At 71.6% G+C, this 458193-nt stretch carries 417 protein-coding genes, 5 tRNA genes, 7 pseudogenes, 5 riboswitches and 1 other annotated feature (1 of these 435 cut by a window edge); of the genes and pseudogenes, 124 read left to right on the top strand and 305 right to left on the bottom strand.

Features of this window, described 5'->3' with window-relative positions; all coding sequences use genetic code 11:
• The 5 genes from H7A72_RS05770 to mraZ all read right to left on the bottom strand — a co-directional run.
• On the bottom strand, positions 1–110 hold the 5' end (the start) of the coding sequence (locus H7A72_RS05770; RefSeq protein ID WP_084450665.1) for a UDP-N-acetylmuramoyl-L-alanyl-D-glutamate--2,6-diaminopimelate ligase. Its footprint begins 1435 nt before the window's first position; 110 of the gene's 1545 nt are visible here — the first part of the coding sequence; the start codon lies at positions 108–110; its stop codon lies off the left edge, out of view.
• Positions 111–121: 11 nt separating this feature from the next.
• The gene (locus H7A72_RS05765) at positions 122–2155 is read right to left on the bottom strand and encodes a penicillin-binding protein 2 (RefSeq protein WP_223277795.1); all 2034 of its coding nucleotides are present in this window, start codon (positions 2153–2155) and stop codon (positions 122–124) included.
• Positions 2156–2171: 16 nt separating this feature from the next.
• Positions 2172–2705 (bottom strand): hypothetical protein, encoded by a 534-nt coding sequence (locus H7A72_RS05760; RefSeq protein WP_084450670.1) that lies wholly within the window; start codon positions 2703–2705, stop codon positions 2172–2174.
• Positions 2702–3721, bottom strand: a complete 1020-nt coding sequence (rsmH, locus tag H7A72_RS05755) for a 16S rRNA (cytosine(1402)-N(4))-methyltransferase RsmH (RefSeq protein ID WP_185221922.1) — start codon at positions 3719–3721, stop codon at positions 2702–2704. The genes H7A72_RS05760 and rsmH overlap by 4 nt, the downstream gene beginning before the upstream one ends.
• 148 nt (positions 3722–3869) lie before the next feature.
• Positions 3870–4301 (bottom strand): division/cell wall cluster transcriptional repressor MraZ, encoded by a 432-nt coding sequence (gene mraZ / locus H7A72_RS05750; protein ID WP_072626159.1) that lies wholly within the window; start codon positions 4299–4301, stop codon positions 3870–3872.
• Between the two features lie 328 nt (positions 4302–4629).
• Here mraZ and H7A72_RS05745 point away from each other — a divergent pair, with 328 nt between their 5' ends.
• The 3 genes from H7A72_RS05745 to H7A72_RS05735 are packed head-to-tail and all read left to right on the top strand — an operon-like array spanning position 4630 to position 9126.
• Positions 4630–5619 carry a MoxR family ATPase gene (locus H7A72_RS05745; protein WP_223277794.1) on the top strand — a complete coding sequence of 330 codons (990 nt, stop codon included), beginning with the start codon at positions 4630–4632 and terminating at the stop codon, positions 5617–5619.
• Positions 5620–5629: 10 nt separating this feature from the next.
• Complete coding sequence (locus H7A72_RS05740; protein WP_084450674.1) at positions 5630–6844, top strand: DUF58 domain-containing protein; 1215 nt, start codon at positions 5630–5632, stop codon at positions 6842–6844.
• A complete protein-coding gene (locus H7A72_RS05735) occupies positions 6841–9126 on the top strand; it encodes a DUF3488 and transglutaminase-like domain-containing protein (RefSeq protein WP_185221921.1) in 2286 nt (761 codons plus the stop codon). The genes H7A72_RS05740 and H7A72_RS05735 overlap by 4 nt, the downstream gene beginning before the upstream one ends.
• A gap of 31 nt (positions 9127–9157) precedes the next feature.
• Here the strand turns inward: H7A72_RS05735 and H7A72_RS05730 are convergent, their stop codons facing one another.
• From H7A72_RS05730 to H7A72_RS05700, 7 genes are all read right to left on the bottom strand, one after another.
• Complete coding sequence (locus H7A72_RS05730; RefSeq protein WP_072624268.1) at positions 9158–10696, bottom strand: RNA polymerase sigma factor; 1539 nt, start codon at positions 10694–10696, stop codon at positions 9158–9160.
• Positions 10697–10856: 160 nt separating this feature from the next.
• Positions 10857–11255, bottom strand: coding sequence for a universal stress protein (locus tag H7A72_RS05725; protein ID WP_072624267.1), 399 nt, complete (start codon positions 11253–11255; stop codon positions 10857–10859).
• 107 nt (positions 11256–11362) lie between these two features.
• Positions 11363–12493 carry a homoserine O-acetyltransferase gene (locus H7A72_RS05720; RefSeq protein WP_084450680.1) on the bottom strand — a complete coding sequence of 377 codons (1131 nt, stop codon included), beginning with the start codon at positions 12491–12493 and terminating at the stop codon, positions 11363–11365.
• Positions 12494–12509: 16 nt separating this feature from the next.
• Positions 12510–12619, bottom strand: a riboswitch (SAM riboswitch).
• A 17-nt stretch (positions 12620–12636) separates the two neighbouring features.
• Positions 12637–13752, bottom strand: a complete 1116-nt coding sequence (locus H7A72_RS05715) for a DUF4192 domain-containing protein (protein WP_185221920.1) — start codon at positions 13750–13752, stop codon at positions 12637–12639.
• An 86-nt stretch (positions 13753–13838) separates the two neighbouring features.
• Entirely contained in the window at positions 13839–14288 is a 450-nt protein-coding gene (locus H7A72_RS05710; protein ID WP_223277793.1) for a YkvA family protein, read from the bottom strand.
• Positions 14289–14313: 25 nt separating this feature from the next.
• A complete protein-coding gene (locus tag H7A72_RS05705) occupies positions 14314–15864 on the bottom strand; it encodes a sodium:alanine symporter family protein (protein WP_185221919.1) in 1551 nt (516 codons plus the stop codon).
• A gap of 44 nt (positions 15865–15908) precedes the next feature.
• Positions 15909–16643, bottom strand: coding sequence for a hypothetical protein (locus H7A72_RS05700; RefSeq protein WP_185221918.1), 735 nt, complete (start codon positions 16641–16643; stop codon positions 15909–15911).
• A gap of 59 nt (positions 16644–16702) precedes the next feature.
• Here H7A72_RS05700 and H7A72_RS05695 point away from each other — a divergent pair, with 59 nt between their 5' ends.
• Positions 16703–18376 (top strand): DNA polymerase, encoded by a 1674-nt coding sequence (locus tag H7A72_RS05695; protein WP_185221917.1) that lies wholly within the window; start codon positions 16703–16705, stop codon positions 18374–18376.
• 2 nt (positions 18377–18378) lie between these two features.
• On the opposite strand, the gene H7A72_RS05690 is transcribed toward H7A72_RS05695, so the two are convergent.
• From H7A72_RS05690 to H7A72_RS05655, 8 genes and pseudogenes are all read right to left on the bottom strand, one after another.
• Positions 18379–19287 carry a proteasome assembly chaperone family protein gene (locus H7A72_RS05690; RefSeq protein ID WP_185221916.1) on the bottom strand — a complete coding sequence of 303 codons (909 nt, stop codon included), beginning with the start codon at positions 19285–19287 and terminating at the stop codon, positions 18379–18381.
• A 72-nt stretch (positions 19288–19359) separates the two neighbouring features.
• On the bottom strand, positions 19360–23160 hold the full coding sequence (hrpA, locus tag H7A72_RS05685) for an ATP-dependent RNA helicase HrpA (RefSeq protein WP_185221915.1): 3801 nt from the start codon (positions 23158–23160) through the stop codon (positions 19360–19362).
• Between the two features lie 56 nt (positions 23161–23216).
• Positions 23217–24485 carry a GNAT family N-acetyltransferase gene (locus H7A72_RS05680; RefSeq protein ID WP_185221914.1) on the bottom strand — a complete coding sequence of 423 codons (1269 nt, stop codon included), beginning with the start codon at positions 24483–24485 and terminating at the stop codon, positions 23217–23219.
• A gap of 49 nt (positions 24486–24534) precedes the next feature.
• Positions 24535–25782 carry a hypothetical protein gene (locus H7A72_RS05675; RefSeq protein ID WP_185221913.1) on the bottom strand — a complete coding sequence of 416 codons (1248 nt, stop codon included), beginning with the start codon at positions 25780–25782 and terminating at the stop codon, positions 24535–24537.
• The gene (locus H7A72_RS05670) at positions 25782–26087 is read right to left on the bottom strand and encodes a hypothetical protein (protein WP_185221912.1); all 306 of its coding nucleotides are present in this window, start codon (positions 26085–26087) and stop codon (positions 25782–25784) included. Before H7A72_RS05670 ends, H7A72_RS05675 begins: the two co-directional genes overlap by 1 nt.
• Before the next feature lie 78 nt (positions 26088–26165).
• Positions 26166–27539, bottom strand: a pseudogene (locus tag H7A72_RS05665) (bifunctional o-acetylhomoserine/o-acetylserine sulfhydrylase); the annotation flags it as partial.
• Positions 27499–27611, bottom strand: a riboswitch (SAM riboswitch). (Overlaps the previous pseudogene by 41 nt.)
• Positions 27612–27644: 33 nt before the next feature.
• Positions 27645–28046 carry a hypothetical protein gene (locus tag H7A72_RS05660; protein ID WP_185221910.1) on the bottom strand — a complete coding sequence of 134 codons (402 nt, stop codon included), beginning with the start codon at positions 28044–28046 and terminating at the stop codon, positions 27645–27647.
• Positions 28033–28389: a hypothetical protein gene (locus tag H7A72_RS05655; protein ID WP_143445492.1), complete on the bottom strand. Its 357-nt coding sequence runs from the start codon at positions 28387–28389 to the stop codon at positions 28033–28035. The genes H7A72_RS05660 and H7A72_RS05655 overlap by 14 nt, the downstream gene beginning before the upstream one ends.
• A 54-nt stretch (positions 28390–28443) precedes the next feature.
• Between H7A72_RS05655 and H7A72_RS05650 the strand changes: the two genes are divergently transcribed.
• A complete protein-coding gene (locus H7A72_RS05650; protein WP_185221909.1) occupies positions 28444–29898 on the top strand; it encodes a carboxyl transferase domain-containing protein in 1455 nt (484 codons plus the stop codon).
• Here H7A72_RS05650 and H7A72_RS05645 read toward each other — a convergent pair.
• Positions 29895–30326, bottom strand: coding sequence for a hypothetical protein (locus H7A72_RS05645; RefSeq protein ID WP_143445493.1), 432 nt, complete (start codon positions 30324–30326; stop codon positions 29895–29897). The genes H7A72_RS05650 and H7A72_RS05645 overlap by 4 nt on opposite strands.
• Positions 30327–30469: 143 nt before the next feature.
• Between H7A72_RS05645 and H7A72_RS05640 the strand changes: the two genes are divergently transcribed.
• Positions 30470–31846 (top strand): L-serine ammonia-lyase, encoded by a 1377-nt coding sequence (locus H7A72_RS05640; protein WP_185221908.1) that lies wholly within the window; start codon positions 30470–30472, stop codon positions 31844–31846.
• Positions 31847–31920: 74 nt separating this feature from the next.
• On the opposite strand, the gene H7A72_RS05635 is transcribed toward H7A72_RS05640, so the two are convergent.
• From H7A72_RS05635 to H7A72_RS05595, 9 genes are all read right to left on the bottom strand, one after another.
• On the bottom strand, positions 31921–33270 hold the full coding sequence (locus tag H7A72_RS05635) for a DUF2510 domain-containing protein (protein ID WP_185221907.1): 1350 nt from the start codon (positions 33268–33270) through the stop codon (positions 31921–31923).
• Between the two features lie 103 nt (positions 33271–33373).
• Entirely contained in the window at positions 33374–33841 is a 468-nt protein-coding gene (locus tag H7A72_RS05630) for a hypothetical protein (RefSeq protein ID WP_185221906.1), read from the bottom strand.
• Between the two features lie 30 nt (positions 33842–33871).
• Entirely contained in the window at positions 33872–35536 is a 1665-nt protein-coding gene (locus H7A72_RS05625) for an NERD domain-containing protein (RefSeq protein ID WP_185221905.1), read from the bottom strand.
• Positions 35537–35571: 35 nt separating this feature from the next.
• Entirely contained in the window at positions 35572–37380 is a 1809-nt protein-coding gene (locus tag H7A72_RS05620; protein ID WP_185221904.1) for an HNH endonuclease signature motif containing protein, read from the bottom strand.
• A 90-nt stretch (positions 37381–37470) separates the two neighbouring features.
• Positions 37471–38331: a DUF3883 domain-containing protein gene (locus H7A72_RS05615; RefSeq protein WP_185221903.1), complete on the bottom strand. Its 861-nt coding sequence runs from the start codon at positions 38329–38331 to the stop codon at positions 37471–37473.
• A gap of 47 nt (positions 38332–38378) precedes the next feature.
• Positions 38379–39287, bottom strand: coding sequence for an HNH endonuclease (locus H7A72_RS05610; RefSeq protein ID WP_223277792.1), 909 nt, complete (start codon positions 39285–39287; stop codon positions 38379–38381).
• An 83-nt stretch (positions 39288–39370) separates the two neighbouring features.
• Positions 39371–42286, bottom strand: a complete 2916-nt coding sequence (locus H7A72_RS05605) for a vitamin B12-dependent ribonucleotide reductase (RefSeq protein WP_185221902.1) — start codon at positions 42284–42286, stop codon at positions 39371–39373.
• 64 nt (positions 42287–42350) lie between these two features.
• A complete protein-coding gene (gene nrdR / locus H7A72_RS05600) occupies positions 42351–42809 on the bottom strand; it encodes a transcriptional regulator NrdR (RefSeq protein WP_072624242.1) in 459 nt (152 codons plus the stop codon).
• Between the two features lie 285 nt (positions 42810–43094).
• The gene (locus H7A72_RS05595) at positions 43095–43481 is read right to left on the bottom strand and encodes a LysM peptidoglycan-binding domain-containing protein (protein WP_072624241.1); all 387 of its coding nucleotides are present in this window, start codon (positions 43479–43481) and stop codon (positions 43095–43097) included.
• A gap of 204 nt (positions 43482–43685) precedes the next feature.
• On the opposite strand from H7A72_RS05595, the pseudogene lexA reads away from it, so the two are divergent.
• Positions 43686–44434 (top strand): annotated as a pseudogene (lexA, locus tag H7A72_RS05590) (transcriptional repressor LexA).
• On the opposite strand, the gene H7A72_RS05585 reads toward lexA, so the two are convergent.
• A complete protein-coding gene (locus H7A72_RS05585) occupies positions 44409–45272 on the bottom strand; it encodes an NAD-dependent protein deacetylase (RefSeq protein WP_185221901.1) in 864 nt (287 codons plus the stop codon). The pseudogene lexA and the gene H7A72_RS05585 overlap by 26 nt on opposite strands.
• Before the next feature lie 127 nt (positions 45273–45399).
• Between H7A72_RS05585 and H7A72_RS05580 the strand changes: the two genes are divergently transcribed.
• A complete protein-coding gene (locus H7A72_RS05580) occupies positions 45400–46014 on the top strand; it encodes a hypothetical protein (RefSeq protein ID WP_185221900.1) in 615 nt (204 codons plus the stop codon).
• 24 nt (positions 46015–46038) lie between these two features.
• On the top strand, positions 46039–46953 hold the full coding sequence (locus H7A72_RS05575; RefSeq protein WP_084450732.1) for a LysR family transcriptional regulator: 915 nt from the start codon (positions 46039–46041) through the stop codon (positions 46951–46953).
• Positions 46954–46972: 19 nt separating this feature from the next.
• Here H7A72_RS05575 and H7A72_RS05570 read toward each other — a convergent pair whose 3' ends face one another.
• The 3 genes from H7A72_RS05570 to H7A72_RS05560 all read right to left on the bottom strand — a co-directional run bounded on the left by H7A72_RS05570 (position 46973) and on the right by H7A72_RS05560 (position 51129).
• Positions 46973–49363: a ComEC/Rec2 family competence protein gene (locus H7A72_RS05570; RefSeq protein WP_185221899.1), complete on the bottom strand. Its 2391-nt coding sequence runs from the start codon at positions 49361–49363 to the stop codon at positions 46973–46975.
• Positions 49360–50187: a ComEA family DNA-binding protein gene (locus tag H7A72_RS05565; protein WP_223277791.1), complete on the bottom strand. Its 828-nt coding sequence runs from the start codon at positions 50185–50187 to the stop codon at positions 49360–49362. Before H7A72_RS05565 ends, H7A72_RS05570 begins: the two co-directional genes overlap by 4 nt.
• An 87-nt stretch (positions 50188–50274) precedes the next feature.
• On the bottom strand, positions 50275–51129 hold the full coding sequence (locus H7A72_RS05560) for a DegV family protein (protein ID WP_185221898.1): 855 nt from the start codon (positions 51127–51129) through the stop codon (positions 50275–50277).
• Between the two features lie 34 nt (positions 51130–51163).
• Here H7A72_RS05560 and H7A72_RS05555 point away from each other — a divergent pair, with 34 nt between their 5' ends.
• Positions 51164–51628: a carboxymuconolactone decarboxylase family protein gene (locus H7A72_RS05555; protein ID WP_185221897.1), complete on the top strand. Its 465-nt coding sequence runs from the start codon at positions 51164–51166 to the stop codon at positions 51626–51628.
• 13 nt (positions 51629–51641) lie between these two features.
• Here H7A72_RS05555 and leuS read toward each other — a convergent pair whose 3' ends face one another.
• Together leuS and H7A72_RS05545 are read right to left on the bottom strand one after the other, a co-directional pair.
• Positions 51642–54542, bottom strand: a complete 2901-nt coding sequence (gene leuS, locus H7A72_RS05550) for a leucine--tRNA ligase (RefSeq protein ID WP_185221896.1) — start codon at positions 54540–54542, stop codon at positions 51642–51644.
• Positions 54543–54581: 39 nt separating this feature from the next.
• Positions 54582–55259: a vancomycin high temperature exclusion protein gene (locus tag H7A72_RS05545; RefSeq protein ID WP_084449571.1), complete on the bottom strand. Its 678-nt coding sequence runs from the start codon at positions 55257–55259 to the stop codon at positions 54582–54584.
• Between the two features lie 564 nt (positions 55260–55823).
• Between H7A72_RS05545 and H7A72_RS17085 the strand changes: the two genes are divergently transcribed.
• On the top strand, positions 55824–56135 hold the full coding sequence (locus H7A72_RS17085) for an amidohydrolase family protein (protein ID WP_223277790.1): 312 nt from the start codon (positions 55824–55826) through the stop codon (positions 56133–56135).
• An 18-nt stretch (positions 56136–56153) separates the two neighbouring features.
• Here H7A72_RS17085 and H7A72_RS05535 read toward each other — a convergent pair whose 3' ends face one another.
• Positions 56154–56585 carry a hypothetical protein gene (locus tag H7A72_RS05535; RefSeq protein ID WP_084449569.1) on the bottom strand — a complete coding sequence of 144 codons (432 nt, stop codon included), beginning with the start codon at positions 56583–56585 and terminating at the stop codon, positions 56154–56156.
• The gene (locus tag H7A72_RS05530; protein ID WP_084449568.1) at positions 56582–56914 is read right to left on the bottom strand and encodes a cupin domain-containing protein; all 333 of its coding nucleotides are present in this window, start codon (positions 56912–56914) and stop codon (positions 56582–56584) included. Before H7A72_RS05530 ends, H7A72_RS05535 begins: the two co-directional genes overlap by 4 nt.
• Positions 56915–56983: 69 nt before the next feature.
• Here H7A72_RS05530 and H7A72_RS05525 point away from each other — a divergent pair, with 69 nt between their 5' ends.
• Positions 56984–57559 (top strand): peroxidase-related enzyme, encoded by a 576-nt coding sequence (locus H7A72_RS05525; RefSeq protein ID WP_084449567.1) that lies wholly within the window; start codon positions 56984–56986, stop codon positions 57557–57559.
• A 3-nt stretch (positions 57560–57562) separates the two neighbouring features.
• Here H7A72_RS05525 and H7A72_RS05520 read toward each other — a convergent pair whose 3' ends face one another.
• The 8 genes from H7A72_RS05520 to H7A72_RS05485 all read right to left on the bottom strand — a co-directional run bounded on the left by H7A72_RS05520 (position 57563) and on the right by H7A72_RS05485 (position 63050).
• Complete coding sequence (locus tag H7A72_RS05520; protein WP_007925414.1) at positions 57563–58111, bottom strand: DUF488 family protein; 549 nt, start codon at positions 58109–58111, stop codon at positions 57563–57565.
• A 7-nt stretch (positions 58112–58118) separates the two neighbouring features.
• Entirely contained in the window at positions 58119–59291 is a 1173-nt protein-coding gene (locus H7A72_RS05515) for a benzoate/H(+) symporter BenE family transporter (RefSeq protein WP_185221895.1), read from the bottom strand.
• A 75-nt stretch (positions 59292–59366) separates the two neighbouring features.
• Positions 59367–59439, bottom strand: a tRNA-Ala gene (locus tag H7A72_RS05510).
• A gap of 79 nt (positions 59440–59518) precedes the next feature.
• Complete coding sequence (locus H7A72_RS05505; protein WP_185221894.1) at positions 59519–60157, bottom strand: histidine phosphatase family protein; 639 nt, start codon at positions 60155–60157, stop codon at positions 59519–59521.
• On the bottom strand, positions 60154–60540 hold the full coding sequence (rsfS, locus tag H7A72_RS05500) for a ribosome silencing factor (protein WP_072624230.1): 387 nt from the start codon (positions 60538–60540) through the stop codon (positions 60154–60156). Before rsfS ends, H7A72_RS05505 begins: the two co-directional genes overlap by 4 nt.
• 10 nt (positions 60541–60550) lie before the next feature.
• Positions 60551–61144, bottom strand: a complete 594-nt coding sequence (nadD, locus tag H7A72_RS05495) for a nicotinate-nucleotide adenylyltransferase (protein ID WP_084449563.1) — start codon at positions 61142–61144, stop codon at positions 60551–60553.
• On the bottom strand, positions 61141–61353 hold the full coding sequence (locus H7A72_RS05490) for a hypothetical protein (RefSeq protein ID WP_084449562.1): 213 nt from the start codon (positions 61351–61353) through the stop codon (positions 61141–61143). Before H7A72_RS05490 ends, nadD begins: the two co-directional genes overlap by 4 nt.
• A gap of 431 nt (positions 61354–61784) precedes the next feature.
• Positions 61785–63050, bottom strand: coding sequence for a glutamate-5-semialdehyde dehydrogenase (locus tag H7A72_RS05485; protein WP_185221892.1), 1266 nt, complete (start codon positions 63048–63050; stop codon positions 61785–61787).
• 38 nt (positions 63051–63088) lie between these two features.
• Here H7A72_RS05485 and pdxY point away from each other — a divergent pair, with 38 nt between their 5' ends.
• The gene (pdxY, locus tag H7A72_RS05480) at positions 63089–63943 is read left to right on the top strand and encodes a pyridoxal kinase PdxY (RefSeq protein ID WP_072624227.1); all 855 of its coding nucleotides are present in this window, start codon (positions 63089–63091) and stop codon (positions 63941–63943) included.
• Positions 63944–63946: 3 nt separating this feature from the next.
• On the opposite strand, the gene proB is transcribed toward pdxY, so the two are convergent.
• From proB to rimP, 21 genes and pseudogenes are all read right to left on the bottom strand, one after another.
• The gene (gene proB / locus H7A72_RS05475) at positions 63947–65068 is read right to left on the bottom strand and encodes a glutamate 5-kinase (protein WP_185221891.1); all 1122 of its coding nucleotides are present in this window, start codon (positions 65066–65068) and stop codon (positions 63947–63949) included.
• Positions 65068–66576, bottom strand: coding sequence for a GTPase ObgE (obgE, locus tag H7A72_RS05470; protein ID WP_185221890.1), 1509 nt, complete (start codon positions 66574–66576; stop codon positions 65068–65070). The genes proB and obgE overlap by 1 nt, the downstream gene beginning before the upstream one ends.
• Before the next feature lie 82 nt (positions 66577–66658).
• Positions 66659–66922, bottom strand: coding sequence for a 50S ribosomal protein L27 (gene rpmA, locus H7A72_RS05465; protein ID WP_072624224.1), 264 nt, complete (start codon positions 66920–66922; stop codon positions 66659–66661).
• 31 nt (positions 66923–66953) lie between these two features.
• Positions 66954–67262, bottom strand: coding sequence for a 50S ribosomal protein L21 (rplU, locus tag H7A72_RS05460; protein WP_072624223.1), 309 nt, complete (start codon positions 67260–67262; stop codon positions 66954–66956).
• A 166-nt stretch (positions 67263–67428) separates the two neighbouring features.
• Complete coding sequence (locus H7A72_RS05455; RefSeq protein WP_185221889.1) at positions 67429–70146, bottom strand: Rne/Rng family ribonuclease; 2718 nt, start codon at positions 70144–70146, stop codon at positions 67429–67431.
• Between the two features lie 158 nt (positions 70147–70304).
• Positions 70305–71036 (bottom strand): TIGR03936 family radical SAM-associated protein, encoded by a 732-nt coding sequence (locus tag H7A72_RS05450; RefSeq protein WP_185221888.1) that lies wholly within the window; start codon positions 71034–71036, stop codon positions 70305–70307.
• A gap of 37 nt (positions 71037–71073) precedes the next feature.
• Complete coding sequence (locus tag H7A72_RS05445; RefSeq protein WP_185221887.1) at positions 71074–73944, bottom strand: FAD-binding and (Fe-S)-binding domain-containing protein; 2871 nt, start codon at positions 73942–73944, stop codon at positions 71074–71076.
• A gap of 55 nt (positions 73945–73999) precedes the next feature.
• Positions 74000–74188: a hypothetical protein gene (locus H7A72_RS05440; RefSeq protein WP_125932790.1), complete on the bottom strand. Its 189-nt coding sequence runs from the start codon at positions 74186–74188 to the stop codon at positions 74000–74002.
• Positions 74189–74212: 24 nt separating this feature from the next.
• Positions 74213–76192, bottom strand: coding sequence for a TIGR03960 family B12-binding radical SAM protein (locus tag H7A72_RS05435; protein WP_185221886.1), 1980 nt, complete (start codon positions 76190–76192; stop codon positions 74213–74215).
• Positions 76193–76259: 67 nt separating this feature from the next.
• The gene (locus H7A72_RS05430; protein WP_072624218.1) at positions 76260–78116 is read right to left on the bottom strand and encodes a long-chain fatty acid--CoA ligase; all 1857 of its coding nucleotides are present in this window, start codon (positions 78114–78116) and stop codon (positions 76260–76262) included.
• Between the two features lie 135 nt (positions 78117–78251).
• Positions 78252–78734 carry a DUF4442 domain-containing protein gene (locus H7A72_RS05425; protein ID WP_200811105.1) on the bottom strand — a complete coding sequence of 161 codons (483 nt, stop codon included), beginning with the start codon at positions 78732–78734 and terminating at the stop codon, positions 78252–78254.
• Between the two features lie 10 nt (positions 78735–78744).
• Entirely contained in the window at positions 78745–79899 is a 1155-nt protein-coding gene (locus tag H7A72_RS05420) for an FtsW/RodA/SpoVE family cell cycle protein (RefSeq protein ID WP_084449550.1), read from the bottom strand.
• A gap of 8 nt (positions 79900–79907) precedes the next feature.
• The gene (locus tag H7A72_RS05415) at positions 79908–80858 is read right to left on the bottom strand and encodes a bifunctional riboflavin kinase/FAD synthetase (RefSeq protein ID WP_072624216.1); all 951 of its coding nucleotides are present in this window, start codon (positions 80856–80858) and stop codon (positions 79908–79910) included.
• An 11-nt stretch (positions 80859–80869) separates the two neighbouring features.
• Positions 80870–81790, bottom strand: a complete 921-nt coding sequence (gene truB / locus H7A72_RS05410) for a tRNA pseudouridine(55) synthase TruB (RefSeq protein WP_072624215.1) — start codon at positions 81788–81790, stop codon at positions 80870–80872.
• A complete protein-coding gene (gene rbfA, locus H7A72_RS05405) occupies positions 81787–82239 on the bottom strand; it encodes a 30S ribosome-binding factor RbfA (RefSeq protein ID WP_185221885.1) in 453 nt (150 codons plus the stop codon). Before rbfA ends, truB begins: the two co-directional genes overlap by 4 nt.
• A 67-nt stretch (positions 82240–82306) precedes the next feature.
• On the bottom strand, positions 82307–82729 hold the full coding sequence (locus H7A72_RS05400) for a DUF4190 domain-containing protein (protein WP_185221884.1): 423 nt from the start codon (positions 82727–82729) through the stop codon (positions 82307–82309).
• A 79-nt stretch (positions 82730–82808) separates the two neighbouring features.
• Complete coding sequence (locus H7A72_RS05395; RefSeq protein ID WP_072624212.1) at positions 82809–83237, bottom strand: DUF4190 domain-containing protein; 429 nt, start codon at positions 83235–83237, stop codon at positions 82809–82811.
• 149 nt (positions 83238–83386) lie between these two features.
• A pseudogene (gene infB, locus H7A72_RS05390) lies at positions 83387–86207 on the bottom strand (translation initiation factor IF-2).
• Between the two features lie 63 nt (positions 86208–86270).
• Positions 86271–86597 (bottom strand): YlxR family protein, encoded by a 327-nt coding sequence (locus H7A72_RS05385; RefSeq protein WP_223277891.1) that lies wholly within the window; start codon positions 86595–86597, stop codon positions 86271–86273.
• Positions 86598–86677: 80 nt separating this feature from the next.
• Positions 86678–87775: a transcription termination factor NusA gene (gene nusA, locus H7A72_RS05380; RefSeq protein ID WP_185221882.1), complete on the bottom strand. Its 1098-nt coding sequence runs from the start codon at positions 87773–87775 to the stop codon at positions 86678–86680.
• 1 nt (position 87776) lies between these two features.
• On the bottom strand, positions 87777–88349 hold the full coding sequence (gene rimP / locus H7A72_RS05375) for a ribosome maturation factor RimP (protein WP_185221881.1): 573 nt from the start codon (positions 88347–88349) through the stop codon (positions 87777–87779).
• An 85-nt stretch (positions 88350–88434) separates the two neighbouring features.
• Here rimP and H7A72_RS05370 point away from each other — a divergent pair, with 85 nt between their 5' ends.
• Entirely contained in the window at positions 88435–89286 is an 852-nt protein-coding gene (locus H7A72_RS05370; protein ID WP_185221880.1) for a hypothetical protein, read from the top strand.
• Positions 89283–90185 carry an aminoglycoside phosphotransferase family protein gene (locus tag H7A72_RS05365; protein WP_185221879.1) on the top strand — a complete coding sequence of 301 codons (903 nt, stop codon included), beginning with the start codon at positions 89283–89285 and terminating at the stop codon, positions 90183–90185. The genes H7A72_RS05370 and H7A72_RS05365 overlap by 4 nt, the downstream gene beginning before the upstream one ends.
• A 97-nt stretch (positions 90186–90282) precedes the next feature.
• On the opposite strand, the gene H7A72_RS05360 is transcribed toward H7A72_RS05365, so the two are convergent.
• Positions 90283–91203 (bottom strand): type IV toxin-antitoxin system AbiEi family antitoxin domain-containing protein, encoded by a 921-nt coding sequence (locus tag H7A72_RS05360; protein WP_185221878.1) that lies wholly within the window; start codon positions 91201–91203, stop codon positions 90283–90285.
• A 181-nt stretch (positions 91204–91384) separates the two neighbouring features.
• On the opposite strand from H7A72_RS05360, the gene H7A72_RS05355 reads away from it, so the two are divergent.
• The gene (locus H7A72_RS05355; RefSeq protein ID WP_185221877.1) at positions 91385–91783 is read left to right on the top strand and encodes a hypothetical protein; all 399 of its coding nucleotides are present in this window, start codon (positions 91385–91387) and stop codon (positions 91781–91783) included.
• On the opposite strand, the gene H7A72_RS05350 is transcribed toward H7A72_RS05355, so the two are convergent.
• A complete protein-coding gene (locus H7A72_RS05350) occupies positions 91780–92385 on the bottom strand; it encodes a histidine phosphatase family protein (protein WP_185221876.1) in 606 nt (201 codons plus the stop codon). The genes H7A72_RS05355 and H7A72_RS05350 overlap by 4 nt on opposite strands.
• A gap of 38 nt (positions 92386–92423) precedes the next feature.
• Between H7A72_RS05350 and H7A72_RS05345 the strand changes: the two genes are divergently transcribed.
• Both H7A72_RS05345 and cobF read left to right on the top strand, forming a co-directional pair.
• The gene (locus H7A72_RS05345) at positions 92424–93929 is read left to right on the top strand and encodes a cobyric acid synthase (protein WP_185221875.1); all 1506 of its coding nucleotides are present in this window, start codon (positions 92424–92426) and stop codon (positions 93927–93929) included.
• Positions 93926–94732, top strand: coding sequence for a precorrin-6A synthase (deacetylating) (cobF, locus tag H7A72_RS05340; protein ID WP_185221874.1), 807 nt, complete (start codon positions 93926–93928; stop codon positions 94730–94732). The genes H7A72_RS05345 and cobF overlap by 4 nt, the downstream gene beginning before the upstream one ends.
• Positions 94733–94744: 12 nt before the next feature.
• Here cobF and bluB read toward each other — a convergent pair whose 3' ends face one another.
• Positions 94745–96520: a 5,6-dimethylbenzimidazole synthase gene (gene bluB, locus H7A72_RS05335; protein WP_223277789.1), complete on the bottom strand. Its 1776-nt coding sequence runs from the start codon at positions 96518–96520 to the stop codon at positions 94745–94747.
• Entirely contained in the window at positions 96513–100211 is a 3699-nt protein-coding gene (cobN, locus tag H7A72_RS05330; protein ID WP_185221873.1) for a cobaltochelatase subunit CobN, read from the bottom strand. The genes bluB and cobN overlap by 8 nt, the downstream gene beginning before the upstream one ends.
• An 81-nt stretch (positions 100212–100292) precedes the next feature.
• A riboswitch (cobalamin riboswitch) is annotated at positions 100293–100358 on the bottom strand.
• Between the two features lie 85 nt (positions 100359–100443).
• Here cobN and H7A72_RS05325 point away from each other — a divergent pair.
• From H7A72_RS05325 to H7A72_RS05315, 3 genes are read left to right on the top strand one after another with little or no spacing between them, the layout of a single operon-like run.
• Positions 100444–101619, top strand: a complete 1176-nt coding sequence (locus H7A72_RS05325) for a cobalamin biosynthesis protein CobG (protein WP_185221872.1) — start codon at positions 100444–100446, stop codon at positions 101617–101619.
• Positions 101619–102287 (top strand): precorrin-8X methylmutase, encoded by a 669-nt coding sequence (locus H7A72_RS05320; protein WP_185221871.1) that lies wholly within the window; start codon positions 101619–101621, stop codon positions 102285–102287. The genes H7A72_RS05325 and H7A72_RS05320 overlap by 1 nt, the downstream gene beginning before the upstream one ends.
• A complete protein-coding gene (locus H7A72_RS05315) occupies positions 102284–103861 on the top strand; it encodes a precorrin-2 C(20)-methyltransferase (RefSeq protein WP_185221870.1) in 1578 nt (525 codons plus the stop codon). Before H7A72_RS05320 ends, H7A72_RS05315 begins: the two co-directional genes overlap by 4 nt.
• 79 nt (positions 103862–103940) lie before the next feature.
• Here the strand turns inward: H7A72_RS05315 and H7A72_RS05310 are convergent, their stop codons facing one another.
• Entirely contained in the window at positions 103941–104498 is a 558-nt protein-coding gene (locus tag H7A72_RS05310; protein WP_185221869.1) for an acyl-CoA thioesterase, read from the bottom strand.
• Positions 104499–104574: 76 nt separating this feature from the next.
• On the opposite strand from H7A72_RS05310, the gene H7A72_RS05305 reads away from it, so the two are divergent.
• The 3 genes from H7A72_RS05305 to H7A72_RS05295 all read left to right on the top strand — a co-directional run bounded on the left by H7A72_RS05305 (position 104575) and on the right by H7A72_RS05295 (position 107047).
• The gene (locus tag H7A72_RS05305) at positions 104575–105873 is read left to right on the top strand and encodes a class I SAM-dependent methyltransferase (RefSeq protein WP_185221868.1); all 1299 of its coding nucleotides are present in this window, start codon (positions 104575–104577) and stop codon (positions 105871–105873) included.
• A gap of 32 nt (positions 105874–105905) precedes the next feature.
• The gene (locus H7A72_RS05300) at positions 105906–106523 is read left to right on the top strand and encodes a dihydrofolate reductase family protein (protein WP_068325100.1); all 618 of its coding nucleotides are present in this window, start codon (positions 105906–105908) and stop codon (positions 106521–106523) included.
• Between the two features lie 77 nt (positions 106524–106600).
• The gene (locus H7A72_RS05295) at positions 106601–107047 is read left to right on the top strand and encodes a DinB family protein (protein WP_223277890.1); all 447 of its coding nucleotides are present in this window, start codon (positions 106601–106603) and stop codon (positions 107045–107047) included.
• Positions 107048–107110: 63 nt separating this feature from the next.
• Here H7A72_RS05295 and H7A72_RS05290 read toward each other — a convergent pair whose 3' ends face one another.
• The 6 genes from H7A72_RS05290 to cbiE form a co-directional block, all read right to left on the bottom strand.
• Positions 107111–108001: an energy-coupling factor ABC transporter ATP-binding protein gene (locus tag H7A72_RS05290; protein ID WP_185221866.1), complete on the bottom strand. Its 891-nt coding sequence runs from the start codon at positions 107999–108001 to the stop codon at positions 107111–107113.
• Entirely contained in the window at positions 107998–108750 is a 753-nt protein-coding gene (gene cbiQ / locus H7A72_RS05285) for a cobalt ECF transporter T component CbiQ (RefSeq protein ID WP_185221865.1), read from the bottom strand. Before cbiQ ends, H7A72_RS05290 begins: the two co-directional genes overlap by 4 nt.
• On the bottom strand, positions 108747–109079 hold the full coding sequence (locus tag H7A72_RS05280; protein ID WP_185221864.1) for an energy-coupling factor ABC transporter substrate-binding protein: 333 nt from the start codon (positions 109077–109079) through the stop codon (positions 108747–108749). The genes cbiQ and H7A72_RS05280 overlap by 4 nt, the downstream gene beginning before the upstream one ends.
• Entirely contained in the window at positions 109072–109755 is a 684-nt protein-coding gene (locus tag H7A72_RS05275; RefSeq protein WP_068325105.1) for an energy-coupling factor ABC transporter permease, read from the bottom strand. The genes H7A72_RS05280 and H7A72_RS05275 overlap by 8 nt, the downstream gene beginning before the upstream one ends.
• Before the next feature lie 56 nt (positions 109756–109811).
• A riboswitch (cobalamin riboswitch) is annotated at positions 109812–109878 on the bottom strand.
• 28 nt (positions 109879–109906) lie between these two features.
• Complete coding sequence (gene cobM / locus H7A72_RS05270) at positions 109907–110692, bottom strand: precorrin-4 C(11)-methyltransferase (protein ID WP_068325106.1); 786 nt, start codon at positions 110690–110692, stop codon at positions 109907–109909.
• A complete protein-coding gene (gene cbiE / locus H7A72_RS05265; protein ID WP_185221863.1) occupies positions 110689–111915 on the bottom strand; it encodes a precorrin-6y C5,15-methyltransferase (decarboxylating) subunit CbiE in 1227 nt (408 codons plus the stop codon). The genes cobM and cbiE overlap by 4 nt, the downstream gene beginning before the upstream one ends.
• A gap of 58 nt (positions 111916–111973) precedes the next feature.
• Positions 111974–112042: riboswitch (cobalamin riboswitch) on the top strand.
• Between the two features lie 77 nt (positions 112043–112119).
• On the opposite strand from cbiE, the gene H7A72_RS05260 reads away from it, so the two are divergent.
• The 7 genes from H7A72_RS05260 to H7A72_RS05230 are packed head-to-tail and all read left to right on the top strand — an operon-like array spanning position 112120 to position 120363.
• Entirely contained in the window at positions 112120–114210 is a 2091-nt protein-coding gene (locus H7A72_RS05260; RefSeq protein ID WP_185221862.1) for a VWA domain-containing protein, read from the top strand.
• On the top strand, positions 114210–114824 hold the full coding sequence (gene cobO, locus H7A72_RS05255; RefSeq protein WP_185221861.1) for a cob(I)yrinic acid a,c-diamide adenosyltransferase: 615 nt from the start codon (positions 114210–114212) through the stop codon (positions 114822–114824). Before H7A72_RS05260 ends, cobO begins: the two co-directional genes overlap by 1 nt.
• Entirely contained in the window at positions 114821–117319 is a 2499-nt protein-coding gene (locus H7A72_RS05250) for a cobyrinate a,c-diamide synthase (protein WP_185221860.1), read from the top strand. The genes cobO and H7A72_RS05250 overlap by 4 nt, the downstream gene beginning before the upstream one ends.
• Positions 117316–118080 carry a uroporphyrinogen-III C-methyltransferase gene (gene cobA, locus H7A72_RS05245; RefSeq protein ID WP_185221859.1) on the top strand — a complete coding sequence of 255 codons (765 nt, stop codon included), beginning with the start codon at positions 117316–117318 and terminating at the stop codon, positions 118078–118080. The genes H7A72_RS05250 and cobA overlap by 4 nt, the downstream gene beginning before the upstream one ends.
• Positions 118077–118901, top strand: a complete 825-nt coding sequence (locus H7A72_RS05240) for an adenosylcobinamide-GDP ribazoletransferase (protein ID WP_185221858.1) — start codon at positions 118077–118079, stop codon at positions 118899–118901. The genes cobA and H7A72_RS05240 overlap by 4 nt, the downstream gene beginning before the upstream one ends.
• Before the next feature lie 2 nt (positions 118902–118903).
• Entirely contained in the window at positions 118904–119449 is a 546-nt protein-coding gene (locus H7A72_RS05235) for a bifunctional adenosylcobinamide kinase/adenosylcobinamide-phosphate guanylyltransferase (protein WP_185222294.1), read from the top strand.
• Positions 119446–120363, top strand: a complete 918-nt coding sequence (locus H7A72_RS05230; RefSeq protein ID WP_223277788.1) for a CobD/CbiB family cobalamin biosynthesis protein — start codon at positions 119446–119448, stop codon at positions 120361–120363. The genes H7A72_RS05235 and H7A72_RS05230 overlap by 4 nt, the downstream gene beginning before the upstream one ends.
• A gap of 67 nt (positions 120364–120430) precedes the next feature.
• On the opposite strand, the gene H7A72_RS05225 is transcribed toward H7A72_RS05230, so the two are convergent.
• A complete protein-coding gene (locus H7A72_RS05225) occupies positions 120431–121180 on the bottom strand; it encodes a cobalt-precorrin-6A reductase (protein WP_185221857.1) in 750 nt (249 codons plus the stop codon).
• A 44-nt stretch (positions 121181–121224) separates the two neighbouring features.
• Here H7A72_RS05225 and H7A72_RS05220 point away from each other — a divergent pair, with 44 nt between their 5' ends.
• Positions 121225–121926 (top strand): M50 family metallopeptidase, encoded by a 702-nt coding sequence (locus H7A72_RS05220; RefSeq protein WP_185221856.1) that lies wholly within the window; start codon positions 121225–121227, stop codon positions 121924–121926.
• Between the two features lie 3 nt (positions 121927–121929).
• Positions 121930–122364 carry a hypothetical protein gene (locus H7A72_RS05215; RefSeq protein WP_185221855.1) on the top strand — a complete coding sequence of 145 codons (435 nt, stop codon included), beginning with the start codon at positions 121930–121932 and terminating at the stop codon, positions 122362–122364.
• Here the strand turns inward: H7A72_RS05215 and H7A72_RS05210 are convergent.
• From H7A72_RS05210 to H7A72_RS05200, 3 genes are read right to left on the bottom strand one after another with little or no spacing between them, the layout of a single operon-like run.
• Positions 122361–123164, bottom strand: a complete 804-nt coding sequence (locus tag H7A72_RS05210; RefSeq protein ID WP_083546034.1) for an HAD family hydrolase — start codon at positions 123162–123164, stop codon at positions 122361–122363. The two genes, H7A72_RS05215 and H7A72_RS05210, sit on opposite strands and share 4 nt — an antisense overlap.
• Positions 123161–124936: a proline--tRNA ligase gene (locus H7A72_RS05205; RefSeq protein WP_185221854.1), complete on the bottom strand. Its 1776-nt coding sequence runs from the start codon at positions 124934–124936 to the stop codon at positions 123161–123163. The genes H7A72_RS05210 and H7A72_RS05205 overlap by 4 nt, the downstream gene beginning before the upstream one ends.
• A 50-nt stretch (positions 124937–124986) precedes the next feature.
• Positions 124987–125895 (bottom strand): LysR family transcriptional regulator, encoded by a 909-nt coding sequence (locus H7A72_RS05200; RefSeq protein WP_084449514.1) that lies wholly within the window; start codon positions 125893–125895, stop codon positions 124987–124989.
• Between the two features lie 71 nt (positions 125896–125966).
• Between H7A72_RS05200 and H7A72_RS05195 the strand changes: the two genes are divergently transcribed.
• The gene (locus H7A72_RS05195; protein ID WP_084449598.1) at positions 125967–126887 is read left to right on the top strand and encodes an EamA family transporter; all 921 of its coding nucleotides are present in this window, start codon (positions 125967–125969) and stop codon (positions 126885–126887) included.
• A 4-nt stretch (positions 126888–126891) separates the two neighbouring features.
• On the top strand, positions 126892–127512 hold the full coding sequence (locus H7A72_RS05190; protein WP_072624174.1) for an MSMEG_1061 family FMN-dependent PPOX-type flavoprotein: 621 nt from the start codon (positions 126892–126894) through the stop codon (positions 127510–127512).
• Here H7A72_RS05190 and H7A72_RS16995 read toward each other — a convergent pair.
• The 5 genes from H7A72_RS16995 to poxB all read right to left on the bottom strand — a co-directional run bounded on the left by H7A72_RS16995 (position 127506) and on the right by poxB (position 131316).
• Positions 127506–127787 (bottom strand): Sir2 family NAD-dependent protein deacetylase, encoded by a 282-nt coding sequence (locus tag H7A72_RS16995; RefSeq protein WP_305066848.1) that lies wholly within the window; start codon positions 127785–127787, stop codon positions 127506–127508. The genes H7A72_RS05190 and H7A72_RS16995 overlap by 7 nt on opposite strands.
• 67 nt (positions 127788–127854) lie before the next feature.
• Positions 127855–128286, bottom strand: a complete 432-nt coding sequence (locus H7A72_RS16990) for a Sir2 family NAD-dependent protein deacetylase (protein ID WP_305066847.1) — start codon at positions 128284–128286, stop codon at positions 127855–127857.
• Entirely contained in the window at positions 128283–129158 is an 876-nt protein-coding gene (locus H7A72_RS05180; RefSeq protein ID WP_185221853.1) for an N-acetyltransferase, read from the bottom strand. Before H7A72_RS05180 ends, H7A72_RS16990 begins: the two co-directional genes overlap by 4 nt.
• A gap of 2 nt (positions 129159–129160) precedes the next feature.
• Positions 129161–129553 (bottom strand): DoxX family protein, encoded by a 393-nt coding sequence (locus H7A72_RS05175; RefSeq protein ID WP_084449512.1) that lies wholly within the window; start codon positions 129551–129553, stop codon positions 129161–129163.
• Positions 129554–129570: 17 nt separating this feature from the next.
• Positions 129571–131316, bottom strand: coding sequence for a ubiquinone-dependent pyruvate dehydrogenase (poxB, locus tag H7A72_RS05170; protein WP_084449511.1), 1746 nt, complete (start codon positions 131314–131316; stop codon positions 129571–129573).
• 94 nt (positions 131317–131410) lie between these two features.
• On the opposite strand from poxB, the gene H7A72_RS05165 reads away from it, so the two are divergent.
• Positions 131411–132382, top strand: a complete 972-nt coding sequence (locus H7A72_RS05165) for a zinc-binding dehydrogenase (RefSeq protein ID WP_084449510.1) — start codon at positions 131411–131413, stop codon at positions 132380–132382.
• A 4-nt stretch (positions 132383–132386) separates the two neighbouring features.
• On the opposite strand, the gene H7A72_RS05160 is transcribed toward H7A72_RS05165, so the two are convergent.
• The 12 genes and pseudogenes from H7A72_RS05160 to H7A72_RS05110 form a co-directional block, all read right to left on the bottom strand.
• The gene (locus H7A72_RS05160) at positions 132387–133232 is read right to left on the bottom strand and encodes a GNAT family N-acetyltransferase (protein WP_084449509.1); all 846 of its coding nucleotides are present in this window, start codon (positions 133230–133232) and stop codon (positions 132387–132389) included.
• A gap of 16 nt (positions 133233–133248) precedes the next feature.
• Positions 133249–134406 carry a flavodoxin-dependent (E)-4-hydroxy-3-methylbut-2-enyl-diphosphate synthase gene (gene ispG / locus H7A72_RS05155; protein ID WP_185221852.1) on the bottom strand — a complete coding sequence of 386 codons (1158 nt, stop codon included), beginning with the start codon at positions 134404–134406 and terminating at the stop codon, positions 133249–133251.
• 283 nt (positions 134407–134689) lie between these two features.
• Positions 134690–136015, bottom strand: a complete 1326-nt coding sequence (locus tag H7A72_RS05150) for an RIP metalloprotease (RefSeq protein WP_185221851.1) — start codon at positions 136013–136015, stop codon at positions 134690–134692.
• Between the two features lie 12 nt (positions 136016–136027).
• On the bottom strand, positions 136028–137206 hold the full coding sequence (gene dxr / locus H7A72_RS05145; RefSeq protein ID WP_185221850.1) for a 1-deoxy-D-xylulose-5-phosphate reductoisomerase: 1179 nt from the start codon (positions 137204–137206) through the stop codon (positions 136028–136030).
• Positions 137203–137697, bottom strand: a complete 495-nt coding sequence (locus H7A72_RS05140; RefSeq protein ID WP_223277786.1) for an acyl-CoA thioesterase — start codon at positions 137695–137697, stop codon at positions 137203–137205. Before H7A72_RS05140 ends, dxr begins: the two co-directional genes overlap by 4 nt.
• Positions 137698–137818: 121 nt before the next feature.
• Entirely contained in the window at positions 137819–138142 is a 324-nt protein-coding gene (locus H7A72_RS05135) for a barstar family protein (protein ID WP_185221849.1), read from the bottom strand.
• Complete coding sequence (locus H7A72_RS05130; protein ID WP_084449504.1) at positions 138139–138630, bottom strand: ribonuclease domain-containing protein; 492 nt, start codon at positions 138628–138630, stop codon at positions 138139–138141. The genes H7A72_RS05135 and H7A72_RS05130 overlap by 4 nt, the downstream gene beginning before the upstream one ends.
• 2 nt (positions 138631–138632) lie before the next feature.
• The gene (locus H7A72_RS05125) at positions 138633–140096 is read right to left on the bottom strand and encodes an NAD-dependent succinate-semialdehyde dehydrogenase (protein WP_084449503.1); all 1464 of its coding nucleotides are present in this window, start codon (positions 140094–140096) and stop codon (positions 138633–138635) included.
• 305 nt (positions 140097–140401) lie between these two features.
• Complete coding sequence (locus H7A72_RS05120) at positions 140402–140746, bottom strand: hypothetical protein (RefSeq protein WP_084449502.1); 345 nt, start codon at positions 140744–140746, stop codon at positions 140402–140404.
• Positions 140743–144564 (bottom strand): RHS repeat-associated core domain-containing protein, encoded by a 3822-nt coding sequence (locus H7A72_RS05115; protein ID WP_223277888.1) that lies wholly within the window; start codon positions 144562–144564, stop codon positions 140743–140745. Before H7A72_RS05115 ends, H7A72_RS05120 begins: the two co-directional genes overlap by 4 nt.
• A gap of 12 nt (positions 144565–144576) precedes the next feature.
• Positions 144577–145308: pseudogene (locus H7A72_RS17080) on the bottom strand (DUF6531 domain-containing protein); the annotation flags it as partial.
• 30 nt (positions 145309–145338) lie between these two features.
• Positions 145339–146606, bottom strand: a protein-coding gene (locus tag H7A72_RS05110) for an IS3-like element ISTesp1 family transposase (protein ID WP_143445633.1) whose coding sequence is annotated in 2 segments (ribosomal slippage) — positions 145339–146303 and positions 146303–146606 — 1269 coding nt in all. Because the reading frame shifts where the segments join, the coding sequence is not laid out codon by codon here.
• Positions 146173–146307: a sequence feature (AL1L pseudoknot), on the bottom strand. (Overlaps the previous gene by 135 nt.)
• A gap of 874 nt (positions 146607–147480) precedes the next feature.
• Here H7A72_RS05110 and H7A72_RS17075 point away from each other — a divergent pair.
• The 3 genes from H7A72_RS17075 to H7A72_RS05095 all read left to right on the top strand — a co-directional run bounded on the left by H7A72_RS17075 (position 147481) and on the right by H7A72_RS05095 (position 151779).
• Entirely contained in the window at positions 147481–149700 is a 2220-nt protein-coding gene (locus tag H7A72_RS17075; protein WP_185221847.1) for a DUF6421 family protein, read from the top strand.
• On the top strand, positions 149697–150773 hold the full coding sequence (locus H7A72_RS05100) for a low specificity L-threonine aldolase (RefSeq protein ID WP_185221846.1): 1077 nt from the start codon (positions 149697–149699) through the stop codon (positions 150771–150773). The genes H7A72_RS17075 and H7A72_RS05100 overlap by 4 nt, the downstream gene beginning before the upstream one ends.
• 103 nt (positions 150774–150876) lie before the next feature.
• Positions 150877–151779, top strand: a complete 903-nt coding sequence (locus H7A72_RS05095; RefSeq protein ID WP_084449498.1) for a phosphatase PAP2 family protein — start codon at positions 150877–150879, stop codon at positions 151777–151779.
• Positions 151780–151897: 118 nt separating this feature from the next.
• Here the strand turns inward: H7A72_RS05095 and H7A72_RS05090 are convergent, their stop codons facing one another.
• From H7A72_RS05090 to H7A72_RS05065, 6 genes are read right to left on the bottom strand one after another with little or no spacing between them, the layout of a single operon-like run.
• Entirely contained in the window at positions 151898–153193 is a 1296-nt protein-coding gene (locus tag H7A72_RS05090; RefSeq protein WP_185221845.1) for a saccharopine dehydrogenase family protein, read from the bottom strand.
• Positions 153194–153207: 14 nt separating this feature from the next.
• The gene (locus H7A72_RS05085; RefSeq protein WP_084449496.1) at positions 153208–154023 is read right to left on the bottom strand and encodes an ABC transporter permease; all 816 of its coding nucleotides are present in this window, start codon (positions 154021–154023) and stop codon (positions 153208–153210) included.
• Between the two features lies 1 nt (position 154024).
• Entirely contained in the window at positions 154025–154936 is a 912-nt protein-coding gene (locus H7A72_RS05080) for an ABC transporter permease (protein ID WP_084449495.1), read from the bottom strand.
• Complete coding sequence (locus tag H7A72_RS05075; protein WP_084449494.1) at positions 154933–156108, bottom strand: ABC transporter ATP-binding protein; 1176 nt, start codon at positions 156106–156108, stop codon at positions 154933–154935. Before H7A72_RS05075 ends, H7A72_RS05080 begins: the two co-directional genes overlap by 4 nt.
• Positions 156108–157364 carry a spermidine/putrescine ABC transporter substrate-binding protein gene (locus tag H7A72_RS05070; RefSeq protein WP_185221844.1) on the bottom strand — a complete coding sequence of 419 codons (1257 nt, stop codon included), beginning with the start codon at positions 157362–157364 and terminating at the stop codon, positions 156108–156110. Before H7A72_RS05070 ends, H7A72_RS05075 begins: the two co-directional genes overlap by 1 nt.
• Positions 157365–157422: 58 nt before the next feature.
• On the bottom strand, positions 157423–158868 hold the full coding sequence (locus H7A72_RS05065; RefSeq protein ID WP_185221843.1) for a gamma-aminobutyraldehyde dehydrogenase: 1446 nt from the start codon (positions 158866–158868) through the stop codon (positions 157423–157425).
• Between the two features lie 169 nt (positions 158869–159037).
• Here H7A72_RS05065 and H7A72_RS05060 point away from each other — a divergent pair, with 169 nt between their 5' ends.
• On the top strand, positions 159038–159496 hold the full coding sequence (locus tag H7A72_RS05060) for an Lrp/AsnC family transcriptional regulator (RefSeq protein WP_185221842.1): 459 nt from the start codon (positions 159038–159040) through the stop codon (positions 159494–159496).
• Positions 159493–160896 (top strand): aspartate aminotransferase family protein, encoded by a 1404-nt coding sequence (locus H7A72_RS05055; protein ID WP_185221841.1) that lies wholly within the window; start codon positions 159493–159495, stop codon positions 160894–160896. The genes H7A72_RS05060 and H7A72_RS05055 overlap by 4 nt, the downstream gene beginning before the upstream one ends.
• 145 nt (positions 160897–161041) lie before the next feature.
• On the opposite strand, the gene H7A72_RS05050 is transcribed toward H7A72_RS05055, so the two are convergent.
• Complete coding sequence (locus H7A72_RS05050) at positions 161042–162208, bottom strand: S8 family peptidase (RefSeq protein WP_223277785.1); 1167 nt, start codon at positions 162206–162208, stop codon at positions 161042–161044.
• Positions 162209–162499: 291 nt separating this feature from the next.
• Here H7A72_RS05050 and H7A72_RS05045 point away from each other — a divergent pair, with 291 nt between their 5' ends.
• The gene (locus H7A72_RS05045) at positions 162500–163651 is read left to right on the top strand and encodes an LOG family protein (protein WP_223277784.1); all 1152 of its coding nucleotides are present in this window, start codon (positions 162500–162502) and stop codon (positions 163649–163651) included.
• Between the two features lie 79 nt (positions 163652–163730).
• On the opposite strand, the gene purU is transcribed toward H7A72_RS05045, so the two are convergent.
• The 7 genes from purU to pyrH all read right to left on the bottom strand — a co-directional run bounded on the left by purU (position 163731) and on the right by pyrH (position 169146).
• Positions 163731–164606: a formyltetrahydrofolate deformylase gene (gene purU, locus H7A72_RS05040; protein WP_072624152.1), complete on the bottom strand. Its 876-nt coding sequence runs from the start codon at positions 164604–164606 to the stop codon at positions 163731–163733.
• Positions 164603–165814 (bottom strand): 23S rRNA (adenine(2503)-C(2))-methyltransferase RlmN, encoded by a 1212-nt coding sequence (gene rlmN, locus H7A72_RS05035; protein WP_084449595.1) that lies wholly within the window; start codon positions 165812–165814, stop codon positions 164603–164605. Before rlmN ends, purU begins: the two co-directional genes overlap by 4 nt.
• Before the next feature lie 18 nt (positions 165815–165832).
• Positions 165833–166156, bottom strand: a complete 324-nt coding sequence (locus tag H7A72_RS05030) for a hypothetical protein (RefSeq protein ID WP_143445379.1) — start codon at positions 166154–166156, stop codon at positions 165833–165835.
• A 5-nt stretch (positions 166157–166161) separates the two neighbouring features.
• Positions 166162–166791, bottom strand: coding sequence for an HNH endonuclease family protein (locus tag H7A72_RS05025; RefSeq protein ID WP_185221839.1), 630 nt, complete (start codon positions 166789–166791; stop codon positions 166162–166164).
• Positions 166792–166908: 117 nt separating this feature from the next.
• The gene (locus tag H7A72_RS05020) at positions 166909–167787 is read right to left on the bottom strand and encodes a phosphatidate cytidylyltransferase (RefSeq protein ID WP_072624148.1); all 879 of its coding nucleotides are present in this window, start codon (positions 167785–167787) and stop codon (positions 166909–166911) included.
• 1 nt (position 167788) lies between these two features.
• On the bottom strand, positions 167789–168346 hold the full coding sequence (frr, locus tag H7A72_RS05015; RefSeq protein ID WP_072624147.1) for a ribosome recycling factor: 558 nt from the start codon (positions 168344–168346) through the stop codon (positions 167789–167791).
• 74 nt (positions 168347–168420) lie between these two features.
• Complete coding sequence (gene pyrH / locus H7A72_RS05010; protein WP_185221838.1) at positions 168421–169146, bottom strand: UMP kinase; 726 nt, start codon at positions 169144–169146, stop codon at positions 168421–168423.
• Positions 169147–169242: 96 nt separating this feature from the next.
• Between pyrH and H7A72_RS05005 the strand changes: the two genes are divergently transcribed.
• On the top strand, positions 169243–169833 hold the full coding sequence (locus H7A72_RS05005; RefSeq protein WP_185221837.1) for an antibiotic biosynthesis monooxygenase: 591 nt from the start codon (positions 169243–169245) through the stop codon (positions 169831–169833).
• Between the two features lie 72 nt (positions 169834–169905).
• Here H7A72_RS05005 and tsf read toward each other — a convergent pair whose 3' ends face one another.
• Together tsf and rpsB are read right to left on the bottom strand one after the other, a co-directional pair.
• Positions 169906–170733 carry a translation elongation factor Ts gene (tsf, locus tag H7A72_RS05000; protein ID WP_185221836.1) on the bottom strand — a complete coding sequence of 276 codons (828 nt, stop codon included), beginning with the start codon at positions 170731–170733 and terminating at the stop codon, positions 169906–169908.
• Between the two features lie 52 nt (positions 170734–170785).
• On the bottom strand, positions 170786–171679 hold the full coding sequence (gene rpsB / locus H7A72_RS04995) for a 30S ribosomal protein S2 (RefSeq protein WP_185221835.1): 894 nt from the start codon (positions 171677–171679) through the stop codon (positions 170786–170788).
• A 216-nt stretch (positions 171680–171895) separates the two neighbouring features.
• On the opposite strand from rpsB, the gene H7A72_RS17070 reads away from it, so the two are divergent.
• Positions 171896–173686 (top strand): aminotransferase class I/II-fold pyridoxal phosphate-dependent enzyme, encoded by a 1791-nt coding sequence (locus H7A72_RS17070; protein ID WP_370543560.1) that lies wholly within the window; start codon positions 171896–171898, stop codon positions 173684–173686.
• A 12-nt stretch (positions 173687–173698) separates the two neighbouring features.
• Here H7A72_RS17070 and H7A72_RS04980 read toward each other — a convergent pair whose 3' ends face one another.
• The 9 genes from H7A72_RS04980 to rplS form a co-directional block, all read right to left on the bottom strand.
• Positions 173699–174643 carry a tyrosine recombinase XerC gene (locus tag H7A72_RS04980; protein WP_084449480.1) on the bottom strand — a complete coding sequence of 315 codons (945 nt, stop codon included), beginning with the start codon at positions 174641–174643 and terminating at the stop codon, positions 173699–173701.
• A 58-nt stretch (positions 174644–174701) separates the two neighbouring features.
• Positions 174702–175895 carry a DNA-processing protein DprA gene (gene dprA / locus H7A72_RS04975; RefSeq protein ID WP_083546031.1) on the bottom strand — a complete coding sequence of 398 codons (1194 nt, stop codon included), beginning with the start codon at positions 175893–175895 and terminating at the stop codon, positions 174702–174704.
• Entirely contained in the window at positions 175892–177433 is a 1542-nt protein-coding gene (locus tag H7A72_RS04970; RefSeq protein WP_185221833.1) for a YifB family Mg chelatase-like AAA ATPase, read from the bottom strand. The genes dprA and H7A72_RS04970 overlap by 4 nt, the downstream gene beginning before the upstream one ends.
• Positions 177430–177801 carry a YraN family protein gene (locus tag H7A72_RS04965; protein ID WP_072624138.1) on the bottom strand — a complete coding sequence of 124 codons (372 nt, stop codon included), beginning with the start codon at positions 177799–177801 and terminating at the stop codon, positions 177430–177432. The genes H7A72_RS04970 and H7A72_RS04965 overlap by 4 nt, the downstream gene beginning before the upstream one ends.
• Positions 177802–177918: 117 nt before the next feature.
• Positions 177919–178233, bottom strand: a complete 315-nt coding sequence (locus H7A72_RS04960) for a DUF2469 domain-containing protein (RefSeq protein WP_072624137.1) — start codon at positions 178231–178233, stop codon at positions 177919–177921.
• Positions 178230–179024, bottom strand: coding sequence for a ribonuclease HII (locus H7A72_RS04955; protein WP_223277783.1), 795 nt, complete (start codon positions 179022–179024; stop codon positions 178230–178232). Before H7A72_RS04955 ends, H7A72_RS04960 begins: the two co-directional genes overlap by 4 nt.
• Complete coding sequence (gene lepB / locus H7A72_RS04950) at positions 179021–179842, bottom strand: signal peptidase I (RefSeq protein WP_185221832.1); 822 nt, start codon at positions 179840–179842, stop codon at positions 179021–179023. The genes H7A72_RS04955 and lepB (H7A72_RS04950) overlap by 4 nt, the downstream gene beginning before the upstream one ends.
• A gap of 109 nt (positions 179843–179951) precedes the next feature.
• Complete coding sequence (gene lepB, locus H7A72_RS04945; protein ID WP_185221831.1) at positions 179952–180644, bottom strand: signal peptidase I; 693 nt, start codon at positions 180642–180644, stop codon at positions 179952–179954.
• 34 nt (positions 180645–180678) lie between these two features.
• Positions 180679–181035: a 50S ribosomal protein L19 gene (gene rplS / locus H7A72_RS04940; RefSeq protein ID WP_072624135.1), complete on the bottom strand. Its 357-nt coding sequence runs from the start codon at positions 181033–181035 to the stop codon at positions 180679–180681.
• A gap of 181 nt (positions 181036–181216) precedes the next feature.
• Between rplS and H7A72_RS04935 the strand changes: the two genes are divergently transcribed.
• A complete protein-coding gene (locus H7A72_RS04935; RefSeq protein WP_185221830.1) occupies positions 181217–181576 on the top strand; it encodes a hypothetical protein in 360 nt (119 codons plus the stop codon).
• A 28-nt stretch (positions 181577–181604) separates the two neighbouring features.
• Here H7A72_RS04935 and trmD read toward each other — a convergent pair whose 3' ends face one another.
• From trmD to H7A72_RS04910, 5 genes are all read right to left on the bottom strand, one after another.
• Complete coding sequence (gene trmD / locus H7A72_RS04930; RefSeq protein WP_185221829.1) at positions 181605–182804, bottom strand: tRNA (guanosine(37)-N1)-methyltransferase TrmD; 1200 nt, start codon at positions 182802–182804, stop codon at positions 181605–181607.
• Positions 182805–182807: 3 nt separating this feature from the next.
• Complete coding sequence (rimM, locus tag H7A72_RS04925) at positions 182808–183356, bottom strand: ribosome maturation factor RimM (protein WP_072624132.1); 549 nt, start codon at positions 183354–183356, stop codon at positions 182808–182810.
• A gap of 90 nt (positions 183357–183446) precedes the next feature.
• On the bottom strand, positions 183447–183689 hold the full coding sequence (locus tag H7A72_RS04920; RefSeq protein ID WP_072624131.1) for an RNA-binding protein: 243 nt from the start codon (positions 183687–183689) through the stop codon (positions 183447–183449).
• A gap of 1 nt (position 183690) precedes the next feature.
• On the bottom strand, positions 183691–184203 hold the full coding sequence (gene rpsP, locus H7A72_RS04915; RefSeq protein ID WP_072624130.1) for a 30S ribosomal protein S16: 513 nt from the start codon (positions 184201–184203) through the stop codon (positions 183691–183693).
• A 165-nt stretch (positions 184204–184368) separates the two neighbouring features.
• Positions 184369–184830, bottom strand: coding sequence for an Rrf2 family transcriptional regulator (locus tag H7A72_RS04910; RefSeq protein ID WP_185221828.1), 462 nt, complete (start codon positions 184828–184830; stop codon positions 184369–184371).
• Between the two features lie 166 nt (positions 184831–184996).
• Between H7A72_RS04910 and H7A72_RS04905 the strand changes: the two genes are divergently transcribed.
• The gene (locus H7A72_RS04905) at positions 184997–185917 is read left to right on the top strand and encodes a sulfite exporter TauE/SafE family protein (RefSeq protein WP_072624128.1); all 921 of its coding nucleotides are present in this window, start codon (positions 184997–184999) and stop codon (positions 185915–185917) included.
• A 33-nt stretch (positions 185918–185950) separates the two neighbouring features.
• On the opposite strand, the gene H7A72_RS04900 is transcribed toward H7A72_RS04905, so the two are convergent.
• From H7A72_RS04900 to H7A72_RS04870, 7 genes are all read right to left on the bottom strand, one after another.
• Positions 185951–187039, bottom strand: a complete 1089-nt coding sequence (locus H7A72_RS04900) for an amidohydrolase family protein (RefSeq protein ID WP_185221827.1) — start codon at positions 187037–187039, stop codon at positions 185951–185953.
• 9 nt (positions 187040–187048) lie between these two features.
• The gene (locus H7A72_RS04895) at positions 187049–187693 is read right to left on the bottom strand and encodes an SDR family oxidoreductase (RefSeq protein WP_185221826.1); all 645 of its coding nucleotides are present in this window, start codon (positions 187691–187693) and stop codon (positions 187049–187051) included.
• A 68-nt stretch (positions 187694–187761) separates the two neighbouring features.
• Positions 187762–188562: an alpha/beta fold hydrolase gene (locus H7A72_RS04890; protein ID WP_084449467.1), complete on the bottom strand. Its 801-nt coding sequence runs from the start codon at positions 188560–188562 to the stop codon at positions 187762–187764.
• A gap of 7 nt (positions 188563–188569) precedes the next feature.
• Positions 188570–190192, bottom strand: a complete 1623-nt coding sequence (gene ffh / locus H7A72_RS04885; RefSeq protein WP_185221825.1) for a signal recognition particle protein — start codon at positions 190190–190192, stop codon at positions 188570–188572.
• Positions 190193–190202: 10 nt separating this feature from the next.
• Entirely contained in the window at positions 190203–192575 is a 2373-nt protein-coding gene (locus H7A72_RS04880) for a [protein-PII] uridylyltransferase (protein ID WP_185221824.1), read from the bottom strand.
• A 12-nt stretch (positions 192576–192587) separates the two neighbouring features.
• Positions 192588–192926, bottom strand: coding sequence for a P-II family nitrogen regulator (locus H7A72_RS04875; protein ID WP_007927419.1), 339 nt, complete (start codon positions 192924–192926; stop codon positions 192588–192590).
• The gene (locus H7A72_RS04870; RefSeq protein ID WP_223277782.1) at positions 192923–194362 is read right to left on the bottom strand and encodes an ammonium transporter; all 1440 of its coding nucleotides are present in this window, start codon (positions 194360–194362) and stop codon (positions 192923–192925) included. Before H7A72_RS04870 ends, H7A72_RS04875 begins: the two co-directional genes overlap by 4 nt.
• Before the next feature lie 130 nt (positions 194363–194492).
• Between H7A72_RS04870 and H7A72_RS04865 the strand changes: the two genes are divergently transcribed.
• Positions 194493–194888 (top strand): thiol-disulfide oxidoreductase DCC family protein, encoded by a 396-nt coding sequence (locus H7A72_RS04865; protein ID WP_072624121.1) that lies wholly within the window; start codon positions 194493–194495, stop codon positions 194886–194888.
• Complete coding sequence (locus H7A72_RS04860; RefSeq protein WP_084449463.1) at positions 194885–195601, top strand: DUF4333 domain-containing protein; 717 nt, start codon at positions 194885–194887, stop codon at positions 195599–195601. Before H7A72_RS04865 ends, H7A72_RS04860 begins: the two co-directional genes overlap by 4 nt.
• Before the next feature lie 109 nt (positions 195602–195710).
• Here the strand turns inward: H7A72_RS04860 and ftsY are convergent, their stop codons facing one another.
• The 5 genes from ftsY to smc all read right to left on the bottom strand — a co-directional run bounded on the left by ftsY (position 195711) and on the right by smc (position 203576).
• Complete coding sequence (ftsY, locus tag H7A72_RS04855; RefSeq protein WP_185221823.1) at positions 195711–197150, bottom strand: signal recognition particle-docking protein FtsY; 1440 nt, start codon at positions 197148–197150, stop codon at positions 195711–195713.
• Positions 197151–197217: 67 nt separating this feature from the next.
• The gene (locus H7A72_RS04850) at positions 197218–197685 is read right to left on the bottom strand and encodes a DUF309 domain-containing protein (protein WP_084449461.1); all 468 of its coding nucleotides are present in this window, start codon (positions 197683–197685) and stop codon (positions 197218–197220) included.
• A 4-nt stretch (positions 197686–197689) separates the two neighbouring features.
• Positions 197690–199672, bottom strand: a complete 1983-nt coding sequence (locus H7A72_RS04845) for a M13 family metallopeptidase (protein WP_084449460.1) — start codon at positions 199670–199672, stop codon at positions 197690–197692.
• Positions 199669–199884 carry a hypothetical protein gene (locus H7A72_RS04840; RefSeq protein WP_072624116.1) on the bottom strand — a complete coding sequence of 72 codons (216 nt, stop codon included), beginning with the start codon at positions 199882–199884 and terminating at the stop codon, positions 199669–199671. The genes H7A72_RS04845 and H7A72_RS04840 overlap by 4 nt, the downstream gene beginning before the upstream one ends.
• Before the next feature lie 95 nt (positions 199885–199979).
• On the bottom strand, positions 199980–203576 hold the full coding sequence (gene smc, locus H7A72_RS04835; RefSeq protein ID WP_185221822.1) for a chromosome segregation protein SMC: 3597 nt from the start codon (positions 203574–203576) through the stop codon (positions 199980–199982).
• A gap of 126 nt (positions 203577–203702) precedes the next feature.
• On the opposite strand from smc, the gene H7A72_RS04830 reads away from it, so the two are divergent.
• Positions 203703–204176: a GNAT family N-acetyltransferase gene (locus tag H7A72_RS04830; protein WP_143445378.1), complete on the top strand. Its 474-nt coding sequence runs from the start codon at positions 203703–203705 to the stop codon at positions 204174–204176.
• Here H7A72_RS04830 and map read toward each other — a convergent pair.
• The 3 genes from map to H7A72_RS04815 are packed head-to-tail and all read right to left on the bottom strand — an operon-like array spanning position 204166 to position 205577.
• Positions 204166–204927, bottom strand: a complete 762-nt coding sequence (gene map / locus H7A72_RS04825; RefSeq protein ID WP_084449458.1) for a type I methionyl aminopeptidase — start codon at positions 204925–204927, stop codon at positions 204166–204168. The genes H7A72_RS04830 and map overlap by 11 nt on opposite strands.
• Positions 204924–205241: a chorismate mutase gene (locus H7A72_RS04820; protein WP_072624112.1), complete on the bottom strand. Its 318-nt coding sequence runs from the start codon at positions 205239–205241 to the stop codon at positions 204924–204926. Before H7A72_RS04820 ends, map begins: the two co-directional genes overlap by 4 nt.
• A gap of 45 nt (positions 205242–205286) precedes the next feature.
• Complete coding sequence (locus tag H7A72_RS04815; protein WP_072624111.1) at positions 205287–205577, bottom strand: acylphosphatase; 291 nt, start codon at positions 205575–205577, stop codon at positions 205287–205289.
• Between the two features lie 71 nt (positions 205578–205648).
• Here H7A72_RS04815 and H7A72_RS04810 point away from each other — a divergent pair, with 71 nt between their 5' ends.
• The gene (locus H7A72_RS04810) at positions 205649–207565 is read left to right on the top strand and encodes an acyltransferase family protein (RefSeq protein ID WP_185221821.1); all 1917 of its coding nucleotides are present in this window, start codon (positions 205649–205651) and stop codon (positions 207563–207565) included.
• Between the two features lie 33 nt (positions 207566–207598).
• Here H7A72_RS04810 and mutM read toward each other — a convergent pair whose 3' ends face one another.
• The 9 genes from mutM to H7A72_RS04765 all read right to left on the bottom strand — a co-directional run bounded on the left by mutM (position 207599) and on the right by H7A72_RS04765 (position 215723).
• Positions 207599–208471, bottom strand: a complete 873-nt coding sequence (mutM, locus tag H7A72_RS04805) for a bifunctional DNA-formamidopyrimidine glycosylase/DNA-(apurinic or apyrimidinic site) lyase (RefSeq protein ID WP_185221820.1) — start codon at positions 208469–208471, stop codon at positions 207599–207601.
• Between the two features lies 1 nt (position 208472).
• Positions 208473–209210 (bottom strand): ribonuclease III, encoded by a 738-nt coding sequence (gene rnc, locus H7A72_RS04800; RefSeq protein ID WP_084449455.1) that lies wholly within the window; start codon positions 209208–209210, stop codon positions 208473–208475.
• A gap of 13 nt (positions 209211–209223) precedes the next feature.
• Positions 209224–209418: a 50S ribosomal protein L32 gene (gene rpmF, locus H7A72_RS04795; RefSeq protein ID WP_007927847.1), complete on the bottom strand. Its 195-nt coding sequence runs from the start codon at positions 209416–209418 to the stop codon at positions 209224–209226.
• Between the two features lies 1 nt (position 209419).
• Positions 209420–210016: a DUF177 domain-containing protein gene (locus H7A72_RS04790; protein ID WP_185221819.1), complete on the bottom strand. Its 597-nt coding sequence runs from the start codon at positions 210014–210016 to the stop codon at positions 209420–209422.
• Between the two features lie 104 nt (positions 210017–210120).
• Complete coding sequence (coaD, locus tag H7A72_RS04785) at positions 210121–210603, bottom strand: pantetheine-phosphate adenylyltransferase (RefSeq protein ID WP_084449453.1); 483 nt, start codon at positions 210601–210603, stop codon at positions 210121–210123.
• Positions 210600–211154: a hemerythrin domain-containing protein gene (locus tag H7A72_RS04780; RefSeq protein ID WP_084449452.1), complete on the bottom strand. Its 555-nt coding sequence runs from the start codon at positions 211152–211154 to the stop codon at positions 210600–210602. Before H7A72_RS04780 ends, coaD begins: the two co-directional genes overlap by 4 nt.
• Before the next feature lie 48 nt (positions 211155–211202).
• Positions 211203–211778: a 16S rRNA (guanine(966)-N(2))-methyltransferase RsmD gene (gene rsmD, locus H7A72_RS04775; RefSeq protein ID WP_072624104.1), complete on the bottom strand. Its 576-nt coding sequence runs from the start codon at positions 211776–211778 to the stop codon at positions 211203–211205.
• Positions 211779–211842: 64 nt separating this feature from the next.
• Positions 211843–214059, bottom strand: a complete 2217-nt coding sequence (locus tag H7A72_RS04770; RefSeq protein WP_185221818.1) for an ATP-dependent DNA helicase RecG — start codon at positions 214057–214059, stop codon at positions 211843–211845.
• A complete protein-coding gene (locus H7A72_RS04765; RefSeq protein WP_223277781.1) occupies positions 214059–215723 on the bottom strand; it encodes a DAK2 domain-containing protein in 1665 nt (554 codons plus the stop codon). The genes H7A72_RS04770 and H7A72_RS04765 overlap by 1 nt, the downstream gene beginning before the upstream one ends.
• 191 nt (positions 215724–215914) lie before the next feature.
• Between H7A72_RS04765 and rpmB the strand changes: the two genes are divergently transcribed.
• On the top strand, positions 215915–216109 hold the full coding sequence (gene rpmB / locus H7A72_RS04760; RefSeq protein WP_007927862.1) for a 50S ribosomal protein L28: 195 nt from the start codon (positions 215915–215917) through the stop codon (positions 216107–216109).
• A gap of 88 nt (positions 216110–216197) precedes the next feature.
• Here the strand turns inward: rpmB and thiL are convergent, their stop codons facing one another.
• Positions 216198–217205: a thiamine-phosphate kinase gene (gene thiL, locus H7A72_RS04755; RefSeq protein ID WP_185221817.1), complete on the bottom strand. Its 1008-nt coding sequence runs from the start codon at positions 217203–217205 to the stop codon at positions 216198–216200.
• Between the two features lie 56 nt (positions 217206–217261).
• On the opposite strand from thiL, the gene H7A72_RS04750 reads away from it, so the two are divergent.
• Entirely contained in the window at positions 217262–217720 is a 459-nt protein-coding gene (locus H7A72_RS04750) for a DUF3515 family protein (protein ID WP_185221816.1), read from the top strand.
• Positions 217721–217832: 112 nt separating this feature from the next.
• Here H7A72_RS04750 and H7A72_RS04745 read toward each other — a convergent pair whose 3' ends face one another.
• Positions 217833–218960, bottom strand: coding sequence for a D-alanine--D-alanine ligase family protein (locus tag H7A72_RS04745; protein WP_185221815.1), 1128 nt, complete (start codon positions 218958–218960; stop codon positions 217833–217835).
• A 31-nt stretch (positions 218961–218991) separates the two neighbouring features.
• Between H7A72_RS04745 and H7A72_RS04740 the strand changes: the two genes are divergently transcribed.
• Positions 218992–220089, top strand: a complete 1098-nt coding sequence (locus H7A72_RS04740; protein ID WP_185221814.1) for a PLP-dependent aspartate aminotransferase family protein — start codon at positions 218992–218994, stop codon at positions 220087–220089.
• Positions 220090–220102: 13 nt separating this feature from the next.
• Here H7A72_RS04740 and H7A72_RS04735 read toward each other — a convergent pair whose 3' ends face one another.
• Both H7A72_RS04735 and H7A72_RS04730 read right to left on the bottom strand, forming a co-directional pair.
• Positions 220103–221098 carry an NAD(P)H-dependent glycerol-3-phosphate dehydrogenase gene (locus H7A72_RS04735; protein WP_084449445.1) on the bottom strand — a complete coding sequence of 332 codons (996 nt, stop codon included), beginning with the start codon at positions 221096–221098 and terminating at the stop codon, positions 220103–220105.
• Positions 221095–221850 (bottom strand): 1-acyl-sn-glycerol-3-phosphate acyltransferase, encoded by a 756-nt coding sequence (locus tag H7A72_RS04730; RefSeq protein ID WP_084449444.1) that lies wholly within the window; start codon positions 221848–221850, stop codon positions 221095–221097. The genes H7A72_RS04735 and H7A72_RS04730 overlap by 4 nt, the downstream gene beginning before the upstream one ends.
• Before the next feature lie 78 nt (positions 221851–221928).
• Here H7A72_RS04730 and H7A72_RS04725 point away from each other — a divergent pair, with 78 nt between their 5' ends.
• Positions 221929–222138: a hypothetical protein gene (locus H7A72_RS04725; protein WP_084449443.1), complete on the top strand. Its 210-nt coding sequence runs from the start codon at positions 221929–221931 to the stop codon at positions 222136–222138.
• Between the two features lie 79 nt (positions 222139–222217).
• Here the strand turns inward: H7A72_RS04725 and H7A72_RS04720 are convergent, their stop codons facing one another.
• The 3 genes from H7A72_RS04720 to leuC all read right to left on the bottom strand — a co-directional run bounded on the left by H7A72_RS04720 (position 222218) and on the right by leuC (position 225290).
• Positions 222218–222946: an HU family DNA-binding protein gene (locus H7A72_RS04720; RefSeq protein WP_185221813.1), complete on the bottom strand. Its 729-nt coding sequence runs from the start codon at positions 222944–222946 to the stop codon at positions 222218–222220.
• 316 nt (positions 222947–223262) lie between these two features.
• Positions 223263–223856 (bottom strand): 3-isopropylmalate dehydratase small subunit, encoded by a 594-nt coding sequence (gene leuD, locus H7A72_RS04715; protein WP_185221812.1) that lies wholly within the window; start codon positions 223854–223856, stop codon positions 223263–223265.
• Between the two features lie 3 nt (positions 223857–223859).
• Positions 223860–225290 carry a 3-isopropylmalate dehydratase large subunit gene (leuC, locus tag H7A72_RS04710; protein ID WP_185221811.1) on the bottom strand — a complete coding sequence of 477 codons (1431 nt, stop codon included), beginning with the start codon at positions 225288–225290 and terminating at the stop codon, positions 223860–223862.
• Between the two features lie 120 nt (positions 225291–225410).
• Here leuC and H7A72_RS04705 point away from each other — a divergent pair, with 120 nt between their 5' ends.
• Positions 225411–226160, top strand: a complete 750-nt coding sequence (locus tag H7A72_RS04705; RefSeq protein ID WP_084449440.1) for an IclR family transcriptional regulator — start codon at positions 225411–225413, stop codon at positions 226158–226160.
• Between the two features lie 228 nt (positions 226161–226388).
• Here the strand turns inward: H7A72_RS04705 and H7A72_RS04700 are convergent.
• The 6 genes from H7A72_RS04700 to H7A72_RS04675 all read right to left on the bottom strand — a co-directional run bounded on the left by H7A72_RS04700 (position 226389) and on the right by H7A72_RS04675 (position 230850).
• A tRNA-Glu gene (locus tag H7A72_RS04700) sits at positions 226389–226461 on the bottom strand.
• A gap of 99 nt (positions 226462–226560) precedes the next feature.
• Positions 226561–226632: transfer RNA gene (locus H7A72_RS04695), tRNA-Gln, on the bottom strand.
• A 94-nt stretch (positions 226633–226726) separates the two neighbouring features.
• Positions 226727–228271 (bottom strand): glutamate--tRNA ligase, encoded by a 1545-nt coding sequence (gene gltX / locus H7A72_RS04690; RefSeq protein ID WP_185221810.1) that lies wholly within the window; start codon positions 228269–228271, stop codon positions 226727–226729.
• Between the two features lie 43 nt (positions 228272–228314).
• Positions 228315–229631, bottom strand: coding sequence for a DUF2974 domain-containing protein (locus H7A72_RS04685; protein ID WP_185221809.1), 1317 nt, complete (start codon positions 229629–229631; stop codon positions 228315–228317).
• Between the two features lie 94 nt (positions 229632–229725).
• Positions 229726–230061, bottom strand: a complete 336-nt coding sequence (locus H7A72_RS04680; RefSeq protein WP_084449437.1) for a YnfA family protein — start codon at positions 230059–230061, stop codon at positions 229726–229728.
• Between the two features lie 12 nt (positions 230062–230073).
• A complete protein-coding gene (locus H7A72_RS04675) occupies positions 230074–230850 on the bottom strand; it encodes a fumarylacetoacetate hydrolase family protein (RefSeq protein WP_185221808.1) in 777 nt (258 codons plus the stop codon).
• 34 nt (positions 230851–230884) lie between these two features.
• Between H7A72_RS04675 and H7A72_RS04670 the strand changes: the two genes are divergently transcribed.
• Both H7A72_RS04670 and H7A72_RS04665 read left to right on the top strand, forming a co-directional pair.
• Positions 230885–231751, top strand: coding sequence for a 3-methyladenine DNA glycosylase (locus H7A72_RS04670; protein WP_185221807.1), 867 nt, complete (start codon positions 230885–230887; stop codon positions 231749–231751).
• Positions 231752–231776: 25 nt separating this feature from the next.
• A complete protein-coding gene (locus H7A72_RS04665) occupies positions 231777–232589 on the top strand; it encodes a DUF1353 domain-containing protein (protein WP_185221806.1) in 813 nt (270 codons plus the stop codon).
• Between the two features lie 60 nt (positions 232590–232649).
• Here H7A72_RS04665 and H7A72_RS04660 read toward each other — a convergent pair whose 3' ends face one another.
• Positions 232650–233798: a CdaR family transcriptional regulator gene (locus H7A72_RS04660; protein WP_143445377.1), complete on the bottom strand. Its 1149-nt coding sequence runs from the start codon at positions 233796–233798 to the stop codon at positions 232650–232652.
• Between the two features lie 125 nt (positions 233799–233923).
• Between H7A72_RS04660 and H7A72_RS04655 the strand changes: the two genes are divergently transcribed.
• Positions 233924–237343, top strand: coding sequence for a proline dehydrogenase family protein (locus tag H7A72_RS04655; RefSeq protein ID WP_185221805.1), 3420 nt, complete (start codon positions 233924–233926; stop codon positions 237341–237343).
• A gap of 108 nt (positions 237344–237451) precedes the next feature.
• On the opposite strand, the gene cimA is transcribed toward H7A72_RS04655, so the two are convergent.
• The 5 genes from cimA to ilvD form a co-directional block, all read right to left on the bottom strand.
• Complete coding sequence (gene cimA / locus H7A72_RS04650; RefSeq protein WP_185221804.1) at positions 237452–239032, bottom strand: citramalate synthase; 1581 nt, start codon at positions 239030–239032, stop codon at positions 237452–237454.
• Positions 239033–239362: 330 nt separating this feature from the next.
• On the bottom strand, positions 239363–240163 hold the full coding sequence (locus tag H7A72_RS04645; RefSeq protein ID WP_185221803.1) for an HAD family hydrolase: 801 nt from the start codon (positions 240161–240163) through the stop codon (positions 239363–239365).
• 17 nt (positions 240164–240180) lie between these two features.
• Positions 240181–241281: a branched-chain amino acid aminotransferase gene (locus H7A72_RS04640; protein WP_185221802.1), complete on the bottom strand. Its 1101-nt coding sequence runs from the start codon at positions 241279–241281 to the stop codon at positions 240181–240183.
• Between the two features lie 63 nt (positions 241282–241344).
• Positions 241345–242397: a 3-isopropylmalate dehydrogenase gene (locus H7A72_RS04635; RefSeq protein ID WP_185221801.1), complete on the bottom strand. Its 1053-nt coding sequence runs from the start codon at positions 242395–242397 to the stop codon at positions 241345–241347.
• Between the two features lie 111 nt (positions 242398–242508).
• Positions 242509–244353 carry a dihydroxy-acid dehydratase gene (ilvD, locus tag H7A72_RS04630; protein WP_084449427.1) on the bottom strand — a complete coding sequence of 615 codons (1845 nt, stop codon included), beginning with the start codon at positions 244351–244353 and terminating at the stop codon, positions 242509–242511.
• A 445-nt stretch (positions 244354–244798) separates the two neighbouring features.
• Between ilvD and H7A72_RS04625 the strand changes: the two genes are divergently transcribed.
• Positions 244799–248341, top strand: a complete 3543-nt coding sequence (locus tag H7A72_RS04625; protein WP_185221800.1) for an ABC transporter ATP-binding protein — start codon at positions 244799–244801, stop codon at positions 248339–248341.
• Between the two features lie 334 nt (positions 248342–248675).
• Here the strand turns inward: H7A72_RS04625 and ilvC are convergent, their stop codons facing one another.
• From ilvC to H7A72_RS04605, 4 genes are all read right to left on the bottom strand, one after another.
• Positions 248676–249704, bottom strand: a complete 1029-nt coding sequence (gene ilvC / locus H7A72_RS04620; RefSeq protein ID WP_185221799.1) for a ketol-acid reductoisomerase — start codon at positions 249702–249704, stop codon at positions 248676–248678.
• Positions 249705–249797: 93 nt separating this feature from the next.
• Complete coding sequence (ilvN, locus tag H7A72_RS04615; RefSeq protein WP_072624069.1) at positions 249798–250307, bottom strand: acetolactate synthase small subunit; 510 nt, start codon at positions 250305–250307, stop codon at positions 249798–249800.
• Positions 250308–250319: 12 nt separating this feature from the next.
• On the bottom strand, positions 250320–252218 hold the full coding sequence (locus H7A72_RS04610; protein WP_084449425.1) for an acetolactate synthase large subunit: 1899 nt from the start codon (positions 252216–252218) through the stop codon (positions 250320–250322).
• Between the two features lie 230 nt (positions 252219–252448).
• A complete protein-coding gene (locus H7A72_RS04605; protein WP_084449424.1) occupies positions 252449–252832 on the bottom strand; it encodes a hypothetical protein in 384 nt (127 codons plus the stop codon).
• A 311-nt stretch (positions 252833–253143) separates the two neighbouring features.
• Between H7A72_RS04605 and H7A72_RS04600 the strand changes: the two genes are divergently transcribed.
• Positions 253144–253728 (top strand): carboxymuconolactone decarboxylase family protein, encoded by a 585-nt coding sequence (locus H7A72_RS04600; RefSeq protein WP_072626135.1) that lies wholly within the window; start codon positions 253144–253146, stop codon positions 253726–253728.
• Positions 253729–253732: 4 nt separating this feature from the next.
• Positions 253733–254605: an RNA polymerase sigma-70 factor gene (locus tag H7A72_RS04595; protein WP_072624066.1), complete on the top strand. Its 873-nt coding sequence runs from the start codon at positions 253733–253735 to the stop codon at positions 254603–254605.
• Positions 254606–254669: 64 nt separating this feature from the next.
• Here the strand turns inward: H7A72_RS04595 and H7A72_RS04590 are convergent, their stop codons facing one another.
• Entirely contained in the window at positions 254670–255119 is a 450-nt protein-coding gene (locus H7A72_RS04590) for a DUF4189 domain-containing protein (protein WP_185221798.1), read from the bottom strand.
• 92 nt (positions 255120–255211) lie between these two features.
• Positions 255212–255733 carry a histidine phosphatase family protein gene (locus H7A72_RS04585; protein ID WP_084449423.1) on the bottom strand — a complete coding sequence of 174 codons (522 nt, stop codon included), beginning with the start codon at positions 255731–255733 and terminating at the stop codon, positions 255212–255214.
• Between the two features lie 172 nt (positions 255734–255905).
• Between H7A72_RS04585 and H7A72_RS04580 the strand changes: the two genes are divergently transcribed.
• Entirely contained in the window at positions 255906–256172 is a 267-nt protein-coding gene (locus H7A72_RS04580) for a hypothetical protein (protein ID WP_072624063.1), read from the top strand.
• 34 nt (positions 256173–256206) lie between these two features.
• Here H7A72_RS04580 and H7A72_RS04575 read toward each other — a convergent pair whose 3' ends face one another.
• On the bottom strand, positions 256207–257124 hold the full coding sequence (locus H7A72_RS04575) for a 2-hydroxyacid dehydrogenase (protein WP_370543559.1): 918 nt from the start codon (positions 257122–257124) through the stop codon (positions 256207–256209).
• Between the two features lie 126 nt (positions 257125–257250).
• Here H7A72_RS04575 and H7A72_RS04570 point away from each other — a divergent pair, with 126 nt between their 5' ends.
• Positions 257251–257838: a hypothetical protein gene (locus H7A72_RS04570; RefSeq protein ID WP_185221796.1), complete on the top strand. Its 588-nt coding sequence runs from the start codon at positions 257251–257253 to the stop codon at positions 257836–257838.
• Between the two features lie 65 nt (positions 257839–257903).
• Here H7A72_RS04570 and gatB read toward each other — a convergent pair whose 3' ends face one another.
• The 6 genes from gatB to H7A72_RS04540 form a co-directional block, all read right to left on the bottom strand.
• A complete protein-coding gene (gatB, locus tag H7A72_RS04565; RefSeq protein WP_185221795.1) occupies positions 257904–259472 on the bottom strand; it encodes an Asp-tRNA(Asn)/Glu-tRNA(Gln) amidotransferase subunit GatB in 1569 nt (522 codons plus the stop codon).
• Positions 259473–259475: 3 nt separating this feature from the next.
• Positions 259476–260990 (bottom strand): Asp-tRNA(Asn)/Glu-tRNA(Gln) amidotransferase subunit GatA, encoded by a 1515-nt coding sequence (gene gatA / locus H7A72_RS04560; protein ID WP_185221794.1) that lies wholly within the window; start codon positions 260988–260990, stop codon positions 259476–259478.
• A 16-nt stretch (positions 260991–261006) separates the two neighbouring features.
• Positions 261007–261303 carry an Asp-tRNA(Asn)/Glu-tRNA(Gln) amidotransferase subunit GatC gene (gene gatC, locus H7A72_RS04555; protein ID WP_072624058.1) on the bottom strand — a complete coding sequence of 99 codons (297 nt, stop codon included), beginning with the start codon at positions 261301–261303 and terminating at the stop codon, positions 261007–261009.
• A 117-nt stretch (positions 261304–261420) separates the two neighbouring features.
• On the bottom strand, positions 261421–262368 hold the full coding sequence (locus H7A72_RS04550) for a DUF559 domain-containing protein (protein ID WP_185221793.1): 948 nt from the start codon (positions 262366–262368) through the stop codon (positions 261421–261423).
• 231 nt (positions 262369–262599) lie between these two features.
• Complete coding sequence (locus H7A72_RS04545) at positions 262600–263439, bottom strand: carbon-nitrogen hydrolase family protein (RefSeq protein ID WP_185221792.1); 840 nt, start codon at positions 263437–263439, stop codon at positions 262600–262602.
• Complete coding sequence (locus H7A72_RS04540) at positions 263436–263969, bottom strand: type II toxin-antitoxin system RatA family toxin (protein ID WP_185221791.1); 534 nt, start codon at positions 263967–263969, stop codon at positions 263436–263438. The genes H7A72_RS04545 and H7A72_RS04540 overlap by 4 nt, the downstream gene beginning before the upstream one ends.
• An 84-nt stretch (positions 263970–264053) precedes the next feature.
• Between H7A72_RS04540 and H7A72_RS04535 the strand changes: the two genes are divergently transcribed.
• The 3 genes from H7A72_RS04535 to tpx are packed head-to-tail and all read left to right on the top strand — an operon-like array spanning position 264054 to position 265834.
• Positions 264054–264497, top strand: a complete 444-nt coding sequence (locus H7A72_RS04535; protein ID WP_185221790.1) for an HIT family protein — start codon at positions 264054–264056, stop codon at positions 264495–264497.
• Positions 264494–265285, top strand: a complete 792-nt coding sequence (locus H7A72_RS04530) for a hypothetical protein (RefSeq protein WP_185221789.1) — start codon at positions 264494–264496, stop codon at positions 265283–265285. Before H7A72_RS04535 ends, H7A72_RS04530 begins: the two co-directional genes overlap by 4 nt.
• A 54-nt stretch (positions 265286–265339) precedes the next feature.
• The gene (gene tpx / locus H7A72_RS04525; RefSeq protein ID WP_185221788.1) at positions 265340–265834 is read left to right on the top strand and encodes a thiol peroxidase; all 495 of its coding nucleotides are present in this window, start codon (positions 265340–265342) and stop codon (positions 265832–265834) included.
• Between the two features lie 65 nt (positions 265835–265899).
• Here tpx and H7A72_RS04520 read toward each other — a convergent pair whose 3' ends face one another.
• From H7A72_RS04520 to ligA, 3 genes are all read right to left on the bottom strand, one after another.
• Complete coding sequence (locus H7A72_RS04520; RefSeq protein WP_185221787.1) at positions 265900–266922, bottom strand: class I SAM-dependent methyltransferase; 1023 nt, start codon at positions 266920–266922, stop codon at positions 265900–265902.
• Entirely contained in the window at positions 266922–268733 is a 1812-nt protein-coding gene (locus H7A72_RS04515; protein ID WP_185221786.1) for a DEAD/DEAH box helicase, read from the bottom strand. The genes H7A72_RS04520 and H7A72_RS04515 overlap by 1 nt, the downstream gene beginning before the upstream one ends.
• Before the next feature lie 151 nt (positions 268734–268884).
• Positions 268885–271095 carry an NAD-dependent DNA ligase LigA gene (ligA, locus tag H7A72_RS04510; protein ID WP_185221785.1) on the bottom strand — a complete coding sequence of 737 codons (2211 nt, stop codon included), beginning with the start codon at positions 271093–271095 and terminating at the stop codon, positions 268885–268887.
• Between the two features lie 94 nt (positions 271096–271189).
• Between ligA and H7A72_RS04505 the strand changes: the two genes are divergently transcribed.
• A complete protein-coding gene (locus H7A72_RS04505; protein ID WP_185221784.1) occupies positions 271190–272689 on the top strand; it encodes a long-chain fatty acid--CoA ligase in 1500 nt (499 codons plus the stop codon).
• Positions 272690–272802: 113 nt separating this feature from the next.
• Here H7A72_RS04505 and H7A72_RS04500 read toward each other — a convergent pair whose 3' ends face one another.
• From H7A72_RS04500 to H7A72_RS04490, 3 genes are read right to left on the bottom strand one after another with little or no spacing between them, the layout of a single operon-like run.
• The gene (locus tag H7A72_RS04500; RefSeq protein WP_185221783.1) at positions 272803–273780 is read right to left on the bottom strand and encodes a methionine synthase; all 978 of its coding nucleotides are present in this window, start codon (positions 273778–273780) and stop codon (positions 272803–272805) included.
• Positions 273777–274892, bottom strand: a complete 1116-nt coding sequence (gene mnmA / locus H7A72_RS04495) for a tRNA 2-thiouridine(34) synthase MnmA (RefSeq protein WP_185221782.1) — start codon at positions 274890–274892, stop codon at positions 273777–273779. The genes H7A72_RS04500 and mnmA overlap by 4 nt, the downstream gene beginning before the upstream one ends.
• The gene (locus H7A72_RS04490; RefSeq protein ID WP_185221781.1) at positions 274892–276076 is read right to left on the bottom strand and encodes a cysteine desulfurase family protein; all 1185 of its coding nucleotides are present in this window, start codon (positions 276074–276076) and stop codon (positions 274892–274894) included. The genes mnmA and H7A72_RS04490 overlap by 1 nt, the downstream gene beginning before the upstream one ends.
• A 340-nt stretch (positions 276077–276416) precedes the next feature.
• Here H7A72_RS04490 and H7A72_RS16870 point away from each other — a divergent pair, with 340 nt between their 5' ends.
• Together H7A72_RS16870 and H7A72_RS04485 are read left to right on the top strand one after the other, a co-directional pair.
• Positions 276417–276539: a hypothetical protein gene (locus H7A72_RS16870; protein ID WP_255494285.1), complete on the top strand. Its 123-nt coding sequence runs from the start codon at positions 276417–276419 to the stop codon at positions 276537–276539.
• A gap of 38 nt (positions 276540–276577) precedes the next feature.
• Positions 276578–276775 (top strand): hypothetical protein, encoded by a 198-nt coding sequence (locus H7A72_RS04485; RefSeq protein ID WP_084449405.1) that lies wholly within the window; start codon positions 276578–276580, stop codon positions 276773–276775.
• Between the two features lie 93 nt (positions 276776–276868).
• Here H7A72_RS04485 and H7A72_RS04480 read toward each other — a convergent pair whose 3' ends face one another.
• The 9 genes from H7A72_RS04480 to H7A72_RS04440 form a co-directional block, all read right to left on the bottom strand.
• On the bottom strand, positions 276869–277825 hold the full coding sequence (locus H7A72_RS04480) for a cation diffusion facilitator family transporter (RefSeq protein WP_084449404.1): 957 nt from the start codon (positions 277823–277825) through the stop codon (positions 276869–276871).
• Entirely contained in the window at positions 277822–278103 is a 282-nt protein-coding gene (locus H7A72_RS04475) for a helix-turn-helix transcriptional regulator (RefSeq protein ID WP_185221780.1), read from the bottom strand. Before H7A72_RS04475 ends, H7A72_RS04480 begins: the two co-directional genes overlap by 4 nt.
• A gap of 525 nt (positions 278104–278628) precedes the next feature.
• Positions 278629–279231, bottom strand: a complete 603-nt coding sequence (locus tag H7A72_RS04470; protein WP_016997609.1) for a cadmium resistance transporter — start codon at positions 279229–279231, stop codon at positions 278629–278631.
• Positions 279228–279587: a helix-turn-helix transcriptional regulator gene (locus H7A72_RS04465; RefSeq protein ID WP_185221779.1), complete on the bottom strand. Its 360-nt coding sequence runs from the start codon at positions 279585–279587 to the stop codon at positions 279228–279230. Before H7A72_RS04465 ends, H7A72_RS04470 begins: the two co-directional genes overlap by 4 nt.
• A 232-nt stretch (positions 279588–279819) precedes the next feature.
• Positions 279820–280236, bottom strand: coding sequence for a low molecular weight phosphatase family protein (locus tag H7A72_RS04460; protein ID WP_143445375.1), 417 nt, complete (start codon positions 280234–280236; stop codon positions 279820–279822).
• Positions 280233–280655, bottom strand: a complete 423-nt coding sequence (locus H7A72_RS04455; RefSeq protein ID WP_185221778.1) for an arsenate reductase ArsC — start codon at positions 280653–280655, stop codon at positions 280233–280235. Before H7A72_RS04455 ends, H7A72_RS04460 begins: the two co-directional genes overlap by 4 nt.
• Before the next feature lie 24 nt (positions 280656–280679).
• The gene (locus H7A72_RS04450) at positions 280680–281303 is read right to left on the bottom strand and encodes an arsenate reductase ArsC (RefSeq protein WP_007928070.1); all 624 of its coding nucleotides are present in this window, start codon (positions 281301–281303) and stop codon (positions 280680–280682) included.
• Positions 281300–282403, bottom strand: coding sequence for an ACR3 family arsenite efflux transporter (gene arsB / locus H7A72_RS04445; RefSeq protein WP_185222289.1), 1104 nt, complete (start codon positions 282401–282403; stop codon positions 281300–281302). The genes H7A72_RS04450 and arsB overlap by 4 nt, the downstream gene beginning before the upstream one ends.
• Before the next feature lie 2 nt (positions 282404–282405).
• A complete protein-coding gene (locus H7A72_RS04440; RefSeq protein WP_185221777.1) occupies positions 282406–282873 on the bottom strand; it encodes an ArsI/CadI family heavy metal resistance metalloenzyme in 468 nt (155 codons plus the stop codon).
• Between the two features lie 84 nt (positions 282874–282957).
• Here H7A72_RS04440 and H7A72_RS04435 point away from each other — a divergent pair, with 84 nt between their 5' ends.
• The gene (locus H7A72_RS04435) at positions 282958–283320 is read left to right on the top strand and encodes a metalloregulator ArsR/SmtB family transcription factor (protein WP_084449588.1); all 363 of its coding nucleotides are present in this window, start codon (positions 282958–282960) and stop codon (positions 283318–283320) included.
• A 91-nt stretch (positions 283321–283411) separates the two neighbouring features.
• Here the strand turns inward: H7A72_RS04435 and H7A72_RS04430 are convergent, their stop codons facing one another.
• The 8 genes from H7A72_RS04430 to H7A72_RS04395 all read right to left on the bottom strand — a co-directional run bounded on the left by H7A72_RS04430 (position 283412) and on the right by H7A72_RS04395 (position 289713).
• Positions 283412–284326 carry a hypothetical protein gene (locus H7A72_RS04430; protein ID WP_185221776.1) on the bottom strand — a complete coding sequence of 305 codons (915 nt, stop codon included), beginning with the start codon at positions 284324–284326 and terminating at the stop codon, positions 283412–283414.
• Positions 284327–284552: 226 nt separating this feature from the next.
• Positions 284553–285494 (bottom strand): electron transfer flavoprotein subunit alpha/FixB family protein, encoded by a 942-nt coding sequence (locus H7A72_RS04425; RefSeq protein WP_185221775.1) that lies wholly within the window; start codon positions 285492–285494, stop codon positions 284553–284555.
• 31 nt (positions 285495–285525) lie between these two features.
• Entirely contained in the window at positions 285526–286305 is a 780-nt protein-coding gene (locus H7A72_RS04420; RefSeq protein ID WP_185221774.1) for an electron transfer flavoprotein subunit beta/FixA family protein, read from the bottom strand.
• 165 nt (positions 286306–286470) lie between these two features.
• Positions 286471–286809 (bottom strand): hypothetical protein, encoded by a 339-nt coding sequence (locus tag H7A72_RS04415; protein WP_185221773.1) that lies wholly within the window; start codon positions 286807–286809, stop codon positions 286471–286473.
• A gap of 1 nt (position 286810) precedes the next feature.
• The gene (locus tag H7A72_RS04410; RefSeq protein WP_223277779.1) at positions 286811–287452 is read right to left on the bottom strand and encodes an acyltransferase; all 642 of its coding nucleotides are present in this window, start codon (positions 287450–287452) and stop codon (positions 286811–286813) included.
• A gap of 13 nt (positions 287453–287465) precedes the next feature.
• A complete protein-coding gene (locus H7A72_RS04405) occupies positions 287466–288428 on the bottom strand; it encodes a class I SAM-dependent methyltransferase (protein WP_084449395.1) in 963 nt (320 codons plus the stop codon).
• Entirely contained in the window at positions 288428–289207 is a 780-nt protein-coding gene (locus H7A72_RS04400) for an enoyl-CoA hydratase/isomerase family protein (RefSeq protein WP_084449394.1), read from the bottom strand. The genes H7A72_RS04405 and H7A72_RS04400 overlap by 1 nt, the downstream gene beginning before the upstream one ends.
• Positions 289204–289713, bottom strand: a complete 510-nt coding sequence (locus H7A72_RS04395; protein ID WP_084449393.1) for a YbjN domain-containing protein — start codon at positions 289711–289713, stop codon at positions 289204–289206. Before H7A72_RS04395 ends, H7A72_RS04400 begins: the two co-directional genes overlap by 4 nt.
• Before the next feature lie 34 nt (positions 289714–289747).
• Here H7A72_RS04395 and glgX point away from each other — a divergent pair, with 34 nt between their 5' ends.
• Positions 289748–291811: a glycogen debranching protein GlgX gene (gene glgX / locus H7A72_RS04390; RefSeq protein WP_185221772.1), complete on the top strand. Its 2064-nt coding sequence runs from the start codon at positions 289748–289750 to the stop codon at positions 291809–291811.
• 282 nt (positions 291812–292093) lie between these two features.
• On the opposite strand, the gene glgP is transcribed toward glgX, so the two are convergent.
• On the bottom strand, positions 292094–294700 hold the full coding sequence (gene glgP, locus H7A72_RS04385) for an alpha-glucan family phosphorylase (RefSeq protein WP_185221771.1): 2607 nt from the start codon (positions 294698–294700) through the stop codon (positions 292094–292096).
• 72 nt (positions 294701–294772) lie between these two features.
• Here glgP and H7A72_RS04380 point away from each other — a divergent pair, with 72 nt between their 5' ends.
• The 3 genes from H7A72_RS04380 to glgB are packed head-to-tail and all read left to right on the top strand — an operon-like array spanning position 294773 to position 300419.
• Complete coding sequence (locus tag H7A72_RS04380; RefSeq protein ID WP_185221770.1) at positions 294773–296818, top strand: alpha-1,4-glucan--maltose-1-phosphate maltosyltransferase; 2046 nt, start codon at positions 294773–294775, stop codon at positions 296816–296818.
• The gene (locus H7A72_RS04375) at positions 296818–298230 is read left to right on the top strand and encodes a phosphotransferase (RefSeq protein ID WP_185221769.1); all 1413 of its coding nucleotides are present in this window, start codon (positions 296818–296820) and stop codon (positions 298228–298230) included. The genes H7A72_RS04380 and H7A72_RS04375 overlap by 1 nt, the downstream gene beginning before the upstream one ends.
• Entirely contained in the window at positions 298227–300419 is a 2193-nt protein-coding gene (glgB, locus tag H7A72_RS04370) for a 1,4-alpha-glucan branching protein GlgB (RefSeq protein WP_185221768.1), read from the top strand. Before H7A72_RS04375 ends, glgB begins: the two co-directional genes overlap by 4 nt.
• A 10-nt stretch (positions 300420–300429) precedes the next feature.
• Here glgB and H7A72_RS04365 read toward each other — a convergent pair whose 3' ends face one another.
• From H7A72_RS04365 to H7A72_RS04340, 6 genes are all read right to left on the bottom strand, one after another.
• Entirely contained in the window at positions 300430–300924 is a 495-nt protein-coding gene (locus H7A72_RS04365; protein WP_185221767.1) for a C40 family peptidase, read from the bottom strand.
• A 143-nt stretch (positions 300925–301067) separates the two neighbouring features.
• Complete coding sequence (locus H7A72_RS04360) at positions 301068–302075, bottom strand: co-chaperone YbbN (protein ID WP_185221766.1); 1008 nt, start codon at positions 302073–302075, stop codon at positions 301068–301070.
• 43 nt (positions 302076–302118) lie between these two features.
• A complete protein-coding gene (locus H7A72_RS04355; RefSeq protein WP_185221765.1) occupies positions 302119–303096 on the bottom strand; it encodes a hypothetical protein in 978 nt (325 codons plus the stop codon).
• Positions 303093–303734: a hypothetical protein gene (locus H7A72_RS04350; RefSeq protein ID WP_185221764.1), complete on the bottom strand. Its 642-nt coding sequence runs from the start codon at positions 303732–303734 to the stop codon at positions 303093–303095. The genes H7A72_RS04355 and H7A72_RS04350 overlap by 4 nt, the downstream gene beginning before the upstream one ends.
• Before the next feature lie 89 nt (positions 303735–303823).
• On the bottom strand, positions 303824–304135 hold the full coding sequence (locus tag H7A72_RS04345; protein ID WP_185221763.1) for a thiamine-binding protein: 312 nt from the start codon (positions 304133–304135) through the stop codon (positions 303824–303826).
• 12 nt (positions 304136–304147) lie between these two features.
• Complete coding sequence (locus tag H7A72_RS04340; protein WP_185221762.1) at positions 304148–305626, bottom strand: serine/threonine-protein kinase; 1479 nt, start codon at positions 305624–305626, stop codon at positions 304148–304150.
• A gap of 103 nt (positions 305627–305729) precedes the next feature.
• Between H7A72_RS04340 and H7A72_RS04335 the strand changes: the two genes are divergently transcribed.
• Positions 305730–306281: a hypothetical protein gene (locus H7A72_RS04335; RefSeq protein ID WP_185221761.1), complete on the top strand. Its 552-nt coding sequence runs from the start codon at positions 305730–305732 to the stop codon at positions 306279–306281.
• Between the two features lie 203 nt (positions 306282–306484).
• Here the strand turns inward: H7A72_RS04335 and meaB are convergent, their stop codons facing one another.
• From meaB to H7A72_RS04320, 3 genes are all read right to left on the bottom strand, one after another.
• The gene (gene meaB / locus H7A72_RS04330; protein ID WP_084449381.1) at positions 306485–307453 is read right to left on the bottom strand and encodes a methylmalonyl Co-A mutase-associated GTPase MeaB; all 969 of its coding nucleotides are present in this window, start codon (positions 307451–307453) and stop codon (positions 306485–306487) included.
• Positions 307454–307455: 2 nt separating this feature from the next.
• Entirely contained in the window at positions 307456–308655 is a 1200-nt protein-coding gene (locus tag H7A72_RS04325) for an acetyl-CoA C-acetyltransferase (protein WP_185221760.1), read from the bottom strand.
• Between the two features lie 126 nt (positions 308656–308781).
• A complete protein-coding gene (locus tag H7A72_RS04320; RefSeq protein ID WP_223277778.1) occupies positions 308782–309141 on the bottom strand; it encodes a response regulator transcription factor in 360 nt (119 codons plus the stop codon).
• Positions 309142–309347: 206 nt separating this feature from the next.
• Between H7A72_RS04320 and mce the strand changes: the two genes are divergently transcribed.
• On the top strand, positions 309348–309779 hold the full coding sequence (mce, locus tag H7A72_RS04315; RefSeq protein ID WP_185221758.1) for a methylmalonyl-CoA epimerase: 432 nt from the start codon (positions 309348–309350) through the stop codon (positions 309777–309779).
• A 177-nt stretch (positions 309780–309956) separates the two neighbouring features.
• Here the strand turns inward: mce and H7A72_RS17065 are convergent.
• Positions 309957–310277 (bottom strand): annotated as a pseudogene (locus H7A72_RS17065) (peptidase inhibitor family I36 protein); the annotation flags it as partial.
• Between the two features lie 228 nt (positions 310278–310505).
• Between H7A72_RS17065 and ccrA the strand changes: the two are divergent.
• The gene (ccrA, locus tag H7A72_RS04305; protein WP_223277884.1) at positions 310506–311846 is read left to right on the top strand and encodes a crotonyl-CoA carboxylase/reductase; all 1341 of its coding nucleotides are present in this window, start codon (positions 310506–310508) and stop codon (positions 311844–311846) included.
• A gap of 350 nt (positions 311847–312196) precedes the next feature.
• On the opposite strand, the gene H7A72_RS04300 is transcribed toward ccrA, so the two are convergent.
• The 4 genes from H7A72_RS04300 to H7A72_RS04285 form a co-directional block, all read right to left on the bottom strand.
• On the bottom strand, positions 312197–314203 hold the full coding sequence (locus tag H7A72_RS04300; RefSeq protein ID WP_370543558.1) for an ABC transporter ATP-binding protein: 2007 nt from the start codon (positions 314201–314203) through the stop codon (positions 312197–312199).
• Positions 314200–315933: an ABC transporter ATP-binding protein gene (locus H7A72_RS04295; RefSeq protein ID WP_185221756.1), complete on the bottom strand. Its 1734-nt coding sequence runs from the start codon at positions 315931–315933 to the stop codon at positions 314200–314202. The genes H7A72_RS04300 and H7A72_RS04295 overlap by 4 nt, the downstream gene beginning before the upstream one ends.
• A 253-nt stretch (positions 315934–316186) precedes the next feature.
• Complete coding sequence (locus tag H7A72_RS04290) at positions 316187–316471, bottom strand: hypothetical protein (RefSeq protein WP_072624015.1); 285 nt, start codon at positions 316469–316471, stop codon at positions 316187–316189.
• Positions 316472–316572: 101 nt separating this feature from the next.
• Entirely contained in the window at positions 316573–317781 is a 1209-nt protein-coding gene (locus H7A72_RS04285; RefSeq protein ID WP_185221755.1) for a 3-hydroxyacyl-CoA dehydrogenase NAD-binding domain-containing protein, read from the bottom strand.
• A gap of 108 nt (positions 317782–317889) precedes the next feature.
• Between H7A72_RS04285 and nucS the strand changes: the two genes are divergently transcribed.
• Positions 317890–318585, top strand: a complete 696-nt coding sequence (gene nucS, locus H7A72_RS04280) for an endonuclease NucS (protein WP_084449374.1) — start codon at positions 317890–317892, stop codon at positions 318583–318585.
• A 5-nt stretch (positions 318586–318590) separates the two neighbouring features.
• On the opposite strand, the gene H7A72_RS04275 is transcribed toward nucS, so the two are convergent.
• From H7A72_RS04275 to H7A72_RS04260, 4 genes are all read right to left on the bottom strand, one after another.
• Positions 318591–318908 (bottom strand): hypothetical protein, encoded by a 318-nt coding sequence (locus H7A72_RS04275; protein WP_185221754.1) that lies wholly within the window; start codon positions 318906–318908, stop codon positions 318591–318593.
• Between the two features lie 25 nt (positions 318909–318933).
• Positions 318934–319191: a hypothetical protein gene (locus H7A72_RS04270; protein WP_185221753.1), complete on the bottom strand. Its 258-nt coding sequence runs from the start codon at positions 319189–319191 to the stop codon at positions 318934–318936.
• A complete protein-coding gene (locus H7A72_RS04265) occupies positions 319188–321194 on the bottom strand; it encodes a protein meaA (RefSeq protein WP_255494297.1) in 2007 nt (668 codons plus the stop codon). Before H7A72_RS04265 ends, H7A72_RS04270 begins: the two co-directional genes overlap by 4 nt.
• Before the next feature lie 293 nt (positions 321195–321487).
• Entirely contained in the window at positions 321488–321844 is a 357-nt protein-coding gene (locus H7A72_RS04260) for an STAS domain-containing protein (protein WP_083546019.1), read from the bottom strand.
• A 187-nt stretch (positions 321845–322031) separates the two neighbouring features.
• Here H7A72_RS04260 and H7A72_RS04255 point away from each other — a divergent pair, with 187 nt between their 5' ends.
• Positions 322032–322664: a cob(I)yrinic acid a,c-diamide adenosyltransferase gene (locus tag H7A72_RS04255; protein ID WP_185221751.1), complete on the top strand. Its 633-nt coding sequence runs from the start codon at positions 322032–322034 to the stop codon at positions 322662–322664.
• 18 nt (positions 322665–322682) lie between these two features.
• Here the strand turns inward: H7A72_RS04255 and H7A72_RS04250 are convergent, their stop codons facing one another.
• The 19 genes from H7A72_RS04250 to rpmE all read right to left on the bottom strand — a co-directional run bounded on the left by H7A72_RS04250 (position 322683) and on the right by rpmE (position 338218).
• Positions 322683–323117 (bottom strand): DUF2550 family protein, encoded by a 435-nt coding sequence (locus H7A72_RS04250; RefSeq protein ID WP_185221750.1) that lies wholly within the window; start codon positions 323115–323117, stop codon positions 322683–322685.
• Positions 323118–323127: 10 nt separating this feature from the next.
• On the bottom strand, positions 323128–323397 hold the full coding sequence (locus tag H7A72_RS04245) for a F0F1 ATP synthase subunit epsilon (protein WP_084449582.1): 270 nt from the start codon (positions 323395–323397) through the stop codon (positions 323128–323130).
• A 73-nt stretch (positions 323398–323470) separates the two neighbouring features.
• Positions 323471–323938 (bottom strand): DUF2752 domain-containing protein, encoded by a 468-nt coding sequence (locus H7A72_RS04240; RefSeq protein ID WP_084449368.1) that lies wholly within the window; start codon positions 323936–323938, stop codon positions 323471–323473.
• On the bottom strand, positions 323935–324441 hold the full coding sequence (locus H7A72_RS04235; protein ID WP_223277777.1) for an NINE protein: 507 nt from the start codon (positions 324439–324441) through the stop codon (positions 323935–323937). Before H7A72_RS04235 ends, H7A72_RS04240 begins: the two co-directional genes overlap by 4 nt.
• 115 nt (positions 324442–324556) lie before the next feature.
• Positions 324557–326011 carry a F0F1 ATP synthase subunit beta gene (gene atpD / locus H7A72_RS04230; RefSeq protein ID WP_185221749.1) on the bottom strand — a complete coding sequence of 485 codons (1455 nt, stop codon included), beginning with the start codon at positions 326009–326011 and terminating at the stop codon, positions 324557–324559.
• 17 nt (positions 326012–326028) lie between these two features.
• Positions 326029–326928, bottom strand: coding sequence for a F0F1 ATP synthase subunit gamma (locus tag H7A72_RS04225; protein ID WP_185221748.1), 900 nt, complete (start codon positions 326926–326928; stop codon positions 326029–326031).
• 100 nt (positions 326929–327028) lie between these two features.
• A complete protein-coding gene (gene atpA, locus H7A72_RS04220) occupies positions 327029–328666 on the bottom strand; it encodes a F0F1 ATP synthase subunit alpha (RefSeq protein WP_072624002.1) in 1638 nt (545 codons plus the stop codon).
• A 71-nt stretch (positions 328667–328737) separates the two neighbouring features.
• A complete protein-coding gene (locus H7A72_RS04215) occupies positions 328738–329547 on the bottom strand; it encodes a F0F1 ATP synthase subunit delta (RefSeq protein ID WP_084449364.1) in 810 nt (269 codons plus the stop codon).
• Positions 329547–330194: a F0F1 ATP synthase subunit B gene (locus H7A72_RS04210; RefSeq protein WP_223277776.1), complete on the bottom strand. Its 648-nt coding sequence runs from the start codon at positions 330192–330194 to the stop codon at positions 329547–329549. The genes H7A72_RS04215 and H7A72_RS04210 overlap by 1 nt, the downstream gene beginning before the upstream one ends.
• Before the next feature lie 50 nt (positions 330195–330244).
• A complete protein-coding gene (locus H7A72_RS04205; RefSeq protein ID WP_185221747.1) occupies positions 330245–330454 on the bottom strand; it encodes an ATP synthase F0 subunit C in 210 nt (69 codons plus the stop codon).
• A gap of 100 nt (positions 330455–330554) precedes the next feature.
• Positions 330555–331352, bottom strand: coding sequence for a F0F1 ATP synthase subunit A (gene atpB / locus H7A72_RS04200; RefSeq protein WP_084449363.1), 798 nt, complete (start codon positions 331350–331352; stop codon positions 330555–330557).
• On the bottom strand, positions 331349–331687 hold the full coding sequence (locus tag H7A72_RS04195; protein WP_200811081.1) for an AtpZ/AtpI family protein: 339 nt from the start codon (positions 331685–331687) through the stop codon (positions 331349–331351). Before H7A72_RS04195 ends, atpB begins: the two co-directional genes overlap by 4 nt.
• 41 nt (positions 331688–331728) lie before the next feature.
• Positions 331729–332148: a hypothetical protein gene (locus H7A72_RS04190; protein WP_143445371.1), complete on the bottom strand. Its 420-nt coding sequence runs from the start codon at positions 332146–332148 to the stop codon at positions 331729–331731.
• A 102-nt stretch (positions 332149–332250) separates the two neighbouring features.
• A complete protein-coding gene (locus H7A72_RS04185) occupies positions 332251–333393 on the bottom strand; it encodes an MraY family glycosyltransferase (protein WP_185221746.1) in 1143 nt (380 codons plus the stop codon).
• Positions 333394–333473: 80 nt separating this feature from the next.
• Positions 333474–334751, bottom strand: a complete 1278-nt coding sequence (glyA, locus tag H7A72_RS04180) for a serine hydroxymethyltransferase (protein ID WP_185221745.1) — start codon at positions 334749–334751, stop codon at positions 333474–333476.
• Positions 334748–335668 (bottom strand): L-threonylcarbamoyladenylate synthase, encoded by a 921-nt coding sequence (locus H7A72_RS04175; RefSeq protein ID WP_185221744.1) that lies wholly within the window; start codon positions 335666–335668, stop codon positions 334748–334750. The genes glyA and H7A72_RS04175 overlap by 4 nt, the downstream gene beginning before the upstream one ends.
• A 286-nt stretch (positions 335669–335954) precedes the next feature.
• Positions 335955–336830, bottom strand: coding sequence for a peptide chain release factor N(5)-glutamine methyltransferase (gene prmC / locus H7A72_RS04170; protein ID WP_185221743.1), 876 nt, complete (start codon positions 336828–336830; stop codon positions 335955–335957).
• Positions 336827–337912, bottom strand: coding sequence for a peptide chain release factor 1 (prfA, locus tag H7A72_RS04165; protein ID WP_185221742.1), 1086 nt, complete (start codon positions 337910–337912; stop codon positions 336827–336829). The genes prmC and prfA overlap by 4 nt, the downstream gene beginning before the upstream one ends.
• Before the next feature lie 87 nt (positions 337913–337999).
• Complete coding sequence (gene rpmE, locus H7A72_RS04160) at positions 338000–338218, bottom strand: 50S ribosomal protein L31 (protein WP_185221741.1); 219 nt, start codon at positions 338216–338218, stop codon at positions 338000–338002.
• 192 nt (positions 338219–338410) lie between these two features.
• Here rpmE and H7A72_RS04155 point away from each other — a divergent pair, with 192 nt between their 5' ends.
• Positions 338411–339007 carry a GNAT family N-acetyltransferase gene (locus H7A72_RS04155; RefSeq protein ID WP_185221740.1) on the top strand — a complete coding sequence of 199 codons (597 nt, stop codon included), beginning with the start codon at positions 338411–338413 and terminating at the stop codon, positions 339005–339007.
• A 224-nt stretch (positions 339008–339231) separates the two neighbouring features.
• Here H7A72_RS04155 and rho read toward each other — a convergent pair.
• The 6 genes and pseudogenes from rho to argS form a co-directional block, all read right to left on the bottom strand.
• A pseudogene (gene rho / locus H7A72_RS04150) lies at positions 339232–341254 on the bottom strand (transcription termination factor Rho).
• Between the two features lie 225 nt (positions 341255–341479).
• The gene (gene thrB / locus H7A72_RS04145) at positions 341480–342421 is read right to left on the bottom strand and encodes a homoserine kinase (protein ID WP_185221739.1); all 942 of its coding nucleotides are present in this window, start codon (positions 342419–342421) and stop codon (positions 341480–341482) included.
• Positions 342422–342423: 2 nt separating this feature from the next.
• Entirely contained in the window at positions 342424–343527 is a 1104-nt protein-coding gene (thrC, locus tag H7A72_RS04140) for a threonine synthase (protein WP_084449352.1), read from the bottom strand.
• A 3-nt stretch (positions 343528–343530) separates the two neighbouring features.
• Positions 343531–344853, bottom strand: a complete 1323-nt coding sequence (locus H7A72_RS04135) for a homoserine dehydrogenase (RefSeq protein ID WP_185221738.1) — start codon at positions 344851–344853, stop codon at positions 343531–343533.
• Positions 344850–346313: a diaminopimelate decarboxylase gene (gene lysA, locus H7A72_RS04130; RefSeq protein ID WP_185221737.1), complete on the bottom strand. Its 1464-nt coding sequence runs from the start codon at positions 346311–346313 to the stop codon at positions 344850–344852. Before lysA ends, H7A72_RS04135 begins: the two co-directional genes overlap by 4 nt.
• Before the next feature lie 19 nt (positions 346314–346332).
• Positions 346333–347975 (bottom strand): annotated as a pseudogene (gene argS, locus H7A72_RS04125) (arginine--tRNA ligase).
• A 95-nt stretch (positions 347976–348070) separates the two neighbouring features.
• Between argS and H7A72_RS04120 the strand changes: the two are divergent.
• A tRNA-Arg gene (locus H7A72_RS04120) sits at positions 348071–348143 on the top strand.
• A 55-nt stretch (positions 348144–348198) separates the two neighbouring features.
• Here the strand turns inward: H7A72_RS04120 and H7A72_RS04115 are convergent.
• The 3 genes from H7A72_RS04115 to H7A72_RS04110 all read right to left on the bottom strand — a co-directional run bounded on the left by H7A72_RS04115 (position 348199) and on the right by H7A72_RS04110 (position 349857).
• Positions 348199–348498, bottom strand: coding sequence for a hypothetical protein (locus H7A72_RS04115; protein ID WP_185221736.1), 300 nt, complete (start codon positions 348496–348498; stop codon positions 348199–348201).
• Positions 348499–348559: 61 nt separating this feature from the next.
• Positions 348560–348820, bottom strand: a complete 261-nt coding sequence (locus H7A72_RS16865) for a benzoate/H(+) symporter BenE family transporter (RefSeq protein ID WP_255494284.1) — start codon at positions 348818–348820, stop codon at positions 348560–348562.
• Positions 348796–349857, bottom strand: a complete 1062-nt coding sequence (locus H7A72_RS04110; protein WP_255494283.1) for a benzoate/H(+) symporter BenE family transporter — start codon at positions 349855–349857, stop codon at positions 348796–348798. The genes H7A72_RS16865 and H7A72_RS04110 overlap by 25 nt, the downstream gene beginning before the upstream one ends.
• A 321-nt stretch (positions 349858–350178) precedes the next feature.
• Here H7A72_RS04110 and H7A72_RS04105 point away from each other — a divergent pair, with 321 nt between their 5' ends.
• Entirely contained in the window at positions 350179–350376 is a 198-nt protein-coding gene (locus H7A72_RS04105) for an enoyl-CoA hydratase-related protein (protein ID WP_255494282.1), read from the top strand.
• 6 nt (positions 350377–350382) lie between these two features.
• The gene (locus tag H7A72_RS04100) at positions 350383–350928 is read left to right on the top strand and encodes a xanthine dehydrogenase family protein subunit M (protein WP_185221735.1); all 546 of its coding nucleotides are present in this window, start codon (positions 350383–350385) and stop codon (positions 350926–350928) included.
• Between the two features lie 257 nt (positions 350929–351185).
• On the opposite strand, the gene H7A72_RS04095 is transcribed toward H7A72_RS04100, so the two are convergent.
• From H7A72_RS04095 to H7A72_RS04080, 4 genes are all read right to left on the bottom strand, one after another.
• On the bottom strand, positions 351186–352112 hold the full coding sequence (locus tag H7A72_RS04095; protein ID WP_185221734.1) for a hypothetical protein: 927 nt from the start codon (positions 352110–352112) through the stop codon (positions 351186–351188).
• Positions 352113–352240: 128 nt separating this feature from the next.
• The gene (locus H7A72_RS04090; protein WP_185221733.1) at positions 352241–352384 is read right to left on the bottom strand and encodes a methionine/alanine import family NSS transporter small subunit; all 144 of its coding nucleotides are present in this window, start codon (positions 352382–352384) and stop codon (positions 352241–352243) included.
• Entirely contained in the window at positions 352381–353931 is a 1551-nt protein-coding gene (locus H7A72_RS04085; protein WP_185221732.1) for a sodium-dependent transporter, read from the bottom strand. The genes H7A72_RS04090 and H7A72_RS04085 overlap by 4 nt, the downstream gene beginning before the upstream one ends.
• A gap of 88 nt (positions 353932–354019) precedes the next feature.
• On the bottom strand, positions 354020–355168 hold the full coding sequence (locus H7A72_RS04080; protein WP_185221731.1) for a helix-turn-helix domain-containing protein: 1149 nt from the start codon (positions 355166–355168) through the stop codon (positions 354020–354022).
• A gap of 234 nt (positions 355169–355402) precedes the next feature.
• Here H7A72_RS04080 and H7A72_RS04075 point away from each other — a divergent pair, with 234 nt between their 5' ends.
• The gene (locus H7A72_RS04075; protein WP_185221730.1) at positions 355403–355849 is read left to right on the top strand and encodes a hypothetical protein; all 447 of its coding nucleotides are present in this window, start codon (positions 355403–355405) and stop codon (positions 355847–355849) included.
• Positions 355850–355939: 90 nt separating this feature from the next.
• On the opposite strand, the gene H7A72_RS04070 is transcribed toward H7A72_RS04075, so the two are convergent.
• Positions 355940–356971, bottom strand: a complete 1032-nt coding sequence (locus H7A72_RS04070; RefSeq protein WP_185221729.1) for a hemolysin family protein — start codon at positions 356969–356971, stop codon at positions 355940–355942.
• The gene (locus H7A72_RS04065; protein ID WP_223277774.1) at positions 356968–358323 is read right to left on the bottom strand and encodes a hemolysin family protein; all 1356 of its coding nucleotides are present in this window, start codon (positions 358321–358323) and stop codon (positions 356968–356970) included. The genes H7A72_RS04070 and H7A72_RS04065 overlap by 4 nt, the downstream gene beginning before the upstream one ends.
• A gap of 149 nt (positions 358324–358472) precedes the next feature.
• Here H7A72_RS04065 and H7A72_RS04060 point away from each other — a divergent pair, with 149 nt between their 5' ends.
• The 5 genes from H7A72_RS04060 (at position 358473) to H7A72_RS04040 (ending at position 365163) form a co-directional block, all read left to right on the top strand.
• Positions 358473–359459, top strand: coding sequence for an ABC transporter ATP-binding protein (locus H7A72_RS04060; protein ID WP_084449579.1), 987 nt, complete (start codon positions 358473–358475; stop codon positions 359457–359459).
• Positions 359456–360286, top strand: coding sequence for an ABC transporter permease subunit (locus H7A72_RS04055; protein WP_084449340.1), 831 nt, complete (start codon positions 359456–359458; stop codon positions 360284–360286). The genes H7A72_RS04060 and H7A72_RS04055 overlap by 4 nt, the downstream gene beginning before the upstream one ends.
• 206 nt (positions 360287–360492) lie before the next feature.
• Positions 360493–364272: a multifunctional oxoglutarate decarboxylase/oxoglutarate dehydrogenase thiamine pyrophosphate-binding subunit/dihydrolipoyllysine-residue succinyltransferase subunit gene (locus H7A72_RS04050; RefSeq protein ID WP_223277773.1), complete on the top strand. Its 3780-nt coding sequence runs from the start codon at positions 360493–360495 to the stop codon at positions 364270–364272.
• Complete coding sequence (locus H7A72_RS04045; RefSeq protein ID WP_068316192.1) at positions 364272–364457, top strand: DUF6104 family protein; 186 nt, start codon at positions 364272–364274, stop codon at positions 364455–364457. Before H7A72_RS04050 ends, H7A72_RS04045 begins: the two co-directional genes overlap by 1 nt.
• A 61-nt stretch (positions 364458–364518) precedes the next feature.
• Positions 364519–365163: a GDSL-type esterase/lipase family protein gene (locus H7A72_RS04040; RefSeq protein ID WP_185221727.1), complete on the top strand. Its 645-nt coding sequence runs from the start codon at positions 364519–364521 to the stop codon at positions 365161–365163.
• 171 nt (positions 365164–365334) lie between these two features.
• On the opposite strand, the gene H7A72_RS04035 is transcribed toward H7A72_RS04040, so the two are convergent.
• The 4 genes from H7A72_RS04035 to H7A72_RS04020 form a co-directional block, all read right to left on the bottom strand.
• Positions 365335–365991: a hypothetical protein gene (locus H7A72_RS04035; RefSeq protein ID WP_185221726.1), complete on the bottom strand. Its 657-nt coding sequence runs from the start codon at positions 365989–365991 to the stop codon at positions 365335–365337.
• A 592-nt stretch (positions 365992–366583) separates the two neighbouring features.
• Positions 366584–367555, bottom strand: a complete 972-nt coding sequence (locus tag H7A72_RS04030) for an acyltransferase family protein (RefSeq protein WP_185221725.1) — start codon at positions 367553–367555, stop codon at positions 366584–366586.
• Between the two features lie 36 nt (positions 367556–367591).
• Positions 367592–368593, bottom strand: coding sequence for a dTDP-glucose 4,6-dehydratase (gene rfbB / locus H7A72_RS04025; RefSeq protein WP_185221724.1), 1002 nt, complete (start codon positions 368591–368593; stop codon positions 367592–367594).
• A gap of 1 nt (position 368594) precedes the next feature.
• Positions 368595–370157 (bottom strand): bifunctional dTDP-4-dehydrorhamnose 3,5-epimerase family protein/NAD(P)-dependent oxidoreductase, encoded by a 1563-nt coding sequence (locus H7A72_RS04020; RefSeq protein WP_185221723.1) that lies wholly within the window; start codon positions 370155–370157, stop codon positions 368595–368597.
• A 58-nt stretch (positions 370158–370215) separates the two neighbouring features.
• Here H7A72_RS04020 and H7A72_RS04015 point away from each other — a divergent pair, with 58 nt between their 5' ends.
• The 3 genes from H7A72_RS04015 to rfbA are packed head-to-tail and all read left to right on the top strand — an operon-like array spanning position 370216 to position 372771.
• On the top strand, positions 370216–371337 hold the full coding sequence (locus H7A72_RS04015) for a helix-turn-helix domain-containing protein (RefSeq protein WP_084449333.1): 1122 nt from the start codon (positions 370216–370218) through the stop codon (positions 371335–371337).
• Positions 371334–371882: a nucleotide-binding protein gene (locus H7A72_RS04010; protein WP_185221722.1), complete on the top strand. Its 549-nt coding sequence runs from the start codon at positions 371334–371336 to the stop codon at positions 371880–371882. Before H7A72_RS04015 ends, H7A72_RS04010 begins: the two co-directional genes overlap by 4 nt.
• A 28-nt stretch (positions 371883–371910) precedes the next feature.
• The gene (rfbA, locus tag H7A72_RS04005; RefSeq protein WP_185221721.1) at positions 371911–372771 is read left to right on the top strand and encodes a glucose-1-phosphate thymidylyltransferase RfbA; all 861 of its coding nucleotides are present in this window, start codon (positions 371911–371913) and stop codon (positions 372769–372771) included.
• 233 nt (positions 372772–373004) lie between these two features.
• On the opposite strand, the gene H7A72_RS04000 is transcribed toward rfbA, so the two are convergent.
• The 3 genes from H7A72_RS04000 to H7A72_RS03990 form a co-directional block, all read right to left on the bottom strand.
• Positions 373005–373778, bottom strand: a complete 774-nt coding sequence (locus H7A72_RS04000; RefSeq protein ID WP_185221720.1) for an SGNH/GDSL hydrolase family protein — start codon at positions 373776–373778, stop codon at positions 373005–373007.
• Between the two features lie 41 nt (positions 373779–373819).
• Positions 373820–374953 carry an O-antigen ligase family protein gene (locus H7A72_RS03995; RefSeq protein WP_185221719.1) on the bottom strand — a complete coding sequence of 378 codons (1134 nt, stop codon included), beginning with the start codon at positions 374951–374953 and terminating at the stop codon, positions 373820–373822.
• A 226-nt stretch (positions 374954–375179) separates the two neighbouring features.
• Positions 375180–375767: a low molecular weight phosphatase family protein gene (locus H7A72_RS03990; protein ID WP_185221718.1), complete on the bottom strand. Its 588-nt coding sequence runs from the start codon at positions 375765–375767 to the stop codon at positions 375180–375182.
• An 81-nt stretch (positions 375768–375848) separates the two neighbouring features.
• Here H7A72_RS03990 and H7A72_RS03985 point away from each other — a divergent pair, with 81 nt between their 5' ends.
• Positions 375849–377273 carry a polysaccharide biosynthesis tyrosine autokinase gene (locus H7A72_RS03985; RefSeq protein ID WP_185221717.1) on the top strand — a complete coding sequence of 475 codons (1425 nt, stop codon included), beginning with the start codon at positions 375849–375851 and terminating at the stop codon, positions 377271–377273.
• A gap of 18 nt (positions 377274–377291) precedes the next feature.
• On the opposite strand, the gene H7A72_RS03980 is transcribed toward H7A72_RS03985, so the two are convergent.
• Positions 377292–378770, bottom strand: a complete 1479-nt coding sequence (locus tag H7A72_RS03980) for a polysaccharide biosynthesis tyrosine autokinase (RefSeq protein ID WP_185221716.1) — start codon at positions 378768–378770, stop codon at positions 377292–377294.
• A 228-nt stretch (positions 378771–378998) separates the two neighbouring features.
• Here H7A72_RS03980 and H7A72_RS03975 point away from each other — a divergent pair, with 228 nt between their 5' ends.
• From H7A72_RS03975 to H7A72_RS03940, 8 genes are read left to right on the top strand one after another with little or no spacing between them, the layout of a single operon-like run.
• On the top strand, positions 378999–380777 hold the full coding sequence (locus H7A72_RS03975) for a nucleoside-diphosphate sugar epimerase/dehydratase (RefSeq protein WP_185221715.1): 1779 nt from the start codon (positions 378999–379001) through the stop codon (positions 380775–380777).
• Positions 380774–381985, top strand: coding sequence for a DegT/DnrJ/EryC1/StrS aminotransferase family protein (locus H7A72_RS03970; RefSeq protein ID WP_185221714.1), 1212 nt, complete (start codon positions 380774–380776; stop codon positions 381983–381985). The genes H7A72_RS03975 and H7A72_RS03970 overlap by 4 nt, the downstream gene beginning before the upstream one ends.
• Positions 381982–382587 carry a sugar transferase gene (locus H7A72_RS03965; protein WP_185221713.1) on the top strand — a complete coding sequence of 202 codons (606 nt, stop codon included), beginning with the start codon at positions 381982–381984 and terminating at the stop codon, positions 382585–382587. The genes H7A72_RS03970 and H7A72_RS03965 overlap by 4 nt, the downstream gene beginning before the upstream one ends.
• Positions 382587–383237 carry an acetyltransferase gene (locus tag H7A72_RS03960; RefSeq protein ID WP_185221712.1) on the top strand — a complete coding sequence of 217 codons (651 nt, stop codon included), beginning with the start codon at positions 382587–382589 and terminating at the stop codon, positions 383235–383237. Before H7A72_RS03965 ends, H7A72_RS03960 begins: the two co-directional genes overlap by 1 nt.
• Complete coding sequence (locus tag H7A72_RS03955; protein ID WP_185221711.1) at positions 383234–385372, top strand: bi-domain-containing oxidoreductase; 2139 nt, start codon at positions 383234–383236, stop codon at positions 385370–385372. Before H7A72_RS03960 ends, H7A72_RS03955 begins: the two co-directional genes overlap by 4 nt.
• 10 nt (positions 385373–385382) lie before the next feature.
• On the top strand, positions 385383–387314 hold the full coding sequence (locus tag H7A72_RS03950; RefSeq protein WP_185221710.1) for a heparinase II/III family protein: 1932 nt from the start codon (positions 385383–385385) through the stop codon (positions 387312–387314).
• A complete protein-coding gene (locus H7A72_RS03945) occupies positions 387304–388488 on the top strand; it encodes a glycosyltransferase family 4 protein (RefSeq protein WP_185221709.1) in 1185 nt (394 codons plus the stop codon). Before H7A72_RS03950 ends, H7A72_RS03945 begins: the two co-directional genes overlap by 11 nt.
• Before the next feature lie 2 nt (positions 388489–388490).
• On the top strand, positions 388491–389831 hold the full coding sequence (locus tag H7A72_RS03940) for an O-antigen ligase (protein ID WP_185221708.1): 1341 nt from the start codon (positions 388491–388493) through the stop codon (positions 389829–389831).
• Here H7A72_RS03940 and H7A72_RS03935 read toward each other — a convergent pair.
• Genes H7A72_RS03935 through H7A72_RS03925 form a run of 3 tightly spaced genes read right to left on the bottom strand, consistent with a single transcriptional unit; the run spans position 389811 to position 393668 of the window.
• Positions 389811–391289, bottom strand: coding sequence for a lipopolysaccharide biosynthesis protein (locus H7A72_RS03935; protein WP_185221707.1), 1479 nt, complete (start codon positions 391287–391289; stop codon positions 389811–389813). The two genes, H7A72_RS03940 and H7A72_RS03935, sit on opposite strands and share 21 nt — an antisense overlap.
• Positions 391289–392455 (bottom strand): glycosyltransferase, encoded by a 1167-nt coding sequence (locus H7A72_RS03930; protein ID WP_185221706.1) that lies wholly within the window; start codon positions 392453–392455, stop codon positions 391289–391291. The genes H7A72_RS03935 and H7A72_RS03930 overlap by 1 nt, the downstream gene beginning before the upstream one ends.
• The gene (locus H7A72_RS03925) at positions 392448–393668 is read right to left on the bottom strand and encodes a glycosyltransferase (RefSeq protein ID WP_185221705.1); all 1221 of its coding nucleotides are present in this window, start codon (positions 393666–393668) and stop codon (positions 392448–392450) included. The genes H7A72_RS03930 and H7A72_RS03925 overlap by 8 nt, the downstream gene beginning before the upstream one ends.
• 190 nt (positions 393669–393858) lie before the next feature.
• Here H7A72_RS03925 and H7A72_RS03920 point away from each other — a divergent pair, with 190 nt between their 5' ends.
• Positions 393859–395223: a hypothetical protein gene (locus tag H7A72_RS03920; RefSeq protein ID WP_185221704.1), complete on the top strand. Its 1365-nt coding sequence runs from the start codon at positions 393859–393861 to the stop codon at positions 395221–395223.
• A gap of 26 nt (positions 395224–395249) precedes the next feature.
• On the opposite strand, the gene H7A72_RS16860 is transcribed toward H7A72_RS03920, so the two are convergent.
• Both H7A72_RS16860 and H7A72_RS16855 read right to left on the bottom strand, forming a co-directional pair.
• On the bottom strand, positions 395250–396641 hold the full coding sequence (locus H7A72_RS16860) for an acyltransferase family protein (RefSeq protein WP_255494296.1): 1392 nt from the start codon (positions 396639–396641) through the stop codon (positions 395250–395252).
• Positions 396638–397234, bottom strand: coding sequence for an acyltransferase (locus H7A72_RS16855; RefSeq protein WP_185221702.1), 597 nt, complete (start codon positions 397232–397234; stop codon positions 396638–396640). Before H7A72_RS16855 ends, H7A72_RS16860 begins: the two co-directional genes overlap by 4 nt.
• A gap of 188 nt (positions 397235–397422) precedes the next feature.
• Here H7A72_RS16855 and cysD point away from each other — a divergent pair, with 188 nt between their 5' ends.
• Both cysD and H7A72_RS03900 read left to right on the top strand, forming a co-directional pair.
• The gene (gene cysD, locus H7A72_RS03905) at positions 397423–398337 is read left to right on the top strand and encodes a sulfate adenylyltransferase subunit CysD (RefSeq protein ID WP_185221701.1); all 915 of its coding nucleotides are present in this window, start codon (positions 397423–397425) and stop codon (positions 398335–398337) included.
• A 125-nt stretch (positions 398338–398462) separates the two neighbouring features.
• Positions 398463–399749 carry a sulfate adenylyltransferase subunit 1 gene (locus H7A72_RS03900; RefSeq protein WP_185221700.1) on the top strand — a complete coding sequence of 429 codons (1287 nt, stop codon included), beginning with the start codon at positions 398463–398465 and terminating at the stop codon, positions 399747–399749.
• 23 nt (positions 399750–399772) lie between these two features.
• On the opposite strand, the gene H7A72_RS03895 is transcribed toward H7A72_RS03900, so the two are convergent.
• The 3 genes from H7A72_RS03895 to H7A72_RS03885 form a co-directional block, all read right to left on the bottom strand.
• A complete protein-coding gene (locus tag H7A72_RS03895; protein WP_185221699.1) occupies positions 399773–401125 on the bottom strand; it encodes a hypothetical protein in 1353 nt (450 codons plus the stop codon).
• 217 nt (positions 401126–401342) lie between these two features.
• On the bottom strand, positions 401343–402188 hold the full coding sequence (locus H7A72_RS03890; protein ID WP_185221698.1) for a nucleotidyltransferase family protein: 846 nt from the start codon (positions 402186–402188) through the stop codon (positions 401343–401345).
• Positions 402185–402460 carry a hypothetical protein gene (locus tag H7A72_RS03885; protein ID WP_185221697.1) on the bottom strand — a complete coding sequence of 92 codons (276 nt, stop codon included), beginning with the start codon at positions 402458–402460 and terminating at the stop codon, positions 402185–402187. The genes H7A72_RS03890 and H7A72_RS03885 overlap by 4 nt, the downstream gene beginning before the upstream one ends.
• 380 nt (positions 402461–402840) lie before the next feature.
• Here H7A72_RS03885 and H7A72_RS03880 point away from each other — a divergent pair, with 380 nt between their 5' ends.
• Positions 402841–403674: a hypothetical protein gene (locus H7A72_RS03880; RefSeq protein ID WP_185221696.1), complete on the top strand. Its 834-nt coding sequence runs from the start codon at positions 402841–402843 to the stop codon at positions 403672–403674.
• Between the two features lie 128 nt (positions 403675–403802).
• Here the strand turns inward: H7A72_RS03880 and H7A72_RS03875 are convergent, their stop codons facing one another.
• Positions 403803–403991 (bottom strand): hypothetical protein, encoded by a 189-nt coding sequence (locus H7A72_RS03875; RefSeq protein ID WP_185221695.1) that lies wholly within the window; start codon positions 403989–403991, stop codon positions 403803–403805.
• 12 nt (positions 403992–404003) lie between these two features.
• Between H7A72_RS03875 and H7A72_RS03870 the strand changes: the two genes are divergently transcribed.
• Positions 404004–404246 (top strand): hypothetical protein, encoded by a 243-nt coding sequence (locus H7A72_RS03870; RefSeq protein ID WP_185221694.1) that lies wholly within the window; start codon positions 404004–404006, stop codon positions 404244–404246.
• A 124-nt stretch (positions 404247–404370) separates the two neighbouring features.
• Here H7A72_RS03870 and H7A72_RS03865 read toward each other — a convergent pair whose 3' ends face one another.
• Positions 404371–405531, bottom strand: coding sequence for an NADP-dependent malic enzyme (locus tag H7A72_RS03865; protein ID WP_185221693.1), 1161 nt, complete (start codon positions 405529–405531; stop codon positions 404371–404373).
• Positions 405532–405995: 464 nt separating this feature from the next.
• Here H7A72_RS03865 and H7A72_RS03860 point away from each other — a divergent pair, with 464 nt between their 5' ends.
• Positions 405996–406745 carry a helix-turn-helix domain-containing protein gene (locus H7A72_RS03860; RefSeq protein WP_185221692.1) on the top strand — a complete coding sequence of 250 codons (750 nt, stop codon included), beginning with the start codon at positions 405996–405998 and terminating at the stop codon, positions 406743–406745.
• Between the two features lie 68 nt (positions 406746–406813).
• Positions 406814–408814 (top strand): hypothetical protein, encoded by a 2001-nt coding sequence (locus tag H7A72_RS03855; protein ID WP_185221691.1) that lies wholly within the window; start codon positions 406814–406816, stop codon positions 408812–408814.
• A 19-nt stretch (positions 408815–408833) separates the two neighbouring features.
• Here H7A72_RS03855 and H7A72_RS03850 read toward each other — a convergent pair whose 3' ends face one another.
• From H7A72_RS03850 to H7A72_RS03840, 3 genes are all read right to left on the bottom strand, one after another.
• The gene (locus H7A72_RS03850; protein WP_185221690.1) at positions 408834–410093 is read right to left on the bottom strand and encodes an HD-GYP domain-containing protein; all 1260 of its coding nucleotides are present in this window, start codon (positions 410091–410093) and stop codon (positions 408834–408836) included.
• Positions 410093–411187: an HD-GYP domain-containing protein gene (locus H7A72_RS03845; RefSeq protein ID WP_185221689.1), complete on the bottom strand. Its 1095-nt coding sequence runs from the start codon at positions 411185–411187 to the stop codon at positions 410093–410095. The genes H7A72_RS03850 and H7A72_RS03845 overlap by 1 nt, the downstream gene beginning before the upstream one ends.
• Before the next feature lie 149 nt (positions 411188–411336).
• The gene (locus tag H7A72_RS03840; RefSeq protein WP_125932774.1) at positions 411337–411522 is read right to left on the bottom strand and encodes a hypothetical protein; all 186 of its coding nucleotides are present in this window, start codon (positions 411520–411522) and stop codon (positions 411337–411339) included.
• Between the two features lie 128 nt (positions 411523–411650).
• On the opposite strand from H7A72_RS03840, the gene H7A72_RS17060 reads away from it, so the two are divergent.
• Entirely contained in the window at positions 411651–411725 is a 75-nt protein-coding gene (locus tag H7A72_RS17060; RefSeq protein WP_370543570.1) for a 50S ribosomal protein bL37, read from the top strand.
• Positions 411726–412126: 401 nt separating this feature from the next.
• Here H7A72_RS17060 and H7A72_RS03835 read toward each other — a convergent pair whose 3' ends face one another.
• Positions 412127–412420 carry a GIY-YIG nuclease family protein gene (locus H7A72_RS03835; protein ID WP_185221688.1) on the bottom strand — a complete coding sequence of 98 codons (294 nt, stop codon included), beginning with the start codon at positions 412418–412420 and terminating at the stop codon, positions 412127–412129.
• Positions 412421–412713: 293 nt separating this feature from the next.
• On the opposite strand from H7A72_RS03835, the gene H7A72_RS03830 reads away from it, so the two are divergent.
• The 3 genes from H7A72_RS03830 (at position 412714) to galE (ending at position 414795) form a co-directional block, all read left to right on the top strand.
• Positions 412714–413364, top strand: coding sequence for a sigma-70 family RNA polymerase sigma factor (locus tag H7A72_RS03830; protein WP_305066844.1), 651 nt, complete (start codon positions 412714–412716; stop codon positions 413362–413364).
• Positions 413361–413663: a mycothiol system anti-sigma-R factor gene (gene rsrA / locus H7A72_RS03825; protein ID WP_084449311.1), complete on the top strand. Its 303-nt coding sequence runs from the start codon at positions 413361–413363 to the stop codon at positions 413661–413663. The genes H7A72_RS03830 and rsrA overlap by 4 nt, the downstream gene beginning before the upstream one ends.
• A gap of 115 nt (positions 413664–413778) precedes the next feature.
• On the top strand, positions 413779–414795 hold the full coding sequence (gene galE, locus H7A72_RS03820; protein WP_185221687.1) for a UDP-glucose 4-epimerase GalE: 1017 nt from the start codon (positions 413779–413781) through the stop codon (positions 414793–414795).
• A 413-nt stretch (positions 414796–415208) separates the two neighbouring features.
• On the opposite strand, the gene H7A72_RS03815 is transcribed toward galE, so the two are convergent.
• The 3 genes from H7A72_RS03815 to H7A72_RS03810 are packed head-to-tail and all read right to left on the bottom strand — an operon-like array spanning position 415209 to position 417563.
• The gene (locus H7A72_RS03815) at positions 415209–416117 is read right to left on the bottom strand and encodes a fatty acid desaturase (RefSeq protein WP_370543557.1); all 909 of its coding nucleotides are present in this window, start codon (positions 416115–416117) and stop codon (positions 415209–415211) included.
• 23 nt (positions 416118–416140) lie between these two features.
• Positions 416141–416449 (bottom strand): hypothetical protein, encoded by a 309-nt coding sequence (locus tag H7A72_RS17055; RefSeq protein WP_370543556.1) that lies wholly within the window; start codon positions 416447–416449, stop codon positions 416141–416143.
• A 1-nt stretch (position 416450) separates the two neighbouring features.
• Positions 416451–417563, bottom strand: a complete 1113-nt coding sequence (locus tag H7A72_RS03810; protein WP_185221686.1) for a ferredoxin reductase — start codon at positions 417561–417563, stop codon at positions 416451–416453.
• A gap of 186 nt (positions 417564–417749) precedes the next feature.
• Here H7A72_RS03810 and H7A72_RS03805 point away from each other — a divergent pair, with 186 nt between their 5' ends.
• Positions 417750–418931 carry a CdaR family transcriptional regulator gene (locus H7A72_RS03805; RefSeq protein WP_185221685.1) on the top strand — a complete coding sequence of 394 codons (1182 nt, stop codon included), beginning with the start codon at positions 417750–417752 and terminating at the stop codon, positions 418929–418931.
• 239 nt (positions 418932–419170) lie between these two features.
• Here the strand turns inward: H7A72_RS03805 and H7A72_RS03800 are convergent, their stop codons facing one another.
• Both H7A72_RS03800 and H7A72_RS03795 read right to left on the bottom strand, forming a co-directional pair.
• Positions 419171–419791 (bottom strand): alpha/beta family hydrolase, encoded by a 621-nt coding sequence (locus tag H7A72_RS03800; RefSeq protein WP_185221684.1) that lies wholly within the window; start codon positions 419789–419791, stop codon positions 419171–419173.
• A complete protein-coding gene (locus H7A72_RS03795) occupies positions 419784–420662 on the bottom strand; it encodes an SOS response-associated peptidase (protein ID WP_185221683.1) in 879 nt (292 codons plus the stop codon). The genes H7A72_RS03800 and H7A72_RS03795 overlap by 8 nt, the downstream gene beginning before the upstream one ends.
• Before the next feature lie 98 nt (positions 420663–420760).
• Here H7A72_RS03795 and H7A72_RS03790 point away from each other — a divergent pair, with 98 nt between their 5' ends.
• From H7A72_RS03790 to hisN, 4 genes are read left to right on the top strand one after another with little or no spacing between them, the layout of a single operon-like run.
• On the top strand, positions 420761–421276 hold the full coding sequence (locus H7A72_RS03790; protein ID WP_185221682.1) for a DoxX family protein: 516 nt from the start codon (positions 420761–420763) through the stop codon (positions 421274–421276).
• 6 nt (positions 421277–421282) lie between these two features.
• Positions 421283–422581: a 3-phosphoshikimate 1-carboxyvinyltransferase gene (gene aroA / locus H7A72_RS03785; protein ID WP_185221681.1), complete on the top strand. Its 1299-nt coding sequence runs from the start codon at positions 421283–421285 to the stop codon at positions 422579–422581.
• Positions 422581–423681 carry a ribosome small subunit-dependent GTPase A gene (gene rsgA, locus H7A72_RS03780; protein WP_185221680.1) on the top strand — a complete coding sequence of 367 codons (1101 nt, stop codon included), beginning with the start codon at positions 422581–422583 and terminating at the stop codon, positions 423679–423681. Before aroA ends, rsgA begins: the two co-directional genes overlap by 1 nt.
• A gap of 43 nt (positions 423682–423724) precedes the next feature.
• Entirely contained in the window at positions 423725–424522 is a 798-nt protein-coding gene (gene hisN, locus H7A72_RS03775; RefSeq protein WP_185221679.1) for a histidinol-phosphatase, read from the top strand.
• A gap of 125 nt (positions 424523–424647) precedes the next feature.
• Here the strand turns inward: hisN and H7A72_RS03770 are convergent, their stop codons facing one another.
• The 4 genes from H7A72_RS03770 to H7A72_RS03755 all read right to left on the bottom strand — a co-directional run bounded on the left by H7A72_RS03770 (position 424648) and on the right by H7A72_RS03755 (position 429763).
• Positions 424648–425451 carry a hypothetical protein gene (locus H7A72_RS03770; RefSeq protein ID WP_185221678.1) on the bottom strand — a complete coding sequence of 268 codons (804 nt, stop codon included), beginning with the start codon at positions 425449–425451 and terminating at the stop codon, positions 424648–424650.
• 177 nt (positions 425452–425628) lie between these two features.
• Entirely contained in the window at positions 425629–427044 is a 1416-nt protein-coding gene (locus H7A72_RS03765) for a pitrilysin family protein (RefSeq protein ID WP_185221677.1), read from the bottom strand.
• Positions 427041–428336 carry a pitrilysin family protein gene (locus H7A72_RS03760; protein WP_185221676.1) on the bottom strand — a complete coding sequence of 432 codons (1296 nt, stop codon included), beginning with the start codon at positions 428334–428336 and terminating at the stop codon, positions 427041–427043. The genes H7A72_RS03765 and H7A72_RS03760 overlap by 4 nt, the downstream gene beginning before the upstream one ends.
• A 44-nt stretch (positions 428337–428380) precedes the next feature.
• A complete protein-coding gene (locus H7A72_RS03755) occupies positions 428381–429763 on the bottom strand; it encodes an NAD(P)/FAD-dependent oxidoreductase (protein ID WP_223277772.1) in 1383 nt (460 codons plus the stop codon).
• Between the two features lie 187 nt (positions 429764–429950).
• Between H7A72_RS03755 and H7A72_RS03750 the strand changes: the two genes are divergently transcribed.
• Positions 429951–430496, top strand: a complete 546-nt coding sequence (locus H7A72_RS03750; RefSeq protein ID WP_185221674.1) for a 4'-phosphopantetheinyl transferase superfamily protein — start codon at positions 429951–429953, stop codon at positions 430494–430496.
• On the opposite strand, the gene H7A72_RS03745 is transcribed toward H7A72_RS03750, so the two are convergent.
• The 4 genes from H7A72_RS03745 to H7A72_RS03730 form a co-directional block, all read right to left on the bottom strand.
• Complete coding sequence (locus H7A72_RS03745) at positions 430463–431779, bottom strand: M1 family metallopeptidase (RefSeq protein ID WP_185221673.1); 1317 nt, start codon at positions 431777–431779, stop codon at positions 430463–430465. The two genes, H7A72_RS03750 and H7A72_RS03745, sit on opposite strands and share 34 nt — an antisense overlap.
• The gene (locus H7A72_RS03740; protein WP_185221672.1) at positions 431776–435648 is read right to left on the bottom strand and encodes a Pls/PosA family non-ribosomal peptide synthetase; all 3873 of its coding nucleotides are present in this window, start codon (positions 435646–435648) and stop codon (positions 431776–431778) included. The genes H7A72_RS03745 and H7A72_RS03740 overlap by 4 nt, the downstream gene beginning before the upstream one ends.
• A gap of 131 nt (positions 435649–435779) precedes the next feature.
• Positions 435780–435856, bottom strand: a tRNA-Met gene (locus H7A72_RS03735).
• A 50-nt stretch (positions 435857–435906) separates the two neighbouring features.
• The gene (locus H7A72_RS03730) at positions 435907–438867 is read right to left on the bottom strand and encodes a UPF0182 family protein (RefSeq protein ID WP_185221671.1); all 2961 of its coding nucleotides are present in this window, start codon (positions 438865–438867) and stop codon (positions 435907–435909) included.
• Positions 438868–438912: 45 nt separating this feature from the next.
• Between H7A72_RS03730 and H7A72_RS03725 the strand changes: the two genes are divergently transcribed.
• Positions 438913–439470, top strand: coding sequence for a PPA1309 family protein (locus H7A72_RS03725; RefSeq protein ID WP_084450128.1), 558 nt, complete (start codon positions 438913–438915; stop codon positions 439468–439470).
• A 49-nt stretch (positions 439471–439519) separates the two neighbouring features.
• Here H7A72_RS03725 and H7A72_RS03720 read toward each other — a convergent pair whose 3' ends face one another.
• On the bottom strand, positions 439520–440617 hold the full coding sequence (locus tag H7A72_RS03720) for a PDZ domain-containing protein (RefSeq protein WP_084450127.1): 1098 nt from the start codon (positions 440615–440617) through the stop codon (positions 439520–439522).
• Between the two features lie 92 nt (positions 440618–440709).
• Between H7A72_RS03720 and H7A72_RS03715 the strand changes: the two genes are divergently transcribed.
• The 4 genes from H7A72_RS03715 to H7A72_RS03700 all read left to right on the top strand — a co-directional run bounded on the left by H7A72_RS03715 (position 440710) and on the right by H7A72_RS03700 (position 445157).
• Positions 440710–442158, top strand: a complete 1449-nt coding sequence (locus tag H7A72_RS03715; RefSeq protein ID WP_185221670.1) for a zinc-dependent metalloprotease — start codon at positions 440710–440712, stop codon at positions 442156–442158.
• Positions 442155–442703, top strand: a complete 549-nt coding sequence (locus H7A72_RS03710; RefSeq protein ID WP_185221669.1) for an NUDIX domain-containing protein — start codon at positions 442155–442157, stop codon at positions 442701–442703. The genes H7A72_RS03715 and H7A72_RS03710 overlap by 4 nt, the downstream gene beginning before the upstream one ends.
• A gap of 188 nt (positions 442704–442891) precedes the next feature.
• The gene (locus H7A72_RS03705) at positions 442892–443848 is read left to right on the top strand and encodes a TOMM precursor leader peptide-binding protein (RefSeq protein ID WP_185221668.1); all 957 of its coding nucleotides are present in this window, start codon (positions 442892–442894) and stop codon (positions 443846–443848) included.
• A 298-nt stretch (positions 443849–444146) separates the two neighbouring features.
• Positions 444147–445157, top strand: coding sequence for an AarF/ABC1/UbiB kinase family protein (locus H7A72_RS03700; RefSeq protein ID WP_223277771.1), 1011 nt, complete (start codon positions 444147–444149; stop codon positions 445155–445157).
• Here H7A72_RS03700 and H7A72_RS03695 read toward each other — a convergent pair.
• From H7A72_RS03695 to nudC, 6 genes are all read right to left on the bottom strand, one after another.
• Entirely contained in the window at positions 445154–445732 is a 579-nt protein-coding gene (locus tag H7A72_RS03695; RefSeq protein WP_185221667.1) for an HhH-GPD-type base excision DNA repair protein, read from the bottom strand. The two genes, H7A72_RS03700 and H7A72_RS03695, sit on opposite strands and share 4 nt — an antisense overlap.
• A gap of 127 nt (positions 445733–445859) precedes the next feature.
• Positions 445860–445991, bottom strand: coding sequence for a hypothetical protein (locus H7A72_RS16850; RefSeq protein ID WP_255494281.1), 132 nt, complete (start codon positions 445989–445991; stop codon positions 445860–445862).
• 26 nt (positions 445992–446017) lie between these two features.
• Positions 446018–446284, bottom strand: coding sequence for a WhiB family transcriptional regulator (locus H7A72_RS03690; RefSeq protein ID WP_072623909.1), 267 nt, complete (start codon positions 446282–446284; stop codon positions 446018–446020).
• Between the two features lie 132 nt (positions 446285–446416).
• On the bottom strand, positions 446417–446590 hold the full coding sequence (locus tag H7A72_RS03685) for a hypothetical protein (RefSeq protein WP_185221666.1): 174 nt from the start codon (positions 446588–446590) through the stop codon (positions 446417–446419).
• 114 nt (positions 446591–446704) lie between these two features.
• Entirely contained in the window at positions 446705–448855 is a 2151-nt protein-coding gene (locus H7A72_RS03680; RefSeq protein ID WP_185221665.1) for an ATP-dependent DNA helicase UvrD2, read from the bottom strand.
• A gap of 56 nt (positions 448856–448911) precedes the next feature.
• Entirely contained in the window at positions 448912–449832 is a 921-nt protein-coding gene (nudC, locus tag H7A72_RS03675; protein WP_185221664.1) for an NAD(+) diphosphatase, read from the bottom strand.
• A gap of 86 nt (positions 449833–449918) precedes the next feature.
• Between nudC and H7A72_RS03670 the strand changes: the two genes are divergently transcribed.
• A complete protein-coding gene (locus H7A72_RS03670; protein ID WP_143445437.1) occupies positions 449919–451439 on the top strand; it encodes a phosphotransferase in 1521 nt (506 codons plus the stop codon).
• A gap of 249 nt (positions 451440–451688) precedes the next feature.
• Here H7A72_RS03670 and H7A72_RS03665 read toward each other — a convergent pair whose 3' ends face one another.
• Both H7A72_RS03665 and H7A72_RS03660 read right to left on the bottom strand, forming a co-directional pair.
• Positions 451689–454991 (bottom strand): ATP-dependent DNA helicase, encoded by a 3303-nt coding sequence (locus H7A72_RS03665; protein ID WP_185221663.1) that lies wholly within the window; start codon positions 454989–454991, stop codon positions 451689–451691.
• Positions 454988–458140 (bottom strand): ATP-dependent DNA helicase, encoded by a 3153-nt coding sequence (locus H7A72_RS03660; RefSeq protein ID WP_223277770.1) that lies wholly within the window; start codon positions 458138–458140, stop codon positions 454988–454990. The genes H7A72_RS03665 and H7A72_RS03660 overlap by 4 nt, the downstream gene beginning before the upstream one ends.
• Between the last annotated feature and the right edge of the window lie 53 nt (positions 458141–458193).

Genomic DNA, 458193 nt, shown 5'->3' with positions numbered 1-458193 from the left:
ACCGAGGTGGCCGGGTCACCGTGCACGGGCGTGGCCGCGGCGTCGCCGACGAGGTCGGCGACGTCCACGAGGGTCAGCGGGTGCACCCGCTCAGGACGAGGAAAAGACACGATCCGCGACCTTACCCGCCATCCGGGGCGCCCCGGTCACGCAGCAGACCCGGGGTGTCGGCCGCCGGCTTCTTGGACAGCTTGGTGCGCACCTTGGGCGCCTTCTCGTCCTGGGGCGTCGGCGGCACCTTCTCCTTCTGCAGGGCGTAGGTCATGACGTCCTTGAAGACCGGCGCGGCGACCGTGCCGCCGTAGTAGCCCTTGATCGGGCGCTGGAGGATCACCGAGACGACGAGCTTGGGGTCGTCGGCCGGGGCGAAGCCGATGAAGCTCGCGGTCTTGCCGCTGTAGCCACCGGACTCGGAGTCGTAGCGGTCGGCGGTGCCGGTCTTGCCGGCGACGCGATAGCCCTTGATCTTCGCCTCGGGGGCCGTGCCCTCGTCGCTCACGACGCCCTCGAGCATCCGGGAGACGTCGTTGGCGGTCTTCTTCGAGACGGCGCGGTTGCGCTTGCCCGTCGGGGCCGCCTCCCAGCCGCCCTCGCCGTCGCTGACCTCCTTGACGAAGGTCGGGCTGATCCGCACCCCGTCGTTGGCGATCGCCTGGAAGACGTTGGTCACCTGCACGGCGGTCGTCGAAACGCCCTGGCCGTAGGTGATCGTGTAGCGCTGCGAGCCGTTCCACGTCTCGGACTTCGGCAGCAGGCCGCCGGACTCACCGGGGAAGCCGGAGCCGCTCGTCGATCCCAGGCCGAAGCGCCGCAGGTACTCCTCGAGGGTCTTGGGCTTCATCGTCTCGCCGATGAGCATGGTGCCGGTGTTGCTCGACTCGGCGAGGGCACCGGCGACGGTGCGGTACTCGTCGGGGTGCGGGTGGCTGTCGCTCAGGGTCTGGTCACCGCGCTTCATGGAGTACGGCAGGATCATCGGCGTCTCGGGGGTGATCGTCCCCTCCTCGAGACCGGCCGCGACGGTCATGATCTTCGACGTCGACCCGGGCTCGAAGACGTCGCTGAAGGCGAGGTTGGAGAAGACGCCCTTGCCGTCGCCGATGTTGTTGGGGTCGAAGGTCGGGTAGGACGCCAGGGCGACGAGCTCGCCCGTGTCGACCCGCTGGACGACGACGGTGCCGGAGAGCGCCTTGGTCTCCTTGACCTTGTCGGCCAGGGCATTTTGCGCGTACCACTGCACGTCGTTGTCGATCGTCAGGCGCACGTCCTTGCCCGCGGTCGCCGAGCTGACGTCGTCGGAGGCATTGGGCAGGCGCGAGCCGTCCTGGGCGATCTCGTAGGTCGCCTGGCCGGGGGTGCCCTTGAGGACGTCGTCGAGCTGCAGCTCGAGGCCACCGCCGGCGGTCTGGTCCTGCGGCTGGACGAAGCCGACGAGAGAGGCGACCGTCGTCGACTGCGGGTAGGTGCGCTGGGTCGAGCGCTCGGAGTAGATGCCGGGGATGCCCAGGGCGTTGATCCGGCGCCAGGTGAGCGGCGAGATGTTCTTGGCGAGGACCCGGTAGCGCTGCGAGCCGGTGAGCTTGGGCTCGAGGTCCTCGGCGCTGGTGCCGAGCGGCTCGGCGAGGTCCTTGGCGGCGCCCGCCACCCCGACCTTGGTGGTCGTGCCGTCGACCTTCTTGTCGTACTCCGGCACGGCCGTCTGGTCGACGACGACGGTGCGCCGCTCCTGGCTCTGCGCCAGGACGGTGTCGTTGGCGTCGTAGATCGTGCCGCGGTGGGCGGGGATCGCCTCGGTCTGGGTGCGCTGGCGCAGTGCGTCGGCGGCGACGGCGTCGGAGTCGAAGCCCTGGATGCGCAGCAGCTGCGCGGCGAAGAGGCTGAGCACGATGAGCGAGACGACCATGAGCGCCCGCATGCGGGTGCGCGGGCTGGCCGAGACCGCGGCAGCCGCCGGTCGACGAGCGGGCGCCGCCTTCTTGGCTGGAGTCGCCTTGCGAGCAGGTGCCGCCTTCTTGGCAGGCGCGGCCTTCTTCGCCGGCGCGGTCTTGCGCGACGGAGCCGCCTTCTTGGCAGGCGCGGCCTTGCGGGCAGGCCGAGCCTGGCCGGAGGAGGGTCGACCGGTGCCCTGAGGGCGGTCAGGTCGGCGCTGGCTCACGGTGCGGCCTCTCCTGTCAGTTGCTCGGGCGGGCGGTGGGGGTCTTCTTCTTGGCGGCCTTCGAGGAGGGCTCCGACGTGGACTTCGAGGACGGTGAGGAGCTGGTCGAGGACTGGTCCGCCGTCGCCGTGGCGGCCGCTCCCACGGTAAATCCGTCGGGCTTCTTGGCGACCGACGCCACGCCGAGGATGCTGCCCTTGTCGACGTCGATGAAGGCGGCGCTGCCGGCCGGGACCATGCCGAGCGCGTCGGCCTCGGTCGCCAGGCGCTGCGGCGCGGCCCGGTCGTTGATCGTCTGGGACAGCGAGTCCTCCTTGTCGGCGAGCGACGCGGAGCGGGCCTCGAGGGCCGTCACCTCGAAGGAGTCCTGGGCCATCGAGGTGTTGAGCCCCAGGACGGCGCCGAGCCCGGCGACGAGCAGGGCGAAGCACAGTACCGGGAACCACGCGGACCCGGCCCGATCGGTGGGGGTGACGACCTCGAGCGAGGCCCGGGTGCCTCGGGCGGGGGCGCGACGGGCGACGGTCGTGGCGACGGACGACTGGCTCATCGGTGGGGGCCTTCCTGGTGACGGGGCGGTCGGATGCGCTCGGCGCCGCGCAGGCGCACCGAGGCGGATCGGGAGTTGGTCTCGAGCTCGCGGGCGCTCGGGGTGAGCGCCCCGCGGGTGAGCAGGCGCAGCTCGGGTGCGTGCTCCGGCAGCTCGACGGGCAGGTCGGGCGGGGTGGTCGAGGCGGCGCCGGCGGCCAGGGCCCGCTTGGTGATGCGGTCCTCGAGCGAATGGAAGGACAGCACCGCGATCCGGCCGCCCACCGACAGCCGGTCGAGGGCGACGGGCAGCGCGCGGGCCCAGCCGGCGAGCTCCTCGTTGACCTCGATCCGCAGCGCCTGGAAGGTGCGCTTGGCCGGGTGGCCACCGCCGCGCTGGGAGGCCATCGGGATCGTGGCGCGCAGCAGCTCGACGAGTCGGCCGGAGCGCTCGAAGGGGGTGACCTCTCGCTCGCGGACGATCGCGCCGGCGATCTTGCGGGCGAAGCGCTCCTCGCCGTACTCCGACAGCACCCGGGTCAGGTCGCGGGCGTCGTAGGTGTTGAGCACCTCGGCGGCGGTGACCCCGGTCGTGGGGTCCATCCGCATGTCGAGCGGCGCGTCGTGGGCGTAGGCGAAGCCGCGCTCGGTCTCGTCGAGCTGCAGCGACGAGACCCCGAGGTCGAAGAAGGCCGAGGTGACGCTCTCGAGGTCGAGGTCGTCGAGGACCTCGCCGATCTCGTCGTTGACGGCGTGCACGAGGGTGACGCGCTCGCCGAAGCGGGCCAGCCGCTCCCCCGCGAGGGCCAGCGCCTGCGGGTCGCGGTCGATGCCGACGAGGCGCACCTGCGGGTCCGCCTCGAGGACCGCCTCGGCGTGGCCGCCCATGCCGAGCGTGCCGTCCACGTGGACGGCGCCCTCCGTGGAGAGCGCCGGGGCGAGCAGGTCGAGGACCTCGTCGAGCATGACGGGCACGTGGCGGGAGGCCGCGTCGCGGCCGGTGTCGGTCGTGAGGTCACGGTCCTCGTCGTGCTCCACGGTGCTCCCTTCGTGCTCGTCGGTGGTGGGTGGTGGTGGTGATCTCCGGGTCCTGCTCGCTGCTGCCGCCTGGTCCCCATCCGGGACGTTCCGGCCCGGGGGAAGTCGGGTCGGGGCCGTCACGGCTGGAGGCCGGGCGGCAGCTGCATCACATGAGTCCGGGGATCACCTCCTCGGACTGGTCGGCGAAGGCCTGCTCGGTGCTGGCCAGGTACTCCTCCCACGCGGCGGTGTCCCAGACCTCGACCCGCGAGCCGGTGCCGATGACGGTGCACTCGCGGTCGAGGCCGGCGTACTGGCGCAGCGCCGCGGGCACGGTGACCCGGCCCTGCTTGTCGGGGATCTCGTCGCTCGCGCCGGAGAGGAAGACGCGCATGTAGTCGCGAGCGGCCTTGCTCGAGGTGGGGGCCTCCTGGAAGCGCTGGGTGATCTTGACGAACTCGTCCATGGGGAAGACGTAGAGGCAGCGCTCCTGACCACGGGTCATGACCAGGCCGCCGGCGAGCTTGTCGCGGAACTTCGCGGGGAGGAAGAGGCGGCCCTTGTCGTCGAGGCGTGGGGTGTGGGTACCGAGGAACACGGCGACCACCTCCCCTTCGTCTCGACCCGAGGGCTCCCTGCGCTTCCTTGATCCCCCACTTTACTCCACCTCTGCTCCAGATCACACCCCGTCTGGCACATTTCGGCGACTTCTTTGCTGACTTTTCCCTGATAAATCAAGGGTGGTGCAAAGTGGGGCGGATTCACCGCACCGACGGCACGAAGGGGGGTCCCCCAGGGCCAAGACCGACGGTGCCTGTGTCTCGTGGCCCCGATTCCTAGGGCCGGACGCCGCGCGCGACGTAGGGTCGGGAGCACATCGGAGCGAAGTGGGGACGCCACCGGCGCGGCCCCGGGACGGAGACGTGGTGACCCTCAGCAGGGAAGGCGCCCCCGAGGTGGCGGCACACGCGGACCTCGAGTACGTCGTGTCCGTCGGCCGGGCGCTCGCCGACACGATGAATGCCGTCATCGAGGGCAAGCCCGATGTCGTGCGCACCGCCATCACGGTCCTGCTCGCGGAGGGGCACATCCTCGTCGAGGACGTGCCCGGCGTCGGCAAGACGATGCTCGCCAAGGCGCTCGCCCGCAGCATCGACGCCTCGGTGCGTCGGGTGCAGTTCACCCCCGACCTGCTGCCGAGCGACATCACCGGTGTGAGCATCTACAACCAGGACCAGCACGAGTTCGAGTTCCGCCCCGGGGCCGTCTTCGCCAACGTCGTCATCGGTGACGAGATCAACCGCGCCTCGCCCAAGGCCCAGTCGGCCCTGCTGGAGTGCATGGAGGAGGCCCAGGTCACCGTCGACGGGCGGACCTACGAGCTGCCCCGGCCCTTCATCATCATGGCGACCCAGAACCCCGTGGAGATGGAGGGCACCTACCCCCTCCCCGAGGCCCAGCGCGACCGCTTCATGGCGCGGCTGTCCATGGGCTACCCGACCGCCGCCGCCGAGGTGGCCATGCTCGACCACCACGGCGCGAGCTCGCCGCTGGAGAGCCTGCGGCCGGTCGCCGACGCGGCAGGCATCGCCCGGCTCATCGCCGCGGTGCGCACGGTCCACGCCTCCACGGCGGTGCGCCAGTACGCCGTCGACATCGCCACCGCGACCCGCACGAGTTCGCTCGTGCGCCTGGGCGCCTCGCCCCGGGCGACGCTGCACCTGCTGCGCGCCGGCCGGGCGCACGCGGCGCTGCACGGACGCGACCACGTGCTCCCCGACGACATCCAGACCATCGCCCCGGTCGTCCTCGCCCACCGACTGCTGCTGAGCAGCGAGGCGCAGCTGGCCCGGCGCGACCCGGTCGACATCGTCAGCGAGATCGTGCGGCACACGCGCGTCCCCGCCGCCCGGTGAGTGCTCGACCATGACCGGTCGCGGGCGGCTCTTCGTCGCGGCCGGGGTGCTCGTGGCCCTCACCGGCCTGACCCTCGGCCTGCACGACCTGACCAAGGTCGGCGCGCTGCTCGTCGTGCTGCCGGCCCTGGCGCTGCTGCTCTCCCGCCGCGAGCTCGACCTCGCCGTCACCCGTGAGGTCGCCCCCTCCCGCGTGCCCACCGACGGCCACGCCGACGTCACCGTCCGGGTGCACAACTCCGGCCGGCTGCCCACCCCCCTCCTGCGGGGCGAGGAGGCGCTGGCCTATGCCCTCGGCGACCGACCACACCTGCTCGTGCCGCGCCTCGACGGCGGCGAGACCCGCCAGCTGACCTACCGGGTGCGCTCCCACGTGCGGGGCCACCACACGATCGGCCCGCTCTCGGTGCGGGTCACCGACCCCTTCGGCCTGGCGACCCGTGCGGTCCCGGTGCCCGGCGAGACCTCGCTCGTCGTCCTGCCGCGGGTGCTGCCACTCACCCCCGTGCGCGGCGTGCCGGCCGGCGGAGGCGGCGAGACCTCGGTCGCCTCGCGGGTCGCCCTGCAGGGTGAGGACGACGTCGGCGTGCGCGAGTACCGCATCGGCGACGACCTGCGCCGCATCCACTGGCGCTCGACGGCCCGCACCGGCGAGACGATGGTGCGGCAGGACGAGCAGCCTTCCCGACGGCGTGCCCTGGTCCTGCTCGACGACCGCGCCGGCGTCCACGCCGGCACCGGGGGCGGCGGGTCCTTCGAGTGGTCGGTGACGGCGGCGGCGTCGATCACCACGCTGCTCCTCGGCGAGCGCTTCGAGGTGCACCTGTGCCGGTCCGCCGACGAGGGCGGCGCGGTCGAGCCGCTCGTCGACGTCGACCACGCGCTCGACGAGCTCGCCGCGGTCCAGCCAGCCGAGACCACCTCGGCGCGCGGGCTCCTCGAGGCCCTCGACGACTTCATGCAGCACGGCGGGGGCCTCGTCGTCGGCGTCCTCGGCGAGCTCGACGACGACATCGTCGATCTCTGCGCCACACGCGCCCGCCACGGGCTGGGTCTGGTCGTCGACCGCGGCGGCTTCTCCTCCGGCACCCGGGGCACCGGGCCCGCCGACGAGACCGCCCACCGGCTGGCCCTCGGCGGCTGGCGCACCGAGGTCGTCCGCCCCGGCGCCCAGCTCCCCGAGCTGTGGGCCCGACTCACCGTGGGTCTGGGGGTGCGCGCATGATGCGACACGAGCCCCGGGTGATCGCCGGCCTCCTCGCCGGCCTGGCGACGATCGTCGTCGCCCTCCCCCTCGGCCGGCTCTTCGACGAGGCCCCCTGGGCCCTCCCTTCGGTCATCGGCGTCGCCGTCGTCGCCGGCACCGGCATGCTCCTGCGCTCGCTCACCACCCACGCAGGGTTGGTCGTCCTCGGGCAGGCCGCCGCGGCCGGCCTCTACCTGCTCGTCACCCAGCTCGGCGAGACGACGGTCTTCGGCGTCGTCCCCACACCCGAGACGCTCACCGCGCTGCTCGACCACTTCGAGCAGGCCCAGGACACGATCACCCGCTACGCGGCCCCCGCGCCGGCGACGCCCGGCATCACCGTCATGCTCGTCGCGATCATCGTCGTCGTCGCCCTGGCCGTCGACATGGCCAGCGCCACTGCAGCATCGCCGTCGGTCGCCGGCCTGCCGCTGCTCTCGCTCTTCCTCGTCTCGGCGGCCAACTCCGGTGGCTCGATGCACTGGGCGTGGTTCCTCGCCGGCGCCGGGCTGTGGCTCGCGATGGTCGTGCACCAGTCCGACGTCGACCTGCACGGCTGGGCCACCTCGGTCCCCCGCATGGGGCGCGGCGACGGCGAGGACAGCGCGGGGCGCTCGCACCGCTGGCAGGCCGCGCGACTCGGGGCCTTCGCCCTGGTCGCCGCCGTCGCCGCGGCCACCTTCGTCCCCCACCTGCCGACCCGCTACGTCCTCGACGGGCTGGGGCGCAGCCAGGGCGGAGCGACGACCGGGTCCGGCGTGCGCCTGGCCACGGCCCTCGACCTGCGCCGCAGCCTCGAGTCGCCCAGCGAGGCCCCGGTGCTCACCTACACGTCGAGCTCCCCCGCGCCGGGGCCCCTGAGGGTGGCGGTCGTCGAGGACTTCTCCGACGGCCTGGGCCGCATGCGCTCCGACGCCCCCGAGCCCGTCGAGGGCTTCTCCGCCCCGGACCCGACCCTGCGAATCCCCGGCAACGTCGTCGGTGAACGACGCACGATGGTCGTCGAGTCCAACGGCGTCGCAGCCCCGCAGCTGCCGCTCCCTTCGCTCGTCAGCTCGGTCGACACGGGCGGCATCGCCTGGGCCCTCGGCGACGACGGCACGGCCGCGGTCCAGCGCACTCCCGGGACCTACTCGGCGACCTACACCGAGCTCGCCCCCGAGGAAGAGGACTTCGACCAGCCGACCGGCGAACCCATCGACCCGCTCGCCCAGAGCGACTCCTACCTCACCCTCGACCCCGGGTCGGCGCAGGAGATCGGAGACCTCGTCGACGAGGTCGTCCCGCACGACGCCACTCCCCTGCGCAGCGCCCAGGCCATCCAGGAGTACCTGCGCGGCAGCGAGTTCACCTACAGCCTCGACCTGCCCTCGTCGCAGGGGCGCGACCCGATCGTCGCCTTCCTCGACCACAAGACCGGCTACTGCCAGCAGTTCGCCGTGACCATGACGCTCATGGCCCGGGCGCGCGGGATCCCCGCCCGCGTCGCCGTCGGCTTCCTCCCCGGCCGCCTGACCAGTGGCGACGAGCGCGTCGTGCGGGTCAGCGACGCCCACGCCTGGCCCGAGCTGTACTTCGAGGGGGTGGGCTGGACGCGCTTCGAGCCGACGCCCGGCTCACGTGCTGCGTCGACGCCCGGCTACACGATCGACACCTCCGACGCGAGCGCCGGCACCGACACCTCGACCTCGTCCGACGAGACGACGAGCTCCTCGACCCGCCCCGACGACCAGCAGGAGGACGTCGCGGTCCCAGAGGCCGCGACCGCGCCCGACGAGGGTCGCCCCGCCTGGGTCACCGCGCTGCTCTGGCTGCTCGGCATCGCCGCCGTGCTGGCGATCATGCCGCTGTCGGCGCTCGTGGCCCGTCGCCGCTCCCGCCGCTCGGCCGTCGACGACGCCGAGCGGGTCGAGCGCGAGTGGCACGAGCTGATCACCCAGCTCGACGACCTCGGGCTGCGCCCACCGGTCGGCGCGACCCCGCGGCAGACCGGCGCCTGGCTCAGCCGGCGCCTGCACCTCGAGGGCGAGCCGCAGGAGCAGCTCGACCACGTCGTCGCCACCCTCGAGCGCGCCCGCTACGCCCCGCCCGGAGCCGACCTGCCCGACATCTCCCACGAGGTCGGCGGGGTCGTCGACGAGGTCCGCTCCGGCCGGCAGCGCTCGCGACAGGTCCGCTCGGTGCTGTGGCCCCAGGACGGCGTCGACGCGTGGCGCGCGTTTGGCCGCTCGCTCCTGCGCCGCCTGCCCCGTCGCCGCTGACTCCCCTTCGCCCCGGAGGTCGCCGAGAGGATCAGTCGAGGTAGTCGCGCAGAACCTGCGAGCGGCTCGGGTGACGCAGCTTGCTCATCGTCTTGGACTCGATCTGACGGATGCGCTCACGCGTCACGCCGTAGACCTTGCCGATCTCGTCGAGCGTCTTGGGCTGACCGTCGGTCAGGCCGAAGCGCATCGAGACCACGCCGGCCTCGCGCTCGCTGAGCGTGTCGAGGACCGAGTGCAGCTGCTCCTGCAGGAGCGTGAAGCTCACCGCGTCGGCCGGCACGACCGCCTCGGAGTCCTCGATGAGGTCACCGAACTCGGAGTCGCCGTCCTCGCCGAGCGGGGTGTGCAGCGAGATCGGCTCGCGGCCGTACTTCTGGACCTCGACGACCTTTTCGGGGGTCATGTCGAGCTCCTTGGCCAGCTCCTCCGGGGTGGGCTCACGACCCAGGTCCTGGAGCATCTGACGCTGCACACGGGCGAGCTTGTTGATGACCTCGACCATGTGCACCGGGATGCGGATGGTGCGGGCCTGGTCGGCCATGGCGCGGGTGATGGCCTGACGGATCCACCACGTCGCGTAGGTCGAGAACTTGTAGCCCTTGGTGTAGTCGAACTTCTCGACCGCACGGATCAGACCGAGGTTGCCCTCCTGGATCAGGTCGAGGAAGAGCATGCCGCGGCCGGTGTAGCGCTTGGCGAGCGAGACGACGAGACGCAGGTTGGCCTCGAGCAGGTGGTTCTTGGCGTTCTTGCCGTCCTGGGCGATCCACCACAACTCGCGCTTGAACTTCATCTCGATCTTCTCGCCGGAGGCGAGCTTCTCCTCGGCGAAGAGGCCGGCCTCGATGCGCTTGGCCAGCTCGACCTCCTGCTCGGCGTTGAGGAGGGCGACCTTGCCGATCTGCTTGAGGTAGTCCTTGACCGGGTCGGCGGTGGCGCCGGCCGTCACGACCTGCTGCGCGGGAGCGTCGTCCTCGTCGTCGTTGCTGATCGTGAAGCCGGACTTCTCGTCCTGCTCCGTCTCGGGCTTGGCCTTGGCCTCCGGCTCCTCGCCGAGGACCTCGTCCTCACCGGGTGCCGGCTCCTCGGCCGTGGTGGTCGTCGGGTTGGCCGCGGCCTTCTTCGCGGCAGCCTTCTTCGCGGCGGCCTGCTTGGCGGGTGCGGCCTGCTTCACCGGGGCGGCGGCCGCGGCTGCCGTGGCGGTGGAGGCGGCCTTCTTCGCCGCGGTCTTCTTCGCCGGGGCAGCCTTCTTCGCGGGGGCGGCGGCCTTCTTCGTGGCCGTCTTCTTCGCCGCGGTCTTGCTCGCCGCCTTCTTGGCGGGGGTCTTCTTGGCCGTCTTCTTCGCCGGAGTGGACTCTGGCACCTGAACCTCGATTCCCTGTTCGCCCAGCGCGCGCAGGACGACCCGCCCCCGACTGGGGCTGATCTTGGCCTCGCCGAACGCGGCCTGTAGCTGATCGCTGGTGATGGATCCGGTCGTGCGGCCCTTCAGGACGAGCTCCTGCAGCGAGGGATGCGAGAACTCCTTGGGGAGGGAGCCCTGCGTCTCGACGGACCGTGGGGACACAGCAGTCACCAACAACCTTTCGTCACGGAGGATTCCGCCGGGACGAAGGGAGTGGCGTGACCCCGTCTGACCCGACTCGCCCGGTCGCTGTGCGCTGGGCTCGTGACCATTATAAAACGCGTGGCCGTCGGGTGCCGCCACCAGGGGCGGTCGGAGGGTCTCAGCGGGCCTTGACCGCCAGCACGTCGCAGGGCGCGTCGAGCAGCACACGCTGAGCATTGGACCCGAGGATCAGCTTGCCGACGGGGGTGCGACGACGCAGGCCGATGATGATCAGGCTGGCGTCGGTCTCCTCGGCGACGACGATGAGGTCCTCGGCCGGCTCCTTGCCTCGGACGAGGCCACGGACCTCGCCGTCGACACCCGCCTCCTCCATGCGGGAACGCACCTGCTTGAGATCGTCCTCGTTCTTGCGGGCGGTGTCACCGCTCAGGCCCACGCCACCACGGTCGGAGTGGATGACGACGAGCTTGTCGTTGCGCAGGCGGCACTCCTCGAAGGCGCGCTCGAGAGCGGCCTCGCCCTCCTTGGTCGACACGTACCCCACGACGATGGTCATCGCTCGCTCCTCGTCACAACTCGGCTGATGGACTACCTGGGCCAGACGCTACACCGCGGCCCCGTGACCTGTCTCACTCCGGCACCGGTGTCGTCGGCGTGTCCCGATCAGTCGCCGCGCAGCACGTCCCGGAGCAGCTCGGCCACCTGGTCGACCTCGGTGAGGAAACCGTCGTGACCGACCGCCGAGGAGATCGTGCGCAGCTGCGTCCCGGGACGTGCCGCGACGACCTCGTGCGACAGCCGCGGCGGGTAGAGCCGGTCGGAGTCGACCGGCGCGACGACGAGTCGACCGGTGAAGTCCTGCAGCGCCGCGGACATCCCCCCACGGTCCCGGCCGAGGTCGTGGGAGTTCATCGCCTCGGAGAGCACCGCGTAGGAGTTGGCGTCGAAGCGGCGCGCGAGCTTGCCGCCGTGGTGGTCGAGGTAGCTCTCGACCGTGTAGCGCGGGCGGCCCTCGGGCCCGGCGGGCTCGTCCTGGACCCGTCGGTCGAAGCGCTCGTGCAGCTCGAGCTCGCTGCGGTAGGTGATGTGGGCGATGCGGCGGGCGATGGCCAGCCCGGCCTCGGGGCCCTGCGGGTGGTCGTAGTAGTCACCCCCGGCGAACCACGGGTCGTTGCGGATCGCGAGGATCTGCGCCTGGCTCCACCCGATCTGCTCCGCGGTGGCGTAGCCGCCGGTCGCCAGGGCGATCGCCGTGCCGACGCGCTCGGGGTGGCTCGCGACCCACTCGAGCGTGCGCATGCCCCCCATCGACCCGCCGATGACGGTGTGCCAGCGCTCGATGCCCAGGACGTCGGCGAGCCGCGCCTCGGCCGCGACCTGGTCACGGATGGTGAGGCGCGGGAAGCGACTGCCCCACGGCCGGCCGTCGGGCGCGGCACTGCCCGGCCCGGTGCTGCCCTGGCAACCACCGAGGACGTTGATCGCGATGACGAAGTAGTCGTCGTCGAGCGGCGCGCCCTGCCCGATGAGACCCGGCCACCAGCCGGCCGTCGGGTGACCGGGACCGGCCTCGCCGACGACGTGGCTGTCACCGGTGAGCGCGTGCTCGACGAGCACGGCGTTGTCGCGCTCGGGACGCAGGCGCCCCCAGGTCTCGTAGGCCAGCACGACGTCGGGCAGGGACTCGCCCGACTCCAGCTCCAGCCGCCCGATCGAGACGAAGCGTCGCTCGCCCGGGTGGTCGCCGTCGCGCCACAGCGCGGTGCTCGCGGGGGGTGTGGTCGTCACGCTCACGGAGTGCTCCCGAAGTGTCTCGCCTTGCCACGTCGCCTCGACGCGGCCCGGTCATCACCCGGGGCACCCCGTCGCGAGGAGGGTTGCCGGCCAGCAAGCCGGGGCTTGACGCTGGCACTCATGACCTGCCGACAACTCTAACGTCACGAGGCGCGCCCGATCGAGTCGCGTCCGGGCTGCGGACCCTCGGCCGGGGGCAGGGCCCACGGACGCACCCCCGTGGCCAGCAGACGGAGCATGAGGTCGGCCAGCCGGTGCTCGGGGTCGATCTCGAGGGCCCGCTCGAGGCAGATGCCGGTGATCGTGCCGTCACCGGCCCACCAGGCGAGGTGCGCCACGGTGACGAGCACCGTGGGCGTGAGCGGCTGCGGCAGGAGCCGGGCGAGCTCGACGAGCCGACCACGGACGACGAGCAGCTCGTCCGACCAATCCCCTGCCTGCGGCAGCTCGTCGTCGCCCTCCCAGCAGTCGACCCAGGGGCACTCCGCCGCCGCGTCGAGGGCGAGCCAGCCGACCTCGAGCGGCACGTCGTCGAGCGAGAAGAACCCCGGCGCGAGCACGGCCATCAACGCGTCGCGCCACTGGACGTCGAGCAGCGAGCCGCCCAGCACGGCCAGCTCGGCATCGGGCAGGTCACCGACCGGTCGCGCGCTGCGCCGCGGGTCGAGCACGTGGGACCACAGCGCGGCGAGCTCGTCGTCGTCGACCGGCACGGGCTCGCCCGACACGATGACCTGCGCCACCCCCTCGGCGCGCGTCTCGTCCGTCGGCGGCACGACGGTGGCGACCAGCTCCTCACGACTGGCGAGCGGCCGCACCCCGGCCATGACGAAGGGGGCGACCGCCGGCACCTCCTCGGGCCGCGGGAGCGCGCGCACCTGCGGCGGGCAGCACCCGTCGTCGCACCCCGGGACCCAGCACCGGCCGTCGCGCACGACGACGTGGTCAGGGACGGCGAGACCGGCCGCCAGGGCCGCCGAGGTGACGGCCGCGCGGACGGGGCGGGAGCCCCCTTCGTCGTCCTCGAAGGCGAGCACCACGACCCCCTGCGCCCGCTCGCGGACCATGATCGCGATGCTGTGCTCGGCGAGGGCGGCGCAGGCCCGGGGGTCGTCGACGAGGTCGAGGCGCTGGACCATCCCGAGCCGCCGACCGTGCAAGGCGGCGAGGACGAGGGATGGACCCGGGTGGTAACCGAGCTGGTAGGGCACGAGGACGGCGAGCTCGGAGGCGTCGCGGGGGCTGGCGGTCGGTGTCATGCCCCGACCATGCCGAGCGGCCCGCCCCCTCGACAGAGGGGACGGGCCGGCTGTGGACGAGCGGGTGGGCGCCCGCAGGTCTGGGGTCAGTCGGGGACGACGTGCGAGCGCACCGTCGAGCTCCAGGCCTGCTGCTGGCTCCAGGCCTGTTGCTGGGCCCACTGCGCCTGGTGCGCGGCGACACCCTGCTCCCACGCGATGAACTCCTCGGTCTCCTTGACCAGGGTCGCCGCGACCCAGCCGATCACCATGACGTCGTCGAGCAGGCCGAAGGCGAGCAGCAGCCCCTCAGGGACGACGTCGACCGGCGAGACGATGTAGCCGACGCCCGCGAGCATCATCAGCAGCCGCGTCGAGGTCAAGCCGGTGTAGGTGCCGGCCCGCACCGCACGCACCATGCGCGGCACGGCACGCAGCCGCTGGAGCAGGCTCGGCCCACCGGGGCGCGAGGCGCTGCGGACGGCGGACGCGAGATGGACCGCGCTGCGGGCCCGTCGACTCATGACCATCGGGGTCTCCTGACGCTCGGACGCCATCGGATGAGGGCGCTCCCACCCGTCATCAACGACGCGGGTCCGCAGAGGATTCCGCAGGGTCGCCGGGTGCGCCCTGGGTCACCAGGCCATCGGCCCGCTGCTCCCAGAACTGTGCCCCCTCGATCCCGAGCTCACGCGGGTCGAACTGCGGGTCGATGCCCTGCTTCTTCTGGGCGTGGTAGTCCTTGAGCGCCTTGAGCGCCGGGACCTGCAGCAGCAGGATCCCGAGGATGTTCAGCCAAGCCATCGTGCCGACGCCGATGTCACCCAACCCCCACGCGGAGCCGGCGGTCGTCGTCGCGCCGTAGGCGACGGACACGAGGATCAGGGCCTGGAGCGCGCGGATCATGCCCCGACGCACGACGCCGTTGCGGATCTTGCGGGTCAGGTAGGCGAGGTTGACCTCCGCCATGTAGTAGTAGGCGACCATCGTCGTGAAGGCGAAGAAGACGAGCGCCAGCGCGACGAAGCTCGAGCCCCAGCCCGGAGCCAGCGTGTCGAAGCCCGCCTGGACGAAGCCCGGCCCCGGCTCGGTGTCGGTGCCGACCCCACCGACGTAGAGCGTCTCGTCGCCGAAGGTCTCGCCCTTGAAGACGGTGTACATGTCGGTCGAGATGATGATGAAGGCCGTGGCCGTGCACACGAAGAGCGTGTCGATGTAGACCGCGAAGGCCTGCACGAAGCCCTGCTTGGCCGGGTGCGAGACCTCGGCGGCCGCCGCGTGGTGCGGGCCCGTGCCCTGGCCGGCCTCGTTGGAGTAGATGCCGCGCTGGACGCCCCACTTGACCGCCTGGCCGATGATCGCGCCGTAGACGGCGTGTCCGCCGAAGGCTCCGGAGAAGATCTCGCCGAAGACGTGGCCGACCTGGTCGATGTTGACGAAGAAGACGACGAGCGCGAAGAGGATGTAGAGGATCGCCATCGGCGGCACGACGAACGCGGCGAAGGCAGCGATCCGCTTGACGCCACCGATGACGATGAAGGCCAGGGCGATGACCACGCCGATGGCCGTGGCCCACGTCGGCACGCCCCAGGCCGACTCGATGGCCGAGGACATGCCGTTGGCCTGGACTCCCGGCAGGAAGAAACTCATCGCGAAGACGGTGACGACGGCGAAGACGATCGCGTAGACGAGCGAGAGGGTCCTGGCCTTGTGGGCGTAGGCCTTCTCGAAGTAGTAGGCCGGGCCACCGCGGTACTCACCGGTGTCCGGGTCCTTCTCCTTGTAGATCTGGCCCAACGTGGACTCGATGAAGGAGGTCGCGGCCCCGAAGAAGGCCACGGCCCACATCCAGAAGACCGCACCCGGACCACCGAAGGCGATGGCGGTGGCGACGCCGCCGATGTTGCCCATGCCGACGCGGTTGGCCAGCGACATCATCAGCGACTGGAAGGAGGAGGTGCCGTCCTGCGACTTCTCGCCCTTGGTCAGCTGCCGGACCATGTCCGGGATGCCGAGGACCTGCACCAGGCCGGTGCGGACGGTGAAGTAGACACCTGCGACCAGGCACAGCCCGACCAGCGGTATCGACCAGATGAAACCGTTGGCGGAGTCGACGAGTTCGGCGAGTGACATGAGACGAGAGCTCCCTGTGGCGAGTGTCACGGACCCGCGGGAGGCTACCCGACGTCGACGCTCGCCGCCGGGAACTCGGTGCGCACGTGCGCGCCGATCTGCCGCATCAGCCACACGTCCATACCGGCGCCCACGGCACCGCCGACGACCGGCACGGCCTTGCCGAAGCGCGTGAAGACGCCCTTGCCGGCGGTCGAGAGGATGCGGAAGCCGACGGCCTTGTTGACCACCATCAGGGCCGGCCCGGGCAGTCGCTGGGCGGCCATGCCGGCGAGCCGGCCGGTGGGCGCGACGACCCCTGCCTTGGCGAGCAGGTCCTGGGCGTCGGCACCCACGAGGCTGAGCAGGACGGCGGAGCGGATCTCGGGCTGGGCGAGGTCATAGCCGCGCAGTCGGGCCACGGCCGCCGACATCCGGGTCGCCAGGACGTAGAAGCCCAGGACATTGGCCGGAAGGGCGACGACCATGGTCGCGAAGCCGCCGAGGTTGGTGAGGAAGCCGTTGGCACCGGCGAGCTTGAGCGTGTCGCCGACGACCTCGTCGACTGCCTTGTCGACGTCGCCGCCGTGCTTGGCCAGCGCCTTGTCGGCGACCTGCGCCGCGGAGTCGAAGGGGCCGCGACCGTCGATGCCGGTGTCGAGGAGGTTTTCGACGAGCTTGAGCGAGGAGCCGGACAGGCCTTGGCGGCTCTTGGGGTCACGCGCCTGCTCGAGGGCGGTCCGCGTGTCCTGCACCTGCTTCTTCTTGCCGAAGCCGAGTCGGTCGGAGATGAATCCCATGTCGGCATCCTGCCACGGCGAAGGGGGCCCGTCGGTGGACGCGGGTAGCCTCACGCACCGTGGGTGGACAGCAGCCGGGAGCCGTCGTCGTCGGGGTCGACGGTGTGGGTGCGGCGCTCCCCCCGCACGGCGATCCCGTGCTCGCGCGGGACCTCCCTTCGCTCGTCGCCGCCCTCTCCCCCGACGCCCGCTGGGTGACCTGGTCGGCCGCCGCGGTCGCCCCGCTCGTCACCGCCGGCGCCCGTCTGGACCGCACGTGGGACGTCGCCGAGGCGCACCGCCTCGCCCACGGCGGCTGGGCCGCGGGACCCGAGCTGGCGTGGGCCGCCGTCCGCGGCCTCGACCCTGCAACCGCGCCGGCCGCACCGACCGGCGACCTCTTCGACCTGCTCTCCGACGAGCTGCCGGCCGAGCAGCTCGTCCGCGACGACGGCCACCTGCGGGCCGATGCCGTGACCGGGGCGTGGCTGACGACGCCTGAGCGGTGCGCCGCCTTCGCCGACGCGGCCCGGCAGGTCGCCGCCCGTCAGCACGAAGGGATGACCGCTCGCGGTGGTCGTGCGCTCGCCACCGCGCACGCCGAGTCCGCCGCCGCCGTGCTCTGCGTCGAGCTCGAGCAGCACGGGCTGCCGATCGACCGGGCGACCGCCCGCCGTCTGGTGACCGAGGCCGCCGGCGACGAGCCGCACAGCCTCGACGAGGAGCTCGCGGCCCGCACGACCCGCGATGCGCCGGTGCTGGCGGCGCTGCCCGGCACCGGGCACGTCGACCTGCGCAACCCCGCCCAGGTCAAGGCGATGCTCGCCCGCGCCGGGGTCGACGTGCCGTCGACGCGCAAGTGGGTCCTCGAGGCGCACCGGGCCACCCACCCGGTCGTGCCGGCGCTGCTCGAGTGGCGCAAGCGCGAGCGGATCGCGACGACCTACGGCTGGCGGTGGCTGCGCGAGCACGTCGGCGCCGACGACCGGCTGCGTGGCGCGTGGGCGGCCTGCGACGGGGCGGCCGGCCGGATGACCGCCCAGGCGGGGCTTCACAACCTCCCGGCCGAGCTGCGGCCGGCGGTCGCCGCCGACGAGGGCTGGGTCTTCGTGCGGGCCGACCTCGGTCAGGTCGAGCCACGCGTGCTCGCAGCCGTCTCGCGCGACGAGGCCTTCGCGGCCGCCACCCGCGAGGACGACCTCTACGCCCCGGTGGCCCAGCGGCTCGGCGTGGAGCGCTCGGTGGCCAAGATCGCGGTGCTCGCCGCGATGTACGGCCAGCGATCGGGTCCGGCGGCCGAGGCGCTCGCGGGTCTCGAGCGCGAGTACCCCGTCGCGATGGCGCACCTGCAGCGCGCCCAGGACCGCGGGCGGCGCGGTGAGCCGGTGCGCACCTTCGGCGGGCGTCTGGTGCGCACGGACTTCTCGAGCGGCGCGCTCGACGCGGAGGCTCGCGACGGGCTCGCCGCAGCCAGAGGGCGATTCGCCCGCAATGCGGTCATCCAGGGCTCGGCCGCCGAGCTCTTCAAGGCGTGGGCGGCGACGGTGCGGGTCGCGGTGCGCCCGCTGCAGGGGCGGATCGTGCTGTGCCTGCACGACGAGCTGCTCGTCCACGTGCCGCGGGAGCACGCGGAGCAGGCCGCGGCCCTCGTCGACCGGGCCCTCACCGACGCCGCGCGCCGGTGGCTGGGCGGCGAGCAGGTGCGCTTCGTCGCCGACACCAGCATCGTGCGCCGGTGGTCGGAGGCCAAGTAGGCCTACTGCTCCGAGTCGTCGACCGTGCGCAGGAAGTCCTCGAACTCCGCGCCGAGCTCGTCCGCGGAGGGCAGGTCCTCCCCTTCGACGGCGAGCAGGCTAGGGCGCTCGAGACCACGCAGGTGCACGTCGTACTGACGCTCGAGGGCCTGGACGGCCTCGCGGACCTCGTCGTTGTCCTCGATCTCGCGCTCGATCTGCATCCGCCCCTCGCGCGCGGCCTCGGCGAGCGCGTCGTTGGGCAGGTTGAGGCCGGTGCAGTCGACGATGGCGTTGAGCGCGGTGAGCGCGCCGTCGTGGAAGGTCGACTGGGCCAGGTAGTGCGGCACGTGGATGCTGAAGCCGACGGCATCGCGCGAGCTCTCGCCGAGGCGCAGCTCGAGCAGGGCGGCGAGCGAGGCCGGGACCTGGACGGTGCCGAAGACCGGCTTGTGCTCGCCGATGAGGCACTCGTCGGAGCCGTGGACGGTCATGCCGACGGGCCGGCTGTGCGGGACGGCCATGGGGATGCCGTGGGCGTGCACCGCGAGGGTGATGCCCATGTCGTCCATGATCGTCGTCACCGCGTCGACGACGGCCTCCCACCGGTAGTCGGGCTCGGGCCCGGTGAGGATGTAGTAGGTCTGCCCGTCGCGGTCGAGCAGGTGGTAGAGCAGCAGCGACGGGTCGGAGTAGTCGGTGTAGCGGTTGGCGTCGAAGGTGATCACCGGACGCCGGCTGCGGTAGTCGACGAGCGAGTCGACGTCGAAGGACGCGACGACGGTCGGGTCGCCCGCCTCGAGGAGGTGGTCGACGAGCAGGCGCTGGGCCATGCCCGCGTCGAAGAAGCCGTCGAAGGCGACGATCATCGGCCCGGGCTGGAGCAGCGCGGGGTCGGTGTCGACCTCGTAGCGGTAGAGGCGCTCGGTCACGTCAGGTCCTCCTGGTCGGTGAAGCACTCATTGTCGCAACCCCGCTCGCCCCGCGGCCATTCCCCCCGCCGGTCAGGGTGTCGGGATCGCGGCGATCGCCGCGCGCACCCGCTTGGCGGAGACGGTCCGGGCGGTGCCGACGGACTGGGCGAAGAGCGAGATCCGCAGCTCCTCGATCATCCAGCCGATGTCGACGACGTCGGCCGAGCGGCGCCGCAGCGGGGGCAGCGCGTCGAGCAGGTCGGCGTAGGCGGCCTCCACCGCGTCGACCGCCTCCTGGTGGCCGGCGTCGCGCCGCGGGTTGTCCGCGGCGCGCTCCAGACGAAGGGAGATCCCGCGCAGGTAGCGCCGCAGGTCGGGCAGCCGTGACAGGCCGGTGTCGGCGATGAAGCCCGGCCGGACGAGCCCGTCGAGCTGGGCCCGTACGTCGGCGACCGTCGTCGCCAGCGCCGGGGCGGTCATGCGGTCGAGCAGCGCGAGGACCTCGGTGCGCTGGGCGAGCACCGGCTCGACCTCGGAGACGGCGGTGAGCACCCGCTGGGCGACGTGGGTGCGGGTGGCCGCGAGTGCCTCGTCGAAGGCCGCCCGCGAGCGCACCGGCCCGGTGACGTGCTGGGCGACGATGTCGTCGACGGCGGCGGCGAGCGCGTCGTCGAGGAGCTTGGGGACCGAGCCGTGGGGGTTGTCGGCGAGGGCGAGCTTCTGCGCATTGGTCAGCCGGGCGAGCACCCGCTTCCACGGTGGGGTCGTGCCGAGGAGGAGCAGGCGGCGTACGCCGGCGGTGTGGGCCGCGGCGGCCTGCTGCTCGTCGGGCAGCACGCGGATGGCGACGCTGCTCCCCTCGTCGACGAGGGCGGGGTGACCGACGACGGTGTGCTTGCCGGTCTTCGTCGAGAAGGTCTCGGGCAGGTCGTCGAGGTCCCACGTCGTCAGGCCGGTGCGCTCGATGGAGGCGCCGGCCCGCGACATGCCCTGCTGGACGTGGCCGGCGAGGCCCTCGCGCAGCTCCTCGAGATCCTTGCCTCGGCCCAGCCGCCGTCGACGGCCGTCCTCGACGGCGAAGGTGACTCGCAGGTGGTCGGGCACCTTGGACCAGTCCCACTCGCCCTCGTCGATGCGGATCCCCGCGCGGCGGCCGAGGACGCTCGACAGCTGGCTGGTGATCGACGTGCCGGCGGCGGGGTCGAGCTGGTTCAGCGCGGCACGGGCGTGGTCCGGCGCCGGCACCAGGTGGCGCCGGGTCGCCTTGGGCAGGGACTTGATGAGCGCGGTGACGAGGTCGGCGCGCAGCCCCGGGACCTGCCAGTCGAAGCCGTCGGCGCCCAGCTGGTTGAGCACGGCGACCGGCACGTGCACGGTGACCCCGTCGTCCTCGGTCCCCGGTTCGAACTGGTAGGTCACGGCGAGCTCGAGGCCGTCGCTGCGCCAACGCCGCGGGTAGTCGCGCCCGTCGACCTGCTTGGCGTCCTCGCGGGTGAGCAGCTCCTCGGTGAGGGTGAGCAGGTCGGGCTGGTCGTGGCGCGCCTTCTTCCACCAGCTGTCGAAGTGCGCCCCGGAGACGACGTGGTCGGGGATGCGCTCGTCGTAGAAGTCGACGACGTCCTGCTCGTCGACGAGCAGGTCACGCCGGCGGGCGCGCTCCTCGAGCCGCTCGAGCCGACGCACGAGCTTGCGGTTGGTCGTCAGGAAGTCGTGGTGGGCGTCCCACTCCCCCTCGCCGAGCGCGTGCCGGATGAAGAGCTCGCGGCTGGCGACCGGGTCGATCTTGCCGTAGCTGACCGCCCGGCCGACGACGAGCGGCACGCCGAAGAGGGTGACCCGCTCGGTCGCCATGACCGAGGCGGCCTTCTTGCTCCACCGCGGCTCGGAGTAGGTGCGCTTGACGAGGTGCGCGCCGGCGCGCTCGGCCCACACGGGGTCGATGCGGGCGGACGAGCGGGCCCACAGCCGGCTGGTCTCGACGAGCTCCCCCGCCATGACGAAGGGGGGTTGCCGCCGGAAGTTGGTCGTGCCGGGCTGGATGGAGAAGCGGGCACCCCGGGCGCCGAGGTAGTCGCGCTTGTCCTCGTCGCGCAGGCCGATGTGGCTGAGCAGCCCGGTGAGCAGGGCCTGGTGCACGCGGTCCCAGTCGGGTTCGGCATCGGGCGCCGAGGTGCGCTGGCGGGTGTCGATCTTGCACTGCTTGGCGGCGCGCACGAGCTGGCTGTGCAGGTCCTGCCACTCGCGGGTGCGCAGGAAGTGGATGTACTCCCGCTTGCACATGCGGCGGAAGGCGCTGCCGGACAAGGCCTTCTGCTGGTCCTTGAGGTAGACCCAGAGGTTCCACCAGCTCGCGAAGTCGGACCCCTCCTGACGGAAGCGAGCATGCTGCTGGTCGGCCTGGGCGCGCTGCTCGCTGGGCCGCTCGCGAGGGTCCTGGATCGACATCGCGGCGACGATGACGAGGACCTCGGTGGTGCAGCCGAGACGGTCGGCCTCGATGAGCATCCGGCCGAGCCTGGGGTCGACGGGCAGCCGGGCGAGGGTCCGGCCGGTCGGGGTGAGGCGACGCGCCCCCTTCGCCTGGTGCGTGGTGTCGAAGGCCTGCAGCTCCTGCAGCAGGCGGACACCGTCGGTGATCTGGCGGGAGTCCGGCGGCTCGACGAATGGGAAGCGGCTCACGTCGCCGAGGCCGAGGGAGGTCATCTGGAGGATGACGCTGGCGAGGTTGGTGCGCAGGATCTCGGGGTCGGTGAACTCCGGGCGGGCCTCGAAGTCCTCCTGCGAGTACAGCCGGATGCACACGCCCTCGGCGACGCGACCGCAGCGGCCGGCGCGCTGATTGGCCGAGGCCTGCGAGATGCGCTCAATCGGCAGGCGCTGGACCTTGGTCCGCTGGCTGTAGCGGGAGATGCGCGCGGTGCCGGTGTCGATGACGTAGCGGATGCCCGGGACGGTCAGCGAGGTCTCGGCGACGTTGGTGGACAGCACGATCCGTCGCCCGGAGTGCGGCGCGAAGACCCGGTGCTGCTCGGCGGCGGACAGGCGGGCGTAGAGCGGGATGATCTCGGTGTCGGGCAGGCGCATCCCCGTGAGGGCCTCCTGCGCGTCGCGGATCTCCCGCTCCCCCGACAGGAAGACGAGGGCGTCGCGGGGACCGCCGGACTCGGGCTCGGTCCACAGCTCCTCGACCGCCCGGCAGATGCCGGTCACCTGGTCGACGTCCCCATCCTGATCGTCGTCCTCACGATCGTCTCCAAGCGGGCGGTAGCGCACCTCGACCGGGTAGGTGCGACCGGAGACCTCGATGATCGGCGCGGGCTCGCCCTGCTCGTCGCTGAAGTGCGCGGCGAAGCGCTCCGGGTCGATCGTCGCCGAGGTGATGACGACCTTGAGGTCGGGGCGACGCGGCAGCAGCTGCTTGAGGTAGCCGAGGATGAAGTCGATGTTGAGCGAGCGCTCGTGGGCCTCGTCGATGATGATCGTGTCGTAGCGGCGCAGGTCGCGGTCGCGCTGCATCTCGTTGAGCAGGATGCCGTCGGTCATGACCTTGACCGCCGTGCTGTCGCTGCTGTGGTCGGCGAAGCGCACCTGGTAGCCGACGAGGCCGCCGAGGTCGACCCGCAGCTCCTCGGCGATGCGCTCGGCGACCGACCGGGCGGCGATCCGGCGGGGCTGGGTGTGACCGATCTGCCCCTCGCGACCGCGTCCGATCTCGAGCGCGATCTTGGGCAGCTGGGTCGTCTTGCCGGACCCGGTCTCCCCCGCGACGATGACGACCTGGTGCTCGCGCATCGCCGCGGCGATGTCGTCCTTGCGCGCGACGACCGGCAGGTCCTGCGGGTAGTGCAGGTCCTCCGCCGCGATGGGTTCGCGCAGGGAGGCTTCGGGCATGGGGGGCAGGATATCCACGATCCCTGAGGAGGTCGCGAAGCGACCGTCTCGAAGGGTCAGAAGTCGATCGTCGTCACCGGCCCGACCGGCGTGCGCAGCGCGGCGTCGAGCGCCGCCACCGCGGCCGGGTCGCCGGTGACGTAGCCGGCGGCCGCCCGGGCCACGATCGTCTGCCCGCCGAGCCACACCGCACCGAGGTCGGCGATGTCGAGCGTGACGTCGGCGGCGGCCTCCGTGCGCTCGAGGGCGCCGACACCGTCGCGGGTGGCGGTCCAACGCCAGCGGCCGACCTGCTCGGGCAGGATCGCGTCCCCGATCTCGACGACGACGTCGAGATCGGCGGCGTGGCCACGCTCGGTGACGGCGGTCGGCAGGTCGACGATGCGCAGCCAGAGGTTGTCCGTCGGACCGCCGCCGCCCAGGGCACGGGGCGAGGGCAGCCACTGCACGAGCGGGTCGTCGAGGGTGACCCAGTAGCCGGTGCTGCCCATGAGGTCGAGGTCGACGAGCCGCTCGGCGAGCGCGAGCCGGGCCCCGACGTCGGTGGAGACGAGGAAGAAGACCCCGACCTCGCCCTCGGGTCGCCCGTCGGACCAGCGCGGCGTCCGGTGGAAGTAGGCGGCGCCGACGTCCCGGCCCTCACGAGTGGCCCACAGCAGGCGGGCGGGCTCGCGGTCGCTGCGGCTCTCGGGGTTGTCGTGGAGCAGGCGAGCGCAGTCCTCGCGGCTGCGCACGACCTGCCCGGCGCCGGTGGCGGCGGCCGCTCGGGCGATGTCGTGCCACCGGTCGCCCTGATCGGGGCCGGCCGTCGTGGTCTGCAGGGTCGTCGCGTCGGCGAGCGCCCGCACCTGCGGCGGCGCGGCGAAGCTCGTGCCCCGCCCGAAGCTCGAGCGCAGCACCGTGCTCGCGACGCCGTAGCCGTAGCGTCCGTAGATCGTGTGCTCCGACGCCTTGAGCACGGACAGCGAGCGCCCCTGCTCGTCGCGGGTCCAGCGCAGGTGGTGGCCCATGACGGCGGTGAGCACGCCGCGACGCCGGTGGTCGGGGTGCACCCCGATCCAGGTCAGCCCCTCCGCAGGACGAAGGGAGGCGACCTCGCCTCCCGCAGCCGGCACGGAGACCTCGACGTCCCACGAGCCCGCGGTCGCGGCGGGCTCTCCCCCACGGGTGGCGATGAAACCCGCCCGCTGCGGGGTGTCGCGCAGCTGCGCCTCGCGCGGTCGGCGCCCGGCGTCCGCCCAGACGAGCTTGTCGAGCTCGAGCAGGGCCTCGACCTGGCTCTCGTCGCTCGGGTCGATCCGGGTGATCTCGATGTCGCTCGTCATGCCGCCACGCTCGCACCACCCCCGCTGCGCCGCAACGCCCTTTTGTGGTTCACCGGGTCAGCGGCACCGGCCCCTCGGTCAGCTGGTCGAGTCGCTCCTCGCGGTGGCGGGACTCCCGCGACTTGCGCGCGGCCTCGCGGCGAGCCTGTGCCTTGTCCTCCGGGTTGGCCCCGGTCGCCCGGTCGACGTGGCTGGCGACGGTCCGAGCCGAGTCGACGTGCTCCTTCGCCGTGGCGCCGCTCGCCACCGTGTAGGTGACGATGTGCTTGCCCTTGCGCACGTGGCCGGAGCCGGCGAGCGTGGCCCAGTCGGCGGCCATGTCGTCAATGAGGCGCACGCCGCTCTTGTCGGCCAGCTTGTCGACGGCGCGGTGCCTGGCCCGGACGGCTGTCGTGGCGGTCGTGCGTCGCACGGACGTCGTGGCCCGCTGGGTCCAGCGGGTCGTCGCGACCGACGTCGTCGAGGTGGTCGGGTAGCGCTTCTTGGCCGCGGCCACGTCGTCGGCCAGGCGTCGTGACCTCTTCGTGGCGTTGGCAGCCGCCCCTGCTCCACCTCGTCGACCGATGATGGCGCTGACCACCGTGCCCGCGGAGTTCTTGGCGACCCCCCGATAGCTGCCCTCGTCGTACATCGCCCTCCGCCCCAGCTGACCGATGGGGTCACCGACCGCCAGCGCGGACAGGACCTTCAGGCCCGGGCTGAAGGCGACGACCGGGTTGTTGACGAGGCTGCTCGTACCGACGTGGCTCGACATCTCGAAGGCGTTGTACCCATCGGGGTCGGCCAGGTCCGCGCCGACACTCGCGAGGCGGCGCCCCACGGTCATCTCGTCGTCCAAGGCATGGTCGTTGCGACGGATGTAGCGCTCCTTGGCCCACTGGCGCTCGTTGGCGGCGACGACGTACTGCCGGTCGTAAGTCATGTACTGCGGGTCCTCGGGCGGCGTGGAGTCCAGTCGCGCCTTGCGTCCGTCGGAGATCCTCACATAGCGCTCGTACCGCTCGCGTTGCTGTGTGAGGTACTTCTGGTCCTCCTCGAGACGGTCGGCGTACTGCCGGACGATGCGCTCGGCGTCCGCCAACCGATCAGCGATCTTGACGAGCATGTCCGGCGTCTTGTCGACCTCCCCGGCGAACGCCGTGCCCGAGCAGGAGTCCCAAACTCCCTTCGTCGAGATCGTGCGCAGCATCGAGGAGAGGCTGCGGATGTTGGCGACGACGGTCCGCAGCTCGCGCGCCTCCGCACGCAGGTACTCCGGGTCGCCCTCCTCGGCCGTGCGCGTGACACCGAGCGGCATCAGAGGACTCCCCGCTGGCGACGATCGATGAGCTGCTCGGTCTCGACGTAGACGCCCCCTGCCCCGCGCGCCAGGTCGCGCAGGTCACGCAGCTGTCGGCAGACCTTCTTGCGCTCGAGCTCGTAGTCGCCGACGGCTGCCTCGTACCCGTCGGTGCCCAGGGCGGTAGGGAAGCCGTAGGTCTCCACCCCCTCGGCATTGCTGACGCGGGCCTTTTCTTCCAGGTAGTTGGCGATGTCCCCCAGGCGCCGCCCGAGGGCCTCGATGCCCTGGCTGTCGATCGAGATGCGCTGCTCTCCGCTCATGCCCCCACGCTAGGAAAAAGCGCCGAGGGGCCCGTGGAATTATCCACAGGCCCCTCGGCGCTCGTCAGGCAGCGAAGGTCACTTCGCCGCGGCGAAGCCCTCCTCGAGGTCGGCGACGATGTCCTCGATGCTCTCGAGGCCGACCGCCAGACGGACGAGGCCGGGGGTCACACCTGCGGCGAGGCGGTCCTCGTCGGGCCCCTGGGAGTGGGTCGTCGACGCCGGGTGGATGACGAGCGAGCGCACGTCGCCGATGTTGGCCAAGTGGCTGTGCAGGGTGAGCCCCTCGACGAACTTCTTGCCCGCCTCGAGGCCGCCGGCGATCTCGAAGGAGATGACGGCACCGGCCCCCTTCGGCGTGTAGCGCTGCGCCTGCTCGAAGCTCGCGGAACCCTCGATGGACGCCCAGTTGACCGCCTCGACCTGCGGGTGCCCCGAGAGGAAGTCGACGACCTTGCGGGTGTTGTCGAGGTGGCGCTCGATGCGCAGGCTGAGCGTCTCGATACCCTGCCCGATGAGGAAGGCGTTGAAGGGCGAGATCGCCGGACCGATGTCCCGCAGCAGCTGCACGCGCGCCTTGAGGATGAAGGACAGGTTGGCCCCGAGGGCACCATTGACGCCGAGGTCGGGCCCGAAGCGCAGCCCGTGGTAGCTCGGGTCGGGCTGGTTGTAGTTGGGGAACTTGTCCGGGTCGGCCGCGTAGTCGAACTTCCCGGCGTCGACGATGACGCCGGCGATCGCGGTGCCGTGGCCACCGAGGTACTTCGTCGCCGAGTGGACGACGACGTCGGCGCCGTGCTCGATCGGGCGCAGCACGTAGGGCGTGGCGATCGTGTTGTCGACGACGAGCGGCACGCCGGCCTCGTGGGCGATCTCGGCGATGCCGGCGATGTCGAGGACGACCGGCTTGGGGTTGCCGATGGTCTCGCCGAAGAAGACCTTGGTGTTGGGCTTGACCGCCGCGCGCCACTGCTCGAGGTCGCTCGGGTCCTCGACGAGGGTCGTCTCGATGCCGAACTTCGCGAGGGTGAACTTCAGCAGGTTGACCGTGCCGCCGTAGAGCGCGGCGCTGGCGACGATGTGGTCACCGGCCTCGGCGATGTTGACCAGGGCCAGGTGCGTCGCGGACATCCCCGACGCGGTGAGCAGGGCCCCGACGCCGCCCTCGAGCGCAGCGATCTTCTGCTCCACCGCGTCCTGGGTGGGGTTCATGATCCGCGTGTAGATGTTGCCGAACTCCTTGAGCGCGAACAGGTTTGCCGCGTGCTCGGTGTCCTTGAAGGCGTAGGAGGTCGTCGCGTGGATCGGCAGCGCCCGCGAGCCCGTCGTGGGGTCGGGTGCCTGGCCGGCGTGGATCTGACGGGTGTCGAAGCTCCAGGTGGAGGGATCGGTCATGGTGGTGCTCCTGTGCTGTGCGCGCTTGACCGCGACGGTCGTCGCGGACCAGGTCGTCTCCCGGGGCACCCCACCGCGGAGGAGGGTTGCCGGCCAGCGAGCCGGGGCTTCGCGCTGGCGCTCAAGACCTGTCGCAAGACTAGGAGATGCTCGCGTCGCCGATCAGGCGCGTCTCACACGGTGGATCCACCACAGGCCGACGAAGGGGAGGACGAGCGGCAGGTAGCCGTAGCCGGACCCGAAGTGGGACCACACGGTCTTGTCCGGGAAGAGGTCCGGCCGCACGTAGGAGAGGGTGCCCACCGTGAGCACGCCGACGGCCTCGACCGTGATCGCCGCGGTCGCCAAGCGGGCGCCGGAGGCTCCCCCCTTCGCCAGGGCCACGGTCGCGACGACGTAGATGACGGCCGCGAGCGCCGAGAGCACGTAGGCCAGCGGCGCCCGGTCGAAGTACTGGGTGATCTGCAGGACCGAACGGCCCGTGGCCGCGAGCGCGAGGACGGCGTAGACGGCGACCACGACCCGGCCGGGCCCGGTACCCGTGCGCACCTCAGGCGGGGCCATGGGTCTGCCAGATCTGCAGGATGCGGTAGGCCATGACGCCGACGGTGAAGGCGCCGGCGAGGACGACGCCCATCGCCCAGCGGGTCTTCTCCTTCAGGGCGATGAAGACGACGATCGGCGGCAGGATCGGCAGGGTGAGCGCGTAGGCGAGCATCGTCGCGCCCTCGCCCTCCCCCGACACCTTGCCCATGGCGATCGCGCTGGCGACGACGAGGGCCACGAGGGCCAGCTCGAGGACCGCGGTCACGAGCAGCATGAGGTCGTCGACGAGCCGGTCGATGATCAGGTAGGCCAGGGCCAGGAGTCCGAGCACGCCGACCGCGACGATCACGACAGTGGTCAACGGCACAAGCACCGGGCAAGGGTACCCAGCGCCGCGGCTGGGACGATCACTGCCATGAGTGACCAGCGCCCGGGTGCCCATCAGCTCATCGCCTCCGTCGTCGACGAGGGCAGCTATGTCTCGTGGGACGAGCCCATCGACCTGACGGCCCTGTCCCCCGACTACCGCGCCGCCGTCGACGCGGCCGCCGAGCGGGCCGGCACCGACGAGTCCGTGCTCACCGGGCGGGCGAGCATCCACGGCCACGACGTCGCCCTCGTCGTCGGCGAGTTCCGCTTCCTCGGCGGGTCCATCGGCCGGGCCGCGGCGGCCCGGATCGTCGCGGCGATCCGCCGCGCGACGACCGAGCGGCTCCCCCTCGTGGCCGCCACCTCGAGCGGCGGCACCCGGATGCAGGAGGGCACGCCGGCCTTCGTGACGATGATCGACATCTCCGCGGCCGTCGTCGCGCACAAGGCCGCCGGCCTGCCCTACCTCGTCTACCTGCGTCACCCGACGACCGGCGGCGTCTTCGCCTCGTGGGGGTCTCTCGGCCACATGACGATCGCCGAGCCGGGTGCGCTCATCGGCTTCCTCGGCCCGGTCGTCTACGAGACGGTCAACGGCGTGCCCTTCCCCGAGGGCGTGCAGGTCGCCGAAAACCTCGTCGACAAGGGCATCGTCGACGCCGTCGTCCCCGTCGAGGGCCTCGCCGAGATCGCCGCGCGCGCCCTGACCCTGCTGTCGACGACCACCGAGCGCACCGCCGACCCCGCCGACCACCCCGCGTGGCCGATCACTCCCTTCGTCTCCCGTCCGGAGCCGGACGAAGGGGAGGTCGCCCGCCTCTGGGAGGCCATCGAGACCACGCGGCGGGAGGACCGCCCGGGGGTGCGTGAGCTGCTGCGCCACGCCGCCGACGACGTCATCCCGCTCAACGGCACCGGCTACGGGGAGTCGGACAAGGGCGTCATGCTCGCGCTGGCGTCCTTCGGTGGGCGCCCGTGCGTGCTCGTCGGCCAGGACCGGCGCTACCAGGTCGCGCAGTCGATGGGCCCGGCCGCACTGCGCGAGGCGCGGCGCGGCATGCGGATGGCAACCGAGCTCGGGCTGCCGCTCGTCACGGTCATCGACACCCCGGGTGCCGACCTGTCCCCCCATGCCGAGGAGGGCGCCCTCGCCGGCGAGATCGCCCGCTCGATCTCCGACATGACGGCCCTCACGGTGCCGAGCGTGTCGGTGCTGCTCGGTGAGGGCACCGGCGGCGGGGCTCTCGCGCTGCTGCCGGCCCGGCGGATCATCGCCGCCGGCAATGCCTGGCTCTCACCGCTGCCACCCGAGGGCGCGAGCGCGATCGTCTTCAAGGACACCGAGCACGCCGCGCTGCTCGCCGCGCGGCAGCGGGTCGGCGCCGCGCAGATGCGCGAGGACGGGACCGTCGATGTCATCGTGCCGGAGGAGCCGGCGGCCCACGAGGACCCGGAGGGCTTCACCGCGGCCATCGGCGCCGCGATCGCCGCAGAGCTCTAGCCCGCGGCCGCCAGCCCGGTCCACCGGGGCATCTCGATGACCGCGTGCACGGTCGCCAGGTAGGTGCCGAGCAGGGGCACGTCGTGCTCGCGGCTCGCGGCGATCGCCGCCTCGTGCCAGCCGCGGGCGACGTCGTCGGGGACATAGCCACGCGGCCGACCGACGGCGACGACGATGCCGCCGAGCCGGTCGCCGAAGCCGCTCATGAAGAGGTCGAAAGGGCGTCGCCTCTCGTGGGCCGGGACGTCGTCGATGTCGTTGATCGTCAGGGGCTGCACGAGGCGGTGCTCGTGGTTGCACAAGAGGATGCCGAGGCACCCCTCCGCGCGGTCGGTCTCCCGCACGACGAGGTCCACGACGTCGGCGGTGAGTGTGGGGTCGGTGAGTGGTCGCTGTGGCCAGTCGGCCGGCAGGTCGTCGTAGGTCATGCCCTTCATCATGGCCACGTGCGACCTCGCCCCCGCGAGCTTTTCCACAGCACCCGTCCGAGGACCGAGACGCGGGTAGTGTGACGGGCGGCACCGCGACCCACCCCGTCGCCGGCCCCACCACGAACCCCCGGGAGACCCCTGTGGCACTCAGTGTCTTCGACCTCTTCTCGATCGGCATCGGCCCCTCGAGCTCGCACACCGTCGGCCCGATGCGCGCGGCCGTGATGTTCGTCGAGGGGCTGCGTGACGAGGGGCTGCTGCCGCAGGTGCGGCGGGTGCGGGCCGAGCTCTTCGGCTCGCTCGGCGCGACCGGCCACGGCCACGGGTCGGCCACCGCGGTCCTGCTCGGCCTCGGCGGTGAGCGACCCGAGCTGTGCGACCCGCGCACCGTGACCGGCACCCTCGAGCAGATCCGCGCCGCCCGCCGGGTGAGTCTGCTCGGCGAGCACGAGATCGACTTCGTCGAGCACGACGACCTGATCCTCCACCGGCGCAAGTCGCTGCCCCTGCACCCCAACGGCATGACCTTCACCGCCTGGGGCGAGAGCGACGATGCCCCGGTCTCGACGCACACCTACTACTCGGTCGGCGGCGGCTTCGTCGTCGGCGAGGACGCGTCCGGCTCGACGCGGATCGTCGCCGACACCACCCCGGTCAAGCACCCCTTCACCACCGGCGACCAGCTGCTGGCGATCTGCGCGGAGACCGGGTTGTCGATCTCGCAGGTCATGCTCGACAACGAGCTGTCCTGGCGCACCGAGGCGGAGGTGCGCAGCGAGCTGCTGCACATCTGGTCGGTGATGCGCGAGTGCATCGACAACGGCATGCGCACCGAGGGGGTCCTGCCCGGTGGGCTCAAGGTCCGCCGTCGTGCACCCCAGCTGCACCAGCGGCTGCGCACCGAGGGCCGCAGCGACGACCCCCTTCGCGGCATGGACTGGCTGTGCCTCTACGCGCTGGCCGTCAACGAAGAAAATGCGGCGGGCGGCCGCGTCGTCACTGCCCCGACCAACGGCGCCGCGGGCATCATCCCGGCCGTGCTGCGCTACTACACCGACTTCGTGCCGGGCGCTGACGACGACGGCATCTGCCGCTTCCTGCTCACGGCCGCCGCGATCGGCGTGATCTACAAGGAAAATGCGTCGATCTCCGGCGCCGAGGTCGGCTGCCAGGGCGAGGTCGGGTCGGCGTGCTCGATGGCCGCCGGCGCGATGGCCGCGGTGCTCGGCGGCTCCCCCGCCCAAGTGGAGAATGCCGCCGAGATCGGCATGGAGCACAACCTCGGCCTGACCTGCGACCCCGTCGGTGGCCTCGTGCAGATCCCGTGCATCGAGCGCAATGCTGTCGCCTCCGTCAAGGCGATCACGGCCGCGCGCACGGCGCTGCGCGGCGACGGCTCGCACGTCGTCTCCCTCGACAAGGTCGTCAAGACGATGCGCGAGACCGGCCGCGACATGAAGGTCAAGTACAAGGAGACGGCGCGCGGCGGCCTGGCCGTCAACGTCATCGAGTGCTGACCGGCGCGCCCACGACATGACGAAGGGCGGTGCTCCCGTGAGGTGAGCACCGCCCTTCGGCGTGGTGACCGGGCCTACTTCTTGGTGAGGGTGTAGTCCCCGGCGGCCTCGACGATGAGGTACTTGGTCCCGTCCTGGACCGTCGTCGTGCCGTCGTAGTTGTCGTACTCGCTGATCAGGCGGTCCGGGTAGTCCTTGGCGCCGACGGCCTGGACACGGAAGCTGCCGATGAAGGAGTCGGCGGGCTGGGTGTACTTGGCCGACAGGTCGCTGCGCTTGCCGTCCCACTTGAAGACGTTGGGGCCGCTGCCCTTCTGCGTGGTACCGAAGTCGGGGGCCTGGCTGATCCGGATGAACTTGACCGACCAGTCACCCTCGGAGTCCATCTCGATGCGCGAAGTGGAGGCCGAGTAGTTGGTGAGGTTGTAGGCGACGGTGCCCTTGGTCGCGTTGGACGCGGTGAGGACGTACTCGGAGCTGCGGCCGTTGCCGTCGGTGCCCTTGATCGTCAGGCTCTCGTACTTGTCGCCCTTGTGGGTGAACTCGACGAGACCGGCACCGTCACCGGCGGGGACGCCGATGAAGGCCTTTCCGCTGCCGGTGTACTTCTTGTTCCACTCGGCCGCCTTGTTGCGGTTGTCGAGGATGCTCGTGCCCGGGTCGTCTGACGTCGAGGAGGAGCTCGACGAGCTCGGGTCGGTCGTCGTGGTGTCGGTGGTCGAGGAGTCCGTCGGCGTGTCGGTCGGCGAGTCCGTCTGCGAGGTGCTGCTCGGCGAGGCGGTGTCGTCGTCATCGCCGCCGCTCAGCAGCGAGAAGCCGACGAAGCCGAGGACGACGATCAGGACGAGACCGACGACGCCGGCGCCGATGATCCACGGGAGCTTGCTCTTGCCGCCGGGCTGGCCGCCCTGGCCGGCCGCCGCGTAAGAGGGCTGACCGTAGCCACCCTGCTGCTGGTCGTAACCACCCTGCTCGGCGTAGGGCGACTCCTGGCCGTAGGCGGACTGGTCCTGGCCGTAGCCGGACTGGCCGTAGGAGGAGGCACCGTAGCCCTGCTCCTGCTGACCGTAGGACGTCTGGCTGTAGCCCTGCTCCTGCTGACCGTAGGACGTCTGGCCGTAGCCCTGCTCCTGCTGACCGTAGGAGGAGGCGGCACCGTAGCCGGCAGCCTCATTGGTCGAGATGGCCTCGGTCTCGGGGGCGCGGTCGGCGCTGGGGCGCACGCGGGTGGCCTCGTCGACCTCGCTGGTGTCACCCAGGGTGTCCTGGCGCGTGCCCGTGCCCGACGCGTCGGGACCGGGCTGGCCGACCCCGAAGCCCTCGGGCGTCGCCTGACGGTGCTCGGTCCATCCATGACCGTCCCAATAGCGGATCTGACCCTGCTGCTCAGGATCCTGATACCAACCGGCAGCCCAGGAACTCATCGAGGCCCCTCCATATCTCTCGAATGCAGTGATTGCTGGGGCAAGCGTACCTGCGGTCCCGCAGGTCCAGCATGGGGAGAACTCCCCACGCCCGAAAGGTCGGTCAGTTGGCGTAGCCGTTGCGGCGGTTGAAGTCCACGGCGCCCTGGTAGGCGTGGTACATGCCCCAGCCCCAGGCGACGAGCATGAGCGGCAGACCGATGAAGCCGACGAGGATCCAGCCGAGGCAGATCACCAGCACGAGTCCGAAGAGCCAGAGCCCGAGGAACCCGACCCCGGGCCCCACGTCGCCGTTCATCATCGATCCCACACCGGGGATGAGGAAGGAGACGACGAGTGCGATGGCCGGCTCCTTGCGGGCGACGGGCACGGCGCCCGGGTGGGGAGCCCCGTAGGCGGGAGGCGGCGCGTAGGGCATGACCTGCCCGGTCGTCGGCGGCGGGGGTGCAGCAGCCGGGGACGGTGCGGGCGGGGCGGGTGCCGGCGCGGACGCGCTGTGGGTCCACTGGGTGCCGTCCCAGTAGCGCCGCTCTCCCTGGTGCTCGTACCAACCCGGCTTGTGCTCGGTCATCCTTGTCCCCCTTGGTGGTTCGCCGCGATGCTACCCGCTGCCCTCCAGCGCCCGCGCCACCTGCTCGCCGGCCCGGGCGATGACCTCGAGATCACCCACGACGACCAGTCGGTCGGTGGCCCTCGACAGCCCGACGTAGAGGCGCTCACGGAAGCGGTCGGTGTGACCGGACTCGTTGATGCAGAGCACGACGGCGCGACGTTCCATCCCCTTCGCCCCGAGGACGTGGCCGTAGAAGACGTCCTCGTGGTCCCAGAAGGTGTCCCAGTAGCCGCGCTGCCCGAGCTCGTCCTGGCGCTCGATCTGGACCGGGTGCCGCCGGCCCGTGGTGAGCAGGGCGACGTGGCCGGGGTCCCAGCCCTCGTCGAGCAGGACGTCGACCTGGTCGTCGGCCACGTCGAGGGCTGCGGTCGACGGGGACTGGACGAAGACGACGGCGGGACCGTCGCCCCCTTCGAGCCGCATCCGTAGCGGGGCCAGCGGACGGAAGACCTCGGCGATCTGCTTGGTGTTGCGCAGGTTGTGGTCCAGGACGAGGGGCACGAGCGGGACCGGGGGCCGGCCGAAGCGCTGGAAGATGCGCTGGTTCTCGTCGGAGTAGAGGAAGAGCCCGCCCTCCGTCTCGTCGGTGAGGGCGCCGACGAGCGGCTGCCACCACGACTCGGCGAAGTCCTGAGCCTCGTCGACGACGAAGGAGTCGAAGCGCTCCCCCGGCGGCAGCTCCGCGGCGCGCTCGGCCATGAGACGCGGCATGGTCTCCTCCCAGTAGGCGGGGTCCTCGCGGGAGCCCGAGGGCACGCCCCACCGGTTGCCGAGCTCCTCGAAGGTCCCGACGAAGGCCGGGCGCTGCCGGTGCGGCCAGCTCGCGACCTCGCGCTTGAACCAGGTCGCCAGACCGATGGAGTAGCACAGCAGAGCGACGCGCTCGGCCGTGCGACCACGATGGCCGGCGGTCAGCTGCTTGGCCTGCGTCAGCGCGAGGACGGTCTTGCCGCTGCCCGCTCCCCCACGGATCTCGACCCGGCGCAGCAGCCGGGTGACGTCGAGGACGAGCGACTGCTCCTGGGTGAGCCGGTCGGCCCTGGCCTCCCGCTCGTCGGCCTCGTCGGCGACGGTGGGCACGGCGGACGTGCCGCGGGCGGTGAGGATGTCGACGACGACCTCGCAGTCGTCCTCGGTCGGCACCCGGCAGTGGGTCTCGAAGCCGAGCGGGATGTCGGCCAGCCGCGCGGCCAGGTCGTCGAGGTCGCCGCGGTCGTGGATCATCCACCGCGGGCAGTCCGGCAGGTCGAAGTCCACCCCCAGACCGACGAAGGGGGTGACGACCGCGTGCGCGAAGCGCACCTTGCTGCGGGACGAGTCCGCCCACCGGCGGTCCGACTCGACGTACTGCCGGATCGCGTAGCGCGTGTCCCGGGCCTGCCCCACGGGGTCGATCGGCACCCGCTTGCCGTGGCGACGGATCGTCCACTGCCCGTCGTCGATCCGCACGCCCGTGCCCTTGACCTCGACGGCGACGACCCCGACGTCCGGCATGACGACGACGAGATCGGCCTCGTGGTCCTTGCGGGTGTCGGTCAGGCGCAGGTTGGCGATGAGCGCGTCCTGCGGGCGAAGGGAGTCGCGCAGCCGCTCCCACACCACCCGCTCCGACTCGGTCGTGAAGCGCGGGTCGTCAGGGATCAGACGTGGCATGTGGTCAAGGTAGCGACCTCGCCGGCCGCCGTGGCTCAGAAGGGGGCGGGTTGCGTGTAGTCGACCTCCGGCGCGCTCGGCCGCGCGAAGAGGTTGGCCAGCTCCTCGTCCTCGTCGAGGACGTAGGTCGGGCCGCTTGCCCCCTTTGGAGGGGGCGAAGGGGGCCGCTCCCCCTCGTCGAGGGAGTGCACCCAGTGCGCCGGATGGGCGCTCGCCGCGACCCCGGTCGGGCTGGTCCACTCGGTGCGGCCGTCCTCGTGGAGGGTGTGCGACCAGCGGGGCGAGTGCTTGAGCCGGTGGTGGTGGCGGCACAGACCTGACAGGTTGCTCGGGCACGAGGGCCCCTGCGGGTGGGGCACCGCGTGGTCCAGGTCGGCACCGAGACCGGCGCAACCGGCGAGAACCCGACGGTTGCAGCCCCACATCCGGCAGGTCTCGTCGCGAGCCGCGACGAACTCGCGCATCGAGTCGGTGACGACGTAGCGGGGGTTGGAGGTCTCGACGAGCACGCCGGTCCGGGCGTCGATGAGGGCTCGCGAGACCTTGGTCTCGAGGCGTGTCGTCAGGGCCGCGACGACGTCGGCCGGGATGAAGCCCACTCCGGGGACCTCGCAGCCACTGATCCACGAGGCCGGCCCGCCCGGGCCGAGCGTCGTCGGCACCTGCGAGGTGATCGCGTCGCCCGCCCACTCCTCGGGGAGCACGTCGACGGCGTCGGGCGCGTCGCCCGTGACGAACCGGCCGCTCACCGCCGTCGGCCCGTGCAGCGCCTCGGCGATCTCCTGCCGGTGGTCGAGGTGCGACTCCTCGCCACGCTGGTCGAGGTGCGACTCCTCGCCACGCTGGTCGAGGTGCGACTCCTCGCCACGCTGGTCGAGGTGCGACGCCTCGCCACGCTGGTCGAGGTGCGACTCCTCGCCACGCTGGTCGAGGTGCGACGAAGGAGCCTCGAGACCCCCTTCGCCCCCTGTGGAGGGGGCGAAGGACAACCGCGACGCCGCGGAGGTGATCACCGGGATGCCGAGCCGCACGCTGGCCTGCACCTCGACGCCTCGCAGGGTCAGGTCCGCCAGGGCGTTCGCCCGCGCGGCGCCGGCGGTCAGCTCGGGGTCCTCGGCCCGCGCCTCACGAGCGACCTCGTCGACCGCGGCCTGGATCGCGAGCGCCGCCTCGGTGGGCAGCGTCGCGTACATGTCGCTGCAGCCGACCGGCCCCTCGGCGAAGCCGACCTGCAGCAGGTCTCGCCGGTTGCGCTTGGCCTTGCGCTCCAAGACCTCGGGCTCGACCCGGGTGAGCATCCGCCGGATCGCTTTGCGCAGCTCACGGTCGTCGAGGTCACCGGCGCGCACCGTGTCGGGCCGCCCGCGAAGGGAGCCCAGCAGGTGGTCCACGACCTCCGCCACCGCCTCGGCGCTGGCACCGCGGGTCTCCTTGGCGACGATCTCGAGCGACCGCTCGCGCATCCGGCCGGCCGCCACCAGGTCGGCCAGGCAGCTCAGGTCGGTGACCGCTCGAGCCGCCAGGTCGCAGCGGCGCCCGGCTTCAGGAGGACCCGCGCCGACGGCCAGTGCGACGGCCTCGATCGCGAAGTCGGCGACCTCACCGGCGGGCAGGTGCACGGGTCGGTAGACGTGATCGTCACCGATCTCTTCGCCCCACCGCGCCGCGTGCCCGATCACGGTCAAGGCAAGCGCGTCGGCCGCACGTCTGAGGCGCTCGGCCGCCTGCAGCATCTCGCCCAGCGACGCCTCGTCAGCCCGCGTGGCCTGCTCCCCCACCCCCTCGCGGACCCGCCCCAGTCCTCTGAAGGACTCCTCCACCACGGCCAGCTCGTCTTCGAACATATGTCCATGGTGTCACCGAGCGCCGACAGCGCTCCTCGTCCAGGCCGGACAGCCGGTGAAGGAGGAGACGAGCACCACCGACTGCCCCGTCTAGAACCCACCCACCTCGGCGCGGGCGGACGGGAGCGCTTGGAAGGTCTCGGCTCGTAGGTCGCACACCTCTCGGAGATCTCCCCGCAGTGCGTAAAACTTCACCGACTCAGGGCGGAAGTCGTGGAGTCGGTACAGGTAGTACTTGTCCCCCTCGGCAGCACTGACGTCGACCTCGTTGCGGCTGAGGACCATGGGCCAGTGGGAGCCGAGTTTCGTGGTCTTAACCTCGATGAGCTTGTCCGACCCATCGAGCTCGAAGGATCGGATATCGAACCCGAGGCCATCCCCAACCGTCTGACTGACGTGCTCAACTCGATCAGCGAGGCGGTGCTCCCCTGCACCCACCAGCAGGGCTCGCTCGCGTGCAAGAACAGCACGTTCCCCGGCTGCGCCAAGCGCTCGATTGGTGGCCTCGAGCTCCACGAAATCCCACCTCCCCACCCGTTGGCCAGGGGCTGCGACGCGGTCGCTGAGGCCCACAACCGGGGGTAGCCCCTCGGCCCATGTCACTGACGGAACAACGTCCTCGATGGGGCTCGTCATGGCCTCGAAGGCCAGATCGGTCAGGTCATGACGCCGCAGGATCTCTGCACGCACCCGGTCACGGAGCGAAGCCTGGATGTTCGGGTACGGCTTGTATCCGTTGACGAAGGGAAAACTCATCTCGCGGAGCACGGCGCTGACGTTTGCCATCTTGAACTCAATCGAACCTCGGCCACGCCCCAGCACACCCTGGAGCATGCGATTGACGTCGGCCTTGACGTACGCCTCGTCCTGCAGCTCATGACGAAGCATGTCGAGGTAAGCGTTCACGAGGACGCTGTTCTCCTCGTCAGACCAGTTCTCATTGCGAGCCACGGACCCCTCCCCTCGATGCGCAACGTTAGAGAACCACACTGACGACGTCAGCTGGCAGCACGGAACTTCTCAAACGCCATCTCGAGAAGATCGGGCGAAGGATACTCACGACGCTGCGACGGCAGGACCATGAGTCGCTCGTCGTGGCGCTCCTTCAGCCCGTGCTGAAGCATCGGGCCATCGATCTCTTCGAGGAGGTCTCGTCGAATCTGGACGACATGGTCTGGACGGATACCCAAGATGCCGGCATCGAAGGCGGCATGGTGAATCTTGCACAGCGCGAGTCCATTGCGGACTGACGCAATCCCGAGATCGTGGCCGTCTTCGACAATGTGCGCAGCATCCAACAGGTCGCCATGACGAAGGGCACAGACGGCGCACCTTGTCTCGTAGGCCCGCATCACCGTCGACCTGAAGACTCTTTGGTGGACCCGCTGGTTGCGCTCGACCCGGATGTAGCGCCGAACGTGCTCGTCCACCTCAGACAGGGATTCCCGCTGGGTCTCATCAATCGCCACGACGAACTGATGTTGCGCTGGTTCCTCGGCCTCGATGTAGACGGGGTAGATCGGTTTGTAATCGCCCGGACCTACGCCGAAGAACCAGATCAGCGGAAGTTTCGCATTCATAGCCGCACGAAGCGCCCTGTTCTCTGGATGCAGCGCGTCCGTCCCACGCCACTTGTACCTGAGTCGCCCGTCCGCTCCAACGGCATCCTCATACGGTCGATCAGCCCCTTCGGATCGGTACACCGTGCGGATCGACAGGGCCGCCTGCGCAGATGCCGGCTTCCGGATCCCGCGCTGGGCATCCATCAGGGGAATCCGGACACCTTCGAATTGGAACTCGCGCAGCACTTCGGACCTGAGCCAGTCACGTTCTGCGGACGTCTCTCCATCAAGCCACCCCATCGCGGCCGACCGAAACTCGCGCTCGAAGTCCAGGTCCCACGCCATGGACCTGAGCTTGCCAGCTGAGCACGCCGAAGGGGGCCAACCGGACTAGCCGGTTAACCCCCTTCGTCAGCTACGGATGCGGATCAGCTGCAGCCGCTGGTGGAGCCGCAACCCTCGCAGACGTAGCAGGAGCCGGCGGGACGCATCTTGGTGCCGCAGGTCATGCACATCGGGGCGTCGGCGGTCTTGCCCTGGAACTTCTCGAGCAGCTCGGCCGAGGAGTGGACCGTGGCGTCGACCTCGCGGACGGAGGCGGCACCGGAACCGGTGTGGTCAGCGGACTCCTCCTCGGAGGTGGCGACGGCGGCCGCGGGCGACTCCTTGGCCTCCTTGACCTCCGAAGTGGCGGCCGACTGGCTGAAGGACTCGTCATAGTCGCTGTCGTCGTCGGACGACTCCGGGGCGTAGGAGCCCGTCTCGAGCTGGCGAGCACGCTCCTCGGCGGTGTGGATGCCCATGAAGGACCGGGTGTCGAAGTCCAGGTAGTCCAGCGCCAGGCGACGGAAGACGTAGTCCATGATCGACTGCGCCATCCGCACGTCCGGGTCGTCCGTCATGCCGGCCGGCTCGAAGCGCAGGTTGGTGAATTTCTCGACGTAGGTCTCCAGCGGCACACCGTGCTGCAGCGCGATCGAGATCGCGATGGAGAAGGCGTCCATCAGACCGGCCAGGGTCGAGCCCTGCTTGCCGAACTTCAGGAAGATCTCGCCGAGCTCGCCGTCGTCGTAGGTGCCCGCGGTGAGGTAACCCTCCGCGCCACCCACGGCGAAGCTCGTGGTCTGCGAGGTGCGGCGCTTGGGCAGGCGGCGACGCAGCGGGCGGTACTCGACGACCTTCTCGGTCTCGACCGCAGCGGCCTCGGCACCGGCCTTGGCGTCCTTGGCGGTGGACCCACCGTCGGACAGCGGCTGGCCGACCTTGCAGTTGTCGCGGTAGACGGCGAGCGCCTTGAGGCCGAGCTTCCAGCCCTGGACGTAGACGTCCTCGATCTCCTCGACCGTGGCCGACTCCGGCAGGTTGACCGTCTTGGAGATCGCGCCGGAGAGGAAGGGCTGCACCGCAGCCATCATCCGCACGTGCCCCATCGGGGCGATGGCGCGGGCGCCCATGGCGGTGTCGAAGACCTCGTAGTGCTCGGGCTTGAGGCCCGGGGCGTCGATGACGTGACCCTTGTCGGCGATGAACTCGACGATCGCCTCGATGGTCTCCTCGGCGTAGCCGAGCTTCTTCAGCGCGCGCGGGATCGTCAGGTTGACGATCTGCATCGAGCCGCCGCCGACGAGCTTCTTGAACTTCACCAGCGAGAAGTCGGGCTCGATGCCGGTGGTGTCGCAGTCCATCATGAAGCCGATGGTCCCGGTGGGGGCGAGCACCGACGCCTGCGCGTTGCGGTAGCCGTTCTTCTCACCCGTCTTGACGACCGCGTCCCAGGCCTTGGTGGCGAAGGCGTGGATGTCCTTGTCCATGGTGTGCATGGTGCGGATCTGGTCGTTGGCCGCCTGGTGCTTGCGCATGACGCGCTTGTGCGCGTCGGCGTTGCGGGCGTAGCCGTTGTACGGGCCGACGATGCCGGCCAGCTCCGCGGAGCGCTTGTAGGACGCACCGGTGAGCAGCGAGGTGATCGCCGCGGCCAGCGCACGGCCGCCGTCGGAGTCGTAGCCGTGACCGGTCGCCATGAGCAGGGCGCCGAGGTTGGCGTAGCCGATGCCCAGCTGGCGGTAGTCACGCGTGGTCTCGCCGATCGACTCGGTCGGGAAGTCCGCGAAGCAGATCGAGATGTCCATCGCGGTGATGACCAGCTCGGCGACGGCCTGGAATCGCTCGGCGTCGAAGGTGTCGTCGTCCTTGAGGAACTTCAGCAGGTTGAGCGAGGCCAGGTTGCACGAGGAGTTGTCGAGCGACATGTACTCGCTGCACGGGTTGGACGCGGTGATCCGACCGGTCTCGGGGTTGGTGTGCCAGTCGTTGATCGTGCCGTCGTACTGGATGCCCGGGTCGGCGCACTCCCACGCGGCGGTCGCGATCTTCTTCATCAGGCCGCGGGCGTCGACGGTCTCGATGACCGAGCCGTCCTTGCGCGAGGTCAGACCGAAGTCGGTGCCCTCCTCGACCGCACGCATGAACTCGTCGGTGACCCGGACGGAGTTGTTGGCGTTCTGGTACTGGACGGAGGTGATGTCGGCGCCACCGAGGTCCATGTCGAAGCCGGCGTCGCGCAGCGCGCGGATCTTGTCCTCCTCGCGCGCCTTGGTGTCGACGAACTCCTCGATGTCCGGGTGGTCGACGTCCAGGACGACCATCTTGGCCGCGCGGCGGGTGGCGCCACCGGACTTGATGGTGCCGGCGGAGGCGTCGGCACCGCGCATGAAGGAGACCGGGCCGGAGGCGGTGCCGCCGGAGGAGAGCAGCTCCTTGGAAGAGCGGATGCGGGAGAGGTTGAGGCCGGCGCCGGAGCCGCCCTTGAAGATGAAGCCCTCCTCCTTGTACCAGTTGAGGATCGAGTCCATCGAGTCGTCGACCGAGAGGATGAAGCAGGCGCTGACCTGCTGCGGGCTCGCGGTGCCGACGTTGAACCACACGGGCGAGTTGAAGCTGAAGATCTGGTGCAGCAGCGCGTAGGTCAGTTCGTGCTCGAAGATCTCCGCGTCGGCGGGCGTCGCGAAGTAGCCGTGCTCCTTGCCCGCCTTGACGTAGGTCAGGACGACGCGATCGATCAGCTGCTTGAGACCGGCCTCACGCTCCGGGGAGCCCACCGCGCCGCGGAAGTACTTCGTCGTGACGATCGTCGAGGCGTTGACCGACCAGAAGTCGGGGAACTCGACGCCGCGCTGCTCGAAGATCGTCGCACCCGTCTTCCAGTTCTGCTGGACGACGTCGCGCTTCTCCCAGGTCACCTCGTCGTAGGGGTGGACGCCCTCGGTGGTGTGGATGCGCTTGATCGTCAGGCCCTTGGTGCGGGACCCGCGACGGGCGCTCGGCTTGCCGGCGGTCTCGGTCATGCTGCTTCTCCTCGATCCGTGTGGTGACGGTCTGCTGCTGGTCGGTGTGGAGTGCTGGTCTGGTCTAGGGAGCGGGCGCGTGCTCGGCGCGCAGCCGCTCGATGGCGGTCTCGAAGTCCTCGAGCGAGTCGAAGGACTGGTAGACCGACGCGAAGCGCAGGTAGGCGACCTCGTCGAGCTCGCGCAGCGGCGGCAGGATCGCCATGCCCACCTCGTGGGCGTCGATCTCGGCGCTGCCCTGCGAGCGGATGCTCTCCTCCACGCGCTGGGCGAGGATGGCGAGCTGGTCCTCGGTGACCGGTCGGCCCTGGCAGGCCTTGCGGACACCGGCGAGCACCTTGGCCCGGCTGAAGGGCTCCGCCGCACCGGACCGCTTGGTCACGGTCAGGCTGGCGCTCTCCAGGGTGGTGAAGCGCCGGCTGCACTCGGGGCACTGACGGCGGCGCCGGATGGCGCTGCCGTCCTCGGTCGTGCGGCTGTCGATGACCCGGGAGTCGGTGTGACGGCAGAACGGGCAGTGCATGCCTACTCCCTTCGATCGACGCCGTCCTGTGGACGGTGCGGTGGACAGATCTGGGGACGAAACCCCATTTCCTGTGGAGAACCGGCCTCATCCTGTGCACTAGATGTGGACGAATGACAACGGTGTAACCACTAGATGTAGTGACCATTAGAAACCCTTGTGAGCCGCGACGCAAGTCCCCCGGCAGGTCGGTCGACGAACGGCACATCGGCCGCCTCCACGCGCTGTGGAGACGGCCGATGGCGGGCCCGGGCTGGGTCGAAGAGCCCGGGAGTCAGGGGCGCCTCAGGGCGCGGGGATGGTCAGCGTCTGACCGGCGTGCACGTGGCTCGAGGGCAGGTCGTTGGCCAGCTGGATGCGGGTGACGGCCTCACGGGTGGGCACGTCGGACAGCTCGGTGGCGGCGATCTGACCCAGGGTCTGCCCGGGCTCGACCGTCACGGTCTGCGGCGTGGCGGCCGGGCCGCCGAAGGCCATCGTCGCGCCGGCGATGCTCGCGACGAGCACGGTCGTGGTCGTGATGGCCAGGCGCCCACGACGGGTCAGGCGAAGGGAGGCCGGCGCACGGTCGGTGACCGCGTCACCCGTCGGCACGGAGACGAGGTGACGGGAGCGTGCCGGCCGGCCGGGGCGCACGTCGATGCGGACGGGGGCGGCGGTGAGAGCGGTCATGCGGTCCTCCTCGTGGCGGCTCTGTCGAACCGGTGTTCGATAGAACGTCTGTACGATGTCTAACACGGCTGTTCGAAAGAAATCAACAACACGCTCGAACATGTGTTTGAAATACGTGTTCGACCGGCCTACTGTCGGTCACACCGAGAAGTTGACCAGCGACCACCGACAACGGTGTCGCGGCAGACGGACGAAGGGGTCGAGATGGGCGACGAGGACAACATCCACCAGCTCCCGCAGCGGGACACCGGCGACGGGCTGACGGTGCGCCAGCGCAAAGTGCTCGAGGTGATCCGCAATGCCGTCGCCACCCGTGGTTACCCGCCGAGCCGCGCGAGATCGGTGAGCTCGTCGGGCTGACCTCCCCCAGCTCTGTCGCCCACCAGCTCTCCTCCCTCGAGCGCAAGGGCTACCTGCGGCGCGACCCCAACCGCCCCCGCGCCATCGAGGTCATCTCCCCCGACGGCGAGCCGACGCCGACCGAGCCCGCCGCGGTCGCCGACATGGCCGGCATGCGTGGTGGCGCGAGCGCCGACGACGAGGTCGTCGACCCGACCGGCTCCGGCGACGAGCACCCCGAGGCGAGCTATGTCCCCGTCCTGGGCCAGATCGCCGCCGGCGTCCCGATCACCGCCGAGGAGGTCGTCGACGACGTCTTCCCGCTGCCCAAGCAGATCGTCGGCGAGGGCTCGCTCTTCCTGCTCAAGGTCGTCGGCGACTCGATGATCGACGCGGCGATCTGCGACGGCGACTGGGTCGTGGTGCGGCAGCAGCCGAGCGCCGACAACGGCGACATCGTCGCCGCGATGCTCGACAACGAGGCCACGGTCAAGACCTTCAAGCGCAAGGACGGCCACGTGTGGCTGCTCCCCCACAACCCCGCCTTCGACCCCATCGACGGCGACCACGCGACGATCCTCGGCAAGGTCACCGCGGTGCTGCGGCGCCTCTGACCTCCACCTCCACGAGGTCGACGAGGGAGCGAAGGGAGTCCCCCAGCTCCCCGTCGACGCGGTGGTCGACGAGGTCGTCGCCCCGGGTCGGCCCCCGGGTGATGAGCGAGACCGGGATCCCGCGCCTGGCCGCGTGCCGGACGAAGCGCAGCCCCGACATCACCTGCAGCGAGCTGCCGAGGACGAGCAGGCTCGGCGCCGCGTCCACGAGGTCGAAGCAGTGCTGGACGAGCGGCTTGGCGACCGCCCCGCCGAAGAAGACGACGTCTGGCTTGAGTGTGTCCGCACCGCACTGATCGCACGCCGGCGCGACGAAGCGGTCGACGTCGACCGCGTCCAGGCGCACGTCGCCGTCGGGCCGGATCTCGTCGCTGTCGACGTCGAAGCCGGGGTTCTGCGCAGCCATCCGCGCGTCGAGCGTCGGCCGGTCGATGCGTGCGCCGCACGTCAGGCAGACGACCTCGACGAGGTTGCCGTGCAGCTCGACGACATCGCGCGTGCCGGCGGCCTGGTGCAGGCCGTCGACATTCTGCGTGATGAGCGGTCCGACCGCGCCGAGCTCCTGCAGTCGGGTCACGAGGTGGTGCGCTGCATTGGGCCGGGCCGCGTGGAAGCGTCTCCAGCCGACGAAGCTGCGTGCCCAGTAGCGCTGCCGCGCCTGGCTGCTCCCGACGAACTCGGACAGGTGCATCGGCGTCACCCGGCGGGTGCCGTCTGGCCCGCGGTAGTCGGGGATGCCGCTGTCGGTGGACATGCCCGCGCCGGTGAGCACGAGCGCCGGGCCAGCGCACAGCACGGCTGCAATCTGCTCCGTGACCGCCTCGGACGCATCTGCCATGGACCGATCGTAGGTCGGCGCGACAGACCGGTGGAACCAGCCGCCCCCGGCCGACGTCGCAGTCCACGAGGATGGTCACCACCACCCGCCGCCGGAAGGACCCGTCGTGCGACTCCCCCTTCGTGCCGTGTCACTCGTCGCCACCACCGGGCTGCTCGCCGCGTGCGCTCAGACCACGGCCGATCCGCGATCGACGTCCCCGAGCTCCTCCCTGTCGACGGCCATGCCGACGTCGGTACCGGCGGCGAAGGGAGAGGTCACGGCCCTGGCGATGGTCATCGAGAAGGACGACGGCCCGCAAGCCTGCCTCGGCGGCGTCCAGGAGTCGCTGCCACCGCAGTGCGACGGTCCGCGGCTCGAGGGGTTCCAGTGGTCGGACGTCACCTCGGACGAAGCGATCGGCGTGAAGTGGGCGCAGCCTGTGCGGGTGACGGGCACCTGGGACGGCACGACATTGACGCTCACGGAGCCGGCCGCTGACGAGGCGCGCCCCGACACCACCGCCGGTCCCGCCCCACGGACCACGTGCGACGACGCCGAGCGCATCCACGACGAGATCTGGCGGGACGAGGACTCCCTGCCGCCGGGTGCGCTGTCCGGCTACCCCGGCTCGGGCTGCGTCGAGCTCTTCGTCACCTACGACGACGGCTCGATCCAGCGCGCCCTGGACGCGAAGTACGGCGACGGCGTGGTCGTCCAGTCGGCGCTGCGGCCCGTCGGCTCGGGCTCGTCCACCGGCTGAGGCTCCACGACCTACCATGGGCGCATGATCGACGCCGCTGGGCTGCGCGTGATGCGGGCCATCGCCGAGGAGGGCAGCTTCACCGCCGCTGCCCTCGCGCTCGGTTACTCGCAGCCGGCGGTCTCGCAGATGGTCAAGCGCCTCGAGCAGCGCACCGGCACCGTCCTCGTCGAAAAGGTCGGTCGCTCCGTCCGGCTCACCGAGGCCGGGGCCGTCCTGGCCCGCCACGCCACCCCGGTCCTCGCCGCGCTCGACGCCGCCGAGGAGGAGGTCGCGGCCATCGCCGGGCTGCGGTCCGGGCGGGTGCGCCTCATGGCCTTCCCCTCGTCGTCGGTCACGCTCGTCCCCCGTGCGCTGGCCGCAGTGCGCGCCGAGCACCCGGACCTGTCCGTGCAGTTCACCGAGGCCGAGCCGCCGGAGTCGCTCGCGGCCCTGCGGGCCGGCGAGGTCGACCTCGCCGTCGCCTTCTCCTACGACGGCAGCGAGCTGGCCCGGGGCGAGGACCTCGAGGGCTTCGTCGTGCACCCGCTGCTCGACGAGGAGGTGCGTGTGGCCCTGCCGCGCCACCACCCGCTCGCCGGTCAGGAGGTCGTCTCGATGACCGACCTCACCGACGACGAGTGGATCGCCGGCTGCGCCCGCTGCCGTGGCCACCTGCTCAAGATCGCCCACGACGCGGGCTTCGCCCCCAAGGTCGCCTTCGAGACCGAGGACTACGTCGCGGTGCAGGGTTTCGTGGCTGCGGGCCTGGGCGTCGCGCTGATCCCCGACCTCATCCGGGCCGCGACCTCCAACGACGACGTCGTCATCCGACCTCTCGACCCCCAGACCCGGCGCCGGATCCATGTCGTGACGACCGACGACCTGCTCAAGGTGCCGGCGGTCGCGACGACGCTCGAAGCGCTCACCGCCTCGGCGCGCCTCTCCGGACCGGCCTAGACCACCGCGCCGCCACCGGCTAGCGCGCCGTCACCACCGTCGGCCCGTCGAGGACCGCGACGTCACCGTGGCGGTCGGTGCGCAGCACACGGGCCCCGTGCCGCCCCGCCCACGCCAGGGCGGTCGGCGTGGGGTGACCGTAGGTGTTGTCCGCCCCCACGCTGACGAGTGCGATCGGTGCGGCCACCGCGTCCATCAGCCCGAGGTCGAGGTTGCTCGACCCGTGGTGCGGCATCTTGACGACGTCGAGGTCGGCCGCCGCTGCCGTCATCGCGGGGTCGCGCCGCAGCGCGAGCCGGATCGCCCCGCCGGCCTCGCGCTCGATGTCGCCGAGGAGCAGGGCGCTCACCTCCCCCACCTCGACGTGCAGGACGATGCTGCCGTTGTTGGCCGCGGACCCGCCGGCCATCGTCCGCGACGGCCACCAGGTCGTCGCGGTGACCGCGCCGATCCGCCACCGCTCGCCGGCCCGCGCCGTGCGCACCGGGACACCCCGTTCCCCCGCGATCTCGTGGACCCGACGCACCGCCCACTGCGGGTCCTCCACCGGGGAGACGATGACCTGACCGACCGCCCGCCCGTCGATCGCGGCGGCCAGGTCGCCGATGTGGTCGTCGTGGAAGTGCGTCAGCACGACCGCGTCGAGCGTGCCCACGCCGAGTCGTCGCAGGCAGCCGTCGATGCCCCCGTCCTCCGGTCCGACGTCGACGAGTACCGCGCGCCCCGGTCCGGACGCGAGGACGAGCCCGTCGCCCTGCCCCACGTCGCAGGCGACGACCCGCCACCCGGACGGCGGCCACGCGAAGCTGCGCGTGGGCACCGCCCCCGCCACGACCACGACGACGAGGCCGAGGGCGATGAGCGGACTGGCCCGGGTCCGTCGGATCGCCCACGGCCCACCGAGGACGACGAGCGTCGTGACGACCGTCAGCAGGACCGCACCCGGTGGCCCGTCGGGCCAGGGCATCGCGCCGCCGGGGACGTCGGCGCTCACCCGGGCCGTCCACGCGATGGCGAGGGCGAAGGGGGCCCCGCACCAGGCGACGAGCCCGGCCAGGGTCGCGCTCACCACGGCGACGAGGGCGGCGCTCACCCCGAGGACCGTCGCCGGGGCGACGAAGGGGGCCGCCACGAGGTTGGCGGCGACGGCCACGATGCTCACGTCTCCCTGCAGCAGGACGACGACGGGACCGCACACGAGCTGCGCGGCGACTGGGATCGCGACCGCGGGACCGATGAGGTGCAGGCGCCGGGGCAGGTGCGCGTTGATCGCCGCCGACCACGGGCGCACGAGGAGCAGCAGCCCGAGCGTCGCGAGGGTTGACAGGACGAATCCGTAGGAGCGGGCCAGCCACGGGTCGAAGGCCAGCAGGGCGAGCACGGCCGCGCACAGCGCGGGGGTGCCCGCACCGCGCCGGTCGGTGCTCATGCCGAGCAGGCCGATCGCCCCCATGGTCGCCGCGCGGATGACGCTCGGCTCCGGGCGGGCGAGCACGACGAAGAAGGCCAGCCCGGCCCCGGCCACCCAAGGTCTCCAGCGCCGGGGCAGGCCGGCAGCCCGGCAGGCGCCGACGAGCGCCGCCAGGACGACCGCGACGTTGGACCCGCTGACCGCAGACAGGTGCGACATGCCGGTGACGAGCATGTCGTCGGTGAGGTCCTCGGGCGTCATCGAGGTGTCGCCGATGACGAGCGCCGGCAGCAGGCCCCGGGCATCCGCCGGCAGTGGCTCGACGGCCTGCCGCAGACCCGCCCGCAGGTGCTCTGCGGCCCGGCGCACGAGTGAGCGATCACCCACCGGAGCCGGCGGCCCGCGCGGGCTGAGCAGGGCGACCTCGGGGTCGGCGAGGTCGGCGGGAGCGAGCTTGCCGGACAGGGTGATCCGGTCGTGCCAGCCCACCTGCGACCACTCCGCCTGCGCACGGACGTAGACGGGCGCGTCCACCCGGGTCGTCACACCGCGGGCGGTCACCGACTCGAGCCGCAGCCGCAGCAGCACCTGCTGGGGTGCCTTGCCACCCTCGTCCCCCGAGCCGCGTCCCGCCCGCACGATGGGCTCGGTGAGCACGACGCCCTCGGCGCGGATCATTGCCCGCTCGTGCGCCAGCTCGTCGACCGGCCCGACCCGCCGGGTCGACTCGTGTGCCGCCGACGCCCCGAGCACGAGTGCCGCGGCCACCAGGCCGAGCGCGAGGACCGCGGGCCCGTCACGGCGCAGCGACGGGCGGGCGTGCCGACCTCGGTAGCGCACCCCGGCCCCGAGGAGGACGAGCACGCCGACGACCGAGGCGAGCGCCACGGACGCCCGCACGCCACCCGACCACGAGAGCGCCCAGGCCCCGATGCCCCACGCGCCGAGGCAGGGCAGCAGCAGCCGCAGGTCGAGGGCCGGCGGCTGGTCCCGCGTCACACGGTGACCTTGGGCGCGAGCTGGGCGTAGATCTTGTCACCGATGCCGCTCACCTCACCGAGCTCCTCCACCGCGGTGAAGCGACCGTGCTCGGTGCGCCAGTCGATGATCCGCTGGGCGAGGACCGGCCCCACCCCGGGCAGGGTCTCGAGGGTGGCCAGATCGGCGGTGTTGAGGTTGACCGTGTCGCCGGCGGCCGGCGCGGCGCCACCCGCTGGAGCGCCGCCTGCCGGTGCCCCAGCAGCCGGGGCGGCGGCACCGGGCGCGGGGGCCGCCGCGATGCTCTCGCCCGGCGTGGGCACGACGACCTGCTCACCGTCGACGAGCAGCCGCGCGAGGTTGACGCTGCCGAGGTCGGCTCGCCCCGTCGCGCCCCCGACCTCGTCGATGGCGTCGGCCACCCGCGCCCCGGCGTCGAGGGTGACAATGCCCGGTCGCCGCACCTGCCCGACGACGTGGACGGTCACCTTGCCGGTCGACGTGCCGGGGGCCGTGGACCCCGCCGGCGCGGCGCCGCTCGCGGCCGCCCCGGCTCCCCCCGGCTCCGCCCCGCCCGGGTCCGCTCCGCCCTCGCCCGGCTCCGACTGCCCCACCTGCTCGACCCCCACGGGCTCCGGTGCGGCCTCCTCGCGCGCGAGGACGAAACGCCCGGCGAGCATGGCCACGGCCAGCGCGACGACGAGGGCGACGCCGATCACCGCCTGTCGGCTCACGCCGTAGCGGCCACCCGCGAGCGTCGACGGCAGCTCGAGCGGGCGCGGGTCACGCGACTCGTCGAGGATCTCGGTGACCCGCTCGGACGGCTCCGTGGTGCGTCGGCTCATGACCTCGACGCTAGGCAGCCCGGCGCTGCGCGGACCCCGGGTGCGGCAGTCTGTGGACGAACCCCCTTCAGGCCGTCGGCCTGTGGATCAGCGCGGTCTCGGGCTGACGACGACCCCGATGGTGCCCAGCCCGACGTGCGCGCCGATGACGGCGCTCATCGGCGCCAGCTCGACGGGCCCCTCGATGCGCTCGGCCAGGGCGGCGGCGAGCGGCTCGGCCCGGGTGGCCGCGTCGAGGTGGTGCACCCCGACCTCGACGCCGTCGGCCCAGTCGGGCAGCGCCTCGCACTCGGCCACCGTCAGCTCCTGGAGCCGGGCGATGGCGCGGCCCGCCGTGCGCACCCGCTCGAGCGGCTCGACGTGCCCGTCGACCATGTGCAGCACCGGCTTGATCGCCAGGGCGGAGCCCAGGAGCGCCCTGGCCCCACCGATCCGGCCGCCCCGGTGCAGCCGGTCGAGCGAGTGCACGACCAGTCGCACGCTCGTGGCCCCGCACCGCAGCTCGGCGCGCTCGACGAGCTCCGGCAGCTCCCGCCCGGCCGCCGCATCCCGCGCGGCCCCGATGGCGGCGAAGCCCAGGCCCATGCCCACGGAGCGCGAGTCGACGACCCGCACCGGCACCGGTGCCTCGTCCGCCGCCGCCCGGGCCGCCTCGATCGTCCCCGACAGACCACCGCTCAGGTGGAGCGAGACGATGGCGTCGGCGCCCCCCTTCGCCGCCTGCTCGTAGGCCCGCAGGAAGGTCGCCGGTGACGGCCGGGAGGTGCTGATCTCCGCCTTGCGGTGCAGCGCGTCGACGACGACGGAGCCATCGGCGCCGTCGCCCTCGATCCGCTCGCCACCGTCGATGACCAGCTGCAGCGGGACGACCCGGATGCCGTGCTCGGCGACGATCGCCGCGGGCAGCGTGGCGGTCGAGTCGGTGATGACGGCGGTACTCACAGGCCGAGAATACTCAGAGCCCTAGCCTGTGGTCATGGCCGACACCGACCGACTGCCCTACCTCGACAGGTCCCTGCCCGAGGCGTGGAAGGCCCTCAACGCCCTCGCGCTCAAGGTCTCCGCCGCGGCCGAGGCCGCCGGCCTCGAGCGCGAGACCGTCGAGCTGATGAACGTGCGCATCTCGCAGCTCAACGGCTGCTCCTTCTGCCTCGACCTGCACACCCGGCAGGCGACCGAGGCCGGCGCCACGCTGCAGAAGCTCGCGCAGCTGCCCGCGTGGCGCGACTCGACGCTCTTCGACAGCGTCGAGTGCGCCGTCCTCGACGTCGCCGAGGCGACGACGACCCTGCCCGACCCGCACGTGCGCGGCGAGGCCCTCACCGCCGCCCGGTCGCTGCTGGGCGACGAGCCCTTCGCCGCGGTCGAGTGGGCCGCGGTGACGATGAACGCCTTCAACCGGGTGTCGATCCTCTCCGAGCACCCCGTGCGCATCAGGTAGAACGCGTCAGGAGCTAGACGGGCACGACGTTGACCAGCTTGGGCGCCCGCACGATGACCGTGCGGACGCCGCCCTCGGTCGCGGCCACGATCTTGTCGCGTGCCAGGGCGAGCTCGCGCAGGTCCTCCTCGCTGATGTCGGCGGGGACCTCGACGCGGTCGCGGACCTTGCCCTTGATCTGGATGACGCAGGTGACGCTCGCCTCGACCATCTTGCTCGGGTCGGCCACGGGGAAGTCCTCGTGCGCGAGCGAGTCCGGGTGGCCCAGGCGCGACCACAGCTCCTCGGCCAGGTGCGGGGCGACCGGTGCCACCATGAGCACGAGCGGCTCGATCGCCGCACGCGGCACCGCGTCGAGCTTGGTCAGCGCGTTGTTGAGTTCGATGAGCCGGGCGATGGCGGTGTTGAAGCCCAGCGAGCCGTAGTCCTGGCTCACCGCCGCGATCGTCTGGTGGAGAAGGCGCTCGGTGTCGGCGTCGAGCGCGTCGTCGGTGACCCGCACCTCGCCGCTCTCCTCGTCGACGACATTGCGCCACAGGCGCTGCAGGAAGCGCTGGCTGCCGACGACGGCACGCGTCTCCCACGGCTTGGACTGCTCGAGCGGGCCGAGCGACATCTCGTAGACGCGGAAGGTGTCGGCACCGAACATCTCGTACATCTCGTCCGGGCTGACGGCGTTCTTCAGCGACTTGCCGATCTTGCCGTACTCCTGGGTGACCGGCTGGCCCTGCCAGGTGAAGCTCGTCTCGCCGTCGTCGCCGACGTGCTCCTCGACCTCGCCGGCCGGCACCGGCTGGCCGCGGTGGTCGCGGTAGGCGTGCGCCTGGATGTAGCCCTGCGAGAAGTACTTGCGGAAGGGCTCCTCGCTGGTCACGTGGCCGAGGTCGAAGAGCACCTTCTGCCAGAAGCGGGCATAGAGCAGGTGCAGGACCGCGTGCTCGACGCCACCGATGTAGAGGTCGACGCCGCCCGGGTCACGGGTGCCGGCGGGGGCGCCGGGCACGGCCTCGTCGCGGGGGCCGACCCAGTAGGCCTCGTTGGTCGGGTCGACGAGCGCCTCGGAGTTGGCCGGGTCGAGGTAACGCAGGTGGTACCAGCACGAGCCGGCCCAGTTGGGCATCGTGTTGGTCTCGCGGCGGTAGATCTTCGGGCCGTCGCCGAGGTCGAGCTCGACCTCGACCCAGTCGGTGGCCCGCCCGAGCGGCGGCTCGGGCTCGCTGCTCGCGTCGTCGGGGTCGAAGGTGCGCGGGCTGTAGTCGTCGACCTCCGGCAGCTCGACGGGCAGCATCGAGTCGGGCACGGAGTGCGCCACGCCGTCCTCGTCGAAGACGATCGGGAAGGGCTCGCCCCAGTAGCGCTGTCGGGAGAAGAGCCAGTCGCGCAGCTTGTAGTTGACCGTGCCGCGGCCGACGCCCCGCTCCTCGAGCCAGGTGGTGATCGCGGCCTTGCCCTCGGTGACCGACATGCCGTCGAGGGAGATGGAGTCGTTGGTCGAGTTGATGATCGCCCCGTCGCCACCCCAGGCACCCTCGTGCCCCTCGGGTGCCTGCACGGTCGGCACGATGTCGAGGCCGAAGGCGGTCGCGTAGTCGAAGTCGCGCTGGTCGCCCGACGGCACGGCCATGATCGCGCCGGTGCCGTAGCCCATGAGGACGTAGTCGGCGATGAAGACCGGGATGCGTGCGCCGTTGACCGGGTTGGTCGCCCAGCCGCCGGTGAAGACACCGGTCTTGTCCTTGGTCTCGATCTGGCGCTCGACGTCGCTCTTGCGGCTGGCGGCGTCGCGATAGGCCGACACGGCGGCGAAGGGGGTGTCCGCGCCACCGGTCCACGCGTCGAGGGTGCCCTCGGGCCAACCGCCCTGCGGGACGAGGGAGTCCACGAGCGGGTGCTCCGGCGCCAGGACCATGAAGGTCGCGCCGAAGAGGGTGTCGGGGCGGGTCGTGAAGACCTCGATCGGGTGCTCGGTGCCGTCAGCACCCGTCGCGGTGAAGGCCACCTGCGCGCCCTCGCTGCGGCCGATCCAGTTGCGCTGCATCGCCTTGACCTTGTCCGGCCAGTCGACGCGGTCGAGGTCGTCGGCGAGGCGGTCAGCATAGGCGGTGATGCGCATCATCCACTGCCGCAGGTCGGCCTTGAAGACCGGGTAGTTGCCGCGCTCGGAGCGCCCGTCGGAGGTGACCTCCTCGTTGGCCAGGACGGTGCCCAGGCCCGGCGCCCAGTTGACCGGCGCGTGGCTGGTGTAGACGAGGCGGTACTCGTCGAGGACGTCGGAGCGCTCCTTGGCCGACAGCTGCGACCAGGTGCGGGTCTCCCCCTTCGGCAAGGGGCGCTCACCGGACTCGAAGGACGCGACGAGCTCCGCGATCGGCCGGGCCCGACCTAGGCCGCCGTCGGGCCGCACGGCCTCCTCGTCGTACCAGGCATTGAAGATCTGGCTGAAGATCCACTGCGTCCAGCGGTAGTAGTCGGGGTCGATCGTCGCGAAGGCGCGCCGGTCGTCGTGGCCGAGGCCGAGGCGGCGCAGCTGGCGCTTCATCGTCGCCATGTTGGCCTCGGTCGTCACCCGCGGGTGCTGACCGGTCTGCACGGCGAACTGCTCGGCGGGCAGGCCGAAGGCGTCGTAGCCCAGGCAGTGCAGCACGTTCTTGCCGAGCATCCGCTGGTAGCGGGCGTAGACGTCGGTCGCGATGTAGCCGAGCGGGTGCCCGACGTGCAGGCCGGCGCCCGAGGGGTAGGGGAACATGTCGAGGACGAGCATGTGGCCGTCGTGCTCGCGCACGCGCTCCGGCTCGGCCCACGGGCCGCCGGGGTTGGGCGCGCGGAAGGTCCCGAGCTCCTCCCACCGGTCCTGCCAGCCGGTCTCGATCCGACCGGCCATCTCCGCGGTGTAGCGGTAGGGCGTCTCGCTCATCTGTGGTGCTTCTCCCGGGGTTGACGATCGGGCTTCAGACTACTTGTCGTCCGTCCGGGCCTGCGCCAGCGCATCGGTGATGCCGGGCTCCACGTCCCCGAGGACGGGGTCGCGACGGCTGAGCACGTCGAGCGCCGCCTTGACGTTGGCGAGGTACTCGCGCTGCTCGCCCGCGCGGTAAGGGCCGGCGAAGCGGCGCGCGCTGTCGTCCCCCACCCCGACCGTGTCCAGGCCGATGGCGTTGCAGACCGCGACCGCGCGGGGCACGTGGTAGCTCTGCGAGACGATGATCGCGTCGGGGACCTCGAAGATCCGCTTGGCCCGCACGCAGGTGTCGTAGGTGTCGCGCCCGGCGAAGTCCATGACGACCCGGTCGGTCGGGACACCCGCCTCGACGAGGTGGTCGCGCATGGCGGTCGGCTCGTCGTAGGAGTGCGTCCGGTTGTCGCCGCTGACGAGGATCGCGTCGACGCTGCCCTGCTCGTACAACCGACGAGCGATGTCCAGCCGACCCTCGAGGAAGGGGGTGGGCCGGCCCTCCTCGGTCAGCCCGGCACCGAGGACTATCGCCACCGAGCGGTCGGGTGCGTCGGCGAGCCCGTGGACCTGCCCCGACGCGCTGCGCGCGACCCAGACGTTGGGTGCCCCGACCGCGATAACGGCGAGCGCCACGACGCCCCCCAGGGCCCACCACCCGCGTCGTCCCCTCAGCTCCATGCCCGCAACCTAGTGCCTAGGGTGTGGCCATGAGCGCGCCCGATCTCCCGGAGATCATTGACATCCACACCCACTTCATGCCCCAGCGGGTGCTGGACAAGGTGTGGGCCTACTTCGACTCGGCCGGGCCCCTCATCGGGCGGCCGTGGCCGATCACCTACCGCGAGGACGAAGGGGGCCGCCTGGCTGCCCTGCGGGCGCTGGGTGTGCGCGCCTTCACCTCGCTGAACTACGCCCACCGCCCCGCGATGGCGCAGTGGCTCAACGACTGGTCGAGCGAGTTCGCGGCCAAGCACGACGACGTCCTGCACTCCGCGACCTTCTACCCCGAGCCCGGTGCCGCGGACTACACGGCGGCCGCGATCGAGGCGGGTGCGCGGATCTTCAAGGCGCACGTGCAGGTCGGTGACTACTCGCTGGCCGACCCGCTCCTGGACGACGTGTGGCCGGTGCTGGAGCGCAGCCGCACCCCGATCGTCATGCACGCGGGCAACGGCCCGGCACCCGGCCGCTTCACGGGGGCCGGAGTCCGTCCGGGACCTGCTGCAGCGCCACCCGGGTCTCGTGCTCGTCATCGCCCACATGGGCATGCCCGACTACGGCGACTTCCTCGACATCTGCGCCGAGCACCCCGATGTGCACCTCGACACGACGATGGCCTTCACGGACTTCACCCAGGCCACGTCACCCTTCCCCCGCGAGCGCATGGACGACCTCGTCGCGCTCGGCGACCGGGTGCTCTTCGGCAGCGACTTCCCCAACATCCCCTACCCTTACGAGCACGCGGTGGACGCGGTCCGCCGGCTTGGCTTGGGCGAGGACTGGGAGCGCAAGGTGTTGCACGACAATGCTGCTCGGCTCTTCGGGATCCGCTGACGGTCTGCCGCGCGTCGCTCAGCCGCGCAGGTGGGACAGCACGATGCCGACGGGGATGCTCACAGCGAGCATCAGCAGCATCGCGCGGTAGGCCAGCGCGGCCGCTGCCGGCACTCGTGCGACTCGTGCTCGCAGTGCGAGGACCAGGGCGACGACGAGCAGCACCGACCCGAGGTCGACGAGCAGCGGAGTCGTGACGAGGGTGCCGCCGATGACCAGGAGGCTGCCGAGGTTCCACCCGGCCACCTGCACCCAACCGACCCGGTCACTCGTGGCGTCGACCGCTCGCAACCGACCCATGACGTACTGGGCCACACCGACGACGAGTACGAGATAGGCCGCAGCCCAGCTCCCCTTCGCCCAGTCCATCGGCCCGGTGACGGCCGCGACGAGTCCACCGAGGACGACACCCAGCGCGCCGAGGGCGACGAGCGTGCGAGCAGGAGTCACGCCCCGGTGCCGACGCTCAGCAGCACGACGGCGTCCTCCAGTGCCAGCAGGTCGTGACGGGCTGGCGGGAGGATGAGCAGCTCGCCCGCGCCGCCCTCCCAGGTCTCCTCCCCGGCGGTCAGCCGCACCCGACCCTGCAGGACCTGCAGCGTCGCCTCCCGCGGACTGTCGTGCTCGGCGAGGGCCTTGTCCTGCAGCAGGGCGATGAGCGTCTGGCGCAGGACGAAGTCATGGTGCCCGTGGACCGTCACGGCGCTGCGCCCCGCGGACCCCTCTCGCGCCTTGCCCAGGTGCTCCTGCGCCAGCTCGGTCAACGACAGCGATTCCATGACGACTCCTTCGACGGGGGGATGTGCCCCTCCCATCGTGCACCCTCACGGAGCCGGTACGTTGCCGTCATGGGTCAACAACAGCGTGCGACCTCCTTCCTCCGTGTCCCCGACGTCGACGACGTGCCCGAGGGCGTGCAGCGCCTGTGGACGAAGTCCAAGGAGGCCTTCGGCTTCATCCCCAATGTCTTTCGTGCACAGGCGCTCAACGGCGCCCAGTTCGAGGCGTGGTGGAAGTACTTCAACCTCCTGGTCAACAAGGAGGGCCACCTGAGCAATGCCGAGCGCGAGCTCATCGCGGTCGTCGTCAGCGGCATCAACCAGTGCACCTACTGCGCCGTCTCCCACGGAGCAGCCCTGCGCGAGTACTCGGGCGACCCGGTGATGGCCGACCTCGTCGCCGTCAACTGGCGCCAGGCCGAGCTGAGCGATCGTCAGCGGGCGATGGCGGAGTACGCCGAGCTGCTCACCACGGCCCCGGGGTCGGTGGAGGCCGCCGACCTGGAGCCGATGCGCGAGGCCGGTCTGGACGACCACGAGATCCTCGAGGCGGTCCAGGTGATCGGGATGTTCAACATGACCAACCGCGTCTCGAGCGCTCTGGGCATGGTCCCCAACCACGAGTACCACTCGCAGGCCCGCTGAGCCTCACTCCTCGTCGAGGCTCACTCCTTCGTCGGCGGTGCCCGGGTAGGTCAGACGGGTGCCGTCGACGACGGCGAAGGAGGTCAGCGTGTGCTCCTTGGGCGCGCCGTCCCCGATGATGTCCAGGACGGTGACGCCCCGCACGAGCAGCGCGTCACCGACGAGCGAGCGGTGGCAGCGCCACGGCACTGCCTCGGCACACATGATGACCGGCGACTCCTCCTCGGCGATCTCCAGCAGCCGGGTCAGACCCCGCTCGAACTCCTCGGTGCCCATGTGGTCGGCGTAGCCCTGGAAGGATGCGTTGCGCCACTGCGTGTTGACCGAGTCCGGTCGGCGCTTGCGCAGTCCGCCCAGCTCCTTGACGTACGTGTAGCCGAGACCCGCCTGCGCCAGGGACGCCTCGAGCGCGTCGTGCCAGTACTGCGGGTTGTGCCGCGACTTGGGCACGGTGCGGATGTCCACGACACGCGTGATGCCGAGCCCGCGCAGCCGCGCGATGAACTCGTCGATGGGGCGGGTCGAGTGACCGATCGTGTGGACGGTGCTCACCCCCTCATCATGCACGCGCGCGGTGCGAGCGCAAGACACCCCTGACGACCAGGCCCACGACGATGGCCCAGAAGGCGGCGTTGATGCCGGCGATGGCAATCCCCGAGGCGGCCATGACGAAGGTGGTGACAGCCGGGACGTGGTCCGCGGGCTCGGCGAGGGCTGCCCTGAGCGAGACCGCGAGCGTCCCCACGAGAGCCAGCCCGGCGACGGCCGGGACGACACCCTCGGGGGCCAGGGAGACAAGGGTGGCGAAGGCCGCGGAGGCGATGCCGATCGGGACGAGGAGCACGCCAGAGGTCACGCTGGCGATCCAGCGACGCGAGGTGTCCTCCCCGGCCTCCGGACCGGCCGCGAGAGCAGCACTGATCGCCGCGAGGTTGATGCCGTGACCGCCTGCCGGTGCGCCGACGATCGTGCCGACACCGGTGACGAGCATCGAGCGCTGCCACGGCACCTCGTAGCCGAAGCCGCGCATCACCGCCATGCCCGGGACATTCTGCGAGGCCATCGTCACGAGGTAAAGCGGGAGGGCGATGCCCACCAGTCCCCCGATGGTGAAGGCGGGCGCGGTCAGCTCCAGTCGCGGCACGAGGGCCGCGGCGTCCATGGGCGTTCCCACCGACGTGAGGTGGACGACGATGACGACGGCTGCAGCGACGAAGGCGAGGGGTGAGGCCCACCGGGGCAGGAAGCGCAGCGCGAGGAGCCACACGAGCACGAGGGGTCCCACGGCCCACGGGTTGGCGGCCATGCCCGTCACCGGCCCGAGGCACAGCTGCATGACGATGCCGGCGAGCATCGCCTGCGCCACCGAGGCGGGGATCCGGGTGATGAGCGATCCGAGGGCCGGCACGAGTCCCGTGGCGAGGACGAGGACGCCGGTGACGACGAAGGCCCCGACCGCCGCCGGCCAGCCCCCGTCGACCGCCCCGGTGGAGGCGAGCAGCGCGGCTCCGGGCGTGGACCACGCCACGGTGATCGGCAGTCGGGTCGTCAGGGAGAGGACGACCGAGCTCAGGCCCATGAGGATCGTCACGGCCAGCAGCCCGCTGGCGGCCTGCGCGTGGGTCGCCCCGACGGCGGTCAGGCCTTGCAGGACGACGACGAAGGCGCTCGTGAAGCCGACGAGCGCCGTGACGACACCGGCCGCGACCGGGCGGCTCGTCTCGATCGGCATGGGCACACGCTAGAGGGCGCCGTGACATGCAGAAGGCCCGGACCGCGATGCGATCCGGGCCTTCTGACTGCCGGGTGGAGCTGAGGGGATTCGAACCCCTGACCCCCTCCATGCCATGGAGGTGCGCTACCAACTGCGCTACAGCCCCGAGTGGGTTCCCCCGAAGGGGACTGCGAGAGTTTAACCCTACGCACCCCCGCTTTTCCAAATCGAGCCTCGCGCCTGACTCACAGGCCCTCGGCGGAGGCATTCCACTGGGTGATCCGCCAGCCGGAGCGCCCCTGCTCCACGACCGCCCAGTGGCAGTTGCCGAAGCCCCCGAGCACCCGCCAGGCGGTCTGCTGCTCGAGGCCGACGAGCTCGGCGACGACGGTACGACCGGTCACGCCGTGGGTCGCGACGACGACGGTCTCGCCCGGGCCCATGCCGTCGACGAGCTCGTCGATGGCCGGGCGCACCCGCTGGGCGAGCTCGGCGAGCGACTCGCCGTGGCCACCCCGCTTGAAGTCCTCGCCGCTCACGAGCCGCTCGGCGTCGAGCGGGTACTGCTCGCCGACCTCCGCGGCCGTCAGCCCCTGCCAGGCGCCGGCATGGATCTCGCGCCAGCGCTCGTCGACGGCCACGTCGATGTCACCGCTCGCGGCGGCGACGGCCAGCGCGGTGTCGTGGGCCCGGGAGAGGTCGGAGGTGACGATCCGCGTCGGGCGAAGGGAGGCGATGGCCCGGGCCGCAGCCGCGGCCTGCTCACGGCCGAGGTCGGTCAGCTCGTGGTCGAGGTGCCCCTGCCAGATGCCCTTGAGGTTGGAGACCGTCTGGCCGTGACGCAGCACGACGAGGCGACGGGGCTCCCCCTTCGCCTCGGTCACCGCTCGTCGGACTGCTGCGAGCCCACGACACCGAGGTCCAGGTGCGGGCAGTCGCGCCAGAGGCGCTCGAGGTCGTAGAAGTCCTTTTCGTCGTCGTGCTGGGCGTGCACGACCACGTCACCGAAGTCGATGAGGACCCACCGGCCGGGGCCGTTGCCCTCGCGCCGCAGGGGCTTGATCTGGGCCTGCTCGCGCATGGCCTCCTCGACGGCGTCGACGATCGCCTGGACCTGGCGCTCGTTGTCGGCCGAGACGATGAGGAAGATGTCGGTGAGGGGCATCTGCCCGGACACGTCGAGCCCGGTGATGGTGGTCGCGAGCTTGTCGGCCGCAGCGTGTGCGGCGATGGTCGCGAGGTCGATGGCCTGCTGGGTGGCTACCACGGTGTGTCGGTCACTCCCGGTCGTCGGTGTAGAGCTCGTACTTGTTGATGTACTGCACGACCCCGTCGGGCACGAGGTACCAGACCGGGTCGCCGTCGGCGACCCGCTGGCGGCAGTCGGTGGAGGAGATCGCCATGGCGGGCACCTCCTGGAGGGTCACCTTGTCGTCCGGCAGCCCGGTCTCGCTGAGGTGGTAGCCGGGGCGCGTGACCCCGATGAAGTGGGCGAGATCCCACAGCTCGCCGACGTCCTTCCACGACAGGATCTGCGCGAGCGCATCGGCGCCGGTGATGAAGAACAGCTCGTCGTCGGGCCGCTGCTCGCGCAGGTCGCGCAGGGTGTCGATCGTGTAGGTCGGGCCCTCCCGGTCGATGTCGACCCGGCTGACGGTGAAGCGGGGGTTGGACGCCGTCGCGACGACCGTCATCAGGTAGCGGTGCTCGGCGGGGCTGACCTGCTTGTCCGCCTTCTGCCAGGGCTCACCCGTAGGCACGAAGACGACCTCGTCGAGCCCGAAGCGCGAAGCCGCCTCGCTCGCTGCGACGAGGTGACCGTGGTGGATGGGGTCGAAGGTCCCACCCATCACGCCGAGCCGCTTGCTCAGTGGTGGTCCCCGGCCTCGGGCCCGTGGTCGTCGTGGGCGACGGTGTTGTCGGCGGTCGGGATCTTGGTCGCGGCCTGCCGGAAGGCGAAGAGGGCGGCCAGCATCATCGAGAAGATCAGCAGGGCGAAGAGGCCGTAGACCCAGGGCGCGACCGGCAGCTCGTTGTGGTGGCCGGTCTCTGCGGCGAGGGAGACGAAGGAACTCAGCATGGGTCCATGCTACCCGGCTGTTGTCCACCGACGTCATCCACAGGCCTGTGGGACAAGGCGTGGAGAGCGCCCTCTGCCTGTGGATGAGGCTGTGGGTGGCAGCCGCTCACCGATGCGTCACTCCTGACGTTGCCGAGGGCCACCGACCCCGCGTAGAACAGTCACCACACCGCGGCTGCTTCACGGCGGCCGGCAGGACCACAGGGATAACGACGTCCGCACGTCTGGCACGGGGGAGGCTCCGCGTCGGGCTCAGGCGACTCGAGCGGCGTCGGCGCCTCCTGGTCCACGTGTCACCGCGACGTCGCGGCCCCGCGCCCGGCGTCGTGCTGCAGTCGCCGCAGGACCCCACGGGGCGTGCCACGGACAACGGTCGAGGGCCCTTCCCCGCGTCGGGGGGAGGGCCCTCGGCACGTCCGGGCGAAGGGGGGTCAGCCCCGGATCTGCCCGTCGCCCTCGACGACCCACTTGGTTGTCGTCAGCTCCGGCAGCGCCATCGGGCCGCGTGCGTGCAGCTTCTGCGTCGAGATGCCGATCTCGGCACCGAAGCCGAACTCCCCACCGTCGGTGAAGCGGGTCGAGGCGTTGACGAGGACGGCCGCGGCGTCGACCTCGGCGGTCCACCGGCGGGCCGCGGCCCGGTCCTCGGTGACGATCGCCTCGGTGTGCCCGCTGCCGTGGCGTCGCACGTGCTCCAGTGCCGCGTCGAGGTCGTCGACGACCGCGACCGACATCTCGAGAGCAAGGTACTCGGTGTCGAAGTCCTCGTCGGTCGCCGGCTCGACGACCACCCCGTCAGGGGCGTGCTCGCGGGTGGCGTCGTCGCCGTGGAGGACGACGCCGGCGCCGGCGAGGTCGCGCAGCACGTCCGGGAGGACGTCGGCGGCGACGGAACGGTGGACGAGCAGCGACTCGGCGGCATTGCACACGCTCGGGCGGTGCGTCTTGGCGTTGAGCACGATCGCGAGCGCCTTGTCAGGGTCGGCGGCCGCGTCGACGTAGACGTGGCAGTTGCCCACACCGGTCTCGATGACGGGCACCGTCGACTCGGTGACGACGGCCTGGATCAGGCCCGCTCCCCCGCGCGGGATGAGCAGGTCGACCAGCCCGCGGGCGGTCATCAGCGCCTTGACCGCGTCGTGGTCGCCCTCGAGGAGCTGGACGGCGTCGGCCGGTAGCCCGTGCGCCGTCAGGGCCGAGCGAAGGGCGGCGACCAGGGCCCGGTTGGTGCTCGCCGCCGCGGAGCCGCCGCGCAGGATCATCGCGTTGCCGGACTTCAGGCCGAGGCCGGCGGCATCGACGGTGACATTGGGGCGGGCCTCGTAGATCATCCCGACGACGCCCATCGGCACCCGCACCTGGCGGATCTGCAGGCCGTTGGCCAGCGTCGAGCCACGCACCACCTCACCGACGGGGTCGGGCAGGCCCGCGAGGTCGCGCAGCGCGTCGGCGACGGCCGCGACGCGGTCGGCGTCGAGGGTCAGGCGGTCGAGGAGGCCGGTGGCCATCCCCCCTTCGCGCCCGCGCTGCAGGTCCTCGGCATTGGCCGCGACGACGTCGTCGGTGGCGGCATCGACCGCGTCCGCGAGCGCGAGCAGGGCGGCGTCCTTATCGGCGCGGGTGAGCAGGGCGAGGGTGCGGGAGGCGACGCGGGCCCGCTCGGCGAGGTCCGTGACCGTGGCGATGCTGTCCGTCATGTTCACAGGCTACGACCGGGCGATGCGATGATGCCGGGGTGACCACGATTCTGTCGATCCAGTCCCACGTCGCCTACGGCCACGTCGGCAACTCCGCTTCTGTCTTCCCCATGCAGCGCCTCGGTGTCGAGGTCTGGCCGGTGCACACCGTCAACTTCTCCAACCACACCGGCTACGGCGCGTGGCGGGGTCCGCTGATGGACCCGGCCGACGTCGCCGACGTCATCACCGGGATCGGCGAGCGTGAGGCCTTCGCCGAGGTCGACGCGGTCCTCTCCGGCTACCAGGGCGGCGAGGGCATCGGCGCGACGATCCTCGAGGCCGTCGCGGCGGTCAAGGCCGCCAACCCCGAGGCGATCTACGCCTGCGACCCGGTGATGGGCAATGCCAAGTCCGGTTGCTTCGTCCACGAGTCGATCCCCGTGCTGCTGCGCGAGCAGGTCGTCCCGCAGGCCGACCTCATCACGCCCAACCAGTTCGAGCTGGGCTTCCTCACCGGGACCGAGCCGGAGACGCTCGAGGAGACCCTCGCCTCCGTCGACGCCGCCCGCGCGATGGGGCCCAGCACCATCCTCGTCACCTCGGTGCTGCGCCCCGACCGGCCCGAGGGCACGATCGAGATGCTCGCCTGCCACGAGGACGAGGCGTGGATCGTGCGCACCCCCCACCTGCCGCTCAAGGCCAATGGCTCCGGCGACGTCACGGCCGCGCTCTTCACGAGCCACTGGCTGCGCAGCCGCGACCTGCAGCAGGCGCTCGGTGCCACGGTCTCCGCCGTCTTCGACCTGCTGCAGCTCACGCTCGACTCGGGTCGGCGCGAGCTGCAGCTGGTGCAGGCGCAGGAGGCCTACGCCCACCCGCGCATGCAGTTCGAGGTCACGCGGGTGCGCTGACGCTCACAGGAGCGCGAGGTGGTCGCGGTGGATGACCTCGCGCTCGTACTGCGGGCCGATCTCCTTGGCGAGGTCCTTGGTGCCGCGGCCCATGAGGTGCGGCAGCTCGCCCGAGGTGTAGTTGACGAGGCCGCGGGCGATGACGGCGCCGTCGGGACCGACGACGTCGACCGGGTCACCGTCGACGAAGGACCCCGTGACCCCGGTGATGCCGGCCGGCAGGAGCGAGCGGCCGCGCTCGCGCAGGGCGGTCACGGCCCCCTCGTCGATCTGGACCGAGCCCCGGGGCGTCGTGGCGTGCGCCAGCCACAGCGCGCGCGATCCACGGCTGCGCCGCTGCGGGCGGAAGGCGGTGCCGATGTCCTCGCCGGCGAGGGCCGCCGTGACGTTGTCGGCGGAGGTGAGCACCGTCGGGATGCCAGCCGCCCCGGCGATGGTCGCGGCCTCGACCTTGGTCGTCATGCCGCCGGACCCGACGGCCGACCCGGTGCCACCGATGGAGATCGACGCCAGCTCGGCGGGGTCGCCGACCTCCGCGACCCGCTCGGCGCCGGGGGTGCCGGGCTTGGCGGTGTAGAGCGCGTCGACGTCGGTGAGCAGGACGAGCCCGTCGGCGCCGACCAGCTGGGCGACGAGGGCGGCCAGGCGATCGTTGTCGCCGAAGCGCACCTCGTGGGTCGCGACCGTGTCGTTCTCGTTGACGATCGGCAGCACCCCGAGGTCGAGCAGGGAGTCGAAGGTGCGCTTGGCGTTGGTGTAGCTCGTGCGGCGGGTGATGTCGTCGACGGTGAGCAGGACGAGCCCGATGGTGTGCCCGTGCCGGCCGAAGGCCCTGTCGTAGGCCGAGAGCAGCACCCCCTGCCCGACGCTCGCCGCGGCCTGCTGACGGGCCAGGTCGTTCGGGCGGGTGTCCATGCCGAGCGGCCCGATGCCGGCGGCGATGGCGCCCGACGAGACGAGGACGACCTCGGTGCCCTCGCTGCGGCGCGCGGACAGGGCGTTGACCAGGGCGGCGAGCCGGGCGAGGTCGAGCTCTCCCCCGGCGGCGCTCGTCAGCGACGACGAGCCGACCTTGACGACGATGCGCCGGGCCCGGGCAATCGCCTGCCGGGCATCGCTGCCCATCAGTCCTCCTCGGTCCAGTGCCCGGCCTCGCGCTCGGTGCGCAGGTCCTCGCGCGCCGCGGTCTGGGCGTCCTTGCGCGCGTGGAACTGCTCGCGACGCTCCTGCGTCGTCCGGCGGGTGTTGTCCTCCAGACGCAGGTCGGTGCCGCGGCCACCGAGGAGCTCGGCGCCACCGACGAGGGTGGGCTCCCAGTCGAAGACGACCGCGTCGTCCTCGGGGCCGATGAGCACGGTGGAGCCGGCGACCGCACCGGCCTTGGTCAGCTCCTCCTCGACACCCGCACGGTTGAGGCGGTCGGCCAGGTAGCCGACGGCCTCGTCGTTGGCGAAGTCGGTCTGGTGCACCCAGCGGGTGACCTTGGCGCCGAGGACACGGAAGACCTCGCCGTCGGAGCCGCCCTCGCGGCGCACGACGAAGCCGGCGTCGTCGACGGCCTTGGGGCGCAGCACGACCCGCTGCGGTGCGACCTCGACGGCCGACTCCTCGCGGGCGGCCGTCACGTGGCGGGCCATCGCGAAGGTCAGCTCCTTCAGGCCGGTGTGGGCGACGGCGGAGACGATGAAGACCTCCAGGCCGCGCTCCTCGAGGTCGGCCTTGACCATGTCGGCCAGGTCGAGCGCGTCGGGCACGTCGGCCTTGTTGAGCACGACGATGCGGGTGCGCTCGGACAGCGGGCGCCCGCCCAGGGTCTCGTCGGCGACATAGGCCGACAGCTCGGCCTCGATGACGTCGAGGTCGCTCATCGGGTCACGGCCCGGCTCGAGCGTGGCGCAGTCGATGACGTGGACGAGCACCGAGCAGCGCTCCACGTGCCGCAGGAACTCCAGGCCCAGGCCACGCCCTTCGCTCGCGCCGGGGATCAGGCCCGGGACGTCGGCGACGGTGTAGCGCACGTCGCCGGCGGTGACGACGCCGAGGTTGGGCACGAGCGTGGTGAAGGGGTAGTCGGCGATCTTGGGGCGGGCCGCCGAGAGCACCGAGACGAGCGAGGACTTGCCGGCGCTCGGGAAGCCGATGAGCGCGACGTCGGCGAGCGACTTCAGCTCGAGGACGACGTCGCTGGACTCCCCCGGCTCACCGAGGAGGGCGAAGCCGGGCGCCTTGCGCCGCTGGCTCGACAGGGCCTTGTTGCCCAGCCCACCGCGACCGCCCTCGGCGGCGACGAAGCGGGTGCCGGGCGTGACGAGGTCGGCGAGGACATCACCGGCACGGTTGGTGACGACGGTGCCGGCCGGCACGGGCAGGACGAGGTCCTCACCGTTGGCGCCGTTGCGCTCGTCGCCGGCACCGGGCGCGCCGTTGGTCGCGCGTCGGTGCGGGCTGCGGTGGTAGTCCAGCAGGGTCGTGACCTGGGGGTCGACGACGAGGACGACGTCGCCGCCGTGCCCGCCGTTGCCTCCGTCCGGGCCACCGAGCGGCTTGAACTTCTCCCGGTGCACGGACGCGACGCCATGGCCACCCCGGCCCGCCTCGACGTGCAGGGTGACCCTGTCCACGAAGGTCGTCACGACCTCACCTTTCCTTCGATCTGGTACGGCGAAGGGGGCAGGTCACCTCGACCCGCCCCCTTCGCTCACGCTGTGGCTCGCGTCAGCCGGCGGCACCCGCCGGGAGGACGCTGACGACCTTGCGGCCGCGCTTGGCGCCGAACTGGACCTCGCCGTCCGCCAGGGCGAACAGCGTGTCGTCGCCACCGCGGCCGACGTTGTCGCCCGGGTGGAAGTGGGTCCCGCGCTGGCGCACGATGATCTCGCCGGTGCCGACGAGCTGGCCGCCGTAGCGCTTCACGCCGAGGCGCTGGGCGTTGGAGTCGCGGCCGTTCTTGGACGAGGAGACACCCTTCTTGGAGGACATGTCAGTGGGTTCCTAACTGTTGAAGGAAGGCTCAGGCCTTGATGTCGGTGATCTTCAGCTGGGTCAGCGGCTGACGGTGACCCTGACGCTTGCGGTAGCCCGTCTTGTTCTTGTACTTGACGATCGTGATCTTGGGGCCCTTGGCGGCACCCACGACCTCGGCCTTGACGCTGGCCTTGGCCAGCTTGTCGGCGTCGCTGGTCACGGACGAACCGTCGACGAGCAGGATCGGCTGCAGGTCGACGCTGTCGCCGGCCTCGCCCTTGATCGAGTTGATGAGGATGGTGTCGCCGACGGAAACCTTCTCCTGGCGGCCACCGGCGCGAACGATCGCGTACATCTGGGGGAACTCACTCTCTGTCTCTGGCGCACTCGCTCTGTCTGACCGGCCAACAGTCCGCATGCCGTCAGGCATGCAGCGTCCGCTCGGTGGGCGCACCAAGCGACAAGACTACCGGCGACCCCCTCCCCCGGACAAACCGGCGAAGGGGGTTGCGGTCGCGAGGTCAGGCCTTGGGCGGGCCGGCCTCGGAGGTCACGCGCTTGCGCTTGCGACGGGCCGGGGCGGACGGCTCGGGGTCGGCGACCGGCGTGGTCGCAGCCTCGCCGGACTCCCCCGCGACCTTGGTCAGCGGAGCGCCCGTGGGCTCGGCCGGGGCGGTGAGGTCGACGGCCTGCAGGGCCACCGGCGCACCGGCGCTCGAGGCTGCTCGGCGGCCGCCACGACGCCGCGTCGGAGCCGGCGTCTCCTCGGCCTGCTCCGGCGCGGGAGCCGTGACCGGCTGCGGCTCGGGCTCGGGCTCGGGGGCCGGGGTCTCGGAGAGGTCGACGGGCTCGAGGGCGACGGGGGCACCGGCGCTGGACGCGGCCCGGCGGCCACCGCGGCGTCGCTTGGGCGCCTCCTGCTGCGGCTCCGGCTCGCTCTGCTCGACCGGCTCGCTCTGCTCGACCACCGTCGTGGGCTCGAGCCGGGCGACGTCGTCCTCGCCGGCCTCGCCGGCGATGTTCTTGATCGCCGCCGCGTGGGCCGCCGCCGCGATCTGGGCCGCGGTGCGGCCGTTGGCGTCGGTCTGCTCCTCGACCGGCTCCCGGCGCTGCGAGGAGGTGTCCTTGTCCCCCTTCGACCGGCCACGACGCGACTTGCCGCCGCCACCGCCGCCGTTGCCGCCGTGGTTGCCGCCGGCGTGACCACCGGGATCGTGGGCGACGGGCTCGCTGTGGACGATGATCCCGCGGCCGTGGCAGTGCTCGCACTCCTGCGAGAAGACCTCGATCAGGCCCGCGCCGACCCGCTTGCGGGTCATCTGGACCAGGCCGAGCGAGGTGACCTCGGCGACCTGGTGCTTGGTGCGGTCACGGCCGAGGCACTCGAGGAGGCGCCGGACGACGAGGTCGCGGTTGGACTCGAGGACCATGTCGATGAAGTCGACGACGATGATGCCGCCGATGTCGCGCAGTCGCAGCTGCCGGACGATCTCCTCGGCGGCTTCGAGGTTGTTCTTGGTCACCGTCTCCTCGAGGTTGCCCCCGGACCCGGTGAACTTGCCGGTGTTGACGTCGACGACCGTCATCGCCTCGGTGCGGTCGATGACGAGCGAACCGCCGGAGGGCAGCCAGACCTTGCGGTCCATCGCCTTGGCGATCGCCTCGTCGATGCGGTGCGCCGCGAAGACGTCGCCCTCACCCGTGTAGCGCTCGAGACGGTCGGACAGGTCGGGCGCGACGTCGTCGACGTAGCCCTTGATCTCGCGCCAGGCGTCGTCGCCGGCCACGACCATCTTGGCGAAGTCCTCGTTGAAGATGTCGCGGATGACCCGGACGGTCATGTCCGGCTCGGCGTGCAGCAGGACGGGCGCGCCGCCGGCAGAGCCCTTCTTGCCCTTCTTCGACTCGGCCGTGGAGCTGATCTTGTCCCAGGCCTTGGTGAGCCGCTCGACGTCGGCGGTCAGCTCGGCCTCGGAGGCCCCCTCCGCGGCGGTGCGCACGATGACGCCCGCGCTGTCCGGGACGACCTGCTTGAGGATCCCCTTGAGGCGGGAGCGCTCGGTGTCGGGCAGCTTGCGCGAGATGCCCGTCATGCTGCCCTCGGGCACGTAGACGACGTAGCGGCCGGGCAGCGAGATCTGCGAGGTGAGGCGCGCACCCTTGTGGCCCACCGGGTCCTTGGTCACCTGGACGAGGACCGAGTCGCCGGAGGACAGCGCATTTTCGATCCGCCGGGCCTGGCCGTTGCCGACGCCCTGGGCCTCCCAGTTGACCTCACCGGCGTAGAGCACCGCATTGCGGCCCTTGCCGATGTCGATGAAGGCGGCCTCCATGCTGGGCAGCACATTTTGCACCCGGCCGAGGTAGACGTTGCCGACGAGGGTCGAGGTCGTCTCGCGGGAGACGTAGTGCTCGGCGAGCACGCCGTCCTCGAGGACACCGATCTGGGTGCGGTCACCGTGCTGGCGCACGACCATGACCCGCTCGACGCTCTCGCGACGGGCGAGGAACTCCGCCTCGGTGATGATCGTGCGGCGTCGACCGGCCTCGCGGCCCTCGCGGCGGCGCTGCTTCTTCGCCTCGAGGCGGGTGGAGCCCTTGATCGCCTGGGGCTCGTTGCGGCGCGACTCGCGCACCTTGGTCACGGTCCCGGGCGGGTCCTCCTGACCGCCGTTGCCCCCGCCGCCACCACGGCGACGGCGGCGACGCCGGCGGGCGCTGCCGCCGCCCTCGTCGTCGGAGTCACCGTCGTCGTCGGAGGAGTCGTCGCGCTCGGAGTCGGCGCCGTCGGAGGCCTGGGCGTCGTCGCCGGACTCGTCCGCATCGGCCGACTTCTTGGACTTGCCGCGGCCCTTGCCGCCCTTGCTCTTGGCGGAGCCCCGGGCCTCGTCGTCGGACTCGTCGGCGCCTCGCTCGTCACGGGAGTCACCCGAGTCGTCGGAGCCGTCCTGGTCGCCGTCGCCCTCGTCGCCGGTGCGGTTGTTGCGGCCGCGGCCACCACGGCGGCGGCGACGGCGACCCCCTTCGCCCTGGCCGGAGTCGGCGTCGTCGGAGGAGTCGGAGCCGGAGTCGTGGTCCTCGTCGGGCGACTCGTCGTCCTCGTCCGCCGGCTCGGGGGCCGGTCGGCGGGCCGGGGCCGGGGCCGGGGCGGGGGGCTGGAAGAGCAGTCCGAAGCTCGGGACTGCTGCGGGGGCTTCGGTCGTGCTCTCGTCGACCGGCTGGTCGTTGTCGGTGGCCATGTGGCACCTCCTGCACCGCGGCAGGACCCCGACACCGGCACCCCTGGGGGTGCAGTCCAGCCGCCGCGCGGCGTGGCGGGCGCTCGCCCGCGGAAAGGTCCGTGTTGCCTCGACGTGGCTCGCGCCCAGCGCGGCACCCCGTCAGGGCCGGCGACGACTCAGTCGGTGGCCAGAGGGTCGGCCACGCTCTCGGTCTCGCTGCTCCAGATCCCCTGCGCCAGGCGCGTCGCCTTGGGCGATCGCGTCGGCGCGAACGAGGTGGCAGCGGTGATCGCGCTGAGGACGTCGTCGGGGCGAACGGCAGGTGTGGTGTGCCGCACGACCATCGTCAGTATCGCACAGCCCTCGTCCGAGCGACCGGTCTCTGCCCGGATGACGGGCTCGCGCGCGTCGTAGGACTTCATCCCGCGCTTGAACATCCGGCTGACCTCGACCCGCTCCTGGGCGAGGAAGCCCTCGACCGCCCGCTCGAGATCGGCCAGCTCGACGCCCGGGAACTCCAGCAGCCACCGGCTGGCCTGCAGCCGATCGGCCAGCGCCCCCGGCTCGGCGTCGACGACCGCGACGATGTCGAGCCCGTCGGGCAGGGCGGCGTCGAGAGCCCGGCCGAGTGCGTCGGGGTCGACCCGCTCGGTCACCGAGATCTCGAAGTACTCCGCCTCGCTCGCGGCACCGGTGGCCGCGCCGTTGGCGTAGGAGATCTTGGGGTGCGGGTGGAAGCCCGCGGAGTAGGCCATGGGGACACCCGCACGACGCAGGGCCCGCTCGAGGGCGCGCCCGAAGTCACGGGTCGAGGAGTAGCGCAGCCGGCCGCGACGGGCGTACTGGATGCGCAGCTTCTGGACCGGCGGCGGGGGCGGGGGACCGTCGGGGGTGCGTTGCGGGGACATGGGGGTCAAGCCTAATGGCGACCCCGTCGTGGGCTGATCACCGACCGGCGAGCAACTCCACGAGGTGGACCCCGGTCCGCTCCGACAGGTCGGCGATCTGCGTCTGGCAGGAGAACCCGTCGGCGAGCACGACCGTCTCGCGGCCGGCCGCCTCGATCGCCGGCAGCAGCTGCTGCTCGGCGACCTTGACCGACACCTCGTAGTGGCCCAGCTCGACGCCGAAGTTGCCGGCGAGCCCGCAGCACCCGCCGAGCCGGGTCACCGTGGCACCGGTCCTGGCGAGCAGCGCCTCGTCGGCCGACCAGCTCATCACGGCGTGGTGGTGGCAGTGCGGCTGCGCGACGATCTCGGTGCCGGTGAGGTCGGGGGCGACCCAGCGCCCTTCGTCGATGGCGCTCGTCAGCACCTCGGCGACGGTCCGCACTCCCCCGGCCACCTGCCGGGCCGCGCCGGAGTCGACGAGGGCCGGCAGGTCGTGGCGCAGGGCAGCGGTGCAGCTCGGCTCCATGCCGACGACGGGGATGCCGGCGGCGACGACCGGGGCGAGGACGTGCGCGGCCTCGGTGAGGGTCTTCTTCGCCGCGTCGAGCTGCCCCGTGGAGATGAAGGTCAGGCCGCAGCACAGCGCCTCGGCGGGGACGAAGGGGGCACAGCCCGCCTCGCGCAGCACGGCCACGGTGGCCCGACCGACCTGCGGCGAGAAGTGGTCGGTGAAGGAGTCGACGAAGAGCGCCACGGGGTGGTCGGTGGCGGCGGCCTGGGCGGCCGAGGCGACGAGCCCCTCGTCGGCGGCCCAGGCGCGGAAGGTCTGCCGCGCGAAGGTCGGGATGCTGCGCCGCGGGTCGACGCCCGCCGCGGGCAGGGTCACCCGCTTGAGTCCGGGGAGGGAGGTGAGTGCGTTGGCGACCCGAGGGAGCTTCGAGGCGACGCGGGCCAGCTGCGGCAGCCGGCCGAGCGAGTAGTGGCTGCGCGGGCGGATACGGCCCCGGTAGGTCTGGTGCAGGGTCTCCGACTTGTAGGTCGCCATGTCGATGCCGGTCGGGCAGTCGCTGGCGCAGCCCTTGCACGACAGGCAGAGGTCGAGCGCGTCGTGGACCTCCGGCGAGCGCCAGCCGTCGGTGATCGTCGTGCCGTTGAGCATCTCCTGCAGGGCCCGGGCGCGGCCGCGGGTGGAGTCCTTCTCCTCCCCCGTCGCGAGGTAGCTCGGGCACATGACGGTGCTCGACGTGCCCACCGCACGACACTTGCCGACACCCGTGCAGCGGTGCACGGCCTGGCTGAAGTCGCCGTCGTCGCCTGCGTAGCCGAAGGCCAGCGGCACGGTGACCTTGTGCGCGGCGGGGATGCGGATGTCGGCCTCGACGGGTGCGGCGTCGACGAGGACGCCGGGGTTGAGCAGGTTGGTCGGGTCGAGGGCGTGCTTGACCGCCCCGAAGAGCGCCATCGTCTCGGCGTCGTACATGCGCGGCAGCAGTGCAGAGCGGGCCCGGCCGTCACCGTGCTCCCCGGAGAGCGACCCGCCGTAGGACGCCACGAGGTCGGCGGCCTCCTCGACGAGACGGCGGTAGCGGTCGGTGGCGTCGGGCGCGTCGAGGTCGACGTCGAGGCGGATGTGCAGGCAGCCGTCGCCGAAGTGCCCGTAGGGCAGGCCCTGCACGTCGTGCGCGTCGAGCAGAGCATCGAAGTCGCGCAGATAGTCGCCCAGCCGCTCCGGCGGCACGGCCGCGTCCTCCCACCCCGCGTGGGCGGGTCGGTCGCGGGGCGAGCGCGAGGACAGGCCGGCGCCGTCCTCGCGGATCTTCCACAGCGAGCGGGCGTGGCCGGGGTCGGTGACGACGAGCGAGTCGGTGTGCGGGATCTCGTGGCAGACCCGCTCGGCGGCGGCCTGCGCCGCGGCGGGGTCCTCCCCCGGCACCTCGACGAGCATCCACGCGGCGCCGCGCGGCAGGTCGGGGACCGCGTGCGGCCCGCGACGGCGGCGCACGATGTCGACGATGCGCGAGTCGATGCCTTCTGCCGCAACGGCGCCCAGCCCTCTCAGCTGGTGGGCGACGTCGCCGGCGGCATAGATGTCGGGGAAGCCGAGGACGGCCAGGCAGGTGGCGGCCGGGTCGGTGACCAGACGCACCCGGGCCTGCGTGACGACGGCGAGGGTGCCCTCGGAGCCGACGAGCATGCGGCCGATGTCGCGACCACGCTCGGGCGCGAGGTGCTCGAGGGCATAGCCGGAGACCTGTCGGCCGAAGCGGCCGAACTGGGTGCGGATCGTGCCGAGGTGGTCGTCGGCCAGCTGCGTCAGGCGGGCGACGAGGGCGTCGTCCCCGGTGAGCGAAGGGGGTCCGCCCGCCACTCCCGTCGTCGCGGACAGGGTCGCGCCGGCCGCGGTGAGCAGCTCCATGCCCACGATGTTGTCGCTCGTGCGCCCGTAGCCCAGGGCGCGGTTGCCGCACGCGTTGTTGCCGATCATCCCGCCGACGGTGCAGCGGCTGTGGCTGCTCGGGTCGGGACCGAAGCGCAGCCCGATCTCGCGGGCGCGGGCCTGCAGCGTCGCGTGCACCGTGCCGGCCTCGACGAGCGCGGTCGCGCTGTCACGGTCGACGTCGAGGACCCGCCCCAGGTGTCGGGCGGTGTCGATGACGATGCCCGGACCGACGGCATTGCCCGCGCACGAGGTGCCGGCGCCGCGGGTGGTCACCGGCACGCCGAGCTCGCGGGCGACCGAGAGGGTCGCGGCGATCTCGTCGGTGTGCCTCGGGAAGACGACCGCCCGCGGCGGGACCCGGTAGATCCCGGCGTCTGTGGCGTACATGCCGATCGTCAGGGCGTCGTTGCGGGCGTCGGTGACCCCCTCCCGGCGCAGTGCCTCGGTGAGCACGGTGGGCGTCGCGGTCGTCGGCGTCGCGGTCATGTGGCGCATTGTCCCCCTTCGTCCTCGTGACGTGCCGCAGGGGGCCGCAGGCTGGTCAGCTGCGCTGCACCCACCACGGGACGACGACGAGCGCGACGAAGACCAGTGCGACGAGAGCCGCACCGCCCATCGTGTAGCGGGTGCGCGAGGACTCGCTCCACCGGCGCATCGGCAGGACGGCGAAGCCGATCCCGTAGATCACGGCCACGGCCCCCACGACCATGGCGCCGGTCTGGACTGACATCTCCTGCTCCCCCTGCCGCGGACCTCAGGAGCTGATCATGTCCTGACGGCCGGAGCCGAGGACGGTGAGCGGCAGCAGCGTCTTGCCGGTGGGGCCGATCTCGATGTCGGTGCCCATCTGCGGGCACACGCCGCAGTCGAAGCACGGGGTCCAGCGGCAGTCCTCGACCTCGGTCTCGTCGACCGCGTCGAGCCAGTCCTGCCACAGCCACTCCTTGTCGAGGCCGGAGTCGATGTGGTCCCAGGGCAGGACCTCGGCCTCCTCCCGCTCGCGGGTGGTGTACCAGGCGACGTCGACGCCGGTGCCCGCCAGGGCGGTCTCGGCCGCGGCCATCCAGCGGTCGTAGGAGAAGTGCTCGCTCCACCCGTCGAAGCGGCCGCCGTCGCGCCAGACCTGCTCGATGACCCGGCCCACGCGGCGGTCACCGCGCGAGAGCAGACCCTCGACGATGCCCGGCTTGCCGTCGTGGTAGCGGAAGCCGATGGACCGGCCGTAGCGCTTGTCGGCGCGGATCGCGTCGCGCAGCTTGTGCAGCCGCTCGTCGGTCTCCTCGGCACCGAGCTGGGCCGCCCACTGGAAGGGGGTGTGCGGCTTGGGCACGAAGCCGCCGATGGAGACGGTGCAGCGGATGTCGTTGTGCCCGGCGACCTGACGGCCGGTCTCGATGACCCGCTTGGCGACCTCGGCGATCTGCAGGACGTCCTCGTCGGTCTCGGTCGGCAGCCCGCACATGAAGTAGAGCTTGACCTGGCGCCAGCCGGCGCCGTAGGCGGCCGAGACGGTCTTGATGAGGTCGTCCTCGGTGACCATCTTGTTGATCACCTTGCGGATGCGCTCGGAGCCGCCCTCGGGGGCGAAGGTCAGGCCGGAGCGGCGGCCGTTGCGGGTCAGCTCGTTGGCCAGGTCGATGTTGAAGGCGTCGACGCGGGTGCTCGGCAGGGACAGGCCGGTGTTGGTGCCCTCGTAGCGGTCGGCCAGGCCCTTGGCGATGTCGCCGATCTCGGTGTGGTCTGCGCTGGAGAGCGAGAGCAGCCCGACCTCCTCGAAGCCGGTCGCCTCCAGGCCCCGCTCGACCATCTCGCCGATGCCGGTGATCGAGCGCTCCCGGACCGGACGGGTGATCATGCCGGCCTGGCAGAAGCGGCAGCCGCGGGTACAGCCGCGGAAGATCTCGACGCTCATCCGCTCGTGGACCGACTCCGCGAGGGGGACGAGCGGCTTCTTGGGGTAGGGCCATGCGTCGAGGTCCATGACCGTGTGCTTGTCGACGCGCCACGGCACGCCGGTCTCCACCGGAGCGACGCGCTGGATCCGCCCGTCGAGCAGGTAGTCGACCTCGTAGAAGGCCGGGACGTAGACGCCGCCGGTCGCCGCGAGGCGACGCAGCACCTCGACACGTCCGCCGGGACGGCCCTGGGCCTTCCACTCGGCGATGATGTCGGTCGCCGCGAGCACGGCCTCCTCGCCGTCACCGACGATCGCCGCGTCGATGAAGTCGGCGACCGGCTCCGGGTTGAAGGAGGCGTGCCCGCCCATGACGACGATCGGGTGCTCGTCGCCGCGGTCGGCCGCGTGCAGCGGGATGCCGGCGAGGTCGAGCGCGGTGAGCATGTTGGTGTAGCCGAGCTCGGTCGAGAAGCTCAGGCCGAACACGTCGAAGTCACCGATCGGGCGGTGGCCGTCGACGGTGAACTGCGGCAGCCCGTGCTCGCGCAGCAGGGCCTCCATGTCGGGCCACACCGCGTAGCTGCGCTCCGCGAGGGCGTCGGGGCGCTCGTTGAGCACTTCGTAGAGGATCATCACGCCCTGGTTGGGCACGCCGACCTCGTAGGCGTCGGGGTACATCAGGGCCCAACGGACCGTGAGGTCCTGCCCGTCGGGGCCGTGGCCGCCGACGTGCCAGTCCTTGACCGTGGAGTTCAGCTCGCCCCCGACGTACTGGATGGGCTTGCTGACCCGCTCGAGCAGGGGCTCGAGGGCAGGGAAGATCGACTCACCGGACATGCCTACAAGGGTAGGTCCGGTGCGCGGCTGTCCCAAACGCCGCGGCACCGGACCTCCCTTCGGCCGGTCAGCTCGGGTACATCTCCTCGATGTCGCCCTTGAACTTGTCGGCGACGACCTTGCGCCGCAGCTTCAGGCTCGGTGTCAGCTCGCCGTCCTCGACCGTCAGGTCGCGACCGAGGATGTGGAAGCGCTTGATCTGCTCGTGGCGGTTGAGCCCGGCGTTGAGCTCGTCGACGTAGGACTGGACCATCTCACGGGCCTGCATCGACGAGACGATCTCGGTGTAGCTGGCATCGGCCAGGCCGTTGGCCTCGGCCCACGGCTTGATGGCCTCCTCGTCGAGGGTGATGAGCGCCGTGACGAACTGCCGATTTTCCCCATGGACGAGCAGCTGGCCGACGTAGGGGCACAGCCCCTTGAAGGTCGACTCGATCTGCGACGGCGCGACGTACTTGCCGTTGCTCGTCTTGAAGAGGTCCTTCTTGCGGTCGGTGATCTTGACGAAGCCGTCGCCGTCGATCTCCCCGATGTCACCGGTGTGGAACCACCCGTCCTCGGTGAGCACCTCGGCGGTCGCCTCGGGGTTGTTGTGGTAGCCCTCCATGACGTGCTCGCCGCGGACGAGGATCTCGCCGTCCTCGGCGACCTTGATCTCCGTCTGGACGTTGGGCCAGCCGACGGTGCCGACGCGGAGGGCGTAGGGCCGGTTGACCGTGGCCGCGGCGGAGGTCTCGGTGAGGCCGTAGCCCTCGAGGATCGGCAGGCCGGCACCGTTGAACCAGTGGGCGATGTCGGTGTTGAGCGCCGCGGATCCGGAGATGAAGAAGCGCACCCGGCCACCGAATCGGTCACGCACCTTGGCAAAGACGAGCTTGTCGGCGATCTTGTGGCGGACCCCGAGCAGGGCGCCGGGCTTGCGCCCGTCGGAGAGCGCCTGAGAGTACTGGCGGGCGGTCTCGGCGGCGAAGTCGAAGATCTTGGCCTTGGCGCCGCCCTCCTCCTGCATGCCGAGGCTCAGCTTGCCGTAGACCTTTTCGAAGATGCGGGGCGCCGCGGCCATGAAGGTCGGACGGACCTCGCCGAGGTTGTCCACGATCTTGTCGATGCGCCCGTCGACGGCGGTCTGCATGCCGACGTCGGTGCTGATGAGCAGCAGCACCTTGGCGAAGACGTGCGAGAGCGGCAGCCACAGGTAGTGCACGTCGTCCTCGGCGAGCATGCCCGTCGCCCGGATCGCCGCGCCCTGGTAGGTCCACGTCGCGTGCCGCAGCCGCACCCCCTTGGGGCGGCCGGTCGTGCCCGAGGTGTAGATGATCGTCGCGAGCGACGTGGGGCCGGTGCCGTCGATGCGGGTGTCGACGACCCCCGGCTCGGAGGCGAGCAGCGCGGCGCCGCGGGCCTCGAGGTCCTCGAAGGAGATGACCCAGTCGTCGAGGTCGACGCCCTCGGTGTCGACCACGACGACCGTGCTCACGCCGGGGATCGCGTCGCGCACCTCGCGCAGCTTGTCGACCTGCTCGGCGTCCTCGGCGATGATCACCGTGGACCCGGAGTTGTCGACGATGAAGGCGACGTCGTCGCTGATCGACGTCGGGTAGATCGTCGTGGTGGCCGCACCGGCCGCCATGATCGCGTAGTCGGCGAGGACCCACTCGATGCGGGTGCTCGACGCCAGGGAGACGCGGTCCTCCGGCTGGACCCCGAGGTCGACGAGGCCGGCGGCAAGCGCCCACACCCGCTCCCCGAGCTGGGCCCACGTCAGCTCGCCCCAGGCGATGCCCGAGGGGAACGAGTAGGCGATGTTGTCTGGGCTCTTGGCGATGCGGTCACGGAGCAGGTGACCGACCGAGGGAGCACGGTTGTCGAAGACGCTTGCGTCGAAGACCTCGTCGGACGCGCGCGAGGGGCTGGGGTCTGGCACGAGAAGTCCACTCCTTCGTGGGCTGCGGGTGGTGCGCGCATCGTCTCCCGAAAGCGCCCTCCCTGTCACCGGTCAGACCGCAGCGTGACCGTTTGGTGACCAAAGGCTGGCAGTCGGCCCCGCGGCGCCGCGGGCTCAGGCCCGCTTGCGCCGCACGTAGAGCTGCTTGCGGTAGCGCGCCACGAGGGTTCCATCGGCCGCGACGACGTCGTTGTCGCACCAGACCAGGTGCTTCGACCCGTCGGCCGTCGCGGCCCGGATCCCGTCGAGCAGCTCGTCGGTGATCCGGATGCTCGTGCGCACGTCGGTGCGCCCGGGGCTGACGAAGTCGATCTCGCCGGCCTTGTCCCAGACGATGTAGTCCTCGCCGAGGCAGCGCAGCGCCCCGAGCATCCACCACGGGTCGCACATCGCGAAGAGCGAGCCGCCGAACTGGGTCCCGACGTAGTTGCGGCTCCACGGACGCATCCGCAGCGAGACGTCGAACTCCCGGAAGTCGGGCGAGATGCGGTCGACGTGGACGCTCGCCGCGAGGAAGGGCGGCCACAGGTTGAGCCCACGGCGCAGGGCCGTGGCGCCGAGGTCCTTGGACAGGGTCTGGAAGGTCGGGATCTGCACGGCGCCATCGTCACCGACGCGGGCGCACCGGTCCACGACCTGTGGCGGACCTCTCCTCCCGGGTCACGGCGACGACCAGCCCCACCGCGGCCCAGCAGGCGAACATCGAGGACCCGCCGTAGGAGAGGAAGGGCAGCGGCAGGCCGGTCACCGGCAGCAGGCCGAGGTTCATCCCGAGGTTCTCGACGGACTGCACCGCGAACCAGCTCGCGACCGCCCAGCACACCAGTCGCACGAAGGGGTCGTCGCTCCGGGTCCCGGCCAGGGCGATGCGCGCCACGACGAGCCCGAGCAGGCACACCACAAAGGCCGCGCCGACGAAGCCGAGCTCCTCCCCCGCCACCGAGAAGACGAAGTCGGTCTCCTGGAAGGGGATCGCCCCCGAGCTGGTGAGGTCGCCCGCGTGCAGCCCCTGACCGCCCCAGCCACCGTCGGCGATCGCCCGGCGCACCTGCTGGGTCTGGTAGCCGATGCCCAGGGGGTCGGCGCTCGGGTCGAGGAAGGCCGTGAGCCGGTCGCGCTGGTAGGCGCTGAGCAGCGGCGTCGTGAAGGCCGCGACCACGGCGGCGACGCCGGCGAGCAGCACCCCGGCGAGCCATGGCCACGATGCCCCGGAGACGACAAGCACCCCGAGGGCGAGCGCGACGAGGACCAGGGCCGAGCCCAGGTCGGGCTGGGCCATGACGAGGAGCACGGGCACGGCGGTGACCAGCCCGGCGAGCAGGATCTCGCGGGGTCGCGGCCGGTCCCGACGCTCGGCGGCGGGGGCGAGCAGCATCGGCAGGGCGACGCACAGCCCCACCTTGGCCATCTCGCTGGGTTGGATCGAGAAGCCGCCCGGCACCTGGATCCACGACCGGGAGCCGTTGATCTCGGAGCCGAGCGGGGTGAGGACGAGGACCAGCCCGACGACCCCGGCGAGGTAGACGAAGGGGGCGAGTGCCCGCAGCGCTGCCCGGTCCAGCCGGACGACAGCCAGGGCGATGAGCAGGCCGATGACGAGGTTGAGCAGGTGCCGCACGAGATAGGCGGACCCGGCGTCGGCGCGGGTCGCCGAGTGGACGAGCACCGCCCCGAGGCCCGAGGCGATGAGCGCCGCCGCGAGCAGGACGAGGTCGGAGCGCAGCAGCTGCCGCGCGAAGCCCCGCCGACCGTGCCCCGGCACCGTGGGGGTCAGCGCTCGAGCAGGTCGCGGGTGCGCTCGACGTCGCGCGCCATGGCCACGAGCAGCTCGTCGATCGAGTCGAAGCGCAGCGTCGGGCGCACGTGCCCGACGAAGTCGACGGCCACCCGCTCGCCGTAGAGGTCGAGGTCGGTGCGGTCGAGGACGTAGGACTCGACGACGCGGACCTGCCCGTCGAAGGTCGGGTTGGTCCCGACCGAGATCGCGGCGGGCAGACGTCGCTCGGGGTCGCCCTCGGGCAGGTCGAGGCGCACCAGCCAGCCCGCATAGACGCCGTCGGCCGGGACGAGGCCGAGGCTGTCGGCGCCGAGGTTGGCCGTCGGGTAGCCGAGCTCGCGCCCCCGGTGGTGACCGTGGACGACGGTGCCGACGACGCGGTGCGGCCGCCCGAGGATCAAGGACGCTTCGGCGACCTCGCCGGCGGCGAGATGGGTGCGCACGGCCGAGGAGGACCAGCGCTCGGTCTCGCCCTGGTCCTCGATGACGACGACGTCGAAGCCGTGCTCCTCGCCGAGGCTGCGCAGCAGGTCGACGTCACCGGTGTAGCCCGCGCCGAAACCACGGGTGTCGGCCCCGACGACGAGGGCCTGGGCCTGCAGCCCGGTGACGAAGGTGTCGACGACGTAGTCGACGGCGCTCGTCTGCGCGAACTCGGTGGTGAAGGGCAGGGAGAGCAGACCCGCGATCCCGGCCTGCTCGAGCAGCTCGTCACGCAGCGGGCCGGGCGAGATGATCTCGGGCGCCCGCTCGGGGTGCATGACCTCGACCGGGTGCGGGTCGAAGGTCACCGCGACGGCCGGCAGGTCACGCTCGCGGCCCTGCCGGGTCAGCTCGTCGAGGATCGCGCGGTGGCCGCGGTGCACCCCGTCGAAGTTGCCGAAGGTCGCCACGCACGGCCGCAGCTGCGGCGGGGTGTCGCTCGGGGATGTCCAGTGCTGCACGAGAGGACACTCTACGAACTGGCGGGGGCGAAGACGACGTGGGCTCGGGCACGGGCCCGACTCTCGTCGAGCACCGCGACCAGCTCGCCGGTCGGCGACAGGGCCGCGACGGGCTCGACCCGGCCCGGCTCGGCGCTGGCGATGCGCTGCCCGTAGCCCAGGGCGCGGGCCTCGTCGTCGGTGAGCGCCCGAGTCGTCAGGGCCGCCGCGGCCGCCTTCTCGAGCGGCGTGATGGGCAGCACCGCGTCGTCGCCGCCGCTCTCGCGCAGGGCGGTGAGCTCGTCGAGGGTGTGGGCGTGCTCGAGCGTCAGGCCACCCACCCTTGTGCGGCGCAGCGCGGTGAGGTGACCCCGGCTGCCGAGGTCGGCGCCGAGGTCGCGGGCGAGGGCCCGCACGTAGGTGCCCGAGGAGACCTCGACGACCACGTCGACGTCGAGCACCGGGTGGCCGTCGGCCTCGGTCGGGCGCACGTCGAGCACGTCGAAGCGCGAGACGGTCACCGCACGTGCGGGCAGGTCGACCTCCTCCCCCGCGCGGACGCGGTGGTAGGAGCGCTGGCCCTTGATCTTGATCGCGCTCACCGCACTGGGCACCTGCTCGATGTCGCCGGTGAGCCGGGTGACGGCCGCGTCGATCGCAGCCCGGTCGATGCCGGCCACCTCGCCGAGGTCAGTGATCTCCCCTTCGGCGTCGTCGGTGATCGTCGCCTGCCCGAGCCGAATCGTCGCGGTGTAGGTCTTGTCCGCGCCGACGAGGAAGGTGAGCAGCTTGGTCCCCCGCCCGACGCCGAGGACGAGGACGCCCGTGGCCATCGGGTCGAGGGTGCCGGCGTGGCCGACCTTCTTGGTCCGGTAGAGCCGGCGGCCGCGGGCGACGACGTCGTGGCTGGTCCAGCCAGCCGGCTTGTCGACGACGACCAGGCCCTCGCTCACGCCTCGGTCGAAGGGGAGGTCCCCTCGCCCTCGTCGGTGGTCCGGTAGGGGTCGGCGTCGCCGGCGGGCTGGGCGCCGGTGCGGGAGCGGGCCAGGTCCTCGTCGCGCTCGCGCGCCGAGCGCAGCAGGTCGTCGATGTGCGATGCGCTCTCGGGCAGGGCGTCGGGGATCAGCTCGAGCGTCGGCGTGAGGCGGATGCCCAGCTGCTTGCCGACGAAGGAGCGCAGCTTGCCACGGTTGGCCTCGAGGACCTCGGCGCTGCGCTCGCGCTGCGCATCGTCGCCGAAGACGGTGTAGAAGACCGAGGCGTGCTGGAGGTCACCGGTCACCCGCACGTCGGTGATCGTCACGAACCCCAGGTCGGGGTCCTTGACGACCTGCTGCAGGTTGGCCGCGATGAGCTCCTGGATGCGGTCGGCGATCTTGCGGGCGCGGGCCGGGTCGGCCATGGCACACCTCCGTGAGGGGCTTGGGGTGGGGACACCCCTACGGTATGCGACCCGGCCCGCGGTCGGCTCAGTACTCGTTGTAGACGGCGTTGGCGAAGCCGAAGACGAGCGAGAGCACGGTGAGCAGCAGCCCGACGACACCCAGGACGATCCCGGCGATGAGGAAGGGCTTGGCGTCGCTGTCGGGCTCGCGCTTGAGCTGGCTCAGCCCGGCGATCCCCGTGCCGACGGCGGCCACGGCGGGGATCCAGCCGATGAACCAGCAGCAGCAGGCGAAGGGGACGCCGACGGCCCCGGCGATGACCGAGATGATGCCGAGCGTGCGGGCATTGCCGGTGCGCCCGGGCGGGCCGCCCTGCGGGTAGGGCATCGGCGGGGGCGGGCCGACCGGCGGCTGACCCGGGGGCTGGCCGCCCGCGGCACCGCGGTAGGGGTCGTTGGGGTCCGGCGGGAGGGTGCCGTAGCCGGGCGGAGGGGGAGGCATGCTCATGGTGAAGTCCTGTGTCGTGGCGTGAGACGAGAGCCCCCGGTGCGTCGGCACCGGGGGCCCTCACCTGTGAGATCGAGCCTCAGTTGGTGTAGACGTCGAGCGAGCCGGTGGCGATGAGCACCGGCCACATGATCACACCGAGCACGACACCGACGATGCCGAGGATGAGACCGATCTGCGCCTTCTTGTGGCTGTCGGCGCTACCCGGTGCCTTCTTGCCCAGGATGCCCAGGATGATCGCGGCGATCGAGAAGACGAACCAGGTGCAGCACAGCAGGCCGATGCCGCCGGTGACGAGGGAGATGATCGCCATCGTCTTGGCCTTGTCCTCACCGCCCTGGGGGAAGCCACCGGGAGCCGGCGGCGGAGCCTGGGGCGGCTGGCCGGGGGCCGAGCCGTAGTCGGGCGCCGAGCCCTGACCGGGCATGGAGCCCGCGCCGGTGTTGCTCGCGGACGGGTCGTAGGGCTGGTTGCCCCCGCCACCGGGCGGAGGAGGTGGCGTCGTCATGTCGCTCCCCTGAGTGTCGAGTACGTGGACGGGACCACCCTAGTCGGACGGCAACCCTGCGCAGCGCTTGCGACACGGGGAGAACTCCCCATCGGGACACGACGACGGCGCCGCCCCCAGAGGGGACGGCGCCGTCGGCACGGGAGCGCTCAGTCGCGCGGCTTCTCGCGCATCTCGTACGTGGTGATGAGGTCGCCCTCCTGCACGTCGTTGAAGCTGCCGAGGTTGATACCCGCACTCGAAGCCCTCACGGACCTCGGTGACGTCGTCCTTGAAACGACGCAGGCCGGTGAGCTCGAGGCCCTCGGTGAGCACCACGCCGTTGCGGGTGATGCGCGCCTTGGAACCGCGCTTGATCTCGCCGCTGCGCACGATCGAACCGGCGATGTTGCCGAACTTGCTCGAACGGAAGACCTCACGGATCTCCGCCGTGCCGAGCTCGACCTCCTCGTACTCCGGCTTGAGCATGCCCTTGAGCGCCTGCTCGATCTCCTCGATGGCCTGGTAGATCACGCCGTAGTAGCGGATCTCCACGCCCTCGCGCTCGGCGACCTCGGCGTTCTGGCCCTCGGCGCGGACGTTGAAGCCGATGATGATCGCGTCCGAGGCCATGGCGAGGTTGATGTTGTTGAGCGTGATCGCGCCGACGCCGCGGTCGATGATCCGCAGGTCGACGTCGTCGCCGACGTCGATCTGCAGCAGGGCGTCCTCCAGGGCCTCGACCGAACCCGACACGTCACCCTTGAGGATGAGGTTGAGGGTGTCGATCTTGCCCGCGGCGATGACCTGGTCGAGGTCCTCGAGGCTGATCCGCTTGCGCGCCTTGGCCAGGCTGGCCTGACGGTCGGCGGCCTCACGCTTCTCGGCGATCTGGCGCGCGGTCCGGTCGTCGGGGGCGACGACGAAGGTGTCGCCGGCCCGCGGGACCGAGGAGAGACCGAGCACCTGGACCGGACGGGACGGGCCCGCCTCGTCGACCTGGTTGCCGTGCTCGTCGAGCATGGCGCGCACACGACCGAAGGCCGAGCCGGTGACGATCGCGTCACCGACGTGCAGCGTGCCGGACTGGACGAGGACGGTCGCCGTGGCACCGCGACCCTTGTCGAGGTTGGCCTCGATCGCGACACCACGGGCGTCGCGATCGGGGTTGGCCCGCAGGTCGAGCGCCGCGTCGGCGGTGAGGAGCACCGCGTCGAGCAGGCTGTCGATGTTCTGACCCTGCTTGGCGGAGACGTCGACGAACATCGTGTCGCCGCCGTACTCCTCGGCCACGAGGTTGTACTCGGTGAGCTGGCCGCGGATCTTCGCCGGGTCGGCGCCCTCGACGTCGATCTTGTTGACCGCGACGACGATCGGGACGTCCGCCGCCTGGGCGTGGTTGAGCGCCTCGATCGTCTGCGGCATGACGCCGTCGTCGGCCGCGACCACGAGGATCGCGATGTCGGTGACCTTGGCACCACGGGCACGCATGGCCGTGAAGGCCTCGTGACCCGGGGTGTCGATGAAGGTCAGCGCGCGCTCGTTGCCGTCGTGCTCGGCGTGGATCTGGTAGGCACCGATGTGCTGGGTGATGCCACCGGTCTCGCCGGAGCCGACGTCGGCGTTGCGGATCGCGTCGAGCAGACGCGTCTTGCCGTGGTCGACGTGACCCATGACGGTGACGACCGGCGGGCGGGCCGCCAGGTCCTCCTCGTCCTCGGCGTCGACCCCGATCTCGAGGTTGATGTCGAAGGAGTCAAAGAGCTCGCGCTCCTCCTCCTCGGGCGAGACGATCTGGATGTCGTAGCCGAGCTCGGCGCCGAGGAGCTGGAAGGTCTCCTCGTCGAGCGACTGCGTGGCCGTGGCCATCTCACCGAGGTTGAACAGCACGGTGACCAGGGACGCGGGGTTGGCGTTGATCTTGTCCGCGAAGTCGGTCATCGAGGCGCCCTGACGCACGCGCACCACGGTCGAGCCGTCGCCACGGGGGACGATGACGCCGCCGATCGACGGCGCCTGCATCTGCTCGAACTCGGCCCGCTTGGCGCGCTTGCTCTTGCGCTGCTTGCGCTTGCCGCCACCGCGACCGAAGGCACCCTGGGTGCCGCCACGACCGCCGGGGCCACCGCGGTAGCCACCGCCACCGGGACCGCCACCGGGACGGGCACCGGGGCCGCCACCGGGACGACCACGACCGCCACCGGGGCCACCACGGCCACCGGGACGCTCACCCGGCCGCGGGACGGCCGAGCTCGACGGCATCATGCCGGGCGAGGGACGGGCGCCACCGGGACGGGGACCGGCCGGGCGCGGACCGCCCTGACCGCCGCCCGCGGCAGCCGGACGCTGACCGGCGCCACCGGGGCGCGGGCCACCGGGACGCTGGCCGGGGCGCGGCATGCCCTGACTGGACGCAAAGGGGTTGTTGCCGGGGCGGGCGCCGCCGGAGCCACCCCCTTCGCCACGACGGGTCCCCATGCCCTGGCTGGAGGCGAAGGGGTTGTTGCCCGGACGCGGGCCACCGCCGCGCGCGGCGGGCTTGGCCGGGGCCGGCTTGGGGCCGGGCGTCGGGGGCTTGGGGCCGGGCGTCGCGGACGCGGCCGGCGCTGCGGGTGCCTCAGGAGCCGCCGGGGCCTCAGCGGCCGCAGGGGCCTCGGGGGCAGGGGTCGGCTCGGGTGCTGCCGGCGCCTCGGGCGCGGCAGGGGTCGGCTTGGGGCCGGGCGTCGGCGCGGCCTTGGGGCCGGGCGTCGGCGCGGCGGGCTGCTCGGCTGCCGGCGGCTTGGGGCCGGGCTTGGCGGCCGGCTTGGCCGCCGCCTTCTTCGCCTTGGGGTCGGCGGCGGGCGGGTTGTCCTTGACCCGACGCACGACCGGCGCCTCGATCGTCGAGCTCGCCGACTTCACGAACTCCCCCATGTCGCCCAGGTGGGCGAGGAGGGCCTTGCTGGAAACCCCGAGCTCCTTGGCGAGCTCGTGGACACGGACCTTGGCCACGTTTCTCCTTCTCTGGTCCGTACCTGAGAGAAGGCGCGGACCGTCGTCAGTTGAGGTGAATGCTCATTGCTGAGTACTCATCGGGTGCTCATCAGCGTCAAACCCGCTCTCGGTTGCTGTACGTACGGATTGCGACTGCGCCATCTGCTCGATCCAGGCACGAAGGGCGTCGGTCGCCTCGACCGGGCGTCGGAACGCTCGAGAGAGGGCCCGCCGCCGGACGGCAAGGTCCAGACAGGCGATGTCGGCGTGGAGCCATGCCCCACGACCCGGCACACGCCGCCGAGGATCGGGGACGGCCGTGGCGATGCCTCGGTCGTCTGTCTCCACGACGATGCGCAGCAGAGTCGACCGGCTATCCCGTCCGCGACACCCGATGCAGGTCCTCATCGGACCCGAGACGGGTGGGTCGGACTGGAGTCCAGTCCGGTCGATCCCCATCAGTCTAGCCCCTGTGCCGTCTGACCTCGTCACCCCTCCGGCTGACCGGGGACGGCGACGCCCCCGCTGGAGTCCGGAGCGGTGTCGGGTCGGATGTCGATGCGCCAGCCGGTGAGCTTGGCCGCGAGACGGGCATTCTGCCCCTCCTTGCCGATGGCCAGGGACAGCTGGTAGTCGGGCACGACGACGCGGGCCGAGCGCAGCTTCGGGTCGACGACCGTCACCGACTCGACCTTGGCGGGCGAGAGCGCGGCGGCGATGAAGCGCTGCGGGTCGTCGGACCAGTCGACGATGTCGATCTTCTCGCCCTGCAGGTGGGTCATCACCGCCCGCACCCGGGCACCCATGGCCCCGATGCAGGCGCCCTTGGCGTTGAGGCCCGGCACCTTGGAGTGCACGGCGATCTTCGTGCGGTGACCGGCCTCGCGGGCGAGCGCCGAGATCTCGACCGAGCCGTCGGCGATCTCGGGGACCTCCATGGCGAAGATCTTGCGGACGAGGTTGGGGTGGGTGCGCGAGAGGGTGATCTCGGGACCGCGCAGGCCCCGCTTGACCGAGACGACGTAGACGCGGATCCGGTCGCCGTGGTTGTAGACCTCGCCGGGCACCTGCTCGGAGGAGGGCAGCACCCCCTCGACCGTGCCGAAGTCCACGAGGACGTTGCGGGGATTGGAGCTTTGCTGGATGACGCCGGCGACGATGTCGCCCTCGCGGCCGCGGAAGTCGCCGAGGATCGCCTCGTCCTCGAGGTCACGCATGCGCTGCGTGATGACCTGGCGCGCGGTCGCCGCGGCGACGCGGCCGAAGTTGTCGGGGGTGTCGTCGAACTCCGGACCCAGCTCGCGGCGCGTGCGGGTGCGCATGAGGGGGGCGCCCTCCTCGTCGACGGGAGGCTCCTCCCCTTCGCCCGCCTCGACCGGGACCTGCTCCTCGACGACGTGCTCCTCACGGGCCCACACGACGACGTGGCCGTCCTTGCGACCGAGCTCGGCCCGGGCGTTCTTGTAGGCCCCCTCGGTGCGGTGGTAGGCCCCGAGCAGCGCCGCCTCGATCGCGTCGACGAGCACGTCGAAGGGGATCTCGCGCTCGCGCTCGAGCGCCTTGAGGGCGTGGATGTCGATGTCCATGTCAGTCCTCCGTCTCGCCGGGGGCCGGCGTGGTGTCGGGTCGCGTGAACTCCACCTGGGCGACGCCCTTGGAGATCTCGGCGAAGGGGATGTGCTGGGTGTGCGGGGCGGACCGTTTGGTGCCCTTGACGTGCAGGTCGACCCCATCGGCGGTCGTCGCGAGGACCCGGCCGGTGACCTGGGTGCCGTCGCCCTTCGCTCCCTGAGGTGCGAGGCCGTCCGCGGCCGAGCCTCGAAGGGTCACCTCCACGAGGCGACCGACGGCGCGGCGGAAGTGGACGGGCTCGGTGAGCGGTCGGTCGGTGCCCGGGGTGCTCACCTCGAGGGTGTACGGCTGGCTGCCCATGACGTCGCTGGCGTCGAGCGCGTCGCTGACGAGCCGGGTCGCGTCGGCGATCTCGTCGAGCGTCAGCGGCTCGACGGGGGTGTCACCGACGGGGTCGGCGACCGGCCGCTCGACGGTGATCCGCGCGACGCGGCGCTTGCCGGCTGGCGTGACGGCCACTGCGGCCACGGTGAAGTCGTCACCCAACGCGTCGGACACCTGCTCGAGGATGTCCTGGTCCGAACCCATGGGAAGCCTTCCGTGTGGAGTTGCCGTGCTGGCGGCACACTCTAGTCATGATCGGCGCCGAGCGCGGCGTGCGAAGATCGACCACGTGCCCGAACGACCCAGCCGCCGACTCATGCTCACCGGCGCCCTCGCCGTCGCGACGACGGCGCTCACCGGGTGCGGGGTCCGGCTCGAGGACGACGCGCCGGACCTCCCCTTCGTCCCGCGGCGGGAGCCGATCCCCGCGGAGCAGGCGCTGCTCGCGGTCCTCGGGGCCCTCGAGGCCGGGGGCGAGGAGCACGCGACGCAGCGCGCCGACCTGCTGCGCGAGGCCCTCGTCGAGGCCCAGGTACCCGAGAGCGTCATCGCCGACGCGAGCGCGCCGGCGAGCGACGCGGAGACGGCGGCGGCCTTCGAGGCGGCGGTGCGGGAGTGCGGCGCCGGCATGCTCGGGCTCGTCGGCCGGCTCACCGCGACCCACCGCATCACCAGCCCGCTCGGCGACAAGCCACGGCTGTGGACCACTCCCCCGGCCGAGGCCTGGACCGCCGGCAAGATCGCCGCCGACGCCCTCGAGGCGACCCGGGCGACGATGTACGCCCTCGACCTCATCGCGGCCCGCTCCTCCACGACCGTGTCCAAGGCCGTGCGGGACACGGGCACGGAGCTCGAGGGGCTGGCCGTGCGCCAGACCACGGCCGCCGGCAAGCACGTCGGCAGCGCCACTCTCGGCTACGAGCGGCCCGACGACCTGCGCGGCAGCAAGGCGATGGAGTGGGGCACCGAGTCCTTCGGCAAGCTCCTGGTCGCCTACGGCGCCTGCTTCGACGGGCTCGCCGACGACCGCGACGCCGCCCTCGAGACGGTCACGTGGATGGTGACGGCCGAGCGCCTGTCCCGACCGCGCTTCGCCCAGCCGGTCCCCGTGCTCTACGGGGACACGACCGCGACCGGATGAGGGTCGAGGACGCCGCGGCCCTCGTGCCGGCGGACTTCGCGGCGCGCGTCGCGGGCTTCGCTGCCGAAGGGGGTCCCGCCGGCGGTGACTGGGTCGCCGCCCTCCCCCACCTCGTCGCCGAGGTCCTCGCCGAGTGGGAGCTGACGGTCGACGGCGACGCGATGACCGGCCACCGCTCGCTCGTGCTGCCCGTGCGCCGGCCCGACGGCCGGGCCGTGCTCAAGCTCGGCTGGCCGCACCGCGAGTCCGACGGGGAGCACCTGGCGCTGCGGGCGTGGGACGGACGTGGCGCCGCACGGCTGCTGCGGGCCGACCCGCGTCGGTCGGTGCTGCTGCTCGAGCGGCTGACGAGCGAGGACCTCACCGAGCAGTGGGACGAGGAGGCCGTCGCGGTCGTCGCCGGGCTGTACTCCGACCTGCACGTCGAGCCGCTGCCGCAGCTGCCGGCACTCGTGCCGTGGGTCGGGGAGATCCTCGACCGGCCGGCCGCCCGGCGGGTGCCGCGGCGATACGTCGAGCAGGCGCGGTCCTCCCTTCGCTCGCTCGGGACCGAGGAGTCTGCTGCGCGATTGCTTCATGGGGACCTGCACTACGGCAACGTCCTGTCCGACGGCACCGACTGGGTGGCGATCGACCCCAAGCCGCTCGTCGGCCACCCCGCGTGGGAGGTCGCTCCCCTGCTCACCAACCGGTGGGCGGAGATGGGCACCGGCCCGTCGCTGCGCTGGTCGGTGCGGCGCCGGGTCGAGGTCGTGTGCGATGTCACGGGGCTCGACGAGGACCTCGTGCGGGCGGTCAGTGCGCTGCGGGCCATGGTGGGTGCGATCTGGGGTGTCGAGGACGGTGACGCCGAGGCCGTCTCGCGAGCGGTGACGCTCGTCAAGGCGCTGGGCGACTGAGGGGTCCGGCGGGGTCACTCGACAGCGTTGGCGTCACCTGTCGGCGTCGACGCCACCTGGTTGCCCGGAGAAGGGGGACCACGTGGCACCAACGCCGTCAGGCTGCCCGGGCCAGCCCACGCTGGATCTTGGCGCGCACGACCGTGAGGTCGTCCAGATCTGCCCACGTCAGTCGGACGACGACATATCCCAGCGCCCGGAGACGGTCCTCCCTCATCTTCTCGTCCCACAGGTCCTGCGCCTTCTCGTACTTCTTGCGACCGTCGACCTCGATGACGAGCTTCATGTCCTCGTAGAGGAAGTCGACCCGCGCCACGAACTCACCGGCGTCGTCGAAGATCTCCACCTGGAGCGTCGGCATCCGCAAGCCCAGCGTCCGCAGTGCCCATCGCGTGCGGGACTCCGCACCTGACTCCGCGCGGCCGTCCACGAGGGCGAGCATCTTGGCGGGCTCACGCGACCACCGCCACGGTCGAAGGGCGACCATCGCCGCGTCGAGGTCGGCGCGGGTCATCACCTCTCGGTGCAGAGCGTGGTCGGCGCTCACGAGGCCAGCCTCCCCTCCGAAGTGGCTGGCGACCTGGACGCAGGCCACGGCCGGGGTGACGGTCAGCAGACCCCGATGGACCGATGTGAGGGACTCATCGAGAGGCCGGTGGCTCGCCAGACCCGTGTCCGTGCGCCCACGCCCCGACCCGATGCGGGCGACGTGCACGCGGTCGTCGACCCCGTGGACGTCGATACCGCGCACCGCCAAGGCGCTGTGGTGGGTGAGGGCCAGCGGCGGCTCGTCGCCGAGGGTGCGGACCACGGCTCGGGCGCGCAGGTCATGGCGATCCCACGGCTTGGTCTCCCGCCATCGCTCGCCCTCGACGAGCGCATTGCGGCGGACCCGCACCAGGTCGCCCGCACCGATGGCCCGCTCGACATCGCGACGACTCGCCCCGCGCCGGTGCAGATCGGCGCTGCTGGCGGTGCCACGACCCGCGTCGAGCGCGGCCCGGATGATCGGATGCATGCCCACATCGTGACCGGGATCGTGGTGGGGGCCGCGGAGTTCTCCACAGCCCGGCGGCCCCGACAGGCCCGGCCCGAGCCTGTCGGCGTTGGTGTCACCTGGTTGTCCCTCTCCGGGCAACCAGGTGACATCAACGCTGCCCGGTGACATCAACGCTGCCCGGTGACATCAACGCTGCCCGGTGACCGAGCGGGTCGACAACATGCTGGTGCACGAGCGGCCCGAGGTGCACGTCGTCGGCGAGAGCCTCGGGGCGACGGCGGGGCAGGCGGTCTCCAGCGGCTCGGGAGCCGAGCGCCCGCGATCGGTGTGCTCGGTGCTGTGGACGGGAACACCCGGCGGGCACCGCGTCGGGCTGCCGCACGAGGTCCCGGTCGCCAACCTCGACGACCCGGTCGTCCTCGCGTCGCTGCGCGACGTCGTCGTGCCGCCCGACGGGGACCGGCGATGGCTGCCCGTCGTGAGCGCCGTGCACAGCGCGGCCGACGTCGTCGGGTCGCTCGAGGTGCCCGACGGCAGCGGTCACCGCTACGGCCCGGAGCAGGCCGATCGGCTCGCGACGTACTCGTCGACGAGCTAGTCGACGACGTCGTGGGTCGTCACGGAGCCGGGGGTGATCGGCTCGTCCCAGTCGATGTCGCGGTGCGAGCGCGACCTCAGCCAGGCCAGTGCCGCGCGGATCGTGTGCTCGTGGCTCACGACGACGAGGTGGTCGGGCTGCTCGATGAGGGCCGGGGCGAACCAGTCGCCGACCCGATCGAAGACCTCCTGCATCGACTCGCCGCCCTCACCCCAGCGGACCTCGCTGATGTGCTGCCCCTCGGGCACGGGCACCGCGCTCAGCGCGTCGGTGCGCTCGCCCTCGAGGTGGCCGAGCGCCTGCTCGCGCAGGCCGGGCTCGTTGCGCACCGAGGCGCTCCAGCCCATGGGGCGCAAGGCGACCGAGATGATCTCTGCGGTCTGCAGCGCCCGCATGAGGTCGCTGCTCCACAGCGACAGGGAGTGCTCGCGGCGCGGCGGGCCGATCCGGGCCGCGAGGGCCATGCCGGCGCGCGCCGCGTCAGCCCGCCCGGTGTCGGTGAGCATGGCCTGGTTGGGCCCCCGATGGGCACCCTGGACCAGCCCGTCACGGTTCCACGTCGACTGCCCGTGACGGATGAGGTGCACGTGCGTCGGACTCACGGGCCTCACGCTAGTGGCCAACCGTAGAGTGTCGGTCCGTGAGCGGACTCCTGATCACCGGCACCTCGTCCGACGCGGGCAAGTCCCTCGTCGTGACCGGGCTGTGCCGGGCCCTCGCGCGACGGGGACTGTCGGTCGCGCCCTACAAGGCGCAGAACATGTCCAACCACTCGATGGTCTGCCACGACGGCTCCGAGATCGGTCGCGCGCAGTACCTCCAGGCGCAGGCCGCGGGCGTCGAGGCGACCTCGGCGATGAACCCCGTACTCCTCAAGCCCGGCAGCGACCGTCGCGCGCACGTCGTCGTGCGCGGACGGCCCGCCGGCGAGTTGATGGCCGGCGAGTACGCGACCGGTCGGGCGCACCTGTCCCAGGCGGCCTTCGCCGCCTACGAGGAGCTCGCGACCGAGCACGACCTCGTCGTGTGCGAGGGCGCCGGATCCCCCGCCGAGATCAACCTACGCGCCGGCGACTACGTCAACCTCGGTCTGGCGCAAAGGTTTTCGCTGCCGACCGTGCTCGTCGGCGACATCGACCGCGGCGGAGTGCTCGCCGCGCTCTACGGCACCTGGGCGCTCGTGTCCGACGAGGACCGACCGCTGCTCGCGGCCTATGTCATCAACAAGTTCCGCGGCGATGCGTCGGTCCTCGAGCCGGGGCTGGCCGAGATCACCCGCCGCACCGGCATGCCCTCGCTCGGGGTCCTGCCGTGGCTGCAGGAGGTGTGGCTCGACTCCGAGGACTCCCTGTCGATGGGTGCCTGGGGCGACGCCGAGGACGGCGTGCCCGCCGACCGCCGGCTGGCGGTCGCGGTGGTGCGCCTGCCCCGCACCTCCAACGGCACCGACGTCGACGCGTTGGCCGCCGAGCCGGGTGTCGACGTGCGGGTGACGGTCGATGCCGATGCGGTGCGCGAGGCCGACCTCGTCGTCCTGCCCGGATCCCGAGCGACGACCTCGGACCTCGCGTGGCTGCGGCGCACCGGCCTCGCCGACGTCGTCCTCGAGCGGGCCGCGCGCGGTGCGCCGGTGCTCGGCATCTGCGGCGGCTACCAGATGCTCCTCGACGAGATCGTCGACGACGGGGTCGAAGGCGGTGTCCTGAGGTGCGACGAAGGAGCCACGAAGGGGGGCGAGACCACCTCTGCCGCACGCGTCCCGGGCCTTGGCCTGCTGCCCGGTCGGGTCGTCTTCCACGAGGACAAGGTGCTCGCCCGCCCGAGCGGGAGCTGGCGCGGGCACGGCGTCGAGGGCTACGAGATCCACCACGGCGTCGTCGCGCCGAGCGGCGGCGAGGACTTCCCCGGCGGTCACGCGGTCGGAGCGGTCCGCGGGTCGATCTGGCACGGGACGCTGGAGTGCGACGCCTACCGTCGCGCCCTGCTCGACGACGTGGCCGCGACGACCGGGGCGCGGTGGTCCGCGGCCCCCGGGGCGACCCCCTTCGCCGCTCGTCGTGAAGGGATGATCGACATCCTCGCCGACGCCCTGGAGACGCACGTCGACGTCGACGCCGTCATCGCCATCGCAAAGGAAGGCCGTTGAGCACCAAGGCCCCTCGCCGCATCCACCTCATCGGCATCGGGGCCGGCTCACCCGAGCACGTGACCGCCGAGGCGGCCGCAGCGCTGGCCGAGGTCGACGTCTTCCTCGTCGCCGACAAGGGTGGGGTCAAGGACGAGCTCGTCGCCGTGCGCCGCGCGATCTGCGACCGGTTCATCCCCGCCGACCACGCCTACGAGTTCGTCACCGTGCCGGACCCGAAGCGCGGGCCCGACGCCGACCGCGACTCCGCGGAGTACGCGCAGGGGGTGCGTGACTGGCACGCCGCCCGCACCGACGCCTACGTGCGGATCATCGACGAGCTGCCCGCCGACGCGGTGGTGGGCTTCCTCGTGTGGGGTGATCCCGCCTTCTACGACAGCACGATCCGGGTCGTCGACGCGATCGGCGAGCGGATCCCGACGCGGGTGCGGGTCATCCCGGGCATCTCGGCCTTCCAGACCCTGGCGGCCGCGCACGGCGTCGTGCTGCACCGCGTCGGCGAACCGGTGCACATCACGACCGGTCGCCGGCTCGTCGAGGAGTGGCGCGCGGCGAAGGCCGCCGACCTGACGCTCGGGACGGTCGTCGTCATGCTCGACGGGCACCTGCACTGCCGCGAGCTCGCCGCGACCCACCCCGACACGGTGATCCACTGGGGCGCCTACGTCGGCATGCCGCAGCAGGAGCTGCGCGCCGGGCGCCTCGCCGACGTCATCGACGAGATCGTGCAGCTGCGCGCCGATCTGCGCGAGGAGCACGGCTGGGTCATGGACGTCTATGCACTCACCTCTGCATTGCCGTAGGGCAATGCAGGGTCAGCGGGTGCGGGCGGCGACGCGGCGCACGGCGAGGCCCTGCAGCACCATCGAGGCCGCGAGGCAGGCGCCGACGCCCTCGCCGGAGCGCAGCCGCAGGTCGAGCAGCGGCTCGAGGCCCAGCTCGCGCAGCACGAGCGCGTGGGCCCGCTCGCGGCTGACCTGCCCGGCGAGCAGGTAGGCCTGAGCGGCCGGCTCGAGGCGCGCGGCGATGACGCCGGGCAACGACGCGGCGAGACCGTCGAGCACGACGGGTGCACCCGCAGCCGCGGCCCCGAGCGTCACGCCGGTGAGCAGGGCGATCTCGGGTCCACCGACCATCGCGAGGAGGCGAAGGGGGTCCCGCTCACCCTGCGTACGCGCCACCGCAGCGGCCACGACCTCCCGCTTGCGGGCGACCATGTCGGCGTCGGAGCCGGAGCCCAGGCCGACGGCGTCCTGAGGCTCGAGGTCGAGGAGGGCACAGGCGAGGGCCGCGGCGACGGTCGTGTTGCCGACGCCGACCTCGCCCAGGCAGACCAGACCGGAGGCCGCGGCCTCGGTGCCGATCTCGCGCCCGGCGGCGACGAGGGCGGCGGCGTCGGCGAGCGTCATGGCATCCGTGGACGCGAGGTCGCCCCGCTCCCCCGCTGGTCGGACTCCGTGCGCACCCGGGACCGCCTGGGCCACACCGGCGTCCACCCCGACGACGGCCAGTCCGGCTCCCTTCGCCGTGGCGGCACCGAGCGAGGTGCCGGCGACGGTCGCGGCGAGCACGTCGTGGGTGGTCGCTGCGGGGAAGGCGCTGACGCCGAGGCCCGTGACCGGGTGGTCCGCGCCGGCGAGGACGAGGGTGCCGCCGGTGACGTCCTGGGCACCGACGGCGAGCACGCGGTTGAGTGCGCGGTCGAGGACGCCGAGCGACTCGGGGGGCGAGAGCAGCTCGTCGGCGGCGTCGGTCGCGCCGACGAGCCGGGCCGGCTCGGGCCCGCGCAGGTGCGAAACCGGCTGCTGGGGCGCGCCCTCGTCGGCCGGCCAGCGCTCCCGCAGGACGACCTGCTCGAGCGGGGTCTTCTTCGACCAGGCGGCGCGCTCCAGGCCCGGCGACGGCGGGCGCTCGTCGGGCCAGCCGAGACAGAGCCAGCCGAGCGTGACGACGCCCTCGGGCAGGCCGAGCAGGTCGGCGAGCTCGTCGGGGTCGAAGAGCGTCACCCACCCCATGCCCAGGCCGTGGGCGCGGGCGGTGAGCCACATGTTCTCGATCGCGGTCGCGCACGACCAGAGGTCGGCGTCGGGGAAGGTCGCCCGGCCGAGCACGCCCGTCGCCGGGGTGCGCCGGTCGCAGGCGACGACGACGCCGACGGGCGCCTCGCGCAGGCCCTCGAGCTTGAGGTCGAGCATGCGCGCCGCCCGCTCCGAGGCGAGGTGCGCGGCCTGGTCGACCCGCGCCCTGTCGGCCATCGCGGCGGCCCGGTCACGGGTCCGCGGGTCGGTGACGACGATGAAGCGCCAGGGCTGGGAGTGGCCGACGCTCGGCGCCCGGTGCCCCGCCTCGAGAACGGCCGTGATCAGATCCTCCGGCACGGCGTCCGGCCGGTAGCGCCGGATGTCACGACGCCCCGCGACGACCGCGGCGAGGGCCTCGGTGACCGCCGCGCCCATCGCCCACCCGGAGGGGTCCTCGCGGCGCTGCGCCGCGCTGCTCGTGTCACCGATCGTCGGGACCGGGCGGGCGTACCTGAGGCCTTCGAGGCGCCCACGCGGCGCGTGGGACCCACTACGTCGCTCCTCAGGCACCGGAGGCTCCGTCGTCCTCGAGGTCGCCCTCGATGTCGAGGTAGACCTGCTGCATCGCCCGGACGACCTCGGGGTCGGGCTCCTCCCACAGGCCGCGGTCGGCGGCCTCGGTGAGCTTCTCGACGATGCCGCGCAGCGCCCACGGGTTGGCCCGGCGCATGAACTCCTGGTTGGTCTCGTCGAGGACGTAGTCCTGCGCGATCCGGTCGTACATCCAGTCGTGCACGACGCCGGCCGTCGCATCGAAGCCGAAGAGGTAGTCGACGGTCGCCGCGAGCTCGAAGGCGCCCTTGTAGCCGTGGCGCTGCATCGCCGAGATCCAGCGCGGGTTGACCACGCGCGAGCGGAAGACGCGGTTGGTCTCCTCCTGCAGCGTGCGGGTGCGCACCGCGTCGGGCGAGGTCGAGTCGCCGACGTAGGCCTTGGGCTCGCTGCCGGTGAGCGCTCGGACGGTCGCGACCATGCCGCCGTGGTACTGGAAGTAGTCGTCGCTGTCGAGGATGTCGGACTCGCGGTTGTCGACATTCTTCGCCGCGACCTGGATGCGGCGGTAGGTGCGCTCCATGTCCTCGGCGGCGGGTGCGCCGTCGAGGTCGCGGCCGTAGGCGTAGCCACCCCACGCGGTGTAGACCTGCGCGAGGTCGTCGTCGCTGCGCCAGTTGCCGGACTCGACGACCTGGAGGATGCCCGCGCCGTAGGAGCCGGGCTTGGAGCCGAAGATCCTTGTGCGAGAGCGCCGCTCGTCACCGTGCTCGGCGAGGTCGGCGACCGTGTGGGCGCGCACGTGGTTGTCCTCGGGGGCCTCGTCGAGACCGGCGACGAGCGCGACGGCGTCGTCGATGAGGGCGATGACGTGCGGGAAGGCGTCGCGGAAGAAGCCCGAGATGCGCACGGTGACGTCGATGCGCGGGCGACCGAGCTCGGCGAGCGGGATCGGCTCGAGCCCGGTGACGCGGCGGGACTGCTCATCCCACACCGGGGTCACGCCGAGCAGCGCGAGCACCTCGCCGATGTCGTCGCCGGAGGTGCGCATCGCGCTCGTGCCCCACATCGACAGGCCCACCGAGGTCGGCAGCTCGCCGGTCTCCTCGCGGTAGCGCGCGAGCAGCGAGTCGGCCATCGCCGTGCCGGTCTGGTAGGCCAGCCGCGACGGGATCGCCTTGGGGTCGACGGAGTAGAAGTTGCGCCCCGTGGGCAGGACGTTGACGAGGCCGCGAAGGGGGGACCCGCTCGGCCCCGCGGGGACGTAGCCGCCGTCGAGGGCGTGCAGCACCATCGGCAGCTCGCGCTCGGTCGCGGCGAGCCGCGGCACGACCTGGGTCGCGGCGAACTCGAGCACCCGGGTGACCTCGGCGGCCGCCTCCGGCGCGAGATCGGGCTCGTGGTGCGCGACGAGATCGCCTGCGGCAGAAGCGGACCAGTCCGCGGCGGCGAGGGCCTCGACGAGGTGACGGGCCCTCCCTTCGACCGCATCGGTCTCGGTGGTCGAGGCGTCCTCGGCGAGGCCGAGCGCCGCCCGCAGGCCCGGGACGGACCCGACCTGGCCGGAGAAGACCTGCGCGGCACGCAGGACGGCGAGCACGAGGTTGACCAGCTCCTCGCCCTGCGGCGCCTGGCCGAGGACGTGGAGGCCGTCGCGGATCTGGACGTCCTTGATCTCGCAGAGCCAGCCGTCGACGTGCATGACGAGGTCGTCGAAGCCGTCGGCGTCGTCGAGGTCGACGTCGTCCCCCAGGCCGAGGTCGACGTGCATCTGCGCAGCGTGCAGCAGCTGCCAGATCTCGCCACGCAGGGCCGGCGCCTTGGCCGGGTCCATGACCGAGACGTTGCCGTACTCGTCGAGGAGCTGCTCGAGGCGGGAGATGTCGCCGTAGGACTCGGCGCGGGCCATCGGCGGGACGAGGTGGTCGACGATCGTCGCGTGCGCGCGGCGCTTGGCCTGGGTGCCCTCACCGGGGTCGTTGACGAGGAAGGGGTAGACGAGCGGCAGGTTGCCCAGGGCCGCGTCGGTGCCGCAGGAGGCGGACATCGCGAGGTTTTTGCCCGAGAGCCACTCGAGGTTGCCGTGCTTGCCGACGTGGACGACGGCGTGGGCGCCGAACTCCTCCTCGATCCAGCGATAGGTCGCGAGGTAGTGGTGCGTCGGCGGCAGGTCGGGGTCGTGGTAGATCGCGATCGGGTTTTCGCCGAAGCCACGGGGCGGTTGGACGAGCAGGGCGACATTGCCGCGGACGAGCGCCGCGGTGACGATCTCCTGGTCTCGAGGCTCCTCCGTCGCACCTCGACCCACGTCCCGGACGAAGACCTCGCCGGGCGCCTCGCCCCAGTGCTCGGTCATCGCCTCCCGCAGGTCGGCGGGGAAGGCGTCGAACCACTCCCGGTAGCGCGCGGCCGGGATGCGCACCTGCGCGCCCTCGACCTGCTCCTGGGTGAGCCACTCCTCGTCCTGCCCACCGGCGGCGATGAGCTCGTGGATGAGGGCATTGCCCGACGTCGTGTCGGCGGCCTCGCCCTCGACCGGAGGGAGGGGGTCCATCCCGACGAAGCCGTCGCCGAGGTCATAGCCTGCCTCGCGCATCGCGCGCAGCAGGCGGATCGTCGAGACCGGGGTGTCGAGGCCGACGGCATTGCCCAGGCGGGAGTGCTTCGTCGGGTAGGCCGAGAGGACGACGGCGATCTTGCGCTCGGCGACGGGCGTCGAGCGCAGGCGCGCGTGGTTGACCGCGATGCCGGCGACGCGGGCGGCGCGCTCGGGGTCGGCGACGTAGTGCGGCAGGCCCTCGTCGTCGAACTCCTTGAAGGAGAAGGCGACCGTGATGAGGCGGCCGTCGAACTCGGGGACGGCGACCTGGGTCGCGACGTCGAGCGGGCTCATGCCATCGTCGGACTCCTCCCAGTCGGCGCGGCCCCAGGTGAGGCACAGGCCCTGGAGGATCGGGATGTCGAGGGCGGCGAGCTTTTCCACGTCCCAGGCCTCGTCGTCCTCGCCGGCGCTGGCGGTGGCGGGCTTGGTGCCGCCGGCCGCGAGGACCGTCGTGACGAGCGCGTCGAGGGTGCCGAGGTGCTCGAGCAGACCGTCGGGGGCGTCGCGCAGCGAGGCGGAGTGGATGACGACGCCCTGGCCGCCGGCCGCGTCGATCGCGTCGGCGAGCGCGTGCGCGTAGTCGGTGTTGCCGGCGGCGTACTGGGCCCGGTAGATGAGGACGCCGACGCGGGGACGACGGGTGTCGCTGCCGGAGGTGTCGAGGGCGGCGGGCTCGTCGCGCTCGAGGACGCCCCACTGGGGCAGCGCCTGCGGCGCCTCGAAGCCCTCGCCGGTGAGCAGGAGGGTGTCGCCGAGGAAGGCGTGCAGTTGCGCGAGGTTGGCCGGTCCCCCTTCGGCCAGGTAGCGGTGGGCCTCCGCGGCGGTGCCGGGCGGGACCGTCGACAGCTCCATGAGCGCGGCGTCGGGCTCCTGGGTGCCGCCGAGGACGACGAGCGGGGCGCTGGCCGAGCGCAGGTCGGGGAAGCCCTCCCACAGCCCCTGCGGGGAGCCGAGGTAGCGCACGACGACGATATCGGCACCGGCGACGCGCTCGGCGATCTGCTCGTCGGTGAGGCGGGCCGGGTTGCCGACGACGTAGTCGACGCCAGCGCTGCGCGCGCTCAGCAGGTCGGTGTCGGAGGTGGACAGCAGGGCGACGGTGGTCACGTCTGACTCCTTGGCGGGGGTCCGCGCCCCGCGGTCGAAGGGAGGGACCCGCACGGTCTCGTGCGGGCCGGCCGACAGGGCGTGTCTGACTCGCGAAGGGGGTTTCGCTCACAGTGGCGGGACCGTCCCGGACTTGCACCGGGTTCCGCGCTGCTCGGTTGCGGGCAGCCTACCGGGGGCCCGGAGTCGCGCGGCAGCGCTGTGAGTACACCGCCGCGTAGGCTGCCCTGCCGTGAGCACACCGACGCCCTCCCGCAGCGGGGCCGACCGCTGCCCGGGGCTGCTCACCCCCTTCGTCTCGGCGGACGGGGCGATGGTGCGCCTGCGGGTGCCGGGAGGCCGGGTGGACGCCGCCACCCTGCTCGAGATCTCTTCTCTCGCAAGCCGGTTCGGCAACCCCGACATCACGCTCACCTCACGCGGGAGCCTGCAGCTGCGCGGCCTGCCCGACCCGCTCCCTCGCGCGCTCATCACGGCGATCGACGACCTCGGGCTCGTCCCCTCCGGGCCGCACGACAAGGCGCGCAACATCGTCGCCGATCCACATGCCGGACTCGACGACCTCGTGACCGCCCTCGACGAGGAGCTGCTCGCGGACCCCGGGCTGGCGGAGCTGCCGGGCCGCTTCCTGCTCGCCGTCGCCTCCCCCGGCGGGCCCGTGCTCGCCGAGCCGTGGGACGTCGCGGTCGTCGCCCCGCCCCTGCCTGAGCCCACGCTGCCTGAGGTGCGAGGAACGAGCCTCGAAGGCACCGCACAGGTCGTCGCCGACGGTCGCGCAGTCACCGTCCCGCGCGCCCGGGCCGCCGCGACGGCGCTCGACGTCGCCCGGCGCTTCCTCGCCGCCCGGACCGACACCCGCACGTGGAACCTGCGCGACCTGCCCGACGAGGACCGGGCCGACCTGCTGCCGGGGGGCTCCCCCTTCGACGTCGTGGCGGGCGACCCACCTGAGCCGGGGCCGGCGGGGGACGACCTCGTGGCGCTCGTGCCGCTGGGGCTGCTGACTCCGACGATGGTGGAGGGGCTTCGAGAGGTCGCCGGGTCTCGAGGCTCGTCGCAGGGCTCCTCCCACCTCGACCAGCGGATCGTCGTCACGCCCTGGCGCTCAATCGTCGTGCCGGGGGCCGCGGGGCGGTCCGAGGAGCTCGCGGCGGCCGGCTTCGCCACGGCCGCCGACTCCCCCTGGACCGTCCTCACCGCCTGCGCCGGAGCCCCCTCGTGCGGGCGGACGACGACCCGCACGCGCGACCTCGCCAGGGAGGCCGCCCCCTTCGTCGACGTCGCCGGACCGGCCGTGCACGTCATCGGCTGCGAGCGCTCGTGCGGCCACCCCGCCCGCGCCCACGCGACCGCCCTCAACCCCACCAACGCAGCGGATGTCGTTGCGGCACAACACGAGAAGGCTTGATGAACCCCCTTCGCCAACCGCCTCGCCGGTACGACTACGTCACCGACGGGCAGGAGATCTACCGCCGCTCCTTCGGGATGATCCGCGACGAGGCCGACCTCAGCGGTCTGCCCGCCGAGCTCCACGGTGCTGCCGTGCGGATCATCCACGCCGCTGGTGACGTCGGCATCACGAGCGAGATCGCCGGCCACCCCGAGGTCGCCGCTGCCGCCCACGCTGCGCTCGTCGCCGGGGCGCCGATCCTCACCGACAGCAACATGCTCGCGCAGGGCGTCACCCGCCGCCGCCTGCCCGCCGACAACGAGGTGGTCTGCACCCTGCGCGAGCCGCAGGTGCCCGACCTCGCCGCCCAGTGGGGCACGACCCGCGCGGCCGCCGCCGTCTCCCTCTGGGGCGAGCGGCTCGAGGGTGCCGTCGTCGCGATCGGCAATGCGCCGACCGCCCTCTTCCACCTGCTCGAGCTGCTCCACGACGGCGCCCCGCGTCCGGCCGCGATCATCGGGATGCCCGTCGGCTTCGTCGGGTCCGCGGAGTCCAAGGTCGCCCTCGCCGAGCACGACCTGCCCGGCGGCCCGGTCCCCTGGCTCGTCGTCCACGGCCGCCGCGGCGGGTCCGCGATGGCCGCTGCCGCGCTCAACGCCCTCGCCCACCGGGACGAGCTGGCATGAGCGGCGGCCGCTTCTACGGCGTCGGCATCGGCCCCGGCGACCCCGAGCTCATCACTCTCAAGGCCGCCCGGCTCATCCGTGACGCCGACGTCATCGCCTACCACGCGGGCACCGGCAAGCAGTCGCTCGCGCGCTCCATCGCCGCCGACCTCATCCCCGAGGGCGCCATCGAGGAAGAGCTGCGCTACCCGGTGACGACCGGCTTCACCGACCACCCTCGCGGCTACTACGGGGCCCTCGCCGACTTCTACGACGAGTGCTGCAACCGGCTCGAGACCCACCTTGCTGCCGGCCGCAGCGTCGTCGTCCTCGCCATCGGCGACCCGCTCTTCTTCGGCTCCTTCATGTACGTCCATGACCGGCTGAGTCCGCGCTACCCCACCGAGGTCGTCCCCGGGATCACCTCGCTGTCCGCCGCCACCGCCGCGGTCGCGACCGGCCTGTGCCGTCACGAGGACACCCTCACCGTCCTGCCCGGCACCTTGCCCGTGCCCGAGCTGGCTCGGCGTCTCGCCGACACCGATGCGGCGATCATCATGAAGCTCGGCCGCACCTTCGCCGGTGTCCGCGAGGCCCTGCGCCAGGCAGGGATGCTCGAGCGTGCCGTCTACGTCGAGCGCGCGTCCTACCCGGGCGAGCTCGTCATGCCGGCTGCCGAGGTCGACGAGGGCCGGGTGCCCTACATGTCGCTCGTCGTCGTCCCCGGTGAGGGGCTGCGTGACGATGCCGCCGGGCGGGCCGCGGACTTCGCGCGGCTGACGGGTGGTACGGAGTCCCCTGATCTCGAGGGTCGGCCGCGGGCGGCCTCCCACCTCGATCAGCGGGAGGTGGGCACGGTGCACGTCGTCGGGCTGGGGCCGGGGCCGGACCACTGGCTCACGCCGCAGGCGAGCGAGGTGCTCGCCCGGGTCGACCATGTGGTCGGCTACGCGCCCTACATCGCGCGGGTGCCGCAGCGCGAGGGCCTGACCCGCCATGCCTCCGGCAACTCGGTCGAGCTCGACCGCGGGCGCCTGGCGCTCGACCTGGCCCGCGAAGGGGCGGACGTCGCACTCGTCTCGGGCGGTGACGCTGGTGTCTTCGGCATGGCGACGGCGCTCTTCGAGTCGCGCGAGGCGGCCCTGCCCGACGACCCCGGCTACGCCGACGTGCCGGTCGAGGTCGTGCCGGGCGTCACCGCAGCGCACGCGGCGAGCGCCCTCGTCGGCGCCGTCCTCGGCGGCGACCATGCACTGGTCAACCTCAGCGACAACCTCAAGCCGTGGGAGGTCCTCGCGGCACGGCTGACCGCGCTGGCGACGACCGACATCTCGGTCGCCCTCTACAACCCGCGATCCCGCTCGCGGCCGGACACCCTCGGCGCGGCCCGCGACCTGCTCGTCGACGCCGTCGGCCCGGACCGGGTCGTCGTCGTGGCCCGTCACGTGGGCCGCGACGAGGAGTCGTCGTGGGTGACGACGCTCGGCGAGCTCGACGTCGAGGCCGTCGACATGGGCTGCCTCGTCGTCATCGGTGCCTCGAGCACCCGGGTCACCGACGACGGCCGGGTGTGGACGCCGCGGTCGGTGGGCTGACTCCCGTGCACAAGAGGTCCCGCTGAGGGCGATCTGGGGCGGTCAACGCCACGAGATGCACCAGGACGACCTCTTGTGCTCACCCCCAGAAGGGCGGCGGCCCTGCCGGTGCGTCCTCACGGGGCGACGGCAACCGGGTCCCGTCTCCCCACCCCTTCGCCCACTCCGGCACGTGGCTGGGCGGCGGCGTCATCCCGAGCATCGGCCACAGCCGGTCGGTGTCGACGCCCTTGCCGCGCTGGAGGAATCGCATGCGCACCAGGGCCTGCGCGCTCACCTGGCCGTCGACGACGAAGCGCTGCTCGAAGAAGACGCTGACGCGGTCCCAGCCGGCGATCACGGTGTGCAGCTCGTAGGCCTGCAACGGCTGCAGTGAGCTGCGGAAGGTCATCGTCTCCTGCATGACGACCGGTGCCAAGCGCCGGCGCACCTGCGCCAGGCCCCAGCCGGAGCGGATCGCCAGGTCGATGCGCCCGAGGTCGGCCATCGTGAAGTAGACGCCGTTGTTCATGTGCCACGCGAAGTCGATGTCGTTGGGCAGCACCCGCAGCGGCAGGACGGCGGCCTCACCGGGGGCGACGGGCCCGCGCCGCCTCGCGGTGGCGACGGTCCACAGGATGCGGGGGACGCGGTTCATCGGGGTCCTCGGTGGGTGTCAGGAGCAGGGCCGAGGCAGCCTAACCCGGGCGGGAACCGCTGCTAGCGTGCCAGCCGTGAGCGCCTCCACGATGCCCACCAGCCCTGACTGGGACCTCGTCCGCCGTGCCGAGGGCCCCCGCGCCCCGCTCGCCGACCGGGTCGCCAGCGAGCTCGAACGCGGCCGCCGCGACTACGCGCCGCCCGAGGTCGGCAGCGACGTCGTGAGCGACAAGGTGCGCCGCGTCCAGGAGGACGCCTACAACCGGGCCCGGCTCGAGCGGATCGCCGACGTCGTCCTGCCCGGCGAGGAGCTCGTCGAGGTGGGGTGCGGCGCCGGGTTCGTCGCCGCCCGCGCCCTGGCGGCCGGTGCCGCGTCGTACCGGGCCATGGACCTCGAGGCCAGCTGCGTGCGGCGCACCGGACGGCTGCTCGACGCGCTCGGCCACGAGGACCGGGTCCGCTCGATCGTCGAGAAGGACCTCTACACCCTCGAGCCCGGTGACCTCGACGACGCCTCGCTCGTCATCTGCTCCGAGGTGGTCGAGCACGTCCCCGACCCCGAGCTCGCTCTTGAGACCCTCGGCCGGGCGCTGCCCGAGGACGCCGACCTGCTCTTCACCGTGCCCCTGCTCGGCCGGCTCGAGCAGGTCTGGGGCCACCTGTCGATCTTCACCGCCGAGCGACTCCAGTCGATGCTCGAGCGGGCCGGGCTCGAGGCCCTGCTTGTCGAGCCGCTCGCCGACCGCTGGGTCCTCGTCGTCGCGGGCCACCCGGGCGGGTCGCAGCGGCGCACCGCCCGCGTCGATCAGCTCCTCGCCGCCGGCAGCCGGCACCCCGAGGTCACCCGCGACGAGGCGTCGCCGGCCACCCCGCCGCAGCCCACGCGGTTCGACAACGTGCCGCTGGGCTCGCTCGACGTCTCCGCCGTGAGCTCCTCGCGGGCCGCCGTCGAGGTCACCCCACCGACCCCTGACGAAGGGAGCGCCGCCGCCACCGTCACCGCGGCGGGCTCGCCGCTCCCGTGGCGCCGAGCCACCGGAGGGCTCGCCCTCTCCCTCGCCGACGTCGACCCGGTGCAGGGCGTGCGCCTCGAGCTCGAGGTCGACTCCCTCGCCGACGTCGCGGCGGTCACCGTCACCTTCCCCGGCGCCGCGTCGGGCCGCTCCGCCACGTGGACCTGGACGCCCTCGCGACGGGACGTGCAGAGCCACCGGCGGCGGACCTTCTCGCTGCGCCCGGGGCGGAGCATCACCCCCTTCGCCGCCCCGCGGAGCGCCGACCTCACCGGGGCGCGGCGCGTCGAGGTGACCCTCACCGTGCGCCCGGGGCGCACCGCCCACCTGGACCTCAGCCGCATCGCCTGGATCCGCTGACGGCTGTCGGTGGCACCTGCCACGCTGAGTTGATGGCGACGATCTACTGCACCGCGACGAGTCTGGACGGCTATATCGCCGACGACGAGGAGAGCCTGTCGTGGCTCTTCGCGACGCCGGCCCACGACAAGGACCCCGGCGGGAGGTACGGCGACGGCGACAGCCTCGACTTCGACCAGTTCCTCCCGACGGTCGGCGCGGTCGTGTGCGGTGCCAACACCTATGCGTGGGTCCACCGCGAGCTGACCCACGACGGGCAGGACTTCGCGTGGCCCTACGAGCAGCCGTCGTGGATCGTCACGCACCGCGACCTCGACCTGCCCGACGGCGTGCGGGCCCACGCGGGTGACGTGCGAGAGGTGCACGCGGCCGCGACGGAGGCGGCCGACGGCAAGGACGTGTGGATCGTCGGGGGCGGTGACCTCGCCGGGCAGTTCGCCGACGCGGGGCTGCTCGACAAGGTGTGGGTCCACCAGACGCCCGTCGTCCTGGGGGCGGGCGCTCCCCTGCTCCCCCGGCGGCTGCGGCTGCGGCGCGAGCGGGTCGAGCGCGACGGCCAGTTCACCGCGATGCTCTTCGAGGTCGTCGGCCCGGAGCCGCGGCGGGCGGGCGAGGTCGACGGTGCCGCCGAGGTCTACGCCGAGGGCTGAGCCGGGGCTACGGTCGAGGGGTGAACCCGCACCCCTTCGAGCACGAGGTCTCCTACGCCGCGCCTCCCCGCGAGCAGCTGCTCGAGTTCGTCGACGAGCACCGGGCGGCGCTCGGCCGGTGCCTCGACGACCTGACCGAGGACGAGGCGCGCCGCGGCCTCGTGCCCTCGCGCACGACCCTGCTCGGCCTGCTCAAGCACGTGACCTTCGTCGAGCGGGTGTGGTTCGACGAAGGGGTCCGCGGCCGCTCGCGCACCGAGATCGGGATCCCCGCGACCCCTGACGAGTCCTTCGAGCTGAGCCCGCACGACACCATCGCCTCGGTCCGGGCCGCGCACCGCCGAGCGTGCGAGGACAGCCGGGCGGCGATCGCCGGGCTCGACCTCGACGACGTGGTGACCGGCAACCGACGGGGGCCGCTCCCCCTTCGCTGGGTCCTGCTGCACGTGCTGCGCGAGCTCGCCCAGCACGCGGGCCACGCCGACATCCTGCGCGAGCAGGTCCTCGCCTCCCGCGAGGGCTGACCCACCACTCAGCAAGAGAAACTGCCGCTTCGCAAGAGTTCGTAACTCCTGCGAAGTGGCGGTTTATCGGGTGACCCGAGAATCTTGGGACACATGGGACGACGCGAGTGCCACCGCCACATCGGCGGGCGTGCGGGGCCAGCCGGCGGCGGAGGGGTCGATCCCCATCTCGCGCAGCAGCTGCACCGACCACGGCGGGCGCAGCCGGGCCGCCTCGACGAGCGCACCGTCGGTCAGAGCGTCGGTCACCTCGCCCTGGTGGACGACGTGGTCGACGACGAGCGCCACCTCGTCGGCCCAGCTCCACGCGAGGTCGACGTCGTGGGTCGACAGCACGACGGTCGTGCCGTGCGCCTCGAGCGCCGCGACAGCGGCGAGCATCTCCTCGACCCCGGCCGGGTCGAGCCCCGCCGTCGGCTCGTCGAGCAGCAGCACCCGGGGGTGCATCGCGAGCGCACCGGCCACCGCGACCCGCTTGCGCTGACCGAAGGAGAGCCGGTGCACCGGGCGCTCGGCGAGTGCCTCGAGCGAGAGCACTGCGAGCGCCTCGTCGACCCGGGCGGAGACCTCGTCCGCGGGCAGCCCCAGGTTGGTCGGCCCGTAGCCGATGTCGCTGCGCACGTCGGCGCTGAAGAGCTGGTCGTCCGGGTCCTGCATGACCAACTGCACCCGCTGCCGGTGAGCGGTGAGACCACGTCGGGTGTGCCGCAGCACCTCGCCGCCGGAGACGACGGCCCCCTCGGCCGGCTCGTGGGCACCGGACAGCACACGCAGCAGCGTCGTCTTGCCGGAGCCGTTGGCCCCGAGGATCGCGATGCGCCGGCCGGTGCCGATCGTCAGGCTGACGCAGTCGAGGACGCCCGGTGCGCCCGGGTAGCCCGCGTGCACCCCGCGCAGGGCGAGGACGGTGGCCGCGTCGTCGGGCGGGGTCCAGGAGCCGAGGCGGTGCGTCATGCCAGCCCCGCCCGCAGCGACAGCCCGGCGAGCCCGAGGACGAGGCCCCCGGCCGCCAGGACGAAGGGGGTCGACACGGACCGGGCAGGGACGAGCGGCACGGCGGCGACTCCCCCACGACCGGCCAGTCCGTCCTCGAGCCGGCGGGCCTTGTCCCACGCGGCGACGAGCACCGCGGCGCACAGCTGACCGACCGACCGTCGCGCGGCCCGACCGCTCGCGTAGCCCAACCGCCCGGCCTGCGCGGCACGGATCGCCGACGCGGCGTCGAGCAGGGCGAAGATCATCCGGTAGGTGACGGCGGCGATGTCGACCGCCACCTCCGGCACCCGCGCCCGGCGCAGCCCGGCGAGCAGGTCGACCATGGGGGTGGTCGCCGCCAGCAGGACCATCGCGCTCGTGGCCGCGAGCGCCCGGGCGGCGACGAGCACGGCCCGGGAGGCACTCCCTTCGTCCACGCCGATCGGACCGAGGGACCACAGGTCACCGGGACCGAGGGTCACCGCGATCGTCACCGCTCCGATGCCGACGAAGACCGCCGGCCCGAGCATCGCCCGCAGCCAGACGCCGGCCGGGACCCGGGCGAGGGCCGAGAGGCCGACGGCACACACCCCGACGAGGCCGGCGACGACCAGCGAGGTCGTCGTCGCGGCGACGAGAAGCAGGCCCAGACAGAGGAGGGACTTCTCCAGCGTCGAGCGGGTCCGCCACCGGGAGGACCACGCCGCGTCGTCGAGGGTGGGCCTCATGCGCGGGGGTCGACCGTCTCGGTCCGGGTGCGCCGTCCCTTGAGCCGACCGAAGACGTAGCCGAGCGCGAGACCGCCGAGGCCCGCCTGCAGGGCGAAGAGCCCGGACTCGATCTCGCCGCCGGCGGGGGGCATGAGCGGCTCGAACCACGGCTCGTGGCCGGCCTCCTCGAGCTGGGCGGTCGCGGCGGCGTCGGACCCGCCGAAGGCCTCCTCGTCACCCGCTGCGGCCCGGCCACCGAGGTAGAGCGCGAGGACGAGGACGAGGACGATGGCGGCGACGACGAGCGCGACGCCGCGCCGACCGAGGGTCTGGGTGGACTCACGCACGAGCGGCCTCCGTGGTCTCGACGGTGTCGGCGGGCACGACCTGGAGGTCCTCCAACTCGGGCCGCGCCCACGTGATGAGCGCGTTGAGGAGCAGCACGCCGACGAGCCCCTCGACGACGGCGAGCGGCACCTGGGTCACGGCGAAGATCCCGAGGAAGCGACCCCACGCCTCGACGAAACCGCCCTCGGGGTAGGCCAGGGCGAGCTGGGTGGCGGTCGTGACGTAGGTGGCGAGGTTGGCCATCGCGATGCCGACGAAGACCCGCACGACGAAGGGGGCCGCGGCCAGCAGCCGGAAGAGCCCGTAGCCGACCCAGGGCCCGACGACCGCCATGGAGACGACGTTGGCGCCGAGCGTCGTCAGCCCGCCATGGGCGAGCAGCAGCGCCTGGAAGAGCAGCACGATCGTGCCGAGCAGGGCCATGACCGGCGGACGGAAGATGATCGCGCCGACACCGGTGCCCGTCGGGTGCGAGCTCGAGCCGGTGACCGACGGCAGCTTGATCGCTGACATGACGAAGGTGAAGGCGCCGGCGGCGCCGAGCAGCAGGCGGGCACTCGGGTTGTCCCGCACGATGCGGGCGGCACTGCGGGTGCCGTGGATGACGAAGGGGGCGGCGACAGCAGTCCACGCGGCGGCGTGGACCGGTGGCAGGAAGCCCTCGGCGATGTGCATCAGCGCACTCTCTCTCTGGCCGGATGACGCGTCCGGCCGCTGCAGCCCTCGCCCCGGAGTTCCTGACTCGCGGAAGACCCGCTCACAGTGGCGCGACCGTCCCGGACTCTCACCGGGTTCCTCCAGGTGGAGGCGATGGCTGGGGCCGAGACTAGCGAAGCCCGCCCGGGATGTCTGCTGCCGTCCGCTCCTCGCGCTCGGCCGCGCGGCGGCAGGAGTAGAGGTGCGACTCGACGAAGCCCTCGGCCCGCAGGGCCCACCCGACGACGATGATCGCGGCCTGCCGCAGGTCGTGCGCCTCGACCTGGTCGGCGATGTCGGCGAGGGTGCCGCGCAGGACGATCTCCTCGGGCTGCTCGACCCGGTAGGCCACGGCGACGGGGCAGTCGGCGCCGTAGTGCTCGGCGAGCCGGTCGGCGAGCTCGCGGGCGCGCCGGATCGCCAGGTGCAGCACGAGGGTCGCACCGGTCGCGGCGAAGGCCTCGAGCGATTCCCCCGACGGCATGGCCGTCGAGTCCCGCTGGGCGCGGGTGAGCACGACCGACTGGGCGACCTCGGGCACGGTGAGCTCGCGGCCGAGCCGGGCGGCGGTCGCGGCGTAGGCAGCGATGCCGGGCGTGATGTCCCACGGCACGCCGGCGGCGTCGAGCCGGCGGGTCTGCTCGGCGATCGCGGAGTAGACGCTCGGGTCGCCGGAGCACAGCCGGGCGACGTCCTCGCCCCGCTCGTGCGCGGCGACGAGCTCGGCGGTGATCCCGTCGAGGTCGAGGTCCTGGGTGTCGACGAGCCGCGCGCCGTCGGGGCAGTGCTCGAGGACGGCGGCGTCGAGGTAGGTCCCGGCGTAGAGGCAGACCGGGCTCGCCGCGAGCAGGCGGGTCGCGCGGATCGTCAGCAGGTCGGCGGCACCGGGGCCGGCGCCGATGAAGTGAACGGTCATGTCGGGTCCTCGGAGTCGGTGCGGATCGCGGCGAGCTGGGTGACGGTGCGGGCGGGGGTCCACGACAGGAAGCGCCCGAGCGGGACGGCCCGCTCCACGGACAGGCGGGTGAGCTCGCCGCCGGTGCGGGCGTGCCGGCCGATGAGCGCGGCGTCCCCCTCGAGCGTCACGGCGTGCGCGACGAGGCGTCCGCCGGGGCGAAGGGAGGACCAGGCACGGTCGAGCAGGTCGGGGTCGAGCCCGCCGCCGACGAAGATCGCGTCGGGCGTCGGCAGCATCGCCAGGTCGGTGCTGCCGGTGTCGCCGACGACGACGTCGACCCGAGCAGCGAGGCCGAGGGCAGCCGCGTTGTCGCGGATGCGCTGGGCGCGGGTCGCGTCGCGCTCGACGCAGGTGACGGTCGCGCGGTCGGCGGCGAGGCACCACTCGAGGGCCACGGAGCCGTTGCCGGCGCCGAGGTCCCACAGGTGCGCGCCGGGTGTGGGCCGCAGTCGGGCCAGACCGCTCGCGCGCACATCGCGCTTGGTCAGCTGGCCGTCGTGGTCGATGAAGTCCTCGGGGCGCCCCGGGACCGGTCCGGCGGTCGCGGCAGTCGCCGCGGGGTCGTCGGCGCGCACGTCGAGGCAGGCGAGCACGAGGTCGGGGGTGGCCTCGGCGAAGCCGTCGGCGCGCTCGGAGCGAGCGCCCTCGTCGGGGCTGCCAAGGTGCCAGCGGGCGGTGAGCATGCTTGCGCCCCAACCGTGCTCGGTGAGCAGTGCGCCGAGCCGAGCCGGGTCGCCGCCCCCGGAGAGGAGGACGACGAGTCGCGCGCCGGGGGCCAGGTGGGGCAGGACCGCGCGCAGGTCGCGCCCGACGGTCGTGACGACGACGGTCTCCTCGGCGGGCCACCCCTGACGGGCCCGGGCGAGGGCATCGCTGCCGATGGCGGGGTGGACGCGCACGCGGTCGGCGCCGACGAGCTCGACGAGGGTCGTGGCGATGCCGGAGCGCAGGGGGTCACCGCTGGCGAGGACGACGGCGTCGGGGTGCGCCTCGACGAGGGCGGGCAACGCCGGGCGAAGGGGGCTGGGCCAGGGCACGAGCTGCGCCTCGGGGGCGTGGGGGGCGACGAGGTCGAGGTGACGGCTGCCCCCGACGAGGGTCGCGGCACCGCTGATGAGGGCGCGTCGGGCCCCGTCCAGACCGGACCACCCGTCGTCCCCGATACCCACGACCTCGATCACGGACGCCCACCCTAGGGCCTTGCCCTCCTGTGAGAGGATCGCGCCCAGGCACTCCCCCGAGGAATCCGGTGCAACTCCGGAGCGGTCCCGCCACTGTCACGGCCCACGCGGCCCGAGCCAGACACTCGGTCGGTGCCCGTCGTCGCGAACCCGCGTCGATGTCGTCGGACGGCGAGCGTGGACACTCGCCAGGAGGCCGCCACTGTGAGCCGCACCGGGTCCCGGACCCCCACCTTCCCCTTCACCGCGCTCGTCGGTGCCGACGAGTTGACGTCGGCGCTGCTGCTGAGCGCGATCTCGCCCGAGATCGGCGGCGTCCTCGTCCGGGGTGAGAAGGGCACCGCCAAGTCGACCGCCGTCCGCGCCCTCGCCTCGGTCCTGCCCGAGCAGAGGGTGGCGAGCGAGTGCCGCTTCGGCTGCGACCCCGACCGCGACGAGGACTGCCCCGACGGCCCCCACGAGGGCGCGGCCACGACCCGCCCGGCCCGCCTCGTCGAGCTGCCCGTCGGTGCGACCGAGGACCGCGTCGTCGGCTCCCTCGACCTGCGCCGAGCCCTGGGCGACGGCGAGGCCGCCTACCAGCCCGGTCTGCTCGCCGACGCGCACCGCGGCATCCTCTACGTCGACGAGGTCAACCTCCTGCACGACCACCTCGTCGACGTGCTGCTCGACGCTGCCGCGATGGGGCGCAACACCGTCGAGCGCGACGGTGTCTCGATCTCGCACCCGGCGCGGATCACCCTCGTCGGCACGATGAACCCCGAGGAGGGCGAGCTGCGCCCGCAGCTGCTCGACCGCTTCGGCCTGACCGTCCACGTCGCCGCGAGCCGCGACCCGCACGTGCGCGCCGAGGTCGTGCGTCGCCGGCTCGAGGCCGACCTCGACCCCGCCGGCTTCGCGGCCCGCTTCGCCGACGCCGAGGCCGAGCTCACCGCGCGCCTGGCCGCCGCCCGCGAGGCGGTGCGCCGGGTCGCGCTCGACGAGCGGACCCTGCGGACCATCGCGCGGGTGTGCGCCGGATTCGACGTCGACGGCATGCGCGCCGACATCGTCACCGCCCGCACCGCCGCGGCGCACGCCGCGTGGGAGGGGCGCGACCACGTGACCCGCGAGGACATCCGGGCCGCGGCGCTGCTCTCCCTGCCCCACCGCCGCCGTCGTGCTCCCTTCGACGCGCCGGGTCTCGACGAGGACCTGCTCGACCGGCTGCTCGACGAGGAGCCCGAGGACGACCCGCCGGGCGGCGGTGAGGAGGAGCCCGACGGCGGCGACCAGCCCGACGAGGGCCCGGGCGAGGCGACCGACGCCGACCCCTCGGGCCCGGCCCCGAGCTCGACGTCGTCCGACGACCAGCCCCCGACCGGGCCCCAGTCGTCCGCCGACCCGACCCCCGACTCCCCGGACGAGTCGGCGGAGGCCTCCGAGTCACCCCCTTCGCCCCCGGCCGGCACCCAGCCGACCCCCGCCGGCACCGCCGCGGCCACCGAGCCCTACCGGGCCCGCCGCCTCGAGCTCACCGGCGTCGGCGCCGGCCCGACCGGTCGCCGCTCCCCCGCGCTCACCCCCCGCGGGCGGGTCGTCGGCACCCACCCGGCCGGGCACGAGCCCGCCGGGTCGCCGGTGCACCTGACCGCCACCCTTCGTGCCTCCGCCGCCCGCCGCGCGGCCCGCACCGGGCCCGCCCGGGTGACCGGCGACGACCTGCGCCACGCCGTGACCCGCGGCCGCGAGGCCAACCTCGTCCTCCTCGCCGTCGACGCCTCCGGCTCCATGGCCGCGCGCAAGCGGATGGGCGAGGTCAAGACCGCCGTCCTCTCGCTCCTGCTCGACGCCTACCAGCGGCGCGACCGGGTGGGTCTGGTGACCTTCCGCGGGACCGGCGCGGAGCTGGCGCTGCCGCCCACCTCGTCCGTCGACGCCGCCGCCGCGCGCCTCGCCGAGATGCCGCACGGCGGACGGACCCCGCTCGCCGAGGGCCTGACCGAGATCGCCAGAGTCGTTGCGAGAGAGCGCATCCGCGACCGCGACCAGCGCGCCCTCGTCGTCCTCGTCACTGATGGCCGGGCCACCGCGGGCCCCGATGCCCTCGCCCGGGCCCAGGCCATCGCCGACGCCTGGGGGCACACGGCGGAGACCGTCGTCGTCGACTGCGAGTCGGGCCGCTTCCGCATGGGCCTGGCCGCCGACCTCGCCCACCGCATGGGCGCCGAGCACATCGCCCTCGAGCAGGTCGCCGCGAGCGGCCTCGTCGAGATCGTCACCGACCGCACCGCCTCCCGAAGGAGCGCCGCCTGATGGCCCAGGGACAGACCCCCGTCACCCCGAAGGACGGGCTGACCACGCGGCAGCGCCGCAACCGCTCGCTCGTCGTCGTCCACGGCGGCACCGGCAAGGGCAAGTCGACGGCGGCCTTCGGCCTCGGCCTGCGCGGGTGGAACCAGGGCTGGTCGATCGGCGTCTTCCAGTTCGTCAAGTCCGCGAAGTGGCGCGTCGGCGAGGAGGAGGTCTACACGACCCTCGGCCGGGTCCACGAGGAGACCGGCGAAGGGGGCCCCGTCGAGTGGCACAAGATGGGCTCCGGCTGGTCCTGGTCGCGCAAGGCGGGGACCGAGGAGGACCACGCGGCCGACGCCCGTGAGGGCTGGGCGGAGATCAAGCGGCGGCTCGCCGCCGAGACGCACACCGTCTACATCCTCGACGAGTTCACCTATGTCATGAAGTGGGGTTGGGTCGAGCTCGACGACGTCATCGACACGCTGACCACCCGGCCCGGCTACCAGCACGTGATCATCACCGGCCGCGACCCGCACCCGCGCCTGCTCGAGATCGCCGACGTCGCGACCGAGATGACCAAGGTCAAGCACCCCTTCGACCAGGGGCAGAAGGGCCAGAAGGGCATCGAGTGGTGACGGCCCTCCCCCGGGTGCTCGTCGCGGCGCCGGCGTCGGGCCACGGCAAGACGACGATCGCCGTGGGGATCATGGCCGCCCTCGCCCGCCGCGGTCTGACCGTCGCGCCGGCCAAGGTCGGCCCGGACTACATCGACCCCGGCTACCACGCCCTGGCGACCGGCCGCCCGAGCCGCACCCTCGACCCGTGGCTCGTGGGCGAAGGGAGGGTCGCTCCCCTCCTCGCCCGCGGCGCCACCCACCCGACCCTCGCGGACGTCGCGGTCCTCGAGGGCGTCATGGGCCTCATGGACGGACGGCTCGGGGGCGACGGCTTCGCCTCCAGCGCGCACGTCGCCACCCTGACCCGCACGCCCATCGTCCTCGTCGTCGACATCAGCTCGACCTCACGCACCGTCGCCGCCACCGTGCACGGCCTCGCGACGATCGACCCCGAGCTCGACGTCGTGGGTGTCGTGCTCAACAAGGCCGGCACCCCGCGCCACGGCGAGGAGGCCCGCCGGGCGGTCGAGGCCGTCGGCGTCCCCGTGTGGGGCGTGCTGCCCCGCGACGCCGCGATGCACGTGCCCTCGCGCCACCTCGGGCTCGTCCCCGCCGCCGAGCGCGGCGAGGCCGCAGCGACCCTCGACCACATCGCCGCCGTCGCCGAGGAGCACCTCGACCTCGACGCGCTGCTCGCGGCCTCCCGCACGGCCCCCGACCTCGATCTCGAGCCGTGGGCCCCTGCCGCCGCCCTCCCTTCGCTCCAGTCCCCGCTCCCCGAGGAGCGTGCTCTGCATTCGTCCCGACGGGAGGTCGTCGTGGCCGTCGCCGGGGGCCGCGCCTTCACCTTCCGCTACCCCGAGACGGTCGAGCTCCTCGAGGCCGCCGGCGCCCGGGTCGTCGAGCTCGACCCGGCCCGCGACGCCGCGCTGCCGGAGGGCACGAGCGGGCTCTACCTCGGCGGCGGCTTCCCCGAGGTGCACGCGCGCACCCTGGCGACCAACCGCCCTCTCGTGCACCAGATCCGCACCGCCATCGCGGCCGGCATGCCGACGATCGCCGAGTGCGCCGGCATGCTCTACCTCGCCGAGACCCTCGACGACCACCCGATGGTCGGCGCCCTGCCGGCCCGGGCCGCGATGGGCCGCCGCCTCACCCTCGGCTACCGCGAGGCGACCTCGCTCGTCGACTCCGTCCTCGGCCCGGCCGGGACCCGGGTCGCCGGCCACGAGTTCCACCGCACGGTGACCGATCCCCCCTTCGGCACGAGCGCGGCATGGGACCTCGGCGGCCGCACCGAGGGCTTCGCCCTCGACCCCGCCGGCACCGGTCGCGCGACCCTCGTCGCCTCCTACCTGCACACGCACTGGGCCGGCTCGCCCTCCGTGGCGGGGTCCTTCGTCGAGGCCGCTCGTGGCTGGGGCCACGACGCCCCGCGACCGGCTCAGCCCTTGAGTCGCGCCACCCCGGCCCGATCCACGTCCTTGGCAGACCCCCTTCGTCATCACGGGGACGCCGAGGTGTCGAGCGAGCTGGTGGACCTCGCCGTCAACGTGCGGCTCACCCAGCCGCCGGGGTGGCTCGCGGTGGCCCTCGCCGAGGAGCTGTCGACCGTCGCGGCCTACCCCGACCCGACCCGGGCACGGGATGCGATCGCCGCGCGGCACGGTGTGGCCCGCGACCAGGTGCTGCCGACGAGTGGTGGGGCCGAGGCCTTCACGCTGCTCGCGCGGGCGCTGACGCCGCGCGACGCGGTCGTCGTGCACCCGCAGTTCACCGAGCCCGAGGCCGCGCTGCGCGCCGCGGGGCACGAGGTGCGGCACGTCCTGCTGCGGCCGGAGGACGACTTCGCGCTCACGGCCGAGGCGCTCGGGCAGATCGGCGACGCCGACCTCGTCGCCGTCGGCAACCCGACCAACCCGACGGGCGTGCTCCACCCGGCAGCGACGCTGCGCTCGCTCGTGCGGCCCGGCCGGGTGGTCCTCGTCGACGAGGCCTTCATCGACTCCGTCCCCGGCGAGCGCGAGACGCTCCTGGCGGGCGACCTCACCGGCCTGCTCGTCGTGCGCTCGCTGACCAAGACCTGGGCCGTCGCCGGCATCCGCGCCGGCTACGTCGTCGGAGACGCCGAGCTCGTCGCGGCCCTGGCCGAGCACCAACCGCACTGGTCCGTGGGCTCCCTCGCGCTGCGCGTCATGATCGAGACCGCCACCCCAGCCGCACTCGTCGAGGCCGACCGGGCCGCCGAGGAGATCGCCGGGTGGCGGGCCCACCTCACGCGGGGGCTGCACACGCTGGGCATCCCGACCGCCGGCGGGGACGCCCCCTTCGTCCTGGCCCGGGTCGGCACGGGTGTCCGCGAGGCGCTGCGCGATGCCGGGTGGGCCGTGCGGCGAGGCGATACGTTCCCGGGGCTCGACACCGCATGGGTGCGGATCGCCGTCCGTGACCCCCACACCATCGACGGGTTGCTGAGAGAGCTGACCCACCTGCACCACCGGAGGACCGCATGACCGACGCCACCACCGCCACCGGGCGGGTCATCCTCGTCGGCGGAGGGCCGGGTGACCCCGGCCTGCTCACCGTCGCCGGACACGACGCGCTCGCGGCGGCCGACGTCGTCGTCACCGACCGCCTCGGTCCGGTCGCGGCGCTCGACGAGATCGCCCCGCAGGCCGAGATCGTCCACGTCGGCAAGATCCCCCGCGGCGAGTTCACCCCCCAGGAGCGGATCAACGAGCTGCTCGTCGAGCACGCCCGCGCCGGCCGGACCGTGGTGCGGCTCAAGGGCGGTGACGGTTACCTCTTCGGCCGCGGCGGCGAGGAGTGGAACCACTGCGTCGCCGCCGGCGTGCCCGTCGAGGCCGTGCCGGGCGTCTCCTCCGCCTTCTCCGTGCCGGCCCTCGCCGGCATCCCGGTGACCCACCGCGGCCTGTCCCAGGGCGTCGCGGTCGTCTCCGGGCACGTCGCCCCCGACGACCCGCGCAGCGAGGTCGACTGGGCGGCGCTGGCCACCTCGCGTCTGACGATCGTCATCCTCATGGGGGTCGCCACCCTCGGGGCGATCGCCGAGGCGCTCGTCGCGGCCGGCCTGTCCCCCGACACCCCCGCCGCGTGCATTGCCGACGGGGCCACCCCGCAGCAGCGCTCGGTGCGGGCGCCCCTGTCGCAGATCGCCTCCGCGGCCGACGAAGGGGGCTTCTCTCCCCCGGCCATCACGGTCGTCGGTGACGTCGTCGGCGCCCTTGACTCACCGGCCCCCACCTCGCCGTGAGCGCGTCCGAGGGGCTGCGCCTGGCCGTCGGGACCTTCACCCGGTCGCCGAGTGGCCGGGTGACGATCACGCCCGACACCGCGCGCACCGCGCTGCTCCTCGCGCCGCTCGCGGTCCTCCCCCTCGCGCTCCAGGTCGTCCTCGTCGGGCTCACCGTCGAGATCGGCGTGCCACCGCTCGTCGCCGCGGGCCTCGCCCTCGGCGTGCTCGCCCACGGCTCACGGGGCATGCACCTCGACGGCCTGGCCGACACGGTCGACGGCCTCGGTGCCGGCTGGGACCGCGAGCGAGCGCTCGAGATCATGCGGCGCGGCGACGTCGGCCCGATGGGGGCGGTCGCGCTCGTCGTCGTGCTGCTCGTGCAGGCCGGGGCGATCGCCGCTCTGCTCGGGTCCGGCTGGCGCGGGGCCCTCGTCGTCGGTGCAGCGGTCGTGGCGTCCCGGGCGGCTGCCGCCGCCGTCTGCGGTCGCGGGCAGCAGGCCGCGCCGGGCTCGAAGCTCGGGACGGCCTTCGTCGGGACCGTGCCCTTCGTCGGCGCCGCGCTCGTCGTGCTCGCCGTCGCTGCGCTCCTCGTGGCATCGGTGCTGCCGGTCGCCCTGCTGCTGGGGGGTCTGGGTGGCGGGAACTCCGCGTCCCCGTTCTGGATGGTCGCGCGGGCCGTGCTCGTGGCGGCAGTGGCCGCGCCCGTGGCCGTCTGGGCGGCGATCTCGCTCCGGGACACGGCTGTTCGCACCTTCGGCGGTGTGGGTGGCGACGTCATCGGGGCCGGTGTCGAGGTGGCTCTCACCGTGCTGCTCGTCCTGCTGACGGTGGCCTGGTGAGCATGCGCGTCCTCGTCACCGGCGGCGTCCGCTCGGGCAAATCACGGCACGCCGAGTCCCTCCTGCTGCCCCCGCACGTGCCCGAGGGCACGCCCGTCACCTATCTCGCGGCCGGCCCGCAGCGCGACGACGCCGACTGGGCGGATCGCGTGGCCGCGCACCGGCAGCGTCGACCGGCGACCTGGTCGACCGTCGAGAGCACGGACGCGGCGAGTGGCCTGTGGGAGGCCGAGGACCCGGTCCTGCTCGACTGCCTCGGCACCTGGCTGACCGCCCAGCTCGACGAGATCGGGGCCTGGGAGGCGCCCGAGCACCATTGGGTCCCGGCGCTCGAGCAGCGGGTCGACGATCTCGAGGCGGCCTGGCGAGCAGCCCCCCTCGTCGTGGCCGTGACCAACGAGGTCGGCTGGGGGCTGGTCTCGGAGCACCGCTCCGGACGGATCTTCGCCGACCGGCTCGGCTGGCTCAACCAGCGCATCGCCGCGTCCGCCGACCGGGTCGACCTCGTCGTCTCGGGGCAGGTGCTGACGATCAAGGGGGCCGGGTGAGCGACCCCGTTGCCATCGGCCTCTTCCTCGGGTGGGCGGCCGACCGGGCTCTCGGCGACCCACGACGAGGGCACCCCGTCGCGCTCTTCGGCACGTGGGCCGGCTGGGTCGAGACGCGCACCCATCGCGACTCCCGGGCCGCCGGTGTCCTCACCGAGGCGCTCGTGCTCGCGCCGCCGCTCGCCCTGGGGGTCGCCGCCACGCGCCTGCCCGGGCCGGCGCGTGCCCTTGCGACCGCGGCCCTGACCTGGGCGGCACTCGGTGGCACGAGCCTGGGTCGCGAAGGGCTGGCGGTGCACGACCTGCTCGCCTCCGACGACCTCCCCGGAGCGCGCACCCGGGTCCGCAACCTCGTCGGTCGGGTCACCGACGACCTCACCGCCGACGAGGTCGCCCGGGCCGCCGTCGAGTCCGTCGCGGAGAACACCTCCGACGCCGTCGTGGGCACGCTCGTCTGGGGTGCCGCGCTCGGCCCGCTCGGCGTCGTCCTCCACCGGACGGCCAACACCCTCGACGCGATGCACGGCCACCGCACGGCCCGCTATACCCGATTTGGTTGGGCCGCAGCCCGACTCGACGACCTGCTGGGCTGGGTCCCCGCCCGGGCCACCGTCCTCGCGACCGCTGCGGCCTCCCCCCTTCGTGCCGGTGAGGTGGTGCGCACGGCGTTGCGGGACGGGCGCGACCACCCCAGCCCCAATGCCGGTCCGGTCGAGGCCGGCTTCGCCGCGGCCCTGGGCCTGCGCCTCGGTGGGCGGACGGTCTACGCGAGCGGCGCCGAGGACCGGGTCGTCATGGGCTCCGGTCCTGCGCCCACCGTCGCGGACCTGCCGCGCGCCGTGCTCCTCGCCCGCCGGGTGGGTGTCGTCACGCTGGTCGCGGTCGTCGGGGCCCGCCTCGCGCTGAAGCGGTGAGGCCGGATCGGTCGCTACGGCCCTGACTCGTCCGGTGAATCACGCAATGTCTGATCCAGAGCACGAGTCAGGAGCGTAGGGACGCCAGGACCCACCTCGTGGCGGCGTCGGCATCGCTCGCCTCCGCGACGCCCGGCGCCCGCGCCGGGCGCGACACGACGACGACCGGCACCCCGAGGTGTCGGGACGCGTCGAGCTTGGCCTCGGTGTAGCGACCACCCGAGTCCTTGGTGAGCAGCACGGTGACGCCGTGCTCGCGCATGATCGCCTCCTCGTCGGCGACGGCGAAGGGCCCCCGCGAGCGCAGCACGGTCCAGGCCGCCGGCAGCGGCCGCTCCGCAGGCTCGACGAGCCGGACGAGCACCGGCCGGTCGGCCCAGGCGTCGATGTGGTGGTGCAGGGTCTGCCGCCCCGTCGTGACGAAGGGGGTGCCCCCCACCTCGTCCGCCGCCTCCCGGGCAGCCACGTGGTCGCCCACCCAGGTCCACGACGCGGCGTCCGGGTGCTGCGCCCAGCCGGGCCGGGCCAGCCGCAGCAGCGGCACCCCCAGTGACGAGCAGGCTTGTGCCGCATGGGCGCCCATCGTCGCGGCGAAGGGGTGGGTGGCGTCGACGACCGCGCTCACCTCGTGCCCTCGGAGCCAGTCGGTCAGGCCAGCGACCCCACCGAACCCGCCGATCCTCACCGGCCCGACCGGCAGCCGCGGCTGCGACACCCGGCCGGCGAGGGAGGAGGTGAGGGGCACCCCCTGCGCGTCCAGGCGGGCGGCGAGATCCCTCGCCTCGGCGGTCCCTCCGAGGATCAGCACGTGCGACATGGGCTCACCCTCCCACGCACAGGTTGCCCGCATACGGTCACCCCGTGCAGCACCTCCTCGACCGCCTCTCCCCCGCGAGCCCCGCACCCGAGCTCGCCGGGTGGACCCTCGTCGCCGTCCTCGCGCTCGGCTGCGTCGCGGCGACCTGGTGGCCGGCGTGGCGGGTGCTGCGGCTCGTCGTCACCCTCGTCCACGAACTCGGGCACGCCCTCGTCGGCGTGGCGTGCGGGCGACGCTTCACCGGCTTCGTCCTGCGCTCGGACATGTCCGGCCATGCCGTGACCGTGGGCCCCGCCAGCGGTGCGGGCGTGGTCGCGACGACCTGGGCCGGCTACCCGGCTCCGGGGATCGTCGGCACCCTGCTCGTGGGGCTCGCCACGGCCGGGTGGGCGGCCCCGACGCTCGCCCTCCTGCTCGTGGGGCTGCTCACCACCCTGACCCGGGTGCGCTCGGCGCTCACCGGACTCGTCGTCGTCGCAGTGCTCGCGGCGTGCGCCGCCCTGTGGTGGTGGCGCGACGATGCCCTGCAGCAGCAGGTCCTCGTCGGTGTGGGCCTGCTGCTCCTCGTGGGAGCCTGGCGCCACCTGGCGACGATGCTCGGCGGCATCGAGGCCCGCAGTGACCCGGGCTCGCTCGCCCGAACGACGGGCGTGCCTGCGGTGCTGTGGGTGGCGAGCTTCGCCCTGGTCCTCGCCGGCGCGACCTGGCTCGCCGCCAGCCGCCTCCTCGGTGCCGTGGGAGTCTGAGACATGTCCTCACCACTGCGTGCCGTCGGGCAGGCGCTGCTCGGTTCCTTCCTCGTCCTCGCGGGCGTGGCCCACCTGACCTTTGCCCGCACCGAGTTCCGGGCCCAGGTGCCGCCGTGGTTCCCCGCTGACGCCGACCTCGTCGTCCTCGTCTCGGGTGTCGTCGAGATCGCCGTCGGCGCGGCCCTGCTCCTTGTCTGGCGCCATCCCGCTCGCGCCGTGGTCGGCCTGGTGACAGCAGCGCTCTTCGTCGCGGTCTTCCCCGGCAACATCGCGCAGCTCACCGAGCACCGCGACGCCTTCGGGCTGACGAGCGACACCTCACGGGCGGTCCGGCTCCTCTTTCAGCCGGTGCTCGTCGTGTGGGCGGTGTGGAGCACCGGCGCCTGGCGCTGGTGGCGCCGGCGTCGGGTGCCCCCGCCCGAGCAGCACCCCTAGGCGGCGAGCCAGCCGTCGACGATCTCGAGGACGTCGATCAGCTCGTGCGCGACGCCATCGGGCTCGACGTCGACGGTCACCTGCTGGTCGGCCGGGATGTCGCTGTGCGGCACCCAGATCGCGCGCATCCCGACCTCCTGGGAGCCCAGCACGTCCTCGAAGAGCCGGTCGCCGACGTAGACGGCATTGGCCATCGGCACGCCGACGGCCGCGGCCGCGGCCTCGAAGGCTTCCCGGTGCGGCTTGACCACCTGGATCTCCGACGAGTAGACGTCGCCGTCGATGAGGTCGAGCACGCCGTCACGCTCGAAGATCTCGCGGTGGTAGTCCCCGCTCCAGATGGTGTTGGACAGCACCCCGACCTTGAGACCCCGAGCGCGCAGCCCCTCCCAGAGCGGCCGCACCTGCGGGTCGGTGTGGGTGTGCGGCTCCCAGAAGCGACGGTAGGCCGCGAGCGCGACGTGGTGCCGGTCGTGCTGTGGGTCGATGCCGGCCTTGCGCAGGATGTCGTCGAGGTGCGCGCCACGCTGCTCGTCGCGCACCTGCTGCCAGGCATCGGCCTCGACGGCGTGGATCCGCTCGGCGAGCTCGTGTGCGCGGTCGAGGTCCTCCTGCGGCACCTCGTCGGACTCGATCGGGATGCCGTGGACCTCCCGCGCGAAGACGCGCCACTGCTGGCCCAGGTCGATCGTGTGCCACGGGGTGAGCGTGCCGCCCCAGTCGAAGATCACCGCCTCGACGGGCCCGGCCTCGGGCCGCTCACGCACGGTGAGCGGGTGGCGCATCTCGTCGACGCTCACGCGCCGCCACGCACCTCGGCGAGCACGGCCTCGACGGCCTCCCCCACCGGCACCTCGCGGCGCTCACCGCTGCGGCGGTCCTTGACCTCGACGACCCCATCGGCCAGGCCCTTGCCGACGACGAGGATCGTCGGGACACCGATGAGCTCGGCGTCCTTGAACTTCACGCCCGGGCTCACCTTGCCGGCGCGGTCGTCGAAGAGGACGCGGACCCCCTTCGCCTCGAGCTGGGCCGACAGGTCACCGGCCGCGGTGAAGATCTCGTCGCTCTTGCCCGCGGCCACGACGTGCACGTCGAAGGGGGCGAGCTCGCGGGGCCACACCAGGCCCAGCTCGTCGTGGTTGTCCTCGGCGACGACACCCACCGCGCGGGTGACCCCGACGCCGTAGGAGCCCATCGTCACGGTGACGAGCTTGCCGTTCTCGTCGAGGACCTTCAGGCCCAGCGCCTCGGCGTACTTGGTGCCGAGCTGGAAGATGTGGCCCATCTCGACGCCGCGGGCGAGGGTCAGCGTGCCGGAGCCGGTCGGGCTCGGGTCGCCCTCGCGGATCTCGGCGGCCTGGATCGTGCCGTCGGCGGTGAAGTCACGGCCGTGCACGAGGTCGATGACGTGCTTGCCGTGCTCGTCGGCGCCGGTGACCCAGGCGCTGCCCTCGGCGATGCTCGGGTCGAGCAGGTAGCGAATGCCGGAGGACCGCTCGGACCCCAGGACGCCGGGGCCGATGTAACCCTTGGCCAGCTCGGGGTGGGCGGCGAAGTCGGCCTCGCCGAAGTCCTCGACCTCGGCCGGCGCCACCTGCGCCTCGAGGCGCTTGGCGTCGACCTCGCGGTCGCCGGGCACGCCGATGGCCAGCGGCTCGCGCCGCGGCTCGTCGTGCTCCTCGTCGGCGGGGTGGACGAGGGTCACGAGGACGTTCTTGAGGGTGTCGGCAGCCGTCCACTCGCGGCCGTCGGTGCGCGGATGCGCGGAGTTGAGAGCAGCGACGAGGGTCTCGATCGTCGGGGTGTCGGGGGTGTCCTCGACGTGCGCGGGACCGGCGGTCACCTCGACCGGCGGGGCCTGCGGCACGACGACGGCCTCGACATTGGCCGCGTAGCCGGAGGCGTCGCGCACGAAGGTGTCCTCACCATTGGGGCTGACCGCGAGGAACTCCTCGCTCGCGCTGCCACCCATGGCACCGGAGTCAGCGTGGACGATGACGTACTCGAACCCGAGCCGGTCGAAGATCTTGATGTAGGCGTCGCGGTGCGCGTCGTAGGCCTTCTGCAGGCCGGCGGCGTCGACGTCGAAGGAGTAGGAGTCCTTCATGATGAACTCGCGGCCGCGCAGCACGCCGGCGCGCGGGCGGGCCTCGTCGCGGTACTTCGTCTGGATCTGGAAGAGCGCGAGCGGCAGGTCCTTGTAGGAGGTGTACATGTCCTTGACCGCGAGGCAGAACATCTCCTCGTGGGTCGGTCCGAGGAGCATGTCGGCGTCCTTGCGGTCGACGAGCCGGAAGAGGTTGTCGCCGTACTCGGTCCACCGGTTGGTCGCCTCGTAGGGCTCCTTGGGCAGCAGCGCCGGGAAGGACAGCTCCTGGGATCCGATCGCCTCCATCTCCTCGCGCACGATCGCCTCGACCTTGCGCAGGACCTTCAGCCCCAGCGGCAGCCAGGTGTAGATGCCCGGCGCGGCGCGGCGGATGTAGCCGGCGCGCACGAGGAGCTTGTGGCCCGGCTGCTCCGCGTCAGCGGGGTCCTCCCGGAGGGTGCGGAGGAAGAGGGAGGACATGCGGGTGACCACGGACGGTGCTCCTGGCGGGTCGAAGGGGGTGTACCGCGTCAGGATATCCGCTCACCCATGAGCGCCGCCCCCGCAATACCGAGCTGTCGGGTCACGAGCCGCACCGCGGCCCGCTCGGCCCGGTCCGGCCGCGAGAGCGCGACGATCCACCGGGCGGAGGGCACGTCGACGAGCGGCACGAGGGCAAACTCGTCGGCCGAGCGGGTCGTGTAGCGCGGCAGCAGGGCCAGGCCCTCGCCGGCCGCCACGAGCGCGGCGACGAGGTGGTTGTCGCGGATGCGCAGCCGCCGGTGCAGCGGGCGGGCGCAGGTGGCCTCGATCCGCTGGAGGACGGTGTCGAAGGGGTAGTGCTCGGGCACGCAGATCCACGGCTCGTCGACGACGTCCTCGGGTCGCAGCGTGGCGCGAGCGGCGAGCGGGTGGTCCGGCGGCACGGCGACGTCGAGCGGCTCACGGGTGAGCACGGTGGCGACGAGTCCCTCGCTGCCGACCGGCACCTCGCTCGTCAGCGAGTGCGCGACGACGATGTCCGCGTCGGCCGCGGCCCGTGCGTAGTCGTGCTCGGCGAGGTCGAGGTCGTCGATGCTCAGCTCGACGTCGCTGTCGGAGAGCAGGACGAGCGCACCCGGCAGCAGGGCAGTCAGCCCGCTCGGGAGGCCGGCGACGCTCACCCGCCCGGTCGGCCGGCCACGGTGCTCGGACAGCCGTGAGTCCACGCGCGCGATCGCCGCGGCCACCTCGTCCGCGCCGTCGGCGAGCAGCTCGCCCGCCTCGGTGAGCCGCAGGCCCCGCCCGTGGGGTTCGACGAGCGGCGTGCCGGCGACCCGCTGGGCCGTGCGCAGCTGCTGCGACAACGCCGAGGGAGTCCGGTGCGTCGCCGCGGCGACGGCGGCAAGACTGCCTCGTTCGCGCAGGTCGCGCAGCAGCTCGAGGTGCCGGATGTCCATGCAGGCAGCCTAAAGGGAATCGTCATGATGATTCGCTTGTCCTGCATAGTCAGGTGACCGACGATCGTCGGGTGCCGATCCGCCACCGACTGCTCGCCGTCGTCGTCGCCGTCCTCTGGGGCGCCAACTTCATCGCCATCCACGCCTCGCTCGAGATCTTCCCGCCCTTCCTGTGCTCCGCGCTGCGCTTCACCCTCATGGCGATCCCGACGATCCTCTTCGTCCCCCGCCCCCAGGTGCCCACGCGCTGGCTCGTCGGCTACGGCATCGGCTTCGGCATCCTCCAGTTCGCCTTCCTCTACCTCGCGATGGACGCCGGCATGCCGACCGGTCTGGCCTCCCTCGTGCTGCAGAGCTCGGCGCCCTTCACCGTCGTCCTCGGTGCGGTCCTGCTCGGCGAGCGGCTGAGCGGCAGCGCCGCGAGCGGCGTGGCGGTCGCGGCCCTCGGTATGGCCGTCGTCGGCTCCCAGCGGCTCGACGCCGAGGCGGGACTTCTCCCCTTCGTCCTGACGCTCATGGCCGGCCTCGGCTGGGCCTTCGGCAACCTCGCCTCCCGCCTGGCCGCGGCACCGAAGCCGCTCCACCTGACGATGTGGATGACGGTGATCCCGCCGGTCCCGATGCTCGTCCTGTCGCTCCTCGTCGAGGGACCCGAGCGCATCGGCACCGCCCTAGCCGACTCCGTGACCGGCGCCGCGATCCCGGCCTGGCTCGGGCTCGCCTACACGACCCTCTTGGCCACCGTCGTCGGCTCGGGCATCTGGACCTGGCTCATGGCCCGGCACCCGTCGGGCACGGTCGCGCCCTTCTCCATGCTCGTGCCGGTGACCGGCCTGGCCCTCGCCTGGCTGCTCCTCGACGAGGTGCCCGCCCCGCTGGAGCTCGTCGGTGGCGCCCTCGTCGTGGGCGGCGTGCTGTGGGCCTCACGCCCCCGCCGGACCGAGGCGCTGCCGGAGCCCGTGCCGGAGCCGGCGGTCCCCGTGGGAAGGTGACGCCATGAGCGAGGACGTCATCCGCACCGTCGACGAGCTGCGTGACGTCGTCGGCCACCCGCTGCCCCGGACCCGCGACAAGGTCACCGACCGCCTCGACGAGGTCCACCGCCGGTGGCTGGAGCACACCCCCTTCGTCGTCCTGGCGACGGCCGGCAGCGAAGGTCGCACCGACGCCAGCCCCAAGGGAGACCCGCCCGGACAGCTCGTGCACGTCATCGACGAGCGCACCGTCGCCCTCGCCGAGCGCCCGGGCAACCGGCGCGTCGACGGCTACCTCAACGTGCTGGACAACCCGCACGCCGGGCTCGTGTGCATCATCCCGGGGCGCGGCGACACCCTGCGGATCAACGGCCGGGCCCGACTCGTGCGCGATGCCCCGTGGTTCGACGAGATGGTCGTCAAGGGGCACCGCCCGCTGCTCGCCCTCGTCATCGACGTCGAGGAGGTCTTCTTCCACTGCGCCAAGGCCTTCATGCGCAGTCGCATGTGGCACCCGGAGGACTGGGACCCGACGGCGGTCTCCTCCCGCGCCGAGATCGCCCAGCTGCTCGAGCGACCCGACGAGACGATCGAGGCCCTGGAGGAGTACTACGGCTCGCAGTACTCGACCGGCCTCTACTGAAGCGCGGCCACCAGCTCGGGCAGCACCTGCGCGGCGGTGCCGCGCACGACGTGGTGGCACATGTCGGAGATCTCGGTGTCGACGGGGTTGACCTCCACGACCGTCGCGCCCTCGGCCCGCGCCATCGCCGGGTAGCCCGCGGCCGGGTAGACGATGCCGGAGGTGCCGATGACGAGGACCACGTCGCCCGGCTCGAGGGCCTCGATGGCCGCCTCGGTCGCGGCGACGGCGTCGTCCGGCAGGACCTCACCGAACCACACGACACCGGGACGCACGTCCCCTTCGCACTGCGGGCAGGTCGGCGGGTCGATGCGCTCGGTCGGCTCCGCGGGCAGGTCGAGGTCACCGTCGTAGGGGGGTCTCGCAGTCGCTGCACCGCAGCGCGAAGATCGACCCGTGCAGGTGCGCGGCGACGGCCGAGCCGGCGCGCTCGTGGAGGTCATCGACGTTCTGCGTCGAGATCGTCACCTCACGCAGGCCGGCGAGCTCGGCGAGCGCCCGGTGACCGTCGTTGGGCTCGACGCCGCGGACCAGCTGCATCCGCCACGCGTACCAGGCCCAGACGAAGGGAGGATCCAACCGGAAGGCCTCGGCCGTCGCCAGCTGGCTCGGGTCGAACTCCTCCCACAGCCCGGTCTGGGCATCACGGAAGGTCGGCACGCCCGACTCGGCGCTCATCCCGGCCCCGGAGAGGACGAGGACGCGGCGGGCGCCGCGCACAGCGTCGACCACCTTGTCGGGAATCGTCATGGACTCGGTCTCGACGTCGGTCATGATCCCTCCGAGATGGTCGGCTGCTCGTACTGGGCACGGGTGCCGTGGCCCCGGAAGCCGAGTCGTTCGTAGAGCGAGCGGGCGGGGTTGTCGCAGCCGACGGCCAGCCAGACCTCGTCGGCACCGGCCCGCTGGAGGGCCGTGAGCGAGCGGGCGACGAGGTGGGCGCCGAGCCGGTGGCCGCGCCACTCGGGGACGACCCCGACCTCCTCGATCCACCCGTCGGAGAGGGTGACGAAGCCGGCGACGTGGCCGCTGCGGTCCATCGCGACCCGCGAGTCCTCCGGCTGGAAGCCGCGCTGCTCGCGCAGCCACCGACCCCAGGCACGGGAGCTGCCGGCGGTGTAGCCGGGCCGGTCACCGAAGGAGGCGGCGTAGGCGTGGCGGAAGGCCTCGGAGGTGTCGTCGGTGAAGGGTAGGGTCACGATGTCCTCGGGACGCCGGACGAAGGGGACCGAGCGCAGGCTGTGCCGCATGATCGACTCCGCGAAGCCGCGGTGCAGACCGAGCTCGGCGAAGAGGGTCTCCGCCTCGGGGCTCACCGAGTCCAGGACGAAGCGCACCGGGCCCACCGAGTGGCCGATGACCCAGTCGGCGATCTCCTGCCCGATCCCCTGCCCCATGGCGGCGGGGTCGATCAGGCCGGTCGCCGTCCGAGAGCCGTCGGCACTGATGCCGATGGCGGCCGCCGCGACGATGTCACCGAGCTCGTCCCGCCCGCAGATCGACAGGTCGGTGAGGTAGCCGTCGCGCAGGTGCTGCGGGTCGGCGAGGTCGGGCAGCCCGCCGTCGCGGTCGAGGCAGGCCTGCCCGAGGCGGACGAGCGAGGCGACGTCCTCCTCCGTCGTGGGCGACCACTCGAGCGTGCTCATCGTCAGCCGCCCCGGGCGGCGCGCAGCGCCGTGCGCACCAGGGGCCACTGGAGCGGCAGCCGGGCCAGCGTCCCGGCGAAGAAACCGACCGCCTGCGGCGTGCCCTTGCGCCGTGCCCGACGCCCGTGGTCGACGCTCATCTGGACATTGGCCGGCAGCACCCCGAGAAGGAGCGCCGCGCTGGCCCAGCCGGCGGCCGGGCGCGTCGCCGGCACGAGCAGCCCTGCACCGCAGGCGATCTCGGCGACCCCTGAGGCGAGGACGAGCTCTCTGGCCCGCCCGCGCAGGGGCGCGGGGATGATCGGCTCGTAGACCTCGGGGCGCACGAGGTGCAGCACCCCACCGCCCACGAGGAGGACAGCCAGGCCGGTCGTGGGCAGGTCGGTTCGGGTCATCAGGTCTCGTCTCCCTCTCAGAGGATCTGTCGCAGGTTGACCCGCGACAGGTCGAGCAGCTCGTCGCCGCGTCCGGACATCACGGTACGCAAGGCGTAGAGGGTGAAGCCCTTGACCTGCTCGGCGGAGATCGCCGGCGGGATCGTCAGCTCCTGGCGTTCGGTGACGACGTCGACGAGCGCCGGGCCGTCGTGGGCGAAGGCCTCGCGCAGGCTCGTCTCGAGATCGGCGGCCTCGGTGACCCGCCAGCCCGTGATGCCGCAGGCCTCGGCGACCTGCGAGAAGTCGGGATTGTGCAGGTCGGTGCCGAAGCCGGGCAGGCCGGCGGCCTTCATCTCGAGCTCGACGAAGTTGAGCGAGGAGTTGTTGAGCACGACGATCTTGATCGGCAGGTCGTGCTGGCGCACGGTGAGCAGCTCGCCCATGAGCATCGCCAGGCCACCGTCACCGCTCAGCGTGACGACCTGCCGCTCGGGCTGCGCGAGCTGCGCGCCGACGGCCTGCGGCACGGCATTGGCCATCGACCCGTGGATGAAGGAGCCGATGAGTCGCCGGTCACCGCGGCACTCGAGGTAGCGCGCGGCGTAGACGACGGGCGAGCCGACGTCGGGGATGAAGACGGCGTCGTCGGCGGCGATCTCATCGACGAGCCGAGCGAGGTACTGGGGGTGGATCGCCTCGTGCTTGCGGCCCCCGAGCAGTCCCTTCTTGGGCGGCTCGGCGAGCTCGTCGAGCTTGTCGCGCGTCTTGCGGTAGTGCTTGACCGAGTCCTCGAGGTGCTTGCGGTCGCGGGCCGACTGCAGCAGCGGCAGCAGGGCCCGGATCGTGTCGCCGACATCGCCGACGAGCCCGAGGTCGAGCGGCACCCGCCGCCCGAGGTGCTCGCCCCTGGTGTCCACCTGGATGAAGCGCGCGCCCTCCGGGTAGAACTGCCGGTAGGGGAAGTCGGTGCCGAGCATGAGCACGGTCTCGGCCTCCTCCATCGCCCGGTAGCCGGAGGCGAAACCGAGCAGGCCGGTCAGGCCGACGTCGAAGGGGTTGTCTCCCTCGATGTCCTGCTTGGAGCGAAGGGTGTGCACCACCGGTGCAGCGAGCAGGTCCGCGAGGGCGAGGACGTCGTCCTTCGCTCCTGCTGCCCCGGCCCCGACGAGCAGGGTGGTGCGCTTCGACGCGCCGAGCAGCTGCGCGGCCCGCTCGAGCTGGTCTGGGGCGGGGACGATCCGCGCGCGGGCCCGCTCGACGACGGTCACCCGCTCGTCGGCGGCCTCGGTCTGGGCGACGTCACCGGGGACGACGAGCACGGCGACCCCGCGCTCCTGGATCGCCGCGCGCATCGCGGTCTCGAGCATCCGTGGCATCTGCGAGGCGTCGGTGACCATCTCGGCCCAGACGCTGCACTCGCGGAAGAGCTCCTGCGGGTGGGTCTCCTGGAAGTAGCCGCTGCCGATCTCGGAGCTCGGGATCTGGGCCGCGATGGCGAGCACGGGCACCCGGCTGCGCTGTGCGTCGAAGAGACCGTTGATGAGGTGGAGGTTGCCCGGGCCACAGCTGCCGAGGACGACGGCCAGGTCGCCGGTGAGCTCGGCGTCGGCCGCGGCGGCGAAGGCCGCGGACTCCTCGTGGCGCACCAGTCGCCAGGCGATCGAGCCGTCACGACGCATGGCCTCGGTGAAGCCGTTGAGCGAGTCACCCGGCACGCCGTAGGCGCGGGTGACCCCGTTGGCCTTCAGGGTCGCGATGACGTTGTCGGCGATGGTGCTCATGCGCAGCTCCTTGTTCGGGAACAGTCGGTGATGCCCACGCTAGTGCCCGGTGGCAGAGTAGGGCGCATCGTCCCCGATCGAAGGGAGCGCACCGATGCGCGCCGTGTACGCCGAGAGCATCAACAGCAAGGACCCGCTGGCCGGGCTCGTCGTCGGGGAGCGCCCCGACCCACAGGCGCCGGAGGACTGGGCTCGAGTCACCGTCAAGGCCGCCGCGCTCAACCACCACGACGTGTGGTCGCTGCGGGGTCAGGGGCTCAAGGCCGACGCGCTGCCGATGATCCTCGGCTGCGATGCCGCGGGCCTTGACGAGGAGGGCAACGAGGTCGTCGTCCACGCCGTGATCAACGACCCCGGCTTCACCGGCGCCGACGAGACGACCGACCCGCGACGCTCGCTGCTCTCCGAGCGCTACCAGGGCACCTTCGCCGAGACCGTGGTCGTCCCCCGGCGCAACCTCGTGCCCAAGCCCGAGGGGTTGAGCATGGTCGAGGCGGCCTGCCTGCCGACCGCGTGGCTCACGGCCTACCGCATGCTCTTCGTCCGGGGTGGCCTGCGTCCCGGCGAGTCGGTACTCGTCCAGGGCGTCGGCGGCGGCGTCTCGACCGCGCTCATCACCCTGGCGCGGGCCGCCGGCCTGCGGGTCTACGCGACCTCGCGCAGCGAGGACAAGCGGGCGCGGGCCCTCGAGATCGGCGCGCACGAGGTCTTCGCGTCCGGCGAACGCCTGCCGGTCAAGGCCGACGCCGTCATGGAGACCGTCGGGCGCGCCACGTGGGAGCACTCGGTGCGCTCCCTTCGACCCGGCGGCCGGATCGTCATCTCGGGCACGACGAGCGGCCCGCAGGTCGACGACGCGATGCTCACCCACGTCTTCTTCCTCCAGCTGAGCGTCATCGGCTCGACGATGGGCACCCGCGACGAGCTCGACGCTCTCGTGCAGCTGCTGCACTCGACCGGCACGCGCCCGCTCGTCCACGCCGAGCTCCCGCTGGAGCGGGCGCGTGAGGGCTTCGAGCAGATGGTCGCGGGCGACCAGGTCGGCAAGATCGTCTTCACCCTCTGAGGCTCTAGAAGAGGATCGTCGAAAAGGTCCCGAGCCGCTCCATGCCGATGCGCCGGTAGGTCGCGAGCGCCGGCGCGTTGAAGTCGTTGACGTAGAGCGTGGCGAAGGGGGCGTGGTCGAGCATCGCCTGCTCGAGCGTCGACGCCATGAAGCCGGCGGCCAGGCCTTGCCCGCGCAGCTCGGGCGCGACCCAGACCCCCTGGATCTGCATCGCTCCGAGCCCGACTGAGCCGACGTCGGCCTTGAAGATCACCCGACCGCGCTCGATGACGACATAGGTGCGCCCGGCGCGGATGAGCCGCCAGATCGAGTCGCGGTAGAAGGAGGGGTTGCCGGTGTAGGGCCGGTAGCCGATCTCGGCGGTGAACATGTGTTCGGCGGCGGGCAGGACGAGGTCGACCTCGTCGACGGTCGCCGGGCGTACGCGGGGGTCGAGCGGCACCCCGAGCTGCGACGGCGGCGTGTGCGTGCCCATGAGCGGCTGCTCGGCCCGCACCGCCCGGGGCCTGGGGAAGTCGTGCTGGGTCGCCCCCCACAGGCCGGCGACCTCGGTGCGCGGCCCGAGGAAGGAGGCGCAGCGTCGGCGCACCTTGCGCACCTGCGCCGCCAGGTGGCTCCAGCTCGCGTCGGAGGTGCCGACGGGCACGACATTGGCGATGGTCCACACGAGCCCCTCGAGCCGGCCGTCCTCGAACCACCCGTAGGCGGCGGTCGACCCGGCGCCCAGCCCCCCGTCGAGGATCCGGCTCGCGACGAAGACATTGGCCGCGGGGTCGCGGGCGCACAGGTCGAGGGCGGCATCGACGTCGTCGACGCCGAGCAGCCGGGTGGGGTTGCGGGTCCGCAGCACCCCGCCAGCCTACGGCTCAGCCGACCGTGACGGTGGCCCCCGCGTCCTCGCCGTCGACGGGCTCGCCCATCTCCTCGGCGATGCGCATGGCCTCCTCGATGAGCGTCTCGACGATCTGGCTCTCGGGGACGGTCTTGATGACCTCGCCCTTAACGAAGATCTGGCCCTTGCCGTTGCCCGAGGCGACCCCGAGGTCGGCCTCGCGGGCCTCGCCGGGGCCGTTGACGACGCAGCCCATGACGGCGACGCGAAGGGGGACAGTCATCCCGTCGAGCCCGGCGGTGACCTCGTCGGCGAGCTTGTAGACGTCGACCTGGGCGCGGCCGCAGCTCGGGCAGGAGACGATCTCGAGCTTGCGCGGACGCAGGCCGAGCGACTGCAGGATCTGCTGGCCGACCTTGATCTCCTCGACCGGCGGGGCCGAGAGGGAGACGCGGATGGTGTCGCCGATCCCCTTCGACAGCAGGGCGCCGAAGGCCGTCGCCGACTTGATCGTGCCCTGGAAGGCGGGGCCGGCCTCGGTGACACCGAGGTGCAGCGGCCAGTCGCCGGCCTCGGCGAGCAGCTCGTAGGCCCGGACCATGGTCACGGGGTCGTTGTGCTTGACCGAGATCTTGAAGTCGTGGAAGTCGTGCTCCTCGAAGAGGCTGGCCTCCCAGACGGCCGACTCGACGAGCGCCTCGGGCGTGGCCTTGCCGTACTTCTCGAGCAGTCGCTTGTCGAGGCTGCCGGCATTGACGCCGATGCGGATCGAGGTGCCGTGGTCCTTGGCCGCCTTGGCGATCTCCTTGACCTGGTCGTCGAACTTGCGGATGTTGCCGGGGTTGACCCGGACCGCGGCGCAGCCGGCCTCGATCGCCTGGAAGACGTACTTGGGCTGGAAGTGGATGTCGGCGATGACCGGGATCTGGCTGTGCTGGGCGATCTCGGCGAGCGCGTCGGCGTCGTCCTGGCTCGGGCAGGCCACGCGCACGATGTCGCAGCCGGCGGCGGTGAGCTCGGCGATCTGCTGCAGCGTGGTGTTGACGTCGGAGGTGAGCGTCGTCGTCATCGACTGCACCGAGATCGGCGACTCACTACCGACGCCGACCGACCCCACCTTGATCTGCCGGGTCTGGCGACGGGGCGCGAGCACGGGGGCCGGGGCCTTGGGCATACCGAGGGAGACGCTCATGCACCCATTATGCGACCTCGAGGCTGGACATCCCCTGTGCCCCGCGCGTGAAGGTGCAAGGACGCCCAGACCACACCCGCCGGTGGAGGTACGCAGGCTGTCCACGACTGAAGCCTCGACACCGCGCACTGGGCCGGAGAACTCAAGCGATGCGCGCATCGCTCGGCAGCGTCGGGGTCACCTGGCGGCGTTGGCGCCACCCGGTTGCCCGGAGAAGGGGGACCGGATGACATCAACGCCGACAGGCTCACCGAGGACTCCTCCGGGTCCCGCCGCTGGCGCGTCAGGTCAGCTTCACCGGCTTGACGATGTCGGCGTAGACCAGCAGCAGGGTCATGCCGATGAAGGCCAGCGCGACGACATAGGCCAGTGGCAGCGCCTTGGCGACGTCGACCGGGCCGGGGTCGGGCAGACCCCGCAGCTTCGCCCACACCTTCTTGACCGCCTCCCACAGGGCGCCGGCCACGTGGCCGCCGTCGAGCGGGAGCAGGGGCACGGTGTTGAAGGCGAAGAGCACGAGGTTGAGCGAGCCGAGCAGGCTGAGCAGCAGGATCGCCTTGTCGCTCGTGTCGCCGAAGACGTCGGAGCTGGCCACCTCACCGGCGACCCGGCCCACGCCGACGACCGACATCGGCCCCTCGGGGTCGCGCTCACCGCTGCCGAAGGCCGCCTCCGCGACGCCGACGAGCTTTTGCGGGATGCGCACGAGCAGGCTGTAGGTCTGGCCGAGCTGCTCGGCGAAGAGCCCGGGCACGGCGGTGATCGGTTGCTGCTGCATCTCCTGGCTGCCGGTGGCGCCGAGGAAGCCGGCGCGCTCGGTGCGCACCTGCCCGGTCGCGTCGGTCTCGGCGCGGCCGTTGTCGTCGTAGACCGGCATGTCGAGCACGATCGGGTCGGCCTCGAGGGTGCGGGTCGAGCCGCCGCGGTCGACGGTCATCGTCAGGGGCTTGTCGAGGTTGGCGCGGATCGCGGTGCGCACGTCGGTCCACGTCGAGACCTGCGTGCCGTTGATCGAGGTGATCGTGTCGCCGGGCCTGAGCCCGGCCTCGTTGGCCGGGGCGACGGGCATGTCGTCGGTGCACTCGGTCGCCGCGGTCTGGCCCATCTCCTTGATGTCGACGCACTCGTTGACCGCCGAGACGGTCGTCGTCGTCACGGCCAGGCCGTTCACCGTCCAGATGCCGCCGAGGACGACGAGGGCGATGAGCAGGTTCATCACCGGGCCGCCCATCATGATGACGATCCGCTTCCAGATCGGCAGCTGGTAGAACATCCGGCCCTCGTCCTCGGGGCGAACCTCCTCGAAGCTCTGCTGCCGGGCCTCGTCGACGAGCTGGCTCATCCGCCCGGTGCTCGTGGTGCGCACCCGCCCGTCCTTGGCCGGCGGGAACATCCCGATCATCCGGATGTAGCCGCCCAGGGGGATCGCCTTGATGCCGTACTCGGTCTCACCGCGGCGGCGCGACCAGACCGTCGGGCCGAAGCCGACCATGTACTGCGGCACCCGCAGACCGAACTTCTTGGCCGGGACCAGGTGGCCGATCTCGTGCAACGCGATCGACAGCGCGATGCCGATGACGGCAAGCAGGACCCCCAGCAGATAGAGCATGCCCCGATCGTCTCACGCGGTCCTGAGCAGCCCGGCCGCCTCGTCGCGAGCCCAGGCGTCGGCCGCGAGCACGCCCTCGACCGTGTGCGCGTCGAAGCGCGCGTCGTCGTGCCGTTGCAGCACCTGCTCGATCGTGTCGACGATGTCGGTGAAGCGCGCCGCCCCGTCGTGGAAGGCGTCGACGCCGACCTCGTTGGCCGCGTTGTAGACGGCCGGGTGCGTCCCGCCGGCGGCGCCGACCTGCTGGGCGAGCCGCACCGCCGGGAAGGCCTCGTCGTCGAGCGGCTCGAAGCGCCAGTCCTGCGCCTGCGTCCAGTCGACGGGCGTCTCGACGTCGGTGAGCCGCTCCGGCCACGACAGCCCGAGCGCGATGGGCGCGAGCATCGTCGGCAGCCCGAGCTGGGCGATGACGGCCCCGTCGTGGAACTCCACCATCGAGTGGATGATCTGCTGCGGGTGGACGACGGCCTCGATCCGCTCCATCGGCACGTCGAAGAGCAGGTGCGCCTCGATGAGCTCGAGCCCCTTGTTGACGAGCGTGGCGCTGTTGGTCGTGATGACCCGTCCCATCGCGAAGTTGGGGTGCTTGAGCGCCTGCGCGGGCGTCACCTCGCGCAGCGCCGCGCGGTCCAGCCCGCGGAAGGGCCCACCGCTCGCGGTGACGACGAGCTTGCGCACCTCGTCGGCCCGGCCGGAGCGCAGCGCCTGGGCGATCGCGGAGTGCTCGGAGTCGACCGGCACGATCTGCTCGGGCGCGGCGACGTCCTTGACGATCGGGCCGCCGATGATCAGCGACTCCTTGTTGGCCAGCGCCAGGCGGGCCCCGGAGCGCAGCGCCGCCAGCGTCGGCCGCAGCCCGATCGCTCCGGTGATGCCGTTGAGCACGACGTCGGTCGGGGCACCGGCGGCGATCGTCGCGGCCTCCTCCCCCACGACGACCTCGGGGACATAGCCGGTGACCCCGGCGTCCTCCGCGGCCGCAGCGATCGCCGCGGCCAGCTTCTCGCGGGTGCCGCCGGCCGCCGCCACGAGCGAAGGGCGATGACGTGCCGCCTGCTCGGCGAGCAGCCGCGTGTTGGCACCACCGGCGAGCACCTCCACCTCGAAGCGCTCGGGGTGGGCAGCGATGACCTGCAGGCCCTGCGTGCCGATGGACCCGGTGGAGCCGAGCAGGGTGACGCGCGTGCTCACGCGCGCTCCTCCCGACGGCTGGACTCGATGGCCTCGCGTCGGGCGAGCCGGTGGGCCCGGCGGATCTCGGCCTCGCGGAAGCGCCGCTGCTCCTCGGGGGTCTTGATGTTCAGCTCGGGGACGTGACGGGTCCCCCCTTCGGCATCGACGGCGACGAAGACGAGGTAGGCGCTCGCGACGTGGACGCGGTCGGTGACAGCGTCCCAGCGGTCGACCTCGGCCCGCACGCCGACCTCCATCGAGGAAGTGCCGGCCCAGTTGACCTGCGCGCTCACGTGGAGCACGTCGCCCACGCGCACGGGGTTGAGGAAGGCCATCTCGTCCATCGCCGCCGTGACGGCCGGACCCTGCGCGAAGCGGTTGGCCGATACGCCGGCGGTGTCGTCGACCATCTTCATGATGTTGCCGCCGTGCACATTGCCCAGGAGGTTGGCCTCGGCCTGGGACATGACGCGGGAGAGGGTGATGCGGGTGTCGGTGGGTGTCGTCACCGCGCCATCATCCCCCACGTTGGTCGAGGTGCGAGGCCGCCCGCGGCCGAGCCTCGAGACCCGGCGAGCGGTCTCGAGGGCCTCGCTGGCGCTCGGCCACCTCGACCAGCGGAAGGACCCCTCAGCGATCGGCCACCACGATGCTCAGGTCCGGGTACTCGTCGTCGAGGTCGCCGAGCACGTCGAGCACGCCCGGGTCGGCGCCGCCGTGACCGGGGCGCCACACGAGCGTCCACGGCCCGTCGTGCCGGTCGGCGACGTCGCGCAGGCAGTCCATGAGGGCGTCGAGGTTGCGCCCGAAGTGCTCGGGCAGCACGAGCGCCTCGGCGAAGCGGTCGTAGGTCTCCTCCCGCCCGGACCCGCCGTCGACGAGGTGGACGTGGTCGGTGCCGGTGACCGCGCGGGCGAGCAGCCCGTCGACCCCCGCGGCCTCGATGTGGATCACTGCCCCTCCTCGATCTGGGCGAAGCTCGCGTAGTGGTCGTCCGTGTAGTAGCGGTCGCCGTCCTGCCCCCCGACGATCCGCCGCGCGCCGCGGTCGTCCTCGCCGGGCGTCGGCACCGTGTACTCGCGGTAGTAGCCCTGCGACTGGTCGGGCAGGATCCCCTCGCGGTTGCCGAAGGTGATGCCGTCGCGGTCGTAGGGGAAGGGGCCGTCGGAGCGGATCAGCTCGAGCGTCTCCCGGCCCTCCGGCGGCAGCTGCGACTCGGCGATCGTGTCCAGCCCGGATTCGGGCGTGGAGCCCGACTCCGTTGTGCCCGAAGGGGGTTCCCCCGCCTCGGTCTGCGAGGTCGCCGACGTCGCGGCGGAGGTGGTCGACCCGCCGGGCGAGGAGTCGCCCCCGGTGCCGCCGGTGATGACGATCCAGGCGGCGAGCAGGATCAGCAGGACTCCCCCGGCGAGCTGCAGCCGGGTGCGCCAGGTCTTCGACACGGTCAGAGCGCCAGGCCGACGTACTTGGTCTCGAGGTACTCCTCGATGCCCTCGAATCCCCCTTCGCGGCCGAAGCCGGAGTGCTTGACCCCGCCGAAGGGGGCCGAGGGGTTGGAGACGATGCCCTGGTTGATCCCGACCATGCCGAACTCGAGCGCCTCGGCGACCCGGATGGTGCGAGAGGTGTTCTCGGTGAAGACGTAGGCGACGAGGCCGTACTCGGTGGAGTTGGCCAGGCGCACGGCCTCCTCCTCGGTGCTGAAGGTCGTGATCGGGGCGACCGGGCCGAAGATCTCCTCGGTGAGCACGCGGGCGCTCGCCGGGACGTCGGTGAGGACGGTCGGTGGGTAGAACCAGCCCTTGCCCGAGGGCACCTCGCCGCCGACGAGGGCGCGGGCGCCCTGCGAGACCGCGTCGTCGACGAGCTCGGCGACGCCGGTGCGCGCCTTCTCGGTGATGAGCGGGCCGACGTCGACCCCCTTCGTCGTGCCCTTGCCCATGGTCAGGGCGCCCATGCGGTCGGCCAGGGCCGCGGCGAAGTCGGCGGCGACCGACTCGTGGACGATGAAGCGGTTGGCGGCGGTGCAGGCCTCGCCGATGTTGCGCATCTTGGCGAGCATCGCGCCCTCGACGGCGCGCTCGAGGTCGGCGTCCTCGAAGACGACGAAGGGGGCATTGCCCCCGAGCTCCATCGAGGTGCGCAGCAGCTGCTCGGAGGACTGCTCGACGAGCTTCTTGCCGACGGGGGTGGAGCCGGTGAAGGTCAGCTTGCGCAGGCGCGGGTCGCGGATGATCGGCTCGCTCACCTCGCCGGAGGAGGTCGTCGGCACGACGTTGAGCACGCCGGCGGGCAGGCCGACCTCCTCGAGGAGGCGGGCCAGGGCGAGCATCGTCAGCGGCGTCTCGTGGGCCGGCTTGACGACGGTGGTGCAGCCGGCGGCGATCGCGGGGCCGATCTTGCGGGTGCCCATGGCGAGCGGGAAGTTCCACGGCGTGATGGCGAAGACCGGCCCGACGGGCTGCTTCATCGTCATCAGGCGGGTGCCGCCGCTCGGGGCGACGGCGTAGCGGCCGTGGATGCGCACGGCCTCCTCGGCGAACCAGCGGAAGAACTCGCCGCCGTAGGTCACCTCGCCGCGAGCCTCGGCCAGGGGCTTGCCCATCTCGAGGGTCATGAGCATGGCGAAGGTGTCGGCCCGCTCGGTGATGAGCTCGAAGGCCGAGCGCAGGATCTCCGAGCGCACCCGCGGGTCGGTCGCGGCCCACTCGGCCTGCGCGGCGACGGCCGCGTCGAGTGCCGCCTTGCCGTCGGCGACGGTCGCGTCGGCGACCTCGACGAGCGTCTTGCCCGTCGCCGGGTCGCTCACGGCGAAGGTGGCGCCGTCACCGGCATCGCGCCACTGCCCCCCGATGTAGAGCTGGGTGGGGGCGTACTCGAGGGCTGACTTCTGCGTCACGGCTGCCATGGGGGCTACGGTACGGCGTGCTCTGAGCATGCAGTGCCCTTCGTGAAGCGAATCAGGACCCCGGCCAACCTTCGATGTGTGGGACCTCTTCCACGGGGGAGCGCGCAGTCCCGAAGATTGTCCCGGGGCACCGACTGCAGGCGCGGAGCCGACCTGGCTGCCTGGCTACCGACTGTCACCTATCCGTGCAGCAGTCCCCTAGACGACGGGAGCGGATGCGACCGGCGGCTCCCGTGCTGTGGCCGACGTTGCCGCCAAGAGCAGCGTTGCCATGGCAGTGACGAGTAGGAGCAGAAGGGCGAAGGTTAGCTATCGGCGGTTCCCGGATCAGTCAACATCTCGAGGATGCGCGCCGCCAAGGATCGACAGCGAACCAAGACCGGGTCGCGCAGGAACTCTTCCACACGGCCGTCAGCCCGTACGGAGCCGACGAGTGTGTCAAGTTCACGGAGAAGGCCGTCAGGCCCGTCGCCGTAGACGGGGCCTTTTGCCATTGCGATCGCCAATCCGCTGTCGTCGAAAAGCCTCTCCACACATTCGTCGAACGAGGACATCTCAGTCAGCGAGTGTCCCGCCCAGACCCGTTCTTGGTATTCGGCGTCCGCTAGCTCGCGGAGTGCGTCCACGATGACGTCGCCGTCGCCGTTCACGGTCCGAACACCTCAGGCACGAAGCGGAAGTTGCTGAGCGGAATATGGGCCTCGGGAACCTTCGCCGACGGAAGCTCATTCCCGTACTGATCAAGCGGCCGACCATTCCGCTGCCATCTGACGTAGGGCGCCTGTGAGTTGGGGAAAGGACTGTTCGGGTTGCCTTGCATCACCCGGACGGAGTTGCCCGCGTTGGTGGGATCTCTGTACAGCACGCCGCCCGAAGATTTGGTACCGGTGATGCGCCAGCCTTCCGGAATCCCTACCGGTTTGATTCGCGTGCCCGCTGCGGGCACCAGACCACGGCCTGACAAGCCGACATCGGCCTTTGCTGCACCGGACACACCTCGGCCAAGCTTGCTGCCCGGAACGAAACCGATGGCGATCTCGGCGCATTCTTCTTGGGTGAAGCCGTCCTGGCTCATGTCGGCGATGTCGATCGCCATCAGGAACTGCCCGTAGATCGGTGTCATGTAGGCGACACCCATGATGACTGCCATCGTCATCTGCTCGCCCCGAGTCCGGACCTCTGGGACGTAGGTCTCGGTGTAGTGGCGGCCGGCGCCGGTGTACTTGTCGCCGGAATAGGTGCTGCCCCACACCGAGGGCAGACCCGACCCTCCGCGGGTGTCGTACCGCACCGTCTTGTCATAGACGTCGCGCACGACGTTCTCGTTACCGAAGGACCACCCGTTGCTGGTCAGGCGACAGTTCATGCACGCCACGTCGTCAGTGCCCCCGATGGGCCGCAACCCCGAGGGGTCGGCGTCGGTCAAGGGCCTGCCGCCGACGTACTGGTAGGGGTTGACGCTCGGGGCGGGTGGGCCGAGGGTGATCGGGTCGGGAGCGTAGAACGCCCCGGTACCGAGGTAGTCGCGGGCGCGCAGGTGGACCGTGCCGGTGAAGGTGTCGGTGTACTCGCCGGTGTACCCCAGCTGCGTGGCAACTCGTGCGGTGGCCTTGCTCGGGGTCTCTTGCCGCCCGAAGCCTTGATAGTCGTGGCGGTAGGCGACGGCCCCGTCGGTCTTGAGGGCCTCGCGGACCGAGCCCTGCCGGTCGGTGACGAACCACGAACGCCCGTACGCCCCCGAGGGATGCGTCGAGGAGATCGGCGCACCCGTGGGGTCGTACCGGTAGGTGCGGGTCGGCTCACCACCCGAGGGACCCTGCTGCGCCAGCATCGGCAACGGGTTGTTGTTGTCCCACGCCAGCGTCGTGCTCGACCCACCGCGGGTGACCCCGACCCGGTTACCGAACGCGTTGTATTGGTAGCTGGCCTGCCACGGCTCGTTCTTGACCATCCGACCCAACGGGTCGAACTCGACGTCACCATCAGCGTTACCGATCGGGTACCCGTCCGCGTCGAACACCGCGGTCGGGGCAGCAGGCTCGCTCCCGGTGGCCGCGTCCCAGATCTTGACCGGCTGGTCCGCGTCGTCGTACGCCACCCGCGCGTCGACACCGTTGCCGTACTTGATCCGGGTGATCCCCGAGGTCGCGTTGTACGTGTACTCGTCGACATCCGTGGCCGAGGTGCAGCCACTGGCGTTGTGGCACTCCTTGATCAACCGGTCGTCCAGATCGTGGTTGTAGCTGGTCTGGGTGACCTTCGTGCCCCGCGAGATCGTCTCCCGGTAAGGGTTGCCCGTGGTGTCGTAGGTGTACTGGTACCGGCTGACCAGCGCCCCGGCCCTGGTGGTGTGCACGTCGGTGGTGGCCCCGACCTGGTTGTACGCGCGCGTCTGCGACAGGCCGCTGCCCGCGGGGTAGGTGATGCTCGTCAGGTGGTCATCGCGGTCGTACCCGAACGTGGTCGTCTCGGTGTTGCTCTTCGACGAGGTGACCCGCCCGTCGGTGTCGAACCCGAACTCGACGCTCCCGTGGTTGGGCAGGGTCCGCGAGGCCACCGCGCCCCACGGGCTGTAGGTGTACGCGAACGCGCCCATCGGGGAAGCCACCCCAGTCAGTTGGTGGCCCGCGTCATAGGTCATCGTCGTGGTGCCCGTGGCATCGACGACCTTGGTCAGATCTCCCCCGGGCGAGTACGACCAGGTCGAGGACGAGTCCGCGCTGCTGGTGGTCACCGACGTGCGCAGACCCCGCGGGTCGTAGCTCGCGCGGATGGTGTACTCGTCCATCCTCGCGCCGCCGTCGGCGTGCCCACGCGCCGTGACCGTCTTGACCAGCAGCCCTTCCTCGTCATACGTGAAGGTCTCCTTGCGGCCCAACGGGTCGGTGCTGGAGGTGACCTCCCCCCGCGGGGAATGGGTGTAGGTCGTGGACTTGCCCCGCCCATTGGTCAGCTTCGACACGTTGCCCACGTCGTCATACGTCCACGACGTCACCGCGCCCGACGGGGTCGTGACCGTCACCGCGCGACCCAGACCGTCATACGTCCACGACGTCTTCCCACCCCGCGCGCTGGTGCGCGTACGCACCCGGTTCTCACCGTCATAGCTGGCCCGGGTCGCCCGGCCCAACGCGTTCGTGCTGGTGATCACATTGCCCGCCGCGTCACGCTCGAACGAGGTCACGTAGTCATCGGCCGTCGCGGTCGCGGTCCCACGCGGCGACGTGACCGACTCCACCAGGCCGTTCGCGTCATACGCGTACGCCGTGACAGACGAACCCGACGGGGAAGCCGTCCTCGTCACATTGCCGTCCGCGTCATACGTCGACGTGCGCGCCCCCAGGCCGGGCTCCTTCACCCCGACCTGACGCCCGTTGACGTCATAGCTGTACTCGCTCACCCGCGACAACGCGTCCGTGACCTTCGTCAGCTGCCCATCCCCGTCATAGGCCATGGACGTCACGCGCCCGTCAGGGTCGGTCACCCTCGTCGCCCCGCCCCACCCGTCGCGCACATAGCTCGTGACCGCACCCGTGGGATCGGTCTGCTTGACCATCCGGCCCCGCGAGTCGTACAGGTACGTCCACCTGTAGTCGGCCGCGTTCGCGCCCGCCGCGTTGCCGCGGGCCGTGACCTTCGACGTCATCAGGTTCCGCGCGTCGTACCCATACGTCGTCTTTGCGCCCGCGGCATCGGTGACAGCCGTCAGGTTTCCCCGGGAGTCATACACAAAGGACTCGACATTGCCGCCCGCGTCCGTCGTCTTCGTCACCCGGTCCAAGCCATCGCGCTCCAACACATGGCTGGTCAGCACGGCCCCGGTCGCCGAGGCCGTCTGCGACGACGACACACGACCGTCCACGTCATACGTCAACGTGGTCTTCGCGCCATCGGTGGCCGTGACCGTGGCCAGATTCCCCGCCGCGTCATAGGTCAACCGCTTCGTGAAGTCATCCGGGTCAGCGGCACCCACCGATCGGGGGTCGGCCACACTCGCCACCCGCCCCGCCGCATCGTGGGTGTACGTGGTCACCTGACCGCCGGGCGCGGTCATCGTCACCACCTGCCCCACCGCGTCATACGTCAGGCGAGTCACCCCACCCCCAGCAGCAGTCACCGTGGCCGGCAACCCAAGTGCAGTCCACGAGTACTTCGTCACCTCCCCCTTCGGTGAGGTCACCGACGCCAACCGGTGACCCGAGTAGGACATCGTGGTCTTGTTCCCGCGATAGTCCGTACGCGAGGTGACCTGGTCCTTCGCGTTGTACGTCAACGTCTGCACCGCGCTCGAGTCGCCCGGGGCCGTACGCGTGAGCACATTGCCCCGCGCATCAAAGGTCTGCCGCACCTGCGTCGGCCCGCCGGCATCGATCACCGTGCGGTTGAGGTCCTGGTCGTACTGAAAGCTCTCGACATTGCCCGCCGGGTCCTTCCGGCTCATCAACACCCGACCGGAGTACGTGTCCACCCACCTCCCGCCCGCGGGATCCGTGACCGTCGCGACATCACCCGTGGCATCCCACGCCAACGTCCACGTCTTACCCGCACCATCAACCTGCCGCGTCACCCGCCCCGAACCGTCGTACGTGTTCTCCACCAACACCCGCCCACTGGGCGCAGTCACACGATCCAAACGACCAGACCCGTCATACCGATACGACGTCGTCTTGCCCCGCACATCCGTCACCGACGTCAACCGACCCGAGGTGTACCCGTACGAAACCTCACGCCCATCCCACGTACGCGCCCTGGTCACCACACCACCGGAGACAGTGAAGGTCACCGCACGACCCACAGCATCCGTCACCTTCGACACCACACCACCACTGGAGGTGACCGTGACACCCACCCCATCCGCGTCCGTGACCCTCTGCAGATCACCCGCCGACGAAAAGTGGTGCTCCACACCCCCCGGAAGACGCAACACAAACCCCGACGACGACTGCGACAACACCCCCGACGCACCCGGCGGCGTCACCCACGAAGCCCCATCCTTCACAAACCGCGTGACCGTGCCATCCGGAGCACGCCACACCACCTCCGACGCCGACACCACCAGAGCAGACCCATACAGCCACGACCAGCCCCTACCAAACCCCACATCCACGCTCGACGACGACGCATACGAACGCGCCACCCCACCCGCAACCCCCGCACCCACACCCGGCACATCAACAAAACTCTCGAAAAACGCCCCCGTAGCCGTATTCATGAACCGCACTGGGTCTGATGGAGGCTCGGGCTATTGGATTCCGACCAAGGGGTGGTCGGACCGTTGCGTAGCGTAGAACGCTTCCTCGAACTCTGCTGGCGGGACGTCGCCCAGGTAGCCGTGGAGGCGGTCGTGGTTGTGCCAGTGGACCCAGGACAGGGTGGCGAGCTCGACATCCTCGATACTCTTCCAGGGCCGTCCCTGGCGTGCGGGGCCGCGGATTAGCTCGGCCTTGTAGTAGCCGTTCACGGTCTCGGCAAGGGCGTTATCGTACGAATCCCCGACGGTGCCGATCGAGGGCACCGCACCGATCTCAGCCAGTCGTTCTCCGTAGCGAATCGACGTGAATTGGCTGCCCGCGTCGCTGTGACACCGCAGCCCGTCGAGCTGGGTGCCGCGTGACCACCTGGCCATCTCGATGGCGTCGAGGACCATCGTGGTCCTCATGTGCGAGGCGACTCGCCACCCGACGATCGTGCGGGAGTAGGCGTCGATGATGAAGCAGACGTAGGCGACGCCGGCCCAGGTCGGCACGAAGGTCAGATCTGTGACCCACAACTGGTTCGGCGCGGTGGCGGTGAAGTCGCGGCCCACCAGGTCCGGGTGCCGCGGCATGCCCGGGTCTGGCGTGGTGGTGCGCACCCGCTTGGTGCGCCGCACGCCCTCGATACCCTCGGCGCGCATCAGCCGGGCGACCTGGTCGCGGCCGATGTCGTGACCAGAGCGTCGCGCGGCCTTCCAGATCTTCCGTGCCCCGTAGACCCGGTAGTTGGCTTCCCACAGCTGCCGCACCACCGGGCCCATCACCGCGTCACGTCGGGCACGGGCCGATGGCTGCCGGCTCTTGACCTGGTAGTAGCTGCTGGGGGCCACCTGCAGCACGCTGCAGATGAGCTCGACCCCCAGCCGCCGACCCGCGACGACGTCGTCGCGGTTGGCGTCGATGAACGCGGCTACTTCTTGTGCTGGCGGTCGAGCTCCGCCCCGAAGAAACTGGCGGCCCTCTTCAAGATTTCGTTGGCGCGCTTGAGCTCACGGTTCTCCTGCTCCAGAGCCTTCATCTTCGCCGCGTCACTGGTACTGATGCCCGCGACGTGGCCCTCGTCGATATCAGCTTGACGGACCCAGGACCGCACCGACTCGGTGCCGTACCCCAACTGCTGGGCGACGCGCTGGACCGTGCCGTGCTCTGTGCCTAGCTCTGCGCGCAGAGTCCTGACCATCCGCACCGCAGCGGCCTTCTCGTCGGGGCTGTAGCGACGCGTGGTCGGCTTCCCCGGGGTGGTGTCCTTCGGCATGAGTACATCCTCGTTTCCAAACGATGGAGACTCCAACCAACCCAGTGCGGTTCATCACCGGATCCAACGCATAACCCTGCACATCCGGACACGAACACGGACCCGACTGCTCCACCGGCACCACCGGAAGCCGAGCATCCTGCGACGTCACCGCCCGATACCGCGGACTACGCCACGTCGTCACATCCCCATCCGGCATCGACCGCAACGACAACGAGACGTAGTACTCACGCCCCCGCACCGGACTCCACCCCGAGTTCGACGAATCCGAATCAAACACATGCCGCCACGTCGACGAAGACGTCGGCAACGGATCGAAAAACAGCTCCACCACATCATCAGGACGCGACACATCCACCGCATACCGCCTCCACCATCCACGGCAACCCACCCGGCGACGTCGACGACCCCAAATCCACCACCACCGACATATCACCCCAATACGCCGACGACCCCCCAGGAAACTTCTGGTCATACGACCACGACACCGACGGCGCATCCACACGCCCAACCACCCCAGGAACAACCCCCGAGGACACCCCCACACCCGAACCCGACGCCCCCGCCGGCACCACCACCCCCACCACAACAGCAACCACCACAACCACAGCCACCAACCAACGCCGCACCACCACACGCCTCCCCAGGCACACGCCGTCGAACCCCCAACAGGCCCACACACCGGCAACACCCGCAGTCTCACCCACCACACCCCCACCACCCACCGACCCGCCGACCCCAACATGAACAATCGGCATCACTCACCCGCCACCCGCATGCAGGTTCACCCCACCCTGCGTCGGACTGGCGTAAATCCTCCGGTTTTGTCACGCTAGGAGCGTTGAACTTCCAGATTTCGCCGCCGGAGGCCGCAATGACTGTCACGACCCCCTTCGCCCGGGTGCTCCTCGACCAGGCGCACAGCAGCGCGTGGTCCATCGACCCCGAGCTCGCCGAGCGGATGAACCCCGCCAACCCCGGCGACGCGAGCCTCGCCCGCGCCGCCGCGGTCCTGCGCGAGCGCGGCACCGAGGTCCTGGCCCACACCGACGGTGAGCTGACCCCGGCGGCGCTGGCCGGCGCCGACGTCCTCGTCATCGCCCACCCCGCGGCCGCCTCCAGCGAGCGCGTCGCCGGCGACCTGCCGCCGGTCCTGACCCCCGCCGAGATCACCGCCGTCACCGACCACGTGGCGAAGGGGGGCGGTCTCGTCGTCCTCGGCGAGTGCGACCACGACGCCCACGGCAACAACCTCAACGAGCTGCTGGCTCCCTTCGGCCTGAAGATCGTCTCCACCCTCGTCCACGAGCGCGCCGACGGCGGCCGCCGCCACCAGGGCAACGCGACCTGGGTCCTCGGCGAGACGAGCACCGGCCCCGGGCAGGGCGTCATGGCCGGCATCGACGAGCTGTGCTTCTACCGCGCCGGGACCATCGACGTCTCCGACGCCCCGGGTGCGCGCGTCCTCGCCCGCACCTCCGCCACCGCCCACCCCGCGGCCCAGCCGCTCGCCGTCACCGTGCAGCACGGCGCCGGCCGCGTCGTCGTGCTCGCCGACTCCGACCTCGTCGGGGACGACTCGATCGGTGAGCTCGACCACGAGGAGTTCTGGGTGAATCTCGTGACGTGGGCGGGGAACGGGAGTGGCTTCGAGGCTCCGGCCGCGGGCGGCCTCCGCACCTCAGCCAGCGGAGTGGCGGGTCTCGAGGGTTCGGCCGCGGGCGGCCTCACCGCCTCGACCAACGTGGAAGGGAGCCCCGCATGGGTCGCGCTGAAGGCCGCCGTGGAGGAGCTGCGGCTCATGCAGACCAAGGACGGCTCGCTCGCCGAGGACGCCGACCGCGAGCGGGCGAGCGCGCTCGTGGCCGTCATGGCCGAGCGGATCACCGAGCTCGCGCCGCGCTTCCCGCACGACGCCGACTACCTCGCCGCGCTGCCCGTCGACCTGCAGCGGTGGGTCGACGGCGGCTTCGGGGTGCCCGACTTCCTCGACTCGCTCATGGCCTTCCGCCCCGACCAGCACCGCGTCGACGGCACGCAGCACCTCGCCGTCTTCCCCATGTACACGCAAAACGGCAACCTCGACCGGGTCTTCGAGGCCGTGCTCTTCGACGTCATGTGGCCGCAGTGGCTCGCCGACGTCGAGGCCACCTACGACAACCCGATGTTCCTGCCGGTCCGCTTCATCGACTTCACCCCCGGCTACGACACCAACTCGGCCGTCCTCTTCCCCGAGACCGTCGCCGTGCGCGAGGTGCCGAAGTTCAGCTGGGGCGCGATCTTCTGCGACCGCGAGGCCGCCCGCTTCCGTCGCGTGACCTCCGCCTCCGCGCAGGTGCTCGGCCTCGACCTGCCGCCCGAGGGCGAGCGGCTCGTCGCCTCGCAGGAGGTCGCCCAGGCGACCTTCGCGATGTGGGACCTCATCCACGACCGCACGCACAGCCACGGGGACCTCCCCTTCGACCCCTTCATGATCAAGCAGCGCATGCCCTTTTGGATGTACGCCCTCGAGGAGCTGCGCTGCGACCTGGGCACCTTCCGGCAGAGCGTGACGCTCGCGGAGGCGGGGCACCCCTACGCCCGCGCCGTGCAGCTGGCGATCCTCTTCGACCGGCTCTTCCGCTTCCCCGTCACCGGCGACCGGGTGCGCAACTACGACGGCCTCGGCGGGCAGCTGCTCTTCGCGTGGCTGCACAAGCGCGGAGCGATGCGCTGGACCGACAACACGCTGACCTTCGACTGGGGTCAGGTCCCGGCCGCGGTCGTCGCCCTCTCCGACGAGGTCGAGACCCTCTACCGCGAGGGCATCGACCGCTCCCGGGTCGGGCACTGGATGGCCGCGCACCAGTTCATCGCCGGCTACGTCGCACCGCACCCGGCGTCGGCCTGGGCGAAGGGGGCGGAGCACCTCCCCCTCGACGGCCCACCCAAGGGTCTGACCGACCTCGTGCAGCCCGACGAGTTCCCGCTCAACGTCTTCTACGAGGCGTTGCGCAAGAAGCTCGCGCCGGTCATCGAGGCCACCCGCGGCATCACGGGCACCCTCGACCCCCGCGCGGCGGAGGCCGCCGCGGCTGAGAGGATCCCCGCGTGACCGACACGACCACCCAGGCCTCCCCCTTCGCCCCGATCCACGACCCGTCGAGCCGCGGGTTTGCCAGTGACAACTACGCCGGCGTGCACCCCGAGGTGCTCGCGGCGATCGTCGCGGCCAACGGCGGTCACCAGGTCGCCTACGGCGAGGACGTCTACACCGCGCGCCTGACCGAGGTGCTCTCCGAGGTCTTCGGCACGGCGGCGCAGGTCTACCCGGTCTTCAACGGCACCGGGGCCAACGTCCTTGCGCTGCAGGCGTGCACGCCCCGGTGGGGCTCGGTTCTCACGACGAGCAGCGCCCACATCCACGTCGACGAGGCCGCGGCGCCCGAGCGGGTCGGCGGGCTCAAGGTCAACGTCATCGACACCCCCGACGGCAAGCTGACGCCCGAGCTCATCCGCGCCTACCCCGCCCGGGTCGGCGACGAGCACTTCGCCCAGGTCGGCGTCGTCTCGATCACCAACTCCACCGAGGTCGGCACCGTCTACACGCCGGCCGAGATCCGCGCGATCGCCGACCTCGTCCACGAGATGGGGTGGGTGCTGCACCTCGACGGCTCGCGCCTGTCCAACGCCGCGGCGGCCCTGGGGGTCGAGCTGCGTGAGCTGACGACGGACGCCGGCGTCGACATCCTCTCGCTCGGCGGGACCAAGATCGGCGCGATGCTCGCCGAGGCGGTCGTCGTCCTCTCCCCCGACCGGGTGACCGGCGCGACCTTCCTGCGCAAGCAGTCGATGCAGCTGGCGAGCAAGATGCGCTTCGTCTCGGCGCAGCTGCTCGCGATCTTCGAGGGCGACCTGTGGCGGCGCAATGCCGAGCACGCCAACGCAATGGCCCGGCGCCTCGCCGACGGCGTCGCCGACATCGAGGGGATCACCCTGCCCACCGAGGTCGAGGCCAATGCCGTCTTCCCGATCCTCGCCCGGGAGTCGAGCGAGCGGCTCATGGAGTCCTTCCGCTTCTACTTCTGGGACGAGACGACCGGTCAGGTGCGCTGGATGTGCGCCTGGGACACGACCGAGAGCGACGTCGATACCTTCGTCGAAGCGGTGCGCGCCGAGCTGTCCTGAGGCGCATCCGACCCCGGACGCGGGTTCCGGGCGGACCTGTGCAATTGCTCACAGATGGCGTGTTCTTCAGGTTCCGTTCAGACTCGTCCACTATCCCTAGAGGGTGGCCCGACTCCCTCGACTGACCAGCGCACCGGTCCTCGCCGGTGCGCTCGTCGTGTTCACGCTGCTGGCAGCGGGCCCTCTCCAGCCCTATGACGAGCGCTTCCAGGGCTACTGGGCCAAGCGCTACACGCCCAACTGGTGGCAGTTCCTCGACTCGGTGCCCAATGCCGTCGCCGGCCAGGCGGTCTGCCTGCCGGTCCTGCTCGCCGTCGCCCTCGTGCTCGCCTGGCGCCACCGCACCTGGCACCCGCTGGCGATCGTCGCCGCGGCCGAGATCGGCTTCTACGTCGGCATCGGCGGGATGAAGGTCCTGCTCGGTCGCTCGGCACCCATCAACGGCACCGGCGGTGGCTTCTGGGACGGCGGTCCGATCGCCCACGGCTGGTACGGCATCGCCTACCCCTCCGGCCACGCCGCCGAGGCGGTCCTCATCTACGGCGCCGCGGCCTACCTGATCCTCACCTACGCCGGTCCCGACGCCCGCCTGCGCCGCCGCCTGACCTGGCTCGTCACGCTCATCGCGCTGCAGGCGATCGTGGTCGCCTTCTACCTCGGCTTCCACTGGCCCACCGACCTCATCGCCGGGCTGCTCGCCGGTGGGCTCGTGCTGCGCCTGATCGTCAACGGTGACCGTGCGCTCACCCGGCGGGGCCTCCCCTTCGGCTGGAGCTACGACCTGCCGGGCCGCCGTGGCCGCGACAGCGAGCCCGAGGTCGCGCCGGCGCCGACCCCGCGCCCCCAGCCGGTGCCCGTGCCCGCTGCGGTCTGGCTGCGCACCTCCCCCTTCGACCTGCCGCGGCCGTCGGTGCAGCACCTGCGCCCGCTCACCGCGCAGTGGTCGGTGCGCACTCCCGGCACGCCCACGCACCGGCGACCCGAGCGCGAGCTTCAGCTGCACTGATCCTGCGCCGCGACCCGCATGGTTGTGTGGTGAACCGGTAGGTCTGGAAGCCGGCAGGCGTTGGTGGGGGTTTGCCGGCTCCCCCGACTACCACTTCACGACACAACCATCGACGCGGTCACCCAGGGGACCGGTTGGGGGCGGCCGGGTCCCGCTCCTCGATCCCCCACGGCGAGCCGTAGCCCTGCGGGGCGGGAGCAGCGAGCAGCTCGAGGAAGGGCCTCGCATCGAAGGCCTCCGGCCCCTTTGCCCCCGCACCCGACCAGACGCCCGTCGCGAGCAGCTCGAGCGCGACGACGGGGTTGATCGCCGTCTGCCACACGACCGCCTGGGCGTCGTAGTCGCGCATCGAGACCTCGTTGTCGGCCACGTGGTAGAGGTAGACCGCCCGCGGCGCGCCGTCCTTGGTGCCCGTGACGAGCAGCCCGGCGCAGGTCTTGCCGGTCATCCGCGGGCCGATCGTCGCCGGGTCGGGCAGCACGGCCGCGACGACGTCGCGGGGGCTGACCTGCACCCCCTTGACGTCGACCGGGTCGGTCGAGTCGAGGCCGAGCTCGTGGAGCATCTTGAGCATGGAGATCATCTGCTCGCCCAGGCCGTACTTGAAGGTCACGCGCCCGGCGTCGACCCATCGCGGCATGAGCAGGACCTCCTCGTGCTCGACGTGGACGCACTCGACGGGCCCGATCCCCTCGGGGAAGTCGAAGACCTCCGGCTCGGCGAAGGGAGGCAACGTCGCGAAGCCTGCCTCGACGTCACCGCCGGCCCGCTCGCGCTCCCACACCACCGGTGGGTTGAGGCACTCCTCGATGATCGTCCACATCGAAAAGCCTGGGGCGAAGACCTCGTTGCCGTCGTCGTCGTGGACGACGAGGTTGGCCCCGTCGCGGGTGCCGAGCTCGTCGATCTCGTCGAAGAGCTCGTCGGCCGCGTAGCGGGCGAAGACATCGGACAGTCCCGGCTCGACCCCGATGCCGAGCAGCGCGAGCCGGCCCGCCGCCTCCCACTCCCCCGACCGGGCCAGCTGCAGGTCACCGAGCTTGACCCCGGGCAGCTCGTGCGGTCGCTCCGGGTGCGGCGTGGACAGCGACATCGCCATGTCGAGGTAGTCGGCCCCGGCGGCGAGCGCCCCGTCGAAGATCGGCATGATGAAGCGCGGGTCGACGGCGTTGAAGACGTGCGTCGCACCGTGCTCGCGGGCCAGGGCCGTCACGGCCGCCGGGTCGGAGGCGTCGACCTGCGCCGCGACGAACGCTCCCTCCTTCCCCCTTCGTGCCGTCGCTGCGGCAACCGTCGCCTCGGCCCGCTCCAGCGAGTAGTCGGCCACCACCCACAGCTCGAAGAAGTCGCGCTCGGCGGCGATCTTGGCCGCCGCGTCACCGACCCCGCCGGCACCGATCATGAGCACACGCATGAGAGCCTCCCGACTCACTTCGAGGTCCGGCTGCTCGCCACGCGCTGGCCCACCACGACCAGCAGGACCGCGATGACGAAGAGCGAGAAGCCGATGACATTGGCCTGCGCCGGGATGCCGCGCAGGTAGCTGACGTAGACGAACTTCGGGAAGGTGCTCGTGTCACCCGAGACGAAGTTGGTGATGATGAAGTCGTCGAAGCTCAGGCTGAAGGCGAGCATCGCCGCGCCGACGATGCCCGGCAGCACGAGCGGCAGCGTCACCCGCCAGAAGGTGTCGCCGGGGCCCGCGTAGAGGTCCTGGGCGGCCTCCTCCATCCGCGGGTCGAGGCTCTGCAGCCGCGCCCGGACGGTGACGACGACGAAGCTCAGGCAGAACATGATGTGCGCGATGACGATCGTCCAGAAGCCCAGCCGCAGACCGACCTGCGAGAAGCCCTGCACGAAGATCGTCAGCAGGCTCGCGCCGAGGACGATCTCGGGCGTGGCCATCGGCACGAAGACCAGGACATTGCTCGCGGACTTACCACGGAAACGGTGCCGCACCATCGCGAAGGCGATCATCGTGCCGAGCACCGTCGCGACGAGGGTCGCGAGCAGCCCCACCTGCAGCGAGGTGGCCAGCGAGTCGCAGATGCCGGGGGCGCCGCACGGGTTCTGCCAGTGCTTGAGCGTCGGGCCGGCGTTGGAGTTCCACGTGATGTTGGACTTGCGGTAGTCGTTGAAGCTGAAGATGAAGGTGTAGAGGACCGGCAGGAAGAGGTAGAAGAGCACGAGGAGCGCGGCGATCATCGCGAAGCGGTCGCCGATCCAGCGGGTCACGGTGCGCATCTCAGACCAGCTCCTCGGTGCCGAAGCGCCGGACGTAGAAGAAGACGAGCACGAGGATCATCGCCATGAGCGTGAAGCTCAGCGCCGCAGCGGTGTCGTAGCCGCCCGGCACCTTGAAGAACTGGCTCTCGATGACGTTGCCGACCATCTTGGTACTTCGGTCGGAGCCGAGCAGCTCGGCGTTGACGTAGTCGCCGGAGGCAGGGATGAAGGTGAGCAGCGTGCCGGCGAGCACGCCCGGCATCGACATCGGCAGCGTCACCCGCGCGAAGGTCGTCAGGCCGCTCGCGTAGAGGTCGCCGCCGGCCTCGATGACCCGCGGGTCGGCGCGCTCGAGCGAGGCGTAGATCGGCAGCACCATGAAGGGCAGGAAGTTGTAGGTCAGGCCCGCGACGACCGCCACCCAGGTCTCGGTGATCCGCCCGCCGGGGAGCAGGTGCAGCGAGGTGAGCACGCTGGCGACGACGCCGTCGTCGGCGAGGATCTGCCGCCAGGCGATGGTCCGCAGGATGAAGGAGGTGAAGAAGGGCGCGATGACGCAGATGAGCATCACCGAGCGCCACCGACCCGCCTTGAAGGCCATCGCATAGGCGAGCGGGTAGGCCAGGACGAAGGCGAAGAAGGTCGCCAGGGCCCCGAAGAGCAGCGAGCGCAGCATGTGCGGCCAGAACTCCACGAGCGCGTCGACGTAGTTGGAGAAGTTGACGTCGCGGTAGTAGTAGCCGGGCGCCCCCGGGTAGTCGCTCTGCAGGCTGACGGTGAAGAGCTGCACGACGGGCACGACGAAGAAGACGACGAGCCACAGCACGCCCGGCAGGAGCAGCAGGTAGGCGATCCGGCGGGAGCGCCGGCCCTCGACGACGTCGGGATCGACTGCGGCCGACGGGGGTCCGCCCGCCGTCGAGGTGGTCACGATGCCTCCCCCGCGGTGGCGATGAAGGCCTTGCCCTCCGCCCCTTCGGGCACGTCGTCGGCGGCCACGACGAAGGCGTGGGCGGGGTTCCACGACAGCCAGACCTCGTCGCCCGGCCGGGTCGACTGCGGCTCGACGTCGAGATTTTGCTCGTAGACCGACCACTGGCCGCCCGAGGGCACCGTGACGAGGTACTGGGTGGCGACGCCGGTGAAGGAGACGTCGGTGACCGTCGCCCGCACGTCGCTCCCTGCCGACTCGGGCCGAAGGGGGTGCAGCCGCACCTTTTCGGGACGGACGCCGAAGAGCACCTGTCCCTCGGTCACCGCGGCCCGCGAGCGCGGCACCCGCACGGTCGTGCCCGCCGCGTCGGCGACGAGGTGGTCACCGTCGCTGCCGGTGACCGTCGCGGGCACGAGGTTGGACTGCCCGACGAAGCCGGCGACGAAGGCGGTGCCCGGCAGGTCGTAGAGCTCCTCGGGGGCACCCATCTGCTCGATGCGCCCCTTGTTCATCACCGCGACCGTGTCGGCCATCGTCATGGCCTCCTCCTGGTCGTGGGTGACGTGGATGAAGGTCAGGCCGACCTCGGTCTGGATCCGCTTGAGCTCGACCTGCATCTGGCGCCGCAGCTTCAGGTCGAGGGCACCGAGCGGCTCGTCGAGCAGCAGCACCTCCGGGCGGTTGACGATCGCCCGGGCGAGGGCCACGCGCTGCTGCTGGCCGCCGGAGAGCTGCGCGGGGCGACGCCCGGCCAGGTGGGCCATCTGGACCAGCTCGAGCGCCTCGTCGGCGAGGCGGACTGCGTCACCCTCGCCGCGGCGCTTCGGTCCGAAGGCGACGTTGTCGCGGATGCTCAGGTGCGGGAAGAGCGCATAGCTCTGGAAGACGGTGTTGACCGGGCGCTCGTAGGGACGCGAGCCGGTGAGGTCGGTGTCGCCGATGAGCACCCTTCCGGCAGAGGGCTGCTCGAGGCCGGCCACCATCCGCAGGGTCGTCGTCTTGCCGCAGCCCGAGGGGCCGAGCAGGGCGAAGAAGGAACCGCGCGGCACCCGCAGGTCGAGGTCGTCGACGGCGGTGAAGTCCCCGAAGGTCTTGGTCACCGATTCCAGGACGAGATCTCCCTTGGCCTCGCGGACACCACCGGCCGAGGATCGTGTGAACAGGCCCATCAGTTGCCCACCGCCTTCGCCCACAGCGCGCTGTAGTCCGCGTCCTCCTGGGAGGACAGTGCCCTGAAGCCGACGATGTCGTGGTCGGCGATGTAGTCCTCGCTCGGGAAGATGAAGGGCGACTCCGCGAGGTCGGGGTCGATCTTTTCCATCGCCGCCCGGGCGCCCTCGACGGGGCAGATGTAGTTGACCCACGCGGCGACCTCGGCGGCCACTTTGGGGTCGTAGTAGTAGTCCATGACCTGCTGGGCATTGCGCCGGTGGTGGCTCGTGATCGGCACCATGAGGTTGTCGCTCCAGAGCATCCCGCCGGACTCGGGGATGACGAACTCCCAGTCGTCGTCCTCGGTCTCGGCCCGCAGGACGAAGAGGTCACCGGACCAGACGATGCCGGCCACGGCATTGCCGCTCTTGAGGCCGTTGAGATAGCTGTTGCCCTTGACCCGGCGGATGTAGCCCTCGGTGAGGCGCTTGTCGATCTCACCGATCGCCGCCTCGAAGGCGGCCTGGTCGAAGTCACCGGAGGGGTCGACGCCCTGCGACTGCATGATCAGGCCGAGGGTGTCGCGGAACTCGCTGAGCACCGAGATGCGGCCCTTGAGGTCGTCGGCCCACAGGTCCTCGATCGCCTTGAGCTCCCGGCCGACCTTGCCCTTGTGGTAGCCGATGCCGGCGAAGCCGGACTGCCAGGTGAGGGAGAACTGCCGGCCGGGGTCGAAGGAGACGTCCTTGAGCGGGGCCAGGAGGTTGCTCGCATTGGGCATCTGGATCAGCTCGAGCGGCTGGCACAGCCCCTCGCGGATGATCCGGTTGGCCATCCAGTCGGTGAAGGTGAAGATGTCACGGTTGATGTCCTGCTTGGCCCGCAGCTGCGGCGCGATCTTGTTGAAGTAGGTGTCGTTGTCGTCGACGTCCTCGGTGTAGGAGACCTTGATGCCGGTCTGCTTCTCGAAGGCGGTGAGCGTCGGGTAGGTCTTGCCCGCGTCGTCCATGTCGAGATAGGCGGTCCAGTTGGCCCACCGCACCGTCTTCTCCCGCTCGGACCGGTCCTCGGGCAGGTCGAGCTCGGCGACGCCGCCGGCCGGCGGCTCGGGCGGGGCGCACCCTGCGAGGAGGGTGGCCCCGAGCCCGAGGGCGCCGGCCCCGAGCATCGTGCGTCGGCTCGGCTGGAAGGAGCCGCGCGAGCGGGCCGAGGCCTGCGCGGCCCGGATCAGCGCGGCGGTTCTGGGGTCGGCAGGTCGCCGGAGGCGGTCCATCTCGGACCTCGCTTCCGTGAGGAGGGACGAAGGGGGTGTGCCGCCGGCGAGGAGCCGGTCAGCTCTCGATGTTGGCCATGACGTGCTTGACCCGGGTGTAGTCCTCGAAGCCGTACATCGACAGGTCCTTGCCGTAGCCGGACTTCTTGAAGCCGCCGTGCGGCATCTCGGCGACGAGCGGGATGTGGGTGTTGATCCAGACGCAGCCGAAGTCGAGGCGCTTGCTCATGCGCATCGCGCGCCCGAAGTCCTTGGTCCACACCGACGACGCCAGGCCGTACTCGACACCGTTGGCCCAGGCGACGGCCTGGTCCTCGTCGGTGAATCGCTGGACGGTGATGACCGGTCCGAAGATCTCGTCCTGGATCGCCTCGTCGTCCTGCTGCAGGCCGGAGACGACGGTGGGCGCGTAGAAGAAGCCCTCGCCCATCGCGGTGAGTCGCTCGCCGCCCTGCGCGAGGTTGGCATGGTCGGGCAGCCGGTCGATGAAGCCGGCGACCTTGGCCAGCTGGTTGCTGTTGTTGACCGGGCCGAGGAGCGCGTCGGCGTCGTCGGGCATGCCGACCTTGGCGTTGTCGCGGGCGTACTCGGCCAGGGCGGCGACGAAGTCGTCGTGGATGCCGGGGGCGGCGAGCACGCGGGTCGCGGCGGTGCAGTCCTGACCGGCGTTGAAGTAGCCGGCCGTGGCGATGCCCTCGACCGCGGCCTCGATGTCGGCGTCATCGAAGACGACGACCGGCGCCTTGCCGCCGAGCTCGAGGTGGGCCCGCTTGAGGTTGCGCGCCGCGGAGGCGGCGACCTCGACACCGGCACGCACCGAGCCGGTGATCGCGACGAGGCCGGGGGTGTCGTGCTCGACGACCATGCGGCCGGTGTCGCGGTCACCGGTGATGACGTTGAAGGTGCCGGCGGGAAGGAACTCGCTGGCGACCTCTGCCATGAGCAGGGTGGTCTCGGGCGTGGTGTCGCTCGGCTTGAGGACGATCGAGTTGCCGGCGGCCAGCGCGGGGCCGATCTTCCACGCGGCCATCATCATCGGGTAGTTCCACGGGGTCACCTGGCCGACGACGCCGATGGGCTCGCGGCGGATCCAGCTCGTGTGGCCCTTCATGTACTCGGCGGAGGCGCGGCCCTCGAGCACGCGGGCGGCACCGGCGAAGAAGCGCAGCTGGTCGCACATGACCGGCACCTCCTCGGTGGCGGTGAGGGCGTGCGGCTTGCCGGTGTTCTCCCCTTCGAGCCGGATGAGGTCGTCGGCGCGGGCCTCGAGGGCATCGGCGAACTTGAGCAGCGCGCTCTGCCGCTCGCCCGGCGTCGCCTCGGACCACTCGGCGAAGCCGGCCTCGGCGCTGGCGTAGGCCGCGTCGACATCGGCCTGCGTGGAGACAGGAGCGTGGGCGACGACCTGCCCGGTCGCGGGGTTGACCAGATCGATGCTCGCATCGCCGGTGGCGTCGACGTGCTCGCCACCGATGAAGTTGCGCAGGGTCCGGGGCTGGGTCACGACTGGGGTCCTTCCGATCGGGAATGTGACCCAGACGATAGTGCGCCGTCGACGAAATCGACAGGCTTTGGCACTCAGATTCGTGAAAACATCAGCGATCGCCGGTGTTTCGTGCGGATTTCGTCGCGCTCCGCTTGCCATGCGACAGGGATCACGCCACGATGGCGCCATGACCACCCCTGCTCCGCTCGACGAGATGAGCAAGCAGATCATCGAGCACCTCCAGGAGGACGGCCGCCAGTCCTACGCGACGATCGGCCGCGCCGTCGGCCTCTCCGAGGCCGCGGTGCGCCAGCGGGTCGGCCGGCTCATCGACGGTGGCCTCATGCAGATCGTCGCGGTCACCGACCCGCTCCAGGTGGGCTTTCGCCGCCAGGCCATGATCGGCCTGACCGTCGACGGCGACATGGGGCCGGTCGGCGATGCTCTCGCCGAGATCCCCGAGGTCGACTACGTCGTGACCACCGCCGGGAGCTTCGACCTGCTCGTCGAGGTCGTCTGCGAGGACGACGCGCACCTGCTCAGCCTGCTCACCGAGCGCATCCGCACCCTGCCGGGCGTGCGCTCCACCGAGACCTTCGTCTATCTCAAGCTCAACAAGCAGCACTACAACTGGGGGACCAGATGACCACCGAACACGGCACCACCTCCCGTACTGCTCGAGGCACCGACCTGCAGCAGGCCGCCCGCGACCACCTGTGGATGCACTTCACCCGCCACTCCGTCTACGAGGAGGGTGGGCACGTCCCGACAATCGTCCGCGGCGAGGGGCACAAGATCTGGGACGACACCGGGCGCGAGTACATCGACGGCCTCGCCGGCCTCTTCGTCGTCCAGGTCGGCCACGGCCGCACCGATCTCGCCGAGACCGCGCTCAAGCAGGCCGAAAAACTGGCCTTCTTCCCCATCTGGTCCTACGCCCACCCGGCGGCGATCGAGCTCGCCGAGCGTCTCGCTGCGGGCGCCCCCGGCGACCTCAACCGGGTCTTCTTCACCACCGGCGGCGGCGAGGCCGTCGAGTCCGCGTGGAAGCTGGCCAAGCAGTACTTCAAGCTCACCGGCAAGCCGAAGAAGCATAAGGTCATCTCCCGCTCGATCGCCTACCACGGCACCCCCCACGGCGCCCTGTCGATCACCGGCCTGCCGCCGCTCAAGGAGGACTTCGAGCCGCTCGTGCCGGGTGCCCACAAGGTGCCCAACACCAACATCTACCGCGCCTCCGAGGACCTGCGCGACGACCCCAAGGCCTTCGGCCGCTGGGCCGCCGACCGCATCGCCGAGGCGATCGAGTTCGAGGGTCCCGACACCGTCGCCGCCGTCTTCCTCGAGCCGGTGCAAAATGCCGGTGGCTGCTTCCCGCCGCCCCCCGGCTACTTCGAGCGGGTGCGCGAGATCTGCGACGAGTACGACGTGCTGCTCGTCTCCGACGAGGTCATCTGCGCCTTCGGCCGGATCGGCTCGATGTTCGCCTGCGAGGACTTCGGCTACGTGCCCGACATCATCACCTGCGCCAAGGGGATGACCTCGGGCTACTCCCCCATCGGCGCGATGATCGCGAGCGACCGGCTCTTCGAGCCGTACAAGAGCGGGACCAACAGCTTCGCCCACGGTTACACCTTCGGTGGTCACCCGGTGAGCGCGGCCGTCGCCCTGGCCAACCTCGACATCTTCGAGCGCGAGGGCCTCAACGCCCACGTGAAGGACAATGCCCCGGCCTTCCGGCGCACCCTCGAGCGGTTGCTCGACCTGCCGATCGTCGGTGACGTGCGTGGCGAGGGCTACTTCTACGGGATCGAGCTGGTCAAGGACAAGGCGACCCGCGAGACCTTCGACGCGGCCGAGTCCGAGTCGATGCTGCGCGGCTACCTGTCCAAGGCGCTCTTCGACGCGGGCCTGTACTGCCGCGCCGACGACCGCGGCGACCCGGTCGTCCAGCTCGCTCCCCCGCTGACGATCGGCCAGGCCGAGTTCGACGACATCGAGCAGCGGCTGCGCACGGTCCTCACCGAGGCCCCCAACCACCTCTGACCCCGAGGCTGCATTGCCCTACGGCAATGCAGCCTCCCGACCCCCCGACCTTGCATTGCCGTACGGCAATGCAGCCTCCTGACGAGCAGCGGGCCCGCCCCCTTCGTGACGAAGGGGGCGGGCCCGCTGGTTGTCCCACCTCGCATCAGCCGGCGGCCACCTGGAGCAGGCCGGTCGGCGTGCCGGACGGCGCGTCGGTGATCGCGTCGACCGACGCGTCCTGCAGCCCCTGGCTCACCGCGTCGGGGGTCGCCCCCGCGTTGGCCTCGAGGTAGAGGGCGGCCCCGCCGGCGATGTGCGGGCTGGCCATCGACGTACCGCTGTAGGTGTCGGTGCCGCCACCGGGCACGGTCGACTCGATGTCCTGGCCGGGGGCATAGCCCTCGACGACCGAGCCGTAGTTGGAGAAGCTCGCGTTGCCGTCCTGGTCGGTCGACGCCGCGGTCGTGTAGACCCCGTCGGCGCTCGCCGGCGAGACGTTGGCGGCGTCCTGCGACTCGTTGCCCGCGGCGACGGCGGTGAAGACACCGCTGTCCACCAGACCGGTCGCGGCGTTGTTCAGGGCCGGGTCCTTGGCGCCACCGAGCGACATGTTGGCGACCGAGGGACCGTCGGCGTTGGCCGCGATCCAGTCCATGCCCTCGATGATGCCGGCCGTGCTGCCGCTGCCGTTGTCGTCGAGCACCTTGACGCCGACGAGGTCGACGCCCGGCGCCACACCGTAGGAGTTGCTGCCGATCGTGCCGGCGACGTGCGTGCCGTGGCTCTGCCGGTCCAGACCGTCACCACCGGTCGCGTCGAAGCCCACCGAGGCGCGGCCACCGAAGTCCGGGTGGTCGGGGTCGATGCCGGTGTCGAGGATGTAGGCCGTGACGCCCGCGCCGGTCTGGGCCGGCTCGTAGGTGCCGTCGAGCGGCAGCTGCGGGTCGTCGATCCGGTCGAGGCCCCACGGGGTCTCGCCCGCGGCCTGGCCGGAGGGCTTCTCGACGTTGATCGTCATGTTCTCCGAGACCGCGGCGACGCTGGCGTCGGCGCGCACCGAGTGCAGCTGCTCGGGCGTGAGCTTCGCGGAGAAGCCGTCGAGCACGTGCTCGTAGACGTGGGTCGGCGTCACGCCGAGGTCCCGGGCCACATCGGCGGCCGCCTCCCCCTCGTCGAGGGTGACGACGTAGGTCTGCTCCCCCTGCATCGTCACGACGTCGTCGCCGTGGGTGGTGAGAGGAGCCAGGTCGTCGCTCCCCTGCGCCGTCGCGAAGGGGGCCACCGCCAGCATCAGTGCCGCAGAGGAAACCACAACTCCGGTGCTCTTCATCGAGTACTTCATGTGTTCCTTTCGTCGCCGACCCCGGATCTCGGGGACGCGGTGACCGGGACACTACGAGCGCTCCACGAGGGTGTCCACGGATGGACGAGCACGGCCCGCAGCCGTCAGCGGACAGTAAGAATCACTGCTGCACAGCCCATGTGGTGCGGTTCTTGCGGGTGGGTCCGGCTGGCAGCGGACACGCCTGGCAGCGCCCCGGAAGCGCAAATCCTTGAGGGAATCCATACGGTTCGCCAACGCCGCGGACACCACGTCAGGGCGGCTGGCAAGGTTGTCGGCATGACTCGGGAGACCCGCCGCCACCCCCTGCGCGACCGGTTGGGCCGCCGGCCGGACCACCCCGCCTACCGCGAGGTCCACGACGAAGGGGGTCTGCGTCGCCTCACCGCCTCGGGCACCCCGCTCGCCGGCTGGCGCCTGCAGGGCCTGGACCTCGAGCCCCACGCCGCACACCTCGCCCGCGCCGACGTGCGCGGCCTCGTCGTGCTCGGTGGTCGGGTGCCCGACGAGCTCGCCCGCGACCTCGTCGCGCGTGGCGCGGTGATCATCCCGCCCGACCCGACCTGCCCGGTCGAGCCCTTCCGCGCGCGGCTGTACTCCCCCTTCGACCTCTACGGCGGACTCGAGACCGCCGGCTACCCGAGCACGGTCGACGCCCGCGCCTACGCGTGGAGCCGTGAGGCGCGCACCCAGCACGACGCCTGGGCGACGCTGCTGCGGGCGGTCCACGACGACGCGGTGCAGGACGCGCTCGTCGAGGCGCTGCACGGACTCGACGTCGTCGGGGTGATGGGCGGGCACGCGCTGGAGCGCGGGAGCAGCGACTACGCCGACGCCGCCCGCCTCGGCCACGCGCTGGCCGACGCCGGTCGCGTCGTGCTCACCGGTGGTGGCCCGGGGGCCATGGAGGCGGCCAACCTCGGCGCACTCGCCCCGACCGCCGACGCCGTCGAGACGGCCCTCGGTCGACTGTCCGCCGTGCCGAGCTTCCGCCCGTCGGTCGAGGCCTGGGCCGAGCTGGCGCTGCAGGTGCGCGATGATCTTGGGGCCGGCGACGGCCCGGCCCGCAGCTACGGCATCCCGACGTGGTTCTACGGGCACGAGCCACCCAATGTCTTCTGCGACGGCATCGCCAAGTACTTCTCCAATGCTCTGCGCGAGGACGTGCTGCTCGCGCAGAGCGCCGGCGGGCTCGTCGTGCTGCCGGGCGCGGCGGGCACGGTGCAGGAGATCTTCCAGGCGTGCACGCCGCTGTACTACGCGCCCGAGGGTGAGCCGCTGCCGCCGCTCGTGCTCGTCGGCCTCGAGCACTGGACCGAGACCGTGCCGGTGTGGCCCGCGCTGCGGGCGCTGGGGGCCGGCCGCCCCCTCGGCGAGGTGCTGCACCTCGTCGAGACGCCCGAGGAGGCGGCGGCACTCCTGCTCGGCTGACCTCCGCACCGAGTCGATGACGAGCGGGAGTGGCGAGACCTGCCCCCGTCGCATGACCCAACGGCGATGCGAAGGGAGATCAGTCGAAGACGATCGTGCGCCGGCCGCGCAGGACGACCCGGCGCTCGACGTGCCAGCGCAGGGCGCGGGCGAAGGCCATCGCCTCGAGCTCGGCACCCGTCGCGGCGAGCTGCGCCGGGGACATCCGGTGGTCGACCCGGCGGAAGTCCTGCTCGATGATCGGGCCCTCGTCGAGGTCGGAGGTCACGTAGTGGGCCGTGGCCCCGATGACCTTGACCCCGCGCTCGTGGGCCTGCGAGTAGGGCCGCGCCCCCTTGAAGGAGGGCAGCAACGAGTGGTGGATGTTGATGATCCGACCGGGGAAGTCGGCGCAGAGGTCCTCGGAGAGCACCTGCATGTAGCGCGCGAGCGCCACGGTCTCGACCCGCTCGGTCTCGATGATCTCGCGCAGCCGTGCCTCGGCCTGCGGCTTGGTCTCGCGCGTCACCGGCACGTGGTGGAAGGGGATGCCGTGCCACTCGACCTCGGCCCGGAAGTCCTCGTGGTTGGACACGACGGCCGGCACGACGACGTTGAGCTGGCCGGTGCGCACCCGGAAGAGCAGGTCGTTGAGCACGTGCCCCTGGCGGCTGACCATGATGAGCAGCCGGTGGGGCTCCTGCGGGTCGTGGACGTCGACGTCGACGCCGAGCTCGGCCACGAGCCGCTGGCGCTCGGCCGCGAGTCGGTCGACGTCGATCGGGGCGTCGGCCTGCAGGTGCATCCGCAGGTGGAACTCCCCCGTCGACGGGTCGCCGAACTGCTGGCTGTCGAGGATGTTGAGGTCTAGCCCGACCATCGCGCCGGTCACCGCGTGGACGATGCCGCGCCGGTCGGGGCCGCTCAGGGTCAGGACGATCTCGCGGCCGAGGCCGCCCGGGGTCGCCGTGCTCATGCCGTGGCCGCCGCGAGCTGGCCGCAGGCCCCGTCGATGTCGCTGCCACGGGTGTCGCGCACCGTCGTCGGGATGCCGTGGGCGCGCAGCCGCTCGACGAACTGCTGCTCGACGCCCCGCCGCGACGCGGTCCACTTCGAGCCCGGCGTCGGGTTGAGCGGGATCGGATTGACGTGCACCCAGCCCTTGCCGCGGGCGGTGAGCTTCTTGCCGAGGAGGTCTGCGCGCCACGCCTGGTCGTTGATGTCGCGGATCAGCGCGTACTCGATGCTCACCCGCCGCCCGGTGCGCAGGTAGTAGCGGTGGGCGGCGTCGATCGCCTCGTCGACCTTGAAGCGGGTGTTGATCGGCACGAGCTCGTCGCGCAGCTCGTCGTCGGGCGCGTGCAGCGACAGCGCGAGCGTCACCGGGATGCCCTCCTCGGTGAGTCGGTCGATGCCGGTGACCAGCCCGACCGACGACATCGTGATGCCGCGGGCACTCATGCCCAGCCCCTCGGGCGAGGGGTCGACCATCCGGCGGATGGCACCGATCGCGGCCTTGTAGTTGGCCAGCGCCTCCCCCATGCCCATGAAGACGACGTTGGTGACCCGGCGACCGGAGGACGAAGGGAGGGACTCCCCTTCGTCATCGGCCTCGGCCCCGAGCGCGGCGCCGGCCTCGTCACCCAGCGGCAGGTCGCCGGCCTCGGCCAGCAGCCGGTTGGCAGCGACGACCTGGTCGACGATCTCGGCCGTCGACATGTTGCGCGTCAGGCCCTCCTGGCCGGTGGCGCAGAAGGGGCAGTTCATCCCGCATCCGGCTTGGCTGGAGATGCAGATGGTCGCCCGCCGGGGGTAGCGCATGAGGACCGACTCGACGAGGGCGCCGTCGTGGAGGCGCCAGACCGACTTCAGGGTCGCGCCACGGTCGGCGGTGATCGTGCGCACCGGTGCGAGCAGGCGCGGGAGCATCGCGGCGGCGAGCTCGTCACGGGCTGCCTTGGGCAGATCGGTCATCTGCTCGGGGTCGTCGGTGTGGTGGGCGAAGTAGTGCGTCGACAGCTGCTTGGCGCGAAAGCCCGGCAGACCGAGCTCCTTGGCCCACTCGACCCGACCGGCGAGGTCGAGGTCGGCGAGATGGCGCGGCGGCTTGCCGCGCCGGGGCGCGGTCATCGTCAGCTGGCCGGGCGCCGGGCGGGCGGTCGAGGGCGTGGGCAGGTCGGTCATCCCGACCATCATCTCAGGTCAGGAGCGTGCCCCACCAAAGCTGCCCGCTGCCGGGTCGGCGGCGTCGCGCCCCCGGCCCTCGCCGTGTGCAGCCTCGCCGGGCGCCGGGGCAGGATCCGGACCGGAGAGCGCGCCGACGAGGGCTTCGTGCACCGCCTCGGCGCTGCCGACGCTCGGCTGGTCCGCGAGGTGGTACCACTCGTCGGCTCCCTCGTAGCGCACCCGGGCGACGACCACCCCGTCCTGCTCGCCCGTCTCGAGCTCGATGCGGCCGGTGATGGTGCCGACCTCGCGCGTGGTCACGCCACCGGGTCGGGCAGTGAAGGTGCTCGTACGGCTCATCGTCGTCAGCAGCTCTCGAGTCGGGTGCTCAGCGCGGTCTTCTCCGCCGTCTGCAGGGCCAGGCCCCAGCGGTACTTCGTCGCGACCCACATCTTCGCGTAGGTGCACGCGTAGGTCGTGCGGGTCGGCCACCACGTCGACGGGTCCTGGTCCCCCTTCGACCGGTTGGACGAGGCCGAGACCGCGATGAGCTGCGGACCCTCGAGGTCGTTGGCGAAGTCCTCCCGCTCCTGGTCCGACCACGAGTCGGCGCCCGAGCGCCACGCCTCGGCGAGCGGGACGACGTGGTCGATGTCGAGGTCGCTGCCGTCGGTGAAGGACTCGCCGTCGTACTCGCTGTACCAGTCCCCCGAGGTGGGGCGGCAGTCGGAGCCGACCTCGACGTCGTCGCCGTCGCGGGCCAGGACGGTCTCGCGGGTGTCGCACCCGTCGACGGTGATCCAGTGGTTGAACTCGTCGCGGTCGTAGCCGGTCATCGAGCCCTCCGTCTCGACGGGGAGGGCGGCGAGCTGGCTGATGGCGGTGTCCGTCGAGGGGATGCCGGGAGGTGCGGCGGTGGCCGACGCCGCCGGCGCCAGCGCGATGGACGTGGCCGCGGTGGCGGCGAGGACGGAGCAGGTGGTGCGCAGGCGCATGACGGGTCCTTGGCGGTCGGGTGCCGGGCACGAGCGACGCTAGGGCCGGGTGAGAGACCGCGGGTGAACACGCGGTCAGGCGCAGCCGGGGACCCCGTCAGAGGTCGGTCAGGGCCGTCAGTGCGGGGCGATGATCCGCAGCGCCACCCACATGAGCGGGATGACGAGGACGAGGGAGTCGAGCCGGTCCATGAGGCCCCCGTGCCCCGGGAGGATGTTGGACATGTCCTTGATCCCGAGGTTGCGCTTGAGGCTGGACTCGATGAGGTCCCCGATCGTCGCGACCGGGGCGGTGAGGGCCCCGAGGATCGCGCCCTGCCACCACAGGCCGTCGAGGGTGAGCGGGATGACGATCGCCCCGACCGCGGCGCACGAGAGGACCGACCCGGCGAAGCCCTCCCAGGACTTCTTGGGCGAGAGCTTGGGCGCCATCGGGTGCTTGCCGAAGAGCACCCCGAAGGCGTAACCGCCGATGTCGGAGGAGATCGTGATGAGGATGAAGACGAGGATGCGCCACTGCCCCTGGGGCTCGGCGAGCATCAGCGCCGCGAAGCCGGCGAGCAGGCAGGGGTAGAGCAGGATCAGCGCGCCGGCGCCGACATCGCGCAGCGCGCCGGCCAGCCCGTCGGCGACCCGCCAGATGAGTGTCGCGACGAGCGTCAGGGCGGCGGCGAAGACCAGCGCCTCGGCTCCGCGCAGGTAGGCGGCGACCGTCATGCTCACCGCCCCGATGGCGACCGGGACGAAGGGGGCGAACAGCCCCCCTTCGCTCAGGGCCTGGCGCATCTCCCACACCGCCACGACCATGGCGATGCAGATGACGACGACGAAGGCGACGGGGTGGATCACCAGCGCCGCGGCGGCGGCGGCCCCGAGGCCGACGCCCGTGGCGATGGCGACCGGCAGGTTGCGCCCGGCGCGACCCGTCGGCGCCGGAGCCGTCGCGGGCGCGGCCGCGCGGGCGGAGCGACGGGTCGCGAACTCGGGCTCGGTCACATCAGACCTCGGAGAGCTCGGCTTCCTTGGCCTTGAGCAGCGAGTCGACGGTCTCGACGTACTTCTTCGTCAGCGCGTCGAGCTCCTTCTCGCCCCGGGTGCCGTCGTCCTCGCCGACCTCGCCGTCCTTGACGAGCTTGTCGATGGTGTCCTTGGCCGCCCGGCGGACGTGCCGGATCGAGACCTTGGCGTCCTCGCCCTGGCTGTGCGCGAGCTTGATGTACTCCTTGCGGCGCTCGGCCGTCAGCTCGGGCATGGTCACCCGGATCACGGTGCCGTCGTTGCTCGGGTTGGCCCCGAGGTCGGAGTCGCGCAGCGCGCTCTCGATCGCGCCCATCGACGACTTGTCGAAGGGGGTGATGAGCAGCGTCCGCGCCTCGGGCGTGGCGAAGGAGGCGAGCTGCTGCAGCGGCGTCGGCGACCCGTAGTAGTCGACCATGACCCCGCTGAAGAGGCCGGGGTTGACGCGGCCGGTGCGGATGCCGGCGAAGTTGTCCTTGGCCACCTCGACGGCCTTGGTCATCTTGTCCTCGGCCTCGAGCAGTGCGTCCTCGATCATGTGCGTCCTCTCCTGTCCGGCCACGGGGGCCTCGCGTGCGGCGGCGCCGCGGTGGTCTGGGGTCAGTCTCTCACTCAGGCGTGCACGACCGTGCCGATGGACTCGCCGAGCAGGGCACGGGTGACGTTGCCCTCGCCCTCCATGCCGAAGACGACCATCGGCAGCTCGTTCTCCCGGCAGAGGCTGAAGGCCGCGGCGTCGACCACCTTGAGGTCCTGCTGGATGGCCTCCTCGTAGGTGACGCGCTCGAGCTTGCGGGCGTCGGGGTTGGTCCGCGGGTCGGAGTCGTAGACCCCGTCGACGCCGTTCTTGGACATCAGGACCGCATCGCACTTGATCTCGAGGGCGCGCTGGGCGCTCACCGTGTCGGTGGAGAAGAAGGGCATGCCGGCGCCGGCGCCGAAGATCACGACCCGGCCCTTCTCGAGGTGGCGGATGGCCCGGCGCGGGATGTAGGCCTCGGCGACCTGGCCCATCGTGATGGCGGTCTGGACCCGGGTGTCGACGCCCGCGTCCTCAAGGAAGTCCTGGAGGGCCAGGCAGTTCATCACGGTGCCGAGCATGCCCATGTAGTCGGCACGCGTGCGGTCCATGCCCTGCTCCTGCAGCTGGGCCCCGCGGAAGAAGTTGCCGCCGCCGACGACGATCGCGACCTGGATGCCCTCGCGCACGGCCGCGGCGATCTGCTCGGCGATGCCGCGCACGACGTCGGGGGCGACGCCGACCTTGCCGCCACCGAAGGCCTCGCCGGACAGCTTGAGGAGGACGCGTCGGTACGGGGTGGTGGTCTCGTCGGACACGGGTGTGCTCCCTGTGGGTCGAGGTCGGGGATTCGCTCAGATCCTTCCACAGGTGCAGGCCTGCGGACGCACGCACGATGACGAGGCCGCTTATCCTTGCCGGTCGTGAGCACCGAACCCGCCGACCGGTCGGCCCCCGTCACCGTCTCGATCACCCGCACCGTCCGCCCCGAGGACGAGGCCCTCATGCAGGTGTGGGCCGACGCCGGGACCACCCTCGCGCGGCGCTTCCCCGGCTTCCTCGGCTCGGGGTGGGTGCGCCCGTCGCTCGGGTCCGACCAATGGCACATGCTCTACCGCTTCGCCGACGCCGACGCCCTCGAGCAGTGGCAGGAGTCCCACGAGCGGGCCCGGTGGCTCGGTGCCGCCGCCCGCCTCGTCGAGGCGACCCGGATGGAGTCGCGCACCGGCATCGAGGGGTGGTTCGACGAGCCGCACGAGGTGACCGGGGGCGACATCGCCCCTCCCCCGCCGCCGCGGTGGAAGCAGATGGTCGTCATCTTCTGCGCCTTCTTCCCCACGAGCCTGGTGCTCACCTACGTGCTCGCCATAGTCACCGAGGGGTGGCCGGCGTGGGGCCGCGTGCTGCTCACCTGCGCCATCGCCATCCCGTGGATGACGTACGTCTTCCTCCCCTTCGTCACGCGGCTCTTCCTGCCGTGGACGCAGCCGCGGCGCTCGCCGTGACCTGCCTCCCGGCATGACGAAGGGCGCCGCCCCCCGGCTGGGGTGCGGCGCCCTTCGGCTGTGCGAGGTTCGTCAGGAACCGACGCGGAAGCGAGCGAACTGGGTCGCGCTCGCGCCGGCCTCCTCGAGGACCTTGCCGACGGACTTCTTGGAGTCCTTGGCGAAGGGCTGGTCGAGCAGGACATTTTCCTTGAAGAAGCCGTTGACCCGGCCCTCGACGATCTTGGGCAGGGCAGCCTCGGGCTTGCCCTCCTCCTTGGCCGTCTCCTCGGCGATGCGACGCTCGTGGGCGACGACGTCGGCGTCGATCTCGTCGCGGGTGAGGACGTTGGGGCTGAACGCGGCGATGTGCATCGCGACGTCACGGGCCACCTGGTCGTCGCCACCCTCGGTGCCCAGGAGGACACCGATCTGGGCCGGCAGGTCGGGGCTGGTCTTGTGCAGGTACGCCGAGACGTTGGGGGCCTCGACGCGGGCGACCCGCTTGACCTCGATCTTCTCGCCGATGGTGGCGTTGGCGTCGTCGAGGAGCTCCTTGACGGTCTTGTCCCCGGCGGGGGCAGCCAGCAGGGTCTCCGCGTCGGTGGCCTTGGCCGCGACGGCCGCGGCGAGGACCTCGTCCGCGAGGGCGCCGAACTTCTCGCCCTTGGCGACGAAGTCGGTCTCGCAGAGGACCTCGACGAGGGTGCCGACGCCGGCCTCCGCCTTGGCCACGACCAGACCGTTGGAGGTCGTGCGGCCCTCGCGCTTGGTCACGCCCTTGAGGCCCTTGATGCGCAGCAGCTCCTGGGCCTTGGACTTGTCGCCCTCGGCCTCGTCGAGCGCCTTCTTCACGTCGAGCATGCCGGCGCCGGTGCGCTCGCGCAGCTCCTTGATGTCAGCGGCGGTGTAGTTCGCCATGTGTGTCCCGTTCTCCTTCGAGAGAGGTTGACGGTGGTCGGTGAGGTGGTGCTCAGGCCTCGGGGGTGGCCTCGGCGGCGGGCGCCTCGGTCGCGGGGGCCTCGGCGGCGGGCGCCTCGGCCGCAGCGGCCTCGGCGGCGGGAGCCTCGGCGGCGGGAGCCGCAGCCTCGGTGCCCTCACCGGCGAGGAGCTCGCGCTCCCACTCGGCCATCGGCTCGGCCTCGGCGGCGGAGGCACCCTCGGTGGCGTTGCCGCCACCACGGGCCATCAGGCCGTCGGCGACCGCGTCGGCGACGACGCGGGTGAGCAGGGTGACCGAACGGATCGCGTCGTCGTTGCCCGGGATCTTGTAGTCGACCTCGTCGGGGTCGCAGTTGGTGTCGAGGATCGCGATGACCGGGAGGCCGAGCTTGCGGGCCTCGTCGACGGCCAGGTGCTCCTTCTTGGTGTCGACGATCCACACGGCCGAGGGAACCTTGGCCATGTTGCGGATACCGCCGAGGGTCTTCTCCAGCTTGTCCTTCTCACGACGAAGGATGAGCAGCTCCTTCTTCGTGTAGCCGGAGCCGGCGACGGTGTCGAAGTCGATCTCCTCGAGCTCCTTCAGGCGGGTGAGGCGCTTGGAGATCGTCTGGAAGTTGGTGAGCATGCCACCGAGCCAGCGGTGGTTGACGTAGGGCATCCCGACGCGCGTCGCCTGCTCGGCGATGGGCTCCTGGGCCTGCTTCTTGGTGCCGACGAAGAGGATCGTGCCGCCGTGGGACACGGTCTGCTTGACGAACTCGTAGGCGTCGTTGATGTAGGTCAGCGACTGCTGCAGGTCGATGATGTAGATGCCATTGCGCTCGGTCATGATGAAGCGCTTCATCTTGGGGTTCCACCGGCGGGTCTGGTGCCCGAAGTGGACGCCGCTCTCCAGGAGCTGGCGCATGGTGACGACGGCCATGCCGAAGTCCTCTCTCGTCGATTGTCAGTTGTTTCCTGGTGCTCCGACCCACCCCGCCCGACCGAGGTCGGGACTGCCGTGGTGTGGCCCCGGATTCACAGTGATCTGATCACCCGGCGAGGAACACGCGAATTCATCCAGACAGACTGGATGTGCACCTCATCCTACGGCTGCGGGGCGAAGGGGGGAAATCGTCGCCCCGCGTAGCCTGCGGGCATGAGCTCACCCCTCGTCGACCGCATGGAGCCGCACGCCGAGACGATCTTCGCGACGATGTCGGCCCTGGCGTTGGAGCACGACGCGGTCAACCTCGGTCAGGGCTTCCCCGACACCGACGGCCCCGAAGAGGTCCTCGAGGCGGCCCGGGCGGCGATCACGGCCGGCCACAACCAGTACCCGCCGACGATCGGCATCCCCACGCTGCGCGAGGCGGTCGCCGCGCACCAGGCGCGCCACCACTCCCTTCGTCATGATCCGGCGACGGAGGTGCTCATCACCTCGGGGGCGACCGAGGCGATCGCCGCGAGCCTGCTCGGGCTGGTCTCCCCCGGCGACGAGGTGGTGACCTTCGAGCCCTACTACGACAGCTATGCGGCGGGCATCGACCTGGCCGGCGGGGTGCGGCGGACCGTCCCGTTGTCGTACCCGGACCTGACCTTCGACCCCGAGCAGCTCGCCGCGGCCTTCTCCGAGCGCACGCGCCTGGTCCTGCTCAACTCGCCGCACAACCCCCTCGGCAAGGTCTTCACCCGCGCCGAGCTCGAGGTCGTCGCCGATCTCGCCCGCCGGCACGAGGCCTGGGTCATCAGCGACGAGGTCTACGAGCACCTGACCTTCGACGTGCCCCACGTGCCCATCGCGACGCTGCCCGGGATGGCCGAGCGCACGCTGACGATCGGGTCCGCGGGGAAGTTCTTCTCCGTCACCGGGTGGAAGGTCGGGTGGGTCACTGGTCCGGCAGCTCTCGTGCGCGCCGCCCGCGTGGTCAAGCAGTACCTGACCTTCACCACCGCCTCTCCCCTGCAGCACGCCGTCGCCCACGCGCTCGACCTGGGACCGCAGGTGCTCACCGACCTCACTGACTCCCTGCAGGAGCGCCGTGACCTGCTCGTCGCCGGGTTGGCCGACGCCGGGCTCGACGTGCGCCCGAGCGACGGGACCTACTTCGTCGTCGCCGACGCCGCACCGCTCGGCGTCCCCGACGCGCTCCAGTGGTGCCTCGACCTGCCCGCGGCGGCGGGGGTCGCCGCCGTGCCGGTCTCGGTCTTCTGCGACGACCCCCAAGCGCATGTCGACCCTCGTGCGCTTCGCCTTCTGCAAGCAGGTGCCGGTCATCGAGGAGGCCTGCCGCCGTCTCGCGGCCTTCACCGGCTGATCCACAGTCCTCGGCGGGGCGGCGGCCCCGTCCACAGGTCTGCCGGGCGCCACCGGCGGCGGCGCGAAGGGGGTCACGCTCACCCCATGAGCACCGTCGCCCTCGTCGCCCTCGCCCTGGCCGGGGCCCTCACCGGTCCACCCGCCCCACCTGCTGCGGCTCGCTGGTCGTGGCCGGTCGGGGGCGGTGCCCGCCCGGCCGTGGCGGCCCCCTTCGACGCGCCGGAGGAGCAGTGGGGCGCCGGTCATCGCGGCATCGACCTGTCGACCGCGCGGGGCGGGCCGGTCACCGCGGTCGCCGACGGGGTGGTGACCCATCGTGGTCGGATCGCCGGTCGGGGCACGGTGAGCGTCACCCACGCCGACGGTGTGCGCAGCACCTACGAGCCGGTCGACGCAGCCGTCTCGATGGGTGACCGGGTGGCGCGTGGCCAGCGGATCGGCACGATCGGGCCGGAGTCGGGGCACTGCGCTCCCGCGGCCTGCCTCCACCTGGGTGCGCGTCGCGGGCCGACCTACCTCGACCCCGATGACCTTCTTCGGTGCCCGCCGGGTGATCCTCCTGCCCGTCCCCTGAGCGCCCCTCCCCTGCCGCCGGGTCGAGAGAATCCCGACCGTCCATCCGGTCGGTGACGCCCGCAGGGCTCAGGCGCGGGGGTGCGCCTGCTCGTAGCTGCGGCGCAGGCGGTCGAGCGAGACGTGCGTGTAGATCTGGGTCGTCGCGAGCGAGCTGTGGCCGAGGAGCTCCTGGACCATGCGCAGGTCAGCGCCACCCTCGAGCAGGTGCGTCGCGGCCGAGTGGCGCAGGCCGTGCGGCCCCACGTCGGGCGCATCGGGCACGTGGGCGAGCAGGGAGTGGACGACCTCTCGGACCTGGCGCGGGTCGACCCGGCGGCCCCGACGGCCGAGGAAGAGCGCCGGGCCCGACCCCTCGACGACCACCCGGGGTCGTCCACGCTCCAGCCACTCGCCGAGAGCCTCGTCGGCGGGCGCGCCATAGGGCACCACGCGCTCCTTGCGACCCTTGCCGAGGACCCGCACGACCCGTCGACCGCGATCGAGGTCGTCGACGTCGAGGCCGGTGAGCTCGCTGACCCGGATCCCGCTCGCGTAGAGCAGCTCGAGCACGGCGCGGTTGCGCAGGTGGATCGGGTCCTCGTCGTCCGCGGCGACTGCCGCGACGTCGAGCACGGCACTCATGCCGTCGCGGGAGACGACGTCGGGCAGGGTGCGCTGCCGCTTGGGTGACGCCAGCCGCAGTGCGGGGTCCGTGGCGGTGCGGCCGGTGCGCGTCGTCCAGGCGAAGAAGGTGCGTACCGCGGCCGACCGGCGGGAGAGGGTCGCGCGGGCGGCGCCCCCCGAGGCGAGGCTGCCGAGCCAGGACCTCAGCTGCGCCAGCGTGACGTCGGCGAGCGCGTCGCTGCCGTCGTGGGCACACCACATGAGGCAGGCGCGCACGTCGCCCGCATAGGCCCTGATCGTGTGCTCCGATCGATCGCGCTCACGCAGCAGGTGCGCGGCATAGGCGTCGACGACCTCGCCGACCCACGCAGGGGTCGGCGCCGGCTCCGAGGTCGACGCAGCGCTCACTCCCCCACGGTGCCACGGTCTGACCCGCGCGTCCCGGAGGTCACGCCGTCCTCCATCGTCAGCGCCTCGGGCCGGGGCCGCGACGCCAGCCGCCGGTGTCGTCCTGCACCACCCACCCCTCGAGCGACATCTCCGCCAGGTCGGCGAGCACCTCCTCGAGCGGCACCACGAGCTCGACCGCGAGCTCGCCGACCGGGACTCCCCTGCGGCTGCTCAGTAGGTCGTGGATGCGGCGGTGCGGCGGCCGGAGCACGTCGAGGTCACGGGCTGGACCGAGGAGCTCCACCGGTTGGTCGACCTCCTCGCCCACGCGTCCGGCCAGGGCGAGCAGGTCCGCGGTGTCGGTGACCAGACTGCCGCGGTGCTTCTGGATCCACTCGTGACAGCCCGCCGACGACATCTGGGTCACCGGACCGGGCACGACCCCGACGGGGCGGCGCATCGCCTCGGCCCAACCGGCGGTGTTGAGCGAGCCGGACCGCAGCCCCGCCTCGACGACGAGCGTCGCCTGCGACAGGGCAGCGATGATCCGGTTGCGCGAGAGGAATCGGTGCCGCATGCCCACGGTCCCGATGGCCAGCTCCGTGATGACGACCCCCTGCTCGGCGACGGCGTCGACGAGCCGCCGGTTGCCCTCCGGGTAGACCCGGTCGGGCCCGCACGGGAGCACGGCGATGGCCGGCCCGTGCACGGCGAGCGCCCCCTGGTGGGCCGCGGCATCGATGCCGAAGGCCGCACCGGACACGACCGTCCAGCCCCGACCCGCGGCGCCCGCCCCGATCTCCCGGGCGATGGCCTCGCCGTAGCCCGTGCTCGCCCGCGAACCGACGATGGCGACGGCCCGGGCCGACAGGTCGGTGAGCGACCCCTGCCCCCGCACGTGGAGCAGGTGCGGGGAGACGAGGGGGTGCGAGAGGACCTCGGGCCAGTCGGCGTCTCCCGGGATCACGACCCGGGCCCCCGAGCGCTCGACGCGGTCCAGCTCGCCGTCGACGTCGACCCCGGCCACGTGCGCGCGGGCACTCGCCGAGCGGGGCAGGTCCCCATCGGCAAGGCGGTGCCAGGCCTCGACGTGACCGACCTCTGCGAGGACGGACTGCAGGGCGTGTGGTGCATCGCTCACCCGCTCGCGGCGCAGTTCGAGCACCCGCGACCAGGCGACCCGCGCCCGCCGCTCGTTGGACCCGACCATCGCGTGGGCGCGAGCGACCTCGGCACTCGTCGGGATGCCAGCGACCTCGGACCGGCTCATGCCGCCACCGCGCCCTGCGTGCGGTACATCAGCGCCAGACCCACATCGGTCGGGCTCGGGACGGTACGGCCGTTGAGGTCCGCCGAGGTCCACGCCAACCTCAGGATCCGGTCGTAGCCGCGGACCGTCACCTGCCCCAGGTCGAGCGCCCGATCGAGCGTGGCAGTCGTGGCTGACGGCAGGCGCCACGGTCGGCGGCGCAGTTGCGGCCCGGGGACTTGGCTGTTGAGCGACCAGCCGAGCGGCTCCCACCGGCGTCTCTGCACCTCGCGGGCGGCCAGCACGCGGGCGGCGACCGCCTCGCTCGAGTCGGGCGGGTCCTCGCTGAGGTCGGCCAGGCTGACCTTGGGCACCTGCACCTGGATGTCGACCCGGTCGAGCAGCGGTCCGCTGAGCCGGGCCGCATAGGCCCGCCGCTCGGTCGGTCGGCACCGGCAGGCCAGTCCCTTGCCGTGGCCCTCCCCGCACGGGCACGGGTTGGCCGCGAGGACCAGCTGGACCCGGGCCGGGTAGGTCACCCGCTCGCGCGCCCGGGCGATGACGACCCGCCCGGACTCGAGCGGTTGCCGCAAGGCCTGGAGCACCGCGCTGCCGAACTCAGCCGCCTCGTCGAGGAAGAGCACCCCGTGGTGCGCCTGGGACAGCGCGCCCGGCAGCACGACGCCCGAGCCCCCGCCGACGAGGGCTGCGACGCTCGCGGAGTGGTGCGGCGCGACGAAGGGGGGCACGACGTCGAGGCCGGTCGGCGGTGCCACCCCGACGAGGGAGCGCACGGCCAGGGTCTCCAGTGCCTGCTCGCGGGTCAGCGGCGGCAGGATCGTCACGAGCCGCTCGGCGAGCATCGTCTTGCCCGAGCCGGGTGGACCGTTGAGCAGCAGGTGGTGCCCGCCGGCCGCTGCGAGCATGAGTGCCGTGCGGGCCTCGTGCTGGCCGGACACCTCGGCCAGGTCCAGTCGTCGAGCCGCCGGTCTGCTGGGCGCCACGGATGCCTCGTCGGCCGGATGGAGCCCGCCGCCCTCGCGCTGCGCCGAGCGGTAGGCGAGCACGAGCTCCCCGAGCGTGCCGGCCGTGGAGACCCGCACCCCCTCGACGAGCCGGGCCTCGGCCACGTCCTCGGGTGCGACGACGACGTGCTCGCAGCCGGCGGCCTGCGCGGCGAGCACCGCCGGCAGCACCCCGGTGACGTGCCGCAGCCGCCCGTCGAGGCCGAGCTCCGCGAGGTGCACGACGGGTCGTACGAGCTCCGCCGGCAGCTCCTCGCAGGCGGCGAGGACGGCGACGGCGATGCCGAGATCGAAGCCCGTGCCGTGCTTGGGGATCGATGCGGGCGACAGGTTGACCGTCAGCTGGCGGGAGTTGAGCGAGAAGCCGGCGGAGATCGACGCTGCCCGCACCCGCTGGGGTGCCTGGCGCAGCGCCGCGTCGGGCAGGCCGCTGATGTCGAAGGCCGGGAGCCCCCGCCCGACGTGGCACTCGATGTCGACGAGGTGACCGGTGATCCCGCGCAGCGCCACCCCGCGGGTCACCCCGATGCTCACTGCCCCACCCCGGGCCGGAAGTCGACCTCGTAGAGGCCGTCGGCGTCGCGGACCAGCCCGACGAAGTCCAGCCGCACGCCCCGGGCGTCGACCCGGTGCTCGGCGAGCCACCGCCCCGCGAGCCGACGCAACCGCGCGAGCTTGGCCCGGGTGATCGCGTGCACGGGGTCACCGAAGGCGCGGCTGCGCCGCGTCTTGACCTCGCAGACCACGACCACGTCGCCGTCTCGCATGACGAGGTCGATCTCGCCCTCGCTGCACCGCCAGTTGCGGTCGAGCAGCTGCATGCCCTGCCTGGTCAGGAAGGTCACGGCGAAGTCCTCGCCGTCCGCTCCCACGCTCGCCCGTGTGGGCTCCACCTCGGTCATCTGCGACCACCTCCGACCTCCAGTCAAGGTGGCCGGTGGCTCCGACGAGGCCATCACCTCGCGGCTGTGGACACCGCCGCTCGCCGCAGCGGGTCTGGGGACGGGGTCCCGACTCGGCTAGAAGCCGCCGTCGGGCATCTCGAGCTCGGACTTGGCGAGCTCCTCGACGTTGACGTCCTTGAAGGTGACGACCCGCACCTGCTTGGCGAAGCGCGCGGGACGGTAGATGTCCCACACCCACGCGTCCTGCATCGTCACCTCGAAGTAGACCTCGGCCCCCTCGCCGCGGACCGTGACGTCGACGCTGTTGGCGAGGTAGAAGCGCCGCTCGGTCTCGACGACGTGGCTGAAGAGGTGCACCACGTCGCGGTACTCGCGATAGAGCGCGAGCTCCATCTCGGTCTCGTACTTCTCCAGGTCCTCAGAGCTCACCAGGACCTCCCTTCGCTCACCGTGCCGGCGAGCAGCTCGTGGCCCTCGCCCGGTCCGACCTCATCATCCCCCACGGCCTGCGGCACGACGGCCGCCACCCCCGGCAGGGACCACGAGCGGCGATGCTCCTCACTCGGCCCGTGGGCCGCGAGCGCGTCGAGATGGGCACTCGCGGAGTAGCCCTTGTTGTCGGCCCAGCCGTAGTGCGGGTGTGTCTGCGCGAGCTCGACCATGCGGGAGTCGCGCTCGACCTTGGCCAGCACGCTCGCCGCCGCGACCGAGCTGCACCGCATATCAGCCTTGATCATCGTGCGCACCGGGGGCGTCGTCGCGCCGCCCGCGAGCTCGGCGAAGAGTCCCACCTCGTCGGGGTCGGTGAGCCAGTCGTGGTTGCCGTCGAGCAGGACGAGGTCGGGGACCACGTCGAGCTGGCCGAGCGCCCGCTGACCCGCGATGCGCAGCGCGGCGATGATCCCGATCTCGTCGATCTCCGCCGGCGAGGCGTGCCCGACCGCGTGCCCGAGGGCCCAGCGGTGCAGCCGCGGCACCATCGCCTCGCGCGCGGCGGGGGTGAGGAGCTTGGAGTCGCGCACACCGGCCGGCGCGGTGCGGCAGGTCTCGTCGATGACGACGACCCCGACGCTCACCGGCCCGGCGAGCGCACCGCGCCCCACCTCGTCCATGCCGGCGAGCACCCGGTGCCCGGCACGCTGCAGCTCGCGCTCGACGCGCAGGCTGGGCTTGCCAGAGAGGCCACGCCCGGGGCGGGGCCCGCGGCGAGCGGGCGTCACGACGTGTGCGGCTCGCGCGCGGGCGGGCCGAGCGAGCGGTTGCTGCCCGCGTCGGGGACCTCGGAGAAGACCTCGCTGCGGTCGCTCAGCGTCGTCATGCGGTCGAAGGGCCAGACGGTGACGACGGCACGACCGACGACGAGGTCGATCGGGACGGACCCCTTGTCGCCGGTGCCGCCCGGGTCGTGGAAGCGCGAGTCGCTCGAGTCGCTGCGGTTGTCACCCATGACCCACAGGCTCCCGCTCGGCACGGTGATGTTGAACTCCTGCTCGCTCGCCTCGACCCGCGGCTTGAGGTAGGGCGACTCGTCGACCGGCTCGCCGTTGATGAGCAGGCGCCCCTCGGCGTCGCAGCACTGCACGTGGTCACCCGGCAGGCCGATGACCCGCTTGATGAGGTGCCCCTCGGAGGTGTCGGGGAGCAGGCCGACGAACATCAGCGCGTCACGCACCCCGTCGAGCACCGGCCCGCGGCTCGTCTCGGGGGTCGGGCTGAGCCAGTCGCCCGGGTCCTCGAAGACGACGATGTCGCCGCGCTTGATGTCGAAGGGACCCGGCGTGAGCTTGGAGACGACGACCCGGTCGCCGACGAGGAGGGTGTCCTGCATCGACTCGCTGGGGATGAAGAAGGCCTGGACGAGGAAGGTCTTGACGATGAAGGACAGGGTCAGGGCCATCGCCAGCACGACGACGATCTCCTTGACCGCCGCGCCGAGCCGGGCGCCGAAGCCGCGCTCGTTGGTCGCCCTCTCGTCCCGGGCCCGCTCCCGCTCGGCGTCCTCGGCCTCTGCGTGGGCCGAATCAGGATCGTGTGCCACAGGTCTCTTCCTCTACCGCGCCCCGGGTTCGGGCGTCATCCGCTCCAGTATTGCTGCTCGACGCCCGCTTCGGCGCATCCGTGACCGCCGTGTCCCGGCAGCCGGTCGCTCACCCGGCGTGGTCCCCGAAGCCACCGATCCGGTCCATCGGCCAGTAGCGCCACGCCACGTGGCCGACGACGTCGTCGACGGGGACCATGCCACCGCCGGGGTCACCGAGGTGGGCACGGGAGTCGGCGGAGTCGCCGCGGTTGTCGCCGAGGACGAAGAGGCGCCCCTGCGGGACGGTGACGTCGAAGGGGGTGTCGCAGGCGGTCGTCCCCGGCTCCAGCCAGGGCTCGTCGACGGGTTGGCCGTCGACCTGCAGACCGTCGTCGGGCGTGCACGTCACCCGGTCTCCCCCGATCCCGGCGACCCGCTTGAGGAAGTCCTGCTCGCCCAGGTCGATCGACAGGGTCGAGGCGATCGCGGACAGCGTGCGCCCGATGACCCCGTCGGAGGCGAAGGGGGTGCGGTCGGCGGCCGCGAAGGTGTCGGTGCCGTCGAAGACGATGACGTCACCGCGCTCCACCTCGCCCGCGCCGATCTTGGTGACGACGACCCGGTCGCCCGGCATGATCGTCGGCTCCATCGACCCGCTCGGGACGTGGAAGGACTGCATGACGAAGGCTCGCAGCAGCACGACGAGGAGCACGGCGATGCCGATCTCGAGCAGGAGCCGGCGGGCCGGACGCGCGTCGACCCCCGCCGGGTCTCCGGCGGGGGTCGAGGCGCTGGTGTCCTGGGTGGGCTCGGTCGACATCGGGGTCAGCCTAGAGCCCGCAGCAGGGCGAGGGTCAGCTCGCGGGGGTCTCGCGACGCTCGCGGATGCGGGCCGCCTTGCCGCGCAGGTTGCGCAGGTAGTACAGCTTCGCGCGGCGGACGTCACCACGGGTGGCGACCTCGATCTTCTCGATGACCGGCGTGTGGAGCGGGAAGGTGCGCTCGACACCGACGCCGAAGGAGACCTTGCGGACGGTGAAGGTCTCGCCCACGCCGCCGCCGTGGCGGCGGATGACGACGCCCTGGAAGACCTGGACACGGGAGCGGTTGCCCTCGATGACCTTGACGTGGACCTTGACGGTGTCGCCGGCCCGGAACTCGGGGACGTCGTCCCGCAGGGACGCCTTGTCGATCTCGTCGAAACGCTGCATGGCGCTGTCGCTTTCTTGCGGACGCCACAGGTCGTCCGCCCTCGTCAGTAGTGTGAGGTGTCGCGCCCAACCGCCGCGTGCAGCGGGTGACGGTGCCTGCCGGCATCGTCGCTCCCGGCACTCCCCCTGTGGCAGGGGCGGTGTCCATGAGCGCGATGTCCAAGTCTGCCAGAGGGAGCGCGTGACCAGAAATCGACCGACCGCCGACGAGCCGGCGACCGTCGGCGGCACGCGCCTCGGCCGCGCCGTCGGGGCCGTGCTCACCGTGGTCCTCCTCGCGCCGGCCGCTGCCGTCCTCACCTCGCGGTTGCGCGGGCTCATCGACCTCGAGGCCGGGCTCGGGGCGCAGTGCGGGGGCATCGACGCCCTCGGTCCGGCCCTGCGGACCAGCCTGCCCGTGGTCCTCCTCGTGCTGGCGATCCCGATCGCCCTGCTCTCCCTCGGTCACCGGGCGCGCGGGTGGGTCTGGCTGCTCGCCGCCCTCCTGGGCACCGCCGCGCTCGAGGTCGCCCTGCGCGTCTGGCTCCCGGCCTGCCTGTGACGCATCCCCTCGTGACGAAGGGGGTGGCTCACCTGCGCACGGGACGGCTGAGGTCGACCGTGCCCGGGCCCTCGCCGGGGCCGCGCACGCGGTACCCGGCCTTCTTGTACAGCCGCAGCAGACGCGACTGGTCGGCCCCGGTGTTGAGCCAGAAGGTCCGCACGTCGGCCGGGGCGAGGGCCTCGGCGTGCGCGAGCAGCGCCCGTCCCAGCCCGCGCCCCTGCAGGTCGGGCGCGACCATGAGCCGCCCGATCTGCCAGGTCGTCGGCTCCTGCGGGTCGCGCCGCACCCGGACCGATCCGACGAGACGCCCCTGCGAGCGGAAGAGGTGCGTCGTCCAGTGCTCGAGGTTGTCGGCGACGGTCGCGGCGTCCTCGGCGGGCGCGCCCCACCAGTGCTGCTCGGGCGTGACCATCTCGATCCAGCAGGCCTTCTGCAGCACGGTCAGCTCCGCCGCGTCCGCCCGGGTGGCGACCGAGTGCTCGAGCCCGGCGAGCTCGTCCGTCGTCGCCGCGACGTGTAGCAGGTCGGGACGACGGGCCGCGGTGCGGGCCAGCCGCTGCTCGTGACGCCACTGCGCGATGGCCGCGTGGTTGCCGCCGAGGAGGACCTCGGGGACGGGGCGTTCGACCCCACCACCGTCGTCCCACACCGCAGGCTTGGTGTAGATCGGGTACTCGAGCAGACCCCCTTCGTGCGACTCCTCGACGAGCGACTCGGCATTGCCGACGACGCCGGGCAGGAGCCGACCAATGGCCTCGACCATCGCCAGGACGGCGACCTCGCCGCCGTTGAGCACGTAGTCGCCGAGCGAGACCACCCGCACGGGCATCCGCTCGGCCGCCCACTCGTAGACCCGCTCGTCGATGCCCTCGTAGCGGCCGCAGGCAAAGGCCAGCCAGGGCGCCTGCGCGAGCTCGCGCGCGGTCGCCTGGGTGAAGCGCTCACCGCCGGGCCCGGGCACGACGAGCACCGGCGCCGGGCCGGTCGTCTCGTCCGCAGAGTCGAGGACGTGCGTGAGGGCCTCGCTCCACGGCTGCGGCTTCATGACCATGCCCGCTCCCCCGCCGTAGGGGGTGTCGTCGACGGTGCGGTGCCGGTCGTGGGCGAAGTCGCGCAGGTCGTGGACCCGCAGGTCGATGATCCCCTCGCGACGGGCCTTGCCGATGAGCGAGATGTCGAGGGCCGCGAGGTAGTCGGGGAAGATCGAGACGGCGTCGATGCGCACGGCTCACTCCCCCTTCGCGTCGATGTCGAGCAGACCGGGGGGCGCGTCGACGACGAGTCGGCCGGCCTCGGGGTCGACCTCCGGGACGAGCGCCTCGACGAAGGGGACGAGCGCCTCGCTGCCGTCGGGTCGCCGCAGTCGCAGCCGGTCCTGGGCGGCGCCGAGCTCGAGCGCGACCACCTCGCCGACCGTGGTGCCGTCGGGCGCGACCGCGGTCAGGCCCACGAGGTCCGCCTCGTACCAGCCCTCGTCGTCGGCTGTCGGGTCCGGCTCGTCGGCCGACAGCACGAGCCGGGTCCCGCGCAGCGACTCGGCGCCCGTGCGGTCGGGGATCTCCTCGAACCCGAGCAGCCAGATGCCGCGGTGCACCCGCGTCGTCGCCAGGGTGAGGCGACGCGGCACGCCGGACCCGGGCTCGGCCCGCGTCTCGAAGACGGCGCCGGGCACCAGCCGGCTCTCGGGGTCGTCCGTGTGCAGCTGGACGGTCACCTCGCCGCGCAGCGCGTGCGGCTTGCCGATGCGGGCGACGACGTGGCCCTGCGTGGAAGTCATGCCGGACAAGATATGTACCCGCGCCCCGACATGGCGAATGGCCGCCACCCCGCAGGGTGACGGCCATCCGTCATGACGTGGGCGCTGCCCTCAGCGCTCGCGGTCGGTGTCGACGATGTCGATCCGCACGTTTTCCCCGCCGGAGAGCGCACCGAGGACGGTGCGCAACGCGGAGGCGGTGCGGCCGGAGCGGCCGATGACGCGACCCAAGTCGTCGGGGTGCACGCGCACCTCGAGGATCTGGCCGCGACGCAGCTGCTTGCTCCGGACGACGACGTCGTCCTTGTGGTCGACGATGCCGGTGACCAGGTGCTCGAGCGCCTCGTCGAGCATGTCAGGCCTCGGTGGTGGTCTCGGCCTCGGCCGGGGTCTCCTCGGCGGGGGCCTCGGCAGCCTCGGCCTCGGCCTTCTCCGCAGCGGCCTTCTCCTCGGCAGCCTTCTTGTCGGCGGCCTCCTTGTCGGCCTTCTTCTTCGCGGTGATGGCCTCGTGCTCCGCGCCCTCCTTGTCGGAGGAGGCGAGGGCGGCCTCGTAGAGGTCCTTCTTGGAGGTCTTGGGCTCCTTGACCTTGAGGGTGCCCTCGGCGCCGGCCTCACCCTTGAACTTCTGCCAGTCACCGGTGACCTTGAGCAGGGCGGCGACGGCCTCGGTCGGCTGGGCGCCCTGGGAGAGCCAGTACTGCGCGCGCTCGCTGTCGATGTCGATGACCGAGGGCTCCTCGGTGGGGTGGTACTTGCCGATCTCCTCGATCGCCCGGCCGTCCCGCTTGGCACGGGAGTCCATGATGACGACGCGGTAGAAGGGGGCGCGGATCTTGCCCATCCGCTTGAGACGAATCTTGACGGCCACGGTGCGTGGTCTCCTTCGAGTTCATGAGCACGGCGAGACCGTGCGCGGATCGCACGGGGTATCGAGCTCGGGGTGTAGGCATCCGGCGCACGCAGGAGAGATCCCCGGCGCGGACGGGTACGAAGGGGGATTCTTCCACGAGGAGCCACCCCCGGCAAAAACCGGTCAGCGGTTCTCCCAGGCCCCGGGGGCCGCCACCGCCTCGGTGACCGCGTCGGGGAAGTCACCGGTCAGCACGTCGGCGAGGCTCGTGCCGTCGAGGACGGAGCGCACGCTCGAGCGCACGGCCACCCAGACGGTGCGCAGGTGGGTCGCCGCCCCCTCGTAGCTCGTCGCCTGCGGCCGCTCCCCGCGAACCTCGGCGAGCGGGCCGTCGACGGCGCGGATGACATCACCGACGGTGATGTCGGCGGAGGCCCGGGCGAGGAGGTAGCCGCCATTGGCGCCCATGCGGCTGGAGACGAGCCCCGAGCGGCGCAGGTCGGCGAGGATCGCCTCGAGGAACTTGCGCGGCAACTCCTGCTCCGCAGCCAGCCGGACGACGGAGACGGGTGTCCCCCCTTGGCCCGAGGCGGCCAGGGTGAGCATCGCGCGGACGGCGTAGTCCGATCGGGCCGAGATGTCCATGCCCCCAGTATCGCCGCTCGCCCACCGACGCCCGGACCACACCCTGAGACATAACTGACCGTTACTTGACCCATAAGCGAGCCGTAGGTAAAACTCCCTCTAGTCCCATGGGAGATGTCCTGACTTCCCGGGCCGTCGCACACTCCTCACGGAAAGAGTCCTCCGTATGCGCAAGCTCGTCCTCCTGGCCGTCGTCGGCCTCCTCGCCCAGCTCGTCGACGGATCGCTCGGCATGGCCTACGGCGTCACGACGACCACCCTGCTCCTGGCCATCGGCACCAACCCCGTCGCCGCCTCCGCCACGGTCCACCTCGCCGAGATCGGCACGACGCTCGTTTCGGGCGCCTCGCACTGGCGCTTCGGCAACGTCGACTGGCCGGTCGTGCTCAAGATCGGCGTCCCCGGCGCGGTGGGCGCCTTCGCCGGCGCGACCTTCCTCGCCAGCCTCGACACGTCGACGGCCAAGCCGATCATGTCCGGCATCCTGCTGGCCCTGGGTCTCTACGTCCTGCTGCGCTTCACCTTCAAGGGCCTGCGCAAGGACCGCCTCGGCACCCCGCTGCGCAAGCGCTTCCTCGCTCCTCTGGGGCTCTTCGGTGGCTTCGTCGACGCGACCGGTGGCGGTGGCTGGGGTCCTGTCGGCACCCCGGCGATCCTCGCCAGCGGCCGCCTGGAGCCGCGCAAGGTCATCGGCTCCATCGACACCAGCGAGTTCCTCATCTCCCTCTCCGCGAGCATCGGCTTCCTCGCCGCGCTCGGCTCCCAGGGGATCAACTTCTCGTGGGTGGCCATGCTGCTGCTCGGTGGCGTCATCGCCGCTCCGATCGCCGCGTGGCTCGTGCGCACCATCCCCCCGCGCGTCCTCGGGTCCGCCGTCGGCGGGATCATCGTCCTCACCAACTCCAAGACGATCCTCGAGAGCGTTGGCATCACCGGCACCCCCACCGTGACCGCCTACGTCCTGATCCTCGCCCTGTGGATCGGTGCCGTGGCCTGGAGCATCCGCGCGCACCGCGCGGAGGTCGCCGCCGACGCGGCAGCCACCGACGGCGAGACCGAGCGCGAGCTCGTCGGCGAGCCGGCCTGACCCCCGCCCGCCGACCCCACGGGTCGAAGGGGGTCAGCGACCGCCCACGCGAGCGCCCCGCAGGATGACGTGTGCCGGTGTGCCGCAGGCGCGCACGTCCTCGCGGGGGTCGTCGGCGAGGACGACGAGGTCGGCGTCCTCGCCCTCGGCGATGGCGGGGTGGCCCAGCCAGTCACGGGAGCGCCACGTGCCGGCCGCCAGGGCCTCGCGGGTGGAGAAGCCCGCGCGGGTGAGCAGCTCCATCTCCTGCGCGACGAGGCCGTGCGGCAGCGAGCCCCCGGCGTCGGTGCCGACGAAGACGTCGATGCCGGCGTCGTGCGCAGCGGCGATCGTCTCGAAGCGCCGTTCGTGCAGCTGCAGCATGTGCCGGTGGTAGTCGGGGAACTTCTCCGCGGCGGGGGCCGCGATCTGCGGGAAGGTCTCGATGTTGACCAGGGTCGGCACGATGGCGATGCCCTGCGCGGCGAAGGTCGAGATCGTCTCCGGCACCAGCCCCGTGGCGTGCTCGATGCAGTCGGTGCCCGCGGCGGCGAAGTCGGCGAGCGACTCCTCGCCGAAGCAGTGGGCGGTCACCCGCGCCCCCTCCTCGTGGGCGGCGGCGATCGCCTCGACGAGCACCTCGCGGGGCCAGCAGGGAGCGAGGTCGCCGACTCCGCGGTCGATCCAGTCGCCGACGAGCTTGACCCAGCCGTCGCCGGCACGGGCCTCGGCCCGCACACGCGAGACGAGCTGCTCGGGCTCGACCTCGTGCGCGTAGTTGCGGATGTAGCGCTTGGTCCGGGCGATGTGCCGGCCGGCGCGGATGATCTTGGGCAGGTCGTCGCGCTCGTCGATCCAGCGGGTGTCGGCCGGGGAGCCGGCGTCACGGATGAGCAGCGTCCCGGCGTCGCGGTCGGTGAGCGCCTGCTGCTCGCTCGTCGCCTCGTCGGCCGCCCCGTGGGCGTCGAGACCGACGTGGCAGTGCGCGTCGACGAAGCCCGGCAGGACGTAGCCGGTCACCGTCTCGACGTCACCGCTGGTCGGCGGCGTGAAGGAGACCTTGCCGTCGATGATCCACAGCTCGGGCACGCTCTCCTGCTCGGAGACCAGCACCTCGCCCTTGACGTGCAGCACATCAGCCATGACCCGAGGCTAGCCCGAGATCGCCTCGTCGATCGGGGTCTCTCCGTCGTGGAACTCGATGGTGCGCCGCACGGTGCCGTTGGCCTCGAGGGTCGCCGCGATGACCCGGGCGACATTGGCTCGCGAGACCTGGCCGCTCCCCTCCCGGCCGACCTGGATCTTGCCGGTCGGCGGGTCAAGGGTCAGGCTGCTCGGCCCGAGGACGGTCCAGTCGAGGTCGGTGCCGCGCAGGTGCTCGTCGGCCGCGGCCTTGGCCTCGGCATATGCGTGGAAGGGGTTGCTCGGGTCGACGCCGTGGTCGGGCCCGGCGCCGCAGTAGCTCAGCATGACGTAGCGCCGCACGCCGGCCTGTCGCGCGGCCTCCATCGAGCGGATCGCCGCGTCCTGGTCCACGGCCCGGGTGCGCTCGGGGTCTCCCCCGCCGGCGCCGGCGGACCACACGACCGCGTCGTGGCCCGCGAGGACCTCGGCGATGCCGTCGGTGTCGAGCATCTCGACATCGGCGACGTGCGGGGTCGCCCCTGCCGCCTCGACGTCGGCGGCGTGATCGGGGTTGCGGATGACGGAGGTCACCGAGTGCCCGAGTTCGGCGAGGATCGGGGTGAGCAGCAGAGCCACCTTGCCGTGGCCACCGATGACGACGATGCGGGACATGATCGGGTCCTCTCGGTCGGGGTGCCCGGCTGGTCCGCCGGACCCCTCTACTCCATCACACTCCGGCGTCAGCGCGACGAGGTGATGAGCGCCCGCAGCGCCTGGAGCGTCACCTCGGGCGCCTCGGAGTGCACCCAGTGCCCGACACCCTTGACGGTCACGAGCCGCACCCGGGGGAAGAGCCGTCGCATCTCGGCGAGGTCGTCGTCGGTGACGTAGAGCGATCGCTCGCCGGCGAGCCACAGCACCGTCTTGTCGAAGGGGGCGAGACCCGCCACCTCGTCGGTGGGCCAGCCGCCGATGGTGGCGATGTCGCGGCCGATCACCTCGAGGTTGGGCTGCCAGCGCCAGCCGTCGCCCTCCCGGCGCAGGTTCTGCAGGAGGAAGGCCCGCACCCCCGGATCGGGTGCGGCCTCGCGCATCGCCGCGTCGGCCTGCTCACGGGTGGTGATGCTGCCGAGGTCCATCGCCTGCATCGCGGCGATGTAGGTCTCGAACTCGCTGAAGCTCGTCGTCGCGGCCGGAGAGATGTCGACGACGCACAGCCGGTCGACGAGCTCGGGGTGGCGCAGGGCCACGAGCATGGCGATCTTGCCGCCCATGGAGTGCCCGACGACGATCCACGGCTCGGTGTCGTCGATCGCACGAAGGGAGTCGGCGACGAGGTCGGCCGCCCCGGCGTAGTCGAAGCGCTCGGTCCACGGCGAGCGCCCGTGGTCAGGCATGTCGAGCAGCGTCGGGCGGCAGATGTCCACCAGGCCCTTGGCGATCTGGGTCCAGTTGCGGCCCTGCCCGAAGAGGCCGTGGCAGAAGGCGACCCGGGGACCGGACTCCCCCGAGGTCACGGCGTGCAGCATCGGCGTGCTCATGCCGGGCTCAGCTGCCCCCGCCCAGGAACTTGTCGAAACCCTTCGGCAGCTGGCTCGGGTCGAGGTCGGCCGGGAGGCCGCCCGGTCCGCCCTGTGCACCGCCGCCGCCACCGAAGGAGGACCCGGCAGGCCCGCGGCCAGCAGCCCGCTCGGCCGCCTCGCGCTCCTGCTGGGCGCGCTTGGCGGGATTGCCGGACTTGCCCTTCTTCTTCGGCTGCTTGGTCTGCTTCTTGCGGCCCCCGCCGCCCATGCCGGGGACGCCGGGCATGCCCGGCATGCCGCCACCGCGGGCCATCTGCTTCATCATCTTCTGCGCCTCGGTGAAGCGCTCGAGCAGCTGGTTGACCTCGGAGACCGTGACGCCCGAGCCCTTGGCGATGCGCGAGCGGCGCGAGCCGTTGATCTGCTTGGGGTGGGTGCGCTCGAAGGGGGTCATCGAGCGGACCATCGCCTCGACCCGGTCGAACTCCCGCTCGTCGAGGGCGTCGAGCTGGGCCGACATCTGGCCCATGCCCGGCATCATCTTGAGCATCGACTTCAGCGAGCCCATCCGCTTGATCGCGGACATCTGCTGGAGGAAGTCGTCGAAGGTGAAGTCCTCCTCGGCGAGGAACTTGCGCTGCATCTCCTCGGCCTCGCCACGCTCGAAGGCGCGCTCGGCCTGCTCGATGAGCGTGAGGACGTCACCCATGTCGAGGATCCGACCGGCCATGCGGTCGGGGTGGAAGACCTCGATGTCCTTGGTCTGCTCGCCGGTGGAAGCGAACATGATCGGCCGCCCCGTCGTGCCCGCGACGGACAGCGCGGCACCACCTCGGGCGTCACCGTCGAGCTTCGACAGGACGACACCGGTGAAGTCGACGCCCTCGGCGAAGGCACGCGCGGTCTCGACCGCGGCCTGGCCGATCATCGAGTCGATGACGAAGAGGACCTCGTCAGGCTCGATCGCGGCGCGGATGTCGGCGGCCTGCTGCATCAGCTCGGCGTCGACGGCGAGGCGGCCGGCGGTGTCGACGATGACGACGTCGTGCTGCTGGGCCTGCGCGTGCGCGATGCCGGCGCGGCTCACGCCGACCGGGTCACCGAAGGAGCGGGTGCCCTCCCCCGACACGAGGACCGCGTCGTGGCCGCCGGTGTTGCCGCGCTCGGGCGCGAAGACCGGGACCCCGGCACGCTGACCGGTCACCTCGAGCTGGGTGACGGCATTGGGGCGCTGCAGGTCGGCCGCAACGAGCAGCGGGGTGTGCCCCTGCTCCTTGAGCCAGGCGCCCAGCTTGCCGGCGAAGGTCGTCTTGCCGGAGCCCTGGAGGCCCGCGAGCATGATGACCGTCGGTGGCCGCTTGGCGAACTGGATCGTGCGGGTGTTGCCACCGAGGATCGTCACGAGCTCGTCGTTGACGATCTTGATGACCTGCTGGGCGGGGTTGAGCGCCTGGCTCACCTCCGCGCCGGTGGCCCGCTCGCGGACGGCGGCGGTGAACTCCTTGACGACGGGCAGCGCCACATCGGCGTCGATGAGCGCCATGCGGATGTCACGGACGGTCTTGTTGACGTCGGACTCGGACAGGCGCCCCTTGCCGCGGAGGTTCTTGAAGGTCGCGGTCAGGCGGTCGGACAGGCTGGTGAACACCCGGCCAAGGTTATCTGCCCGCGGCGCTCCCTTCGTCCACCTCCCCGTCACACCCGTCGATGACGGCCGACACGGTCCGCGCCACGGCCGCCGGACCGAGCTCGCGACCGTCCCGGTCGGTGACGTAAAAGGTGTCCAGGGTCTGCCCCGCGTGGGTCGAGATGTGCGCGGAGCGCACGCTGATCCCCTCGGCAGCGAGGACCAGACCGAGGTCGTGCAGCAGCCCGGGCCGGTCCTGGGAGCGGACCTCGATGACCGTCGCCCCGCTCCCGGCGCTGGGCAGCACGAAGGCCCGCGTGCCGCCGGCCGTCCCCGGACGCTCCGGGCCGCGGCGACGGCGCGCGAGCGAGCCGAGTGCCGCGCGGTCACCGGCCTCGAGCCGGGTCAGCCCGGCCGTGATCCGCAGCGGCTCCGGAGGGTCTCCCCCTGGCGACTCGACGAACCACTCGTCGACGGCGATGCCGTCGACCGTCGCCAGCCGGGCGCGGCGCACGGTCATGCCGTGGGCCGCGAGCAGGCCGGCGGTGTCGGCGAAGAGCCCCGTGCGGTCGCGGCCGTGGATCGTCAGCGTCCAGCCACCCGGCCCCGGGTCGACGCGCACGTGCGGCCGGCCGGCGACGACGTCGCCGAGGGCCTCCTCGTCGACCTGCGGGTCAGGGGCGAGCGGCGGCACCGGCGGCGCCACCCCGGTGAGCCGGTCGCGGACCTGCCCGGTCAGCGTGTCGAGCAGACTGGCCCGCCAGTCGGTCCACGCGGTGGGGCCGGCGGCCCGGGCGTCGGCGACGGTGAGCGCCCGCAGCAGCTCGAAGGCCTGCGGGTCCTGGGCCACGAGGTCGCACACGGCGGCCGACGTCGCCGGGTCGGAGAGGTCACGGCGCGTGGCCATCTCGATGAGCGTCAGGTGCTCGCGCACGAGGAGCACGACGAGCTCACGGTCGGCGTCGGCCAGTCCCCAGCGCCGCAGGACGGTGTCGGCGATGTCGGCACCGGTGCGGGAGTGGTCGCGGGCCCCGGCGATCTTGCCGATGTCGTGGAGGAGCGCGGCGAGCAGCAGCAGGTCCGGGCGGGCGACGTCGCGGGCGAGCGCCGTGGCCTGCGCGACGGTCTCGAGCAGGTGCCGGTCGACGGTGTGCCGGTGCACGGGGTTGTGCTGCGGGCGGCACCGCACAGCGGCCCACTCCGGCAGCCAGCGCTCGACGACGCCGACCTGGTCGAGCCCCTCCCAGACGGCCTCGAGCCCGGGCCCGGCGGCGAGCAGGTCGGTGAGCAGGTCGCGGGACTGACGGTCCCACGGTGTCGGCAGGTCCGGGCAGTCGGCGAGGTTGGTCAGGGTCTGCGGCGCGAGCGGCAGGCGGTGGCGTGCGGCGACGACACCGGCGCGAAGGGAGAGGGTCGGGTCGACGCCGACGAGCCGGGTCGTACCGAGGACGGCCTCACCGTCGTGCGCGAAGAGTCCGTGCCCGAGCGGGGTCATCGACGGGCGGCGCGGGCCGACCCGCAGGACGCGGGCACGCTGGCTCTGACCGGCACGGCGCATCGTCGACTCGAGGGCCCAGGCGATGGTGCGGGCGCTGCTCGAGACGCTCGTGAGCAGCTCGTCGGCGTCGGCGTGGCCGAGCAGTGCGGCGACGGCGTCGTGCTCCTCGCGCAGCAGACGGTCGCGGCCGCGCCCGCTCACGACGTGCAGGGCGTCACGCACGTCGAGCAGCCGGGTCAGGGCCGGTCCCACGGCACCGTGCGGTCGGTCGGTGAGCCAGGCCCGGGTGAGGGCGTCGAGCACGGTGACGTCCCGCAGGCCGCCGAAGGCCTCCTTGAGGTCCGGCTCGATCTGCTGGCTGAGGTCGCCGTGCCGGTGGTGGCGGGCGCGCACGGACTCGACGAACTGCGGCAGCCGGGTGCGGGCACCCGAGCGCCAGTCGTGGGAGACGGTGGAGCGGACCCCCGCGACGAGCTCCTCGTCGCCGGCGACCAGGGAGAGGTCGAGCAGGCCGACCGCCGCTGACAGGTCCTCCCGGGCGACGCCGCGGCACTCGGCCGCGGAGCGGACCGAGTGGTCGAGCGCGAGCCCCGAGTCCCAGATCGGGTACCAGAGCCGGTCGGCCATGGCCGTGAGGTCGTCGGCGCGGATGCTGCGGCCGTCGTGGACGAGGACGAGGTCGAGGTCACTGAGCGGGCCGGACCAGCCACGCCCCAGGGAGCCCACCGCTGCGAGCGCGATGCCGGGGCGCTCCCCCACTGCGTCGAGGTGGAGATCGGTCAGCCAGCTGCGGGTCGCCTCGCTGATCGCGGCGCGGCGGGCCTCGCCGGCACCCGGGAGCGTGAACTCCCGGGTGCCGGCGAGATCGAGCCGCGCGGATCGCATGTCGCTTCCGGTGCGGGTCATGGTGTCCGAGGCTCAGATCGCCTCGACTCCCTTCTCCCCGGTGCGCACGCGCACGACGTCGTCGATGGGGGTGACCCAGACCTTGCCGTCACCGATCCGACCGGTGCGGGCCGCCGAGACGACGACGCCGACGACGGACTCGGCGTCGATGTCCTCGACGAGGACCTCGAGGCGGATCTTCGGGACGAAGTCGACGGTGTACTCGGCCCCGCGGTAGACCTCGCTGTGGCCGCGCTGGCGGCCGTAGCCGCTCGCCTCGCTCACGGTCATGCCGGTGATGCCGAAGGACTCGAGGGCCTCCTTGACGTCGTCGATCTGGTGGGGCTTGATGATGGCGGTGACGAGCTTCATGCCCGGACCTCGCTTTCGGTGTCCGTCGCGGCGGTGGTGGGGAGGGTGCTGCTGAGGACGGAGCGGGCACGGCTGGCGCCGACTCCACCCAGGTCGTAGCCGGACTCGGCGTGCTCGGCGGCGTCGATGCCGGACACCTCGTCCTCCTCGGTGATCCGCCAGCCCATCGTCGCCTTGAGGGCGATGGCGATGACATAGGTGAGGACCGCGGAGATCACCAGGCTGATGAGCGCAACGACGATCTGCAGGAGCGTCTGGTCGAAGCCGTCTCCGTAGAGGAGCCCGCCGTCCGTGGCGAGGAGGCCGGCACCGACGGTGCCCCAGAGGCCGGCGACGAGGTGCACGCCGACGACGTCGAGCGAGTCGTCGTAGCCGAAGCGGAACTTCAGGCCGACGGCGAGGGCGGCCAGGGCACCGGCGACGGCACCGAGGACCAGCGAGCCGACCGGCGAGAGGGCGCCGCAGGCCGGGGTGATGGCGACAAGACCGGCGACGACACCGGAGGCTGCGCCGACCGAGGTCGCGTGGCCGTCACGCAGCTTCTCCACGAGCAGCCAGCCAAGGATCGCGGCCGCGGTCGCAGCGGTGGTGTTGACCCAGACGAGGCTGGCGACACCGTCCGCGGCCAGCTCGGAGCCGGCGTTGAAGCCGAACCAGCCGAACCACAGCAGACCGGCACCGATCATCACGAGCGGGACGTTGTGCGGCCGCATCGCGGTCTTGCCGAAGCCCAGGCGCTTGCCGACGACGAGCGCCAGGACGAGGCCGGCGATACCGGCGTTGATGTGGACGACGGTGCCGCCGGCGAAGTCGATGGGCGCGACGTCCGCTGCACCGTTCGAGCTGCCGAACATCCACGACGCGACGCTCCGCTCGGCGCCGGAGAGCAGGCCGCCGCCCCAGACCATGTGGGCGATCGGGAAGTAGACGGCCGTCAGCCAGATGGCGACGAAGACCAACCAGGTGGAGAACTTCGCCCGGTCGGCGATGGCCCCGCTGATGAGCGCGACCGTGATGATCGCGAAGGTCAGCTGGAAGCCGGCGAAGAGGACCTCGGGGATGAAGACGTCGGCGCCGAAGACGTCGATGACCGGCATGCCGTCGGCCCCGACGGTCCCGGTGACGCCCTCGACCGTGCTGGCGACGCCGCGCAGGCCGAACTTGTCGAAGGGGTTGGCGAGGACGCCGCCGATGTCGGACCCGCCGAAGGACATCGAGTAGCCCCACAGGACGTAGACGACACCGGCCACGCCCATGGCGCCGAAGCTCATCATCATCATGTTGAGCACGGACTTGGCACGGGTCATGCCGCCGTAGAAGAGGGCCAGGCCCGGAGTCATCAGGAGCACGAGGGCTGCGCAGATGATCATGAAGGCCGTCGCGGCCGGGTCGATCGATGGTGGGGTCGCCGCAAGGGGCGTGATGGCTGGACTCATGGGTGGAAGACTCGTGCGCCGCAGTTTCACCACGGCGCGCGAGATGTTTCGGTGGTGTTTCCCCTCACCCGCCCGCGTTAATCCTCTGTGTCGCGAGCGGGTGCGTCCCACTGGGTGGGACGATCGGTCCATGCGACCGATCCTCGTCTTCGACGGCGACTGCGGCATGTGCACCACGTGCGCCGACCTCGTGCAGCGTCGCCTGCGCCGCTCCCCCGACGACTACGACGTCGCCCCGAGCCAGCGGCTGGACCTCCCTTCGCTCGGCCTGACGCAGGAGCAGTGCGACGAGGCCCTGCAGTGGGTGGCCGCCGACGGGCGGACCAGCTCTGGGCACGACGCGGTGGCCGACCTCCTCGCCGCCTCCCGGTGGTGGGTCAGGCCGGTGGCGCTGCTGCTGCGCCTGCCCGGTCTGCACGCACTGGCAGGTGTTGGATACCGTTGGGTTGCAGGACACAGACAGGTATTTCCGGGGGGAACGCCAGCATGCAGCCTCCCGGCGCATCGCGAGCAGGGAGAGTCATGACGCAGCCCCCCACCCCTCCGGGACAGCCCGGTCCGCACCAGCAGCCCTACGGGCAGCAGCAGCCCTACGGCCAGCAGCCCGGTTACGGCCAGCAGCCCTACGGTCAGCAGGCGACCAACCCCTACGGCGGTCAGCCCGGCGGCCCCGGCGGCACTCCCCCGGCCAAGGGCGGCGTCCCCGTGTGGGCCTGGGTCGTCGGCGCCATCGGCCTCGTGCTCGCCCTCGTCTGCGCCGGCGGCATCGGCCTGGTCGCCCTCAACGACAGTGACGAGGAGACGACGAGCGCGTCGTCGACCGAGGACCCCACCGAGGACCCCACCACCGAGGACCCGACCACCGAGCCCACGACGACGACCGAGCCCACGACGACGACCGAGCCGACGACGCCCTCGTCGACGTACACGCCGCCCTCCTCGACGACGCAGTCGGTCCCGCCGGCCCCCTCCGGCACGCCCAACACGAGCAGCAGGCACCAGCTGAGCGCCGACGAGCTCGAGGGCCAGATCGCGCGCGGCATGAGCCAGTACGGCCACACCAAGTCCGACATCAACTGCATCGGCGGGATCGTCCTCATCGAGGGCCGCACCGCCACGTGCACCGCGCCCGTCCCGGGCGACTCCAGCCGCACCTCGACGGTCAACGTCAAGGTCGCCTGGGCGGTCAACACCTCGACCCAGCTGCGCTACTACCTGACCTTCAACCAGCGCACCTGATCCGTGCCGCCGGGTGCCGTCAGGGCCCGGTGGGCAGATCGAAGGGGGCGCCGGTCGCGACCGGCGCCCCCTTCGCCGTCCCTGTCTGCGCCGCGGTGGCGCGAGCGGGTCAGCCGACGATCGCGTCGACGAAGGCCTCCGGCACGAAGGGCGCCAGGTCGTCGGGTCCCTCACCGAGGCCGACGAGCTTGACCGGGACGCCGAGAGTGCGCTGCACGGCCACGACGATGCCGCCCTTGGCGGTGCCGTCGAGCTTGGTGAGTACGACGCCGGTGACGTCGACCGCCTCGGCGAAGACCTTGGCCTGGGCCAGGCCGTTCTGCCCCGTCGTCGCGTCGAGGACGAGCAGGACCTCGTCGATGGGGGTCTGCTTCTCGATGACCCGCTTGACCTTGGACAGCTCGTCCATGAGGCCAACCTTGTTGTGCAGCCGGCCGGCCGTGTCGATGATCACCGCATCCGACTCCATCTCGGCCGCGGCCTTGACCGCGTCGAAGGCGACGGCCGCCGGGTCCGCGCCCTCGCGGTCGCTGCGGATCGTGGGCACGCCGACGCGGGCACCCCAGGTCTCGAGCTGGTCGGCGGCCGCCGCGCGGAAGGTGTCGGCCGCCCCCAGCACGACGTCGCGGTCGTTGGCGACGAGGACGCGCGCCAGCTTGCCGACGGTCGTCGTCTTGCCGGTGCCGTTGACGCCCACGACGAGGATGCACGCGGGGCGACCGTCGACGCGCGAGGCCGCCAGGCCGCGGTCCATCGTCGGGTCGACGAGCTGGAGGAGGTCGGCGTAGAGCCAGTCCTTGGCCACCTCGGGGTCGGTCGTGCCGTCGACGGAGACGTGGTTGCGCAGCGAGTCGACGAGCTCGGTCGTCGGCTCCATGCCCAGGTCGGCGACGAGCAGGGTGTCCTCGACCTCCTCCCAGTCCTCCTCGGAGAGCTTGCCCTGCGACAGCAGCGCGAGCAGACCCTTGCCGATGGCGCCGTTGGAGCGGGCCAGGCGGCTGCGCAGCGCGCGCATCCGGTCGCGGGTGGGTGCGGGGGTGTCGAGCTCCGGCTCGGGCTCGGCGGGGGCCTCGGGCTCGGCGGGGGTCGGCTCGGTGACCTCCGGCTCGGTGGTCTCCGGCTCGGCCGGGGCCGGCGTCTCGGCGGTCTCGTCCTGCGGGGTGACGGGCGGGACGGTGCGCGCCCGATCGACGTCGGCGTCGGACTCCACGGGGGTGAAGTCCTCGGCCGGTGCGCTCTCGTCCGGCGTCTCGGTGACCGGCTTCTCCGCGGCAGGCTTCGCCACAGGGGTCTCATCGGCCGGGGGCTGCTCCCCCTTCGCCTCGGCCGGCGGAGCCTGCGGCTGGGCGTGCTCGCTCGGCCGGTCGAGGACGATCGTGCCGCTGCGGTGGTCGGTCGTGCCCTTGGGCCGCTCCGGCGGTCGCTGCTGCGGCGGCAGCTCCTTGGTCGTGCCGCGGCCGCCGCGCAGGAGCCCGACGGCGAGCCCGCCGAGGAGGACCAGCAGCCCGACGGCGACGACGATGTACTCGGTCAGCGTGTCGATACCCATCACCCGGTCATCTTCTCAGGGTGAGCGGGCCGCGACGAACCTGGTCGCCGCCCGCGGGGACTGCACGTCAGGAGCGAAGGGAGGGCACCGGCACCTCGGCCGACGGGTCGCCCGTCATCGCCCGCGCCCAGGCGACGAGCCCGGCGACGTCGATCCCGTGGGGCGCGATCGCCACGTAGCGCTCGATGGCATCGGCCCCGCGCGAGGCGACGCTCGCCGCGCCGCGGGTGTTGCCGCGTCGCTGGTGGGTCAGCCCGACGGCAAGCTGGGCCAGCCCCTGCCACAGGGCCCGCTCAGGGTCGGGGGCGGACTTCCACTGCTCCTCGAGGACCTCGTGGGCGTGGAACGGCATCTCGTGGTCGAGGTACTCCTGCGCCTCGGCCAGCGCCTCGTCAGGGGTGCGATCGCGCGCCTCGACGCGCTCGACGCCGGGGCTGCCGTGCGGCAGCGGCCGACCCAGACCGTCACGCGGCCGGGCATTTTCGGCGCGGCCGTGCGCGTCCCGGTCACGGTCGGCACCGGACGACGTCACCACGACCTCAGAAGAGCGAGACCCGCTGCTGCGGGTCGAGCCACATCTCGTCGCCCTCGGCGGTGCCGAAGGCCTCGTGGAAGGCGTCGATGTTGCGCACGGCGTTGGCGCGGACGTCCTGCGGGCTGTGCGGGTCGATCGAGAGCAGCCGCACGGCCTCCTCGGGCCGGGCGTCACCGCACCAGACCCGGGCCCAGTTGCTGAAGAAGCGCTGGTCGCCGGTCAGCCCGTCGTCGCCGACCTGCTCGGCCGCGTCGCCGACGGCGATCCGGTAGGCGGCGTGGCCGATGGCCAGACCGCCGATGTCGCCGATGTTCTCGCCGACGGTCAGCGCGCCGTTGACCGTGTGGCCGGGTGCGTGGCGCGTCGAGTAGCGGTCGAACTGCGCGATGAGCGCGTCGCGACGCTCCTCGAAGGCCGCTCGGTCGGCCTCGGTCCACCAGTCGCGGAGGTTGCCCTGCCCGTCGAAGGTCGAGCCGGCGTCGTCGAACCCGTGCCCGATCTCGTGGCCGATGACCGCGCCGATACCGCCGTAGTTGTCGGCGTCGTCGCCGTCGGCGTCGAAGAAGGGCGGTTGCAGGATGGCCGCCGGGAAGACGATCTCGTTGAGCCCGGGGTTGTAGTAGGCGTTGACCGTCTGCGGGGTGAGGAACCACTCGTCGCGGTCGACCGGGCCGCCGAGCTTGCCCAGCGCGCGGTCCACCTCGAAGGCCGCGACGCGGCGGACGTTGCCGACGAGGTCGTCGGCGGCGATCTCGAGCTGCGAGTAGTCGCGCCACGACTGCGGGTGCCCGATCTTGGGGGTGAAGGCCTCGAGCTTGGCGGCGGCCTCGGTCTGCGTCGCCTCGCTCATCCACGAGGACTGCGCGAAGGAGCGGTGGAAGGCCTCGACGAGGTTGTCGACGAGCTCCCCCATCCGCTCGCGCGCCGCCGGCGGGAAGTGCCGCTCGACGTAGAGCCGGCCGACGGCCTCGCCGAGGGAGGCGTCGACGAGCGAGACGCCGCGCTTCCAGCGGGCACGCTGGTCGGGGATGCCGGAGAGCGTGCGACCGACGAAGTCGAACTCGGCGGCGACGATGTCGGCGTCGAGGTAGGCCGCGTGCGCCTGGACGATGCGCAGCCGCAGCCAGTCCTGCCAGGTCGCGAGGTCGACCGTGTCGAGGGCGGTCGAGAGCCCGCGCAGGAAGTCGGGCTGGCGCACGACGACCTCGGCGAAGGGGGTCGCCGCCCCCAGGCCGCTGGCCCAGGCGCTCCAGTCGACGGCCGGGGCGAGCTCGGTGAGCCCGGCGGCGTCGACGAGGGTGTAGGTCTTGAGCGGGTCGCGGTTGGTGACGCGGTCCCAGTGCTCCCCGGCCAGACGGGTCTCGAGCTCGACGACGCGGCCCGCGGTCTCGGCCGCGGCCTCCTCGTCGAGCTCCAGGGCCAGGACGAGCAGGCGCGCGACGTGCTCGCGGTAGGCCGCAAGGGCCGCCTCGTGCTGCTCCTCGCGGTAGTAGGACTCGTCGGGCAGCCCCAGACCACCCTGCTCGAGGTAGAGCACGTAGCGGGAGGAGTCCTTGTCGTCGGTGTTGACGAAGGGGAGGACGAAGCCGCTCACCCCGTCGCGGGCCAGCCGTCCTGTGAGCCCGACGAGGTCGGGCACGCTCGTCACCGCGTCGACGGCGGCGAGCAGGTCGCGGATCGGCTCGACGCCCAGCTCGTCGGCACGGGCCTCGTCCATGAAGGAGCGGTAGAGGCCGCCCACCTTGGCGGACACCGGGACATCGGCCTCGCCGGACTCGACGGACGCCGCGACCTCGTCGATGAGGACGCGCACATCGCGCTCGGCGCGCTCGCGCAGCACGTCGAAGACGCCGTAGCGGCCCCGGTCGGCCGGGATCTCCACCGACCGCAGCCAGTGGTTGTTGACGTGGCCGAAGAGGTCGTCCTGGGGACGGACCTCCTCGTCGACGGCCCCGCGGATGCTCAGCTGGTCGAGGTCGCCGCTCATGAGGCCTTGCGCTTGCCGGGGCTCGCGCTCGAGATCAGGCCGGACGTGCGGCTCGCGGCGCCGTCGGCGCTCTCACGGACCTTGACCACGACGCGCTCCCCGCGGGCGGTGAGGATCTCGCGCCCCTCACGGCGGGCGGGCACTGCGACGAGCCCCATCACGGCGACGGACAGGGCGAGGCAGACCAGCAGGCCCACGATCATGGCGGTCATGGCCCCATGCTCCCCCGTGCGGGCGACCGGCTCAACTCGACCCGCCGGGAGTCCCGAAGGCTGAATCCGGCGTCAGGAACCGGGCAGCATCCGCTTCAGGCCGGCTGGGCCTGCTCGTCGGCGGGGGCCACGTCACGCAGCCGCTGGCTGACGACGGTGGTGATGCCGTCGCCGCGCATCGAGACGCCGTAGAGGGCGTCGGCCACCTCCATCGTCTTCTTCTGGTGCGTGATGACGATGAGCTGGCTGGAGTCGCGCAGCTCCTCGAAGAGCATGATCAGGCGCCCGAGGTTGGTGTCGTCGAGGGCGGCCTCGACCTCGTCCATGATGTAGAAGGGCGAGGGCCGTGCCTTGAAGATCGACACGAGCAGGGCGACGGCCACGAGCGAGCGCTCGCCACCGGAGAGCAGCGACAGGCGCTTGACCTTCTTACCCGGGGGGCGGGCCTCGACCTCGATGCCCGTGGTGAGCATGTTGCCGGGGTCGGTGAGCACGAGGCGCCCCTCGCCGCCGGGGAAGAGGCGCGAGAACACCCCTTCGAACTGCTCGGCGGTGTCGGCGAAGGCCTCGGAGAAGACCTGCTCGACCCGCTCGTCGATCTCGGCGACGATGTCGAGCAGGTCCTTCTTCGACTGGCGCAGGTCCTCCAGCTGCGTGGTGAGGAAGGTGTGCCGCTCCTCGAGCGCCGCGAACTCCTCGAGCGCCAGGGGGTTGACCTTGCCCAGGGACTTCAGCCCCCGCTCTGCGGTCCGCAGGCGCTTTTCCTGCAGCTCACGCACGTAGGGCTGCGGCTCGGGGAAGTCCTCGGCCTCCGGGTCCTCGTCGGGGCCCGCGACGTGCGGCACGAGCTGGTGCGGGCCGTACTCCTCCATGAGGACGTCGGGGTCCATCCCGAGCTCCTCGATGGCCTTGGTCTGCAGCTGCTCGATCTTCGCAATCTGCTGGGCCCGGGCCACCTCGTCACGGTGGACCTCGTCGGTGAGCTCGCGCAGGGCGTCCTGCTGCTCGGTGAGCTCGGTGCGCAGGCCGCGCAGGGCCTCGTCGCGCTCGGCGCGCGCGGCCTCGCCCGCGTCACGCTGCTGCGCCGCGACCGTCGCGGCCGCTGCCGTCCGCTCGGCCGACCACGTCGCCGCGGTCTCGACGGCGGCAGCGACCTCGGCCTCACGACGCCGACGCTCACGACGGGCGCGCAGGCGCTCGCGAGCGGCGATCTCGTTGCGGGCGGCACCCTCGAGGGACTCGGCGCGACCGTGCAGGGAGCGGGCGCGCTCCTCCTTGGTGCGAAGGGAGAGACGCACCTCGGTCTCGGCGGTGCGGGCCGAGCTGGCCTCGAGCTCCAGCCGCTCGCGGTCGTCGGTCGCGTCGTCACCGTCGTCGTCGGTGGGCTCGGACGAGGCGTCCTCGAGCCGCTGCTCGAGCTCGGCGAGCTCGGTGCGATCGGCATCGAGCGCGGTGGTGACGTCGGCGATCTTGGCGCGGGTGCGCTCGGCCTCGGCCCGGGCCGTGCGCGTGGTCGTGCCCAGACCCCCGAGCTGCTCCGCGACCGCGGCCATCCGCGCGTCGGACTCGTGGAGGGCCTCCATGGCCGCGTCACGGGCCTCGACCCGCTCGGCGAGCGTCGCCCGGGCGGAGGTCAGCGCAAAGGTCGACTCCTCGCTGCGCCGGGTGGCGTCGAGCAGCACCTCGCGGGTCTCGTCGACGGCGGCCTGCAGCTCGAGCAGGCTCGGTGCGGCACTCGAGCCACCGCGCACGAAGCCCGGCCCGTAGACGTCGCCCTCCTCCGTCACCGCCGTGAGGTCGCCGACCTCGTCGAGCAGGGCCAGGGCGGCCGGGGTGTCGGCCACGAGGGCGACCCGCTCGAGCACCTGCTCGACGGCGGGTCGCACGCTCTCGGGTGCGGTGACGACGTCGAGCGCCCACACGGCGCCTGCCGGCAGCGAGGGCCACGCGGTCCGGTCGGAGGGGCGTGCGGTTGCCCCGACGACGAGCGTCGCGCGGCCGGCGTCGTCGGTGCGCAGCCGCTCGACGGCCCGGGCAGCGGCATCGATGCTGCCGAGGGCGAGGGCATTGCCGGCCTGGTCGAGTGCGGCGGCAACGGCGGCCTCGTGGCCCCCGGTCACCGTGACCAGCTCGGCGACCGAGCCGAGGATCTCGTGCTCGTCCTCGGCGGCCTCGCGCAGGGCCTCGACGCCGTCCTTGCGGCGCAGGCTGAGCTCGAGCGCCTCGAGACGGGCCTGCGCGGACTGTCGGTCGCGGTCGGCGACCCGGCCGGCCTCGACGATCCGCTCGACCTCGGCCTCGGCGGCGTCATGGGCCTCGGCAGCGCGCTCGTAGACCTCGTCGAGCCCCTCCTCGCTGCCCTCCTCGTCGGCGATGGTGCCCTCGAGCCGGGTGAACTCACGGTCGGCCTCGTCGGCTCGGGCGAGAGCGGTGGCCACGACCTCCTCGAGGCGGCCGACCTCGGCCTCGCGCGCCTCGATGCGGGAGCGTCGGGCCCCGACCTGCCCGGCGAGCCGGGCCAGGCCCTCGCGGCGGTCGGCGGCGCGCTGGGCCAGGGCGGCGATGCGCTGCTGCTCCGCCGCGTGCGCGCGCTCGGCGGCCTCGCGGGCGGCGACGGCCGCGGCGAGCTCCTCGCCGACGCGGGCGATGTCGGCGCGCAGCTCCTCCTCGTCGGCGCGGGCCCGGGCGGCCTGCTCGCGCAGCGCCTCCGGGTCACGGCCGCTCGTCGTCTCGACCTCCTCGTCCTGCCCGAGCAGGCGCACGCGCTCGGCGGCGAGCGACGCGGTCGCGGTCAGCTTGTCGGTGAGCGAGGCCAGGCGCACGGCCCGCTGCTGGGCGGCGGCCAGCTCGGCGGCCGCCGAGGCACCGGCCTCCTCGTGCTCGGTGATGCGGGTGCGGGCGGCGAGCACCGCCTGCTCGAGGACCTTGCGGCGCTCGAGCATCGCCTGCTCGTCGGCCACCTCCTGCTGGAGGGCGGAGGTCATGCGCACGAGGTCATCGGCAAGGAGGCGGTGGCGGGCGTCGCGGGCGTCGGCCTGGATGACGGCGGCCTTGCGCGCGGTCTCGGCCTGACGGCCGAGGGGCCCGAGCTGGCGACGGATCTCGGTCGTCAGGTCGGCGACGCGCGAGAGGTTGGCCTCCATCCCCTCGAGCTTGCGGATCGCCTTTTCCTTGCGCTTGCGGTGCTTGAGGACGCCGGCGGCCTCCTCGATGAAGCCACGTCGCTCCTCGGGCGTCGCGCGCAGCACGGCGTCGAGCTGCCCCTGCCCGACGATGACGTGCATCTCGCGACCGATGCCGGAGTCGGAGAGCAGCTCCTGGATGTCGAGCAGCCGGCACGAGGTGCCGTTGATCGCGTACTCCGAGCCGCCGTTGCGGAACATCGTGCGGCTGATCGTCACCTCGGTGTAGTCGATCGGCAGCGCGCCGTCGGAGTTGTCGATCGTCATCGTCACCTCGGCGCGGCCCAGGGCCGCACGACCCGTGGTGCCGGCGAAGATGACGTCCTCCATCTTGCCGCCGCGCAGGGACTTGGCCCCCTGCTCCCCCATGACCCAGGCGAGCGCGTCGACGACATTGGACTTGCCCGAGCCGTTGGGCCCGACGATGCACGTGATGCCCGGCTCGAGCCGCATGTGGGTCGCCGAGGCGAACGACTTGAAGCCCTTGAGGGTGAGGCTCTTGACGTACACGAGCGGGGCGCTCCTCGGGCAGACGGTGGTCGGGTTGGGGCGGGTGTGGGCCGGCCAGTGCGGGCCACTCTACTTTCCGGCCGCATCACACCCAGGGAAAGCGCGCACGGTGGTTGACTCGCCCAGGTGAACCTCACCATCTCCCCGGCCGACTGGGACGACCCTCGGCTCCCGGCCTTCCTCTCCGAGCACCTGCGCGAGATGGAGCCCACCGCCCCTCCGGAAAGCCGTCACGCCCTGGACCTCTCGGGGTTGCAGACCGGTGGGGTGCGCGTGTGGATCGGGCACCTCGGCAGCGCGCTCGCCGGGACGGTAGCCCTCGCGCCGCTGACGCCCGGGCACGAGGAGCTGAAGAGCATGCGCACCGCACCCGACCTGCGCGGTCACGGGGTCGCCGGTGCGCTCCTGCAGCATGCCCTCGCCGACGCGCGGGCGCGCGAGGTCACCCGGGTCTCCCTCGAGACGGGGAGCATGGACTTCTTCGCCCCGGCGCGTGCGCTGTACGGGCGGCACGGATTCGGCCCGTGCCCTCCCTTCGGTAGGTACCGGGAGGACCCCAACAGCGTCTTCATGACGCTTGAGCTGGCCGTCAGGCTGTGAGGATGAGCGGGTCGCCGTCGGTGATGGCGACCGTGTGCTCGCTGTGCGCCCCGCGGGAGCCGTCGGCGCTGCGCAGGGTCCACCCGTCGGGATCGGTGAGGATCTCGTCGGTGCCGGCCATGAACCACGGCTCGATGGCGATGACGAGACCGGGACGAAGGGGGATGCCCCGGCCCGCGCGCCCGTCGTTGGACACGTGCGGGTCACCGTGCATCTCCCGGCCGACGCCGTGACCGCCGAACTGGGTGTTGATCGAGTAGCCCTCGCCGCGCGCGACGGCGGCGATGGCGGCGCTGATGTCGCCCATCTTGTTGCCGCCGCGGGCCTGCGCGATGCCGGCTGCCAGGGCGCGCTCGGTCGTGTCGATGATCCGCAGGTCCTGCGGGTCGGGGGTGCCGACGACGAAGGACTTCGCCGCGTCGCAGACCCAGCCGCCGACGGAGACGGCGAAGTCGACCGACAGCAGGTCGCCGTCACGCAGCCGGTAGTCGTGCGGCAGCCCGTGCAGCACGGCGTCGTTGACCGAGGTGCACAGCACCTTGCCGAAGGGGCTGGCCCCGAAGGAGGGGTGGTAGTCGATGTAGCAGGAGGTCCCGCCGGCCGCGTCGATCATGCGGTGCGCGAGGGCGTCGAGCTCGAGGAGGTTGACGCCGACGTCGGCGGCCTCGGTGAGGGCGGCGAGCACGTCGCGCACGAGCCGACCGGCCGGGCGCATCGCCTCGATCTCGGTGGGCGTCTTCAGCTCGATCATCGGGTCTCCCCCTGCTCGCCGGCGGCCTGCTCGTGGGCGATCTGCTCGTGGTGGTGGATGACCTCGGCGATGACGAAGGTGAGGAACTTCTCCGCGAAGACCGGGTCGAGACCGGCGGTGTCGGCGAGGTCGCGCAGCCGCGCGATCTGCCGCTCCTCGCGGGCCGGGTCGGCGGGCGGCAGGTCCATCCGCGCCTTGAGCACCCCGACGCTCTGGGTTGCCTTGAAGCGCTCGGCCAGCAGGTGGATCAGGGCCGCGTCGATGTTGTCGATCGACTGGCGCAGGCGCAGCAGCTCGGGGGGTGTCTCGCTCACCCGCTCAAGGTTAGGTCACCGCTGGCAGGCGCCCGACGGGCCGTCTCACTTCTCGACGAAGCCGGCGATCCCTCCCTTCGCCGGAGCGTCCTGGCGCACCACCGAGGTGACGTGGCCGGGGCGCCGCGTCGTCGACGGCTCCTCCCGCAGCAGCCGGTCGAGCCCCTCCAGGGACGAAGGGGGACCCTCCCCCACGACCTCGACCCGCCCGTCGTCGGTGTTGCGGGCGTGCCCGACGAGGCCCAGCTCGAGGGCCCGGGAGCGGGTCCACCAGCGGAAGCCGACCCCCTGGACCCGACCGCGGACGAACCACGTGGCGCGCTGCGTGCTGCTCATGCGGGCGAAACTACCCGGCCGCACGGTGCGCCTCCCCCACCCGGGCGCCGCTTGTGCCTAGCGTCGTGCCCGTGGGTCAGCAGCCTTCCGCCACCGTCGACGCCCCGTCCGCGCCCGACGCGCTCGCCCCCGCCGCCGCCACGTCGGCGCAGGGGCGGCCTCTGCGTGGCCACCTGGCGGGCCTCGACGGTCTGCGCGCCCTGGCGATCATCGCCGTCGTCGTCTTCCACCTCGACCCCGCGTGGCTACCCGGCGGCTTCCTCGGGGTCGACGTCTTCTTCGTCATCTCCGGCTTCCTCATCACGACCCTGCTCGTCCGCGAGCGCCGCTCGACCGGCGGCGTGGACCTGCGCGGCTTCTGGACCCGGCGGGCCCGCCGCCTGCTGCCCGCCCTGCTCCTCGTCGTGCCGGCCGCGGTCCTCATCGCGCGCACCGTCGAGGCCGACCTGCTCGTCGGCATCCGCCGGCAGGCGCTCGGCGCGCTGACCTTCTCGACCAACTGGCTCGAGATCGCCGGCGGCTCCAACTACTTCGCGGCGACCTCCCCGCAGCTGTTCATGAACTTCTGGAGCCTCGCGGTCGAGGAGCAGTTCTACCTCGTCTGGCCCCTCGCGATGCTCGGCCTGCTCGCGCTGCACCGGCGCTTCGCGCTCACCGAGGGGGTCCTCGCGAGCCTCGTCCTCGGCGTCGGTGTCGCCTCCGCGCTGAAGATGGCCCTGACCTACGACGCGGCCAACCCCACCCGGGCCTACTACGGCACTGACACCCACCTCTTCGGGCTGATGCTCGGCGCCGCCCTGGCCATCGTCTGGGCCGGCCCGCTGCGGGCCTACACGACCTCCTCGGTGTGGTGCTCCCGCCGGCGTTGGGTCATCGGTGGCTCGGCCGTGACGATCGCCGCCCTGTTCTTCCTGGCCGGCGAGGAGCACGCCTGGACCTTCTCGCTCGGGATCCCGCTCGTCTCCCTGGCCACGGCCGCACTGCTGCTCGCGGCAGTCGAGCGCCCCGGCCGCCTGCGGACCGTGCTCGAGCTGCCGCCGCTGACGTGGATCGGACAGCGGTCCTACGGCATCTACCTGTGGCACTGGCCGGTCATCCTCATCATCGCCCAGGACATCCCGACCAACGCCGGCACCGCCCCCTTCGTCTGGACCCGGGTGTGGGCCGTCGTCGTGACGCTCGCCCTCGCCGACCTGTCCTACCGCTTCGTCGAGACGCCGGTGCGGCGGCTCGGTTTCCGCGAGAGCGGGCGACGCGTCCTCGGCGCCTTCGCCCACCTGCGCTCCGTGCGAGTGCGCCGGGTCGTCGCCGGCGCCGCCCTGGCCGCCGCGCTCGTGCTCACCGTCGTGCTCGTCACGGCCCCCGACCGCACGAGCACGCAGCGCACGATCGAGGCCAACCAGGCCAAGGCGGCCGCCCCGCGCAAGACCGAGCCGGCCCCGACCTTCTCCGGGACCAAGAGCTTCACGATGCCCGAGGGCGACGAGATCGACGTCTTCGGCGACTCGATGGTCGTCGGCTCGGTCCCCGCGCTCGAGTACTACTTCCCCGGCATCCAGATCGACGCCCGCTCCAACCGCCAGTGGTCCGCGGGGCTGTCAGCCGTCGAGTCCGCCGGCGACTCGCTGCGCCGCGCCGTGGTCCTGGCCTTCGGCACCAATGCCGGCACCGATCCCGACACCGTCGAGCAGATCCTCGAGGAGATCGGCGACGACCGCATGGTCGTCATCGTCAACCTCCACGCCGACCGCCTCTCCCGCATCGACGACGACAACGCCGCGCTCGAGCGGATCGCCGACGAGCACCCCAACGTCGCCCTCGCCGACTGGGACGCCGCGGTGAGCGCCGAGGACCTCCAGTCCGACGGCATCCACCCCTCGCTCGGCGGTGCGCACACCTACGCCGCCACGATCCGGCAGGCCTTCGCCGACCTCTCCGAGAAGCACACCGGCAAGGCCGTGCAGCTCAAGGAGCTTCCCCGCCCCTGACGTCGCATGTCCCCCAGGTCATGACGAAGGGGGTCAGCCCCGGGCCGCCCGCGGCCGCACCTGGCAGCGGGGGCAGCTGGTCGAGCTGCGGTTCATGAACTGCTCGCGACGCATCGTCGTGCCACACCGTGGACAGGGGCGGCCCTCCTGGCCGTAGGCGGCGAGCGACCGGTCGAAGTAGCCCGAGGCGCCGTTGACGTTGACGTAGAGCGCATCGAAGCTCGTGCCGCCCTGGTCGAGTGCCTGCGCCATGACGTCGCGGGCATGGTCGAGCAGCCGGGCGATGGCCGGCTTGGTCAGCGAGGAGGCCAGCCGCTCCCCGTGGACCCCCGCCCGCCACAGGGCCTCGTCGGCGTAGATGTTGCCGATGCCCGACACGACCGTCTGGTTGAGCAGGACCCGCTTGATGCCGCTGCGTCGGCGCTTGATGTCGCGCACGACGGCGTCGCGGTCGTAGCGCGGGTCGAAGGGGTCGAGCGCGATGTGGGCGACGGTGCTCGGCACTCCGTCGACGAGATCGGCCAGGGCGAAGCCGCCGAAGGTGCGCTGGTCGACGAAGCGCAGCTCGTGCCCGCCGTCGGTGAAGACCAGACGCCCGTGCGTGTGCTTGGCCAGCGGGTCGACAGGATCGGTGACGAGCATCTGCCCGCTCATGCCGAGGTGGACGATCAGCCCCTCGTCGGGGACGGCGTCGGGGGCGTCGGCCAGGGAGAGCCACAGGTACTTGCCCCGGCGGTGGGCGCCGGTGATCGCCCGCCCGGCGAGGCGGTCCTCGAGGTCACGCGGCCCGGGCACGTGACGTCGCGCGACCCGCTCCCCCGTGAGGACGACGTGCTCGAGGGTGCGGCCACTCACGTGGTCGGCCAGGCCGCGACGGACGACCTCGACCTCGGGCAGCTCCGGCACGTCAGGCCGGCTGGTCGGCCGTGAGCGCCGCGTAGGCGTCGGCGGCTGCCTTCTGCTCAGCGACCTTCTTGGTGCGGCCGGCACCACGCCCGCGCACCTGCTCACCGACGAGGACCTCGGCGGTGAAGGTCTTGTCGTGGTCGGGACCCTCGTCGCTCGTGCGGTACTGGACCGCGCCGAGGTCCTGCGCCGCCGCGACCTCCTGCAGCGAGGTCTTCCAGTCGAGTCCCGCGCCGAGGGTCGCGGAGTGCTTCATCAGCGGGTCCAGGAGGGAGTGGACCAGCCGGCTCGCGGCATCGAGACCGCCGGGTTTGGCCGTGGAGAGGTAGACCGCGCCGATGACCGCCTCGACGGTGTCCGCGAGGATCGAGTCCTTGTCGCGACCGCCGGTGCTCTCCTCGCCCTTGCCGAGCATGACGAAGTCGCCCAGGCCGATGGTGCGCCCGACGTCGGCGAGGGCACGCATGTTGACCACCGCCGCCCGCAGCTTGGCCAGCTCACCCTCGCTGAGGTCGGGGTGAGCGCCGTGCAGGTGGTCGGTGACGACGAGGCCGAGCACCGAGTCGCCGAGGAACTCCAGGCGCTCGTTGTGCGGCAGTCCGCCGTTCTCGTAGGAGTAGGAACGGTGGGTGAGGGCACGCGTGAGCAGCGGCTCGTCGACGGGCTCTCCGGTCACCTCGACGAGGTATCGGGAGAGCTCCTCGGCGGGCCGCTGCTCCGGTGAGGTCCTGTCGCTCATTGCGACAGGTGGCTCAGGCCTGGTGCTCGGTGCGGTCCGCGGTCGCGTAGTAGCGACCCTTGTAGGTACCGCAGCTCGGGCAGGCTTGGTGGGCCGGCGCCGGCGACTTGCACTGCGGGCAGGTCGACAGCGCGGTGGGCGTCGCCTTCCAGTTGGCCCGACGGCTACGGGTGTTGGAGCGCGACATCTTCCGCTTCGGGACGGCCACGTCAGTTCCTCTTCTCTTCGTTGTCCTCATCCCCCGGCGTGGTGGCCAGAGGCGCAAGCGCCTCGAGTGCCGCCCACCGGGGGTCGATCAGCTCGTGGTGGTGCTCCGGGTCGTCCTCGAGCCTGGCTCCGCACTCGGAGCACAGTCCCGGGCAGTCGTCCCGGCACACCGGTTGGAACGGCAGGTTCGGCAGAACCGCGTCCCGCAGCACCGGCTCGAGATCGATCATGTCGTCCTCGATCCGGTGCTCTTCCTCCTCGTCGGCCTCCGCGTCCACCTCGCGGTGGTGCTTCGCCCGATCGGGCCAGACGAACAGCTCCTGGAACGAACTGTCGACCGGCAGGTCGATCTCGTCCAGGCACCGCACGCAGGCACCCGTCGCCGTGGCAGAGACCGTTCCGCTCACCAGCACGCCCTCGTGCACGGACTCCATGCGCGCCTGCAGGTCCATGGGCTGGCCCTGCGGGACGGTGAGCACGTCCGTGCCGAAGTCGGCGGGTGCGTCGGCCTGGAGAGACACTTCGTGCATCGACCCGGGTCGTCGGCCCACGTTCTTGGCGTCGAGCACCAAGGGCGAGGCGGGGGCGTTGCGGTTCATGGCTCCAGTCTCCGACAGAACGGTCCACGACACGACGACGTAGACCGACGCACCAGACTACCGGCGATCCCCCCTTCGTCCCAAACCGACGAAGGGAGTGGGCCTCAGGGCCGGGGCAGACGCTCGACGAGGGCGTCGCGCACCTCGTCGGAGACGAGACCGGTGACGTCGCCGCCGAAGCGCGCGACCTCCTTGACCAGCGAGGAGGAGACGTGCTCGTGGCGCGGGTCGCCGGGGATGAAGAGGGTCTCGACACCGGTGAGATGACGGTTCATGAGCGCCATCGGCCACTCGTAGGAGAAGTCGGTCTCCCCGCGCAGGCCCTTGAGCAGCACCCGGGCCTCGAGCTCGGTGCACACGTCGACGATCAGCCGGTTGGCGAAGGCTTGCACCCGCACGTTGTCGAGGTCGGCCACCTGCGCCTCGATGAGGGCGACCCGCTCGTCGACGGTGAAGGTCCCCTGCTTGGCGGGGTTGTGCAGGATCGCCACGACGACCTCGTCGAAGAGCGTGGCGGCCCGGCGGAAGACGTCGACGTGGCCGACGGTGACCGGGTCGTACGAGCCCGGGCAGACAGCGCGCGTCATGACGGCTGGTCGTCGTTGGGCAGGAGCCCGTCCTCGTAGGCCTGCTTCACCAGCGACTCGACCTGCTCGAGCGACCCGGCGCCGTCCTCGAGCAGCTCGTTGCGTCGGGCGGCCCAGTCGGCACCCAGCTGCTGGCGCAGCTCCTCGGAGGCGTCCTCGCGCGCCGGGTTGAGGATGGTCTGCTCCTCCTCGCCGATGTGGTGGTTCAGCACCTCGGCGACCGCCTCCACGGCGTCGTCGAACTTCTGGGTGTCGGTGCCCTTGGCCTGCAGCAGGTGGAGCAGCGCCTCGTTGGTCGCGGCGTGCTCCTTTTCCCCGTGGTGCTCCTCCTCGCCCTCGATGACATCGCGTCGGACGAGCTTGGGGTAGACGACCTCCTCCTCGGCCTCGCTGTGCGCGATGAGCAGCGCGGCGAATGCGCTGCGGGCCCCGTCGCGGTCGGCGCTGACATCACGCATGTCGCGCATGAGGTCCTCGAAGAGCCGGTGGTCGTCGGCGATGAGGTCGGTGATGTCCCCAGCGGCCGGGCGCGGGATCGTGTAGTCGCTCATGGCCCCATTCCTACCGGATGCACGGGCCCGCGGTGGGATGCGGGGCGCTCAGATCTGGTAGTCGGGCGCGACCCGGGTCGCGAACCACAGGGTCGTCTCGCCGTAGGACTTCGACCCCTCGGCGACGATCCCGTCGGGCCAGGTCGGCTCCGGCGAGCGCGACGAGCGCTCGATGACGATGACCGGCTCCTGCGCGAGCCACTGGTGGGCGAGGAGCATCTCGAGGACCGCGCCGAGCGACTCCTCGGTGACGTCGTAGGGCGGGTCGGCGAGGACGAGGTCGTACATCAGCGAGGCCGGCCGGTCGAGCGCCTGCTCGACGGAGCAGGACTGCAGCCGCGCCCCGGCGACGCCGAGGTCGGAGATGTTGGCGCGGATCGTCGCGGACGCCCCGCGGTCGGACTCGACGAGCAGCACGCTCGCGGCGCCGCGGCTGGCGGCCTCGAGGCCGAGGGCCCCGGAGCCGGCGTAGAGGTCCATGACATGGGCGCCGTCGATGACGCCGCGCGCCTCGAGCGAGGAGAAGAGCGCCTCGCGCACACGGTCGGTGGTGGGCCGGGTGCCGTCGCCCGCGGGCGTGCGCAGTCGCCGCCCGCCGGCCTCGCCGCTGATGATCCGAGTCACGCACCCATGATGCGCCATCGCCGGCCGTGGGGACCAACCACCCGCGAGGACGAAGGGGGGTGACTCACCCCTTTTCGAGGTAGGCGGCCTGCTCCTCGTCGGCCCAGTCGTCGACCCGGGCACGCAGCTGCGGGTGGGCCGAGAGCTCGGGGTCGTCGGCGAGGAGCGCCTGGGCGTCCTCACGGGCCAGCTCGATGATCGCCTCGTCGCGCAGCACGGACAGGTGCTGCAGGTGGTTGCGAGCGCCGTGCTGGGCCCGCCCGAGCACATCACCCTCCCGCCGCAGCTCGAGGTCGAGCCGCGCCAGCTCGAAGCCGTCGGAGCTGCGGGCGACCGCCGCGAGACGCTCCCCGGCCACGTCGCTCTCGGTGGCCGTCATGAGCAGGCACACGCCGGGGTCGCCACCGCGACCGACGCGGCCACGCAGCTGGTGCAGCTGCGAGACGCCGAAGCGATCGGCGTCGAGGATGACCATCGTCGAGGCATTGGGCACGTCGACGCCGACCTCGATGACCGTCGTCGAGACGAGCACGTCGATGCCGCCGGAGCTGAAGGCGGCCATGACGGCGTCCTTGTCGTCCGGTGCCATCCGCCCGTGGAGCGCGGCCAGGGTCAGACCCTCGAGGGCGGGGTGGGCACGCAGCGTCTCGATGACCTCCTCGACGGCGGCGAGCGGTCGTTGGGGCGCCTCCGGCTCCTCGACCCGCTCGCCGTCGGCCTCGTCGTCGGCCGGTCCGTGCTCGTCGACGAGGTCGATGCCGTCGAGGTCGTCGGGGCCGTCGCCGCCGATGCGCGGGCAGACGACATAGGCCTGCCGGCCGGCGGCGACCTCCTCGGCGACGCGCTGCCACGTCCGGTCGACCCACCCGGGCTTCTGCGTCGGGACGACGTGCGTCGTGATCGGCTGCCGGCCTCGTGGCAGCTCGCGCAGCGTCGAGGTCTCCATGTCGCCGAAGACGGTCATCGCGACGGTGCGCGGGATCGGGGTCGCGGTCATGACGAGCACGTGGGGAGGCGTCCTCCCCTTCGCCCGCAGCGCGTCGCGCTGCTCGACGCCGAAGCGGTGCTGCTCGTCGACGACGACGAGCGCGAGGTCGGCGAAGGTCACCCTGTCCTCGAGCAGGGCGTGGGTGCCGATGACGATGCCGGCGTCGCCGGAGGCGATGTCGAGCATCGCCTGCTTGCGCCTGGCGGCCGACATCGAGCCGGTGAGCAGCGTGACCCGGGTGGCCTGCTCGGCGCCGCCGAGCATCCCGGCCTCGGCGAGGTCGCCGAGCATGGCGCGGATCGAGCCGGCGTGCTGCGCCGCGAGCACCTCGGTGGGCGCGAGCAGGGCCGCCTGCCCGCCGGAGTCGACCGCGGCGAGCATGGCGCGCAGGGCGACGACGGTCTTGCCGGAGCCGACCTCGCCCTGCAGCAGCCGCTGCATCGGGGTCGGCCGGGCCATCTCGCCGAGGATCTCGGCGCTCACCTGCTGCTGGCCGGCGGTCAGCTCGAAGGGCAGGCGCGCGTCGAACTCGGCGAGCAGTCCGCCGTCGCGCGCCGAGCGGCCCCGGGTCGCCACCGCCGCGGCGGCGATCCGACGCTGCCCGAGCAGGCTCTGCAGGACGAGGGCCTCCTCGTAGCGCAGGTGGCGACGGGCCGCGTCGACCTCACCGTGGTCGCGTGGGGCGTGCAGGGCGCGAAGGGCGCCGGCCCGGTCGAGCAGGTCGCGCTTGCTCCGCAGGATCTCAGGGATCGTGTCGACGACCCCGTCGAGCTGGCCGAGGACGAGCCGCACGCAGCGGGTGATGGTCCACGGGTGGACGCCGGGGACGTGCCGGTAGATCGGGATGAGCCCGGTGTGGTCGGCGTCGCCGAGCTCGCCGAGGGCGGCCGCCTCCTCGAGCGTGGCGTAGCCGGGGTGGGCCAGCTGCGTCTGCCCGCGGAACTGCGAGACCGTCCCCGCGAAGAGCAGCTCGCGGCCGGCGACGAGCTTGTGCTCGTGACCGCGCGCGTCGAAGAAGGTCACCCTCATGTGCGAACGACCGTCGGTGATCGTCGCCTCAAGCATGCGCCCGCGGCGCTTGGCCATCTGCCGCGTGCTCGCCGACTCGACCCTCGCGACCGCCACGAGGAAGTCGCCGACCGCGGGGTGGCCGAGGTCGGCCTCGGCGGTGCGGTAGCGACGCGGCGCGAAGGCGAGCAGGTCGCCGACGGTCTCGATGTCGCGGTGCTTGGCCAGCTTGCTCGCCGCCTGGCCTCCGAGCAGGCCCTTGAGCCTGGTCTCCTCGGTCGCCACTACTCGGCCCCGAGCAGGAGCAGGTAGTGCGGCTGCCCCCCGTCGACGACCTGGACCTCGATGCCGTCACGGCGCTCCTCGATCCACCGCTCGAGCCGGCCGACGAGACCGTCGGGCGCGTCAGCACCGACGACGAGCGTCACCAGCTCGGTGCCGGGGGCGAGGATGCCGTCGAGCACCTCGTGGGCCACCTCGTCGACGTCGGACCCGACGATCGTGATGTCGCCGCTCACGACGCCGAGGACGTCGCCGACGGCACACATGCCGCCGCTCGTCAGCCCGGCCTTGACGGCGATCGTCAGCGCGCCGTGCCGGGTCGCCGCCGCGGCATGGGTCATCGCGAGGACGTTGTGGTGCGTGGGCAGCGTGGGGTCGTGCACGGCGACGGCGGCCAGCCCCTGCACGGCAGTGCCCGAGCCGATGACGTGCACCCGGCGCCCCTCCTGCTCGGCGGCATGGGCCGCGGCATCGGCGGCCAGGCGGGTGTCGCGGTCGTTGGGCAGGAGGATGACCTCGTCGGTGCCCGCCTCGCGCACCGCGGCGACGATCTCCCCCGCCGAGGCCCGTCGCCCGGGGCCCGAGGGCACCGTGACGGCGCCCGCGGCCTCGAGCACCCGGGCGATGCCGGGGCCCGCGGCGCACGCGACGATCGACACGCCCGCCCGCGGCGCCCGGTCGACGGTCTCGAGGAGGGTCACCGCGACGCGCTGTGGCGCGGCGTACAGCAGGCCGGCCTCGAGCGCGGCGCCGATGTCGTCGGTGTGGACGTGGACGTTGGTGAGGTCCCACGCGGTCGAGACGACGACGCTGTCGCCGATCTCGTCGAGGCGCTGCCGCAGCCGTGCCACGTCGTCATCGGCGACGTCGTGCAGGAGGTACATCACCTCGTAGGCCGGCCCCTCGTGCCGCCCCGGCTCGGTGACCGCCCCGGCACCGGAGGAGGACCAGTCGGGCCGCCGCTCGAGCGAGGGGTTGAGGGTGAAGTCGTCGACGGTGTACTGCGTGGGCGCACCCTGCTCGTGGACGACCTGGTCGAGCGCCTCGACGAAGAGCAGGTAGCCCGCTCCCCCGGCGTCGACGACCCCGGCGTCGCGCAGCACCTGCAGCTGGTCGGGGGTGCGGGCCAGTGCGGCCCGGGCTGCCTCGACCGCGGCACGGGTCACCTCACCGAGGGTGGCGCCCCCGACGAGGACCGCCTCGACCGCGTCGGCGGTGGCATCGGCGACGGTGAGGATCGTGCCCTCCTGCGGGCGCACGACGCTCTCGCGGGCCCGTCGTGCCCCTTGGCGCACGGCCCGGCCGACGGCAGCCGCGTCGACCTCGTCGAGGCTCTCCGAGGAGACGACCTCGCTCACGCCGCGCACGAGCTGGCTGAGGATCACGCCGGAGTTGCCCCGGGCCGACATCAGCGCGGAGCGCGACATCACCGCGGCCTCCACCGCGAGCGGCGCCTCGCCGACGACCCCGAGGGCCTCCTGCTCGCGCATCGCACCCGCGAGGGCCTCGTCGAGGGTGAGGTACATGTTGGTGCCGGTGTCGCCGTCGGGCACCGGGTAGACGTTGAGCGCGTCGATCTCGGTGCGGCGCGCCGCGAGGGCCGCGCGGGTCATGACGACCCACCGGCGGACAGAGTCGACGTCGAGGACCTCCAGCACGTCGGTCACGTTAGTGGAGACGTGCGCCTGGGCGGGGCGTGCGGCACGATGTGGCACGGACCGAGACGGCCGGGTGACGCCGTTTTGTCTCTGCGGTCCCACCTCGGCTACTCTGTACCGGTTGCCCGGTGACGGGTCCCCCCTTCGTGGTGGACAGCCCGGGCGCACCACTCACTGACTGACGAACACAGGAGATACCCGTGGCTGCCAACTGCGACGTCTGCGGCAAGGGACCGTCCTTCGGACACTCCATCTCGCACTCGCACCGCCGCACCAAGCGTCGCTGGAACCCGAACATCCAGCGCGTTCGGGCCAAGGTGGGCGACGCCGGGGTGACCCCGAAGCGTCTCAACGTCTGCACCTCGTGCCTCAAGGCCGGCAAGGTCAAGCGCTGACCCGAGCCTGACGACATCGCCGCCGCTCCCCTTCACGGGGACGGCGGCTTTTTCGTGCCCGAGGCCGATGCCGTCGGGACGAAGGGGGTCACCCCCGGAAGTGGTCCCACCCGGTGACCTCGGGCACCGCCCCGTCAACGAGGACCGCCGGCGCCCCGGCCGCGCACCGACCGAGCAGGTGCCAGCCCGCCGGCACCTCGCCCGGCGCGAAGGTCGCCACGAGCGAGTGCTCCTCTCCCCCGGACAGCACCTGGCGCATCGCCTCGTCGGCGCCGAGCGCCTCGGTGAGCGGCCCGGCCGCGTGCTCCCGCAGAGCCTCGCCGTCCAGCTCGATACCCACCCCGCTCGCCCGGGCGATGCGACCCAGGTCGCGCACGAGCCCGTCGGACAGGTCGATCATCGAGGTCGCGCCGGCGTCGGCGGCGACCGGGCCCTGCTCCCACGGCGGTCGACCGGCGGTCCGGTGGGCCAGGCACAGGTCGTGGACGACACGGTCGGCCGGAGTCGGGTCAGGGGCGTCGTGGGTGCGCCCCCGATCGGCGAGGAGGAGCTGCAGCCCACCCCCGGAGCGGCCGAGCGTGCCGCAGACCGCGACGACATCGCCGGGGCGGGCACCGTCGCGACGGACCGCGGCGCGACCGCCGAGGTCGCCGACCGCGGTGATCGCCACCATGACCGTGCCCTGGCCGGCGGATGACAGGTCACCGCCGAGGACCGGCGCCGAGGCCTCGCGCGCGGCCGCGGCGATGCCCTCGGCCAGACCGAGCGCCCAGTCGACCTCGATGGCCGGGTCGGCGGCGAGCGCGACGAGCAGCCCCGTGGGCGTGGCACCCATCGCCGCGATGTCGGCGACGTTCTGCACGACGGCCTTGTGGCCGACCTCGTGCGGCGACGACCAGTCGTCACGCCAGTCACGGCCCCGGACCATCGTGTCGGTCGTGAGGACCACCGAACCACCCGGCGCGGCCAGCACCGCGGCGTCGTCCCCCGGCCCGATGACCACGTCGGCGTCGCCGCCCTTCGCCCCTGCGTAGACCGGGAAGAGGCGGGCGAGGAGGTCCGCCTCGGACAGGTCGGACAGGCGGGTCGCGGGCATCGGTCACGCTCCATCGAGGCGAAGGGGGGTCAGCACCGCACGGTAGCCTCCCGGCCGTGCCCACCACCCGCCGACCTCGTGCCCTCCTCGCGCTGGGCTGCACCGTGCCCCTGCTGCTCGCCGGGTGCGGCGGCGCGGTCGAGGTGGCCGTGCCCGACGCCGCCGACAGCCCGCCGTGCGTCGCCGCGGCGAAGCACTGGCCGTCCACGCTCAACGACCTCGAGGTCCGCGAGACCGACCCGGCCGACCCCGGCGTGCGGGCGTGGGGCGACCCGGCGATCGTCGCGCGGTGCGGGATGCCCGCCCTGGGACCGACGCAGGACCAGTGCGTCGTCGTCGACGAGATCGGGTGGGTGGCCGAGGAGCTCGGCGACGGGACCCGTCTGACGACCTACGGGCACGACCCGGCGATCGAGGTCATCGTGCCCGACGAGCACGGCCCGGGGCCGCTGCTGCTGCCGGCCTTCAGCGACGCCGTCGAGGAGCTGCCGACCAACGGCCGCGAGTGCGCCTGAGCCACCTCCTCGCTCCGCATTGCCCTACGGCAATGCGGCCTCACCGCGCATTGCCGTAGGGCAATGCAGCCTCAACCGTGAATGTCCTACGGCAATGCGGGAGAAGGGAGGGTCAGCGCAGGCCGACGGGCCGCTCGAGGGCGAGCTGGATGAGCTCGTCGACGAGCTGCGGGTAGGCCACGCCGCTGGCGTCCCACATGCGCGGGTACATCGAGTGCGGCGTGAAGCCGGGCATCGTGTTGATCTCGTTGATGACGACCTCGCCGCGCTCGGTGACGAAGCAGTCGACACGGGCCAGACCCTCGCAGGCGAGCGACTCGAAGGCGGCCGCGGCCAGGCGACGGACCTCGTCGGCCGCACCAGCGGGCAGGTCGGCGGGGCAGGAGAGGACGACCGAGGCCTCGTCGAGGTACTTGGCCTCGAAGTCGTAGAAGTCGTGCCCGTGCCCGGCCTCGACGACGATCTCGCCCGGCAGCGAGGTGCGCGGCGCATCGAGCCCCCGCCCCTGGAGGACGGCGCACTCGATCTCGCGTCCGACGATGCCGGACTCGACGATGACCTTGAGGTCGTGCTCGCGGGCGGCCTCGATGGCTGCCTCGAGCCCCTCGGGGGTGTCGACCTTGGACACGCCCATGGACGAGCCGGCCCGGCAGGGCTTGACGAAGACGGGGAAGGTCAGCGCGTTGACCGCGTCCATCGCGGCGGCCTTGTCCCGGCGCCACTGGGCGTCGGTGATGACCGTGTAGGGACCGACCGGCAGGCCGGCACCCGCGAAGACGACCTTCATGTAGTGCTTGTCCATGCCGGCCGCCGAGGCCAGGACCCCGGACCCGACGTAGCGGATGTCGGCGAGCTCGAGCATGCCCTGGAGGGTGCCGTCCTCGCCGTAGGGACCGTGCAGCAGCGGGAAGACGACGTCGACCTCGCCGAGCGCCTCGAGCGCCTGACCGGTGCGGTGCACCGTGAGGGTCGAGTCGCCGACGCGGGTCGGGAGGATGACGGCGGCGCCGGTGTCGGTGACCTCGGGGGTGTGGCCCGGCGTGAGCGCCAGGGCCTCGGGGTCGTCGCTCGCCAGGACCCAGGCGCCCTCGCGGGTGATGCCGACGGGCACGACGTCGTAGGCGTCACGGTCGATCGCGCGCAGCACGCCCGCGGCCGTGGCGCACGAGACGGCGTGCTCGGAGGAGCGCCCGCCGAAGACGACGGCGACGCGGGGCTTGCGGCTGGACTGGCTGCTCATCGGGGAGAGACTAACGTCTAGCCTCGCCACCATGGAGCACCATGACGCCGCGCAGCCCCTCTCCCCCCGCACCCGGGTCGTCGCCCTCGGCCGGCCCGAGCGGGTGCCGGGCGCGCCGCTCAACCCGCCGGTGACCTTCACCTCGACCTACATCCAGGACGGGCCGGTCAACTACGCGCGGGTCGACAACCCGACGTGGACCCCCTTCGAGGAGGCCGTCGGCGAGCTCGAAGGGGGCGACGCGCTCCTCTACTCCTCCGGCATGGCCGCGGTGCAGGCGGCGCTCTCGCTCGTCCCCGTGGGGGGCACGGTCGTCGCACCGGCGGCCGCCTACAACGGCGTCGTCGTCACGCTCACCGAGGCGCAGCGCGACGGTCGGCTCGCCGTGCGGTGGGTCGACGTCACCGACAGCGCCGCGACGATCGCGGCCCTGCCCGGCGCGGACCTGCTGTGGCTGGAGTCACCGTCCAACCCGCTGCTCGAGGTCGCCGACATCGCCGGCCTGACCGCGGCCGCGCACGCGGCGGGGGCGCTCGTCGTCGTCGACAACACCTTCGCCACGCCGCTGCTGCAGCGGCCGCTCGAGGACGGTGTCGACGTCGTCGTGCACTCGGCGACGAAGTACCTCTCCGGGCACTCCGACGTCATCCTCGGCCTGACCGTCACCCCCGGCACCGACGCGGGTCGGAAGCTGCACGCCCGGCTCACCCGCCACCGCACCCTCGGTGGGGCGATCGCCGGACCGATGGAGGCCTGGCTCGCCCTGCGCGGGCTGCGCACGCTCTCCCTTCGTCTGGAGCGGGCGTGCGCCAATGCGGCCGACCTCGCCGAGCGTCTGGCCACCCACCCGCGGATCTCGCGGGTGCGCTACCCCGGCTGGGGAGCGATCGTCTCGGTCGAGGTCGCCGGTGACGGCGACGACGCCGCCGCGGCCGAGGCCCTCGCGGCCGGCACCCGCATCTGGTCGCCCTCGACGAGCCTGGGCGGCGTCGAGTCCCAGCTCGAGCGCCGCCGCCGCCAGCCCGGCGAGCCCGAGGCCGTGCCCGTCGGCCTGGTGCGCCTGTCGGTCGGCGTCGAGGACGTCGACGACCTCTGGGCCGACCTGCAGCAGGCCCTCGACCGGATCTGAGGGGACCGGGGGGCTACTCGGTCTCGTGCTTGCGGGCGCGGGCGAGCAGGACCTCGACCATGTCGGCGGGGGCGAAGCCCTCGTGGACGACGCGGTTGACCATCTCGGTGATGGGCACGTCGACGCCGTGGGCGCGGGCGAGGTCGAGGATCGAGGCGCAGGACTTCACACCCTCGGCGGTCTGCTTGGTGACCTCGGTGACCTCGGCGACGGACAGGCCCTCGCCGAGCTTGACGCCGAAGGAGTGGTTGCGCGAGAGCGGCGACATGCACGTCGCGATGAGGTCACCGACGCCGGCCAGCCCGGCCATCGTGCGGGGGTCGGCGCCGAGGGCCATCGCCAGGCGGGTGGTCTCGGCCAGGCCCCGGGTGATGAGCGTGGCCTTGGTGTTGTCGCCGAAGCCGAGGCCGGCGGCCATGCCGACGGCGAGGGCGATGACGTTCTTGACCGCTCCCCCGAGCTCGGCACCGACGACGTCCTGGCTCGTGTAGGGGCGGAAGTAGCTCGTCGAGCAGGCCGCGGCGACCCGGTCGGCGGCGGAGACGTCGGGGCAGGCGACGACCGTGGCGGCGGGCTGGCGCTGGACGATCTCTCGGGCGAGGTTGGGTCCGCTCACGACCCCGATCCGCTCGGCCGGGACCCCGGCGACCTCGTGGATGACCTCGCTCATCCGCTTCGTCGTGCCGAGCTCGATGCCCTTCATCAGCGAGACGACGATCTTGTCGCCGAGGAGCGGCGCCCACTCGGTGAGGTTGGTGCGCAGCGACTGCGACGGCACCGACAGGATGACGATCTCGGCGCCCTCGGTGACCTCGGCCGGGTCCGTCGACGCGCTGATGCCATCCGGGAGTTGCACGCCCGGCAGGTAGTCGTCGTTGACCCCGCGGTTGAGCTGCTCGACGAGCTCGGGGCGTCGACCCCAGACCCGCACGTCGTTGCCGCCGTCGGCGAGGATCGAGGCGAAGGCGGTGCCCCAGCTGCCGGCTCCGAAGACTGCGATGTGGCTCACGATTGCTCTCCTGATCGGTAGTCGCCCGTGACGCGCAGGCCATGGGCTTTCGGGTCGAAGCGCTCGGCGGGCGCACGCTCACCGCGCAGCACCTCGAGCTCGGTGGTGATCGCCGCCATGATGCGCGCCGTGGCAGCGGTGACCGTCGGGGCGTTCAGCGGTTGGTCACGCAGGTCGCCCAGGTCGACGGGCGGCCCGAAGCGCACCCGCATGAGTCGGCGGTGACGCGACAGCCGAGGCCGCTTGGCGTAGCGCGGCAACAGTTCCTGCGGGCCCCACTGCGCGACCGGGATCACTGGCGCACCGGACTGCAGCGCCAGGCGCGCGGCCCCCGTCTTGCCGCGCATGGGCCACAGGTCGGGGTCGCGGGTGAGCGACCCCTCGGGATAGACGACGACGCACTCCCCTTCGTCGAGGGCGCGGACGGCATGGACGAGGGCGGCGCCGGCGGTGGAGGTCTCGCGGTCGACGCGCACCTGCTTGGCGTGGCGCAGCACCCAGCCGACGACCGGGGTGTCGAAGAGCGTGCTCTTGGCCAGGTAGACCGGGCTGTAGCCGCGGTTGTAGAGCACGTGCGCCCACGGGAAGGGGTCGACGTGCGAGATGTGGTTGGGGGTGATGAGGAAGCCGCCCTGCTCGGGCACGTGCTCCAGACCGCTCACCTCGTAGCGGGCCACGACGCGCATCGCGCCACGCAGCAGCCCGGCGGCCACCCGGTACATCACGGGCGTGTGCGTGCGGTGGACGACCATGTCACCTCTTCTTGCTGTGCGGCCTCGGTGCGACGCTCTCGCGGCGTGATCACCCTAGGCCACGGATACGCTCGGCATGTGCAAGCGACGGTCTTCTCCCACAGCCCCGACGACGGCACCGTCGTCGTCACCGACGAGGGCGTGCGCCTCCAGGCCACGTCCGAGGTCTTCGCCGCGAGCTCGCTGCGCTTCCTGCGCCCGGGCCAGCGGGTGAGCATCACGGTGTCGGAGGGAGTCGTCACCCGGCTGTGGATCGTCGGCATCGGCGACGGCGAGACGATCGGCTGACCCTGACCGCTCGGCGCGAGCAGCGCCGGTACGACGAGGGCCGACGACCGTGGTGGTCGCCGGCCCTCGTCGCACGTGGTCAGCTGTCGCTGCCGGAGGAGCTCGCCGTCTTCTTGGCTGCCGTGGTCTTCTTGGTCGCAGTCGTCTTCTTGGCGGGGGTCGTCTTCTTTGCCGTGGTCTTCTTGGCGGGGGTCGACTTCTTCGCCGTGGACTTCTTGGCGGTGGACTTCTTCGCGGGCGTGGCCTTCTTGGTCGTGGTCGAGGCCTTCTTCGCCGTGCTCTTCTTGGCGGTCGAGGCCTTCTTGGCCGGAGCCGACTTCTTCGCCGGGGTGGACTTCTTCGCCGGGGTGGACTTCTTCGCCGGGGTGGACTTCTTCGCCGTGCTCTTGGCGGTCGAGGCCTTCTTCGGCTTGCGTCCGGCGGAGAGGGCTCCCTCGGCGATCGACATCGCCGTGCCGCTCGCAGCCGCGGCCGCGCTCGTCACGGTGCCGGCGGCAGCGCGAGCCGCGGCCGGAGCCGCCTTGGGCAGCGAACGCGGGTCGGCCACATAGCCCTTGAAGCTCGTGCCGGCCTTGAAACGCGGGACGGAGGTCTTCTTGATCTTGACGACCTCACCCGTGCGGGGGTTGCGGCCGGTTCGGGCAGCGCGCGCCGCCTTCTCGAAGGTGCCGAATCCGGTGATGGCGACGCGGCCCCCCTTGGCGACCTCACGGACGATCGTGTCGAGCACGACCTCCAGCGCTTCCTGGGCGGCCTTCCGGCTGCCGAGCCTCTCCTCGAGAGCCTTGACGAGTTCTGCCTTGTTCACGGTCACTCCCGTAGCGGTACGGCGCCGGTCGTCCCCCGGCTGGGAAGGCCGAGCCGTACACCCGACCTGTTCCGACGGTATTGGCGTCGGAAGCCCCAGTGGGTCATTTCGACGTCGCCTTTTCTTGCCGCACAAGCGCATTCGACGTCGGCCCACCGCGCCGAGTGCGTGACCCTCCCTTCGTCGCGCGACGGGTTGACCTGCAGCACAACGGGATTGGATCAAGGTGTCACGTCACGACCGCAGCCGCACGAGGACGGCACGACGAAGGGGGTGCCGCGGCACCCCCTTCGTCATCGTGGCGACGACACGCCGGTCAGGCAGGCGTCGTCGTCGGCTTCCAGCTCGGCCGGGTCGACTCGAAGTCGGTGATGTCCTGCTCGTGACGCAGGGTGAGGCCGATGTCGTCGAGGCCCTCGAGCAGGCGCCAGCGCGTGTAGTCGTCGACGTGGAAGGCACAGACGATGTCGCCGGCGGTGACGGTCCGCGCGGTGAGGTCGACGGTGATCTCGGCACCGGGGGTGTTCTCGAGGTACTTCCACAGCAGCTCGACGTCGTCCTGGCTCACCTGGGCGGCGAGCAGACCCTGCTTGCTCGAGTTGCCGCGGAAGATGTCGGCGAAACGCGAGGAGATGACGACGCGGAAGCCGTAGTCCTTGAGCGCCCACACGGCGTGCTCGCGGGAGGAGCCGGTGCCGAAGTCGGGGCCGGCGACGAGCACGGAGCCGTCGCGGTAGGCGGGCTGGTTGAGCACGAAGGTCTCGTCACCGCGCCAGGCCGCGAAGAGCCCGTCCTCGAAGCCGGTGCGGGAGACGCGCTTGAGGTAGACCGCGGGGATGATCTGGTCGGTGTCGACATTGCTGCGGCGCAGCGGGACACCGGTGCCGGTGTGCGTGGTGAATGCGTCCATGGCTCAGGCCCCTTCGGTGACGAGGTCGGTGGCGGTCGGGGCGTCGAGGTCGGCCGGGCTCGACAGCGTGCCGCGCACGGCGGTGGCCGCGGCGACGAGCGGGCTGACGAGGTGGGTGCGCCCGCCCTTGCCCTGGCGGCCCTCGAAGTTGCGGTTGCTCGTCGAGGCGGAGCGCTCGCCGGGCGCGAGGGTGTCGGGGTTCATCCCCAGGCACATCGAGCAACCGGGCAGGCGCCACTCGGCGCCGGCTGCGGTGAAGACCTTGTCCAGGCCCTCCCCCTCGGCCTGCAGTCGCACGCGGGCGGAGCCGGGCACGACGAGCATGCGGACGGACTCGGCGACGTGGCGGCCCTTGATGACCTCGGCCGCGGCGCGCAGGTCCTCGATGCGACCGTTGGTGCACGAGCCGACGAAGACGGTGTCGACGGCGACCTCGCGCAGCGGGGTGCCGGCGGTCAGCCCCATGTACTCGAGTGCCTTTGCCGCAGCGACGCGCTCGTTGTCGTCGCCCATGGCCTCCGGGTCGGGCACGGCCTCGCCGAGGGGCGAGCCCTGGCCGGGGTTGGTGCCCCACGTGACGAAGGGGGTGAGTGTCGAGGCGTCGATGTCGACCTCGGCGTCGAAGACCGCGTCGTCGTCGGTGCGCAGCTCGCGCCAGGCCTCGACGGCGGCGTCCCAGTCGGCGCCCGTCGGCGCGTGGTCACGGCCCTTGAGGTACTCGAAGGTCGTCTCGTCGGGCGCGATCATGCCGGCGCGGGCGCCGGCCTCGATCGACATGTTGCACACCGTCATGCGGGCTTCCATCGACAGTGCCTCGATGGCCTCGCCGCGGTACTCGAGGACGTAGCCCTGACCGCCACCCGTGCCGATCTTGGCGATGACGGCGAGGATGATGTCCTTGGCCGTGACGCCCGGCTGCAGCTGACCGGTGACGTTGATCGCCATGGTCTTGAAGGGGTTGAGCGAGAGGGTCTGCGTGGCGAGCACGTGCTCGACCTCGCTCGTGCCGATGCCGAAGGCGAGCGCACCGAAGGCGCCGTGGGTGCTCGTGTGGCTGTCGCCGCAGACGACGGTGGTGCCCGGCTGGGTCAGCCCGAGCTGCGGGCCGACGACGTGGACGATGCCCTGCTCGGCGTCACCCATGGGATAGATCTGCACGCCGAACTCGGCGCAGTTGTCCCGCAGCGTCTCGACCTGGACCTTGCTCACCGGGTCGGTGATCGGGCCCGGCGTCGTCGGGACGTTGTGGTCCTCGGTCGCGAGCGTGAGGTCGGGGCGGCGGACCGGCCGGCCGGCGATGCGCAGTCCCTCGAAGGCCTGCGGGCTCGTCACCTCGTGCAGGAGGTGCAGGTCGATGTAGAGGAGGTCGGGCTCCCCGTCGTTGCGTCGGACGACGTGTGCGTCCCAGACCTTCTCGGCCAGCGTTCCAGCCATCTCTCTCTTCCCATCCCAGCGGTGGTGCCACGGTGTGTGGACGGTCTCTCACCTCGAGATTCGCACGTCCCGGGGGCCCCAGATCTTGCGTCTCACGACATGAGATGTCAGTATCACTCCATGGACAACGGTAGCGGAGTCGGCGTTCTGGACAAGGCCGCAGTCGTGCTGGGCGCTCTCGAGGCAGGTCCCTCGACCCTCGCCCAGCTCGTCGCGGCGACAGGTCTGGCACGCCCCACGGCGCATCGGCTCGCAGTCGCCCTCGAGCACCACCGACTCGTCGCGCGCGACATGCAGGGACGCTTCGTCCTCGGCCCGCGCCTGGGCGAGCTCGCCGCCTCTGCCGGCGAGGACAAGCTCCTCGTCGCCGCCGGGCCCGTGCTCGGCGCGCTGCGTGACCACACCAACGAGTCGGCCCAGCTCTTCCGCCGCCAGGGCGAGCACCGCGTCTGCGTGTCGGCCGCCGAGCGCCCCGTCGGCCTGCGCGACTCGATCCCCGTCGGCGCGACGCTGTCGATGCACGCCGGCTCCGCCGCCCAGGTGCTGCTCGCGTGGGAGGAGCCCGACCGCCTGCACCGCGGCCTGCAGGAGGCGGCATTCACCGCGACCATGCTCTCGGCGGTGCGCCGTCGCGGGTGGGCGCAGAGCGTCGGCGAGCGCGAGGCCGGCGTCGCGTCGGTCTCGGCCCCGGTCCGCTCCCCCTCCGGCCGGGTCATCGCGGCCGTGTCGATCTCGGGCCCGATCGAGCGACTGTCCCGCCAGCCCGGTCGCCTGCACGCCGCGACCGTCATCGCCGGCGCCAACAAGCTCACCGAGGTCCTGGAGAAGCACGCCAAGGCGGCCGAGGCCGCCGACCGCGACACCGAGTGACGACGAGTCGCGACGGGACCACAGGGCGAAGGGGGGGCTCCCCCCTTCACCCTGCCTGTCGTCGTTGACGCCACCCGGCAGCGTTGACGCCACCTGGCTGACCAGAGACGGGCAACCAGGTGGCATCAACGACGTCAGGCTCGGAGCGAACGGGGTCTCGGGGCTCGTACCGCGTCCCAGAACACGACGAAGGCCCCCGCTCGGATGAGCGGGGGCCTTCGACCGATGTAGCCCCGACGGGATTCGAACCCGCGCTACCGCCTTGAGAGGGCGGCGTGCTAGGCCACTACACAACGGGGCCATGTGTGCTTCCCGGGCCGGCGGACCGGCTGGGCAACGGAGAGAACCTTAACCCCGAGGGGGGCTCTTTCCGAAATCGAGCGGCGAACCGCTCTCAGCGCTGGGGTACCAGGACTCGAACCTAGAACAACTGAACCAGAATCAGCCGTGTTGCCAATTACACCATACCCCAAGGGGGTATCACTGACCTTTCGGACCGAAGTCCGCGCGGCCTGTGAACCGAGAGACGATGCTACCCGCCGATCGGCGACTCCCCAAATCGCGCCTCAGGCCAGCGAGGCACGCAGCGAGCGCAGCCGCGCGAGCGTCGACGCCTGCCCCAGGATCTCCATCGACTCGAAGAGCGGCGGGCTGATCCGCGCACCCGAGACGGCGGTGCGCAGCGGCCCGAAGGCGAAGCGCGGCTTGATGCCCAGACCCTCGACGATGACCTCGCGCAGCGTGGCCTCGATCCGCTCGGCGTGCCACTCGTTGCCGTCGCGACTCTCCTGCGAGAGGACCCCGGCCGGCACCTGCAGCGCCTCGAGGGCGGCGATCGCCGCGTCGAGGACCTCGGCAGCGTTGTCCTTCAGGCCTGCTCGCGCGTCCTCGTCGATCTGCAGATCGGCGTCGGCGGTGTAGAAGGGCCGCACGAGGGCACTCGCCTCGGTGAGCAGCGCGATACGCGTCTGGATCAGCTCGGCGACCGACTTCAGCCGGGCCAGCTCCCCCAGCGAGGGGTTGTCGCCGAGGACGCCGTCGGCCTGCAGGTACGGAAGCAGGCGCGAGGTGAAGTCCTCGAGCTCGAGGTCGCGGATCCACGCGCCGTTGAGCCACTCGAGCTTCTTGAGGTCGAAGATCGGGCCGACGGTGTTGACCTTGCTCCAGGCGAAGTCGCGGCTGAACTCCGCGAAGGTGAACTTCTCGACGTCCTGGCCGTCCTCCCCCTTCGCCGGCGGGTAGGCCAGCAGGCCGAGGAAGTTGACGACGGCCTCGGGCAGGTAGCCCTGCTCCTGGAACCACGTGAGGCGGGCCTCGGGGTTCTTGCGCTTGGAGATCTTCGACTTGTTGGTGTTGCGCAGCAGCGGCATGTGCGCGAACTTCGGCGGCGTCAGCCCAAGCCACTGGTAGAGCAGCACGTGCTTGGGCGTCGAGGAGATCCACTCCTCGCCGCGGACGACGTGGGTGATGCCCATCTCGTGGTCGTCGACGACGACGGCCATGTGATAGGTCGGGAAGCCGTCGGCCTTGAGGATCACCTGGTCGTCGGGACGCGGCGCGGAGACGGTGCCGCGGATGACGTCCTCGAAGGTCGTCGGCGCGTCGTCGGGCACGAGCATGCGCACGACCGGGGTCTCGTTGAAGCCCTCGAGCTCGGCCCGCTCCTCACGCGTCTTGCCCACGCACAGGCGGTCGTAGCCGGTGGGCAGCTTGAGCTTCTGCTGCTTCTCGCGCATCGCCGTGAGGCGCTCGGTGGAGCACCAGCAGTAGTAGGCGTGGCCGTCCTCGATGAGCTTGTCGACGTAGGGCCGATAGGTCTCGAGGCGCTCGCTCTGCCGGTAGGGCGCGTAGGGGCCGCCGACGTCGGGCCCCTCGTCCCACCGCAGCCCGAGCCAGCCGAGGGTGTCGTAGAGCTGCTGCTCGCTCGTCTCGTTGAACCGCGCCCGGTCGGTGTCCTCGATGCGCAGGACGAACTGGCCACCCTGCTGTCGCGCGAAGGCGAGGTTGAACAGGGCCATGTAGGCGGTGCCGACGTGCGGGTCGCCGGTGGGCGACGGCGCGACGCGCAGGCGAGGGGCGGTGGGCTCGGTCGGTGCAGAGGAGTCGCTCATGATGCGCCGATCGTATCGCCGCGACGAAGGGGGTACCCGTCACCTAGTCGGGGTAGCGCTCCTCCATGGCGTCGTCCATCGGCGACCAGCTGTGGCCCCAGACGCCCTCGCCGACCGCGACGCCGGTCCGGGCGCCGGCCTGGGCACCCTCGGCGATGTCGTCACCGACGTCGAAGGGGTTGCCGTCGAAGAGCCCGGTGACCCCGCCCACGGCGCCACCGACGAGGGCGCCGCCGGCGCCGGTCGCGCCCACCGTGATGTCGCGGCCGAGGCTCGGCGGGGTCTCGAGGGTGATCGGGGTGCCGGGGGCGTCGGGCAGGCCCGTCGCCTCCTGCACGTTGGTCAGCCCGTCGGTCTCCATCCGGTAGGCACGCATTTGCCCCTGGCTGGCTTCGGCCTGCACGCTGGCGGCGGTGGACCCGTCGCCGCGCATCTCCGCGGCAGCGGCCGCGGTGTTGTCGTGGACGCCCGACGCGTCGAAGGTCACCGCCGGCTGGCCGGTCGCCATCGCTGCGGCTGCGGCGAACCCGCCGCCGAGGCTGTGCCCGGTGAAGGTGACATTGCCCCCGCTCGCCTCGTTGACCTCGACCGCCAGCTCCATGGCCCGCTGGTACTGGGGGTCGTGGTGCCCGAGGGCCTGACGACCGTTGGTCACCCAGTCGCCGCCCTCGACCGACCCCTGGAAGGCGACGACGAGACCGCCGTCGGGCGTCTGGAAAAGGTAGGCCTGCGGGTTGGAGTTGGGCCCGAACTTGTTGGGGTCCAGCCCCAGCGCCTCCGGGTCGGCGATCTCGTACCCCTCGGGCAGCGGCGGCTGCGTGTAGCCGACGACCGGGATGCCCCAGAGCGGGTGCTCGGTGCCCTGGGCGTAGAAGGCGAGGTCCCACAGGTCCTTGTCGACCGGCTTGCCCTCCGTCCCGCGCACCTCGTCGTCGAAGGTCGAGCCCTCGGGCGACCTCGTGTAGTAGGGCAGCTGGTCGACGTCGACCCCCTCGGGCGGGCCGGTCGGGCCGGGCATCCCCGGAGGTCGCGGGTCGGTGGGCTGCTCGGGCGAGGGCGTCGGCGGTGCCGCAGGCGCCGGGCCGCCCATCTCGTTGCTCGCGTCGAGCTGCTGCTCGGCCTGCTCGGTCATCCGGTCGGCCATCGTCGTGAGCATCGCCGCGCAGTCGTCGAGCGAGCGCTCGGCCACGCGCCAGTCCCGCACGAAGTCGTCGCGGTCGGGCCCCTCCCACACCGCCGAGATCACGCTGGTGCGAGCGCCGCCCTCGGCGCCGATCCGACTGGTCAGCTTGGCCTGACCGCGCAGCTGTGCGGCGATCTGGCGAAGGCGCGCGGCGTCGGCGCCGTGGGTGAGGGTCATGAGGTCTCCCGATCCGTTTGCCGTGACCCTAGCCACCCCGACCGGTGCCGGACATGGGGAGGACTCCCCCCTTCGCCGCTGTGACGAAGGGAGGTCAGGCGGACCGGGGTGCGTACATGATCACGGCGACGCCGACCAGGCAGATCAAGGCGCCGGCGACGTCCCAGCGGTCGGGACGGAAGCCGTCGAGCGCCATGCCCCACAGCAGCGACCCGGCGACGAACACGCCGCCGTAGGCGGCGAGGATGCGACCGAAGTTCGCGTCCGGCTGTAGCGTCGCCACCGCGCCGTAGAGGCCGAGCGCGACGACGCCTGCGCCGACCCACAGCCAGCCGCGGTGCTCGCGCAGCCCCTGCCACACCAGCCAGGCCCCACCGATCTCGAGGAGTGCGGCGAGGACGAACAGCGGGACCGAGCGGGCGACGTCCACGTCAGACCCGCGTCACTCGGAGGCGACGAAGGGGTTGGACAAGGTCCCGATCGCGTCGATGTCGATCTCGACCCGCTGCCCGGGGTCGACGAGGCCGACGCCCGCCGGGGTGCCGGTGAGGATGACGTCGCCGGGCAGGAGGGTGAAGGACTTCGACGCGTGGCTGATGAGGGCCGCGACGCCGTGGACCATGTCGGAGCTGTGGCCGTCCTGGGCCACCTCGCCGTCGAGGCGGGTGACGATCGAGACGTCCTGCGGGTCGAGGTCGGTCTCGATCCACGGGCCGAGCGGGCAGAAGGTGTCCATGCCCTTGGCGCGGGCCCACTGGCCGTCGCCGCGCTGGAGGTCGCGAGCCGTGACGTCGTTGGCGATCGTGTAGCCGAAGATGACCTTCTTGGCCTCCTCGGGCTCGATGTCCTTGCACATGCGCCCGATGATCACCGCGAGCTCGCCCTCGAAGCTGACCTTGGACGTCAGCTCCGTCGGGATGACGACCGGGTCGCCGGGGCCGACGACCGCGGTGTTGGGCACGAGGAACATCATCGGCTCGGCCGGGACCTCGTTGCCCATCTCGGCCGCGTGGTCGGCGTAGTTGCGGCCGATGCCGATGATCTTGCTGCGGGGGATGACGGGTGCGAGCAGTCGCACCTCGTCGACCGTCGTCGTGCGACCGGTCAGCTCGATCCGCTGGTAGAGCGGGTCGCCGGTCACCTCGGCGATCTTCTTGCCGTCTGCGTCGACGAGCCCGTAGACGGGGTCGTCACCTTCGGTGAATCTCGCGATGCGCACGGCACCACCCTAGTGACCATCTAGCCTTGCCCCGATGACGACCCTGACCCGTGACGAGTGGCGTGCTCGTGCGCGGGCCCACGAAGCGGCGGTCGACGAGCTGACGGCCGCCCACCGTGACCGGCGGGCACGCGGCGAGCGCCACGCGGTCGAGGACTTCCTCTTCGAGTACTACGCCCACCGCCCGTCGCACCTGCGCCGCTGGCACCCGGGACCCGACATGACCCTGCTCGACGCCGCCGACGTCTACACCGGGCGCTCCGGCTACACGGTGGACTCGGACGGCAGCGTCCGCCTCGACGTGGACGACTTCGTCGGGCGAAGGGGGCGGACCGTCACCTTCGTCCGGGACCTGCTCACGGCGACCCTGTCGCGACCCGGCGCCCACGACTGCTTCGGCCTGCACGAGTGGGCGATGGTCTACCGCCTCCAGCCCGGCGAGCAGCGGCACGAGCGGCTCCCCCTTCGCCTGGGGCAGGAGGCGACGGACGCCGTCGTCGACGGGCACCGGATCCGGTGCAGCCACTTCGACGCCTACCGCTTCTTCACGCCAGAGGCCTTGCGGCACAACACCCTTCGCCCGACCCGCGAGGAGCAGGTCGAGCACGAGCAGCCCGCCTGCCTGCACGCGGGCATGGACACCTACAAGTGGGCCTTCAAGCTCGCGCCGGCGGTGCCGTCGGAGGTGACCCTCGACGCCTTCCGGCACGCGCTGCGGGTGCGGCGCCTCGACATGCAGGCCTCGCCCTACGACGTCTCGGGGCTCGGGCTGGACCCGGTCGCCATCGAGACGCCGGAGGGCAAGGCCGAGTACGTCGCCCGCCAGCGCGAGCTCATGGTGACGTCCAACTCCCTTCGTCGTCGGATCGTCGAGGTCTGCGACCGACTGCTCCCCCGCTGACACCGCGCGCTGCCACGCTGGGGTCATGGACCGGCCGCTGGAGACTCAGGCGAGACGCTTCTACGACGGCGGGCCGCCCGACGGGCAGCCCGACCCCACGTCGCCGCCGCTCATCGTCCTCGAGCGCACCCTCGACATGTCGGTCGAGGAGTTCCGCATGGGGCGACGGCTGGGCTACCGCGACCGCGAGCTGGGCCAACTGCTCGTGCCCGTCGACCCGACGACCTTCACGACCGACCTGACCTCGGTGCCGTCGGTCTTCCTCTGGCTCGTGCCGCGCACCGGCCGACACCTGCCCTCGGCCTTGCTGCACGACGGACTGGTGCGCGGTTCCTTCGCCGCGGCGCCGGGCGTGCGGATCGACCGCGAGCGCGCCGACCTCGTCTTCCGGGCGGCCATGGCGGACACCGGGACCGGACTGATCCGGCGGTGGCTGATGTGGACCGCGGTGACCCTCGGGACGATCTTCCAGGACCGCAGCGGGACGCGGTCTGCGGGCGAGCGGCTGCGCCGGCAGGTCACGGCCGTGGTGACCCTGGGGCTCGTCGCCGTGCTGGGGGTGCTGGCCACGCTCGACCTCTTCGACGTCGCGGTGCCGCTCGTCGGCGGCGTGCCGTGGATGGGCGAGCGGGCCTGGTGGGTCGAGCTGCTCACCGGTGCCGCCGGCGCCGTCGTCGTCCCCGTGCTGATCGGCCTCACGTGGGGGCGGCTGCGGGCCGCGGGCATCATCGCCGGCGTCGCCCTGGCCCTGCTGCTCCACGTGACGGCGGCCGTCGCCCTGCTCACCGGCGTCTACCAGGTCGCCGAACGCCTCGTCACCCGCGCGACGACCCCCTGAGGCTGCATTGCCCTACGGCAATGCAGCCTCAGGTGCGCATTGCCGTAGGGCAATGCAGCCTCAGGGGCGCAGGACGAGCAGGCCGAGGTGCAGCTCGAGGCGGTCGCGACCACGGGAGAGGTCGAGTCCGGTCACGGACTCGATCCGCCGCAGCCGCGCGTAGACGCTCTGGCGGTGCAGGCCGAGGCGGGTCGAGGTGGCCCCGACGGAGCACCCCTCCTCGAGGTGCACCCAGGCGGTCTCGACGAGCTCCGTTGCGGCAGAGAGCAGCTCGGCCACCGCCGGCGTGCGCACGGCCTCCACCAGCTCGTCACCGGCGCTGCCGCCGAGGAGCCGCTCGATGCCCAGCGCGGCCCACGGGTGGACCCGGGCGGCCGCGGGCGGGCGCGGCAGGTCGGGGGTCGCCGGACGCACCACGCGAAGGGCGGCGCGCGCCTCCCGCAGCGACGTCGCCGTGCTGGTGAGCGGCAGCAGGGCCCCGACCCCGGCGACGACGTGCGCGTCCGACACCCTGGCGATGCCGAGGAGCGCCGTCTCGGCGGCGTCGTGCACCTCCGCATCGGACCGCGCCGGGACGACGAGGACGAGGTCACCCGAGCGCTCGGCGACCCCGATCCGGCGCGGGAGGCCCCCGGGGCCGAGGACCTCGTCGGAGCGCAGCCGCACGCCGGGGGCCGCCCCGAGCATGACGACGGCGGCCCGGGCGCCGGGGTCGACGGCCAGCTGGTCGGCGAGCTCGCGGGCCGGGCCGATCCGGGCATCGGGCGCGGCGTCGAGCAGGTCGAGGACGAGACGCTCGGTCTCGCGCCGCCGTGACGTCAGGCGGGCGAGGTGCTCCCCCGCCTGCTCGGCGACGACACCCGCCGCGCGCACCCGCTCGGCCGACAGCCCGGCGGGGGGCTCGACCGCCCACAGGTAGCCCTGCACCACGCCGTGCCAACGCGCGGGCAGGCAGAGTCGGGCAGCCGTGCCGCGCTCGGGGTCGGCGGGCACGTGCACCGGGCCGGTCGCCCGCGCGATGCCGAAGCTCTCGAACCACTCGCGAGTGCGCGGGTGCGCCCCGCGGGAGAGGACGGTCTCGACGCGCACGCTGTCCGCGTCCCCCTCGTGGGCCGCGAAGGCGAGCAGTCGGAAGCGCCGGTCCTCGAGGGTCACCGGGGCACGCAGGATCGCGGAGGCCTCGTCGACGAGGTCCTGGACAGGGGGCATGTGGGTCTCGAGGCTCCTTCGTCGCACCTCGACCACCGAGGTGTCAGACAAATGTATGCCCTCTAGCCGACCATGCGCGACAGATGTCTGTGGCACCGACCACCGCGGCGTCCTACCGTCGAAGGATGACGACCACCCCCACGCACACCGACCCGGCCACTGCCGCCTTCGCCCCCTTCGTCGAGGACGCGGTGCGGCTCGCGGACCGCTGGGCCGCCGCCGCCCACGCCGGTCAGACCATGCGTGAGGCGCAGTCGACCGGTCAGCTCGCCGCGCTGTTGTCCGACCACGCCGGCCTCGACATGGCCGTCTTCTTCGTCGACCGCGTCGCCCGGCCGGAGGACGACCGGGTCGCGGCCAATGCCCTCAGCCGGATCACCGCCTCGGACTCGGCCTCCTTCCTCGGCCGGGTCGACCGTGGCCTGCTCGGGCTGGGCGCCCGCGCCGCGCGCATCGCGCCCAAGGTCGTCGTGCCCGCCGCCCGCGCCCGGATGAAGCAGATGGTCGGCCACCTGCTCGTCGACGCCCGCGACCCCAGGCTCGGCAAGCACCTGGCCGCGGCTCGCGAGGACGGCTTCCGCCTCAACATCAACCTCCTCGGCGAGGCCGTGCTTGGCGAGGGCGAGGCCGCCAGCCGCACCGAGCGCACCCGCGAGCTGCTCGAGCGACCCGACGTCGACTACGTCTCGATCAAGGTCTCCTCGCTCGTCAGCCAGATCAGCACGTGGGACACCGAGGGCACCGTCGAGCGCTGCCTGACCCGGCTGCGTCCGCTCTACGAGACCGCCAAGGCGTCGACCCCGCACTCCTTCGTCAACCTCGACATGGAGGAGTACCGCGACCTCGAGATGACCATCGAGGTCTTCACCCGGATGCTCTCCGAGCCGCAGTTCCACGACCTCGAGGCCGGCATCGTCCTGCAGGCCTACCTGCCCGACGCCCTGCCCGCCCTCGAGCGGCTCATCGACTTCGCCGTCGCCCGTCGCGCCGCCGGCGGCGCCCCGATCAAGGTGCGCCTCGTCAAGGGCGCCAACCTCGCAATGGAGCGCGTCGAGGCCGTCATGCACGGCTGGGAGCAGGCCCCCTACACGACCAAGGCCGACGTCGACGCCAACTACCTGCGCTGCGTCGAGCGGGCGCTGCGGCCCGACGCCGTCGGCGCGCTGCGCATCGGTGTCGCCTCGCACAACCTCTACGACGTCGCCGCGGCGCACCTGCTCGCGACCGACCGCGGGGCCCAGGACAGCCTCGACATCGAGATGCTCCAAGGCATGTCGCCCGCACAGGCGCGCGCCGTGCGCGACGAGGTCGGCACGGTCATCCTCTACACCCCGGTCGTCGCCCCCGAGGACTTCGACGCCGCGGTCTCCTACCTCGTGCGGCGTCTCGAGGAGAGCGCCTCCCCCGAGAACTACATCCACGCCTTCTTCTCCGAGGACGCCGCGGCGATCCCCGACCAGGAGGCCCGCTTCCGGGCGAGCGTCGAGGCCATCGGCAGCACGCCCGTCGGGCCGCGCCGCTCCGCCGAGCGCCCGCCGATCGGTGACACCTTCGACAACACGCCCGACTCCGACGCCGCCCTGCCCGGCCACCGCGCGTGGGCCGCTCGCGCCGTCGCCGCGCCCCGGCCGGAGCCGACCTCCCCGCACCTGACGAGCACCGCCCAGGTCGACGAGGTCGTCGCCACGGCGCGCACCGCGCACGAGGGCTGGGCGGCCCGCCCCGTCGCCGAGCGAGCAGACCTGCTGCGCAAGGCTGCTCGCGAGATCGACTCCCGCCGCGAGCAGATCCTCGCGGTCATGGCCGCCGAGGCCGGCAAGACCGTTGCCGAGGCCGACCCCGAGATCTCCGAGGCGGTCGACTTCGCCCGCTACTACGCCGACCGGGCCCTCGAGCTCGAGGACGGGGCGATGGTCGACGGGGCGAGCTTCACCCCCTTCGCCCTGACGCTCGTGACGCCGCCGTGGAACTTCCCCGTCGCCATCCCGATCGGTGGCGTCCTCGCGGCGCTTGCCGCCGGGTCCGCGGTCGTCATCAAGCCCGCCCCGCAGACCCCCGTCTGCGTCGAGGTCACCGTCGCCGCGCTGCACGACGCCGGCATCCCCCGCGAGGTGCTGCACGTCGTGCGCACCGACGAGGACGAGGTGGGTCAGCACCTCGTCGCGCACGCGGACGTCGACGCCGTCGTGCTCACCGGCGCGAGCGAGACCGCGCGACTCTTCGCCGGCTGGCGTGCCGGGCGCGAGCACGGCGCCCGCGTCCTCGGCGAGACCTCCGGCAAGAACGCGCTGGTCATCACCCCCTCCGCCGACATCGACCTCGCGGTCGCCGACCTCGTCAGCTCGGCCTTCGGCAACGCCGGCCAGAAGTGCTCGGCCGCCTCCCTCGGCATCCTCGTCGGGTCGATCGCGGACTCCCCGCGATTCCGTCGCCAGCTCGTCGACGCCGTCGAGTCGATCGCCGTCGGCTGGCCCGCCGACCTGGGCACCCGCATGGGTCCGGTCATCGAGGAGCCGACCGGCAAGCTGCGTCGCGCCCTCACCACCCTCGAGCCGGGCGAGTCCTGGCTCGTCGAGCCGCGTCAGCTCGACGACACCGGCCGGCTCTGGTCGCCGGGCGTCAAGGACAGCGTGCGCCAGGGGTCCTTCTTCCACCTCACCGAGGTCTTCGGCCCGGTCCTCGGCCTGATGCGCGCCGACTCGCTCGACGAGGCGATCGAGCTGCAGAACGCCACCGACTTCGGCCTCACCGGAGGCCTGCACAGCCTCGACGAGGGCGAGATCGCCCACTGGACCGAGACGGTCGCCGTCGGCAATGCCTACGTCAACCGGCACATCACCGGCGCCATCGTGCGCCGCCAGTCCTTCGGTGGGTGGAAGGCCAGCTCCATCGGTCCCGGCGCCAAGGCCGGCGGCCCCAACTACGTCGCGCAGCTCGGCACGTGGTCGGCAGCCGGCCTGCCGACGAAGGGGGCACCCGTCGCCACCGCGGTCCGCGCCACCGTCGACGCCCAGCTGGCCACCCTCGGCTCCTCGGTCGGCGACGACGAGCGGGCGTGGCTCGACGCGGCACTCGCCAGCGACGCGGCCGCCTGGGCCGACGAGCTCGGCGTCGAGCACGACGAGAGCGCCCTCGTCGTGGAGTCCAATGTCTTCCGCTACCGCCCGCACCCGCGGGTGCTCGTGCGCGCCGGTGACGGCACGCGTGTCGTCGAGCTGCTGCGCCTCGTCGCCGCGGCCACGCTCACCGGTGCCCACGTCGTCGTCTCGGCGGCGACAGGCCTCGACCTCCCGTCGAGCATCGGCCACGTGCAGGTCGTGCGCGAGGACGACGCGGCCTTCGTCGCCCGCGCCTCCCGCGCCGGCGACGTGCGCGTCCGCGCGATCGGTGCGCTCGCCCCGTCGCTCGTCGACGAGCTCGTCGCCGCAGGTGTGGACGTCATCACCGGCGAGGTGCTGGCCACGGGACGACGCGAGGTCCTCCCCTTCGTCCGGGAGCAGGCGGTGAGCACCACCCGTCACCGCTTCGGCCACGTGGCCGGCTGACCCCACCTCATGAGTCCCACGATTCTCGGGTGACCCGCGAAACTGCCCCTTCGCAAGAGTTTGAAACTCTTGCGAAGGGGCAGTTTCCCTTGCTCAGTGACCCCGGGGTCAGCGCACGGGCACGCCCGCACGCATCAGGCCGTAGGTGATGCCGTCGACGAGGGCCTCCCACGAGGCCTCGACGATGTTGGGCGCGACCCCGACGGTCGTCCACGAGGTGTGCTCGTCGCTGTGCTCGATGAGCACCCGGGTCGTCGCATCGGTGCCGTGGGCGGCGTCGAGGATGCGCACCTTGTAGTCGATGAGCTCGATCTGCTCGACCTCGGGATAGACGGTGACGAGGGCCTCCCGCAGACCCTGGTCGAGGGCGTTGACCGGGCCATTGCCCTCCCCCGTCGCGACGAGCCGCTGCCCGCCGGCGACCGCCTTGACCGTCGCCTCCGAGAGGGCGTCGTCACCGCCGCGGGCGTCGATCATGATCCGCCAGGACTCGACCTGCGCGTACTCCAGCGCCTCCTCCTGCAGCTCGCGCCGCAGCAGCAGCTCGAAGCTCGCGTCGGCCGCGTCGAAGGTGTAGCCCCGCTGCTCGAGCTCCTTGACCTTGGCCAGCACGCGGGTCAGGGCCGCGTCGTCGCCGGCGAGGTCGACGCCGAACTCGCGGCTCTTCAGCTCCACCGTGGCCCGCCCGGCCATGTCGGAGACGAGCATGCGCATGTCGTTGCCGACGTCCTTGGGCTCGATGTGCTGGTAGAGGTCGGGGTCGACCTTGATCGCGCTCGCGTGCAGCCCGGCCTTGTGCGCGAAGGCCCCCGAGCCGACATAGGGCTGCCGGGAGAAGTGCGGGAAGTTGGTCACCTCGCTCACCGCGTGGGCGATGCGGGTGGCGTCCTGCAGCCGGTAGGGCTCGACGAGGTCCATGCCGAGCTTGAGCTGGAGGTTGGCGACGACGGTGATGAGGTCGGCATTGCCGGTGCGCTCGCCGTAGGCGTTGACCGTGCCCTGCACGTGGTCGGCGCCGGCCTCGACGGCCGCCATCGTGTTGGCGACGGCGCACCCGGTGTCGTTGTGGCAGTGGATGCCCAGCCGCGCGCCGGTCGCCTCGATGACGTCGGCGACAGCGTCGCGCACCTGCCCGGGCAGCATGCCGCCGTTGGTGTCGCACAGCGCGATGACCTCGGCGCCGGCCTCGTGGGCGGCCTGCACGCAGGCGAGGGCGTAGTCGCGGTCGAGCTGGTAGCCGTCGAAGAAGTGCTCGCCGTCGACCATGACCGTGCGCCCCTGTGACCGCAGGTGGGCGACGGTGTCGGTGATCATCGCCAGGTTTTCCTCGCGAGTCGTGCGCAGCGCGCGCTCGACGTGGCCGGGGTGCATCTTCGCCACGAGGGTGATGACCTCGGCGCCGGAGTCGAGCAGCGCCTGCACCTGCGGGTCACTGGCAGCGGAGCCGCCGGCCTTGCGCGTCGCGCCGAAGGCGGCGAGCGTCGCGCAGCGCAGCTCCAACTCGGTGCGGGCCCGGCGGAAGAACTCGGTGTCGTTGGGGTTGGCCCCGGGCCAGCCCCCTTCGATGTGGGTCACGCCCAGCTCGTCGAGGTGACGGGCGATGGTCAGCTTGTCCCCGACGGAGAGGTTGATCCCCTCCTGCTGGGCGCCGTCGCGCATCGTCGTGTCGTAGACGTGGAAGCCGTGCATGTGGATCTCTCGATTCGGACGAAGGGAGGCGAGCTCGCCTCCTCGAGGGAGTGTGACACCTGCTCGTCGCGCCCGTCCGTGGCGGGGGTGATGCTCCGGACCCGTCCGCTTGTCTCGTCCCCTGCCCGAGAAAAGCGAAAGACCCCCCGTGTGTGGGAGGTCCGCGCGACGAGCAGGTGGCTCGTCGCGCCTAGATAATGAGCTCGGCTGCGGTGGCAGCGCGGGTCGTCATCTGGGGCATCACCCGACCACCATGGCACCTGCGCACCCCCACCGCCTCCCACGTCCGCATCATGGGACCGGCGCGAAGGGGGGCCACCCCCGACCCCGTCAGGCGAGGTGGGAGAGAAGCCCTTCGAGCACCTGCGCGACGCCGTCGTCATCGTTGGCCGGGGCGCGGTCGGTGGCGGCCGCCAGGACCTCGCCGTGTGCGTTGGCCACGGCGAAGGACCGCCCCGCCCAGGTGAGCATCGGCAGGTCGTTGGGCATGTCGCCGAAGGCCCACACCTCCCCCGCGTCGATCCCGAGCTCGGCGCACCAGCCGGCGAGCGCGGCGGCCTTGGTGACCCCCTTCGCCGAGACCTCGGCCAGCCCGCCGGCACCGCTGAAGGCGACGACCGCCCGGTCGCCGACGATCTCGGTCACCGCGACGATGAACTCCTCGTCGGTCAGGTGCGGGTTGCGGGCCAGCAGCTTGCCGACGGAGGCATCGGTGAGCTCCTCGATGGCCGGTGTCGTCACGAGGTCCTCGGGGTGGTCGTGGATCGCGGCGAACATGCTCTCCGCGGCCAGCCCGCTGTGCCGCTCGGCGGCGAAGCCGGTGCCCGGCAGCTGCTCCCGCAGGTCGCGCACGACCTCGGTGACGACCTCGCGGGGGATCGAGCGCACACCGAAGACCCGCCGCTCGGCGACGTCGTAGCGGAAGGCGCCGTTGCCGCACAGCGCGACCCCGCGGGCGCCGACGACATGGGCGAGGTCGTCGATCCAGCGGGGCGGCCGGGCGGTGACCAGCACCGTCTCGAGACCTGCGTCGGCGACGGCACGAAGGGCGTCGATCGAGCGGGGCGAGACGGTCCCGTCACTGCGCAGGAGGGTGCCGTCGAGGTCGGTGGCGATGAGCCGAGGAGTCACTCCGGTGCGAAGGTTGGTCAGACGAGGCGGGTCATCCAGCCACGGGTGTCCTCGGCGACGCCGTACTGGATGTCGAGCAGACTCTGGCGGATCGTGCGGGTGATCTCGCCTCCGCCCTCACCACCGGTGGACGGGGCGGAGCCGCCGGCCCAGCGCAACTCGCCGACCGGCGTGACGACGGCGGCGGTGCCGCAGGCGAAGACCTCGGTGATCTCGCCGGAGGCGACGCCCTCCTTCCACCAGTCGATCTCGATGCGCGACTCCTCGGGGGTGAGGCCGAGGTCGGGCGCGAGCTCGAGGATCGAGTCGCGGGTGACGCCCTCGAGGATCGAGCCGGTGAGCGCCGGGGTGCGCAGGCGGCCGTCCTTGGTGACGAAGAAGAGGTTCATCCCGCCGAGCTCCTCGATGTAGGTGTGCGTCGAGGAGTCGAGGAAGACGGCCTGGTCGCAGCCCTGGGCCTGACCCTCGAGCTGGCCGGCGAGCGAGGAGGCGTAGTTGCCGCCGCACTTGGCGTCGCCGGTGCCGCCCTCGCCGGCGCGGGCGTAGTCCTGGCTGACCCAGAGGTTGACCGGCTTGAGTCCGCCGGAGAAGTAGGCACCGGCCGGGCTGGCGATGACCGAGAAGGTCACCTCGTTGGCCGGGCGCACCCCGAGGAAGGCCTCGGAGGCGAACATGAAGGGCCGCAGGTAGAGGCTGGTCTCACCGGTGCCGTAGGCGGGCACCCAGGGCTCGTCGGCCTGGACGAGCGCGCGGATCGCCCCGACGAAGTCCTCCTCCGGCAGCACCGGCAGCGCGAGCCGCTCGCAGCTGCGGGCCATGCGCGCCGCGTTGCGGTCGGGGCGGAAGGTCCACACCGAGCCGTCCTCGTGGCGGTAGGCCTTCATCCCTTCGAAGACCTCCTGCGCGTAGTGCAGGACGGCCGCGGCCGGGCTGAGCTGCAGCGGCCCGAAGGCGCGCACCTGCCCGTCGTGCCAGCCCTCCCCCTTCGTCCACGTGGCGAGGGCCATGTGGTCGGTGAAGGTCGACCCGAAGCCCGGGCTGGCCAGGACGGCCTCGCGCTCGGCGTCAGGAAGGGGGGCGTCGCTGCGGGTGGTGGTGAAGGTCAGCTCGGCGGTCATCTGGGGTACGTCTCCTCGGGGGTGCGGGTCTGCTCGCAGGGTAGTCCCACCATGTGGGACACGTCATACGCGGGCAGCGATCGCATCCCCGATCTGGCTCGTGGAGCGCTCCCCCGCGCGCTCGGCGAGGTCGGCGGCGACGGCCGCCTCGACCCGGGTCGCCTGCTCGGCGAGACCGAGGTGGTCGAGCAGCATCGCCGCGGAGAGGATCGCGGCGGTCGGGTCGGCCTTGCCCTGACCGGCGATGTCGGGCGCGGAGCCGTGGACCGGCTCGAACATGCTCGGGGCCTCGCGGGTGGGGTTGATGTTGCCGCTCGCGGCCAGGCCGATACCGCCGGCGACGGCCGCGGCGATGTCGGTGATGATGTCGCCGAAGAGGTTGTCGGTGACGATGACGTCGAAGCGCGCCGGGTCGGTCGCGAGGAAGATTGTCGCCGCGTCGACGTGCTGGTAGGCGGTCTCGACGTCGGGGAACTCCGCGCCGACCTCCTCGACGGTCCGGCGCCACAGGTGGCCGGCGTGGGTGAGCACGTTGTGCTTGTGGACCAGCGTCAGGTGCTTGCGCGGGCGGGCCTGGGCGCGGGCGAAGGCGTCACGCACGACGCGCTCGATGCCGAAGCGCGTGTTGACGCTCACCTCGGTCGCGACCTCGTGCGGGGTGCCGACGCGCAGCGCGCCGCCGTTGCCGACGTAGGGGCCCTCGGTCCCCTCGCGGACGACGACGAAGTCGAGGCCCTTGCTCGTCACGTGCTCGGCGAGCGGGCTGGTGACGCCGGGGAAGAGCTTGGCCGGGCGCAGGTTGACGTAGTGGTCGAGCGCAAAGCGAAGGGGGAGCAGCACGCCCCGCTCGAGGACGCCGGAGGGCACGGTCGGGTCGCCGATGGCGCCGAGGAGGATGCCGTCGTGGCCGCGCAGCTCCTCGACGACGGAGTCGGGCAGGGTCTCGCCGGTGAGGTGCCAGCGCGCCGCGCCCAGGTCGTACTCGGTCGTCGTGACGGAGACGTCGGAGCCGAGCGCTCCGAGGACCTTGAGCCCCTCGGCCACCACCTCGGGGCCGATCCCGTCGCCGCCGATGACGGCGATGTCGAAGCTGGTCTGCGCTGCGTCGGTGCTCATGGCCTCAGGCTAGGCGCGCGTCCCGACATGTGAAATCGGCGTCCCGACATGTGGGCGCCCCTCGGCGACCACTCCCTGCCTGTGTGGCGCCTCAGGACGGAAGGGGCGAGGTCAGTCGACCTTGCGGGCGGCGCCCTTGTCGGCGGACTGGGCGAACTTCGCGAAGATCTTCAGGGCCGGCGAGACGTGGCGCTCACGGGGGGCGGCGGGGGCCCACCCCTTCGCGTCCTGCTCGGTGCGGCGACGGGCCAGCTCCTCGTCGTCGACGAGCAGGTTGACTCGGCGGCCGGGGATGTCGAACTCGATGACGTCACCGTCGCGGACCAGGCCGATCGCGCCACCGGAGGCAGCCTCCGGGGAGACGTGCCCGATCGACAGGCCCGACGAGCCACCGGAGAAGCGGCCGTCGGTGATCAGGGCGCACTTGGGGCCGAGGCCGGTGCCCTTCAAGTAGGAGGTCGGGTAGAGCATCTCCTGCATGCCGGGGCCGCCCTTGGGGCCCTCGTAGCGGATGACGACGACCTCGCCCTCCTGCACCTGCTTGGACAGGATCATCTCGACCGCGGCCTCCTGCGACTCGGCGACGCGGGCCGGGCCGGAGAAGTTCCACTGGTGCTCGGGCACGCCGGCGGTCTTGACGATGCAGCCGTCCGGGGCGAGGTTGCCGTGGAGGACCGCCAGGCCCCCTTCGCTCGTGTAGGCGTGCTCGACGGAGCGGATGCACCCGTCGGCACTGTCGGTGTCGAGGCTCGCCCACCGGTTGGTCGAGGAGAAGGCCTGCGTCGTCCGCACGCCACCGGGGGCGGCGTGGAAGAGCTCGGTGGCCTTGCTCGTGGTGGCGCCGCTGCGGATGTCCCAGTCGGAGAGCCAGGTCTCGAGGTCGGGGCTGTGCACGGACCGGACGCTGGCGTCGAGCATGCCGCCGCGGTGCAGCTCGCCGAGGATCGCGGGGATGCCGCCGGCGCGGTGGACGTCCTCCATGTAGTAGTCGCCGCTGTTGGGCGCCACCTTGACCAGGCAGGGCGTGACCCGCGAGAGGGCGTCGATGTCGCTCTGGTCGAAGTCGACGCCGGCCTCCTGGGCCGCGGCGAGCAGGTGGAGGATCGTGTTGGTCGAGCCGCCCATGGCGATGTCGAGTCGCATGGCATTGGCGAAGGCGGGCTTGGTCGCGATCGAGCGCGGCAGCACCGACTCGTCGTCGCCGTCGTAGTAGTCGCGGCACAGGTCGACGACCAGCTTGCCGGCGTCGAGGAAGAGGTCGCGGCGAGCCGAGGCGGTCGCGAGCGTCGAGCCGTTGCCGGGGAGGGAGAGGCCGAGCGCCTCGGTGAGGCAGTTCATCGAGTTGGCGGTGAACATGCCCGAGCAGGACCCGCACGTCGGGCAGGCGGACTGCTCGATCGCGGTGATCTCGTCGTCGCTGACGTTGTCGTCGACGGCCTTGACCATCGCGTCGACGAGGTCGAGCCGCGTGTAGGTCTCGCCGTCGTCACCGATGATCGCCTTGCCGGCCTCCATCGGGCCGCCGGAGACGAAGACGGTCGGGATGTTCAGGCGCAGCGCGGCCAGGAGCATGCCGGGCGTGATCTTGTCGCAGTTGGAGATGCACACGAGGGCGTCGGCGCAGTGCGCGTTGACCATGTACTCGATGGAGTCGGCGATGACCTCGCGGCTCGGCAGCGAGTAGAGCATGCCGTCGTGGCCCATCGCGATGCCGTCGTCGACGGCGATGGTGTTGAACTCCTTGCCCACTCCCCCGGCCTCCTCGACGGCGCCGGCGACGAGCTGACCCATGTCCTTGAGGTGCACGTGCCCGGGGACGAACTGGGTGAAGGAGTTAGCGATCGCGACGATCGGCTTGCCGAAGTCCCCTTCGCCCATGCCGGTCGCGCGCCAGAGCGCGCGAGCACCGGCCATGTTGCGTCCGTGGGTGGTCGTGCGGGATCGAAGCTGCGGCATGGGATCCACGGTATGCCGCCGGTCCGGAGGTTGATACCGCGTCTCACATGCAGACCGCCCCGCGTGCGTCGGGGCACACGCAGACCGCCCCACGTTCGTCGAGGTGCGAGCTTGCGAGCCTCGAGACGCAGGGCGGTCGGTCGTGATGGGTGGTGGCTGCGCTCACTCACCGCTGTCGCGGCGGTCCAGGCTCTCCTGGAGGGCGCGGCGTGCCTCGGCGGCCTCGTCGCTCATGACGGCTCCTCGTGATCGTGCGGTGACTCGGGTGGGCACGACGTGGGTGGGGGTGCCGGTGGTGCGAAGGGGGCGTGGCCGGGTGCGGCTGCCGATCGTCCGACGGTACGCGGCTCCCCTCCCGCCACGGAATGCCCCGTCCGCTCCGTGGACCACCGTCTCGAAAAATCGGAGGCGCGGTGTCGGTGAGCGGACATAGCCTTGAGCGGCCATGACGCAGACCCTCGAGCGGACCGCCCCGCCGCACCCCACCACCGCGCCGACCCCGCCGGAGCGCACCGTCGACTGGCGTCGGATGCGCTCGCCCGCGGCCGCGGCGGCCCTGGTGTGCTCGGCCCTGGCCGCGGTCTCGCTCACCCTCGGCACGGTCGTCGTCGGCCGGCTCGCCGAGACCCCGACGACCGCTCTCGTCCAGGTCCTCGCCGTCCTCGTCATCGGGGGCGCCCTCGTCGACAACCTCGGCAAGGTCGTGTGGGTCGGGCTGTCCGACCGGGCCGAGGGCGTGCTGCGCGACGACCTGCTCGACGCGGCGCTCGCCCAGCCCGTCGCGACGCTCTCCGAGCAGGCGGCCGGCGAGATCCTCGACCGCGTCGACGACGACACCCACGAGGTCGGCAACCTCATGCGCTGGCAGGTGTGGATGTTCGCCCGCACCGCCTTCTCCGTGATCCCGATGTGGGTCGTCGCCGGCGTGACGTGGTGGCCGGCGTGGCTGCTCTTCCCGCTGCTCGCGCTCGTCACCGGGCTCGCCGTGCGCCCGCTGCTCGGCGAGATCTCCCGCCGCAAGGTCATCGAGGAGATGGCCTGGACCGACCACGCGAGCGCGCTCGAGGAGGGCATCGCCGGGCGTGACGACCTGCGCACCAGCCTGGGTCAGGCCCACATGGTCCAGCGCCTGGCGACGATCACCGCGCGGGTGCATGCCCGCTTCGCCGACGTGCTCGTGCTCGAGAGTCGGCTCGCGCGTCGGGCCGGGCTCCTGCTCCACACGCTCCTGGCGGGTATCGGCGTCACGGGCATCGCCCTCGCCGTCGACGGCTCGCTCTCGGTGGGCTCGCTCGTCACCCTCTTCATCGTCACCTCGACCTTCGTCGGCCTGATCAACCAGCTCTCGCACCAGCTGCCCGACCTGCAGGCCGGGCTCGGTGCCGTGATCCGCCTGCGCCAGATGCTGGCCGTCGAGCCGGAGCCGAAGGGGGGCGCCCCCGTCCCCTCCGGCGCGCAGCTGGCCGTCGAGGTGCGCGGGCTCGACTTCTCGTACGCCGAGGGCAGCTTCGCGCTGCGCGACGTGACCTTCAGCGTGCCCGCCGGCGAGACGGTCGCCCTCGTCGGGCGCACCGGGTCCGGCAAGTCGACGCTCGCCTCCTTCATCTCGCGGGCCGTCGAGCCGCCACGCGGCAGCGTCTTCGTCGGCGGGGTCGACGTGCGCGAGATCGACTTGCAGCTGCTGCGCACCGATGTCGGCGTCGTCACCCAGCGCACCGAGATCATCGCCGGCTCTCTGGCCGACAACATCGCCCTCTTCGACGACACCCCGCGCGACGACGTCGAGTCCGCCGTGCGCGAGCTCGGGCTCGGCGAGTGGGTCGAGGGTCTGCCCGACGGGCTCGACACCCTCCTCGGCCCCGGCGGCACGACGCTGTCCTCGGGCGAGGAGCAGCTCGTCGCCTTCGCCCGGCTGCTCGTGCGCGACGTGCGCGTCGTCGTCCTCGATGAGGCGACCGCCCGCATGGACCCGCTCACCGAGCGCCGGGTCGTCTCGGCCGCCGACCGTCTGCTCGTCGGCCGCACCGGGGTCCTCATCGCCCACCGGCTCAACACCATCGAGCGGGCCCCGCACGTCGTCGTGCTCGACCACGGTCAGGTCATCCAGCAGGGCCGCCGGACCGTGCTCGCCCAAGAGCCCGGCCCCTTCCGCAGCCTCCTGCTCGACAGCCGGGCCGAGGCCGACCTGGCGTCGGCGGCACCGGGCGAGCAGCCCCCTTCGTCCGTCGAGGTCGACCACGCCGACCTCGACCCGGTCGGCGGTCGACGCCGCACGACCACTCCCCCCGAGGCGGTCGAGATCGGCAGCGGACCCTCGCTGGCCCGCGGCATCGCCCACGCCCTGTCGGTCAAGCCGACGTGGGGCATCGCCGGCGCCCTGTGCTTCCTCTTCATGTCGGTGCTCGGCGCGCAGGGCGCGATCACCGGTCTCGTGTGGGGCACCGTCGTCGAGGACCTCCAGGCGGGTCGCACCCCGACCCTGCTCGGCGCGGTCCTCGTGGTCTGCCTGCTCGTCGTGCCCTTCCTCAGCGCCTCGGCCTTCTACCGCTACCCGCGCTGGTGGATCGAGGTCATGCTGCGCACCCGCATGGCCGTGCTCGTCGGGCAGACCCGCGCCGAGCGACTGCCGCGCACGCCTCCCGGTGAGGTCGTCGCCCGGTCGATGGACGCCGACCGCTACGCGCGCTACGCCGACCGGTGGGTCGACTTCATCAACGGCCTGATCATCGCCGCGCTCACCGCGGTGCTCGCCGGCACCTGGGTCGCCGGCGCCGTCCTGCTCACGGTGATGGCGACCTCGGCCGGCGCGGCGACCTTCGGTCGACCGATCGCCGGGCGCTCGGCCGCGGCGGCGTCGGCTGCTCGGGCACGTTTCGGTCGGGCGGTCGTCTCCGCCCTCGAGTCGGTGCGCACGATCAAGCTCGCGGCGGCGACCCCCTTCGTCCGCCGGCGCCTGCGTGAGGTCGACGGCGGCCGCGTCGAGGCAGCCGTGCGCGAGCACCGCGTCCAGGCCGTGCTCGACGCCGTCCCGCTCGTCATGGTCCAGTGCGGCGTCGTCGTCACGTGGTGGATCCACGTCGCGGGCGGATGGGGCCTGGGCACCGCCATCCTCGTCTCGGGGGCGGTCATGGGCTTCGACTGGTTCGGCCGCGTCGCGAGCATGGTCGTCACCGAGGCACCCGGCACCCGGGCGTGGCAGGCAGAGACCGCGCGCTTCGCCGGCGGGGTCGACCTGATGGACCTGCCCGAGGGGGTCGACCTCGTCGACGGCAGCGCTCCCGCTCCCGTCGAGGGCGGGCGCGAGCCCCTCCAGCGACTCGACCTGCGCGATGTCAGCGTCGTCCATGACGACGGCACCGTCGGTGCGAGCGACATCAACCTGAGCGTCGAGCGCGGCGAGCTCGTCCTGCTCGTCGGGCAGGTCGGGTCCGGCAAGTCGAGCCTGCTCGCGGCCCTCGCCGGGCTCGTCGACCACCGCGGTGCCCTGCTGTGGAACGGCTCCCCCGTCACCGACGCGCAGCGCACCCTGCGCCCCGGCCGAGTCGCCCACGTCGCCCAGGTACCGCGGGTGCTCTCGGGGACCTTCACCGACAACGTCCGGCTCGGGCACGAGCGGCCCTTCGACGAGCCGGTCGCGCTGGCGCGGCTGAGCGAGGACGTCGCCGCCGCCGGCGGTCCCGACTCGCTCGTCGGTCACCGCGGTGTGCGCCTGTCGGGCGGTCAGGTCCAGCGTCTCGCCCTGGCCCGGGCGCTGGCCACCGAGGCCGAGCTGCTCCTCGCCGACGACGTCTCCTCGGCGCTCGACGCGACGACCGAGATCGCCCTGTGGCGCGGTCTGCGCGACCGCGGCGCCACGGTCATCGGCGCGACGTCCAAGCGCGCCGCGCTCGAGCAGGCCGACCGGGTCGTCGTCCTCGTCGGCGGTCGGGCCGCCGCCGTCGGGCCCTGGGCCGAGCTCTCCCCCACGTGGGGCCACCTGGCGGGCTGACCGACCTCGCGAAGCCCGGTCCACGCACGGCGGTCCTGCTCCACCACACGGGTCAGCACCGCCGGGGCCGCCGACGGCGGGGCCTCCCGCGCACTACGGCCCTGCTCCACCACGTGGGTCACGGTGACCCGCCTCGTGGAGCAGGGGCGTAGTCACCACCATCGCCCCCTGCGGTCATCGCGCTGCCGGACCTGACCCACCACGTGGGCCCGGTGACCCGCCTCCTGGAGCAGGGCCGGAGCACGACGAAGGGGGCGCCCCGGCTGGTGAGCCGGTGGGCGCCCCCCGTCGGGGACCGTCCGCGGGGTGACCGCGTCGGGGGTCAGGTGGTGGATCAGCGAGCGGCTGAGCCCTCGGTGTAGTCGTCGTCCCCGGACTGCCACGCGAAGTGCGCCCGCAGCGCCTTGCCCGTCGCCTCGATCGGGTGACCGGCCTCCTGCTCGCGCAGCTGCTGGAACTCGTTGGCGCCCTTGTCCTGGTCCTCGATGAAGCGCTTGGCGAAGGAGCCGTCCTGGATGTCGGCGAGGATGCCCTTCATCGACTCCTTGACCTTGGCGTCGACGACCCGCGGGCCGGAGACGTAGTCGCCGTACTCGGCGGTGTCGGAGATCGACCAGCGCTGCTTGGCGATGCCGCCCTCCCACATGAGGTCGACGATGAGCTTGAGCTCGTGGAGCACCTCGAAGTAGGCGATCTCCGGCTGGTAGCCCGCCTCGGTCAGCGTCTCGAAGCCCGCCTGGACGAGGTGCGACATGCCACCGCAGAGGACGGCCTGCTCGCCGAAGAGGTCGGTCTCGGTCTCCTCGGTGAAGGTCGTCTTGATGACGCCGGCGCGGGTACCACCGATGCCCTTGGCGTAGGAGGCAGCGATGTCCCAGGCCTTGCCCGAGGCGTCCTGCTCGACGGCGATGATGTCCGGGATGCCGCGGCCGTCGACGAACTCGCGACGCACGGTGTGGCCCGGCGCCTTGGGCGCGACGAGGATGACGTCGACGCCGTCGGGCGCCTGGATGTAGCCGAAGCGGACGTTGAAGCCGTGACCGAAGACGAGGACGTCGCCGTCCTTCAGCTCCGGCGCGATGTCGTCGGCGTAGAGGTGACGCTGGACCTGGTCGGGGGCGAGGATGACGATGACGTCGGCCTCGGCGGCGGCCTCGCGCGGCGTGAGGACCTTCAGCCCCTCGGCCTCGGCCTTGGCCCGGCTCTTGCTGCCCTCCTTGAGGCCGACGCGCACGTCGACGCCGCTGTCGCGCAGGTTGAGCGCGTGCGCGTGGCCCTGCGAGCCGTAGCCGATGACGGCAACCTTGCGGCCCTGGATGATGGACAGGTCGGCGTCGTCGTCGTAGATCAGTTCGGCGGCCATGGGGCACTTCTCCTTCCTTGTGTCGTGGTGGTGCAGTCGGGGGTGGTCGTCATCGTCTCCCGTCACCTCGGACGGACGGGGACGAAGGGGGGGTCAGTGTCGGGAGCGGTCGGTGATGGAGCGGGGGCCGCGGCCGATGGCCACGACGCCGGACTGGACGAGCTCCTTGATGCCGTAGGGCTCGAGGATCTCGAGCATCGCGGCGATCTTGTCGGAGTTGCCGTAGACCTGCAGGGTCATCGCGTCGGTCGTCGTGTCGACGATCTTGGCCTTGAACATCTGCGCGGTCTCGAGGATGCCGCTGCGGTTGCTCGCCTCGGCGCGGACCTTGACCAGGACGATCTGGCTGGTCACCGACGCGAGCGGGTCGAGCTCGACGACCTTGAGCACCTCGACGAGCTTGTTGAGCTGCTTGGTCACCTGCTCCAGCGGCAGGTCCTCGACGTCGACGACGACGGTCATCCGCGAGATCTCGTCGTGCTCGGTCGGGCCGACGGCCAGCGAGTCGATGTTGAACCCGCGCCGGGAGAAGAGCGCCGAGATCCGGGCGAGGACGCCGGGCTTGTTCTCGACGAGGACGGACAGAGTGTGCTTGGTGCTCACGGTGGCGCTACCTCACTTGCCGTCGTGGTCGGCGTCGGTGGACTGCTCGATCGCCTCGGACTCCTCGCGGTCCCACTCGGGGGCGGCGTCGCGGGCGATCTGGATGGCGTCGTTGCTCACGCCGGCGGGGACCATCGGCCACACCATGGCGTCGCGCTCGACGACGAAGTCGATGATCACGGGGCGGTCGTTGATCGCCATCGCCTGCTCGATCGTCGCGTCGAGGTCCTCGGGACGCTCGCAGCGCAGCCCGACGCACCCGTAGGCGTCGGCGAGCTTGACGAAGTCGGGGATCCGGCTGCCGACCGAGGTGTGCAGGTCGGTGTTGGAGTAGCGCTCGTTGTAGAAGAGCGACTGCCACTGCCGGACCATGCCCAGGCTGGAGTTGTTGATGACCGCGACCTTGATCGGGATGTCGTTGATGACGCAGGTCGCGAGCTCCTGGTTGGTCATCTGGAAGCACCCGTCGCCGTCGATGGCCCACACGACCCTGTCGGGCTCGCCGACCTTGGCTCCCATGGCGGCCGGCACGGAGTAGCCCATCGTGCCGGCGCCGCCGGAGTTGAGCCAGGCATTGGGGCGCTCGTAGCCGATGAACTGCGCCGCCCACATCTGGTGCTGGCCGACGCCGGCGGCGTAGATCGCCTCGGGGCCGGCGATCGCGCCGAGCCGCTCGATGACCTGCTGGGGCATGAGGGCACCCTCGCCGTGCGAGGTGTACCCGACCGGGTAGTCCTGCGACCACCGCGTCGTCGTCGCCGACCAGTCGCGGTAGAGGTCGGGGCCGATGCTGGCGGCCTCCCCTTCGCCCGCCTCGATCGCGGCGATGAGCTCGCCGATGATCGCCTTGGCGTCACCGACGATCGGCACGTCGGCCACGCGGTTCTTGGAGATCTCGGCCGGGTCGATGTCGGCGTGGATGACCTTGGCCCCGGGGGCGAAGGACGACAGCTGGCCGGTGACGCGATCGTCGAAGCGGGCGCCGAGGGCGATGAGCAGGTCGCTGCGCTGCAGACCGGTGACCGCGGCGACGGAGCCGTGCATGCCGGGCATGCCCAGGTGCAGCGGGTGCCCGTCGGGGAAGGCACCGCGGGCCATGAGCGTCGTGACGACCGGGATGCCGGTCAGCTCGGCAAGCCGTCGCAGCTCCTCCGCGGCGCCGGCGCGGATGACGCCGCCGCCGACGTAGAGGACCGGCTGACGGCTGCCGGCCATGAGGCGCACGGCCTCACGGATCTGCTTTGCGTGCGGACGCGTCACCGGGTGGTAGCCCGGCAGGGCGATCTGCGGCGGCCACGCGAAGGTGGTGGTGGCCTGCAGCGCGTCCTTGGAGATGTCGACGAGGACGGGGCCGGGTCGGCCGGTGCTCGCGATGTGGAAGGCCTCGGCGATGACCCGCGGGATCTCCGCGGCGTCGGTCACGAGGTAGTTGTGCTTGGTGATCGGCATGGTGATGCCGCGGATGTCCGCCTCCTGGAAGGCGTCGGTCCCGATCGAGCTCGAGGCGACCTGCCCGGTGATCGCGACGATCGGGACCGAGTCCATGTGGGCGTCGGCGATGGCCGTGACGAGGTTGGTGGCGCCCGGCCCGGAGGTCGCCATGCACACGCCGACCTTGCCGGTCGCGGAGGCATAGCCCTCGGCGGCGTGACCGGCGCCCTGCTCGTGCCGCACGAGGATGTGACGCACCTTGACCGAGTCCATCAGCGGGTCGTAGGCGGGCAGGATCGCGCCACCGGGGATCCCGAAGACGACCTCGGCACCGACGCTCTCGAGCGAGAGGACGAGGCTCTGCGCTCCGGTCACCTGCTCTGGGGTCGGTCGGGCCTCCGCCCGGCGCGCCAGCGCTGCCGGGGTCGGGGCGCTGCTGGTCGTGTCAGTCACCGTGTGTCCTTCGGTTTGCCGTGCCATCCGTCCTGCTCCTCACATCTTCTCCCGGCATGAAAAAGCCCTTCAGTCCTGGTCCGGACGTGAAGGGCGCGCGCTGCGTCGACGAACGGGTCGTCGCTCAGGCAGCGCGCCGGGGAAGTACGAGGAGGAGGGCCATGCGGACAACTCTCTCCCGCGGCAGCGAGCGTGTCAATGAATGAGACAACCGCGCCCACGATGTGGGACGCGGCCGTCGGGAGCCGGGCGGCGGCTCAGCAGGGACCGCCGAGCATCCCCAGCCCCCGGAGCACGTGGACGACCGCGAAGACGAGGAGCACCGCGCTGGCGCCGAAGAGCAGACCGCGCGTCGGGCGGGCAATCTTCGACCACGGGTTGTGTCGCGCGAAGGCCGTCTTGGCGACGGCCACCGCGCACGCGGCGACGGCCACGGCCGCGAGGAGCGCGAAGTAGTCCATGTAGGAACACTCGACGACGACGCCATTGACCCTGCTCGTGCGCGTGGACGACAGGTGGACCACGAATGCGGCGAGCGCGAAGGCCAGTCCGACCCAGAAGGGCTTCGGCAGCGCCTTGGGGTGGTTCGTCGTGGGCTGGGTGGGCGTCCCACCGTCGGTCGTGCTGGTCTGCTGGCTCACGGTTCCCCTTGTGTACGTGGCGGTTTCCGGTCTGATCCGATCCTGCCGCTGCGTCGCCGGACGCGCCATGGGGAGCGGTACCCACGACAACTCGGGTGACGACACGAGGGCGAAGGGAAGACGCTGGCTCGCATGAGCACCGGCGCACTGGGTCTCTACGAGCACCTGGGGATGGAGGTCGTCTCGACCTTCCGTCATCTGACGCTGCCCCTGTGACTGGGCGCTCACCGACCGCCTGTCACACCCGCAGAGCGAGCGGTGTCTCCATGGTGAGCGGCCCGACCCGGGGCCGACGGACCCAGGAGACCACCGTGCCCAGCACCTTCCGCATCCCTCGCAACGACATGTCCTCCCCCTTCGGCCGTCTCGTCGTCGCGATCTGCCGACGCCTCTACGGCGAGGTGCCCGACAACGCCTACGTCCTGGCCCACGACCGCAAGGTGGCGTGGAGCGTCTTCGGCTTCGAGCGCAAGGTCGCCGGCTGGGACGCCCTCGACCCGCACCTGAAGTCCTACGCCGTCATGGCCTCCGCCGCGGTCATCGGCTGCTCGTGGTGCCTGGACTTCGGCTACTACGTCGCCCACGAGGACGGTCTCAACCTCGACAAGGTCCGGGAGGTGCCGCGCTGGCGCCAGTCCGACGTCTTCTCACCCCTGGAGCGCGAGGTCATGGGCTACGCCGAGGCGATGACCGCCACCCCGCCGACGGTCACCGACGAGATGTCGACGAGCCTGCGCGAGCAGCTCGGCACCCCTGCGCTCGTCGAGCTGACGATGATCATCGCGGTGGAGAACGAACGCTCCCGCTTCAACTGCGCCGCCGGCCTGGCCAGCCAGGGCTACTCCGACGTGTGCGAGCTGCCCCTCGCCGGCACGGGCACGGACATGGGACGGTGACCGGGTGAGCCTCCACCCCGGCACCGACGCGTGGGTGACCCACCGCAACCTGCTCTTCACCGTCGCCTACGAGATGCTCGGGTCAGCCGCCGACGCCGAGGACGTGCTTCAGGAGGTCTGGCTGCGCTGGTCCCGCGTGACCGACACGGTGCACGACCCCCGCGCCTACCTCGTGCGGATCACCACGCGCCTGTCGCTCAACGCCCTGCGGGCGCACAGCCGACGTCGCGAGGACTACGTCGGCCCGTGGCTGCCCGAGCCGCTGCTCACCACTCCCGACGTCGCCGAAGACGTCGAGCTGGCCGAGAGCGTCTCGACGGCGATGCTCCTCGTCCTCGAGACCCTCGGCCCGACGGAGCGGGCGGTCTTCGTCCTGCGCGAGGTCTTCGAGCTGCCCTACGACGAGATCGCCGAGGCGACCGCTCGCAGCCCTGCGGCCGTGCGGCAGATCGCGCACCGGGCGCGCGAGCACGTCGCGGCCCGTCGACCGCGCCGGGAGGTCACGGTCGCCGAGCAGCAGGCAGTGGTCGAGCGCTTCCTCGCGGCGGTCGCCGGCGACGACCTGCAACTGCTCGTCGACGTGCTCGACCCCGAGGTCGTGCTGCTCACCGACGGCGGCGGCGTCAAGCAGGCCGCCCTGCGCCCCATCGTCGGCGTGGACAAGGTCCTGCGCTTCCTCACCGGCGTCTATGTGGCGGCCACACGGGGTGCGCCGGTCCTCGTCAACGGCGCCCCCGCCCTTCGCCTGGAGCTCGACGGCGCGCTCGAGGCGATCGTCACCTTTGCCGTGACGCAGGGTCGGGTCACCGCGGCCTACATTGTGCGCAACCCGCACAAGCTGCTCGCCGTGGATCAGGAGACCGTGCTCACCAGGTGACCCGGGTACGGCGCGGGGCCGCCCCGACGGTGTCGGGACGGCCCTGCGTGCGGAGCGCGGTCTGTCAGTAGTAGCGCGTGGTGCAGACGTAGGCGCGGGTCTTGACCGTGCCGGCGGTCGAGCTGCCCATGGCGCGCTTCTTGGCCAGGCGGACCGTGGGCCACTTGTACTTGCCGTAGGCGCTGGCGTAGCGGACCGGGCGGCCCTTGGTGTCGTACTTGACGGCGACGGCGGCGCAGCCATTGCTCACCCACACGACGTTGCGGCAGTAAGACGAGTAGCTGTACTTCTTGCAGCGGTACAGCGCCGCGCTCTTGGCGCTGGTGGCGGTCTTGGCATTGACCGAGGTGCCGACGGCGAGCGTGCGGCTGTTGAGGGCGATCGCACCGTAGTAGGTGCGGGCCGAGGCCGAGCTGTCAGCGGTCGGCGCTGCCTGGGCCGCAGGCACGGCAAGCGTGGCCGCGGTCATCGTCGTGGCGCCGATGACTGCAGCGCGACGGAGCACTGTCTTCATGTGTCTTCTCCCCTGGTGAGGTGGCGTCCCCTGTGGTCGCCGAGGGCAGTCTTGCGCATCGGTCCTCACCTGGGAAGGGGAGCTCTCCCCACTCAGGGTGTGCGGAAGTCGTCGAGCGCCGCGGCCCCGAAGTCGAGGTCGTCCCAGTGCCCCGAGAAGCGCAGCACGGCCGCAGCGGCCGGCGGGAACCCGCCGCTCAGTCGCTCGTGCGCCTCCTCGCTGCCCTCACCGTCGGCGAGCAGACTGGCCGCAGCCGGCAGCCCCGGCGCATGACCGACGACGAGCAGGATGCTCGCGTCGTTGGTCGAGCCCCGGATCACCGAGAGCACGTCGTCGGCGTCGGCGTTGTAGAGCCGGTGCTCGATCTGCACCTCAGCCTCCGGGCACCCGGCCGCGGCGAGCTCCTGCATCGTCTCGCGGGTGCGTAGCGAGGGCGAGCACATGACCTCGTCGCAGCCGAGCCCCTGCTCGCGCAGCCACCGACCGACGTCGGCGGCCTGGTTGCGCCCGTGCTCCGACAGGGGTCGCTCGCGGTCGTCCTGACCGGCACGGCCCGGCTCCGGGTCGGCGTGCCGCAGCAGGATCAGGGTCCGGTCCTCTGCTGACGTCGTCATAGAGCGAGTGTGGCCCGGAGCACACCGACGCGCCACCCCTGACGGGTCGGCGCGGCGACCTCTCACGGGAGCCGGATCGTCAGGAAATGGTCAGATCTGAAGTGCGGCGCAACCGGACTCGACGACGGCGGGCGGCTACAACGACTGGGCCACCTCGAGCCAGAGCGTCGCGGTGGGCAAGGCCGAGGGCTTCGCCGGCAACCGACACCAGGTGGTGCTCGACACCGTCAACGGCTACGTGACCAAGGGCAGCTACATCCGCTCCTACTACTGCCCGCCCGTGCTCGCCAAGAGCCGGACCTCGACCGCATCGCGGGTCGTGGCCCTCAACCTCAGCATCTACCGGATGTCCGAGGGTGGTCAGCCCTTCTGGGTCAAAGGCCACGTCAACGGCGCCCCGCTGCAGCCCGACCGCGACGATAGCTTCGGCCGCCTCTGACGGATTCGCGTCAGCGTCGCCGCCGAGCCGCCGGTCAACCCTCGTGCACGAGGTTGATCGGCGGCTCGCCCGCTGCGAGAGCGGTGAGCTGGCGACGCAGCAGCGCCACCGCGCGGGGGCGGAAGGCGTGGGTCATCCCACCGACGTGCGGGCTGATGATGACACCGGGTGCCGACCACAGGGAGTGCCCGGTCGGCAGCGGCTCGGGGTCGGTGACGTCGAGGGCGAAGCGCAGGCGGCCCGCGTGCCGCAGGGCGGCCTCGGTGTCGAGCGCCGGCCCACGGCCGACGTTGACCACGAGCGTGCCATCGGGCAGCGAGCTCAGCAGCTCCTCGCCCAAGACGTGGTGGGTGGCGTCGGAGCCCGGCAGCACCGAGACGATGATGTCGTGCTGCGGTGCCAGAGAGGCCAGCTCGTCGACCCCGTGCACCGTGTCGACGAGATCGTCGCCGGCGCGCGCCCGCGAGGCCACGGCCGTGACCGACACCTCGAAGGGCACGAGCCGCTCCACGATCGCCCGGCCCACGGAGCCGTAGCCGAGGAGCAGTACCCGCTTGTCGGCGAGGCCCGGGCGCACGTGGCGGGAGGTCCACTCCCCCTGCGCCTGGGCGCGCGCGAAGTCGTCGAACCCACGCTGCGAGGCGAGGACGAGGGTCAGGGCCAGCTCTGCGGTGGCCGCGTCGTGGACCCCCTTCGCGTTGGCGAGGGAGACCCCCTCCGGCAGGACCGGGAGCATGTTGTCGAAGCCGGCCGACAGCAGCTGCACGAGGCGCACCGACGGCTGCTCCGCGACGACGGCCACGCCCGCGGGCTTGGTCATGTACGGCGCGATGTAGACGTCGACCGACTCCTGCGGCGGAGCCTCCTGCGGGTCCCACACGACGGCCGTCACGCCGTCGATCGGGCCGACCTCGTCGCGCCACGTGCTGTCGGGGAAGGAGACGGTGACCATGCGCGTCATCGTAGGTGGACCGGATCCGGTGAGTACGGGTACCCATGGACGGCCCCCTCTCACGGTGGGTCCATGGAGGCAGGCGTGCGTCATCGGGGAAGCACGCCACCACGAGAGGACACCGCCATGCAGCGGACGCTCAGCGCCATCGCCACCACCGGACTCATGACCGCGGGGCTGGCCCTCGCCGGACCGGCGCAGGCCGCGCCGGACGAGTACCCACCGACGAGCCACCACAAGGCCGCCCTGTCCGAGGTCGTCCTCGGCGGGGCCTGGACCGTGGAGTTCGGCTCGCCCATCAAGGGCAACCGCCACCAGGTGCGGCTGCGCACCGACAACGGCAAGGTCAGCGGATTCATCCGATCCTTCTACTGCCCGAGCGGCGCCACCGTCTCGCCGCGATGGGCCTCGTCCCGGTGCACGCACCGGCAGACGATCTACCTCAAGAACCAGGGCGGCAACAAGGTCGGCTGGGTCAGCTCGAGCGGCAGCTCGGCCACCCAGAGGGGCTACCTCATGGGCACGAGCGGGTCGAGGTCGTGGCCCTTCGACGCCAGCTTCACGCTCTACGCCACCGAGCCACCGACCGACGACGGCGACGGGACCTTCTACTCCTGGTGGCGCGCCGCGCGGCCGCAGGGCAGCTTCGCCGGCAAGCCGATCCTCGCCGGGACGACCCGGTACGGCCAGATCTCCGGGTACGGCCCGGTCTGACCAGCACCATGACGAAGGGGGCGGTGCCGGATCGACCCGGCACCGTCCCCTTCGTGCTGCCTGCGTCAGGCGCCGAGCTTGGCGAGGATGAGCTCGCGGGCCTTGCCGGCGTCGGCCTGGCCCTTCATCTCCTTCATCACCTGGCCGATGAGCGCGCCGGCGGCCTGCACCTTGCCGCCGCGGATCTTGTCGGCGACGTCGGGGTTGGCCTCGATGACCTTGTCGACGGCGGCCTCGAGCGCGCCGTCGTCCTGGACGAGCTCGAGCCCGCGGGCGTCGGCGACGGCCGTCGGGGTGCCCTCGCCGTCGAGGACACCCTCGAGGACCTGACGGGCCATCTTGTCGTTGAGCCGGCCGGAGCCGACGAGCGACTCGAGCTCGGCGACGTGCTCGGGCGTGACGCCGGTCTGCTCGGCGTAGGTCGCGAGGTCGACGCCCTCGGTGTTGGCGCGGCGGGACGGCTCGCCGAGCCACCACTTGCGCGCGGCCTGCGGCTTGGCGCCGGCGGTGACGGTGGCCTCGATGAGCTCGGTCGCGCCGGCGTTGAGCACGTCACGCATCTCGAGGTCGGAGTAACCCCACTCCCCCTGCAGCCGCTTGCGGCGCTGGGCCGGCGGCTCGGGCAGGGTGGCCCGCAGCTGCTCGACGTAGTCGCGGCTCGGCGCGACCGGCACGAGGTCGGGCTCGGGGAAGTAGCGGTAGTCCTCGGCGTCGGACTTCTCGCGGCCGCTCGTCGTGACGCCGGTGTCCTCGTGCCAGTGGCGGGTCTCCTGCAGGATCGACCCGCCGTCGGTGAGGACCGCGGCGTGGCGGCAGACCTCGTAGCGCACCGCCCGCTCCACGGAGCGAAGGGAGTTGACGTTCTTGGTCTCGGTGCGGGTGCCGAGCGGTACGTCGAGCTGGGCCTGCGCAGCCGGGTCGTCGCCGACCTTGGGGCGAAGGGAGAGGTTGACGTCGCAGCGCATCGAGCCCTGCTCCATCTTGACGTCGGAGACGTCGAGGGCGCGCAGCAGGTCGCGCAGCGCGGCGACATAGGCCTTGGCGACCTCGGGGGCGCGCTCGCCCGCGCCGACGATGGGGCGGGTGACGATCTCGATGAGCGGGATGCCGGCTCGGTTGAAGTCGACGAGGGAGTACTCGGCGCCCTGGATGCGTCCGGTTGAACCACCGATGTGCATGCTCTTGCCGGTGTCCTCCTCCATGTGGGCGCGCTCGATCTCGACTCTGAAAATCTCTGAGGTCTCGCCATCTTGTCCCGGGATCTCGACGTCGAGGTAGCCGTCGAAGGCGATCGGCTCGTCGTACTGCGAGGTCTGGAAGTTCTTCGGCATGTCCGGGTAGAAGTAGTTCTTCCGGGCGAAGCGGCACCAGTCGGCGATCTGGCAGTTGAGCGCCAGGCCGATGCGGATCGCGGACTCGACACCGGTCGCGTTGACGACCGGCAGCGCGCCGGGCAGGCCGAGGCAGACCGGGCAGGTCTGGGTGTTGGGCTCGGCGCCGAAGCCGGTGGCACAGCCGCAGAACATCTTCGTCGCCGTGCCGAGCTCGACGTGGACCTCGAGGCCCATGACGGGGTCGAAGGTGGCGAGGGCCTCGTCGTACCCGAGGACCGCGTCGGTGGTGGTGCTCGCCATGTCTCAGGCTCCCTTCGTGATGGCCAGCTCGGGGGCCTGCTCGAGCAGGTGCCCACCCCAGGCGGAGACGAGGCGCTGCTCGAGGGCGGCGCCGACGGTGTAGAGACGGTCGTCGGCCATCGCCGGCGCGAGGATCTGGAAGCCGGCCGGGAGACCGTCCTCGGCGAGGCCGCTCGGCAGGGACATGCCGGGCACGCCCGCGAGGTTGGCGGGGATCGTCGCGATGTCGCCGCGGTACATGGCCATCGGGTCGTCGGACTTCTCGCCGAAGCGGAAGGCCGTCGTCGGGGCCGTCGGCGACACGAGGACGTCGGCGGTCTCGAAGGCCCGCGCGAAGTCGTCGGCGATGAGGCGACGGACCTTCTGCGCGCTGCCGTAGTAGGCGTCGTAGTAGCCGGAGGAGAGCGCGTAGGTACCGAGGATGATGCGGCGCTTGACCTCGTCGCCGAAGCCGGCGTCGCGGCTGGCCGCCATGACCTGCTCCGCGCTCGGGGCGTCGACGCCCTCGGGCCCGACCCGCAGGCCGTAGCGCATCGCGTCGAAGCGGGCGAGGTTGCTGCTCGCCTCGCTCGGCATGATCAGGTAGTAGGCGCCGAGCGCGTGGACGACGTTGGGCATCGAGACCTCGACGACCTCGGCACCGGCGTCGACGAGGTGCTGGACCGACTCGTCGAAGCGCGCCTGGACGAGCGGAGAGAAGCCCTCACCGGTGAGCTCGCGGACGATGCCGACCTTCATCCCGGCGACGTCGGCCCGCTGCGCGGCACCGACGACGTCCGGCACGGGCTGGTCGATCGACGTCGAGTCCAGCGGGTCGTGCCCGGCCATGACCTCGTGCAGCAGCGCGGTGTCGAGCACGGTGCGCGCGCACGGGCCGGCCTGATCGAGCGAGGAGGCCATGGCGATGAGGCCGTAGCGAGAGACGCCGCCGTAGGTGGGCTTGACCCCGACCGAGCCGGTGACGGCCGCGGGCTGACGGATCGAGCCGCCGGTGTCGGTGCCGGTCGCCAGGGGCGCCTGCCACGACGCGACGACGGCGCTCGAGCCACCACCGGAGCCGCCGGGGATGCGCTCGAGGTCCCAGGGGTTGCGGGTCAGGCCGTAGGCCGAGTGCTCCGTCGAGGAGCCCATGGCGAACTCGTCCATGTTCGTCTTGCCGAGGATCGGCAGGCCGGCCGCCTTGAGCCGGCTGACGACGGTCGCGTCGTAGGGCGGGATCCAGCCCTCGAGGATCTTCGACCCGGCCGTCGTCGGGATGCCGGTCGTCGTCATGACGTCCTTGACGGCGATCGGGACGCCGGCGAGGCGGTGGAGGCTCTCCCCCTTCGCCCGGCGCTCGTCGGCCGCGCGGGCCTCGGCGAGCGCGGACTCGCCCGCGACGTGGAGGTAGGCGCCGACCTGCTCGTCGACGCCCTCGATGCGGTCGAGGTGCGCGCGGGTGATCTGCTCGGAGGAGAGGTCGCCGCTGGCCAGCGCGTCGGCGAGCGCGGCAGCGGTCATACGGGTGGGGTCGCTCACGTGGGGTCCTTCGGGCTCAGTCTTCGGTCAGGATGCGCGGCACGGCGAAGCGCCCGACCTCGGAGGCCGGCGCCATCGCCAGGGCCTGCTCGGGCGTGAGCGAGGGACGCACGACATCGGGCCGGGTGACGTTGACGATCGGCATCGGGTGGCTCATCGGCTCGACGCCCTCGATCGGAGCCTGCTGCACGGCCTCGACGGAGGAGATGATGGTCCCGAGCTCGCCGACCATGCGGTCGAGCTCGGCGTCGGAGAGGTCGATACGGGCCAACGAGGCCAGATGCGCCACGTCGTCGCGAGAGAGGTCAGCCATGCGGGACAGTCTAGGTTCCGGCGAAGGGGGCGGCGTCCCCGGTCGTCGCGGACCCAGAGGTGACCTCCGGGTACGACGATCACCTGCGTCGGAGGGGCCCGACTCTCCACCGGGATGTCAGGGCTCGCCGGGTCGGCGACCGGGACCTGGTCGTCGTACCCGCAGGTCACATTGCTCCATGGTGCGGATGACCACCGCCCGCACCCACTCGGGCCGGTACATCACCATCTCCCAGGTGAAGCGCAGCACCAACCATCCCTGCGCGATGAACCGGTCGTAGCGATCGCAGTCCTTCTCGAGGCCGTCGAGCTGGCCGTGCCACTCGAAGGAGTCCGCTTCCAGCACGAGACGCAGCTCCTCGTCCGCCAGGTCCACGGTGCCGACCTTGCCCTCGTCGTCATGGATCTCCACCTGTGGTCTGACCTGCAGACCGGGGATGTCCGACACGATCCAGCGCAGGACGGACTCGAAGGGATTGGCGGCCTCGGAGCTGGCCATGCCGATGACCGACTCGGCACGAGAGCGGTAGAGGTTGGGCAGACCTGCAGCAGCCAGCAGGAGCTCGTCCTGGGTCACCATGCCCTCGCGCAGCGCCGAGTCGACGATCGCGAGCGCCTCGTCCTGGGGTAGCTGACCGGCGCAGTCGAGCGCGGTCCGGACCCGGTCGGTGACCCAGCCGTCGTCGCGATCACCTGCGGGGACATCGCGGTACCGCACGTCAATGCGCCGGCGGACGCTCGCTGGAACGGCACGCCCGCGAGGCACGGCCACCTGTGGGCGGGTCGGATACCACTTCATCCGCCACCCCCAGCGAGCCGCCGCGGACTGCAGGACCGCCGTCCCAGACATCTGGTGAGCGGCCCGGCGCGCGGTCTGGGCCACGTCCTCGAGCGAGACGCGCTCCCCGATCGATGGCACGAAGGGGAGGGCGTAGCGGCCCCGGCTGTGCCGGACGACGCGCTGCCCGGCCAGGGCCCGACGCAGTGCACCCTCGGTGACATGGGTCAGCAGCTCTGCTCGCGTGGCAACTCCCCCGAGCTGTGTGATGACCTCCTCCGGCTGCATGCCTCGATCTTGCGGGCATCGGCCGCCCGCGTGCTCCCGCTTGTCCACAGCCCACGGTCAGACCTGCCCGCAGGCCGAGCGGAGTGACCTGCGGGTACGACGATCACCTCTGCGCAACACCTCCGAACAACCCCTGGAAGGTCAGGGGCCCCGGCACACTCATGTCGGCACCTGATCGTCGTACCCGCAGGCAACCCCGGGACGCAGGTCTGCGGGAGCGACGGGCGCTCGCTAGAGGACCGGGATGGTCCCGCGGGTGCGGGCCACCGTCTCGTGGTCGACCTCGGCGACGAGCACGTCCTCTCCCCCGCCGAGGCGGGCGCGCACCTCGCCGGTCGGGTCGGCGAGGACCGAGCGCCCGATGCCGCAGGGACCGTTGACCGCGTCCGGGGTCCAGGCCTGGTCGACGGCGAGCAGCCAGGCCTGCGCGTCGTGCGCACGGGCCCGGGTCAGCAGGTCCCACTGGCTCGCCTTGCCCGGCCCGTCGCCCCACGAGGCCGGCAGCACGACGAGCTCGGCGCCGCGCCGGCCCAGCTGCGTGAACTGATCGGCGAAGCGCACGTCGTAGCAGGTGGCGAGCCCGACGGACCAGCCGTCGACGTCGACCGTGCGCATCTGCTCGCCGGGCGCGACGGTGTCGGACTCGCGGCTGCCGAAGGCGTCGTAGAGATGGATCTTGCGGTAGGTCGTCTCCTCGACCCCGCCACCGGTGACAAGCAGCGTGTTGTGGACCCGCGCGCGCTCCTTGCCCTCGGCGGTCGTGATCTCGTCGGCGGGGGTGAACATGCCGACGACGAGCGTCACCCCGTGCCGCTGCGCCACCTCGCGCACCCCGTCGGCGAAGCGTCCGTCGAGCGGCTCGGCGGCGGTGTCGAGGCGACGGGAGAAGGGGGCCATGGCCGCCTCCGGGTGGACGACGAGCCGCGCCCCACGGCTGGCCGCCTCACCCGTCAGCTCGTCGATACGGCGCAGGTTGTCAACGGGCTCGGCCGTCGCGGTCCACTGGCATCCGGCCAGGCGAAGGCGCTGTCCTGAGGTGCGAGGGACGAGCCTCGAAGTGGGGGTGCTCACGCCGACCTCCCCCCTTCGTCCTGCATCGCCTCGGCACGACGGACCATGTCCGCCCGGGCCGCCGCGAGCACCACCCCGTCACGGCACCCGGCGGCGAAGCCCTCGATGCGCCGGGTGATCTCCCGGCCGAGGAGCCACTGCCCGATCGGGTGCGCGAGCGGCTGCAGCCACGATGGGCGGACGTCGTAGGTGTACTTCCACACCGCGAGGGTGCCGTCACCATCGGGCTGGAAGCGCCACCCGCCGCCGAAGCGCCCGAAGAACCACGGGCCGCGGACCATCGTCATCCCCGCCGAGGTCGGCGGCCGCCACGAGGCGTACTCGCTGACCATGCTCGGCGAGAGCGGTCCGGCGAAGGAGGACCGGGTGAAGGTGCGCACCCCCACCCCCGGCTCGCTCGCCCCGTCGAGGAAGCGCTGCTCGCGGATGAAGGGGTCCCACCGGCGACGGACCGCCCCCGTCGTCTGGGACACGGCGAAGGCGAGGTCCGGCGGGACCGGCACGTGCACATCTGCGCTGACCTGCGGCATGACTCCACTGTAGGAGCCAGGGAGCTTCGAGGCTCCTCGCTGCGCTCGTCACACCTGAGCCACCGGACTCATAGGGTGGGCGCCATGGCGACTCTCTTCACGAAGATCATCGAGGGCGAGATCCCCGGGCGGTTCGTGTGGTCCGACGAGACCTGCGTGGCCTTCCTGACGATCGAGCCGCTCACCGACGGGCACACCATGGTCGTGCCGCGCGCCGAGATCGAGCAGTGGACCGACGCGGACGAGCAGACCTGGGCGCACCTGCAGCGCGTGGCCGGCATCGTCGGTCGGGCCCAGCAAGCCGAGTGGGAGGCGCCGCGGGTCGGCATGCTCCTCGAGGGCTTCCTGGTGCCGCACCTGCACATCCACACCTGGCCGGCCTTCTCCCCCGAAGACTTCGACCCGCACGCCCCGATGCGCGACGTCAGCGACGAGCGCTTCGAGGCCGCCGCCGAGCGGCTGCGCGCGCGCCTGCGGGCCGACGGCCACGGCGGGCACGTCCCCGGCCCGGGGGCACTGCCCGCATGACGTCCCGCCTGAGCAAGCTGCTCACCTTCCTCGCCGCGATCGCCGCCTTCGGCTTCGCGGGGGTCGGTGGGGTGTGGCTCCTCCTCTCCTCCGGCGACGTCTGGCCCGCGCTCTTCTGGGGCGTCCTCTGGGGCACCGTCGTCACCGTCACCCTCGTCGCCTTCATCGGCTTCCTCCGCGAGACCAACCCCGACGGGATCGCCGGCGACCACGTCGTCGTGGCGCCGCCGACCACACCCCTGCCCCCGGCGACCGACAAGAGCGCCCCGTGGCCCTACGAGTGGCTGGCACCGGCGCTCGCCACGGCCTTCGAGGGCACGCCCTACGTCGTGCGCTCCAACGGCCACTCCGTGCTCGTGCACGCCGATCTGGCCGACGCGCGCTGGCAGCACCTGGCGACCCGCCGCCACCTCGAGCACGCCTTCGTCGCCCGCTTCACCCCCACGGACAAGCCGGGGGTCGTCAAGCGCACCGACGAGTCGCGGCAGGTCGAGTCGCACGCCGGGGTCGCCGGCCTCGGCGCCCAGATCGCGGTGAGCTCCGGCCGCGAGTTCACCTACACCCGGCGCAAGGAGTGGTCCCTCGGCCTCGAGGGTTTCCGGAAGCAGGTCGACTACGAGTTCTCCACCGCCGAGATCAACGTGCCGGTCAAGGAGATCCTGGGGCGCGCCGGCTGGAGTGAGGCGCTCGACTCCGAGACCAAGGGTGCGCTCGTCATGGGCGCGATGGGCCTGTCCGCACTCGTCCTCGTCCCCCTCGCCCTCGGGGTCAAGGCCCTCGTGGGCTGACCGCTCCGCAGACCGCAGGTGGCCTCGACCCCCTTCGGGGTGTAGGCATGGGGCATGGCTACCACCGCATTCAAGGGCAACCCCGTCAACACCGTCGGCGAGCTGCCGGCCTCCGGCGCGCAGGCGCCGAGCTTCGACCTCGTCGGCGAGGGTCTCTCCGCGCTGACCTCCGCCGACGTGCCGGGCCGCGTCGTGCTCAACATCTTCCCCAGCATCGACACCGGCGTCTGCGCCGCGAGCGTGCGCAAGTTCAACGAGCTCGCTGCGAGCCTCGAGGACACGACGGTCGTCAACGTCAGCCAGGACCTCCCCTTCGCCCAGGCCCGCTTCTGCGGCGCGGAGGGCATCGACAAGGTCAAGGTGGGCTCGGCCTTCCGCTCCACCTTCGGCGAGGACTACGGCGTCACGATGGCCGACGGCCCGATGGCCGGCCTGCTCGCCCGCTCGGTCGTCGTCCTCGACGCCGACGGCAAGGTCCTGCACACCGAGCTCGTCCCCGAGATCACCCAGGAGCCGGACTACGACGCGGCGGTCTCCGCGCTCGGCTGACCCGAGTCCACGACGTCGAAGGGGGGTGCACCGGCTGGTGCACCCCCCCCTTCGACGTCTTGCCGTCAAGCCCGCACGGTGCGGGTGACGAGGTAGCTGCGGTCCTGGGCGAGGATCTCGGTGGGCCCGACCTCGCGGAGCCGCGGCAGATAGGGCAGGTGCGAGTTGTAGACGAGCACAAGCTCGCCGCCGGGGACGAGGACGCGCGCCGCGTCGGCGATCATCGCCAGCGTCGGCGTCGAGTCCTTCGCGGTGCCGACGTGGAAGGGGGGATTGCTCACGATCGTGGCCACGGACGCGTCGGCCAGGCCCGTGAGCCCGTCACCTCGGCGCACGTCGACCGCACCGGCGGTCGTCAGGCGGGCCGATGCCACGGCCGCTACGGAGACGTCGATCGCGACCACGTCGTCGAAGCGTCGGGCCAGCACGGACGCGAGCACCCCTGTGCCGCAACCGAGGTCAACGACGGTGCCATCGGTGTCGGCAAGCCCGTCGAGCTGCCCCAGGAGCAGTCGCGTGCCCGCGTCGATGCGTGTCCCGGCGAAGGCCGCGCCGAACGCGTGGACCGTGAGGTCGAGGTCGGCGTGATGCCGATGCTTCGGCCAGACCTGCTCGACGGCGCGTGGACCGGCGGCGTGCAGCACGCGCGACTTCTGCCGACCGAGGCTGGCGTGCACCCGCTCGAAGCTCGCGCCCAGCACGTCGTTCATCGACGGGGTCATGTGCTTGACGCGACCACCGGCCACGACGCGCACATCGTCCGTGCCGAGCAGCGTTGCGGTGCGGGCGATCTCGTCGAGGGCGTCGAGCGACTTCGGCAGGCGGAGCACGACGAGCGCGGCATCGGTGAGCGCCTCGGCGAGGGTCGGCACCGCCTCTCCCCCGACCGCGGCTCCGGCCAGCGCCCGGGCCACCCGACGCTCCGCGACGAGCGAGTCGCAGTGCGCGACGACCCGCTCGCCCGTGTGCTCCACGAGCGCGGTCGCGAGCGCGCCGGTGTCGTCGCCGAGCACGGCGACCCGCCCCGCTGGGACCTCACCCAGCTCTTCGAGGAGCAGCCGGTCCACCGGGTCGAGCTCGGCCGGCATCAGTCCCGACGGCCCTTGCGGTGCGGCTTCTTGTCGTAGGACTTCTTCGCGTAGGGCTTCTTGCCGTAGGGCTTGTCACGGCGCGGCCCGCCACGAGCGCCACCGCGCTCCTGCCACTCGCGCAGCTCGATGAGCTGCCCCGAGATCCGGGTGCTCTGCAGCCGGTCGGCCGTGCCCTCGGGCAGGGTCGCGGGCAGCTCGACGATCGAGTGGTCGCCGCGGATGTCGATGTGGCCGAAGTCCTCGCGACGCAGGCCCCCTTCGTTGGCCAGGGCGCCGACGATCTGCCGCGGCTCGACCTTGTGCCGGCGACCGACCGCGATCCGGTACGAGGCCATGGGGCCCGAGGAGCCGCGCGGCCCACGGTCACTGCGGCGTCCCCCTTCGTCCCGCTCCCGACGTGGTCCGCGCTCGTCCCGCTCCGGACGCGGCGGACGCACCGGGTCGGGGTCGAGGAGCATCGGCTCGTCCCCTTGGAGGACGATCGCCAGCGCGGCCGCGACGTCACTCTCCGGCACGTCGTGCTCGCGCACGTAGTGCCCGACGACGTCACGGAAGGTCGACAGGTCGGGCGAGGCGAGGGCCGAGGTGATCCGGTCGTCGAAGCGCCCCAGCCGGCTGGCGTTGATGTCCTCCGCGCTCGGCATCGACATCTCGGTGAGCGTGGTGCGGGTGGCCTTCTCGATCGCCTTGAGCAGGTGCCGCTCGCGGGGCGTGACGAAGGAGATCGCGTCACCAGAGCGCCCGGCGCGGCCGGTGCGCCCGATCCGGTGGACGTAGGACTCGGTGTCGGTCGGGATGTCGTAGTTGACGACGTGGCTGATCCGCTCGACGTCGAGGCCGCGGGCGGCGACGTCGGTCGCGACGAGGATGTCGAGCTTGCCGGACTTGAGCTGGCTGACCGTCCGCTCGCGCTGGGCCTGGGCGACGTCGCCGTTGATCGCGGCGGCGGAGAACCCGCGCGCCCGCAGCTTCTCGGCGAGGGTCTCGGTCTCGTTCTTGGTGCGGACGAAGACGATCATCGCCTCGAAGTTCTCCACCTCGAGGATCCGGGTGAGCGCCTCGACCTTCTGCGGATAGGAGACGAAGAGGTGCCGCTGGGTGATGTTGGGTGCGGTCGTCGTCTTGCGCTCGACGGTGATCTCGAGGGCATCGGTGAGGTACTTCTGGGAGATGCGGCGGATCTGCGCGGGCATCGTCGCGCTGAAGAGGGCGACGTGCTTGTCCTCGGGCGTCGCCGCGAGGATCGTCTCGACGTCCTCGGCGAAGCCCATCTTGAGCATCTCGTCCGCCTCGTCGAGGACGAGGAAGCGCAGCTGCGACAGGTCGAGCGTGCCCTTGTCGAGGTGGTCCATGATGCGTCCGGGCGTGCCGACGACGATGTGCACGCCGCGGCGCAGCGCGCTCAGCTGCACCCCGTAGCCCTGCCCTCCGTAGACCGGCAGGACGCGCACGCCGGGCATGCGGGCCGAGTACTTCTCGATGGCCTCGCAGACCTGCAGCGCGAGCTCGCGGGTCGGGGCGAGGATGAGCGCCTGCGGGGCCTTCTGCTTGGGGTCGAGCCGGCTGAGGACCGGCAGCGCGAAGGCCGCCGTCTTGCCGGTGCCTGTCTGCGCGAGGCCCACGACGTGGCGCCCCTCGAGCAGCGCCGGGATGGTCGCGGCCTGGATCGGCGAGGGCCGCTCGTAGCCGATGTCCCGCAGGGACCGCACGACCCGGTCGTCAAGGCCGAGGTCGGCGAAGGTCGGGCCCTCCGGCTCGGTCGTCTCGGAGGTCTCGGGCGCGTCAGGGGTCGTGCTCTCGGTGCTCACCCCCCGACCGTAGTGAGGTCGGGCCCCTGTGCGCCAACGGCGGGCTCCGACCCGCCGCCTGTACTTGAGGTCGTGCGAAGGGAGGTCAGCGGCCGAGCACGAGGTCAACGGTCAGGTCGACGTGGCCGAGGTGCCGCCCGGTCGGTGCCGCTCATCCGTCGGCGCCACCCGTGTCACCGGCGCGGTCGCCCCCTTCGCCATCACCGTCGGCGAAACGCGCCACGGCACCCGTCTCGAGCAGCTCGGTGAACTCCTCCTCGGTGAGGATCGGGCGGCCGAGCTCGCGGGCCTTGGCCTCCTTGGAGCCGGCGTTGTCGCCGACGACGACCCAATCGGTCTTCTTGCTCACCGAGCCCGAGGCCTTGCCGCCGCGCTCGAGGATCGCCTCCTTGGCGGAGTCGCGGGAGTAGCGCTCGAGCGAGCCGGTGACGACGACCGTGACGCCCTCGAGGGTCTGCCGGATCGACTCGTCGCGCTCGTCCTCCATGCGCACGCCGTCGGCGGCCCACTGGTCGACGATGCCGCGGTGCCAGTCGTTGCCCTCGCCGTCGAACCACTCGCGCACCGAGGCGGCGATCGTCGGCCCGACGCCCTCGACGTCGGCGAGGGCGTCCACGTCGGCCTCGCGGATCGCGGCCATCGAGCCGAAGTGCTGCGCCAGGGCCCGTGCGGCCGTCGGCCCGACGTGCCGGATCGACAGCGCGACGAGCACCCGCCACAGCGGCTGCTGCTTGGCCTGCTGGAGGTTGTCGACGAGCTTGGCGCCGTTGGCCGACAGGACCCGACCGTCGTGGACGGCCTCCTCCGGGTCGGTCTTCTTCGCCGCCCGGGTGAAGAGCGGCACGCGGGCGACGTCCTGCGCGGTCAGGCCGAAGAGCCCGCCCTCGTCGGTGAGCACGCCGGAGTCGAGGAGCCCGACGGCGCCCTCCCAGCCGAGCGCCTCGATGTCGAAGGCGCCGCGCCCGGCGAGCGACGACAGCCGCTCGCGCAGCTGGCTGGGGCAGGTGCGCGAGTTGGGGCAGCGGATGTCCTTGTCGCCCTCCTTCTGCGGGGCGAGCTTCGTGCCGCAGGCCGGGCAGTGCGTCGGCATGACGAACTCGCGCTCGCTCCCGTCGCGCAGCTCGACGACCGGCCCGAGGATCTCGGGGATGACGTCGCCGGCCTTGCGCAGCACGACGGTGTCGCCGATGAGCACACCCTTGCGCTTGACCTCGTGGCCGTTGTGCAGCGTGGCCATCGAGACGGTCGACCCGGCGACGGTCACGGGCTCCATGACGCCGAAGGGGGTCACCCGCCCCGTGCGCCCGACGTTGACCTGGATGTCGAGGAGCGTGGTGTTGACCTCCTCGGGCGGGTACTTCCACGCGATGGCCCAGCGCGGGGCCCGCGAGGTCGACCCGAGCCGACGCTGCACGGCGATCTCGTCGACCTTGACGACGACGCCGTCGATCTCGTGGTCGTAGTCGTGGCGCTGCCGCTCGACGTCGGCGATGAAGTCGCGCACCTGCGTGATCGAGTCGAGCACGCGGTAGTGCGGCGAGGTCGGCAGCCCCCACGCGGCCATGAGCTCGTAGGCGTGGCTCTGGCTGTCGACGTCGAAGGCCTCGCGCCGCCCCATGCCGTGGACGAGCATGTGCAGCGAGCGGCGGGCTGTGACGCGGGGGTCCTTTTGTCGCAACGATCCCGCGGCGGAGTTGCGCGGGTTGGCGAAGGGGGCCTTGCCCGCCTCGACGAGGCCGGCGTTGAGCTCGGCGAAGTCCTCGAGCCGGAAGAAGACCTCCCCGCGGATCTCGACGAGGTCGGGCACGGGGTGCACGCTGTCGTCGAGCTGGGTCGGGATCCCCTCGATGGTGCGCACGTTGAGCGTGACGTCCTCGCCGGTGCGCCCGTCGCCGCGGGTCAGGGCCCGGGTGAGCTTGCCACCCTCGTAGAGCAGGTTGATCGCGACGCCGTCGATCTTCAGCTCGCACAGGTAGTGGAACCCGCTGACCTCGGTCTCGACGCGCTGCGCCCACGCGAGCAGGTCGTCGCCCTCGAAGGCGTTGTCGAGGCTGAGCATGCGCTCGAGGTGGTCGACCGCGGTGAAGTCGGTGGAGAAGATCGCCCCGCCCACCTGCTGCGTCGGCGACTCGGGAGTGCGAAGGGAGGGATGCGCCTCCTCGATCTCCTGCAGCCGACGGATGAGCCGGTCGTACTCGGCATCACCGATCGTCGGGGCGTCCTTGACGTGGTAGGCGAACTGCGCGGCCGTCGCCTGCTCGGCGAGGTCGGTCCACTCCTGACGCAGCTCGTCGGGCACGTCGGCGGGGGTCTCCGGCTGGACCTGCTCCGCGGACTCGTCCGTCTCGGGGATCTCGCTCACCGGACCATCCTGCCGCACGCCCCTGACACCTCTTCCCTCCACGCGGTAGACCGTGTTGGATGGGGCCACCCGAACCAGCATTCAGGAGTCGACGATGACGAATCTGGCGAGCAACCTCGTCACCACCGCCCAGGCCCACCCGGACAAGGTGGCCATCAAGCTCGACGATGCCGAGCTGACGTGGTCACAGCTGCACGGCCTCGCCGCCCAGGCGGCGGGCTCCCTTCGAGCTGCCGGCCTCGAGCCCGGCGACCGGGTCTCGCTGATCCTGCCCAACATCCCGGCCTTCCCCGTGCTCTTCTACGGCACCCTGCTCGCCGGTGGCGTCGTCGTGCCGATGAACCCCCTGCTCAAGGCCAACGAGATCGAGTACTTCTACACCGACTCCGGCGCGAAGTTCTCCTTCGTCTGGGGCGACTTCGCTGCGGAGGCGCAGGCCGGTGCCGAGGGCACCGACACCCAGGTCGTCGTCTCGGGCCCCGTCGGCCCGGCCGCCGACGCGCTGCCGGCCGGCGAGCCGATCACCACCCCCACCGAGCGTGCGGGCGACGACGACGCCGTCATCCTCTACACCTCCGGCACGACGGGACGGCCGAAGGGGGCTCAGCTCACCCACGACAACCTCAACCTCAACGCCCAGCGCTGCGCCGAGGACATCATCGGGATCCAGCCCGACGACGTCATCATGGGCTGCCTGCCGCTCTTCCACGTCTTCGGCCTGACCTGCGGGCTCAACGCCGCGGTCCGCCAGGGCGCGACCCTGACCCTCATCCCCCGCTTCGACCCGGGCAAGGCGCTCGAGGTCATCGCCCGCGACAAGGTGACGATCTTCGAGGGCGTGCCGACGATGTACGGCGCGATGCTCCACCACCCGGCGGTCTCCGAGACCGACACCTCGAGCCTGCGCACCTGCGTCTCGGGTGGTTCGTCCCTGCCCGGCGAGACCCTGCGCGAGTTCGAGGAGACCTTCAAGGTCAGCCTGCTCGAGGGCTACGGCCTGTCCGAGACCTCGCCGGTCGCCTCCTTCAACATGCTCGACCAGCCGACCAAGCCCGGCACGATCGGCCGCGCGATCCCCGGCTGCGAGATGAAGCTCATCGGCGAGGACGGCCAGGACGTCGGCCCCGGCGAGGGCGTCGGCGAGATCGCGATCCGCGGTGACAACGTCATGAAGGGCTACTGGAACAAGCCCGAGGCGACCGAGGCCGCGATCCCGGACGGCTGGTTCCGCACCGGCGACATCGCGAGCGTCGACGAGGACGGCTACTACACGATCGTCGACCGCAAGAAGGACCTCATCATCCGCGGCGGCATGAACATCTACCCGCGCGAGGTCGAGGAGGTGCTCTACACCCACCCCGACGTCCTCGAGTGCGCGGTCGTCTCCGTGCCGCACCCCGAGCTCGGCGAGGACGTCGGCGCCGCCGTCTCGCTGCGCGAGGGCGCCTCCGGTGACCTCGAGGAGATCAAGCAGTACGTCAAGGACCGCGTCGCGGCCTACAAGTACCCGCGGACCATCTGGGTGCTCGACGAGCTGCCCAAGGGCCCGACGGGCAAGATCCTCAAGCGCGAGATCCACGCCCCGCAGGCCTGACGCCCCCTCGTCCCTCGTCCCGCTGGCCGGGAAAACCGGAGATGACCGCGCAATTGCGCGGTCATCTCCGGTTTTCCCGGCCATTCGCGGTTTTCCCGGCCGGGGCGGGTGGCTCAGCCGGCGGCGAGGTCGGTGAGTGCCAAGGCAAGATCCGTCGTGGTCCGCACCGCTGCCACGGCGGACGAAGGGGGAGCCTCCGCCAGTCCGCACGCCGGCGTGACGACGACGTCCGCGAGCGAAGGGAGTGGGAGCCCGATCCGCTGCCACGCACCGACGAGCCGCTCCCGTGCCGTGCGCCAGTCGCCGCCGGTCGTCGGCACGGCGCCCGCCCACAGGATCACGCCCGCCTCGACGGCCTCGGCGATATGCTCCCAGCGGGCGCCGTCGAGCAGCGAGGTGTCGAGCGAGATGCCACGAGCACCGCTCTCCCGCACCAGCTGCACCGGCACGTCGCCGGCGCAGCAGTGCACGAGCGTCGTCCGCTCCCCTGCTGCGGCGAGCACCTCGCGCAGCCCGTCACGGACCTCCGAGCGGTCGACCGCGCGCAGCGTGCCGTAGCCCGAGGCGGTCGGCAGCCGCCCCTCGAGCACCGCCGGCAGCCCCGGCTCGTCGACCTGCACGATGATCTCGGCACCGGGCACGAGGCGCTCGACGTCGGCGATGTGCGCACGCAGCCCCTCGGCGAGCGACCCGACGAGGTCGCGCCGCGCACCGTGGTCGGCGACCGCCCGCTCACCGCGCGGCAGCTCGATGGTCCCACCGAGCGTCCACGGCCCGGTCACCTGGACCTTGAGCGGGCCGGACCAGCCGTCGTAGGCCTCGGCGAGCTCGTCGAGGTCCTCGCGCAGGAGGGCACGGGCCCTCCCTTCGTCGTGGCCGGGACGACCCGCGAAGCGCCACCCGTAGGGCTGGGTCTCGACGTGCAGACCCTCGAGCAGGGCCGCAGCCCGGCCGACCATGTCGGCGCCGACGCCACGTGCCGGCAGCTCGGGCAGGTGCGGGATGCCGTCACCGAGCAGGTCGCGGACGGCGACGACGGCCTCGCGCGATCGCGTGCCGGGCCACGACCCGACACCGGACGCCCGGGTCACGCGCTCGTCCTCGCGGCGCGCCCGGCGCGGGCGATGGTGCCCGAGCCGACGACGCGGGTGCCGGCGTAGAGGACGATCGACTGGCCGGGGGCGGCGCCGCGCACGGCCTCGTCGAGACGGACCACGAGACGCAGACCCCCTTCGGCAGCAGCGTCGGGCACGACCTCGGCAGTGGCGGGGATCTCCTCGCCGTGGGCCCGGATCTGCGCACCGAGCCGGTGCCGCCCGCAGGCCGCCGGGCCGCACCAGCGCACGTGGTCGGCCTCGATCTCGTCGGTGCCGAGCAGGTCCGAGGTGCCGATGAAGACCCGGTTGGACGCCGCCTCGACCCGCGTGACGTAGCGCGGCTGCCCGTCGAGGTCGGACCGGTCCAGGCCCAGCCCGCGGCGCTGGCCGACGGTGAACCCGTAGGCACCGCGGTGCTCGCCGACGACCTCGCCGGAGCCCTCGTCGACGATCTCGCCCGGCTGCTCGCCGAGCCGCTGGGTCAGCCAGCCGCGGGTGTCGCCGTCGGAGATGAAGCAGATGTCGTGGCTGTCGGGCTTCTTGGCCACGGCGAAGCCGCGCGCGGCGGCCTCCTCGCGGATCTGCGGCTTCGTCGTGTCGCCGAGGGGGAAGAAGGCGCGCGCCAGCTGCTCCTCGTCGAGCACCCCGAGGACGTAGGACTGGTCCTTGGCGGAGTCGACGGCGCGGTGCAGCTCGCGGCCGTGGGGCCCGTCGACGATCTGTGCGTAGTGCCCCGTCGCCACGGCGTCGAAGCCGAGCGCCAGCGCCTTGTCGAGGAGCGCGGCGAACTTGATCTTCTCGTTGCAGCGCAGGCAGGGGTTGGGCGTGCGGCCGGCCTCGTACTCCGCCACGAAGTCGTCGACGACGTCCCGGGCGAAGGGGGTGGCCATGTCCCAGACGTAGAAGGGGATGCCGAGCCGATCGGCGACCCGGCGCGCGTCACCGGCGTCCTCGATGGTGCAGCAGCCGCGGGCGCCCTCGCGCAGGGTCTTGGCGTTCTTGGCCAGGGCGAGGTGGACCCCGACGACGTCGTGGCCGGCCTCGATCATCCGGGAGGCGGCGACCGCTGAGTCGACGCCTCCGCTCATCGCGGCGACGACGCGCATCAGGCGGCCCCGCTGGCCCGTCGCGCGCGGGCGATGGCCTCGGGCAGGGCGGCGAGCACGGCGTCGACGTCGGCCTCGGTGGAGGTCCAGCCGAAGGACACGCGCAGGGAGCCGCGCGCCTCCTCCTCGGAGCGCCCCATCGCGAGGACGACGTGCGAGGGCTGCGGGATGCCGGCCTGGCAGGCCGAGCCGGTCGAGACCGCGACGCCGGCGGCGTCGAGCAGGTAGAGCATGGAGTCGCCCTCGCAGCCCGGGATGGTGATGTGCGCATTGCCCGGCAGGCGGGTCGTCACGTCGCCGGGCTCCCAGCAGCCGGTGACCCGGATGCCGAGGTCGAGCGCCTGGGTGCCGGCGAGGAAGCGGTCGCGCAGGGCGCCGACGCGGGCGGCCTCGGCCTCGCGCTGCTCGACGGCCTCGGTGAGGGCGACCGCGAAGCCCCGGATGGCCGGCACGTCGAGGGTGCCCGAGCGCACGCCGCGCTCCTGCCCGCCGCCGTGGCTCAGGGCGACGAGCCGGGCGTCGCGCTTGGCGACGAGCGCCCCGATGCCGAGCGGCCCGCCGAACTTGTGCGCGCTGACGCTCATCAGGTCGATGCCGCTCGCGGCGAAGTCGACGGGAAGGTGGCCAGCGGCCTGGACCGCGTCGCTGTGGAAGGCCAGCCCGTGCTCGTGGGCGATGGCCGCCATCGTGGTGACGTCCTGGACGGTGCCGACCTCGTTGTTGGCCCACATGACGGAGACGAGCCCGACGCTCGCGGGGTCCTCCTCGATCGCGGCACGCACGGCATCGGGCTGGACGGTGCCGCACTCCCCCGGCGCCACGAAGGTCGCATGAGCGCCCTCGTGCTCGACCGCGTGGTCGACGACGTCGAGGACCGCGTGGTGCTCGACACCGCTCACGACGACCCGATGACGAAGGGGGTCCGCCGCCCGTGCCGCACGGAGCGAGCCGGTGATGGCGAGGTTGTCGGCCTCGGTCCCGCCGGAGGTGAAGACGATCTCGCTCGGTCGCGCGCCGAGGGCGGCGGCGATGCGCTCGCGCGACTCCTCGACGACCCGGCGTGCGTCGCGGCCGGGGCCGTGGAGGCTGGAGGCGTTGCCGGTGAGCGCGAGCTGCTCGACCATCGCCTCCCGGGCAGCGGGAGTCATCGGCGTGGTCGCCGCGTGGTCGAGGTAGGTGGTCATCGGATGAAGTCTACGAGCCGACGGTCGGGTCGGGCCGCCCCGTCGTCACTGTGCCGACCGATGGTTGTGTGTTGAACCGGTAGTCCTGGGCGCCGGCGCTCGCTGAGGAGCGTCGCCGGCGCCCAGGGCTACCAGTTGCACACACCCCGCGGGACGACGAGGTGCGACGTCGCGCCGCCGCCGTCGAAGTAGGCGACCGAGCGCACGAGAGAGCCGGCGGCGCCGATGGGCAGCAGCTGACCAACCTCACCCCAGACACCGGGCAGCCAGTCGGGCCCGTTGGCCAGACCGGAGAGCGGGGGCGAAGGGGGCCGGCCTGGTCCGCGAGGACGTCACCGCCGTGCAGTTCCAGATGGGCCTGGCCGTCACCACCCGCCCCCTGCCGGCGGCCGCCCACGCCCTCGTGCCCGATGTCGGCGGCTGGCTCGTCGAGGTCTACCTGCGCGGCCTGCGCCCGGACTGACGTCGCGGAATGCCTACGCCGGAAGCTCGGGCGGGTTCATGCAGACCCGGCAGCGCATCGGCACCTCGGTCGGCATCGCCGTCATCACGTCGGCGACCTTCGCCGTCGTCGGCGCCACCGGCAGCCGGCCCGCCGCCCTGAGCACCGGCTTCGGCCTCATCGGCGTGGTCATGCTCGTCGCACTCGTCGTCGCCGTCCGCGACCGGCGCGAGGTCGAGGTCACCCCACCGGCCTGAGTCACTCGGACACCTGGCGGCCTTGCTGTCACCCGGTTGCCCGGAGAAGGGGGACCAAGTGACACCAACGCCGCCGGGCCGGGGATCCCAGCGTCAGTGCGCCTGGTGCTCCATCGAGTCACAGGTCCGCTCGCGCAGGCCCACGGTCTCGAGCTGGATCGTCGCGTGGTCGAAGGAGACGGGGAAGTGCTCGCGCAGGCACTGCCGGATCTCCTCGAGGATCCGCGGCGCGTGCCCCGACTCGAAGCACCCGTCATCGATGACGACGTGCGCGGAGATGACCGGCAGGCCGGTGCCGATCATCGAGGCGTGCAGGTCGTGCACCGCGCGCACGTGGTCGAGCTCGAGGACGTGGGCGCGCACGACGTCGAGGTCGACCTCTCGCGGGGCGAACTCCATGAGTACCCGGGTCGCCTCCCGCAACAGGCCGACCGCCCGCGGGACGATGAGCGCGGCGATGAAGAGCCCGGTGATGGTGTCGGCCCGGCTGAACCCGGTCGTCGTGATGACGATCGCCGCGACGATGACCCCGAGCGAGCCGAGCGCGTCGACCACGACTTCGAGGAAGGCCGCGCGCATGTTGAGGTTGGCTCCGCGCCCGGAGGCGAGGACAGCCATGGCGACGAGGTTGGCGAGCAGCCCGAGCACGCCGAAGACGAGCAGCTGCGGCCCCGGCACCTCGGTCGGCTCGACGAGGCGGCGCACCCCCTCGATCGCGGCGTAGAGCCCGACGACGATGAGCAGGCAGGCCTGGCCGAGCGCCGCGATGACCTCGATCCGCGCGAAGCCCCAGGTGCGTCGGCTGCTCGGGGGCCGCAGCATCATCGCCGCGGCGACGAGGGCGACGAGCAGCCCGGCCGAGTCGGCGAGAGCGTGCGCGGTGTCGGTGAGCAGGGCGAGGCTGCCGGTGACGAGCGCCCCCACCGCCTGGGCCACGACGACGAGCGCCGTGATCACGAAGGCGATGGCCAGGCGGTTGCGCAGCCCGCGATCGGCACTGCCGGCACCGCCGGCGGCCGGCGCGTGCGTGTGGGAGTGCCCGCCGCTCACGCCGCCTCCTCCGCCAGCGCCTCGGCGCAGCGCAGCAGCTCGCGCAGACCCTCCGGATGACGAAAGGAGAACCAGCTGGCCCTCCCTTCGGCCCGGACCTGCACGAGACCTGCATCGCGCAGGCAGGCCAGGTGCACGCTCACCGTGGACTGCGCCAGCCCCATGTGGTCGACGAGGTCGCGCACCCGGTGCTCGCCGCTGCGCAGGTGCTCGAGCAGCGCCAGCCGAGTCGGCTCGGACAGCGCGTGGAAGACCAGCGCCAGCTCATTCATCGCCATATGACGATGTTATACCCAGCAAGCGATCATCCGCCCCGAGGGTCATCAGGTGGTCACGTCGTGCTGCATCCTCGCGGCCATGCCGCACGAGTCGACCACCAGACGCCGACGGCCCGCCACGCGCGAGCGTGACGGGCCGTCGGGACGTGTCGGCCTACTGGCGACGTCACATATTCGAACTGCACGAATAGCTCGTGCTCGCGAGCATCCGAGGCCGTTAAGCCCTGCCAGTTCCGCTCCCCACGAGTCCAGTGACCGCGAGGCCGAAGTAGGTCATGCCAGCCGCCACACGGCCGACCACTCGAGGCCGTCGCTGGACCCGCCGCAGTCACCGAGACCCTCCCTCATTGTCGACACCTCATCTTCTTCGCTCCGGTCGATGGTGCGGTACATCGTTGCTCGGTGGTCAATGAGACGCCTTTCCCCGCTCATGATCGAGCGACTCTCCCTGGCTGCAGGTAGGTGTCGCGGTCTGAACCGAGAGGGGTGCGCCCGGTCGGGGCCGTTTGGATCGCTGCCGCTACGTCAGAGTCCGAAGGCTCCGCCGCTGACGAGGATCACGATGCCGAGGCCGATGAGAACGATGGGGAAGAGGATGTGCTCCCAGCGTTCGAGCACTTCGGCGATCGGGGGGCGGGTGGCGACGAACTTCGCCAGGGCCACCAGGACCGCGACGAGCGCGAGGAAGACGATGCAGTAGGCGACTACTGCGAGAGGTTCCACGCTGAGGAAGACAGGGGTGTAGACGCCGATGTTGTCGCCGCCGTTGGCAAGGGTGACGCCTGCGACTGTCCACACGCCGACCTTCTTGCCGGCAACCTTGGCCTCGTCGTCATCGTCGTCATCGTCTCCGCGCCAGGCCTGCCATGCGGCCCAGAGGCCGAGGCCCAGAGGAATGAGACCGAAGTACGGGATGGCTGCCGAGGGCAGGAATGCTCCGGCGCCGATGGTCACCAGGACCGCGGCACCGAGGATGCCGGCGAACCCGAGGTACTGGCCGGCCAGAATGCGGGCGGTAGTGCCGCGCTGGCCTGCCCCTCGCGCGAAGAAGAGGGAGAGCACGATGATGTCGTCGATGTTGGTCGCTGCGAACAGGCCCATCGCCTGCAAGACCGAGGTGAGGATCATGCGCCCTCCCCAGCTGCGTCGCATCCGGGAAGCGAGCAGGCGGGATCGATGCACGGGGCGTCTTCGTCCACTGCCAGGGTGGCATCGACCAGTGCCGTCAGCGCCTGCGCCAGGTGCGAATCGGCGATCTCATATCGTGTCCGACGACCCTCGGGCTCGGAGACGACGATCCCGCAATCGCGCAGGCATGCCAGGTGGTTGGACACGTTCGGGCGTGTCAGGTCCAGATCTCGGGCCAGTTCCGCCGGGTAAGCGGGATGGTCGAGCAGGGTCCAGATGATCCGGGATCGAGTGGGGTCGGCCAGTGCACGACCCAGGCGGTTCATCACGTCGAGACGCGAAGCAATAATCAGCATGCACTGAACTATACAGCGCGCACTGAACACTCGGTCGCAGGCGTCAGCCTAGCTAGGGCGACTCCCTGGTCGGACCATAAGTCAGCCAGTTCGCTCCGGCCTGCTCCGCCCACAGTTGAGCCGTGTTGGGGTGAATCCCCAGAATGCTCGCGATGACCGCGGGCGGCACACTGGCAACATTTCGTATTCGAAGAGCGCGAGTAGGTCGCGAATGGCTAGCAAATTGGGTACCTCAAGCCTCTTGGCTCAGGTCCGTTGCCAGGGCATCGACCCGGGAAGTGATGTCGTCGCGGATCAGTGCCATGCGCTCGTGGCCCTCGACGCCTCGAGTGGAGGGTTCATCGGTGATCCACCGGTCGATCTGGGCATTGCCCGGATGGTCGATGTGTGCCTCTTCGCCGAGGATGATGACGCGGTCGACGGTGTCGAGCAGGGCAGGGTCGATGGGCTTGGGGTGCTCACCGGTGACGCTGGCCCCGACCTCTTCGAGCGAGGCGACGGACGCTGCGTTGAGCATGCCGCCGGGGCGGGTGCCGGCGGAGTACACGTCGACGGCTTCGCCGTGGCGCTGGCGCATGAGGGCGGCAGCCATCTGGGACTTGCCGCCGTTCTTGACGCATACGAAGAGCACGGATGGGCGCGCGCTCACGAGCTGGCCTCAACTTGCTCGATGCCGAGGGAGTCGAGGAGTTCGCCGACTCGCGCTCGGATGTTGTCGCGGATCGGGCGCACCGCTTCGACGCCCTGCCCGGCTGGGTCATCGAGCGTCCAGTCCTCGTAGCGCTTGCCGGGGAAGATCGGGCAGGTGTCACCGCAGCCCATCGTGATGACGACGTCGGAGGCCTCGACGGCTTCGGTCGTGAGGATCTTGGGCGTCTCCGCAGACAGGTCGATGCCCTCCTCGAGCATCGCTTCTCGGACGGCAGGGTTGATCGTGTCGGCGGGTGCCGATCCGGCCAAACGCACCTCGACAGCGCCGCCAGAGAGAGTGCGCGTGTAGGCGGCGGCCATCTGGGAGCGGCCGGCGTTGTGTACGCAGACGTAGAGGACTGAGAGTTGGTCGGTCATGTGGGCTCCAGAGGGTGGGAGAGGTCAGGCGAGGACGTCACGAAGGAGGCGGGTCACCCGCTGTTGGATGTCATCCCGGATGTCCCGCACGACGTCGAGTGGTTGGCCGTCGGGGTCGGCGACGTCCCAGTCCTCGTAGCGCTTGCCGGGAAAGACCGGGCAGGCGTCGCCGCAGCCCATGGTGACGATGACGTCTGCTGCCTGGACGGCGCTGTGGGTCAATGGCTTCGGGTATGGCGCGCTGAGCGGGATGCCACGCTCAGCCAGGGCGTCGAGGACGGTGGGGTTGACCGTGTCCACGGGTTCGGACCCGGCCGAGCGCACATGGACCTTGCGGGCAGACAGGTGCTCGGTCAGGGCGGCCGCCATCTGGGACCGCCCGGCGTTGTGCACGCAGACGAAGAGGATCTCGGGGACTTGCTTGGCGACTCTCCCTTCGGCCTGGGCCACGGTCATGAGCTGCTCGCGTGCCTGCTTCGCGACGAAGATCGGCAGGTACTGCGTGATCGTGGCGCGGGGCTCGAGCAGGGCGCGGGCCTCGTGCACGACGGTGGCGATGGTCTCGGGTGAGAAGACCCCGTCGTAGGCGTAGGTCAGGTCGTCGATGAGTCGGTCGTACGTGTCGGGCGTGTGGGGTGCGGTGCTCATGTGCGGTCCTCTGCTGGGATGCGAGATGGTGCCACGGCTGACGAAGGGTGGGGGAAGCGTCGACGCAGGCCGAGGCTGACGTAGACGAGGCCGACGAGGACCGGCACCTCGATGAGAGGTCCGACGACGCCTGCGAGGGCCTGGCCGGAGGTGACGCCGAAGGTCGCGATGGCGACGGCGATGGCCAGCTCGAAGTTGTTGCCCGCCGCGGTGAAGGCGAGCGTGGTGGTGCGTTCGTAGGTCATCCCGAGTACGCGACCGGTGAGGTATCCGGCGCCCCACATCAGGGCGAAGTAGGCCAGGAGGGGCACCGCGATGCGGGCGACGTCCAGTGGGCGCGAGGTGATGGCGTCGCCCTGCAGGGCGAAGAGGACGACGATGGTGAAGAGCAGGCCGTAGAGCGCCCACGGGCCGATCTTCGGCAGGAAGGTGCCCTCGTATGCCTGCCGGCCCCAGCGCCGCTCGCCGATGCGCCGGGAGAGGTATCCGGCGAGCAGGGGGACCCCGAGGAAGATCAGGACCGACACGGCGATCTGGCCGAACGAGACGTCCAGCGCGCTTTGCTCCAGACCCAACCAGCCAGGCAGCACCGACAGGTAGAACCACCCGAGGCCCGCAAAGGCGATGACCTGGAAGATCGAGTTGAGCGCGACGAGCACGGCAGCCGCTTCACGGTCGCCGCAGGCCAGGTCGTTCCAGATGATCACCATGGCGATGCACCGGGCGAGGCCCACGATGATCAGACCGGTCCGGTACTCCGGCAGGTCGGGCAGGAAGGCCCACGCCAGGGCGAACATCAGCGCCGGCCCGACAATCCAGTTGAGCACGAGGGAGGACCCGAGCAGGCTGCGGTCACGGGTGACCGAATCAAGGCGGTCGTACCTGACCTTGGCCAGCGGCGGGTACATCATGACGAGCAGGCCGAGGGCGATCGGCAGCGAGATGCCATGCAGCTGCACAGCGTCCAGCGCGGACCCCAGACCAGGCACCCCACGACCGAGCATGAGCCCGGCGACCATGGCGATGCCGATCCACACGGGCAGGTAACGATCCAGCATCGCCAGGCGCGCGGGCGCGCGCTCGGTGGCCACCTCAGACATCGTCACGCCCGGCTCCCCTGCGGGGCGCAGCACGGCGAGGACTGCTCGAGGACGGGCAGGGACGCGGTGGCCGGCTGCGCATTCGCCGGGTTGTCGTCCTTGACGACGTAGACCTCCCACGGAGCGCCGGCCGGGTCGTGGACCCACACCTTGTCCTGGAGCGCATAGCAGCACGTCGTGTCGTCCTCGTCGAAGGTCGCCAGCCCGCCATCCGCGAGCCGTGCGCGCGCCTCGCTGACCTGCTCGGCGCCGTCAACCTCGACACCGAGGTGGTTCAGCGCACCGCGCGGCCCACTCTCGCGGGTCGCCTCGTCGGTCTCGATGAGCACGAGCTTCAGCGGCGGCTCGGTGATCGCGAAGTTGGCGTAGCCGGGCCGGCGCTTGTGCGGCTCGACACCGAAGAGCGTGGAGTAGAAGGCGATGGACGCCTCGAGGTCGACGACATTGAGAGCGATCTGAACGCGGCTCACGTGGGGTTCCTCCATCGGGTCATATCGACGTGTGTCGATATGCCAACCTTGGCACTGCGCATCGACGCATGTCAATATGGGGCCATGTCGATCGCCCCCTCTACCGACGGACGCACCCTCCTCAGCCAGGCGGTGGAGCGGTGCTGCGCCACCGAGGGGAGCGCACCAATCTCGCGCGAGGACGCCGAGGTGGTGGCCCGGCTGCTCAAGGCGGTGGCCGATCCTGTCCGACTGCAGATCCTGGGCATCGTGCGCTGCTCTCCCGATCAGGAGGTGTGCGCCTGCGACCTACCGGAGCCCCTCGGCCTGGCCCAGCCGACCGTGAGTCACCATCTCAAGGTGCTCGTCGACGCCGGCCTGCTGGCTCGCGAACGTCGAGGACAATGGGCATGGTTCACCCTCGTCCCCGACCGGCTCGCGCTCGCCCGCCAGGTCCTCGAGGTCTGAGCCACTCGGCTCGGGAGCGAGCGACCGACCCCGGGCACGACGACGGACGCCCCGTCACGAGGTTGCGTGACGGGGCGTGCCGGTGCGGGTCTCAACTGACCGAGACGTGCACGTGGTCGAAGTGGTTCTGCGTCGGGTCGCCGCGGTCCTCCATCGGCTTCCAGCTGCCGCCGGGCATCCAGATGCGCTGCTGCCAGATGATGTACTTGATGTTGAGCGAGCCGGCGTTGGACTGCAGCCAGGCCGCGACCTGGTCGCCGCGGGCACCGGTGACCATGATGTCGACCGCATTGCCGGAGCCGTGGTCGCCCGGGTCGCCAGCGCGGTAGCCGCCGATGTTGGTCATGTCGGGGAACTGCGTGCGCACGGCCGAGTAGACCTTCTGCGCATTGGCACCCAGACCCAGGGCGGCAGCCTGCGACGCGAAGTTGTCGGTCGCGGGGGCGGCGGCCGTCGAGCTGTTCGTCGAGCTGGTCGTCGACTCGGCCTGCGGGGCCTCGGCCGTCTGCTCCTGCTCGTCGGCCGGCTCCTGCTCCTGCTGCGCCGGAGCCTCGGTCTCCTCCTCCGTCTGCTCGACGGCCTCGGGCTTCGGCGTGGGCTTGGGCTTCGGCTTCGGCTTCGGCTTCGGCTTCACGACCGGCTCGACGGCGAGGGCACCCGCGCCGTCGTGGACGTCCGCGGCCTGCTTGCCGTCGGGCGCGGTGATCGCTGCCGCGACCCGGGCGGACGAGCGCGAGGCGCTGCCGTCACCGGTGCGGTCGGAGAAGAGGTCCTCGACGCTCGTCTGGGCCGTGGCCACGCTGTCGGCGACCGGCGCGGGGTTGCCCTCGGCCTGGCTCGGGGCGATGACGAAGGCACCGGACCCGAGGACGATGCCGACGCCGGCAACGGACTTGGCGACGGTGCGGGCACCGTGGGAGCCGACCGACGACGGCAGGCTGCCCAGGCGGGACAGGGGGCTGGGGCGTCGGCTGCCGTGGCGACCGACGTAACGGGGGGAGCTCACGCGGGACCTCGTGGGTGGAAAACAGGGGAACGGGCCTCACGGCCGCGACCCACCATAGCCACAACCTCGCCCGGAAGTCACGTTTTGGTAAAGGGATGTGAAGAGGCTCTCCCCCAAGGCTGCTCGGCACGACGAAGGGGGCACGCACCGAGTTGGTGCGTGCCCCCCTTCGTGGCTCGCTGGCGCTCGCACCTCAGTGCAAGCCTTCGTCAGGGATGACCGGAGGTCACTTGCCCTTGACGGCCTCCGTGGCCTGGGGCAGGACGGTGAAGAGGTCACCGACGACTCCGAAGTCGACGAGCTCGAAGATCGGGGCCTCCTCGTCCTTGTTGATCGCGACGATCGTCTTGGAGGTCTGCATGCCGGCGCGGTGCTGGATCGCACCCGAGATGCCCGCCGCGACGTAGAGCTGCGGCGAGACCTGCTTGCCGGTCTGGCCGACCTGCGAGGAGTGCGGGTACCAGCCGGCGTCGACCGCGGCGCGCGAGGCACCGACAGCGGCACCGAGGGCGTCCGCGAAGGTCTCGACCGGGGAGAAGTCGCCACCGGTGCCGCGACCACCGGAGACGACGATCGCCGCCTCGGTGAGCTCGGGACGGCCGGAGGCCTTCTTCGGCTCGGACGCGGTGACCTTGGCGGCCTTGGCGTCGTCGGAGATGCTCACGGAGAGCTCCTCGAAGGCACCCGCGCCATTGGCCTGCTCCGGCGCAGCGGAGTTGGGCTTGACGCAGATGATCGGCGTGCCCTTGGTGACCTTGGCCTGGACCGTGTAGCTGCCGGCGAAGACGGACTGGGTCGTGACCGGCCCCTCCTGCACGTCGACGGCGTCGGTGATCAGACCGGAGTCGGTCTTGACCGCGAGGCGGGCACCGATCTCCTTGCCGGCGGCATTGCTCGGGATGAGCACGGCGGCGGGGGACGTCGACTGCACGAGCTGCGCGAGGACCTCGGCCTGGGGGGCGACGAGGTGCTCGAGGGCGGCCGGGTCGGAGACGGCGTAGATCTTCTCGGCGCCGTAGCGCGCGAGGAGGTCCTTGGCGGTCTCGGCGCCGGGGCCGATGAAGACGGCGGAGGGCTCACCCAGGCGGCGGGCGATGGTCAGCATCTCCGCGGCGGGCTTCTTCACCTCACCGTTTGCGTGGTCGACGAGGACGAGGACTTCAGCCATGTCTGTTGCTCCTTGGTGTCCGGGTCGTCGCTCAGACGAACTTGTTGGTGGTCAGGAACTCGGCGAGCTTGGTGCCGCCGTCACCCTCGTCGGTGACGATCGTGCCCTGCTCACGCGGCGGACGCTTGGTCGTCGCCTCGACAGCGGTCGCGGCGTTGGCCAGACCGACCTGGCCGGCGTCGATGCCGAGGTCGGAGAGGCTCCACTCCTCGACCGGCTTCTTCTTGGCGGCCATGATCCCCTTGAAGGAGGGGTAGCGCGGCTCGTTGATCTGGTCGGTGACCGAGATCAGCGCCGGGAGGGAGGCCTCGACGGTCTCGCTCGCGGTGTCGCCGTCACGACGCATCTTGGCGACGCCGCCGTCGACGGTCAGCTCGGAGGCGTAGGTGACCTGCGGCAGCCCGAGGCGCTCGGCGAGCATCGCGGGGACGACACCCATGGTGCCGTCGGTCGAAGCCATGCCGGTGAGCACGATGTCGGGGGTGCCGATCTTCTTGATCGCCTCGGCGAGGACGAGCGAGGTGGCAAGGGCGTCCGAGCCGGCGATCGCGTCGTCGGAGACGTGCACGCCCTTGTCGGCACCCATCTGGAGCGACTTCTTGACGGCCTCGGCGGCGTCGGCGGGACCGATGGTCAGCACGGTCACCTCGCCCTCACCGGCCTCGACGATCTGGAGGGCCTGCTCGACGGCGTACTCGTCGAGCTCGGACAGCAGGCCGTCCACGCCTTCGCGGTCGGTCGTGTTGTCCTCGTTGAATCCGCGGTCGGACTGTGCGTCCGGAACATACTTCACGCAGACGACGATGTTCATCGGCGAATCGTCCTCTTCCTGGGTGAGGGGGCTGGGTACCGGGCGATCCTCTCAGCAGTCGCGCCGGTTGGGCCCGAACTGTGGGAAGGCTCCCAGTCCGCTCACGCTATCCAGCGCGACCCCAGACCTCCAACGCGGGTGAGGGTGCCCTTCACCACACCCGGCTCAGGGCGTCTCGTCCGCGACATTGGCGAGCACGTGGAAGGAAGGCTCCTCGTAGGGGTGGGCGGCGCGAAGCGCCGCGACCACCACTGCTCTTCGCGATCGCGGGAGGGCGACCTCCACCCGGTCCTCGACGACCCGCTCCGACCGACCGACCTCGCCGATCGTCGGGTTGGCCGATCCCACGGGACGGAACCTCCCTTCGCCACGCTGGACGAAGGCGCACTCGCGGTAGTCCCCCACCGCCCCCGCGCCGGCGGCGAAGAGCGCCGCCAGCACCTCGTCGGTGTGGGTGGCCGGGATGTGCGCCACGAGGACGTCGAGCGGCTCGCGGGTGCTCACGTCACCACCCCGCCGGCAGGTCGAGGTCGTCGTCGGTCACGGGCACGGGCTGGCGGTGCTTGAGGACGCGGGCCGGCACCCCACCGATGACGGCGAAGGGGGGATGGCTGCCCCGGACGACGGCACCGGCCCCGACGACCGTGTGGGCGCCGATGTCGGTGCCGCGGGTGATGACGCACTTGGTCGCAACCCACACGTCGTCGCCGATGCGCACCGGGGACTTGATGATCCCCTGGTCCTTGATCGGGGTCTCGAGGTCCTCGGTGCGGTGGTCGAAGTCGCACACGTAGACGTCGTCGGCGAAGAGGCAGGCCTCGCCGATCTCGATGTCGAGCCAGGTGTTGACGGTGTTGCGGATCCCGATGACCGTCTTGGCGCCGATGCGCAGGGTGCCCTCGTGCGCCCGCAGCGCCGAGCCACCACCGATGTGCGTGTAGGCGCCCACGACGAGCCGCCCGGTGCCCGGTGTCACCTGGAACTGGACACCGGGACCGATGAAGCAGGGCCCCTCGAAGACCAGCCCGGGCGTGCGGGCCCGGGCCCGCACCATGCGCAGGTAGCCGAGCACGTGGTGGTGGCTCCAGGCGCGGTTGGCGACGACCCACCGGGCCCAGTGCCACCAGGTGAGGCGCTGCGCCGACATCAGACGGCCCCCGTCACCGCAGGGGCTTGGTGCCGGTCACGCCGACGTTGTAGAAGAAGCGCTGCGGCACGACGCGGCCGAGGACTGCGTCGACCTTCATGAGGTTCTTCCACGTGCCGTAGGCGAACTTCGCCCACCCGAAGCCGAGGGCGTCCTCGGCCACGGCGTACTCGAAGGTGCGGATCGGCCACCCGGCGAACGCGGAGGTCAGCTCCTCCGTGGCCGTGCCGACGTGCTCGGCCCCGGCGTGGCGGGCCATCGCGGCCAACGCAGCGGGGTCGAAGGTGTGCAGATCGACGACGGCCTCGAGGGCGGCCGCCCGTGAGGACTCGTCGAGCTCGGCCTGCGCACGAGCCCACTTGCGGCGCAGGGGCGGCAGCTTGGTCACCCGCGTCGCCGTCTCCCACGTCGCCCGCGAGATGTGCCGCGCGTACCAGTGCCCGATCGTCGTCGGCTCACCGGCGATGACGAAGCGCCCGCCCGGCTTGAGGACGCGCACCACCTCGCGCAGCGCACCCTCGACGTCAGGGATGTGGTGGATCACGGCATGGCCGACGACGAGGTCGAAGGTGTCGTCGTCGTAGGGCAGCGACTCCGCGTCGGCGACCTGCCCCTCGATCTCGAAGCCGAGCCGCTGGGCATTGGCCTTGGCCGCCTCGACCATGCCCGGCGACAGGTCGGAGACGTGGACCTCGTCGACGAGGCCGGCGAGCTTGAGGTTGAGCGAGAAGAAGCCGGTGCCGGCGCCGAGCTCGAGCGTACGACCGAAGGGCAGCGACTCACCGGGGCGACGCGTCGACTCGAGCACGTGGAGGAAGCGGTCGCGCACGACGGAGGTGCAGCGGTCGTCGAAGCTGATCGACCACTTCTCGTCGTAGGTCTGCGCCTCCCAGTCGTGGTAGAGCACCTGGGCGAGCTTGTTGTCCGCCCAGGCCGCCTCGACCTGCTCCGCGCTCGCGGCGCCGGCCCCGCCCATCAGTTGCCCTCGAAGGTGGCCTTGCCGGGGCCGTTGTCGACGAAGCTGCGCATGCCGGACTTCTGGTCCTGCGTGGCGAAGAGCGCGGAGAAGAGCTGCGCCTCGATCTCCAGACCGGTGTCTAGGCTGGTCTCCAGCCCCTTGTCGACGGCCTCCTTGGCCGCGCGCAGGGCCTGCGTCGGCCCGGTGACGAAGGGGGTGACGAGCGCCTTGGCCGTGTCGAGGACCTCCGCAGCCGGCACGACCCGGTCGGCGAGACCGATCTCGAGGGCCTCGGTGGCGTCGACCATCCGGCCGCTGAAGATCAGCTCCTTGGCCTTGGCCGGGCCGACGAGTCGCGGCAGCCGCTGGGTGCCACCGGCGCCGGGGATGATGCCCAGGGTGATCTCGGGCAGGCCGAGCTTGGCGTTGTCGGCGACGACCCGGAAGTCGCAGCACAGCGCCGTCTCGAGGCCGCCACCGAGCGCGAAGCCGGTGATCGCGGCAACGGTCGGCTTCGGGATCGAGGCCAGGGCGCGGGAGAAGCGCTGGAGCAGACGCACGTGGGCGGCCATGTCCGTGTAGGACATCTCGGCCATCTCCTTGACGTCGGCGCCGGCGGCGAAGACGCGCTCGCCGCCCCAGACGATGACCGCCTTGACGTCGTCGCGGGTCGCGGCCTCGTCGGCGACGGCGACGAGCTGGCGCTGCATCTCGGCGTCGAGCGCGTTCATCTTCGGGCGGTCGAGGACGATCGTGCCGATGCCGTCGGCGACCTCGAGTCGGACGAGCTGGCTCATGCCTGCGGCTCCTGGCCCGGCTGGTCACCCTCGACGGCGTCCTCGAGCTCCTGGCCGGTGGCGCGCTGGTGCCACAGCTGGACGCCCTGCAGGACGAGCGGCAGGGCCAGGCCGAGCAGACCGCGCACGTCGGCGCCGCGCGGCAGGATGTGCTCGCTGGTCACGAGCAGGGTGTCGCCGGCGACGGCCGCCTTGACGAGGTTGAAGGCGACGTTGAGGTCGTTGCTGACCTGCAGGCGCTCCATCGGGTCGGTCGGCACCGGGTCCTCGAGGGCCCACTGGCCGAAGACGCGCAGCACGTTGGACTCGTCGTCCGCGGCGCGCACGAACATCTGCTGCTCGGAGAAGGTGAAGGCGACATCGCCCTCGTCGTCGATGCGCGGCTCGAGGCCGAGCTCGCGCAGGGCCTCCTCGATGCGGTCGCGCAGTGGGGCCTCGGGCTCGGGCTGGTCGCCATCGGGGGTCGGGGTGGTGCCGAAGTTGGGAAGGGCGGTGGGATCGCTCATGACCTCAACGTACCGACTGCTTACCCTGTGAGCCATGTCGACCACCACAGCCCAGCCGCTCCCCGACCGGCCCGCACCCGGCGTGCGTCCCGTCGACGGCGGCGTCACGGTGGCCGTGCCGGCGGCCTCCGCGAGCGCCGTCTGGCTGTGCCTCTTCGACGACGAAGGGGAGGAATCTCGCGTCTCCCTGCCCGCCGCCGGCGAGGGCTGGTGGGGCGGCTTCGTCCCCGACGTGCACCCCGGCGCCCGCTACGGGCTGCGGGTCGACGGCCCGTGGGACCCGGCCGCCGGCCACCGTCACAACCCCGCGAAGCTGCTCCTCGACCCGTGGGGCCGCGCCGTCGAGGGCCGCGTGACCTACGAGCCGGCCGTCTACGGGCACGCCGTCGACGAGTCCGGCGACGGTGACGTGACCGTCCGCTCGGAGTTGGACTCGGCCCCCTTCGTCCCGCGCAACGTCGTGCTCGACACGACCTTCGACTGGGGCGACGACGCTCCCCCGGCCCACCCCCGGGACTCCCGAGTCGTCTACGAGGCGCACGTGCGCGAGGTGACCCGGCTGCTCGACGGCGTGCCCGAGCACCTGCGCGGCACCTATGCCGGCATGGCACACCCGGTGACCATCGAGCACCTGCAGCGGCTCGGCGTGACGACCGTGGAGCTGCTGCCGGTGCACGCCTTCGCCGACGAGCCGCACCTCGTCGACCTCGGCCTGACCAACCACTGGGGCTACAACACGCTGGGCTTCTTCGCCCCGCACGCGCCCTACGCGAGCGACGCCGACCCGCACGAGGTGCTGCGCGAGCTCAAGGGCATGGTCAAGCTGCTGCACGCCGCCGGCATCGAGGTGCTCCTCGACGTCGTCTACAACCACACCGCCGAGCAGAGCACCGGGGGCGCGACGCTGTCGTGGCGCGGCCTCGACGCCGCGACCTGGTACCGGCTCGACGAGCAGGGCCACGACGTCGACGTCACCGGCTGCGGCAACACGCTCGACCTCACCGAGCCGCTCGTGCTCGAGATGGTGCTCGACTCGCTGCGCTACTGGGTCGAGGAGGTCCACGTCGACGGCTTCCGCTACGACCTGGCCGTCGCGCTCGGCCGCGGTGACGACCTCGGCTACGACCCGGACCACCCCTTCTTCGTCGCGCTGCGCGAGGACCCGGTGCTCTCGCGGGTGCTGCACGTCGCCGAGCCCTGGGACCTCGGGCCCGACGGGTGGCGCACCGGGCAGTTCCCCCGCGCGTGGGCGGAGTGGAACGACCGCTTCCGCGACGCGACCCGCGACTTCTGGCTCGCCGACGCCGGTGCGCTCTCGCGCGGCGAGGTGAGCGGGCCGGGAGTGCGCGAGATCGCGACCCGGCTCGTCGGCAGCCGCGACCTCTTCGGCGAGCGGACCCCCCTGTCCTCGGTGAGCTTCGTCACCGCCCACGACGGCTTCACCATGGCCGACCTCGTCGCCTACGACACCAAGCACAACGAGGCCAACGGCGAGGACAACCGCGACGGCAACGACCACAACCGCTCGTGGAACCACGGAGCCGAGGGCCCCACCGACGACGCCGTCATCGCGCTCGCCCGGCGCCGGTCGGTCCGCAACCTGCTCGGCACGCTGCTGCTGTCGGCCGGGGTGCCGATGATTGCCTCCGGCGACGAGATCGGTCGCACCCACGACGGCAACAACAACCCCTACTGCCAGGACAACGAGATGACCTGGCTCGACTGGGACCTCGACGACGCGCGCCACGACCTGCTCGCGAGCGCCGGGGCGCTCACCGCGCTGCGGCGCGAGGTGCCGGTGCTGCGCGACCACGACGAGTCGGTCATCGGCTGGTACGACGAGACCGGCGCCCCGATGACCGACGGGACCTGGGCCCAGGACGAGCGGCGCACCCTGCAGCTGCACCTGGCCGGCGAGCCCGCGGCCCTGATCGTGGTGCACGGGGGCCTGGCCGAGGCTGCCGTCACGCTGCCGGACGTCGGCCCGCTTCGCCTGCGGTGGGACAGCGCCTGGGAGCGCCCGCAGGCCGCCGACTCGGGCCCCGCTGACCGCGAGCAGACCCTCACCCCGCTCAGCCTGCGCCTCTACACGACCTGACCGCCGGGCCGAGAGCGCGAGTCGAGGTACCTGCGACCGCATAGCCGGACGCCACGACCTCCACCCGATGCACGACAGGAGCGGGCGAAGGGAGGGGTCGGCCCGACTCATGGGAAAGTCCCGCCCAACCCGACGAGGTGAGCTGAATCCGTCAGGTGGCGGGACTTTTCCTTAGGGCCACCCCTCCCTTCGCCCGCGACGCCAGAGGCACCCGCGACGGGAGAGGGGACCACGCGGGCCCTTCGAGACGGCGCTGGCGCGCCTCCTCAGGGACCGGAGGGCTCAGGCGTTGGCCACGAGCCCCAGGCTGGCGGGGAAGGCCATGAGCTCGTGCCGGGGCAGCACCCGCACGGTCCAGCCGAACTGGCCGGTGCGCTCGATGGGGACCTGGCCGGAGAACTTCGCCTTGCCGTCCTCGTAGACCTCGACGACGTCGAGCGAGGTGGCGTCCCAGTCGACGAGGTCGTCGGTGCCGAGCTCGACCCGACCGGCGACGACCTGGACATCGACCTCGTGCGGCGCCAGGCCGTCGAGCGCGACGTAGGCGTCGACGGCCAGCGACTCCCCGACGAGCGGGCTGTCGGAGATGCCGGACCCCTCGACGTGGTCGACCCGCACCGCGGCCCAGCCGGCGCGGGCCCGGGCCTTGTAGTCGGCGAGCGCCCGCGCGCCGGCGTGGTCGTCGGCGTTGACCCGGGCGTTGTGCGCGGCGGCCGGCGCGTAGAGCCGCTCGGTGTAGTCGCGGACCATGCGGGTCGCGAGGACCTTGGGGCCGAGGGTCGTCAGGGTGTGCCGCAGCATCGACAGCCAGCGCTGCGGCAGGCCCTGCTCGTCGACGTCGTAGAAGCGCGGTGCGACCTGGGTCTCGATGAGGTCGTAGAGCGCGGCGGCCTCGATGTCGTCACGACGCGCCTCGTCGGCGACGCCGTCAGCGGTGGGGATCGCCCAGCCGTTGTCGCCGTCGTACCACTCGTCCCACCAGCCGTCGAGGATCGACAGGTTGAGCCCGCCGTTGAGGGCGGCCTTCATGCCTGAGGTGCCGCACGCCTCGAAGGGGCGCAGCGGGTTGTTGAGCCACACGTCGCAGCCCGGGTAGAGCGTGCGGGCCATCGCGATGTCGTAGTTGGGCAGGAAGACGATGCGGTGGCGCACGTCGTGCTGGTCGGCGAAGCGCACCATCTGCTGGATCAGCTGCTTGCCGGTCTCGTCGGCGGGGTGCGACTTGCCGGCGATGACCAGCTGCACCGGCCGCTCGGGGTGGAGCAGCAGGGCCTTGAGCCGCTCGGGGTCGCGCAGCATGAGCGTCAGGCGCTTGTAGGTCGGCACCCGCCGGGCGAAGCCGATCGTCAGCACCTCGGGGTCGAGCACGGAGTCGGTCCAGCCGAGCTCGGCGTCGGTCGCGCCGCGCTTGGCCCAGCTGGAGCGCAGCCGGGCCCGGGCGTCCTCGACGAGCCGGGCGCGCATCTGCGCCTTGGCCGCCCAGATCGCCTCGCCGGGCACGTCCCCGATCTGCAACCACTGGTCACCGGCCTCGACGTCTCGGCCCCCGAGGTGCTCGGCGGCGACGTCGAAGACCGCGTCGTCGACCCAGGTCGGCGCGTGCACGCCGTTGGTGATCGAGGTGATCGGCACCTCGGCGTCGTCGAAGCCCGGCCACAGCCCGTCGAACATCTCGCGCGAGACGTGGCCGTGCAGCTGGGAGACGCCATTGGCCCGCTCGGCCAGGCGCAGCCCCATGACCGCCATGTTGAAGATGCCCTCGGAGCCGCCCTCGTAGGTCTCGGCGCCGAGCGCGCGCAGCTTGTCGAGCGGCACGCCCGGCAGCTCCTGGGCGCCGCCGAAGTAGCGCTCGAGGAGCGCGACGTCGAAGCGGTCGATGCCGGCTGGCACCGGGGTGTGCGTCGTGAAGACGGTGCCGGCGCGGGCGGCCTCCATCGCCTCCTCGAAGCCCAGCCCGGCGCCCTGGGTGAACTCGCTGATCCGCTCGATGCCGAGGAAGCCGGCATGGCCCTCGTTGGTGTGGAAGACCTCGGGCGCGGGCGCGCCGGTGAGCCGGGACCACAGGCGCAGCGCGCGCACGCCCCCGATGCCGAGGAGCATCTCCTGCTGCAGGCGCTGCTCGCCTCCGCCGCCGTAGAGCCGCTCGGTCACCGCACGCATCGCGTCGTCGTTGCCCGGCACGTCGGAGTCGAGGAGCAGCAGCGGCACCCGGCCGACCTGGGCGCGCCAGACATGAGCGCGAAGGGAGGCGCCCCCGGGCATCGCGACGGTCACCACGCAGGGGGTGCCGTCGTCCTCGCGCAGCAGGTGCAGCGGCAGACCCTGGGGGTCGAGGACCGGGTAGGTCTCCTGCTGCCAGCCCGAGGCGTCGAGGCTCTGCTTGAAGTAGCCGGTCTTGTAGAACAGGCCCACGCCGACGATCGGCACGCCGAGGTCGGAGGCGGCCTTGAGGTGGTCGCCGGCGAGGATGCCGAGCCCGCCCGAGTACTGCGGCAGCACCTCGGTGATGCCGTACTCGGGGCTGAAGTAGGCGATCGAGGCGGGCAGGTCCCCCTTCGAGGCTCCTTCGTCGCTCCTCAGGGACCGGGAAGCCTCGTCCTGGTACCACCGTCGGGAGCCGAGGTAGGCGTCGAGGTCGGCCTTGGCGGCGTCGACCCGGGCGACGAAGTCGCCGTCACCAGCAAGCTCCTCGAGCTCGCTCGCGGAGAAGGCCGAGAGCAGTCGGACCGGGTCGTGGCGCACGTCCGCCCAGCGCTGGGGGTCGATGTCGGCGAAGAGCTCGCGCGTCGGCGTGTGCCAACTCCAGCGCAGGTTCATCGCGAGGTCGCCGAGGGCGGCGATGGGCTCGGGGAGGGCGGTGCGGACACTGAAACGTCGGATGGCCTTCACCTCCCCCATCTTGGGGGATTCGACCCCGGCGCGCCAACCTCCGCCGGGCGGACCGCGGGTAACGTTGCGGGAGTGAGCACCGACTTCACCGTCGCCCCCGCCCCCGCGAGCACGGCCCCCGTGTCCGTGGCGCCGCAGCAGCCGCTCGGCCGCATCCCCGTCACGGGTGTGCGACCGGTGGTCGACCACGGCGCGCGCCCCGCGAAGTCCGTCGTCGGCGAGCCCTTCACCGTGAGCGCCGAGGTCTTCCGCGAGGGCCACGACGCGGTCGGCGCGACCCTCGTGCTCACCGACCCCGACGGCGCCGAGCGCCACCTCCCGATGACCTGCACCAACCCCGGTCTGAGCCTGTGGGAGGCCGAGGTCGTCGCCGACCGCGAGGGCCTGTGGCACTACCGCGTCGAGGGCTGGTCGCACCCGTGGGCGACGTGGGTGCACGACGCCGGCATCAAGATCCCGGCCGACATCGACGCCGACCTCATGCGTGAGGAGGGGGCGATCGTCCTCGACCGGGCGGCGGCGCAGACCTTCCGGGACGAAGGGGGGCGGGCCTCCCTTCGTCAGGCGGCAGCGGTCCTGCGCGACCGCACCGGCCACCAGGCCACCGCGGCGCTGCACCTCGTGACGACCGGGCCCGCTGCCGCGGAGCTCGAGGCCCGCCCGCTGCGCGAGCTGGTCACCCCGAGCACGGACCTGCCGCTGCTCGTCGAGCGCGAGCTGGCGCTCTTCGGCTCGTGGTACGAGATCTTCCCGCGCAGCGAGGGCGCGCACTTCGACGAGACGACCGGGCGCTGGGTCACCGGCACCCTGCGCACCGCCGCCGGGCGACTGCCGGCGATCGCCGCCATGGGCTTCGACGTCGTCTACCTGACGCCGATCCACCCCATCGGCACGACGGCTCGCAAGGGACCCAACAACACCCTCGACGCCGGCCCCGACGACCCCGGCTCCCCCTATGCCATCGGCTCCCCCGACGGCGGCCACGACGCGATCCACCCCGAGCTGGGCACCTTCGAGGACTTCGACGCCTTCGTGGCCGACGCGACCCGGCTGGGCCTCGAGGTGGCGCTCGACCTGGCGCTGCAGTGCTCCCCCGACCACCCGTGGGTCACCGAGCACCCCGAGTGGTTCACCACGCGCGCCGACGGGACCATCGCCTACGCGGAGAACCCGCCGAAGAAGTACCAGGACATCTACCCGCTGAACTTCGACAACGACCCCGCCGGCATCTACGCCGAGGTGCGCCGGGTCGTGCAGGTGTGGATCGACCACGGGGTGAAGATCTTCCGCGTCGACAACCCGCACACCAAGCCGGTGGAGTTCTGGCAGTGGCTGATCGCCGATGTCGCGGTCGACCACCCCGACGTCATCTGGCTGTCCGAGGCCTTCACCAAGCCGGCGATGATGCACACCCTCGCCAAGGTGGGCTTCCAGCAGAGCTACACCTACTACGCCTGGCGCAACACCGCGGCCGAGCTCGTCGAGTACGGCACCGAGGTGAGCGGCGAGGCGGCGGCCTACATGCGGCCGAGCTTCTGGCCGACGACCCACGACATCCTCACCCCCTACCTGCAGTTCGGAGGCCGGGCCGCGTGGCAGGTTCGCGCCGCCCTCGCCGCGACGATGGTGCCGACGTGGGGCGTCTACGCCGGCTACGAGCTCATGGAGCACGTGGCCCGCCCCGGCGCCGAGGAGCAGATCGACAACGAGAAGTACGAGCTCAAGGACCGTCGCTGGGACGAGGTCGCCGAGCGCGGCGACTCGCTCATCGGCTGGCTGACGATGCTCAACCGCGCCCGTCGGCAGCACCCGAGCCTGCAGCTGCTCCGCAACCTGACCTTCCACCACGTCGACGACGAGAACCTCATCGCCTACTCCAAGTCACGCACCCTGCCCGACGGCACCGTCGACACCGTCGTCGTCGTCGCCAACCTCGACCCGCACACGACGCGTGAGTCGACGCTGCGGCTCGACCTGGGCGCCCTCGGCTTCGCGCCCGACGCGCGCTTCGAGGTCGAGGACCACGTCACCGGCTCCCGGTGGGAGTGGGGTCAGGCCACCTATGTGCGGCTCGGGCCCGACGCCGAGCCGGTCCACATCGTCTCGGTGCGCCGCTGATGGCGACCATCTACGACGCCACCCTCGTCCCGACGAAGCTCGAGCTGCTCGCCGGCTGGGTCGGTGAGCAGCGGTGGTTCCCCGGCCAGGGCCGCCCGAGGCTTCGCCGTCTCGACTCGTGGCGCCTCGACGACCCGGCCGGCGAGGTCGGCATCGAGGTGATCGTCGTCCTCGACGAGTCCGGGCCGAGCCCGACCGTCCACCAGGTGCCGCTCACCTACCGTGGCGCCCCCCTGCCCGGCGGCGAGGCCGCGCTCGTCGGCGAGATGGAGCACTCCGTCCTCGGCCACCGATGGGTCTACGACGCCCCGCACGACCTGGTCTTCGTCACCCAGCTCATGGCGCTGCTGCGGGGGCGCGTCGCGGCGCAGGCCGGCTCCGTGTCCGACACCGTCGAGCCCGACGTCGTCGGCGCACCGCACCCGGCATGGCCCGACGACCCGGTGGTCGCCTCGAGCCGGGTGCTCACCGGCGAGCAGTCCAACACCTCCGTCGTCGTGCAGCCGGCCCCCGGCACGGGCGCTCCGGTGATCCTCAAGGTCTTCCGCACCCTCTCCCCGGGCGACAACCCCGACATCACCCTCCAGGGTGCACTCGCCGCGTCCCGCTCCCCCTTCGTCCCCGCGAGCGTCGGTCACGTGGCCGGTGCCTGGCAGCGGCCCGACGGCGAAGGGAGGGACGTCGGCCAGCTGGCCTTCGCCCAGGAGTACCTCGAGGGCACGACGGACGCCTGGCGCGAGTGCCTGCGGCTGGCTGCCGACGGCACCGACTTCACGGCCCGGGCCCGCGAGCTCGGCCGGGCCACCGCCGAGGTCCACGCGACCCTGGCCCGCGCCCTGCCCACGGTGGCGCCCGGCGCCGAGGAGGTCTCCCGTCGGGTCGCGGCCATGCGCCGCCGGGCCGCGATGGCGACGAGCGAGGTGCCCGGGCTCGCCGCGCACGCCCCCGCCCTCGAGGCCGTGTGGGCGGCCGCCGAGGAGGCGAGCTGGCCTGCGCTGCAACGCATCCACGGCGACCTGCACCTCGGTCAGGTGCTCGACGCGCCCGACCGCGGCTGGGTGCTCATCGACTTCGAGGGCGAGCCCCTGCGCCCCCTCGCCGAGCGCAACGCACCGGACTGCACCCTGCGCGACGTCGCCGGCGTGCTGCGCTCCCTCGACTACGTCGCCGGCACCGTCGCCCGCGCCGAACCGACCACCGACGTGCGCCGCTGGTGCACCGACGCCCAGACCGCCTTCCTCGACGGCTACGCCGACGTCGGTGTCGACCCGCGCTCGCACGGGCCGCTGCTCACCGCCTTCGTCCTCGACAAGGCGCTCTACGAGGTGGTCTACGAGGCCCGCAACCGGCCGACCTGGCTGGGCCTGCCGACCGACGCGATCGACCGACTGCTCCAGGAGGCACGCTCGTGACACCCGTCCCCGACTCCGCCCTGCCCGGCGCCCTGTGGGCCGTGAGCCACGGGCGCAGCAGCCAACCCCACGACGTCCTGGGCCAGCACCTCGAGCCGAGCGGGCTGCGCGTGCGGGTGCGTCGCCCGCTGGCCACCCGGGTGCGGGTGCGCTTCGAGGACGACGTCGTCATCGACCTCGCGCACGAGAGCGACGGCATCTTCTCCGGCGTGCGGCCGGACGCCACGCGCACCATGGACTACCGGGTCCTCACGACCTGGCAGGACGGCATCGAGCACGTCGGCGACGACGCCTACCGCTTCGTCCCCACCCTCGGGGAGGTCGACCTGCACCTCATCGGCGAGGGCCGCCACGAGCAGCTGTGGACCGTGCTCGGGGCGCGGCCGCGCCGATACGACGGCCCGATGGGTGAGGTCACCGGCGTGGCCTTCGCGGTGTGGGCGCCCCGGGCCAAGGCCGTTCACGTCATCGGCGACTTCAACGGCTGGGACGAGCGCACCCACCCGATGCGGCTGCTCGGCGGGTCGGGCGTGTGGGAGCTCTTCGTCCCCGACGTCCCCGTCGGCAGCATCTACAAGTTCGCCGTGCGCGGCGCCGACGACGTGCTGCGCCACAAGGCCGACCCCATGGCACGCCTGGCCGAGACGGCTCCCGCGACCGGCTCGGTCGTCACCGACAGCACCTACGCGTGGCGTGACGACGCCTGGCTGGAGCAGCGGGCCACGACCGACCCGCACACCGGCCGGATGAGCATCTACGAGGTGCACCTCGGCTCGTGGCGCCAGGGCCTGACCTATCGCGAGCTCGCCCGCGAGCTCGTCGCCCACGTGCGCGACCACGGCTTCTCGCACGTCGAGCTCATGCCGGTCATGGACCACCCCTATCCCCCGTCGTGGGGCTACCACGTGACGAGCTACTTCGCGCCCAACTCGCGCTTCGGCACGCCCGACGACTTCCGCCACCTCGTCGACGAGCTGCACCGCGCCGGCATCGGGGTCATCCTCGACTGGGTGCCCGGGCACTTCGCGACCGACGAGTGGGCGCTCGTGCGCTTCGACGGCCTGCCCCTCTACGAGCACCCCGACCCGCGCCGCGGGTGGCAGCCCGACTGGGGTAGCTATGTCTTCGACTTCGGGCGCCCCGAGGTGCGCAACTTCCTCGTCGCCAATGCCCTCTACTGGCTCGAGGAGTTCCACATCGACGGCCTGCGGGTCGACGGCGTCGCCTCGATGCTCTACCTCGACTACTCCCGCAGCGAGGGCGAGTGGGTCCCCAATGCCCACGGTGGCCGCGAAAATCTCGAGGCCGTCGCGCTCCTGCAGGAAGTCAATGCCACCGCCTACCGACGCTCGCCGGGCATCGTCACCGTCGCCGAGGAGTCGACCGCGTGGCCGGGCGTCACCCGGCCGACGAGCGAGGGCGGGCTGGGCTTCGGCCTGAAGTGGAACATGGGCTGGATGAACGACGTCCTGCGCTACCTCGCGGAGGACCCGATCAACCGCGAGCACCACCACCGGCTGCTCACCTTCGCGATGATGTACGCCTACGCCGAGCACTACCTGCTGCCGATCAGCCACGACGAGGTCGTCCACGGCAAGGGCTCGATGCCCTACAAGATCCCGGGCGGTGACCCGGAGCGCTTCGCGACGCTGCGCGCCTTCTACGCCTACCAGTGGGCCTTCCCGGGCAAGCAGCTGGTCTTCATGGGCACCGAGTTCGCCCAGACGAGCGAGTGGTCGGAGAGCCGCTCCCTCGACTGGCACCTGCTCGACCACGCCGACCACCGGCGGGTCGCCGAGCTCGTCGCCGACCTCAACTCCTTCGCCACGTCGCACCCGGCCCTGTGGGCGCTCGACGAGCAGCCGGCAGGCTTCCAGTGGCTCGACGCCGACGACGAGCAGGGCAACACCGTCTCCTTCCTCCGCTTCGGCGACGCGCAGCGCCAGGACGACGTCGTCGCGGTCGTCGTCAACTTCGGCGGGGTAGCGCGGACCCCCCTTCGCATCGGTGTGCCGAAGGGGGGTCGCTGGGAGGTCGCGCTCGACACCTCGGGCTACGACGGGGCGGGCTCAGCGAGCCAGGCCGGTGTCGTGCTCACCGCCGACGAGCAGCCCTGGCAGGGCCAGCCGTGGTCGGTCGAGGTGTCGGTGGCCGCGCTCGGCGCGCTCTACCTCACGCCGGCGCGCTGACGGGCTCGGGTCAGGCCGGGCGCAGCGTGCCGTAGGTCCGCGAGCCGGACCACATCTTGCGCTTGCTGACCATGCGGCCGGAGGACGGGGCGTCGACGATGTAGCCGTTGCCGACGTAGACGCCGACGTGGTAGCTGCCGTAGAAGACGAGGTCGCCGGCGCGCAGCCACGTGCGGTGGATCTTGCGCACGGCCGACTTCTGCTGGACCGCGGTGCGCGGCAGGCTCACGCCCTGCTTCTTGAAGACGGTCTGGACGAAGCCGGAGCAGTCGGCGCCGGTCCACAGCGAGGTGCCGCCATAGCGGTAGGGCGTCTTGTTGACGCGCGCGGAGGCGAGCTTGGTCGCCTGCCAGCGGTCGCTGGAGTTGGCGGTGACGCGGGAGGTGGTGCCGGTCGAGGCCGCCTCGGCCGTCTGCGGGGCCGCGGTCTCGACGGCGATGCCGCCGGTGGCGGCGACCGCGACGGCGGCCAGGGCGGTGGTGGTCTTGGGCAGGATGTGGCGCACGATCAGGACTTCCGGTCGGAGCAGGGGCGCACAGATGGATCACGGAGAGGTCAAGTCGAGATCACGGGCGGCGTGTCACCATGCGTCGAGGGCCGCACTCCCTCGCGGGGAGTGCGGCCCTCGTGGGTCCGGCGCGATGTCGCCTAGAAGAGCGCGCTCATCAGCGTCGTGCGGCCCTTGCGCACGCGCTCGTCATGGTTGCCGACGACGGCGAAGAGATCGAGCAGGTGGGTCTTGACCCGGTCGCGCTCCTCGCCCGCGGTGACCCGGACGAGGTCGATGAGCCGGGTGAAGGCGTCCTCGACATGGCCACCGAGGACGTCGAGGTCGGCGACGACGAGCGCGGCGTCGACGTCGCTCGGGTCGCCCGCCGCGGCTGCCCGGGCGGCCTGGAGGTCGACCCCCTGGGTGCGCTTCATCAGGCCGACCTGGGCCAGCCCGAGCTGGGCGTCGGTGTCCTTGGGGTCGGCGGCGATCGCCTTGTCGTAGGCCGCGGCCGCGGCGTCGAGGTCACCACGCTCGATGGCGTCGTAGGCCTCCTGGTGCAGCGGCGGCAGCTCCTCCTCGGCCCCCTCGGGCACCTGGTCGGCGCTGACCCGCCCGGTGATGCCGTGCTGGACGGCGACCTGCAGCAGCTGGTCGAGGACCTGACGGAACTGCTCGCGGTCGACGAGCCCGCTGAAGAGCGGGACCGGTTGGCCGCCGACGAGCCCGAGGGCGAGCGGCACCTCGGGCGGCTGGATCGCCTGGGCGATCTGCGGGTTGGTCGCGATGTCGATGCTCACGACCTGCAGGCGCCCCTCGAGGCCGGTGGCGATGTCGAGGGCGTCGCGCAGCAGCGCCTGGCTCTCGGGGTGCTCCGAGGACCAGACGACGGCCACGGACGGGACGACACCGGAGCGGCTGACCACTTGGTTGAAGGTCGCATCGGTCGCCTCGACGAGCAGCGCGTCGAGCGACCCACCGGCCGCAGGTGCGGGCGCACCACCGGGCGACCCGCCTGGCGCACCAGGGGCTGCCGGAGCGGCGGGGCCGGCAGCGCCGGTCTGCGTCGGACCGGCGGGCGCACCCGCGGGGGTCGAGGGGCGGGCGGGGCCGCCGAGGCCGGAGAGATCGACGGCGCCGCGGAGGGCTCGGGTCGGGTCGTTCATGACCTCATTGTCCCCCACCCGCGGGGCCGCCGGTCACCCGGGATCAGCTGCCCGCAGCCGACTCCACGACCTCGCTCGCGCCGACGACGCGGGCTTTGCCCTCGGCGGGCGTGACGAGCGCGAGCGTCTCGGCGTGCTTGACCGACAGCGCCCGCTTGACCGTGGAGGCGTCGAGCACGTGCTTGAGCGCCTGCTGCTCGATCTTCAGCTCCTTGAGCTTGTCGGTCGCCCGGATCGTGTCCGTCCGGGTCATCGGCACGAAGGTGATCGCCCCGCCGTCGGCGAGCTCGAAGCTCACCGTCTCGCCGTCGGCGATCGCCTGGCGCTGGGTGTAGTCGGCGAGGTCGCCGAGGTCCTTGTTGGTCGCCCTCGCGTTCTTCTTCAGCGCGGTGGAGAAGCCGTCGGCGACGGACACGTCCTGCGGCGCCTTCTTCGGCGCGGGGAAGGCCACGGCCTTGCCCCACGACGTGGCCGCGGTCGCCACGTCCTGGCTGGGCGCGGAGGAGAGCTTGACGGGTGCGCCCTCGTCGACGGCCGGCAGTGCCGGCACGCTGGCCCGGGCCGCCATGGGCACGTCGGCGAAGAGGGTGTACGGCCGGTCGGCCTTCTCGGCCACGAGCACGTGCAGGTACTGGACGTCGCCGGTGCGCGAGGTCGCCAGGACGGCGCGGGGCCAGTCGGTGCCACGGCTCACGGCAAGCACCTCGAGGCCCTCGGTCTTGGCCGAGGTGCGGCCCGCCGAGTCCTTGCTCACCGCGGCCGCCTCGATCTCGCGCAGGGCCGGGCCGGAGAGGATCTTGCGGCGGGCGGCGGAGTCGGCCTTGGCCCGGCTGACCTCGGCGGCGTCACCGACGACGCGCTCGACGACCTTGGTCGCGGTGCCGGAGGTGACCGACGCACCGCCGGACTGCTCGGCGGGAGCGTCGTGGATGCCGGCGATCGAGGAGCCGAGGCCGCAGCCCCCGAGGGCGAGCGGCAGGGCCACCACGGTCATGACGAAGGGAGTACGACGGCGGCTCATGCGGAGCCCTCCTCGGTGGTCGGGCGGGCGGACCGGCGCAGCCCCCGCAGGCGCCCGGTGGAGCGAAGCAGCAGCGCCAGGCCGGCGAGCAGCAGCAGGATCCCGACGACGAGGGTGACGAGCGCGGTCGTGCCCCACGAGCCGTCGACGACGGTCATCTCGACGGACTCGATCTCGGCGCCCGCGGGCGCGGCGACCACGAGGGTCTGCGGCGCGTCCGCCTGCTCGATGGTGCGGCTGACCTCGTCGGTGCCGGTCGTGCTCTCCTGCCACACGTCGAGGCTGCCGGGGTCGACGGACTGACCCTTGCCCTCGTCGGTGGACGTCAGGGCCCAGTCGGAGACGTCGACGCCGGCGACGTGCGCGCGGGCACCGTCACCGACGAGTGCCTCGACGTCGGAGGGACGGGCCGTGCCCGACCACAGCTCTCCGGAGCCGGTCGCGGTGACCTCGACGGGGTGGTCGACGCGGTTGAGCACGTCGGGCTCGAGGACGACGACGCGCTGGCCGGGCTCGGCGGTGAAGGTGGCGGTGCCGGAGGTGCCGAGGTTGGCGAGGAACCAACCGCCGACGACCGCGGCGACGAGACCGAGGACGGCCAGGAGGGCGCCGGCCACGCGCGGGATGAGCGTGCTCACATCGGGGACTTTCCGTGGGACATCAGTGGGTGCCCGCCGACGTGGCGGACGGTCCACCATCCCAAAGACCCCCGAAGGTCACAAAATCGTCACGAGGTGGCCGGGTCGGCGAGCAGGCCCCGGACCCGCTCGACCTTGGCGCTCATCTGCCCGGTGCGACCGGCCCGGATGTCGGCCTTCATGACGAGTCCGACGCGGTCGCCGTAGGGCTCCATGGCGTCGACGCACTGCTTGACGACGGCCATCACCTCGTCCCACTCCCCTTCGACCGTCGTGAACATCGACCCGAGGTCGTGGGGCAGGCCGCTGTCGCGGACGATGCGCAGCGCCGCGGCCACGGCCTCGGCGTAGGAGCCGCTGTCGTCAGGCGACGACGGGGCGATGCTGAAGGCGAGCAGCACGGGGTCCTCCGGTCACTTGGTCATCCTGATCCGGCCGTCGATCCGGGTCAACTCGTAGGTGTGGGTCTCGACGCTCTTGGGCCGACCCTTGGGGTCGTAGGTGAGCTTGACGCTCACCGTGGAGGCCTCCTCGTCGACGGTGATGTCCTCGGTCTGCACCGAGGCGATGCCCTCCCAGAACTCGTCGTAGCCTGCCCGGTCAGTCTGGCGAGCCGGCGCGAGCATGTCCCAGGCGGCGTCTCGGTCGGAGGTGACGGTCGCGAAGTACTCCTCGACGAAGCGGCGCCCCTCCTCCTCGGTGATCGGCGCGTCGTCGGAGGACTCCTGCGAGGTCTCGTCGGACGACTCCGAGGACTCCTCGGTCGTGGGCTCCTGCGTCGGCTCGGCGGTCTCGGTCTCGGTCGTGGTCTCGGTGAGCGTCTCGGGCTCACTGGAGGTCGGGGTCGTCGTGCTCGTCCCGCCAGCTCCGGGGTCGTCGTCGCCGCGGGTTGCGGCGAAGGCGATCGCGGCGACCGCGAGCGCGATGATCCCGGCGACGAGCAGCGCCCAGAGCAGACCATTGCCCTTGCGCGGCGCGGGCGCACTTCCCTGCCGGTCGAAGGGGGCCCCCACACCTCCCGCAGCGCCCGCCGCGGGTGCCACGGTCGTGCGGGCGGCCACAGGTGAGGCGCCGGCGGTGCCGCCGGCCGCGATGCTCTCGAGCCGGCGCAGGACCTGCGCCATCGTGCCGCGGCGGCCCGGGTCGCGCGAGAGCATGTCGGCGAGCACCGGCTCGAGCGGACCGGCCCGCTCGGGGCGGCGCGGCGGGCGCGCGGAGATGCTGCGCAGAGTGGCCAGGGCATTGCCCTGCGAGGGGTAGGCGTCCTGGCCCTCGACGGCGAAGTAGATCGTCGCGCCGAGCGCCCAGACGTCGGCGGCCTCGCCACCCTCGTCGCCCACGGCGACCTCGGGGGCCATGTAGCTCGGAGTGCCGGTCACCAGGCCGGTCTGGGTCAGCTGGTCGTCGGTGCCGGCGCGGGCGATGCCGAAGTCGCCCAGCTTGGGCCGCCCGCCCCCGATGAGGACATTGGCCGGCTTGACGTCGCGGTGCACGATGCCGGCCCGGTGGGCGGCGGCGAGCGCGCCGGCGAGCTGCGCGCCGAGGTCCGCGGCCCCCTTCGGCGTCATCGGTCCGCGCTCGCGGATCGCGGAGGAGAGCGTCGGGCCGGCGACGTACTCCATGACGAGCCAGGGCGTGCCCGCGTGCTCGGTGACGTCGTAGACGGCGACGACGCTCGGGTGGTTGAGGGCCGCCGCGGCCCTCGCCTCGCGCATCGCGCGACGGGTCTCCCCTTCGCTCTCGCCGGGGAAGTCACCGATCTGCTTCAGGGCAACCTGACGGCCGAGGACCGTGTCGCGGGCCAACCACACGGTGCCCATGCCCCCGCGGCCGATCGGGCGCAGGCGCTCGTAGCGGCCACCGATCAGCTCGGGCGTCGTGTCGTCAGTCATGTCCGGGCCAGCGTAGATGCTCGCGCTGGGCTACCGGCACGTAGACTGGCGCGCACGGGCACTCGCCCGGTCCAGACGCCACGTTTTGCAGGGGGATCCACCCATGTCGTATCCAGCCCCGCCGCCGCCCGGTGGCGCCGGTCCCAACCCCTACCAGGCCCCGGCAGGTGCTGCCGGCTTCGGTGCCGCCCCGCAGAAGAAGGACAACACCCTGTGGTGGATCCTCGGCATCATCGCCGCAGTGATCATCCTGTGCTGCTGCTCCGTCGGCGGGTTCTTCGTCTTCGCGGTCAACGAGGCCGATGACCAGATCTCGAGCTACACCTCCTCGGCCAACTCGTCGAAGAACTCCGACGCGGCCGGCGCGACGACGATCAGCGAGGGCGGCACCGCCAATGTCAGCGGCGCCGCGATCCAGTCCGGCTGGAGCGTCATCGGCGACGACATCTCGGGCCTGTCCGTGCGCAACGACAGCGGGTCCAGCGACTCCTTCTACCTGACCTTCTACTTCATGGAGGACGGTGACGTCATCGACGACGTCACTTGCAACACCAGTTACCTCGACTCCGGCAGCACCGACTACAACCCCACCTGCATCGGCGCCATCTCCGACATCGGCAACTTCGACGAGATCCGGGTCTCCGAGGGCCTCTGACCCACGCCCCCGGCACGACCGAGGCCGACCGCACGATCCCGTGCGGTCGGCCTTCGTCGTGCAGCCGGCCTGCCCCCACTGCGCCGTCACTCCACCCCTGACTCCGCATTGCCCTACGGCAATGCAGCAACCCGGTGGCCGGACTCTGCATTGCCCTACGGCAATGCTGTCCTGACTCTGCATTGCCGTAGGGCAATGCAGAGTCAGGAGGACAGGTCGAGCGTCTCGAGCAGCTCGTCGACCGCGGCGAAGGGGTCGCGGCCACCGTCCACGACCTGCTCGGCGAGCCGCTCGAGCAGACCGCCGGACCCGAGGTCGCCCATGCGGGCCCGCAGCCGGGCGATGGCCAAGGCGGTGATCTCGTCGCGCGCACGGGCGGTTCGGCGACGCCGCAGGGCGCCGCTGGCGGCGAGGTGCTGCAGGTGGTCGGTGACGGCGGCGGCGATGTCGTCAACCCCCTCGCCGTTCATCGCCGAGGCGCGCACGACCCGACGGCGCCAGCCGCCCGGGGCGGTGCCCTCGCCGAGCTGGATCATGTGCCGCAGGTCGCGCACGGTCGCGTCGGCTCCCTCGCGGTCGGCCTTGTTGACGACGAAGACGTCGCCGATCTCGAGGATCCCGGCCTTGGCCGCCTGGATCCCGTCGCCCATGCCCGGCGCGAGGAGCACGAGGGTGGTGTCGGCGGCGCCGGCGATCTCGACCTCCGACTGGCCGACCCCCACGGTCTCGACGAGCACCGTGTCGAAGCCCGCCGCGTCGAGCACGCGCACGGCCTGCGGCGTCGAGACGGACAGGCCGCCGAGGTGGCCGCGACTGGCGAGCGAGCGGATCCACACGTCGGGGTCACCGGCCGACTCGGTCATCCGGATCCGGTCGCCGAGCAGCGCCCCACCACTGAAGGGCGACGAGGGGTCGACGGCCAGGACCGCGACCCGCTGCCCGCGGGCCCGCAGCTCGCGGACCAGGGCATTGGTCGTCGTCGACTTGCCGACCCCGGGGGCCCCGGTGATGCCGACGACGTGCGCCCGACCCGTGTGCGGCGCGAGCAGGCGCATGACCTCTGGCAGGGCGGGGTGCTGGTCGTCGACGAGCGAGATGAGTCGCCCGACGGCGCGGGACGTCCCCGCCCTGGCCTCCTCGACCAGGACGGGGACGTCGACCGTGCGGCTCAAGCTCAGACGCTCGGCACGCGGATGATCAGCGCGTCACCCTGACCGCCACCACCGCACAGGGCGGCGGCACCGACGCCGCCACCGCGGCGCTTCAGCTCGTGGGCGAGGGCGAGGGTGATGCGGGCGCCGGACATGCCGAGCGGGTGCCCCATGGCGATGGCGCCACCGTTGGGGTTGACCTGCTCGTCGGCCAGACCCAGCTGCTTGGCCGAGGCCAGGCCGACGGCCGCGAAGGCCTCGTTGATCTCGACGACGTCGAGGTCGGAGACGGCGATGCCCTCCTTGGCCACGGCGGCCTCGATGGCATTGGCCGGCTGCGCCTGCAGGGTCGAGTCCGGGCCGGCGACGACGCCGTGGGCGCCGATCTCGGCGAGCCAGGTCAGCCCGAGCTCCTCGGCCTTGGCCTTGCTCATGACGACGACCGCGGCGGCACCGTCGGAGATCTGCGAGGCGGAGCCGGCGGTGATGGTGCCGTCCTTGGCGAAGGCCGGACGCAGCTTGCCCAGCGACTCGGCGGTGGTGTCGCCACGCACGCCCTCGTCGGTGTCGAAGACGACCGGGTCGCCCTTGCGCTGCGGGATCTCGACCGGGACGACCTCGTCGGCGAACTTGCCGTCGGCCCAGGCCTGGGCGGCCTTCTGGTGGCTCGCGGCGGCGAAGGCGTCCTGCTCCTCGCGGGAGAAGGCGGAGTCCTCGGCGTTCTTGCCCTCGGTGAGCGCGCCCATCGCCTGGTCGGTGATGACGTCGTGCAGGCCGTCGTAGGCCATCGAGTCCTTGAGCTTGGTGTCGCCGTACTTGATGCCCTCGCGGCTCTTGGGCAGCAGGTGCGGGGCGTTGGTCATCGACTCCTGGCCACCGGCGACGACGATGTCGAACTCGCCGGCGCGGATGAGCTGGTCGGCGAGCGCGATCGCGTCGATGCCCGAGAGGCAGACCTTGTTGACGGTGAGGGCCGGGACGTTCTTGGGGATGCCGCCCTTGATCGCGGCCTGGCGGGCCGGGATCTGGCCCTCGCCCGCGGTGAGCACCTGGCCCATGATCACGTAGTCGACGTCCGCGCCCTTGACGCCGGCCTTGTCGAGCGCGCCCTTGATGGCGAAGCCACCGAGGTCGCTGCCGGAGAAGCCCTTGAGGGAGCCGCTCATGCGGCCCATCGGGGTGCGGGCCCCGGCGACGATGACGGACACGGGACGATCGGACATCTGGATGCCTCCAACAACGGTGTGTGGTCTCGCGGCACCGGTCCCGGCGCCACGGCTTGCGCTCACCCTAGCGACGAGGACGAAGGGAGGGCAGCCCTGCCCGGGTGGGGCACGACACATGACCGGTCATTCGACGAAGCCGCACCGCACCGCCTCGATCCCCGCCTCGAAGCGGCTCTGGGCCCCCAGCTCGTCCATCGTCGCGGCGACGAGTCGACGCATCGTGCGGGTGGAGACCCCGAGGCGACGGGCGACCGCCTCGTCCTTCATGCCGCGGGCGAGGAGGGCGACGACCTGTCGGACCCGCTCGGTGGAGACGTCGCGGCCGGCGTCGACGGCCGTGTAGTGGGCACCGGTGGCCCAGTGCTGCTCGAAGAGTGCGACGACCGGGGCGGTGAGGGCGCGCCCCCTGAGGACGTGGGCGCCGAAGGACGCCCGCCGCGAGCTGGAAGATCCGGCTGCGCACGAGCGGCACAGGATTGCCACCGTGCACGGGTGGTCGCCCGTCGGGCGCTCGGGCAGCATTCCACCCGCTAGACGCCATTCGGCCGGATCGCCGGACCGGGCCGATCACCACCGGCTGGCCCGGTGGCGACGAGGAGCGCGTCCGCTGCTGACCGCCCCGCGCGGGTGGGACAGGCCACAGCCGAAGGGGGGCGCGCCGCCCCCCTTCGGCTCTCTAGGCTGCCGACATGACCGATCTCTTCACCGCCATCGACCACGTGGGCGTCGCCGTCCCCGACCTCGACGAGGCCATCGCCTTCTACCGCGACTCCTACGGCATGGAGCTCGCCCACGAGGAGGTCAACGAGGAGCAGGGCGTGCGCGAGGCGATGATGCGCGTCGGCGCCTCGGGCTCGTGCATCCAACTGCTGGCGCCGCTCTCCCCCGAGTCGACGATCGCGAAGTTCCTCGACCGCAACGGCCAGGGCATCCAGCAGCTCGCCTACCGCGTCGAGGACATCGACGCCGTGTGCGCAACCCTGCGCGAGCGCGGCCTGCGCCTGCTCTACGACACCCCCAAGCGCGGCACGAGCAACTCCCGGGTCAACTTCATCCACCCCAAGGACGCGCGCGGCATCCTCGTCGAGCTCGTCGAGCCGGCCGCCGACGCCGCCCACTGACGTCGACGCCGCGACGAGACACCACGACGAAGGGGGCGTGGCACCGGACGAACCGGTGCCACGTCCCCTTCGTCGTGCCGTGGTCAGCGACGCTTGATCGACGAGGCCTTGTTGTCCATCGTCGAGCCGACGTTGCCGTAGGTCCACGGGGTGGGCGTAGCGCGTCGTGCCGTTGTCGTTGGTGTAGTTGTGGAAGCTCCAGGTGCGACCGGTGCGGTTGCGGTAGCTGCTGATCTTGTTGTTCATCCCGCGCGGGCCCACGCTGTCGGCGAGGTTGACGTCGCCGTACTTGAAGACCGCTCGGGTGCCGGTGCCGTTCTTGCCGGTCCACACGCACAGGCGGTAGGCCGGGCAGGACCACGCAGCCGAAGTGGCCTGGGTCCCCGAGGTCCCGGCCGTCGCCGTGCTGGCCGTCGGCGCCGCCTGGGCGCTCAGGCCGCTGCCGAGGAGGGCAGGGGTCGGCGCCGGTCCGGGAGTGCCATGACACGGCCGGGCCACCGCCCGTGCCGAGGCTGTGAGAGGGAGGTCACGGCCGCACGTCCGTCGCCAGCGCGGTGGACGGGACACGATGGGCACCGATGCTGTCCGCCAGGTGGGCAGGCACCACACCCTGCCGTGTGAACTCAGTCATGAGTCCGTCCCCCTCGGCTCCGTGACGACCTAGGTTGCACGCAGACGCATTACCCCGACATCCCCGACGAGGCCGAGGAGCCCCCTTCAATGGCAATCGACCAGATCCGCGACGCGATCCTCTCCGGTGACCGCAGCGAAGAGACCTACGCCAACCTCCCCCTGCCGGACACCTACCGCGCGACGACCGTCCACAAGGACGAGGTCGAGATGTTCAAGGGTCTGCAGAGCCGCGACAAGGACCCGCGCAAGTCGCTGCACATCGACGACGTGCCGATCCCCGAGCTCGCCCCCGACGAGGCGCTCGTCGCCGTCATGGCCAGCGCGATCAACTTCAACACCGTGTGGACCTCGATCTTCGAGCCGGTCTCGACCTTCGGCTTCCTCGAGCGCTACGGCCGGCTCAACAAGTACTCCAAGCGTCACGACCTGCCGTACCACATCGTCGGCTCCGACCTCTCCGGCGTCGTCCTGCGCACCGGCGGCCACGTCTCGAAGTGGAAGCCCGGCCAGGAGGTCGTCGCCCACTGCCTGTCCGTCGAGCTCGAGGACGCCGACGGCCACGACGACACGATGATGGACCCGCAGCAGCGCATCTGGGGCTTCGAGACCAACTTCGGTGGCCTCGCCGAGCTGGCCATCGTCAAGGCCAACCAGCTCATGCCCAAGCCGGAGCACCTCACCTGGGAGGAGTCCGCCTCCCCCGGTCTGGTCAACTCCACCGCCTACCGCCAGCTGATCTCCAAGAACGGCGCCTCGCTCAAGCTCGGCGACCGCGTGCTCATCTGGGGCGCCTCGGGTGGCCTCGGTTCCTACGCCACGCAGATGGCCCTGGCGGCCGGCGCGACCCCGATCTGCGTCGTCTCCTCCCCCGAGAAGGCCCAGATCTGCCGCGACATGGGCGCCGAGCTGATCATCGACCGCAACGCCGAGGGCTACAAGTTCTGGAACGACGACAACACCGAGCAGAACCCCAAGGAGTGGCAGCGCCTCGGCAAGAAGATCCGTGAGCTCACGGGTGGCCACGACGTCGACATCGTCTTCGAGCACCCCGGCCGCGAGACCTTCGGCGCCTCGGTCTACGTCACCCGCAAGGGCGGCAAGATCGTCACCTGCGCGTCGACCTCGGGCTACATGCACGAGTACGACAACCGCTACCTGTGGATGAACCTCAAGAGCATCATCTCCAGCCACTTCGCCAACTACCGCGAGTCGTGGGAGGCCAACGAGCTGATCAACCGCGGTCTCGTCCACCCGACCCTCAGCAAGACCTACAAGCTCGAGGAGGTCGGCCAGGCGACCCTCGACGTACACCACAACAAGCACCAGGGCAAGGTCGGCGTCCTCGCGCTCGCCCCCGAGCCGGGCCTGGGTGTCACCGACACCGAGAAGCGCGCGAAGTTCGAGAAGCAGATCAACCGCTTCCAGGCGGTCTGACCGCACCAGCACCACACGAAGGGGGCTGCACCGGATCACCGGTGCGGCCCCCTTCGTCATGTGTGGAGCCTGCGGACGAAGGGGGCGTGCTCGGCGTCGTTGGTGTCACCTGGTGGCGTTGTGGTCACCTGGCTGACGTGAGAGGGGCAACCAGGTGACACCAATGCCACCGGGCTCGGTTGAGATGGCCCGCAGCGAAGGGAGCGGACGACGAGGAGGGTCGGCGCAGCGTCAAGCCGACGTCGTGAACGACAACCGGACCACGGGATCACGAAGGACGTCGGCAGCGCGCCCACCCCCTCTCCGGGAGCGCCCACTCCGGACGAAGTGGGACGGCTGCGCGGCACCCCTCAGGCGAGGCTGACCGCGGTGTCCAGCTCCGTCACGGCGGCGGCGAACTGGCTGCGGTAGAGGCGGGCGTAGGCGCCCTCGGCCGCGAGCAGGCTCTCGTGCGTGCCCTGCTCGGCGATGTGCCCGTCCTCCATGACGACGATGAGATCCGCGTCGCGGATGGTCGAGAGCCGGTGCGCGATGACGAAGCTCGTCCGGTCGCCGCGCAGCGCGGCCATCGCCTGCTGCACGAGGCGCTCCGTACGGGTGTCGACCGAGCTCGTCGCCTCGTCGAGGATCAGCAGGCTCGGGTCGGCGAGGAAGGCGCGCGCGATCGTCAGCAGCTGCTTCTCCCCGGCGGAGATGTTGCCGCCCTCGTCGTCGAGGTGGGTGTCGTAGCCGTCGGGCAGCGAGTGCACGAAGCGGTCGACGTAAGTCGCCTCCGCGGCGGCCCGCACCTGCTCGCGGGTCGCGCCCGGCCGCCCGTAGGCGATGTTGTCGCCGATCGTCCCGCTGAAGAGCCACGTGTCCTGCAGGACCATGCCGGTGCGCGAGCGCAGCTCGGCGCGCGACATGGTCGTGATGTCGACGCCGTCGATGGTGATCCGCCCGGAGTCGAGCTCGTAGAAGCGCATGGTGAGGTTGACCAGCGTCGTCTTGCCGGCACCGGTCGGCCCGACGATCGCGACGGTCTGGCCCGGCTCGACGACGAGGTCGAGGCCCTCGATGAGCGGCTTCGCCGGGTCGTAGCTGAAGGAGACGTCCTCGAAGGCGACCCGCCCGTGCCCGTCGCCTCGGGCGGCCGGCTCCTCCGGGTCCTCGACCTGCTCCGGCGCGTCGAGCACCTCGAAGACCCGCTCGGCCGACGCCACCCCCGACTGCATGAGGTTGGCCATCGACGCGACCTGGGTGAGCGGCTGGGTGAACTGCCGCGAGTACTGGATGAAGGCCTGCACGTCACCGAGGGTCATCGTGCCGGAGGCGACCCGCAGGCCACCGACGACGGCGATGACGACATAGTTGAGGTTCCCGACGAACATCATCGCCGGCATGATGATGCCGCTGACGAACTGCGCGCCGAAGCCTGCCGACCGCAGCTGTTCGTTGCGCTCGGCGAAGGCCGCGTCGACCTCCGCCTGCCGCCCGTAGACCTTGACGAGCGAGTGGCCCGTGTAGGTCTCCTCGATGACCGAGCTGAGCTCGCCGGTGGACGTCCACTGCTGGATGAAGTGCCGCTGGCTCCGCTTGCCGATCGCGCCGGTGAGCACGATCGAGATCGGGATCGTCACGAGGGCGATGAGCGAGAGCAGCGGGGAGATCCACACCATCATCGCGACCATCGCGACGACCGTGATGAGGCTCGTCAGCAGCTGGCTGAGGGTCTGCTGCAGCGACTGCGCGACGTTGTCGATGTCGTTGGTCACCCGGCTGAGCACCTCACCGCGCGGCTGCTTGTCGAAGTACGGCAGCGGCAGCCGGTGCAGCTTGGCCTCGACCTCGGCGCGCAGGTCGAAGACCACCCGGTTGACCGCGTGGACGATGACCCGCCCCTGCAGCCACGACAGCACCGCGGCGACGACGTAGAGCCCGAGCGCGAGCAGCAGGATGTGACCGATGGCCCCGAAGTCCATGCCCTGCCCCGGGACGAGGTGCGGCATGGCCGCGAGCATGTCGGCCTGGCGGTCCTCCCCCTTCGCCCGCAGCTGCTCGACGATCGTGTCGAGGGGGACGCGGGCGGGCAGCTCCGCGCCGATCCACCCGGCGAAGATCCGGTCGGTCGCCCGGGCGAGCACGAGTGGACCGACCGCGCTCAGCCCGACGGAGACGACGGTCAGGACGATCGCCGTGAGCACGCGGGAGCGTTGCGGGCGCAGCCGGCCGAGCAGGCGCTGCGCCGAAGGGAGGAAGTTCTTCGACTTCTCCCCCGGAGTGCCCATCTGCATCGGTCCGCGACGCGCGGCGGCGCCCGGTCCCCTTCGGGCCTGGGCCGCCTTCTCCTCCGCGGTGGGAACTTCGCTCGCGCTCATGCGGCCTCCTCCCGCGAAGCCTGGGACTCGACGATCTCGACATAGGTTGGGCAGCTCGCGAGGAGCTCGTCGTGGGTGCCGTCGCCGACGACCCGGCCGTCGTCGAGGACGACGATGTGGTCGGCGTCGACGATCGACGAGACGCGTTGGGCGACGACGATGACGACGCTGTCGGTGACGACGGGACGAAGGGCGGCCCGCAGCCTGGCATCGGTCGTCAGGTCGAGCGCGGAGAAGGAGTCGTCGAGGAGGTAGATCGCCGGCCGCCGCACGATCGCGCGGGCGATGGACAGGCGCTGACGCTGCCCGCCGGAGAGGTTGGTGCCGCCCTGGGCGACGGGTGCCTCGAGACCTCCGTCGAGAGCCCGGACGAAGTCCTCGGCCTGCGCCACGCGCAGCGCCTCCCACAGCTCGTCGTCGCTCGCGTCGGGCTTGGCCTGGCGCAGGTTGGAGGCGATGGTCCCGCTGAAGAGGAAGGCCTTCTGCGGGACGACCGCGATGCTCGACCACAGCAGGGCCGGGTCCTGCTCACGCACGTCGACCCCACCGACGAGGACCCGCCCGCCCGTGACGTCGTGCAGTCGGGGCACGAGGTCGAGCAGCGTCGTCTTGCCGGCGCCCGTCGACCCGATGATCGCCGTCGTGCGGCCGGGCTCGGCCCGCAGGTCCACGTCGCACAGCACGGGCGAGTCGGCACCCGGGTAGGAGAACTCCACGCCCTCGAGGACGACGGAGGGTCGCTGCTCGACCATCGGCCGGGGCTCGCTCGGCGGGACGACGCTCGACTCGGTCGACAGCACCTCGTCGATGCGCCCGGCGGAGACGGCAGCCCGCGGCAGCATCATCGACATGAAGGTCGCCATCATCACCGACATGAGGATCTGCATGAGATAGGTCATGAAGGCGGTGAGGGCACCGATCTGCATCTGCCCGCTCTCGATCCGGTGCGCACCGAACCACAGGACGGCGACGGTCGAGAGGTTGAGGATCAGCATGACGATCGGGAAGGCGAGCGACATGAGGCGGCCCACGGCGACCGCGGAGGCCGTGTACTCGGTGTTGGCCACCTCGAAGCGCTCGCGTTCGCTCCCTTCGCGCACGAAGGCACGCACCACCCGCACGCCGGTGATCTGCTCGCGCAGGATCCGGTTGACGGTGTCGACGCTCGTCTGCATGCGGCGGAAGTTGGGAATCATCGCCCGGATCACCAGACCCACCGACACGGCGAGCAGCGGCACCGCGACCGCGACGAGCCAGCTGAGACCGATGTCCTCGCGCAGGGCCATGATCACGCCGCCGATCATCATCATCGGCGCGGTGACCATCATCGTCAGCGCCATGTTGGTGACTGTCTGCACCTGGGTGACGTCATTGGTCGTGCGCGAGATGAGCGTCGGGGCGCCGAAGCGGGCGACCTCCTGGGCGCTGAAGCTGCCCACCCGCGAGAAGACGGCCGCGCGCAGCCGCGCGGCCATCGTCGCCGACAGGCCGGCCCCGATCCACGTCGCGGCGATGGTCGCGACGATCTGGACGACGGAGACGGCGAGCATGACGCCGCCGTGGCGCACGATGTAGCCGGTGTCGCCGGTCGCCACACCGTTGTCGATGATCTCGCCGTTGAGGCTGGGCAGGTAGAGGGAGGCGAGGGTCGCGGCGAGCTGCAGGACGAGGAGCAGCAGGACCCGGCCGCCCGTGCCGCTCAGATGGCGGCGCACGAGGCTGATGAGCACCGGTCGATTGTTGCACCGTGCAGGTAGTGCACCAACAGCTTTTCGATCCAGAAGAGGCCGCCCGCGGCCGTCTTGCTGTCGGTCCCTGAGGAGGCCGCCCGCGGCCGTCTCGAAGGGTCAGGCCGGGATATCCGGTGCTGGCCGGGAAATCCGCTGATGACCGCGCAATTGCACGGCCCGGAGCAGATATCCCGGCCATGTCAGGACTTCTCGGCCCGCGGATCGACGGGGCGGCCCGAGCGGGCCAGCCCCCTCAGCGTCCGTAGCGCCCTTGGTCGCGCGCCTGCCAGCAGCGCGAGTGCCAGTGCCGTCGGTCGTCCGCTCCCCCGAGCCCGTCGTCGGGCCAGACGACGACGTGGGGCGTCCCCGGTCGGATCTCGTGCGTGCACCCGGGGCACGTGTAGGTGCGCTCGGAGGTCTGCCCGGTGAGCCGCCGCACGATCCACGCGCGGCCCATCCACGTCTCCCGCGTCTGCGGTGCCCGGCCCAGCGCGAGCGGTCGGTGCTCGTCACGGCGACGGCGGTTGCTGCGGGGCATGACTCCAGTCTGGCAAACGTCGTGATCCACGATGCCCAGCGCAGGCCCCCTTCGTCCCCGGAGGGATGAAGAAGGCCTGCGGATGAGTTCGTGCGCGGCGATCAGTAGGTGCGGAAGCCCTCACCGGTCTTGCGGCCGAGCTTGCCGGCGGCGACGACCTCGCGCAGCAGCCGGGCCGGGGTGAGCGACTCGTGCTTGAACTCCGCGAGGAGCTCCTCCTCGATCGCCAGGGCGACGTCGTTGCCGACGACGTCGAGCAGGGCGAAGGGCCCCATCGGGTAGCCGTAGTGCTCGGTGATCGCTCCGTCGACCGTGTCGATCTCTGCGCCCTCCTCGTGCGCCTTGATGGCGTCGTTGAGGTAGGGGAAGAGCAGCGCGTTGACGATGAAACCGGCGCGGTCGGCGCAGCTGACGGCGACCTTGCAGGTGCTGCGGCACAGGTCGAGGACCGTGTCGAGCACGTCCTGACCGGTCGTCGGGTGGTTGATGACCTCGACGAGCTTCATCACCGGCGCGGGGTTGAAGAAGTGCATGCCGACGACGTCCTGGGGGCGCTTCGTCTGGGCGGCGAGGTCGGCGATGGACAGCGAGGAGGTCGTCGTCGCGAGGACGGCCCCGGGCTTGCAGATGCGGTCGAGGTCGGCGAAGAGCTGGTTCTTGATGCCGATCTCCTCGGCGATGGCCTCGACGACGATGTCGACGTCACCGAGGGCCTCGCGCTCGGTCGCGCCGGTGAGGCGGCCGAGGATCGCGTCGGCGTCGCCCTGCTCGAGCCGACCCTTGTCGACCTGGCGGGCGAGGTTCTTGGCGATCTTGGCGGCGACGGCGTCGACCTTGTCCTGGGTGCGCGCGATGTAGGTCACGGGGAAGCCGTTCGCCGCGAAGACCTCGACGATGCCGCTCGCCATGGTGCCGGAGCCGACGACGCCGACCGTCTTGACCGGGCGGGCGGCGCCCTGCCCGGTCGCGGCCGGGGTCAGCTCGTCGGCGACGACCTCGTCACCCTCGTAGGTGTAGAAGCCCTTGCCGGCCGCCTTGCCGGTGCGCCCCTCGGCGATGAGTCGCTCGATGGCGGCGCTGGGCTGGTGACGCGGGTCGCCCGTCTGCTCGAAGCGCGCGGCGAGCGCGTCGCGGACGGTCTCGAGGCCGAGCTCGTCGATGACGGTGAGCGGCCCCTTGGGCAGGCCGCAGCCGAAGCGCATGCCGTTGTCGAGGTCCTCACGCGAGGCGTACTGCTCGTCGAACATCGAGGCGGCGTGGTTCAGGTACGGGAAGACAAGGGCGTCTGCAAGGGCGCGGGAGTCTGACATGACGAGCACTATCGCAGTCCACCTGACCCCCCGGGTAGGGGTTCGCGGCGTGACGGTCCGCACAGGGTCGATCACGCGCGAACCCGTGGTGCGCGTAGGGTCTGCGGGGTGCGAGTGGTGATTGCGACGTGCAGTGTCGACTACGAGGGGCGGCTCAACGCCCACCTGCCCCTGGCGACCCGCCTGCTCATGGTCAAGGCCGACGGATCGGTCCTCGTCCACAGCGACGGCGGCTCCTACAAGCCGCTGAACTGGATGGCCCCGCCGTGCTCCATGGCCGAGGTCGAGCCCGACGAGACCGAGGCCGCCGAGGGGGTCGAGTCGGTCTGGGTCGTCCAGCACGCCAAGACCGAGGACCGCCTGCGGGTCAAGCTCCACGAGGTGCACCACGACTCCGCCCACGACCTCGGCGTCGACCCCGGCCTGGTCAAGGACGGTGTCGAGGCTCACCTGCAAAAGCTGCTCGCCGAGCACATCGAGACCCTCGGCGAGGGCTACACGCTCGTGCGCCGCGAGTACATGACGGCCATCGGCCCGGTCGACATCCTCGCCAGGGACGCCCAGGGCGTCTCCGTCGCCGTCGAGATCAAGCGCCGCGGCGAGATCGACGGCGTCGAGCAGCTGACCCGCTACCTCGAGCTGATGAACCGCGACCCGGCCCTGCGCCCGGTCACCGGTGTCTTCGCCGCCCAGGTCATCAAGCCGCAGGCGCGCACCCTGGCCGAGGACCGCGGCATCCGCTGCGTCACCCTCGACTACGACGAGCTCAAGGGCATCGACACGAGCATGCACCGCCTCTTCTGACCGGTTCAGTCCAGCTCCAGCCGGACGAAGGGGGCGTCCGTCACCTCGCCGGGTGGTCTGGCCAGCACGAGCACGGTCTCGCCGCGGTGCAGGTCGGCGATGGCACCGAGCGTGGCCGGCTGGGCCTCGCCGGCCGCGAGTCCCTCCTCGTCCTCCAGCGGCGCGCCGAGCCGCTGCGCCAGCTCCTCCCCGACCGCCAGGCCAGGTGGTCGCACGAGGGCGAGCACCCGCTCGCCCGCGAGGGCGTCGACGAGGGAGGCCACTCCCTTCGCCCCGCGGGGTGGGGTGGCGACGAGCAGGGTCGCCGGGCAGTGCAGGGCCACCACTCGACCCTAGCCCCACGCCGGGTCACATCAGGCTGATCGCCAGCCCGATCGCGCACGGGAGCATCGTCACGATCGTCCCCAGGCCGAGGCCACGCGCGGCCGGGCGGGGCACGGGCAGCAGCGCGGCACCGATGGCCGCGCCGACGCCGCAGGCGACGAGCCCGGAGAAGGCGATGTCACTGCCGGTGTACGCCAGCGCACCGGCGACGACGACCCAGGCGATCGCCGCTACGGGGACCGCGACGACCGCGTGCAGCCAGGAGACCCGGGCGCTGCTCACGCGTCGACGGTCTCCCGGGCGGGGAGCCCGCGGCGCTCACGGATGATGTCGACGAAGGAGCCCATGATCTCGTTGAGACCGAAGTCCTTGGGCGTGAAGACGGCGGCGACACCGAGCTCGCGCAGCCGGGCCGCATCGGACTCGGGGATGATCCCGCCGACGACGACCGGGATGTCACCGGCACCCTCGGCCTCGAGGCCCTTGAGGATGTCGGGGACGAGCTCCATGTGCGAGCCGGAGAGGATCGAGACGCCGACGAGGTCAACGTCCTCGGCCACGGCCGCGGAGACGATCTGCTCGGGCGTCAGCCGGATGCCCTGGTAGACCACCTCGAAGCCCGCGTCACGCGCCCGCACGGCGATCTGCTCGGCGCCGTTGGAGTGGCCGTCAAGGCCGGGCTTGCCGACGAGGACGCGCAGCCGCTCGCCGAGCTCCTCGCCCGTCGCGGCCACCCGCGAGCGCACCTCGACGAGGTCCGCCGAGCCGCCGTCGGCGACGCCGACCGACCCGGAGACCCCCGTGGGAGCGCGGAACTCACCGAAGACCTCACGCAGCGCCTGGGCCCACTCCCCGACGGTGACCCCGGCGCGGGCGCAGACGAGCGAGGCCTCCATGAGGTTGTCGTCGGTCGCCGCGACCTCCTTGAGGCGGGCGAGCGAGTCGGCGGCGGCCTGCGGGTCGGCGTCGCGCTCGGTGCGCCATGCGCGCACGGCCTCGACGGCCTTGGCCTCGACATCGGCGTCGACGGTCTGGATCGCGGTGTCGAGGTCGGCGGTCAGCGGGTTGGGCTCGGTGGTCTCGAACTTGTTGACGCCGACGACGATGTCCTCGCCGGCCTCGATCCGCTGGCGACGCAGCGAATGGCTGGCGACGAGCGCGTTCTTCATGTAACCCGACTCGACGGCCGGCACTGCACCGCCCATCTCCTGGATCCGGTCGATCTCAGCCTTGGCGCCCTCGACGAGCTCGGCGACCTTGCGCTCGACGACCGGCGAGCCGGTGAAGAGGTCGTCGTACTCGAGCAGGTCGGACTCGAAGGCGAGGACCTGCTGCAGGCGCAGCGCCCACTGCTGGTCCCACGGGCGGGGCAGGCCGAGCGCCTCGTTCCACGCGGGCAGCTGGACCGCGCGGGCCCGGGCGTCCTTGCTCAGCGTGACGGCGAGCATCTCGAGCACGATGCGCTGGACGTTGTTCTCCGGCTGGGCCTCGGTCAGGCCGAGGCTGTTGACCTGGACGCCGTAGCGGAAGCGGCGCTGCTTGGCGTCGGTGACGCCGTAGCGCTCGCGGGTGATCTCGTCCCACAGCTCGACGAAGGCGCGCATCTTGCACATCTCCTCGATGAAGCGCACGCCGGCGTTGACGAAGAAGGAGATGCGGGCGACGACCTTGCCGAAGTCCTCGTCGGGCACCCGGCCGGACGCCTTGACGGCGTCGAGCACGGCGATCGCCGTCGACATCGAGTAGGCGATCTCCTGCACCGGCGTCGCCCCGGCCTCCTGCAGGTGGTAGCTGCAGATGTTGGTGGGGTTCCACTTGGGGATCTCGCCGACGGTGTAGGTCACCATGTCGGTGATGAGGCGCATCGAGGGCCCGGGCGGGAAGACATAGGTCCCGCGGCTCAGGTACTCCTTGATGATGTCGTTCTGCGTCGTGCCGGCCAGCCGGGCACGCACCTCGGCCGGGTCTTCCCCCGCGGCCTCGGCCTGCTCCTCGGCGGCGACCTGGTAGAGCGCGAGCATGTACATCGCGACGGCGTTGATCGTCATCGAGGTGTTCATCTCGCCGAGCGGGATCTGGTCGAAGAGCCGACGCATGTCACCGATGTGGCTGATCGGCACGCCCACCTTGCCGACCTCGCCCCGGCTGAGCACGTGGTCGGGGTCGTAACCGGTCTGCGTCGGCAGGTCGAAGGCCACCGACAGACCGGTCTGGCCCTTGGCGAGGTTGCGGCGGTAGAGCTCGTTGGACGCGGCCGCGCTGGAGTGCCCGGCATAGGTCCGCATCACCCAAGGGCGGTCGCGCTCGGGACGGGCTGCCTCGGCTGCGGGCGTGGGGGCATCGGTGCTGTCGGCCATAGGTGGCAAGGTACCCGCGCGCCCCGGCGTGGCGTAGGCCTGTCCGCGGTGAATGACGCCACACCCGGGCGCACCACCCCGCAGGCGAAGGGGGCCGACGTCACCCGATGCGGTCGGTGACCAGCGCCATGGGTAGCGCCCCGCCGTCTCGCTCGTCACCGTGCAGTCCTCCCGCCGTCTCGACGCCGGGAGTCCAGGTGCGGCGGCGCGGCCGCGCGCGCTCAGACCGCGACGGTGCGGCGGCGCAGCGCGAGGGCCGGCGACGGCGTCTCGTGCAGGAGGCGCACCAGCCCGGCCCGACGCAGCAGGCGCGTGGTCCGCTCGTCGGCCCCGACGTAGCGCAGGCGACGTCCGGCACGCGCCGCGCGCGCATGCGCCGCGACGAGCGTCGCGAAGCCGACCTGGTCCACCACGGTCGACTCGGAGATGTCCACGAGGACCAGGTCACCCCCTTCGCGCACGGCGGTGACCAGCTCCTGCCGTAGGTCTGCGCTGTGCCGCAGGTCGAAGGGCACATGAACTCGGACGCGGGTGGTCCCTGCGCCACCCACGGGCGACAGCGCGGTCGTTGCGCTCATGACGGCTACCTGCTTTCCCCTGCGTGAACCGTTGTCACCCAGTGTGACGTGCGAAACACCGCCGGGGTTGCACCTGCCAATCACGATGTCATCACGCCATGACCAGTGTCAGGTCAGGACTCCCCCTTCGCGCCACCATCCGGACGACCCCGGGACGGCGCTCGCGGGGGTCTGCGACGATGACGCCATGGTCAACCTCACGAGGATCTACACCCGCACCGGCGACGAGGGGACGACCGCGCTCGGCGACTTCAGCCGCACGAGCAAGACCGACTCCCGTCTGCAGGCCTACGCCGACGCCAACGAGGCCAATGCCGTCATCGGTGTCGCCGTGGCCACCGGCGGCCTGACCGACGAGGTCGTCGCGACCCTCACCCGGGTGCAAAATGACCTCTTCGACCTCGGCGCCGACCTGTCGACGCCGCTGCAGGCCGACCCCGAGTACCCACCGCTGCGGGTCAAGCAGGAGTGGATCGACGAGCTCGAGGCCGACTGCGACCGCTACCTCACCCAGGTCGACAAGCTGCGCTCCTTCATCCTGCCCGGCGGCACTGCCGGCTCCGCCCACCTGCACCACGCGACGACCGTCGTGCGGCGCGCGGAGCGCTCGGCGTGGGCGGCCCGGGAGGAGTACGGCACCGAGACGGCCGACGAGCGCGGCACCGGCGGGGTCAACCCCCTGACGACGACCTATCTCAACCGCCTGTCGGACCTGCTCTTCATCCTCGCCCGGGTGGCCAACCTGCCGATCGGCGGCGACGTGCTCTGGCAGCCCGGCGGTGGCCGCGAGGAGCGCCCCACCAAGGACGCACGACCGTGAGGAGAGGCGAAGGGGGGCTCAGGTCACGTTGACGTTGTGGCCCGGCGGCGCCGACTCCAGCCAGGAGCGGATCGCCGGGTAGATCTTCGGCTCGACCGCGAGGCGGGCGAGCACCCCGTCACGGCCGCTGAGCGTCACCGAGAGGGCACCGTCGAGGCCCGGGATCGAGACGGTCTCGCCCGACTGCGGGGTGGAGATCTCCAGGCCCTCACGCAGCCAGGTCATCGTCGGGTGCGTCGTCACTCTTCCGACGCTGAACCAGTCGAGCCGGTCCGACCCGAGACGCAGAAACCCGAGTCGCCATCGGGGCGACTCGGGCAGCTTGACCGCGCAGGGGCAGACGGGGCCGTGGGCGGCGAGGGAACGGCGACGCAGCCACACCAGCACCAGCCACAGCGCGAGGAGCAGACACCCTGCGAGCAGGACGAGCTCGACCGCCTGCAGGGTGGACATGAAACGTGCGTCAGGCCTTGGCCGGGGTCTGGACGGTCTCGGCGACGATCGTGACGTTGTCGTGGTCGACGGACAGGAAGCCACCGTCGATCGTGGCGGCCTGGTCCCCACCTTCGGTGGTGTGGATGACGATGTCACCCTCGATCAGCACGCCGAGCAGCGGGGTGTGACCGGGCATGATGCCGATCTCGCCCTCGGTGCTGCGGGCGCGGACCATGCTGGCCTCGCCGGACCAGACCTTGCGGTCGGCGGCGACGAGTTCGACGTTGAGGGAGCTCACGGGAGGGGGGTCCTTCGTCTCGGTGGTGCGGGTGTCCATCGTAGCCCGCGCGCCAGCGGGCTATGCGCGCGCCTCAGGCGACGACGAGCGCGAAGTAGTCCTGGCCCAGGCCGATGCTGACCGCGCGGACCAGGGAGTAGCCCAGCCAGACCACGGTGAGCGCGATGAGGAGGCGTGGGTTGAGCCGATCGAAGAGGGCGCCGGTGGGGATCCGACGGATCAGCGCGTAGACCGTCCACAGGACGATGCCGGCGGCCGCCACCATCGCGATCGGACCGAAGAAGTTGTACTCGAAAGCGGTACCGACGTTGCCGTGGGCGAGGTGGACCCACGAACGGGTCATGCCGCACCCGGGACAGGGCAGGCCGGTCGCGATGCGCAGGAGACAGGTCGGAGCACCCGACTCGACGGACTGGACCGGCCACAGCCGGGCGATGACCAGACCCGCGAGACTCATGACGGCGAGGATCGGCATGATGGTCCGCTCGGCGATGCTCACGCCGCGTGCGAAGTGCACCTGCCCGCCGGTCTGCTGGGTCATCGCAGCGGCCGCCCGTCGACGTCGACCATCTTGCGGGTCACCACGAGGATGATGTCGATGAGGGTCCAGACGGTCAGACCACCGCAGGTGACGAGCTTGAGCACGCCCAGCCCGGTCTGGCCGAGGTAGAAGCGGTCGACACCGAAGCCACCGACGAAGATCGACAGCAGCAGGGTGGTCATCCACTCGCGGCTGGAGAAGAGCCCGGGCACCTGCGACGCGGGGAACCACGTCTGCTGGCCCTCGGCGCGCACCGGGGTGTCGCCCTTGAGCTGACCGCCGACGGCCATGCCGGCGAGCTGGGTGAGGTCGTAGGGCCCGTAGTCCTGCCCCATGACGTTGAGGTGGTAGCGCTCGGCGCCGGTCAGCTGGGGAGCTTGCTGGTAACCGGGCGCCTGGTAGCCGGACTGCGGCTGGCCCTGGCCGGGCTGGCCCTGGGCTCCGCCGGCGCCGGGGGGCGGGGGCGGGCCGGGCGTGTGCGGCTGGTCGCCGGGAGTCGTCATGGCCGCCAGTGTAGGGGGCCCCTCCCCAGCGGCCCAAATGCCGTACCACGACAACGAGACGGCCGCCCCCTTCGATGGACGAAGGGGGCGGCCGTCGCGTGGACGCGGGGCGGGGTCAGAGGCTCTTCTGGATCTCCGCCCACTGGCGCTCGACGTCGTCGAGGCCACCGCACATGAAGAAGGCCTGCTCGGCCACGTGGTCGTACTCACCGTCGGCGATCTTGGTGAACGCCTCGATGGTGTCGGTCAGCGGGACCGTCGAACCCTCGATGCCGGTGAACTGCTTGGCGACGTAGGTGTTCTGCGACAGGAAGCGCTGGATACGACGCGCGCGGTTGACGAGGATCTTGTCCTCCTCGGACAGCTCGTCGATACCGAGGATCGCGATGATGTCCTGCAGCTCCTTGTTCTTCTGCAGGATCGACTTCACGCGGACCGCGGTGTTGTAGTGGTCCTCCGCGATGTAGCGACGGTCGAGGATCCGGCTGGTCGAGGTCAGCGGGTCCACGGCCGGGTAGATACCCATCGACGCGATCTCACGGTTGAGCTCGGTCGTCGCGTCGAGGTGCGCGAAGGTCGTCGCCGGCGCCGGGTCGGTGTAGTCGTCGGCGGGCACGTAGATCGCCTGCATCGAGGTGATCGAGTGACCACGCGTCGAGGTGATGCGCTCCTGGAGGACGCCCATCTCGTCGGCGAGGGTCGGCTGGTACCCCACGGCGGAGGGCATGCGGCCCAGCAGCGTGGAGACCTCGGAACCGGCCTGCGTGAAGCGGAAGATGTTGTCGATGAAGAGGAGCACGTCCTGCTTCTGCACATCGCGGAAGTACTCCGCCATGGTCAGGGCGGACAGGGCGACGCGCAGACGCGTGCCCGGCGGCTCGTCCATCTGGCCGAAGACCAGGGAGGTCTGACCGAGGACGCCGGCCTCCTCCATCTCGACCATGAGGTCGTTGCCCTCACGGGTGCGCTCGCCGACACCGGCGAAGACGGAGACACCACCGTGGTCGCGCGCGACTCGGGCGATCATCTCCTGGATGAGGACGGTCTTGCCGACACCGGCACCACCGAAGAGGCCGATCTTGCCACCCTGGACGTAGGGGGTGAGCAGGTCGATGACCTTGATGCCGGTCTCGAACATCTGGGTCTTCGACTCGAGCTGGTCGAAGGCCGGGGCGGAGCGGTGGATGCCCCAGCGCTCGTTGACCTCGAGGGTCTGGCCCTCCTCGAGGTTGAGGCAGGCGCCGGTCGCGTTGAAGACCTTGCCGAGGGTGACGTCACCGACGGGGACCGTGATCGGGCCGCCGGTGTCCTGCACCTGGCCGCCGCGGACGAGACCGTCGGTGGGCTGCAGGGAGATGGCGCGGACCATGTTGTCGCCGATGTGCTGGGCGACCTCGAGGTTCAGCGTGCGGGTGGTCTCCCCGAGCTGGACCTCGGTGGTGAGCAGGTTGTACTGGTCGGGCATGGTGTCGGCGCTGAACTCGACGTCGACGACCGGGCCGGTGACGCGGGAGATGCGCCCGACCCCACCCGCCTGGGTGGTGTTCTCTTCGGTGACGGTGGCAGTCATGGGTTCTCTCTACCTTCTCACTTGGACTCGGCAAGGGCCCCGGCCCCGCCGACGATCTCGGAGATCTCCTGGGTGATCTCGGCCTGACGGGCCTGGTTGGCCAGTCGGGTGTACTTCTTGATGAGCTCCTCGGCGTTGTCGGTCGCCGACTTCATCGCGCGCTGACGTGCCGCGAGCTCGGAGGCCGCCGCCTGGAGGAGGCAGTTGAAGATGCGCGCGTTGACGTAGCGCGGGAGCAGCGTGTCGAGCAGCTCCTCGCCGCTCGGCTCGAACTCGTAGAGCGGGTACAGCTCGTCCTCGCCCGGCTCCTCGACGCCCTCGACGACCTCGAGCGGCAGCAGCCGGATGACCTCGGCCTCCTGCGTGACCATCGAGACGAAGCGGGTGAAGACGACGTGGACCTCGTCGACGCCGCCGTCCTCGAAGTCCGTGGTGAAGTCGGCGACGAGCCGCTCGCCGATCTCACGGGCGTTGTCGAAGCTGGGCTTCTCGGACGAGCCGGTCCACTCGGCGACGTACTCCTTCTTGCGGAAGGAGTAGTAGGAGACCGCGCGACGACCCACGAGGTACGTCTGGACCTCCTTGCCCTGGTCACGAAGGGCGGCGGAGACCCGCTCCCCCTCCTTGAGGACGTTGGAGTTGTAGCCGCCCGCCAGGCCGCGGTCGGCGGCGATGACGAGCACCGCGGCACGGCGCACGTTGTCCGGCTCGGTGGTCAGCGGGTGGTCCTCGTCGGAGTACGTGGCCACGGCCGACGCGGCGCGCGTCAGGGCGCGGGCGTAGGGCGTGGACTCACGCACGGCCTGCTGGGCCTTGACGACCCGCGAGGCCGCCATGAGCTCCATGGCGCGCGTGATCTTCTTGGTCGCACTGACGGACCGGATGCGCTGCCGGTACTCCCGGATCTGCGCTCCCATGTGCTTCCGCCTCTCTGGTGGTCTGTGGTCGGCTCAGGGCCGGCGGTCGGGGCTGCTGCCCCCGGTCGGGCGTCGCGGACGACGCCCGACCGGTGGTGGGTCAGCGCTTCTGCTTGACGATCTGGACCTGCTCGGAGTCCTGGGCGTCCTCGCCCGACTCCTCGGCGGAACCGACCGGGACCTCGTCCTTGTTGGACGGGGCGAAGGTCTCGCGGAAGCTCTTGATCTCGGCCTCGAGGGCGGAGATCGTCGAGTCCTCGAGCTTGCCCGTCTCCTGGATGCCCTCCATGAGGTCGTTCTTGTTGCGACGCAGGTGGTCGAGGAACTCGGCCTCGAAGCGACGCACGTCCTCGACGGCGATGGGGTCCAGCTCACCGGTGGTGCCGGCCCAGATGGCGACGGCCTGCTCGGGCACCGGGTAGGGGTCGGCCTGCTTCTGCTTGAGCAGCTCGACGAGGCGGGCGCCTCGGGCCAGCTGCTGCTTCGACGCCGGGTCCAGGTCGGACGCGAACATCGCGAAGGCCTCGAGGGCGCGGTACTGGGCCAGGTCGAGCTTGAGGCGACCGGAGACCGACTTCATCGCCTTGGTCTGCGCGGCCGAGCCGACACGCGAGACCGAGACACCCACGTCGATGGCGGGGCGGACGTCGGAGTTGAAGAGGTCGGCCTGCAGGTAGATCTGGCCGTCGGTGATCGAGATGACGTTGGTCGGGATGTACGCCGAGACGTCGCCCGCCTTGGTCTCGATGATCGGCAGACCGGTCATCGAGCCGGCGCCCATGTCGTCGGAGAGCTTGGCGCAGCGCTCCAGCAGACGCGAGTGCAGGTAGAAGACGTCACCCGGGTAGGCCTCGCGACCCGGCGGGCGGCGCAGCAGCAGCGACATCGAGCGGTAGGCCTCGGCCTGCTTGCTCAGGTCGTCGAAGACGATGAGGACGTGCTTGCCCTGGTACATCCAGTGCTGGCCGATGGCCGAGCCGGTGAAGGGGGCGAGGTACTTGAAGCCGGCGGCGTCGGAGGCGGGAGCCGCGACGATCGTCGTGTACTCCATGGCGCCGGCCTCCTCGAGCGTGCCCTTGACGGACGCGATCGTGGAGCCCTTCTGGCCGATGGCCACGTAGATGCAGCGCACCTGCTTCTGCGGGTCGCCGGTCTCCCAGAACTGCTTCTGGTTGATGATCGTGTCGACCGCGACCGTGGTCTTGCCGGTCTGGCGGTCACCGATGATCAGCTGACGCTGGCCACGGCCGATCGGGGTCATGGCATCGACCGACTTCAGGCCGGTCTGCAGCGGCTCGTGGACCGACTTGCGCTGCACGACCGAGGGGGCCTGCAGCTCGAGCGCGCGGCGCTCCTCGGCCTCGATCTCGCCGAGGCCGTCGATGGGCTGGCCGAGCGGGTTGACGACGCGGCCGAGGAAGTTGTCACCGACCGGGACCGAGAGGACCTCGCCGGTCCGCTTGACCGTCTGGCCCTCCTCGATCTTGGAGAAGTCGCCGAGGACGACGACACCGATCTCGTGGACGTCGAGGTTGAGCGCGAGGCCGAGGGTGCCGTCCTCGAACTCGAGCAGCTCGTTGGTCATGGCCGAAGGGAGTCCCTCGACGTGGGCGATGCCGTCACCGGTGTCGGTGACGCGGCCGACCTCTTCGCGGGAGGCCGCGCCCGGGTTGTAGGACCGCACGTAGCCGTCCAGGGCGTCCCGGATCTCCTCCGGACGGATCGAAAGCTCCGTCATGTTGTCTTCTCCTCGTTGCCGGCCGCTGTGGTGGCCGAATATGTGGTCTGCATGGTGGGTCTGACCCGGGCTCAGCCGGCCAGGTGGCGCTTCGCCTCGTCGAGACGTCGCAGGACGGTCCCGTCGACGACCTCGTCGCCGATCTGGACCCGGATCCCGCCGATGACGTCCTCGTCGTGGACGATCTGCAGCTGGACGGGCTTGCTGTAGATCTGCTGCAGCGCGCCGGCCAGGCGGGTGCGCTGCTCCTGCGTGAGGTCGACCGCGGTCGTCACGACGGCGGTCAGCTGCTGGCGACGCTCGGCCGCGATGTCGAGGTAGGCCTCGAGCGTGCGGTCGAAGCGACGACCCCGCGGCGCCAGGACCGCCTGGCGAGCCAGTCGGACCGTCTCCGGCCGGGCCTTGCCCTGCAGGAGGGTGCTGACGAGGTCGGCCTTGCCGGCCGGGTCGCCCTGACGGTTGCCCAGGGCGTCACGCAGCTCGGGGTTGCCGTCGACGAGACGCTCGAAGCGGAAGAGCTCGTCCTCGACCTGGTCGAGGCTGCCGCTGGCCTCGGCCCCCTTGAGGAGGGCCTCGACGCCGAAGCGCTCGATCGTGTCGGTGAGGTCGCGGTCCTGCGCCCAGCGCTGGGTCACGAGCACCGAGACGACGCCCACGGTCTCGTTGGACAGCTTGCCGTGGAGCAGCCGGGTGACGAGGTCGGCCCGCTCCTTGCCCTCACGCGAGGGGTCGGCGACGGTGCGGCGCAGTGCCACGTTGTCGTCGAGCAGCGCGGTGACGGCAAAGAGCTCGTCCGCCAGGACGGCCGGGTCCCCGGTCGTCAGCGCGGTCTCGAAGGACTGGCGTCCCTCGGCGACGGCGGCGCGGGAAGAGCCTCGCATCAGGCGTCACGCCCCGTGTCGCCGAGGTCGAGCTGGCCCTGCTCCGCCGGCGCGGCGGTCGCTGCCGCAGCAGCACCCACCTGTTCCGGCTGGACCTGACCCGACTCGAGCTCCGCGAGGAAGCGGTCGATGAGGCCCTGGCGGCTGGAGGAGTCCTGCAGCTCGTGGCCGACGATGCGACCGGCCAGGTCGGTCGCCAGACGACCCACCTCACCGCGCAGGGAGACGAGGGCCTGCTGGCGCTCGGCCTCGATCTGCTTGTGCGCCGACTCGGTGATGCGGTTGGCCTCGTCCTGAGCCTGCCCGCGCATCTCCGCGACGATGGCCGCGCCCTCGGCGCGTGCGTCCTCACGGATCTTGGCGGCCTCGGCGCGAGCCTCGGCCAGCTGGGCCTCGTACTGGGCCTTGGCGGCCTCGGCCTCGGCCTGGGCGTTCTCGGCCTGGGCGATGCCACCCTCGATCGCGGCGTGACGCTCGGCGTAGGCCTTCTCGATGTTCGGAACCACGAACTTCGCCACGACGAAGTAGAGGATCGCGAACATGACGAGCCCGAAGACGAGCTCCGGGATTTGCGGGATGAGCGGCATGCTCTCCCCGCCGGCCGCCGCGAGACCCACGACCGACGAAGCGGTTGCGGTGATGTGCACGGGGTACTCCTAGTGACTGGTGCCGGTTTGACGATGCCGTTGCCGGCGGATCAGTTGATGAAGAAGAGCACCAGACCGAAGATGGCGAGCGCCTCGGCGAGGGCGAAGCCGAGGATGGCGATCGGCTGCAGCAGGCCACGGGCCTCGGGCTGACGGGCGACACCGTTGATGTACGCGGCGAAGATCAGACCGACGGCGATGGCCGGGCCGATGGCGGAGAGGCCGTAACCGATGAGCGAGAGGTTGCCGGAGATTTCCACGATGTTTCCTCTTTCGTGTTTCTGTGATCCGCCGCGGGGTCTGTCCCACGGGGAAGTTCTGGGTGTTGGTGCTATGCAGTTGTAGGTGCGGGGTGCCGACTCAGTGGTCGTCGGCCAGGGCTCCGGCGATGTAGCTGGAGGTCAGGAGGACGAAGACGAACGCCTGGAGGAACTGCACCAGGGCCTCGAAGATGACCATGACGCCGGCCATGAGGAAGGTCGGCAGCGACAGCACCTTGAGCAGGACGCCGCCGTCGAGCAGGAAGTAGGCGCCAGCCGTGACGAAGAGGTAGATGACCATGTGGCCGGCAAACATGTTGCCGAAGAGTCGCAGCGCCAGGGTCAACGGCCGGGTGATGAAGTAGGTGATCAGCTCGAGCAGGAAGACCACGGGGACGATCCAGCCCGGCAGGCCCGGCGGGATCATGTGCTTGAAGTAGCCGACGAAGCCCATCTTCTGGAAGCCCACCCAGTGGTAGACGACGTAGACGACTGCGACGAGGGCGATCGCGAAACCGATCTTGCCCGTCACCGGGTTCATGGCGAAGGGGAAGATGCCCATCAGGTTGTAGAAGAGCACCATCGTGAAGAGGGTGACGATGAGCGGGACGAACCGGCGGAACTCCTTGGTGCCGATCATGTCCTTGGCCACGCTGTTGCGGGGGAAGTTGTAGAAGCCCTCGAGCAGCCACTGGCCCTTGCTCGGGACGACGGCGGCCTTGCGGCTCAGGACGACCAGGACGATCGAGACGACCGCAGTGACGATGGCAGCCCAGGCCATCTGGTTGGTGACGACGATGCCGCCGACCTCGAAGAGCGGCTGCCAGAAGATCTCCGGCGTGGGGGTCTCGTACTCCCCTCCACCGGAAGCAGGCAGCACGGGCGCAGTCAGGATCACTGGTTCTCCTCGTTGTGTGGCTGGGCAGCCGTCTTCTTCCCCGCGGAGGGGGCATCGTCTGTGGGTGCCTGGGACGTACCGTACCGGAGCCAGATCACGTACAGCGACAGAGCCATTCCGCCGACGATCCCGATGATGACGAGGAACGACGTCCCCAGCCACCGGTCGAGCAGCCAGCCGATGGCGCCGTACAGGATGGGCCCGGTGATCAGGTGGGCGAGGACCGTTGCGGCCATCGCGTCGGATGCGGCCGCCGGGTGGGGCCGGGTCGGGTCGGTGCGGTAGCGCTCGGCGCTCGCCGCCGACTCCTCGGCGCTCGGGAGCGCCTTGGTCACGAAGCGAGGGGTCTCCCCCTTCCGCCGCCGGGCGATGGCACTCATGCGCTGGCCCCGGTCGGGTGGATCAGGTGTCGTCCGCGCACGTAGCCGGCCACGACACCTGCCTGGAGGACGACGGTCGCGACGATGGCGGAGAGGGCGGCCGTGCGGCCGTCGAGCCACGACATCTCGCGCACGACGGCGATCGCCGCGACGAGGATGATCAGCTGACCGAGGTAGACCACCCCGGCACCGGCCATCGACGTCCCGACGTCACCGGCCACGATGAGCGAGATCGCCATGAGTCCCGTGAGGACGACGAAGAAAGCGAGGAGCGAACCGACCAGCGCGCTCAACGCGCCGTCGGAACCCCTCGCGAAGGCGCCGACAGCGGTGGTGAGCGCGGTCCCGATGACACCGGCGACGAGAACACCACGGCGCATGCCCGGCACGGGGCTGCGGCGCTGAGTCGTGGTCATCGGCTCACTTCGGGACGGGAGCAACAGGTGCTCTACGGGTCGGACCAGACGGTCCGACGGGGCGCTTGTGAAAGTTTACACAAGCGCCGCGGAGGCCACCAATCAGGCGTCGATCCGCTGCCCCTGGGCGTCGTACTTCTTGGGCCGGTGCCCGGGTCGGGAGAAGCGCGGCAGCCAGATCGTCAGGACCGCGGCGACGCCGAGCATCACCACTCCCCCGATGCCGGCGACGAGCGGCGGCAGGAAGACGAAGCTCACCGCCCCCAGGGCGACGACGGCCGCCCACAGCCACAGCAGCAGCACCGCGCGCCGGTGGCCGTGGCCGATCTGGAGCATGCGGTGGTGCAGGTGCTGGCTGTCGGCGTCCCACGGGCGCTGCCCGCGGGCGGTCCGCCGCGCGACCGCCCACACGACGTCGAGGAGCGGCAGCAGCATGATCGAGATCGGGATGAGCAGCGGCAGCACGGTCGCGGCGACCGCGTTGGCGCTCACCTGGACCTGGTCGGGGTTGATCTGCCCGACGTTGGAGATCGTCGCGGCCGCGAGCAGCAGGCCGAGCAGCAGGGCACCGGAGTCACCCATGAAGAGCTTGGCCGGGAAGACGTTGTGCGGCAGGAAGCCCAGGCAGCAGCCCGCGAGCGCCGCGGAGATGAAGGTCGCCGAGGAGAAGACGTTGGGCGGGTCGTAGCCACCCGAGATGAGGTAGCTGTAGACGAAGAAGGAGCCAGCGGCGATGGCGACGAGGCCCGCCGCCAGGCCGTCGAGCCCGTCGATGAAGTTGACCGCGTTGATGCACAGGACGACGACGAAGATCGTCATGAGCACGAGGACGGGTGCGGGCAGCACGGTCACCGTGCCGAGCGGCAGCGAGAAGAACTGCACCCCCGCGAAGGCGATGATCGCGGCGGCGACGAGCTGACCGCCGAGCTTGGTCAGGGCGTCGAGCTCCTTGACGTCGTCGATCGCCCCGACGAGGCAGACGACGCCCGCCCCCACGAGGATCCCGATGAGCTCACCGGTCTCGAAGACCTGCCGCAGGAAGGGCATCCGCGACGCCGCGAGGGTCGCGGCCGCGTAGCCGAGGAACATCGCCACCCCACCGAGGCGCGGGATCGGCACGACGTGAACGTCGCGCTCCCGCACCTCGGTGAAGGCACCGACACGCACCGCGATGGTGCGCACCAGGGGGACGAGGACATAGGTCGAGGCGAGCGCGACGAGGAAGACGAAGACGTACTCCCTCACGACGCGCCCCCGTCCGGTGGCCCGGGTCTCGAGGCTCCTCGCAGGGCCCGTCGCACCTCGACCACCGGCGTGCTACCCCTTCAGCGCGGGTAGGCCGGGAAGGTGGTGACGAGCTCGCTCACCTGGGCACGCACCTCACGGGAGACCTCGTGCTCGGGGTCGGCGTCCCCCTTCGTCACGGCGGTGTGGATGAGCTCGGCGATCTTGACCATCTCGTCGGTGCCCATGCCCTGCGTCGTGACGCACGGGGTGCCGACGCGGATGCCGGAGGCGACCGAGGGCTTCTGCGGGTCGTTGGGGATGGCGTTCTTGTTGAGGGTGATGCCGGCCGCGTCGCAACGCGCCTCGGCGTCGACCCCGGTGACGCCGACGCCCTGCAGGTCGAGCAGCGCCAGGTGGGTGTCGGTGCCGCCGGTCGTCGGGCGGATGCCGCGCTTCAGGAGCTCGTCGGCGAGGACCTTGGAGTTGGCGATGACGTCGGCCGCGTACTGCTGGTACTCGGGCGTCGCGCACTCCTTGAAGTTGACAGCCTTGGCCGCGATCGTGTGCATCTGCGGCCCGCCCTGCATCATCGGGAAGATCGCCTTGTCGAGCGCCTTGGCGTGCTCCTCCTTGCACACCAGCGCACCCGAGCGGGGGCCGCGGAGCACCTTGTGCGTCGTGAAGGTGACGACGTCGGCGAGCGGGACCGGGCTCGGGATCGCCTTGCCGGCGACGAGACCGATGAAGTGGGCCGCGTCGACCCACATGATCGCGCCGACCTCGTCGCAGATGGCGCGGATGCGCTCGAAGTCGAGCAGGCGCGGGATCGCCGAACCGCCGGAGCAGATGACCTTGGGGCGGTGCTCCTTGGCCAGGCGCTCCATCTCGTCGTAGTCGACGTCCTCCGTCTCGGGGTGCACGCCGTAGTGGACGGCGTCGAACCACTTGCCCGAGAAGGAGACCTTGGTGCCGTGGGTCAGGTGGCCACCGTGCGGCAGCGACATCGCGAGGATCTTTTCGCCCGGCTGGAGGAAGGCGCCGTAGACGGCCTGGTTGGCGCTGGCACCGGAGTGCGCCTGGACGTTGGCGTGCTCGGCGCCCAGCAGGCTCTTGGCGCGCTCGATCGCCAGGTTTTCGGCCTTGTCGACCTCGGAGCAGCCACCGTAGTAGCGACGCCCCGGGTAGCCCTCGGCGTACTTGTTGCTCAAGGTCGAGCCGAGCGCGGTGAGCACCTCCGGCGAGGAGATGTTTTCGCTGGCGATGAGCTGCAGGCCGCCACGGATGCGGTCGAGCTCGCTGGTGAGGACACCGGCGATCTCCGGGTCGAAGGCGCTCAGGGCACCGAAGTCGGAGCCGTAGAAGGTGTCGTCGGTCATCGAGGGGCCTCCGTGGTCGGGGTGGTGGGGTCGGTCGGGTCGGGGTCGGGGTGGGCCGGGTCCGACGAAGGGAGATCCTCCCACTGCGCGTCGGCGGCGTCACCGGCGGTGCCGTGCCGGGCCTCGTGGTGACGAGCCGCCTCGGCGGCCGCCACCTCGGGGTCCTCGTCGTCGTAGACGGGCAGGTCACCCGGCTGCGGGTCGGGTCCGGCGTCGTCGGCGGAGTGGGTGTCGTCGGGCGTCGCCACGGCGGCGACGCCCTCACCGGCGTCGGCGGGCCGGTCGAAGCCCACGCCGAGGATCTCCTCGAGACGCTCGCGGCCGATCGCGCCGAGACGCAGGACGACGGGGTGCTCGCCGGTGCAGTCGATGATCGTCGACGGCTCCTGGCTGGTGCGCGGACCACCGTCGAGGTAGACGCTCACGGCCGGGCCGAGCTGCACGGCGGCGTCGGTGACGCTGGTGGCCGCCGGCTCGCCGGTGCGGTTGGCGCTCGTCACGGCGAGCGGGCCGGTCTCGCGCAGGACCTCGAGGGCGATCTCGTCGTCGGGCATGCGCAGCGCGACGGTGCCGGCGGTCTCACCGAGGTCCCAGTGGAGCGACGGCTGGGCGAGCAGCACGAGCGTCAGCGGCCCCGGCCACAGCTCGGTGACCAGCCGGCGGGCCCACTCGGGCACGGCGCGGGCCAGTCCGTCGACGGTGCGCACGTCGGGGATGAGGACGGGCGGGGGCATGTCGCGGCCCCTCCCCTTCGCGCTGAGGACGGCGGCGACCGCCTCCGGGTCGAAGGCATCGGCCCCGATCCCGTAGACGGTGTCTGTGGGGATGACGACGACCTCGCCGCGGCGGACGGCGTCGACCGTCGCCGTCACGCTCTGCTCGCGGTCTGCGGTGGTCGCATCGACGACGGGACTCATGGGGCCCACCCTATGCCGCAGGCTCGCGGCGGACGGGGCCGGTCGGGACGCCGCCGAATTGGTGACGCCGCTTCGCCCCCACGCGCCCCTCGCGGCGATAGGTTGAACGACCGCCCAAAACCGATCCCCTCGAGGAGGAGAACATGCGAGGCTCAGGTCTCATCTGGACGATCGTCGGCGTGCTGCTGATCATCGTGCTGCTGATGTACATCCTCTGAAGTCCCCAGCACCACCGAAGGGGGCGTGGCCGACCGGCCACGCCCCCTTCGTCGTGCTCGTGCCGGGCTCAGGCGCGACGTGCGGTCGTGGTGCGGGGGCGTCCGGCGAGGTCGGTGTGGTCGGTGGCGTCCGCCCAGTCGCCCGTCGCCGCCAGCGCGCGGGGCAGGCTCTCGCCCTGGCTGTCGGCGTGCTCCATGACGAGCAACCCGCCCGGGTGCAGCAGGCGTGCGGCGGCCGCGGCGACCGCGAGCGGGATCGCCAGCCCGTCGGCGCTACCGCCGTAGAGCGCGACTTCGGGGTCGTGCTCGGCGACCTCCGGCTCGAGCGGCACCATCCCGACGGGGATGTAGGGCGGGTTGGACACGACGACGTCGACCCGGCCGACGAGCTCGGCGAGCTCGGGCACGGTGGCCGGGTCGACGGTGGCGTCGGCGGCGACGAGCCGCACGGGCAGCCCGCTCGCCTCGATGTTGCGCGCGGCCCAGGCCACGGCGAGCTCGCTGAGCTCGACGGCGGTCACCTCGGCGCCCGGCGCCTCGTCGGCGACCCCCAGCGCGAGTGCGCCCGAGCCGGTGCACAGGTCGACGACGACGGGTGCCTCGAGGCCGGCGATCGCGGCGAGCACGTGGTCGACGGCCTGCTCGGTCTCGGGGCGCGGCACGAAGACGCCCGGCCCGACGTGCAGCTCGAGCCGGCGGAAGGGGGCGGTCCCGGTGAGGTGCTGCAGCGGCACCCGGGCGGCGCGCTCCTCGACGAGCGCCCGGAGTCGCCGTGCGCCCGCCTCGTCGAGGTCGGCGCCCAGGAGCATGCGGCGCTCGACCTCGCCGCGGTCGCAGCCCAGCGCGTGGGCAGCCAGGAGCAGGGCGTCGGGTCGCGGGGTCGGCACCCCGGCAGCGGTGAGCGTGGCCGTCGCCTCCCCCACCGCCGAGCGAAGGGAGGTCACTCCCCGTCCCCGGCGAGAGCCGCCAGCCGCGCCTCCTCGTCGGCCTGCACCGCGGAGTCGACGACGGCGTCGAGGTCACCGTCGAGAACCGCGTCGAGCCGGTTGGCCTTGAAGCCGGTGCGGTGGTCGCTGATCCGGTTCTCCGGGAAGTTGTAGGTGCGGATCCGCTCGGAGCGGTCGACGGTGCGCACCTGCGAGGCGCGCGCCTCCTTGGCCTCGGCCGCGGCCTCGTCCATCGCCATCTGGTGCAGCCGGGCGCGCAGCACGCGCATCGCCGACTCCTTGTTCTGCAGCTGGGACTTCTCGTTCTGGCAGGAGACGACCACCCCCGTCGGCAGGTGGGTGATCCGCACCGCGGAGTCGGTCGTGTTGACCGACTGCCCGCCCGGCCCGGACGAGCGGTAGACGTCGATCTTCAGGTCATTGGGGTCGATCTCCACCTCGACCACGTCACCGACGTCCGGCATGACCCACACGCCGGCAGCGGAGGTGTGGATCCGGCCCTGGCTCTCGGTGACGGGGACCCGCTGGACGCGGTGGACTCCCCCTTCGTACTTGAGGCGGGCCCACGGCGCGGTGCCGGGCTCGGCCGAACCCTTGGCGCCGACCGCCACCCGCACGTCCTTGTAGCCACCCAGGTCGGACTCGGTGGCATCGAGCAGGCGGGTGCTCCAGCCGCGCTTCTCCGCGTGGCGCAGGTACATGCGCAGCAGGTCACCGGCGAAAAGGGCCGACTCCTCGCCCCCTTCGCCCGCCTTGATCTCGAGGATCACGTCGCGGTCGTCGTCGGGGTCGCGCGGGATGAGCAGCCGACGCAGCCGGTCCTCGCCGGCGGCCACGCTCTCCTCCAGGGCCGGGATCTCGGCCGCGAAGGCGGCGTCCTCGGCCGCGAGCTCGCGGGCGGCCTCGAGGTCACCGACGGCCAGGTCGAGCTCACGCTGGGCCGCGACCACCGGGGTCAGCTCCGCGTAGCGGCGGTTGACCTCGCGCAGCCGGTCGGGGTCACCGATGACGGCGGGGTCGGCGAGTGATGCCTCGAGCTCCGCGTGCTCGGCGAGCAGCGCCTCGACGGACTCGAGCACGGTGGCCTCCCGGCGGTCGGTGGGTGGAGGTGGTGGGAAGACTGATGCGCCGGCCAGCCCAGTGGGCTGACCGGCGCATCGAGTGGGTTACTTGGCCTCGGTCTTCTGGCCGTAACGCTTCTGGAAGCGGGCCACGCGACCACCGGTGTCCATGATCTTCTGCTTGCCCGTGTAGAAGGGGTGGCAGTTGCTGCAGATCTCGACGCGGATCTCGCCGCCCGGCTTGGTGCTGCGGGTGGTGAAGGTGTTGCCGCAGGTGCACGAGACACTGGTGGTCTCGTAGGTGGGGTGGATGTCCTTCTTCACGTGGTGCTCCTTGGTCGTGGTGCCCGGGTCGGCGTTGCGCCCTCGCTGGGGCCGACAACTGCGGACGTCTGTGCCGCGTGCCGTGAACCGGACCAACAGTCGATTGTGCCAGAGCCGACACGGTGGTCCAAACACACCGTCGGCGGTGGTTGTTCCCTGCACCCGGCGGAGCGGCTGCGGCAGGATGGGCGCATGGCACCTCGAGCCCCCCGCCTGCCGCGTCGCTCCACCCGTGACCGACGAAGGGAGCCCACCCCCGGCCCCGTGGAGGGCTCGGTGATCCGCCCGGCCACGGCCGGCGACATCGGCACGATCGTCGCCCTGCGGGCGCTGATGTACGAGGCCATGGGCGCCTCCTCCGAGGAGGTCTCCGACATCGGGTGGCAGCAGGAGGCCGCCCGCTGGCTGCAGCTGCACCTGGCCGACGACGACGTGCGGGTCGTCGTCGCCGAGGCCCACGGCACCGTCGTCTCGTGCGCGATGGGTCAGGTCGTCGACCTCATGCCCGGGCCCACCCGCCGCGGCGCCGGCGGTCACGTCTCCAACATCGCGACCTTCCCGCGGCACCGTCGGCTCGGGTTCACCCACGCGGTGCTCGGCGAGCTCATCGCGTGGTTCGAGGAGGAGACCGATGTCGAGGTCATCTCGCTCAACGCGACCGAGGTCGGCCGCGACATCTACGACGACTACGGCTTCGTCGAGGCCCGCTTCCCCGAGATGCGCCGCGTGGTCCAGCGCCCGGCCGAGGGGCTCTCCGACGAGGACTCCCCCGGCCCCGACGAGGCCTGACCTCCTCCCCCCTTCGCATTGCCCTACGGCAATGCAGGGTTGACCACCCCCTAGCCCGCATTGCCCTACGGCAATGCCGGGTTGACCACCCCCGAGCCCGTGAAGCGTGGTGTGCCACAACCCTATGTCTCATGGTCGGGTCGCGCGCGGTGAGGGTCTCGGGACGACGAAGGGGGCCGCCGCGCACGTAGCGCAGCGGCCCCCCAGCCGTGGTCGGGTCGGCGTCAGGCCGTCTCGTCCTCGTCGTCGAGCTTGATCGAGCTCGTCTGCTGGACCTGCATGAGGAACTCGTAGTTGGTCTTCGTCTTGCGCAGCCGGTCGATGAGCAGCTCGACGCCCTGCTGGGTGTCGAGGGCCGCGAGCACGCGACGCAGCTTCCACATGATCTTCAGCTCCTCCGGCGCGAGGAGGATCTCCTCGCGGCGGGTGCCGGAGCCGTTGACGTCGACCGCGGGGAAGATGCGGCGGTTGGCCAGGCCACGGTCGAGCTTGAGCTCCATGTTGCCGGTGCCCTTGAACTCCTCGAAGATCACCTCGTCCATGCGCGAGCCGGTCTCGACGAGCGCGGTGGCGAGGATCGTCAGCGAGCCGCCGTTCTCGATGTTGCGGGCCGCACCGAAGAACTTCTTCGGCGGGTACAGCGCCGCGGAGTCGACACCACCGGAGAGGATGCGCCCGCTCGCCGGGGCGGCGAGGTTGTAGGCGCGACCAAGCTTGGTGATCGAGTCGAGGAGCACGACGACGTCGTGGCCCATCTCGACGAGACGCTTGGCGCGCTCGATGGCCAGCTCGGCGACCGTCGTGTGGTCGTCGGCCGGGCGGTCGAAGGTGGAGGCGATGACCTCACCCTTGACCGCGCGCTGCATGTCGGTGACCTCTTCGGGGCGCTCGTCGACGAGGACGACCATGAGGTGGCACTCGGGGTTGTTGGTCGTGATCGCGTTGGCGATCGACTGCATGACCATCGTCTTGCCGGCCTTGGCCGGGGCGACGATGAGGCCACGCTGACCCTTGCCGATCGGGGCGACGAGGTCGATCATCCGCGTCGTGAGGACGTTGGACTCGGTCTCGAGGCGCAGGCGGTCCTGCGGGTAGAGCGGCGTGAGCTTGCCGAACTCGGCGCGGCGCTTGGCGTCGTCGGGCGTCATGCCGTTGACCGTCTCGAGCTTGGCGAGCGGGTTGTACTTGCCGCGGTTGCCCTTGGTTCCGACGGTCTGCTGCTGCGGCTCCTCGCCCTCGCGGGCGGCCTTGACCTGACCGGTGACGGCGTCACCCTTGCGCAGGCCGTTGCGCTTGACCATGCCGAGCGGCACGTAGACGTCGCCCGGACCGGGCAGGTAGCCCGAGGTGCGCACGAAGGCGTAGTTGTCGAGCACGTCGAGGATGCCCGCGACGGGGACGAGCACGTCGTCCTCGTTGATCTGCGGCTCGGTGTCGTCGAACTGCTGGCCCCCGCGGCGCTTGTCGCGGTTGCGGTTGCGATTGCGGTTGCGGCTGCGCCGGCCCCCGCGCTCGTCGTCGTTGCCGCCCTGGCCGCCACCCTGGTTGCGGCCGCCCTGGTTGTCGTTGCGGCCACCCTGGCGGTTGTCGCCGCCCTGGTTGTCGTTGCGACCGCCCTGGCGGTTGTCGCCGCCCTGGTTGTCGTTGCGACCACCCTGGTGGTTGTCGCCGCCCTGGTTGTCGTTGCGGCCACCCTGTCGGTTGTCGCCGCCACGGCCACCCTGCTGGTTGCCGCCCTGGTCGCGGTCGCTGCGGCCGCCCTGGTTGTCGTTGCGGCCACCCTGACGGTCGTCGCCGCCACGGGTGTTGCCACCGCGGTCGTTGCGCTCGGCGCGGTCGGTGCCGCCCTGCTGCTCACGCTCGCCCTGCTGGCGGTCCTGCTGCTGGCGGTCCTGGCCACCCTGCTGCTCGCGCTCGCCCTGCGCACGCTCGGCGGGCTTGTCGTCGCGGGGGGCCGGCGACGCGGTCTCCTCGCGGGGCGCGGAGGGGGCGTCCTCCCCCTTCGGCTGCTCGGTCTTGGCCGACCGCTTGGCGGGGGCCGAGGCGGCGGGGGGCGGAGGAGCCGGACTGCTGGGCGCGGATGGCGGCGATGAGATCGCTCTTGCGCATCTTGGCGGTGCCGGTGATCCCCATGCTCGAGGCGAGCTGCTGGAGCTGGGCGAGGCGCATGGCGCTCAGGGCGCCGGAGCGACGGGGCTGCTCGCTGTTCGCGGGAGCGGCGTTGTCGCCGGTCGTGGTGTCGGTCACGAAGGACCCTTCCCTCGTTGGGGCCACCCGGGTCGGGCAGGCCTGATGAGTCCCGTCAAGAGCGGGATGATGTGCATCTGATCCCCACGGCTGCGTGCCAGGGCGCAAGGCCGATGGCACTCACGTGGGAGGGGGCTCCGGCCCTCATGTGCGACTCGACCGGCTGGTCGACGCACCGGACCTGAAGGAGCACCGCCAATGTATCACTGCGTCGCCCTGGCGACGTCACCCCAGCAGGCGCACGCCGTCGGTGGGGACGCCGGGGGTGAGGACCTGCCAGGCGGCGGAGGTCCCGGCCGCGATGCCGCGGACCTCGTCGAGGCGGCCGACGTCGGTGAGCACGAGGACCGAGGGCCCCGCGCCGGAGATCGTCGCGGCGCATCCGGCGGCCCGCAGCGCGTCGACGAGCTCCATGCTCTGCGGGTAGCTCGGGCGTCGGGGCTCCTGGTGGAGCAGGTCCGTCGTGGCCTCGACGAGCAGCTCCGGCGCGCTGGTGAGGGCGTGCACGAGCAGCCCGGTCCTCGCGGAGTTGGCGGCCGCCGTCGCCAGCGGCACCACCTCGGGCAGGACCGCCCGGGCGGTGTGCGTGCTCAGCGTGGTCTCCGGCACGAGCACCACGGGCATGATCCGCGGGTCGAGACGAAGGGGGACGGTCCGGGTCCGCGGCAGCGGCTCAGCGGCCTCGGTGACGGACAGCGTCGCGCCGCCGTGGACGCTCGCGGACGAGTTGTCCGGGTGGCCCTCGAGCGCGGCCGCGATCGAGTTGATGACGTCGAGGTCGAGCTCCTCCCCCGCGAGCGCACCGCCGCGGACGGCGAGCGCGTGGGCGGCGGCGACACCGGTGACGATCGCGGTCGCCGAGGACCCCAGACCGCGGCCGTGCGGGACGGCATTGGTCGCGCTCAGGTGCAGGCCGGCCGGCGGCTCGACGTCGAGGTGCTGCCAGGTTGTCACCATCGTGCGCACGACGAGGTGGCTCTCGTCGCGCGGCACGGAGTCGGCGCCCGAGCCGCTCACCTCGACGACCAGCCCGGGTGCCTCGGTGACGCGCACGGTGCACTGGTCCCAGACGCCCAGGGCCAGACCGACGCAGTCGAACCCCGGGCCGAGGTTGGCGCTCGACGCGGGCACCTCGAGGGTGACCGACGTCCCGACGGCGATCGTCACGCTCAGTCCTGCAAACCGAGCTCGCGGGCGACGGCGTAGGCCTCGGCGGGCACGCTCACCGGCGCGACGTCCGACCCGTCGGCGTTCTTCAGGGCCCACTGCGGGTCCTTGAGCCCGTGACCGGTCACAGTGCACACGATCGTGGCGCCGGCGGGGACCTGCCCGGCGGCGGAGGCCTTGAGCAGGCCGGCAACCGAGGCGGCCGAGGCCGGCTCGACGAAGATGCCCTCGCGCGAGGAGAGGATCCGGTGCGCCCGGAGGATCTCCTCGTCGGTCACCGCCTCGATCCGGCCACCCGACTCGTCGCGCGCGGCCTCGGCCTGCTGCCACGACGCGGGGTTGCCGATGCGGATCGCCGTGGCGATGGTGTCGGGCTCGTCGACGGGGTGGCCCAGGACGATGGGCGCGGAGCCGGCGGCCTGGAAGCCCCACATCTGCGGGGTGCGGGTGGACACCGGCGCGAGGGCGCCGGAGACGCCCTCGGTCTCGGTCGCGTACTCGCGGTAGCCGCGCCAGTAGGCGGTGATGTTGCCGGCGTTGCCGACCGGCAGGCAGTGGATGTCGGGCGCATCGCCCAAGGCGTCGACGATCTCGAAGGACGCGGTCTTCTGCCCCTCGATGCGCGCGGGGTTGACCGAGTTGACCAGCTCGACCGGGTAGGACTCGGCGAGCTTGCGAGCGACGTCGAGGCAGTGGTCGAAGTTGCCGTCGACCTGAAGCAGCGTCGCGCCGTGGGCGATGGCCTGCGAGAGCTTGCCCATGGCGATCTTGCCCTCGGGCACGAGCACCGCACAGGTCATGCCGGCCTTGGTCGCGTAGGCGGCCGCCGACGCCGAGGTGTTGCCGGTGGAGGCGCAGATGACGGCCTTGGCCCCCTTCGCCGCGGCCATCGACATCGCCGTCGTCATACCCCGGTCCTTGAAGGAGCCGGTGGGGTTGAGGCCCTCGTACTTGACGTGGACCTGCGCGCCGACAAGCTCGCTGAGGTGCTCGGCGGGGATGAGGGGGGTCCCCCCTTCGCGCAGGGTGACGGTCGGGGCGCCGGCGAGCATCGGCAGCCGGTCGGAGTACTCGGTGATGACGCCGCGCCACTGGTGGGCAGTCATGTGTCAGTTCCCTTCAACGCGCATGACGGAGGTGACCTCGTTGACGGTGTCGAGCCCGGCGAGCTCGGTGACGGTCGCGGAGAGTGCGGCATCGGTCGCCGCGTGGGTGACGATGATGAGCATCGCCCGCGCCTCGCCGTGGTCGTCGGTGACGACCTGCTGGCGCACGGTCTCGATGGAGACACCCTGGGTGGCGAAGACCGTGGCGACGGAGGCGAGGACGCCCGGCCGGTCGGCGACGTCGAGGCTCACGTGGTAGCGCGTGATGGCCTGACCGATCGAGAGCACGGGCAGGTCGGCGTAGGCACTCTCCCCCGGCCCGCGGCCACCGGTGACGCGGGTCCGCGCCACGGCGACGATGTCGCCGAGGACCGCGCTGGCCGTGGGGTCGCCGCCGGCGCCCTGGCCGTAGAACATCAGGTCGCCCGCCCCGTCGGCCTCGACGAAGACGGCGTTGTAGGCCTCGCGGACCGAGGCGAGCGGGTGGGTGAGCGGGATGAGCGCCGGGTGCACGCGCGCGGAGATGCCCGGCTGCCCGTCCGGGCCCTCCACTCGCTCGCAGATCGCGAGCAGCTTGACGGTGCAGTTCATCTCGCGTGCGGCAGCGATGTCGCGGGCGCTGACCTCGGTGATGCCCTCGCGGTGGACGTCGGCGCTGCTCACCCGGGAGTGGAAGGCCAGCGAGGAGAGGATCGCGGCCTTGGCCGCCGCGTCGAAGCCCTCGACGTCGGCCGTCGGGTCGGCCTCGGCGTAGCCGAGGGCCTGGGCCCGCTCGACCGTCTCGGAGAAGCCGGCCCCGGTGGAGTCCATGGCGTCGAGCACGAAGTTGGTCGTGCCGTTGACGATGCCGATGACCCGCCGGATCGAGTCGCCGGCGAGCGAGTCGCGGATCGGCCGAAGGATCGGGATCGCGCCGGCGACGGCAGCCTCGTAGTAGAGGTCGACGCCGTGGTTGGCAGCCGCGGCGTAGAGCGTCGGGCCGTCCTCGGCGAGCAGCGCCTTGTTGGCCGTGACGACCGAGGCGCCGTGCGCCATCGCGGAGAGGATGAGGCTGCGGGCCGGCTCGATGCCGCCGATGACCTCGACGACGATGTCGGCGCGGGTGACCAGCTCCTCTGCGTCGGTCGTGAAGAGCGCGGGGTCGACCCCGAGGTCGGACCGGTCACGGCCGGCGCGGCGCACCGCGACCCCGACGAGCTCGAGCGGCCGACCGACGCGCTGGGCGAGGTCGTCGGCCTGGGCGATGAGCTGGCGGGCGACGCTGCCGCCGACGACACCGCCCCCGAGCAGGGCGACGCGAAGGGGGGTCTGCTGGTCGGTGGTCATCGGACCTCCTGGAGCGGGGCGGGCTCGTCCACGTCGAGGGCGAGCAGGTCGTCGATCGTCTCGCGTCGCACGATGACCCGCGCGACGCCGTCCCGCACGGCGATGACCGGCGGTCGGGGCGTGTGGTTGTACTGGTTGGACAGGCTGCGGCAGTAGGCACCGGTGCCGGGGACCGCGATGAGGTCACCGGGGACGATGTCGGCGGGCAGGTACTCGTCCATGACGACGATGTCGCCGCTCTCGCAGTGCCGCCCGACGACCCGCACGAGCCGCGGGCCGGCGGTCGAGGTGCGGCCGGCGAGGGTGCACGAGTAGTCGGCGCCGTAGAGGGCGGTGCGCACGTTGTCGCTCATGCCCCCGTCGACGCTCACGTAGGAGCGGATCGCGTCGTGGGCGACCTCGACGTCCTTGACCGTGCCGATCTCGTAGAGGGTGAAGGCGCTCGGCCCGGCGATCGCCCGGCCCGGCTCGATCGAGATCCGCGGCAGCGGGGCGTCGGGGTGGCCGTCGCGCAGCTCCTTGAGCTCGCGGTCGACGAGCGCGGCCATCTGGGTGCCGAGCTCGCCCGGCGTGAGCGGGCTGTGCTCCGAGGTGTAGGCGATGCCGTAGCCACCGCCGAGGTCCATCTCGGGCATGGCGATGCCGTGCACGTCGGCAACCTCGGTGTGCAGCGCGACGAGCCGCCGGGCCGCGATCTCGAAGCCGGAGACGTCGAAGATCTGGCTGCCGATGTGGCTGTGCAGCCCGAGCAGGCGCAGGCGGTCCCCCTTCGCCACGATGGCGTCGATGGCGGCGCGCGCCTGGCCACCGGCGAGGGAGAAGCCGAACTTCTGGTCCTCGTGGGCCGTCGCGATGAATTCGTGGGTGTGCGCCTCGACACCGACGGTCACGCGGACCATGACGGGCGCGACGACGCCGAGCTCAGCCGCGACCTCGGCGACCCGGTCGATCTCGGCAAAGGAGTCGACGACGATCCGGCCGACGCCGTAGGACAGGGCCTGGCGCAGCTCGGCGACGGACTTGTTGTTGCCGTGCAGGGCGATCCGCTCGCCGGGGAAGCCGACGCGCTGCGCCACGGCGAGCTCGCCGCCGCTGCAGGTGTCGAGGTTGAGGCCCTCGTCCATGACCCAGCGGGCGACCGCGGAGCACAGGAAGGCCTTGCCCGCGTAGTAGACGTCGGCACCAGCCACTGCGTCGAAGGGAGCGGTGAAGTCGTCCCTGAACGCCCTTGCGCGAGAACGGAAGTCGTCTTCGTCGAGCACGTAGGCCGCGGTGCCGAAGTCACGGGCGATGTCGGTGACGGGCAGGCCGGAGACGGCCAGGACGCCATCGGCGTTGCGCGTGACATTGGCCGGCCACAGCTGCGGAAGCAGGTCGTTGACGTCCTGGGGCGTCGGCAGCCACTGGGGCGCGGCGCCGTAGCCGTCGGCGTGGAGGATGCCGGCCTCGTGGGCCCTCATGTTGGTCGCCATGACCGCCTCACATCCGCTCGGGCGCGGAGACGCCGAGCAGGTCGAGGCCGTTGGCGAGCACCTGGCGGGTGGCGTCGTTGAGCCACAGCCGGGTGCGGTGCGTGTCGGTGATCTCCTCGTCGGAGCGCGGGGCGCACGCGGCAGGTGTCGTACCACTTGTGGAAGTGGCCGGCGAGGGTCTCGAGGTAGCGCGCGACCCGGTGCGGCTCACGCAGCTCGGCGGCATGGGCCACGACCCGCGGGAAGTCGCCGAGGGTCGCGAGCAGGGTCGCCTCGGTCGGGTCGGTGAGCAGGCCCGGGTCGAAGCCGTCCTCGCGGCGCACGCCGTCCTCGCCGGCCAGGCGCGCGACGTTGAAAGTGCGGGCGTGGGCGTACTGCACGTAGAAGACCGGGTTGTCGTTGGTCTGCTTGCGCAACTCCTCGCCGTCGAGGCTGAGCGGGCTGTCCGCGGGGTAGCGGGCCAGCGAGTAGCGCACGGCGTCGGAGCCGATCCACGAGATGAGGTCGCGCAGCTCGAATGTTGCCGGCGCGCTTGGACAGCTTGGCTCCGTCGAGGTTGACCAGCTGCCCGATGCAGATCTCGATGTTCTTCGCCGGGTCGTCGCCGGCGCAGGCGGCGATCGCCTTGAGCCGGGAGACGTAGCCGTGGTGGTCGGCGCCGAGGAGGTAGATCTTCTCCGGGAAACCGCGATCCTTCTTGCTCAGGTAGTAGGCGGCGTCGGCGGCGAAGTAGGTCGGGACGCCGTCGGCGCGCACGAGGACGCGGTCCTTGTCGTCGCCGAAGTCGGTCGTGCGCAGCCAGACGGCGCCGTCGCGGTCGTCGACGTGGCCCTGCTCGCGCAGGCGGGCGATGGCCTGCTCGACCGCTCCCCCGTCGTGCAGCGTCTTCTCCGAGAACCAGACGTCGAAGGTGACGCCGAAGTCCTCGAGGGTGCTGCGGATGTCGGCGAGCTGCGCCTCGTAGCCGATGGCACGGGCGGTCGCGAGGGCCTCGTCGGCGGGCAGCTCGAGCAGGTCGGGGCGCTGCTCGAGGGCGGTCGCGGCCAGGTCGTCGACATAGGCGCCGGGGTACCCGCCCTCGGGGGTGGGCTCCCCCTTCGCCCGGGCGAGGACCGAGGCGCCGAAGTTGTCCATCTGGGCGCCCGCGTCGTTGATGTAGTACTCGGCCGTGACGTCGGCGCCGGAGGCGGCGAGCAGGCGGCGCATCGAGTCGCCGAGCGCGGCCCAGCGGGTGTGGCCGATGTGCAGCGGGCCGGTCGGGTTGGCCGAGATGAACTCGAGGTTGACCACGTGGCCGGCCATCGCGTCGTTGCGGCCGTAGTCGGCGCCGGCCTCGACGATGGTGCGCGCGAGGGCACCCGCGGAGGCGGCCTCGAGGGTGATGTTGAGGAAGCCGGGGCCGGCGACCTCGACGGAGGCCACTCCCTCGGCCTGCTCGAGGCGGGCTGCGATCGCGGTCGCGACGTCGCGCGGCTTCATGCCGGCCGGCTTGGCCAGTTGCATCGCGAGGTTGGTCGTCCAGTCGCCGTGGCCCTTGGCCTTGGGTCGCTCGACACGGATCTCTGCGGGCACCTCGACGGTCAGGTCGCCGGCCTCGATGGCGGCGGTGAGGGCGGCACGGATCGCTTCGACAAGCTCTTCGGGGGTCACGGTCGCTCAGTCTAGGTCCGGCTCGGGGTGAGTCCGACGCGTGGCCGATTCTCGGGACGCGCACCCCCGGTGCTAATCTCACCGGGCACCACCCCGCCTCCGTAGCTCAGGGGATAGAGCACTGGTTTCCGGTACCAGGGGCCGCAGGTTCGAATCCTGCCGGGGGCGCGTTGTGATGTCTCAGGACATCGGCATAGCCGGACCTACGTTTTTGTAGGTCCGGCTATTGCTTTTGTGGGCCGGGTTTTCGGCCGGTGGGTTGGTAGTCGCGGGTGGGGTCGAGGGTCAGCTCGCGCAGGATCTCGCCGGTGGTGGCGTTGATGATGCGGATCTCGAGGTCTTGGACGAGGAGCAGGACGTAGGTTCCGGCGTGGGTTCGGCCGACTCCGATGTGGTGCAGGCGTCCGTGGTGGCGCAGGGTGACGACGCCGGATTTGTCGATCTTGTCGGTGCGTCCGCGTTCGTGGGTCGCGGTGGGGGTGCCGGGGCTGGCTTTGGGGCGGGCGGTGTACGCGACCGGCACCGCGACTTCGACACCCTGGGCGTGGAGGGCCTAAACTGCGGACCGGGTCCTACTTCCCCGTTCAGCCCTTGAATCGCCGGTCGGCATCTGCCTTGAAGTCGTTGGACTCGACAGCAAGGGACACCAGGACTCCGCCGAGCAGGGCCCAGAACGGAGCGGAGATGTTGAGGATTGTTACGCCACTCATGGCGATCACGAGCGCGGCGAACGCACCGGTCTGGAATCCGGTGACAGCGAAGGCGCCGCGGAACGCCGAGATCAACACTCCGATCATCGCCAACCCGGCCACAGAGGCGATCAACGTCGGGGGCAGGATCGACACGAGAGCAACCGGACCCCGGCGAAGACGCCGAAGAGGGCGAACAGGATGCCGTTGACCACCGTGGCGACATAGCGTCCGTCCGTGTTTTGGCCGGCCTGCTCCGAGGAGCAGATGGCGGTCATCGGCCCTGCGATGTTCGCGTTGTGGCCGCCGAAGAGCGAGGCCAGGATACCGCCGACGCCACTGATCAGGGTCATCGAGTTGACCGGAGGTCGGTACCTCTCTGCCATCAGCACCCCGGTGGCTTGGGCGTTCTCGGCGCCGAGGACCAGCACGGCAAGCGGGATGGCCACAGCCAGGATGGCATTGATGTTGAACGCGGGCGCGACGAACTGGGGGGCCGACACTGCGAAGTCGGCGCCGGTGGACCCGAAGGCCCCCGTGACCATCGCAGCGACGACGCCGAGCACCAGTGCACCGACCACGCCGGGCACGGACTTGACGAATCGGGTCAGCAGCAGGTAACCGACCACCGCGGCGATCACGATCACCGGCGTGCTGACACCGGCGTCCACCACGCCGGTGCCGAAGCGGATCAAGGCGCCGGCGATCATCGCCATCACGATGGGCACCGGAAGCCATGCGGCCACGCGACGGATCAGCCCGGTGAGACCCAGCGCGAGTACCAGCACGCCCGCCACCAGGAAGGCCCCAACCATCTCGCTGAACTCAAAGTCTGCAAGGGCGCCGACCACGAGGACCGCACCGGGGATGCTCCAGGCGCCTGTGATGGGCATCTTGTAGTAGAGCCCGAGGATCAGCGAGATGAGTCCGCCGAAGACGTAGATGCCGAAGATCCACGACGTGGTGAGTTCCGCGGAGAGCCCGGCTTCGCTGGCTCCGTTGATGATGATCAGGGCGGGACCTGTGCAGCCGAAGATGGTGGCAACCAGGCCGGCGCTCACCGGGGCGACGCCGACGTGGTGCCTGAGGTCGCGAAGGCCGGACTTGAACCCGGATCCCGGCTCGATCAGGGAACGGTTGGCAGGGATCCTTGGAGGAGTGGACTGGCTGGAGCCAGTGGTGGGGCTGGTCATGGGGTCACCTCGGTGACGAAAGGTATAAGGTCTGAAAGCGACCGTCTGGTTCGGATCATCGAAACCTAGGATGGTTTCCAAGCGGTGTCAAGGGGTGACTCGTCGGATGGCGTGCGCGATGCCATCGGTCGATGGCTGTTCGTTGAGCGCCGGATACCCGGGCAGTGACCGGTCCTGGAGGGCGTGTCGGGTTAGCTGCGTTCCTTCTCGAGCTTCTCCCAGAAGTCGAGGGCGGCGTGCTCCATCGCAAGGCCGAGCCCAAGAGGAACCATGCGGTCTGCCACGTCCTCGCGGTCCCGATACCGCTCCGTCGACGAGGTCGTGGGCAAGCTGCTCGATTACTCGCCGATCGCGTTGCGGACCGCCAAGGAAGTGCTTGACCGAGGGGTTGACGGCCCGCTCTACACGGGTATCGAGCTCGAGCGGAAGGCCTACTCCATGCTGAGGGCCAGCCACGACTTCGCCGAGGGCGTCGCAGCATTCGGCGAGAAGCGATCCCCGCGGTTCGAGGGTCGGTGACGTTGCGTGAAGGCCGCGCCGTTCGCCTACGTCCGCCCCGGCACCGTCGCCGATGTGGTGGCCGAGCTGTCCCGTGACGGATCCAAGGTGATCGCTGGAGGACAGTCGTTGGTGCCGGTGCTCGCGATGCGCCTGGGGCGGCCAGCTCAGCTGGTTGACATCAATGCCGTGCCCGAACTGAGAAAGCTTTCCCGGGACAACGGGTCCCTCCGGGTCGGCGCCACCGTTCGCCAGCGGCAGTTGCAGCGGGAGGAGATCGCCGCACCGGTACCGCTGGTACGGCTCGCCCTGCCTTGGGTCGGCCACCGCGAGATCCGCAGCCGCGGCACCGTGTGCGGCAGCATCGCGCATGCTGATCCTTCGGCGGAGCTGCCTGCCGTGGCTGCCTGCCTGGAGGCGACGATGGTGCTGACGGGTGCTGGCGGCACCCGGCAGGTGGCTGCCACCGACTTCTTCACCGGTGCGCTGTCGACGGTGATCGAGCCGGACGAGCTCCTGTCGGAGGTGATCTTCCCGGTCGCGAAGCCGGGTGAGGGGTTCGGACCGCGGTGATCACGAGACGACGTTTCGACATGCCCCAGCATCAGGACCCACACCATGCCGATGTCGTGAGACACCCCTATTCCAATGACTCGAGACACCCCATTCCGATGTCCTGAGCCAGCACACTGCCGGGGGCGCATTTTTCCGAAGGGCCGCCAGCACTCGCTGGCGGCCCTTCGGCGTGCCCGGGCGGCTTCCCGAGGGGGCTCGGTCGATGTATCCGGGTTGCGTCAGGACTCACCCGGATACATCGACCCGGTGCTCGATCAGCCGGTGTGGACGACCTTGGGGATCTCCGGGGTCGGCGCGTTGCTCCTCGGGGTGTCGGTGCCGGTGTCCTCGCCATCGCCCGAGCCGGCTCCGTCACCGTCATCGGTCCCATCGCCGGAGCCCGCGCCTTCGCCCGGGTCGTCCGTGCCCGGGTCGTCCGTGCCCGGGTCGTCCGTGCCCGGGTCGTCCGTGCCCGGGTCGTCTGTGCCCGGGTCGCCCGAGCCGTCGTCGCTGCAGTCGGGCGCGGTGACGGTGACGACGTCGAGCAGCTCCCCCTTCGCCCCGTAGAGGCTGTAGGTGTGCTCGCCCTCGTCCATCGCGATCGCCTGAGTGCGCGTGCCCCCGGGACTGACGAAGGTGCCGAGCCGGACGAGTCCGTCGACGGCATAGGCGATGAAGCCGTTGTCCGTGCCGGTGTTGTCGTAGTCGAAGGGGAGGACTGGCGGCTCGAGGGACTGGTTGGTGCACGTCGGCTCGGTGAAGGCCCCGTCGACGACGGCCGCGGCGACCCGGTCGTTGGGGAAGACCGCGGACGTCGGGTCCGGCGAGCCCTCGGGGCACTGCGGCGCCGTGACGGTGAGCTCCTGCGCACCCCCGGCGACCTCGCGCAGTACGTGCTCGCCGGAGGCGATCGGGCCGAGGGTCTCGGTGACCGTGGTCTGCCCCTCCTGCAGCGCGGTGCGCGCATAGCCGGACTGGTCGTCGACGGCGAAGAGGATGTTGCGCCACGAGGTCACGGCGCTCGGCACCGTGTAGGTCACCACGGGCGAGGGGGCGCCGTGGTTGCGGCACGACGCCTGCGTCTCCCAATCGACGACCTCGAAGCTCCCCTCGACCGGCGCGGCGTGCCCCGCGGGCGCGGCGATCCCGACGAGCGCCACCCCCAGTGCTCCCGACATGACGATTCCCGACAGCCTGCGCATGTGACTCCCCTTGCGTCGTGGCCCGGCCCCTGACCGAGCGCCGGGACAAACATAGACCCGGCCGCATGCCGAAGGGGGTCGACGACACCTGGTCGTCGACCCCCTTCGGGTCTGCGGGGCAGACGAGGCTACAGGTCGCGGTGGACCTCGAACTCGGTGACGTCCTCGGAGGCGGAGTCGCCGCGGGTGGCGAGGTTGGCGATCGCCAGGGCGAGCCCGCCCCAGATGACGAGGATCGCCACGATCATCATGATGATGGCGGTGGTGGTCATGCCTGCTCACCTCCGTCGACCTCGGCCGTGGTGGGGTCCTCGAGCGAGACCGTGCCACGCCACGGGATGAGCGAGAGCCCGATCGCCAGGATCGGCAGCGCGACGACCATGCCCCAGCCGAAGACGCCCAGCAGGTCGGCCGGGTACTCCTCGTAGGGCGTGTCGATCTTGGTCTTGAGCTCCTGCCACAGCATGGCGATGAGCAGCAGCGGCACGACGACCGCGACGAGCGCCGGCCACCAGCCGCGCAGCTTGATCGAGCTGCGGGCGTCGAGGTGACGCTGCAGCACACCGAGCTTGCGGAAGACGTAGGTGATGGCGAGCATCATCACGGCCGCGACGGCGATGATGCCGAAGCTGTTGACGAAGGCGTCCATCGTGTCGAGCACGTAGATGCCGCCGGTCGTCGAGAACATCAGGACGCTGACCACACCCATCGGCACGCCGACGACGAAGGTCGCGGCGGTGCGCGAGATGCCGACCTTGTCGCGGACGGCGCCGATGACGACCTCGACGATCGAGATGAGCGAGGTGACGCCGGCGAGCAGCAGCGAGACGAAGAAGAGCACGCCGATGACGACGCCGCCGGGGGCTTCGTTGATGATCGTCGGGAAGGCGACGAAGGCCAGGCCGATGCCGTTGGTCACGACCTCGCTGACCTCGGTGCCGGCCGCTTGGGCCATGAAGCCGAGTGCGGCGAAGACACCGATGCCGGTGAGCAGCTCGAAGCCGGAGTTGGAGAAGCCGACGACGGCACCCGAGCCGGTCATGTCGGTCTTGCGGTCGACGTAGCTGGCGTAGGTGATCATGATGCCGAAGCCGACGGACAGGCTGAAGAAGATCTGGCCGACCGCCGAGATCCACACGCTGCCGTGCGTCAGCGCGCCCCAGTCGGGCGTGAAGAGGGCGTTGAGGCCCTCCATCGAGCCGTCGAGGGTGAGCGCCTGGATGACCAGGACGATGAAGGCGAGCACGAGCACGGGGATGAAGATCACCGCGGTGCGCCCGATGCCGGTCTGGACGCCCATGGCGAGCACGCCGATGGTCACGACCCAGACGAGGATCATCGTCATGAGGATGCCGGGGACGAAGTCGAAGGTCGGCCCGGGCGTCTCGGCCGCCTTCAGGTAGTCGCCGAAGAAGTAGGCATTGGGGTCGTCGCCCCAGCCCTTGGTGAAGGACAGGACCGCGTACTTGCCCGCCCAGGCGAGGATCGCGGCGTAGTAGACGGCGATGACGACGCAGATGAGCACCTGCCACCAGCCGAGCCACTCGGCGCCGCGGTGCAGCCGGCGAAGGGAGAGCGGGGCCGATCCGCGGAAGCGGTGGCCGACGGCGTAGTCGAGGTAGAGGAGCGGGATGCCCGCGAAGAGCAACGCGCACAGGTAGGGGATGATGAAGGCGCCGCCGCCACCTTCGTAGGCCACGTACGGGAAGCGCCAGATGTTGCCGAGGCCCACCGCCGATCCGATGGCCGCGAAGATGAAGACCTTGCGCGAGGAGAAGCCCTCCTTGGGCTTGACCTCTGGGGCCTGCGTGCTGGACATGCTCACTCTCCTGGTCGTGGCTGAGAACCCCAGCATGTTCCAGTATCCGCCCAGAATGTGGTCCACGCCACGCCGAGTTTGGGCCAGATCAGGCCGCTGACCCCTCCGCAGCGAGCGCCGTGAGCAGGACGAGCAGCTCCGAGCGCACCTGGGCGTCGTCGAGTTCGTCGGCCAGCAGGTCCCGCAGCCGGTTGATCCGGCCGCTCACCGTCTGCGGATGGACCCCGAGCGCGTCGGCCGTCGCGGGTCGGTGGCCCCAGTGCCGCAGCCACTCGTGGAGGGTCTGCACCAGAGGGGTCCGGACGTCGCCGGGCAGCCGGTCGAGCTCGACGAAGTACTTGCGGCGCAGGGCCGCGATCACCATCGCGTCGGCGGTGCTCGCCAGCTCGAGCAGCTCCTCGTCGACGAAGACGAGAGCATCCCCATGAGCCCCGCGTCGGTCGACAAGCCGGTCGGCGAGCGCCAGGCTCTCCGGCGCGCGCGCCATCGGGACCGCGGGGCCCACGGTGCAGACGCTGCCCGCCAGCAGCGGGCGCAGGGTCGTCGCGAGGGCGCCACCGGCGATCGGGGCCATGAGCACGAGGTCGCGCTCCCGCTCGTGCCGGGCGAAGGGGAGGTCGCTGCGGTCGTCGAGTGCCGCCGCGTCGGCGGGGGTGAGCACGATGGCGCTGACGAGGGCGTCGGCGGGCCAGCCGAGCTCCCGGGCGAGGTCGGCCGCACCCGGATCCCCGGCCAGGAGCAGGTCGCCGAGGCGGTGCGCGGCGACGGCGCCCCCGTCGGCCAGCTCGAGCTCGTGGCCGCGGAGCACGGCCGGCACGACCTCCTCGCCGACGGCGGCGACCCGGGAGAGGAGGGCGACGACGGCCTCGGGGTCGGTCTCGCCGGACTCGGCGAGGACGAAGCGGTGGACCTGGGCCTGCGTGCGGCGGGTCGCCTGCCGGATGGCCGCCGCGAGCGTGTCGGCATCGACGCCGGCGCGGGCGCAGCGCCGCCCGACCTCTTCGAAGATGCTGCCCGGAGCAGCGATCCGCGTGACGTCGTTGACGGACACGCAGGTGAAGAACTCGCTCAGCAGCTCGGTGGCCAGCGTCGACCACTGGTCGTCGGCGGAGACGTCGTCGAGGCCCTGCCCCTGCGCCACGGCCTGGATGAGCGTGGGCACCATTTCGCGCGCACGCTCGCCGTGGGTCGTCAGCAGCCGCGCGGCCAGGTCGCTCGCCATCTGCGTGACCGCCATCGCCACACCGCCTCCCCTCACGGACACACGGACCCCTCCCCGGGTCCGTCGTCGGGGAATAGTCACACATCCGCTCTCGAGATGCGACACCTGTCATGTCGTGATAAGTGCGACAGCCGCAGCTGTCACCACAGGCGAAGGCGCGAAACCCGCTGGGTGGCGACGATGACGCGTGGCGGGCGCCGGTGTTGGAGGGGGCCCCGCCGCAACCGACGTCATCAGGAGCAGCACCGTATGAGCACCCCGCAGATCTCTCGCCGCAGCGTCGCCAAGGGCATCGCCTGGACCGCGCCGGCCATCACCATCGCCGCCGCGGCCCCGTCGCTCGCCGCCTCCGAGACCGAGATCCCGAGCATCGACGAGGGCCGCAGCCACGGCACCCGCTGCCAGGGCGCCTCCCAGGAGCCGGCCGGCTACAACAAGGGCTACCGAGTCTTCCTCGCCGTCGAGCCGGCGGACGCCCCGGCCCCCGTCCTCGTCTCCGTCGTCAACGGCAGCGGCGACACCCAGACCGTCGTCCGCGGCCCGCTCGCCGTCTCCGGCAAGCCCGGCGTCTACGAGTACGTCGTCGAGGGTGGCTCCAGCGCGACCTGGCTCGACATCACCTACTCGATCGGCGACGGCCCGGTCACGGCCGCCCGCATCCAGACCAGCCCGCACTGCGCCGGCTACCAGTACTGAGCCCTCTCCCCCTTCGCGGGGACACAGACCTCGACCCAGCCCTCCGTGCGGAGTGCTGGGTCGAGGTCTGCCTGCAGGCGGACGAGGGGGTCACCCCCGCTGCGTCGAGTCGGTCACCTCACCCACGAGCTCCTCGATGACGTCCTCGAGGAAGACGACGCCCAGGGTCGCGCCGGCGTCGTCGACGACGCGGGCCAGGTGGGTACCCGTGCGCTGCATCGTCGCGAGCACGTCCTCGACCTCGTCGGCCGGCTGGACCGTCGCCATCCGGCGCAGTCGCTTGCGCGGCACCGGCTCGCCGCGCTCGGTCTCGTCGGCGTAGAGCACGTCCTTCAGGTGCAGGTACCCCATGAGCTCGCCGGCCTCGTCGGTCGTCGGGTAGCGCGAGTAGCCGTAGCGGGCGACGAGTCGCTCGATGTCGTCGGGCGTCGCCTCGCGCGGGACGGTGACGAGCTGGTCGACGGGCACGCCGACGTCCCGAGCGTCCTTGTCGGAGAACTCGAGCGCCGCGCCGACGAGGCCGTACTTCTCGGCCTCGACGAGCCCCTCCTTGTGGGACTCGGTGACGATGTGCTGGACCTCCTCGGCGGTGAAGGCCGAACCGACCTCGTCCTTGGGCTCGATGCCCATCGCCCTGACGAAGGCCTTGGACACCCAGTCCATGACGAGGATGACCGGCTTGGCGATCTTCATGACCCACATGAGCGGCGGGACGAGGATGATCGCCGAGCGCTCGGGGCCGGCGATGGCGAGGTTCTTGGGGACCATCTCGCCGACGACGACGTGCAGGTAGACGACGATGAGGATCGCGAGCACCAGCGAGCTGGCGTCGGTGAAGGCGGGCGGCACGCCGATGCGCTCCATCACCGGGTGCAGCGCGTGGTGCAGCGCGGCCTCGGAGATGGCGCCCAGGAGCACCGAGCAGATGGTGATGCCGAGCTGGCAGGTCGCCAGCAGGACACCGGTGTGCTGCAGCGCGTCGACGGCGATGGCCGCGCGCTTGTTGCCGGCGTCGGCCAGCGGCTCCAGCTGCGAGCGGCGGGCGGACATCGCGGCGAACTCGGCGCCGACGAAGAAGGCATTGGCCAGCAGGAGGCCCACGGTGATCAGGACCGTCGTCATGCCGGCTCACCCCCCTTCGTCATGGTGTCGCCGTCCGTGACGGCACCACCGTCGGTGGCCGGCTCGTGCTGGACGAAGCGCAACCGGTCGACGCGACGGGTGTCCATGTCGGTCACGGTGACCTGCCAGCCGTCGAGTTCGACGACGTCGCCGACCTCGGGGACGCGGCCGAGCTCGGCCATGACCCAGCCACCGACGGTCTCGTAGGCCGCGCCCTCGGGCACCTCGGCCCCCAGGCGGTCGCGGACCTCGTCGGGGCGCCACAGGCCGGGCACGGTCCACACGCCGTCACCGTGGGCGCGGCCGGTGGTCTGCGCGAGGTCGTGCTCGTCGCTGACCTCGCCGACGATCTCCTCGACGAGGTCCTCGAGCGTGACGACACCCGCGGTGCCGCCGTACTCGTCGACGACGACACCCATCTGCAGACCGGAGTCACGCAGCTGGATGAGCAGGGGGTCCAGGCGCAGCGTCTCGGGCACGACGACCGGGTCGATCATCAGGGCCGAGACGGGCACGGCGGCCCGACGCTCGTGCGGGACGGCGATGGCCTTCTTGACGTGGACGACACCGTCGATGTCGTCCCAGTCCTCCCCCGTGACGGGGAAGCGCGAGTGACCGGTGCGGCGCGCGAGCGAGACGAGGTCCTCGGCGGACGCAGTGCGGTCGATGGCGCTCGCGCGGTTGCGGGGCGTCATGACGTCCGCCGCGGTCTGCTCGCCGAAGCCGAGCGAGCGCGTCACCAGACGCGCGGTGCCGGAGTCGAGCGTGCCGGCCTCGACGGAGGTGCGCACGAGCGAGGCGAGCTCGGCGGGGCTGCGGGCGGCGGACAGCTCCTCCTGCGGCTCGACGCCCATGCGGTGCAGCACCCAGTTGGCCGAGCCGTTGAGCACGAAGATCAGCGGCTTGAAGAGCACGCCGATGACCCGCATCGGCATCGCGACGACCTTGGCCGTGCCGAGCGGCTCGGAGACGGCGAGGGTCTTGGGGACCATCTCGCCGAGGATCATCGAGAAGACGGTGGCGAGGATCAGCGCCAGGCCGTCGGCGGACGAGGACGCCACGCGCTCCGGCAGGCCGACCGCCTCGAGGGCGGGCTGGATGAGCGAGCCGACCGCCGGGCTGGCGATGAAGCCCAGCGCGAGGGTCGTGACCGTGATGCCGATCTGGCAAGCGGAGAGCAGGGTGGAGAGCTGTCGAAGGGAGCCGAGCACGGGCTTGGCTGCGGTGTCGCCGGCGTCGACGGCGCGCTGGACAGCTGGTCGGTCGAGGGCGACGAGGGAGAACTCGGCAGCCACGAAGAGGGCGGTACCCAGAGTGAGCACCAGGGCCAGGATGAGTAGACCTATGGTCATGGTGGCCGAGATTCTACGGAACGCCGCCTGTGTGTTGCCTGAGACGCCCCTCCCCCCGTGGGGGGAGGTGAGGTTCAGCCGAAAGGCGGATGCCCCCCTTCGGCCGGGATGGTTGCATGGTCCCCGACCACAACCATGAAGGGGACGTGATGACCACGACGGGAGCGCGCGTAGAGGTGCGCAACCTGACCAAGAGGTTCGGGGGCTTCACCGCCGTCGACGACCTCAGCTTCAACGTCGAGCCCGGCCGGATCACCGGCTTCCTCGGCCCCAACGGCGCCGGCAAGACCACGAGCCTGCGCATGTTGCTCGGCCTGGTGCGCCAGACCTCCGGCACCGCCACCATCGACGGCAAGACCTATCGCGACCTCGACCAGCCGCTGCGCGTGGTCGGGTCGGCGCTGGAGGCGACCAACTTCCACCCGGGGCGCTCCGGCCGTGACCACCTGCGGGTGCTCGCCGCGACCGCCGGCATCCCCGACAGCCGTGTCGACGAGCTGCTCGAGCTCACCGGCATCCCGGCCGCCGCCCGCAAGAAGGCCGGCGGCTACAGCATGGGCATGCGCCAGCGCCTCGGCCTGGCCGCGGCGCTCATCGGCGACCCGCGCCTGCTCGTCCTCGACGAGCCGGCCAACGGCCTCGACCCCGAGGGCATCCGCTGGCTGCGCGGCTTCCTGCAGCACCTGGCGAGCGAGGGCCGCACGATCCTCGTCTCCAGCCACCTGCTCCAGGAGATCGAGCAGACGGTCGACGACGTGATCATCGTCGCCAACGGCAAGCTCGTCCGTGAGGGCACCGTCGATGAGCTGCGCGGCAACGCCACCTCGCTCGTGCGCACCTCCGACGCCGACTCCCTCGTCGGGGCGCTGCGCGTCGCCGACGTCACGGCCCGCGTCCAGGACGACGGTGGCATCGTCGCCGAGACCGACGACCTGCGACTCGTCGGCGACGTCGCCCTGCGCGCCGGCGTGCCGATCCACGAGCTGCGTCCGCTCGCCGCGGACCTCGAGCAGCTCTTCTTCACCCTCACCGAGGGCACCAACCGCAACCTCGGTGAGACCGGTCAGTCCGCCGGCGAGCAGGCCCGGCCGATGACCCCGGTCTCGGCACCGGGGCAGGAAGGGGCGAACCAGTGATCGGCGCCATCCAGTCCGAGATCCGCAAGATCTTCACGACCAAGCTGTGGTGGGGCATGGGCCTGGGGATGGCCGTCCTCGCCTTCCTCATGTCGATGGCCGCGGCCTCGCTCATCGGCCTGACCGGCCCGGACGGCGAGACCACGGGTTTCGTCGAGATGTCCCCCGCTGCGGCCCAGTTCGTCTACACCTTCGGGCTCTTCGGTGAGTTCGGCAGCCTCACCGCGCTCTTCCCCCTCGCGCTGGGCGTCCTGCTCATCACGACGGAATACCGCCACAAGACCGCCACCGCGACCTACCTGGCGACCCCCCGCCGCTGGGTCGTGGCCGTCGCCAAGACCCTGTCGGTCGTCGTCGTCGGCGCCGTCCTCGGCGTCGTGCACATCATTGCGGCGGTTGCCGGCGGTGGTCTCGTGCTGACGGTCTTCAAGGACGCGCCGCTGCTGCTGACCGACGGCGAGGTCCTCATGTCCTTCGGCACGACGATCGTCGCCACGGTCGTCTGGGCGCTCATCGGCTTCGGCTTCGGCATGCTCGTGCGCAACCAGATCGCGGCGGTGCTCATCGCGGTGGCCTTCGGCTTCCTCGGTCAGTTCATCGCCAACATCGCCTTCGCGATCCTCGGGTGGACGACCGCCGCGAAGTTCATCCCCGGCAACCTCACGACCGGCATGCTCGTCACCGCCGACCCGACCGGCGGGGCCGCGGAAGGCGCCTCGGACAGCTACTACTTCTCGTGGTGGCTGAGCGCGCTGATCCTCATCGGGTACGCCGCTGTCCTCACGGTCGCCGGGTCGGTCCTGTCCAACCGCAAGGACATCACCTGACGTCCGGCGCCCACCTCGGTCTGCGGGACCGCCTCCCTGACGAAGGGGGGCGGTCCCGCGGCCGTATCAGGGCCCCGCCCCGAGGGTGGCGCATGGCGCCCGTCACGTTAGGCTGACCCGAGTGGGGTCCGCGCTGACTTCGGGCCCCTATTCGCGACTGTGACGAAAGAGGCGTATGCGCCGTGCCTGACCCCCAGGATGGCTCCGTGTCCCTGAACGACTTCGGCCCCAACGAGTGGCTGGTCGACGAGCTGTACGAGCAGTACAAGAAGGACCGCAACAGTGTCGACAAGGCCTGGTGGGAGTTCTTCGAGAACTACACCCCGGGTCAGGGCACCGGCGGGAGCAACGGCACCAGCGCGAAGGGGGATGCGCCGGCCGCGAGCGAGCCCAAGGCCGCCCCCGCCCCCGAGGCGAAGAAGGCCGAGCCCAAGGCCGAGGCGAAGAAGGCCGAGCCCGCCAAGGCGGAGCCCAAGGCCGAGCCGAAGACGGCCGAGGCCAAGAAGGCCGAGCCCACCCCGCGTGACGAGCAGAAGCCCGCGGCCGCCCAGAAGCCGGTCGAGGAAGACGTGCACACCCCCCTTCGCGGTGCTGCCGCCCGGGTCGTGACCAACATGGAGTCCTCGCTCGAGGTCCCGACCGCCACGTCGGTGCGCGCCGTCCCGGCGAAGCTGCTCATCGACAACCGCATCGTCATCAACAACCACCTCAAGCGCAGCCGCGGGGGCAAGGTCTCCTTCACCCACCTCATCGGCTACGCCCTGGTCAAGGCGCTGCGCGCCATGCCGGAGATGAACGTCGGCTACACGACGAACGACAAGGGCAAGCCGGTCGTCGTCCAGCCGGCCCACGTCGGTCTCGGCATTGCCATCGACCTGCAGAAGGACGACGGCTCCCGTCAGCTCATGGTCCCGGCGATCAAGCCGGCCGAGACGATGGACTTCACCGCCTTCTGGAATGCCTACGAGGTCGTCGTCAAGAAGGCGCGCGACGGCAAGCTGACCGTCGAGGACTTCCAGGGCACGACGATGTCGCTGACCAACCCTGGCGGCATCGGCACCGTCCACTCGATCCCGCGCCTGATGAAGGGCCAGGGCGCGATCATCGGCGTCGGTGCCCTCGACTATCCCGCCGAATGGCAGGGCGCGAGCACCGAGACGCTCAACCGCAATGCCGTCTCCAAGATCGTCACGCTGACCTCGACCTACGACCACCGCATCATCCAGGGTGCGCAGTCGGGCGAGTTCCTGCGGATCGTCCACCAGCTGCTGCTGGGTGCCGAGGGCTTCTACGACGAGATCTTCGAGAGCCTGCGCATCCCCTACGAGCCGGTGCGCTGGGTGCAGGACATCTCCACCACGCACGACGACGACATCAACAAGGTCGCACGTGTCCAGGAGCTCATCCACGCCTACCGCGTGCGCGGTCACCTCATGGCCGACATCGACCCGCTGGAGTACAAGCAGCGTCGTCACGAGGACCTCGACATCACCAGCCACGGCCTGACGCTGTGGGACCTCGACCGGCACTTCGCGACCGGCGGCTTCGGTGGCGAGCCCTTCCTCAAGCTGCGCAAGATCCTGGGCATCCTGCGTGACTCCTACTGCCGCACCACCGGCATCGAGTACATGCACATCCAGGACCCGGAGCAGCGCCGCTGGATGCAGGAGCGCGTCGAGGTCGGCTACGCGAAGACGACGAGCGACGAGCAGCTGCGCATCCTGCGTCGACTCAATGCAGCGGAGGCCTTCGAGACCTTCTTGCAGACGAAGTTCGTCGGGCAGAAGCGATTTTCCCTCGAAGGCGGCGAGTCGGTCATCGCGGTGCTCGACCGCATCCTCACCCGCGCTGCGGGCGAGGGCATGGACGAGGTCTGCATCGGCATGCCTCACCGTGGCCGGCTCAACGTGCTGGCCAACATCGCGGGCAAGTCCTACGGGCAGATCTTCCGCGAGTTCGAGGGCCAGCTCGACCCGAAGTCCGTCCAGGGCTCCGGCGACGTGAAGTACCACCTGGGCACCGAGGGCGAGTTCACCGGCGAGGACGGCGAGACGACCAAGGTCTATCTCGCGGCCAACCCGAGCCACCTCGAGGCGGTCAACCCGGTGCTCGAGGGCATCGTGCGCGCCAAGCAGGACCGCCTCAACCACGGTGGCGAGGACTTCCCCGTCCTGCCGATCCTCATGCACGGTGACGCGGCCTTCGCCGGTCAGGGCGTCGTCGCGGAGACCCTGCAGCAGAGCCAGCTGCGCGGCTACCGCACCGGTGGCACGATCCACGTGGTCGTCAACAACCAGGTCGGCTTCACCACTTCGCCCTCCGCAAGCCGCTCGTCGGTCTACTCCACCGACGTGGCGCGGATGATCCAGGCGCCGATCTTCCACGTCAACGGTGACGACCCGGAGGCCTGCGTGCGGGTCGCCGAGCTCGCCTTCGAGTTCCGTCAGCGCTTCCACAAGGACGTCGTCATCGACGTCGTGTGCTACCGCCGCCGCGGTCACAACGAGGGCGACGACCCGTCGATGACCCAGCCGCTGATGTACAAGCTCATCGAGTCCAAGCGCTCGGTGCGCAAGCTCTACACGGAGAGCCTCATCGGCCGCAAGGACATCACCCCGGAGGAGGCCGACGCCGCGCTGCGCGACTACCAGGCACAGCTCGAGCGGGTCTTCGTCGAGACCAAGGAGGCCCTCAAGGCCCCCGCCTCGCCGGCCGACGCGGGCAGCGACTCGGGCGACACCGGCTCCGACGCGCCGGACAACGCCGGTCTCGAGCGTCCGTCGTCGCAGACCAGTGACGCGACGACCCGCTCGGCCGACGAGACCGGCATCTCCGAGACCGACCTCAAGCACATCGGTGACGTCTTCGACTCCCCGCCGGCCGACTTCACGATCCACCCCAAGCTGCAGCAGGCGATGCAGAAGCGCGCCGCCTCGGTCAGCGAGGGCGGCATCGACTGGGGCACCGGCGAGATGATCGCCTTCGGCTCGCTCCTCATGGACGGCACCCCGGTGCGTCTGGCCGGTCAGGACTCGCGTCGCGGCACCTTCGTGCAGCGGCACGCGGTCCTCATCGACAAAAACAACGGCGAGGAGTGGACGCCGCTCAACTACCTCGGTGGTGGGCAGGCCCGCTTCTGGGTCTACGACTCGCTGCTGTCGGAGTTCGCGGCCCTCGGCTTCGAGTACGGCTACTCCGTCGAGCGCCCCGACGCGCTCGTGCTGTGGGAGGCCCAGTTCGGTGACTTCGTCAACGGCGCGGCCACGATCATCGACGAGTTCGTCTCCTCCTCCGAGCAGAAGTGGGGCCAGAACTCCTCGGTCGTCCTCCTCCTGCCGCACGGCTACGAGGGCCAGGGGCCGGACCACTCCTCCGCCCGCATCGAGCGCTTCCTCGCGCTGTGCGCACAAAACAACATGACGGTCGCCTTCCCGTCGACGCCGGCGAGCTACTTCCACCTGCTGCGTCGTCAGGCCTATCAGCGGCCGCGTCGTCCGCTCATCGTCTTCACCCCGAAGTCGATGCTGCGCCTCAAGGCCGCGAGCAGCCAGCCCGAGGACTTCACTTCCGGTGGCTTCCGCGCGGTCCTGCCCGACATGACCCAGCCGAAGGGGGACCAGGTCACCCGGGTGCTGATCGCCGCGGGCAAGGTCACGTGGGACCTCGAGGCCGAGCGCAAGAAGCGCGGCGACGAGCAGACCGCGATCCTGCACCTCGAGCGCTTCTACCCGCTGCCGGGTGAGGAGCTCGCGGCCGAGCTGGCGCAGTACCCCAATGCCGAGCTCGTCCTCGTGCAGGAGGAGCCGGAGAACCAGGGCGCCTGGCCCTTCCTCGGGATGAACCTGCCGGCCGACCTGGCCGAGCACGGCGAGACCCGCGCCCTCACGGCGGTCACCCGCCCGCCCAGCGCCTCCCCCGCCGCCGGTACCGCGAAGAAGCACGCGCAGGAGCAGGCGGACCTCATCGCCCGCGCCTTCGACCGCTGATGTACTTCACGGACCGCGGCATCGAAGAGCTCGCGGACCGACGTGGTGAGGAGCAGGTCACTCTCGAGTGGGTGAGTGACCAGCTCCGCACCTTCGTCGATCTCAACCCCGAGTTCGAGACGCCGATCGAGCGACTCGCGTCGTGGCTGGCACGCCTCGACGACGACGAGCTCGACGACGAGTAACGTCGGCCGAGACCCGCAGACCGACCCACCCCCAGGAGTACCCCACGTGAGCGGCCACCCGATGACGGACGCAGCCGGCAACGAGTTCACCCCCAGCGCCACCTTCAGCACGGAGGACGGCCGCCGGGAGGTCGCGCTCGTCTTCATCGGCGACTCCTTCGTCGCCGGTGAGGGGGACGACAAGGCCCTGGGGTGGGTCGGTCGGGTCATGGCCCGCACCCAGATCAAGGACGCGGTCGTCGCGCACTACAACCTCGGCGTGCGCGGAGAGACCGCCGGCGGGGTCGCCGAGCGGTGGCTCACCGAGGGCCCGCGCCGCTTCCAGGGCGTCACCGAGCGTCGCCTCGTCGTGCAGGTCGGCCACGCCGACGTCGCCGCGGGCACCTCGATCGCCCGCCTGCGGCTCAACCTCGCCAACATCCTCGACGAGGCCTCGAGCCAGGGCGTCGCCACCCTCGTCGTCGGCCCGCCCCCTTCGGCAGACCCCGAGTCCAACGACCAGCTGCGCCACGTCGTCGAGGCCCAGCGCGACGTCTGCGACCGACGGGGCGTGACCTTCGTCGACACCTTCACCCCCCTGGCGGGTCACGACCAGTGGGAGTCCGACATCGCCGCGTCCGCCGACGGGGTGCACCCGGGCCAGGCCGGCTACGGCCTCATCGCCTGGCTGGTGCTCCACCACGGCTGGGGCGAGTGGATCGGCTGACCCTCAGCCCCCTCCTGCGCTCCCCCTCCAGCCGAGTTGATGTATCTCAGTGCGCTGGGGCTCACCGTCATACATCGACCCGGTGGTGGTGAGGCGCCCACGAGGCTGGGTTGATGTATCTCGGTGCGCTGGGGCTCACGCTCGTACATCGACCCACGGAGCAGCGAGGGCTCAGCGCCCACGCTTCCTGAAGGCGCGACGATTGGCCTGGGCCCACTCCGACTCGAGCGCCGCCTTGACCTGCTCCATGAACTCGTCCTCATGGAGCCGCAGCCCGATGACGTTGATGCGCAGGACGCGGTCGCCACCGATCACGACCGCGTTGTCCCTCAGGTGGTCGTCGAGGGCCTTGAGCCCCCACTGGTGACCGGCGCCGTCGATCTCGACGACGATGCCGTGCTCCTCGAAGAACACGTCGAGGTAGGCGTGCGTGGCCGAGAGTCTGCGCAGCGACTGCCGCGTGGGCTCCGGCATACCCCGTCGCCTGCAAGCCGCAGCGAACTCGAGCTCGCCCAACGCGTGTGCCCCGTCGGCGACATCGAGGGCGATGCGGTGGATGAAGGCCCGGCGACTGCGCCCCCTCACCCGTGCGACCGCATCGAGCAGATGCTGCCCGGTCGCGAGGCGCTGCAGCACCGTCATCGCCATGAGGGTGGCTGCTTGCCGGTCGCTCACCGCCCAGTGCGCCGCCCTCACGGCCGCGACGGCGGGCTGCGTGCACGGCAGGCCGGTCCCCCTGCGCTCGCCCTCCACCCGGCGAGCCACCTTGTGCACGGACACACCCTGGATCTGGCTGACGTTGTGGTTGTGCACGGCAGAGATGTGCACCGTCTCCTCCGACCACCCCTGAGCCCCAGGGCCTGCAGCGCCGAGACCCCGTCGACGAGGGCGATGCGCTCACCGGCCTCCCACACCGCGCGCCATCTCGCCGCATGCTCCCCCAGCTGCCCCGGTGCCGTCGCGAAGGTCTGCCGTCCAAGGCGCACCCACCGGCCGGCGTCGACCTGCGCGCGCGCCTGCCACCGCGTCACCCCCAGGGCCCGCAGCCTCCTGTGGTCGATGACGTGCCCATAGGTCGCGGAGGCCGCTCGCACCCTCGAGTGCACCGCCAGTGGGTGCTCGGTCCGCGTCGCCATGAGCCAAGGCTCCACGCTCCGCGTCCCGGACGAAGGGGGGTCCTCACGCCTGTGGACGACCCGCCTGCGCCTCACGAGACTGGGGACAGCGTCGAGCTCGCCGTGTGGGTCCCCGCGCACGTGCGCTGCGCCGGGTTCGCGGTCGATGTATAGGAGTGACCCCCAGCGCACTCGGATACATCAACCCAGACTCTCGGGCGCCTCAGCAACACCGGGTCGATGTATAGCGGTGAGCCCCAACGCACTCGGATACATCAACCCAGACTCTCGGGGCCCGTGCGCCCCTACGTCGCCAAGGGCTTGGGGCGCGAGCAGCCGAAGACCCACCCCCACCGGGTGCGCGCGAGCAGCAGCCCGAGGGTCCAGGGCACCACGACCGCCACGACCGCGACGAGATACGGGTTGTGCCCCTTGCCGAACCACACAAAGAGCGCGTGCAGGAGGATCACCGCCATGCCCGACTGGGCGAGGGTGCTGATCCGGTGCGACCACACCCCGCCGATGTAGATCGGGGCCATGATCATGCCGGCGCTGATGAGGATCCCGGCGAGGACCGCCCACACCGGCTCGTTGAACTGCGCGAACTTCAGGTTGAGGTTGCCCACCCCGGGCCGCGTCGTGATCCACACCCCGAGGGCGAAGGTCGCGATCGCCATCACCCACAGCGTCCGGCGACTCCACCGCGAGCGCTGCCCGGAGCGTCCGGTGAGCAGCCGCGCGAGATAGCCCGCCTGCACGAAGATCACGCACCCCAGCCCCTGCGCGATCGCGAAGGGCGAGTTCACCGAGATGTCCTGGTAGGTCTGCACGAGCGCGCACAGACCCACGCCCACCCCGATCTGCAGCCACAGCGGCAGCCGCAGCGCCTCGAGCCCGCGGACGGTGACGACCGCGACGAAGAGCGCCGTGATGAACCAGAAGGCGGAGTACGGCTCGATCGCATAGGCCCCGCCGGGCAGCTGCTCCTCGACCTTGCCGGTGCTGTCACGCCCCCTTCGCCACAGCTCGAGCCCGTAGACGAGGGAGACGATCGCAAACCACGGGATGTACGGCAGCAGCAGGGTCTTGGCGCGGACCTTGACCTCGCTGCCGAAGTCGCGCGACCCCGGCCGCCACAGCCACCCCGACAGCATGAAGTACAGCGGCACGTGCCAGGGGTAGACGTAGTCCGGCAGCGGCTTGAGGCCCTCGATGTGCCCGAGGACGATCGCGACCGTGCCGACGACCCGCAGCAGGTCGAGATAGCCGTTGCGCATCCCGGCATGGTCCCAAAAACCGAGGGCGAAGGGGAATCACAGCACCTTTTCGCTCCGGGCGTAGCGGGCCTCGGTCGCGGACTTGTGCGGGCGCCACCAGTCCTCGTGGGCCCGGTACCACTCGATCGTCGCGGCGAGCCCCGAGCGGAAGTCGCGGTAGCGCGGCTGCCACCCGAGCTCTTCGCGCAGCCGAGTCCAGTCGATGGCATAGCGCCGGTCGTGCCCGGGCCGGTCGGTGACGTGGTCGTAGTCGCCGGCCTCGCGGCCCATGAGGTCGAGCACCGACTCGACCACGGTCTTGTTGTCGACCTCGCCGTCAGCGCCGATGAGATAGGTCTCGCCGAGCTGCCCGCGGTCGATGATCGCCCAGACGGCGCTGTTGTGGTCGTCGACGTGGATCCAGTCGCGCACGTTGAGCCCGTCGCCGTAGAGCCGCGGCCGGCGCCCGTCGATGAGCTCGGTGACCTGGCGCGGGATGAACTTCTCGACGTGCTGGCGGGGCCCGTAGTTGTTGGAGCAGTTGGAGATCGTCGCCTCGATGCCGAAGGACCTCACCCACGCCCGCACGAGGAGGTCACTGGCCCCCTTCGTCGACGAATAGGGGCTCGACGGGTTGTAGGGCGTCGCCTCGCTGAAGCGCTCCGGCGAGTCCAGCGCGAGGTCGCCGTAGACCTCGTCGGTGGAGATGTGGTGGTAGCGCACGTCGTGGCGGCGGACGGCTTCGAGCAGCTCGTAGGTGCCGACGACATTGGTCTGGACGAAGGGCCCCGGCGAGGCCAGCGAGTTGTCGTTGTGCGACTCCGCGGCGAAGTGCACGACGACGTCGGCCTCCCCCACGAGCCGGTCGACGAGCTCACCGTCCTCGACCCGGCCTTCGACGAAGCGCACGTCGTCGAGCACCCCGTCGAGCGAGGTCCGCGACCCGGCGTAGGTCAGCGCGTCGAGCACGGTCACCTCCGCGTCCGGCCGCGTCGCCAGCGTCTGGTGGACGAAGTTGCTCCCGATGAACCCGGCTCCCCCGGTCACGAGCACCCGCATGTCAGTTCCCCTCCCCTTCTGCCCCGGTGGTGGAGGTGCGAGGAACACCCCCGGTGGTGGAGGTGCGAGGAACGAGCCCCGACACCCCCTGGTCTCGAGGCTCGCTGGCGCTCGCACCTCGACCAACGTTGGTGGAGGTGCGCGGACCACCCCCGGTGGTGGAGGTGCGAGGAACGAGCCTCGACACCACGTGGTCCCGCAGCGCCGCCACCTGATCGGCGGGCTCGTACCCCGTCGCGACCAGCCGGTCGAGCGCGAGCGTCGAGTGCCGCGGCCGCGGGGCGCTCACCCGCTCACCGAGGCCGGCCTCGTAGTCGGCGGTCGTCACCGCGGTCACGTCGTCGCGCGAGCGTCCCCGCAGCGCGAAGACCTCGCGGGCGATCGCCGCCCAGGTCATCGGCTCCCCCGCCTGCGTCACGTCATAGGTGCCGAAGGGGGCCCCGCTCGCGACGAGGTGGAGCGTCGCCGCCGCGATCTCGTCGGCGAAGGACAGCCGGCCCCACTGGTCGTCGACGACGCGAGGGGACCTCCCTTCGTCCGCCAGGCGGGCCATCGTCGCCACGAAGTTGCCCCCGTCGCCCACGACCCACGACGTGCGCAGCACGTAGTGGCGCGGGGCGACGCCGACGGCGAGGTCACCGGCGGCCTTGGTGCGGCCGTACTCGCTGACCGGGGTGAGGGCCTCCCCTTCGTCGTGGACCTCGCGCTGCCCGTCGAAGACGTAGTCCGAGGAGTAGTGCACGAGGGTGGCGCCGGCGGCCGCGGCGCGGCGGGCGAGCTGGGCGGGCAGCTCGGCGTTGAGCCGCCAGGCCAGCCGGCTGCCGTCGGGGGTCTCGGCGGCGTCGACGGCGGTCATCGCGGCGGCGTTGATGATGAGGTCGTGAGCGGTGAGATCGAGGGCTTCGACGGCGGCGGGGTCGGTGAGGTCGAGCTCGTCGCGGCCCGGCGCGACGGCGTCGGGCAGGAGTCGGCGCAGGGCCGAGCCGATCTGCCCGCTGCCCCCGAGGACCAGCGCCGGCCGCGGGACGAAGGGGGTGACCTCCGCCAGCCGCGGGTTGGCCCGGTCCTTGTCACTGATCTCGCTCTGCGACAAGGGGATCGGCCACTCGATGGCGGCGGTGGGGTCGTCGAGGGCGAGCGCGGGATAGGTGAGGTCGGGGCGCCAGTGCTCGTTGACGAGATAGGAGTAGACGGTCTCGTCGGCGAGGGCCTGGTAGGAGTTGCCGACGCCGCGCGGCACGAAGACGGCGGTGCTCTCGTCGAGCTCGAGGGTGACGGTGGCGCCGAAACCTTCGCCCGCCCGCAGGTCGACCCACGCGCCGAAGACCCGGCCGTGGACGACGGTGACGAGCTTGTCCCAGGGTTCGGCGTGGACGCCGCGGGTCGCGCCGCGCGCGGCGTTGTGCGAGACGTTGTGCTGCACCGGCCCGAAGTCGGGCAGCCCCGCCGCGACCATCTTGGTTCGCTGCCAGGACTCGGTGAACCACCCCCGCGCGTCACGTTGCACCGGGCGCCGGACGACGAGCAGCCCCGGGATGCGGGTGCGCTCGATGGTGAGGTCCATAGTCGGAGGCTACAGATCGCCCAGACGCAAAGTTTGAATGTGTGCGAAACTCGCACACATGGCAGATCTCGACGAGAACACCCTCGGCGTGCGCGTCCGCGAGAGTCGGCAACGCGCTGGCATGGCCCAAGGTGAACTGGCGCGCCTCGTGGGGCTCGACCGGACCGTGATCAACAAGATCGAGAACGGCCAACGCCGGGTGACGGCGATCGAGCTGTCCGAGATCGCAGGCGCACTGGGCGTCCGGATGGCCACCTTCTTCGAGGAACCCCTGCCGGCTCTCGTCTCGCACCGATCCCATCAGGGCCTCGAAGTCGTCGACTCCCAGATAGACCGTCGACTGGCTCGCATCGCCGAAGATGTCGAGTTTTTGCACGACCTGGCCCCCGAGGCACTGCCCTTGCCGGCGCAGACTGATCCGCCGCTCGACCACCCCACCTCGATGGCCGAGGCGGACCTCTTGGCGGCGCAGGTCCGCTCGGGGCTGGGCCTGGACGGGGAGTCCCCCATCCGCGACCTCGTGGACGCGTGTGCTTCTCTCGGCCTCTTGGCGTTCTCCGCCGACCTGGGAGTGGACACCGCCGACGCAGGCACCATCCTGCTCCGCCGTGGAGCGGTGAGTCTGATCAACAGCCACAACAAGGTAGGACGCCGCCGCTTGGCGTTGGCCCACGAATTGGGGCACTTCGTCGTTGCCGACGACTACACCATCGACTGGCGCGTGAGCGACCAGTCCGGGTCTGGCATCGAGTCCAAGCTCGACCGATTTGCCCGCTCGCTCTTGCTTCCCGAGATGGGGCTTCGTCACAGCTGGGCTCGACTCACGTCTCACGGCGTTCGCGACCGGGCCGTCATCGTGGCGAGCGAGTTCCGGGTGGATATGGCCACCCTTGCGCGCCGACTCGACGAGGTTGGCCTCGCCTCCGGAGAGGACCTCACGGCCATCCGCCGCAGCAAGACGACGAAGGCCGACATCATCGAGTTCAACCTCCTTGTCCCTGAGGACATGGAGGAGGTGAGCCTGCCGGCCCGATATCAGCGTGCGGTCATCCAGGCGATCAAGGACGAGCGCATCAGCCGAGCGCGAGCGCTGGAGCTGCTTCACGGCACCTACTCGGAGGACGACCTGCCGCCCATCCGCACCCGGTCCCGAAACGAGCTGTGGAAGTTTGTGTCGTGACGGCAGGGGACGACGCGCTCGTCTTCGATACGGGACCGATGCGTCATTTCGCCCAACACGGCTGGCTCGGAGTTCTCAAGTTTCTCGCTGCGGGCCGACCAGTCCTCATCCCGGACAGCGTCGACGGCGAGATCCGGCGTCAGGTGCCCGACGTTCCCGAGCTTCAGCAAGTGCTGGACGCCGAGTGGATCCGGGTGGATCGCAGTGACGACCTGGCCGTCGTGATGGCCTTCGCCGACTATGAGCGTCGGCTGGCCGTGGGCGACCGGAACCGCGGCGAGTGCGGAGTCCTCGCGCTGGGCAAGGTGCACGGCTACGAGCTGGTCCTCGACGACCGAGAGGCCTACGCCATCGGCGAGTCCGAGGGCCTGAACGTCACGGCCACCTTGCCGCTCCTGTGTCAGGCCATCCGCGAGGAGCAGCTCACGGTGGCCATGGTCGAGGCACTCGCCGACGACCTGATCTCGGGCGAGTACCACCTGCCCTTCGGGAGCGGAGGCTTCCGCACCTGGGCGCTGGAGCAGGGGCTCATCGAGCCCGCTTAACCCTCCAGCGGCTCGCTAGGCTCCCTCCATGCGCGGCATCATCCTCGCGGGGGGCACAGGCAGCCGGCTCCACCCGATCACCCAGGGCATCTCCAAGCAGCTCGTGCCGGTCTACGACAAGCCGATGATCTACTACCCGCTGAGCACCCTCATGCTCGCCGGCATCCGCGAGGTCCTCGTCATCACCACCCCGCACGAGGCCCCCCAGTTCGAGCGGCTGCTCGGCGACGGGAGCCAGTTCGGCATCACCATCACCTATGCCCAGCAGCCCAGCCCCGACGGGCTGGCGCAGGCCTTCGTCATCGGCGAGGAGCACGTCGCCGGCGACACGTCGGCCCTCGTCCTCGGCGACAACATCTTCTACGGACCGGGCCTGGGCACCCAGCTGCGGCACTTCGACGACATCAAGGGCGCGGCGGTCTTCGGCTACCAGGTCGCCGACCCGTCCGCCTACGGCGTGGTCGACTTCGACGACGAAGGGAGGGCCCGTCACCTCGAGGAGAAGCCGACCCGCCCGCGCTCCCGCTATGCCGTCCCTGGCCTGTACTTCTACGACGAGACCGTCGTCGAGCGAGCCCGCGGGCTGCGCCCGTCCGCGCGCGGCGAGCTGGAGATCACCGACCTCAACCGCACCTATCTCGACGAGGGTCGCCTGCACGTCGAGGTGCTCCCCCGCGGCACGGCCTGGCTCGACACCGGCACCTTTGCCGCGCTCAACGACGCGAGCAACTACGTGCGCACCCTCGAGAGTCGGCAGGGCCTGAAGATCGGCTGCCCCGAGGAGGTCGCCTGGCGCATGGGCTACCTCGATGACGACGGCCTGCGTCAGCGCGCCGAGCCCCTCGTCAAGAGCGGCTACGGCCAGTACCTCCTCGACCTGCTCGCCTGACCCCCTCCGCTGGTCGAGGTGCTGGGTCCCACGCTCCGCGTGGGCGGAGCTCTGCCTCTAACCGTTGGTCGAGGTGCGAGGAGCTCTGCGACGAGCCTCGAGACCCTGCGGAGCCCCCGCTGGTTGAGGAGCGACATAGGAGCCCCCGTTGGTCGAGGTGCTGGGTCCCACGCTCCGCGTGGGCGGAGCTCTGCGACGAGCCTCGAGACCCTGCGGAGCCTCGAAGCCCGCCCCTACCCCAGCACCTCCGCCACTGTCTCCGCCCACAACTGCGAGCCCGCCACCGACGGGTTGATCTCACCGTCGAGCAGCTCCTGCGCCGAATCTGCGTCCTCGAAGGCCGCCGCGACGTCGATCGTCGGCAGCCCCGCGCCCTCCGCCCAGTCGGCGATGGCGGTGCGGGTCGGCTCGTTGGCGTCGTCGGCCTGCGGGTTCTGCAGGACGACGACGACCGGCGCCTCGGGGTAGCGGTCGGCAACCTGCTCGCTGAGCTCCTCGAGCCCCTCCGCTGCGGCGTCGCCCGACTCCTCGTAGTGGCCGTAGTTGAGCAGCACGAGGTCCGGGTCCTGCGCGGGCCACATCGCGTCGTGGTCGAGCGGGTAGTCGGCAGTGCCCCTGTTCATGGCGCCCGACCAGATCCGCGTCTCCTCGGTCTCGTCGACGTAGCCCGCCTCGCCCGCCGTGTCCCAGAGCGCGACGGGCATCTGGGCCTGCTGCCCCCACTGGCTCACCCAGTCCTCGCTGCCGTTGCCGGTCGAGTCCCCGAGCACGAGCACCCGCGACCCGTCGCCGGCGAGCGCATCGCGCGCATCGTCCGTGGTCCAGGTCGGCTCGGTGTCAGCCTGCGTCGTACTCGCCGACGAGGACGAAGGGGGTGCTGCCGCAGTCGCCCCGGCCGGCGCCGTGCCCTGCTCGGCGAAGACCCAGACCCACGCGCCCCCGACCGCCAGCACGAGCGCAAGCAGCGCCGCCCCGACCACGACCGGTGAGCTCCATGCTTTCGACATGCTCAGAACCTACGGCCTATCGCTGGTCGAGGTGCGACGAGCTACCGCTGGTCGAGGTGCGACGAAGCAGCCCCGCGCTGGTTGAGGTGCGACGAAGGAGCCTCGAAACCAGCCCCCACCACCAGCACCGCACACCAGAAGAGCCACGCCGAAGGAAACCCCCGCAGCAGATAGGTCTCCACCAACATCGCCGGCAGCGCCAGCAGCACCGCGACCGCGACGAGCACGAGCTGCCCGCCCCGCCGGATCTCCAGCACGCACCGCCGCACGACGAGCGCGAGCACGACGACCAGCAGCGCGAGCCCCACGATCCCGTACTCGACGAGCAGCTCCAGATAGGTCGAGTGGGCGTGGTAGAGCACCGCTCCCCATGGCCCGTCGTACTGCAGCGGCCCGTCGAACTGCTCCCCCGGCCGGCCGCGCTCCAGCTCCATCCACGGCCACATCCGCATCGGCCCGAGGCCGAAGAGCACCGTGCCGACCGACCCCGACCACGCCTCGACACCCACGGTCGCGTTGTGCCAGCGCGACTCGTCGACGAGAAGGCTCAGCCCGCGCCGTCGGGTGAGCTCCCCGAGGACGACGGCGACGACGAGGAGGACGGCCGGCCCGCCCCACCGCAGGTTCCAGTGGCGGTGTCGCACGATCGCCGCGACGACGAGGACGAGCGCGAGCACCCATGCCGCACGCGACAGGCTCTGCACGATGAGCAGCGCTGCGACGAGAGCGACGCCCAGCCACAGCCACCGCTGCTCGGGCCACAGCCGCCGCCCGGTGAGCGCACCGGCCAGCACGAGGGTCAGGCCGACCGCGTTGTTGGAGGCTCCACCGATCGGCAGCCCCGGCCGCCACCCGACGCTCTGGTGGAGGACGAGCGGGACCACCCACGCCGCGAGCGCCGTCCCGAGGGCTGCCGCCCCGAGCACCAGGACGAGCCCCTGCTGCCTCTCCTCAGGCTCGATCGCCCGAGCCCAGGCCCATGCGGTGAGCAGCGCCAAGGTCGCCAGCGCCGTGGCGGCCAGAGCCGTGTCCCACCGCTCCCCGGACCGCAGCAGCGACAGCCAGAGCCACGCGAGCAGCGCGCCCCCAGCCCACACCTCGGCACGGACAACTCCCCCACGCCCGTGCCCGGCAGCGGCTAACCACCAGAGCGCACCCGTGAGCACGAGCAGCACCCAGACGTACCCCAGCGGCCCCGGCCCGACATTCGTCGCCGGCGGCCCGACCGTCAGCAGGAAGGCAACAACCGCGCCCGCTTTACCGCTGATTGAGCTGCCGCGAAGAAGCCCCCCGCTGGTTGAGGAGCGACGAAGAAGCCCCACGCTGGTTGAGGAGCGACGAAGAAGCCCCCCGCTGGTTGAGGTGCGACGAAGGAGCCTCGAAACCAGCCCCGACCCCTCGCTAATCGAACTGCCGCTCGAAGGCGACGATCCGCTCCACCGCCGCGTCGACCTCAGCGGCCATCCGGTCGAAGACCTCCTGGGGCTGACGGTAGGGGTCGTCGATGTCGTCCGCCCCTTCCGGAGCGCGGCTCAGCCCTCGCTCGCGCGCCAGGTGCGAAGGGAGCGCCGCCCACCGCTCCTCGGGTGTGGTCAGACCGGCGAGCCGCTGCGTCCACGGCTCGCGCTCGTGAGCGGAGTCGAGCAGCCGGGCGAGTTCCTTGACCGTGTAGGCCCGCTTGAGGTGACGCGGCGAGTAGGAGAGCACGATCTTGCGGTGGCTCACCTCGAGCGGCAGGACGATGTCGATGTCGTCGAGCATGCGCTCGCTGATCTGCCGCGCAGCGAAGTGGTCGTGGGTGATGCCCTTCGCGTCGAGGATCGAGGCGCTGCCCGGCTCGACCGGGTTGCCGATGAGCGCCTGTGTCCCCGCGCTCACCACCTCGAAGGCTCCCGGCCGCACGGACTCGAGGGCGTGTCCGAGGGCCAGCTGGACATAGGGCGATCGGCAGATGTTGCCCGTGCAGACAGTCATGATGCGCACGCTCATGGGGCCATCCTGCCGGATGGTGGCCCCTGTGCCAGACTCGCGTTTGCTGTCATCATTTGCGACCCGAGAGAGGCACCGAGCGTGGAGCTGCAGGACTACCTGAGGATCGTGCGCAAGCGGTGGGTGACGATCGTCGTCACGACCCTTGTCGTCGTCGGCCTCGCCGCTGCCGTCACCGCGCTCCAGACGAAGAGGTACACCTCGTCGACGCAGTTCTTCGTGTCGGTGTCGGGCTCCGATACCGCCGCGTTGCAGCAGGGCAGCACCTTCACCCAGCAGCGGGTGAAGTCCTATGCCGAGCTGCTCAAGACTCCCCGGGCACTCAACCCGGTCGTGGAGGAGCTCGGCGACGACACGACGACCTCGGACCTGGCCGGCCAGCTGACGATCACGACTCCCCCGGAGACGGTCATCCTCGAGGTCGCGGTGACCGACACCGACCCGGCCCACGCGCAGGAGATCGCCACCGCGATCGGCGAGACCTTCCCCCAGGTCGTGTCCGAGGTCGAGCGGCCCGAGGGCTCCAACCGCACCTCACCGATCAAGGTCTCGCTCGTCGAGCCCGCGTCGACGAGCGAGACCCCCACCAGCCCGGTGCCCGCCCGCAATCTCGCGCTCGGCGTCGCCCTGGGTCTCCTGCTCGGCCTGGGCCTGGCGATGCTGCGGCACCTGCTCGACACCACGGTCCGCACCGACGACGACGTCGAGGAGATCACCGAGGAGCCGGTCATCGGGGCGGTCCACTACGACCCGCGCGCCGGCAAGGAGCCGCTCATCGTCGAGTCGGACCCCTCTTCCCCGCGCTCGGAGGCATTCCGCGCGGTGCGGACCAACCTCATGTTCCTCGACGCGGCCAACCACCCGCGGACGATCCTGCTCACCTCGTCGATCCCCGGCGAGGGCAAGTCGACGACGATTGCCAACCTGGCGCTGACCCTGGCCCAGTCCGGCTCGACGGTCTGCCTCATCGAGGGTGACCTGCGGCGCCCGCGTCTGCTCGAGTACCTCGGCCTGGAGGGGGCAGCGGGCCTGACCGACGTGCTCATCGAGCGGGCCGACATCAACGACGTGCTCCAGCCCTACGGGCAGGACCGCCTCGAGGTCATCGGCGCGGGTGCCATCCCGCCCAACCCGAGCGAGCTGCTCGCCTCCGACGCCATGAGCCGCGTACTCACCCACCTGTCGACGCGCTTCGACTACGTGCTCATCGATACGCCCCCAGTCCTCCCGGTGACCGACGCCGTCGTGCTGAGCACCAAGGTGGACGGAGTCATCGTCCTCGTCGGCACGACGATCGTGCGCAAGGAGCAGCTCAAGGCCACGCTCGAGGCGATGGGCGGCGTCGACAACACCCTGCTCGGGCTCGTCCTCAACCGCGTCGGCCACAAGTCGGCCGGAGGCTACGGCGCTGGCTACTACGGCTACTACGACCCCGAGACCGCTCCCAGGTCGGAGCGGCGAGGGAAGCGACAGCTCAGCCTGCCCGGCCGCGCCACCAAACGCTGACGACCGTCGGCACGACGCTCAGGTGCGTCCGCGCCGCGCAGCCTTGACATCCCGACGACTGACCGCCCCGTCGGCCTCGGCCACGTACTCCTTCTCGTAGGACGTGACGTGGCCGTACTCGACGTCGCCGTAGCGGATCCGGTCGACCTTCTTGGTCGACGCCTGGTTGAGCACGGCACCGAGCACCTTGGCGCCCACCCCTCGCAGGGATGCCGCGGCCCGGTCCAGAGCCTCCTTGTGAGTCCGGCCTGCGGCGACGACGAGCACGGCGCCGTCCGCGCTGCGGGTGAGCAGGACGGCGTCGGTGACCGGCAGCAGCGGCGGCGCATCGAGGATGACGAAGTGCCCGTGGCTGAGCTCCTCGATGAGCTGCTCCATCCGGTGCGATCCGAGCAGCTCTGACGGGTTGGGCGGGGTAGCCCCCGCCGCGAGGATCTGCAGACCGGGCACGTTGGTGTCCTGGAGCGCGTCGGGCAGCGGCATCGTGCCGGCGAGCACCTCGGTCAACCCGACGTCCCCGTCGAGATCGAAGGCTCGGGCCACGGCCGAGCGCCGCAGGTCGGCGTCGACGAGCACGACCTGCTCCCCCGACTCGGCCAGCACGGTCGCAAGGTTGGCTGCGACCGTCGACTTGCCCTCGCCCTGGTTGGCGCTGGTGACGACGATCGAGCGCGGCTGGTTGTCGACGTCGACGAAGCGCAGGTTGGTGCGCAGCTTGCGCAGCGCCTCTCGCTCGTGGAATGCCTTTGACCGGCGAGCCTCTCCGCGCTCCGACCCGAGGTCCTTGCTCATCGGCAGCACCCCGAGCACGCCTGCGCCCGCCGTCTCCTCGACGTCGTCGACGTGCCGCAGCTTGGTGTCGTTGTAGTGCCTGACCGCGGCGACGCCATAGCCGATGAGCAGGCCGAGCAGGAGGCCCAGGGGCAGGACGCGCGTGGGGTCCGGCGACGAAGGGGAGGTGGGCAGGATCGCCGACTCGTTGGGCTCGATGAGCACCTGAGCCTGGGACTTGACCGTGCGGGTGCTTCCGTCCGCCTGGACGACCCGCCTGGTCGGCCCGGACTCCTCGATTCGCTTGGCCTCCGCCGCTGCGGCCGTGACGACCGAGTCGGCGATCGACTTCGCCTCCTGCGGTGAGGGCCCTGAAGCGGTCACGCTGATCGAGACCCCTTCCTCGGGCACGGTGGCCGTGATCCGAGATGCCAGAGCCTGTGGTGTCGCATCGAGGCCGAGGTCCTTGATCACCGCCTCGGTCACGCGCCGGTTGGTGAAGAGGGTGACGTAGGCCTTGGCCTTCTGCTGCGCCAGCGTCTGCGAGGAGTAGGACTCGCCGATGCTCGAGCCGCCTCCGGCCGTGACATAGCCGGCGGCGGTCGCGGTGTAGACCTTGGGCTGCAAGCTCATCCATACGAAGGCGAGCAGGAGTCCGGCGAGCGCAGCGACACCGATGACGACGAACTGTCGACGGGTCAGCTTCCACAGATCTTGCAGCGTCACACGGTCTCCTCGTCGGTGTCGCGCCCCCCATTGTCGTGCGCGTCGGCCGTCGGCAAGTATAGGTCGGGCGGCAGTCGGATCGGGTCCTGCCGCCCACGTATCGGGTGTGCGAGACGCGGCTGAAGGTGCCCTGAATCACCTATACGATGAGCCCGCACGCCCCAACAGGACGGCCGTTGGCATGCGCGAGGGAGGACACAGATAGTGGGCAGGGCTGGAGCGACCTCCATGTCGGACCGGTGGCGATGGGCTGGCGTCGATGGGGGTCTGTGGGTCGCGGCGACGGTGGCCGCGGTTTTTCTCCGATTCGACTTCAGCTTCACCCAAGCCTTCGCCGGCACCTCGTTGGTCTTCGCGATTTCCGCGGCCGCGGCCTACCTCGCACTGGGTAGCGTCGCTGGCCCCTACGCAGTCGGTCACTCCCGCGGGTCATTCGAGGAGATCGTCGACCTGACGAAGACGGCGATGATGGTCGGCTTGCTCGGGCTGGTGATCAATGCGGTGCTTCCTGTGCAGCTCGTCCCACGCTCGGTACCGCTGACCTCTGCGTTGGTCGCCGCCATGGCCATGTTGGCCGCTCGCACCGTGCTGCGCACGCGACGGGCTCGGCACCGCGGTGACGCCGACGATCGGCGAGTCATCGTCTTCGGCGCCGGTGAGGGCGGCCGGCAGCTCGTGCGCACGATGCTCCGCGACCCCAAGGCGGGTCTTCTGCCGGTCGCGCTCGTCGATGACGACCCGGCCAAGGCTCGCCTGAGCATCGACGGGGTACGCGTGCGAGGTACGCGGCACGACATCGCTGCCTTGGCCGACCAGACCAATGCGTCAACCGTGGCCGTGGCCATTCCTTCCGCTGACTCCTCGCTCCTGGCTGAGGTCCGCGAGCTCACGCGCGACGCCGACCTCGACGTCCTCGTCCTCCCCCAGACGAGCGAGCTCTTCCGCCGCCCGACCGGTCGCGACCTGCGCGCCCTGGATCTTGCCGACCTTCTGGGGCGACGCCCGATCGAGCTCGACTCCGCAGCCATCGCCGAGTCGATCAACGGCAAGGTTGTCCTCGTCACCGGCTCAGGTGGATCGATCGGTTCAGAGCTGTGCCGCCAGATCGCGAAGTTCGGACCCCGCAAGCTGCTCTTGCTCGACCGCGACGAGTCCGCCCTGCACGCCACCCAGATCAGCATGTCGGGGCGCGGTCTGCTCGACGGCGACGACACCGTCCTCGCTGACATCCGCGACCCGGCGCGGCTCCAAGAGATCTTCGCCCAGCACCAGCCGCAGGTCGTCTTCCACGCCGCGGCGCTCAAGCACCTCCCGCTCCTGGAGCGTTACCCGATGGAGGCGTGGAAGACCAATGTGCTCGGCACACTCAACGTCCTGCAGGCGGCCTTCGATCATGGGGTCGAGACATTCGTCAACGTCTCCACCGACAAGGCAGCAAACCCGACGAGCGTCCTCGGCTACAGCAAGCGCCTGACGGAGAGGTTGACGTCCGACTTCGCCGCGCGAGACGACAACACCTACGTCAGCGTCCGCTTCGGCAACGTGCTCGGCTCACGGGGTTCGGTGATCACCGCCTTCACGGCGCAGATCGAGGCAGGCGGCCCGGTGACCGTCACCCACCCCGAGGTCGAGCGCTACTTCATGCTCATCCCCGAGGCGTGCCAGCTGGTCCTGCAGGCGGCCGCGATCGGTGCCGACGGCCAGGTCATGGTGCTCGACATGGGCACTCCGGCGAAGATCAACGACGTGGCAACCACCCTCATCGACATGTCCGGGCGCGACGACATCGAGATCGTGTACACCGGCCTGCGCCCTGGAGAGAAGCTTTCGGAGGAGCTCTTCACCCCCGGAGAGGACATCCAGCAATCCGCCCACCCGCTCGTGAGTCACGTCGACGTCACTGCCCTGCGGCCGGGAGACGTACTGGCAGCCACTTCCGCCGAGGACACGGTTCAGTACATGCGCGCAGAGGGCCTGCGAGGCAACCACGAGGTCACCACCGCATGAGCGAACGCATCTTGATGTCCCAGGCATCGGTCTCCGATGTCGAGGAGGAGTTCGTCCTGGACGCCCTGCGTTCGGGCTGGGTTGCTCCCCTCGGGCCCCACGTCGACGCCTTCGAGGGCGAGATCGCTGAGCGGGTCGGGGTGGAGCACGCCCTCGCGCTGAGCTCGGGCACAGCGGCCCTGCATCTCGCGCTCCTCCATCTGGGCGCTCGCCCGGGGACCAAGGTGGTGCTGGCAAGCATGACCTTCGCGGCGACAGCCAATGCGGTGGTCTACACCGGAGCAGATCCGGTCTTCGTCGACAGCCTGACGAGTGACGGCAACGTGGACGCAGAGCTCATGCTCGACGCAGTGCGATCCCTCCAGGCTGAGGGCGAAACCGTCGTCGCGGCAATCCCCGTCGACCTCTTCGGCCGGGCTGTCGACTACTCGGTGCTCGAGCCCGGGCTGGCCGAGCTCGGCGTCCCTCTTCTCGAGGATGCAGCGGAGTCGTTGGGCGCCTCGTTGGGCGGCCGTGCCGCCGGCTCCTTCGGCCGGGCTGCCGCCTTGTCCTTCAACGGCAACAAGATCATGACCACCTCCGGTGGTGGCATGCTCCTGAGCAACGACGCGGACCTGATCGACCACGCACGGAAGCTGTCGACCCAGTCCCGTGAGCCCGTGCCGTGGTACGAGCACACCGAGATCGGTTACAACTACCGCCTGTCCAACGTGCTGGCGGCTCTCGGGCGCGGCCAGTTGCAGCGCCTTGACGGGATGATCGCCCGCCGTCGAGAGATCCGCGACCGCTACGCAGCCGCCTTCACAGAGCTGCCCCTGCGCTTCCTCGGCCGCGACGACGCATCCCGCGACGACTCCGACGACAACTGCTGGCTGACCACCGTTGTTCTTGAGGACCCCACTCCGTCGTTCCCTGAGGAGCGACGAAGCGGCCACTCCCCGGTGGTTGAGGAGCGAGGAACGAGCCTCGAAACCACCACCCCCGCCGACAAGATCGTTGAGGCCATGTCCGCCCAACAGATCGAAGTCCGCCACCTCTGGAAGCCCATGCACCTCCAGCCCGTCTTCACGGGCGCCCGCTCCTTCACCACCGGAGTCAGCGAAGACCTCTTCACCCGAGGGGTCACCCTGCCCAGCGGCCCCGCCCTGACAGACGCCCAGATCGACCGCGTCATCGCTTCACTCACGCAGGTGGTCGGCGCCCTATGAGCTATCGCGGCAAGCGCGCCCTGGACCTCTTGGTTGCCGGACCCGCCCTGATCCTGTCACTGCCGGTCCAAGCCATCACCGCGATCGCCATCCGGATCAAGCTGGGCCGACCGGTGCTCTTCCGTCAGGCTCGCCCCGGCCTCAACGGTGAGGTCTTCGAGATGCTCAAGTTCCGCACGATGTTGCTCCCGGATCCCGAGCGCGGTCTCGTGACGGACGCCGACCGGATGACACGGCTGGGCACCTTCCTGCGCAGCACGAGCCTTGACGAGCTGCCGACGCTGTGGAACATCGTCCGGGGGGACCTTTCTGTCGTCGGCCCTCGCCCCCTCCTCGTGCAGTACCTCGACCGCTACTCCCCCGAGCAGGCCCGTCGCCACGACGTCCGCCCGGGCCTGACCGGCCTCGCCCAGGTCAACGGGCGCAATGCGATCTCCTGGGAGCAGAAGTTTGCGTACGACGTCGAGTACGTCGACAAGCACAACCTGGCCCTCGACGTGCGGATCATCCTCCGCACGGTGCTCCAGGTGCTCCGCCGCGACGGGATCTCTGCCGGAGGCGACGTCACCATGCCGGAGTTCATGGGCTCCCGGGGCCACTGATGCGTGACCTCGTCATCGTCGGCGCCGGCGGGTTCGGCCGCGAAACCGTCGACGTCGTCCGCGCGATCAACTCCGTGACCCCGACGTGGCGACTGCTCGGCGTCGTCGACGACGCCCCGTCCCAGGTCAACCTCGCGCGTCTGCGCGCACTCGACGTCGCTCACCTGGGTGCACTCAGCGTCACCCCTACGGGTACGGCGGTTGCCGTCGGAGTCGGTAGCCCGCGGGCGCGCTCGGCGATCGTCTCTGCGCTGGCGTCGCCCGGGCGCTACTTCCCCCCACTCGTCCATCCGACCGCCATCGTCGGCAGCCAGTTCCGCCACGGCGAGGGCCTGATCGTGCTGGGCGGGGTGTCGATCGGGACCAACGTCCTCCTCGGGCAGCATGTCCACCTCAACGGTCACGCCGTGCTCGGCCACGACGCGGTCTGTCACGACTTCGTGAGCATCAACCCCAATGCCACCCTCTCGGGTGAGTGCACCATCGGCGCACATACCCTCGTGGGAGCCAACTCGACCGTGCTGCAGCAACTGACGCTCGGTGCAGGAGTGACGGTGGGCGCCGGTGCCTGCGTCACTCACTCAGTCATCGACGACTCCACGGTCGTCGGAGTTCCCGCCAGACCCCTCACAAAGGACTCATCCGAATGAAGCAGGTCGTCCAGTCCATCGGCGATGGAAGCCTCCGCGTCGTCGAGGTCCCCACCCCGACGTGCGGCCCGGCCGAGGTGCTCGTCAGCACGACCCGATCCCTGCTGTCGACGGGTACCGAGAAAGCCGTGCGAGAGCTGGCCTCCTCGAGCCTCATCGACAAGGCCAAAGCCCGCCCCGACTTGGTGCGGCAGGTCCTGAAGAAGGCGCGCACCGAGGGGGTGCGCAACACCGTGCAGGCGGTGCGTACCCGCCTCGACGAGGACATGCCCCTCGGCTACAGCGCAGCCGGTGTCGTCCTCGAGGTCGGCTCGTCCGTGCACGGGCTGACCGCTGGCACGCGGGTGGCCACCGCCTCCGCCGGTCATGCCGAGGCCCAGGTTGTTCCCTCCCTCCTCGCCGTGCCGATCCCTGAAGGCGTCACGGACGAGGCTGCCGCCTTCGGTGCCGTCGCGGCGATCGCCATGCAGGGTCTGCGACAGGCGGACGTGCAGGTCGGCGGGACCGTCGCGGTGGTCGGCCTCGGCCTCGTCGGGCAGCTGACCGCCCGCATGGCTCTGGCCAGCGGCCTGAAGGTCATCGGCGTGGACCTGCGCGACTGGACGGTGGATCTGGCAGCCGACGCCGGAGCCATCGGCCTCGTCGAGGCGGGTCAGGAGACGACGGACGCCATCACGGCGCACACGCGTGGTCGCGGTGTCGACGCCGTCCTCGTCACGGCTTCTACCAAGTCATCCGACCCGGTCATGGCCGCCGTCGAGCGGGTCCGTGACCGCGGGACGGTCGTCGTCGTCGGTGACGTGGGCGTCGAGCTGGCCCGGACCCCCTTCTACATGAAGGAGGTCGACCTCCGTTTCGCGCGCTCCTACGGCCCCGGCCGCTACGAGCGCACGTACGAGGAGTACGGCATCGACTACCCAGTCGGCCATGTCCGCTGGACGGAGGGTCGCAACATCGAGGCCTACCTCGACCTCGTGGCCTCGGGACGACTGCGGGTTGACGACCTCGTCACGCACGTCTTCGGCATCGACGAGGCGGAGCGCGCGTACGAAACCATCGGCGAGGATCCCCGCGCACTCGCCGTGCAGTTCACGTATCCCGGCCGGGCTGTCGGTCGCGAGCCGATCTCCCTTCGTCCGGTCGCTGCCGGCCACACGGGATCCGGCATCGTCGGCGCCGGCAACTACGCCAAGATGACCTTCCTCCCCGCGATGAAGAAGGCCGGCCTGCCCTCGGCCGCCGCGGTCACCTCCAACAGCGGCCTGACCGCCCGTCACCTCGCAGAGCGTCACGGCATCGCTCAGGTGGTCGCCGACGTCCCCGCCATGCTGGCGATGGACAGCGTCGACACCGTCTTCGTCCTCAGCCGCCACGACTCCCACGCCCAGATCACGTCCGACGCACTCGCAGCGGGCAAGCACGTCTTCGTCGAGAAGCCGCTCGCCCTGAGCGAGGAGGAGCTGGAGTCGGTCCTTGAGAGCCTCGAGTCCTCCCACAGCGTCCTGTGGGGCGGCTTCAACCGTCGCCACTCCGAGGCCATCCAGCTGGCCAAGAAGGCGCTCGGCGGCGCGGGCGAGCCCCTCGTCATCACCTATCGGGTCAGCGCCGGCCGGTTGCCCGAGACGCACTGGTACAAGGACCGTCGCCAGGGTGGCCGGCTCCTCGGCGAGGTCTGCCACTTCATCGACCTGGCGTCGTGGGTCGTGGGGCTACCGGTGAGCGAGGTCGTGGCCTTCGGGTCGGGTGGAGCCGAGCTGCTGCTGCAGGAGGATCTGGTGATCTCCCTGCGCTTCGCCGACGGGTCGATCGCGACGATCACCTACGCCGAGCACGGCCACGCCAGCACGTCCAAGGAGCACCTGGACATCCTCGGCCGTGGGCACAGCGTCGCCGTCGACGACTTCCAGAAGCTCACCATCGACGGCAAGGACGTCAAGCTCTCGGCTCCCGGCAAGGGCCATGTCGAAAACCTGCGCCTCTTCGCCGACGTCCTGGCGGGCAAGCGAGACGGCACCGCCGACACCCGGGCGACGATCGCGAGCACCGCAGCCGCTCTGGCGGCCGTGCGTTCCCTCCAGGAGGGAAGCGTCTCCGCAGTCGACACGCGTGTCGGCGACCAGCCCTTCACGAGCTGAGGAGTCTCACGTGCCTTCCCCGACCAGTGTCATCAAGGACGTGCGGGCGCTGGGGACCTCGGCTCCGCTGCGTGCGGTCTACGAGGCCTCCAAGCGGACGAACGGCCACAAGTTCCTCTTTCGGCCCGTCGCTGGCGGCCACCGCTCCCAACCTCTGGACCTCGGTCACCACACGCCAGCCTCCGATGTCGCCCGCGAGCGTTGTCTGGCGGATGCCCGCCTCGTCGTTGACGAGGGCACTCGAGTCTTCGGCACCCGAGCAGCAACTGGTGCATCGGTGAGCTGGGCGATGGACCCGCTGACCCAGCGGTGCTGGCCCGAGGACACTCCGTGGTGGCAGATCGACATCCGCACGGACGCCCGGCTGTCCGACGTCAAATGGGTCTGGGAGGCTGCCCGTCACCGCGACCTCGTCGTGCTGGCGCGGGCCGCGACACTCGAGCCGGACGGACCGTGGCTCTCCCAGCTCGAGTCGATGCTCGTGCGGTGGTGCCGCGAGTGCCGCCCCGAGGAGGGGGTCAACTGGTACTCGAGCCTCGAGCTCGCGCTGCGCGCGATCGCGTGGAGCCAGGTGCTGCGGCTCGTCGGCAATCGCCTGCACGGCGGACTCAGAGCCGAGCTCGACGACCAGCTGGTGGCCAGTGCCCGGCACATCATGGTCGAGCTGCCCTACACGATGACGAGCATGAAGAACAACCATCTGCTCGGCGACGGGCTCGGTCTGGTCGTGATCGGCAAGCTCTTCCCGGAGCACCGGAGCTCGCAGCGGTGGCAGTCGATCGGCGACCGACTGATGCTCAAGCAGCTCTCACGACACATGCTGCCCGACGGGTCGATGATCGAGGACTCGCTCTCGTACCACCGCTTCGTCCTCGAGATGTTCATCGTCCGTGTCCTCGTCGGGGGCGCACCTGACGACATCACCACGGCGATGCGCACGTCGTCGGAGCATCTCCTCGCCTTGGGTGTCCTCGACGGTGCGGTCCCCCAGTACGGCGACTGGGACGAGGGGCGGGTCCTCACGGACTCCGCCCCCGCCGGTGACGTCGCCGGCGCCGCGCTGCTCGGGCTGCACCTCAGCGGAGGCACGACCCCTCCCACTGCGTGGGACCGATACGACGAGCTCGCGTGGTACGCGCAGCCGGACGATGCCCGCCTTGCGGACAACCAAGCGTCCCCCGCCACCTGGGCGAGCGGGCACTTCTCGGGCGGCCGTCGGGGCCAGTGGTCCGTCTGGCTCAAGCGCGGCGTGACGCCGTCGCACCAGCACGCGGACCTGTCCTCCGTCTGGATCCAGCACGAGGGCGAGTGGGTCATCCAGGACCCCGGGACGGGCACCTACAACGGGCCGCTGGCGGTCCGTGACGGCTTCAGGACCACGGCCGCCCACCCGGTATGGCGCCCGTCAGGCGGTGATCTCCTCGGCCCCCACCGCGCCTTCCGCTGGGAGCGACCCACCGTGCCCGCGGGGCACGCACACCTCGACACTCCCGACCTGACGGTGCTGTCCGTCTGGCACGACGGTTTCGCCGAGGGTCGCTGTGTGCGACTGGTGCTCGTCGAGGAGCGCGGCGTCACGGTGATCGACCGCCTGCCCGGCGGCGCGCGGGCGTGGGTCCAGACCCTCCCCGAGGGGCCTGCGGCCGCCTCGCTCGTCGGCGCAGACGGGCCGACCACCACGGGGTCGGACGCTCCCTTCGCCGGCTGGATGAGCCACACCTACGGCGACTGGCAGCCGTCCCCATGGCGCCAGATGACCGCCGACGGGGGGTGGACCGTGTGGGGCGCGGGGTCACCCCGTGCTCTCACAGCCAGCACTCGCGACGCGGTCGAGTTCGACGGCGGGCGCATCACGCTGGTCGAGCCGGAGCATGGCGCCGCCGTCGAGATCGTCCTCGACGGCACCACCCACCACATGGAGGCGCAGGCCCATGGCTCGTAATCGCCGTGTCCTCGTCCTCAACCACTTCGCAGCGCCGCGTGGCGAGGCCGGGGGCACCCGGCACGTCGAGCTCTTCAGCCGACTGGAGGGCTGGGAGCACCTCATCATCGCGAGCAATCTCAACCCGCAGACGGGACGCAAGGTTGGCGACAGCGACGGCTTCGTCACCGTGCCCGTGGTTGGGTACTCGAGCAACGGCATCTCCAGAATCCTCAACTGGGTGAGCTATGCCGTCACGGCGACCTTGCGCGGTCTGCGGGTGGGTCGCGTCGACGTGGTCTACGGGTCGTCGCCCCACCTCCTGGCGGCGTTAGCAGCCTGGGTCCTCTCCGTCCTCAAACGAGCCCCCTTTGTCCTCGAGGTCCGCGACCTGTGGCCCAAGGTGCTCGTCGACATGAACCACATGAGCGAGAGCTCCCCGATCTACCGGGCACTCACGGTCCTGGAGGAGTTCCTCTACGCCAGGGCCCGCACCATCGTCATCATGGCCGAGGGCTCGCGCACGGAGCTGGTGGCCCGGGGCGTCGACGAGGACAAGATCGTCTACATCCCCAACGGCGCTGACCCGGAGGACTTCGTGCCGAGCGCGCCACGTGATGAGCTGCGGGCACGCTACGGCTTCGACCGACTGACTGCCGTCTACGCCGGCGCCCACGGGCCGGCCAATGGGCTCGACCTGCTGCTCGACGGCGCTGCGAAGACTGCTGACGTCGACGTGGTCCTCGTCGGGGGCGGTGTCCTCAAGGACTCGCTGCGCGCCGACGCCGAACGTCGAGGATTGACCAACGTCCGGTTCATGGACCCCATCGCGAAGGACGAGATCCCTGATCTGCTGGCCGCCGCGGACATCGGGGTCCACGTCCTCGCGGACGTCGAGCTCTTCCGGAGCGCGGTGAGCCCGAACAAGGTCTTTGATTACATGGCCGCAGGGCTTCCGACCCTCACCAACTGCCCGGGACTGGTCAGCGACCTCGTCGCGGAAGCGGGAGCGGGCGTCCCCGTCCCGCCCACCGGCCTGGGGCAGGGACTGCGGCAGATGGCGGACCTGAGCGATGCCGAGCGAGCGGCTCTCGGCGCCTCCGCGACGGCGTGGATCTCGGCTCATCAGTCCCGCAGTGCCATGGCTGGCAGACTTGCCCAGCAGTTCAACGTCTCCGTCCAGGCAAAGGACTGACCATGGCAACCGGCAGGACCCACGATGCGGTGACCGCGCCCGTTGACGGCTCGACGGCATTTGCCGACGACACCCCCGCGCCGGCACGGCCCGCTGATCGGTGGATCCGCAGGGCCCTCATCGCGATGCCTACGCTCGCTGCCCTCGGGTCCTTCGTGTCCGCATCGCCCGGCTCCTCCGGTACCGCCAACGGCTACCGCGTGGTCACGGCAGTGGCGCTGATACCTGCCCTCATGATGCTGACCCGCGCACCCAACCGAGGTCTCGCGACGAAGCTGCTCCTGGCCACCAGCGTCGCCTTCGCGGTCTGGGGGGCCGTTGGACTGTCGTGGACACCCGCGCCCGGCGTGGGCCAGCGCCAGCTGACCGGCATCTTGCTCGCGATCGCCGGCGCCTGGGTCGCCATCGGCCTGACAAGTGCTCGGGCCGCGACGGTCCAGCATCTGCGCACAGGCTTCGTCCTGGCGGCCTTCGTCCTGACCTCCATCGGGCTGTGGCAGTACGCGACGGGCGTCAGCCTGTGGCGGATGGCCGGCCAGACGATCCGCTTCGACGACAGCCTGCTCATCGGCAGCTTCGTCAACCCCAACAACTTCGCTGCCTTCCTCCTCGGCTGCGCCGGCCCAGTCCTGAGCTGGGCCCTGTCGGCGAAGGGGATCCGCAAGCCTTTCGCCGTGACGCTCTTGGCCGCCATGGCCTTCGTCATCCTGGGTACGACCAGTCGCGCCGGCGTGCTCGGTCTGGTCGTCATCGTGGTCTCGGTCCTCGTTATCGTCATGATGCAGGCGCCCAAGACCCAGGTCCCGGTGCTGTTCACGCTGGTGACGATCGCCCTCGCCACGTGGGCGGTGTTCTCCCAGCAGATCACTGCCGGGCTGGCGACCGCCTTCGCCGGCGGTACCGGCGGCAGTGACGACCTTCGGGTCTCCCTGAGCCAGACCGCAGTTCACTACTTCTTCGACTCCGACGGTCTGGGTATCGGTCCCGCCGGATTTCAGGAGCGGTTGGCGCTCGAGACCTCCCAGAGCGTCCTCGCGACGCACAACACCTTCCTGCAGATGGCCGCGGAGTACGGGTTCCCCGTGGCCTTGCCTGCATTTGCTCTCGTCGCCGTCATCGCGACGTCCGCTCTCCGCTCCCCCAACCGGTCACAAGCACTCGTCGACCCCGCACGCATCGAGATGGTCGCAGGGATTATCGCCATCTGCGTCGGTGCTGTGGTCGCCAGCTCACTGATCGCCGACCCGAGCTGGTGGCTGCTCATCGGCTACCTGGTCGTCCTCACCCGGCAGTCCCGAGGTCAGGACGACGCGGCCGGCAAGTCACCCGCGCCGGCGAACTAGGGCCACCGTCTGACGGATCTGACGGCGCTGGAGGAGGCACCATCCGGCTGCGAAGGCCAGCGCCACGATGACATCCACCCACAGGCTCGGCGAACGTTCGTTCAGTTCCCACGAGAGCACGGCCATGGTAATGGTTCCCGCGATGAGCACCGAAGTCAGGACGGTCCAGCCCTGCTGATGCTGGCGCCACGCCCGCACGTACAGAACGGCAGCGATGAGCGTGGTACCCACCGCATACCCCGCCGCGACTCCGACGACGCCCCACGCGCTGGGCATTAGGACCCAGACAGTCGCACCGGCCAGGGCACCCGCGACACTGGTGACGCTCGAATAGGCGATCCCGCCCCGGGATGAGATCGATATGGCTCCTTGACTCGGGGATGCGATGCTCCGGATCATCCCGGGAAGCAGGAGGAGCGGGATGAGGATTGCCGCATCCGCGTAGGCCGCCCCCCAGAGCCCGTGCACCAGTGGCCGTGCCCCGACGACGACGAGGCCGTAAAGGAGCACCATGACGGCTGTCAGCACGCGGGTGGCGTGGTCGAGTTGCCGGTGGACGGAAGACCGATCTCCCCGACCGAAGGCCTCCGCCATGCTGGGGAAGAGAACCTGCGCCAAGGAGTTGGCAATCATCGCCGCGGGTGCAGCAAGGACCATGGCCGCGGCGAACTGCCCCGCCTCGTCATGACCAGCAACGGCTACGGCCACGATCATGGCGAACTGGGCAAACCCGGCACTGGCAACCGTGCCGAGCGAACCCCACGCCACGAAGGCATCGACCTCTCGTTTGGCAGACGCATCCAACGCACCACGCGACCTCCACGGCCAACACGCGAGGGAGTAGGCGCCGTACGACAGCGAGAGTGCGCCGAGCACGAGGATGTTGGGGAGAGGGGTCACCAGGACGAGCAGCACCCCGGCGATCGAAAGAGAACTGGCGAGCGTGTCCCACTTGAGTTGACGCGACGTCTGCCCGGCTCCGTAGTGGACACCCCGAGTGAAGGCGTAGCACGAGTAGCTGATCACCAAGAGGCCCACGACGAGCCCCTCGGGCAGTGATCCCCCGAGGAACATCCAGATCGGCACCGCGCACAGGCTGAGCACGACGCTGGCCTGCAGCGTCCGCGTCCCGAGGAAGTGGGCGACCGCCTGGATGTCGCTGCCCTCGCCCCGGGCCCTTGCGATGAATCGACTCGCACCTGCGCCGACGGTCGTCGGCCACGCCAAGGAGAGGAGGTTGGCCAAAGACATCCCGCTCGACACCAGCGCGAGGGTGGCAGGGTTGGTGAAGCGCCCGACGAGGAAACTGGCGAGAAAGCGGACACCTCCTTGGAGGACGACACTCAGCAGGGCTTGTCCACCTCGAGTGGCGATGCGGGCCTCGGGGGGGGACTGCAGGTCGATCGGGCGAAACATGGACCGGATCGGCGAGCCCGGGCGCTGCGCATCCTGACCCATCAGCCACGCGCCCCGACGACGGCCTGGTAGAGCCGGACCTCCTGCAGCGCAAGACGGCCCCAGCTGAAGGTCTCCGCTCGGGCACGGAGGCCCGACCGCGGCTCGTCGAGTGCCATGACAATCCGGGGAGCTAGCCCCTCGACGCCTTCGCTGTCCGGAGCCAAGAATCGCTCATCACCCACGGACTCGATCAGACCGCCCACCCTGGTGGCCACGGCGACGGCCCCGGCCGACTGAGCCTCTAGGACCACGCAGCCCCACCCCTCGGAACGGCTGGGGACGACGATGACGCTGGTCCGGGCCATGACCTCGGCGACGCGCTCCCGGTCGACGTGCCCGTGGAAGGTCACGTCCAGGTCCTTCGTCTCTTCCTCGAGCTGTGCCTTCAGCGCACCGGCGCCGACCACCTCGAACCGGGCCGCAGCGACTTCTGAGGCGACCTCGTGGAAAATCTGTGGCAGGCGGTCTGCTCCCTTGACCGGCGCCAGCCCTCCGACGAATGAGACGATCGGAGAGGTGTCGTCCTTGGGGCCGGGCGTGAAGAGATCGGTGTCGACACCATTGGGGATCACGTGCGCATTGCCTGCCGGCGCCCCCAGTGCGATGGCTGCATCGCGCAAGGCCTGACTCACGTAGATGACGGCGGCAGCACTGCTGAGCGCCTCCACGAAGCGAGCCGGGTCGCGCCGCATGTTGACGTTCACATCACTGCCGTGCAGCGTGACGACGTAGGGCACACCGGTGCGCTGCGAGACCTCGTGAGCGATGATGCCGGCCTTCGCCCGATACATGCCGTGGGCGTGGATCACGTCCACGGGGCTCTGGGCCTGTGCGATCACTGCGTCGGCGATGCGACGTGCGTGCTTGCGGGTCGGGGCCCACCGCGAGGTCTTGACGTAGTCGGCCACGCCGAGACGGAAGGTCGCGTCGTCGAAGGGACTCCCGATGGGCTTCCCCAGGGATCTACCGCTGGCTCGCAACAGGGTGCGCAGGGCCACGCTGGGTCGTGGCCTCAGAGCCAAAAGCTGCACCTGGACGCCCCGCGATCTGAGCGCGTTGACGCGCTCCAGGACGAAGGAGCCCCCTTGCGGGTGACCGAGGGACGGGTAGAGGTCGGAGAGGACGAGGACTCGAGGCAGATCCGCCGACGTGAGTTCGTCAACCACGGGGAACCTTACGGTGTGCAAGCAAGGAGTCGACACGGTCCAAGACCGCGCCGAACTCCTTTTCCCAGGTCAACTTCGCGTCCGCGGTTCGATAGCAGTGACCTGCAAGTTGCTCGATCTCCCCGCGTTGGAGTCGGCCGATCTCCAGCAGAGCCTCGGCGATGCCTTCCTCCGTTACGGCCGTGAGCCAACCAACCCCGTGCTCGCGCACGAAGGCCCGGTTCTCCGGGAGGTCCCCGGCGAGGACCGGCCGACCTGACGCCACCGTCTCGATGATCTTGTTCGACAAGGAGTCGTTGCCAGGGTCAGACGCTTCGTACAGGGCCAGACCGATGTTGCCGCGGGTATACATCTCGGACACCTGGTCGGACTCGACTCCGTCCAGCAGTTCCACCACTCCGTGGAGGTCCTCCGCCTCGATGAGGGCGCGCAGGTCAGCGATGTACTCCTGCCGCCCGGTACCGACGATCGTCAGGAGGATGTTTCCGGTTTCACGGTGCACGCGGCCCACCGCGCGGATCATCATCTCGAAGGCACGCCCCGGGAACAGGGCCCCGACCGTCACGATGCGCAGGGGCGGACTCTGCGGTGGCTCCACCCACCCGTGTCTCCAGTTGCTCAGCGGGGCATTCCGGACCACAACGGCCCCGCTGACGCCCAGACCATCCTGCAGGAGCGCGACGTGACCCGGTGTGACTACCGACACGACTCCCGCCTTCGGTGCGGCAGCGCGGATGAGGGTGGGCTCGATCCAGCTAAGTGCACCGAAGAGCGAGCCGCGCGCTTTGACGGAGGCAGGTCGCTCATTGATGTCTAGGACCAACGTCGAGCCGAACTTGGCCCGATGGGCCAGAGCCACCGGGATCAGGTGCACCCCGGTGACGTGCACCACCTGCGCGGGTGTCGCTCTGGCAACCACGAAGAGTCGAAACAGTGCCGGCAGGTAGGACAGCAGCAGGTTGTCGACCTGGGTCGCACGCGACAGGCCCATCTTCGGTCGCCGCACCCGCACGTGGTGAGCGGTGATCGAAGCACCAACGCTCGAAACACCAGCGTTCACACGCGTCGACGTCCGGCCTGCGCTCTGCATACCCAGGAATCGGACTGCGTACCCTGCCTCGGCATAGGAACGAGAAGCTTTGCGAGTGCGCGTGGCATAGCGAAAGGGTGCCAGCGAGAGCACAAGTACGGATCCGGGATTGCCGCTGGCCACGGGGCACCTTTCGTCGGAGGAAAATCAGCGTGGATGGGGCCCGCGCGCACCCGGGCGAGCGTCCCCCGACCGGGGACAGCATATCGACTGCAGAGCGGCTCGGTCCGCGTCGATCAACCGTCACCAACGACACTCACCTGGCATAGGATTCCGGCGACAATGCGTCGGCGACTTGCCCAGGAGGGCACACATGGTCAACCGCGAGAACATCTACTTCCGCTCACCAGCGATCGTCCAAGACCTGCTGTCCAGCGCCGCCGGGGCCGGCGTCGACCGCACGCGCTACAGCGGCACGTACGAGGAAGCCGAGTGGGAGTACAAGCAGCGCGGGGGGTGGTCCGCGTCGGCCCTGTCAGCCTTCGCCCTCAGCCGACGAGCCCAAACCCTGGCCTTGGCGTCCGAGACTCCCTACTACCGAGACGTGTTTGCCGGTCTCGGAGCCGAATGGTTTGAACTGGTCGATGACGCGGCCTTTGCGCAGATCCCGGCCACTCCGAAGTCCGACCTGCGTGAAAACCCCGAGGGCTTCTCGCCGCGACCCGTCGCGTCCTCGGACGCGACGACACGCACGTCCGGGACGACGGGCTCCTCCGTCGAGATCCTGCGCAGTCGGTCAGCAGTCGACGAGCAGTGGGCCGTGTGGTGGCGGTACCGCGGCTGGCACGGCATCTCTCGCGACGAGCCGTGTGCGCTCTTCGCAGGGCGCCGGATCATGCGCGCCGACCAGGGCGCGCCCTACTGGCGCCATAATGTGCCGGGTCGCGAACTCCGGTTCAGCACTTATCACATCTCGTCCGACTCAGCTCCGGCCTACGTCGATCGACTCAACCGGTTCGCGCCGCGCTGGATTCACGGGTTCTCCTCTGCCATCTCCAACCTCGCGACCTGTGTCATTGACCAAGGGCTCGAGGTGGCGGCCCCCATCAAGTGGGTGTCCCTCGGAGGTGAAAACGTCACCACCCTGCAGATGGAAACCATCCGCGAAGCCTTCGGCGTGCAGCCGATCCAGCACTACGGACTCGCCGAGGGGGCCGCCAACTTCTCCACGTGCACAGAAGGCAGGCTCCACGTGGACGAAGACTTCGCGGGCGTGGAGTTCGTGCCCGAGGGCGATGGGGTCACCCGGGTCCTGGGAACCACCTTTGCCAACCGAGCTCGCATACTCCTCCGCTACGACACCGGGGACCTGGCCACCTTGTCGGAGTCGATGCAGTGTGGCTGCGGGTTCGGCGGGCGGATCGTTGCGAGCCTCGACGGCCGTGGCGACGAGACGATCACCCTGCCGGATGGCCGACTTGTCGGCTCCCCCGAAGATGCCTTCCGCACTGACATGGGGGTCTCGCAGGCCCAGCTACTCCAGCGGAGGGACGGGAGCATCGTCGTCTCGTACGTGCCCTCGGCGGCCTGGGCACCCGACTCGCTGGCTCGCGTGGAGACAGCCCTGCGCAACTTTCTCGGCCACGAGATCTCGATCTCTTTCCGCGAGGTCGAAGATCTCCCACGCACGGCGGGCGGCAAGGTGCGTCTCGTGGTCAAGGAGCCCCTGCCTGCCTGACCTCGATCTCAGCGCTCGAATCGAGGTCAGGACAGCGCTAGGCCGCGGACGAACTCGTCCGCCAACTGCGTGCTGCCATACGTCGAGATGTGCAGACCGTCCCGGTACCACCAGTGACCGTCGCGGTAGGCCGAGCATGACCCGTCCGGGCACAGCTCCTCTTCGAGGTCGATGAGGACGCCGTCGGCGGCATGCGCAGATTCGGCCGCTGCCTCGAGCCCGTTGGCCTGCTCGGACCGGTACTCCGCGGTGGAGACTTCTCGGTTGCACGCGGCAGGGTCGTTCTGGAACCACGAGACGGTGGCGCACTCCGCGGGGTGCCACCACGGTCGGCCCTCGCCCGGCAGATGCGGCACCGGGGCCACGACGACAACCTGGTGACCCGCCTGCTTCACCGCGAGAGCCCCCGAGACCGAGCCGCTCTTCCACAGCAGCTCCTTGGCATCGAGATCGTCCGTCCACCGGCCGTCGGGCGCGCGCACCGCGGCGGATTCCTCGTCGATGGACTCAGAGGCTGCGGCGAGCACGACCGTCCCGCTCTTCTGGTCCTTCAGCCAAGCCTTCGCGTCCGCGAGCCAGTCGGCGCACTCCTGACTGGCAGAGGAGGCGGCCTCACCCACGCGCACGGGAGCATCGACGACCGGGCACCCTCCCCGCGTCGCGACAACGAAGGGCCGGTCGAGTTCCTCCGCGGCCGCCACGAGGGCCTCGGTGAACTGACCTGCGTTGGAGTCCCCCATGAGGTAGATCGGGTCGCCCGGTCGGTCTGCCCCCCACGTGCACTGACTCACGTCTCGAGTGGACATCGGTCCCTGGAAGCCGCCGCACAGGTTGGCCTTCTCGGGGTTGGGTTTCAGCTCTGCAGTCGAAGCCACCACAGACTCGCTCCACCACGATTTCTGACCGCCGAGGCCCAGGGCACCAGCCGCCAGCGCAGGGACGAGCACCACTGGCACGATTGGCACCAGTCGGCGGAGCCGGCCGTCCCCGGCGCCGTGCCGCCAGCGCTGTTCGACGTACCTGTACGAGGCCAGCGCGAAGCCGTAGGACACCACGACGAGCACGAGGATCGCGAGCGGCTCCTGCCCGACAACTCTCTTGCCGATGACGATGACCGGCCAGTGCCACAGGTACCAGCTGTAGGAGATGTCTCCCACATGGACTGCCGGCCTCGTCGACAGCAGTCGAGTCACCGGCCCCACGGGGCCGGACAGGATGACGAGCACAGAACCCACGACGGGCACCAGGGCGTGGTAGCCGGGGAAGGGCGTCAGCTCGCTGTAGCTGAAGAGCGTCACGAGGAGCATCACGAGACCCACGACCCCGGCGGCCTGCGTGATCCTGCCGGGCGCCCTCCGACGTGCCTCGGCACCGAGAGCCAGGAGGGCACCCGCGCCGAACTCCCAGAACCGGGTCACGACAGAGTAGAACGAGAAAGAGTCCCCCCCCGGACCACATCCGTCCACCCCAGAGTCAGCGCCATGGCCAGCAGGAGCGAGCACGTGCTCACGATCCCTACCGCGGCGAAGGCCCCGAGCCGGGCCCGCCCTCTGCGCGCCAGCACTGCGCCGGAGGCGACGAGCAGCGCCGGGAAGACGAGGTAGAACTGCTCCTCCACGGCGAGCGACCACGTGTGCAGGAAGGGGTTCATCTGGACGTGCGGGCTGAAGTAGTCGGAGGAGAAGTACCACAGCGAGAAGTTGCTCATCCAGAAGACGGCCGCCAGACCCGTCGCCGCCGACTGCGCCTGGATGCCCACGGGTGAGACCAGCAGCGCCGACAAGACGGCCGTCACCGCGACGCAGACCGCCAGCGGTGGGAGCAGCCGGTAGACGCGTCGGACGTAGAACTGCGTGAAGCTGAAGGTCCCGGATGTCACCCCTCGTCGGATGAGCCCGGTGATGACGAAGCCCGAGATGACGAAGAAGACGTCGACGCCCACGTAGCCACCGGGGAGCAGATCTGGGAAGGCGTGGTTGACCACAACAGCGAGGACGGCGAAGGCCCTCAACCCCTGGATGTCCCGCCGATGGTGTGCTGGACGTGCCGTCAAACTGTCCCCGCGCTCGACCATTGCTCGAGCTGCCCACTTCGTCACGAGGAAGCATCGTACGCAGACATCCAACACCTGAACACGAGTTTGGACATCCATAACAGACAGTTATGCTCCGAGGGTCCCGTTCGAAGAGAGGTTCCCTCGTGCCCACTGCCGCCCCACAGGCTGCCCTGACGCACCTCGACGTCCTCGAGTCCGAGTCGATACACATCATCCGTGAGGTCGCTGCGGAGTTCGAGCGCCCCGTCCTGATGTTCTCCGGCGGCAAGGACTCGATCGTCATGCTCCGGCTGGCCGAGCGAGCCTTCGCCCCGGCCAAGATCCCGTTCGGACTGCTCCAGGTCGACACCGGCTTCGACTTCCCCGAGGTGCTCGCTACCCGCGACCGCTGGGTCGAGCGCCTGGGCATCGAGCTGCACGTCGCCTCCGTCGAGCAGGCGATCGCCGACGGCATCGTCATCGACGACGGCAAAACCTCTCGCAACCGGCTGCAGATCGGCACCCTGCTCCACGCCATCGAGGAGCGCGGCTACACCGCAGCCTTCGGCGGCGGCCGACGCGACGAGGAAAAGGCACGCGCCAAGGAACGCATCTACTCCCACCGCGACGACTTCGGCCAGTGGGACCCCAAGAACCAGCGCCCCGAGCTCTGGTCGCTCTACAACGGGCGCATCCACGAGGGCGAGCACATGCGGATCTTCCCGCTGTCCAACTGGACCGAGCTCGACATCTGGCAGTACATCGGCCGCGAGCAGCTCGACATCCCCGAGATCTACTACTCCCACCAGCGCAGCGTCTTCGAGCGCGACGGGATGCTGCTCACCGCGAGCGAGCACAACCCCCTTCGTCCCGGCGAAGAGGCCCGCGAGCGGACCGTGCGCTTCCGCACCGTCGGCGACCTGACGCTCACCGGCTGCGTCGAGTCCGACGCCAGCACCGTGGACGAGATCATCGACGAGATCTCCGTCGCCCGTCTCACCGAGCGAGGCGCCACCCGTGGCGACGACCGCTTCAGCGAGGCCGCCATGGAGGACCGCAAGAAGGAGGGGTACTTCTGATGGGTATCCAGACTGAGACGTCATTTCGAGGCTCGTCGCAGAGCTCCTCGCACCTCAATGACCGGGAGGGGACACAGGACCCTTCGAGGCTCGGCGCCGGGGCGCCTCGCACCTCAGGGACCGTGGTGAAGAGTGACCTCGACCTCGGGCTGCTGCGCGTCGCGACGGCCGGGTCGGTCGACGACGGCAAGTCGACGCTCATCGGGCGGCTGCTGCTCGACAGCAAGGCGATCTTCGAGGACCAGCTCGAGGCCGTCGAGGCGACGAGCAAGGCCAAGGGCCACGACCACACCGACCTCGCGCTGCTGACCGACGGCCTGCGCAGCGAGCGGGAGCAGGGCATCACCATCGATGTCGCCTACCGCTACTTCGCGACGCCGCGGCGCAAGTTCATCCTCGCCGACACCCCCGGCCACGCGCAGTACACCCGCAACATGGTCACGGGAGCCTCGACCGCCGACCTGGGGCTGGTGCTCGTCGACGCCCGCCACGGGCTGACCGAGCAGTCGCGCCGCCACACCGTGCTGCTGTCGCTGCTGCAGGTCCCTCACATCACGCTCGTGGTCAACAAGATGGACCTCGTCGACTACGACGAGTCCGTCTACACGCAGATCCGTGAGGACTTCCTCGCCTTCACCGAGCAGCTGCACGTGCCGGCCGTCGCGACCTTCCCCATCAGCGCGCTCGTCGGCGACAACGTCGTCGAGACCAGCGACGCGATGCCCTGGTACACGGGCACGAGCCTGCTCGAGCACCTCGAGACCGCCGAGAGCGCCGACCTCTTCGAGACGAAGGGCGACCGCTTCCCCGTCCAGTACGTCATCCGTCCGCAGCAGGGCGAGCACCGCGACTACCGCGGCTACGCCGGCCGCGTCGAGGCGGGGACATTCCGCGTCGGCCAGGACGTCGTCGTCCTGCCGAGCGGGGTGCGGACAACCGTCGCCGGCATCGACACCCTCGACGCCACCCACGACCAGGCCGTCACCGGGCAGTCCGTGACCCTGCGTCTGGGCGACGAGGTGGACGTCTCCCGCGGTGACCTCATCGCCGATGCGGAGCACGCCCCCGAGGTGACCCGCGAGATCACCGCGACCGTCTGCTGGATGACCACGGGCACGCTGCACAGCCGGCAAAAGCTCCTGCTCAAGCACACGACCCGCACGGTCAAGGCGATCGTCGACGGCCTCGGCGCACGCCTGGACGTCAACACGCTCGAGCGCGACGGCGAGGCCAGCGAACTGGGGCTCAACGAGGTCGGGACCGTCTCCCTTCGCCTGTCGCAGCCGCTGGCGGTCGACGCCTACGCGACCCACCGGTCGACGGGCTCCTTCATCCTCATCGACCCGGCCACCGGCAACACCGTCGGCGCCGGGATGATCTCGGGCACCCACGGGGTCGAGTACACGATCTGACGTCGGCGCGGACGATCTCCGCCTCAGACCTCGTGCAGCACGAGGCGCAGCTTGCCGCTGCCGGTGCGGGTTAGCTCGTCCACCTCCTGGAAGATGAGCGGCACCTCCTGCCCGAGGCTCTCGCGCAGGTCACGCTCGAGGTCCACAACAGCGCCGTCTCGCCAGGAGGGACCCCGGACGAACGACACGACGACCTCCCCCGACCGTCGCTGGAGCATCTGGATCCCAGCCAGACCGAAGTCCCCCACGAGGGCGTTTTCGGGAGATCGGACCACGCGCCCATCCGGCAGGCGAATCGTCTCGTCTCCCCGCCCATCGATGCAGCGCACCACGCGGCCGCCGAAACCGCACGTGCAGGAATCTCCAGCGTCAACGCGCACCACGTCGCTGGTGTCGTAACGCAGGAGGACACGAGCACGGTTGGCGAACGACGTCCCCAACACACGCGACGTGCCGTCGCCGAGGGGGTCGAACTCGACTCCAGCGAAGTCCTCGTCGACGTGCAAGAGACCGTGCGCGCACGTCGACAGGTTGGCCACCCCTTCGGCCAGCCCATAGTGCTGGATGGGGCGTACACCAAAGGCTGCCTCGATCATGTTCATCTGACGCCTCGTCACGTTGTCGCCGCCGAGGGTGATCCAGCGGACGGGCGCCGTCACCTGCAGGCCGGCCTCGAGAATCTCGGAGGCCAGCAGCGAGATCGACGAGGCGAAGCCGTGGATCCACCGGGCCCCATAGGTGTTGAGCCGGTCGACATACGCCGGCGCAGTCGTCCGGCCGATGTGGTAAGAGCTGAAACGCAGTTCGTTGCCTAGGAGGTTGTGACGCCAGTAGACGTTGCGCTGGCTCTCTCGCATGATCCGCTTGCCCCCGAAGAAGGCACAGCGCTCGCCGCGCTCGATGCCGTGCCACCCGCGGTAGCGCCACCAGACGGCCCACTGCTCCTGGACGGCCGTTTCACTCCGGAGGACGGTCAGCGACACCCCAGTCGTCCCCGACGTGCGTCCGTGGGTGTCCGTGGGCAACGCCTTGCGCGGCGCGAAGGCCTCAGGGTCGTCGCGCAGCGCCTCCTTGGTGGTGACCGGGATCTGGGCGAAGGCGTCATCGTCCATGAGCTCGAACCAGTCGGCCCCCAGGTCACGCAGTACGGAGGCGTAGTACGGAGTCGACGACGCCAGCGCCAAAGTCTGGGCGCGCCGCAACCGCGCGAAAACCCTCAGGCGATCGGCATTCCAGTCACCGCGGAGACGGTACTCCTCCTCCAGCTCCCGGTAGAGTCCCGAGTACCGCTGGCGTTGCGCCACAGCGCCTCCTGCGAACATCACGACATTTTGCAGCGCACGTGGCGACTTGTAGAACACCTCGTTGATGGACACGAACCCACCTGCTTCCCCCTGGGCGATGCTGCCCGTCGCCTCCACATCGTCAGGAACGCATCCCTGAATCAGGGCAGCAGTTCAGGGTCCGGCAAAGGGCGCGGGTGCGCAATAGCACGCTGTGATATACAGTGCGCGCCTAGGGCGCACCCAATGACAGATGCCTCTGCGGTCGGGCTCATGACGACAGCCCACCCAGCTCACGTGGCCGACGTGGCTACCGCGCGAACGTGCGCCTGATACGCACCCACAGAACCTGCTGCGGGCTGCGGTAGGGGACGCCATGGGTGTGTGCCCAGAAGCGGGCGACGTCGGGGTCGAGGGTCAACTGCTCCCACACGACCCTCGGGGCGTGGCCGGGGGCCCGCTGCAGGATGTCGCGGACGAGGTCCAGCGAGCTGTTGCGCGCGCCCCGATCCACCCACTGCCGATAGCCCTCGGGAGCGGGCTCACTCGGCTCGCTCCCTCCGAGCGCGGTGATGAGCGGTGCCGCGGTGTGCCGCGCACCCACACCCCGGGCCGCGGCCTCGACAGCGTCAGGGCGCATTTGGACCGCAGCCTCGACGACCCGACGCGCGGCCTCCGCCCGGGAGCCGTCCTTGAGCAGCTTGATGGCATTGAGCCCCTCGATGATCAGGGCGTGCTCGCGGCCGACCGTCACAGCATCGTGGTGGGCGATGGAGACGCTCGTGCGCGAGGGCCACAGGACGTCGAAGGCGTCGCCTGCCAGGAACCCCGAGAAGTGGTGGTGCAGGTCGAGCGTCGCGGGAAACTGCGGGTGCCGGAATGTCGTCGAGTAGATGATCTCGTCCAGGGCCGGCGGGAACCAGTGCGAGATGATCGACCACCCCGCTTGGGCGAGCACCTCGGTGGCCGCGGTCCGGTCCTGGTGTGCGACGAGCAGGTCGATGTCGTTGCTGTGCTTGGGCTTGCGCACCCCCAGCTCGACGAAGGCCGGCCCCTTGATCACCAGCGAGCGGATGCCCGCGTCGTCGAGCAGCCGCTGCAGCAGGACCGTGCCCAGGGGCACGGCCTCGGCCAGGGTCAGCGGGATGCTGGTCACGACGTGACCTCCTCGACGACCCCGACTGCACCCAAGGACTCGACGAAGCTCGCGACGAAGGCGGCTTCCTCCCCTTCGTCCACGACGCCTGCGGCAGCGATCTCAAGGTCCGCCTGCGCGACCGGGCCGTCCCCGAGGGCGGTCCACAGCGCGGCGAAGGGAGCCTGCACGTGCATCGGCACCGCCTCCGCCCCGCGGCGGGTGTCGACCAGCGCGACGCGGTGGGCATCACCCACCCAGGCAACGCCGTGGGCGATCCGCCAGCGCGTCACTGAAACTCCTTCATCGACTGGCCCGCCTTCGTGACACTCGATCGGCGCACGACCACGCTTGTCCTCTTGGGGATTGTGTCACCACGCACCGCTCCGCGCCCTCGCGGTCCGCTCCCTCCACAACGGGCCAGGGCGCGCCGTCACAGCAGCGCGCCATCACCATGGTCAATCGGCAACCAGCTGCTTCGACCGCGCCAATCATGCCGTCTCAAGGCGATCGATGACGGTCGCTGCTGCCCCTGTTCGCTCTTGGACCTCGCATGGAGCTCGCATAGATCTGTCACGTGAAATTGCAGGATCTTACATACACCCGCTGGCGCGGATGTTGACGTGCTCAAGGTGTCCTTGATCTTGGAGCCAATGCAGCGCAAGATGCCTGCATGAGCACCTCGCACACCCCGACCGGCAGCCCCTCTGAGGTGGCGCCAGCGACCGTCGCGGAGACTCGCGACGCGTTGATCGACAGGTCTCGCCGCGACCACGCGCGTGTCCCACACAACTTCGTCCAGCGCCCGCGTAGCCCCAACACGACGTCCCGGGTGGCGCCTCTCGCCACCTTCGTGAGGAACGGCGACACCCGCGGCCTGAACGCCTTCCTGCTCCTCCACACCGTCATCACCAGCGGCGCCTCGCCAGAGGGATGGAGCACACGACTCCCTCTCCAGGTCTGGGCCCGGGCGTTCAACACCGTCGCCACCGCCTCGGGGAGCTCGGCCACCTCAGCAGCCACCAAGATCCTGACTCGTCTGGAAAGGCTCAAGCTCATCGAGCGGCAGCGTCAGGGCAGGGAACGACAGGTCAAGGTGACGCTCCTCAGCGCTGATGGATCGGGAGACCCCTACCTCGCCCTGACAGGTCAGAGCGAGTCGTCCCGATTCCTGAAGCTCAGCAACGACTACTGGACGGAGAGATGGGACGAGCGGCTCACCTTGCCCGCGATCGCCACATTGCTGGTCGTCCTGAAGGAGAAGCCGCGCTGCGCTCTGCCCACGGAGCACTTCCCCGCCTGGTACGGATGGTCTGCTGACACCGCGATGCGCGGCTTCCGGGAGCTCGAGGACAACGGGCTGATCACCATCGACCAGGACTTCGTCACGGCACCCCTGAGCCCCACGGGGATCAGCCAGCGCAACCTCTACACGGCCAGGCCCCCCTTCGACGCCGCCTACCGCAGCTTTGTGGGCGCGCGTTCAGCACCCCACAAGCCGGCATGAGTACACCTGTCCGCCGGCGGGCCTGGGTCGACGAGTCCGAGTCCGACCGCACGCGGGACCCCGGCACCTACATTCTTTCGGCGGCTGTGGGACCCGTGAACTCTGAAGATGCGGCCCGTGCCCGAATGTCAGCCTTGCGCCTTCCGGGCCAAACCAAGTTGCATTGGCGCGACGAGCGGAAGCGCCACGCGCAACTGGCTCGGGCGGTCGCCGAGTGCGACTTCGAGCACCTCGTCGTCGTTCGAACCGGAGTGGCGGACGAGCGGCCCGAGCGCCGCCGACGGAAGTGCCTCGAGATCCTCCTCCGTGAACTGCACACGATGTGGTCCGTGACCGCGGTGACCCTCGAGTCACGCGGCCCTGCGGATGATCAGCGCGACATCGACTTCGTCAACGTCCTTCGCGGTGGTCAGCGAGTCGACCCGAGCGTGCGAGTGGAGCACGTCGTCGGCCGCGACGAACCACTGCTGTGGATCCCCGACACCGTGTGCGGCATGGTCACGAGCCAGCGGCTCATGGGGGCAAACCACATCGACGTCCTCGACGGCCGCATCACGATCATCGACGCCTGATATGCCGCGAGCCTCGGGCCCTGTCGTCCGGCAGGAAATCCCGAGGCTCACTTCCTCTCCCCTCGCAAGGGGGAGGCTTGCCAACAAGTCTAGGCGACGGGCGGCGCAAAGGTCGAGTCTGGAGTCACCCCGCGTGGGCGGCGACCGCAGCGGCCACCGCCTCGGCGACCCCCTCTTGGAAGACCGGCGGGACGATGCAGTCGGGCGTCGGCTCCTCGACGAGGTCGGCGATGGCGCGGGCGGCGGCGAGCTTCATCTCCTCGCTGATCTGCACCCCGCCGGCGTCGAGCGCCCCGCGGAAGATGCCGGGGAAGGCGAGCACGTTGTTGATCTGGTTGGGGTAGTCGCTGCGGCCCGTCGCGACGACCGCCGCGTACTTGTGCGCGAGGTCGGGATGGACCTCGGGCGTGGGGTTGGCCAGGGCGAAGATCATGCAGTTGTCGGCCATCGAGGCGACCTGCTCCTCGGGCACCGAGCCGCCGGAGACACCGATGTAGACGTCGGCACCCTTGAGCGCGTCGCCGATGGTGCCGGTCTTGCCCGAGACATTGGTCGTCGCCGCGAGCATCTCCTTGTGCGCCACGAGGTCGTTGCGGTGCTTGCCGATGATGCCGCGCGAGTCGCAGACGACGACCTCGGTGACGCCCGCGAGCTGGAGCAGCTGGGTCACGGCGACGCCGGCCGCACCGGCGCCCGAGACGACGACGCTCAGCGTCGACATCTGACGGTCGAGGACCCGGCAGGCGTTGATCAGGCCCGCGAGCACGACGATCGCCGTGCCGTGCTGGTCGTCGTGGAAGACGGGGATGTCGAGCCGCTCGCGCAACTTGCGCTCGAGGTCGAAGCAGCGCGGCGCCGAGATGTCCTCGAGGTTGATGCCACCGAAGCTCGGCGCCATGCGCGCGATCCCGTCGACGAGCTCGTCGACCGACCCGGACTCGAGGCACACCGGGATCGCGTCGACCCCGCCGAAGTGCTTGAAGAGGACCGCCTTGCCCTCCATGACCGGCATCGCGGCGAGCGGGCCGATGTCGCCCAGGCCCAGCACGGCCGTGCCGTCGGTGACGACGGCGACCGTGTTGTTGCGGGCGGTGTACGCGCGCGAGAGCGCCGGGTCCTGCTCGATCGCCAGGCACACGTCGGCGACACCGGGGGTGTAGAGCAGGGAGAGGTCGTCCTCGTCCCGCAGCGGCTTCGTGGCCCGTACCTCGACCTTGCCACCCTCGTGGGCGACGAACTGCGGTGCAGTCAGGTCGAAGGTGGTGGTGGGCTCGGACGCAGACACGGCAGACAAACCTCGGCAGAACTCGGTGAAGCAGATGGTGGGGGCGCCCTGCAGCGGCCGGGTGGGGCCACGACGGGCGGCGGGTGAGCCGAGCGCAATCCTCGCACATCGGGCGAGCGGGTTTCGAGGCTCCTTCGTCACACGTGGGGCGGGCTGGTTTCGAGGCTCCTTCGTCGCTCCTCAACCAGCGGGGGTCGTCGCACCTCAACCAGCGGAGGTCGTCGCACCTCAACCAGCAGAGAAGGTGCGATGATCAACATCGGACACGATCTGGTCAGATTCGGACACATGGCCAAGAGTCAGGAGATGGTCAGTTGAACCTTGAAGGGCAGCACACCAGCCTCCGGGGGGAGACGCCGAGCGCACCGGCGGCCGCGTGGCGCCCCGTGACGGACGACATCCGGGGGCGCCACGTGGCGGGACCAGCCACCGTCGACGTCGACCGACAACGCCACCCCGTCCACATGGCCCTCGTACTCGAAGGCGCCTGCCGGCTGCGGCACCACGACGGCACCGTCGTCCCGCTCCCCCACTCCACGCTCCTCATCGAGCCGACCCACGCCACGATCGAGGTGCTCGACGGCGCCCGGCTCGGGCTGGTGAGCTTCCTGTCCGTCGCCTCCGGCCCCGGTCTGCTCGAGACCGCGCCCGGGCTGCGTCAGCTCGCCCCCGTCGACCCGGCCCTGACCCGGGTCACCGAGGTCGTCGCCGCCTGGGTCCTCGCGGAGCCGCCGACCGGGACCTTCGCCCGCCACATCATCGACCGGACCCTGCGGGACCTGGTGGGCGGCCTGATCCTCGACAGCCGGTTGCGTCCGGTGACCGCCCCGGAGCAGAGCCTCTACTCGGCAGTCCTGCACCACATCGCCGACCACTACGCCGATGCCGACCTCGGCCCCGAATCCATCGCCGCCGCCTTCAACGTCTCGCCCCGCCATCTGGCTCGCGCCTTCCAGGAGGAGGCCACGACCATCACGGCGAGCATCGCCTCGACCAGGGTCAGTGTCGCGGCCGCGCTCATCGGCCAGCAGCCCGAGCTGGGCTTGGCCGAGGTCAGCGCCAAGAGCGGCTTCTCCTCGCTGCAGGCAATGCGCCGCGCCTTCCGCGCGGCCGGGCGTAGCTCCCCTTCGGCGATACGGACGCTGTCCGCGCAGCGCCACCGCGCCGCCAACTGCTCCCGCCGCGACGTCGACACCACGGGTGATGGCCCGTGACAGGGCTCCGGTCTACGATCCAGTGATCGAGGCACAGTCGGCGCCTCCCCTTCGCCACGGAGCAGCCCATGCACGCCCGCCCCCTCCTTGCCCTGCTGCTCTCCTGCGGACTCGCCGGCGGTGCCCTCGCCACGAGCGCACAGGCTGCCCCCGGGGCTGCCGACGACGCCCTCGTCCGGCTCACCGGTGAGGTGATGCGCACCTCCGTCGAGACGAAGGGGGGCGCCGCCTTCACCGCGCTCCGCGTGGGTGATCGCTTCGTCCCCGTGACCGGGGCGGGCGTCGACGACGTGCCCGTCGGATCGACCGCGACGGTCGACGTCGCCGTGCCGCAGGTGGTCACCGAGGCCGCCGAGGCCGACGGCACCTCGACGATCACCTCGCTCGGCGGGGAGGACACCCGACACGACCTCGGGCCCGACGACCTCGCGGCCGCCTCCGACAGCAGCCCGGCGCCCTCGTCGTCGGCCATCGGGCGGGCGACCCGCGATGCCGCCTTCGCTCCGGGCGCCAGCGCCCTGAGCGTCGACCGGCTCGTCACGACCCGTGCCTCGACCGCCGCCTACACGCCGGCCACCCGCCGGATCACCTATGTCGAGGTGACGCCGCGGGGCATGACGCGCCACCCCGTGACGAGCGCGGAGGCCACCGCCCAGGTCGCCGGTGCCGACGCCTACTGGCGCGACCAGTCCCGCAGCGAGCTCAAGATCGCGGCCCCGACGATCAAGCCGCGCTACACCTCGGCCTACTCGTGCGACACCGACCCGTGGGTCATCTGGAGCGAGGCGATGGAGCGCACCGGCTGGACCGGCAGCGCCAACTCCAGCCTCGTGCTGTCGATGCCGCCGGCGGCCTCCGACACCTACTGCGGCTACGGGCTCGGGTCGATCGGCGACACCCCCAACAGCGCCGGCTTCGTCAACGTCGCCGACCGCCTCCACCCCGTCCTGACCCACGAGATCGGGCACAACATGTCGCTCGGCCACGCCAACTTCCTCGTGTGCAGCGGCCGCAGCGACGCGGCCCGCTCCGGCAGCGGGTGGGCGAGCGGGTGCTTCGAGGACCCCTACGGCGACAGCCTCGACAACATGGGCGGGGCCGGCTCCGACGAGCCCCACGCACCGATGCTCTCCTCCCCGCACGCGATCCGCACCGGCATGCTCTCCTCGGCGGCCACGGTCACCGCGGGGTCGGGCACGACGCGCGTGACCCTGCTGCCGATGTCGGGTCGCGCGGGCATCCGCGCGGCGAAGGTCAAGGACGTCTCGACCGGCGTCACCTACTACGTCGAGTACCGCACGCCGACCGGCCGCGACGCCTCCAACGTCTGGGGCATGGCGACCGGGGTGCGCGTGCTGCGCGTCGGCCCCGACCAGTCCTCCGTGCTGCTCGACCCCACACCCACGAGCGGCTGGGACCCCGACGCGGTGCTCACCCCCGGCCGCAGCGTGACGAGCTACGGCGGTCGGGTGCGGGTGACGACGGTGTCGACGTCGTCGACGCAGGCGGTCGTCGACATCAGCAACAACACCACGCTGGGCACGTTCACCGTCAAGTCCTCGCCGCGCATCACCGGGACGAAGGGGGTCGGCAAGACCCTCACCGCGTCGACCGGCTCGTGGTCGCCGACGCCGTCGTCCTACTCCTACCGGTGGAGGCGCAACGGTGTCGCGATCTCCGGGGCGACCGGTCGCACCTACAGGGCCAAGACCGCCGATGCCGGCCGCTACCTGACGGTGACGGTGACGGCCAAGCGCAGCGGCTACACCTCGCGCGTTGTGACCTCGGGCAAGGCCGGGATCCCGATCCACGCGACGACCCGCCCCTACATCTCCGGCACGCCCAAGGCCGGGCGCTCCTCGACGGTCATGGTCGGGTCGTGGACGCCCATGCCGACGAGCTACTCCTACCAGTGGTACCGCAACGGCGTGAGCATCAGCGGCGCGACGGCCAAGACCTACACGGCGCGCTCCGTCGACCGGGGCAAGAAGCTCCAGGTCAAGGTCATCGCCCGCCGGTCCGGCTACTCCACGGGCATTGTGACGACCTACAGCAAGACGGTGCAGTAGCGCGGTCGGTGCGCGCCGCTCAGTGGGCGCCCAGGGCGCGCTCGAGGGCGGCGACGACCTCGGGGTCGTAGTCGTAGCCCAGGCCCAGGTGCAGCCGCTCGAGGGCGACGGCGCGGGCGCGGGATGAGACCGCGCCCTCGGTGATGTCGTCCCAGGCGTTGGCGACCCGCACGATGCGCGAAGGGAGCGGGATCCGCTCGCCGAACTCGCGGGCCCGACGGAAGGGCGTGCGCACCTGGTCGAGATAGGGCGTGAGCTCGGCGAGCTGCGGGGTGCCCGCGATGACCCGCGTGACCGAGCGGGCCATCACCGCCTCCTCCGAGGTGCTCGCGTGGATCGTCGCCCCTGTGCGCAGCGGCTCCTTGAGCCCGAGCTGGCCCACGTCGTGCAGCAGCGCGGTGCGCTCGATGTCGCGCAGCATCGCGACGTCGACAGCCATCTCCCGGCCGATGGAGACGCTGAGGTCGGCGACCCGCTGGACGTGCCCGGCACGGGTCAGCTCGGTGATCTCGCTGAAGCGGGACAGGGCGATCAAGGCCTCCTCCATGGCCTGGCGGGTGGCGACGACGCGCTGGACCGAGAGGTAGCTGAGCAGCACCGGGAGGATGAGGAGCGGGGTGGCGGCCCAGTCGAGCACCGGGCTGGCGAGCGCGATGAGCGGGCCGGTGGCGACCGTCGCCATGGAGATGCCGGCGAGGGGGCCGACCTCCGCCGCCACGACGTGGGCGAGCCGGCCGCGCTGCCCGATCCACGCGACAAGGTTGTCGAGCACCCGCTCGACGAGGCCGCCCGCGAGCGCGGCGAGGAGCAGGCCGAGGGCGCCGAGGGCCGCGTTGGTCTGCGCGTCGAAGGCCCACTCGACGAGCGTCTGCCCGTCGGTGACGATGCCGCGAGCGATGAGTGTCGTCACGGCCATGCCGAGGAAGCGCGAGCCCAACGAGCCCTCGACGACCGACAGCCCCCGCAGGCGTGCGATGAGCCCGCCGAGCAGGATGCACAGCCACACCACGGCGAGGACTGTCCACGCCGAGAGCCGCACGCCGCTGGCGGCCAGTGGGGTGAGGATGAATCCGAGCGCCGGCGCCGTCGTCAGCGGCGCGATGACCCTGCCCGAGATGCGCATCGGCAGCTGCTCCCCGAGGACGATCGCGACCAAGGCGACGACCGTCAGCGGTCTGATCTGTTCCTCGGTGACGTCGGCGCGCAGCGCCGCGACCGACCCGAGCAGGACGGCGACGGCGAAGAGCACCAGGCCCGGCCGGCGAGCCACCGCGGCCATCAGACGACTCCCCGCCGCGGCAGCTGGTCACGCTCGAGCGCGCGCCGCAGGGCGGCCACGCAGTGCTCGTCGAGGCTCTCCCCGACCATCCGCTCGCAGTGGGCTACGGCCTCTGCCGGGGACCCCCCTTCGGCCACGTGGTGGCCCCACGTGTCGGCGACGGCGAGCACCCGGCCACCGAGCGGGATGTCGGCGCCGCGCAGACCGTGCGGGTGCCCGAGGCCGTCGACGCGCTCGTGGTGGGCGGCGATGAGGTCGAGTGGCTCGCGCAGGAAGGTCACCGACCCCACGACCTGGGCAGCCGCCTCCGGGTGGTCACGCCGGACGATCGCCGGCGGCGCCCCGTCGAGGGCGAGCATGCCGACGTCGCGCAGGCGGGCCGCCGTGGCGATCTCGTCGACCTCGGCCGAACCCATGCCCATGCCCGTGGCGACAGCACTCGCCGCCCCGGTCACGAGCCGGGTCTCCTCGGCCGCTCCGGGGTGGCGCAGGTCGAGGGCTTCGACGAAGGGGGTGAGCAGCGCGTGACGGGTGGACCACTCCGTGGCGTGCGTGTGCAGACCCCACTGGATGACGAGGATGGCGGGGAGGAAGAGGACAGCGGAGGCCAGGCCGAGACCGGCAAAGGCCCAGAGGACGACGAGCAGGTAGGCCGCGATCGCATAGCTCGAGTAGGAGGAGACGACCTGCGGCACGAGGTCGGCGATGATCGCGCGCAGCGATCCGGCCGAGCTGAGCTGGATGACGACCGCGAGCAGGGCGCCGTTGACCATGCCTGCTGCGGCCGCCGCGAGGCCCATCTGGACGCCGAGCGCTTCCGGGCGGATGGGGCTGGCTGGCCCCAGGATGACTCCCCCGGCGGCTTCGTAGACGAGGCTGCCGATGAGGATGTAGGTGACGCGTTGGCTGAGGTTGAAGACGCGTTTGACCAGCTCGTTGCGATCGGCGATGACGGGCAGGACCGCGATGATCGCGGCACCCACGGGTCCGAGCAGGGGGATCGCGGAGATCTGCACGATGCCGGAGGTGGAGAACTGCAGGGCCCCGATGGCCTGCGGTCGACCGACGGCGGCGACGACACCGATGACGAGCATGGCGAAGAGCCAGCTCAGGTGCTGCGGAGGACCTGATCGAACCCAGACCCAGATCAGCAGCCCTCCCGCGAGGGCCGTCGTGGCCGCGACGAAGACCCAGATCGCCCGGTGGGGTTCAGGCGATCTGGGTACTACGTGGTCTCGTGCGCTCAGACGTCGGTGGACGAGCTCGGCTCGGGCAGAGCCCAATCGATGTTGGGCGCGTTCTGCGTCGCCCAGTCGATGTTACGGTCCTGGCTGCCAGCCCAGTCGATGTTGCGCGCAAAGGCGTAGTTGCCAGCGATGGTCAGACCCAGAGTCGTCGCGCCGAGGAGCGCCATGGTGATCTTCTTCACGAGCCCCATGATGCCACCTCATGGGGGTGGGTCACTAGCACGACGTGAGTCGTGATCCGAGCGTTGTGTCAGAATGACCGCCTGTATTCGGTCCCAGTCGGCTGGGACACCACAGTCAAGGAGTCACCATGAGCAAGCGCGCCCGCAAGCGTCGCTCCCGCAAGGGCAAGGCCGCCAACCACGGCAAGAAGCCCAACAGCTGAGCACTGCACCACCTGTCGAAGGGGGCCGCACCGGATCACCGGTGCGGCCCCCTTCACGTTGGTCGAGCGCAAGGCCGCCCGCGGCCGAGCCTCGAGACCCGGTCCCACGCTGGTCGAGGTGCAAGGCCGCCCGCGGCCGAGCCTCGAGACCCGGTCCCACGCTGGTCGAGGTGCAAGGCCGCCCGCGGCCGAGCCTCGAGACCCGGTCCCACGCTGGTCGAGGTGCAAGGCCGTCCGCGGCCGAGCCTCGAGACCTGGTGAGACGCATCCGCAGCCTCACCGGGTCTCGAGGGCCCTCGCAGAGCGCGGACCACCTCGACCAACGTGGGGGTCTCGAGGGCCCTCGCAGAGCTCGGGCCACCTCGACCAACGTGGGGGGCCACCTCGACCAACGTGGGGCGTCAGGCCGGCGGGCGACCTCCCCTTCGCCGTGACGCCTGCTGGATCGCCTCCCAATCACCGCGCATCAGTGCCTCGCGCTTCCTGCGAGACCACCCTTGGATCCTCTTCTCCCACGCATAGGCCTCGGCGATGCTGTCCGTCGCCTGTGCCCAGCGAAGCGTGACGGGCAGCCGACGACTGGTGTACTTCGCTCCCTTGCCGGACGCGTGCTGCTGCAACCTCGCCTCGAGGTCCCATGTGCTGCCGACGTAGTAGGAACCATCGGAGCATTCGAGGATGTAGACGTGGGGCATGTCCTGATTGCACCCGAAGCGCGTGGAGGCGGGGGGCGGTTTTCCACAGGTGGCCGGTCTCGAGCCTCACCAGGTCTCGAGGGCCCTCGCAGGGCTCGGGCCACCTCGACCAACGTGGACGGGTCTCGAGGGCCCTCGCAGAGCTCGGGCCACCTCGACCAACGTGGGGGGCCGGGAATGGGGACGGGCATCGGGCTGTTGGACAGCGGGAAGACATGCCGCGAAGGACAGGAGTCCAGGTGCTCGTACTGCACGCCGGAGAGCGCACCGCCACCCCGCTAGGGTGGAGCGCGATGACTGAGCCCACGACCGACGAGATGGCGGCGCAGGCCGAGGCCGATGCCGCCGTCGACGTCGCCTCCGAGACCACCGAGCAGCGACGCGCGCGCTTCGAGCGCGAGGCGATGCCGCTGCTCGACCAGCTGTACTCGGCGGCCCTGCGCACCACGCGCAACCCCACCGACGCCGAGGACCTCGTCCAGGAGACCTACGCCAAGGCCTTCGCGGCCTTCCACCAGTACCGGCCGGGGACCAACCTCAAGGCGTGGATGTACCGCATCCTCACCAACACCTACATCAACACCTACCGCAAGAAGCAGCGCGAGCCGAAGCAGTCCGACGCCCCCGAGGTCGAGGACTACCAGCTGCACAAGGCGGAGCAGCACACCAGCCGTGGCCTGCGCTCGGCGGAGGTCGAGGCGCTTGACCGCATGCCCGACACGCAGGTCAAGCGCGCCCTGCAGGAGCTGCCCGACGACTTCCGGATGGCGGTCTACCTCGCCGACGTCGAGGGCTTCGCCTACAAAGAGATCGCCGAGATCATGGGCACGCCCATCGGCACCGTCATGTCCCGCCTGCACCGTGGCCGTCGCCAGCTCCGCGAAAAGCTCACCGACTACGCCGCCGAGCGCGGCGTCGCCGCGGCGAAGGAGAGCCAGGCATGAGCCACGACGCCGAGCACATGGACTGCTCCCAGGCGCTCTACCGGATGATGGAGTACGTCGACGGCGAGATGACCGCCGACGACACCCGGCTCCTCGCTGAGCACCTCACCTCCTGCGCCCCCTGCCTCGCCGAGCACGACCTCGACAAGGTCCTGCGTGACGTCGTCCACCGCTCCTGCGCCCAGGAGCAGGCGCCGCCGCAGCTGCGCGCGACGATCATGCAGCGCATCACGACGATCTGCGACAACGGGTCGTGGACAGAGGTGACACAGGTCCGGCACATCTCGACCGAGGGCTGAGCGGGGGTCTCGAGGCTCGCAAGCTCGCACCTCGACCACCGGGGGGCCACAAGCTCGCACCTCGACCACCGAAGGCGCACAGCGGGGACAAAGCCGGTCTCATTACAGTGAGCGCATGCGCGTCCTCGTCACCGGCGGAGCCGGCTACATCGGCTCCCACACCGTCGTCCAGCTCGTCGCCGCGGGCCACCAGCCCGTCGTCGTCGACAGCTTCGTCAACTCCCGCCCGAGCGTCATCGCGCGCCTCGAGGAGCTGACCGGCGAGCAGATCGAGACCCACTCCTTCGACCTGCGCGACGCCGACAAGACATCGGCGCTCTTCGCCGAGGGCGGCTTCGACGCGGTGATCCACTTCGCCGGGCTCAAGGCCGTCGGCGAGTCCTCGCAGATCCCGCTGGAGTACTACGACAACAACCTCGGCACGACCTTTTCGCTCATGCGGGCGATGGAGCACCACGGGGTGCGTCGACTCGTCTTCTCCTCGTCAGCAACCGTCTACGGCGAGACAGAGACCGTCCCCATGCCCGAGGACCTCCCGACCAGCGCCACCAACCCCTATGGCTGGACCAAGGTCATGCAGGAGCAGATCCTGCGGGACGTTGCAGCCACGGGCGCCGCGCAGGTGGCCCTGCTGCGCTACTTCAACCCCGTCGGCGCGCACCCCTCCGGCCGCATCGGCGAGGACCCGCAGGGCGTGCCCAACAACCTCATGCCCTTCATCGCGCAGGTCGCGGTCGGACGAAGGGAGCGCCTCCAGGTCTTCGGCGACGACTACCCCACGCCGGACGGGACCCCCCTTCGCGACTACATCCACGTCGAGGACCTCGCGGCCGGCCACGTCGCCGCCCTGCAATACCTCGACGCGCACCCGGACGTCGCCGTGCGCGAGTGGAACCTCGGGACCGGGCACGGCACATCGGTGCTCGAGATGGTTGCGGCCTTCGAGGCGGGCAGCGGACGCGAGGTGCCCTACGACGTGGTCAGCCGGCGCCCGGGCGATCTCGCGGCCGTCTACGCCGACCCGACCCGCGCCGAGACCGAGCTGGGCTGGCGGGCCGAGCGCACCATCGAGCAGATGTGCGCCGACACCTGGCGGTGGCAGTCGGGCAACCCGCAGGGCTACCCGGGCTGAGGCCGCTGGACCGATCCACTGGCAGCGCGTCGGACTGCAGTTCACCCGGACGAAGGGGGAAGACCCCCGGTATTCCGGGGCAGGAGTCGGGGGTCACGCTCGAACCGCAGCGCGACACGCCACGACGGGTCAGCTTGGGCAGGTCGTGTCCGCCCGGACACGGCAAAGGGCGGCTACTCGAGGGAGTAGCCGCCCTGTGTTGGCCTTCGCCCCGTGGTCTCGAGGCTCGTACCTCGCACCTCGACCAACGTTGGCGCGAGCCTGGTCTCGAGGCTCGTACCTCGCACCTCGACCAACGTTGGCGCGAGCCTGGTCTCGAGGCTCGTACCTCGCACCTCGACCAACGTTGGCGCGAGCCTGGTCTCGAGGCTCCTCGCTGCGCTCGTCGCACCTCGACCAACGTGGGGGTCGGGTCAGGCCGGGCGGAAGCGGGTGGCGCGCGCCCGCGCCTTCAGGCCCTTCATCCCCTTCGTCCGCAGGATGTGGACGGTCTGCCGCAGCGAGGTGTCGTTGGGCAGGGAGAGGCGGATGATCTCGCTCCACGCCGAGCCGACCTGGCGGTGCAGCGGGCCCGTGACGTAGTCGAGGCCGTAGCGGTCGAAGAGCGCCTGGATGCGCGGCGCGATCTCCTGGTAGCGGCGGCTCGGCATGTCCGGGAAGAGGTGGTGCTCGATCTGGTAGCTGAGGTTGCCCGTCGCGATGTGCATGGCCTTCGACCCCGAGATGTTGGCGGAGCCGAGCATCTGGCGCAGGTACCACTCGCCGCGGGTCTCCCCGTCGATCGAGGTCTTGGTGAAGGTCTTGACCCCCGCCGGGAAGTGGCCGCACATGATGACCGAGTGCGTCCAGTAGTTGCGCACGATGTTGGAGACGAAGTTCGCGGCGAGGGTGGAGAGGAAGTTCGGGCCGGACAGCAGCGGGAAGAGCAGGTAGTCCTTCGCGGCCTGCTTCTTGATCTTGTTGACCACCTGCTTGGCCTCGGCCTGCCACTGCGGGTTGTCCTTGCGCGTCTTCCAGTTGGCGCCGAGCTCGAGGTCGTAGGCGGCGATCCCGTACTCGAAGAAGGTCGCGTTGACGAAGTTGAGCAGCGGCTGCGCGAGGTAGGCCGGGTACCACTTCTGGGCGTCGTCGACCCGCATGATCCCGTAGCCGAGGTCGTTGTCGTGGCCGACGACGTTGGTGTAGGTGTGGTGGACCTTGTTGTGGCTGTTCTTCCAGTGGTCGGCGGGGGTGACGTTGTCCCACTCCCACACCGACGAGTGGATCTTGGGGTCGCGCATCCAGTCCCACTGGCCGTGGATGATGTTGTGCCCGATCTCCATGTTGTCGAGGATCTTGGCGACGCTCAGCCCGCGGTCCCGGCGACCCAGGCGATGGGGTTGCCGCTGAAGAGCAGCACCGCGCGCGAGCCCATCTCGAGGTAGCGCTGGGTGGTGATCATCCGGCGGATGTAGCGGGCGTCGCTCTCGCCGAGGTCGTCCATGACCGAGGCGCGGATCTCGTCGAGCTCGCGCCCGATCTCCTCGATGTCCTCGGGGGTGAGGTGGGCGATGGGGTCGTCCGTCGCGTTGACGCGGGTGTGGACGACCTCGGACCGTCCGCCGGTGATGCGGGCGTCGGTGGTGCGGGGGGTGCGCTCGAGGGTGGCAGTCATGTCAGCTCTCCGTCGTCTCGATCGTGCAGGAGCCGGCGACCGCGGAGATGCAGGTCTGCACCTTGACCGCGGGGTCGTCGGGCGTGGTCGTGGTCAGCTCGCCGGTGCGCAGGTCGCGCACGGAGCCGTCGGTCATGGGCAGGACGCAGCCGAAGCAGATGCCCATGCGGCAGCCGCTCGGCATGAGGACGCCGGCGTCCTCGGCGGCGTCGAGGATGGTGGTGCCGCCGTCGAGGTCGAGCGTGGTCGTCTCCGGACCGACGCGAAGGGAGGCGGTCCCCCCTTCGCCCGCCTCGACGATGCTCGGCCGGAAGCGCTCCACGTGGAGCAGCTCGGTGTGGCCGTGCGCGGCGTAGTGCTCCTCGAAGGCGTCGAGCATCGGGGTGGGCCCGCAGATCCACGTCTCGCGCTCGCGCCAGTCGGGGACGACGGTGTCGAGCTCGTCGGGGGTGAGCATGCCCTCCTCGTCGGTGTGCCGCACGATGGCGCGCACGCCGGTCGGGGCGTCGGCGAGCTCGCGGGCGAAGATCACGTCGTCGGCCGTCGGCGCGGAGTGCGCGTGAATGACGTCGAGACCGTCGAAGTCGTGGTTGCGCAGCATGCCCATGACCGGCGTGATGCCGGAGCCGCCGGTGAGGAAGAGGACCTTGGCCGGGACCGACTGCGGCAGGACGAAGTCACCGCTCGCTTGGTCGATCTGGATGATCGTGCCCGGCGTGGCGCGGTGGACGAGGTGCTGGGAGACGAGGCCGTCGGGCATCGCCTTGACGGTGATCGAGATCAGGCCGTCACGGGCGCTCGTGTCGGAGGTCAAGGAGTAGGCGCGCCAGTGGCGCACGCCGTCGACGTCGACGCCGACGCGGATGTACTGGCCCGGCGCGTGGCCCTGCCAGTCGCGGCCGGGGCGGATGGTGATCGTCGCGGCGTCGCGGGTCTCGGGCGTGATCGCCACGATCCGGCCGCGCAGGTCGGCCCCGGAGCGAAGGGGGGCGAAGAGGTCGAGGTAGTCCTCCGGGATCACCGGAGTGGCCAGGCCGCGGGCGATGCGGGCGGCGGTGTCGCGAAGCGAGCGCGCGCTCTCCCCGGCGCGGTAGCGGGACGCTGTTGCTGTCATGTCTCCATCCTCTCGGCTCAACCCCTGCCCCTCGCTGTCCTTCGCGGGTAGGGTTTGGGGCAGGGTTTTGTTCGCTCGGGACAAGGGGGTCTCGAGGCTCGGCCGCGGGCGGCCTCGCACCTCGACCGACGGGGTGGGGCGGCCTCGCACCGCGACCGACGAGGGGCGGTGACGAAGGGAGCGGCAGTGGCAGCAGCAGGGTCCGGGCGCACGGCCCGGCAGGCGGCCGGGCTGGTGCTCGACGAGGCGACCGTCGACGCCCTTCGCGCACAGCTGCCGAGGGTCGCCTCGGTCGTCGTCGCCGAGGTCATGCAGCAGGTCCCCGCCTACGACGTGCCCTTCCAGGGGCAGATGGGCAAGATCATCGAGCGGGCGGTGCAGGTCTCGCTCGCCAGCTTCGTCACGCTCGCGGCGGGCGCGGCCCCGCAGGGCGCCCCCGTCGGGGTGGGTGTCGCCGCCGCGCGCGAGCTGGGGCAGGCCGAGGCCCAGCGGGGCCGCCCCGTCGAGGCCCTGCTGTCCGCCTATCGCGTCGGCGCGAGCGCCGCGTGGCGCGAGCTGTCGGTCGAGGCCATCGCGGCCGGGGTCGACGCCGCGACCCTGGGGCGCTTCGCCGAGCTGGTCTTCACCTACATCGACGAGCTGTCGGCCGCGTCGGTCGCCGGGCACAACCAGCAGACGAGCAGCGCAGAGCGCGAGCGCCTCGTCCAGCTCGACCGCCTGACCCGGGGGCTGCTCACCGGCCTGCCGGAGTCGGCACTCGACGAAGCGGTCGCCGCGGCCGGCTGGGTACCGCCGCGCACCCTGACCGCGGTGCTCGTCGAGCGCGATCGGGTGCTCACCACCGCGGGCGTGCTCGACCCGCGCACGCTGACCCTCGCCGAGGACCTGCCCGGCGCCGACGACCACGCCGTCCTGCTCGTCCCCGACAGCGGCGGGCGCTCGCGGGCGCGACTGCTCGAGGTCCTCGCGGGGCACGACGCGGTCGTCGGACCTGCCCGCCCCTGGGCCGAGGTCTCCGGGTCCTACGCCCGCGCCCTCTCGGCCGTGGCGCTCGGCCGCTCAGGTGTCCTCGACACCGACGCCGTGCTGCCGGAGCTCGTCCTCCACGCCGACCCGACTGCCCTGGCCGACCTGCGCGAGGTGACGTTGGCTCCCTTCGCCGACCTGCCGGAGGAGACCGCCGAGCGGCTCAAGGACACGCTGCGCGCCTGGCTGCTCCTGCAGGGGCGGCGCGAGCTCGTCGCCGAGACGCTGCACGTGCACCCGCAGACCGTGCGCTACCGGATGAACCAGGTCCGCGACCTCTACGGCGAGCGCCTCGCCGACCCCGACGAGGTGTTCGCCCTGGTGCTCGCGCTGGGGCGGTGACTCCTTCGAGACGCTGCGGCCGCGGGCGGCCCCGCTCCTCAGGGGCAGGCAGGCTCAGGGCCGGGAAGAGTGCGGATGGCCGGGAAGACAGAGGATGGCCGGGCAATAGCTCGGCCATGTCCGGATTTCCCGGCCATGCTGGTGCTTCCCGGCCATTCGACCGGGCCGAGCCCGCTGATTCATCGCACGAGTCAGGGCCGTAGCCGCCGTCTTCGGGCCTCGATCCTCGACCCGCGAGTTCAGGTCCAGTGCGCGAGCACGGCGTCGGCGACCGCGCCGCCGCCGGTGAAGGAGTGGGTGCCGGGGGCCTCGTCGACGCGCACGTCGGCAGCCTTGTCCCCCAAGGCTGCTCGCACGTCATCCGGCGTCCCGAAGGGGTCCTTCGCCCCCTGCACCACCTGCACGGGCAGCCCCGCCTCGACCGGCAGGAGCAGCTCGTGGATGCGGGACTTGTCCGGCCCCTTACCGGGCGGCACGAGCGGGAAGCTCAAGGCGAGCACACCCTCGGCCCCGAGCTCCGCCGCCAGCCGGCACGCGACCCGCGCGCCGGCACTGCGGCCGCCGAAGACGACCCGCTCCGCCAGCAAGTCCCGCACACCCGCGACGATCTCGCGCCACGCGGCGTCGAGCTTGGGCGGCATGGGCGCGACCTTCTTGCCCGCGACCCGCCACGGCATCTCGACGAGCGCCACCTGCCAGCCGGCCTCGGGCAGGCGGGCCGCGATGGCCGAGAGGTCCTTGGCACCGATCCCTCCGCCGGCGCCGTGGGTGAGCAGCAGCGTGCCGAAGGGGGTGCCCGTCGCCTCGTGCAGGTGGACGCGGGCGGGGCCCTGGGCGGTGGGGGTTTCGAGCTCAACCATCGGGGTTGATCACCTCGCCGGTCTCGGGGTCGACGACGCCGACGAGCTGGTCGCGGGAGAGCGGCTCGAGCAGGCCGGGGCCGTTGTTGCGGGTGACGCCGACGGCCGGCGAGATCGGGTGGGCCGCGAAGCGCCCCGGCTGCGCGAAGGAGAGCAGCTCCCCCACCTCGCCCGTGTCCGTGAGCGTCGGGTCGAGCCAGCGGTCCCAGTCCTCGCGCTCGAGCACGAGCGGCTGCCGGTCGTGGATGCGGTCCATGCCCGGGTCCGCCGTGGTGGTGATGATCGTGAAGGTCGTGAGCCACGCGTCGGGGTCGTCACCGGCCGCGACCGCCGGGTCGCGCCAGAACTCGTAGAGCCCCGCGAAGGCGACCGGCGCGTCGTCGCCGCGGTGGATGAAGAAGGGCTGCTTGCGCGGCTTGCCCTTGGCGTCCGTGGCCACCGGCGAGACCTGCCACTCGTACCAGCCCGCGGCCGGGACGATGCACCGGCGGCTGGCCGCCGCCTTGGCGAAGGCCGGCTTGTCGAGGAGGGTCTCGGCGCGGGCATTGGTCATCCGCAGGCCGACCTTGGTCTCCTTCGCCCACGACGGCACGAGACCCCAGGTGAGCAGTCGCAGCTGACGCACCCCCACCTCCGGTTCGTGAGGTGCGAGGGCCTCCGGGCCCGAGCCTCGAAGGGCCCCCTTCGGCACGCGGGTGAGGACGACCGGAGCCTGCTTGGTCGGCGCCATGTTGAAGTCAGGGGTGCCCGCCGGCGGGTCCTGGGGCGACTTGAGGATCGAGCGCGAGGGCTCACCGACGCGGTCCGCGTCGATCTCGAACTCCTCGATCAGGTCGTCGGGGTTGGCCGTGGCCGCATATCGTCCGCACACCCCTCCGAGACTAGGCCCACCGCCGATCCCGACTACGGTAGGAGGCGTACCCGCCGGGAGACTCCCGGTGACCACACGACGACAAGGAGCCATCACCCATGATCGTTCGTCGCATCGCCCGTCCCATGCTCGCCGGAATCTTCGTCTGGGGCGGCATCAACGCCCTGCGCTACCCCAGTGCCCACGTCCCCGCGGCCGAGCCTGTCACCAAGCCCCTGGCGACCAAGACCCAGCTGCCCGACGACACCGAGCTGCTCGTGCGCGCCAACGGCGCCGCGATGGTCGCCGGCGGCGCGCTCCTCGCCACCGGCAAGGCCCCCCGCCTGGCCTCCGCGCTGCTCCTCGGGACGATGGTCCCGACGACCGCGACCCACAACTTCTGGGCCGAGTCCGACCCCCAGGCCAAGGCGGGCAAGCTCACCCAGTTCATCAAGGACGTCAGCCTCATGGGCGGGCTGATCCTCGCCGCGGTCGACACCGAGGGCAAGCCCGGCGTCGCCTACCGCGCCAAGCTCGCCGGCGAAGGCATCGAGCGCACCGCCCGCCAGGCCCGCAAGTCCGCGGCCCGCGAGGCCAAGCTCGCCGCCCTCCAGGCGAAGCAGGCGGTGTCCTGACCGGCGATGACCAGTCCTGATTGGCATGCCCCGGCAGCGTCCGGTCGCCTCGACGCGACCGTGACGCTGCCGGGGAGCAAGTCCCTCACCAACCGCTACCTCGTCCTCGCGGCCCTCGCCTCCGACATCTCCCGCCTGCGACGCCCCCTTCGCTCCCGGGACACCGAGCTCATGGCCCAGGCGCTGCGCCAGCTCGGCGCGAGCATCGACGACGCCACGTCCACGGCCTCCGGCTCCCCCGACTGGATCATCCACCCCGCGACCCTGCGCGGCGGCCGCACCGTCGACTGCGGCCTCGCCGGCACGGTCATGCGCTTCCTGCCCCCGGTCGCGGCACTGGCCAGCGGTCCGGTGACCTTCGACGGCGACGAGCACGCACGGGTGCGCCCCATGGCCGCGATCATCGACGCGCTGCGGGACCTCGGCGTCACCGTCGAGGACGAAGGGAGAGGCACCCTCCCCTTCGTCGTGGAGGGAACGGGCTCCGTGCGGGGTGGGCGGGTCGTGATCGACGCCTCCGCGTCCTCCCAGTTCGTCTCCGCCCTGCTGCTCGCCGGGTCGCTCTTCGACGAGGGCGTGACGGTCGTCCACGACGGCAAGCCGCTGCCCTCGCTGCCCCACGTCGAGATGACCGTCGAGACGCTGCGTGACGCCGGCGCCGCGGTCGACGACTCCGAGGCCAACACCTGGCGGGTCGAGCCGGGCGAGTTGCTGCCGCTCGACGTGACCGTCGAGCCCGACCTGTCCAATGCCGCGCCCTTCCTCGCCGCCGCGCTCGTCGCCGGGGGCCGGGTGTCGGTCCCGGACTGGCCGGGCCACACGACCCAGGCCGGCGACATGATCCGCGACGTCCTCGACCGGATGGGCGCCGAGGTCAGCCTCGACTCCCGCACGCTCACTGTCGCCGGCGACGGTCACCCCAGCGGCATCGACGTCGACCTGCACGACGCCGCCGAACTGACGCCGGTCGTCGCCGCCGTCGCGGCGTGCGCCGACGGGCCGTCGATCATCCGCGGGGTCGCCCACATCCGCGGGCACGAGACCGACCGGATCAGCGCTCTCTCGCGGGAGCTGGGCGGCATGGGCGTCGAGGTCACCGAGCTCGACGACGGGCTGCGGATCGACCCGGCACCCTTGCGCCCCAGCACCTTCCACACCTATGCCGACCACCGCATGGTCATGGCCGGAGCGGTCCTCGCCCTGCGTGCCCCCGGCACGGTCATCGAGGACCCGGCGACGGTCGGCAAGACGCTGCCGCGCTTCGTCGACCTGTGGCAGGGCATGCTCGAGGCGTCGGAGGGCTGATGAGCCGGTCCGCGCGCAGCTGGGACGAGTCCGACGTCCGCGTGCGCCCCAACCGCCGCGGCTCCCGGCCACGGACCAAGGACCGCCCCAAGCACGAGGACGCGATCGTCGGCCGGGTGACCGCCGTCGACCGGGGTCGGTGGACGACGCTCGTGCCCGCCGGCGAGGGCCTGCCCGAGCGCGTGGTCATCGCGATGCGCGCCCGCGAGCTCGGCCGCTCCCCCGTCGTCGTCGGCGACCGGGTCGCGATGGTCGGTGACACCTCGGGTGTACCCGACGCCCTCGCTCGGATCGTGCGCATCGAGGAGCGGGCCACCGTGCTGCGGCGCACCGCCGACGACACCGACCCCGTCGAGCGGGTCATCGTCGCCAACGCCGACCAGCTCGTCGTCGTGGCCGCCCTCGCCGACCCCGAGCCGCGCCCGCGCCTCATCGACCGCTGCCTCGTCGCGGCCTACGACGCCGGCATGGACCCGCTGCTCGTGCTCACCAAGTCCGACCTCGCCTCCGCCGAGGACTTCCTCGCGCAGTACGCCCCCCTCGACGTGCCGCACGTCGTCACCTCGGTGCTCACCGAGGGCAGCGAAGGGCTGGCCGAGCTGCGCCGTCGCCTCGCCGGCCGCGTCTCGGTGCTCGTCGGGCACTCGGGCGTCGGCAAGTCGACCCTGGTCAACGCGCTGTGCCCCGACGCCGACCGGGCCACCGGGCACGTCAACGACGTCACCGGCCGGGGCCGGCACACCTCGACCAGCGCCCTCGGCCTGCGACTGCCGCCTCTCCCCCCTTCGCACGACCGTGAGGACGTGCGGGCCCAGGAGGCCGAGCCGGTGGACCCGGACGCTGCGGGCTGGATCATCGACACCCCGGGCATTCGCTCCTTCGGGCTGGCGCACGTCGATCCGGACCGGATCATCGGGCACTTCCCCGAGCTGGCCGAGGGCGCCGACGAGGGCTGCCCGCGTGGCTGCACCCACGACGAACCGGACTGCGCCCTTGACGCCTGGGTCGCCGCGGGGCACGCCGGGCCGGGCGGGGAGCAGCGGCTGGACTCCCTTCGTCGTCTGCTGCGGGCGCGGTCCGGCGAGTCGGACGAGCGCTGACCCGGTCCCCCGCCGGGGCCGCCGGTGCGGGTACGTTGACCGGATGGCCGACAGCTCCCCCTACGCCGATGACCTGCGCCTGGCCCACGTGCTGGCCGACCAGGTCGAGCGGATCACCATGGCCCGCTTCCAGGCGGCCGACCTCGTCGTCGAGTCCAAGCCCGACCTGACGCCCGTCAGCGACGCCGACCGCTCCTGCGAGGAGGCGATCCGCGCGCAGCTGGCTCGTTCTCGCGGGCGGGACGCCGTGCTGGGCGAGGAGTTCGGCAGCTCCGGCAACTCGCAGCGCCGCTGGATCATCGACCCGATCGACGGCACGAAGAACTACGTCCGCGGCGTCCCCGTCTGGGCCACCCTCATCGGGCTCGTCGACGGCGAGGACTGCGTCGTCGGGCTCGTCGCGGCCCCCGCCCTCGGCCGACGCTGGTGGGCGGCGAAGGGCGCCGGCGCCTGGACCGGCCGCTCCCTCGCCCAGGCCAAGCAGATCCACGTTTCGCGGGTCTCGCAGGTGGCCGACGCATCGCTGTCCTACAGCTCGCTCGACGGCTGGCGCGCGCTCGGCCGGGCCCGCAACTTCCTCAACCTCACGTCCGACCTGTGGCGCACGCGGGCCTACGGGGACTTCTGGTCCTACATGCTCGTCGCCGAGGGCGCGGTCGACCTCGCCGCCGAGCCCGAGCTGGAGCTCTACGACATGGCCGCGCTCGTGGCCATCGTCGAGGAGGCCGGTGGCCGCTTCACCTCGCTCGACGGGGCCCCCGGCCCCTGGGGCGGCAATGCCCTCGCCTCCAACGGCCTGCTCCACGACGAGGTCCTGCGCCGGCTGGCGCCTGACGCCTGACCCGGCCGGGCCGCCCGGGCGCGATCCGCCCGCTGGCTGTGCGTTGAAGTGGTAGTCCAGCCAGCCGGCGAGCCTCACCAGAGCCTCCCGGCACACAGAACGACTGGTTCAACACACAACCATGCTCAGAGGGCCCAGCGGTCCGGCGGATCCAGGTGTCGACCGGACCGGATCACCTCTAGCAGGGTGGCCGACGTCCTCGCCCAGCCGGCGAAGGTCATCTCGTGCGTCAGCCGGGTCGTGAAGTAGCCCAGCTCGAGGGCTCGCAGATCACGCGCCCGGTCCTTGGCGTAGGTGTCCTTGCCCGTGTGGTGCTGGCGGCTGTCGCACTCGATGATCCACCGTCGGCCCGCGAGATTGTCCACGAAGCCGACTCCCGGAATCTTCACCTGCGGGGTGACCCTGACGTTGTGGAGCAGCAGGAAGAGCCTGACCTTGCTCTCCGTCCCCGACTGGGCCTTGCCGGATGCCCGCTCGAGGACCCGTCGCACGGCGCGTGGCGCAGTCGCGGCGAGCTCAGCCACGGTGTCCTGGTCCACCAACTCGTTGTACAGGGCGCTGTCGGCCAGGATGCCGACCTCGAGCGGGTCGAGGCATCTGATGGCGTGCTCGAGCAGCAGCCGAGGCGAGGCGATCGGACTCGACTCCGGCCACGAAGGATGCCACCCGTGGCCGACCCACCCCGCCCTCGGGCTCCCGCGCCTCGTGTAGACGTGCAGCCCGGCTACGGGCGGCACCCACAGCCCGTGCTCCCGGGCCGCCGTGACACAGGTCGGGCGCAGGCCCAGCGCCAGTGCTGCGCGCACCCCTTCGTCCGTGTCGGGTGTGACGTAGTAGCGGCCTGCGCGGACCAGCTCGCCGCGGCCCAGGACGCGCGGGATCTCGCGTGCAGTGACCCGGTCGTGGATCTGGCGGCTCGTATAGATCATCCCGCCAGCACAGCCGGAGCGAGCGCTGCCTTCCACGGGCCCGCGAGATGTGTGGACAACCTCGAGAGGCTCCACATGGTTGTGTGTTGAAGTAGGAGTCCAGCCTGCCGGCGAGCCTCGTCAGAGGCTGCCGGCAGCCAGGGCTACCGGTTCAACACACAACCCCTCGTCCACGGGTCAGTTCGGGACGACGGTCACCGGCCCGAGCCCGAGCTCCTCGACCTCGTCGCGGTAGAGCGCGGCGTCGCCGACGACGACGATGGTCCACTCGGGCCGCACGTGGTCGCGCCACGCGGCGTCGAGGTCGGCAGGGGTCAGCTCGCGCATCGCGGCGATCATGTCGCTCGTGAAGCTCAGCGGCAGGTTGTCGCCGGCCAGCCCGCTCGTCTCGTCGGCGATCGCGTCGGCGGTGTCGTAGCGCCCCGGCGCCGTGAGCGTCATGAAGTCGACGCCGGCCCGGGTCTCGTCCTCGGTGAAGCCCTCCCCGACCCCGGTGAGGATCTGCGAGAGCAGGCGAAGGGAGTCGACCGTCGAGTCGGCCCGCACCGACCCGGAGACCGTGAAGGCCGAGCCGACCTGACGCGGCCGGAAGCCTGAACGGATGCCGTAGGTGTAGCCCTTGTCCTCGCGCAGCACCTGGTCGATGCGGGCATTGGGTGCACCGCCGACGACCCACGCCAGGACGGGGAAGGGGGCCCACCCCGAGTCGACCCGTCGGTCCGGGCCGGGCCCGCCGATGAGGATCTCCGACTGCACGGAGCCGGGCCGGTCGACGAGCACCACGCGTGCGGCGTCGTCGGCTCGCGGCGCGGGCGCGCGGTCGGTCGAGACGGCACGGCCGGGCGTGTCCCACGCGCCGATCGTCGCGGCGAGCAGCGCGTCGACATCGACCCCCGTGAGGTCACCGGCGACGACCACCGTCGAGCCCTCGGGGTGCACGTGGGTGGCGTGGTAGTCGACGACGTGATCGCGACGGATCGCCGCGACCGTCTCGTGCGAGCCGGACGCGGGCCGGCTGGCCCGGGTGTCGGCGTCGTAGTAGGTCGCCGCCCACTCCTTGAAGGCGCGGCGCCCGGCGGAGGCCCGCTCCTGCTCGATCTCGGCCAGCCGGGTGCGGACCACCCGGGCGACCTCGCCTTCCTCGAAGATCGGCTCGGACAGGCACTCGGTGAGCAGCTCGAGGGCTTCGGGCAGGAAGCGCTGGGGCACGTCGAGGTCGACGCCCAGCGCCGCCTCGCTCATGCCGGCGCCGAGCGCGATGCCGCGCCGCTCGAGCAGCTCCGACAGCTCGCGCTGCCCGTGCGTGCTCGTGCCCTCGTCGAGCAGCCGCGCCATGATCCACGCGACGCCCTCGACCTCGCGCGGCTCGTGCCGCAGGGCTGCCGGCACGGTGACCCGCACCGAGATGACGTACTGGCCGGGGACGTCGTGGACGAGCGCCCGGATGCCGTTGGGCAGGTCGACCTCGCGCGGCTCGGGGAAGGCCCACTCCCCCGGCGCCGCGACCTCCGGCCGCGCGACGACCGGCGCCGCGCCGGTGCCCGCCGGCGTGCCGGCTCCCGCCGGCGTGCTCGTGCTCTCGACCTCGCTCACGCGACCTCCTCCTGCTCCTGGGCCGCCCGGTAGACGACGGCGGCTCGACTCTGCGGCCGCAGCCACCGGTCGGCGGCTGCCTGCACCTGCTGCGGCGTCACCTCGGCCAGCCGGTCGAGGAAGGTGTTGATGAAGCCCGGGTCGTCGTGCAGGCAGGTGTAGTGCCCGATGAGGTCGGCCCGCTCGTCCTTGGCCGCGAGCGCCGACAGCCAGGCGCGCTCGGCCTGCGCGCGCACCGCCTCCATCTGCTCGGGCGTCGGCCCCTCGTCGGCAAAGGCGCTCAGCTCGGCGCACACCCGCTCCTCGAGCGCATCGGTGTCGACGCCCTCGGCGACGTCGACGACGACCAGCCCGAGCGAGACGCCGTCGACGAAGCCCATCGCCCCGACGTCGACGCTGTTGGCCACCTGCTCCTCACGCACGAGGCGCTGCTCCAGCGGCGAGAAGCTCAGCCCGCCGAGGCAGTCCAGGGCCATCGAGGCGGCGAGGAAATCGTCACGGGTGTCACCCCCTTCGGCAGGGAGCCGGAAGGCCAGGTGGATCCGGTCGTTGGGCACCTCGTCGACGACCTCCTCCCGCAGCGGCTCCGGCAGCGGCGGCAGGGGCGGGACCGGCGCCCGTCGCGGCTCGGCCCGGTGGGTGATGTGCCCGAAGTAGCGCTCGGCCAGCTCGAGCGCCCGCTCGGCGGCCACGTCACCGACGATCGTCAGGACGGTGTTGTCGGGGGCGTAGTGCCGGGCGAAGAAGTCGTGGACGTCCTGCACGGACGCGGCGTCGAGGTCCTCCATCGACCCGATCGTCGGGTGGTGGTAGGGGTGCCCCTGCGGGAAGACCGTCGCGTAGACGCGGGTCAGCGCCTGGCCGTAGGGCTGGTTGTCGTAGCGCTGGCGCTTCTCCTCCTTGACCACGTCGCGCTGGTTGTCGAGGTTGGCCTGGTTGACCGCGGCCAAGAGGTTGGCGTGCCGGTCGGCCTCGAGCCACAGCGCCAGCTCGAGCGCCCCCGAGGGGATCGTCTCGAAGTAGTTGGTCCGGTCGAACCACGTCGTGGCGTTGAGCCGACCGCCGACGCCCATGAGCGCCTGGAAGTGCTCGCCGTTGGCCACGTGCGCGCTGCCCTGGAACATCAGGTGCTCGAAGAGGTGCGCGAAGCCGGTGCGCCCGGGCTCCTCGTGACGTGATCCGACCCCGACCCACAGGTTGACCGTGACGGTCGGGGTCGTGTCGTCCGGCTGCACGACGACGCGCAGGCCGTTGGGGAGGGTGTGGTCCTCGAGGGTGAAGTCCAAGGGCATGGACGCACCCTACGACGCGCGCCCGGGAGGAGTCCCGTCAGCCGTCAGGAGGCCTCGCGCCGCTGCTCCTGCTCACCGGTGCGCGGCAGCTCGGGGAAGGCGTTCTCGCCGAGGTCCTCGATGGCCCGGCGGGCGAAGACCTGCTGCATCGTCGTCGCACGCTCGTTGCGGTTGTTGCCGACGAAGGTGATGATCCAGTTGAGCAGCGTGGAGACGCGGTTCTTGAAGCCGACCATCGCCATGAGGTGCACGGCCAGCCAGGCGAGCCAGGCGATGAAGCCGGTGAGCTTGATCTTGCCGATGCTCGCGACGGCGGAGTACTTCGAGATCGTCGCCATCGAGCCCTTGTCCTTGTAGACGAAGGGGGCCTGCGGCTCCTTGCCCTCGAGGCGCCCGAGGATCTCCTTGGCCGCGTAGCGGCCGCCCTGGATCGCCAGCTGGGCGACGCCCGGGTAGCCCTTGAGGTTGATCATGTCGCCGACGAGGAAGATCTCCGGGTGACCCTTGAGGGTCAGGTCCTCCTCGACCTGGACGCGCCCGGCGCGGTCGATCTCGGCACCGGCCTGCTCGGCGACGAGCTTGCCGAGCGGCGAGGCGGCGACACCGGCGGCCCAGACCTTGGTCATGGCCTCGATGCGCTGGGTGGAGCCGTCCTTGTACTTGACGTCGATGCCGCTGCCGTCGACGTCGGTGACCATGGCCCCGAGCTGGACCTCGACGCCGCGCTTCTCGAGGCTGGCCCGGGTCTTGCCGCCGAGGCGGTCTCCGAAGGATGGCAGCACCTGGTCGGCGCCGTCGAGCAGGATGACGCGCGCGTCGCGGGGGTTGATGCAGCGGAACTCGTGGGCGAGGGTCTTGTGCGACAGCTCGGCGATCTGGCCGGCCATCTCGACACCGGTCGGGCCGGCGCCGACGACGACGAAGGTGAGCAGCCGCTCGCGGTCCTCGGGGTCGGTCGTGGTCTCGGCCAGCTCGAAGGCGCCGAAGATGCGGCCGCGCAGCTCGAGGGCGTTGTCGATGTCCTTCATGCCCGGCGCGTAGCGGGCGAAGTGGTCGTTGCCGAAGTACGACTGTCCGGCACCGGCGGCGATGATCAGGCTGTCGTAGGGCGTGACCGTCTCCTGGCTCAGCGAGCGGGAGGTGACGGTGCGCGCCTCGATGTCGATCTCGTGGACGTCGCCGAGGATCGTGCGGACGTTCTTGTCGCGGGCGAGGATGTCGCGGGTCGCCGGAGCGATGTCGCCCTCGGAGAGGATGCCCGTGGCCACCTGGTAGAGCAGCGGCTGGAAGAGGTGGTGGCCGGTGCGCGAGATGAGGGTGACCTCGACGTCCTTGCCGCTCAGGGACTTCGCGGCGAAGAGGCCGCCGAAGCCGGATCCGATGATGACGACGCGGTGCTTGCCAGAGTTAGCGCTCACGCCTTCCATTGTGGCCCAGCCCATGGCGAAGGGAGAAATCGTGCCCCACAACCACCCCGGACCTGATAACGGGCGCCACCTCCCCCCTTCGCATGTCCTTGAGGTCGTGCGGCTCGAGCCTGCATTGCCCTACGGCAATGCAGCTCGAGGCCGCATTGCCGTAGGGCAATGCAGACCCGGAGCCTAGCCTCAGCCCGTGGACATCCAGTGGCACGACGTCTCGGGGTGGTCGGCCCCGGACCCCACCGACGCCGCCCTGCGCACCCACCTGCTCCGCTGGTCGAGGTGCGAGCTTGCGAGCCTCGAGACCACCACCGGCCGACACTGCCCCGCCTGCGGGTCCGACCGCCACGGCCGCCCGTGGGCCCGCCTGGCCGACGGCAGCCGCCCGCACGTCAGCCTGGCCCGTTGCGGCGACGTCGTGGTGACGGCGGTCGACCCCCTTCGGCCGGTTGGCGTCGACGTCGAGGAGATCGCCGCCGTCGACGCCCGCTGGGACCCCGACCTCGTGCTGCACCCGGGCGAGCGGGCGGACTCCCCCGCCGAGCGGGCAGCGATGTGGTGCCGCAAGGAGGCGATCCTCAAGGCACTGGGCACCGGCCTACGCACCCCGATGGGCCAGATCCGTTGCGCCGACTGGCCCGTCGTCGACCTCGTGGCCCCACCTGGCCTGGCCGCCGCGGCCGTCGTGCTCCCACCGACCGCCGGTCAGTCCGGCAGCGGCGGCAGCTCGACGGTGTAGAGCCAGGCCTCGAAGAGCTCGCCGAGGTCCTCGCCGGAGACCCGCTCGGCGTGCTCGACGAACATCGCCGTCGTCACGGTGCCGAACTGGTGCTCCTCGCACCAGGTGCGCAGCACCTCGAAGAAGCGGGCGTCGCCGATCCGCCGCCGCAGCGCGTGCAGGGTGAGCGCGCCCCGCTTGTAGACCCGGTCGTCGAACATCAGGTCCGGCCCGGGGTCGCCGAGGAGCAGCTCGTCGCCGTCGTCGGTGCGCACCCGCTCGTGGTGCACCTCGGCCCGCTCGCCCACGGTCATCAGGCCGATCCGCTCCGACCACAGCCACTCGGAGTAGCAGGCGAAGCCCTCGTGCAGCCAGATGTCGCGCCAGTGCCCGAGAGTGACCGAGTTGCCCCACCACTGGTGGCTCAGCTCGTGGGCGACGAGCCGGATGCACTCCCAGTCGTCACGCATGAAGTTGCGCCCGAAGGTCGACAGGCCCTGCGACTCCAGCGGGATCTCGAGGTCGTCGTCAGTGATCACGGCGGTGTACGACGCGAAGGGGTAGTCGCCGAAGGTCTCCGCGAAGAAGCCGAGCATCTGCGGCTGCATCCCGAAGGCCGCCTCGAAGCCCGCCTGCGGCCGCGACGCCGGCGCGACGACCCGCACGGGGACGGGCGCGCCGGGCTGGTCGATGACCTCGTAGCGGCCGATCTGCACGGTCGCCAGGTAGGTCGTCATCGGGTCGTCCTGGGCATAGGTCCACGTCGTGGAGCTGCCCCGGGTCGTGCGGTCGACGAGCTCGCCGGCGACGGCCACGTGGTAGTCGCGGTCGGTCGTGAGGGCGATCCGGTAGGTCGCCTTGTCGTCGGGCCGGTCGTTGCACGGGAACCACGAGGGCGCGCCGTGCGGCTGGGCGGCGACGATGACCCCGTCGCTCAGCTCCTCCCAGCCGGCCTGTCCGTGCCGGCGGCTGCGCACCTGCTTGGGCGTGCCGGCGTAGCGCACCCGCACCTCGACGCTCTCACCCTCGGGGACGGTGCGCCCGAGGGTCACCGCCAGACGGTCACCGCGGTGCGAGTAGCGCGCGCTCGTCCCGTCGACGTGGACGCGAGCGACCTTGAGTGCGTGCAGGTCCAGCTCGAGCCGGCTGATCGGCGCGAGCGCGCGGCAGCGCAGCGTCGCCTCACCGGAGAGCCGGTTGCCGGCGACCTTGTAGTCGAGCTCCAGGTCGTAGTGCTCGACGCTGAAGGACGCGTCGCCGTGGCCGGGGACGTAGTCGTCGGTGCCCGCGTGCTGCTGCCTCACTGCTCCTCTTCCTCCCACGGACCGATCGGGTTGCCGATCCAGCGTGTGCGTGACGGTACGCCCTCGCCGCGCATGACGAGGGACGCGGGTCCGACGGTCGCGTCACGGCCGACACTGGACGAAGGGAGGATGACGCTGTTGGGCCCGAGGGTCGCACCTGCCTCGAGGACGACCTTGTCCATCTGCAGGACCCGGTCGTGGAAGAGGTGGGTCTGGACGACGCAGCCGTGGTTGACCGTCGAGCCGTCGCCGAGCTCGACGAGGTCGCTCTCGGGGAGCCAGTAGGTGTCGCACCAGACGCCCTCGCCGACCTTGCTGCCCATGAGCCGTAGCCAGGCGTTGAGCGCCGGCGTCCCGGTGGTGATCCGGGCGAACCAGGGGGCGGCGAGCATCTCGGTGAAGGTGTCGGCGAGCTCGTTGCGCCAGACGAAGGAGGTCCACAGCTCGTGGTCCCCGGCACGGTGGCGGCCGACGAGCAGCCACTTGGCGACGAGGGTGACGCCGGCGGCGAGGTGACCGGCGACGAGCAGGACCGGGCCGGCGAGCAGCACGGCGACCCACACCGACCTGTCGAGGAGCGCCAGCAGGGTCACGCCGACACCGACGTGCAGCGCGACGCTGCAGACGAGGGGTACGACGCGGCAGAGCTCGACGACCGACCGCAGGACCTTGAGCCGGGTCGGCGGGTCGTAGGTGCGGCTCGCGTCCTGCTCGTCGGCGGTGCGCCGCAGCTTGCGCGGGGGCGAGCCGATGTACGAGGCGCCCGCCTTGGCCTTGGTCCGCTGCGGCGCCGCCGAGAGGACGGCGACGAGCGAGCGCTTGGGCACCCGGCGTCCGGGAGCGAGCATGCCGGAGTTGCCGACGAAGGCCCGCTTGCCGACCTTGACCCGCTCGACGCGCACCCAGCCGCCACCGAGCTCGTAGGAGCCGATGAGCGTGTCGTCGGCGAGGAAGGCGTGGTTGCCGACCCTCACGAGCTTGGGCACGAGCAGCACCGTCGAGGCCTCGACGCCCTCGCCGACGCGGGCGCCGAGCAGCCGCAGCCAGGTCGGGGTCAGGGCGCTGGAGTAGATCGGGAAGAGCCACTCGCGCGCCTCGTCGAGCAGGCGCACCGTGTAGATGATCGCCAGCCCCTGCAAGGAGCGCACAGGGAAGTGACCGGGCTCGATCCGGCTGCCGAGCAGCCGGGTGAGACCGAGGACGAGCAGGGCGAGCGCGATGAACCCGACGACGGCGGCCAGCGGCAGCCACGGCAGCGCGGCGCGCACCGCCTCGCCGAGCGAGTCGGCCCCCGAAGCGGCCGGCCACAGGACGAGGCCGCCGACGAGCGTGGCCACACCGGGAAGGCTCGCGACGAGCGGGGCGATCAGCCCCATGCCGACGAGCCAGCGGCGCGGGGCCGGTGCGTCCTCGCGCGACCACGGGCCACGAGCCGGGGCCTGCCGCTCGGCCGGCGAGCCGGACCAGAACTCCCCCGCCGTCACGCTGCCGAGGACGTGCGAGCCGGGGGCGACCTCGGCGGCGCGGCCGACGACAGCGCCCGGCGAGAGGGTGCTGCGGGCACCGATGCGGGCGTGCTCGCCGACGGTGATCGGACCGACGTGCACGCGGTCACCGTCGATCCAGTAGCCGACGAGGTCGACCTCGGGCTCGATGGCCGCTCCCGCGCCGACGTCGAGCCAGCCGGTGACCGGCGGCAGGGCGTGCAGGTCGACGCCCTCACCGATCCTCGCGCCGAGCAGCCTTGCATACCAGCGGAACCAGACCGCCCCGGACAGGGCCGCCGCCGCGAGCTCGTCCTGGGTGCGGGCAGCGAGCCAGAGCCGCAGGTGCACCTTGCCGCCGCGCGGGTGCGAGCCGGGGGTCACCCCGCGCAGGACGAGCCGGGCCAGGCCGGCCGCGAGCACCATGCGGCCGGGGCCGGTGAGGAAGAGGGCCGCCATCGGCACGACGAGCCAGAGCGGGAAGCTCGGCAGCCACGGCAGCGCGAGGTGGCCGATGGTCGAGCCGAGCACGAGCCAGGCGAGCCACCGCATGCCGGCGAGCGCGCGAAGGGGGATCATCCCGACGAGCTGCGCCACCTGGGTCTTCGTGCGGATCGGGCGCACCTTGCGGTTGGTGCGCACCATCGTCGAGGCGGCGGCCGCCTCGTCGAGCCACGCAGCGAGGTCGCCGAGGGTCGGGTGGGCGTAGAGGTCGCCGACCGTCGTCTCGGGGGTGCGCTCACGCAGCCGGCTGACCACCTGGGCAGCGGTGAGCGAGCCGCCCCCGAGGTCGAAGAAGTCGTCCGCCGGGTCGCTCACGTCGGCCCCGATGACCTCGGCCCAGATGCCGGCGACCCACTGCGCGGTCTCGCCGAGCTCTCCCTTCGCCGGGGTGTCGGTGGTGGGCAGGGGCCACAAGAGGGCGTCGCGGTCGACCTTGCCGGAGGTGCGGGTGGGCAGCTCGTCGACGACGGCCAGGCGCGGGACGAGGGCCGCGGGCATCCGCTCGCGCAGCAGGTCGCGGGCGTGCGGCGCATCGAAGCTCGCGTCGGTCGTCAGGTAGCCGACGAGCAGCTTGTTGCCCGCGGCGGTCGAGCGCACGGCGGCCGCGGCGGAGACCACGCCGGGCAGCCGCAGCAGCTGCTCGTCGATCTCGCCAAGTTCGATGCGTCGTCCGCCGAGCTTGATCTGGTCGTCGGCGCGACCGGCGAAGACGAGACCGGCCGGGTCGTTGCGCACGACGTCGCCGGAGCGGTAGGCGCGCTCCCAGCCGAGGGTGGGCATGGGCGCGTACTTCTCCGCGTCCTTGGCCGGGTCGAGGTAGCGGGCCAGACCGACCCCGCCGATGATCAGCTCGCCCGACTCGCCCTCGGCGACCGGGTGGCCCGCGCCGTCGACGACCGCGAGGTCCCAGCCGTCGAGGGGCAGCCCGATGCGCACCGCGTCGGTGCCGTCGAGCATGGCGCCGCAGGCGACGACGGTGGCCTCGGTGGGGCCGTAGGTGTTCCACACCTCGCGCCCCTCGCGCTGCAGCCGGGAGGCGAGCTCCGGCGGGCAGGCCTCGCCGCCCATGATGAGCAGCCGGACCCGCTCCAGCGAGCTCGGCGGCCACAGTGCGACGAGGGTGGGCACGGTCGAGACGATGGTGATCTCGTTGGCGACGAGCCAGGGCCCGACGTCGACCCCGGAGCGCACGAGCGAGCGCGGCGCGGGCACGAGGCAGCCGCCGTAGGCCCAGGCGAGCCACATCTCCTCACAGCTGGCGTCGAAGGCCACCGACAGACCGGCCATGACCCGGTCCCCCGGCCCGATCGGGTCGTCGACGAGGAACATCCGCGACTCGGCGTCGACGAAGGCGGCGGCATTGCGGTGGGTGACGGCCACCCCCTTCGGCTTGCCGGTGGACCCGGAGGTGAAGATCACCCAGGCGTCGTCGTCGGTCCCTGGCGGCGCGGGCTCGATCGGCGAGCGCCCCTGTCCCACAGCGGTGGTCGTGACCACGAGATCGTTGCCGATGATCGCGGCGGCCGCCGACTCCTCGAAGACCACCCGGGCCCGCTCGTCAGGGTCGTCGGCGTCGACGGGCACGTAGGCGGCGCCCGCGAGTATCGTGCCGATGATCGCGACGTAGAGGTCGGTCGAGCCGGAGCGGATGCGCACCCCGACCTTGTCCCCCGGCCCGATGCCCAGCTCCGCGAGCGACTCGGCGAGCGCCGTCGCGGCCTCGGCCAGCTCGGCATAGGTGAGCATCTCCTGGCCGCTGTCGACGGCCGGCGCGTCGGGGTGTTCCGCGACGACGCCCATGAAGATGTCGACGAGCGTGCGGGGCGCGGGCGCGCGGTCACTCGCGAGGAGCGAAGGGAGCAGGGCCGGTGGCGTGGTCACGGCGAGAAGGATCCCCCACGAAGGTGAACGTTCGGCGCACCGTGTCCGGCACGCCCCGCCGCCCGCGGCCGTCTCGAAGGGACCCGGACATGCGAGAGGCCCTCGACCTGCTGGTCGAGGGCCTCTCGGAGTGGTAGCGGGGGCGGGATTTGAACCCGCGACCTCCGGGTTATGAGCCCGGCGAGCTACCGAACTGCTCCACCCCGCGTCGGTGTCTTGCGAGATGAAACTCTACGTGAACGAACGGGGCAGACCAAATCAGCCCTCGTCGAGGGTCGCCGACCCGCCTCCCGGCTGGGCCTCCGCGGCGTCCTCGAGGTGCTTGCGCAGCTCCTTCTGGGCCTTGTCGTAGGCCGCGAAGTCACCCTTCTTGAGCGCGTCCTGGCCCTCCTTGTAGGCCTGCTCCATCCCCGAGATCGCCGCACGCAGCTTCTTCTCGTCGGCCGTGAGGTTCTTCGGCTCGGTCGGCTCCTTCGGTTCCTCGGCCGGCTCGTCACCGCCGGCGTCTCCCCCTTCGCCCACGCCGGCGTCGCCGCCGAAGAGCTCGTCGAGGGCACCGTCGAGGCTCTGGCCCCAAGCGACCCGACCGGCGAAGGTCGCCACGACGATCCGCAGCTGCGGATAGCTCGTGCCCGACGCCGAGGAGATGTAGATCGGCTCGACGTGCAGGAAGCCCTCGCCGACGGGCAGCGCGAGCTGGTTGCCGAAGTGCACCTGCGACTCGCCGCGGTTGGCGTTGTTGAGGTAGTCGGTGAGCGTCTGCGTGCCCGAGCCGGTGGTCGACGTGGACGAGACGATGTTGTTCTGCACCTGGCCGACGCCGGGGACGGTCGTGTCGCGTGGCACCGACAGCAGGCGAAGCTGCCCGTAGCCGGCCGCCGGTTTGCCCGCTGCCGAGCCGGCATCACCGTCGGCCGACAGGTAACCGGCCATGACATTGCGGGTGCCGCGCGGGATGTAGGTCGAGGTGAGCGACCACACCGGCTGGCGCTGGTCGGGCATCGCGAGCGAGAGGAAGTAGGGCGGCTGGGCCACCCCGTCGTCGCCGCGCGAGGGGTCCTCGGGCACCCGCCAGCGGTCCTGGCCGGCGCGGAAGTCGCTCGCCGCGGTCACGTGGTAGTCGGCGAGCACGGCGCGCTGCATGCGGAAGATGTCCTCCGGGTAGCGCAGGTGCGACATCAGCTCGCCGCTGATCGACTCGGTCGACTTCAGCAGCCCGGGGAAGGCCTTGTCCCAGGCGTCGACGATCGGGTCGTCCTCGTCCCACTTGTAGAGCCGGACGGTGCCGTCGTAGGCGTCGACGGTCGCCTTGACGGAGTTGCGCATGTAGTTGATCCGGTCGCCGACGAGCGAGCTGCTGCGCTGGGTCTGGACCGAGGAGACCTGCCCCGACTGCACGCCCGAGATGGAGAAGGCCGTGCTGTAGGGGTAGTCGTTGGAGGTCGTGTAGCCGTCGACGACCCACTGGATGCGCCCGTCGACGATCGTCGGGTAGACGTCGTCGTCGAGGGTCAGCCACGGGGCGACGCGCTTGACCCGCTCCTTGGGCGTGCGGTGCTCGAGCAGCCGCGAGTCGCTGCCGACGGCATCGGAGAGGATGAACTTCACGTCGCGCTTGGTGATCGCGTAGGCGGCCTGCCGGGCGAGCGAGCCGATGCCGACGCCGCCCTTGCCCTGATAGGTGTAGCGTGACTCCTCGCCGCCGGTCGGCCGGTCGACCTCGCGCGGGGTCGAGGTGTCGCCCTGACCGACGATGGAGAAGTGCTGCATCTCCTCGCCGAAGTAGATCCGCGGCTCGTACTCGCCGAACTCGCTCGTCGGGCTGAGCCACTCGGGGTCGCCGCCGCGTGACTGCGCCCCGCGGGCCATGACGAGGCCGTAGCCGTGGGTGTAGACGGTGTGGTCGTTGACCCAGTCGCGCCGGTCGGAGGGCACCTTGTCGAGGTCGAGCTCGCGGGCGCCGACGACGACGTCGACCATGTCGCCGTCGATCTCGTAGCGGTCGACGTCGAGGTCGTCCTGGAAGGTGTAGTAGGGCTGCTGGGCCTGCAGCTCCTGGTAGGTGGGGCTGACGACCGCCGGGTCGAGCAGGCGGATGCCGGGGATGGAGTCGGCGTCCTCGCGCAGCTGGCCGGACGAGACGTCGGAGACCGCGTCGTAGGAGGAGGTCTTGACGTCGGTGACGCCGTAGGCGTCGCGGGTGGCGTCGATGTTGCGCTGGAGGTAGGGCTCCTCGAGCGAGTTGCGCGAGGGCGAGACCTTGTAGGTCTCGACGAGCGCCGGGTAGATCGAGCCGACGACGACCGACAGCACGACGAGGGTGCCGACGGCGATGACCGGCAGGCGCCACGAGCGCGAGCGCACCGAGGCGAGGAAGAGCCCGGCGCACATGGCCGCGGCGACGGCGAGGATGTACTTGGTCGGGACGATGGCGTGCGCGCCGGTGTACCCGACGCCGGTGAGGACCTCGCCCTCGCGCGTCGTCAGGCCGTGGGCGTCGAGGATGTAGCTCCACGCCCGCAGCAGCGCCAGCACGGCGGCGATGATCGCCAGGTGGAGGAAGGCCGCGCGGGTGGACCGGCCGCGGCCGGGCGGGACGATGCCGCCGTAGACGTAGTGGGTGAAGAGCGAGGCGAGCAGCGTCGCGATGGCCACGACGGTGAGGAAGCCGACGACGAAGCTCCACCACGGCAGCGAGAAGAGGTAGTAGCCGATGTCGCGGCCGAACTCGGGGTCGGTGGTGCCGGTCGAGCTGCCGTTGCGCCACAGCTTCCAGGTCTGCCACTGGGCGGCGGCGGCCAGTCCGCCGAGGATCCCCAGGACCGAAGGGAGGGCGATGGCCGTCGTGCGGCGGAAGGGTTCGATGGCGCTGCGGTACTGCGCGAGCGCGTGCTCACCGGCCGTCATCGGCACGGAGAGCGGCCGAGTGCGGTGGGCGAGCCACAGGCTCACCGCGATCGGGACCGCCGTGACGAGCCCGCCGACGACGAAGAGGAAGACCTGGGTGCGCAGCCGCGACCACCACATGCCGGAGTAGCCCAGGGACTGGAACCACAGCGACTCGGTCCACAGCGAGGCTGCGAGCGTCACCAGCACGATGACGGCTGCGATCGCCAGCAGCACCTTGGTCAGGCGTGACCGCGGCACGCGTGTGGAAGGGGGGTCCTCGCCTCGGGGCGGCGGCGCGCCCCCTTCGTCCGGCCAACTCGCGCTGCTCATGGTGAGGCCACCGTACCCAGCCCGCCTGAGCGGCCGTAGGGCAGCATGGTCTTCGTGCCCGACTCGTCACCAGACCCCACCCCCACCACCGAGCCGCTCGCGGTCGCCGCCCTCGAGACCGAGCGCCACGTCGCCGCCTCCGGGTGGGACCAGAACCCCCGCGTCTTCGCCCTCGTCGACACCGCAGCGCTCGCCGCGGCCGAGCCCCAGCTGGCCGCCTCGCTCACCGGCGACGCCGACCGCGCACCGGGCGCGCTCACCGCGATCGAGCAGGAGGACCTGCCGCGCACGGCCAAGCTCGAGTCGCTGCTCGGCCGGATGGCCTGGCCCGAGACCGTCGACGGGGTCGCCCTCGCCGTCGAGCGCATCGTCGTCCCGCCCGGCGCCGAGCGTGACCTGCCCGAGGACCCCGACGCCGCCGTCGATGCCCTCGCGGCGCACCCGCAGCGCGAGGACGTGCGGCTGCTCGTCGCGGTGCACCGTGACGGTCGGGCGGTGTGCCTGCTGCGCCAGCGGGCCAACGACCGCGACGACCGGGTGGCCACCGGCGAGGACATCGCCCCCGGCCTCGTCCACGCCCTGCGGGCGACGCTCGAGGACTGAGCCCTCCCCCTTCGCCCGCGGCCTCGGGGACATCAGGCGCGGTCGGCGGTCAGGAGGCGCGGGCCACGACCTGCTCGCACGTCTGCAGGTCGCCGGTCTCGCCGTCGGCGATGGCCTCGACGGTCTCGGTCGCCTCGTCGAAGTCGCCCACCGCCGCCACGCGCAGACCGTCGGGGACGTGCCCCACGACCTCGTCGCAATTGCTCTCGGGCGCCAGGAACCACTGCGCCCCACCGGCCTTGGCGCCGACGAGCTTTTGCTGGATGCCGCCGATCGGGCCGACGGTGCCGGCGTCGTCGATCGTGCCGGTGCCGGCGATCTGCTCGCCGCCGGTCAGCGGCCCCGGCGTGATCCGGTCGTGGACGGCGAGGGCGAACATCATGCCCGCGCTCGGGCCGCCGACGTCCCCGGCGTCGATCCGCACCTCGTAGGGGTAGTCGTACTTCGGCTCGAGGGCGATGCCGATGCCGGCCCGGCCGCCGCCGAGGTCGGTCGTCTTGATCTCGACCTCACGCTCGCGCCCCTTGCGCTCGACGGTCAGACGGACCGTGTCCCCGGGCGTGCGGTCGGAGATGGCGCTCACGATGTCGGCGACGTGCTCGGTGCGCTTGCCGTCGACCTCGAGCACCTCGTCCTCGAGCGCGAGACGCCCGTCGGCCGGCAGGTCCTCGGCGATCGTCGCGACGAGGTTGACCTGCGGCACCTTCACACCCGTGCTGCGCAGGCCGACCGCGATCGAGTTCTTCTGCGCGCCCTGCATCTGGGCGGTGTTCATCTCGCGGACCTCCTCGTCGGTGGTGTCCGCGGGGAAGACCTCCTCCTCGGGCAGCACCCGGGAGTCGCCGTCGAGGTGCCCGGCGACCCACTCCCAGACGTTGATGTGCCGCTCCGGTCCGCCGAGCACCCGCACGGTCGTGAAGTACAGGGCGCCGTCGGTCGGGTAGCTCTTGGTGCCCTTGACCCGCACGAGGTCGGTGCCGTCGTCGAGGGCGCCGAGGGTGTCGGTGACCGGCCCGGGCTTCTCGACCGCATAGGGGACCTTGATGAAGGTGCCGGCGAGGACGACGACGAGAAGCACGAAGGAGATCGCGAGGATCCACCGGGCGATGCGCTCGCTGCGCGGGATGGCAGACACCGGCTGGGTCACAGGGCCTCCTGACCCGGGTGGGAACCATCCGGGGCCGCTCGTGGTTGGGTTGAAGGACAGCACATCCTCTCAGGAAGAGAAGAGACGTCGACGTGAGCAACGACCCCAGCACCCCGTCCGGTTCCCCCGGGGACGACGGTCTGCCCCCGGAGATCGCGCGGATCTTCCGCGACCTCAACGGCGGCCGTGACCTGCCGCCCCAGGTCGTCGAGCAGCTCAAGGCGATGGGCATCGCCGATGCCGACCCCGGCCAGGTGGCCGCCATGACCTCCCAGATCAAGTCGATGTTCACCCCCGGTGCCATGACGAAGGGGGTCGACGTCGCCTCCGCGACGACCGCCGCCCGCGAGGCCGCCGAGGACGAGGACCACGAGATGGGCGAGCGCGAGCGGGGCCTGGCCGAGCAGGCCGCCCACGTCGCGTCGATGTGGCTCGACCGGGTGACCGATCTCGAGGCCCCGGGGCTCACCGGTGCCGCGCTCTCGCGCAGCGAGTGGATCGAGGAGACGATGCCGGTCTGGGCCTCGCTCGTCGACCCGGTCGCCGACGGCCTGTCCGCCGCGATCCGCGACTCCTTCACCTCGCGGCTCCAGGGGCCCGACGCACCCGACCTGCAGGCCCTCGGTCTGCCGGCCGGCATGGACCTGTCGATGCTCACGCAACAGCTGGCCCCCTTCGTCGACACGATGGCGTCCTCGCTCATCACGGGCCAGACCGCCGAGGCCGTGGGCGCGCTCTCCTCCGACACGCTCACCGCCACCGAGGCCGGGGTGCCGCTGCTCAGCGGTCGGGTGGGGCTGCTGCCGGGCAATGTCGCGGCCTTCGCCGAGGGGCTCGACGTCCCGCTCGACGAGGTGTGGCTGCACCTGGCGGCGCGCGAGGCCGCGCGCACCCGCCTCTTCACCGCCGTCCCGTGGATCGGCCCGCAGATCCTCGCCGCGATCCAGTCCTACGCCCGCGGCATGGCCATCGACACCGACGCCATCGACGCGGCGGTGCGCGAGGTCGACCCGAGCGACCCGTCGGCGATCCAGGAGGCCCTCACCGGCGGCTTCCTCAACCCGACGCCGACGGCGGCCCAGCGCGCCGCGCTCGCCCAGCTCGAGACCTGGCTGGCGCTCGTCGAGGGGTGGGTCGACCACGTCGCGGCCAGTGCCACCGCCGACCACCTGCCGCACACCGCGGCGATGACCGAGACGATCCGGCGCCGGCGGGCGACCGGTGGGCCGGCCGAGCGGACCTTCTCCGGGCTCGTCGGCCTCGAGCTGCGGCCACGACGGCTGCGCGATGCCGCCAACCTCTTCGCCGCGCTCGAGGAGCGGGTCGGGGCGAGCGGTCGCGACGGTGTGTGGGCGCACCCCGACGTGGCGCCGACCGCCGGCGACCTCGACGACGTCCTCGGCTTCGTCGAGCGCACCGCGGCCGGCGAGGGCAGTGGCGAGCGCAGCGACCTCGACGACGTCCTCGAGTCGATCCTGCGTGAGGCCGACGAAGGCGGCTCTGCCGCAGGCGGATCCGACTCCTCCCCCGGCGACCGGTGAGCACGCACGCCCACCTCGACGCCGACCTGCACGAGCTGCTGACCGGCTGGTCCGCGCCCTCGTCCGAGCAGGAGCGGCTGCGCCTGGACTACCTCGCGCACCTCGCCGCGCACGAGGACGCGAGCGCCAAGGCGGGCCCGCCCGCGCACTTCACCGCGTCGTGCCTCGTCGTCGACGAGCCCCGCGAGCGGGTGCTGCTCACCCTGCACCGCAAGGTCGGCCGGTGGCTGCAGTTCGGCGGGCACATCGAGGCGAGCGACCCCAGCATCGCCGCGGCGGCCCGGCGCGAGGCGATCGAGGAGTCCGGGCTGCCCGCCGGCTCCCTGCGGTTGCTGCCCGAGCTCGCCCAGCTCGACCGGCACGCGCTCGGGTCGGGCTTCACCCGCTGCACCGAGCACCTCGACCTGCGGTGGGTCGCCGTCGCCACGGCCGGCGCCGAGCCGGTCGTCTCCCCGGAGTCGATCGACGTCGCGTGGTGGCCGGTCGCCGCCCTCCCCCAGGACGCCGACGCCTCCATCCGCGCCCTCGTCTCTGCATTGCCGTAGGGCAATGCGGCCTCCTGCCCCTTCGTCTCTGCATTGCCGTAGGGCAATGCGGGCTCCTGCCCCCTCCGGACTGCATTGCCGTAGGGCAATGCAGCCTCCTGGGCGGGGCCTGTGGATGACGCGGGAGGCGGGGCGGCGATCTCCGGCAGAGTGGGCGGACCACCAGCCGCCCACCCGAAGCAGCCGCCATGCCCCACCCACCGCACGACCCGGCGCCCGCCACGCGCCGTCCGGACCTCGACCGCCCGCCGCGCGAAGCGCCTCCCGGCCCCCTGCGCCGGGCGCGGCTGCACCCCCTTCGTCGTCCTGACGGCAGCGTCCAGCTGGGCACCGGCCCACGGGCCACCCGTCTGCTCGGGCTGAGTGACGACGAGCTGCGGTGGCTCGCGACCCTCGACCCCGGGCGGGCGCTCACCGAGGCCGTGACGACGGCGGCACTCGAAGGCATCGAGCCGACCCGCGCCGCCGACGTCCTCGACCGGCTCGTCTCGCTCGGCCACATCGCTCCCGTCGACACCGCCCGGCCGCCGCGGGTCGCCGTCGTCGGGGCCGGCGCGCTACCGGCCCTGCTCACCGACGTGCTCCGGCAGGGCGAACAGGTCGACGTCACCCGGGTCCGCCCGGGAGACGCGACGAGCGTGGACCTGGCCGTCGTCGTCAGCCCGGCACCGGCCGATCCCGCGGCCGTCCACCCGTGGCTGGCGGCGCGGACACCCGTCCTGCCGCTGTGGTGCCAGGCCGAGCACGCGAGCATCGGCCCCGTCATCACGCCCGAGGGCCGGCCCTGCCTGCACTGCCTCGACCTGACCCGGGTCGGTGTCGACCCCGACTGGCCCTACCTGCGGGCCCAGCTCGTGCGGCCGCGCGTCGCAGGCCCCGAGCCGGCCGATGCCTCGCCCGCGGTGCGTCTGCTCGCTGCCGGGCTGACGACGGCGCTCGTCCTCGACCACCTCGCGGGGAGGGTGACGACGCCGGAGTGGTCCTTCGAGGTGGCCACCCCGGGCCCCACGCTCGAGCGGCATCGCTGGCCCGCCCACCCCGGCTGTCCGGAGTGCGGTGACCGCCTCCTCCGCGCCACGACCGACACCACGACCGAAGGGGGGTCCACCCCGGTCTCAGGGTGGGACGACACAATGGCCGGGTGAACCAGATCCCACGCCGTGCCGCCGGCCGAGCCGCGCGGCTGGCCGCCGTCCCGATCGGCCACGCCGGGCGCAGCGCGGCGCGGTGTGGGTCGACGGCTCACCGGCACGCCCGCAGACGTCGTCACCGAGGAGATCCAGCGCCGCACGGCCGAGCAGCTCTTCGCCGTCCTCGGCTCGCTCAAGGGCGGCGCGATGAAGGTCGGGCAGGCCCTGTCAGTCCTCGAGGCGGCGATGCCCGAGGAGATGGTCGAGCCCTACCGCGAGATGCTCGTGCGACTGCAGGACGCCGCTCCCCCCGATGTCGACCGAGCAGGTCCACGAGGTGCTGCGCCGCGACCTCGGGCCCCGGTGGCGCGAGCAGGTCGACATCGAGGACGCGCCCGTCGCCGCGGCGTCGATCGGGCAGGTGCACCGGGGCATGGCCGCCGACGGGCGCGAGGTCGCGGTCAAGGTGCAGTACCCCGGTGCCGACACGGCGCTTCGCTCGGACCTGCAGCAGATCGCCCGACTGGCGCGGGTCGCGACGACCTGGATGCCCGGCGTCGACATCAAGCCGGTGACCGAGGAACTGCTCGCCGCGGCCGATGAGGAGCTCGACTACGCCCTCGAGGCGGCCAACCAGCGCGCCTTCGCCGAGGCCTTCCGCGACGACCCGCACGTCGCCGTCCCCGACGTCGTCCTGCACACGCGGCACGTCATCGTCGGCGAGTGGCTCGCCGGCGCCCCACTCAGCCAGGTCATCCGAGAGGCCGACCAGGACGTGCGCGACCGGGTCGGCCAGCTCTACCTCGAGTTCCTCCTCGACGGCCCCGGGCGGGCCGGGCTGCTCCATGCCGATCCGCACCCGGGCAACTTCCGACTCACGCCCGACGGGCGCCTCGGCGTCATCGACTACGGCGCGGTGGCCCGGCTGCCCCATGGCATCCCGCCGGTCGTCGGGCGCCTCGTGCGCCGGGCCCTGGCCGACGACGCCCAGGGGGTCGTCGACGGGCTGCGCGCCGAGGGCTTCATCCTCCCCGGGATCGAGGTCGACGCCGACGAGGTGCTCGCCTACCTGCTCCCCTTCGTCGAGCCGCTGCGCGAGCCCGAGCACGCCTTCACCCGCGAGTGGCTGCGCGCTGCCGCGCGCGGTGTCACCGACCTGCGAGCGCCGGAGTTCGCCACGGGGCTGCGGATGAACATGCCGCGCGAGTACGCGATGATCCACCGCGTCTTCGTCGGCGCGACCGGCGTGCTGTGCCAGCTCGGCGCGACGATTCCGGCCCGCGGATCGATGGAGCGCCTGCTGCCGGGCTTCGCCGAGGGTTAGCCCTTCGCGGCCTTCGCCTTGGCCTTCGCGGCCTTCTTGTAGTCGCGGACCTCCTGCAGCGAGGTCTCGTCGGTGACGTCGGCGACCGAGCGGCGCGACCCGTCCTCGGCGTAGGGGCCGATCGCCTCGCGCCAGCCAGCCGGTCGTACACCGAGCTGCTTGCCCAGGAGCGCGGCGAAGATGCGCGCCTTCTGGTCGCCGAAGCCGGGCAGGGCCTTCAGCCGCCCCACGATCTCGGCCGGGTCGTCGGTCGTGGTCCAGATGCGCGTGACGTCGCCGTCGTACTCGTCGCGGACGACCTCGGCGACGGCCTGGATGCGCCCGGCCATCGAACGGCCGTAGCGGTGCACGGCAGGCGGGGTGGCGCACAGGTCGGCGAGCTCCTCCGGGTCCGCCGCCGCGAGCTTCGCCGGGTCGAGCGAGCCGAAGCGCTCCTTGACCTTGGCCGGGCCGGCGAAGGCGCGCTCCATCGGGAACTGCTGGTCGAGCAGCATCCCGAGCAGCAGGGCGAAGGGGTCGGAGGAGAGCAGCTCGTCGGCGGTCTCGTCCTGGGCGATGCGCAGCGTGGTGACCATGTGCACCAGAGTGCCACGCTCCTCCCTTCGCCCTCCCCACCAACGACAACAGGCCCCACCCGGGGCATCGGGTGGGGCCTGTCGGCCTCTCGGGCGGGGTCGTGATCTACGCCGCCGGTGATCGCGCTCATCGGAAGCTCAGGTGAGCGGGTCGAGGGTCCTGCCGGCGGGCGAGCAGCTCACGCCGCTCGACCTCGGGGACGTAGGCCAAGGGCCGGTCCGTGGTCCGCAGCCGGGGCATCTTGGGGAACTTCATCATGTCGGTGCCTCCTCTCGTGATCTCGATCAGGCGGGGATGGGGTGCTTGCGGGGGCGGCCACGCGGCCGCTTGCGGGGGATGACGCGTCCGGAGTCGAAGAGCTCTCCGCCCCAGACGCCCCAGGGCTCGCGGCGCTCGAGGGCGCCGTCGAGGCACATCTGCTGGAAGGGGCAGGACTGGCACAGGGCCTTGGCGTACTCGACGCCCGCGGGCGTCTCGGCGAACCAGATCTCCGGCTCCTCGGCCTGGCACGGCGTCAGTCGCTGTATCGGTGGGTGGGTCGTGGTCGTCACGTCGGGTTCTCCTGGTGGCGTGTGATGCGTGGTGTGGCGGGTGCTTGTGGCGGTGCCGGGACACGACGAAGGCCGCGGTTCCCGGGTGTCGGGATGCCGCGGCCTGTAGAGGAGGACCTGTGAGTCCGTCTCCTAGACGGGAGGTCCTGCAGGGCGCGGGTCCACGACGAAGGGGGTCTTCGGCTCAGCGGCCAGGGTGCGGCCGCGGTCGGTGAAGACGCCGGTGGCGCCGCCGATGCAGAGATCGGCGGACGGCACGAGGGCAGCCCAAGACTCCGGGATGAGGTTCATCGTGATGTTGTCCATGGGTCCTGCCCTCCTCTCGTCGACGCGCTCTCGGATCACACGCGTGGGTATGTCCGACTGACAACGTCCAACCTAGAGCACACCCGCCGGGTGCGCCACCGAATTAATCGCGGATCAGTCCTCGGGCTCCCCGACGGCCGCCTCGGCGACCTCGTCGGGGTCGGCTCCGCCGACGACGGCGAGCACCTGGTCGGCGTAGAGCGAGAGCTTGCGCGGACCGACACCGCTGATCGCCGACAGGTCCCGCTGGTGGGCCGGCTCGGCCTCGGCGATCGCCTCGAGGGTGGCATCGGTGAAGACGACGAAGGCGGGCACGGACGCCGCCCGGGACACCGCGAGCCGCCAGGCGCGCAGCCGCTCGAAGGTCGCCTCGTCGTAGGTGGGCGGGCAGTCGGGGCATCGGCCGGAGGCCCGCTCGGTTGCCGTGCTCAGCTCGGTGCCGCACACCTTGCACACCTTGGGCCGGGAGGGCTTCAGGGGGCCGGAGCCGCGAGCAGCCTTGGCGCGCTTGGGCGTCGAGCGTGCGCCCTCGCCGAGGATCGAGCTCGCCTGGTCGAGGAAGCGGCTGACCCGGCGGGTGCCGCGGGCCCCGGGCGTGCGAGCGCGCGCCCACGACAGGTGGAGCACCTCGCGCGCGCGGGTCACCCCGACGTACATGAGCCGCCGCTCCTCCTCGATCTCCTCCGGCCCCTCGGCCATCATGATCGGCAGCAGCCCGTCGGAGCAGCCGGCGAGGAAGACGACGTCCCACTCCAGGCCCTTGGCCGCGTGGAGGGAGGCGAGGGTCACGCCCTCGACGTCGGGGGCGTGCTGGGCGGCGATCCGCTCGTCGAGGTCGCGGACGAGATCGGGCAGCCGCGCGTCGGGCGTGGTCGAGGACAGTCGGCCGGCGAGGTCGACGAGCGCCTTGAGCGACTCCCACCGGGCCCGCACCGCACCGGAGCTCGACGGTGGGTCCTCGTGCCAGCCCATGCCACCGAGCACGTCACCGACGAAGGCCGGCAGCGGCTTGCTCCCGTCGTCGGTGCGGGCGGCGCCGCGCAGCAGGAGCACCGCCTCGCGGACCTCCTTGCGGGAGAAGAAGCGCTCGCCCCCGCGCACGAGATAGGGCACGTCGGCGTCGGCGAGCGCCGACTCGAAGGCCTCCGACTGGCCGTTGGTCCGGAAGAGGATCGCGATCTCGCGCAGCGGTCGCCCCTGGGTGACGAGCTCCTTGACCTTGCCCGCGACCCAGGCGGCCTCCGCCGGGTCGTCGTCGAGCGCCATGAGCGAAGGGGCATTCCCCCCTTCGCGCTGCGGCACCAGCTCGACGGCGCCGCCGCGACGCTGACCCTGGGCATCGGTCAGCAGGCGGTTGGCGAGGGCGAGGACGGGCGGGGTGGAGCGGTAGTTGCGCACGAGGCGCACGGTCGCCGCCCCGGGGTGCGTCGCGGTGAAGCGCAGCAGGTGCTCGGGGGTGGCTCCGGTGAAGGAGTAGATCGTCTGAGCGGGGTCGCCGACGACGCAGATGTCGCCGCGGTTGCCGAGCCACAGGTCGAGCAGCCGCTGCTGGAGGGCGTTGACGTCCTGGTACTCGTCGACGACGAAGTGCCGGTACTGGTCGCGCACCGTGCGGCCGATGTCCTCGCGCTCCTCGAGGATGCCGACGGTGAGCAGCAGGACGTCCTCGAAGTCGATGACCCCGCGCTCGCCCTTGACGTCCTCGTAGGTGGCGATGAGCCGGGCCATGGCGGTCAGGTCCATGCCGGGCGCCTCGCGGCGGGCCCGGCGAGCGGCCTCGGGGTAGGTCTCGGGCGTGAGGAGCGAGACCTTGGACCACTCGATCTCGGCGGCGACGTCGCGCAGCTCGCTGCGGTCGAGGCGCATGCCCATGCGGGAGGCCGCCTCGGCGGCGGCCGGCACCTTGTGCGCCATGACCTCGGGCGCGGCCCCGCCGATGGCCTGCGGCCAGAAGTAGTGCAGCTGCCGCAGGGCCGCCGCGTGGAAGGTGCGCGCCTGGACCCCGACGACGCCGAGGTCGCGCAACCGCGTGCGCATCTCGCCGGCGGCGCGGGCGGTGAAGGTCACCGCGAGCACCCGCTGCGGCTGGTAGGCCCCCGAGCGCACGCCGTAGGCGATGCGGTGGGTGATCGCCCGGGTCTTGCCCGTGCCGGCTCCCGCCAGCACCACCATCGGCCCACTGGGGTGGGCCGCGACCTCGCGCTGCTCGGGATCGAGGCCGGCGAGGATGTCGTCCGCGGTCTGCAGCTCGGGCGAAGGGGTCACCCCGGCACTCTCTCACCCGTCACGGACACCGCCCGCGTCGAGGGGCGGGCCCGGGCTCAGACCTCGTCGAGCCGGTGCCCGAGCCAACCCTCGATGAGCCGCGACGAGATCGACAGCCGACCGGCGGCCCGCAGGTAGCCCTCGCGCAGCTGGCTGCGGAACTCCTCGCGGGTGAACCAGCGCGCCTCGGCGATCTCGTCGGGTTGCGGGGTGATGTCGGTCGTCGTGGCGCGGGCGGTGCAGCCGATCATCAGCGACGCCGGGAAGGGCCACGGCTGGTCGGCGACGAAGCGCACGTCGTTCACCGCCACCCCGGTCTCCTCCGACACCTCGCGGGCGACCGCCCCGGCGATCGTCTCGCCGGGCTCGAGGAATCCGGCAAGGACGGAGAAGCGACCCTCCGGCCAGCCGATGTTGCGGGCGAGGAGGAGCCGGTCGGCGGCGTCGGTGACGGCCATGATGACCGCGGGGTCGGTGCGCGGGTAGTGCTCGGAGCCGTCCTGAGGGCAGCGCCTGACCCACCCCGACTGGACGACCTCGGTCGCGGCGCCGCAGCGCGGGCAGCACGGGTGGCGCACGTGCCAGTTGGCCAGGCCGAGCGCCGTCGCGAAGAGACTCGCCTCCTGCGGCGGCAGCTGGGCGGCCACGGTGCGCAGGTCGGCGAAGGGGGCGGCGTCCAGGCGTTCCTCGCGCGGCACCGGCTCCCGGGGTGGCGCGGGGTGGCAGGTGGCGACGTGGGCGATGCCGTCGACGAGACCGAGGTGGACGAGCAGCCCGTCGGCGTCATCCGGCTGCGGTGGTCGCAGGGCGAGCCGGCCGTCAGGACGAAGGGGGGTCCGCTCGCCCCGCAGCTCGAGGACGCGTGTGGTCGGGTCCGCGAGGAGCCGCGGCAGGAGGTCGGGGTCGGACCGCCGCACACCGTCGCGGTCGGTGTCCGAGGCGGTCATGGGCAGGTCGCGCATCGGTTCGAGGTCCACCTCGCCCACAGTAGGCCCGCCACGGATCCCTCGCGTCACGGGCGTCGCTCCCGCCCTCCGGGCCGCCGGACTCGTACGGTGGGCGGGTGACCTCTCGTGGACCGCTGACTCTCGCCGCTCTGGCCAGCGCTGCCGTGCCCGGCCTCGACCCCGACTCGGTCGAAGGAGTCGTGACGCCGGCGGTCTCCCCCTTCGACGTCGCCTTCGTCCAGGACCACGAGCACCGACGGTGGGTGGTGCGCAGCCCGCGCACGCCCGCTGCGTCCGCGCAGCTCGAGCAGTCGGCCGCGCTCCTGGCGCTGCTCGCCCGGCGGCTGACGATGCCCGTCCCGGCGGTCCGGGGCTGGGCGGCCCTGCCCGAGGGCGGACGGGCCTGCGTCACCTCCTACCTCACCGGCCGGCTCGTCGACCTCGAGTCGATCGCACCCGGGTCCCGGCTCGCCGCCGGACTGGGCCGGGCGCTCGCCCAGCTGCACAACCTCGACACCCGCGTCTACGAGGAGGCCGGTGTCCCGGTCTACGACGCGGCGTCCTACCGCACCCGTCGCCTCGCCGAGCTGGACCGCGCGGCGGCCACCGGCCGCGTGCCCACCGGGCTGCTCGCTCGCTGGGAGGGCATCCTCGACGACGCGTCGCTGTGGGGCTTCGCCGCGACGCCGACGCACGGCGCCATCGGCCCCGGCACGGTCCTGGCCACTCCCGACGACGGCGAGGAGCCTGACGTCAAGGGTCTGCTCGGCTGGGAGTCGGCCCAGGTCGCCGACCCGGCCGACGACCTCGCCCCCCTCGTCGGCGAACTGCATCCTGAGGCGCTCGACACCGTCCTCGAGGCCTATGCCCACGCCCGGGTCGAGCGCCCGGACCAGCACCTCCAGCGGCGGGCCCGGCTCGTGCACGAGATGCAGCTCGTCCGCTCGATGATGGTCGCCGTCGCCGCCGGTGACGACACGGGCGCCGAGCAGCGCGCCGCCGAGCTGCGTCGCCTCGACAAGCAGCTGGCTGCCGAGGAGGCCGCCGAGCAGTCCCGACTCCCCGAGCCGAAGGGGGAGGACCCCGCCGCGGACGAGGCCCCCGACGAGACCTCCGACGACGCGCCCGACGCGAAGGCCGGCACGACCACCACCCAGCCCGTCGCCACCGCTGCCGCGGCTCAGGCCGCCGAGTCGGACGAGGACCAGGCCGTCGAGGTCGAGCCCACCGGACCCGCGCAGCCCGTCAAGGTCGAGGCACCCGACGCCGTCGACGAGCCTTCGGACGACGGCGAGGCCCCCGAGGCCGCTGCCGACGCCGAGGACGACGCCACCGACGCGAACCTCGACACGGAAGCGACCACCGACGCGGACGCGGACACCGGCCAGGACGCGGGCGAGACCACCGACGCGGACACCGGCCAGGACGCGGGCGAGGCCACCGACGCGGGCGAGGCCACCGACGCGGCCGCGGAAGCACCGGCCGAGGCAGGCGCGCCGACCGAGGCAGGCGAGCCCGAGGAGGTCCCCGTGGCCGTGCCGCGGCAGGGCCACGGGGACCACGAGACCGCCGAGATCGTCCCGATCAACGACGAGGACGACGGCGACGACATCATCCCGGTCCTCCCCCGCCGCTGACCTGCCCCACCCCCTTCGCATTGCCCTACGGCAATGCAATCACCACGTCGCATTGCCCTACGGCAATGCAGTCACCAGGCCGCATTGCCCTACGGCAATGCCGTCACCACGCTGCATTGCCCTACGGCAATGCAGTCACCCGGTCCGGCTCCACGGGAGGGGCCTGACCGTGACCCACCGTACGGAGCAACGGCGTAGGCACGCCCGCGCCCCGACACCCCGCCCACCAGGGCGGCGGCACCGCGGCGGTCAGGCGACGACCTCCCCGAGGAGCCGCACGACCTCGTCCTCGTCGAGCAGGCGAGGGCGGGTGGTCTCGCCGGTCGCGGCGTGGAAGAAGGCCCCCCGGACGCGGGCGGGGTCGAGCCCGCGCCACCGCGCGTAGGCGATCCGGTAGGCCGACAGCTGGACCGCGCGGACCTGCGCCTCGTCGCCCCGGGGCGGGCGGCCGGTCTTCCAGTCGACGACGGTCACGCCACCGTCGTCGTCGGCGAAGACCGCGTCGACGCGGCCGCGCACGGCGTGCTCCCCGATGACGGTCTCGAGGGAGAGCTCGACCTCGAGGGGCACCCGCTCGGCCCACTCGCTCGCCAGGAAGTGCTCCTGCATCGTGGCCAGGTCGGCGTCACCGAGCGATTCGTCGGCGCTGCCGGGCATCTCGAGCAGGTCGACCAGCCCCGCGTCGGCGTAGTGCTGCTCGACCCACGCGTGGAAGGCCGTGCCCCGCCGCCCGGCCACCTGCGGCGGCTGCGGCATCGGGCGTCGCAGGTCGAGGGCGAAGGCCCCGGCGTCACGCGCCAGCGAGACGAGCTGCGAGGTCGACAGGTGCGCGGGCAGCTCGACCTCGACGTCCTCGTCTCGGGCGCGACGGCGCTGCTCCCGCTCCCGCAGGAGCAGCCGCATCGTCGCGTCGATCTCGTCGGGCTCGGCACCGGCGTCGCCGCCTCCCCCGGCACCGTCAGCCGCCACGGCGCCCGCCGCCCCGTCACCGCCAGCCGTCCCGGCACGCGCGGCCATCGCCGCCGCCGCGGCCTCCAGCACAGGGCGCTCCGGCGCCGGCTCACCGCCGGGCCAGACCACCTGCCGGCCGACCTCGAGGGCGGGGTTGGTCGCCTCTTTGGTCTCGGGCATGTCCGCCCAGCCGAGCACCTCGACCGGCCCGGCCGCGAGCGCCTCGTCGAGGAAGCGTGACTGCAGCCGCGGCTGCTGCCCCGTCGCCCCCCAGACCCACGAGCCAAGGAGCAGCTGGCTGCGTGCGCGGGTGAAGGCGACATAGGCCAGCCGCCGCTCCTCGAGGAGCCCGTGCTCGCCGTTGTCGGCCCGGTAGCGCCCCAGCTCCTCCTGCAGAGGCTTGGTCTCGGCCAGGGACAGGTCGAGCTGCGGCAGGCCTTCGCGGTCGCCGCGCAGCGGGAAGGGGACCCCGTCGAGCCCGGTGATCCACCCCGAGTCGTTGACCTGCCCGACGACCCACTGCCCGTCCTTGAGCGAAGCTCGTGACAGGTGCGTCGGGAAGACGCCCTCCGCCAGCCCCGGCACGGCGACGACGTCCCACTCCAGCCCCTTCGCCGCGTGGCAGGTGAGGATTTGCACGGCGTCCTTGGTCGGCTCGACGACCGGCTTCTCCAGCCCGCGCTCCTGCTCGACCGCCGCCTCGATCCAGTCGATGAACCCGCCGAGCGTCGGACGGTCGGCGCTCGAGGCGAACTGCGCCGCCACGTCGGCGAAGGCGTCGAGGTGCGCCCGCGCGGCTCCCGGGGACCAGCCGGGGCGCGCGAGCACCTCGACGTCGACCCCGAGCTCCCGCTCGGCCTCCCCGACGAGGTCGGGCAGGGGCACGCCGGCCTGCCGTCGCAGCCGCGCGACCATCGCCCCGATGTGCTGCAGCCGGCGCAGGGCGCTGCCGCTGATCGTCTGCCCGCCGTCCCCGATCCACCCGGGCTCGGGCAGCCGGTCGAGCGCGTCGACGATCGTCACCGTGTCGTCGGGCCCGGGTGGGGGTGCGTCGTCGCCGAGCTCGGCCCGCGCCTCGCGCGCGAGGTGTCGCGCCCAGGTGCCGAGACCGTCGAGGTCGGCCGGCCCGAGGAGCCCCGGCGGCCCGGTGAGCAGCCGCATGAGCCGGTCGCCGCGCGAGGGGTCCTGCACGACCGTGAGCAGCGAGATGACGTCGGCGACCTCGGGCGTGAGCAGCAGCCCGCCGAGCCCCACGACCTCGTGCGGGATGTTGCGTGCCGCGAGCGCCTCGGCCACGAGGGTGAACTGGCTGCGCTTGCGGCACAGCACCGCCGCCGTGCGCCGACCGTCTCCGCGCCGGGTCGCGATCCACTCGGCGACCTGCGCCGCCTCGTCGTGGGCGGTCTCGACCCGCAGCGCCTGCACCTGCCCCTGGCCGGCCCCGGGGCGAGGACGAAGGGGGGTCACCGGCACACCGCTCACGGCGCCCAGCGGCCCGGCCACGGCATTGGCGACGGCGAGGATCGACTCGTCGTTGCGCCAGCTCGTCGACAGGTGCTTGACGGGGGCGGCCTCCCCTGCGGTGGCGAAGGACCGCGGGAAGGTCGCCAGCGTCGTCGCGCTCGCCCCGCGCCAGGCGTAGATCGACTGGTGCGGGTCGCCGACGGCCGTGACCGCGGCCGGGGCCTGCCCGGCGGGGGCGAAGAGCTCGCGCATGAGGACCAGCTGCGCCTCGGAGGTGTCCTGGAACTCGTCGAGCAGCACGACCCGGAAGCGGTCGCGCTCGGCCTGCCCGAGGTCGGGGAAGCGCGTCGCCAGGGCGGCCGCGAGCGCCATCTGGTCGGAGAAGTCCATGACCGACCGCTCCCGCTTGACCTCGCGGTAGCGCTCGACGATCGGCAGCACGAGACGCTGCTGCGCCATGGGCGTCATGACCTTGCCGCGGAAGTCCTTGGTGAAGTCCTTGCCCGCGGCGGCCACGCCCTCGAGGTGCGCGAGGGTCCGCCGGGCGAAGTCGTCGACCTCGGCCGGCGAGCGCAGGTGCTCGGCCAGCTCGCCCGCGAGCGAGACGACGGCATTGGTCACCGTCGACTCGGTCTTGTCGATGTCGGCCATCGGCCCGTCCCAGGCGACGACGACCTCGTGCGCGAGCTGCCAGGTGGCGGCCTCGGAGAGCAGGCGGCTGTCCTTTTCGTAGCCCAGGCGCAGGGCGCCCTCACGGACGAGGCGACCGGCGTAGGCGTGGTAGGTCGAGATCGTCGGGGTGCCACCGAGTCCGTCGGCGTCGGGCTCCTGCGGCGGCGACCAGACCCCCGCCGACTCGAGCGTCGCCAGACGTCGCCCGACCCGCTCGGCGAGCTCGCCGGCCGCCTTGCGGGTGAAGGTCAGACCGAGGACCTGCTCGGGGGTGACGAGGTCGTTGGCCACGAGCCACACGACGCGCGCGGTCATCGTCTCGGTCTTGCCCGAGCCGGCGCCGGCGACGACGAGCAGCGGCTCGAGCGGTGCCTCGATGATCTCGCGCTGCTCGTCGGTCGGCGGGTGCTCCTGACCGAGGGCACGGGCCAGGTCGACGGCGGAGATGCGGGGCGGGTGGCTCATCGCAGTCGGCCTCCTTCTTCGTGGGCGGGGCAGGACGAGCGGACCGGGCAGATGCGGCACCGGTTGTCCTCGGGCCGGGCGACGAAGGTCGCCGCGGCCATGCCGTCGGCCGTGTCGGTGATCAGGTCGTGGAAGTGGCGCGGCTCGTCGCTGTCGGCGATCGGCTGCTGCTCCTGCACGGCGTTGCGGGAGGTGCGGGCCCGCCCGAGGTGGACGAGCGCCGCACCGGCGCCCTCGCGCCCGTGCTCGCCGAAGCCGCCCTCGGCGATGGCCACCTGGTAGGAGCCGAGCTGCGGGTGCTCGACGAGCTCGGCGGCCGTGGGCGCGGACGCCCCGGTCTTGTAGTCGATGACCCGCAACCGCCCCTGCTCGTCGGCCTCGAGCCGGTCGACGCTGCCGCCGAGCACCGCGCGCCCGAGCTCGACCCGGAAGCCCGCCTCGGTCGCGACCGGGCGCCACCCCTCGGCCCGGGCCCGCTGGTGGTACTCGGCCAGCCAGTGCACCATCTGACGGGCTCGCTCGAGCTTCTGGTCGGTCACCCACCCCGGGGCCATCCCCAGCTCGGGCCACCTCCGCTCGAGCTCCGCGAGGAAGGCCGCCTCCCCCGCGTCACCGAGCTCGTGGGCGATGTCGTGGACGAGCGTGCCGACCTCCTGCGAGACGCTGCTCGGACCGTCTCCGCCCGACGACTGCAGCAGCCACCGCAACGAGCACTCGCCGAAGAGCGCCACCCGCGAGGGGCTGACGCGCACCGGGTCGTCGGGGCCGCGCAGCGCCCGGGTGTCGCTGAGGTCGCGCAGGGCCCACCACGTCGACGGCGCCGCCCCGGGCACGCCGGCTGCGGCGAGGTGCGCCAGGCGGGCGACCGCGCGGGCCACGACCCCGGAGTCGGTGCTCGCGAGCCGCTGCCGCAGCACGGCGACGAGCCCGGTGAGGTCGAGCGGCGCCGGCACGTCGGTCGGCTCGCGCCGGCTGCCGTCGTCGTGGCGCGGGTCGACGACGTCCAGGTAGACCGAGGGCTGCTCGTCCTCGGCCGCGACGGCCGTGACGACGACCCGCTCGGTGGCGCGGGTGAGCGCGACGTGGAAGAGCCGCGTCTCGTCGTGGCGCACCGCGGTCGCCGCACCGGCACCCGTGCGGTCGCGACCGGTGACGACGTCGACGAGCCGCTCGGACCCCAGCAGCGAGCCGCGCAGCCGCAGGTCGGGCCAGACGCCCTCCTGCACCCCGGCCACGACGACGGTGTGCCACTCGCGTCCGGCGGCGGTCTGCGGGGTGACGAGGGCGACCGCGTCGGCGTCGGGGCTGCGGGCCGCCAGCGAGTCGGCGGCGACGGCCTGCCCGGCGACCGCGTCGAGGAAGGCGTCGGGCCCGGACGCGGGCAGGGCGTCCTGGTGGGCGGCGGCGGCGTCGAAGAGCGCGACGACCGCGTCAAGGGCACGGTCGGCCCGGGCACCCACGGAGCCACCGGCGAGCGCCGTCGAGCGCCAGGCGTCGGCGACCCCGAGTGCCTGCCACAGCTCCCACAGGACCGACTCGGCGGACACGCCCGGGGCCCAGCCGGTCTCGGTCGTGGTGGCTGCCGCCCGCCCCGCCGCGAGGGCCACAGCCAGACGACGAAGGGGGCCCACGTCGTCACCGAGGTGGGCCAGCCGCTCAGGGTCGAGGACGACCTCGCCGAGCAGCTCGTCGCTCGTGCGGGTGCCCCCCGCGGCGAGCTCCTCGTGGCGCAGCACCCGCCGCAGCCGGCGGACCGCCACGGTGTCGGCGCCGACGATCGGGCTGGTGAGCAGATCGAGCACGTCGGGGGCCTCGAGCGCGTCGATGCGGCCGCGCGCGAGGTCGACGACCACGGTGAGCAGCTGCAGCAGCGGCCGGGCCGCCGGCTCGTCGCGCACCGGCACCCGGTGGGCGTCACCCTGCACGGGCACCCCGCGCGCGGCGAGCACCCGGCGCAGGGTCGCCTGCCGGGCCGAGCCGCGCACGACGACCGCCAGCTGCCGCCACGGCACACCGCCGAGCAGGTGCGCGGCGCGCAGCTCGTGGGCGACGAAGGCCGCCTCCTGCGCGCTCGAGTGGAGCACGTGGGCCTCGACGACGCCACCGTCGGCCGCGGGTGCCGCCCCGCGCTGCGCGCCGCCGCCGAGCGCGGCGATCTTGGGGGTCACCCGCGCTGCTGCAGCGTGCACGGCGGCGGGCAGCCGGTGACCCCGCGTGAGGACGTGGGTCTCCTCGTCGCGCCCGGGCCACGGGTCGACGAGGTGGTGCGGGTCGGCCCCGCGGAAGCCCTGGACCGTCGCGTCGGGGTCGCCGACGAGGACGAGGTCGACGCCGCTGCCGGTGAGCACGCGCAGCAGCCGGGCCGCGGGCGCGGTGAGCTCGTGGGCGTCGTCGACGACGACGACGCGCAGCCCGGACCGCACCCGGTCGCGGGCCTCGGGGTCGTCCTCGAGCAGCTCGGCGGCGGCCGCGAGCACCCACGCCGGGTCGAAGGCCCCCGGCCGCGACAGCGCGGTCACCTCGTCGTACTCACGGGCGACCTGCGCGGCGGCGACCCACTCGGGCCGCCCGTGCTCGCGCCCGAGGGTCGCCAGGTCGTCGGGCGAGACGCCGTGCTCGATGGCCCGCATGAGCAGGTCGCGCAGCTCCTCGCGGAACCCACGGGTCGGCAGCGCCTCGGCGAGGTCGTCGGGCCACGCCGGCCCGCCGCCGGACTCGCGGTGGCCGGCGAGCAGCTCGCCGAGCACGAGGTCCTGGTCGGCGCCGGAGAGCAGGCGCGGCGCCGGCTGGCCGAGGAGCGCCGCCTGCTGCCGCAGCACCGCGAAGCCGAGCGACTGCATCGTGCGGGCCATCGGCTCGGTCGTCGCCCCGGTGAGGCCGGCGGTCACGGCATCGCGTGCCTCGGCGGCGGCGAGCCGGGTCGCGGCGACGAGCAGCACCTCGTCGGGCCGGCACTCCCCCCGCCGCACCCGGTCGAGGACCGCGGCCACGGCCACCGTGCTCTTGCCGGTGCCGGGGGCGCCGAGCACCCGCACGAGGTCGGCCCGGGAGGCGATGGCGCACGCCTGCTCCTCGTCATGACGAAGGGGGGCGCCCGCCCCCTTCGTCACGGGTCGCCGCAGGTGCACGCTCGCCAAGTCCTCAACCACGACGCCATCCCATCACCTCGACCCGACAGCCTCCCCGGCGCACGAGCCGTCAC

Origin of the sequence: Janibacter sp. YB324 (assembly GCF_014217915.1) — a bacterium.
Classification (GTDB): Bacteria; Actinomycetota; Actinomycetes; order Actinomycetales; family Dermatophilaceae; genus Janibacter; species Janibacter indicus.
Note: the sequence above shows the minus strand (reverse complement) of the source record. Positions and strands in the feature narration are given on the sequence as shown.

Bases quoted from the DNA above. Each gene is read 5' to 3' on its own strand.
- H7A72_RS05760 (WP_084450670.1), bottom strand. From the start codon at position 2,705: ATGAGCCAGTCGTCCGTCGCCACGACCGTCGCCCGTCGCGCCCCCGCC.
- H7A72_RS05740 (WP_084450674.1), top strand. From the start codon at position 5,630: ATGACCGGTCGCGGGCGGCTCTTCGTCGCGGCCGGGGTGCTCGTGGCC.
- H7A72_RS05735 (WP_185221921.1), top strand. From the start codon at position 6,841: ATGATGCGACACGAGCCCCGGGTGATCGCCGGCCTCCTCGCCGGCCTG.
- H7A72_RS05725 (WP_072624267.1), bottom strand. From the start codon at position 11,255: ATGACCATCGTCGTGGGGTACGTGTCGACCAAGGAGGGCGAGGCCGCT.
- H7A72_RS05715 (WP_185221920.1), bottom strand. From the start codon at position 13,752: ATGACACCGACCGCCAGCCCCCGCGACGCCTCCGAGCTCGCCGTCCTC.
- H7A72_RS05710 (WP_223277793.1), bottom strand. From the start codon at position 14,288: ATGGCGTCCGAGCGTCAGGAGACCCCGATGGTCATGAGTCGACGGGCC.
- H7A72_RS05705 (WP_185221919.1), bottom strand. From the start codon at position 15,864: ATGTCACTCGCCGAACTCGTCGACTCCGCCAACGGTTTCATCTGGTCG.
- H7A72_RS05700 (WP_185221918.1), bottom strand. From the start codon at position 16,643: ATGGGATTCATCTCCGACCGACTCGGCTTCGGCAAGAAGAAGCAGGTG.
- hrpA (WP_185221915.1), bottom strand. From the start codon at position 23,160: ATGCCCGAAGCCTCCCTGCGCGAACCCATCGCGGCGGAGGACCTGCAC.
- H7A72_RS05680 (WP_185221914.1), bottom strand. From the start codon at position 24,485: ATGACGAGCGACATCGAGATCACCCGGATCGACCCGAGCGACGAGAGC.
- H7A72_RS05675 (WP_185221913.1), bottom strand. From the start codon at position 25,782: ATGCCGCTCGGTGTCACGCGCACGGCCGAGGAGGGCGACCCGGAGTAC.
- H7A72_RS05670 (WP_185221912.1), bottom strand. From the start codon at position 26,087: ATGAGCGGAGAGCAGCGCATCTCGATCGACAGCCAGGGCATCGAGGCC.
- H7A72_RS05660 (WP_185221910.1), bottom strand. From the start codon at position 28,046: ATGGCCCCGCCTGAGGTGCGCACGGGTACCGGGCCCGGCCGGGTCGTG.
- H7A72_RS05650 (WP_185221909.1), top strand. From the start codon at position 28,444: ATGAGTGACCAGCGCCCGGGTGCCCATCAGCTCATCGCCTCCGTCGTC.
- H7A72_RS05645 (WP_143445493.1), bottom strand. From the start codon at position 30,326: ATGACCTACGACGACCTGCCGGCCGACTGGCCACAGCGACCACTCACC.
- H7A72_RS05635 (WP_185221907.1), bottom strand. From the start codon at position 33,270: ATGAGTTCCTGGGCTGCCGGTTGGTATCAGGATCCTGAGCAGCAGGGT.
- H7A72_RS05630 (WP_185221906.1), bottom strand. From the start codon at position 33,841: ATGACCGAGCACAAGCCGGGTTGGTACGAGCACCAGGGAGAGCGGCGC.
- H7A72_RS05625 (WP_185221905.1), bottom strand. From the start codon at position 35,536: ATGCCACGTCTGATCCCTGACGACCCGCGCTTCACGACCGAGTCGGAG.
- H7A72_RS05620 (WP_185221904.1), bottom strand. From the start codon at position 37,380: ATGTTCGAAGACGAGCTGGCCGTGGTGGAGGAGTCCTTCAGAGGACTG.
- H7A72_RS05610 (WP_223277792.1), bottom strand. From the start codon at position 39,287: ATGGCGTGGGACCTGGACTTCGAGCGCGAGTTTCGGTCGGCCGCGATG.
- H7A72_RS05605 (WP_185221902.1), bottom strand. From the start codon at position 42,286: ATGACCGAGACCGCCGGCAAGCCGAGCGCCCGTCGCGGGTCCCGCACC.
- nrdR (WP_072624242.1), bottom strand. From the start codon at position 42,809: ATGCACTGCCCGTTCTGCCGTCACACCGACTCCCGGGTCATCGACAGC.
- H7A72_RS05595 (WP_072624241.1), bottom strand. From the start codon at position 43,481: ATGACCGCTCTCACCGCCGCCCCCGTCCGCATCGACGTGCGCCCCGGC.
- H7A72_RS05585 (WP_185221901.1), bottom strand. From the start codon at position 45,272: ATGGCAGATGCGTCCGAGGCGGTCACGGAGCAGATTGCAGCCGTGCTG.
- H7A72_RS05575 (WP_084450732.1), top strand. From the start codon at position 46,039: ATGATCGACGCCGCTGGGCTGCGCGTGATGCGGGCCATCGCCGAGGAG.
- H7A72_RS05565 (WP_223277791.1), bottom strand. From the start codon at position 50,187: ATGAGCCGACGCACCACGGAGCCGTCCGAGCGGGTCACCGAGATCCTC.
- H7A72_RS05555 (WP_185221897.1), top strand. From the start codon at position 51,164: ATGGCCGACACCGACCGACTGCCCTACCTCGACAGGTCCCTGCCCGAG.
- leuS (WP_185221896.1), bottom strand. From the start codon at position 54,542: ATGAGCGAGACGCCCTACCGCTACACCGCGGAGATGGCCGGTCGGATC.
- H7A72_RS05545 (WP_084449571.1), bottom strand. From the start codon at position 55,259: ATGGAGCTGAGGGGACGACGCGGGTGGTGGGCCCTGGGGGGCGTCGTG.
- H7A72_RS05530 (WP_084449568.1), bottom strand. From the start codon at position 56,914: ATGGAATCGCTGTCGTTGACCGAGCTGGCGCAGGAGCACCTGGGCAAG.
- H7A72_RS05525 (WP_084449567.1), top strand. From the start codon at position 56,984: ATGGGTCAACAACAGCGTGCGACCTCCTTCCTCCGTGTCCCCGACGTC.
- H7A72_RS05515 (WP_185221895.1), bottom strand. From the start codon at position 59,291: ATGCCGATCGAGACGAGCCGCCCGGTCGCGGCCGGTGTCGTCACGGCG.
- H7A72_RS05490 (WP_084449562.1), bottom strand. From the start codon at position 61,353: ATGCTGAGTTCCTTCGTCTCCCTCGCCGCAGAGACCGGCCACCACAAC.
- H7A72_RS05485 (WP_185221892.1), bottom strand. From the start codon at position 63,050: ATGACGGACAGCATCGCCACGGTCACGGACCTCGCCGAGCGGGCCCGC.
- proB (WP_185221891.1), bottom strand. From the start codon at position 65,068: ATGGGCAGCGATGCCCGGCAGGCGATTGCCCGGGCCCGGCGCATCGTC.
- rpmA (WP_072624224.1), bottom strand. From the start codon at position 66,922: ATGTCCTCCAAGAAGGGTGTCTCCTCGTCCAAGAACGGCCGCGACTCC.
- rplU (WP_072624223.1), bottom strand. From the start codon at position 67,262: ATGTACGCGATCGTTCGCGCCGGTGGCCGCCAGGAGAAGGTTTCCGTC.
- H7A72_RS05455 (WP_185221889.1), bottom strand. From the start codon at position 70,146: ATGGCCACCGACAACGACCAGCCGGTCGACGAGAGCACGACCGAAGCC.
- H7A72_RS05450 (WP_185221888.1), bottom strand. From the start codon at position 71,036: ATGTCCCCGCAACGCACCCCCGACGGTCCCCCGCCCCCGCCGCCGGTC.
- H7A72_RS05445 (WP_185221887.1), bottom strand. From the start codon at position 73,944: ATGACCGCGACGCCGACGACCGCGACGCCCACCGTGCTCACCGAGGCA.
- H7A72_RS05440 (WP_125932790.1), bottom strand. From the start codon at position 74,188: ATGTCAGTCCAGACCGGCGCCATGGTCGTGGGGGCCGTGGCCGTGATC.
- H7A72_RS05435 (WP_185221886.1), bottom strand. From the start codon at position 76,192: ATGTCCGGTGAGTCGATCTTCCCTGCCCTCGAGCCCCTGCTCGAGCGG.
- rbfA (WP_185221885.1), bottom strand. From the start codon at position 82,239: ATGGCCGACCCGGCCCGCGCCCGCAAGATCGCCGACCGCATCCAGGAG.
- H7A72_RS05400 (WP_185221884.1), bottom strand. From the start codon at position 82,729: ATGAGCATGCCTCCCCCTCCGCCCGGCTACGGCACCCTCCCGCCGGAC.
- H7A72_RS05395 (WP_072624212.1), bottom strand. From the start codon at position 83,237: ATGACGACGCCACCTCCTCCGCCCGGTGGCGGGGGCAACCAGCCCTAC.
- H7A72_RS05385 (WP_223277891.1), bottom strand. From the start codon at position 86,597: ATGAGGACCTGCATCGGGTGTCGCGGACGGGATAGCCGGTCGACTCTG.
- nusA (WP_185221882.1), bottom strand. From the start codon at position 87,775: ATGGACATCGACATCCACGCCCTCAAGGCGCTCGAGCGCGAGCGCGAG.
- rimP (WP_185221881.1), bottom strand. From the start codon at position 88,349: ATGGGTTCGGACCAGGACATCCTCGAGCAGGTGTCCGACGCGTTGGGT.
- H7A72_RS05365 (WP_185221879.1), top strand. From the start codon at position 89,283: ATGAGGGTCGAGGACGCCGCGGCCCTCGTGCCGGCGGACTTCGCGGCG.
- H7A72_RS05360 (WP_185221878.1), bottom strand. From the start codon at position 91,203: ATGCATCCGATCATCCGGGCCGCGCTCGACGCGGGTCGTGGCACCGCC.
- H7A72_RS05320 (WP_185221871.1), top strand. From the start codon at position 101,619: ATGAACCCCCTTCGCCAACCGCCTCGCCGGTACGACTACGTCACCGAC.
- H7A72_RS05315 (WP_185221870.1), top strand. From the start codon at position 102,284: ATGAGCGGCGGCCGCTTCTACGGCGTCGGCATCGGCCCCGGCGACCCC.
- H7A72_RS05310 (WP_185221869.1), bottom strand. From the start codon at position 104,498: ATGAACCGCGTCCCCCGCATCCTGTGGACCGTCGCCACCGCGAGGCGG.
- H7A72_RS05300 (WP_068325100.1), top strand. From the start codon at position 105,906: ATGGCGACGATCTACTGCACCGCGACGAGTCTGGACGGCTATATCGCC.
- H7A72_RS05290 (WP_185221866.1), bottom strand. From the start codon at position 108,001: ATGACGCACCGCCTCGGCTCCTGGACCCCGCCCGACGACGCGGCCACC.
- cbiQ (WP_185221865.1), bottom strand. From the start codon at position 108,750: ATGAGGCCCACCCTCGACGACGCGGCGTGGTCCTCCCGGTGGCGGACC.
- H7A72_RS05275 (WP_068325105.1), bottom strand. From the start codon at position 109,755: ATGCACATCGCCGAGGGCTTCCTGCCACCGGTCCACGCCGCCGCGTGG.
- cobM (WP_068325106.1), bottom strand. From the start codon at position 110,692: ATGACCGTTCACTTCATCGGCGCCGGCCCCGGTGCCGCCGACCTGCTG.
- cobO (WP_185221861.1), top strand. From the start codon at position 114,210: ATGGCCCAGGGACAGACCCCCGTCACCCCGAAGGACGGGCTGACCACG.
- cobA (WP_185221859.1), top strand. From the start codon at position 117,316: ATGACCGACGCCACCACCGCCACCGGGCGGGTCATCCTCGTCGGCGGA.
- H7A72_RS05235 (WP_185222294.1), top strand. From the start codon at position 118,904: ATGCGCGTCCTCGTCACCGGCGGCGTCCGCTCGGGCAAATCACGGCAC.
- H7A72_RS05225 (WP_185221857.1), bottom strand. From the start codon at position 121,180: ATGTCGCACGTGCTGATCCTCGGAGGGACCGCCGAGGCGAGGGATCTC.
- H7A72_RS05215 (WP_185221855.1), top strand. From the start codon at position 121,930: ATGTCCTCACCACTGCGTGCCGTCGGGCAGGCGCTGCTCGGTTCCTTC.
- H7A72_RS05205 (WP_185221854.1), bottom strand. From the start codon at position 124,936: ATGTCCTCCCTCTTCCTCCGCACCCTCCGGGAGGACCCCGCTGACGCG.
- H7A72_RS05200 (WP_084449514.1), bottom strand. From the start codon at position 125,895: ATGGACATCCGGCACCTCGAGCTGCTGCGCGACCTGCGCGAACGAGGC.
- H7A72_RS05190 (WP_072624174.1), top strand. From the start codon at position 126,892: ATGAGCGAGGACGTCATCCGCACCGTCGACGAGCTGCGTGACGTCGTC.
- H7A72_RS16990 (WP_305066847.1), bottom strand. From the start codon at position 128,286: ATGACCGACGTCGAGACCGAGTCCATGACGATTCCCGACAAGGTGGTC.
- H7A72_RS05180 (WP_185221853.1), bottom strand. From the start codon at position 129,158: ATGAGCACGCTCGAGTGGTCGCCCACGACGGAGGAGGACGTCGCCTCG.
- H7A72_RS05175 (WP_084449512.1), bottom strand. From the start codon at position 129,553: ATGACCCGAACCGACCTGCCCACGACCGGCCTGGCTGTCCTCCTCGTG.
- poxB (WP_084449511.1), bottom strand. From the start codon at position 131,316: ATGAGCACCATCGCCGACAACGTCATCGCGACCCTGAAGGCCAACGGG.
- H7A72_RS05165 (WP_084449510.1), top strand. From the start codon at position 131,411: ATGCGCGCCGTGTACGCCGAGAGCATCAACAGCAAGGACCCGCTGGCC.
- ispG (WP_185221852.1), bottom strand. From the start codon at position 134,406: ATGAGCGTCTCCCTCGGTATGCCCAAGGCCCCGGCCCCCGTGCTCGCG.
- H7A72_RS05150 (WP_185221851.1), bottom strand. From the start codon at position 136,015: ATGCTCTATCTGCTGGGGGTCCTGCTTGCCGTCATCGGCATCGCGCTG.
- H7A72_RS05125 (WP_084449503.1), bottom strand. From the start codon at position 140,096: ATGGCAGCCGTGACGCAGAAGTCAGCCCTCGAGTACGCCCCCACCCAG.
- H7A72_RS17075 (WP_185221847.1), top strand. From the start codon at position 147,481: ATGACTGTCACGACCCCCTTCGCCCGGGTGCTCCTCGACCAGGCGCAC.
- H7A72_RS05090 (WP_185221845.1), bottom strand. From the start codon at position 153,193: ATGCGTGTGCTCATGATCGGTGCCGGCGGGGTCGGTGACGCGGCGGCC.
- H7A72_RS05085 (WP_084449496.1), bottom strand. From the start codon at position 154,023: ATGCGCACCGTGACCCGCTGGATCGGCGACCGCTTCGCGATGATCGCC.
- H7A72_RS05075 (WP_084449494.1), bottom strand. From the start codon at position 156,108: ATGGGCCTGTTCACACGATCCTCGGCCGGTGGTGTCCGCGAGGCCAAG.
- H7A72_RS05070 (WP_185221844.1), bottom strand. From the start codon at position 157,364: ATGGACCGCCTCCGGCGACCTGCCGACCCCAGAACCGCCGCGCTGATC.
- H7A72_RS05060 (WP_185221842.1), top strand. From the start codon at position 159,038: ATGACCACCCCTGCTCCGCTCGACGAGATGAGCAAGCAGATCATCGAG.
- H7A72_RS05055 (WP_185221841.1), top strand. From the start codon at position 159,493: ATGACCACCGAACACGGCACCACCTCCCGTACTGCTCGAGGCACCGAC.
- H7A72_RS05050 (WP_223277785.1), bottom strand. From the start codon at position 162,208: ATGAAGAGCACCGGAGTTGTGGTTTCCTCTGCGGCACTGATGCTGGCG.
- H7A72_RS05045 (WP_223277784.1), top strand. From the start codon at position 162,500: ATGACTCGGGAGACCCGCCGCCACCCCCTGCGCGACCGGTTGGGCCGC.
- purU (WP_072624152.1), bottom strand. From the start codon at position 164,606: ATGAGCACGGCGACCCCGGGCGGCCTCGGCCGCGAGATCGTCCTGACC.
- rlmN (WP_084449595.1), bottom strand. From the start codon at position 165,814: ATGACCGACCTGCCCACGCCCTCGACCGCCCGCCCGGCGCCCGGCCAG.
- H7A72_RS05030 (WP_143445379.1), bottom strand. From the start codon at position 166,156: ATGAGCCGTACGAGCACCTTCACTGCCCGACCCGGTGGCGTGACCACG.
- H7A72_RS05025 (WP_185221839.1), bottom strand. From the start codon at position 166,791: ATGCGCCTGCGCACCACCTGCTCCGTCCTCGCCGCCACCGCGGCCACG.
- frr (WP_072624147.1), bottom strand. From the start codon at position 168,346: ATGATCGAGGACGCACTGCTCGAGGCCGAGGACAAGATGACCAAGGCC.
- tsf (WP_185221836.1), bottom strand. From the start codon at position 170,733: ATGGCGAACTACACCGCCGCTGACATCAAGGAGCTGCGCGAGCGCACC.
- rpsB (WP_185221835.1), bottom strand. From the start codon at position 171,679: ATGGCCGTCGTCACCATGCGCCAGCTCCTGGAGAGCGGCGTCCACTTC.
- H7A72_RS17070 (WP_370543560.1), top strand. From the start codon at position 171,896: ATGAGCTCACCCCTCGTCGACCGCATGGAGCCGCACGCCGAGACGATC.
- dprA (WP_083546031.1), bottom strand. From the start codon at position 175,895: ATGAGCCGGTCCGAGGTCGCTGGCATCCCGACGAGTGCCGAGGTCGCT.
- H7A72_RS04965 (WP_072624138.1), bottom strand. From the start codon at position 177,801: ATGACCGAGGTGGAGCCCACACGGGCGAGCGTGGGAGCGGACGGCGAG.
- lepB (WP_185221831.1), bottom strand. From the start codon at position 180,644: ATGTCGACCGAGCCCACCCAGGACACCAGCGCCTCGACCCCCGCCGGA.
- rplS (WP_072624135.1), bottom strand. From the start codon at position 181,035: ATGCAGCGTTTCGACGAGATCGACAAGGCGTCCCTGCGGGACGACGTC.
- rimM (WP_072624132.1), bottom strand. From the start codon at position 183,356: ATGACTTCCACGCAGGGCCACGTCGTCGCCCGCATCGGCAAGCCGCAC.
- H7A72_RS04920 (WP_072624131.1), bottom strand. From the start codon at position 183,689: ATGCTCGACGAGGCGCTCGAGCACCTGGTCACCGGCATCGTCGACCAC.
- H7A72_RS04910 (WP_185221828.1), bottom strand. From the start codon at position 184,830: ATGGACATCTCGGCCCGATCGGACTACGCCGTCCGCGCGATGCTCACC.
- H7A72_RS04905 (WP_072624128.1), top strand. From the start codon at position 184,997: ATGCGCAAGCTCGTCCTCCTGGCCGTCGTCGGCCTCCTCGCCCAGCTC.
- H7A72_RS04900 (WP_185221827.1), bottom strand. From the start codon at position 187,039: ATGGCTGATGTGCTGCACGTCAAGGGCGAGGTGCTGGTCTCCGAGCAG.
- H7A72_RS04895 (WP_185221826.1), bottom strand. From the start codon at position 187,693: ATGTCCCGCATCGTCGTCATCGGTGGCCACGGCAAGGTGGCTCTGCTG.
- H7A72_RS04890 (WP_084449467.1), bottom strand. From the start codon at position 188,562: ATGAGCACGCCGATGCTGCACGCCGTGACCTCGGGGGAGTCCGGTCCC.
- H7A72_RS04880 (WP_185221824.1), bottom strand. From the start codon at position 192,575: ATGACCCGCACCGGAAGCGACATGCGATCCGCGCGGCTCGATCTCGCC.
- H7A72_RS04875 (WP_007927419.1), bottom strand. From the start codon at position 192,926: ATGAAGCTCGTCACCGCCATCATCAAGCCCCACCAGATCGACGACGTC.
- H7A72_RS04870 (WP_223277782.1), bottom strand. From the start codon at position 194,362: ATGAGTCCAGCCATCACGCCCCTTGCGGCGACCCCACCATCGATCGAC.
- H7A72_RS04865 (WP_072624121.1), top strand. From the start codon at position 194,493: ATGCGACCGATCCTCGTCTTCGACGGCGACTGCGGCATGTGCACCACG.
- H7A72_RS04860 (WP_084449463.1), top strand. From the start codon at position 194,885: ATGACGCAGCCCCCCACCCCTCCGGGACAGCCCGGTCCGCACCAGCAG.
- ftsY (WP_185221823.1), bottom strand. From the start codon at position 197,150: ATGGGTATCGACACGCTGACCGAGTACATCGTCGTCGCCGTCGGGCTG.
- H7A72_RS04845 (WP_084449460.1), bottom strand. From the start codon at position 199,672: ATGAGCGGCGACCTCGACCAGCTGAGCATCCGCGGGGCCGTCGACGAG.
- H7A72_RS04840 (WP_072624116.1), bottom strand. From the start codon at position 199,884: ATGACCGCCATGATCGTGGGCCTGCTGGTCTGCCTCGCCCTGTCCGTC.
- map (WP_084449458.1), bottom strand. From the start codon at position 204,927: ATGATCGAGCTGAAGACGCCCACCGAGATCGAGGCGATGCGCCCGGCC.
- H7A72_RS04815 (WP_072624111.1), bottom strand. From the start codon at position 205,577: ATGAGCAGCACGCAGCGCGCCACGTGGTTCGTCCGCGGTCGGGTCCAG.
- rnc (WP_084449455.1), bottom strand. From the start codon at position 209,210: ATGAGCGACAGGACCTCACCGGAGCAGCGGCCCGCCGAGGAGCTCTCC.
- H7A72_RS04790 (WP_185221819.1), bottom strand. From the start codon at position 210,016: ATGAACCGCAACGCCCCCGCCTCGCCCTTGGTGCTCGACGCCAAGAAC.
- coaD (WP_084449453.1), bottom strand. From the start codon at position 210,603: ATGACGCGCGCTGTCTGCCCGGGCTCGTACGACCCGGTCACCGTCGGC.
- H7A72_RS04780 (WP_084449452.1), bottom strand. From the start codon at position 211,154: ATGAGCGACTACACGATCCCGCGCCCGGCCGCTGGGGACATCACCGAC.
- thiL (WP_185221817.1), bottom strand. From the start codon at position 217,205: ATGCCCGCGACCCGCCTGTCCGACCTGTCCGAGGCGGACCTCCTCGCC.
- H7A72_RS04745 (WP_185221815.1), bottom strand. From the start codon at position 218,960: ATGAGCAGCCAGTCCAGCCGCAAGCCCCGCGTCGCCGTCGTCTTCGGC.
- H7A72_RS04740 (WP_185221814.1), top strand. From the start codon at position 218,992: ATGGAGCACCATGACGCCGCGCAGCCCCTCTCCCCCCGCACCCGGGTC.
- H7A72_RS04730 (WP_084449444.1), bottom strand. From the start codon at position 221,850: ATGGTCGTCCACCGCACGCACACGCCCGTGATGTACCGGGTGGCCGCC.
- leuD (WP_185221812.1), bottom strand. From the start codon at position 223,856: ATGGACGCATTCACCACGCACACCGGCACCGGTGTCCCGCTGCGCCGC.
- leuC (WP_185221811.1), bottom strand. From the start codon at position 225,290: ATGGCTGGAACGCTGGCCGAGAAGGTCTGGGACGCACACGTCGTCCGA.
- H7A72_RS04705 (WP_084449440.1), top strand. From the start codon at position 225,411: ATGGACAACGGTAGCGGAGTCGGCGTTCTGGACAAGGCCGCAGTCGTG.
- gltX (WP_185221810.1), bottom strand. From the start codon at position 228,271: ATGAGCGACTCCTCTGCACCGACCGAGCCCACCGCCCCTCGCCTGCGC.
- H7A72_RS04685 (WP_185221809.1), bottom strand. From the start codon at position 229,631: ATGACCCTCACCCACGGCGCCGACGCCGCGCGCCTTCGCCAGATCGCC.
- H7A72_RS04670 (WP_185221807.1), top strand. From the start codon at position 230,885: ATGACGACCCTGACCCGTGACGAGTGGCGTGCTCGTGCGCGGGCCCAC.
- H7A72_RS04665 (WP_185221806.1), top strand. From the start codon at position 231,777: ATGGACCGGCCGCTGGAGACTCAGGCGAGACGCTTCTACGACGGCGGG.
- H7A72_RS04660 (WP_143445377.1), bottom strand. From the start codon at position 233,798: ATGCCCCCTGTCCAGGACCTCGTCGACGAGGCCTCCGCGATCCTGCGT.
- H7A72_RS04655 (WP_185221805.1), top strand. From the start codon at position 233,924: ATGACGACCACCCCCACGCACACCGACCCGGCCACTGCCGCCTTCGCC.
- cimA (WP_185221804.1), bottom strand. From the start codon at position 239,032: ATGCACGGCTTCCACGTCTACGACACGACGATGCGCGACGGCGCCCAG.
- H7A72_RS04640 (WP_185221802.1), bottom strand. From the start codon at position 241,281: ATGACCGCCGAGCTGACCTTCACCACCACCCGCAGCGACGCCCCCCTT.
- H7A72_RS04635 (WP_185221801.1), bottom strand. From the start codon at position 242,397: ATGAGCACCGACGCAGCGCAGACCAGCTTCGACATCGCCGTCATCGGC.
- ilvD (WP_084449427.1), bottom strand. From the start codon at position 244,353: ATGCCGCAGCTTCGATCCCGCACGACCACCCACGGACGCAACATGGCC.
- H7A72_RS04625 (WP_185221800.1), top strand. From the start codon at position 244,799: ATGACGCAGACCCTCGAGCGGACCGCCCCGCCGCACCCCACCACCGCG.
- ilvC (WP_185221799.1), bottom strand. From the start codon at position 249,704: ATGGCCGCCGAACTGATCTACGACGACGACGCCGACCTGTCCATCATC.
- H7A72_RS04610 (WP_084449425.1), bottom strand. From the start codon at position 252,218: ATGGCACGGCAAACCGAAGGACACACGGTGACTGACACGACCAGCAGC.
- H7A72_RS04590 (WP_185221798.1), bottom strand. From the start codon at position 255,119: ATGAAGACAGTGCTCCGTCGCGCTGCAGTCATCGGCGCCACGACGATG.
- H7A72_RS04585 (WP_084449423.1), bottom strand. From the start codon at position 255,733: ATGACGACGTCAGCAGAGGACCGGACCCTGATCCTGCTGCGGCACGCC.
- H7A72_RS04575 (WP_370543559.1), bottom strand. From the start codon at position 257,124: ATGGTCACCGTCTCCTTCCCCGACAGCACGTGGCGCGACGAGGTCGGC.
- H7A72_RS04570 (WP_185221796.1), top strand. From the start codon at position 257,251: ATGCAGCGGACGCTCAGCGCCATCGCCACCACCGGACTCATGACCGCG.
- gatB (WP_185221795.1), bottom strand. From the start codon at position 259,472: ATGGCGAGCACCACCACCGACGCGGTCCTCGGGTACGACGAGGCCCTC.
- gatC (WP_072624058.1), bottom strand. From the start codon at position 261,303: ATGGCTGACCTCTCTCGCGACGACGTGGCGCATCTGGCCTCGTTGGCC.
- H7A72_RS04550 (WP_185221793.1), bottom strand. From the start codon at position 262,368: ATGCAGCCGGAGGAGGTCATCACACAGCTCGGGGGAGTTGCCACGCGA.
- H7A72_RS04540 (WP_185221791.1), bottom strand. From the start codon at position 263,969: ATGCCGCAGGTCAGCGCAGATGTGCACGTGCCGGTCCCGCCGGACCTC.
- H7A72_RS04535 (WP_185221790.1), top strand. From the start codon at position 264,054: ATGGCGACTCTCTTCACGAAGATCATCGAGGGCGAGATCCCCGGGCGG.
- H7A72_RS04530 (WP_185221789.1), top strand. From the start codon at position 264,494: ATGACGTCCCGCCTGAGCAAGCTGCTCACCTTCCTCGCCGCGATCGCC.
- tpx (WP_185221788.1), top strand. From the start codon at position 265,340: ATGGCTACCACCGCATTCAAGGGCAACCCCGTCAACACCGTCGGCGAG.
- H7A72_RS04520 (WP_185221787.1), bottom strand. From the start codon at position 266,922: ATGCCGGCCGAGCTCGACCCGGTGGACCGGCTGCTCCTCGAAGAGCTG.
- H7A72_RS04505 (WP_185221784.1), top strand. From the start codon at position 271,190: ATGACGAATCTGGCGAGCAACCTCGTCACCACCGCCCAGGCCCACCCG.
- mnmA (WP_185221782.1), bottom strand. From the start codon at position 274,892: ATGCGCGTCGTCGCCGCGATGAGCGGAGGCGTCGACTCAGCGGTCGCC.
- H7A72_RS04490 (WP_185221781.1), bottom strand. From the start codon at position 276,076: ATGACCACCTACCTCGACCACGCGGCGACCACGCCGATGACTCCCGCT.
- H7A72_RS04485 (WP_084449405.1), top strand. From the start codon at position 276,578: ATGCAGACCCGGCAGCGCATCGGCACCTCGGTCGGCATCGCCGTCATC.
- H7A72_RS04475 (WP_185221780.1), bottom strand. From the start codon at position 278,103: ATGGCGATGAATGAGCTGGCGCTGGTCTTCCACGCGCTGTCCGAGCCG.
- H7A72_RS04470 (WP_016997609.1), bottom strand. From the start codon at position 279,231: ATGATCCTCACCTCGGTCTTGCAGGCGATGGGCCTGTTCGCAGCGACC.
- H7A72_RS04465 (WP_185221779.1), bottom strand. From the start codon at position 279,587: ATGCTGATTATTGCTTCGCGTCTCGACGTGATGAACCGCCTGGGTCGT.
- H7A72_RS04455 (WP_185221778.1), bottom strand. From the start codon at position 280,655: ATGACCGACCAACTCTCAGTCCTCTACGTCTGCGTACACAACGCCGGC.
- H7A72_RS04450 (WP_007928070.1), bottom strand. From the start codon at position 281,303: ATGAGCACCGCACCCCACACGCCCGACACGTACGACCGACTCATCGAC.
- arsB (WP_185222289.1), bottom strand. From the start codon at position 282,403: ATGTCTGAGGTGGCCACCGAGCGCGCGCCCGCGCGCCTGGCGATGCTG.
- H7A72_RS04435 (WP_084449588.1), top strand. From the start codon at position 282,958: ATGTCGATCGCCCCCTCTACCGACGGACGCACCCTCCTCAGCCAGGCG.
- H7A72_RS04425 (WP_185221775.1), bottom strand. From the start codon at position 285,494: ATGGCTGAAGTCCTCGTCCTCGTCGACCACGCAAACGGTGAGGTGAAG.
- H7A72_RS04420 (WP_185221774.1), bottom strand. From the start codon at position 286,305: ATGAACATCGTCGTCTGCGTGAAGTATGTTCCGGACGCACAGTCCGAC.
- H7A72_RS04410 (WP_223277779.1), bottom strand. From the start codon at position 287,452: ATGTCGGCGCAGCGCCTCACCTGGTGGCACTGGGCCCGGTGGGTCGTC.
- H7A72_RS04405 (WP_084449395.1), bottom strand. From the start codon at position 288,428: ATGGGCGGGGCCGGCGCCGCGAGCGCGGAGCAGGTCGAGGCGGCCTGG.
- H7A72_RS04400 (WP_084449394.1), bottom strand. From the start codon at position 289,207: ATGAGCCAGCTCGTCCGACTCGAGGTCGCCGACGGCATCGGCACGATC.
- H7A72_RS04395 (WP_084449393.1), bottom strand. From the start codon at position 289,713: ATGAGCGATCCCACCGCCCTTCCCAACTTCGGCACCACCCCGACCCCC.
- glgX (WP_185221772.1), top strand. From the start codon at position 289,748: ATGTCGACCACCACAGCCCAGCCGCTCCCCGACCGGCCCGCACCCGGC.
- H7A72_RS04375 (WP_185221769.1), top strand. From the start codon at position 296,818: ATGGCGACCATCTACGACGCCACCCTCGTCCCGACGAAGCTCGAGCTG.
- H7A72_RS04360 (WP_185221766.1), bottom strand. From the start codon at position 302,075: ATGAACGACCCGACCCGAGCCCTCCGCGGCGCCGTCGATCTCTCCGGC.
- H7A72_RS04355 (WP_185221765.1), bottom strand. From the start codon at position 303,096: ATGAGCCGCCGTCGTACTCCCTTCGTCATGACCGTGGTGGCCCTGCCG.
- H7A72_RS04340 (WP_185221762.1), bottom strand. From the start codon at position 305,626: ATGACTGACGACACGACGCCCGAGCTGATCGGTGGCCGCTACGAGCGC.
- H7A72_RS04335 (WP_185221761.1), top strand. From the start codon at position 305,730: ATGTCGTATCCAGCCCCGCCGCCGCCCGGTGGCGCCGGTCCCAACCCC.
- H7A72_RS04325 (WP_185221760.1), bottom strand. From the start codon at position 308,655: ATGTCCGATCGTCCCGTGTCCGTCATCGTCGCCGGGGCCCGCACCCCG.
- mce (WP_185221758.1), top strand. From the start codon at position 309,348: ATGACCGATCTCTTCACCGCCATCGACCACGTGGGCGTCGCCGTCCCC.
- H7A72_RS04300 (WP_370543558.1), bottom strand. From the start codon at position 314,203: ATGAGCGCGAGCGAAGTTCCCACCGCGGAGGAGAAGGCGGCCCAGGCC.
- H7A72_RS04290 (WP_072624015.1), bottom strand. From the start codon at position 316,471: ATGCCCCGCAGCAACCGCCGTCGCCGTGACGAGCACCGACCGCTCGCG.
- H7A72_RS04285 (WP_185221755.1), bottom strand. From the start codon at position 317,781: ATGTCAGACTCCCGCGCCCTTGCAGACGCCCTTGTCTTCCCGTACCTG.
- H7A72_RS04265 (WP_255494297.1), bottom strand. From the start codon at position 321,194: ATGCGGACCTATGCCGGGCACTCCAGCGCGGCCGCGTCCAACGAGCTC.
- H7A72_RS04260 (WP_083546019.1), bottom strand. From the start codon at position 321,844: ATGAGCGCAACGACCGCGCTGTCGCCCGTGGGTGGCGCAGGGACCACC.
- H7A72_RS04255 (WP_185221751.1), top strand. From the start codon at position 322,032: ATGGTCAACCTCACGAGGATCTACACCCGCACCGGCGACGAGGGGACG.
- H7A72_RS04250 (WP_185221750.1), bottom strand. From the start codon at position 323,117: ATGTCCACCCTGCAGGCGGTCGAGCTCGTCCTGCTCGCAGGGTGTCTG.
- H7A72_RS04240 (WP_084449368.1), bottom strand. From the start codon at position 323,938: ATGACCCAGCAGACCGGCGGGCAGGTGCACTTCGCACGCGGCGTGAGC.
- H7A72_RS04235 (WP_223277777.1), bottom strand. From the start codon at position 324,441: ATGACGACTCCCGGCGACCAGCCGCACACGCCCGGCCCGCCCCCGCCC.
- atpD (WP_185221749.1), bottom strand. From the start codon at position 326,011: ATGACTGCCACCGTCACCGAAGAGAACACCACCCAGGCGGGTGGGGTC.
- H7A72_RS04225 (WP_185221748.1), bottom strand. From the start codon at position 326,928: ATGGGAGCGCAGATCCGGGAGTACCGGCAGCGCATCCGGTCCGTCAGT.
- atpA (WP_072624002.1), bottom strand. From the start codon at position 328,666: ATGACGGAGCTTTCGATCCGTCCGGAGGAGATCCGGGACGCCCTGGAC.
- H7A72_RS04215 (WP_084449364.1), bottom strand. From the start codon at position 329,547: ATGCGAGGCTCTTCCCGCGCCGCCGTCGCCGAGGGACGCCAGTCCTTC.
- H7A72_RS04190 (WP_143445371.1), bottom strand. From the start codon at position 332,148: ATGACCACGACTCAGCGCCGCAGCCCCGTGCCGGGCATGCGCCGTGGT.
- glyA (WP_185221745.1), bottom strand. From the start codon at position 334,751: ATGACCGACGACACCTTCTACGGCTCCGACTTCGGTGCCCTGAGCGCC.
- H7A72_RS04175 (WP_185221744.1), bottom strand. From the start codon at position 335,668: ATGAGTCCCGTCGTCGATGCGACCACCGCAGACCGCGAGCAGAGCGTG.
- H7A72_RS04155 (WP_185221740.1), top strand. From the start codon at position 338,411: ATGGCACCTCGAGCCCCCCGCCTGCCGCGTCGCTCCACCCGTGACCGA.
- thrC (WP_084449352.1), bottom strand. From the start codon at position 343,527: ATGACTGCCCACCAGTGGCGCGGCGTCATCACCGAGTACTCCGACCGG.
- H7A72_RS04135 (WP_185221738.1), bottom strand. From the start codon at position 344,853: ATGACCACCGACCAGCAGACCCCCCTTCGCGTCGCCCTGCTCGGGGGC.
- lysA (WP_185221737.1), bottom strand. From the start codon at position 346,313: ATGAGGGCCCACGAGGCCGGCATCCTCCACGCCGACGGCTACGGCGCC.
- H7A72_RS04110 (WP_255494283.1), bottom strand. From the start codon at position 349,857: ATGACCAGCCCCACCACTGGCTCCAGCCAGTCCACTCCTCCAAGGATC.
- H7A72_RS04095 (WP_185221734.1), bottom strand. From the start codon at position 352,112: ATGCGCAGGCTGTCGGGAATCGTCATGTCGGGAGCACTGGGGGTGGCG.
- H7A72_RS04090 (WP_185221733.1), bottom strand. From the start codon at position 352,384: ATGACCACCACCGCCATCATCATGATGATCGTGGCGATCCTCGTCATC.
- H7A72_RS04085 (WP_185221732.1), bottom strand. From the start codon at position 353,931: ATGTCCAGCACGCAGGCCCCAGAGGTCAAGCCCAAGGAGGGCTTCTCC.
- H7A72_RS04080 (WP_185221731.1), bottom strand. From the start codon at position 355,168: ATGGCGGTCACGCAGATGGCGAGCGACCTGGCCGCGCGGCTGCTGACG.
- H7A72_RS04075 (WP_185221730.1), top strand. From the start codon at position 355,403: ATGAGCACCCCGCAGATCTCTCGCCGCAGCGTCGCCAAGGGCATCGCC.
- H7A72_RS04070 (WP_185221729.1), bottom strand. From the start codon at position 356,971: ATGACGACGGTCCTGATCACCGTGGGCCTCCTGCTGGCCAATGCCTTC.
- H7A72_RS04065 (WP_223277774.1), bottom strand. From the start codon at position 358,323: ATGACCATAGGTCTACTCATCCTGGCCCTGGTGCTCACTCTGGGTACC.
- H7A72_RS04060 (WP_084449579.1), top strand. From the start codon at position 358,473: ATGACCACGACGGGAGCGCGCGTAGAGGTGCGCAACCTGACCAAGAGG.
- H7A72_RS04045 (WP_068316192.1), top strand. From the start codon at position 364,272: ATGTACTTCACGGACCGCGGCATCGAAGAGCTCGCGGACCGACGTGGT.
- H7A72_RS04040 (WP_185221727.1), top strand. From the start codon at position 364,519: ATGACGGACGCAGCCGGCAACGAGTTCACCCCCAGCGCCACCTTCAGC.
- H7A72_RS04030 (WP_185221725.1), bottom strand. From the start codon at position 367,555: ATGCGCAACGGCTATCTCGACCTGCTGCGGGTCGTCGGCACGGTCGCG.
- rfbB (WP_185221724.1), bottom strand. From the start codon at position 368,593: ATGCGGGTGCTCGTGACCGGGGGAGCCGGGTTCATCGGGAGCAACTTC.
- H7A72_RS04020 (WP_185221723.1), bottom strand. From the start codon at position 370,157: ATGGACCTCACCATCGAGCGCACCCGCATCCCGGGGCTGCTCGTCGTC.
- H7A72_RS04015 (WP_084449333.1), top strand. From the start codon at position 370,216: ATGGCAGATCTCGACGAGAACACCCTCGGCGTGCGCGTCCGCGAGAGT.
- rfbA (WP_185221721.1), top strand. From the start codon at position 371,911: ATGCGCGGCATCATCCTCGCGGGGGGCACAGGCAGCCGGCTCCACCCG.
- H7A72_RS04000 (WP_185221720.1), bottom strand. From the start codon at position 373,778: ATGTCGAAAGCATGGAGCTCACCGGTCGTGGTCGGGGCGGCGCTGCTT.
- H7A72_RS03990 (WP_185221718.1), bottom strand. From the start codon at position 375,767: ATGAGCGTGCGCATCATGACTGTCTGCACGGGCAACATCTGCCGATCG.
- H7A72_RS03975 (WP_185221715.1), top strand. From the start codon at position 378,999: ATGTCGGACCGGTGGCGATGGGCTGGCGTCGATGGGGGTCTGTGGGTC.
- H7A72_RS03970 (WP_185221714.1), top strand. From the start codon at position 380,774: ATGAGCGAACGCATCTTGATGTCCCAGGCATCGGTCTCCGATGTCGAG.
- H7A72_RS03965 (WP_185221713.1), top strand. From the start codon at position 381,982: ATGAGCTATCGCGGCAAGCGCGCCCTGGACCTCTTGGTTGCCGGACCC.
- H7A72_RS03960 (WP_185221712.1), top strand. From the start codon at position 382,587: ATGCGTGACCTCGTCATCGTCGGCGCCGGCGGGTTCGGCCGCGAAACC.
- H7A72_RS03955 (WP_185221711.1), top strand. From the start codon at position 383,234: ATGAAGCAGGTCGTCCAGTCCATCGGCGATGGAAGCCTCCGCGTCGTC.
- H7A72_RS03945 (WP_185221709.1), top strand. From the start codon at position 387,304: ATGGCTCGTAATCGCCGTGTCCTCGTCCTCAACCACTTCGCAGCGCCG.
- H7A72_RS03940 (WP_185221708.1), top strand. From the start codon at position 388,491: ATGGCAACCGGCAGGACCCACGATGCGGTGACCGCGCCCGTTGACGGC.
- H7A72_RS03935 (WP_185221707.1), bottom strand. From the start codon at position 391,289: ATGGGTCAGGATGCGCAGCGCCCGGGCTCGCCGATCCGGTCCATGTTT.
- H7A72_RS03920 (WP_185221704.1), top strand. From the start codon at position 393,859: ATGGTCAACCGCGAGAACATCTACTTCCGCTCACCAGCGATCGTCCAA.
- H7A72_RS03880 (WP_185221696.1), top strand. From the start codon at position 402,841: ATGAGCACCTCGCACACCCCGACCGGCAGCCCCTCTGAGGTGGCGCCA.
- H7A72_RS03860 (WP_185221692.1), top strand. From the start codon at position 405,996: ATGGCCCTCGTACTCGAAGGCGCCTGCCGGCTGCGGCACCACGACGGC.
- H7A72_RS03855 (WP_185221691.1), top strand. From the start codon at position 406,814: ATGCACGCCCGCCCCCTCCTTGCCCTGCTGCTCTCCTGCGGACTCGCC.
- H7A72_RS03850 (WP_185221690.1), bottom strand. From the start codon at position 410,093: ATGGCCGCGGTGGCTCGCCGGCCGGGCCTGGTGCTCTTCGCCGTCGCC.
- H7A72_RS03845 (WP_185221689.1), bottom strand. From the start codon at position 411,187: ATGCTCGTCATCGGTGTCGTCGCCGCCGTCGGTCGACCGCAGGCCATC.
- H7A72_RS03835 (WP_185221688.1), bottom strand. From the start codon at position 412,420: ATGCCCCACGTCTACATCCTCGAATGCTCCGATGGTTCCTACTACGTC.
- H7A72_RS03830 (WP_305066844.1), top strand. From the start codon at position 412,714: ATGACTGAGCCCACGACCGACGAGATGGCGGCGCAGGCCGAGGCCGAT.
- rsrA (WP_084449311.1), top strand. From the start codon at position 413,361: ATGAGCCACGACGCCGAGCACATGGACTGCTCCCAGGCGCTCTACCGG.
- galE (WP_185221687.1), top strand. From the start codon at position 413,779: ATGCGCGTCCTCGTCACCGGCGGAGCCGGCTACATCGGCTCCCACACC.
- H7A72_RS03815 (WP_370543557.1), bottom strand. From the start codon at position 416,117: ATGGAGATCGGGCACAACATCATCCACGGCCAGTGGGACTGGATGCGC.
- H7A72_RS17055 (WP_370543556.1), bottom strand. From the start codon at position 416,449: ATGACTGCCACCCTCGAGCGCACCCCCCGCACCACCGACGCCCGCATC.
- H7A72_RS03810 (WP_185221686.1), bottom strand. From the start codon at position 417,563: ATGACAGCAACAGCGTCCCGCTACCGCGCCGGGGAGAGCGCGCGCTCG.
- H7A72_RS03800 (WP_185221684.1), bottom strand. From the start codon at position 419,791: ATGGTTGAGCTCGAAACCCCCACCGCCCAGGGCCCCGCCCGCGTCCAC.
- H7A72_RS03790 (WP_185221682.1), top strand. From the start codon at position 420,761: ATGATCGTTCGTCGCATCGCCCGTCCCATGCTCGCCGGAATCTTCGTC.
- aroA (WP_185221681.1), top strand. From the start codon at position 421,283: ATGACCAGTCCTGATTGGCATGCCCCGGCAGCGTCCGGTCGCCTCGAC.
- rsgA (WP_185221680.1), top strand. From the start codon at position 422,581: ATGAGCCGGTCCGCGCGCAGCTGGGACGAGTCCGACGTCCGCGTGCGC.
- hisN (WP_185221679.1), top strand. From the start codon at position 423,725: ATGGCCGACAGCTCCCCCTACGCCGATGACCTGCGCCTGGCCCACGTG.
- H7A72_RS03770 (WP_185221678.1), bottom strand. From the start codon at position 425,451: ATGATCTATACGAGCCGCCAGATCCACGACCGGGTCACTGCACGCGAG.
- H7A72_RS03760 (WP_185221676.1), bottom strand. From the start codon at position 428,336: ATGCCCTTGGACTTCACCCTCGAGGACCACACCCTCCCCAACGGCCTG.
- H7A72_RS03755 (WP_223277772.1), bottom strand. From the start codon at position 429,763: ATGGAAGGCGTGAGCGCTAACTCTGGCAAGCACCGCGTCGTCATCATC.
- H7A72_RS03730 (WP_185221671.1), bottom strand. From the start codon at position 438,867: ATGAGCAGCGCGAGTTGGCCGGACGAAGGGGGCGCGCCGCCGCCCCGA.
- H7A72_RS03725 (WP_084450128.1), top strand. From the start codon at position 438,913: ATGGTCTTCGTGCCCGACTCGTCACCAGACCCCACCCCCACCACCGAG.
- H7A72_RS03705 (WP_185221668.1), top strand. From the start codon at position 442,892: ATGCCCCACCCACCGCACGACCCGGCGCCCGCCACGCGCCGTCCGGAC.
- H7A72_RS03700 (WP_223277771.1), top strand. From the start codon at position 444,147: ATGTCGACCGAGCAGGTCCACGAGGTGCTGCGCCGCGACCTCGGGCCC.
- H7A72_RS03695 (WP_185221667.1), bottom strand. From the start codon at position 445,732: ATGGTCACCACGCTGCGCATCGCCCAGGACGAGACCGCCGACGAGCTG.
- H7A72_RS16850 (WP_255494281.1), bottom strand. From the start codon at position 445,991: ATGATGAAGTTCCCCAAGATGCCCCGGCTGCGGACCACGGACCGGCCC.
- H7A72_RS03685 (WP_185221666.1), bottom strand. From the start codon at position 446,590: ATGGACAACATCACGATGAACCTCATCCCGGAGTCTTGGGCTGCCCTC.
- H7A72_RS03665 (WP_185221663.1), bottom strand. From the start codon at position 454,991: ATGAGCCACCCGCCCCGCATCTCCGCCGTCGACCTGGCCCGTGCCCTC.